Source organism: Urinicoccus timonensis (assembly GCF_900232945.1).
Classification (GTDB): Bacteria; Bacillota; Clostridia; order Tissierellales; family Peptoniphilaceae; genus Urinicoccus; species Urinicoccus timonensis.
In genome coordinates this window covers 288,358-749,730 of sequence record NZ_OCTU01000001.1, presented here as the reverse complement: position 1 = coordinate 749,730, position 461,373 = coordinate 288,358, and the positions used below count along the sequence as shown (strand labels likewise).

Annotated in this window: 412 protein-coding genes, 6 tRNA genes, 2 rRNA genes, 10 pseudogenes, 7 riboswitches and 3 other annotated features (2 of these 440 cut by a window edge); of the genes and pseudogenes, 323 read left to right on the top strand and 107 right to left on the bottom strand. The window is 42.4% G+C overall.

Translation table 11 applies throughout. The features are described from left to right. The 4 genes from CS898_RS03460 to CS898_RS10165 all read left to right on the top strand — a co-directional run. Window positions 1-293 carry the 3' portion of an S-layer homology domain-containing protein gene (locus tag CS898_RS03460; protein ID WP_099208108.1) on the top strand. It extends 4,693 nt beyond the left edge of the window, so only the last 293 of its 4,986 coding nucleotides appear in the window; its start codon lies off the left edge, out of view; the stop codon is at window positions 291-293. Between the two features lie 269 nt (window positions 294-562). After that, complete coding sequence (locus CS898_RS03455; RefSeq protein WP_099208107.1) at window positions 563-3,718, top strand: S-layer homology domain-containing protein; 3,156 nt, start codon at window positions 563-565, stop codon at window positions 3,716-3,718. Beyond that, entirely contained in the window at window positions 3,718-12,279 is an 8,562-nt protein-coding gene (locus CS898_RS03450; protein WP_099208106.1) for a leucine-rich repeat protein, read from the top strand. The genes CS898_RS03455 and CS898_RS03450 overlap by 1 nt, the downstream gene beginning before the upstream one ends. Continuing rightward, complete coding sequence (locus CS898_RS10165; protein ID WP_099208168.1) at window positions 12,263-12,352, top strand: hypothetical protein; 90 nt, start codon at window positions 12,263-12,265, stop codon at window positions 12,350-12,352. The genes CS898_RS03450 and CS898_RS10165 overlap by 17 nt, the downstream gene beginning before the upstream one ends. A 55-nt stretch (window positions 12,353-12,407) precedes the next feature. Here CS898_RS10165 and CS898_RS03445 read toward each other — a convergent pair whose 3' ends face one another. Further along, window positions 12,408-14,294 carry an ABC-F family ATP-binding cassette domain-containing protein gene (locus tag CS898_RS03445; protein WP_099208105.1) on the bottom strand — a complete coding sequence of 629 codons (1,887 nt, stop codon included), beginning with the start codon at window positions 14,292-14,294 and terminating at the stop codon, window positions 12,408-12,410. Window positions 14,295-14,433: 139 nt separating this feature from the next. Between CS898_RS03445 and CS898_RS03440 the strand changes: the two genes are divergently transcribed. The 12 genes from CS898_RS03440 to CS898_RS03385 all read left to right on the top strand — a co-directional run bounded on the left by CS898_RS03440 (window position 14,434) and on the right by CS898_RS03385 (window position 24,815). Continuing rightward, on the top strand, window positions 14,434-15,069 hold the full coding sequence (locus CS898_RS03440; RefSeq protein ID WP_009431084.1) for a redox-sensing transcriptional repressor Rex: 636 nt from the start codon (window positions 14,434-14,436) through the stop codon (window positions 15,067-15,069). Between the two features lie 58 nt (window positions 15,070-15,127). Then, the gene (locus tag CS898_RS03435) at window positions 15,128-15,952 is read left to right on the top strand and encodes a DNA-3-methyladenine glycosylase family protein (protein ID WP_009430979.1); all 825 of its coding nucleotides are present in this window, start codon (window positions 15,128-15,130) and stop codon (window positions 15,950-15,952) included. A gap of 1 nt (window position 15,953) precedes the next feature. Further along, window positions 15,954-16,637, top strand: a complete 684-nt coding sequence (locus CS898_RS03430; protein ID WP_099208104.1) for a DUF554 domain-containing protein — start codon at window positions 15,954-15,956, stop codon at window positions 16,635-16,637. Between the two features lie 109 nt (window positions 16,638-16,746). After that, complete coding sequence (locus tag CS898_RS03425; RefSeq protein ID WP_009430354.1) at window positions 16,747-17,028, top strand: co-chaperone GroES; 282 nt, start codon at window positions 16,747-16,749, stop codon at window positions 17,026-17,028. A gap of 14 nt (window positions 17,029-17,042) precedes the next feature. Beyond that, window positions 17,043-18,680 carry a chaperonin GroEL gene (gene groL / locus CS898_RS03420; RefSeq protein ID WP_009432031.1) on the top strand — a complete coding sequence of 546 codons (1,638 nt, stop codon included), beginning with the start codon at window positions 17,043-17,045 and terminating at the stop codon, window positions 18,678-18,680. Between the two features lie 345 nt (window positions 18,681-19,025). After that, the gene (sufC, locus tag CS898_RS03415; RefSeq protein ID WP_009430605.1) at window positions 19,026-19,796 is read left to right on the top strand and encodes a Fe-S cluster assembly ATPase SufC; all 771 of its coding nucleotides are present in this window, start codon (window positions 19,026-19,028) and stop codon (window positions 19,794-19,796) included. Continuing rightward, window positions 19,774-21,186, top strand: a complete 1,413-nt coding sequence (sufB, locus tag CS898_RS03410) for a Fe-S cluster assembly protein SufB (protein ID WP_099208103.1) — start codon at window positions 19,774-19,776, stop codon at window positions 21,184-21,186. Before sufC ends, sufB begins: the two co-directional genes overlap by 23 nt. A gap of 8 nt (window positions 21,187-21,194) precedes the next feature. Further along, a complete protein-coding gene (locus CS898_RS03405; protein WP_099208102.1) occupies window positions 21,195-22,238 on the top strand; it encodes a SufB/SufD family protein in 1,044 nt (347 codons plus the stop codon). Between the two features lie 10 nt (window positions 22,239-22,248). After that, a complete protein-coding gene (locus CS898_RS03400; RefSeq protein ID WP_099208101.1) occupies window positions 22,249-23,496 on the top strand; it encodes an aminotransferase class V-fold PLP-dependent enzyme in 1,248 nt (415 codons plus the stop codon). Then, on the top strand, window positions 23,483-23,917 hold the full coding sequence (gene sufU / locus CS898_RS03395) for a Fe-S cluster assembly sulfur transfer protein SufU (RefSeq protein WP_099208100.1): 435 nt from the start codon (window positions 23,483-23,485) through the stop codon (window positions 23,915-23,917). Before CS898_RS03400 ends, sufU begins: the two co-directional genes overlap by 14 nt. A gap of 35 nt (window positions 23,918-23,952) precedes the next feature. After that, window positions 23,953-24,315 carry a fluoride efflux transporter CrcB gene (gene crcB / locus CS898_RS03390; RefSeq protein ID WP_099208099.1) on the top strand — a complete coding sequence of 121 codons (363 nt, stop codon included), beginning with the start codon at window positions 23,953-23,955 and terminating at the stop codon, window positions 24,313-24,315. Window positions 24,316-24,344: 29 nt separating this feature from the next. After that, a complete protein-coding gene (locus CS898_RS03385) occupies window positions 24,345-24,815 on the top strand; it encodes a glutathione peroxidase (RefSeq protein WP_099208098.1) in 471 nt (156 codons plus the stop codon). A 52-nt stretch (window positions 24,816-24,867) separates the two neighbouring features. On the opposite strand, the gene CS898_RS03380 is transcribed toward CS898_RS03385, so the two are convergent. Both CS898_RS03380 and CS898_RS03375 read right to left on the bottom strand, forming a co-directional pair. Continuing rightward, window positions 24,868-25,920 (bottom strand): acyltransferase, encoded by a 1,053-nt coding sequence (locus CS898_RS03380; protein ID WP_099208097.1) that lies wholly within the window; start codon window positions 25,918-25,920, stop codon window positions 24,868-24,870. A gap of 101 nt (window positions 25,921-26,021) precedes the next feature. Beyond that, window positions 26,022-27,407, bottom strand: coding sequence for a short-chain fatty acid transporter (locus CS898_RS03375; protein WP_099208096.1), 1,386 nt, complete (start codon window positions 27,405-27,407; stop codon window positions 26,022-26,024). Window positions 27,408-27,956: 549 nt separating this feature from the next. Next, a riboswitch (Lysine riboswitch) is annotated at window positions 27,957-28,095 on the top strand. A 190-nt stretch (window positions 28,096-28,285) separates the two neighbouring features. On the opposite strand from CS898_RS03375, the gene kal reads away from it, so the two are divergent. From kal to CS898_RS10160, 12 genes and pseudogenes are all read left to right on the top strand, one after another. Continuing rightward, the gene (gene kal, locus CS898_RS03370; protein ID WP_009430352.1) at window positions 28,286-28,669 is read left to right on the top strand and encodes a 3-aminobutyryl-CoA ammonia lyase; all 384 of its coding nucleotides are present in this window, start codon (window positions 28,286-28,288) and stop codon (window positions 28,667-28,669) included. Between the two features lie 2 nt (window positions 28,670-28,671). Then, a complete protein-coding gene (gene kce, locus CS898_RS03365) occupies window positions 28,672-29,496 on the top strand; it encodes a 3-keto-5-aminohexanoate cleavage enzyme (protein ID WP_099208095.1) in 825 nt (274 codons plus the stop codon). A gap of 27 nt (window positions 29,497-29,523) precedes the next feature. After that, window positions 29,524-30,198: a CoA transferase subunit A gene (locus CS898_RS03360; protein ID WP_099208094.1), complete on the top strand. Its 675-nt coding sequence runs from the start codon at window positions 29,524-29,526 to the stop codon at window positions 30,196-30,198. Beyond that, window positions 30,188-30,757: pseudogene (locus CS898_RS03355) on the top strand (3-oxoacid CoA-transferase subunit B); the annotation flags it as partial. The gene CS898_RS03360 and the pseudogene CS898_RS03355, both read left to right, overlap by 11 nt. Before the next feature lie 119 nt (window positions 30,758-30,876). Beyond that, window positions 30,877-31,914 (top strand): L-erythro-3,5-diaminohexanoate dehydrogenase, encoded by a 1,038-nt coding sequence (gene kdd, locus CS898_RS03350; protein ID WP_099208092.1) that lies wholly within the window; start codon window positions 30,877-30,879, stop codon window positions 31,912-31,914. A gap of 20 nt (window positions 31,915-31,934) precedes the next feature. Continuing rightward, the gene (gene kamA, locus CS898_RS03345) at window positions 31,935-33,173 is read left to right on the top strand and encodes a lysine 2,3-aminomutase (protein WP_009431478.1); all 1,239 of its coding nucleotides are present in this window, start codon (window positions 31,935-31,937) and stop codon (window positions 33,171-33,173) included. Between the two features lie 19 nt (window positions 33,174-33,192). Then, window positions 33,193-34,224, top strand: coding sequence for a lysine 5,6-aminomutase reactivase subunit KamB (gene kamB, locus CS898_RS03340; RefSeq protein ID WP_009430525.1), 1,032 nt, complete (start codon window positions 33,193-33,195; stop codon window positions 34,222-34,224). Further along, entirely contained in the window at window positions 34,221-35,843 is a 1,623-nt protein-coding gene (gene kamC / locus CS898_RS03335; protein WP_099208091.1) for a lysine 5,6-aminomutase reactivase ATPase KamC, read from the top strand. The genes kamB and kamC overlap by 4 nt, the downstream gene beginning before the upstream one ends. Window positions 35,844-35,847: 4 nt before the next feature. Then, window positions 35,848-37,407 carry a lysine 5,6-aminomutase subunit alpha gene (gene kamD, locus CS898_RS03330; protein WP_099208090.1) on the top strand — a complete coding sequence of 520 codons (1,560 nt, stop codon included), beginning with the start codon at window positions 35,848-35,850 and terminating at the stop codon, window positions 37,405-37,407. Continuing rightward, window positions 37,404-38,207, top strand: a complete 804-nt coding sequence (gene kamE / locus CS898_RS03325; RefSeq protein WP_099208089.1) for a lysine 5,6-aminomutase subunit beta — start codon at window positions 37,404-37,406, stop codon at window positions 38,205-38,207. The genes kamD and kamE overlap by 4 nt, the downstream gene beginning before the upstream one ends. Before the next feature lie 484 nt (window positions 38,208-38,691). Then, a riboswitch (cobalamin riboswitch) is annotated at window positions 38,692-38,887 on the top strand. Between the two features lie 255 nt (window positions 38,888-39,142). After that, window positions 39,143-45,457: a leucine-rich repeat protein gene (locus tag CS898_RS03320; RefSeq protein ID WP_099208088.1), complete on the top strand. Its 6,315-nt coding sequence runs from the start codon at window positions 39,143-39,145 to the stop codon at window positions 45,455-45,457. Beyond that, window positions 45,441-45,530 carry a hypothetical protein gene (locus CS898_RS10160; protein ID WP_099208168.1) on the top strand — a complete coding sequence of 30 codons (90 nt, stop codon included), beginning with the start codon at window positions 45,441-45,443 and terminating at the stop codon, window positions 45,528-45,530. Before CS898_RS03320 ends, CS898_RS10160 begins: the two co-directional genes overlap by 17 nt. A 59-nt stretch (window positions 45,531-45,589) precedes the next feature. On the opposite strand, the gene CS898_RS03315 is transcribed toward CS898_RS10160, so the two are convergent. After that, window positions 45,590-46,540, bottom strand: coding sequence for an NAD(P)-dependent oxidoreductase (locus tag CS898_RS03315; RefSeq protein WP_099208087.1), 951 nt, complete (start codon window positions 46,538-46,540; stop codon window positions 45,590-45,592). A 96-nt stretch (window positions 46,541-46,636) separates the two neighbouring features. Between CS898_RS03315 and CS898_RS03310 the strand changes: the two genes are divergently transcribed. From CS898_RS03310 to CS898_RS03205, 23 genes are all read left to right on the top strand, one after another. Continuing rightward, complete coding sequence (locus tag CS898_RS03310) at window positions 46,637-47,470, top strand: YhfC family glutamic-type intramembrane protease (RefSeq protein WP_099208086.1); 834 nt, start codon at window positions 46,637-46,639, stop codon at window positions 47,468-47,470. Beyond that, the gene (locus CS898_RS03305) at window positions 47,445-48,368 is read left to right on the top strand and encodes an AAA family ATPase (RefSeq protein ID WP_200807604.1); all 924 of its coding nucleotides are present in this window, start codon (window positions 47,445-47,447) and stop codon (window positions 48,366-48,368) included. Before CS898_RS03310 ends, CS898_RS03305 begins: the two co-directional genes overlap by 26 nt. After that, window positions 48,361-50,115 (top strand): vWA domain-containing protein, encoded by a 1,755-nt coding sequence (locus tag CS898_RS03300; protein WP_099208085.1) that lies wholly within the window; start codon window positions 48,361-48,363, stop codon window positions 50,113-50,115. Before CS898_RS03305 ends, CS898_RS03300 begins: the two co-directional genes overlap by 8 nt. Window positions 50,116-50,199: 84 nt before the next feature. Then, window positions 50,200-50,667 carry a redoxin domain-containing protein gene (locus CS898_RS03295; protein WP_099208084.1) on the top strand — a complete coding sequence of 156 codons (468 nt, stop codon included), beginning with the start codon at window positions 50,200-50,202 and terminating at the stop codon, window positions 50,665-50,667. A 74-nt stretch (window positions 50,668-50,741) separates the two neighbouring features. Further along, window positions 50,742-51,308, top strand: coding sequence for a helix-turn-helix domain-containing protein (locus tag CS898_RS03290; protein WP_009430694.1), 567 nt, complete (start codon window positions 50,742-50,744; stop codon window positions 51,306-51,308). Continuing rightward, window positions 51,272-52,126, top strand: a complete 855-nt coding sequence (locus tag CS898_RS03285) for an IS3 family transposase (protein ID WP_141558234.1) — start codon at window positions 51,272-51,274, stop codon at window positions 52,124-52,126. The genes CS898_RS03290 and CS898_RS03285 overlap by 37 nt, the downstream gene beginning before the upstream one ends. Before the next feature lie 21 nt (window positions 52,127-52,147). Beyond that, window positions 52,148-52,264, top strand: coding sequence for an IS3 family transposase (locus tag CS898_RS10155; RefSeq protein ID WP_143614575.1), 117 nt, complete (start codon window positions 52,148-52,150; stop codon window positions 52,262-52,264). 103 nt (window positions 52,265-52,367) lie between these two features. Next, window positions 52,368-53,138 carry an alpha/beta fold hydrolase gene (locus CS898_RS03280; protein ID WP_200807603.1) on the top strand — a complete coding sequence of 257 codons (771 nt, stop codon included), beginning with the start codon at window positions 52,368-52,370 and terminating at the stop codon, window positions 53,136-53,138. A gap of 10 nt (window positions 53,139-53,148) precedes the next feature. After that, the gene (locus CS898_RS03275) at window positions 53,149-54,681 is read left to right on the top strand and encodes a UDP-N-acetylmuramoyl-tripeptide--D-alanyl-D-alanine ligase (protein WP_099208082.1); all 1,533 of its coding nucleotides are present in this window, start codon (window positions 53,149-53,151) and stop codon (window positions 54,679-54,681) included. A gap of 166 nt (window positions 54,682-54,847) precedes the next feature. Further along, window positions 54,848-56,011: a D-alanine--D-alanine ligase family protein gene (locus CS898_RS03270; protein WP_099208081.1), complete on the top strand. Its 1,164-nt coding sequence runs from the start codon at window positions 54,848-54,850 to the stop codon at window positions 56,009-56,011. Window positions 56,012-56,020: 9 nt separating this feature from the next. After that, a complete protein-coding gene (gene rnr, locus CS898_RS03265; RefSeq protein WP_234976011.1) occupies window positions 56,021-58,132 on the top strand; it encodes a ribonuclease R in 2,112 nt (703 codons plus the stop codon). Beyond that, the gene (gene smpB, locus CS898_RS03260) at window positions 58,101-58,565 is read left to right on the top strand and encodes an SsrA-binding protein SmpB (RefSeq protein ID WP_099208079.1); all 465 of its coding nucleotides are present in this window, start codon (window positions 58,101-58,103) and stop codon (window positions 58,563-58,565) included. Before rnr ends, smpB begins: the two co-directional genes overlap by 32 nt. Before the next feature lie 133 nt (window positions 58,566-58,698). Then, window positions 58,699-58,965, top strand: coding sequence for a Veg family protein (locus CS898_RS03255; RefSeq protein WP_009430727.1), 267 nt, complete (start codon window positions 58,699-58,701; stop codon window positions 58,963-58,965). A gap of 104 nt (window positions 58,966-59,069) precedes the next feature. Next, window positions 59,070-59,867, top strand: coding sequence for a 4-(cytidine 5'-diphospho)-2-C-methyl-D-erythritol kinase (ispE, locus tag CS898_RS03250; protein ID WP_099208078.1), 798 nt, complete (start codon window positions 59,070-59,072; stop codon window positions 59,865-59,867). An 8-nt stretch (window positions 59,868-59,875) separates the two neighbouring features. Next, the gene (gene murI / locus CS898_RS03245) at window positions 59,876-60,655 is read left to right on the top strand and encodes a glutamate racemase (RefSeq protein WP_009431664.1); all 780 of its coding nucleotides are present in this window, start codon (window positions 59,876-59,878) and stop codon (window positions 60,653-60,655) included. A gap of 388 nt (window positions 60,656-61,043) precedes the next feature. After that, complete coding sequence (locus CS898_RS03240; RefSeq protein WP_234976010.1) at window positions 61,044-62,588, top strand: Na+/H+ antiporter NhaC family protein; 1,545 nt, start codon at window positions 61,044-61,046, stop codon at window positions 62,586-62,588. Window positions 62,589-63,719: 1,131 nt separating this feature from the next. Beyond that, window positions 63,720-64,910 (top strand): quaternary amine ABC transporter ATP-binding protein, encoded by a 1,191-nt coding sequence (locus tag CS898_RS03235; RefSeq protein ID WP_099208076.1) that lies wholly within the window; start codon window positions 63,720-63,722, stop codon window positions 64,908-64,910. Further along, on the top strand, window positions 64,903-66,633 hold the full coding sequence (locus CS898_RS03230) for a glycine betaine ABC transporter substrate-binding protein (RefSeq protein WP_099208075.1): 1,731 nt from the start codon (window positions 64,903-64,905) through the stop codon (window positions 66,631-66,633). The genes CS898_RS03235 and CS898_RS03230 overlap by 8 nt, the downstream gene beginning before the upstream one ends. A 155-nt stretch (window positions 66,634-66,788) precedes the next feature. Beyond that, window positions 66,789-67,496, top strand: coding sequence for a YaaA family protein (locus tag CS898_RS03225; RefSeq protein ID WP_099208074.1), 708 nt, complete (start codon window positions 66,789-66,791; stop codon window positions 67,494-67,496). A 56-nt stretch (window positions 67,497-67,552) separates the two neighbouring features. After that, window positions 67,553-67,679: a sequence feature (ribosomal protein L10 leader region), on the top strand. Window positions 67,680-67,699: 20 nt separating this feature from the next. Next, complete coding sequence (rplJ, locus tag CS898_RS03220; RefSeq protein WP_099208073.1) at window positions 67,700-68,239, top strand: 50S ribosomal protein L10; 540 nt, start codon at window positions 67,700-67,702, stop codon at window positions 68,237-68,239. A gap of 20 nt (window positions 68,240-68,259) precedes the next feature. Continuing rightward, window positions 68,260-68,643, top strand: a complete 384-nt coding sequence (rplL, locus tag CS898_RS03215; RefSeq protein WP_099208072.1) for a 50S ribosomal protein L7/L12 — start codon at window positions 68,260-68,262, stop codon at window positions 68,641-68,643. Window positions 68,644-68,789: 146 nt separating this feature from the next. Then, window positions 68,790-69,503: an ABC transporter ATP-binding protein gene (locus CS898_RS03210; RefSeq protein WP_099208071.1), complete on the top strand. Its 714-nt coding sequence runs from the start codon at window positions 68,790-68,792 to the stop codon at window positions 69,501-69,503. Then, the gene (locus tag CS898_RS03205) at window positions 69,493-71,052 is read left to right on the top strand and encodes a permease-like membrane multi-spanning protein (RefSeq protein WP_099208070.1); all 1,560 of its coding nucleotides are present in this window, start codon (window positions 69,493-69,495) and stop codon (window positions 71,050-71,052) included. The genes CS898_RS03210 and CS898_RS03205 overlap by 11 nt, the downstream gene beginning before the upstream one ends. Before the next feature lie 44 nt (window positions 71,053-71,096). Here the strand turns inward: CS898_RS03205 and CS898_RS03200 are convergent. Together CS898_RS03200 and CS898_RS03195 are read right to left on the bottom strand one after the other, a co-directional pair. Next, window positions 71,097-71,173: transfer RNA gene (locus tag CS898_RS03200), tRNA-Pro, on the bottom strand. 45 nt (window positions 71,174-71,218) lie between these two features. Continuing rightward, window positions 71,219-72,625 (bottom strand): FAD-dependent oxidoreductase, encoded by a 1,407-nt coding sequence (locus CS898_RS03195; protein WP_099208069.1) that lies wholly within the window; start codon window positions 72,623-72,625, stop codon window positions 71,219-71,221. Window positions 72,626-72,753: 128 nt separating this feature from the next. On the opposite strand from CS898_RS03195, the gene CS898_RS03190 reads away from it, so the two are divergent. Both CS898_RS03190 and CS898_RS03185 read left to right on the top strand, forming a co-directional pair. Beyond that, window positions 72,754-74,082 carry a D-alanyl-D-alanine carboxypeptidase family protein gene (locus tag CS898_RS03190; RefSeq protein ID WP_099208068.1) on the top strand — a complete coding sequence of 443 codons (1,329 nt, stop codon included), beginning with the start codon at window positions 72,754-72,756 and terminating at the stop codon, window positions 74,080-74,082. A 40-nt stretch (window positions 74,083-74,122) separates the two neighbouring features. Beyond that, window positions 74,123-74,199: transfer RNA gene (locus tag CS898_RS03185), tRNA-Arg, on the top strand. Window positions 74,200-74,270: 71 nt separating this feature from the next. On the opposite strand, the gene fumC is transcribed toward CS898_RS03185, so the two are convergent. Together fumC and CS898_RS03175 are read right to left on the bottom strand one after the other, a co-directional pair. Beyond that, the gene (gene fumC / locus CS898_RS03180) at window positions 74,271-75,650 is read right to left on the bottom strand and encodes a class II fumarate hydratase (RefSeq protein WP_099208067.1); all 1,380 of its coding nucleotides are present in this window, start codon (window positions 75,648-75,650) and stop codon (window positions 74,271-74,273) included. Further along, window positions 75,650-76,813, bottom strand: coding sequence for an NAD(P)-dependent malic enzyme (locus tag CS898_RS03175; RefSeq protein WP_099208066.1), 1,164 nt, complete (start codon window positions 76,811-76,813; stop codon window positions 75,650-75,652). The genes fumC and CS898_RS03175 overlap by 1 nt, the downstream gene beginning before the upstream one ends. A 161-nt stretch (window positions 76,814-76,974) precedes the next feature. Between CS898_RS03175 and CS898_RS03170 the strand changes: the two genes are divergently transcribed. The 7 genes and pseudogenes from CS898_RS03170 (at window position 76,975) to CS898_RS03150 (ending at window position 80,701) form a co-directional block, all read left to right on the top strand. Beyond that, window positions 76,975-77,541, top strand: a complete 567-nt coding sequence (locus CS898_RS03170) for a helix-turn-helix domain-containing protein (protein WP_009430694.1) — start codon at window positions 76,975-76,977, stop codon at window positions 77,539-77,541. Then, window positions 77,505-78,359: an IS3 family transposase gene (locus tag CS898_RS03165; protein WP_141558234.1), complete on the top strand. Its 855-nt coding sequence runs from the start codon at window positions 77,505-77,507 to the stop codon at window positions 78,357-78,359. Before CS898_RS03170 ends, CS898_RS03165 begins: the two co-directional genes overlap by 37 nt. 130 nt (window positions 78,360-78,489) lie before the next feature. Beyond that, window positions 78,490-79,329 (top strand): exodeoxyribonuclease III, encoded by an 840-nt coding sequence (locus CS898_RS03160; RefSeq protein WP_009431946.1) that lies wholly within the window; start codon window positions 78,490-78,492, stop codon window positions 79,327-79,329. A gap of 154 nt (window positions 79,330-79,483) precedes the next feature. Beyond that, a complete protein-coding gene (locus CS898_RS03155; protein ID WP_099208052.1) occupies window positions 79,484-79,690 on the top strand; it encodes a helix-turn-helix domain-containing protein in 207 nt (68 codons plus the stop codon). A 90-nt stretch (window positions 79,691-79,780) separates the two neighbouring features. Continuing rightward, window positions 79,781-79,891: pseudogene (locus tag CS898_RS10220) on the top strand (DUF3847 domain-containing protein); the annotation flags it as partial. Window positions 79,892-79,896: 5 nt separating this feature from the next. Then, window positions 79,897-79,998: pseudogene (locus CS898_RS10115) on the top strand (MobQ family relaxase); the annotation flags it as partial. A gap of 160 nt (window positions 79,999-80,158) precedes the next feature. Further along, complete coding sequence (locus CS898_RS03150; protein WP_099208051.1) at window positions 80,159-80,701, top strand: uracil-DNA glycosylase family protein; 543 nt, start codon at window positions 80,159-80,161, stop codon at window positions 80,699-80,701. Between the two features lie 69 nt (window positions 80,702-80,770). On the opposite strand, the pseudogene CS898_RS03145 reads toward CS898_RS03150, so the two are convergent. Further along, window positions 80,771-82,197: pseudogene (locus tag CS898_RS03145) on the bottom strand (IS3 family transposase). Between the two features lie 753 nt (window positions 82,198-82,950). Between CS898_RS03145 and CS898_RS03140 the strand changes: the two are divergent. Both CS898_RS03140 and CS898_RS03135 read left to right on the top strand, forming a co-directional pair. Continuing rightward, window positions 82,951-85,005: an efflux RND transporter permease subunit gene (locus tag CS898_RS03140; RefSeq protein ID WP_009430024.1), complete on the top strand. Its 2,055-nt coding sequence runs from the start codon at window positions 82,951-82,953 to the stop codon at window positions 85,003-85,005. An 11-nt stretch (window positions 85,006-85,016) separates the two neighbouring features. Further along, window positions 85,017-87,413 carry a methyl-accepting chemotaxis protein gene (locus CS898_RS03135; protein ID WP_099208065.1) on the top strand — a complete coding sequence of 799 codons (2,397 nt, stop codon included), beginning with the start codon at window positions 85,017-85,019 and terminating at the stop codon, window positions 87,411-87,413. A 143-nt stretch (window positions 87,414-87,556) separates the two neighbouring features. Here the strand turns inward: CS898_RS03135 and CS898_RS03130 are convergent, their stop codons facing one another. The 4 genes from CS898_RS03130 to CS898_RS03115 all read right to left on the bottom strand — a co-directional run bounded on the left by CS898_RS03130 (window position 87,557) and on the right by CS898_RS03115 (window position 90,690). Next, window positions 87,557-88,480: an IS3 family transposase gene (locus CS898_RS03130; protein ID WP_141558280.1), complete on the bottom strand. Its 924-nt coding sequence runs from the start codon at window positions 88,478-88,480 to the stop codon at window positions 87,557-87,559. Then, window positions 88,414-88,953 (bottom strand): helix-turn-helix domain-containing protein, encoded by a 540-nt coding sequence (locus CS898_RS03125; protein WP_099207798.1) that lies wholly within the window; start codon window positions 88,951-88,953, stop codon window positions 88,414-88,416. Before CS898_RS03125 ends, CS898_RS03130 begins: the two co-directional genes overlap by 67 nt. Window positions 88,954-89,017: 64 nt before the next feature. Beyond that, a complete protein-coding gene (locus CS898_RS03120) occupies window positions 89,018-89,989 on the bottom strand; it encodes a copper amine oxidase N-terminal domain-containing protein (RefSeq protein WP_099207799.1) in 972 nt (323 codons plus the stop codon). Window positions 89,990-90,012: 23 nt separating this feature from the next. After that, window positions 90,013-90,690, bottom strand: coding sequence for a hypothetical protein (locus CS898_RS03115; RefSeq protein ID WP_099207800.1), 678 nt, complete (start codon window positions 90,688-90,690; stop codon window positions 90,013-90,015). A gap of 205 nt (window positions 90,691-90,895) precedes the next feature. Between CS898_RS03115 and glmM (CS898_RS03110) the strand changes: the two genes are divergently transcribed. The 11 genes and pseudogenes from glmM (CS898_RS03110) (at window position 90,896) to CS898_RS03060 (ending at window position 100,010) form a co-directional block, all read left to right on the top strand. Further along, window positions 90,896-92,233: a phosphoglucosamine mutase gene (gene glmM / locus CS898_RS03110; RefSeq protein WP_099207801.1), complete on the top strand. Its 1,338-nt coding sequence runs from the start codon at window positions 90,896-90,898 to the stop codon at window positions 92,231-92,233. Further along, window positions 92,233-93,069, top strand: coding sequence for a DegV family protein (locus tag CS898_RS03105; RefSeq protein WP_159459097.1), 837 nt, complete (start codon window positions 92,233-92,235; stop codon window positions 93,067-93,069). The genes glmM (CS898_RS03110) and CS898_RS03105 overlap by 1 nt, the downstream gene beginning before the upstream one ends. A 102-nt stretch (window positions 93,070-93,171) precedes the next feature. Further along, a complete protein-coding gene (gene tuf / locus CS898_RS03100) occupies window positions 93,172-94,365 on the top strand; it encodes an elongation factor Tu (protein ID WP_009431250.1) in 1,194 nt (397 codons plus the stop codon). A gap of 76 nt (window positions 94,366-94,441) precedes the next feature. Continuing rightward, complete coding sequence (locus CS898_RS03095) at window positions 94,442-95,515, top strand: enoyl-CoA hydratase/isomerase family protein (RefSeq protein ID WP_268811197.1); 1,074 nt, start codon at window positions 94,442-94,444, stop codon at window positions 95,513-95,515. Then, window positions 95,516-95,710 carry a hypothetical protein gene (locus CS898_RS03090; RefSeq protein ID WP_099208063.1) on the top strand — a complete coding sequence of 65 codons (195 nt, stop codon included), beginning with the start codon at window positions 95,516-95,518 and terminating at the stop codon, window positions 95,708-95,710. It begins immediately after the preceding gene. Window positions 95,711-95,765: 55 nt separating this feature from the next. After that, window positions 95,766-96,278, top strand: coding sequence for an RNA polymerase sigma factor (locus CS898_RS03085; RefSeq protein ID WP_099208062.1), 513 nt, complete (start codon window positions 95,766-95,768; stop codon window positions 96,276-96,278). Then, on the top strand, window positions 96,268-96,588 hold the full coding sequence (locus CS898_RS03080) for a hypothetical protein (RefSeq protein WP_099208061.1): 321 nt from the start codon (window positions 96,268-96,270) through the stop codon (window positions 96,586-96,588). The genes CS898_RS03085 and CS898_RS03080 overlap by 11 nt, the downstream gene beginning before the upstream one ends. Continuing rightward, window positions 96,589-96,996: a PLDc N-terminal domain-containing protein gene (locus tag CS898_RS03075; RefSeq protein ID WP_099208060.1), complete on the top strand. Its 408-nt coding sequence runs from the start codon at window positions 96,589-96,591 to the stop codon at window positions 96,994-96,996. Between the two features lie 92 nt (window positions 96,997-97,088). Further along, entirely contained in the window at window positions 97,089-97,787 is a 699-nt protein-coding gene (gene pyrF, locus CS898_RS03070; protein WP_099208059.1) for an orotidine-5'-phosphate decarboxylase, read from the top strand. Further along, the gene (gene pyrE / locus CS898_RS03065) at window positions 97,784-98,389 is read left to right on the top strand and encodes an orotate phosphoribosyltransferase (protein WP_099208058.1); all 606 of its coding nucleotides are present in this window, start codon (window positions 97,784-97,786) and stop codon (window positions 98,387-98,389) included. Before pyrF ends, pyrE begins: the two co-directional genes overlap by 4 nt. Before the next feature lie 36 nt (window positions 98,390-98,425). After that, window positions 98,426-100,010: pseudogene (locus tag CS898_RS03060) on the top strand (potassium/proton antiporter). Window positions 100,011-100,048: 38 nt separating this feature from the next. On the opposite strand, the gene CS898_RS03055 reads toward CS898_RS03060, so the two are convergent. Then, window positions 100,049-100,285 (bottom strand): glutaredoxin family protein, encoded by a 237-nt coding sequence (locus tag CS898_RS03055; RefSeq protein WP_099208057.1) that lies wholly within the window; start codon window positions 100,283-100,285, stop codon window positions 100,049-100,051. 144 nt (window positions 100,286-100,429) lie between these two features. Here CS898_RS03055 and CS898_RS03050 point away from each other — a divergent pair, with 144 nt between their 5' ends. From CS898_RS03050 to CS898_RS03035, 4 genes are all read left to right on the top strand, one after another. Continuing rightward, window positions 100,430-100,969 carry a zinc ribbon domain-containing protein gene (locus CS898_RS03050; RefSeq protein WP_099208056.1) on the top strand — a complete coding sequence of 180 codons (540 nt, stop codon included), beginning with the start codon at window positions 100,430-100,432 and terminating at the stop codon, window positions 100,967-100,969. A gap of 103 nt (window positions 100,970-101,072) precedes the next feature. Beyond that, window positions 101,073-101,924, top strand: a complete 852-nt coding sequence (locus CS898_RS03045) for an SIR2 family NAD-dependent protein deacylase (RefSeq protein WP_099208055.1) — start codon at window positions 101,073-101,075, stop codon at window positions 101,922-101,924. Between the two features lie 68 nt (window positions 101,925-101,992). Further along, the gene (locus CS898_RS03040; RefSeq protein ID WP_009430694.1) at window positions 101,993-102,559 is read left to right on the top strand and encodes a helix-turn-helix domain-containing protein; all 567 of its coding nucleotides are present in this window, start codon (window positions 101,993-101,995) and stop codon (window positions 102,557-102,559) included. Next, window positions 102,523-103,377, top strand: coding sequence for an IS3 family transposase (locus CS898_RS03035; protein WP_141558234.1), 855 nt, complete (start codon window positions 102,523-102,525; stop codon window positions 103,375-103,377). The genes CS898_RS03040 and CS898_RS03035 overlap by 37 nt, the downstream gene beginning before the upstream one ends. Before the next feature lie 198 nt (window positions 103,378-103,575). Here CS898_RS03035 and CS898_RS03030 read toward each other — a convergent pair whose 3' ends face one another. From CS898_RS03030 to CS898_RS02980, 11 genes are all read right to left on the bottom strand, one after another. Beyond that, a complete protein-coding gene (locus CS898_RS03030; protein WP_099207908.1) occupies window positions 103,576-104,043 on the bottom strand; it encodes a hypothetical protein in 468 nt (155 codons plus the stop codon). Continuing rightward, a complete protein-coding gene (locus tag CS898_RS03025; RefSeq protein ID WP_054254182.1) occupies window positions 104,024-104,254 on the bottom strand; it encodes a helix-turn-helix domain-containing protein in 231 nt (76 codons plus the stop codon). Before CS898_RS03025 ends, CS898_RS03030 begins: the two co-directional genes overlap by 20 nt. A gap of 7 nt (window positions 104,255-104,261) precedes the next feature. Then, window positions 104,262-104,732, bottom strand: coding sequence for a DUF2975 domain-containing protein (locus CS898_RS03020; protein ID WP_099208054.1), 471 nt, complete (start codon window positions 104,730-104,732; stop codon window positions 104,262-104,264). A gap of 175 nt (window positions 104,733-104,907) precedes the next feature. Further along, window positions 104,908-106,503 (bottom strand): murein biosynthesis integral membrane protein MurJ, encoded by a 1,596-nt coding sequence (murJ, locus tag CS898_RS03015; RefSeq protein WP_009431643.1) that lies wholly within the window; start codon window positions 106,501-106,503, stop codon window positions 104,908-104,910. A 69-nt stretch (window positions 106,504-106,572) separates the two neighbouring features. Beyond that, on the bottom strand, window positions 106,573-107,922 hold the full coding sequence (locus CS898_RS03010) for a citrate synthase (RefSeq protein WP_099207906.1): 1,350 nt from the start codon (window positions 107,920-107,922) through the stop codon (window positions 106,573-106,575). Next, window positions 107,915-108,922: an isocitrate/isopropylmalate dehydrogenase family protein gene (locus tag CS898_RS03005; RefSeq protein WP_099207905.1), complete on the bottom strand. Its 1,008-nt coding sequence runs from the start codon at window positions 108,920-108,922 to the stop codon at window positions 107,915-107,917. Before CS898_RS03005 ends, CS898_RS03010 begins: the two co-directional genes overlap by 8 nt. A 1-nt stretch (window position 108,923) precedes the next feature. Next, a complete protein-coding gene (locus tag CS898_RS03000; protein WP_099207904.1) occupies window positions 108,924-110,840 on the bottom strand; it encodes an aconitate hydratase in 1,917 nt (638 codons plus the stop codon). Between the two features lie 197 nt (window positions 110,841-111,037). Beyond that, window positions 111,038-111,961, bottom strand: a complete 924-nt coding sequence (locus CS898_RS02995) for an IS3 family transposase (RefSeq protein WP_141558280.1) — start codon at window positions 111,959-111,961, stop codon at window positions 111,038-111,040. After that, window positions 111,895-112,434: a helix-turn-helix domain-containing protein gene (locus CS898_RS02990; protein WP_099207798.1), complete on the bottom strand. Its 540-nt coding sequence runs from the start codon at window positions 112,432-112,434 to the stop codon at window positions 111,895-111,897. The genes CS898_RS02995 and CS898_RS02990 overlap by 67 nt, the downstream gene beginning before the upstream one ends. A 64-nt stretch (window positions 112,435-112,498) precedes the next feature. Continuing rightward, window positions 112,499-113,470: a copper amine oxidase N-terminal domain-containing protein gene (locus CS898_RS02985; protein WP_099207799.1), complete on the bottom strand. Its 972-nt coding sequence runs from the start codon at window positions 113,468-113,470 to the stop codon at window positions 112,499-112,501. A 23-nt stretch (window positions 113,471-113,493) separates the two neighbouring features. After that, window positions 113,494-114,171 carry a hypothetical protein gene (locus CS898_RS02980; RefSeq protein ID WP_099207800.1) on the bottom strand — a complete coding sequence of 226 codons (678 nt, stop codon included), beginning with the start codon at window positions 114,169-114,171 and terminating at the stop codon, window positions 113,494-113,496. Window positions 114,172-114,376: 205 nt separating this feature from the next. On the opposite strand from CS898_RS02980, the gene glmM (CS898_RS02975) reads away from it, so the two are divergent. The 16 genes and pseudogenes from glmM (CS898_RS02975) (at window position 114,377) to CS898_RS02910 (ending at window position 129,339) form a co-directional block, all read left to right on the top strand. After that, window positions 114,377-115,714 (top strand): phosphoglucosamine mutase, encoded by a 1,338-nt coding sequence (gene glmM / locus CS898_RS02975; RefSeq protein ID WP_099207801.1) that lies wholly within the window; start codon window positions 114,377-114,379, stop codon window positions 115,712-115,714. Continuing rightward, window positions 115,714-116,550 (top strand): DegV family protein, encoded by an 837-nt coding sequence (locus tag CS898_RS02970; protein ID WP_159459097.1) that lies wholly within the window; start codon window positions 115,714-115,716, stop codon window positions 116,548-116,550. Before glmM (CS898_RS02975) ends, CS898_RS02970 begins: the two co-directional genes overlap by 1 nt. A 102-nt stretch (window positions 116,551-116,652) precedes the next feature. Further along, a complete protein-coding gene (gene tuf / locus CS898_RS02965; protein WP_099208053.1) occupies window positions 116,653-117,984 on the top strand; it encodes an elongation factor Tu in 1,332 nt (443 codons plus the stop codon). 125 nt (window positions 117,985-118,109) lie between these two features. Further along, window positions 118,110-119,165, top strand: a complete 1,056-nt coding sequence (locus tag CS898_RS02960) for an SPFH domain-containing protein (protein ID WP_099207803.1) — start codon at window positions 118,110-118,112, stop codon at window positions 119,163-119,165. Then, window positions 119,165-119,362, top strand: a complete 198-nt coding sequence (locus tag CS898_RS02955; RefSeq protein WP_009430039.1) for a type II toxin-antitoxin system antitoxin — start codon at window positions 119,165-119,167, stop codon at window positions 119,360-119,362. The genes CS898_RS02960 and CS898_RS02955 overlap by 1 nt, the downstream gene beginning before the upstream one ends. Before the next feature lie 109 nt (window positions 119,363-119,471). Further along, entirely contained in the window at window positions 119,472-120,458 is a 987-nt protein-coding gene (locus CS898_RS02950) for an LCP family protein (RefSeq protein ID WP_099207804.1), read from the top strand. A 409-nt stretch (window positions 120,459-120,867) separates the two neighbouring features. Further along, a 16S ribosomal RNA gene (locus tag CS898_RS02945) occupies window positions 120,868-122,390 on the top strand. Window positions 122,391-122,470: 80 nt separating this feature from the next. Further along, window positions 122,471-122,547: transfer RNA gene (locus tag CS898_RS02940), tRNA-Ile, on the top strand. A 154-nt stretch (window positions 122,548-122,701) separates the two neighbouring features. Beyond that, window positions 122,702-125,560 (top strand): 23S ribosomal RNA (locus CS898_RS02935). The 16S and 23S rRNA genes sit together here with 1 tRNA gene alongside, the layout of an rRNA operon. Before the next feature lie 52 nt (window positions 125,561-125,612). Beyond that, window positions 125,613-126,179, top strand: a complete 567-nt coding sequence (locus CS898_RS02930; protein ID WP_009430694.1) for a helix-turn-helix domain-containing protein — start codon at window positions 125,613-125,615, stop codon at window positions 126,177-126,179. Beyond that, window positions 126,143-126,997 (top strand): IS3 family transposase, encoded by an 855-nt coding sequence (locus tag CS898_RS02925; protein WP_141558234.1) that lies wholly within the window; start codon window positions 126,143-126,145, stop codon window positions 126,995-126,997. Before CS898_RS02930 ends, CS898_RS02925 begins: the two co-directional genes overlap by 37 nt. Window positions 126,998-127,127: 130 nt before the next feature. Continuing rightward, a complete protein-coding gene (locus tag CS898_RS02920; RefSeq protein ID WP_009431946.1) occupies window positions 127,128-127,967 on the top strand; it encodes an exodeoxyribonuclease III in 840 nt (279 codons plus the stop codon). 154 nt (window positions 127,968-128,121) lie between these two features. Then, window positions 128,122-128,328 carry a helix-turn-helix domain-containing protein gene (locus CS898_RS02915; protein ID WP_099208052.1) on the top strand — a complete coding sequence of 69 codons (207 nt, stop codon included), beginning with the start codon at window positions 128,122-128,124 and terminating at the stop codon, window positions 128,326-128,328. 90 nt (window positions 128,329-128,418) lie between these two features. Further along, a pseudogene (locus tag CS898_RS10215) lies at window positions 128,419-128,529 on the top strand (DUF3847 domain-containing protein); the annotation flags it as partial. A 5-nt stretch (window positions 128,530-128,534) separates the two neighbouring features. Next, window positions 128,535-128,636, top strand: a pseudogene (locus CS898_RS10150) (MobQ family relaxase); the annotation flags it as partial. Between the two features lie 160 nt (window positions 128,637-128,796). After that, window positions 128,797-129,339, top strand: coding sequence for a uracil-DNA glycosylase family protein (locus tag CS898_RS02910; RefSeq protein ID WP_099208051.1), 543 nt, complete (start codon window positions 128,797-128,799; stop codon window positions 129,337-129,339). A 69-nt stretch (window positions 129,340-129,408) separates the two neighbouring features. Here CS898_RS02910 and CS898_RS02905 read toward each other — a convergent pair whose 3' ends face one another. The 4 genes from CS898_RS02905 to CS898_RS02895 all read right to left on the bottom strand — a co-directional run bounded on the left by CS898_RS02905 (window position 129,409) and on the right by CS898_RS02895 (window position 133,239). Beyond that, window positions 129,409-130,338, bottom strand: coding sequence for an IS3 family transposase (locus tag CS898_RS02905; protein WP_234976017.1), 930 nt, complete (start codon window positions 130,336-130,338; stop codon window positions 129,409-129,411). Beyond that, window positions 130,251-130,835 (bottom strand): helix-turn-helix domain-containing protein, encoded by a 585-nt coding sequence (locus CS898_RS10000; protein WP_009430289.1) that lies wholly within the window; start codon window positions 130,833-130,835, stop codon window positions 130,251-130,253. The genes CS898_RS02905 and CS898_RS10000 overlap by 88 nt, the downstream gene beginning before the upstream one ends. A gap of 79 nt (window positions 130,836-130,914) precedes the next feature. Further along, entirely contained in the window at window positions 130,915-132,537 is a 1,623-nt protein-coding gene (hcp, locus tag CS898_RS02900; protein WP_099208050.1) for a hydroxylamine reductase, read from the bottom strand. 78 nt (window positions 132,538-132,615) lie between these two features. Next, complete coding sequence (locus CS898_RS02895; RefSeq protein WP_099208049.1) at window positions 132,616-133,239, bottom strand: Crp/Fnr family transcriptional regulator; 624 nt, start codon at window positions 133,237-133,239, stop codon at window positions 132,616-132,618. Window positions 133,240-133,375: 136 nt separating this feature from the next. On the opposite strand from CS898_RS02895, the gene CS898_RS02890 reads away from it, so the two are divergent. The 16 genes from CS898_RS02890 (at window position 133,376) to CS898_RS02815 (ending at window position 153,376) form a co-directional block, all read left to right on the top strand. Further along, a complete protein-coding gene (locus CS898_RS02890) occupies window positions 133,376-134,755 on the top strand; it encodes an MATE family efflux transporter (protein WP_200807602.1) in 1,380 nt (459 codons plus the stop codon). Window positions 134,756-134,868: 113 nt separating this feature from the next. Then, complete coding sequence (locus CS898_RS02885; protein ID WP_099208047.1) at window positions 134,869-136,983, top strand: stalk domain-containing protein; 2,115 nt, start codon at window positions 134,869-134,871, stop codon at window positions 136,981-136,983. A 53-nt stretch (window positions 136,984-137,036) separates the two neighbouring features. Continuing rightward, entirely contained in the window at window positions 137,037-137,729 is a 693-nt protein-coding gene (locus CS898_RS02880; RefSeq protein ID WP_159459109.1) for an HAD family hydrolase, read from the top strand. 12 nt (window positions 137,730-137,741) lie between these two features. Next, window positions 137,742-137,904: a binding site (T-box leader), on the top strand. Between the two features lie 40 nt (window positions 137,905-137,944). Beyond that, a complete protein-coding gene (gene serS, locus CS898_RS02875; RefSeq protein WP_099208045.1) occupies window positions 137,945-139,234 on the top strand; it encodes a serine--tRNA ligase in 1,290 nt (429 codons plus the stop codon). Window positions 139,235-139,790: 556 nt separating this feature from the next. Beyond that, window positions 139,791-140,471 (top strand): hypothetical protein, encoded by a 681-nt coding sequence (locus CS898_RS02870; protein WP_143614573.1) that lies wholly within the window; start codon window positions 139,791-139,793, stop codon window positions 140,469-140,471. A 235-nt stretch (window positions 140,472-140,706) separates the two neighbouring features. Continuing rightward, entirely contained in the window at window positions 140,707-143,421 is a 2,715-nt protein-coding gene (locus CS898_RS02865) for a calcium-translocating P-type ATPase, SERCA-type (RefSeq protein ID WP_099208043.1), read from the top strand. Between the two features lie 91 nt (window positions 143,422-143,512). Then, window positions 143,513-144,328 (top strand): undecaprenyl-diphosphate phosphatase, encoded by an 816-nt coding sequence (locus CS898_RS02860; RefSeq protein WP_099208042.1) that lies wholly within the window; start codon window positions 143,513-143,515, stop codon window positions 144,326-144,328. 116 nt (window positions 144,329-144,444) lie between these two features. Further along, window positions 144,445-145,347 (top strand): DUF2232 domain-containing protein, encoded by a 903-nt coding sequence (locus CS898_RS02855; RefSeq protein WP_143614570.1) that lies wholly within the window; start codon window positions 144,445-144,447, stop codon window positions 145,345-145,347. Window positions 145,348-145,360: 13 nt separating this feature from the next. Beyond that, on the top strand, window positions 145,361-147,355 hold the full coding sequence (locus tag CS898_RS02850; protein ID WP_099208040.1) for a DHH family phosphoesterase: 1,995 nt from the start codon (window positions 145,361-145,363) through the stop codon (window positions 147,353-147,355). Next, window positions 147,352-147,801, top strand: a complete 450-nt coding sequence (gene rplI / locus CS898_RS02845; protein WP_099208039.1) for a 50S ribosomal protein L9 — start codon at window positions 147,352-147,354, stop codon at window positions 147,799-147,801. Before CS898_RS02850 ends, rplI begins: the two co-directional genes overlap by 4 nt. Further along, window positions 147,801-149,135 carry a replicative DNA helicase gene (gene dnaB, locus CS898_RS02840; RefSeq protein ID WP_009431263.1) on the top strand — a complete coding sequence of 445 codons (1,335 nt, stop codon included), beginning with the start codon at window positions 147,801-147,803 and terminating at the stop codon, window positions 149,133-149,135. The genes rplI and dnaB overlap by 1 nt, the downstream gene beginning before the upstream one ends. Before the next feature lie 26 nt (window positions 149,136-149,161). Continuing rightward, window positions 149,162-150,427 (top strand): hemolysin family protein, encoded by a 1,266-nt coding sequence (locus CS898_RS02835; RefSeq protein WP_099208038.1) that lies wholly within the window; start codon window positions 149,162-149,164, stop codon window positions 150,425-150,427. Between the two features lie 143 nt (window positions 150,428-150,570). After that, window positions 150,571-150,798, top strand: a complete 228-nt coding sequence (locus CS898_RS02830) for a FeoA family protein (RefSeq protein ID WP_009431972.1) — start codon at window positions 150,571-150,573, stop codon at window positions 150,796-150,798. Window positions 150,799-150,804: 6 nt separating this feature from the next. Beyond that, window positions 150,805-151,062 carry a FeoA family protein gene (locus CS898_RS02825; protein WP_009430563.1) on the top strand — a complete coding sequence of 86 codons (258 nt, stop codon included), beginning with the start codon at window positions 150,805-150,807 and terminating at the stop codon, window positions 151,060-151,062. A 13-nt stretch (window positions 151,063-151,075) separates the two neighbouring features. After that, complete coding sequence (gene feoB, locus CS898_RS02820) at window positions 151,076-153,232, top strand: ferrous iron transport protein B (RefSeq protein WP_099208037.1); 2,157 nt, start codon at window positions 151,076-151,078, stop codon at window positions 153,230-153,232. Window positions 153,233-153,250: 18 nt separating this feature from the next. Then, on the top strand, window positions 153,251-153,376 hold the full coding sequence (locus CS898_RS02815; RefSeq protein WP_099208036.1) for a FeoB-associated Cys-rich membrane protein: 126 nt from the start codon (window positions 153,251-153,253) through the stop codon (window positions 153,374-153,376). 700 nt (window positions 153,377-154,076) lie between these two features. Here CS898_RS02815 and fdxA read toward each other — a convergent pair. After that, window positions 154,077-154,244, bottom strand: coding sequence for a 4Fe-4S ferredoxin (fdxA, locus tag CS898_RS02810; protein WP_009431836.1), 168 nt, complete (start codon window positions 154,242-154,244; stop codon window positions 154,077-154,079). A 327-nt stretch (window positions 154,245-154,571) separates the two neighbouring features. Between fdxA and gltX the strand changes: the two genes are divergently transcribed. From gltX to CS898_RS02760, 8 genes and pseudogenes are all read left to right on the top strand, one after another. Continuing rightward, complete coding sequence (gltX, locus tag CS898_RS02805) at window positions 154,572-156,044, top strand: glutamate--tRNA ligase (RefSeq protein ID WP_009431730.1); 1,473 nt, start codon at window positions 154,572-154,574, stop codon at window positions 156,042-156,044. Window positions 156,045-156,170: 126 nt separating this feature from the next. Further along, window positions 156,171-157,388, top strand: coding sequence for a putative DNA modification/repair radical SAM protein (locus tag CS898_RS02800; RefSeq protein ID WP_099208035.1), 1,218 nt, complete (start codon window positions 156,171-156,173; stop codon window positions 157,386-157,388). Further along, entirely contained in the window at window positions 157,385-158,113 is a 729-nt protein-coding gene (locus CS898_RS02795) for a TIGR03915 family putative DNA repair protein (RefSeq protein WP_099208034.1), read from the top strand. Before CS898_RS02800 ends, CS898_RS02795 begins: the two co-directional genes overlap by 4 nt. Before the next feature lie 146 nt (window positions 158,114-158,259). After that, window positions 158,260-160,809 (top strand): S-layer homology domain-containing protein, encoded by a 2,550-nt coding sequence (locus tag CS898_RS02790; RefSeq protein ID WP_099208033.1) that lies wholly within the window; start codon window positions 158,260-158,262, stop codon window positions 160,807-160,809. A 169-nt stretch (window positions 160,810-160,978) separates the two neighbouring features. Continuing rightward, window positions 160,979-161,452: an IS200/IS605 family transposase gene (gene tnpA, locus CS898_RS02785; RefSeq protein WP_099207909.1), complete on the top strand. Its 474-nt coding sequence runs from the start codon at window positions 160,979-160,981 to the stop codon at window positions 161,450-161,452. Window positions 161,453-162,206: 754 nt separating this feature from the next. Further along, window positions 162,207-163,337: an ABC transporter substrate-binding protein gene (locus CS898_RS02775; RefSeq protein WP_099207998.1), complete on the top strand. Its 1,131-nt coding sequence runs from the start codon at window positions 162,207-162,209 to the stop codon at window positions 163,335-163,337. Between the two features lie 2 nt (window positions 163,338-163,339). Continuing rightward, window positions 163,340-164,377, top strand: a pseudogene (locus CS898_RS09995) (FecCD family ABC transporter permease). Further along, window positions 164,377-165,120: an ABC transporter ATP-binding protein gene (locus CS898_RS02760; RefSeq protein ID WP_099207995.1), complete on the top strand. Its 744-nt coding sequence runs from the start codon at window positions 164,377-164,379 to the stop codon at window positions 165,118-165,120. Before CS898_RS09995 ends, CS898_RS02760 begins: the two are co-directional and overlap by 1 nt. A 179-nt stretch (window positions 165,121-165,299) precedes the next feature. On the opposite strand, the gene CS898_RS02755 is transcribed toward CS898_RS02760, so the two are convergent. Then, window positions 165,300-166,595: an S-layer homology domain-containing protein gene (locus CS898_RS02755; RefSeq protein WP_099207994.1), complete on the bottom strand. Its 1,296-nt coding sequence runs from the start codon at window positions 166,593-166,595 to the stop codon at window positions 165,300-165,302. A 138-nt stretch (window positions 166,596-166,733) separates the two neighbouring features. After that, window positions 166,734-166,859: riboswitch (cobalamin riboswitch) on the top strand. Window positions 166,860-166,975: 116 nt separating this feature from the next. Here CS898_RS02755 and nikA (CS898_RS02750) point away from each other — a divergent pair. The 10 genes from nikA (CS898_RS02750) to CS898_RS02705 all read left to right on the top strand — a co-directional run bounded on the left by nikA (CS898_RS02750) (window position 166,976) and on the right by CS898_RS02705 (window position 179,247). Continuing rightward, entirely contained in the window at window positions 166,976-168,610 is a 1,635-nt protein-coding gene (gene nikA, locus CS898_RS02750) for a nickel ABC transporter substrate-binding protein (protein WP_099207993.1), read from the top strand. A 63-nt stretch (window positions 168,611-168,673) separates the two neighbouring features. Then, window positions 168,674-169,624 carry an ABC transporter permease gene (locus tag CS898_RS02745; protein WP_034437853.1) on the top strand — a complete coding sequence of 317 codons (951 nt, stop codon included), beginning with the start codon at window positions 168,674-168,676 and terminating at the stop codon, window positions 169,622-169,624. Continuing rightward, window positions 169,621-170,433 carry an ABC transporter permease gene (locus CS898_RS02740; protein ID WP_099207992.1) on the top strand — a complete coding sequence of 271 codons (813 nt, stop codon included), beginning with the start codon at window positions 169,621-169,623 and terminating at the stop codon, window positions 170,431-170,433. The genes CS898_RS02745 and CS898_RS02740 overlap by 4 nt, the downstream gene beginning before the upstream one ends. Continuing rightward, on the top strand, window positions 170,421-171,230 hold the full coding sequence (locus CS898_RS02735) for an ATP-binding cassette domain-containing protein (protein WP_072470320.1): 810 nt from the start codon (window positions 170,421-170,423) through the stop codon (window positions 171,228-171,230). The genes CS898_RS02740 and CS898_RS02735 overlap by 13 nt, the downstream gene beginning before the upstream one ends. Further along, window positions 171,214-171,990, top strand: a complete 777-nt coding sequence (locus CS898_RS02730) for an ABC transporter ATP-binding protein (RefSeq protein ID WP_159459108.1) — start codon at window positions 171,214-171,216, stop codon at window positions 171,988-171,990. Before CS898_RS02735 ends, CS898_RS02730 begins: the two co-directional genes overlap by 17 nt. 39 nt (window positions 171,991-172,029) lie before the next feature. Next, entirely contained in the window at window positions 172,030-173,340 is a 1,311-nt protein-coding gene (locus tag CS898_RS02725) for a hemolysin family protein (RefSeq protein ID WP_099207989.1), read from the top strand. 97 nt (window positions 173,341-173,437) lie between these two features. Continuing rightward, a riboswitch (cobalamin riboswitch) is annotated at window positions 173,438-173,619 on the top strand. 602 nt (window positions 173,620-174,221) lie between these two features. Beyond that, window positions 174,222-174,965: an S-layer homology domain-containing protein gene (locus CS898_RS02720; protein ID WP_143614566.1), complete on the top strand. Its 744-nt coding sequence runs from the start codon at window positions 174,222-174,224 to the stop codon at window positions 174,963-174,965. A gap of 155 nt (window positions 174,966-175,120) precedes the next feature. Beyond that, on the top strand, window positions 175,121-177,292 hold the full coding sequence (locus tag CS898_RS02715) for a nitrogenase component 1 (protein WP_099208032.1): 2,172 nt from the start codon (window positions 175,121-175,123) through the stop codon (window positions 177,290-177,292). After that, window positions 177,261-178,535 carry a nitrogenase component 1 gene (locus CS898_RS02710; RefSeq protein WP_159459107.1) on the top strand — a complete coding sequence of 425 codons (1,275 nt, stop codon included), beginning with the start codon at window positions 177,261-177,263 and terminating at the stop codon, window positions 178,533-178,535. The genes CS898_RS02715 and CS898_RS02710 overlap by 32 nt, the downstream gene beginning before the upstream one ends. Further along, complete coding sequence (locus tag CS898_RS02705; protein WP_099208031.1) at window positions 178,525-179,247, top strand: ECF transporter S component; 723 nt, start codon at window positions 178,525-178,527, stop codon at window positions 179,245-179,247. Before CS898_RS02710 ends, CS898_RS02705 begins: the two co-directional genes overlap by 11 nt. Window positions 179,248-179,348: 101 nt before the next feature. Here CS898_RS02705 and CS898_RS02700 read toward each other — a convergent pair whose 3' ends face one another. Both CS898_RS02700 and CS898_RS09990 read right to left on the bottom strand, forming a co-directional pair. Continuing rightward, window positions 179,349-180,278 (bottom strand): IS3 family transposase, encoded by a 930-nt coding sequence (locus tag CS898_RS02700; RefSeq protein ID WP_234976017.1) that lies wholly within the window; start codon window positions 180,276-180,278, stop codon window positions 179,349-179,351. Beyond that, entirely contained in the window at window positions 180,191-180,694 is a 504-nt protein-coding gene (locus CS898_RS09990) for a helix-turn-helix domain-containing protein (RefSeq protein WP_234976009.1), read from the bottom strand. Before CS898_RS09990 ends, CS898_RS02700 begins: the two co-directional genes overlap by 88 nt. Window positions 180,695-181,045: 351 nt before the next feature. Between CS898_RS09990 and murA the strand changes: the two genes are divergently transcribed. From murA to CS898_RS02640, 12 genes are all read left to right on the top strand, one after another. After that, window positions 181,046-182,308 carry a UDP-N-acetylglucosamine 1-carboxyvinyltransferase gene (gene murA / locus CS898_RS02695; protein WP_009430394.1) on the top strand — a complete coding sequence of 421 codons (1,263 nt, stop codon included), beginning with the start codon at window positions 181,046-181,048 and terminating at the stop codon, window positions 182,306-182,308. A gap of 200 nt (window positions 182,309-182,508) precedes the next feature. Further along, window positions 182,509-182,709 (top strand): hypothetical protein, encoded by a 201-nt coding sequence (locus tag CS898_RS02690; protein ID WP_099208030.1) that lies wholly within the window; start codon window positions 182,509-182,511, stop codon window positions 182,707-182,709. A gap of 157 nt (window positions 182,710-182,866) precedes the next feature. Beyond that, the gene (locus CS898_RS02685) at window positions 182,867-183,589 is read left to right on the top strand and encodes a DUF6612 family protein (protein WP_099208029.1); all 723 of its coding nucleotides are present in this window, start codon (window positions 182,867-182,869) and stop codon (window positions 183,587-183,589) included. 358 nt (window positions 183,590-183,947) lie between these two features. Next, on the top strand, window positions 183,948-184,601 hold the full coding sequence (locus CS898_RS02680) for a gamma-glutamyl-gamma-aminobutyrate hydrolase family protein (RefSeq protein ID WP_099208028.1): 654 nt from the start codon (window positions 183,948-183,950) through the stop codon (window positions 184,599-184,601). A gap of 92 nt (window positions 184,602-184,693) precedes the next feature. Continuing rightward, the gene (locus tag CS898_RS02675) at window positions 184,694-185,923 is read left to right on the top strand and encodes a M20 metallopeptidase family protein (protein ID WP_099208027.1); all 1,230 of its coding nucleotides are present in this window, start codon (window positions 184,694-184,696) and stop codon (window positions 185,921-185,923) included. After that, on the top strand, window positions 185,910-187,454 hold the full coding sequence (locus tag CS898_RS02670) for an ABC transporter substrate-binding protein (RefSeq protein WP_009431507.1): 1,545 nt from the start codon (window positions 185,910-185,912) through the stop codon (window positions 187,452-187,454). The genes CS898_RS02675 and CS898_RS02670 overlap by 14 nt, the downstream gene beginning before the upstream one ends. Window positions 187,455-187,531: 77 nt before the next feature. Further along, complete coding sequence (locus tag CS898_RS02665; RefSeq protein WP_009430175.1) at window positions 187,532-188,461, top strand: ABC transporter permease; 930 nt, start codon at window positions 187,532-187,534, stop codon at window positions 188,459-188,461. Between the two features lie 6 nt (window positions 188,462-188,467). Then, the gene (locus CS898_RS02660) at window positions 188,468-189,313 is read left to right on the top strand and encodes an ABC transporter permease (protein WP_099208026.1); all 846 of its coding nucleotides are present in this window, start codon (window positions 188,468-188,470) and stop codon (window positions 189,311-189,313) included. Next, a complete protein-coding gene (locus CS898_RS02655) occupies window positions 189,313-190,251 on the top strand; it encodes an ABC transporter ATP-binding protein (protein WP_234976008.1) in 939 nt (312 codons plus the stop codon). The genes CS898_RS02660 and CS898_RS02655 overlap by 1 nt, the downstream gene beginning before the upstream one ends. After that, window positions 190,244-191,077 (top strand): ATP-binding cassette domain-containing protein, encoded by an 834-nt coding sequence (locus tag CS898_RS02650; protein WP_099208025.1) that lies wholly within the window; start codon window positions 190,244-190,246, stop codon window positions 191,075-191,077. The genes CS898_RS02655 and CS898_RS02650 overlap by 8 nt, the downstream gene beginning before the upstream one ends. 115 nt (window positions 191,078-191,192) lie before the next feature. Continuing rightward, a complete protein-coding gene (locus CS898_RS02645) occupies window positions 191,193-191,831 on the top strand; it encodes a metal-dependent transcriptional regulator (RefSeq protein ID WP_099208024.1) in 639 nt (212 codons plus the stop codon). Between the two features lie 32 nt (window positions 191,832-191,863). Beyond that, entirely contained in the window at window positions 191,864-192,850 is a 987-nt protein-coding gene (locus CS898_RS02640; protein WP_099208023.1) for a hypothetical protein, read from the top strand. Window positions 192,851-193,135: 285 nt separating this feature from the next. Here CS898_RS02640 and CS898_RS02635 read toward each other — a convergent pair. Together CS898_RS02635 and CS898_RS02630 are read right to left on the bottom strand one after the other, a co-directional pair. Next, window positions 193,136-193,211, bottom strand: a tRNA-Thr gene (locus CS898_RS02635). Window positions 193,212-193,271: 60 nt separating this feature from the next. Then, window positions 193,272-193,886, bottom strand: coding sequence for an HAD family hydrolase (locus CS898_RS02630; protein ID WP_099208022.1), 615 nt, complete (start codon window positions 193,884-193,886; stop codon window positions 193,272-193,274). 156 nt (window positions 193,887-194,042) lie between these two features. Between CS898_RS02630 and CS898_RS02625 the strand changes: the two genes are divergently transcribed. The 16 genes from CS898_RS02625 to CS898_RS02550 all read left to right on the top strand — a co-directional run bounded on the left by CS898_RS02625 (window position 194,043) and on the right by CS898_RS02550 (window position 214,753). Continuing rightward, window positions 194,043-195,086, top strand: coding sequence for a DNA polymerase IV (locus CS898_RS02625; RefSeq protein ID WP_099208021.1), 1,044 nt, complete (start codon window positions 194,043-194,045; stop codon window positions 195,084-195,086). A gap of 9 nt (window positions 195,087-195,095) precedes the next feature. Further along, entirely contained in the window at window positions 195,096-195,509 is a 414-nt protein-coding gene (locus CS898_RS02620) for a PaaI family thioesterase (protein WP_099208020.1), read from the top strand. A 104-nt stretch (window positions 195,510-195,613) separates the two neighbouring features. Then, on the top strand, window positions 195,614-196,528 hold the full coding sequence (locus CS898_RS02615; protein ID WP_099208019.1) for a DMT family transporter: 915 nt from the start codon (window positions 195,614-195,616) through the stop codon (window positions 196,526-196,528). A 314-nt stretch (window positions 196,529-196,842) separates the two neighbouring features. Next, window positions 196,843-197,217: a YbaN family protein gene (locus CS898_RS02610; RefSeq protein WP_099208018.1), complete on the top strand. Its 375-nt coding sequence runs from the start codon at window positions 196,843-196,845 to the stop codon at window positions 197,215-197,217. Next, complete coding sequence (locus CS898_RS02605) at window positions 197,210-198,928, top strand: ABC transporter ATP-binding protein/permease (RefSeq protein WP_099208017.1); 1,719 nt, start codon at window positions 197,210-197,212, stop codon at window positions 198,926-198,928. The genes CS898_RS02610 and CS898_RS02605 overlap by 8 nt, the downstream gene beginning before the upstream one ends. Beyond that, the gene (locus tag CS898_RS02600) at window positions 198,915-200,561 is read left to right on the top strand and encodes an amino acid ABC transporter ATP-binding/permease protein (RefSeq protein ID WP_099208016.1); all 1,647 of its coding nucleotides are present in this window, start codon (window positions 198,915-198,917) and stop codon (window positions 200,559-200,561) included. The genes CS898_RS02605 and CS898_RS02600 overlap by 14 nt, the downstream gene beginning before the upstream one ends. Window positions 200,562-200,571: 10 nt before the next feature. Beyond that, the gene (locus CS898_RS02595) at window positions 200,572-201,411 is read left to right on the top strand and encodes a hypothetical protein (protein ID WP_099208015.1); all 840 of its coding nucleotides are present in this window, start codon (window positions 200,572-200,574) and stop codon (window positions 201,409-201,411) included. Between the two features lie 432 nt (window positions 201,412-201,843). Further along, window positions 201,844-203,148 (top strand): iron transporter, encoded by a 1,305-nt coding sequence (locus CS898_RS02590; protein WP_234976007.1) that lies wholly within the window; start codon window positions 201,844-201,846, stop codon window positions 203,146-203,148. Further along, entirely contained in the window at window positions 203,135-204,100 is a 966-nt protein-coding gene (locus tag CS898_RS02585) for a heme-binding Shp domain-containing protein (RefSeq protein WP_099208013.1), read from the top strand. Before CS898_RS02590 ends, CS898_RS02585 begins: the two co-directional genes overlap by 14 nt. Next, window positions 204,087-204,965 carry a heme ABC transporter substrate-binding protein IsdE gene (isdE, locus tag CS898_RS02580; RefSeq protein ID WP_099208012.1) on the top strand — a complete coding sequence of 293 codons (879 nt, stop codon included), beginning with the start codon at window positions 204,087-204,089 and terminating at the stop codon, window positions 204,963-204,965. Before CS898_RS02585 ends, isdE begins: the two co-directional genes overlap by 14 nt. Next, window positions 204,952-205,941, top strand: coding sequence for a FecCD family ABC transporter permease (locus CS898_RS02575; protein WP_009431942.1), 990 nt, complete (start codon window positions 204,952-204,954; stop codon window positions 205,939-205,941). The genes isdE and CS898_RS02575 overlap by 14 nt, the downstream gene beginning before the upstream one ends. Further along, window positions 205,931-206,695 (top strand): ABC transporter ATP-binding protein, encoded by a 765-nt coding sequence (locus CS898_RS02570; protein ID WP_099208011.1) that lies wholly within the window; start codon window positions 205,931-205,933, stop codon window positions 206,693-206,695. Before CS898_RS02575 ends, CS898_RS02570 begins: the two co-directional genes overlap by 11 nt. Beyond that, window positions 206,696-207,214 carry a flavodoxin family protein gene (locus tag CS898_RS02565; protein WP_099208010.1) on the top strand — a complete coding sequence of 173 codons (519 nt, stop codon included), beginning with the start codon at window positions 206,696-206,698 and terminating at the stop codon, window positions 207,212-207,214. A gap of 14 nt (window positions 207,215-207,228) precedes the next feature. Further along, a complete protein-coding gene (locus CS898_RS02560; protein ID WP_099208009.1) occupies window positions 207,229-209,241 on the top strand; it encodes an S-layer homology domain-containing protein in 2,013 nt (670 codons plus the stop codon). A 58-nt stretch (window positions 209,242-209,299) separates the two neighbouring features. Then, on the top strand, window positions 209,300-213,811 hold the full coding sequence (locus CS898_RS02555) for an S-layer homology domain-containing protein (protein ID WP_099208008.1): 4,512 nt from the start codon (window positions 209,300-209,302) through the stop codon (window positions 213,809-213,811). Window positions 213,812-213,886: 75 nt separating this feature from the next. Next, a complete protein-coding gene (locus CS898_RS02550) occupies window positions 213,887-214,753 on the top strand; it encodes a stalk domain-containing protein (protein WP_099208007.1) in 867 nt (288 codons plus the stop codon). A 103-nt stretch (window positions 214,754-214,856) separates the two neighbouring features. Here the strand turns inward: CS898_RS02550 and CS898_RS02545 are convergent, their stop codons facing one another. Both CS898_RS02545 and sppA read right to left on the bottom strand, forming a co-directional pair. Next, window positions 214,857-215,405 (bottom strand): RDD family protein, encoded by a 549-nt coding sequence (locus CS898_RS02545; protein WP_099208006.1) that lies wholly within the window; start codon window positions 215,403-215,405, stop codon window positions 214,857-214,859. Beyond that, entirely contained in the window at window positions 215,405-216,457 is a 1,053-nt protein-coding gene (gene sppA, locus CS898_RS02540) for a signal peptide peptidase SppA (RefSeq protein WP_099208005.1), read from the bottom strand. The genes CS898_RS02545 and sppA overlap by 1 nt, the downstream gene beginning before the upstream one ends. 115 nt (window positions 216,458-216,572) lie before the next feature. On the opposite strand from sppA, the gene pdxR reads away from it, so the two are divergent. The 4 genes from pdxR to CS898_RS02520 all read left to right on the top strand — a co-directional run bounded on the left by pdxR (window position 216,573) and on the right by CS898_RS02520 (window position 220,369). After that, window positions 216,573-217,973, top strand: a complete 1,401-nt coding sequence (pdxR, locus tag CS898_RS02535; RefSeq protein ID WP_099208004.1) for a MocR-like pyridoxine biosynthesis transcription factor PdxR — start codon at window positions 216,573-216,575, stop codon at window positions 217,971-217,973. Next, the gene (locus CS898_RS02530; protein ID WP_099208003.1) at window positions 217,970-218,980 is read left to right on the top strand and encodes a hypothetical protein; all 1,011 of its coding nucleotides are present in this window, start codon (window positions 217,970-217,972) and stop codon (window positions 218,978-218,980) included. Before pdxR ends, CS898_RS02530 begins: the two co-directional genes overlap by 4 nt. Window positions 218,981-218,999: 19 nt before the next feature. Continuing rightward, a complete protein-coding gene (locus CS898_RS02525) occupies window positions 219,000-219,221 on the top strand; it encodes a DUF951 domain-containing protein (RefSeq protein ID WP_009430404.1) in 222 nt (73 codons plus the stop codon). A gap of 116 nt (window positions 219,222-219,337) precedes the next feature. Beyond that, window positions 219,338-220,369 carry a S66 family peptidase gene (locus CS898_RS02520; RefSeq protein ID WP_099208002.1) on the top strand — a complete coding sequence of 344 codons (1,032 nt, stop codon included), beginning with the start codon at window positions 219,338-219,340 and terminating at the stop codon, window positions 220,367-220,369. A 50-nt stretch (window positions 220,370-220,419) separates the two neighbouring features. Here the strand turns inward: CS898_RS02520 and CS898_RS02515 are convergent, their stop codons facing one another. The 3 genes from CS898_RS02515 to CS898_RS02505 all read right to left on the bottom strand — a co-directional run bounded on the left by CS898_RS02515 (window position 220,420) and on the right by CS898_RS02505 (window position 222,046). Beyond that, window positions 220,420-220,881, bottom strand: coding sequence for a DUF3021 domain-containing protein (locus tag CS898_RS02515; RefSeq protein ID WP_099208001.1), 462 nt, complete (start codon window positions 220,879-220,881; stop codon window positions 220,420-220,422). A 9-nt stretch (window positions 220,882-220,890) separates the two neighbouring features. After that, window positions 220,891-221,331 carry a LytTR family DNA-binding domain-containing protein gene (locus tag CS898_RS02510; protein WP_099208000.1) on the bottom strand — a complete coding sequence of 147 codons (441 nt, stop codon included), beginning with the start codon at window positions 221,329-221,331 and terminating at the stop codon, window positions 220,891-220,893. A gap of 196 nt (window positions 221,332-221,527) precedes the next feature. Further along, window positions 221,528-222,046, bottom strand: a complete 519-nt coding sequence (locus CS898_RS02505) for a nitroreductase family protein (protein ID WP_009430190.1) — start codon at window positions 222,044-222,046, stop codon at window positions 221,528-221,530. A 148-nt stretch (window positions 222,047-222,194) separates the two neighbouring features. On the opposite strand from CS898_RS02505, the gene CS898_RS02500 reads away from it, so the two are divergent. The 5 genes and pseudogenes from CS898_RS02500 to CS898_RS02470 all read left to right on the top strand — a co-directional run bounded on the left by CS898_RS02500 (window position 222,195) and on the right by CS898_RS02470 (window position 227,657). Then, on the top strand, window positions 222,195-223,439 hold the full coding sequence (locus CS898_RS02500; protein WP_099207999.1) for a S1C family serine protease: 1,245 nt from the start codon (window positions 222,195-222,197) through the stop codon (window positions 223,437-223,439). Window positions 223,440-223,646: 207 nt separating this feature from the next. After that, the gene (tnpA, locus tag CS898_RS02495; RefSeq protein WP_009430075.1) at window positions 223,647-224,105 is read left to right on the top strand and encodes an IS200/IS605 family transposase; all 459 of its coding nucleotides are present in this window, start codon (window positions 223,647-223,649) and stop codon (window positions 224,103-224,105) included. 638 nt (window positions 224,106-224,743) lie between these two features. After that, window positions 224,744-225,874, top strand: a complete 1,131-nt coding sequence (locus CS898_RS02485) for an ABC transporter substrate-binding protein (RefSeq protein WP_099207998.1) — start codon at window positions 224,744-224,746, stop codon at window positions 225,872-225,874. Window positions 225,875-225,876: 2 nt separating this feature from the next. Then, window positions 225,877-226,914 (top strand): annotated as a pseudogene (locus CS898_RS09985) (FecCD family ABC transporter permease). Next, window positions 226,914-227,657 (top strand): ABC transporter ATP-binding protein, encoded by a 744-nt coding sequence (locus tag CS898_RS02470; protein ID WP_099207995.1) that lies wholly within the window; start codon window positions 226,914-226,916, stop codon window positions 227,655-227,657. The pseudogene CS898_RS09985 and the gene CS898_RS02470 overlap by 1 nt, the downstream one beginning before the upstream one ends. A 179-nt stretch (window positions 227,658-227,836) precedes the next feature. Here CS898_RS02470 and CS898_RS02465 read toward each other — a convergent pair whose 3' ends face one another. Beyond that, window positions 227,837-229,132 (bottom strand): S-layer homology domain-containing protein, encoded by a 1,296-nt coding sequence (locus CS898_RS02465; protein ID WP_099207994.1) that lies wholly within the window; start codon window positions 229,130-229,132, stop codon window positions 227,837-227,839. Window positions 229,133-229,270: 138 nt separating this feature from the next. Next, a riboswitch (cobalamin riboswitch) is annotated at window positions 229,271-229,396 on the top strand. A 116-nt stretch (window positions 229,397-229,512) separates the two neighbouring features. Here CS898_RS02465 and nikA (CS898_RS02460) point away from each other — a divergent pair. The 10 genes from nikA (CS898_RS02460) (at window position 229,513) to CS898_RS02415 (ending at window position 241,784) form a co-directional block, all read left to right on the top strand. Further along, the gene (nikA, locus tag CS898_RS02460) at window positions 229,513-231,147 is read left to right on the top strand and encodes a nickel ABC transporter substrate-binding protein (protein ID WP_099207993.1); all 1,635 of its coding nucleotides are present in this window, start codon (window positions 229,513-229,515) and stop codon (window positions 231,145-231,147) included. 63 nt (window positions 231,148-231,210) lie between these two features. After that, entirely contained in the window at window positions 231,211-232,161 is a 951-nt protein-coding gene (locus CS898_RS02455; protein ID WP_034437853.1) for an ABC transporter permease, read from the top strand. Beyond that, window positions 232,158-232,970 (top strand): ABC transporter permease, encoded by an 813-nt coding sequence (locus CS898_RS02450; protein WP_099207992.1) that lies wholly within the window; start codon window positions 232,158-232,160, stop codon window positions 232,968-232,970. Before CS898_RS02455 ends, CS898_RS02450 begins: the two co-directional genes overlap by 4 nt. Further along, window positions 232,958-233,767: an ATP-binding cassette domain-containing protein gene (locus CS898_RS02445; RefSeq protein ID WP_099207991.1), complete on the top strand. Its 810-nt coding sequence runs from the start codon at window positions 232,958-232,960 to the stop codon at window positions 233,765-233,767. Before CS898_RS02450 ends, CS898_RS02445 begins: the two co-directional genes overlap by 13 nt. Next, window positions 233,751-234,527 (top strand): ABC transporter ATP-binding protein, encoded by a 777-nt coding sequence (locus CS898_RS02440; RefSeq protein ID WP_159459108.1) that lies wholly within the window; start codon window positions 233,751-233,753, stop codon window positions 234,525-234,527. Before CS898_RS02445 ends, CS898_RS02440 begins: the two co-directional genes overlap by 17 nt. Before the next feature lie 39 nt (window positions 234,528-234,566). Then, on the top strand, window positions 234,567-235,877 hold the full coding sequence (locus CS898_RS02435) for a hemolysin family protein (protein WP_099207989.1): 1,311 nt from the start codon (window positions 234,567-234,569) through the stop codon (window positions 235,875-235,877). 97 nt (window positions 235,878-235,974) lie between these two features. Continuing rightward, window positions 235,975-236,156: riboswitch (cobalamin riboswitch) on the top strand. Window positions 236,157-236,758: 602 nt separating this feature from the next. Next, window positions 236,759-237,502, top strand: coding sequence for an S-layer homology domain-containing protein (locus CS898_RS02430; protein WP_143614566.1), 744 nt, complete (start codon window positions 236,759-236,761; stop codon window positions 237,500-237,502). Between the two features lie 155 nt (window positions 237,503-237,657). Then, a complete protein-coding gene (locus CS898_RS02425; protein ID WP_099207987.1) occupies window positions 237,658-239,829 on the top strand; it encodes a nitrogenase component 1 in 2,172 nt (723 codons plus the stop codon). Beyond that, on the top strand, window positions 239,798-241,072 hold the full coding sequence (locus CS898_RS02420) for a nitrogenase component 1 (protein WP_159459107.1): 1,275 nt from the start codon (window positions 239,798-239,800) through the stop codon (window positions 241,070-241,072). Before CS898_RS02425 ends, CS898_RS02420 begins: the two co-directional genes overlap by 32 nt. After that, complete coding sequence (locus CS898_RS02415) at window positions 241,062-241,784, top strand: ECF transporter S component (protein WP_099207985.1); 723 nt, start codon at window positions 241,062-241,064, stop codon at window positions 241,782-241,784. Before CS898_RS02420 ends, CS898_RS02415 begins: the two co-directional genes overlap by 11 nt. 101 nt (window positions 241,785-241,885) lie before the next feature. Here CS898_RS02415 and CS898_RS02410 read toward each other — a convergent pair whose 3' ends face one another. The 4 genes from CS898_RS02410 to CS898_RS02400 form a co-directional block, all read right to left on the bottom strand. After that, a complete protein-coding gene (locus tag CS898_RS02410; protein WP_234976017.1) occupies window positions 241,886-242,815 on the bottom strand; it encodes an IS3 family transposase in 930 nt (309 codons plus the stop codon). Beyond that, window positions 242,728-243,312 carry a helix-turn-helix domain-containing protein gene (locus tag CS898_RS09980; protein WP_009431028.1) on the bottom strand — a complete coding sequence of 195 codons (585 nt, stop codon included), beginning with the start codon at window positions 243,310-243,312 and terminating at the stop codon, window positions 242,728-242,730. Before CS898_RS09980 ends, CS898_RS02410 begins: the two co-directional genes overlap by 88 nt. A gap of 72 nt (window positions 243,313-243,384) precedes the next feature. Beyond that, the gene (locus CS898_RS02405; protein ID WP_159459106.1) at window positions 243,385-244,683 is read right to left on the bottom strand and encodes a sensor histidine kinase; all 1,299 of its coding nucleotides are present in this window, start codon (window positions 244,681-244,683) and stop codon (window positions 243,385-243,387) included. After that, on the bottom strand, window positions 244,673-245,338 hold the full coding sequence (locus tag CS898_RS02400) for a response regulator transcription factor (protein ID WP_099207983.1): 666 nt from the start codon (window positions 245,336-245,338) through the stop codon (window positions 244,673-244,675). Before CS898_RS02400 ends, CS898_RS02405 begins: the two co-directional genes overlap by 11 nt. Window positions 245,339-245,586: 248 nt before the next feature. Here CS898_RS02400 and CS898_RS02395 point away from each other — a divergent pair, with 248 nt between their 5' ends. Further along, the gene (locus tag CS898_RS02395) at window positions 245,587-246,909 is read left to right on the top strand and encodes a sodium-dependent transporter (protein ID WP_200807601.1); all 1,323 of its coding nucleotides are present in this window, start codon (window positions 245,587-245,589) and stop codon (window positions 246,907-246,909) included. A 43-nt stretch (window positions 246,910-246,952) separates the two neighbouring features. On the opposite strand, the gene CS898_RS02390 is transcribed toward CS898_RS02395, so the two are convergent. Then, window positions 246,953-249,475: a DNA-directed RNA polymerase subunit alpha C-terminal domain-containing protein gene (locus CS898_RS02390; RefSeq protein WP_099207981.1), complete on the bottom strand. Its 2,523-nt coding sequence runs from the start codon at window positions 249,473-249,475 to the stop codon at window positions 246,953-246,955. 220 nt (window positions 249,476-249,695) lie between these two features. Here CS898_RS02390 and CS898_RS02385 point away from each other — a divergent pair, with 220 nt between their 5' ends. After that, the gene (locus tag CS898_RS02385; protein ID WP_099207980.1) at window positions 249,696-250,334 is read left to right on the top strand and encodes a hypothetical protein; all 639 of its coding nucleotides are present in this window, start codon (window positions 249,696-249,698) and stop codon (window positions 250,332-250,334) included. A 46-nt stretch (window positions 250,335-250,380) separates the two neighbouring features. Here the strand turns inward: CS898_RS02385 and CS898_RS02380 are convergent, their stop codons facing one another. The 3 genes from CS898_RS02380 to CS898_RS02370 are packed head-to-tail and all read right to left on the bottom strand — an operon-like array spanning window position 250,381 to window position 253,290. Continuing rightward, window positions 250,381-251,403: a polysaccharide deacetylase family protein gene (locus CS898_RS02380; protein ID WP_234976006.1), complete on the bottom strand. Its 1,023-nt coding sequence runs from the start codon at window positions 251,401-251,403 to the stop codon at window positions 250,381-250,383. 54 nt (window positions 251,404-251,457) lie between these two features. After that, a complete protein-coding gene (locus CS898_RS02375) occupies window positions 251,458-252,558 on the bottom strand; it encodes an AI-2E family transporter (RefSeq protein WP_099207978.1) in 1,101 nt (366 codons plus the stop codon). A 12-nt stretch (window positions 252,559-252,570) separates the two neighbouring features. Next, window positions 252,571-253,290 (bottom strand): hydrolase, encoded by a 720-nt coding sequence (locus CS898_RS02370; RefSeq protein ID WP_099207977.1) that lies wholly within the window; start codon window positions 253,288-253,290, stop codon window positions 252,571-252,573. A gap of 251 nt (window positions 253,291-253,541) precedes the next feature. Here CS898_RS02370 and gap point away from each other — a divergent pair, with 251 nt between their 5' ends. Genes gap through apt form a run of 7 tightly spaced genes read left to right on the top strand, consistent with a single transcriptional unit; the run spans window position 253,542 to window position 260,276 of the window. Then, complete coding sequence (gene gap, locus CS898_RS02365) at window positions 253,542-254,600, top strand: type I glyceraldehyde-3-phosphate dehydrogenase (protein WP_099207976.1); 1,059 nt, start codon at window positions 253,542-253,544, stop codon at window positions 254,598-254,600. 10 nt (window positions 254,601-254,610) lie between these two features. Next, window positions 254,611-255,801 (top strand): phosphoglycerate kinase, encoded by a 1,191-nt coding sequence (locus CS898_RS02360; protein ID WP_099207975.1) that lies wholly within the window; start codon window positions 254,611-254,613, stop codon window positions 255,799-255,801. After that, entirely contained in the window at window positions 255,794-256,555 is a 762-nt protein-coding gene (gene tpiA / locus CS898_RS02355) for a triose-phosphate isomerase (RefSeq protein ID WP_099207974.1), read from the top strand. The genes CS898_RS02360 and tpiA overlap by 8 nt, the downstream gene beginning before the upstream one ends. Continuing rightward, window positions 256,548-258,065, top strand: coding sequence for a 2,3-bisphosphoglycerate-independent phosphoglycerate mutase (gene gpmI / locus CS898_RS02350; RefSeq protein WP_099207973.1), 1,518 nt, complete (start codon window positions 256,548-256,550; stop codon window positions 258,063-258,065). The genes tpiA and gpmI overlap by 8 nt, the downstream gene beginning before the upstream one ends. Continuing rightward, the gene (gene eno, locus CS898_RS02345; RefSeq protein ID WP_099207972.1) at window positions 258,062-259,342 is read left to right on the top strand and encodes a phosphopyruvate hydratase; all 1,281 of its coding nucleotides are present in this window, start codon (window positions 258,062-258,064) and stop codon (window positions 259,340-259,342) included. Before gpmI ends, eno begins: the two co-directional genes overlap by 4 nt. Then, window positions 259,339-259,755 (top strand): SixA phosphatase family protein, encoded by a 417-nt coding sequence (locus tag CS898_RS02340; RefSeq protein ID WP_099207971.1) that lies wholly within the window; start codon window positions 259,339-259,341, stop codon window positions 259,753-259,755. Before eno ends, CS898_RS02340 begins: the two co-directional genes overlap by 4 nt. Before the next feature lie 8 nt (window positions 259,756-259,763). Continuing rightward, window positions 259,764-260,276: an adenine phosphoribosyltransferase gene (gene apt, locus CS898_RS02335; protein WP_099207970.1), complete on the top strand. Its 513-nt coding sequence runs from the start codon at window positions 259,764-259,766 to the stop codon at window positions 260,274-260,276. Between the two features lie 67 nt (window positions 260,277-260,343). Here apt and CS898_RS02330 read toward each other — a convergent pair whose 3' ends face one another. Next, window positions 260,344-261,270 carry a nitronate monooxygenase gene (locus CS898_RS02330; RefSeq protein WP_099207969.1) on the bottom strand — a complete coding sequence of 309 codons (927 nt, stop codon included), beginning with the start codon at window positions 261,268-261,270 and terminating at the stop codon, window positions 260,344-260,346. 202 nt (window positions 261,271-261,472) lie between these two features. Here CS898_RS02330 and CS898_RS02325 point away from each other — a divergent pair, with 202 nt between their 5' ends. The 15 genes from CS898_RS02325 (at window position 261,473) to tnpA (CS898_RS02250) (ending at window position 277,899) form a co-directional block, all read left to right on the top strand. Continuing rightward, entirely contained in the window at window positions 261,473-262,408 is a 936-nt protein-coding gene (locus CS898_RS02325; RefSeq protein WP_099207968.1) for a J domain-containing protein, read from the top strand. 15 nt (window positions 262,409-262,423) lie between these two features. Then, a complete protein-coding gene (gene clpB / locus CS898_RS02320; RefSeq protein ID WP_099207967.1) occupies window positions 262,424-264,994 on the top strand; it encodes an ATP-dependent chaperone ClpB in 2,571 nt (856 codons plus the stop codon). 376 nt (window positions 264,995-265,370) lie between these two features. After that, a complete protein-coding gene (locus tag CS898_RS02315; RefSeq protein WP_099207966.1) occupies window positions 265,371-266,555 on the top strand; it encodes an acetyl-CoA C-acetyltransferase in 1,185 nt (394 codons plus the stop codon). Window positions 266,556-266,590: 35 nt separating this feature from the next. Further along, window positions 266,591-267,370: an enoyl-CoA hydratase-related protein gene (locus tag CS898_RS02310; RefSeq protein WP_099207965.1), complete on the top strand. Its 780-nt coding sequence runs from the start codon at window positions 266,591-266,593 to the stop codon at window positions 267,368-267,370. 45 nt (window positions 267,371-267,415) lie between these two features. Then, window positions 267,416-268,258: a 3-hydroxybutyryl-CoA dehydrogenase gene (locus CS898_RS02305; protein WP_099207964.1), complete on the top strand. Its 843-nt coding sequence runs from the start codon at window positions 267,416-267,418 to the stop codon at window positions 268,256-268,258. 498 nt (window positions 268,259-268,756) lie between these two features. Beyond that, a complete protein-coding gene (locus CS898_RS02295) occupies window positions 268,757-269,068 on the top strand; it encodes a hypothetical protein (protein ID WP_099207962.1) in 312 nt (103 codons plus the stop codon). A gap of 14 nt (window positions 269,069-269,082) precedes the next feature. Beyond that, a complete protein-coding gene (locus CS898_RS02290) occupies window positions 269,083-270,996 on the top strand; it encodes a V-type ATP synthase subunit I (RefSeq protein WP_234976005.1) in 1,914 nt (637 codons plus the stop codon). Window positions 270,997-271,014: 18 nt separating this feature from the next. Further along, window positions 271,015-271,491: a V-type ATP synthase subunit K gene (locus CS898_RS02285; RefSeq protein WP_009431108.1), complete on the top strand. Its 477-nt coding sequence runs from the start codon at window positions 271,015-271,017 to the stop codon at window positions 271,489-271,491. An 8-nt stretch (window positions 271,492-271,499) separates the two neighbouring features. Beyond that, complete coding sequence (locus CS898_RS02280) at window positions 271,500-272,054, top strand: V-type ATP synthase subunit E (protein WP_099207960.1); 555 nt, start codon at window positions 271,500-271,502, stop codon at window positions 272,052-272,054. A gap of 8 nt (window positions 272,055-272,062) precedes the next feature. Continuing rightward, window positions 272,063-273,073 (top strand): V-type ATP synthase subunit C, encoded by a 1,011-nt coding sequence (locus CS898_RS02275; protein ID WP_099207959.1) that lies wholly within the window; start codon window positions 272,063-272,065, stop codon window positions 273,071-273,073. Then, complete coding sequence (locus CS898_RS02270) at window positions 273,066-273,374, top strand: V-type ATP synthase subunit F (RefSeq protein ID WP_009431950.1); 309 nt, start codon at window positions 273,066-273,068, stop codon at window positions 273,372-273,374. Before CS898_RS02275 ends, CS898_RS02270 begins: the two co-directional genes overlap by 8 nt. Before the next feature lie 11 nt (window positions 273,375-273,385). Then, complete coding sequence (locus CS898_RS02265) at window positions 273,386-275,158, top strand: V-type ATP synthase subunit A (protein ID WP_099207958.1); 1,773 nt, start codon at window positions 273,386-273,388, stop codon at window positions 275,156-275,158. Next, a complete protein-coding gene (locus CS898_RS02260) occupies window positions 275,151-276,566 on the top strand; it encodes a V-type ATP synthase subunit B (protein WP_099207957.1) in 1,416 nt (471 codons plus the stop codon). The genes CS898_RS02265 and CS898_RS02260 overlap by 8 nt, the downstream gene beginning before the upstream one ends. 1 nt (window position 276,567) lies before the next feature. Next, window positions 276,568-277,254: a V-type ATP synthase subunit D gene (locus CS898_RS02255; protein WP_009431136.1), complete on the top strand. Its 687-nt coding sequence runs from the start codon at window positions 276,568-276,570 to the stop codon at window positions 277,252-277,254. Between the two features lie 171 nt (window positions 277,255-277,425). Next, window positions 277,426-277,899, top strand: coding sequence for an IS200/IS605 family transposase (gene tnpA / locus CS898_RS02250; protein ID WP_099207909.1), 474 nt, complete (start codon window positions 277,426-277,428; stop codon window positions 277,897-277,899). A gap of 140 nt (window positions 277,900-278,039) precedes the next feature. Here tnpA (CS898_RS02250) and CS898_RS02245 read toward each other — a convergent pair whose 3' ends face one another. Continuing rightward, the gene (locus CS898_RS02245) at window positions 278,040-278,969 is read right to left on the bottom strand and encodes an IS3 family transposase (protein WP_234976017.1); all 930 of its coding nucleotides are present in this window, start codon (window positions 278,967-278,969) and stop codon (window positions 278,040-278,042) included. Next, the gene (locus CS898_RS09975; protein WP_009430289.1) at window positions 278,882-279,466 is read right to left on the bottom strand and encodes a helix-turn-helix domain-containing protein; all 585 of its coding nucleotides are present in this window, start codon (window positions 279,464-279,466) and stop codon (window positions 278,882-278,884) included. The genes CS898_RS02245 and CS898_RS09975 overlap by 88 nt, the downstream gene beginning before the upstream one ends. Window positions 279,467-279,612: 146 nt before the next feature. On the opposite strand from CS898_RS09975, the gene CS898_RS02240 reads away from it, so the two are divergent. From CS898_RS02240 to CS898_RS02230, 3 genes are all read left to right on the top strand, one after another. Further along, complete coding sequence (locus tag CS898_RS02240; protein ID WP_099207956.1) at window positions 279,613-280,164, top strand: hypothetical protein; 552 nt, start codon at window positions 279,613-279,615, stop codon at window positions 280,162-280,164. Continuing rightward, window positions 280,143-280,703, top strand: coding sequence for a hemerythrin domain-containing protein (locus CS898_RS02235; RefSeq protein ID WP_099207955.1), 561 nt, complete (start codon window positions 280,143-280,145; stop codon window positions 280,701-280,703). Before CS898_RS02240 ends, CS898_RS02235 begins: the two co-directional genes overlap by 22 nt. Before the next feature lie 82 nt (window positions 280,704-280,785). After that, window positions 280,786-281,778: a hypothetical protein gene (locus CS898_RS02230; protein ID WP_099207954.1), complete on the top strand. Its 993-nt coding sequence runs from the start codon at window positions 280,786-280,788 to the stop codon at window positions 281,776-281,778. A gap of 69 nt (window positions 281,779-281,847) precedes the next feature. On the opposite strand, the gene CS898_RS02225 is transcribed toward CS898_RS02230, so the two are convergent. The 7 genes from CS898_RS02225 to CS898_RS02195 all read right to left on the bottom strand — a co-directional run bounded on the left by CS898_RS02225 (window position 281,848) and on the right by CS898_RS02195 (window position 287,828). Next, on the bottom strand, window positions 281,848-282,717 hold the full coding sequence (locus CS898_RS02225) for a DegV family protein (RefSeq protein WP_099207953.1): 870 nt from the start codon (window positions 282,715-282,717) through the stop codon (window positions 281,848-281,850). Window positions 282,718-282,771: 54 nt separating this feature from the next. Then, a complete protein-coding gene (locus CS898_RS02220) occupies window positions 282,772-283,521 on the bottom strand; it encodes a TVP38/TMEM64 family protein (RefSeq protein ID WP_099207952.1) in 750 nt (249 codons plus the stop codon). Between the two features lie 17 nt (window positions 283,522-283,538). Next, window positions 283,539-284,255 (bottom strand): GTP pyrophosphokinase, encoded by a 717-nt coding sequence (locus tag CS898_RS02215; protein WP_099207951.1) that lies wholly within the window; start codon window positions 284,253-284,255, stop codon window positions 283,539-283,541. Between the two features lie 38 nt (window positions 284,256-284,293). After that, window positions 284,294-285,682 carry a radical SAM/SPASM domain-containing protein gene (locus CS898_RS02210; RefSeq protein ID WP_099207950.1) on the bottom strand — a complete coding sequence of 463 codons (1,389 nt, stop codon included), beginning with the start codon at window positions 285,680-285,682 and terminating at the stop codon, window positions 284,294-284,296. Next, window positions 285,670-286,227 carry an HdeD family acid-resistance protein gene (locus tag CS898_RS02205; protein ID WP_099207949.1) on the bottom strand — a complete coding sequence of 186 codons (558 nt, stop codon included), beginning with the start codon at window positions 286,225-286,227 and terminating at the stop codon, window positions 285,670-285,672. The genes CS898_RS02210 and CS898_RS02205 overlap by 13 nt, the downstream gene beginning before the upstream one ends. Then, window positions 286,224-287,093, bottom strand: coding sequence for a patatin-like phospholipase family protein (locus CS898_RS02200; RefSeq protein ID WP_099207948.1), 870 nt, complete (start codon window positions 287,091-287,093; stop codon window positions 286,224-286,226). The genes CS898_RS02205 and CS898_RS02200 overlap by 4 nt, the downstream gene beginning before the upstream one ends. A gap of 159 nt (window positions 287,094-287,252) precedes the next feature. Beyond that, the gene (locus CS898_RS02195) at window positions 287,253-287,828 is read right to left on the bottom strand and encodes a TetR/AcrR family transcriptional regulator C-terminal domain-containing protein (RefSeq protein WP_052098737.1); all 576 of its coding nucleotides are present in this window, start codon (window positions 287,826-287,828) and stop codon (window positions 287,253-287,255) included. A gap of 187 nt (window positions 287,829-288,015) precedes the next feature. Here CS898_RS02195 and CS898_RS02190 point away from each other — a divergent pair, with 187 nt between their 5' ends. The 24 genes from CS898_RS02190 to CS898_RS02080 all read left to right on the top strand — a co-directional run bounded on the left by CS898_RS02190 (window position 288,016) and on the right by CS898_RS02080 (window position 315,767). Next, entirely contained in the window at window positions 288,016-288,678 is a 663-nt protein-coding gene (locus CS898_RS02190; protein ID WP_099207947.1) for a nitroreductase family protein, read from the top strand. Next, window positions 288,675-289,574: a diacylglycerol/lipid kinase family protein gene (locus tag CS898_RS02185; RefSeq protein ID WP_099207946.1), complete on the top strand. Its 900-nt coding sequence runs from the start codon at window positions 288,675-288,677 to the stop codon at window positions 289,572-289,574. Before CS898_RS02190 ends, CS898_RS02185 begins: the two co-directional genes overlap by 4 nt. 78 nt (window positions 289,575-289,652) lie before the next feature. Further along, window positions 289,653-290,126, top strand: coding sequence for a flavodoxin (locus CS898_RS02180; RefSeq protein WP_099207945.1), 474 nt, complete (start codon window positions 289,653-289,655; stop codon window positions 290,124-290,126). Next, window positions 290,119-291,105: a LysO family transporter gene (locus CS898_RS02175; protein WP_099207944.1), complete on the top strand. Its 987-nt coding sequence runs from the start codon at window positions 290,119-290,121 to the stop codon at window positions 291,103-291,105. Before CS898_RS02180 ends, CS898_RS02175 begins: the two co-directional genes overlap by 8 nt. Before the next feature lie 97 nt (window positions 291,106-291,202). Further along, a riboswitch (SAM riboswitch) is annotated at window positions 291,203-291,298 on the top strand. 49 nt (window positions 291,299-291,347) lie between these two features. Beyond that, window positions 291,348-292,358, top strand: coding sequence for a methionine ABC transporter ATP-binding protein (locus CS898_RS02170; protein ID WP_099207943.1), 1,011 nt, complete (start codon window positions 291,348-291,350; stop codon window positions 292,356-292,358). Next, window positions 292,355-293,008, top strand: a complete 654-nt coding sequence (locus tag CS898_RS02165; protein ID WP_009430995.1) for a methionine ABC transporter permease — start codon at window positions 292,355-292,357, stop codon at window positions 293,006-293,008. Before CS898_RS02170 ends, CS898_RS02165 begins: the two co-directional genes overlap by 4 nt. A gap of 11 nt (window positions 293,009-293,019) precedes the next feature. Further along, a complete protein-coding gene (locus CS898_RS02160) occupies window positions 293,020-293,838 on the top strand; it encodes a MetQ/NlpA family ABC transporter substrate-binding protein (RefSeq protein ID WP_099207942.1) in 819 nt (272 codons plus the stop codon). Window positions 293,839-294,004: 166 nt separating this feature from the next. Next, window positions 294,005-296,608, top strand: a complete 2,604-nt coding sequence (locus tag CS898_RS09970) for an InlB B-repeat-containing protein (RefSeq protein ID WP_234976003.1) — start codon at window positions 294,005-294,007, stop codon at window positions 296,606-296,608. Then, a complete protein-coding gene (locus CS898_RS09965) occupies window positions 296,536-299,115 on the top strand; it encodes an S-layer homology domain-containing protein (protein WP_234976002.1) in 2,580 nt (859 codons plus the stop codon). The genes CS898_RS09970 and CS898_RS09965 overlap by 73 nt, the downstream gene beginning before the upstream one ends. A 352-nt stretch (window positions 299,116-299,467) precedes the next feature. Further along, on the top strand, window positions 299,468-300,142 hold the full coding sequence (locus tag CS898_RS02150) for a tRNA1(Val) (adenine(37)-N6)-methyltransferase (protein WP_099207941.1): 675 nt from the start codon (window positions 299,468-299,470) through the stop codon (window positions 300,140-300,142). Between the two features lie 25 nt (window positions 300,143-300,167). Then, window positions 300,168-300,965, top strand: coding sequence for a 16S rRNA (cytidine(1402)-2'-O)-methyltransferase (gene rsmI, locus CS898_RS02145; RefSeq protein WP_099207940.1), 798 nt, complete (start codon window positions 300,168-300,170; stop codon window positions 300,963-300,965). Next, on the top strand, window positions 300,962-301,909 hold the full coding sequence (locus CS898_RS02140) for a DNA double-strand break repair nuclease NurA (protein ID WP_099207939.1): 948 nt from the start codon (window positions 300,962-300,964) through the stop codon (window positions 301,907-301,909). Before rsmI ends, CS898_RS02140 begins: the two co-directional genes overlap by 4 nt. A gap of 7 nt (window positions 301,910-301,916) precedes the next feature. Next, window positions 301,917-303,752 carry an ATP-binding protein gene (locus tag CS898_RS02135; RefSeq protein WP_099207938.1) on the top strand — a complete coding sequence of 612 codons (1,836 nt, stop codon included), beginning with the start codon at window positions 301,917-301,919 and terminating at the stop codon, window positions 303,750-303,752. A 98-nt stretch (window positions 303,753-303,850) separates the two neighbouring features. Next, window positions 303,851-304,762, top strand: a complete 912-nt coding sequence (locus tag CS898_RS02130; protein ID WP_159459105.1) for a DMT family transporter — start codon at window positions 303,851-303,853, stop codon at window positions 304,760-304,762. A 51-nt stretch (window positions 304,763-304,813) separates the two neighbouring features. Next, window positions 304,814-306,340, top strand: coding sequence for a glutamine-hydrolyzing GMP synthase (gene guaA / locus CS898_RS02125; protein ID WP_099207936.1), 1,527 nt, complete (start codon window positions 304,814-304,816; stop codon window positions 306,338-306,340). Window positions 306,341-306,628: 288 nt separating this feature from the next. Beyond that, a complete protein-coding gene (locus CS898_RS02120; protein ID WP_009431669.1) occupies window positions 306,629-308,245 on the top strand; it encodes a DUF4435 domain-containing protein in 1,617 nt (538 codons plus the stop codon). Between the two features lie 739 nt (window positions 308,246-308,984). Further along, the gene (locus tag CS898_RS02115) at window positions 308,985-309,824 is read left to right on the top strand and encodes a KilA-N domain-containing protein (protein ID WP_099207935.1); all 840 of its coding nucleotides are present in this window, start codon (window positions 308,985-308,987) and stop codon (window positions 309,822-309,824) included. A gap of 406 nt (window positions 309,825-310,230) precedes the next feature. Beyond that, window positions 310,231-310,566, top strand: coding sequence for a PadR family transcriptional regulator (locus CS898_RS02110; RefSeq protein WP_234976001.1), 336 nt, complete (start codon window positions 310,231-310,233; stop codon window positions 310,564-310,566). Further along, entirely contained in the window at window positions 310,559-311,131 is a 573-nt protein-coding gene (locus tag CS898_RS02105) for a DUF2812 domain-containing protein (RefSeq protein ID WP_099207933.1), read from the top strand. The genes CS898_RS02110 and CS898_RS02105 overlap by 8 nt, the downstream gene beginning before the upstream one ends. 225 nt (window positions 311,132-311,356) lie before the next feature. Then, on the top strand, window positions 311,357-311,611 hold the full coding sequence (locus CS898_RS02100; RefSeq protein WP_099207932.1) for a glycine zipper domain-containing protein: 255 nt from the start codon (window positions 311,357-311,359) through the stop codon (window positions 311,609-311,611). Between the two features lie 93 nt (window positions 311,612-311,704). Beyond that, window positions 311,705-312,142, top strand: coding sequence for a hypothetical protein (locus CS898_RS02095; protein ID WP_099207931.1), 438 nt, complete (start codon window positions 311,705-311,707; stop codon window positions 312,140-312,142). A gap of 199 nt (window positions 312,143-312,341) precedes the next feature. Then, on the top strand, window positions 312,342-313,373 hold the full coding sequence (locus tag CS898_RS02090; protein ID WP_081944152.1) for a zinc-ribbon domain-containing protein: 1,032 nt from the start codon (window positions 312,342-312,344) through the stop codon (window positions 313,371-313,373). A gap of 127 nt (window positions 313,374-313,500) precedes the next feature. Then, window positions 313,501-314,427 (top strand): glutathione S-transferase family protein, encoded by a 927-nt coding sequence (locus tag CS898_RS02085; protein ID WP_099207930.1) that lies wholly within the window; start codon window positions 313,501-313,503, stop codon window positions 314,425-314,427. Window positions 314,428-314,540: 113 nt separating this feature from the next. Beyond that, the gene (locus CS898_RS02080) at window positions 314,541-315,767 is read left to right on the top strand and encodes an MFS transporter (RefSeq protein ID WP_099207929.1); all 1,227 of its coding nucleotides are present in this window, start codon (window positions 314,541-314,543) and stop codon (window positions 315,765-315,767) included. A gap of 73 nt (window positions 315,768-315,840) precedes the next feature. Here the strand turns inward: CS898_RS02080 and CS898_RS02075 are convergent, their stop codons facing one another. Together CS898_RS02075 and CS898_RS02070 are read right to left on the bottom strand one after the other, a co-directional pair. Further along, window positions 315,841-316,272 carry an S-layer homology domain-containing protein gene (locus tag CS898_RS02075; protein WP_099207928.1) on the bottom strand — a complete coding sequence of 144 codons (432 nt, stop codon included), beginning with the start codon at window positions 316,270-316,272 and terminating at the stop codon, window positions 315,841-315,843. 87 nt (window positions 316,273-316,359) lie between these two features. After that, window positions 316,360-317,880: a C69 family dipeptidase gene (locus tag CS898_RS02070; RefSeq protein WP_159459104.1), complete on the bottom strand. Its 1,521-nt coding sequence runs from the start codon at window positions 317,878-317,880 to the stop codon at window positions 316,360-316,362. A 378-nt stretch (window positions 317,881-318,258) separates the two neighbouring features. Between CS898_RS02070 and CS898_RS02065 the strand changes: the two genes are divergently transcribed. The 9 genes from CS898_RS02065 to tnpA (CS898_RS02025) all read left to right on the top strand — a co-directional run bounded on the left by CS898_RS02065 (window position 318,259) and on the right by tnpA (CS898_RS02025) (window position 329,825). Further along, a complete protein-coding gene (locus CS898_RS02065; RefSeq protein ID WP_099207926.1) occupies window positions 318,259-319,617 on the top strand; it encodes an amidohydrolase family protein in 1,359 nt (452 codons plus the stop codon). Beyond that, window positions 319,614-320,801 (top strand): M20 family metallopeptidase, encoded by a 1,188-nt coding sequence (locus tag CS898_RS02060; protein ID WP_099207925.1) that lies wholly within the window; start codon window positions 319,614-319,616, stop codon window positions 320,799-320,801. Before CS898_RS02065 ends, CS898_RS02060 begins: the two co-directional genes overlap by 4 nt. A 48-nt stretch (window positions 320,802-320,849) precedes the next feature. Then, window positions 320,850-322,247 (top strand): YfcC family protein, encoded by a 1,398-nt coding sequence (locus CS898_RS02055; RefSeq protein ID WP_143614563.1) that lies wholly within the window; start codon window positions 320,850-320,852, stop codon window positions 322,245-322,247. Between the two features lie 119 nt (window positions 322,248-322,366). Next, window positions 322,367-323,692 carry an NCS2 family permease gene (locus CS898_RS02050; protein WP_009431742.1) on the top strand — a complete coding sequence of 442 codons (1,326 nt, stop codon included), beginning with the start codon at window positions 322,367-322,369 and terminating at the stop codon, window positions 323,690-323,692. A gap of 244 nt (window positions 323,693-323,936) precedes the next feature. Continuing rightward, window positions 323,937-325,235 carry a branched-chain amino acid transport system II carrier protein gene (gene brnQ / locus CS898_RS02045; RefSeq protein WP_099207924.1) on the top strand — a complete coding sequence of 433 codons (1,299 nt, stop codon included), beginning with the start codon at window positions 323,937-323,939 and terminating at the stop codon, window positions 325,233-325,235. Window positions 325,236-325,274: 39 nt separating this feature from the next. Continuing rightward, the gene (locus tag CS898_RS02040) at window positions 325,275-326,873 is read left to right on the top strand and encodes an amidohydrolase (RefSeq protein WP_099207923.1); all 1,599 of its coding nucleotides are present in this window, start codon (window positions 325,275-325,277) and stop codon (window positions 326,871-326,873) included. A gap of 10 nt (window positions 326,874-326,883) precedes the next feature. Then, window positions 326,884-327,408, top strand: a complete 525-nt coding sequence (locus tag CS898_RS02035; protein ID WP_009430122.1) for a GNAT family N-acetyltransferase — start codon at window positions 326,884-326,886, stop codon at window positions 327,406-327,408. A 47-nt stretch (window positions 327,409-327,455) separates the two neighbouring features. Further along, entirely contained in the window at window positions 327,456-329,111 is a 1,656-nt protein-coding gene (locus CS898_RS02030; protein WP_099207922.1) for a M20/M25/M40 family metallo-hydrolase, read from the top strand. Between the two features lie 255 nt (window positions 329,112-329,366). Beyond that, window positions 329,367-329,825: an IS200/IS605 family transposase gene (tnpA, locus tag CS898_RS02025; RefSeq protein ID WP_009430556.1), complete on the top strand. Its 459-nt coding sequence runs from the start codon at window positions 329,367-329,369 to the stop codon at window positions 329,823-329,825. 134 nt (window positions 329,826-329,959) lie between these two features. Here the strand turns inward: tnpA (CS898_RS02025) and CS898_RS02015 are convergent, their stop codons facing one another. The 11 genes from CS898_RS02015 to CS898_RS01965 all read right to left on the bottom strand — a co-directional run bounded on the left by CS898_RS02015 (window position 329,960) and on the right by CS898_RS01965 (window position 338,712). Further along, window positions 329,960-331,453 carry a Na+/H+ antiporter NhaC family protein gene (locus tag CS898_RS02015; RefSeq protein WP_099207921.1) on the bottom strand — a complete coding sequence of 498 codons (1,494 nt, stop codon included), beginning with the start codon at window positions 331,451-331,453 and terminating at the stop codon, window positions 329,960-329,962. A gap of 297 nt (window positions 331,454-331,750) precedes the next feature. Further along, window positions 331,751-332,047, bottom strand: a complete 297-nt coding sequence (locus tag CS898_RS02010) for a BMC domain-containing protein (protein WP_009430634.1) — start codon at window positions 332,045-332,047, stop codon at window positions 331,751-331,753. Next, complete coding sequence (gene eutJ / locus CS898_RS02005; protein ID WP_099207920.1) at window positions 332,047-332,877, bottom strand: ethanolamine utilization protein EutJ; 831 nt, start codon at window positions 332,875-332,877, stop codon at window positions 332,047-332,049. Before eutJ (CS898_RS02005) ends, CS898_RS02010 begins: the two co-directional genes overlap by 1 nt. Before the next feature lie 25 nt (window positions 332,878-332,902). Further along, window positions 332,903-333,241, bottom strand: coding sequence for a BMC domain-containing protein (locus tag CS898_RS02000; protein ID WP_099207919.1), 339 nt, complete (start codon window positions 333,239-333,241; stop codon window positions 332,903-332,905). 152 nt (window positions 333,242-333,393) lie between these two features. Further along, window positions 333,394-334,266 carry a radical SAM protein gene (locus CS898_RS01995; RefSeq protein ID WP_099207918.1) on the bottom strand — a complete coding sequence of 291 codons (873 nt, stop codon included), beginning with the start codon at window positions 334,264-334,266 and terminating at the stop codon, window positions 333,394-333,396. Window positions 334,267-334,277: 11 nt separating this feature from the next. Continuing rightward, a complete protein-coding gene (locus CS898_RS01990; RefSeq protein WP_099207917.1) occupies window positions 334,278-334,700 on the bottom strand; it encodes a hypothetical protein in 423 nt (140 codons plus the stop codon). Continuing rightward, the gene (gene nadC, locus CS898_RS01985) at window positions 334,700-335,557 is read right to left on the bottom strand and encodes a carboxylating nicotinate-nucleotide diphosphorylase (RefSeq protein ID WP_099207916.1); all 858 of its coding nucleotides are present in this window, start codon (window positions 335,555-335,557) and stop codon (window positions 334,700-334,702) included. Before nadC ends, CS898_RS01990 begins: the two co-directional genes overlap by 1 nt. 7 nt (window positions 335,558-335,564) lie before the next feature. Beyond that, window positions 335,565-336,962, bottom strand: a complete 1,398-nt coding sequence (locus CS898_RS01980) for an L-aspartate oxidase (protein WP_234976000.1) — start codon at window positions 336,960-336,962, stop codon at window positions 335,565-335,567. Further along, the gene (nadA, locus tag CS898_RS01975) at window positions 336,886-337,812 is read right to left on the bottom strand and encodes a quinolinate synthase NadA (protein WP_099207914.1); all 927 of its coding nucleotides are present in this window, start codon (window positions 337,810-337,812) and stop codon (window positions 336,886-336,888) included. Before nadA ends, CS898_RS01980 begins: the two co-directional genes overlap by 77 nt. 125 nt (window positions 337,813-337,937) lie before the next feature. Continuing rightward, a complete protein-coding gene (locus CS898_RS01970; RefSeq protein ID WP_234975999.1) occupies window positions 337,938-338,126 on the bottom strand; it encodes a DUF4368 domain-containing protein in 189 nt (62 codons plus the stop codon). A 298-nt stretch (window positions 338,127-338,424) separates the two neighbouring features. Next, the gene (locus CS898_RS01965) at window positions 338,425-338,712 is read right to left on the bottom strand and encodes a cupin domain-containing protein (RefSeq protein ID WP_099207913.1); all 288 of its coding nucleotides are present in this window, start codon (window positions 338,710-338,712) and stop codon (window positions 338,425-338,427) included. A gap of 161 nt (window positions 338,713-338,873) precedes the next feature. Here CS898_RS01965 and CS898_RS09960 point away from each other — a divergent pair, with 161 nt between their 5' ends. From CS898_RS09960 to tnpA (CS898_RS01955), 3 genes are all read left to right on the top strand, one after another. Continuing rightward, window positions 338,874-339,458, top strand: coding sequence for a helix-turn-helix domain-containing protein (locus CS898_RS09960; protein WP_234975998.1), 585 nt, complete (start codon window positions 338,874-338,876; stop codon window positions 339,456-339,458). Continuing rightward, entirely contained in the window at window positions 339,371-340,300 is a 930-nt protein-coding gene (locus CS898_RS01960) for an IS3 family transposase (RefSeq protein WP_234976017.1), read from the top strand. The genes CS898_RS09960 and CS898_RS01960 overlap by 88 nt, the downstream gene beginning before the upstream one ends. 277 nt (window positions 340,301-340,577) lie before the next feature. After that, window positions 340,578-341,036 carry an IS200/IS605 family transposase gene (tnpA, locus tag CS898_RS01955; protein WP_009430075.1) on the top strand — a complete coding sequence of 153 codons (459 nt, stop codon included), beginning with the start codon at window positions 340,578-340,580 and terminating at the stop codon, window positions 341,034-341,036. Between the two features lie 144 nt (window positions 341,037-341,180). On the opposite strand, the gene CS898_RS01945 is transcribed toward tnpA (CS898_RS01955), so the two are convergent. Beyond that, window positions 341,181-341,256 (bottom strand) — tRNA-Ala (locus tag CS898_RS01945). 461 nt (window positions 341,257-341,717) lie between these two features. Here CS898_RS01945 and secA point away from each other — a divergent pair. The 6 genes from secA to tnpA (CS898_RS01915) all read left to right on the top strand — a co-directional run bounded on the left by secA (window position 341,718) and on the right by tnpA (CS898_RS01915) (window position 349,289). Continuing rightward, window positions 341,718-344,459: a preprotein translocase subunit SecA gene (gene secA, locus CS898_RS01940; RefSeq protein ID WP_034437657.1), complete on the top strand. Its 2,742-nt coding sequence runs from the start codon at window positions 341,718-341,720 to the stop codon at window positions 344,457-344,459. 9 nt (window positions 344,460-344,468) lie between these two features. Further along, window positions 344,469-345,590 (top strand): peptide chain release factor 2, encoded by a 1,122-nt coding sequence (prfB, locus tag CS898_RS01935; RefSeq protein WP_034437655.1) that lies wholly within the window; start codon window positions 344,469-344,471, stop codon window positions 345,588-345,590. A gap of 70 nt (window positions 345,591-345,660) precedes the next feature. Next, window positions 345,661-347,754, top strand: coding sequence for a helix-hairpin-helix domain-containing protein (locus CS898_RS01930; RefSeq protein WP_099207912.1), 2,094 nt, complete (start codon window positions 345,661-345,663; stop codon window positions 347,752-347,754). Between the two features lie 37 nt (window positions 347,755-347,791). Continuing rightward, on the top strand, window positions 347,792-348,388 hold the full coding sequence (locus CS898_RS01925) for a DUF445 domain-containing protein (RefSeq protein WP_099207911.1): 597 nt from the start codon (window positions 347,792-347,794) through the stop codon (window positions 348,386-348,388). Between the two features lie 11 nt (window positions 348,389-348,399). Next, window positions 348,400-348,603 (top strand): CsbD family protein, encoded by a 204-nt coding sequence (locus tag CS898_RS01920; RefSeq protein ID WP_099207910.1) that lies wholly within the window; start codon window positions 348,400-348,402, stop codon window positions 348,601-348,603. 212 nt (window positions 348,604-348,815) lie between these two features. Continuing rightward, on the top strand, window positions 348,816-349,289 hold the full coding sequence (gene tnpA / locus CS898_RS01915) for an IS200/IS605 family transposase (protein WP_099207909.1): 474 nt from the start codon (window positions 348,816-348,818) through the stop codon (window positions 349,287-349,289). A gap of 149 nt (window positions 349,290-349,438) precedes the next feature. Here tnpA (CS898_RS01915) and CS898_RS01910 read toward each other — a convergent pair whose 3' ends face one another. The 10 genes from CS898_RS01910 to CS898_RS01865 all read right to left on the bottom strand — a co-directional run bounded on the left by CS898_RS01910 (window position 349,439) and on the right by CS898_RS01865 (window position 359,265). Continuing rightward, window positions 349,439-349,906 (bottom strand): hypothetical protein, encoded by a 468-nt coding sequence (locus CS898_RS01910; protein WP_099207908.1) that lies wholly within the window; start codon window positions 349,904-349,906, stop codon window positions 349,439-349,441. After that, on the bottom strand, window positions 349,887-350,117 hold the full coding sequence (locus tag CS898_RS01905; RefSeq protein ID WP_054254182.1) for a helix-turn-helix domain-containing protein: 231 nt from the start codon (window positions 350,115-350,117) through the stop codon (window positions 349,887-349,889). The genes CS898_RS01910 and CS898_RS01905 overlap by 20 nt, the downstream gene beginning before the upstream one ends. A 7-nt stretch (window positions 350,118-350,124) precedes the next feature. Then, entirely contained in the window at window positions 350,125-350,595 is a 471-nt protein-coding gene (locus CS898_RS01900) for a DUF2975 domain-containing protein (RefSeq protein ID WP_099207907.1), read from the bottom strand. A 175-nt stretch (window positions 350,596-350,770) separates the two neighbouring features. Continuing rightward, window positions 350,771-352,366, bottom strand: coding sequence for a murein biosynthesis integral membrane protein MurJ (murJ, locus tag CS898_RS01895; RefSeq protein WP_009431643.1), 1,596 nt, complete (start codon window positions 352,364-352,366; stop codon window positions 350,771-350,773). Window positions 352,367-352,435: 69 nt separating this feature from the next. Beyond that, window positions 352,436-353,785 carry a citrate synthase gene (locus tag CS898_RS01890; RefSeq protein ID WP_099207906.1) on the bottom strand — a complete coding sequence of 450 codons (1,350 nt, stop codon included), beginning with the start codon at window positions 353,783-353,785 and terminating at the stop codon, window positions 352,436-352,438. Then, window positions 353,778-354,785, bottom strand: a complete 1,008-nt coding sequence (locus CS898_RS01885) for an isocitrate/isopropylmalate dehydrogenase family protein (RefSeq protein ID WP_099207905.1) — start codon at window positions 354,783-354,785, stop codon at window positions 353,778-353,780. The genes CS898_RS01890 and CS898_RS01885 overlap by 8 nt, the downstream gene beginning before the upstream one ends. A gap of 1 nt (window position 354,786) precedes the next feature. Next, window positions 354,787-356,703: an aconitate hydratase gene (locus CS898_RS01880; RefSeq protein WP_099207904.1), complete on the bottom strand. Its 1,917-nt coding sequence runs from the start codon at window positions 356,701-356,703 to the stop codon at window positions 354,787-354,789. A gap of 197 nt (window positions 356,704-356,900) precedes the next feature. Next, window positions 356,901-357,824, bottom strand: a complete 924-nt coding sequence (locus CS898_RS01875) for an IS3 family transposase (RefSeq protein WP_143614556.1) — start codon at window positions 357,822-357,824, stop codon at window positions 356,901-356,903. Continuing rightward, on the bottom strand, window positions 357,758-358,297 hold the full coding sequence (locus CS898_RS01870; RefSeq protein WP_099207903.1) for a helix-turn-helix domain-containing protein: 540 nt from the start codon (window positions 358,295-358,297) through the stop codon (window positions 357,758-357,760). The genes CS898_RS01875 and CS898_RS01870 overlap by 67 nt, the downstream gene beginning before the upstream one ends. Window positions 358,298-358,374: 77 nt before the next feature. Beyond that, complete coding sequence (locus CS898_RS01865; RefSeq protein ID WP_099207902.1) at window positions 358,375-359,265, bottom strand: DMT family transporter; 891 nt, start codon at window positions 359,263-359,265, stop codon at window positions 358,375-358,377. Window positions 359,266-359,447: 182 nt separating this feature from the next. Here CS898_RS01865 and CS898_RS01860 point away from each other — a divergent pair, with 182 nt between their 5' ends. The 26 genes and pseudogenes from CS898_RS01860 (at window position 359,448) to CS898_RS01730 (ending at window position 385,314) form a co-directional block, all read left to right on the top strand. Next, window positions 359,448-361,205, top strand: a complete 1,758-nt coding sequence (locus CS898_RS01860; RefSeq protein ID WP_099207901.1) for an ABC transporter ATP-binding protein — start codon at window positions 359,448-359,450, stop codon at window positions 361,203-361,205. A gap of 277 nt (window positions 361,206-361,482) precedes the next feature. Further along, window positions 361,483-362,217 (top strand): energy-coupling factor ABC transporter permease, encoded by a 735-nt coding sequence (locus CS898_RS01855; RefSeq protein WP_234975997.1) that lies wholly within the window; start codon window positions 361,483-361,485, stop codon window positions 362,215-362,217. Then, window positions 362,192-362,482 carry an energy-coupling factor ABC transporter substrate-binding protein gene (locus CS898_RS01850; RefSeq protein ID WP_009431691.1) on the top strand — a complete coding sequence of 97 codons (291 nt, stop codon included), beginning with the start codon at window positions 362,192-362,194 and terminating at the stop codon, window positions 362,480-362,482. Before CS898_RS01855 ends, CS898_RS01850 begins: the two co-directional genes overlap by 26 nt. 4 nt (window positions 362,483-362,486) lie before the next feature. After that, window positions 362,487-363,143 carry a CbiQ family ECF transporter T component gene (locus CS898_RS01845; protein ID WP_159459103.1) on the top strand — a complete coding sequence of 219 codons (657 nt, stop codon included), beginning with the start codon at window positions 362,487-362,489 and terminating at the stop codon, window positions 363,141-363,143. A gap of 8 nt (window positions 363,144-363,151) precedes the next feature. After that, a complete protein-coding gene (locus CS898_RS01840) occupies window positions 363,152-363,970 on the top strand; it encodes an energy-coupling factor ABC transporter ATP-binding protein (RefSeq protein WP_009431992.1) in 819 nt (272 codons plus the stop codon). 95 nt (window positions 363,971-364,065) lie between these two features. After that, a tRNA-Gly gene (locus tag CS898_RS01835) sits at window positions 364,066-364,139 on the top strand. Window positions 364,140-364,463: 324 nt separating this feature from the next. Continuing rightward, window positions 364,464-365,372: a phosphate ABC transporter substrate-binding protein gene (locus tag CS898_RS01830; protein ID WP_009432001.1), complete on the top strand. Its 909-nt coding sequence runs from the start codon at window positions 364,464-364,466 to the stop codon at window positions 365,370-365,372. A 7-nt stretch (window positions 365,373-365,379) separates the two neighbouring features. Then, complete coding sequence (pstC, locus tag CS898_RS01825; protein WP_009431534.1) at window positions 365,380-366,321, top strand: phosphate ABC transporter permease subunit PstC; 942 nt, start codon at window positions 365,380-365,382, stop codon at window positions 366,319-366,321. Further along, window positions 366,314-367,219, top strand: coding sequence for a PstA family ABC transporter permease (locus CS898_RS01820; protein WP_009430914.1), 906 nt, complete (start codon window positions 366,314-366,316; stop codon window positions 367,217-367,219). Before pstC ends, CS898_RS01820 begins: the two co-directional genes overlap by 8 nt. Continuing rightward, complete coding sequence (gene pstB / locus CS898_RS01815) at window positions 367,216-367,962, top strand: phosphate ABC transporter ATP-binding protein PstB (protein WP_009431787.1); 747 nt, start codon at window positions 367,216-367,218, stop codon at window positions 367,960-367,962. The genes CS898_RS01820 and pstB overlap by 4 nt, the downstream gene beginning before the upstream one ends. Further along, window positions 367,962-368,567: a phosphate signaling complex PhoU family protein gene (locus CS898_RS01810; protein ID WP_099207898.1), complete on the top strand. Its 606-nt coding sequence runs from the start codon at window positions 367,962-367,964 to the stop codon at window positions 368,565-368,567. The genes pstB and CS898_RS01810 overlap by 1 nt, the downstream gene beginning before the upstream one ends. 49 nt (window positions 368,568-368,616) lie before the next feature. Continuing rightward, complete coding sequence (locus CS898_RS01805; RefSeq protein WP_009430038.1) at window positions 368,617-369,279, top strand: response regulator transcription factor; 663 nt, start codon at window positions 368,617-368,619, stop codon at window positions 369,277-369,279. After that, the gene (locus CS898_RS01800; RefSeq protein ID WP_099207897.1) at window positions 369,276-370,946 is read left to right on the top strand and encodes a sensor histidine kinase; all 1,671 of its coding nucleotides are present in this window, start codon (window positions 369,276-369,278) and stop codon (window positions 370,944-370,946) included. Before CS898_RS01805 ends, CS898_RS01800 begins: the two co-directional genes overlap by 4 nt. A 30-nt stretch (window positions 370,947-370,976) precedes the next feature. After that, window positions 370,977-371,360: a hotdog family protein gene (locus tag CS898_RS01795; RefSeq protein WP_034437668.1), complete on the top strand. Its 384-nt coding sequence runs from the start codon at window positions 370,977-370,979 to the stop codon at window positions 371,358-371,360. 101 nt (window positions 371,361-371,461) lie between these two features. After that, on the top strand, window positions 371,462-372,148 hold the full coding sequence (locus tag CS898_RS01790; protein ID WP_099207896.1) for a response regulator: 687 nt from the start codon (window positions 371,462-371,464) through the stop codon (window positions 372,146-372,148). 1 nt (window position 372,149) lies between these two features. Next, window positions 372,150-373,943, top strand: a complete 1,794-nt coding sequence (locus CS898_RS01785) for a sensor histidine kinase (protein WP_099207895.1) — start codon at window positions 372,150-372,152, stop codon at window positions 373,941-373,943. Further along, the gene (locus tag CS898_RS01780) at window positions 373,940-375,310 is read left to right on the top strand and encodes a hypothetical protein (protein ID WP_099207894.1); all 1,371 of its coding nucleotides are present in this window, start codon (window positions 373,940-373,942) and stop codon (window positions 375,308-375,310) included. Before CS898_RS01785 ends, CS898_RS01780 begins: the two co-directional genes overlap by 4 nt. A gap of 1 nt (window position 375,311) precedes the next feature. Beyond that, the gene (locus CS898_RS01775; RefSeq protein ID WP_099207893.1) at window positions 375,312-376,160 is read left to right on the top strand and encodes a two-component system regulatory protein YycI; all 849 of its coding nucleotides are present in this window, start codon (window positions 375,312-375,314) and stop codon (window positions 376,158-376,160) included. Window positions 376,161-376,178: 18 nt separating this feature from the next. Next, window positions 376,179-376,979: an MBL fold metallo-hydrolase gene (locus tag CS898_RS01770; protein ID WP_099207892.1), complete on the top strand. Its 801-nt coding sequence runs from the start codon at window positions 376,179-376,181 to the stop codon at window positions 376,977-376,979. Further along, complete coding sequence (gene surE, locus CS898_RS01765) at window positions 376,976-377,731, top strand: 5'/3'-nucleotidase SurE (RefSeq protein ID WP_099207891.1); 756 nt, start codon at window positions 376,976-376,978, stop codon at window positions 377,729-377,731. Before CS898_RS01770 ends, surE begins: the two co-directional genes overlap by 4 nt. Window positions 377,732-377,742: 11 nt before the next feature. Continuing rightward, window positions 377,743-378,666, top strand: a complete 924-nt coding sequence (locus CS898_RS01760) for a DMT family transporter (RefSeq protein WP_099207890.1) — start codon at window positions 377,743-377,745, stop codon at window positions 378,664-378,666. Next, window positions 378,641-379,603 (top strand): hypothetical protein, encoded by a 963-nt coding sequence (locus tag CS898_RS01755; protein ID WP_099207889.1) that lies wholly within the window; start codon window positions 378,641-378,643, stop codon window positions 379,601-379,603. The genes CS898_RS01760 and CS898_RS01755 overlap by 26 nt, the downstream gene beginning before the upstream one ends. Before the next feature lie 235 nt (window positions 379,604-379,838). Further along, window positions 379,839-380,117: pseudogene (tnpA, locus tag CS898_RS01750) on the top strand (IS200/IS605 family transposase); the annotation flags it as partial. Window positions 380,118-380,414: 297 nt separating this feature from the next. Further along, window positions 380,415-380,897, top strand: coding sequence for a flavodoxin family protein (locus tag CS898_RS01740; RefSeq protein WP_099207888.1), 483 nt, complete (start codon window positions 380,415-380,417; stop codon window positions 380,895-380,897). 170 nt (window positions 380,898-381,067) lie between these two features. Continuing rightward, complete coding sequence (locus CS898_RS01735; RefSeq protein WP_099207887.1) at window positions 381,068-382,690, top strand: hypothetical protein; 1,623 nt, start codon at window positions 381,068-381,070, stop codon at window positions 382,688-382,690. A 47-nt stretch (window positions 382,691-382,737) separates the two neighbouring features. Next, window positions 382,738-385,314 (top strand): Cna B-type domain-containing protein, encoded by a 2,577-nt coding sequence (locus tag CS898_RS01730; protein WP_143614560.1) that lies wholly within the window; start codon window positions 382,738-382,740, stop codon window positions 385,312-385,314. A 75-nt stretch (window positions 385,315-385,389) separates the two neighbouring features. Here the strand turns inward: CS898_RS01730 and CS898_RS01725 are convergent, their stop codons facing one another. Beyond that, entirely contained in the window at window positions 385,390-385,893 is a 504-nt protein-coding gene (locus tag CS898_RS01725; protein ID WP_099207885.1) for an ECF transporter S component, read from the bottom strand. 153 nt (window positions 385,894-386,046) lie between these two features. Here CS898_RS01725 and rocF point away from each other — a divergent pair, with 153 nt between their 5' ends. The 3 genes from rocF (at window position 386,047) to CS898_RS01710 (ending at window position 393,727) form a co-directional block, all read left to right on the top strand. Then, entirely contained in the window at window positions 386,047-386,958 is a 912-nt protein-coding gene (gene rocF / locus CS898_RS01720; protein ID WP_009431347.1) for an arginase, read from the top strand. Between the two features lie 238 nt (window positions 386,959-387,196). After that, on the top strand, window positions 387,197-391,378 hold the full coding sequence (locus CS898_RS01715; protein ID WP_099208173.1) for an acyl-CoA dehydratase activase-related protein: 4,182 nt from the start codon (window positions 387,197-387,199) through the stop codon (window positions 391,376-391,378). 198 nt (window positions 391,379-391,576) lie between these two features. Next, window positions 391,577-393,727, top strand: coding sequence for a leucine-rich repeat protein (locus CS898_RS01710; RefSeq protein WP_039880517.1), 2,151 nt, complete (start codon window positions 391,577-391,579; stop codon window positions 393,725-393,727). A 78-nt stretch (window positions 393,728-393,805) separates the two neighbouring features. Here the strand turns inward: CS898_RS01710 and CS898_RS01705 are convergent, their stop codons facing one another. From CS898_RS01705 to CS898_RS01695, 3 genes are all read right to left on the bottom strand, one after another. Continuing rightward, window positions 393,806-394,795 (bottom strand): S-layer homology domain-containing protein, encoded by a 990-nt coding sequence (locus CS898_RS01705; protein ID WP_009430258.1) that lies wholly within the window; start codon window positions 394,793-394,795, stop codon window positions 393,806-393,808. Window positions 394,796-394,807: 12 nt separating this feature from the next. Further along, window positions 394,808-395,122, bottom strand: a complete 315-nt coding sequence (locus tag CS898_RS01700) for a rhodanese-like domain-containing protein (protein ID WP_009430868.1) — start codon at window positions 395,120-395,122, stop codon at window positions 394,808-394,810. Window positions 395,123-395,226: 104 nt separating this feature from the next. Further along, complete coding sequence (locus tag CS898_RS01695; protein ID WP_099207884.1) at window positions 395,227-396,510, bottom strand: uracil-xanthine permease family protein; 1,284 nt, start codon at window positions 396,508-396,510, stop codon at window positions 395,227-395,229. Window positions 396,511-396,721: 211 nt separating this feature from the next. On the opposite strand from CS898_RS01695, the gene CS898_RS01690 reads away from it, so the two are divergent. The 13 genes from CS898_RS01690 to CS898_RS01630 all read left to right on the top strand — a co-directional run bounded on the left by CS898_RS01690 (window position 396,722) and on the right by CS898_RS01630 (window position 407,980). After that, window positions 396,722-397,777 (top strand): L-threonylcarbamoyladenylate synthase, encoded by a 1,056-nt coding sequence (locus CS898_RS01690; RefSeq protein WP_009431799.1) that lies wholly within the window; start codon window positions 396,722-396,724, stop codon window positions 397,775-397,777. Beyond that, the gene (locus CS898_RS01685; protein ID WP_009431145.1) at window positions 397,774-398,187 is read left to right on the top strand and encodes an arsenate reductase/protein-tyrosine-phosphatase family protein; all 414 of its coding nucleotides are present in this window, start codon (window positions 397,774-397,776) and stop codon (window positions 398,185-398,187) included. Before CS898_RS01690 ends, CS898_RS01685 begins: the two co-directional genes overlap by 4 nt. Window position 398,188: 1 nt before the next feature. Continuing rightward, window positions 398,189-398,647 carry a ribose 5-phosphate isomerase B gene (gene rpiB / locus CS898_RS01680; RefSeq protein ID WP_009431620.1) on the top strand — a complete coding sequence of 153 codons (459 nt, stop codon included), beginning with the start codon at window positions 398,189-398,191 and terminating at the stop codon, window positions 398,645-398,647. Then, window positions 398,640-399,269, top strand: coding sequence for a uracil phosphoribosyltransferase (gene upp, locus CS898_RS01675; RefSeq protein ID WP_009432087.1), 630 nt, complete (start codon window positions 398,640-398,642; stop codon window positions 399,267-399,269). Before rpiB ends, upp begins: the two co-directional genes overlap by 8 nt. 12 nt (window positions 399,270-399,281) lie before the next feature. Next, on the top strand, window positions 399,282-400,310 hold the full coding sequence (locus CS898_RS01670; RefSeq protein WP_009430268.1) for a glycosyltransferase family 4 protein: 1,029 nt from the start codon (window positions 399,282-399,284) through the stop codon (window positions 400,308-400,310). Between the two features lie 11 nt (window positions 400,311-400,321). Next, the gene (gene wecB / locus CS898_RS01665; protein ID WP_009430867.1) at window positions 400,322-401,428 is read left to right on the top strand and encodes a non-hydrolyzing UDP-N-acetylglucosamine 2-epimerase; all 1,107 of its coding nucleotides are present in this window, start codon (window positions 400,322-400,324) and stop codon (window positions 401,426-401,428) included. 32 nt (window positions 401,429-401,460) lie between these two features. Then, the gene (locus CS898_RS01660) at window positions 401,461-401,925 is read left to right on the top strand and encodes a GtrA family protein (protein ID WP_099207882.1); all 465 of its coding nucleotides are present in this window, start codon (window positions 401,461-401,463) and stop codon (window positions 401,923-401,925) included. 63 nt (window positions 401,926-401,988) lie between these two features. After that, window positions 401,989-402,220: a binding site (T-box leader), on the top strand. 65 nt (window positions 402,221-402,285) lie between these two features. Then, complete coding sequence (locus CS898_RS01655; protein WP_099207881.1) at window positions 402,286-402,786, top strand: tryptophan transporter; 501 nt, start codon at window positions 402,286-402,288, stop codon at window positions 402,784-402,786. A 124-nt stretch (window positions 402,787-402,910) separates the two neighbouring features. Then, window positions 402,911-403,738, top strand: coding sequence for an energy-coupling factor transporter ATPase (locus CS898_RS01650; RefSeq protein WP_009430078.1), 828 nt, complete (start codon window positions 402,911-402,913; stop codon window positions 403,736-403,738). After that, on the top strand, window positions 403,726-404,586 hold the full coding sequence (locus CS898_RS01645; RefSeq protein WP_099207880.1) for an energy-coupling factor transporter ATPase: 861 nt from the start codon (window positions 403,726-403,728) through the stop codon (window positions 404,584-404,586). The genes CS898_RS01650 and CS898_RS01645 overlap by 13 nt, the downstream gene beginning before the upstream one ends. Continuing rightward, window positions 404,579-405,379: an energy-coupling factor transporter transmembrane component T family protein gene (locus tag CS898_RS01640; protein ID WP_009430967.1), complete on the top strand. Its 801-nt coding sequence runs from the start codon at window positions 404,579-404,581 to the stop codon at window positions 405,377-405,379. Before CS898_RS01645 ends, CS898_RS01640 begins: the two co-directional genes overlap by 8 nt. Beyond that, window positions 405,379-406,116, top strand: a complete 738-nt coding sequence (gene truA, locus CS898_RS01635; protein ID WP_099207879.1) for a tRNA pseudouridine(38-40) synthase TruA — start codon at window positions 405,379-405,381, stop codon at window positions 406,114-406,116. Before CS898_RS01640 ends, truA begins: the two co-directional genes overlap by 1 nt. A 91-nt stretch (window positions 406,117-406,207) precedes the next feature. Continuing rightward, window positions 406,208-407,980: a DUF4153 domain-containing protein gene (locus CS898_RS01630; protein WP_159459102.1), complete on the top strand. Its 1,773-nt coding sequence runs from the start codon at window positions 406,208-406,210 to the stop codon at window positions 407,978-407,980. A 62-nt stretch (window positions 407,981-408,042) separates the two neighbouring features. Here CS898_RS01630 and CS898_RS01625 read toward each other — a convergent pair whose 3' ends face one another. The 5 genes from CS898_RS01625 to CS898_RS01605 form a co-directional block, all read right to left on the bottom strand. Continuing rightward, complete coding sequence (locus CS898_RS01625) at window positions 408,043-408,966, bottom strand: IS3 family transposase (protein WP_143614556.1); 924 nt, start codon at window positions 408,964-408,966, stop codon at window positions 408,043-408,045. Continuing rightward, window positions 408,900-409,271, bottom strand: a complete 372-nt coding sequence (locus tag CS898_RS01620; RefSeq protein WP_234975996.1) for a helix-turn-helix domain containing protein — start codon at window positions 409,269-409,271, stop codon at window positions 408,900-408,902. Before CS898_RS01620 ends, CS898_RS01625 begins: the two co-directional genes overlap by 67 nt. Before the next feature lie 471 nt (window positions 409,272-409,742). After that, window positions 409,743-410,495 carry an Mrp/NBP35 family ATP-binding protein gene (locus CS898_RS01615; protein ID WP_009430895.1) on the bottom strand — a complete coding sequence of 251 codons (753 nt, stop codon included), beginning with the start codon at window positions 410,493-410,495 and terminating at the stop codon, window positions 409,743-409,745. 15 nt (window positions 410,496-410,510) lie between these two features. Beyond that, window positions 410,511-411,185, bottom strand: a complete 675-nt coding sequence (locus tag CS898_RS01610; RefSeq protein ID WP_099207876.1) for a hypothetical protein — start codon at window positions 411,183-411,185, stop codon at window positions 410,511-410,513. Next, entirely contained in the window at window positions 411,178-411,987 is an 810-nt protein-coding gene (locus CS898_RS01605) for a histidinol-phosphatase HisJ family protein (protein WP_099207875.1), read from the bottom strand. The genes CS898_RS01610 and CS898_RS01605 overlap by 8 nt, the downstream gene beginning before the upstream one ends. 174 nt (window positions 411,988-412,161) lie before the next feature. Here CS898_RS01605 and CS898_RS01600 point away from each other — a divergent pair, with 174 nt between their 5' ends. From CS898_RS01600 to CS898_RS01575, 6 genes are all read left to right on the top strand, one after another. After that, a complete protein-coding gene (locus tag CS898_RS01600; RefSeq protein ID WP_099207874.1) occupies window positions 412,162-412,719 on the top strand; it encodes a YtxH domain-containing protein in 558 nt (185 codons plus the stop codon). Between the two features lie 25 nt (window positions 412,720-412,744). After that, window positions 412,745-413,230, top strand: a complete 486-nt coding sequence (locus tag CS898_RS01595) for a hypothetical protein (protein WP_009431276.1) — start codon at window positions 412,745-412,747, stop codon at window positions 413,228-413,230. A gap of 129 nt (window positions 413,231-413,359) precedes the next feature. Further along, window positions 413,360-413,905 (top strand): GNAT family N-acetyltransferase, encoded by a 546-nt coding sequence (locus CS898_RS01590; RefSeq protein WP_099207872.1) that lies wholly within the window; start codon window positions 413,360-413,362, stop codon window positions 413,903-413,905. A gap of 47 nt (window positions 413,906-413,952) precedes the next feature. Beyond that, complete coding sequence (locus CS898_RS01585; protein ID WP_159459101.1) at window positions 413,953-414,465, top strand: GNAT family N-acetyltransferase; 513 nt, start codon at window positions 413,953-413,955, stop codon at window positions 414,463-414,465. Window positions 414,466-414,831: 366 nt separating this feature from the next. Next, on the top strand, window positions 414,832-419,061 hold the full coding sequence (locus tag CS898_RS01580) for a MucBP domain-containing protein (RefSeq protein ID WP_143614553.1): 4,230 nt from the start codon (window positions 414,832-414,834) through the stop codon (window positions 419,059-419,061). A 56-nt stretch (window positions 419,062-419,117) separates the two neighbouring features. Then, window positions 419,118-421,253 carry an S-layer homology domain-containing protein gene (locus tag CS898_RS01575; RefSeq protein ID WP_099207869.1) on the top strand — a complete coding sequence of 712 codons (2,136 nt, stop codon included), beginning with the start codon at window positions 419,118-419,120 and terminating at the stop codon, window positions 421,251-421,253. A 56-nt stretch (window positions 421,254-421,309) separates the two neighbouring features. On the opposite strand, the gene CS898_RS01570 is transcribed toward CS898_RS01575, so the two are convergent. The 15 genes from CS898_RS01570 to CS898_RS01500 all read right to left on the bottom strand — a co-directional run bounded on the left by CS898_RS01570 (window position 421,310) and on the right by CS898_RS01500 (window position 435,170). After that, window positions 421,310-422,164 carry an IS3 family transposase gene (locus tag CS898_RS01570; RefSeq protein WP_141558234.1) on the bottom strand — a complete coding sequence of 285 codons (855 nt, stop codon included), beginning with the start codon at window positions 422,162-422,164 and terminating at the stop codon, window positions 421,310-421,312. Next, window positions 422,128-422,655, bottom strand: a complete 528-nt coding sequence (locus tag CS898_RS01565) for a helix-turn-helix domain-containing protein (RefSeq protein WP_234975995.1) — start codon at window positions 422,653-422,655, stop codon at window positions 422,128-422,130. The genes CS898_RS01570 and CS898_RS01565 overlap by 37 nt, the downstream gene beginning before the upstream one ends. Before the next feature lie 201 nt (window positions 422,656-422,856). Continuing rightward, window positions 422,857-423,105, bottom strand: coding sequence for a putative signal transducing protein (locus CS898_RS01560; protein WP_009431542.1), 249 nt, complete (start codon window positions 423,103-423,105; stop codon window positions 422,857-422,859). Window positions 423,106-423,166: 61 nt separating this feature from the next. Continuing rightward, window positions 423,167-423,937, bottom strand: coding sequence for a pyrroline-5-carboxylate reductase (gene proC / locus CS898_RS01555; protein WP_099207867.1), 771 nt, complete (start codon window positions 423,935-423,937; stop codon window positions 423,167-423,169). Window positions 423,938-423,979: 42 nt separating this feature from the next. Then, complete coding sequence (locus CS898_RS01550; protein WP_099207866.1) at window positions 423,980-424,603, bottom strand: hypothetical protein; 624 nt, start codon at window positions 424,601-424,603, stop codon at window positions 423,980-423,982. 9 nt (window positions 424,604-424,612) lie between these two features. Then, window positions 424,613-425,401, bottom strand: coding sequence for a SigB/SigF/SigG family RNA polymerase sigma factor (locus CS898_RS01545; RefSeq protein WP_099207865.1), 789 nt, complete (start codon window positions 425,399-425,401; stop codon window positions 424,613-424,615). After that, window positions 425,401-425,766 (bottom strand): ATP-binding protein, encoded by a 366-nt coding sequence (locus tag CS898_RS01540; protein ID WP_009430077.1) that lies wholly within the window; start codon window positions 425,764-425,766, stop codon window positions 425,401-425,403. The genes CS898_RS01545 and CS898_RS01540 overlap by 1 nt, the downstream gene beginning before the upstream one ends. Continuing rightward, on the bottom strand, window positions 425,759-426,088 hold the full coding sequence (locus CS898_RS01535) for an STAS domain-containing protein (protein ID WP_099207864.1): 330 nt from the start codon (window positions 426,086-426,088) through the stop codon (window positions 425,759-425,761). The genes CS898_RS01540 and CS898_RS01535 overlap by 8 nt, the downstream gene beginning before the upstream one ends. Window positions 426,089-426,141: 53 nt before the next feature. Further along, complete coding sequence (gene gyrA, locus CS898_RS01530) at window positions 426,142-428,568, bottom strand: DNA gyrase subunit A (protein ID WP_370737033.1); 2,427 nt, start codon at window positions 428,566-428,568, stop codon at window positions 426,142-426,144. Between the two features lie 14 nt (window positions 428,569-428,582). Then, complete coding sequence (gene gyrB / locus CS898_RS01525) at window positions 428,583-430,505, bottom strand: DNA topoisomerase (ATP-hydrolyzing) subunit B (RefSeq protein WP_099207863.1); 1,923 nt, start codon at window positions 430,503-430,505, stop codon at window positions 428,583-428,585. Between the two features lie 21 nt (window positions 430,506-430,526). After that, complete coding sequence (gene recF / locus CS898_RS01520; protein WP_099207862.1) at window positions 430,527-431,618, bottom strand: DNA replication/repair protein RecF; 1,092 nt, start codon at window positions 431,616-431,618, stop codon at window positions 430,527-430,529. A 7-nt stretch (window positions 431,619-431,625) separates the two neighbouring features. Beyond that, window positions 431,626-431,835 carry an RNA-binding S4 domain-containing protein gene (locus CS898_RS01515; RefSeq protein ID WP_009431043.1) on the bottom strand — a complete coding sequence of 70 codons (210 nt, stop codon included), beginning with the start codon at window positions 431,833-431,835 and terminating at the stop codon, window positions 431,626-431,628. Then, window positions 431,835-432,935: a DNA polymerase III subunit beta gene (gene dnaN / locus CS898_RS01510; RefSeq protein WP_009430439.1), complete on the bottom strand. Its 1,101-nt coding sequence runs from the start codon at window positions 432,933-432,935 to the stop codon at window positions 431,835-431,837. Before dnaN ends, CS898_RS01515 begins: the two co-directional genes overlap by 1 nt. Window positions 432,936-433,080: 145 nt before the next feature. Continuing rightward, on the bottom strand, window positions 433,081-434,418 hold the full coding sequence (dnaA, locus tag CS898_RS01505; protein WP_099207861.1) for a chromosomal replication initiator protein DnaA: 1,338 nt from the start codon (window positions 434,416-434,418) through the stop codon (window positions 433,081-433,083). Window positions 434,419-434,777: 359 nt separating this feature from the next. Next, on the bottom strand, window positions 434,778-435,170 hold the full coding sequence (locus CS898_RS01500) for a hypothetical protein (protein WP_099207860.1): 393 nt from the start codon (window positions 435,168-435,170) through the stop codon (window positions 434,778-434,780). A gap of 224 nt (window positions 435,171-435,394) precedes the next feature. On the opposite strand from CS898_RS01500, the gene rpmH reads away from it, so the two are divergent. From rpmH to CS898_RS01340, 32 genes are all read left to right on the top strand, one after another. After that, window positions 435,395-435,529, top strand: coding sequence for a 50S ribosomal protein L34 (rpmH, locus tag CS898_RS01495; RefSeq protein WP_009430491.1), 135 nt, complete (start codon window positions 435,395-435,397; stop codon window positions 435,527-435,529). Beyond that, window positions 435,529-435,867 (top strand): ribonuclease P protein component, encoded by a 339-nt coding sequence (rnpA, locus tag CS898_RS01490; RefSeq protein WP_009431910.1) that lies wholly within the window; start codon window positions 435,529-435,531, stop codon window positions 435,865-435,867. Before rpmH ends, rnpA begins: the two co-directional genes overlap by 1 nt. Before the next feature lie 4 nt (window positions 435,868-435,871). Then, window positions 435,872-436,087 carry a membrane protein insertion efficiency factor YidD gene (gene yidD, locus CS898_RS01485; RefSeq protein ID WP_009431427.1) on the top strand — a complete coding sequence of 72 codons (216 nt, stop codon included), beginning with the start codon at window positions 435,872-435,874 and terminating at the stop codon, window positions 436,085-436,087. A 15-nt stretch (window positions 436,088-436,102) separates the two neighbouring features. Continuing rightward, window positions 436,103-436,876 carry a YidC/Oxa1 family membrane protein insertase gene (locus tag CS898_RS01480; RefSeq protein WP_009430162.1) on the top strand — a complete coding sequence of 258 codons (774 nt, stop codon included), beginning with the start codon at window positions 436,103-436,105 and terminating at the stop codon, window positions 436,874-436,876. A 37-nt stretch (window positions 436,877-436,913) separates the two neighbouring features. Continuing rightward, the gene (jag, locus tag CS898_RS01475; protein WP_099207859.1) at window positions 436,914-437,738 is read left to right on the top strand and encodes an RNA-binding cell elongation regulator Jag/EloR; all 825 of its coding nucleotides are present in this window, start codon (window positions 436,914-436,916) and stop codon (window positions 437,736-437,738) included. Window positions 437,739-437,791: 53 nt separating this feature from the next. Continuing rightward, window positions 437,792-439,159, top strand: coding sequence for a tRNA uridine-5-carboxymethylaminomethyl(34) synthesis GTPase MnmE (mnmE, locus tag CS898_RS01470; RefSeq protein ID WP_099207858.1), 1,368 nt, complete (start codon window positions 437,792-437,794; stop codon window positions 439,157-439,159). A gap of 7 nt (window positions 439,160-439,166) precedes the next feature. Next, complete coding sequence (gene mnmG / locus CS898_RS01465) at window positions 439,167-441,068, top strand: tRNA uridine-5-carboxymethylaminomethyl(34) synthesis enzyme MnmG (RefSeq protein ID WP_009430657.1); 1,902 nt, start codon at window positions 439,167-439,169, stop codon at window positions 441,066-441,068. Beyond that, on the top strand, window positions 441,061-441,756 hold the full coding sequence (gene rsmG / locus CS898_RS01460; protein WP_099207857.1) for a 16S rRNA (guanine(527)-N(7))-methyltransferase RsmG: 696 nt from the start codon (window positions 441,061-441,063) through the stop codon (window positions 441,754-441,756). The genes mnmG and rsmG overlap by 8 nt, the downstream gene beginning before the upstream one ends. After that, complete coding sequence (locus CS898_RS01455) at window positions 441,753-442,028, top strand: hypothetical protein (RefSeq protein ID WP_099207856.1); 276 nt, start codon at window positions 441,753-441,755, stop codon at window positions 442,026-442,028. The genes rsmG and CS898_RS01455 overlap by 4 nt, the downstream gene beginning before the upstream one ends. Window positions 442,029-442,258: 230 nt before the next feature. Beyond that, a complete protein-coding gene (eutS, locus tag CS898_RS01450) occupies window positions 442,259-442,606 on the top strand; it encodes an ethanolamine utilization microcompartment protein EutS (protein ID WP_009430121.1) in 348 nt (115 codons plus the stop codon). Beyond that, a complete protein-coding gene (locus CS898_RS01445; protein WP_009430586.1) occupies window positions 442,606-443,043 on the top strand; it encodes a EutP/PduV family microcompartment system protein in 438 nt (145 codons plus the stop codon). The genes eutS and CS898_RS01445 overlap by 1 nt, the downstream gene beginning before the upstream one ends. Window positions 443,044-443,088: 45 nt before the next feature. After that, on the top strand, window positions 443,089-443,664 hold the full coding sequence (locus tag CS898_RS01440) for an ANTAR domain-containing response regulator (protein ID WP_099207855.1): 576 nt from the start codon (window positions 443,089-443,091) through the stop codon (window positions 443,662-443,664). Window position 443,665: 1 nt separating this feature from the next. After that, a complete protein-coding gene (locus tag CS898_RS01435; RefSeq protein ID WP_099207854.1) occupies window positions 443,666-445,051 on the top strand; it encodes a sensor histidine kinase in 1,386 nt (461 codons plus the stop codon). Window positions 445,052-445,292: 241 nt separating this feature from the next. Continuing rightward, window positions 445,293-446,729: an ethanolamine ammonia-lyase reactivating factor EutA gene (gene eutA, locus CS898_RS01430; protein WP_099207853.1), complete on the top strand. Its 1,437-nt coding sequence runs from the start codon at window positions 445,293-445,295 to the stop codon at window positions 446,727-446,729. 14 nt (window positions 446,730-446,743) lie between these two features. Further along, window positions 446,744-448,111 (top strand): ethanolamine ammonia-lyase subunit EutB, encoded by a 1,368-nt coding sequence (locus tag CS898_RS01425; protein ID WP_099207852.1) that lies wholly within the window; start codon window positions 446,744-446,746, stop codon window positions 448,109-448,111. A 12-nt stretch (window positions 448,112-448,123) separates the two neighbouring features. Continuing rightward, window positions 448,124-449,023 carry an ethanolamine ammonia-lyase subunit EutC gene (gene eutC, locus CS898_RS01420; RefSeq protein WP_099207851.1) on the top strand — a complete coding sequence of 300 codons (900 nt, stop codon included), beginning with the start codon at window positions 448,124-448,126 and terminating at the stop codon, window positions 449,021-449,023. Window positions 449,024-449,040: 17 nt separating this feature from the next. Further along, a complete protein-coding gene (gene eutL, locus CS898_RS01415; protein WP_009431916.1) occupies window positions 449,041-449,694 on the top strand; it encodes an ethanolamine utilization microcompartment protein EutL in 654 nt (217 codons plus the stop codon). Window positions 449,695-449,708: 14 nt separating this feature from the next. Further along, the gene (locus tag CS898_RS10110; protein WP_099207850.1) at window positions 449,709-450,254 is read left to right on the top strand and encodes a BMC domain-containing protein; all 546 of its coding nucleotides are present in this window, start codon (window positions 449,709-449,711) and stop codon (window positions 450,252-450,254) included. Beyond that, the gene (locus tag CS898_RS01405; protein ID WP_099207849.1) at window positions 450,254-451,702 is read left to right on the top strand and encodes an acetaldehyde dehydrogenase (acetylating); all 1,449 of its coding nucleotides are present in this window, start codon (window positions 450,254-450,256) and stop codon (window positions 451,700-451,702) included. The genes CS898_RS10110 and CS898_RS01405 overlap by 1 nt, the downstream gene beginning before the upstream one ends. Window positions 451,703-451,725: 23 nt before the next feature. Further along, on the top strand, window positions 451,726-452,016 hold the full coding sequence (locus tag CS898_RS01400) for a BMC domain-containing protein (RefSeq protein WP_009431059.1): 291 nt from the start codon (window positions 451,726-451,728) through the stop codon (window positions 452,014-452,016). Between the two features lie 72 nt (window positions 452,017-452,088). Then, the gene (locus CS898_RS01395) at window positions 452,089-452,856 is read left to right on the top strand and encodes a cobalamin adenosyltransferase family protein (protein ID WP_099207848.1); all 768 of its coding nucleotides are present in this window, start codon (window positions 452,089-452,091) and stop codon (window positions 452,854-452,856) included. 8 nt (window positions 452,857-452,864) lie between these two features. Further along, the gene (eutJ, locus tag CS898_RS01390; protein WP_099207847.1) at window positions 452,865-453,698 is read left to right on the top strand and encodes an ethanolamine utilization protein EutJ; all 834 of its coding nucleotides are present in this window, start codon (window positions 452,865-452,867) and stop codon (window positions 453,696-453,698) included. Next, complete coding sequence (locus CS898_RS01385) at window positions 453,691-454,332, top strand: hypothetical protein (RefSeq protein WP_099207846.1); 642 nt, start codon at window positions 453,691-453,693, stop codon at window positions 454,330-454,332. Before eutJ (CS898_RS01390) ends, CS898_RS01385 begins: the two co-directional genes overlap by 8 nt. After that, window positions 454,319-454,591, top strand: coding sequence for a EutN/CcmL family microcompartment protein (locus CS898_RS01380; protein ID WP_099207845.1), 273 nt, complete (start codon window positions 454,319-454,321; stop codon window positions 454,589-454,591). Before CS898_RS01385 ends, CS898_RS01380 begins: the two co-directional genes overlap by 14 nt. 18 nt (window positions 454,592-454,609) lie before the next feature. Beyond that, entirely contained in the window at window positions 454,610-454,954 is a 345-nt protein-coding gene (locus CS898_RS01375) for a hypothetical protein (protein ID WP_143614550.1), read from the top strand. Window positions 454,955-454,963: 9 nt separating this feature from the next. Next, window positions 454,964-456,052 carry an ethanolamine utilization protein EutH gene (gene eutH / locus CS898_RS01370; RefSeq protein ID WP_009431288.1) on the top strand — a complete coding sequence of 363 codons (1,089 nt, stop codon included), beginning with the start codon at window positions 454,964-454,966 and terminating at the stop codon, window positions 456,050-456,052. Between the two features lie 5 nt (window positions 456,053-456,057). Continuing rightward, window positions 456,058-456,510, top strand: coding sequence for a EutQ-related cupin domain-containing protein (locus CS898_RS01365; protein WP_009430533.1), 453 nt, complete (start codon window positions 456,058-456,060; stop codon window positions 456,508-456,510). A gap of 9 nt (window positions 456,511-456,519) precedes the next feature. Then, window positions 456,520-457,680: a 1-propanol dehydrogenase PduQ gene (locus CS898_RS01360; RefSeq protein WP_009431095.1), complete on the top strand. Its 1,161-nt coding sequence runs from the start codon at window positions 456,520-456,522 to the stop codon at window positions 457,678-457,680. Between the two features lie 336 nt (window positions 457,681-458,016). Beyond that, entirely contained in the window at window positions 458,017-458,694 is a 678-nt protein-coding gene (locus CS898_RS01355; protein ID WP_009430753.1) for a class I SAM-dependent methyltransferase, read from the top strand. A gap of 10 nt (window positions 458,695-458,704) precedes the next feature. Further along, window positions 458,705-460,291 carry an ABC transporter substrate-binding protein gene (locus tag CS898_RS01350; RefSeq protein WP_009430164.1) on the top strand — a complete coding sequence of 529 codons (1,587 nt, stop codon included), beginning with the start codon at window positions 458,705-458,707 and terminating at the stop codon, window positions 460,289-460,291. Window position 460,292: 1 nt separating this feature from the next. Then, the gene (locus CS898_RS01345; protein ID WP_099207843.1) at window positions 460,293-461,240 is read left to right on the top strand and encodes an ABC transporter permease; all 948 of its coding nucleotides are present in this window, start codon (window positions 460,293-460,295) and stop codon (window positions 461,238-461,240) included. Window positions 461,241-461,346: 106 nt separating this feature from the next. Then, on the top strand, window positions 461,347-461,373 hold the 5' portion of the coding sequence (locus tag CS898_RS01340; protein WP_083815389.1) for an ABC transporter permease. Its footprint extends 642 nt past the window's final position; only the first 27 of its 669 coding nucleotides appear in the window; the start codon lies at window positions 461,347-461,349; its stop codon lies beyond the right edge, outside the window.

Genomic DNA, 461,373 nt, shown 5'->3' with positions numbered 1-461,373 from the left:
GCATTGTAAAAGGCACGGATGCAAACCACTTTAGTCCAGACCAAAAAATCACACGAGAAGAAGTAGCTACTATCCTTGCCAGATACCTGGAAAAACAAGGAAAACTAAAAAGCAAGCAACCAGGACAAACCTATAAAGACCAAGAACAAATAAGCCCATGGGCCAAAGAAGCCGTAAGAAAAATGACAGAAGCCGGCATCTTTAAGGGACAAGACAAGGGGAACTTTGCACCAAACAAGACCTTTACCCGGGCAGAATTTGCTCAAGTCATTACAAAAATAGAAGCATTCTAAGAATTGGCTAGAAAAGATATGGAAACTTTAGAATTTTCCCATAAGGGATTTGATGGCGGCCATCTATTCTTATAAGGAAGAATTTAGTCAAAACCAGTTCAAGGGAAACATGAGAAGAGAGAATAGGACCATGGAAGAGGTGGGATAAAGGCTGATATAGAAAGTATGTAGCAGATTCATTCCAACTAGGAGGAAATGAGTCGTGAAATAAGAAAGTAAAAAGGGCCTTGGATTTTCTAAGGCCCCCTTTACACTGTAAGGAGGTAGAAATGAAAAAACAAGTATCGTTAATACTGGCCCTTCTCGTCTTGTTTACATCGGTTCCTTTTCATTCTTTTGCTGAAAACCAAGACAAGGCAGTTTTGACTGGGGCAAAAAATGAAAACACCCTTGTAGAAAGTAGCAAGAAGACAGAAAACCAGGCAAAAGAAAAAACAGAAAAAACCCCAGACCAGCAAGACGAAAAGCTAGAAGTCTCTCAAGAGAAGATAGCCAGTGGGGTACAGTCACCTCAAGAAGAGACAAAAGATGTAAAGGCTGCTAGAGAAGCCGTTGAAACCTTGGAAAACTTAGAAAGTAAAGACAAGAAAAAGATATTAAAGGCTGTAAACACGGCAAAAGAACTTGTGGCAAAGCTAGAAGACGGACCAGTAAAGGCAGATCTTGAAGCAAGAATACTTGCAAATGATGTTGTCACCCCCAAGAAAATCAGCATTTCTTGGACTTTAGATGGAAATAAGCAGACCCGGACCTTGTTTGTAGACAATCCTACAGAAAAAGCAAAACTTGCTTACCAAGTATTCGAGGATGACGCACCTGTTGTAGAAAACTTAAAAGACCTTCAAGCAGATGTTCAAATGGCAAACCCAAATATCAAGGTAGAGGTGACAAGGGACAACGACGAGGGTTCAAATATTGTCTTTTTCTTTTATAAAGTAACATCGAAAGACCAAAAGAAGGTTTTCGAGTTTAAAATTTTAGTTCCTGTAAAAAACCCTAATCGCAGTTTGGATACTGTGATAAAACAAAGTATTGAGAAAATTACGGACTACTATAGTGGGTCTTCAGATGACTGGGCGGCCATGTCCCTATCTTTCCTGGGCCACCATGATAAGGTGGACCAAGTAGCCCTAATCACAGCAGCACAAAAAATTGTGAAAGAAAAAATTTCGTCTACAGACTTAGAGCGGGTGACCATTTCCTTGACAGCCCTGGGCTATGATGTCCAAAAATTCCCCTTGGCGGATGGAAGAGTAGTGAATATTATTGAAGAAATTGCCAAGTATGAAAAGGGCCAGTATGGGGATGGACTGGGCACCTTAAATGGGTATATCTTTGCCTTGATTGCCTATGATTGTGGTCAATATCCCATTCCCCAAGGGTCTACCTGGACTCGAGAAAAAGTGATTGACTACATTCTTAAAAACCAACTAAATGATGGGGGATGGAATTTAAACAACCAGGGTGTTTCAGATGTTGATATTACCGCCATGGCAATCCAAGCTCTGGCCCCTTATTATGGTCAAGACAAGGTAAAAACGGCGGTGGATAGAGCCCTAGGTAAACTGTCTTCCATGCAAACGGAGACGGGGGACCATGCTGGAGCCTATGAAGCCTGGGGGGCAGGACCCAATGCAAACTCAACAGCCATGGTAATTTTGGCCCTACAAAACTTAGGCCTTGATTCCCATACAGATTCTCGGTTTATAAAAAATGGCAAGTCTGTTTTAGATGGCCTTCTTTCTTTTAAAACAGCTGATGATTACTTTGGTTACACCGATAATTTTCAATTAAATGGGAAGGCAATGGAACAGGCATACCAAGCCTTAATTGCCTATCGGGACAAGAAAAATATCTATCGTTTTCCGAAACCAACAAAAAGTTTTGCTTCAGTGGTTACACCAATACGCCTAGAGCTTCTTCGATATCCAAAGACAGTCTACTTTGTAGGAGAAGCCTTGGATAAAAGTGACTTAGAAGGAATTGTCTATTTTAGTGATAGAACCAGTAAAAGAGTAGGGCCTGAATCTATTGACCTACAAGGTTTCGATACAGAAACAAGTGGTCGAAAGCTAGTTAAGGCTGTTTATTTAGGGCTAGAAAGAAGTTTTTATATTTTTGTTAGGGACAGAGAACTACCCCCTGTACCGGGAGACCCCCTAAATCCTGACCAACAACCCAAAAACACAGCCTATGTTTCAGTTATTGTACCACCGGGTCCAAGAATCCACCCCAATGGATGGACCATGAAGGCCAAGACAGCCTATCAAATTATTCCAGGAAAGGACACCGCCTTTTCCATTTTACAAAAAACAGGCCTATCCTATAACTATAACTACCACAAGATTTATAAGGGGGTCTATGTCAACACCATTGAAGGACTTTCTGAATTTGATGGCGGACCCTATAGTGGCTGGATGTACCGAGTCAATGGAGTCTTTCCAAACCACTCCTCTTCCCTGCACCCTATAAAGGCAGGAGACTATGTGGAATGGATATATACTCGTGACTTAGGTAAGGATATTGGCGGCTATGTTGAAGGGATTGAAGATGATGACGGAACGGGGATTAAACCGGTTTTTGTAACCGTTCGCAACTCCCAAGGTGGCATGATTAACCCATCAGGAAGGGTGAAGGTAACCAAGACAGTTCCTGTTACCCTAACCTTTAAACCAGATCCAGGCTATGTCTTAACAGGTGTTTTTATCGATAGAAGAAACATTGGCATTGTAGATAGCTATACCCTGACTGTGGACAATGTGAAAGACAAAGACATTATTACAGCTACTTTTAAAAAGCTGGACGAATTAACAGAAGCAGAAAAGAAAGAAATCCTAGAAAAGAAAAAGCTGGGTGCCCAAGAAAGTGTTGGGAACAAACATTATACAGATGTGGATGGCCACTGGGCAGAAAAAGCCATTGATTATGTAACAGAAAAGGGATATTTCTATGGGATTGGAAATAAAAAATTCGGTCCAAACACCCATATGACCCGGGGTATGATGATTACTATCTTGGGACGGATGGATGGAGTGAAAGATCATCCAACAAATACCAGCTTTAAAGACATCAAGGCGTCTGATTTCTACGCTGCCCATGTAGAGTGGGCCTTGAAGAATAAGATTTCACAAGGGACAGGAAGTGGCTACTTTGAACCCAACCGGAAGATAAGTCGAGAAGAAATGGCAAAGATGATGGATGACTACCTGACCTATAAAAAGGTTAATTTGAAGAAAAGTCAAAAGGCAGATTTGAAAGACCAAGGCCAAATTGCAGGATGGGCAAGGGAATCTATTGAAAAGATGTATCTGGCAGGAATTTTAAATGGAACTCCGGAAGGAAACTTTAAGCCAAAAGACCTGTCAACTAGAGCGGAAGTAGCAACAGTCCTATACCGTATGGATACAGGTAAAGAGAATAAGTAATGGATGAAAGGAGAGTAGCTGGCATGAAAAACTGGAAAAGAGTGGTATCCTTATTTTTGGCTTTTCTTTTAATGGTAACGGCAGGTCCTCTCCCCATTTATGGGGAAGCACAGCCGGCAAAGCCAAAATATAGGGTCACTTTTACAGACGCAGATGGATTAAGCTCTAAGCCACAAGAGGTGGAGGAAGGGGCTTCGGCACAAATCCCTCAAGAAATAAAACCGGGACCAGGACAAATCATCACAGCAATAACAGACGAAGATGGAAATAAAAAGAACCCATCAGCCCCCATATTTAGGGATGAAAATTTTACCGTAGAATATGGAGACCAGGTTGAAGTAACCCTATCTGTGGTAGGGGATGAACGCTATAACGGAAAAAAAGGCTATAAAGACCAAATCATTGAACCCACCAAGGTAACCATTACAAGCCAAGACCTAGAAATTCAGGATGCAAAGGGATATCCTATAAATAAGCGGTATGCAACACCAGCCAATGCCTTAATCAAGGTCATGGAAGACAAGACACCTAAGGAACTTACAGAAGACTTCAGAGAACAAGTAAATAAGGGTTATATTGAAAAAATGTTTGCTCTAAAGGCAAAAAGGGAAGCAGGGGATGGTTCTGGATGGATGTATTACATCAACTACTTCTACTCCGGTTATGGAGTAAAGGAAGCTCCGGCCCTAGACCAGGATTATATCCGTTATTTCTTTGTTGAAGACTATACCAATAACTACTACACCTGGTTTGATAAAAAAGAAGCCACAGTAGAAGCAGGAAAGCCTTTAGACCTTGACCTATCCTATTCCCATTATGAAACAATGGGTGGCAAGACAACAACAGGTAAGTACCAAGGCGCCACCATCTATGTAGATGGAAAGGAATATAAAAAAGATGGCCAAGTGGTCAAAACCAATGCAGAGGGAAAGGCCCAAATTGTCCTTGTAGACCCCGGTAGACATACGGTATCTGCAAAACATATTGGCGAAAATGGTCTATTCCGTACGACTATGCCCTTTATGGAAGTCCATGTAACAGGGAAGCTATCAGATAATGCCAACCTTAAAAGCTTAAGCTATGATGGGAAGACCATTGATCTAGTAGATGGGCAAACTTCTTATGATATAAAATTGCCGGCAGGAACAAGTCAAGTTCCCCAAGTAGCGGCAGAAGCCATGGAAGATACGGCAAGTGTGGCCCTTACACAAGCAAGTAGCTTGCCCGGGTCTGCCCTTGTTAAGGTGACTGCTCCCAATGGGACGACAATTAAAGAGTATAATGTGCACTTTAGCCTAGAAGATCCTGAGAATATTGTAGACTTAAAGACCCTAAGCTATAACGACCAAGCAATTCCCCTTGAAGAGGGAAAGACGGAATATACCGTAGAACTACCAGCCGGAACAGTAGACCTCCCTACTTTAAAGGCAAGCCCTGTGCATGAAAGTTCCCAAGTGGAAATCACCCAACCGACAAAATTACCGGGACAGGGAAAAGTTCTTATTAAAGCAAAAAATAGTGATAAGACAAAAGAATACACAGTAAACTTTACTGTGAAAGAAGCGACTTGGGAAGGGGAAGGGACTGAAGAAAACCCCTATTTAATCAAGAGCTTAGAGGATTTAAATCGACTACAAAAAGATGTCAACGTAGATCAAAAATCCTATAAAGATAAGTTTCTTAAACTAACAACGGACCTGGAACTTCCAAAAGCTTGGCTACCCCTAGGAAGGCATCCAAAAAACAATTACTTTGCCGGAAATATTAATGGGGACAACCACACTCTGACAGTGGCCAAGGGTGGAAAGCCATTATTAGGCAATGTGTCCTATGCAAAAGTAGAAAACCTGAATATTTATGGTCCAGAAATCAATGGCTATGGGCTAGTGGACAATTATTCTGTAGGAGATTATGGAGCTCCAGCTATTGATATTGACAATGTAACAATCAAGGCAGGAAGTAAAATCTTAAAATCAGGATTTTTAGGAGGCTATGCTTCCGGCTCTAACGTTGTAAACATTAGCAACTGTAAGATAGAAAAGGAAGTTATTATAGGCTATAAGAAAGACCAAGAAAAGATTGGGTCTTTTGCAGGGGATTTTAATGGGACCATTAAAAACTCCATTAGCTACGCTACAGTCTATGGAACAAAATATGTAGGCGGCCTAGTAGGTGCTAAGGGACAGTCTATGGGGCCCTTTAGTGTTGAGGACTCTATTTTCCATGGAAGTGTCATTGGAACAGGAGATTTTGTAGGTGGGCTTGTTGGAGCTGGATATGATGGCGGAAGCTTTGGCCCATCAGCCAATACACCAAGCGTGTCCATTACCAACTCCTTGGTTATAGGAGAAGTAGAAGGCAAAAATAAGGTTGGAGGACTTTTTGGTGGCGAAACTAATCAAAAGCAAGCTTGGGAAAATGGTATTGGCAAGATTCAAGGAAACCTATTTTTAGGCAAGGTAGGGGGGGCAGAAAATGTAGCCGGAGCTATTGGCTATATGAACTCCCTAAATAAATACAATCAAATCACAGAAAACTTCTATCTAATTAAAGATTCTGCGGCTCCAGGAAAACCAAAAATTTTGGGTATTGGCGGAGGAAGCATCGTTGATACAAGTGCTGAAGAGGTAACGGATTTCCCTGGCATAACCTATTATGACTCCTCCGGCAAAACGGGTCGACCATCAAACATTGGATTGTCAAATCACAATAGGACAGACGATCCATTTGGTAAAGATGCTGCAAGTCTTGCCAAGACCATTATTAAGGCAGATGTCCTTAGTGAAGATGGAAAGGACGTTGATCCAAGTCAAACATGGGTTACTCCAGAAGTAGACCAAAACTATAAAAAAGCAGTAAAAGACTTAGAAAACTTGTTTAGTGGGGACAACCCAGCATCCTTAAACAAGGAAGATGTGGATAGGGCTAAAGCAGCCTTAAAGGAAAGCATTAATAACTACCAGGCCCAAAAAGGAACAAAGAAGGCCGGCTACGATGTAAGTGTGAAGGTTCTTCCAAGTGATATTGAAAAGCTTCAAATAGTGGTAACGAAAAAAGACAGCCAAGAAGTTTTTGGAAAAACACCGGAAGGAGTATATAAACTCCTTCCAGGAGACTACACACTTAAGGTGACAGCCGAAGGCTACCTGGAAAAAGTTCAAGACTTCACAGTAACTGATGAAAATAAGACACTAGAAGTAGAGTTAGAAAAAGAGCCTGTTGTAGACCAAAACAAGGAAAAGGTTGATAAGGTTGCCCAAGCCTTTAGGGATAATTTCCAAGCAAGTAATACGCTTTGGCCAAAATTTCAAGAGAATAAAAATGTTCTTCCACTGATTAAAGAACGATTAAGCATGTTATCCGGTGTAGATGTGGAAAATATTGAACCGGTTATTGCCAGTGTAGATGAAAAGAACTATGTTAAAACAGATGGTAGTCTTGAATATGTCAAGAGGGAAGAGCTGAACCCCTATGGAATGAACTTTGAAAATATTAGTTTCAAGATTCAATTCAAATTAGGAGAAGCCTTATCTGAACCCATAGACATGCGTGCCATGATTGCATGGGATCAAGACTACTTCAATGGGAAAATCAAAGAAGAAGCAAATAACTTTGACTTTAAAAAGGCTTTAGGGGCAGGGGTCAATCCAGATGGGATTGAAAAGTCCTTTAAATTACCTGTGTATACTACAGGGCATGCCCGTACTTCCTGGTCCAAGATGAACTGGTCTACAGACCATGAAGAAATTTTCAAGGTTTCAGGCCCTGACTTTGACAATAAGGTAAACTTCGCTTTTACCCAACCAAAGGAAGATACAAAGGTAAAGCTTACTGCCACATTCATTGCAAATGATAGTGTACTACACAATACAGGTAGGCTTGAAAAGCCGGAAGATTTCCAAAAGCAGACAAAAGAATATACCATTACTGTAAAGGGGACAGGAGAAGAAGCTACCACAGAAGAGGGTTTAAAAGCCTTACTAGACAAGTATTATCTTCCTGAGAATATTAAATATTCTAAAGATGGGTCTAAAGTAGACTTCAATCAAGTGTTGGGAGATTTACAACTTCTTCGCTATACAAGAATTACAGATGACCAAGGGGAAAATGTATTTAAGAGTGGGGAAATTACAGTTGCTACGGACACACCAGCTGTAACAATCAATGGATACAAGGCAAATGTAGATCGATTTGCAAAGGCTAAAGACTTAACAGGAAATCTCATTGTAAAGATAAGCCGAGATGGTCTTTCTGTCGAGAAAAAAATTCCCTTTACAATCAAACCTGTAACAGAAGAAGAACTGGCTACTGAACTTAAGATGATGGATTTAGCCAAGAAGCATTTCTTTGATGGTATTAACGATGGCCAAAATAAAGATAAGGACCATGTGACCAAAGATCTCCATGCCTTTGAAGAAATGAACTTGGATGAAAATGGAAAGCCGATTTGGATTTACAAGGCAAATGACAAGACCGGTAAAGGGATCATAGCTGATTTCTTTCTTTCCAGCAGCCAAATGGAATCTCTGGGCTACAGGCGCTTTAAATCTTCCAATCCAGCCATTATAAGCCATGAGAATTTACTAGTAAATCCTCAAGAATCTGCCCAAGAAGTAACAATTAGCACCCTTCTTTCCAGTGCACAGTATAAAGATTCCGCAGAAAAGCATCCAGAAAACCAACTCCTGCAAAGACTATACAAGCAACCTGTTGAAGTCAAGGTAATTGTTAAGGGAACAGCAGTTTCCACAGAAGCCTTGGACAAGAAAATCCAAGAAGGAGAAGCCCTTCTAGGAGAAATGGTTGAGGGACCGGCTCCAGGCCAATATCCCCAAGGAAGCAAGGACAGCCTTCAAAGGGAGATTACTAAAGCTAAAGAAACCCTTAGGGATCAAGGAAAAACAGAAGAAAAAATTGAAGCTGCCACGAGAGATTTAGACGCAGCCATTAAGGAAGCAAGGACAAAAGTAAATCCTCTCTTAGCAAAGGTTCGGATTATTGCACAAGATAAAGAAAATGCCTATTCAGAAAAGTCTGGTTTTTATGATGTTCAATCATCAGCAGCAGAAAAATATGGCTATGTAAAACCGGAAGGCTATAAGAATAAGGTGACCGTTGCAGACGCCCTAGCTAGCTACCATAGGGCCGTTTATGGAGAAGATTTTGAAAAGAATCCTAAAAAGTATTTAGTTATCAATAACTCTGGCTTTATTAGCAAGATTTTTGGTGTAGAAACCACCAATGTAGGCTACAAGGTAAATAATAAAATGCCAACCTATCCAGATAAGCCGGACATGGGATCTCTAGCCAATGACAGCCTCTTAAAAGAGGGAGATCAACTGAATATTTTCCGTTATTTTGGTGGATACAACGAAAATAAATATCTTTACTTTGACAAGGTAGACTACACAGGAAAGGCTGGAGAAAGTCTAAATATTAAAGTATTGACAGAACAATATAATACGGTTAGTCAAAAATTAGAGGAAGTAAGCGTAGAAAAAGCCACCGTCGTCGTAAAAAAAGAAGACACAGTCGTGGCCCAAGGAATGACAGATGGAAATGGACTTGCAAGCATCCAATTGGCTCCTGACATGAAGGGGGATTATGATGTAACTATTGGCAAAGTCTTGACAGATGCTGGACAAGAAGGAAAATTCATTGCGCCCTATGCTGCCCTTACTGTAAAAGAAAAAGAAATTGAAAAATATACAGGACCTTTTACGTTTACAAAAGATGAACAAAAGGGTGAAGTCACTATTACCGGGTACAAGACACTAGATGTTCCAGTTGATTTAGTGATTCCAGATACTATTGAAGGCCTACCTGTAACTAAAATTGGCAAAGATGCATTTAAGCATGGTTCCTATGGAAATAAAGTAAAGGATCCCCTTACAAGCTTGAAGCTTCCAGCCACAATAAAAGAAATAGGAAATATGGCTTTCCAAGGAAATGCTTTTGAAAAGATAGACTTGCCAGCGTCCCTGGAAGTCCTATCTGGCCGAGCGTTTGCAATGAACAAGAACCTAAAGCAAGTAACCTTTGAAGATGGCATTAAGATTAAGCAGATTCCAGATGCTTTTTATGGTAATGGATTAGAAACCATTACAATTCCAGAAGGGGTGGAAGTTTTAGGGAAAGGTGCCTTCCAAGATGGAAAATTAAAGACTGTTACTTTTCCAGAATCACTAAAGCAGATAGATGACAGTGCCTTTGGGTTAAATGAAATCAAAGAGATTACAATACCTGCAGGGATTGAAAAGTTTGGTGCAACAAATAGAGTAACTGGAGTCTTCTTTAGGAACTTTAAAGATAAGGACGAATCCCAACCTGTAACAAGGTTAACCAAGGTATATGACTTATCGGGAAAAGCAACTGTTGAAAACGCACGTGCTATTGTAAATCCAGTTTCAGTAACAATTAAATATATCGATCAAGAAACAGGGAAGGAAATCCAAACCAGCAAGACTGCTGTTGGAAGAGAATTGAAAAAAGTAGTCAAAGGCAAACATCCAAAATATGGGTTTGATACTGGAGAACTTAAGGAAGGGGATAAACACTATCTTACAGACTATATTGTCTCCACAGATAGGGTTGAATACTATACAAAGTTCTTTACAGATGTATCCGCAAACTACTATATGGCAAATAAAGACTACACCTTTGAGGCGGAAGATATTCCTGGATATCAAACACCAACCAGTATAACGAAGACCTTGTCTGGAAAAACTGAAGAAGTTATTTTTGAATATACAAAACAAAATGAAAAAAAGACACTTACTTTAGTGGGTGAAGGTTTAACCAGTGAGCCTCAAGCTGGAGAATTGGCCTTTGGAGAAGAAGTTACCATAAAGATTCAAGCACCAGAGCATAAAAAAGTAAAAGCATTTAAAGTGAATGATGAAGACAAGACAAGTGAGCTCAAGGGTTCACCTATAGAATACAACTACACCTTCAAGTTAAAAGAAGACACAAAAGTAGAAGTCACCTATGATGAGGTATCTTATGACCAAGACCTTGTCTTAATGGATAAAGATGGAAAGGACAGCTATCAAATTGGTGATAGTTGTAATCTACAAGTCCTATATAGGGGACAAGACTTACCCTTAACAAATGAAGACCTTCAAATCACAAGTGAACCAGAGGATGCCATTAAAGTAGATAAAACTAAGGGAATGGTGACCTTTATAAAATCAGGTGATATTAAGCTACTTGGAAACATCCAAGGAAAGCCTGATATTACAGGTCAAATGACTATAAAAGTTCAACCTGTAAAAGTAAAGGTTCGGATTGAAGGGCCAAGAGAAACAATTCTTGAGCCAACAGATTTGGAAATAACAAATTTAAATCTAAAACAAGGGTATGACTACTATACAGACGTAAAATTCGATAAGCCGGTAGCAACATTAGCCGCAGTAGCTGGGGCAAAAGTAGCTGGGATAGACACGAAAGACAAGGCTGTTTTCGATGCCGGAGGAAATGGTGGATATATTTCAAGAATTGGCAACCATGTTGGTGGAGATAGTGTAACGAAGGCAGACAACATGTACGGTGGATGGATGTATTATGTGAACAATGCCTATCCCCTACAAGCACCAGGTATAGGGGCAACAGTTGATAACTATGTCCTCAAAAATGGCGATGATGTGAACTTCTGGTATTGTGAAAACTATCTTTTCAACTCATATGTATACTTCTCTCAAGAAAGTTATGAGGCCAAGACTGGACAAGAGATTGAAATACGGTTAGTACAAGGAGAGAGAAGTCCCCTAGGCTCGCAGCCAACTTCCCTAGAAGGCATTACCATCCTTAATAACAAAGAAAAGCTTCTTGATTCCAATGGGCAACCCTATAAAACGGACAGTGAAGGTAAGGTAAAAATTAAGTTTACTGAGGCAAAAGACTATCATTTATCAGCAGAAAAATTGCAAGAAAATGAAATACCTTTTGCTGACCCGAACCCAGAACATGTAATGCAAATGGCTATTTCAAGACCCTATGCGAAAGTTCATGTCCTTAAGGGTGAAGAACCGGCAAATAAAGAAGCCTTAAAGACCGCCTTAGCTCAAGCGGAAGCAATGAAGAAGGCAGATGCAACGAGTGAAGATGGAAAAGACGTGGACACAGGCAAGACCTGGGTAACCCCAGCAGTCCAAACCGCCTTCAACCAAGCCTTGGAAAAAGCAAAAGCAGTTAACGAAAGAACTGATGCAAACCAAGACGACGTCAACCAAGCAGCAAAAGCACTAAAAGACGCTATGGCAAGCTATATTCCAGAAAATGGGACAAAAGAAGTTGTAGCTCCTGTAGATAAAGCGAAGTTAAAAGAAGCCTTAAGTCAAGCGGAAGCAATGAAGAAGGCAGATGCAACGAGTGAAGATGGAAAAGACGTGGACACAGGCAAGACTTGGGTTACTCCAGAAGTGAAAGCTACCTTCGACCAAGCCTTGGAAAAAGCAAAAGAAGTTAACGAAAGAACTGATGCAAACCAAGACGAAGTCAACCAAGCAGCAAAAGCACTCGAAGATGCCATAAANAGAGGAGTATATAGATTATTACAATAACGAAAGAATTCAATCAAAAACAAAATGGATGCCACCTACAAAGTATAGGTTAGCATCCACTACAACGAATTAATTAAATATTGTGTCCAGTTTTATGGGTACACATCAAATTTCTCCTACACGTTTTTTTATTGGCTTAAAAAGTCTTCCCATTGGTCCATGGCCTGGGCCAAGAGGTCTTCTAAGTCTTGGTGTTTTTTGGACAGGGCCATGGTCTTGTCCAGGTCCTGGTAGAGGTCTGGGTCGGCCAGGTCTTGGTCCACCTGGGCTAGGTCCTTTTCCAACTGGTCAATTTTTTCTTCCAACTTGGCCAGGTCTTCCTTTTCTTTTTTACGATTTTTTTGCTCTTGACGTTCCCGAATTTGCTCTTTTTTCCGGCTGGTCTTGGAAGGACCACCATCAAAGGCCAGGTCTTCTTCCTCCTTGGTTTTTTCCAGGTAGTAGTCATAGTTCCCCAAAAATTCATGGATTTGTCCATCTTCCAGGGCCCAGATCTTGTTGCTGACAGCATTTAAAAAGTAACGGTCGTGGCTGATGGTTAAGATGCTTCCTTCATAAAGTTTCAGGGCATCTTCTAAAATTTCCTTGGAGTCCATATCCAGATGGTTGGTGGGCTCATCCAGGATTAAAAAGTTGGCTTCAGATAGCATGAGCTTTAAGAGGGAAAGACGGCCCCTTTCTCCGCCGGAAAGTTCATCTACAGTCTTGAACAAGTCGTCCCCCACAAATAAAAACTTGGCCAGGTAGGACCGGACCTCATAGTGGGTTAGCTTGGGATATTGGTCCCAAAGTTCATCAATAACGGTCTTGTTCAAGTCCAGGTCGGCCAATTCTTGGTCAAAATAGCCCAGCTGGACATTGGCACCCAACTGGATGGAGCCGGCAGTCAAGGGGACCTTGCCCAGGATGGCCTTGGCCAGGGTGGACTTGCCAGTGCCGTTATCTCCAATGAGGCCTACGGAGTCTCCCTTGTAGAGGTTGAGGTTGACCCCCTGAAAGAGGGGGCGGTCATAGGACTTTTGAGCATCTTGGACCCGTAAGACATCTTGACCACTTTGGACCTTGGTTTCAAAGCGGAGGATGGTCTTTTTAGCCTCCAGGGGAGCGTCCATTTGCTTCATCTTATTCAGGAGCTTTTGCCGGGACTGGCCCTGGCGGATGAGTCGGGCCTTGCCCATATTGGTAAAGCGCTTGATGATTTCTTCTTGGCGCTTGATTTCCTTTTGTTGGTCTTGGTATTGCTTGCGATAGAGGTCTAGTTCTAGCTTGTGGCGAGCCTGGAACTTGGTGTAGTTGCCCTGGTAGACCTTTAACTGGTGGTTTTCCAGGAAGAAGATTTTTTGGCAGACCTTGTCTAGGAAGTAGCGGTCATGGCTAATTACCAGGACAGTGGCCTGGAGGTCGTTAATGGCTTTTTCTAAAAATTCAATGGTCTTGACATCCAAGTGGTTGGTGGGCTCGTCAAAGAGGTAGACGTCATAGGGGGTTAAGAGGATTTGGGCCAGGCCCAACCTTGCCCTTTGGCCACCAGAGAGGTCCTGGCTGTCCATGAACCATTGGTCCTGGTTAAAGCCCAGGCCTGTTAGGACACCCCGAATCTTGGACTCGTAGCTGTAGCCATCCATCTGGATAAATTTCTCCTGGAGGTTGGCGTAGCGATCCATGAGGTCCTGGAGGTCATCCCCCTGGGCATGGGCCATGTCAGCTTCCATTTGGTGCATGGTCTCTTGGAGACGGAAAAGCGGGGCAAAAATTTCCAGACAGGAGTCGTAAACGGTCCCTGAAAAGGTCATATGTTGGGATAAAAGTCCAATCTTCAGGTCCTTCATCCGGTTGATTTCTCCTGAATTGGGACTTAGATTTCCCTTGATTAAATGAAATAAGGTGGTTTTTCCTGACCCATTGTTGCCCACAAGACCAACCTTTTCTCCTGGCTCTAGGACAAAGTCCACCTGGTCCAAGATGGGGTCAACAACATAGGCGTAGGAAACCTTGTGAAATGAAATTTGTGCCATGCTTCGCTCCTTTCATCTATTTATTGTATCAAAAATTGAGAAAAATCGGTATATCCTTGACAAAAAGACTTTAAAAAAAGGCCAAAATCGGATATACTAAATAAGATAGAATCTTATTTATAAAACAGGAGGGAAAAATATGGCAAAAGAGATAAAAAAAGTATCAGACATCGTCATTCGACGCCTACCAAAGTATCACCGTTACCTATCTGATCTTTTAGACCGAAACGTTGATCGCATTTCCTCCCAAGAACTAAGTGGACTTACAGGCTTTACGGCCTCGCAAATACGCCAAGATTTGAATAATTTCGGGGGTTTTGGCCAACAAGGTTATGGCTACAATGTCCAAGCCCTACATACGGAGATTTCTAAGATTCTTGGTATCGACAAGACATATAAGGCTGTAGTTGTTGGGGCAGGTCGATTAGGATCAGTTATTTCAACCTATTCGGGCTTTAAGGCTTCAGGTTTTGAGATCATGGCCATGTTCGATAAAAATCCAAAGAAGATAGGCAAGGTCATTGATGGTCTCAAGGTCTATTCCTTGGAGGAAATGGCCGACTTCATCAAAAAGAACAAGGTAGAAGTGGGGATTATCACAGTACCCAAGGATGGGTCCCAAAAAATTGCCGATGACTTTGTTGCGGCAGGAATCAAGGGCATTTGGAATTTTGCCCCTGTAGACTTGGTGGTACCAGAAACTGTAGTCTTGGAAAGTGTTCGTTTAAACGATAGCTTATTGACTCTGTCATACTATCTAACGGAAAAGAAATAGTAGAAGCAAGCATAAGCTCTCCCCAGGAGAGCTTTTTCTTATTATAGGAAGAGTAAAGATGAAGATAAAAACAGGAATGGACCTAGAAAAAACCCTTTTTTGTGGCCAGTTCTTCCGGACCCAAGTCCTGGATAGGGGCTACCTGGTCTACTTTAAAGACCAAAGAATTTGGGCCTGCCAGGGGGATGGCTGGATAGAGGTCCAGGGCCAAGTGGCAAGACAAGACCTAGAGGATTTTTTTGACTTGAACCGGAACTACCAGGCTGTGGAGGAGGCCCTGGCAAGCCATGAATTTTTACAGCCGGCCCTGGAGGCTGCTTCAGGGATCCACATCTTGAGGCAGGACCTTTGGGAGGTGGTGGTGTCCTTTATCATTTCGGCCAATTCCAATATTCCCAGGATCCGTAAGTCGCTTTTTGCCCTTTGTCAAAACTATGGAGATCAAAAGCAAGACCAATGGGGGACCTATTACAGCTTTCCCAGGCCCCAGGACCTGGCAGGAGTTTGCCGGGAGGATTTTCGGGAAAAGATCAAGCTGGGTTACCGGGACCAATACCTGGTCAAGACCACTCAACAGGTTTTGGAAGGCCGGGTGGACTTGGAGGCCTTGAAGGAAGTGGCAGACAAGGACCTGGCCATGAAGGAATTAACTAGGCTCAGTGGGGTAGGACCCAAGGTGGCCCATTGTATCCTCTTATTTGGCCTCCACAACTGGCAGGGTTTCCCTGTGGATGTTTGGATGAAGCGGGCCTTGAAAGAACACTTTCCCAAAATTCCAGAAAAAGACTATGAAGCCCTGGCTCAGGACCTCTTTGGCCCCTATGCAGGCTATGCCCAACAGGCACTTTTTTACCATGCCAAGTTAAATCAGATGGGAGGATGACATGCAGGCAAATCTTGTAAATATGTTGGCTATTTTTATCGGTTGCAGCCTTGGCCGCTTGGCGGGTAGGTTTATGGATAAAAAGCTGGAAGATTTTTTAATGACAGCCATGGGACTGGCTGTCCTCTACCTGGGGATTGACATGGCCCTAAAAACTCAAACAGACCTGGTGGTAATCTTGTCCCTGGTTCTTGGAGGAATTCTGGGGACTAAGTTGAACCTAGAAGACCGGCTCTATGCCCGGGGCAACAAGCTCCAGGCTAAGCTGGCCAAGGAGGGGGGACCAAATTTTGCCACGGGCTTTATTGGGGCCAGCCTGCTTTTTTGTATAGGGTCTATGTCCATTGTGGGGTCCCTCCAAGCGGGTTTAGAAAAAAATTACGCCACCCTCTATGCCAAGGCCATCTTGGATGGAACCATCTCTGTGGTCCTGGTAAACACCCTGGGGCCGGGAGTCTATGGGTCCCTACTGACTGTGGGCCTCTACCAGGGGGCCATTGTAGTTTTTTCAAAATTCATTGATCCTTTATTGACTCCAGCTGCCCTGGCAGACCTAACAGGCCTAGGGGGACTTTTGATCATGGCCATTGGAATCAACCTCTTGGGTTTGAAAAAAATCAAGGCAGGAGACATGCTGCCAGGCCTCTTGGTCCTCCTGGTCTACCATATTTTTATCCTGGCTTAAAATTTTTTAAGAAGAGACTTGAAAAGAAGAAAATAATAGGTTATACTAGATACAGATGGTTAGCAACAAAGGACTTAGAGTGCTAACAAAACCATAAGGAGGTTATAGAATGTTAAAACCATTGGGAGACCGCGTGGTCCTAAAAAAAGTTGAAAAAGAAGAAAATGTCACAAAAGGTGGACTTGTTTTGCCATCCAGTGCAAAGGAAGAATCCAACATTGCAGAAGTTCTTGCAGTGGCAAATGAAATAGATAAAGATGAAAAAACAGCTGGCCAACTAAAGGTTGGAGACAAGGTTGTTTACTCAAAATATGCCGGATCTGAATTTGAAATTGACGGCGAAAAAGTCATCGTAATTAAATACGAAGACATTTTAGCAGTTGTTGAATAAGAGGAGGTTTTTTCATGGCTAAAGAAATTAAATTTAGAGAAGATGCAAGAAATGGTCTTGTTAAAGGGATCAACCAACTTGCAGATACAGTTAAGGTAACCTTGGGACCCAAGGGACGTAACGTTGTATTAGATAAAGAATTTGGATCACCCCTTATTACCAATGATGGGGTAACCATTGCTCGTGAAATTGAATTTGAAGATAAGTTTGAAAACATGGGGGCCCAATTATTAAAAGAAGTGGCCATTAAGACCAATGATGTGGCTGGAGACGGAACCACAACAGCAACTCTTCTTGCCCAATCCATCATTCGTGAAGGTTTAAAGAACCTGGCAGCAGGTGCCAACCCCATGATCCTACAAAAGGGAATCCAAAAGGCAGTTGACAAGACTGTTGAAGAATTAAAGAGATTTTCTAAAGAAGTCGATACCAAGGAATCCATTGCCAATGTTGCAGCTATTTCCTCTGCCAATGAAGAAACAGGTCAATTGATTGCAGAAGCAATGGAAACAGTAGGTAAAGACGGAGTTATCACTGTAGAAGAATCCAAGTCCACAGGCACAACCCTTGAAGTTGTAGAAGGGATGCAATTTGACCGGGGATATGTTTCTCCTTACATGGTAACAGACTCTGAAAAAATGGTAGCTGAACTGGAAGATCCCTACATTTTAATTACGGATAAAAAAGTTACCAACATCCAAGACCTACTTCCAATTTTGGAAAAACTAGTCCAATCTGGCAAACCTCTTGTTATCATTGCTGAAGACATTGAAGGCGAAGCCATGGCAACTCTTGTTTTAAATAAATTACGTGGAACCTTAAATGTTGTTGCTGTGAAGGCACCAGGATTTGGGGACCGTCGTAAGGAAATGTTAAAAGACATTGCCATCTTAACTGGTGGACAAGTTGTAACTGAAGACCTAGGTCATGACTTAAAAGAAACTACTGTAGACATGTTGGGTCGAGCAGCCAAGGTTCGGGTAGAAAAAGACCTTACTGTTATTGTTGATGGTGCTGGAGACAAGGCAGCTCTTGAAGACCGCATCAGTCAAATCCGTACCAGCATGGAAAACTCTGACTCTGAATTTGACAAGGAAAAACTCCAAGAACGTCTAGCAAAATTAGCTGGTGGAGTTGCCGTTATCCGAGTAGGAGCAGCTACTGAAATCGAATTAAAAGAACGTAAGCTTCGGATTGAAGATGCTCTTGCAGCTACTCGTGCAGCAGTAGAAGAAGGAATTGTTCCAGGTGGTGGAGTTGTTCTTCTAGACAGTATTTCTGAAGTAGAAAAACTCTTAGACCAAACAGAAGGAGACGAAAGAACTGGTGTTAGCATCATTCTTCGGGCCCTTGAAGAACCAATGCGGATGATTGCTGAAAACGCTGGAGTTGAAGGATCTGTTATTGTTGAAAAAGTTCGCTCCTTGGATCCAGGAATGGGCTACAATGCCTACAATGGCGAATTTATCGATATGGCAAAGAGTGGAATCGTGGACCCAACCAAGGTTACTCGGTCAGCCCTTCAAAATGCAGCAAGTGTTGCTTCCATGATCTTAACTACAGAAGCAGCTGTAGCTAATATTAAAGAAGACCTTCCAATGCCAGGCATGGGCGGAGCACCAGGCGGCATGGGCGGCATGGGTATGATGTAATAAAAAATAAAGCCTAAAGAGACCTCGTTGTGGGGTCTCTTTTTTATATTTAAAAATAAATTGGAGGAGGGAAGAAAAATTTTTTATAAGGGGTTTTCTTGGGTATATATAAAAAATAGGGAAAATTTATAAAAAATTAAGTGGATAAAATTGAAAAAATTCCCACAAAAAATTTCAAGCTAAATATGGCTCAAAGATTGCTAAAATAGCAATAAAAGGCCGGTTTTTCATTGACAAAAATGGGCCCAAGTGATAACCTTATATAGGTTAAGTGTACTCGATAGGTACAATTTGATAGTTATAGAAATTTTAAATAGAGAATGGAAGCTTGCAAGGAGGAAAGTGATGACAAAAAATTTACTCACAGTGAAGGATCTCTATGCCGGGATTCCCGGGCAAGAGATTATCAAGGGGATTAATTTAAAAATAAATTATGGAGAAATCCATGTAATTATGGGACCCAATGGGTCAGGAAAGTCCACCCTGGCCAATGTCTTAATGAACAACCCCCAATACAAGGTTACTGGTGGGGATATTCTTTTGGATGGAGAAAGTATCTTGGAAGATAGTACGGATGTTCGGGCTAAGAAGGGGCTTTTTATGTCCTTCCAAAGCCCTGTGGAAGTACCTGGTTTAACGGTGGAAAATTTCTTAAGAGCATCCAACCAAGAAATCAACCAAGAAAACATTGGGATTATTGATTTTCATGAAAAATTATTAGACTATGCCGATGTCTTAGAAATGGATGAAAAATACCTGGACCGTTATCTAAATGTGGGCTTTTCTGGAGGAGAAAAGAAGAAAAATGAAATCTTACAACTCCTAACCCTGAATCCTAAATTGGCCATTTTAGACGAAACAGACTCTGGTCTGGACGTGGATGCTGTTCGGGTTGTATCCAAGGGGATTGAAAAATTCTTATCTGAAAACAATTCTGTTTTAATCATCACCCACCACAATGAAATTCTAAACAATATCCCCATTGACCAAGTCCATGTCATTATGGATGGAGAAATTGTCAAAGATGGGGATGAGTCCTTGATTCATGAAATTGAAGCAAAAGGATTCGGTTGGATAAAGGATGAGGTAGATAATGAGCAAAAGAAAGAAGACTGAAATCCAAGATTTTGATCGTGGAATCTACGATTTAAAGAATGAGGTCAAATATAGGGATAAACTGGAAAATGGTATTAACGAAGACATTATCCGGAAGATTTCTGCCAAGAAAAATGAGCCCCAATGGATGTTGGACTTCCGGCTCAAGGCCTTAAAGCTTTTTAATGAACTGGAAAATCCCACTTGGGGACCGGATATTTCTGAAGTGGACATCAACAAGATTACCACCTACATCAGCCCCGATGCAGACTTGTCTGTGGACTGGGATGATGTGCCAGAAGATATTCGAAACACCTTTGATTCTTTGGGGATTCCTGAAGCGGAAAAGGACCAATTCCTATCTGGTGTTGGGGCCCAATATGACTCGGAAGTGGTCTATCACTCCATGCAGAAATATTTAAAGGACCAAGGGGTTATCTATACGGATTTTGATACGGCCATTAGAGAGCATGAGGACTTGGTAAAGGAATACTTTGGTCGGGCGATTTCTCCCAACCTCCACAAGTATGCTGCCCTCCACTATGCTGTTTGGTCTGGGGGATCCTTCGTCTATGTACCCAAGGGGGTCAATGTAGATGTGCCCTTGCAATCCTACTACCGCTTAAATGCACCGGGAGCAGGCCAGTTTGAGCATACCATGATTATTGTAGAAGATGATGCCTACTGCCACTTTATTGAAGGCTGTTCGGCACCAAAATACAATGTTTTAAATATCCATGCTGGATCCGTAGAAATCTTTGTAGGGAAAAGGGCCACTTGTCGTTTTTCCACCATTGAAAACTGGTCCAGGAACATGTACAACTTAAATACAAAACGGTCCATTATCCAAGAAGATGGAAAGATTGAATGGGTTTCTGGGTCCTTTGGGTCCAGGGTATCCTACCTCTATCCAGCTAGTTTACTAGTAGGACCTAGAGCAGCTGCAGAAATGACCCAAATCTCCTTTGCAGGAGCAGGACAAAACTTGGATACCGGGGCCATTATGATTCATGCTGCACCGGACACTAAATCCTATGTCAACTCCAAGTCTATTTCCAAGGGCGGCGGTATTTGTTGCTACCGGTCCTTGACAGAGATTAAGGAAAATGCCCATGGGTCCAAGGCCTCCTCTTCTTGTGAGTCCTTGATGCTGGACAACCAATCCAGGGCCGATACCATTCCTGTCATTAAGATTGAAAACAAGGATGTGGACTTTGGCCATGAGGCCACCATTGGCCGGATTGATGACTCGGTAATCTACTATCTTATGACCCGGGGAATCAGCGAAGAAGAAGCGAAATCTATGGTAGTTCGTGGCTTTGCAGAGCCCGTTGCCAAGGAGCTTCCCATGGAATATGCCGTAGAAATGAACAACCTGATTAATCTTGAGCTTGAAGGAAGCATAGGCTAGGAGGAAGTATGGAAATATTAGGAAATAAATTAGCCTATAAGACCTATAGGCATACAAAAGTAAATGATGTGACCATTAACTTGCCGGAAATTAAGCCCCAAGCCTTTCCTTTAGAGAGTACAGGGAGCTTTGAAAACCGGCCAGAATTAGAGGGCTACTCCTATGGTGTGGCCCAAGAGCTTCTGGACCTAAACCGGACCCAAGGAAATGTCTACCGGAAATACCAGGCAGATAAGGGTCAGGTAAAGGCCAGTCAAACCATCCGCTTGACCACCAGTGATGATTGTCCCCAACTCTTGGACACCCATGATATTATCGTAGAAGAAGAGGGGAAATTAAGCCTGGTTTTATCCTACCAGGACCAAGGTCAAGTAGAGAAGTTTAGAAACTCCCTAATCCGGATCATTGCCAAAAAGGCAGCGGAAGTCAATGTCTATATTATCCAAAAGGAAAACAAGTCCATGAGTCTGGAGAGTGTGGTTATTTTGGCGGAAGAAAAAGCCAAGGTTCGCTTGAGACAATACGAGATGGGTGCCCTTAAAAATTATATGAACACCCAGGTGGAATTGCTGGGCCAAGAGGCAGATGTGGACGTTAAAAGCATCTATTTTGGCCATGAAGAGGACCAACTCAACATCCTCTACCATGTCAACCACCACAAGCCCAAGACCAAGGCCGATATCCTGATTAACGGGGCCTTGATGGACCAATCCCAAAAGAACTTAAAGACCACCCTGGACTTTAAAGAAGGCAGTGGAGGATCCCAAGGCAGTGAAGAGGAATACGCCGTTCTTTTAGATGACAGTGTCTTAAATATTTCAGTTCCTGTTCTTCTGTCTCATGAAGATGATATTGCCGGTAACCATGCCGCATCCAGTGGGGAAATTGACGCTGACTTGCTCTTCTATCTCAAGAGCCGGGGCATTGACCACAAATTGGCCGAAAGCCTGATTGTAGAGTCCAAGTATGCCTCCACCATTGACCTCTTAAAAGACCAAGAGGAAAAGGATGCGATTTGGGAGTATTTTAGAAACAAGATGAACAAACGATAAGAGGGGGATTATGCTAACTCAAGAAGAAATTTTAGAAATTCGAAAAGACTTTCCCTACTTGAGTCAAGACTGGGATAAAAAGATTGTCTACCTGGACAGTGCAGCCACAACTCAAAAACCACAGGGAGTTTTAGATGCCCTGACAGACTACTATAAATTTCAAAATGCCAACCCCCATCGAGGAGCCCACTATCTGGGCCAGGTGGCAACGGAAGTTTTTGAAGAGGGAAGACAAGTGGTGGCAGACTTTATTGGCGCTCAGAGCCCCAATGAAATTATCTTTACCAACAATACCACCCAGTCCTTAAACACCCTGGCCTACACCCTGGGCCTCAACAAGGTCAAGGAGGGGGATGAAATTGTCATTACTATCTTGGAACACCATTCCAACCTCATCCCCTGGCAATATGTAGCAGAAAAAACCGGGGCCAAGTTGCGCTATATCTATATCGACAAGGATAGCAAGGAGTTAAGGGAAGAAGACCTAGACCAAGTTTTATCGGAAAAGACAAAAATCTTGGCTTTGACAGCTTCTTCCAACACCCTGGGAACCCTGCCCAAGGTAAAAGAGATTATCCAAAAGGCCAAGGCCAAGTCCAAAGACATCTACACCATCGTAGATGGAGCCCAAGCGGCTCCCCACCACAAGGTGGACGTTCAAGATTTGGATTGTGACTTTTACGCCTTCTCAGGCCACAAGCTTTTAGCTCCCATGGGAATTGGCGTTCTCTATGGTAAGGAAGAAAAACTCAATGACCTACCTCCCTTCTTTTATGGTGGGGAAATGATTGAGTATGTCTACGAAGACCACTCCACTTTTTTAAAGGCTCCCATGCGCTTTGAAGCTGGAACTCAAAATGTGGGAGGAGTCAAGGGGCTTGTGGAAGCCATTCGCTACTTGGAAGCCATTGGCTTGGATGAAATTGATGCCTATGAAGGTCAATTGACCCAGTACTGCTATGACCAAGTCAAGGATATGGACTTTCTAGACCTCTATACAGTGAAAAATGACCACAGGGGGTCTGTAATAACCTTTAACCTGGACCAAATTCACCCCCATGATGTGGCTTCAATTTTAGATAGCTATGGCATTGCCATCCGGTCGGGCCACCATTGTACGCAACCCCTCCACCGCTATCTTGGAATCAATGCTTCTTGTCGGGCAAGTTTTGCCTTTTACAATACAAGAGAAGAAGTGGATCAATTTGTGAACCATTTAAACGATGTAAGGAGGATGATGGGACTTGGATCTAAGTAAAATTTATACAGAGCTGGTATTGGAAGAAAGTCGCAACCCAAAAAATCGTCATGAGCTGGAAGGGTCAACCCATACAGAACCAGGTCACAACCCATCTTGTGGGGACGAGATCACCCTACAATTAAAGGTCAAAGACGGCATCATTGAAGATGCAGCCTTTACTGGAAAGGGCTGTGCCATTTCCCAAGCGTCTACCTCCATTATGTGTGATGCCATTCGGGGGAAAAAGGTAGAAGAGGGAAGAGAATTGGCCCACAGCTTTATCGGTATGATTAACGGGTCTGTAACAGAGAGAGAAAAATTGAAAAAACTAGGAGATGCCAGGGCCTTTGAATCCATTAAAAACCTACCTGCCCGGGTAAAGTGTGCTGTTTTACCCTGGTACACCCTGGATCAAACCTTTAAGGAAGAAGAAAAATGACCCCAGGGTCATTTTTTCTTTTCTAGGAGCTTAGAATGTATTTTTTTGTCGCCCTGGGAGGGGCTTTGGGGTCTAGCTTGAGGTATTTCTTAAGTAGGCAAGTTAAGAGCCAGGGAGATTTTCCCTGGTCCACCTTTGCCATTAACCTGCTGGGGGCCTTTCTTTTGGCCTTGCTTTCCTTTTATGGAGAGAAAAGAGGCCTGGACCAAAGGCTAGTGGCCTTTTTAAAGGTGGGATTTTGTGGAGGTTTTACCACTTTTTCTACCCTGGCCTTTGAGCTTTTCAACCTGGAAAGCAAGGGCCAGTTAGGCCTCTGTATCCTCTATGCCCTAGCTAGTGTCCTACTATCTATTCTTTTGATTTATTTAGCCAGGTATTTAGTTTTTCAGTCCTCTTAAAGAGACAAAGAAATTGAAGGGAGATTTTTATGATTTACGACCATATCGTTCAAGATAGTCAAGGAAGGGACCTTTGTTTAAAAGACTACCAAGGTAAGGTTCTTCTCATTGTCAACACTGCTTCAAAATGTGGCTTTACCAAACAATATGCAGGTCTTCAGGACCTCTATGAAAAATATAGGGACCGGGGCCTTGAAATTTTAGCCTTTCCCTGCAACCAATTCGGACACCAAGAACCCGGGTCTAACCAGGAAATACAAAATTTTTGCACAGACATGTTTTCTGTGACCTTCCCGGTTATGGCAAAGGTTGATGTCAACGGAGAAGGGGAAAGTCCCCTCTATACAGACCTGAAAAAATCCCAAGGAGGGCTTTTTGGGTCGGCCATTAAGTGGAACTTTACTAAGTTTTTAGTCGACAGGGAGGGGAAGGTTGTGGGACGCTTTGCCCCGGCCACCAGCCCCCAAGACCTGGAAAAGGATATTGAAAAAATTCTTTAAGATATGAAGTGAGAAAAATAAAAAAGGCCAGCCCAAAATTTCGGGCTGGTTTTTATATGAGCCATTTTTTTACCAAGGGTACTTTTGATAGAATTAGGTAGCTGAGAATGGAAGGGACCAGGGTCATCAGGACCAAGACTGGGACTTGGAGTCCCAAGGGGAAGAGGGGGTAAATCCAGGCCTTTTCCATAAAAATAGTTAGAAAGAAGACATGGGTTAGGTAGATGCAAAAGGAGGCCTTAGATAGGAATTGGGTCCACTTATTTCCTGGATAGTGGAGGAGGAAGGAAAAGTTTCCCAGGGCAAAGAGACAGACCCCCAGGCTAGTGCCGGATAAAAAAGAAGTATTAAAAGCCTGGGACCGGATGGACAAGAAGTAGGAGCCAAAAAAGGTGATTAGAAGCCCTAAAAGGGAGAGGACCAGGCTGGTTTTCTTGGCCAGGGGGTAGGTCAAGAGGTAAAAACCTAAAAAGCAATAGCCCACTAAGGCCCAAGTAGAAGGAATAGCGGCTTCTTGGATGGACCCAGTCAAGAGGTTAAAGGGCCAAAAAGACAGGACCTGCCAGTAGAGGATTCCAAAGATAAACCAAATGCCCAGAGAATATTGGAAAAGTTTTTTATCCGCCTTGGCCACAAAGAGCCGGGCCACCGGTAGGCAAATGTAAAAAAGTAAGATGACCACCAGGAAGTAAAGGTGGTACTTGTGACGAAAGAGAACCAAGTCTTTAAGGGCTGTTTTTATTTCATCCAAGGGCAGGGATCCTTGACTGGAGGCTAGAAAAATCAAGTCAAAGACCTTATAGAGACTGGCCCAAAAGAAAAGAGCGATGAGGATCCTTAGGATGTTTTTCCCATAGAGCCTTTTTAAGGGTAGATTTTTTTTAGGGTTTAGCATCAAGGCTCCACTGGCCATAAAAAACAAGGGTACGGCTGACCGGCTCAGGCTCCCCCAAAAGATGCCCCAAGTCCAGGGGGCGGATCCCACAGGCTGGTCATAAAAAATTCCACAGGCGTGGATAAATAAAACACATAGAATGGCCAGGCTTTTAATTAAATCGATAGAAGGGTTTCGCCCTCCGACTTGTAAAGTTTTTTCTTGCTCCATGGTCTCCTCCTTAAATATGTTTATTTTACCACAAGGGAAAAAGAAGAGCAAAAAAAGTAGCTTGTTTTCACAAGCTACTCTAAATGGATGGTTGATAGGATTTAGGCAAATAAGCCAGCCCAAGCCAGGAAGGCTAGGGAAATAAAGGCCCCGACAACTAAGAGGACTACAACACAATAGCCCATAATATCCTTGGCGGATAACTTAGCTAAACCGAGAGCAGGCAGGGCCCAGAAGGGTTGAATCATATTAGTCCAAGCATCACCCCAGGCAATAGCCATGGCTGTGATTCCAGGGTCAACCCCCAGTCTTAAACTAGCAGGCATCATAATTGGACCTTGAACAGCCCATTGTCCACCACCGGATGGAACAAAAACGTTGATGAGCCCGGCAGCCCAGAATGTAAACATGGGGAAGGTGGTTTGGTTGGAGATGCTTAAGAACCAGTTGGTAATTTGAGTACCAAGGCTGATTCCATCGGCATTGGCCCCAGTCATAAGGCCCATAATTCCAGCATAGAAGGGGAATTGTAAGATAATTCCTCCAGCTCCGCGAACGGCGTCATTAATAGCCATGACGTAGCGGATGGGAGTACCATGGAATAAGACTCCAAGAGTTAAGAAAATTAAGTTAACAATATCCAAGCTTAGGTTTAGGCCGTTTAAAGCAAAGTGGCGTACTAGGAAGATAGCACTTATGGCAACAACAAAGAGGGAAAGAATACGGCTGTTTTCTACTCTTGTAGCAGGAGTACTTTCTTTTGTTGCATGTTCCAATTCTGCTTCCATTTCTTCTTCGGCAGCTTCTTCTTCCAAGAAGATTCTAGGATCTACTTGGACAACCTTGTCTGGATCTGGATGCATGGCCCGGTTAATAAAGGGAAGGGCAAAGATGACAACCCAAACCATAACTAGGTTTTGCCAAGAGAAGAGGGTTTCTGTAACAGGAATGGTAGTAGATAAAGCATTTTGGGTAACCTTTATAACTTCATCTACATTACTTGCAACAGCCAGAGGAACGGATCCTGATACACCAGCATGCCAAACGACAAAGCCGGAGTAGGCCGAAGCAATAAGTAGGCGGTAGTCAACGTTTTTAATTCTTTTTGCAAGTTCCTTTGCCAAGAGAGCGCCGACAATTAAACCGAATCCCCAGTTTAACCAACAGGCAACAGCGGATACAAAACTAACCAACATAATTGCACCATTGGGTGTAGAAACACGACTGGCAATTTTAACCAAGAGATTTTTGATAGGTTTTGAACTGGCTAGGGCATTACCTAAAACCAAGACCAAAGCCATTTGCATGGTGAAGGCCAAGAGAGACCAAACTCCGTCACCCCAGTGGACAACAAGTTCCATAACACTCTGACCTGTAGTGATTAAGCTTAAAACAAAGGTTAAAATTGTTAAGATAATAGCAAAGATAAAGGCATCAGGTAGATACCTTTGCATTAAGTTTACACAGGCATTACTAAATTTCTTCATGAAAGATTCCTCCTCCCATCATGACGGTATGAAATTGACAATAAAATGACAACCATCCTTTGTCACTATTATAACAAGAATTTCAAAAAGAAACCATATAAATATATAAAAAATAAAACATATAGAAGAATATTTGTTTAAAATTTGACAGACTTAAAAATAAGATATAATAATATTAAATTTTTTGGATTCAAATTCTAAGAAGAAAGTTAAGAGACTGATTTTTCATTTGGAGAGTAGAAGAAAGGAGTTTTTGATCCCATCTTTTGAAGTCATATTTATAGAAGGAATTTTCAGGACGACATTTTTATACGAGCAAATGAGAAGGGACTGAAAAAAATTAGGAAAAGCTAAAAAACCACAGATTGCCATAAAAAATAGGGAGAGGGTTTACAATGACTCAAAGCCTAGTTTTGGCTTGAGGAGCTTATTGGAGAAAAGCTTGGGTCTATCCTGGGAAAAAGGGACTGGGATGGTAAAATTTTTCACAATTTACATTGCAATAAATAAAAAAATGGTGTATTATTAAGTTACGATAAGTTCAAACGGTTTTAAGATAGAGGTTGCGTCAGAAGGGTAACGTACATAGTGAAGGTTTCTGTCGCCGATGGCATCTTTGATGCCAGGTTGAGTGAGAGTAGATTTTACCAACTGTCATATCTTGATGATATGGAGAGCTATTTTATGTAATGCATCTTAAGGGGTTGTTTTATTTAAATTAAGCTCTTTTTGTCATGTTTGAACTTAGAGTTCAATGCTCATAGGCGTTTGTTGAGTAGACAGGGTGGATCTTGCTAGACAAGGCCAGAAATCTTCGCTCAAAGGTTTCTAGGAAATCCTGTTGTGAAAACGTATTTTATGAATTTCAGGAGGTTATTATGGAAAAAGTTATGATTCGTTTAAGAATGAGTGCAGGAGACGCTCATTACGGTGGAAACTTAGTTGACGGTGCACACATGTTAGCCTTATTTGGCGATGTTGCTACAGAACTATTGATTCGTGAAGATGGGGATGAAGGTTTATTCTTCAAATACACTGATGTAGACTTCTTAGCACCTGTTCACGCTGGAGACTATATTGAAGCTGTAGGTTACATTTCTGAAAAAGGTAACACTTCTAGAAAAATGGAATTTGAAGCTCGCAAGGTAATTACATCTAGACCTGACATCTCTGCATCAGCTTGTGATGTTTTGGAAGAACCAGAAATCGTATGTAAAGCAAAAGGTATCTGTGTTACTCCAAAAGATTGTCAAAGGAACTAAATATGGAAAAATTAATTATTACAGCAGCCATTTGTGGAGCTGAAGTTACAAAAGAGCAAAATCCAAACGTTCCATATACTGTAGAAGAAATTCAAAGAGAAGCTAAGTCAGCTTATGATGCTGGGGCTAGTATCATCCACTTACACGTACGTGAAGATGATGGGACTCCAACTCAAAGCAAGGCTCGCTTTAAAGAATGTATGGATGCAATCCGCGAAGTTTGCCCAGATGTTATTATTCAACCATCCACTGGTGGAGCAGTAGGAATGACAGACCTTGAACGTCTTGAACCAACTGAACTCGGACCAGAAATGGCAACACTAGACTGTGGTACTTTAAACTTTGGTGGAGACGAAATCTTCATTAATACAGAAAATACCATTAAAAACTTCGGTAAGATTATGATTGAACGTGGGGTAAAACCTGAAATTGAAGTTTTTGACAAAGGAATGGTAGACCTTGCTGTCCGTTACCACAAACAAGGTTTTATTAAGGCTCCTATGCACTTTGACTTTGTACTTGGTGTACAAATGACAGCAAGTGCAAGAGACCTAGTGATTATGTCAACCTCAATCCCAGAAGGATCTACTTGGACTGTTGGTGGCGTTGGTCGTTATCAAATCCCAATGGCTTGCTTAGCAATCATTATGGGTGGACATGCCCGGGTTGGATTCGAAGATAATGTTTACCTTGAAAAAGGTGTTTTAGCAAAATCAAACGGAGAATTAGTTAAGAAGGTTGTAGACATGGCTAAATTATTAGGCCGTGAAGTTGCAACTCCAGCTGAAGCTCGTGAAATTTTAAGTTTAAAACCATTATCTAAATAGTTTTAACCATGATTTAGGGAGGTTTTTATGGATAAAGTTATAAGCGTTAAAGAAGCTGTTTCAAAAATTAAAGATGGGGATACTCTTATGATCGGGGGCTTCCTTGGTTGCGGAACTCCACATAACATCATCAACTACATTGCAAATGAAACAGACCTTAAGGATTTAACAATCATCGGCAACGATACAGCCTACATTGACTATGGTGTTGGACTGTTAATTGCCAAGAAAAAAGTTAAACACGTCATTGCATCTCATATTGGAACCAACAAAGAAACTGGTCGCCAAATGAATGAAAATGAAACAAAAGTAACCTTGGTACCCCAAGGAACTTTGGCTGAAAGAATTCGTGCAGGCGGATATGGCCTGGGTGGTGTCTTAACAGGCACTGGCGTTGGAATTCCTGAAATCGAAGAAGGCAAACAAATTGTTGAAGTTCAAGGAAAGAAATACATCCTTGAAGAACCACTGCATGCTGATTTTGCCTTATTATGTGGACATGAAGTTGACAAATATGGAAACACTAAATACAGAGGATCTGCATTAAACTTTAATGGAGTTATGGCCTTTGCTGCAGACACAGTTATTATGGAAGCAGACCATTTAGTAGACATTGGGGGAATCGACAGCAATGAGATGGTAACACCAGGTGTCGTCGTCGATTATATTGTTGAAGGGAGTCCATTAACGAATGAAAGATAAACAACAAATTAAAGAATTCATAGCAAAACGTGTAGCCAAAGAATTTGACGATGGCGATATTGTAAACTTAGGGATTGGTCTTCCAACACTTGTATCTCACTATATTCCAGACGATGTACATGTAGTATTCGACTCAGAAAATGGATACACAGGTGCAGGACAAAAACCTAAAGAAGGCGAAGAAGATCCCTACCTAATTGATGCAGGTGGTGGAGCTGCTACCATTAGACCTTTTGGTTGCTTCTTCGGAAGTGATGTAAGTTTCGGTCTAATCCGTGGAGGCCACGTTGACTACACTGTTTTAGGAGCCTTACAAGTTGACGAAAAAGGAAACCTTGCTAACTACATGATTCCAGGAAAAATGGTTCCAGGAATGGGTGGAGCAATGGACCTTGTATCTGGAGCAAAGCATGTAATTATTGCCATGGAACACACTCAAAAAGGAAACCACAAAATCCTTAAAGAATGTAGCCTTCCAATGACTGGTCGTAACTGCGTTTCTTTGATTATCACTGAAATGGGCGTTATGAAACCAACTGAACACGGCTTAGAATTACTTGAACTAGCTGAAGATGTAACTTTAGATGAAATCAAAGCAGCAACAGGTTGTGAACTAATTGTTCCAGACGACCTTCCTGCTATGAAATAAAAAATATTTAATAAGGAGTGATTGATCTTATGAAAAAAGGAAACAAATACGGTACTCACCGGGTTATTGAACCTAAAAATGTACTACCACAACCAGCAATCAAAGTAGATAACGACATGGAAATCTACGACAACGAAATTAGAATTGATGTACAAACTTTAAACATTGACTCTGCATCCTTTACTCAAATCTACAACGCTGCAGGTAAAGATGTTGAAGAAACTAAAAAAAGCATCTTAAAAATCGTTGAAGACCGTGGTAAACACCAAAACCCAGTAACTGGATCCGGTGGAATGCTTATTGGTACTGTTGAAGAAGTTGGACCTGCTCTAGAAGGAAAAACAGACCTTAAAGTTGGCGACAAAATTGCTACTTTAGTTTCTCTTTCCTTAACTCCACTTCGCATTGACGAAATCATTGAAATTCGTCCAGAAATCGACCAAGTAGATATCAAAGGTAAGGCTATTCTTTTTGAATCTGGTATCTATGCCAAGATTCCAAGTGACCTACCAGAAAATCTTGTACTTTCTGTACTTGACGTTGCAGGTGCTCCAGCACAAACTGCTAAAATTGCTAAATCTGGCGAAACTGTTGCAGTTATTGGTGGACCTGGTAAAGCTGGTATGCTTTGCTTATACGAAGCAAAACGTCGTGTTGGACCTACAGGTAAAGTTATCTGCTTAAACTATGATGACACTCGTTTCAAAGAAATCAAAGAAATGGGTCTTGCTGATGTATGCTTAGAAGCAGACGCTACTGATGCTGTTGGAACTTTAAAGAAAATCGAAGAAGTTACCAATGGAGAACTTTGCGATGTAGTAATCAACTGTGTAAACGTTGAAAACACTGAAATGGCTTCTATCCTTTCTACAAAAGATGACGGACTTGTTTACTTCTTCAGTATGGCTACAAGCTTCACTAAAGCAGCTTTAGGAGCTGAAGGTGTTGGTAAAGACGTCAACATGATGATTGGTAATGGTTACACTAAGGGCCATGGAGAAATCACTCTTCAAATCATGAGAGAATGTAAACCACTTAGAGATCTATACGAAAAACTTTTTGCCTAAGCAAATAAAGGGGAGAAAAAATGAGAAATTTTAGAGAAATCGAACTTTACAAAGATGTAACAGATGAACAATGGAATGACTGGCACTGGCAAGTTCAAAATCGTATTAACGATGTTGAAACTCTAGGAAAACTTTTTGACTTAACTGAAGAAGAAAAAGAAGATATCCAACAAGTACTAAACAAATTCCGTATGGGTATTACACCTTACTATGCAAGTTTAATCGATCCATCTAACCCAGATGACCCAATCAGAAAACAAGCTATTCCAACAATTCTTGAAACACACATTGCTGGATCTGACTTGACTGACCCACTAAGTGAAGATGAAGACTCACCAGTACCAGGATTAACTCACCGTTATCCAGACCGTGTTCTTTTCTTAATCACTGACATGTGCTCTATGTACTGTAGACACTGTACACGTCGTCGTTTCGCAGGAAGCCATGACTCCGGTGTAACAAAAGAACGTCTAGATGCATGTATCGACTACATCCGCAAGACTCCTGTTGTTCGTGACGTACTTCTTTCCGGTGGGGATGCTTTAATGGTATCTGACGAACGTCTAGAATATGTTATCAGCGAACTTCGCAAAATCGACCACGTTGAAATCATTCGTATTGGATCCAGAACTCCAGTTGTTTGCCCACAACGTATCACTGACGATTTAGTTAACATGTTGAAAAAATACCATCCAATCTGGTTAAACACTCACTTCAACCACCCACAAGAAATCACAAAAGAAAGTGCTGAAGCTTGTGCTAAATTAGCTGATGCAGGTATTCCACTAGGAAACCAATCCGTATTACTTCGCGGTGTAAATGACTCTGTAAGAACAATGAGAACCCTAGTACAAAAACTAGCTGCTATTCGCGTTCGTCCTTACTACATCTACCAATGTGACCTTTCCATGGGTATTGAACACTTTAGAACTAAAGTTGCTAAAGGTATTGAAATTATTGAAGGCTTACGTGGCCATACTTCCGGATACTGCGTACCAACTTTCGTAGTTGACGCTCCTGGTGGAGGAGGAAAAACTCCAGTTATGCCACAATATATTATTTCTCAATCTCCAACCAAGATCTGCTTGAGAAACTACGAAGGTGTTATCACAACATACACAGAACCAAACTATGTTGTTGATGAAGATCCATTCTATGCTGAAGCTGAAGCAGACGATGGTATTAGCGAATTACTAAAAGGTGATGAAGTAAGAGCTCAAGAACCAGCCCACTTACGCCGTCACGAAAGAAACAAATAAGAACATTTAGAGGTGAACCATGTCTTTTCTTGAGGAAGTTACAAAAAAATATCAGACAATGTCAATTATCGGTATGAGTAAGAACTCAGGAAAGACAGTGACCTTGAATCATATCCTCAGCATGGCCGATGAAGATGGAATTCCTGTAGGGATTACATCCATCGGTCGTGATGGGGAAAGGATGGATATTGTTACGGAAACAGAAAAGCCAACAATATATTTAACTAGAGGGAGTCTCGTTGCAACAACGACGGAATTACTAAAACTTTCAGATGCAGTAGTTGAAATCCTAGAGATGACGTCCTACGAGACTCCTCTAGGATCCGTCCTATTAGGGCGAGTTAAGTATGATGGTTATATTCAAATTTCCGGACCTCAAACCCTAGCAGAGACAAAAGTCGTTTTGGACAAGATGATTGCCTACGGAGCAAAACTTGCCATCCTAGATGGCGCGATTGACCGTAAGACATCTGCCGCACCTGAGATTACTCAATGTGCAGTCCTAGCAGCTGGGGCCAGCGTTCATCGATCTATGACAGAAGTTGTCAAAAAGACAGCCTATGTTGCCAGCTTGTTTTCACTGCCGGTCATTGATATTTACCGGGATAAAATAGGAGATTTACTCGATCGTGATAGTTATGGCATCATCTCCCAAGAGGGAGAAGTAAGAGAAATTCCCCTGCAAACCAGCTTAAATGCTGGAGGAAAAATTGCAGCAGAATTTAAAGAAGACAGTAAGATAGTTGTTCTTTCCGGGGCCTTAACAACTAAGACCCTAGTTGATTTGGTGCAAGCAACCGATCGACTCCAAGACATGATTTTTGTTGTTAAAGATGCAACCAAAATTTTTGTCAGCCAGAGAGAACTCAAAAGATGCCAACGCAAGGGTTTAAACCTGGCTATTTTCCACAAGTCGGAATTGGTCTTGGTAACTGTCAACCCCTATGCAACCCAAGGCTATCGCTTCGAGCCCTTCCAATTTAAAGAATCCATGGAAAATGCCTTAAAGGGAATACCGGTCGAGGATGTCATGATGGGAGAATCTTCATGAAAAGAGTAAAAAAAGTTGAAGATGTACTAGACTTCACCTGGTGTTTACAAAGGATTACAACCCAAACACCCTTTGGTTTAGACTATAAAAAAGCCATTAAGCCCTATCCAAGAGGGGCTGAGGAATATTTGGAAAAAACCCTGGACCAAGTAGAAGCCTACATGAACTATCTTGCTTCACTAGACTCAACTATGCGACTCGATGAAATATTGGGTCTATGCAAGGACATTCGTTTTTCCATACAACGGTCTGTTGAAAAAAACGTCCTGTCAGAAGTTGAGCTTTTCGAAGTAAAAGCTTTTGTCTTTTTACTAGATGATTTAAAAGCCTATCTTGAATCCAGCAAGGCACCTTCTTTTGAAGAGACAGAGATTCGGCCCATTCAAGAATTGACTGAGGTTTTGAATCCTGAAGGATCTACCAGAGATACTTTTTATCTCTATGATTCCTATTCAGAAGAACTGGCCAGAATCAGGGATGAAATTTCAAAAATCAATCGAGATGTGCGGATTGCCATTCGGAACCACCGAAAGAAGATCCAGGAAAACTATCAAATTTCATTAAATCCTGACCAATCAATTGTTGTTTCCAAGAGTAACGAAGAGTTAAAAAAACGGGTGGAAGACTGCCCCTATCTAACCTTCGCTTCAGAATCCTATTCTAACCTAGTCTACACACTAAAGAAGGAAGACTCACTCTACCAACAGGAAGCAAAAATTGACCAATTAAAAGAAGCTGAAGAACGTGAAGAGTTTAATATTCGTAGAGAATTAACGGCTAAAATAGCCAAATACAACAAGGAACTGACAACAAATATCCACCACCTTGCAAACCTAGATTTGATCTTGGCTAAAGCAAAATTTTCTTTAGAAATAAAAGGGGTAAAGCCAAAGATCCTAAAAGAACATCGAATCAGTCTTTGCGAGGGAAGACATCCGAAGATTGAACACAATCTTCAAAAGAACAACTTAACATTCACACCAATTTCCATCTCTGTGGAAGAAGGAGTAACCTGTATTACAGGAGCCAACATGGGAGGTAAAACAATCAGTTTGAAGCTCTTAGGGCTTTTAGCTTACTTAGGTCAATGTGGCATCCTTGTTCCTGCAAAATCTATGGAAATGGGTTTAAATGACTATATATTCACATCAATAGGCGACGAACAATCAACAGACTCAGGCTTGTCCACCTTTGGTGCAGAAATCGCCCAAGTAGTCAAGGCCCTAGATAAGAGTACCGATCCCGGATTGATCTTAATTGATGAATTAGCCCGTGGCACCAACCCTATTGAGGGGTATGCCATTAGCTTATCTATTGTCCACAAGCTACAAAGCGCTTCTGCCATTACTGTCTTAACAACCCACTTTGACAAGGTCACTGACCTGGAAGGGGTTCGACACTTACAAGTTATTGGACTGTCTGACTTTGACTTTGATGACGAAAGCAAACAAGATGTTGAAGATAAACTGAAAATATTAAATAAGTATATGGACTATCGCTTAAAAGAAGTACCTCGTTCTAACGATGTACCGAAAGATGCAATCCAAATTGGAAAAATTATGGGATTGCCGAAAGATGTCATAGAGTATGCTGAAAAAACTTTAAAAAATGGATGGTGAAACAATGGGGAAACTAAATTTAGACCAAAAACTAATTGATTCTTCAAGAAGTGCTGCGGCCCGTATTGCTGACCAAGTGCAAGAATTTATTGATGCACATACAACAGTATCTACAGAAAGAGCCGTTCTTAGACTTTTTGGAATTGATGGCGAAGACCAAGACAAAGTTCCAATGCCAAATGTTGTCGTTGACCAAATTCACGACGAAGGCAAATTGGGCCGTGGGATAAGTTATTACTTAGGAAATGCCATGATTGAAACTGGCATGAGCCCACAAGAAATTGCAGAAGATGTTGCAGCAGGTAACTTAAACCTATTAGAATTAAAAGAACATCCTCTAGAAGAAGTAAAAGAAAAAATCTTTGAATTAGCTAAAGAACGCATGAAGGTTGTAGATGCAGCTAGAGATAAACGTAAAGAATACATCGATCGAGTTGGCGAAGGAGAACAACCTTGGTTATATGTTATCGTAGCAACTGGTAACATCTACGAAGATATTGTTCAAGCTAAATCAGCCGCTCTTGAAGGTGCAGATATCGTAGCTGTAATCCGTACAACAGGACAATCCTTATTGGACTTTGTTCCCTACCATGCTCCAACAGGAGGATTTGGGGGAACCTATGCAACTCAAGAAAACTTCCGCTTAATGCGTGAAGCCCTAGATGAAGTTGCAGAAAGAGAAGGCGGAAAATACGTCCGAATCTGTAACTACTGTTCAGGACTTTGTATGCCAGAAATCGCTGCAATGGGAGCCATGGAACGTCTAGACGTTATGTTAAATGACGCTCTTTATGGAATCCTCTTCCGTGATATCAACATGCAACGTACCCTAGTTGACCAATACTTCTCTCGTGTAATCAATGGTTATGCAGGAATTATTATCAACACTGGTGAAGATAACTATTTAACAACAGCTGATGCCTTTGAAGAAGCCCATACTGTACTTGCTTCTCAATACATGAACGAACAATTTGCCTTAAAAGCAGGACTTCCAGAAGAACAAATGGGTCTGGGTCACTGTTTCGAAATGGATCCAGACATTACCAACGGATTCGTCTACGAATTAGCCCAAGCACAAATGGCAAGACAAATCTTCCCTGATGCACCTTTAAAATACATGCCTCCAACAAAATTCATGACAGGAAACATTATCCGAGGCCATATTCAAGATGCTTTGTTTAACATCGTTTCAATCATTACAAAACAAGGTCTACAATTATTAGGTATGTGGACAGAAGCTGTTCATACACCTCACTTACACGACCGTTACCTAGGAATTGAAAATGCTGAATACATCTTCAACAACATGAGAGACCTAGGGGATGAAATTGAATTTAAAGCCGGCGGTATGATGGAACAACGTGCCCATGAAGTTATGGACAAGGCCGACGATCTTTTAGTTCAAATTGAAAAAGATGGAATCTTCAAAACTATTGAAGAAGGTAAATTTGGTGATGTTAAGAGAGCTCGCGATGGCGGTAAAGGTCTTGAAGGTGTTGCCAAGAAAACCGAAGGATACTTCAATCCATTCATTACTCTTATGTTAGGGAGGGAAGACGCATGACAGCTGGAATGAAATTAAATACAAATATGAACGAGGAAGCACAAGAGGTAGATTTAACAGCCGTTAAACCTTATGGTGATGCTTTAAATGATGGAATGGTTCAAATGTCATTCACACTTCCAGTGCCCCCAGGATTAGAAGCCACAGAAGCAGCAAAACAAATCGTTTTAAAACAAGGCTTTAAAGATCCAAACGTTGTTTACAGTAAGGGTCTAGGAATTCCCTACACCTACTTTATTGTCTATGCAAAAATGCCTGCAACTATAGATTACACAAAGATCTATGTACCAAAGGTAGATACAGAAGTTCTCTCTCGTGGAGAAGTTGAAGAATTTATCAAAGAAAACATTGGCCGCGACATCGTCATTGTTGGTGCATGTACAGGTACAGATGCCCATACAGTAGGAATCGACGCCATCATGAACATGAAGGGCTTTGCAGGACACTATGGTTTGGAACGTTACGAAGGAATTGAAGCCATCAACATGGGATCTCAAGTTCCTAACGAAGAACTTGTTGCAAAAGCTATTGAAGTAAACGCAGATGCTATCCTAGTATCTCAAGTTGTTACTCAAAAAGATGCCCATATTCCAAACCTTGCTGAACTCGTTGAATTAGTTGAAGCAGAAGGTATCCGGGACAAGGTCATCCTAGCTTGTGGTGGACCTCGTGTAGGCTACGAATTGGCTAAAGAATTAGGCTATGATGCTGGATTCGGTCAAGGAACCTTCGCAGAAGACGTAGGAACTTTCGTAGCAGAAAAAGTTGCCGAAAAAATTAAAGCACAAAAAGGTGAATAAGCATTCTCTTTAGATGGGAATCGGTCCTTAGACCGGTTCCTTTTTTTGTGGGTTTTGGGGTCCCCTAGACTTCAGCATTTATTTTTTGCCATAAAAAATGCACTTATCTCTTTTTTCCTTTACAATAAAGTTACCACAACAAATGAAAGGGTGAGATAAGTGCAAAACTATAATAACACAGATTTATTGAATTTAAAAGGTATCGTAGTATCTTGTATCGTATTAATCTAAGAATTCAAGAAAGGTTTTGTCTTGTTTGTGGTCGCAAAAGCAGTTATATCTATGATTGCCGGATCTAAAAGATTCAGAATAGGATTCTTTAAGTGAGATTTTTGAGAGAAGTGCAATATCTAATTACACCTGAATAGATTGAACAAATAAAGTATAAAGGGTACTTTATCTTAGTAAAGTATATATAATTACATATTGGAAAAAGCTTGTATTTCAATGAGATAATGATTATAATTAAGTTAATATTACATGTAAATAAGAATACTTTTTATGTTCTTGCGAAAACTTCGTAAGCTAAGATGGAAGCTGGTGTAAATCCAGCACGGTCCCGCCGCTGTAAATGAGGAGTCTATCTTAATCACGCCACTGTTTAATTGCTAGATTGAATGGGAAGGTCAGGTAGATGAGGATTCATAAGTCAGAAGACATGCATAAAAAAGACACTAGAAATTGCGAGGAAACGATTTTCTATACACTGACGTAAAAACGGGCGTTGATTTTTTCAATGGCCGTTTTTTGTTATCTAAAAATGATGACCCACATTAGATTGACCTGGTGGACAAGACCGGGCTTCTTAATAGAAGGAGGAAGTATTCATGAAAAATTTCAGGAGTTTAAAGGGAAGAGGGGGGTGAGGAGGAAATAGATGCGCTGAGATAGGTAAAAAGATGGAAGGTAAAAAAGAAAAATATGCTTTTTAGACCATGCTCAAAAGGCAAAGAAAGCAAAAAATTATCGAAGGTCGAAAAACACATCATACAAGGAAGAGGAAGGAGACAAAGATGAAAAAAAGACTTGTCAGCTTATTTTTGGCTTTGGCTATCATCGTTACCATGATGCCCTATAACTTGTGGGCTCGAGAAGGTGGTGGCTTGGAAGATCAAAAAAATAGGATGGCTGAAATTCTAGGAGAAACTGAAAAAATTCTTCTAGGGAATAAATCAAGTTATAATTACGAAGAAGTTTTGGCTCTTCTACAAGGGGGAGAAAAGAAAGAATTCTTAAAATCTAAGGCCACTGATGAAACAAGGTGGAGCGAGAATCCAAACTATAAATCTGCTAAGAATGTAATTATGGCCTTGGCCCTGGGAGAAGACCCTAACCAGCTTTTTGGAAAAGAAAATTTAAATAAATTAACGAAAAAGGGACTTAAAGGAGCTAACACAGATGAACAATACTTCATTAATGCTATTGCCCTAATCTTAGCTGAAAGAAAAGACCAGGTAGAACTTTCTGAACTCAAGGGAAGAATTAATGGCTTACAAGGCATTAATGGGAATAAGTACTTGGGAGTATTGAGTTTAGCCCTTTATGACAAAAAAGACCAAGACCTAAAAAATTATAAACTTGAAATGATTTCGAACATGGATGACCAGGGTGTTCTTATCAACCTTGAAACAACATCCAGGGCCATTCAAGCCCTCTATGCCATGGGAGAGGATCCCTACCATGTAAAAAATCCACAAGGGAAGACTCTTGTAGATGGTCTGGAATCTCTATATCGTGGAGAGGGGAAATTTGCTGCGACAGGAGGTCTTCAATATGGACAAGAATCCAATCCTCCTTACTATGCCTTGGCAGACTTGGCGGCAGGTTCTTCTGCTTATGGAAAACTATTAAAATCTGAAGATGGTCCAAATATTCCGGAAGAGCCTGGACAACCGGCTCGTATTGCCCTATATTTTGCTGGGGGACAACAAGTTAGCCCATTAAAAGAAGGAGGGCAACAAGTTATTCTCGCCACAGTATACGATGCCGAGGGGAAAGTCTTAGAAAACGAAGAAGTAACCTATCAATCCTCGAATTCCCAAGTATTAAAACACTTAGAAGGGAATACTTTTCAGGCTCAAGCTGTTGAAAAAGATACCTGGGTCATGGTTACAGCAAGATCTAAGACAAAGCCTGAAATAACAGGCGAAATTCAAGTTTTGGTGACAAAGAAGACGAGTTCAAATCCTGCAGGAGCCTTTACCTATGAAATAAATTCTGACAATAAAGGAGTGACGATAACAGGCTATAGGGGGAAGAACCCGGAAAGACTGGTAATACCTGGGGAAATTGAAGGAAAACCAGTAACTAAAATAGGGAAAGAAGCATTTAAATATGGTGCTTTTGGCAGTGGAAAAATAGAAACAGCGATTACCTCCTTGGAACTACCTGATACATTGGAAGAAATTGACAACAATGCCTTTAGGGGAAATAAATTTGCCAGTTTAGTTTTTCCTAAATCTTTAAAAATAATAGGGGAAGCGGCTTTTGAGTCTAATAATTTAGAAAGCATAGACCTTCCTGAAGGCTTAGAGACAATAAAGGAAGCGGCTTTTTCCTGTAATAGTAAACTGAAGAGTGTAAAACTTCCAAGTACCATTAAGGAAATACAAGGAGGCACCTTTAGGAAGTGCCAAATCGAAGAATGTACCCTTCCGGCAGGTGTGGAAAAATTAGGAAAAGGAAGTCCGACAAACTCCTATGGGATATTCAATGAAAATTACCAGGCTGAGGATGCAAAAAAACTTCGTTTAACCAAGGTTTATGACCAGTCAGGTCAAGCAGTACCAGAAAATACTCATGGAGTCATCAACCCAGTTAAGGTGACGATAAAGTATGTAGACAAGACCACGAACAAGGATATATTAGACCCTGAAACCATTGTAGGAAGAGAATTGTATAAGATTACGAACTTAGATATGACTTTTCCTGTTCCTAAAATAGCTGGTGGCAGTGGAAAAAATTTAATAGACTATACCCTTGATTTAGATAGGAATTTTGACCAGGTTTTTGCAAAAAAAGACGTTTTTGAAAAATTTACTGAAAATTACTTTACAACAGGTAAAGAATACACCTTCAAAGCAAAAGACAAAGTTGGCTATACTAAGCCGGCAGACATTACCAAGTCTTTTGATGGGAAAACCGGAGAAGTTGTTTTTGAATATAGCTCCAAAGTGGCAAAGAAAAAACTCAGCCTAAGGGGTGAAGGGCTAAGTAGTCAACCGGGAGCAGGAGACTTGGAACCAGGGCAAGAAATTCAAGTGTCCATTAAGCCCCCTACTGGTAAAAAACTCAAGGCCTTTAAGGTCAACGGCCAAGACAAGACACAGGACCTCAAGGGATCTCCAATTGAATACAGTTATAGCTTTACCTTAAAAGAAAATACGACTCTGGCAGTAGAATATGAAGCTATAAGCTATACAAAGGACTTAGACTTAAAAATTACTGAAGGAAAGAAAGATCGCTACCGGATTGGAGACAAATTAACTCTGCAAGTTCTCTACCATGGACAAGAACTTTCTTTAAAGAATGACAAGCTAAGCCTGGAAGTGGTCCCGGAAGATGGGATACGCTTGGATAAGGCAACGGGTCAAGTTATTTTAGTTAAGTCCGGAGATTTTAAGATTAATGCTAAAATAAAGGAAGAAAGTTTAACAGACGGACTTTCCTTGCCAGTAGATCCTGTTAAGCTAAAAGTTCGGATTGAAGGGTCTGGGGAAACTATTTTAAAACCAACAAACCTTGAAATTACCAATCTGAATTTAAAACAAGGTTATGACTACTATACAAACCTTTCCTTTGACCAGCCGGTAGCCAGTCTAGCCCTTGTAGCTGGTGCAAAGGCAGCAAATATTGACACCACAGATCGGCAAAAATTTGATATGCAAGGTCAGGGAACCTTCCTCAAAACTCTGGGAAATTATACAGGAGGAGACAGCACAACACCGGCAGATAATATTTATGGTGGCTGGACCTATTATGTAAATAACAAATTTCCATTACTAGCATCAGGCTTAGGGGCAGGTATAAGTCAGTATGTTGTTCAAGATGGGGATTATATTAACTTCTCCTATATGGACAACTATAAATTCAGCTCCTATGTCTATTTTGAACCGGAAGAATATGAAGTAGAGGCCGGTCAGGAATTAAACCTCCAATTAAACCGGCTAGACGTTGAGGGAATGGGATCTACACCGACAAGCCTTGAAGGAATAGCTCTTTTAAATAACGGGAAAAAACTCTTGGATTCTCAAGGAAAGGCCTATAAAACGGATGAACAAGGGAAAGTGACAATCAAGCTTGACGAGCCGGGGACCTACGATCTATCAGCAGAGAAGTTCCAAAAGAATTCGATTCCTGCTGCTGGAGGAGAAAAAGAAATCCAACAAATGGCAATTTCCAGGCCCTATGCCAAGGTGGTTGTCAAGGAAAAACCAGAACAAGCAATTGATATTCCGGACCCTGTCCTAAGAAAAGAAATTTTGACAAAATTAAAACTGAAGGACAAAAAAGACCTTACAAAAGAAAAGATGAAAAAATTAACCTATCTTTATATATACACATCAAGTGGTGAGGTCAAAACACTAGAGGGTTTAGAGTATGCTGAAAATTTACAAAAACTAACCATTAACGGGAGTCCCCATTTAGACAGTTTAAAACCCATTAGCAAGCTTTCTAAACTAGAAAAGTTAAACCTCAATAGCAACGAATTGACCAATGAAAAAATCAAGGACCTAGCAGGCCTTGAAGGGTCAAGTTTAAAAGATTTAAGTCTGGACTCCAATCTTTTGACGGATATTTCTCCCTTGGGAGATTTAATCCAAGGGCTGGAAAGTTTTAGTTCTACAAGCAATACAGTTAAACTTGGTGGAGAAGAGAACATCTTTGAATTTTTCACAAGGGACTGGAAAAATCAACCAGTGGGTTATATCATCCCACAACCAGTCAAAGACACTGTGACAATAGATGAAGGCTCTGATCCAAACATAATTCGGGTTCTAAAGAAAAGTGACCAAGAGATTAAAATTTTTTATGAATCAAAAAATAACCAACGTTATGTAAAAGAATTTGGAGGAAATATTTATATTTCAACAGATCAAATGGTCTTTACAGATAAGGTAAAGGTCACATTTGATCCGGACAATGGAGGTCCTATTCAAGAGAGGTCAATAACTAGGGGTAAGGTATACAGCCTAGGTATTCCTGCACCGGAAAAGCCGGGATGGAAGTTTTTAGGTTGGTATGAAGTCAAGAGCGATGGAAGCCTAGACAATGAAGCTTTTGACTTTACAAGGCCCTTGGCAAAAGACTATAAGCTTAAGGCAAAGTGGGAACAAAACATTGAAAATATAACGGTAACCTTTGACCGGGGTTTAGACTTTGGATCTCCCATAGTTAAAGAAATAAAACAAGGAAGCCCAGTGGAAGCCTTAGAAGTTAAAAAGTTTGGCTATATCTTTAAAGGCTGGTACCAAGTTATGGGAGATGGACAAGTCAGCCCTCAAGCCTTTGATTTTAGTCAAAAAATAGAAAAAAACATCACTTTAAAGGCCCTTTGGGAAAAAGATCCGGAAACTTCCTTCACAGTGGGCAAGTACCGTGAAAAACTCCTTGAATATTATGAAACTGTCCGTAAGTATGATGATAAGTATCCCAATCAACTAACAGCAAAAGAAACAGCCGCCCTAACTAAAGCAGGATTTGTTCCTGGAGCTGATTGGAAAACTAACGATGATTATATGGAAGACTACCCTGATAAGAAGGGATACTTTGGCGCCAAGGCTCAGCAGGCCCTCATTCTAATAGACTTAGATAAAGATCCTAGAAACTATAAGGGACAAGATATTTTGGCAGACCTGGTGAAGGGCTTGAATAATCCCAACATGCTAGCAGAAGATAACAATACAAACTACCTTCGTGCTCTTATAGCAGTAAATAAATACAATCAAAAGGGAACAAAACCAATTGATTACAACAGGGACCAGGTATTTAAAAACCTTAAATCTATGGTGGCAGAAGATGGAGGAATCAAGGGAAATAGTGACTCTGGCACAAGCATCAATACCGCTTTAATGCTTCAAGCCATGGAATATATGCCGGATAGTCAAGATAAGACGGATTTAATCAATACTTGTCTTGAGTATTTACAAAATATTCGTAAGAGCAACCATGCGATTTATACCACCATTCAAACAACAGCCTACCAAGGAGAAATATTGAAGGGATTACTGGCTGTTGGAGAAGATCCAACAAGTTCTAAATGGCAATCAGGAGATAGGAATCCTATCGAAGTCCTTTTTGATTTTGTGAGACCAGATGGATCCTTTAAAAATGCAGAATCAGACAGTGAAACAAGTCGGTCATGGCTAGCTGCAAACTTATCAAATGTAGAGACCCTCAATACTTTAATTGAAAAGGGTTATGGAGACTATCAAATTAAGAGTGTAAACCTAGATGAAAATGGAGAAGTTGTTCTTAAAGATCCACCTGTTTACCATACACTGACAATTGAAGTTGAGCCAAAGCAAGCACAGGTTCTTGTAACAAAAATGGATGGAACTAAAGTATTTTCTTACAAGAAAAACCCTGAAGATCCAGACAATGTTTATAAGTTAGCAGCTGGGCAGTATAAGATTAAAGTTACTGAAGAAGGCTACAAGCCAGAAGAACAGACTCTGGACCTTGCAGGGGATAAGACTGTAAAGATTCAACTTAAGGTGGATAAGACCAAGCTAGAAGAAGCCATTGCCAAAGCTGAAAAAGTGAAGAAGGCAGACGAAACTAGCCAAGATGGGACAGATGTAGCTATAGACGAGACCTGGGTAACCCCAGCAGTCCAAACCGCCTTCGATCAAGCCTTGAAGAAGGCAAAAGCAGTTAACGAAAAAACTGATGCAAGCCAAGACGACGTCAACCAAGCTGCAAAATCACTAAAAGATGCTATGGATAACTACACTCCAGAAAATGGGACAAAAGAAGTTGTAGCTCCTGTAGATAAAGCGAAGCTAAAAGAAGCCTTAAGTCAGGCGGAAGCAATGAAGAAGGCAGATGCAACAAGTGCAGATGGAAAAGACGTGGACACAGGCAAGACCTGGGTTACTCCAGAAGTGAAAGCTACCTTCGACCAAGCCTTGGAAAAAGCAAAAGAAGTTAACGAAAGAACTGATGCAAACCAAGACGAAGTCAACCAAGCAGCAAAAGCACTCGAAGATGCCATAAAAGCNAGAGGAGTATATAGATTATTACAATAACGAAAGAATTCAATCAAAAACAAAATGGATGCCACCTACAAAGTATAGGTTAGCATCCACTACAACGAATTAATTAAATATTGTGTCCAGTTTTATGGGTACACATCAGGCCTGGTTTAGACTTTAAGATTTTTAATTCACCCTGTTGGGAAGGTCCTTGCCTTGGGCCAGGGCCAGGAGGTTGTCTCGGGCGTTTTCTCCCATTTCCATCCGGGCAGCATAGGTGGCATTGCCCAGGTGGGGAGACAGGACCACTTGGTCCATGGTCAAAAGGTCTGGATGGACCTTGGGCTCAAATTCATAAACGTCCAAGGCGGCACCGGCAATTTTTTTGTCCTTCAAGGCTTGGACCAGGGCTTTTTCATCTACAATGGGTCCCCGGGAGGCATTGATAAGAATGGCAGATTCCTTCATCAATCCCAGGGCATCCTTGGAAATCAAGTGGTGGAGTTGGGGTTGGTAGGAGGTATGGATGGTAATAAAGTCGGATTTTTGTAGGACTTGGGCCAGGTCCATGTAACGAAGGCCCAGGTCTTCCAGGTCACCTTTTCGGGTCCTGGAAAAATAAACCACTTCCATACCAAAGGCCAGGGCTCTTTTGGCCACTTCAGACCCAATACGACCCAGGCCGATAATGCCCAGAACCTTACCCTTGACTTGTTGGCCTAAAAAGAAGGTAGGCCGCCAGCCTTGGAAGTCTCCCTGGCGAACCAGTTTGTCTCCAGGGACGAGTCCCCGGGCTGCTGCCAAGAGGAGGCCGAAGGTCATTTCAGCTGTGGATACAGCAGAAGAAGGAGCCGGGGCATTGGTAACGGCAATCTTTTTATAGGCGGCATACCTGGTGTCAATGTTGTCAAAACCAGCACCGTAGTTGGCCACCAATTTTAAATTTTCCCCTGCATCTAGGATTTTCTGGTCAATCCTGTCGGATAGGGGACACAAGAGGGCATGGGCATCTTGAATCCTCATCTTGAGTTCCTCCCGAGATAGGGGCTCCAGGGAATCGTGGTAGTCTATAGTATAAACTTTGGCTAAATCATCAAAAATTTCTTGGGGTATTCGGCTAGTAATCAATAATTTCATAAGGACCTCACTTTCTCTTTCTAGTCTACCACATTTTTCTGTAGAGGGGGAGACATTCATGCTATAATGAAAAGACCAAATACAAAGGAGGTTGACATGTTTAGCAATGCGCAAATTTACGGCCAATTGGCCCTGGGGATGGCCTGTATCCTCATCCCCCTTACGGGCATGGTCTATCTCAATATAAGAAAAAATGCAGAAATAAAGTATGCAGTAGCTGGGGCTGTGGTCTTTTTTTCCTTTGCCCTGGTTTTAGAAAAGATGCTTCATCTAGTGGTTCTGCCCCTTATTGACCAGGAAAAGCAGACCTGGCTCTATGTCCTCTATGGGGCCTTGGCGGCGGGAATTTTTGAAGAAATTCCCCGTTATTATGTCTTAAAAATCATGGACAAGAAGAAAAGTTTGGGGACCTATGATGCTCTCCAATATGGCCTGGGCCACGGAGGATTTGAAATGACTATCTTGGTGGGCCTGACGGGAATCAGTCATTTTTTCTTAGAAAGAAAGGTCAATGCTCTAGGGCTAGCGACTATCTTAAAGGATATTCCTCCAGCCTACCATGGTCAGGTCAAGGAGAGCATCCAAGCCCTAGCTTCCATCCAGGGGGTTCAAGTGATCCTACCCCTAGTGGAAAGAATCTTAGCCTTGAGCTTTCATTTGGCCATGGCCCTTTTAGCCTATTTTATTGTCCGGGGATTTTTGAAAAAATCAGCCCTGGTTTTGGCTGTAGGTCTACACTTTCTCATGGACCTGCCGGCCATGCTCTTTCAAGTGGGCCTGGTAAAAAGTCTCCCGGCCATTTATGGGGGTTACTTGGTTATGGTCCTGGCCATCTTCTACTGGCTCAGCCGGGTCTATAGACAAGGGACAAGGGAAATTTTGCAAGAAGATAAAGGAGGAGACGATGACCATGACCATGGAAGCATTTGAAGAATTTTTAAGGAGCCAGGGAGTGGACGATGCCCTCTTGGCAGAGGTCAAGGCCTTTCGGGAGGAATACCCCCGGGAAATGGAAGACCGGATTGGGACTTTAAACTATAAATTTTACGGAGGGGAAGTCTGGACCCAAGCCATCCTGGCCCTATTAGAAGGGGCCCACCTCCTCCTGTCTGGGCCCAAGGCTACGGGGAAAAATGTCCTGTGTGCAAACCTGTCCTTCCTCTTTGGGCGGCCCCAATGGACGGTTTCCTTGAACATGACCAGCGATGCCCATGGCCTGGTGGCCAGCGACACCTTCAAGGACGGGGAAGTAGTCCTCAAACCAGGACCCGTCTACCAAGCCGCCAGGTATGGGGGCTTTGGGGTCTTGGATGAAATCAACATGGCAAAAAACGAGGCCTTATCTGTCATCCATTCTGCCCTGGATGACCGGAGAATTTTAGACATTCCGGGTTATGACCTCTTAAGGCTCCATCCTGCCAGCCGATTTTTGGCCACCATGAATGATGGCTACCTGGGAACCCGGGACCTAAACGAGGCCCTGGTGAGCCGGTTTTTAGTCTTGGATATGCCGGCCATTTCTCAAGAAAATCTTATCAAGATCCTCATGGACCACACCGGAATCCGTCGAGACCCGGCCCAACTTTTTAGCCAGCTCTTTATGGACCTCCAAGAAAAAAGTCTCCATGCAGAAATTTCCTCCAAGTCCATTGACCTAAGAGGTCTCCTTTATGCCCTCCAACTCATGAAAAGAGGTTTGGGAATCTTTCCGGCCCTGGACCTGGGTCTGGCCAACAAGTGTTTTGATTCCTATGAAAAAGACCTGGTCCAAGACACCATCAAGACCCTCTTTAGTTGGGATATGAAGGGGCAGGACTTCTTTGACTAGGCAAGAAAGGGACCAAATCAGACAAGATAACATCCTCTGGACGGTGGCCGGGACCTATGAAAACCTACCCCAAGACCGGATGCTTTCTAGAGGGGGATTGGTCTATCGCAGTGCCTTGGAGGGTCTTATTTATAAACACTATGAGGGTAAAAAACTTTTGAATTTCTTTCGTAGCCAGGTCTATTCTAGGTCCCATGACCAGGACTTAAGGGTCCTGGCCCAGCTTTATTTTGACTACCAGCTCAAGGACCTGATGGAGGGAGAAAGGCCTGGGGCCTATGCCCACCGTCTGGCCTATCTGGAAGACTTAAAAGAGAAGTTGAAAGAAAAAAAGGACAGGACCTTTCAAGAGGAACTTTTGTATGCTTACATCCAGGCCTTGGGTGGAGGTCTACAGCTGGAGCCCTATAAAGAAATCCTAAGAAGACTTATGAGAAAAAGTCCCTTGGAAACAGGCCGGGCCATCCAGGACTTGGAAAGAATTTATCGGAGCCTGGCCTGGGACCAGGAGGAAGGACCCAGGCGGCTTCCTAGTTTTGAGAAAGGCCAGGAAGAAAAGTCCCAGGCTAGGGAAGACAAGACCAAAGAGGCAAAAATCCTTCCGGCCAAGGACAAGGTCAAGGAAACGGAATCTCTAGAAAAATATACGGTTGAAGCGGCCGAATTTACGGGTGTCCTCTTAATGGATGAAGAGATGCAGGCCTTGGAGGAGGCAGCTGGGGACCTGGGTCAGGCCCAAAGTCCCTTTGACCCCAAAATCCATGAAAAGGTCATCCAGCACTATGGCCAAGCCTCCCAGGAAAGGAGCCAGCTTTTGGCATTGGAAGAGAAAATTTGCCAGGGCATCCACCAGGGCATCCGTCTCCATAGGACCAAGGGCCACTATCTCCAAGATATGAAGTCCAGCTACTACCAATCCCTGGCCCAAGACCAAGAAAAGAAAAACCTCCAAGCCTTTCAAGACAGGGCCACAATTTACCGGAGAAACATCAACCAATTAAAAAGTCTTTTAAAAAAGACCCTTCTGGACCAAAGTCAAGAGGAAAGCCAAAGGTCCAGGTCGGGTGACCTGGAAGCGGCTTGGGTTTGGCAGGAGGTCATCTTGGGCAACAAGCAGGTCTTTCGAAACCGCCTGGCCCAGGAGCCGGGGCAATTTACGGTGGATCTTTTGATGGATGCATCTGGGTCCCAGGAAGACCACCAGGAAGACGTGGCTATCCAGGCCTATATCCTGGCCCAGGCCCTGGTGGCCCTCCATATCCCCACCCGGGTTTTGGGCTTCCACAACCTCTACAACTATTTAGTTATAGAAGAATACCGGGACTATAGGGATGGGATCCAGGAAAACAGGCAGATTTTTCGCTACCAGGCCACCGGGTCCAACCGGGACGGCCTGGCCCTGGCCTACCTCTATGAGAGTATGAAAAAAGACCCCAACCGGAGGTCCCTCCTGGTGGTCTTAAGCGATGGTCGGCCTAATGACCGTATCCACTTAGGCTTGGCAGCCGACCAGAGAAGTCCTGGCCTTAATTATGAAGACCAGGAAGCCCTGGAAGATACAGCCCAGATGGTTTTAAACCTCCGGCTTAAAGGAATCCAGGTCTTGGGTGTTTTTACCGGCCAGGAGGAAGACCTGGACAAGGAAGTAAAGATTTATGGACGAGACTTTGCCTATATCAAGGACATGGACCGATTTTCCATCATCGTTGGAAAGTTTTTTAAAAGCTTTGTGGAAAGATGGAGATAATTTTTTCAAATTGGGTATAAGAAGATTAGATTAGAAGGTCTTAAAATAAGTTAGGATCCTACATCTTGAGTAAGGAGGAAAATTATGGCAATTATTGAAAAAGGTCAAAAAGCACCAGAGTTTGATTTAACCAACCAAAAAGGAGACCACATTAAATTATCAGACTACAAGGGAAAATATGTCCTGCTATCCTGGCATCCACTGGCATTTACCCCTGTTTGTACAGATCAAATGAGAGATCTTGAAGCCAACTATAACTTCTTTGCAGACCACAATACAGAAGTTTTGGGAATGAGCGTAGACCCCCAACCCTCTAAAAAGGTTTGGGCAGAAACCCTATGCTTGAGTAACTTAAACATCCTATCAGACTTTAAACCCTTAGGAGAAGTTTCCAAGGCCTATGGAGTTTGGCAAGAACATTCCGGAGCTTCTGGAAGGGCTGTTGTCCTAGTTGGACCCGATGGAACTGTTCTTTGGTCCCACAAGTATGAAGATTCCATCAAGCCAGATATTGAAAAAATTAAAGAAATTGTTTCTCAATGCAAGGCATAAAAAAATAAAAAAACGTGTAGGAGAAATTGATATGTACCCTCTTTACTGGACAAACCAGTAAGGAGGGTATTTTTGTGAAATATAGCTATGAATTCAAAAAAGAGTGCATACAGTTGTATAGGCAAGGGAAATGGCCTGATACACCTGATGGGACCAAAGAAGAAAACCTTCATGCTTCCATTAGAAAATGGTTTAGATTAGAAGAACTTCATGGCCCAGAAATTTTAAACCATGGAAATAATATCCACTGGACACCAGATGAAAAATTAGAAATGGTGTCGAAAGTGCTGGCTGGAAATTCAATAAAGGCAACTGCAATCGAAAATGGAATAAATGAAGGACAACTTTATTCATGGCTTAACAAGTATAAAAAGGATGGATATAATGGTCTTGTGAATAAAAAGAAAGGCCGTAAATCTAAAAATACAACCATGAAAAAGAAAAATATCCATAAACCAAAAGAACTGAATGAATCCGAAAGAGAAGAACTCATAAGACTTAGAGCAGAAAATGAATATATGAAGGCTGAGAATGAAATAATAAAAAAAGAGATCGCCTTGAGAGAAGAACGTTACGCTGCGCAACTCAAGGCGAAAAAGCAGCGATTGTCAAAGAACTCAAAGAAAAAGGATACAGACTAAAGGATCTTTTAAGAGCCATTGATTTGCCGAGGTCAACATACTACTTTGAACTAAATAAAGTGGATAAAATAAAAGTTAAGAATCGTCCGATTGCAGATAAAATAGCCCAAATCTTTCACCTACACAAAGGAAGATATGGAGTGCGAAGAGTCTATATGGAGTTAATAAATCAAGGCTATGTCATAAACCATAAAAAAGTACAAAGGATTATGCACGAACGAAAACTTTTTGGAAAGGGCTCTAAAGAAAAATACCACTCCTATCAGGGGAAAATAGGTAAAGTAGCAGATAATCTAATCAATAGAGACTTCAAAGCAGATAGACCTTTACAAAAATGGACCACGGATGTCTCTGAATTTAAATTTTCTTGGGGTAAATGCTACATCTCTCCAATACTTGATATGTATACCAATGAGATTATCTCCTACGACTTATCCTTAAGTCCTAATTTAAAACAAATATCTACTATGTTAAGAAGAGCATTTAGAAAATTTCCAAAACTAAAGAACTTAATACTACATTCAGATCAAGGTTGGCAATACCAACATAAATATTATGTCAATGAGCTTAAAAAACATGGGATAAAGCAATCCATGTCAAGAAAAGGGAATTGCTATGATAACTCCATTATGGAGACATTCTTTGGAAGGCTAAAAAATGAAATGTATTATGGTTATGAAAAGAGCTATCGCTCTTTTGACGAATTTTCGAGAGCAATAGAGGAGTATATAGATTATTACAATAACGAAAGAATTCAATCAAAAACAAAATGGATGCCACCTACAAAGTATAGGTTAGCATCCACTACAACGAATTAATTAAATATTGTGTCCAGTTTTATGGGTACACATCACANAGAGGAGTATATAGATTATTACAATAACGAAAGAATTCAATCAAAAACAAAATGGATGCCACCTACAAAGTATAGGTTAGCATCCACTACAACGAATTAATTAAATATTGTGTCCAGTTTTATGGGTACACATCACAAGGGTGGTTTTTTATTTTGGCCCCAAGTCAATCTATGGTATAATAGCTAGAGATTGGAGGGTTTTTGTGGAAAAGAAGACATGCCAAATTAAGGGGCTTAAGATTGCCTATGTACTCCAAGGCCAGGGGGACAAGTATTGTGTCATTGCCCATGGCTGGGGTACCAACATAGAAACCATGATGGGGGTCTATGAACAAGTTAAGAAAAACTACCGGGTCCTCCTATACGATGCCCCGGGTTTTGGGCAAAGTGATGACCCCAAGGAGGTTTGGGGAACAGAAGACTATGCCGATTTTTTAAAAGACCTCTGTGACTACTTTGAAATTGACAAGGCTGACTTTATTGGCCATTCCTTTGGAGGCAAGACCCTGACAATTTTTGCTGTGAAATATCCAGACCTGGTCAGGCGCCTGGTCTTAATCGATGCTTCCGGCGTTCTACCCAAACGGGGTCTGGACTATTATTTTAAGGTTTATTCTTTTAAGTTTTTGAAAAAAGTCTACCTCTTTTTCCACAGGGGCCAGGGCAGAGACAAGGCCCTGGAAGGCTTTTATAAAAAGTTTGGGTCTGATGACTACCAGGCTTCCCAGGGAATCATGCGTAAGACCTTTGTCAAGGTAGTCAATGAATCCACGGAAGCCTATTTTCCAAAAATTAGCCAACCCACCCTCTTGATTTGGGGCCGACAAGACGAGGCCACCCCTCTTTGGATGGGGAAGGTCTTTGAAGAAAAAATCCCTGATGTCGGCTTGGTTGAGCTCAATGGAGGCCACTACAGCTATGTAGACGACTATGGAACCTTTTCTGCTGTCATTGGCTCATTTTTAAAGGATTAAGGAGAAGAATATGGAGAAAGCATTTTTATATGGCCTTCTGTACCTGGTCTACTACCTGGGTCTGGCAGGTCTTACTTACTACACCATTCGAAAAAATAGCCCCGACCCCCTGCATATGATGCAGCTGGAAGGCTACCAACCCCGGGACTATAAACTTTGGCTCAAGGAAAACAAGTCCTTTAAATTTGCCCTAAAAACCACCAGCAGTCAAAACAAGACTCCCCTGGTTTGGACAGACCGGGCAAAGCGCCTCCACAAAAAACACCTAACAACGGTTCTTTTGGTCCTACTTGTCTTCTTGGTCCTATCCATCTTCCTCTACAAGTATTTCTTTTGGCTACTTTTCTACCCCCTCTGCCTGGGGATTTTTGCCTATAGCCAATTCCAATGGATTATCCTGGCGGCCAAGTTGAACCTACCCCTGGAAAACAAGATCAACCAGGGCTTTTATGATGCGGCCAAGGAAAAGATAAGGGCCCGAAAGGACCTGTCTGTCGTTGGAATTACCGGATCTTTTGGTAAGACCTCTACCAAGTTTATGATAGCTACCATTCTGGAAGAGGCCTTTAAGGTCCAAACCACCCCTTCTTCCTTTAACACCCCCATGGGGTTATCCAAGGTCATCAACAATGACTTGACAGAAAACAAGGAAGTTTTTGTGGCGGAATTGGGAGCCAAGGAACCGGGAGAAATTAAAGAGGTGGCCGACCTGGTCCAACCCACCATTGGGGTTATTACCGCTATTGGTCCTACCCACATGCACCTCTTTAAGACCATAGAAAATATTCAAAAAACCAAGTATGAACTTATTGAAGCCTTGCCCCAAGATGGGGTGGCCATCTTTAACGTAGACAATGCCTATGTCCGAGAATTGGCCGATGGCTGTGACCGAAAAACCATCCGCTATGGTATGGACTTGGACCAAGACCTGGATGTCTTTGCCGACCAAATCCAAGTCGGGGCCCTGGGATCCAGCTTCCAGCTCCACTTGCCGGACCAAGACCCTGTCCTATGCGAGACCATTCTTTTGGGTAAACACAATATTTCCAACCTCCTAGCAGCGGCTTGTATTGCCTATAGCCTGGGAATGACAGCAGACCAAATTGCAGCTGGGATCCAAAGGGTCCAACCCGTGGAACACCGTCTCCAATTAATTCAAGGCCCCAGTGGGGTCAATGTCATTGATGATGCTTTTAACTCCAACCCCGTTGGAGCCCGAGCAGCCCTGGAAGTCCTAGGAGCCTTCCAAGATGCCAAAAAGATTATCATCACTCCTGGCATGGTGGAATTAGGAGATATAGAAGAAGAGGAAAATGAAAAACTGGGCCAAGAAATTGCCCAAGTTGTGGACTACTGTATCCTGGTAGGAGAAAAACGGACCCAACCCATCCAAAGGGGTCTAAAGAAAGCAGGCTTTTCCCAAGACCGGCTCTTTATCGCCCAAAGCCTAGATGAGGCCACCCAGATTTCCGCCCACTTAACAGGGCCTGGAGATGTAGTTTTAATTGAAAATGACTTACCCGACAGCTATAATGAGGTGTAAGTAGTCTTCCCCAGGTCCAGGCCTGGGGATTTTTATGGAATTTTAGAAAAATATCTAAGGCCCTGTAAAGACTTGGCCAAAGTTTGCAAAACTTTTGATAAAAGCAAACGCTCCAGCCTGGAGTGTGATAAAATAAAGGTAGAAAGTCTATATTTTAGGAGGAAGTATGAAAACAATCGGAGTCTTGTTTGGCGGTAAGAGCGTCGAACATGAAGTGAGTGTCATTACTGGAGTTCAAGTGATGGAGAACTTGAACAAGGACTATTGTGTGGTTCCCATCTATGTAAAAAAAGATGGCCAATGGCTGGGAGGAGAAAGTCTAAAGGATTTCAAGTCCTTTAAAAACCAAGATTTTTCCCAGGCCTATCCAGTTTATTTTAAGGCCGGAATCCCCTCCTTGTTCCACTTGCAAAAGCAAAAGGGAGGTCTTTTAAAGGGAGACCAACTGGTGGAAGAGGAAAGAAAAATTGACTGTATCATCAATGCCCTCCATGGGACCAATGGAGAAGACGGGTCCATGCAGGGGCTTTTGGAACAATGGTCTGTAGCCTATACAGGCTGCCAGGTGCCAGGCTCAGTCCTGGGGATGGACAAGGTCCTTATGAAGGAACGCTTTAGCCATTGTGGCATCCAACAAGTGGCCTATACCTGGTTTAAGGCAAGGGATTGGAAGGAAAACCGGGGCCAAGTTCTGGAAAAAATCAAGGAAATTGGCTACCCCCTTATGGTAAAACCCTCCACCCTGGGTTCCAGTATTGGGATTTCCAAGGTCAAGGAAGAAAAAGACCTGGAAGCTGCTGTGGACTTGGCCCTATCCTATGACAAAAAAGTAGTGATAGAGCATGCTGTGGACCAGTTGAGAGAACTGAATATTTCTGTTTTAGGGGCCAATGGTTCCTATGACTTAAGCCCCATTGAAGAGCCCAAGAGCCTTAACGACCTCTTGACCTTTGATGAAAAATACATCCATGCCAACAACAAGGCCGGGGAAAAAACCTCTGGCAAGGGAGGACGAAATATCGTGGTTCCCGAGGCGGATGTCCTGGAAGCCATCCATACCATGGCCCGGTCTGCCATGGATGCCATTGACGGGGCCGGAGTGGTTCGGATTGACTTTATGATGGAAGGGGACCAAGTCTACCTTAATGAAATCAACACCCAACCTGGGAGCATGGCCTTCTACCTCTGGGAAGAAGCGGGACTGTCCTTTAAAGACCTCCTGGATCGAATTATAGAGACTGCAGAAGAAAAGAAAAGGGAAAAGGACCAAATTATCTATTCCTACGAAAGCAACTTATTTCAAAGGTCAGGATTTGGTTCTAAATTATAGGTGATAAGATTGATACAAGACAAGCTGTTGGATTATTTAAAAAAACCCAGAACGGAAAAAGAAATTTTCAACCACTTCCAAGTGGATGGCCCCATGCGCAAGGAAGTGCGAAAGCTATTGAATAAATTGGAAGATCAAGGAAGGATTGGCCGGACCAAAAAGGACCGCTACCAAAGCCTTGAAGATGAAGATTGGATCAAGGGAGAATTTCAAGGAAATAAAAGAGGGTTCGGCTTTGTCTTGCCTGTCGACCAAGACCTAGAAGACATCTATATTGATAAAGCAGATACCGCCGGAGCCTTAGACAAGGACCAAGTCCTGGTTAAGATGGTGGATGAAAAAGACCGCCGGGGCCAGGTGGTCCGAATCCTAAGCCGGGGCCGGAAGAAGTTGGTGGGGACCTTTGAACGGTCCCAAAAGGACTTCGGTTTTGTCCGACCGGACGACCACCACTATGCCAAGGATATCTATATTGGAAAAAAACAAGTAAATGGTGCCAAGGATGGGGACAAGCTGGTGGTGGAAATCATTAGTTGGCCCGACAATGACCGGAACCCAGAGGGAAAAGTTCTGGAAATCCTGGGCCATAAAAATGACCCCCAAGTGGAAATTTTGGCCATTGCAAAAGAAATGGACATCCCCATGGACTTTTCCAAAAAGACCTTGAAGTATGCCCGAGACCTCCAAAAAGAAGTGGACCCCAAGGACTACCAGGGCCGCTTGGACCTAAGAGAGGAAAATATCTTCACCATTGATGGGGCCGATTCCAAGGACTTTGACGATGCCATTTCCATTGAAAAAATAGACAAGGGCTATAGGTTGGGAGTCCATATTGCCGATGTGGCCCACTATGTCAAGGAGGACAAGGCCATTGACAAGGACGCCTACCTCCGGGGAAATTCCGTCTACCTTTTAAGCAAGGTCATCCCCATGCTGCCCAAGGAATTGTCCAATGGAATCTGCTCCCTAAACCCCCAAGTGGACCGGCTCTGCCTAAGCGTCATCATGGAGGTAGACCTAAAGGGTAGGGTGAAAAAACACAAGATTTGTGAAAGTGTCATCCGGTCCAAGGCCCGACTGGTTTATGACGATGTCAGCAACTACCTGGACCATGGTAAGACCCATCCCTCCTTTGCGGGTTTGGAAGAAGACCTGGACCATGCCTTGGAGTTGGCAAAAATCCTCCAGGAAAAGCGCCACAAGCGAGGGGCCATTAACTTTGACATGGAAGAAAGAGAAATCAAGTTGGATGAAAATGAACGAGTCCTGTCCATTTCCATTGCCCAAAGACGCTGGGCCAACAAGGTCATTGAAGAGTTCATGATTCTCTGTAATGAAACAGTGGCAGAGCACTATTATTGGATGAAGGTTCCCTTCCTCTACCGGATTCACGAAGAGCCTGACAAGGAAAAACTCTTGAGTCTCAACCAAATCATGCGGCCCTTTGGCTACCGTTTGAACCAGGTAGAGGACATCCAACCAGGGAAAATCCAAGACCTCCTGGAATCTGTCCAGGGTAAGGTGGAATACCCCCTTATTGAAATGCTGGTTCTTAGAAGCTTGAAAAAGGCCAAGTACAGCCCCATTATGGAGGGCCACTTTGGCCTGGCCAGTCGCTTTTACAGCCACTTTACCTCCCCCATCCGTCGCTATAGTGACCTACAAATCCATAGGATCATTAAAGACGACCTCCATGGTCTCTTGAATATGGGTCGGATTAACCATTATGAAAATATCTTGGATGAGGTAGCTTTCCATGTTTCGGCCACAGAAAAATTAGCTGTGGAGGCCGAAAGAAGAGTAGAAGATGTCAAGATTGCCGGATACATGGAAGACCATCTAGGAGAAGAATTCGATGGCATGGTTTCAGGAATCACAGCCAGTGGAATCTTTGTCCAATTGGAAAACACTGTGGAAGGCTACATAGGCTATGAATCTATGGACGACTTCTTTACCTTTGATGAAAACCGATATATTGCCCTGGCCAAAAATGGCCGTAAGTTCTACCTGGGTATGAAGTTGAGAATCCGGGTGGAATCCGTAGAAAAAGAAAAAGGACATATAAATTTTAGTTTGGTAGGTGACCCCTTTGGCGAAAAAAAAGACCAAGAAGACAAATGAATTGGCCAGCAACCGCAAGGCCAGACATGATTATTTTATAGAAGACAGCCTGGAGGCCGGCCTGGTCCTAGTGGGGACAGAAGTCAAGTCCATCCGCAAGGGGAGTGTCAGCTTGGCGGATGCCTATGCCTCCATTCAAAAAGATGAGGTCTATGTGGAAAATATGCATATAGCCCCCTATGAAGAGGGCAACCGCTTCAATGTAGACCCTTTGAGAAAGAGAAAGCTCCTCCTCCATAAAAAAGAAATCCAGAAGCTGAAAAAGAGCCTGGATCAAAAGGGCAAGACCCTGGTCCCCCTAAAACTCTACCTGGTTCGGGGAAGGGTCAAGATGGAGTTGGGCCTGGTCCAGGGGAAGAAGCTCTATGACAAGCGCCAAGCCCTTAGGGAAAAAGAAATCAACAAGAAACTTAGGGACTTTACCAAGTATTAAAGGTCTAAGAAAAATCTAGGAAAATCTATTGACAAGCTTCCACCACAATGTTAAAATAGAAAATTTATTGACGCCAACCCTTAAATATGTTATACTGTTAAAGTAAATCATTGTATAGAAGGGTGGTAGTACAGTGAATCAGATGGAGCAAATTCGTAAGGAATTAACGAGACATATTGGTAAGCGTGTGATTTTAAAGGCAGACAAGGGACGGAAGAAAATCGTAACCCGACGGGGACGTTTGGTGGAAGTTTATCCCAGCCTGTTTGTTGTAGATATTGAACATGAAGTCAGTGAAGGAAATCGGACAATTTCCTACACCTTTTCCGATGTGTTAACATCAACCGTCAAATTAACTATTATTGACGATGACCAAGTGGAAAATAAAAAAATTTCCTAGATAAAAAAGTTCTTCTCTAAGGGGGGGACTTTTTTTGTATCCTGGGACCTATACCCGGCCCAGGCCATATGGTATAATAAAAAAGACTTTTATTTGGAGGAATTATGGACCAACTTGTCATGAAAAGCAGAGGAAAAATAAATAGGGGTTTAAAAATTTTGGGGAAAAGACCCGATGGCTACCACAATCTGGATTCCATCATGATCCCCATTAGTCTGCAGGATACCATCACCCTGACCAAGAGAGACCGGGGCCTGGTCTATGAAAGTAACCTGATTGAGCTGGATTGGACTTCGGATAATTTTTGTAAAAAAGCCCTAGACCTTCTAGAAGAAAAACTGGGAAGGACTTTTTCTCTGGAAATCCAATTAGAAAAGAGAATTCCCCTGGGAGCTGGCCTAGCCGGAGGGACAGCCAATGGGGCTAGCATCTTAAAGGGTCTAAACCAGCTCTATGACCTAAAGCTAGACTTAAAAGACCTCCAAGCCTGGGCCTTGGACCTAGGGGCAGACTTTCCCTTTTGTCTCTACGACCGGCCAGCTCGAGTCCAGGGGATTGGGGAAAAAATTCAGCCTCTAGAGGGAAAGGAAGAAGCCATCCTCTTGGTCAATCCCGGCTACCAACTTTCCACTCCAGAAGTCTATGCCTGGTACGACCAAGATATGGATCGGGGCATCCAAGACCAAGCCATCAATGACTTGGAGGGACCTGTCCTAAGACGACACCCTCAACTGGTTCAAGTTCGAGAGAGCCTGGAAGCCACAGGAGCCTATGAGGTCTCCATGTCCGGATCAGGACCCACATTTTACGCAGTTTATGAAAATCAAGGCCAAAGAGACCAGGCCAAGGAAAAATTAGAGGGGACTTTTGAAAAAGTCCTGGCCTGCTCAACAGTCTTATAGGAGGAAATATGCAAGGGATTGGTGTATACGACAGTGGCCTGGGAGGCCTGACTGTCCTAAGAGAGCTCAAGAGATGCTTTCCTAAAGAAAAATTCATTTATTTTGCCGATACGGCCCACCTGCCCTATGGGACCAAGAGCCTGGACCAAATCAGGTCCTACGGGCAAGGAGCAGGAAGGCACTTTCAAGAAGCTGGAGTCAAGGCCCTAGTGGTGGCTTGTAATACAGCTACCGGGGCAGCCCTAGACCTCTTGCGAGACCAAATGCCCTGCCCTGTTTTGGGAGTTATTGAGCCGGGAGCCAAGGCCGCCCACCAGGCTTCTAAGAATAAAAAATATGCTCTTTTGGCCACCCAGTCCACCATAGACCGGGGCCTCTACCAAGCCTACTTAAAAGACCTAGACCCTCGGGCCCAGGTCTACGGTCTGGCCTGTCCCCAGATGGTACTGGCAGTAGAAGATGGCCTGGCAGACCACTATATTGGCAGAAAAATTGTCTGGGAATATCTGGACCAGCTTCCGGCAGACTACGATACTTTGATCTTGGGCTGTACCCACTTTCCCTTGGCCCAAAAGGCCGTGGAAGACTATTTCAAGCAAAAAAAGAGACAGGTCAAGGTCATTGATCCGGCCATCCAAACCTGTCTGGATCTGGCAGAGACCGTCAAGATGGAAGAGGGAAAGACAGGAAAAACCAACTACTATACCAGTGGAGAAAAGACTCTTTTTAAAGAAAAACTGGAAAAGATTTTCGGAGAAAGAGTCCGGGTAGGTAATTGGGATTTTTAAAGAAAAAAAGAAGATAGAAAAGATATGGGAGCAGAAAACCTGCTCCCATTTTTTTGTGGAGAAAAGGAATTTCAAGAAAGGACTTCAAAAAAACCACCTATAATATGAAAGAAAATGAAAAAAATTAGGTTGGGTCTAAGATAAAAATGAGAGTTAATTCTCTTTTTTTGAAAATCCCTAAGCCCCTAAATATGGGCCTTGTAAAGATCTATGAAAATATTTTCTTATCTTTTCCCTAAAAAGGAAAAAGCAGGAAAAGTCAATTCCTAACATTTGTCAAAGAAAAATCAATAAACATGTTGCAATTTGTGAGATTTAGTTTATAATAGTACATGAGCATTGAAAAAAGGAAAAGTGAAGTCAATTTGATTTCACACGTTAAACGGTTTTGAGCAAAACCGGAAAACCTTTACTAATTAATTATTTATATTTTATGATGGAGGGAAAGATGAAAGCTCTAAAAATTATTTTTAAGCTCAGTCCTGTGGCCTTATTAGCTTGGTTACTACTAGCTGGTAAGGGTGGCGGAGAAGGCTTCGACATGTTAATCGCAGGCCCACTTGCTCTTATGTATGCAGGCTTTGTAGCCTATTGCACTGAAGGCATTAAGCCAGCAGATTCAATCGAAACAGCCGTAGAAAATGTTCGCGGAATCCAATTGGTATTTTTTATTTTAATGATGGCTTACGCTATGGCTGGTTCATTTATGCAAACAGGTGTAGGGGCTGCTACAGTTAACCTTGCACTATCTGCAGGACTTTCTGCAAAAACAGTTGCTCCAGTTGGTCTACTTGTAACAGCAGTTCTTTCTGTTGCAACAGGTACTTCCTGGGGAACATTCGCAGCTTGTGCTCCAATTTTCTTATGGTTAAACCACATTGTTGAAGGAAACTTACTTATTACAGTTTGTGCCATCACTGGTGGAGCAGGATTTGGAGATAACATCGGTTTAATCTCTGATACAACAGTTGTATCCTCTGGGATCCAAGGTGTTGAAGTTATCGACCGTATCCGTTACCAAGGTGTTTGGTCAATCCTATGTTTAGCTGCAACTTGCATTATCTTCTTCGTACTGTCTGCAGGTCTTCCTGCTAAATCAGCTACAGGTGCTGAAGCTTATGCAAACATCTCTCAAGAAACTTTAGACTTCTTAGCTGAAGAACGTCCAGACGCTTTAGCCTTACTACAACAAGTACGTGATGGTGTTCCAGTTTACATGGTTCTTCCACTAATCTTCGTAGTAGTTATCGCTATCGCAGGAGTTCCAACAATCTTCTGTCTAGCTCTTGGTATCTTCGCAGCTATGATTCTAGGTTTAGTTGCTGGTACTGTTGACAGTGTTCCAGTATTCTTAGAAGACATCGTTCAATCTGGTTTCGCAGATGCAGGTTCTTGGGTTATCGTAATGATGATGTGGATCTCCGGTTTCGGTGGGGTCATGAACAAGATGAAGGCCTTCCAACCACTTGCTGACCTAGTATTAAAGATGTCCAACAGAGTTCGGGGATTGATGACTTGGAACGCTGTATTATCTATTGCAGGTAACGCATTATTAGCCGACGAAATGGCTCAAATCGTAACAGTTGGTCCAATTATCCGTGAATTAGTTGAAGAAAACATTGAATGTAGTGAAGAAGACATGTACTCACTTCGTTTAAGAAACGCAACTTTCGGAGATGCAATGGGTGTATTTGGTGCTCAATTAATTCCATGGCACGTATACATTGCTTACTACATTGGTATTGCTTCTGCCGTATACCCAGTATACGACTTCAAACCAGTAGACTTTATCCGTTACAACATCATGGGCTTTATCGCCGTTGGTTCTTTGTTAATCTTAACATTCACAGGATTAGACAGAATGGTACCACTATTCGGTATGCCACATGAACCAGAAGCAGTTTTACGTAAAAAACCAAAAACAGCTGCTTAATCTCAAGTCAATGCTTGTAAAAGAGCCCCAGTCGGGGCTCTTTTTTTTCATGACCTAACCCGAAATCTTTGATTTCGAGGTAGGTTCACAGACAATTGCAACCAAATTAAAATTTGGGCAATTGGTTGCATAAGACCTACTATGGCTCCTTCGTCGCCAAGTTAGGTCTGGAAGAGGTCGCGGCGTTTCAAATCTTTGATTTGACAGCAAGCGACCATAGCCCATATCATAGGTCAGATACTAAGATTTCCCAAGAGGTCGAGTGAAACTGTAGGGGCTGGCTGGTCCAGCCCGTTCTCCTCAATTCCGAATATGTTTATGGAGGGACGAATCTCTATTTATATTATCCCCTATATTCATTCTTTTCTTTATATTCCAGGAGGGGCCTAGGGGCTATCGATGCCCCTTGCCCCTCCTAGGACCTCCCCCTCCACCCTACCTTACTGGATGTAAGAAAAAATCGACAAGCCTAAAAATTCAAAACTCACTTCGCTCAAACATTGAATTTTTTTCATGACCTAGCCCGAAATCTTCGATTTCGTGGCAGGTCTCATGTCAAGATTTCCTGCGAAAGCTTTGCTTGAGCAGCTAGAAATCGACGGCTGTGTCGCCCGTTCTCTCCAATTCCGAATATATTTATGCAGGGCCATTATCCCTATTCACATTCTCTCTATATCAATATATTTCCCTATACGGGCCTGACTAGCAGGCCCCTACAAAACCATTTGCCACCCTGTAGGGGCTGGCTCGTCCAGCCCGATCTCTAAGTCCGAATAGATAAATATAGGGAAGAATATTTATAATCCGAAATTCCTAACTTTGTGCCACCTATTTATAAATAAAAAAATACCCTAACCAAGGGCAATTCTTGTCTAAAATGGGCCAAATTCTAGGCTAATTTTAAAATTTTTTATCCCTGATGGTTACTTGCCTGGAAGGGGTTTTGGCTCTTAGACTCATTTGTAGAGATTTTTTCTTTATGATAAGCTAGTATAGAAAGCTCTTTAGCATATTCTAAATTTGAGATGAAAATTCTTAATAAGTATATTTTTGGGGGCTGCCTTGGGCAGTCCCTTGTCAATGGGTATAAAGCTAGGCCCTTGACTTACAATTAGAAGAAGAGGAGGTAGAATGACTAAAATAAAAGTCGAAAAATTAACTAAAATTTTTGGGAAAAATCCTAAAAAGGCTTATCAGCTCCTAGAAAAGGGGCAGGATAAGAAAGAAATTTTTAAGGAAACAGGAATGACCGTAGGGGTTAACCAGGTTTCCTTTGAAGTCCAAGAAGGGGAGATGTTTGTCATCATGGGCCTTTCTGGGTCGGGAAAGTCCACCTTGATTCGCCTAATAAACCGTTTAATTGAACCTACTGCTGGAGATATTTTCATTGATGGTGAAAATATTTCTCATATGGAGCCGGAGGCCTTGAGGGAGACTAGACGGAAAAAATTGTCCATGGTCTTCCAAAGTTTTGCTCTTTTTCCCCACAGGACGATTTTAGAAAACACGGCCTATGGCTTGGAAATTCAAAATGTGGATGAGGAAACTGGCTTTCAAAAGGCCAAGGAGGCCTTGGAACTGGTCAACCTGGGAGGTTATGAAGACCAATACCCTGACCAACTTTCCGGTGGAATGCAGCAAAGGGTGGGCTTGGCCCGGGCCCTGGCAGCAGATACGGATATTATTCTAATGGACGAGGCTTTTTCTGCCTTAGACCCCTTGATTCGTAAGGGCATGCAGGATGAGTTGGAAAAAATCCAAAGAAAGATGAAAAAAACCATCCTCTTTATCACCCATGACTTAAATGAAGCCTTGAAGCTGGGGGACCGGATTGCCCTGATGCGGGATGGAAAGATTGTCCAAATCGGGAGTCCGGAAGAAATTCTTATGGACCCAGCCAACACCTTTGTGGAACGCTTTGTAGAAGATGTGGATATTTCAAAGGTCTTAACGGCTAAAAATGTCATGATTGAAGCAGAAACGGTGGATAGCAGTCGGCACGGTCCCCGGGTGGCTATGGAAATTATGCGTAAGGCTGAAATTTCAAGCCTCTATGTGGTAGATAGCCAAGACCGCCTCCAAGGGATTGTCACGGCTGATGATGTTATGGCAGCCATCCGACAAGGAAAGAATAGCCTGGATGAAATTTTAATCAAGGACGTTCCCCAAGTGGATGGAGAGATGCCCTTGACGGATATTATTGATATGGTCTATGACACAAAAATCCCCATTGCCGTAGTTAGAGATGGAGAGTTAGAGGGAATTATTATCCGAGGAACGGTTTTAGCAGCCCTAGCAGGAAATGAGGTGGACCATGAATAAATTTGCAGCAATACCTATTGTAGAATGGATTGACCACTTGGTGGACTATTTAAGGGTCCATGGCCAATGGCTCTTTAAACCCATTGATTCGGGTCTAAATTTTATCGTCATGTCCTTGGCTGGTTTTTTCCAATGGATACCGGCCTGGCTCTTTATTCTGGCCCTAACAGGACTTAGCTATTATTTAACCAAGAAAAAAGGTTTGACGGCTTTGGTTTTCTTAGGTTTCTTATACATTTTAAACCAAGGTTTTTGGGCCGACACCATGTTGACCCTGGCCCTGATTTTAACATCAGCCTTAATTTCAATCCTAATTGGGGTTCCCCTGGGGATTTGGATGGCCAAGAAGGAAGGGGTTAATAAGGTAGTGACACCCATCCTGGACTTTATGCAGACCATGCCGGCCTTTGTCTACCTGATTCCAGCTGTTTCTTTTTTCGGAATTGGAATGGTTCCGGGAATTATTGCCTCCATTATCTTTGCCATGCCTCCTGTGACTCGACTGACCAGTCACGGAATCCGGCAAGTGGATGGAGAACTTATTGAAGCGGCGGATGCCTTTGGATCCACAGCTAGCGAGAAGCTTTTTAAGGTGGAATTGCCCTTGGCAAAAAAAACCATTATGCAGGGAATCAACCAAACTATTATGCTGGCCCTGTCCATGGTGGTTATTGCCTCTATGATTGGGGCAGAAGGCCTGGGAACCCAAGTTTACCAAGCCATTACGAGAAATGAAGCTGGTCAAGGTTTTGCTGCTGGTCTAGGGATTGTTATCCTGGCCATTATCTTGGACCGTCTAGTTCAAGCTTTAAATGCAGAACCTTCCCGGGAGAGAAGGGCCAAGAAGTCCTGGCTCAATAGTCCAGGGAAAAAAGCCCTGGTTGGCCTGGGAGTCCTGGTCTTGATTTTCGGTCTAGGAGCCTATCAAAATTCCAGCCCAGGAGCTGGAGGCCAAGACCGGAAGATTATCGGAATTGAACCTGGAGCAGGAATTATGGATGCTACAGAAAGAACCATAAAAGACTATGACCTTCCCTACAGGCTCCAATCCACGTCTTCTGCAGCCATGACCCAAACTCTGGGAGATGCCATTAAGGACAAAAAGGAGATCATCGTAACAGGTTGGTCCCCCCACTGGATGTTCCAAAAGTATGACCTAAAATACCTGGAAGACCCTAAGAATACCTTTGGAGATGCAGAAACCATCAACACCATTGTTAAAGTGGGTCTAAAGGAAGAAAAACCCAATGCCTACCAATTCTTGGACAAGTTTTACTGGACTGTAGATGACATGGAATCTGTCATGGTAGATATGGCCGATGGGAAAAGCCCCCAAGAGGCGGCCAAGATTTGGTTGGATAAGAATCAAGACAAGGTCCAAGAATGGACCCAAGGGATCAACACCAGCTCTGGTGAGTCTCTTGAATTGGCCTATGTAGCCTGGGATACAGAAATAGCCTCCACCAATGTAGTTAAGGCAGCCATGGAGGCCAATGGATTTAAGGTAAAAATCACCCAAGTAGAAGCTGGTCCCATGTGGAATGCCGTGGCAGCCAGCAAGGTAGATGGCATGGTTTGTGCCTGGCTACCAGTAACTCAAAAGCAATACTATGAGGACTTAAAGGACCGTCTTGTAGACCTAGGTCCCAACCTGGAAGGGGCCAAGAGTGGCCTGGTAGTTCCAGCCTATAGTGATTTAAATTCCATTGAAGATTTGAAATAAAAAACCGGAGAAATGACCTGAACCCCAAAAGTTGGACTTAAAAACCAACTAAAGGAGGTCAGGTCAGAAATCCGGTTTTTTATTTTCTATTAAGACCTGTATTTCTTTTCCTAAATCTTTTACAATAGACTTAAGATACAAGAAGGGAGAAAGACATGCAAGATTGGATTATCCTATCGCCCAGTAAGGAAATGGACTGGTCCTTGGGAGACCAGGCCCCCTACCTGGACCCAAGTGCAAAAAAAATAATTGGGAAACTAAGAAGCCTAGACCAAGAAGCCTTAACCGACTGGCTGGGGCTAGACCAAGACTTGGGCCAAAAAATTTACCAGGCCTACCAAGATATTGATAAAGCCCAGGCCAAGCCAGCCATAGACCTCTATCAAGGTCTGGTCTTTCGGCAAATTGAAAGGAACTTGGCCTTGTCAGACTTTGGCCGAAACCATCTCTTAATCCTGTCGGCCCTCTATGGTCCTGTGGAACCCCAAACCTCCATCAACCCCTACCGCTTGGATTTTACCAAGGCCCTGCAAGTAGAGGGGGAGAGCCTGAAGAGCCTGCAAAAGAAAAACTATACAAAAAAGCTAGCTGCTAGCCGGGTCTATAACTTGGCCTCCCAAGAGTTTGCCCAAAGGATTGATAAAAAAGCCCTGGCATCCTGGGTGGACATCAGCTTTTACAAGACCTGGAAGGACAAGAAAAAGGCCCCTTCAGCTACGGCCAAAAAATTAAGAGGACAATTGGCCCAGCATATCCTGACCCGGGGATCCTTGGATATGGAAGTCTTTGAAGACTTTCAATTTGAAGGATATAGGCTAAACTCAGCTTCTAGCCATGAGAATTTAATCTATAGCCTGGACTGAGAAAAAAGAGAAAATTTAAAAATAAAGCCTTGACTTTTCCCCAGACCTTGGGTATACTCTTATATGTTATGAAACCGCAGACAGTAGGTGACCATAAATCCTACCGAGGTGAGAATAAAGACTATCTTTATGATTCGATTTTTTATCTCATTGTGTCTGCGATGAGATTTTTTATTTTACAGAAAACCTAGGGAGGTGAAGCCTTGAAAGAGGAAGTACTTCAATCAAAAGTTGCTTTAGTTGATGAAATTAAAGGCAAAATTGAAAATTCCCATTCGATTGTTCTTGTTAACTATCGTGGTTTAAATGTGGAAGAAGTTACTGAATTACGTGCCAAGTATCGTGAAGCAGGGGTTGATTATAAGGTTTACAAAAACACTATGATGCGCCGTGCTTTTGAAGAACTAGGCCACGAAGAAATCGGTGAATTCTTAAAAGGACCTTCAGCTATAGCCTTTGGTACCGAAGACCCAGTAAGCCCAGCAAAGATCACTGCTGACTTTGCAAAAGACCATGAAGCTTTAGAAATCAAAGCTGGTTTCATGGATGGCGCTGTTATGGACCAAAAAGCTATTGAAGATCTTGCAAAACTACCATCAAAAGAAGAACTTATTGGAAAATTCCTTGGTGGCTTAAACAGCCCACTCCAAGGAATGGTCAATGTGATGAATGGAAACTTAAAAGGATTTGTTGTTGCATTAAATGCAATCGCAGAAAAGAAAAAAGAAGAAGAAACGGCTTAATAGTCATAGGAGGGTAAAGAATGAGCGAAAAAGTACAAGCACTTATTGAAGAAATTAAAGGTTTAACAGTATTAGAATTAGCAGAAGCTGTTAAAGCAATGGAAGAAGAATTTGGCGTAAGCGCTGCTGCACCAGTTGCAGTTGCAGGTGCTGCTCCAACTGCTGGTGGAGCTGCTGGCGGAGCTGAAGAAAAAACTGACTTCGATGTTGTAATTACTGAACCAGGACAAGAAAAAGTTAAGGTTATTAAAGTAGTTAAAGACATCACTGGTCTTGGACTAAAAGAAGCAAAAGCTTTAGTTGACGGAGCTCCAAAAGCAATTAAAGAAGGCGTTCCACAAGCAGAAGCTGACGAAATCAAGGCTAAACTTGAAGAAGTTGGAGCAACTGTAGAAGTAAAATAAATAAAATCTCTAAGAGGGCCTAGGGCCCTCTTTTTTTATGGTCAAAAATTTAAAATCCAGGAGAATTTTCCCTGGAAAAGACTAGGCAAAAAGCTTTGGCTAGTGTAGACTAAACTTAAGAAGATAGAAAAAATAGGGAGGTTAGGATGTTAAAAATTGAAAAGCTAGTCAAGGCCTATGGGGACAAATTGGTCCTTCACGGTATTGATTTGGAAATTAAGCCGGGAGAAATTTATGGCTTTATCGGTAAAAATGGCGCAGGAAAAACCACTACCATTAAGTGTGTCATGGGGCTTTTGGACTATGACCAGGGCAATATTTTTATCAATGGAATGGATACGAAAAAAGACCCCTTGGCCTGTAAGCAAATTTCTGCCTACATACCAGATAACCCTAGGCTCTACGAGTTTTTGACAGGGGCTGAATACATTAACTTTGTGGCGGACATCTATGGGGTCAGTGAGGAAGACCGGATGGACCGGACCCTTCGTCTGGCCAAGGTCTTTGACTTAAAGGAGGACTTAGGAAGTAAAATTTCTAGCTATTCTCATGGGATGAAGCAAAAGTTGGCCATTATTGCCGCCTTGGTCCATGATCCCAAGCTCTTGATCCTGGACGAACCCTTTGTAGGCTTGGACCCTACAGCCACCCACTTTTTAAAGGAGCTCTTTCAAGAAATGGTGGCCAATGGAGCGGCGATTTTCTTTTCCACCCACGTCTTGGAGGTGGCCCAAAACCTCTGCCATAAGATTGCCATTATCAAGGATGGAAAGATTGTCAAGGAAGGGGCCACCAAGGATGTCATCCAGGATTCTTCCTTGGAAAATATCTTCATGGAGTTGATGGGTTATGATCACTAAAAAGTTAAAAATCCTTTTAGGCCTGGAGCTGAAAAGAATTTTGAAAAATAGCCGGTCTTCCACCAAGAGGATCAGCTCCCTGGTTATGATGGTCCTGGTGGGCCTGGCCATGGTCTTTTACTCGGGACTTTTTACCATGATCTTGGTGACATCCAACAACAGTAAGGATCTGGCTCTGGCCTTTGGCTTGGTCCTAACCCTCCTTACCTTTTTCACGGGGATTTCCAATGGCAACAAAAACCTATTTTCCAGGGATGAATTTGAGATTCTCTACCCCATGCCCCTGGGAGAGGGAGATATTTTAATGGCCAAGTTTATTGGCATTTACCTGGACAGTCTTTTTTATGCCTTTGCCATCTTCCTTATCCCCATCGTTTGGTTTGGGATTATCCATGGGCCCCTGGCCTTTATCTTGAACCTCTTGTCGGTCTTGGTCCTACCTATCTTCCCCACCTTTTTGGGGGTCCTTTTGGCCACCCAAATTTCCAAGACCTTCCGTTTTCACAATACAAAAACCCTCCTCCAAGTCTTGGGGACCATTCTCTTCTTGGCTATTTATATTTTCTTTATGACCCAGGCAGACAAATATAGCGACCAACTTGCAGGACTTTGGTCTCGTTTGGCCCAGGGTCTAAGGACCTATTACCTGCCTTTGAGCTTTTTTGACCGGGCCTTTAGCAACCAATCCTTCCTGGGCTTTTTGGCTCTTTTTGCCCTGACCCTTCTTTTACTTTTACTTTTGGGCTATTTCATTATCCGCAACTACATCCAAAACTTTTACAAGGATGCGGGGGCCAAGACCCGGGAAAAGAAAAAATCTGTCAGCTTTTCCAGTGGGTCTAAGTTAAAAAGTCTCTATAAAAAGGAAGTTAAACACTATTTTTGGAGGACCAACTATGTCAGCAATACTATTTTGTCCCCAATCCTTATCCTGGGCCTGGGAGTGGCTTCCCTTCTCATCAAACCGGACCGGATTTTTGGCCAAGCCCTAGGCAGCCTTCCAGGTCTTGACCTGGCTGGCATTGCCTGCTATATCTTGACCTTTATTTCAGTGAATGCCCAAACCACCTATTGCAGCCTGTCCCTAGAGGGGGAAAATTTTGAAGCCCTGAAGGCCATGCCCCTGTCCTTTAAGGACTTGGTCCTACCCAGGGTGCTTTTGGGGATGACTCTGGCCTTGGGACCCATTCTCTTCACCAGCCTGGCCTTTTCCTATGCAGGTCAAGTAGGGGTAGTTAATGGCGTTTTTATGGTTTTGACTGGAATTTTGGCCAATCTCTTTGGCAATCTTGCAGGAATTTATTTTGACCTCATGACCCTAGACCTGGCTTGGAAAAATGACTTGGAGGTCATCAAACAAAGATTTTCAGCCGTCCTCATGTCCTTGGCCATGGTCTTGCCCATGTTTATTACCTGGATCTTAACCACTCTTTTAAATATAAAGTTTGTCATTCCCACATCCTTTATTATGTGCCTATCCTTTATTGCCAGCATCGCCATTGTCTACCTCATGCTAGAGGGGGCAAGGGACCGTCTGGAAGACCAATAAAGCAAAAAAAGAACCCTGCCTAAAGGCAAGGTTCTTTTTCTTTATGGTCGAGATGACAGGATTTGAACCTGCGACCCCATGTCCCCCAGACATGTACGCTACCGGACTGCGCTACATCTCGCTAGAGATATTATAGCATAGGTCCTTGACATTATGCAAGGGACTCTTAAGGGCGAGGTAAATTTTTAATATAGTTCATAAAATCTTGGTTGACCTGGTGGCTTTCAGAAGGGGCATCCTTTTCTAAGAGGTTGGTCCCAATCATGCCAGTATAGAGGACGACGTCCCGGACGGTGGAAAAGGGTGGGGCGTAGGCCAGGTCTAAAAATTCCAGGTCTTGGATCTTGCCATGGAAGGTTATAAAGCTGGCATAAACATCAATGCGGTTTTTGACGCCAGTAAAGCCAATGGCTTCAACGCCTAAAAGCTCCCGACTCTTCCGGTCCAAGACGGCCTTAATTAAAATGGGTTGACCACCATGGGAGGCATAGTGACTCCGGTGGATGTGGTAGAAGACCAGGGTGTCAAAACCGTGGTCTTGGGCAGTTTTTTCCGATAGGCCGGTGGAACCCACCTCCAGGTCAAAGAGCTTAAAGATGGAAGACCCCATAATTCCTGGGAATTTAGTGGGCTTGCCGGCCATGTTATCAGCCACAACCCGGCCCATCTTGTTGGCCGTAGAGCCCAGGGGAACATAGGTCCAAGAACCATCTACCAAAGACCTGGTTTGGACCACGTCCCCAGCGGCATAGATATGAGGGATATTGGTTTCCATTTGGTCATTGGTGATAATGGCCTTAAATTCGCCAATCTCCACTCCGATGTCTTGGGCTAGGTCAATGTTGGGCCGGACTCCAGTGGCCATTAAGAAAAAGTCTCCTTGGATTTTCCGCCCGTCTTCCAGGGTCAGGTCCCGTCCTTGGATGGCCTTTGCTCGAGAACCCTTTATGATTTCCACCCCATGGAGGAGCAATTCTTCTTCCAAGTAAGGGGACATTTCTGGACTGAGGTTGGACAGCTTGCTGGAGGCTAAAAGTTTGACCTTGTAGCCCAGCTTTACAAAATTTTCCACCATTTCTAAGCCGATAAAGCCAGCGCCAACAATGCAAATTGTAGACCCCTTGGGCATGCAGCAGGCTAGGCGGTCTTGGATGGAAAGCATGTCCTCCACCTGTCTTAGGCTAAAGACATTGGCTTGGTCCCGTCCAGGAATGGGAGGTAGAAAGGACTGGGCCCCGGTAGCCAAGAGGAGCTTGTCATAGGAATCTTCAAAGGTTCTTCCTGTTTTAAGGTCTTGGACCCGGATGGTTTTTGCCTTGGGGTCGATTTTTTCTACCCGGTGGCCGATTTGGACCTTAACCCCGTAATTTTCCTTAAAGTAGAGGGGACCTCTAGGGGCAATGGAGTCTTCATCTTCCAGCCAATCGCCAATGGCATAGGGCATGTTACATGCTGAATAAGAAATATAATCCGATTCTTCATAGATGGTAATATCCCAGTCTTTTTTTAGCCGAGATAATTTTGCAGCGGCAGATGATCCGGCGGCCACACCACCGATAATGATAATTTTCATTTTCCATCCCTTCTTTCTATCTATAAATTACTTACTACTACTATTTTACCCAATAAAAAGTCCCTTAAAAGACCTTTTGTCCAAGTCCAAAAACTGATACAATAGGAAGAAGTGAAAAGAGGTGCCCTATGCGTAAAAAAATCGCCTTGGCCCTGGCAATAATCCTTTTGGCTCAGGGGCAAGTTCTTTATGCAAAAACAGAACAAACAAATCCACCGACCCAAGAGCCGGCGAAAATAGAAGAAGCCATTCCGCCAGAAGAAGTTCGTAACCAAGACTTTTTGGTCCCTACCAGCCAGGGAGTCTTGCCGGGAAACCTAAAAGAAGCCCAAATGATCCAAGAGCTTTCAGCCAAGCCAACTCCAGAACTGGCCCCCCACTACCTGGTAGGGGACTACCATTCTGGAATGATCTTTGAAGCCCAGGATATCGACCAAGTTGTGGCCATGGCCTCAACTTCAAAACTGGTGAGTCTCTATGTGGTTTACGATGCCATCCAGGCAGGGAAGCTGAAGCTAGACGACCTTGTGGTCATGGATGAAGAAGTAACCCAATTGACAGGGTCTACCTTTAAGTCTAAACCTGGAGACCAATTTACAGTGGACCAACTCATTGATGCGGCCTTGATTATATCCGGAAATGATGCTATTACCGCCCTGGGAAAAAAAGTATCCGGGTCCACCCCGGCCTTTGTCCAGGCCATGAATGAAAAGTGCCAAAGTCTGGGCTTGACCCAGGCCCACATGGTCAACCCCCATGGTCTGACAGACTATGGCCTTGGGGACTATAATAAGATGACTGTCCGGGAAATGTTTCAACTGGTAAGACATCTCTTGAAGGACCATCCGGAAATTTTAAATCGCAGTCAAAAACCCCTAATCGACAACCTAAATCGAGGGTTTTTAGCCTACAATACCAACCCTCTTTTGGGAATTGTCAAGGGAGTAGATGGCTTGAAAACCGGCTACACCAATGCCGCTGGTCGCTGTCTAGTGGCTACAAGCCTGACTCCATCCGTGGAGGGCCTCACAGAACCCATGCGGTTTATTTCCATTACCATGGGGTCCCCATCCAATATGGCCCGTTTCGTGGTGGCCAAAAGGCTTATGGACCATAGTCTTGCCACCTATTCCAAAAGAGTCGTGGCTCGTGCTGACCAGGCCCTGGGGCAAGTCCGGGTCATTGATGGCATGGAAAAAGAAGTAGAAGTTTATCCAACCAAGGACCTGGCCCTTATTTGGGATTCTCGCCATAACTTGACCAGGAAGCTAGACCTGACGCCCTTAACACCCCCTCTAGCAGCCAAGACCCAGGTGGGGCAAGCCCTCTATTATAGGGATGGAGAGCTAGTAGCCAGCCTGCCCTTGGAGATTCGAAAGGACCTTAAACAGGAAAATATCCTGGTCCGTCTCCAAAAGCACCTCTACCAGGCCTTTTTACAAATTGAAAAAATCTAGTAAAGTCACAGGTTTATATGCTATAATAGTATAGGTAAATGGACCTGTAGCTCAGGTGGATAGAGCAGTGCCCTCCTAAGGCACGTGCCGGGGGTTCGAATCCTCTCAGGTCCACCAAATTAAAAAAGTCGCCCCAAGTGTGAGAAATCATCCTTGGGGCGACTTTTTATTTTTTTATTCCCAGTGGCCTAGTTCCGGTCCAGGTGGACCATCTTCTTGGGGTCTAGAATTTGGTCAAATTCTTCTTCTGTCAAAAGGCCCAGATCCAGGCAGGCTTCTTTGAGGGTCTTGTTTTCAGCATAGGCTTTGTTGGCAATTTTAGCGGCATTTTCATAACCTAGGTAGGGGTTTAAAGCTGTTACCAACATCAAAGACTTGTCCAGGTTTTCTTGGATTTTTTCCCTGTTGGGCTTGATCCCTTGGGCGCAATGGAGGTTAAAACTCTTTAGGGCATCGGCCAAGAGCCGGACGCTTTGTAAAAAGTTATAGGCAATAAGGGGCATGTAGACATTGAGCTGGTAGTTGCCCTGGGATGCAGCCATGGAAATGGCGGTATCATTGCCCATGACTTGGAGGCAAACCATAGTCAGGGCTTCTGCCTGGGTGGGGTTGACCTTGCCAGGCATAATGGAGGACCCGGGTTCATTGGCGGGGATGGTAATTTCTCCAATACCACACTTGGGGCCTGAGGCCAGCATCCGGATATCATTGGCTATTTTCAAGAGGTCACAGGCCAGGGCCTTGATGGCTCCGTGGACAAAGACGATTTGGTCCTTGCTGGTTAGGGCGTGGAATTTATTTTTTGCTGATAGGAAGGGGTAGCCAGACTTTTGGCTAATTTTTTCTGCCACCAGGTCTGCAAAACCCTCCGGGGCATTGAGGCCTGTTCCTACGGCAGTACCTCCCAGGGCGATTTCCCTAAGTCCTGCCAGGGAGTCTTGGATCATGTCCTTGGAGACTTCCAACATCCGGGACCAGGCGCTGATTTCTTGGCCCAGGGAAAGGGGAACGGCATCTTGGAGGTGGGTCCGGCCAGTTTTGATAATGTCCATATAGGCTTGGGAAAGCTCATCAAAAGTGGACTTCAGCTCTTCTATGGCGGGGAAGAGCCTTTCTTCTACAGCCAGGAGGCTACTGATATGGAGGGCTGTAGGGAAGGTGTCGTTACTGGATTGGGACCGGTTGACGTCATCATTGGGGTGGAGGAGGTCTTGGCCCAAAATTTCATTGGCCCGATGGGCAATGACTTCATTGACATTCATATTGCTTTGGGTGCCAGACCCTGTTTGCCAAACCACCAGGGGGAAGTGGTCATCCAGGCTTCCAGCTAGGATTTGGTCACAGACCTCTTCAATGGCCTGGGCTTTTTTTTGGTCCAAAAGGCCTAATTCACAATTGGCTTGGGCAGCAGCATACTTTAAAAGGGCAAAGGCCTGGATAATTTCCCGGGGCATTTTTTCTTGGCCAATTTTAAAATTTTCGTAACTTCTTTGGGTTTGGGCAGCCCAGTACTTGTCCTTGGGGACCTTGACTTCTCCTAGGCTGTCGTGTTCAATGCGGTAGTCCATTATTTTCTCGCCACCCCATCCTTGATGGCCTGGTCTGCCACGGCCTTGGCCACCTGGTCTGCTACTGCTAAGTCAAAGGCATTGGGAAGGATGTAATCCTCACTTGGGTCTTGGACGGCATCGGAAATGGCGTGAGCAGCAGCCAGTTTCATATTGTCTGTAATCTTCCGGGCGCGAACATCTAGGGCTCCCCGGAAGAGGCCTGGAAAGACTGAGACATTGTTGACCTGGTTGGGGAAGTCGCTGCGGCCGGTACCGCAAACCCGGGCCCCTCCAGCCTTGGCTTGGTCGGGATAAATTTCTGGTACGGGGTTGGCCATGGCAAAGACAATGGCATCCTTGTTCATCTTTTCCACCATTTCCTTGGTTACCAGGCCAGGACCAGACACCCCGATAAAGATATCTGCCCCGGTTAGGGCTTCTTCCATGCCTCCTTGGACATGGTGGGGGTTACATTGGGCCAGGAGTTTTTTCCGGTAGGGGTCGTCATAATAATCGGCATCCAAAATCCCCTTTCTTCCGACGAAGATGACATCTCGTGCCCCTTCAAGGCTTAAAAGATGGAGGATGGCCATGCCGGCTGCTCCAGCTCCACTCATGACAATCCGGACATCTTCTAATTTTTTTCCAACCAGCTTTAGGGAGTTAATTACAGCGGCCAAGACCACAATGGCTGTACCGTGCTGGTCGTCATGGAATACGGGAATATCCAGTTCTTGGCTTAGTCTTTGTTCGATTTCAAAACACTTGGGGGCCTTGATATCCTCCAAGTTAATGCCACCAAAGCTGGGCTCAATATTTTTTACAGTTTGGATAATTTCTTCTGTATCCTTGGTGGCCAGACAGATGGGAAAGGCATCTACATTGGCAAAGTTTTTAAATAGGATGGACTTGCCTTCCATGACAGGCATTCCTGCTAGACCACCAATATCTCCCAGGCCTAAAACAGCTGTCCCGTCAGAAACGACAGCCACCAGGTTCCACTTCCGGGTCAGGGTATAGGCTTGGTCCGGATCTTCTTGGATGGCCAAGCAGGCTTGGGCTACGCCGGGAGTATAGGCCAGGGCCAGGGCTTGGGCACTGTCTGTCTTGGTTCTGGCTTTGATTTCTAACTTACCTCTTAATTCTCTGTGAAGCTGCATGGCTTCTTTTTTATTGTCCATGGTTCCCCCTTATACATTGTTGGTAAATAATTTGCTTAAGTAGATTATAGCATAGAAAATCTTGGGCTTTTTAAGATTTTTTATAAATTTATCCAAGAAAAAACCAGGCTGGGCTGATATGTACCCTCTTTACTGGACAAACCAGTAAGGAGGGTATTTTTGTGAAATATAGCTATGAATTCAAAAAAGAGTGCATACAGTTGTATAGGCAAGGGAAATGGCCTGATACACCTGATGGGACCAAAGAAGAAAACCTTCATGCTTCCATTAGAAAATGGTTTAGATTAGAAGAACTTCATGGCCCAGAAATTTTAAACCATGGAAATAATATCCACTGGACACCAGATGAAAAATTAGAAATGGTGTCGAAAGTGCTGGCTGGAAATTCAATAAAGGCAACTGCAATCGAAAATGGAATAAATGAAGGACAACTTTATTCATGGCTTAACAAGTATAAAAAGGATGGATATAATGGTCTTGTGAATAAAAAGAAAGGCCGTAAATCTAAAAATACAACCATGAAAAAGAAAAATATCCATAAACCAAAAGAACTGAATGAATCCGAAAGAGAAGAACTCATAAGACTTAGAGCAGAAAATGAATATATGAAGGCTGAGAATGAAATAATAAAAAAAGAGATCGCCTTGAGAGAAGAACGTTACGCTGCGCAACTCAAGGCGAAAAAGCAGCGATTGTCAAAGAACTCAAAGAAAAAGGATACAGACTAAAGGATCTTTTAAGAGCCATTGATTTGCCGAGGTCAACATACTACTTTGAACTAAATAAAGTGGATAAAATAAAAGTTAAGAATCGTCCGATTGCAGATAAAATAGCCCAAATCTTTCACCTACACAAAGGAAGATATGGAGTGCGAAGAGTCTATATGGAGTTAATAAATCAAGGCTATGTCATAAACCATAAAAAAGTACAAAGGATTATGCACGAACGAAAACTTTTTGGAAAGGGCTCTAAAGAAAAATACCACTCCTATCAGGGGAAAATAGGTAAAGTAGCAGATAATCTAATCAATAGAGACTTCAAAGCAGATAGACCTTTACAAAAATGGACCACGGATGTCTCTGAATTTAAATTTTCTTGGGGTAAATGCTACATCTCTCCAATACTTGATATGTATACCAATGAGATTATCTCCTACGACTTATCCTTAAGTCCTAATTTAAAACAAATATCTACTATGTTAAGAAGAGCATTTAGAAAATTTCCAAAACTAAAGAACTTAATACTACATTCAGATCAAGGTTGGCAATACCAACATAAATATTATGTCAATGAGCTTAAAAAACATGGGATAAAGCAATCCATGTCAAGAAAAGGGAATTGCTATGATAACTCCATTATGGAGACATTCTTTGGAAGGCTAAAAAATGAAATGTATTATGGTTATGAAAAGAGCTATCGCTCTTTTGACGAATTTTCGAGAGCAATAGAGGAGTATATAGATTATTACAATAACGAAAGAATTCAATCAAAAACAAAATGGATGCCACCTACAAAGTATAGGTTAGCATCCACTACAACGAATTAATTAAATATTGTGTCCAGTTTTATGGGTACACATCATTTTAGGCTGGGCCTAGGTGGGTTTTTTATTTATGAGGAAAACTTTCTTCATCATTGCTATAATAGAAGGTAAGAGATGAAAATGAGGAGGAAATATGAAGTTTATATCTTGGAATATTGATTCTTTAAATGCGGCCCTAACCAGCGATTCTGCTAGGGCACAACTATCTAGAGGGGTTTTAAGGCGACTTCAGGAGGAAAATCCTGATGTTATTGCTATTCAAGAAACAAAGTTACCAGAAAAAGGTCCTAGCAAAAAACATATCCAGGCCTTGGAAGAGTGGTTCCCTGACTATAATTATGTATGGACGTCTTCTTGTCCACCAGCTCGTAAGGGCTATGCCGGCACCATGACCCTCTATAAAAAAACTCTGAAGGCAGAAGTGACCTTTCCAGAGATAGGGGCTCCCACTACTATGGACCATGAGGGTCGAATTATTACCCTGGAATTTGATCGCTTTTATTTTACCCAGGTCTATACCCCCAATGCGGGAAATGGCTTGGTTCGTCTAGGAGACCGGCAAATCTGGGATGAAAAATTTGCCGACTACCTGGAAGGGCTTGACCAGGAAAAACCAGTTATTGCAACGGGAGACTTTAATGTCGCCCACAAGGAAATTGATTTGAAAAATCCAGATGCCAACCGTCGGTCTCCGGGTTTTACGGACGAAGAAAGACTGGGTTTTAGCAAGCTCTTGGACCGAGGTTTTGTAGACAGCTTCCGCCATATCCATGGAGATGTAGAAGGGGTTTATTCTTGGTGGGCCCAAAGGGTAAAAACTAGCAAGATCAACAATTCTGGCTGGAGAATTGACTACTTTTTGGTAAGTGACCGAATCAAAGATCTGGTCATAGAATCTAACATGATTGATTCTGGAGAAAGACAAGACCATACTCCCTTAATCTTAAGATTTGACCTTGATAAATTGCCCTAGAGATTTGGAGCAGTTCCAAGTGGGACAAGGAAAAAAACAAAGACTATCTCAATAAACACTAACGCAAGAACAAGTATAAAATAGGCTAAAGTGACTTATTAGCCTATTTATGATATAACATATCTTAACAATTAAAGGGATAAGGGCTAATAATATGGCCATTTCTTATAAACCATTATGGCATTTATTGGTAGAAAGAGAAATGAACAAAGAAGACTTAAAAAGAGCTGCAAACATAACAAGCAACATAGTTTCAAGAATGAACAAAAACTCTTATGTGAACTTAGGGTCATTAGAAAAGATTTGCTTGGCATTGGATTGCAGAATTGAAGATGTTATCGAGGTTGTAAGAGGTGATTAGAATTTAATAATGTGTAGTAACGGCTAAGTGTAAAAATTTAGTCGTTTTTTATTGAAGTAAAGGAGATTGGAATGAAAAGAATTAGAACAAATAAAACAAGAGCCAAAAGAAATAAAAGATAAAATTGACTATATAGAAGAAAGATTAAGAAAACTAAAAAATCTATTAAGCCTCCACCTAAAACAACAAAAAAGAAAGGAAGTGATAAAAATGAATGGGACGGAGTAACCCACGACTATACAAGAAAAGAAAAAGTATTCGTAAAAAATATAATATTGCCTGATCACATACCAAAAGAATTTAATGATAGTAGATTATGCAATTCATGATGAGAGTCAAGACAAAAATGGGTAATAATCTTATGTAGGTTGAAAGTTTTACTAGGCTAAGAATAGATTTTTTACGAAAATTGTTACTTGTCCTAAAGCTTGGTAGGGTTCTAATTCTAATGAAAGTGATGGCAAAATTATGAAAGAAAAACTCATTATTAAAAAATTAAGAGAAGATCGCAGAAATGAAAGCTACACAAATAGAGGGATTAACCCAATATTCCAGCTAAATCCAAAATCAAAAATTCTGATAATTGGGCAAGCTCCTGGGGAAAGGGTTGAAGAAACTGGTATTTTATTTAATGATAAGAGTGGGGAAAATCTTGTCAAATGGTTGGGTATATCGGAAGACGCCCTCCATAGTGAAGATTTTTCTATAATTCCAATGGATTTTTATTATCCTGGAAAGGGAAAATCAGGCGACAAGGCTCCTAGGTCTTTTATTGCAAAAGAATACCATCCACTATTATTAAATGAATTGAAGGATATAAAGTTAACCATTTTGATAGGAGCCTATGCTCAAAAGTTTTATTTGAAGGATAAATTTAAGAAAAATTTAACTGAAACAGTAAAATCTTACAAAGAATTTTTGCCAGAATATTTCCCAATAGCCCACCCAAGTCCTCTAAACAACAGGTGGATAGCAAAAAATCCTTTTTTTAGAGAGGAGGTATTAGAGTGACCCCATAAAGTTGGACCTAATCGAGTAAGCATTTCGCTTACTCGATTTTGTTTTTACATAACATTCGTTCTATGCGGATTGCATGCGTTCACGGTATTGCTTTGGACTTATACCTCCTAACTTTTCTTTGATTCGATCTTCGTTGTAGTAACGGATATATTGCTCAATTGCCTGCACCAGTTCTTCACGACTACGGTAATTGTGGCCATAGTAGATTTCTCTTTTCAATAGGCTAAAGAAGTTTTCCATAGGTGCATTGTCATAGCAGTTGCCTTTTCTTGACATACTTTGGAAAATATGATGTTTTTCTAACATGGCTTGGTATGCGGTCATTTGATAACCCCAACCACGATCGGAGTGAAAGGTCCGTCGATAAGGACAGGCCTTTGTTCGCTCAATGGCTACTTCTAAACCTTGCAGCATGGTGACTCCATTGGGCTGATCGGATAGGACGTAACTGATGATTTCCAGGTTGTACATGTCCATGTAGGGGTCGAGATAGAGTTTCTTTGTTTGAAGTTTCCCGGTCTTATCTTCTTCATAGTATTTAAATTCTGTGGTGTCTGTGGTAATTTTTTGCAAGGGGATGCTGGTATTGAACCGGCGGTTGATTCGGTTTTTCTTGATTTTCCCCACGACGCCTTTGTAGGAATTGTACTTCTTGTATTTCTTACCATAGGAGTGGACTTGAAGACCCATGTCTTGGACCAATCGTTGCACTTTCTTTTTGTTCACCACCTGGCCCCGGTTCTTTAATTCCAGATGAATGCGGCGATAACCATAGTCTTTGTGTTGGCTCCGAATGACAAGGATTTCGTCTTTTAAGGATTGATCCTTGTCTTCTTCGGACCATTTTTTCTGCCAATACATAAAGGTGGACTTTGGGAAATGGATGGCGGCAAGAATCTCTATTAGTTGAAATTGTTCTCGGAGATTGGATACAATCTTCGCCTTTTGTTAATTGCTTCTTCTTTCTCCAAACTCATCAGCTGCTCCCAGAACATCTTTTGAATGGTAAGTTACCGATTTTCTGCCTCTAATTCTTTGATACGATTTTCCAATGCTTCGCGTGTGGAGGCGTCGATGGATTCGCTTTTCTTTACAGTTTTTGGTGGTTGGTTGTGGTCATTTTTCTTTGTCACAGGTCTCCCTCGCTTATGCGGGAGCAGCCCCTCGATGCCCTTCTCTCGGTACTGTCTTCGCCAATTGACAATCATGGACGGATTCGTCAAACCGAGTTCGAGGGCAAGTTGTCGGTAGCTGCATTCGCTCGTTTCATAGCGTGTAATAGCTTCTAACTTAAACTCTACACTATACGCACGATTATTTCTAGAGCGCATTAAGCCTTCATCGCCATAATTTTTGTAATTGCTAATCCATAGCCTGAGAACGGACTTCTCGATTTGGTATTTCATTACTAAGGCTTGATAACTTGTTTTACCACACAAGTACTCCTCGACGATTTTCTTCTTCAATTCGTAACTGTATTTTGCCATTAAAAGACCCCCAAAGGTTGGATTTCTTGGTCCAACTTTTGGGGGTCAGTGCATAGACCGGGGGTTCTTTATTTGAAGGAAAGGATCTAATTTTTAGGATAGGCTAAAAAATGCAAAATAAGAGTAAAAGATTTTAAAATTTACTTAGGAAGAGGACTATTTTTTATAGAATCCAGTTAAGAAAGGTTGAAGGCCTTAAAAGCAAACCTCAGTAAAAAAAGTTGAAAAATCTTGTTTTTTAAAAAATCAAATAGGCCCAAATGAGTTAATTTAATAAATACCATGTTCAAAAAAATAAAAAATATTTTAGATAAATTAATAAAAAACAGATAAAAACCAGTATTCATCTTAGTTTAACCCATATATTTAAAACTTGAAAAATGAATCACATTTACTAGATTAAAAATAAAATTGTGTTAAAATATAGGGTATGTTAATTTTTCTTTAGAAGTAGAAGAAAACTTTCCTAAGGAGAAGGTAGTCAAATAAGTAGGTTTAGGCAGCTTGCAGATGGAGGAGGCGACTTTCAAAAAATCTGCTGGACCTAAACCAAGAAGATCTTTTAAGCTTAATTTTAGGCTAATCCTTGCAAAGGAAAAGCTTGATTTAAAAGAAAGAATATGGTTTGAAGTGGATCTTTAGATCCTAGAAGTTTTGAAAAATCTAGACTTGATGACTTTAGCCTTATTTGAAAATTCTCCCAAGAAAAGACTCTTTTATTTTTAAAATAAAATAATAAGGTAAGGTGAATACATGAAGAAGTTTACAAAATTTATCTCTTACCATCCCAGATTGGTTCTTTTTATAACGACTTTACTTTTGATTCCATCAGCCATTGGATATAAAATGACCGCTGTTAATTATGATATTTTAACCTACTTACCACAAAATTTAAAATCAACAGAAGGCCAGAATATATTAGATAAAAACTTCAACAATGCTGCGACAGGAATGCTCATTTTAAAGGGGACAGATCAGGATGCAGAAAAGCTCAGAGAGGAAATTTTAAAAATCGACGGAGTTGAAGACGTTGTATCAAAATCCTCTATTGTGGGAAATAGTGTGCCGGATGAATTTTTACCAGATAATATAAAAGACGTGTTTTATGCAGAGGACTCCACCTTGATGCTGGTTAAGTTTAAGAATTCTGCCTCGTCTTTTGAGACCATGTCGGCTATTGACCAGATTAAAAATCTTGAGTCTAAGGAAAAGTATTTAAGTGGGATCTCATCCCTGGTGAAAGACACCAAGGATGTTATTGACAAAGAAACTCCCATCTATGTAGCCCTAGCAGTAGTTTTGGGCTTGATTGTTTTGGCCTTGACCAATGAATCGACCTTTATCCCCTTTGTCTTTATCTTGACCATAGGGTACGCGGTTGCCTATAACTTTGGGACTAATATCTTCCTGGGAGAAATTTCCTATATAACCAAGGCCATCGCTGCTATTTTGCAGCTGGCTGTTACCATGGATTACTCCATCTTTTTATACCACCGCTATGTAGAAGAGAAAAAATATAAAGAAAATAAAAATGCGGCCATGGATGTGGCTCTCCAAGAGACGATTTCATCTCTTTTTGCTTCATCCCTAACCACCTTTGCCGGCTTTATTGTCCTTATTTTAATGGAACTAAGCCTGGGAAAGGACATTGGTCTTGTTATGAGTAAGGGGGTAGTGATTGGCCTGTTAACAACAGTGACTGTACTACCGGCCATGCTCTTACTTGTGGAAAAACTTGTTTTAAAATATAACCATAGGGTTCTGCTGCCTTCTTTTGACCGGCTTTCAGAATTTAACATCCGTCATAAGAGGATTATCTTCATGGTTTTTCTTGGACTTTTTATTCCAGCCCTTATAGGGTCTTTAAATACCAAGGTTTATTACAACCTGGACCGGTCCCTGCCCCAAGACCTGGATTCTATTGTGGCCTTGAAGAAGATGAAAAAAGATTATAACATGGCTACCACCCATTTTATTGTTGTCAAAGACAACCTATCCAATACAGCCTTGGATTCCTTGATTGATGAACTAGAGGAAGTCGATGGGGTCAATTCTGTGTTGGGGACCAACACCATGACAGGAGTGGCCTTGCCAGAAGAAATCCTTCCCCAAAAGGTGACGGATAACTTTGCCAAAGATGGCTACAAGATGATTATGGTCAACTCTGAATACCAAACAGCTTCCGAGAAAGTTAAGGCTCAAATTCAAGAAATTCGGAGAATTATTAATAAGTATGATCCAGAGGGATATTTAACCGGAGAAGCAGTTTTAACTGATGACCTAACAGTTATTTCCAATAAGGACTTTAAACGGGTAAACATTGTTTCCATTGCCGTAGTTTTCTTAATTATTGCCCTGGTTTTCAAGTCTTTTGGGATACCGATTATTTTAATTGCGGCCATTGAACTGGCCATTCAAATCAACATGGGGCTCCCCTTTTATATGGGGCAGACAATCCCCTTTATCACGTCCATTATTATCGGCGTTATCCAGTTGGGATCTACCATCGACTATTCCATCCTGATGACCAACCGCTTCCTGGCAGAATACCAAACTTTAGGAGATGTGGACGAAGCGTTAAAACTGGCCACCAAAGAAACCTCCAAGTCCATTGTAACATCGGGACTTTCATTTATGGCGGCAACCATTGGTGTGGGCTTCTATTCTAAGATGGAAATTGTCTCGACCATTTGTACCTTTTTGGCTAGGGGGGCAATCATTAGTATGATTGTCATTATCCTATTCTTACCGGCCGTTATTTCCGTCAGCTTCCCATTGATTAAGAAAACCACAAAAGGATTAAATTAAAGGAGTGTAAAATGAATAAAAAACTAGAAAAAGCCATGGCTTTGGGGATTCTATCATCCATGCTTTTTAGTAACACAGCCCTTGCGGCAGCAAGCATCGTAAATAAGAGTGAAACAGTTTATGTCATTAAAGAAAATGGTCAAAATAAGGATAAGATTGTCTCTGTTTGGTTGAACTCTGACCAAGGGGTCAAGGGTCAAGACAAGACAGACTTAAAAGACATTAAAAACCTAAAAAGTGACCAAAAGATTAAAGAAGAAAATGGCTATATCCATTGGGATGAAAATTCCAAGGATGTTTACTACCAAGGAAAAACCACAAGAGACCTTCCAGTAGACCTACAATTAGACTTTTATTTAGATGGGGAAAAAACAACAAATCAGGACCTAAAGGGTAAGTCTGGGCACTTAAAAATTGTCCTGTCTGCTGAAAATAAGAACTACGTCATTAAAAATATTGCTGGTAAAAAAACCAAGGTTTATGCCCCCTATGTTGTTATGAATACCATGAGCTTTGATGAAAGTGTAGCTAGTAATATCAAGGCAGAAAATTCGAAAGTTGTAAAAGATGGGAAAAATGAAGTGATTAGTAGTGTATTGACACCAGGCTTGACAGAAAACTTCCAAGACCTATTGGAAGATATCCAAATGGAGGATTTTAAAAATCAAGTTACCATAGAAATGGATGTCAAGGACTACCAACCCATTGAAAGTTATGCAGTCATTTCCAACGAGCTATTCCAAAATAAAGCCAATATAAAATCCATCAATGAACTTAGGGATGGGATTCAAAAATTACAAGATAATGCCCAAAAGCTTGTGGATGGATCCATGAAATTAACGGATGCCCAAGAAAAAATCAACCATGGCATTCAGGACATGGATGGGGGAGTCCAAAAGTTAAATAAGGGATCCCAAGAACTTTACGACAAGTCCGGCGAATTGGAAAACAAGGTGGAAGAAGTTATTGACAAGGTCAAACCCATTCCAGGCTATGCCAAGAAGATGGCCAAGGGAGGCGACCAACTGTCCTCAGGAATTAGCGCCTATACTTCCGGCGTGGGCAAGATGAATGCCAATACAGGCAAGATGAAAGATGGAGCAAGGCAACTAGCCCAAGGGTCTCGGGACCTGGACAATGGTTTGGGCCAATTAAAGGGCGCCACCAGCCAATTGCGCTTGGGATCTAAGAAATTAGAAAAAATGGAAGGATTAAAGGTAGATGTGGCTGCCAAGATGGGGGCCCTAAGAGAGGGGATAGGCCAATTATCCAAGGGGGCTTCAAGCTTGGAAGCTGGCATTGGACAAGCCCAAGCAGGGGCAAATATCTTGGCCAATGCCAATGGAGACCTTAATAATGGTATCCAAAAAATCAACAGCCAAGTCCAAGCAATTTCCCTTCCAGCGGGACCAGGTGCCGATATGGCTGGTCAAGTCCAAAATATTGTGGAAAAATCTAGCTCCATTCAAGGATCAGCAAATCAAATCGACCAAGTCATTGGCCTTTTAAGAGAAATCGATGACCCAAAAGCTCAAGCTGCCATTGTCTCCCTAAGTGGGTCTTCTAAAAATATTAAGATGGCTGCAGAGAGTATCCAATCCTCTGGTAGAAATCTGGCCAAGGGGATGGGAAATTCCTCTAGCAGTAATCTGGGTCAACAAGTTCAAGCCCTACAAGTAGGTATGGATCAATTAGCCACTTCCTCTCAAAAACTCAATGAGGGAATGAAGAACTATCCAAATAAGTTTGATGCTTTAAAGGATGGAGCGGCCGGTTTAAAACAAGGAGCCGATAGAATAAATCAACAACTGGGACAAAGCATGCAAGATCTTGATGGGAAACTGGACACCTCTGAACTGATGCAATTGGCCGATGCACTTGTTAAATTGGATGTAGCCACAGGCCAATTAAAGGATGGGTCCAGTAAGTTGAGACAGGGAACCGAACAAAGTGAACAAGGAGTGGACACCTTGGCAGATGCCATTGCAGAGCTGGATTCTAACTCTGCCAAGTTAAATGAAGGTGCCAACGACTTGTCCAAGGGACTTAATGAATTTAGTGAAAAATCCATTATGTTTAATGAATTTCCAAAATTAAAGAGCCAAGGAATTACCCCTATGAGAAATGGGATTCATGAATTAAACTCAGGAATTTCCAGCCTTGGAGATGGAACCATCAAGCTGAAAAATGGGGAAGAAATCTTAACCCTATCTATGAAGACATTTTCTGAAAAATTAGCAGAATTCAAACAAAAGGGGATTGATGAGCTGGATCGAAAGACCAAGGACCTACCAGAAACCAAGGAAATTATTGACACTATGTCAGACTTGGCCAAAAAGGACACCTCCTTTACTGGAAGCAGCCAAGGTTTCAAGACCAAGTACCGTATTATTGAAAAAATAAAATAAGAGCAAGCCCTATAAATAGTTGAAAAAAGCCTAGAAAGAAATTTCTTTCTAGGCTTTTTTATTGACTTAAAATTTCTTTCCAAGTCAATAAAAAAACCAGCGGCTGACCTGAACCCGTAAACACGGAACAATTTAATAATATTTTAAGCGGAATGTAATCTGTACATAACAGGGGACATTCCGTTTAATTTTGTTTTAATCCTATCCTCATTGTACCATTTAATATATTTTTCAATATCATTTATCAAATGTTCATAACTTTTAAAATCTTCCCCATAAAACATTTCCTGTTTCAAGATTCCAAAGAAGTTCTCCATTGGAGAATTGTCTAGACAATTGCCTTTTCTTGACATACTTTGTGTAATATTCATTTTTTCTAGTTTATTAGTCCAAGAGCTATGTTGATAATGGAATCCTTGGTCCGAGTGTATAGTTAAATCTTTAATGTCTCTATTTTTTTCTAATGCTTTTTCTAGCATTGTATTTGTTAATTCTATTGTTGGGTGATAACCTAGCGTATAGCTTATTATTTCACTGTTGTATAGGTCTAATATTGGTGATAGGTATAGTTTTTTGTCTTCACCTTTTATTCTAAATTCTGTTACGTCTGTTAACCATAATTGGTTTGGTTTACTTGCTTTAAATTGTCTATTTACAACATTATTTGCAACCTTTCCTATTTGCCCTTTGTATGATGAATATTTTCTTGATCTAGTTTTAAATTTGGTGCATAGCAAAAATTCTTCTCTCATTATTTTTAAAACTCTTTTATGGTTGACATTAAGCCCTTTATTTTGTAATACTTGAGTCACCCTTCTGTAGCCATATCTACCTTTTGATTCTTCAACTATGCTTGTAATTTCCCTTCTAATTTCTTTGTCTTTATCTACTGGATTTTCTAATTTTATTTTCCATTCGTAGTAGGATGATTTTGGTAACTCAGCTATTTCTAGCCATTCACTTATCTTGCTTTTTGGATATTCTTTTATTAACTTGAGGATTATCTTTGTCTTTTCCTTGCTTCTGCTTCCTCTTCCAGTAGCAAGGCTTGTAGCTTTTTTTCGTATATTATCTTCATTTTGAGAAGTCTATTTTCTTCTCTTAATCTTATTAATTCTTCTCTTTCACTTTCGTTTATTGGAGTATTAAGTTTAGACTTTTTATTTGATTTAGTCATATCTTTACTAGGCCTTCCTCTGTTATCTTCTAACCCAGAAAGACCACGCTCTTGATAAGTTTTCTCCCACCTGTATATTATGGATTCATTTACAAGGTTGAAATGCTCTGCAGTCTCTCTAAGCGAAGTATTCTTGATTTGCCTATATTGTATTACAGATAACTTAAATTCACTAGTGAATTTATTGTTTTTTAACTTTTTAGATAAGTTATCAAATCCTCCTGACTTGTATTTTTCTATCCAGTTTTTCAAAGTTCCATCTGGAATATCATATTTTTTAGCTACCTTTTCACGCCCGCCTGTTTCTCCTGATAAATATTCTAGCACTAGTTTTATTTTAAATTCTTTTGTGTATTTTGGCATACAAAAAACCCCTCCATCCGTATTCCGGATTTTGGGGTTCAGATCATTAAGCAGGCTTTAAAAATTATTTTTTAAGGATCTTATCCATTAGGTTTTTGATGGTCTTGTCTTGGAAGAGTTGGTCGTCTTTGGTTTTTAGAAATTGGTCCACATCTTGGTTGGACTTGACATCTTGGTTTTGAATAGTGGCAGTCATTTGGTCCACAATTTGTCGCATGGCAACAGAATAGTCAGTTAACTTGCTGGTGAGACCGGCAGCGCTTAAGGAGTCGTCAGTTAAGAAGGCAGACTTGTAGTCTTCCACGATTCCGGGAAGAGCTTGGGATACCTTGCTAAAGAGCTCGTGGCTATCCTTGAATTTTGTGGGAGCTTGGAGGGCTTCCATTTCCTTGGCAGTAGAAACTACTTGGGCTCCTACTTGGGCCATTTTTTGTCCCATTTCCATCTTATTGCTTTGGTCAAAGTCCCGGAAGGCCAGGTTGCGGAAGTTGGCAAGTTCTTGGACTAGGACTTGTTGTTTTTGGTCAAAGTTTTTCACATAGGCTAATTCTTCAGGACTTAAGTGGCTTAGGTTGACTCCTTGAAGGAAGGACTTGGCAACATTTTTTTCCAGCCAGGCTGTATCTGTCAAGATAACTGTTTGCTTTTCTTGGTCCCAGTCTACCTTGACTCCTAGGTTTTCAGCCACAAAGCGCAGGGGTACAAAGGTCCTTTCATGGCTGGCATAGGGGGCAATATCCATAGTGGATTTTTTGCCTTGGCTGTCTAGGGTCTTTTTCCCCAGCCAAAGCTTGATTTGCTTTTGTCCCTTGGCAATGGAAACGGATTGGTCCTCTTGGAACCAGTCAACCTTGTAGCCCAGGGCTTCAGAAACAAAGCGCAGGGGAACAAAAGTCCTTTCAGACTTGACTTGGGGGGCAACATCCCCCTTGATTTCTTTTCCGTTTAATTGGATTTTGATGGTTGAGGCCCCATAGACCCCTTGGCTTAAAACCAGGCAAGCAGCCAGGCCTAGGCCAGCTAATTTTTTATGCATATTCTCTCCTTTTAATATTCATCTTACTCTTCATCTGTAGTGGATTTTGAAGAAGTTTTTGTTGATTCTTTGCTTTTGGATTCACTGGAAGTAGATTTTTTGGACTTGGAACCTTCTTCTGAAGAAGTGGATTCCTTACTATCTTTTGAGGATTTACTTGAAGATTCCTTCTTGCTTTCTTCAGAAGAATCTCTTTTCTTTTCCTCTGTCTTCCGGCTGGATTGGTCTTCGGTTTGGTCTGTCTTGGCATAGGTTCTTTCAATATAGTCCAGGACAGTATCATTTTTGCTTGCGACTTCAATGACGGCATCCTTGCTAGTGGCCACAACATTTCCATCAGCGTCATCCTTGTAAAAAATTAAGTATTCCTTGTTGGTGGATAAGTTTTTGGGTTCTGTAAATTCAATATTGGATAGACTACCCTTGTAGTTGTCCAAGATGGTTAATTCTGTCTGTCCATCTCCAAGTTGGGTTAATTTAACTCGGCTGATGTAGTCAGACTGGGTCATGAGCTTTCTTACTTCTTCCCGGCTCACACCTTCCTTGTCGGCAGATTCTTCATTTAAGCTGGGGGAAGATTCTTCAATTTTAGGACTGGTATTAATTGGTTTTTGTACCTTTTGGTTCTGATTATCCTTTTGTCCACAGGCTGTTAAGATAAGAGCCAGGGATAAACCACTTATGGCTAGAGTTTTTTTCATATGATTCCTCCATCAAATTGAGTCATTGCTTTTCTTTCATTATAACATACTGGCCCTGCAAAAGAAAAAAAACTTGTCTGGAATTTAAAAAGCTTGGGTCAAGGCCCTTGTCTTGATTTAGAGATTTTACAGGGCCTTGAAATATGGTATAATAAAGGCTAGATGGGTTCAGGAAAGAATCTAAAAGAAAAAAGGAGATTTTATATTGACTGAATTATTCGGGACAGATGGTATTCGTGGCATTGCCGGCCAAGGCCTAACGGCTGAATTGGCCTTAAATGTAGGCAAGGCTGCTGGCCTGGTTTTAGGAAAAAACCAAGGTCATTGTCTTATTGGGACAGATACCAGAGAATCTGCAAATATGCTAGAGGCCGCCCTGGCCACAGGCCTAATGAGTATGGGAATGGATGTTACCCTGGTAGGGGTCATTCCTACACCAGGGGTTGCCTATTTAACCAGAACTTTGAACTATACTTGTGGTGTGGTCATTTCGGCCAGTCACAATCCATATAATTATAACGGAATTAAATTTTTCTCCCAAGATGGCTATAAGCTACCGGACCAAGTGGAAGAAGAATTGGAAGACTACCTCTTAAAGCGCAAGAAATTTCCTGAAAATACGGAAAGCTTTGGTCGCTTGACCCTGGATCCCTCCTTGGCCAAGCAATACACCAGGTACCTCCAATCTCTATGCCCCCACAAGTTAAGTGGTTTAAAAATTGCCCTAGACTGTGGGAATGGGGCCCTATCCAAGATTGCACCCTATGTTTTAACCTCTCTAGGAGCCAATGTCTTTGCCCTAAATACCAACCCCAACGGGCGAAACATCAACCTGGACTGTGGGTCCACCAATCCCAAGGTTATCCAAAACCTAGTCCTGTCCAAGGAGGCAGACCTGGGCTTTTCCTTTGATGGAGACGCGGACCGGATTATTGCTGTAGACAACAAGGGACGAATTGTGGACGGAGACCATATCTTGGCCATTTGTGCCCACCACCTCCACCAAAAAGACCAACTAAATGGAGGCGTTGTAGGAACCGTCATGTCCAACCTGGGCTTGAAGAAATATTTGAAATCCATTGATGTGAACTTTATTGAAGCCAAGGTAGGAGACCGCTATGTCCTGGAGGAAATGCGAGAAAATGGTTATGTCCTAGGGGGAGAACAATCGGGTCACATTATTTTTACAGACTACAATACAACGGGGGACGGCCTAGCCACAGGTCTTCACTTAATCGAAGTCATGCTGGAAAGTCAAAAATCCTTGTCCGACCTCAATGACCTCATGACTAGTTACCCCCAAGTCTTAGTCAATGCAAGAGTCTTGGACCACAAGAAAAAATCCTATCTAGAAGATGATGTTTTAGAAAAATCCATTGAAGCCCTAGAGAAAAAATATGAAGATAATGGACGGATTCTTATCCGACCATCAGGAACAGAACCTTTGATTCGGGTCATGATCGAAGGAACAAACCTCGATGAAATGAGGGAAGATGCACAAGTTCTTGCAGACCTGATCCAAGAACAACTGGGAGGTGAATGATGAACTACCAACTTGTTGGCGACTCCAGTGTGGACCTAACTGACCAACTTGAAGAATCCTTGGGAATTAAGCTCATTCCCTTTACCATTCAAGTAGAAGGAAAAGATTTTGTAGACAAGGACCGGAGACAAATTCAAAAGATGCGGGAGGAGATGAATGCATCCAAGAAAGCTGTAAAAACCAGTTGTCCCTCTCCCTATGACTACCAAGAAGCCTTTGATCCAGAAGCAGATGGAATTTTTGTTATCACCATTAGTTCCAAATTGTCCGGGTCCTACAACTCAGCCAACCTGGGAGTTAAGGAATTTCAAGAAAAACACCCGCAAACAAGGGTCCATGTATTTGACAGTCGGTCCGCTTCTGCCGGAGAAACGAACCTGGCCTATTATATAAAGAGCCTTATGGACCAAGGCCTGGCCTTTGAAGAAATTGTAGAAAAGGGAGAAGGTTTTATCCAGGAAATGGAAACCTTCTTTATCCTGGAAAGCCTAGACAACCTAATTAAAAATGGCCGGATTAAAAAGTCTGCAGGCCTGATTGCCAAGACCTTAAATATCAAGCCTATTATGCGGGGAGTCAAGGGAGAAATTGAACTCTTTGAACTCAACCGGGGCTTTAAAAAGTCTCTGGATAAACTGGCCAAGGCCCTGGGACGAGTGGCTGGACAAAGTCAAGGACGCACCCTCTATATTAGTCATTCCAATGCAGAGGACAAGGCCCAGCTCTTTAAGGAAAAAGTCTTGGATCTTTACCAGTTTGACGATGTAGTGGTGGTCCCTACAGGAGGTCTGTCCTCGGCCTATGCTGATGACGGAGGCATTGTCATTAGCTTTTAATGGTAGGGTCTGTAAAAACCACCATAAACAGTTGCTTTTAAGACAAATTTATTGTATGATAAGAACAAAATAAAGTCATTTCTTAAATATAGGAGGAGAACCATGGCAAAAGAAAAATTTGAAAGAACGAAACCCCACGTAAATATCGGAACCATTGGTCACGTTGACCACGGTAAAACAACCCTAACAGCAGCAATCACATTTGTATTAAACAAAAGATACGGATCCGGTGAATTCGTAGACTATGCCAACATTGACAAGGCACCCGAAGAAAGAGAACGTGGAATCACCATTTCCACATCCCACGTAGAATACGAAACACCAAACCGTCACTACGCTCACGTAGACTGCCCAGGCCATGCCGACTACGTTAAAAACATGATCACAGGAGCAGCCCAAATGGACGGAGCCATCCTAGTTGTATCCGCAGCCGATGGACCCATGCCCCAAACCCGTGAACACATTCTACTATCCCGTCAAGTAGGGGTACCAAAGATTGTCGTCTTCCTAAACAAAGAAGACCAAGTAGACGACCCAGAATTGATCGAATTAGTAGAAATGGAAGTACGTGACCTACTAAGCGAATACGAATTCGACGGAGACAACACACCCATCGTAGTAGGATCCGCCCTAAAAGCCCTAGAAGATCCAGACGGAGAATGGGGAGACAAAATCGTAAAACTAATGGAAGAAGTAGACGAATACATTCCAGCACCAAAACGTGATACAGAACACCCCTTCCTAATGCCCGTAGAAGACATCTTCTCCATTACAGGACGTGGAACCGTAGCTACAGGCCGTGTAGAACGCGGAGTAGTAAAAGTAAACGACAACGTAGAAATCGTCGGCCTAACCGAAGAAAAGAGAACCGTCGTCGTAACCGGAGTAGAAATGTTCAAGAAAATGTTAGACGAAGCCCAAGCAGGAGATAACATTGGAGTACTACTACGTGGAGTTCAAAGAGACGAAATCGAACGTGGACAAGTACTGGCAGCCCCAGGAACCATCCAACCCCATACAAAATTTGAAGCAGAAGTCTACGTATTAACCAAAGAAGAAGGTGGACGACACACCCCATTCTTCAATGGCTACAGACCCCAATTCTACTTCAGAACCACAGACGTAACCGGTGACATCCAATTAGCCGAAGGCGTAGAAATGGTTATGCCAGGAGACAACGCCACCTTTACCGTAACCCTAATCACCCCAATTGCCATGGACGAAGGACTTCGTTTCGCAATTCGTGAAGGAGGACGTACAGTAGGAGCAGGAGTTGTATCCAAATTATTAAGCTAAGAGCTTAGAAAAACTTACAAGGCAGGTATCGAAAGATGCCTGTCTTTTTTTCTTCTTTAGGGCTTTTAACTTATCCATCTTTCGATATAATAAAGGTAGGAAGAAAAGGAAAGAAAGGAAAGATAAGATGCTTCAAATTAAAATAGAAAAAAATATTGCCCATATTAGCCTGGACCGGCCCAATAAACTCAATGCCCTAAACAAGGACTTAATCGAGGCCCTAAGCCAATGTATGGACCAGGCCCAAGCAAATGACCAGGTCAAGGCCATCTATTTGGACTCCACCAGCTCCAAGGCTTTTTGTGCCGGAGGGGATGTGGTAGACATCTACAAGAAGGTCCAAGCCACAGGAGAAGACCCCATTCCCTATTTTGAGAGAGAATTTATCTTGGACAAAAAGATGGCCAAGTTTCCCAAGCCTATTATTGTAGCCTATAGGGGTATTGCAATGGGAGGGGGCCTGGGTCTTAGCATGGACTGCCCCATAAGAATTGTCGATGAAACAACTCGGATGGCCATGCCGGAAGCCCGGCTGGGCATGGTGCCAGATGTAGGGATGGGTTACTTCTTTTCCAGGATGGACCAGGCCATGGCCCTCTATATGTCCCTAACTGGGAGCCAAATCAACGGCCGAGATGCCAAAGACCTGGGCTGGGCCAGCCATACGATTTCTTCAAACTCCTGGAAAAATTTTGAAGGGGACCTCTTTGCCCTGGACTTGGAAGGCCTAAAGAGGGAAGAAATCTTGGAAAAAGTCCAAGATCTTTTAGGAAACTACCAAAAAAACCTAGCCCACCTTCATAGTCCCCAAGACTTGGAAAAAATCCAAGACCTCTTTGGAGCCAAGACCCTGAAAGAAATCATGGAAAGGGTAAAAGACCGAGGGGGCGACCTCTACCAAGACCTGGAAGAAGCCTCCCTCCTGTCCCTGGCCCTGATCTATTTAAAATATAGCTATGGAAAGAATTGGACCCGGGAAGAGACCTTTGACATGGACCTGAAGGCCATTGACTATTGCTTTAAAGAAGGAGATATGATGGAGGGAATCCGGACAGTGATGGTGGATAAGGAAGACCAACCTTCCTTTAAATATCAAGACCTGGAAGACCTACCTTGGGAAGACCTCCATCACTTATTGGGAGGAGAATAAATGGAAAAAGAAAACAAGACCAACTTTTTTGCCTATCTTTTTCTGGTCTTACTGGCCCTGGATGTTTTTTACTACTATATCCACAAGGCCAATACGGTAGCCGTAGCCTATATTTATGGGGCTCTACTTGTATCCAGCTACTTTTGTCTTTTGGCCGCCTGGAAGGGCCGGAGAAAAAAGTCTGAGGAAAATTAAAAAAATTTTGAACCTTTCTGGGTCTCATGACCAATTCTAAGTGAAGGGGGCAAATATGAACTTCAACCAGCAGATGATTCAAGAATATGGTCCTGACCTCTATCGCTTTTGTCTGACTTTGACTAAGGATAGGGACCAGGCGGATGACCTCTACCAAGACAGCTTTGTTCTGGCTCTGACCTATGACCAGGACGTGGACCCAGAGACTTTTCGGTCTCTTTTGTTCCGGATTGCCCATAGAAAGTGGCAGGATGGCCGGAGAAAATGGGCCAGGAGGAATCGACTTGCACCAGAGACCTCAGAAGACCTCTTAATTAGCCTAGTGGACCAGGGGCCTAGCCTGGAAGACCAGGTCTTGGAAAGAGAAAAATCCAGAGAGATTAACCAGGCAATCTTAGACCTGCCAGACCCAATGCGGGAGGTGGTCTTGCTCTTTTACATGGCTGATTACAGCCTAAAAGAGATTGCCCAAAGCCTTGACTTGCCAGAGGGAACGGTCAAAAGCCGTCTCCACTATGCCAAGGAGACCTTAAAAGAAAACTTAAAGGAGTACCGCCATGACCAATGATTGGATGGATGACCTATTAAAAGAAGAACTTCATAAAGAAATTCGGGTTCCCAGCCACTTGGACCGGGAAATCCGGGCTAGGATTATGGATGGGAAAGAAAAAAATCCCATCAACAGCTATATACTAGGCCTCCTAGTTTTGAGCTTCATCTACCAGTGGGGACTTTTTGTCCCAGCTTTGAAGATTCTACAGAACTACTTGAGTCCAGGAAAACTCCTGGTCCTGGCCTGTATCTGCCTGGAGGTTCTAAGCCTGAGCCTGCTATTTGCCCTAGTTTTAATTCACCAATGGAAAAAAGGAGAGATTTAAATGTATATTGCAAGTATAGCACCCCTATTTATGATTATTCCTATGTTGATGATACTAGCCTCTTCCATCCTATTTGCCATCTGGGTCTATAAGGATGCTGAAGCAAATGGAGAAAATGGCCTCGTATGGCTCTTGGTGGTCTTGGTTGTTCCAAACCTCTTGGGGATTATCCTCTACCTGCTTTTGGTCAAGAGGGAAAAACAAGTCCGCTGTGAAAATTGCCGGCACATGAACAGCTACAGGGCAGACTACTGTGAAATTTGTGGAAGCCCCTTGGACAAGGATATCATGAAAGAGAGTCAAACCAACCCTCTTTGGAAGTGGGCTTTAGGCTTATTGGTCCTAGGGATTATAACCATTTTAGTATTTTTCTTTGCAGCCATGGTCTATGGTCCTTCTGTTCAATAAATGAGAAGACAGACAATCCTAGGATTGTCTGTTTTTTATTTTATCTTTTCCAGGGACTAATGGTATAATAGTAAAAAAAGAAGGAGGTTCTTATGGCAAAAGATGTAATTGTAGCCTTGGATTTTTCGGGAAAAGAAGAGGCTTATGAATTTTTAGACAAGTTTGACCAAGCCATTTACACCAAGGTGGGAATGGAGTTGTTTTACAAGGAAGGACCCGACATTGTCCGGGAAATTAAAAAAAGAGGCCACAAGGTCTTTTTAGACTTAAAATTTCACGATATTCCCAATACCGTTTGGGGGGCTGTCCGGTCAGTCTTGGACCTGGACGTGGACATGGTTAACCTCCACATTCCGGCAGGGAAAAAGGCCATCCAAGGGGCCCGGGAAATTTTGGACCAAGCCAAGTCCTCCACCATCCTCTTGGGGGTTACGGTCCTAACTAGTATGGAGGAAGAGGACCTAAGAGACCTATCCATCCAAGGCAGCCTAAAGGATGTGGTAAAGTCCTATGGGAAATTAGGCCTGGATGCCGGTCTCCATGGTCTGGTTTGCTCGGCCCAAGAAGTAGCAGACTTGAAAAAAGACCTGGGGGACTTTGTTGCCGTAACTCCAGGAATCCGTCCCGGTGGCCAAGCTGGTCAAGATGACCAAAAAAGAACCATGACTCCGGCCCAAGCAGCCAAGGCTGGCTCAGACTATATTGTCGTTGGCCGCCCCATCCGTAATGCCCAAGATCCCCTGGAAGCCTATAGGGCTATCAAGGAAGAATTTCTCAAGGAGGAAGTATGAAACACGTAGCAGAAACCCTATTAGACATTAAAGCCGTCAGCCTGTCTCCCAAAGACCCCTTTACCTGGGCCTCAGGAATCAAGTCACCCATCTATTGTGACAACCGCCTCTTAATGAGCTATCCCCAAGAGTGGAGCATTGTCATTGAGGCCTTGATTTCCCTTATCCATGAAAAATTCCCCCGGGTGGACTACATTATGGGGACAGCCACTGCAGGAATTCCCCATGCTGCTCTCATTGCCAACCGCTTAAAACTACCCATGGGCTTTGTTCGATCCAAGGCCAAGGACCATGGCAAGGCCAAGCAAATTGAAGGGGAGATCTTCCCCGGATCCAAGGCCTTGGTTATTGAAGACCTCTTTTCAACAGGAGGGTCCTCTATTGAAGCGGCCAAGGTTTGTCAAGAAGCAGGTTTTGATGTCATTGGAGTCTTGAGCATCTTTACCTATGACCTGGACCGCTGTCAAGAAAATTTTAGAAAAGCAGGCCTTGACCACTATTCTGCAAGTAACCTAACAGAACTCTTAGACCTTTCCGTAGAAAGGGGAGACATTAGCACCGGGGAAAGACAAGAAATTTTAACCTGGAAGGAAAGCCTGTAAAGAAGTTTTCCTAACTAGACATTAGAAGGAGCTCCTATGAACACCCTGATCGTTACCGGTATACTACTTTTGGCCCTGGTAGCCATTCGAATCTCTAACAAGTCTGGCCTTCCGGCCCTCTTACTCTTTTTGGGCCTGGGAATTGCCTTTGCTGCTGGAGGTTGGAACTTTAATGACTACAACCTGGTTGACCAAATCGCCTCCATGTCCTTAATGGTTATTATGTTTTACGGGGGCTTTGGGACCAACTGGTCTATGGGCCAGTCTGGGAGTTGTCTTTACAGCAGGTCTCACAGGACTCTTTTGCCACTATGTCCTGGGCTTTGGCTTGGTGGAATCCATGCTCTTAGGAGCAGTGGTGGGGTCCACAGACTATGCCTCAGTTTCCAACATCCTGGTATCCAAAAACCTAAACCTCAAGTACAATACCGCCTCTCTTTTGGAAATTGAATCCGGCTCCAATGACCCGACAGCCTATACCATGACCATGGTCTTTTTGGCCATCCTAACAGGGTCAGACCTTTCAGTACCGGTCTTGATTTTCCGTCAGGTATTTTTTGGGGGCCTGGTGGGTTTTTCTGTAGGCTACCTTTGCCTGGCCGTAGTGAGAAAGTATAAATTCAACGAAGATGGCCTCTTTGTGGTCTTTATTGCTGCCCTGATGTTGGGGGTTTATGGAATGAGCAAGCTCATTGGAGGCAATGGCTTTTTAGCCCTCTACATTGCTGGGATTATCCTGGGTAACAATGAGTATGTAGGAAAAAAGGAAGTGGTCTTTTTCTACGATGGCCTTTCCCACTTGGTCCAAATCATGCTCTTCTTCCTCTTGGGACTTCTGTCCAATCCTCGGAATATCTTTCATGCTCTACCCCTGGGTCTTGCCATTATGGCCTTTATGACCCTGGTGGCCAGACCCTTGTCCGTCCTAGGCCTTATGGCTCCCTTCCGTTTGAAGAAGAACCAGCTGGCCTTGATTTCCCTGGCAGGGATTCGTGGAGCTGCAGCTATTGCCTTTGCCATTATGGCCGTCAATACAGGAGCGGGCCTGGATATTGACCTCTTCCATATTGTCTTTGCCATCTGCCTATTTTCTCTTTTAATCCAAGGATCTCTTATGGCCTGGGCCACCAAGGTCTTGAAGATGTTTGATCCCAATGATACGGTCCTTAAGACCTTTAATTACTACCAGGACAAGTCCAAGCTGGGCTTTATCCAAACTAGGGTTACAGACCAGTCCATGTTTGTAGGGATGAAGATTAAGGACCTCAAGATGGTTTTTAACTTTATCATTGCCAAAATTGAACGGGATGGCAAGACCATCATCCCCCGAGGGGAGACAGTCTTGAAAGAGGGTGACATCATTGTCATGGGGGGAGAAAGCCACTTTGACCAGTCCGGCCAGTCCTTGCTAGAAATTAAATTGGCCCCCTGCCATGCCTGGGTGGGAGAAAGAATCAAGGACTTGGATATTGGAGAAAATGAATTAATCGTCATGCTTCAAACAGCCCAAGGAGGGGTGGAAATCCCTCGGGGAGACACCGTCCTCCAGGTGGATGACCGTGTGGTTTTACTCCAGGGAGAAAAATTACAAGAAGCCATTGACCACGAAAGTGGACAATGAAAAAAGGAAGCCCTAGGGCTTCCTTTTTTCATATAGGATTAGCAGTGACTTTCCAGGTAATTGATAATCTCTTGAGATTCATACATGGCTTGGTCACCAATAAACAAACAGGGAACTTGTTTTTTTCCACCCTTTTCAATAAGGTAGTCCCGCATGTCTGGGTCGGTGTCGATGTTGATGATTTCGACCCCTGTAATTCCCTTGTTTTCCATAACTAGCTTAACCCGTTCACAATAGGGGCAGTAGGTGGACGTAAAAAGTCTTAAATTTTCCATAAAGGCTCCTTTCTTGTCTTTGCCCTACTTTTACCCAAGCTGGGCCAAGTTAATCAAGGAATTAGTAAGAGAAATTCTAAGAAGTGGAAAACTAGCTTGTTTGAGAAGAAAAATGTGCTAGAGTAGAGGAAAGGGGGTAAGAAAATGGATGTTTTTCACTCAATTGGCAAGGGTATTGAAAAGACCTTTGACGCCTTAAAGGATTCCAAGGAAAAAATCCACTACCAGGCTAAAAAATACAGCCGCCAGTCAAAGCTTCGCTTGGAAAAGTCCCAGGTGGAAGGGGAGATTAAGCGGCTCTATGAAGAACTGGGAGAGGCTTATTATCAAAGTATAGAAGAAGGGTCCGACCAGTCCAAAAAGGTCCTCCATGAACTCATGATCAAGCTGGACCAGCAAAAAGAAATTTTAAAGGCCCTGGAAAACCAGCTCAAGCAAGACCTTATGGAAGAGGGACAAGACCAGCCTCAAAAGCGCTGTCCCCATTGCAATGAGGTCATGGAAGAAGGAGACCAATTCTGTAGCAATTGTGGGTCCAGCATGGAGGAAACCAAGGTCTTTAAACGAGGGATTTTTGTGGATAATGTGGAAATCCTAACCAAGATGTGTCCCAACTGTGGCAACCAAGTCAGTGTCCATGCCAAGTATTGCAACCGCTGTGGCCTGGATTTGGAGAACTTGTAGAGGGACGGATTTTTATTGAAAGTTTAGCAGGATATGTTAAAATAAACTTAGGGGTAATTGAGCAGTAGAAGATTCCATCTATTTTTAAAAAGGAGGAAATAGTATGGACGCTACAAGCAAAGAATTACTAAAGGTAAAAGAATGGCTAGGGGAAGCAGATGCTCTTATTTTAGGTATCGGACCTGGCCTAAGCAAGGCTGGAGGGGTCAATCTTTCAGACCCTGACTTGATGGAAAAATGGATGCCGGACTTAAAGGAAAGAGGCGTCGAAACAGTTTTAAAGGGGATGCGAGTCTACCATTGGTTTGACCCGGAAGACCCCTTAGAGTATTGGGCCTTTTGGAGTAACTTGATTAAAAATTTACGCTATGAAACCGAGCCCATGGAGGTCTATAAAGAAGTCTTTGACCTGGTAAAGGACAAGCCTTATTTTGTCATTGCCACCACAGTAGATGGACAGGTTGAAAAGGCCGGATTTGACATGGACAGGGTCTATATGCCCCAAGGGGACATGGCCTATTCCCAATGCTACGAGCCCTGCAACAATGAACGTTACTATAATGAAAAGGAAGTTTTTCGGATTTCCAGCCATATCCATGAGGATGGAAATGTCCGGGAAGATATTTTGGGACGTTGTCCTTCTTGTGGCAAGTATTTGGTTCCCAATATCCGGATGGAAGAAAATTTTGTGGCTGAGCCCTATTTAAAGCAAAGAAAAGATTTTGTAGACTTTGTGGAAAACCGCAGAGACAAAAACTTGCTTTTCCTAGAATTTGGCGAAGGCTTTAACCAAGCTGGCTTTATCCGCTATCCTTTTGAAACCATGGTGGAAACCCTGGACAAGGCAAGGTTGGTTCGATTTAATACCAGTGATCCCGAAGTGCCAGAAAGCATTAAGGACAAGGCCTTGGGAATCAAGGACCCCATAGAAAAATGTTTAAGAGACCTCATTTAGGTCTTAAAAAACCATCCGCAATGATATGTACCCTCTTTACTGGACAAACCAGTAAGGAGGGTATTTTTGTGAAATATAGCTATGAATTCAAAAAAGAGTGCATACAGTTGTATAGGCAAGGGAAATGGCCTGATACACCTGATGGGACCAAAGAAGAAAACCTTCATGCTTCCATTAGAAAATGGTTTAGATTAGAAGAACTTCATGGCCCAGAAATTTTAAACCATGGAAATAATATCCACTGGACACCAGATGAAAAATTAGAAATGGTGTCGAAAGTGCTGGCTGGAAATTCAATAAAGGCAACTGCAATCGAAAATGGAATAAATGAAGGACAACTTTATTCATGGCTTAACAAGTATAAAAAGGATGGATATAATGGTCTTGTGAATAAAAAGAAAGGCCGTAAATCTAAAAATACAACCATGAAAAAGAAAAATATCCATAAACCAAAAGAACTGAATGAATCCGAAAGAGAAGAACTCATAAGACTTAGAGCAGAAAATGAATATATGAAGGCTGAGAATGAAATAATAAAAAAAGAGATCGCCTTGAGAGAAGAACGTTACGCTGCGCAACTCAAGGCGAAAAAGCAGCGATTGTCAAAGAACTCAAAGAAAAAGGATACAGACTAAAGGATCTTTTAAGAGCCATTGATTTGCCGAGGTCAACATACTACTTTGAACTAAATAAAGTGGATAAAATAAAAGTTAAGAATCGTCCGATTGCAGATAAAATAGCCCAAATCTTTCACCTACACAAAGGAAGATATGGAGTGCGAAGAGTCTATATGGAGTTAATAAATCAAGGCTATGTCATAAACCATAAAAAAGTACAAAGGATTATGCACGAACGAAAACTTTTTGGAAAGGGCTCTAAAGAAAAATACCACTCCTATCAGGGGAAAATAGGTAAAGTAGCAGATAATCTAATCAATAGAGACTTCAAAGCAGATAGACCTTTACAAAAATGGACCACGGATGTCTCTGAATTTAAATTTTCTTGGGGTAAATGCTACATCTCTCCAATACTTGATATGTATACCAATGAGATTATCTCCTACGACTTATCCTTAAGTCCTAATTTAAAACAAATATCTACTATGTTAAGAAGAGCATTTAGAAAATTTCCAAAACTAAAGAACTTAATACTACATTCAGATCAAGGTTGGCAATACCAACATAAATATTATGTCAATGAGCTTAAAAAACATGGGATAAAGCAATCCATGTCAAGAAAAGGGAATTGCTATGATAACTCCATTATGGAGACATTCTTTGGAAGGCTAAAAAATGAAATGTATTATGGTTATGAAAAGAGCTATCGCTCTTTTGACGAATTTTCGAGAGCAATAGAGGAGTATATAGATTATTACAATAACGAAAGAATTCAATCAAAAACAAAATGGATGCCACCTACAAAGTATAGGTTAGCATCCACTACAACGAATTAATTAAATATTGTGTCCAGTTTTATGGGTACACATCACNAGCAAGAAATAAAGTGCTTTAGCACTAGCTGTGAAAATTGGTGCACGAGTAAGAAAATTCAAAGCATGGAATGCTGCCGGTAACAGCCCCTTATAGGGGCAGAACAAACCACCGGCTAAGCCGGTGGTTATGATTATGCTTTTAGGTGGCTGGTTTTACCATCAAGTGTCACAGCGGACATATAAAATTTTATTGGTCTTTTCATCAATCAGCAGGCCAATGAAGTTTCCATAGCGGTAGTCGGTGGTTTGCTTAAAGTAGGCCCGGCTGATTTCACTTAAGCCTGGTAGAAAGCCCCGACGGTTCAAAGCTGTTAAGCAGCCTTCAATAGCTTCAAACTCCTTGGAATTTTTATCCACCTCATAGGGGCTTAGCTGGCCTTCTATGAACTTAATTTCTTCTGCCTTGGCAGACAGGAGGATTCCCGCTTCGCCATCTCCGTGAAAGTCTGGTTCCTTGTACATTTCCTTTAAACGCTTCACATCCTTAGACAGGTGGATCTTAAACTCATAGGCCACTTCCTTGACGGCCTGGGGCCGGTGGTCCGACTGGGCGTAAAGGACAGGGACCAGGCAAAGGCCTATAAGAATCATGATTAGAAGGCATCGTTTATAGGTTTTTTTCGTCATCTTCATCCTCCTCATAGCGTAACAGGTCTCCAACATCGCAAGACAGGACCCGGCAAATCTCCGATAGGGTGGAAAAGCGGATGGCCTTGGCCTTGTTGGTTTTTAAAATGGATAGGTTGGATAGGCTGATGCCCACTTGGTCAGAAAGCTCTGTCAGGGTCATTTTCTTTTTAGCCAAGGCAACATCTAGATCAACAATTATTTTTCCCATAGTCACCTCATATTGTTAAGTCGTTTTCTTCTTTTAGGGTCATACCTTGCCGGATTAGGTCAGCCAGGAGTAAAAAGACCTGGTTCAAAAGCAGGGCCAGGAGAAAGAGGCCCATAAAGGCTAGGTTAGTAATGGACCCGTCCAGGTTGAAGTTTGTAAAGACAATGGCCAAGACTGCCAGGATGCAAATTCCCACAAAGGACAAAGAAGTTCCTTGGAGATAGAAGAGCATCTTCCGGTCAAAGATTTGGTCCCGGCCATAACTTTCAAGGGCCAAAAAACCAAAAACCAGGCAAATGACCAGGCAAAGGACCATGGCTTCACACAGGACCAACATGGGGATGTGCATGTTGTAAAATTGGGGGGTCATGGATAGGACAAGGTAGGAAAACTTGTAGCCTCCATAGGCCAGGCCCAAGCAAAGGACTATGGCCAGGATTAAAAGGGCCCCAATAAAGTAAACTCTAAATTTTTTCATAAGTCACCTCGAAAAGTTCAATGGGATAAAGCTTAAGTATATTATACAGCGTATTTATTGAAAGTCAATATTTATTTATTGAATATCAATAAATAAATAGCGTTTAAAGTAAAATTGAAAGGAAGGATTTTGGAAAATAGCCATAAAAAAAGAACCCCGAAGGGTTCTAATTTTTTTAATTTAAAGATTTTCTTTTCTTCCGGGCTTCCAATTTGCTGTTGACCAGGTGGACGATGTCCTTGACTTCTCTAAAGCCTAGGAAGTAGAGGATAAGGCCGTAGAGGAAGGCTGAACATAGGGCAACAAGAAGTAAGAGGACCAACTTGGCCAGACGGAGTTTGGCTCCGGCTAAAAAGCCAGCCAGGACCATTTCCAAGGGGAAGAAGGCAACAGAGGCAAAGATTCCCATAATAAGTCCTGCCAGGCAGGTTTTGATAATAGCCCGGAGGTAGGAAGACATGCCCAAGTGGCCAATGCGTTTTCTCAGGATGATAAAGCGCAAAGCACAGGCTACAGCTGTAGCTACGGTAACACTACCGGCTAGACCCCGTACTCCCAAGATGTTAACCACTAAAAGGTTGAGGCTGACGTTAATGACCACGTTGCAAATGCCGATATAGAAGGGGGTCTTAGTATCCTGGATGGAAAAGAAGACCCGGTTCAGGACATTATTAATAGACAAAAAGACCAGGACTGGGGAGTAGAAGACCAGGACCTTGGCTGTTTCCAAGGTATCTTCTGGAGTAAAGGCCCCGTATTGGAGGGCAATTTCGATAATGGGTCGGGCCAAAACGGCCATGCCAATGGCAGAAGGGACAGTAATTAAAAGAACGCTTTTGACTGACCCGTTCATGATTTGCTTGCCCAGGAGATAATTTTTTTCGGCAAAGGCCCGACTCATGGCCGGGAAAACCACAGAGGTAATAGCTGTGATGAAAATTCCCAAGATGACCAGGTTAATCTTGTTGGCATAGTCCAGCCGGCTGACGGCAGCATTTCCCAAGCCTGTTGCCAGGTACTTGTTAAAGATGGTGTTGATGTTGTTAATAGAAACAGAAACCAAAACCGGCATGGCCAGGATCAAGGCCTGTTGGGTGTACTTGTCCTTGAAGTTCAGGATGGGTTTAAAGTGGAAGTCTGCTTTTAAAATGGAAGGGACTAAAAATAAAACCTGGGATAGGACGGCCAAGACGGAAATGGCGGCTAGGCCCTTGATGCCAAAAATAGGAGCTAAAAAGATTAAGTAGATGATATAGACAATATTATAGGGCAGGTTGACCGCTCCCGCTGCAGCAAAGAGGTTGTTAAATTGCAGGTAGCCGGTAAAAATTCCCACGGTGGCTGCAAAAATAATCAAGGGCATGGAGTAGCGGATTAAAACAACGGTCAGGGCCTTGGTTTCAGGATCGAAGCCTCCACCGGTGATGTTGGCAATGGTCGGGGCAAAGATGATACCGAGACTTGCTACTGCAATGGCTACAACCAGGCAAACGGAAATCATGTTGGATGTAAACTTGTCCTTGGCCCCGGGACCCTCGTTGAGGTGGACTTTTTGTAATTGTGGGATAAAGGTTGTGGCGATGGCCTCTGTAATCAAAGCACTCATCAAGCCTGTCGACGATTGGGCAACAGTCCAGGCAGCCTTTTCCATACCGGACCCATATTGGTAGGCAATTAAGGTTTCCCGGCCTAGGCCGAAAAATTTACCTAAAAGGGAAAAGATGATAATGGCGGCTGTAGACTTGGCCAAATTTTTTGCTTGTTCTTCCATGATACCTCCTTCATATCTAAATTAAAAGTATATTGAATTTAAGGGGATAAGTCAAGATGGACAGGAGGATTAACGGTCTTCCATAGGAAGGTAGTTTTGGGGTTGGTTGAGGGTTAGGTAGGCTGGTCGCATAATTTTTTTGTCCAGGACTTGTTCCAAGCGGTGGGCACACCAACCGGTGGTTCGAGACAGGGCAAAAATAGGGGTAAAGAGGTCTCGGGGAATTCCTAAAAGGTGGAAGATTAAACCGGAGTAAAGGTCCACATTGGCTGGAGCTGGATGGGATAGGGAAAATTTATCGGCAATTAAGACCCCACCAATCTCTTCAATATTTTCAATGAGCTGGTATTCTTCCAGGCAATTCTTGGATTGGGCCAGGCTTTTTGCTCTTTCTTTCAAAAGGAGGGCCCGGGGGTCGCTTAGGGTGTAGACGGCATGGCCCAGACCGTAGATGAGGCCGGACCGGTCAAAGGCCCTTTGGTCCAAGACGGCCTCCAGGTATCTTTTAACCTGGCTAGGCTTGGTCCAATTGGAAGTCTTGGCCTTTAAGTCTGCCACCATGGAGTCCACCATAAGGTTGGCTCCACCATGTCTAGGTCCCTTCAAGGATCCCAGGGCAGTGGTAATGGCACTGTAGGAGTCTGTTCCCGAGGAGGATACCACATGGGTGGCAAAGGCGGAGTTGTTCCCTCCACCATGCTCTGCATGGAGGACCATAAGAGCATCTAGGATTTGGGCTTCCTCAGCTGTAAAAGAAGAATCCGGACGAATCATATGGAGGAGGTTTTCTGCCGGGTCATAGTCCTCCAGGGGACGGTGGATAATCAGGGAGGCCTCGTCTACATAGTGGCGTTTGGCCGCATAGCAGTAGGCTAAAATCATGGGCATCTTGGCAATCAGGCCCAGGGATTGTTTTAAGACATTGAAAATCTCTGTATTATCTGGGTCTGGGTCATAGGAATAGAGGGAGAGGACTGACTGCATAATCTTATTCATGAGGTTTTTATTGGCTGTCTTTAAAATGACATCTTCCAGATAGCCTCCCGGCAGGCTGGTTAAGGACCAAAGGGTTTCGTGGTAGATGTCCAGGTCTTCTTGTGTGGGAAGTTGACCAAAAAGCAGGAGGTAGGAAACTTCTTCAAAGGCATGTCTTTGACTTTCTTGGGCTCCTTGTAAAATTTCGGCTACAGAATAGCCCCGGTAGTCCAGGCGGCCGGGAGCCGGAATCTTTTGCCCATTTTCATAACCATAACCCACAACGTCGGCCACCCCGGTAACCCCTACCAGGACCCCGGTGCCATTTTTATTTCTTAGACCCCGTTTGATATTGTGGTCTTCATAGTATTTGGGGTCAATATAGGCCCTTTTTTCAATGACCCGGGCATAGCGTTTTAGACGGTTGGTATTTTTCTTATCCATGCTTAATCTCCTTGACCTTTTGGATTAAGAGGTCGGTAAACTCTGAAGCCTTTAGGGGTCCTCCCAGGTCTTGGGTGGACGTTTCCTTCTTGGATAGGAGGAGGTCCAGGCCTTGACGGATAGACCCAGCATAGTCGCCCATGTCCAAATAATCCAGCATCATACAGGCAGATAGGAAAAAGGCTGTGGGATTGACCAGGTCCTTGCCTGCCAGGTCGGGAGCAGTTCCATGGACGGATTCAAAGATGGCCATGTCATCCCCGATGTTAGCTCCAGGAACCAGGCCCAGGCCTCCGATTAATCCAGCGGAAAGGTCTGACAGGATATCTCCATAGAGGTTTTCTGTGGCAATGACATTGAATTGGTAGGGGTTTAAAACCAATTGCATGGCCATGTTGTCCACCAGGACTTCTTCCAATTCAATAGAGGGATAGTCCTTGGCCAGGTCCCGGCCGGCTTTAAGAAAGAGGCCGTCGGTAAATTTCATAATATTGGCCTTGGTAACCAGGGTCACCTTGGGATAGCCGTGGTCCAAGGCATAGTCAAAGGCCCGTTTAATCAACCGTCTGGATCCTTGGTAGGTGATGATTTTAATGGAGTGGGCTTCAGTGTCTGAAACCATTTCTTCTACACCCCGGTAGAGGTCCTCGGTATTTTCCCGAAAGATAACCAGGTCAATGGGGCAATCTGGATTCTTCCAGGGGCCCAGTTCCTTAATGGGCCGGATATTGGTGTAGAGGTCGTATTTTTTACGGAGTTGGACATTTAAAGACCGAAAGCCCTCCCCAATGGGGGTGGTCATGGGGCCCTTAATGGCGACCTTGTTTTTTTCCAGACTCCGGAAGAGGCTGTCGGGTAAATAGACTCCGTGCTTTTCATATTCTTCCTTGCCGGCTTCTTGGATATCAAAGGAAAGGGGAATTTGCAAGTCCTTAAAGAGTCGGATTAAGAGCTTGGCTAATTCTTTTCCTACCCCGTCGCCGGGAATTAAGCTAATCATATTAAACCTCCAAATTTTTTGAATAATTCAAGTTACCTCCGGCCAAAAGGATGGCCAACTCTCTGGGAGACCCCTTAAATTCTAGAGAAAAGGCCAGGCCCTTGGTCTTGTTGAAGGCCAAAATTTGACCCTTGGTCAGGCCCTCATGCAAGTTGTCTAAAAGAAGCTCATCTTCTGGATCCACCAGGCCATAGATGGCTGGATCGGCAAAGGTCAAGGGGAGGATACCGGAGTTGATGAGGTTGGACCGGTGAATCCGGGCAAAGCTCTTGGCCAAAACAGCCTTGACCCCAAGATAGAGGGGGACCAAGGCGGCGTGCTCCCGGGAAGACCCTTGGCCGTAGTTGTCTCCAGCTAGGATAAAGCCCCCGTCATTTTCCTTGGCCCGGTCGTAAAAGTCATCCACCAGGGTGGAAAAGGCATAGTGGGCCAGGTGGGGGATGTTGGATCGGTAGGGTAAAAGTCCAGCGTGGCTGGGAACAATATCATCTGTAGTGACATTGTCTTGGACCTTTAAGAGGACTCTTTTTTGGATTTGGTCTTCCAGGGAATCGTTTAAGGGGAAGGGTTTGATGTTGGGGCCCATAACCAGGTCCTTCCGTCTTTGGTCTTTTTCCTTGGGATAGATAAAATAATCATCTACATGGTCATAGGAAGAAAGTCTGGGGATGTCCACTTCTTGGCCGGGAGTCAAATAGCCCTTAATGGCCGAACTGGCGGCAGTTTGGGGACTTACCAGGTAGATTTGGGCGTCCTTGGTGCCGGACCGGCCCTTGAAGTTGCGGTTAAAGGTCCGGAGGCTGATGCCCTTGGACTTGGGGGCTTGGCCCATGCCAATACAGGGACCGCAGGCGGATTCTAAAATCCGGGCTCCCGAGGCAATCATGGTGGCCAGGGCTCCATTTTCTGCCAGCATCTTCAAGATGTTGGCTGATCCTGGGCTAATGACCAGGGAAACATCGGGATGGACCCGGTGGCCCTTTAAAATTTGGGCCACAGCCATAAGGTCGGCATAGGAAGAATTGGTGCAAGAACCTATAGCTACTTGGTCCACCTTTAGGGAGTCAATTTCTGAAACAGGAACAACAGCGTCAGGACTATGGGGCTTGGCCACCATGGGCTCAATAGCCGACAGGTCAATTTCCAAACGGGCATCATAGGAGGCTCCTGGGTCTGGTCCCAGTTCAAGGACGTCTTCTTCCCGGTGGTGGGCCCGTAAAAAGTCCTGGGTCACTTGGTCAGAGGGGAAGACGGAGCTGGTGGCGCCTAATTCCGCCCCCATATTGCAAATGGTGGCCCGGTCCGGGACAGATAGGCTTTTGACCCCAGGACCGGTGTATTCCATAATATAGCCCACGCCACCCTTGACGGAAAGTTTTTTCAAAATGGTCAGGATGACATCCTTGGCATTGCAATTGGCCTTCAAGGATCCCTCTAGGTAGACCTCATAGACCTTGGGAAGGGTTAAGAAGTAAAAGCCCTTGGCCATGGCAACGGCCACGTCCAGGCCTCCAGCCCCAATGGCTAGAGAGCCTAACCCCCCGGCAGTAGGGGTGTGGGAGTCAGACCCAATCAGGGTAGCTCCAGGTCTTCCGAAGCGTTCCAGGTGGACTTGGTGGCAAATGCCTCCCCCGGGTTTGGAGAAGATGAGGCCATATTTTTCTGCTGCCGATTGGATAAAGGCATGGTCGTCGGCATTTTCAAAGCCTGCTTGGAGCATGTTGTGGTCGATGTAGGCCACAGAAAGGTCTGTAGCCAGCTTGTCTACATCCAAGGCTTCCAGTTGGAGGTAGACCATGGTTCCTGTAGAATCCTGGGTCAGGGTTTGGTTGATTTTTAAGCAAACCTCCTTGCCAGCTTCCAGGTCTCCATCTAAAAGATGGGAGGCGATGAGTTTATAGGCTAATGTTTTTGGCATAGGCATCTCCTTAAGTAAATAAAAAAAGTCAACGAATAAAATAATTAAGGTCTATTTTACCGAAAAATTCCCCAAGATTCAACAAGTCATTGAATGTAAAAGAAGGCCTAAATTTTAACAAATAGAAGGTCAGGAGAAAATAAAAAAAGCCTGCTTAATGACCTGAACCCGTAAACACGGAACAATTTAATAATATTTTAAGCGGAATGTAATCTGTACATAACAGGGGACATTCCGTTTAATTTTGTTTTAATCCTATCCTCATTGTACCATTTAATATATTTTTCAATATCATTTATCAAATGTTCATAACTTTTAAAATCTTCCCCATAAAACATTTCCTGTTTCAAGATTCCAAAGAAGTTCTCCATTGGAGAATTGTCTAGACAATTGCCTTTTCTTGACATACTTTGTGTAATATTCATTTTTTCTAGTTTATTAGTCCAAGAGCTATGTTGATAATGGAATCCTTGGTCCGAGTGTATAGTTAAATCTTTAATGTCTCTATTTTTTTCTAATGCTTTTTCTAGCATTGTATTTGTTAATTCTATTGTTGGGTGATAACCTAGCGTATAGCTTATTATTTCACTGTTGTATAGGTCTAATATTGGTGATAGGTATAGTTTTTTGTCTTCACCTTTTATTCTAAATTCTGTTACGTCTGTTAACCATAATTGGTTTGGTTTACTTGCTTTAAATTGTCTATTTACAACATTATTTGCAACCTTTCCTATTTGCCCTTTGTATGATGAATATTTTCTTGATCTAGTTTTAAATTTGGTGCATAGCAAAAATTCTTCTCTCATTATTTTTAAAACTCTTTTATGGTTGACATTAAGCCCTTTATTTTGTAATACTTGAGTCACCCTTCTGTAGCCATATCTACCTTTTGATTCTTCAACTATGCTTGTAATTTCCCTTCTAATTTCTTTGTCTTTATCTACTGGATTTTCTAATTTTATTTTCCATTCGTAGTAGGATGATTTTGGTAACTCAGCTATTTCTAGCCATTCACTTATCTTGCTTTTTGGATATTCTTTTATTAACTTGAGGATTATCTTTGTCTTTTCCTTGCTTCTGCTTCCTCTTCCAGTAGCAAGGCTTGTAGCTTTTTTTCGTATATTATCTTCATTTTGAGAAGTCTATTTTCTTCTCTTAATCTTATTAATTCTTCTCTTTCACTTTCGTTTATTGGAGTATTAAGTTTAGACTTTTTATTTGATTTAGTCATATCTTTACTAGGCCTTCCTCTGTTATCTTCTAACCCAGAAAGACCACGCTCTTGATAAGTTTTCTCCCACCTGTATATTATGGATTCATTTACAAGGTTGAAATGCTCTGCAGTCTCTCTAAGCGAAGTATTCTTGATTTGCCTATATTGTATTACAGATAACTTAAATTCACTAGTGAATTTATTGTTTTTTAACTTTTTAGATAAGTTATCAAATCCTCCTGACTTGTATTTTTCTATCCAGTTTTTCAAAGTTCCATCTGGAATATCATATTTTTTAGCTACCTTTTCACGCCCGCCTGTTTCTCCTGATAAATATTCTAGCACTAGTTTTATTTTAAATTCTTTTGTGTATTTTGGCATACAAAAAACCCCTCCATCCGTATTCCGGATTTTGGGGTTCAGATCATTAAGCAGGCTTTAAAAATTATTTTTTAAGGATCTTATCCATTAGGTTTTTGATGGTCTTGTCTTGGAAGAGTTGGTCGTCTTTGGTTTTTAGAAATTGGTCCACATCTTGGTTGGACTTGACATCTTGGTTTTGAATAGTGGCAGTCATTTGGTCCACAATTTGTCGCATGGCAACAGAATAGTCAGTTAACTTGCTGGTGAGACCGGCAGCGCTTAAGGAGTCGTCAGTTAAGAAGGCAGACTTGTAGTCTTCCACGATTCCGGGAAGAGCTTGGGATACCTTGCTAAAGAGCTCGTGGCTATCCTTGAATTTTGTGGGAGCTTGGAGGGCTTCCATTTCCTTGGCAGTAGAAACTACTTGGGCTCCTACTTGGGCCATTTTTTGTCCCATTTCCATCTTATTGCTTTGGTCAAAGTCCCGGAAGGCCAGGTTGCGGAAGTTGGCAAGTTCTTGGACTAGGACTTGTTGTTTTTGGTCAAAGTTTTTCACATAGGCTAATTCTTCAGGACTTAAGTGGCTTAGGTTGACTCCTTGAAGGAAGGACTTGGCAACATTTTTTTCCAGCCAGGCTGTATCTGTCAAGATAACTGTTTGCTTTTCTTGGTCCCAGTCTACCTTGACTCCTAGGTTTTCAGCCACAAAGCGCAGGGGTACAAAGGTCCTTTCATGGCTGGCATAGGGGGCAATATCCATAGTGGATTTTTTGCCTTGGCTGTCTAGGGTCTTTTTCCCCAGCCAAAGCTTGATTTGCTTTTGTCCCTTGGCAATGGAAACGGATTGGTCCTCTTGGAACCAGTCAACCTTGTAGCCCAGGGCTTCAGAAACAAAGCGCAGGGGAACAAAAGTCCTTTCAGACTTGACTTGGGGGGCAACATCCCCCTTGATTTCTTTTCCGTTTAATTGGATTTTGATGGTTGAGGCCCCATAGACCCCTTGGCTTAAAACCAGGCAAGCAGCCAGGCCTAGGCCAGCTAATTTTTTATGCATATTCTCTCCTTTTAATATTCATCTTACTCTTCATCTGTAGTGGATTTTGAAGAAGTTTTTGTTGATTCTTTGCTTTTGGATTCACTGGAAGTAGATTTTTTGGACTTGGAACCTTCTTCTGAAGAAGTGGATTCCTTACTATCTTTTGAGGATTTACTTGAAGATTCCTTCTTGCTTTCTTCAGAAGAATCTCTTTTCTTTTCCTCTGTCTTCCGGCTGGATTGGTCTTCGGTTTGGTCTGTCTTGGCATAGGTTCTTTCAATATAGTCCAGGACAGTATCATTTTTGCTTGCGACTTCAATGACGGCATCCTTGCTAGTGGCCACAACATTTCCATCAGCGTCATCCTTGTAAAAAATTAAGTATTCCTTGTTGGTGGATAAGTTTTTGGGTTCTGTAAATTCAATATTGGATAGACTACCCTTGTAGTTGTCCAAGATGGTTAATTCTGTCTGTCCATCTCCAAGTTGGGTTAATTTAACTCGGCTGATGTAGTCAGACTGGGTCATGAGCTTTCTTACTTCTTCCCGGCTCACACCTTCCTTGTCGGCAGATTCTTCATTTAAGCTGGGGGAAGATTCTTCAATTTTAGGACTGGTATTAATTGGTTTTTGTACCTTTTGGTTCTGATTATCCTTTTGTCCACAGGCTGTTAAGATAAGAGCCAGGGATAAACCACTTATGGCTAGAGTTTTTTTCATATGATTCCTCCATCAAATTGAGTCATTGCTTTTCTTTCATTATAACATACTGGCCCTGCAAAAGAAAAAAAACTTGTCTGGAATTTAAAAAGCTTGGGTCAAGGCCCTTGTCTTGATTTAGAGATTTTACAGGGCCTTGAAATATGGTATAATAAAGGCTAGATGGGTTCAGGAAAGAATCTAAAAGAAAAAAGGAGATTTTATATTGACTGAATTATTCGGGACAGATGGTATTCGTGGCATTGCCGGCCAAGGCCTAACGGCTGAATTGGCCTTAAATGTAGGCAAGGCTGCTGGCCTGGTTTTAGGAAAAAACCAAGGTCATTGTCTTATTGGGACAGATACCAGAGAATCTGCAAATATGCTAGAGGCCGCCCTGGCCACAGGCCTAATGAGTATGGGAATGGATGTTACCCTGGTAGGGGTCATTCCTACACCAGGGGTTGCCTATTTAACCAGAACTTTGAACTATACTTGTGGTGTGGTCATTTCGGCCAGTCACAATCCATATAATTATAACGGAATTAAATTTTTCTCCCAAGATGGCTATAAGCTACCGGACCAAGTGGAAGAAGAATTGGAAGACTACCTCTTAAAGCGCAAGAAATTTCCTGAAAATACGGAAAGCTTTGGTCGCTTGACCCTGGATCCCTCCTTGGCCAAGCAATACACCAGGTACCTCCAATCTCTATGCCCCCACAAGTTAAGTGGTTTAAAAATTGCCCTAGACTGTGGGAATGGGGCCCTATCCAAGATTGCACCCTATGTTTTAACCTCTCTAGGAGCCAATGTCTTTGCCCTAAATACCAACCCCAACGGGCGAAACATCAACCTGGACTGTGGGTCCACCAATCCCAAGGTTATCCAAAACCTAGTCCTGTCCAAGGAGGCAGACCTGGGCTTTTCCTTTGATGGAGACGCGGACCGGATTATTGCTGTAGACAACAAGGGACGAATTGTGGACGGAGACCATATCTTGGCCATTTGTGCCCACCACCTCCACCAAAAAGACCAACTAAATGGAGGCGTTGTAGGAACCGTCATGTCCAACCTGGGCTTGAAGAAATATTTGAAATCCATTGATGTGAACTTTATTGAAGCCAAGGTAGGAGACCGCTATGTCCTGGAGGAAATGCGAGAAAATGGTTATGTCCTAGGGGGAGAACAATCGGGTCACATTATTTTTACAGACTACAATACAACGGGGGACGGCCTAGCCACAGGTCTTCACTTAATCGAAGTCATGCTGGAAAGTCAAAAATCCTTGTCCGACCTCAATGACCTCATGACTAGTTACCCCCAAGTCTTAGTCAATGCAAGAGTCTTGGACCACAAGAAAAAATCCTATCTAGAAGATGATGTTTTAGAAAAATCCATTGAAGCCCTAGAGAAAAAATATGAAGATAATGGACGGATTCTTATCCGACCATCAGGAACAGAACCTTTGATTCGGGTCATGATCGAAGGAACAAACCTCGATGAAATGAGGGAAGATGCACAAGTTCTTGCAGACCTGATCCAAGAACAACTGGGAGGTGAATGATGAACTACCAACTTGTTGGCGACTCCAGTGTGGACCTAACTGACCAACTTGAAGAATCCTTGGGAATTAAGCTCATTCCCTTTACCATTCAAGTAGAAGGAAAAGATTTTGTAGACAAGGACCGGAGACAAATTCAAAAGATGCGGGAGGAGATGAATGCATCCAAGAAAGCTGTAAAAACCAGTTGTCCCTCTCCCTATGACTACCAAGAAGCCTTTGATCCAGAAGCAGATGGAATTTTTGTTATCACCATTAGTTCCAAATTGTCCGGGTCCTACAACTCAGCCAACCTGGGAGTTAAGGAATTTCAAGAAAAACACCCGCAAACAAGGGTCCATGTATTTGACAGTCGGTCCGCTTCTGCCGGAGAAACGAACCTGGCCTATTATATAAAGAGCCTTATGGACCAAGGCCTGGCCTTTGAAGAAATTGTAGAAAAGGGAGAAGGTTTTATCCAGGAAATGGAAACCTTCTTTATCCTGGAAAGCCTAGACAACCTAATTAAAAATGGCCGGATTAAAAAGTCTGCAGGCCTGATTGCCAAGACCTTAAATATCAAGCCTATTATGCGGGGAGTCAAGGGAGAAATTGAACTCTTTGAACTCAACCGGGGCTTTAAAAAGTCTCTGGATAAACTGGCCAAGGCCCTGGGACGAGTGGCTGGACAAAGTCAAGGACGCACCCTCTATATTAGTCATTCCAATGCAGAGGACAAGGCCCAGCTCTTTAAGGAAAAAGTCTTGGATCTTTACCAGTTTGACGATGTAGTGGTGGTCCCTACAGGAGGTCTGTCCTCGGCCTATGCTGATGACGGAGGCATTGTCATTAGCTTTTAATGGTAGGGTCTGTAAAAACCACCATAAACAGTTGCTTTTAAGACAAATTTATTGTATGATAAGAACAAAATAAAGTCATTTCTTAAATATAGGAGGAGAACCATGGCAAAAGAAAAATTTGAAAGAACGAAACCCCACGTAAATATCGGAACCATTGGTCACGTTGACCACGGTAAAACAACCCTAACAGCAGCAATCACATTTGTATTAAACAAAAGNCTTAAATATAGGAGGAGAACCATGGCAAAAGAAAAATTTGAAAGAACGAAACCCCACGTAAATATCGGAACCATTGGTCACGTTGACCACGGTAAAACAACCCTAACAGCAGCAATCACATTTGTATTAAACAAAAGATACGGATCCGGTGAATTCGTAGACTATGCCAACATTGACAAGGCACCCGAAGAAAGAGAACGTGGAATCACCATTTCCACATCCCACGTAGAATACGAAACACCAAACCGTCACTACGCTCACGTAGACTGCCCAGGCCATGCCGACTACGTTAAAAACATGATCACAGGAGCAGCCCAAATGGACGGAGCCATCCTAGTTGTATCCGCAGCCGATGGACCCATGCCCCAAACCCGTGAACACATTCTACTATCCCGTCAAGTAGGGGTACCAAAGATTGTCGTCTTCCTAAACAAAGAAGACCAAGTAGACGACCCAGAATTGATCGAATTAGTAGAAATGGAAGTACGTGACCTACTAAGCGAATACGAATTCGACGGAGACAACACACCCATCGTAGTAGGATCCGCCCTAAAAGCCCTAGAAGATCCAGACGGAGAATGGGGAGACAAAATCGTAAAACTAATGGAAGAAGTAGACGAATACATTCCAGCACCAAAACGTGATACAGAACACCCCTTCCTAATGCCCGTAGAAGACATCTTCTCCATTACAGGACGTGGAACCGTAGCTACAGGCCGTGTAGAACGCGGAGTAGTAAAAGTAAACGACAACGTAGAAATCGTCGGCCTAACCGAAGAAAAGAGAACCGTCGTCGTAACCGGAGTAGAAATGTTCAAGAAAATGTTAGACGAAGCCCAAGCAGGAGATAACATTGGAGTACTACTACGTGGAGTTCAAAGAGACGAAATCGAACGTGGACAAGTACTGGCAGCCCCAGGAACCATCCAACCCCATACAAAATTTGAAGCAGAAGTCTACGTATTAACCAAAGAAGAAGGTGGACGACACACCCCATTCTTCAATGGCTACAGACCCCAATTCTACTTCAGAACCACAGACGTAACCGGTGACATCCAATTAGCCGAAGGCGTAGAAATGGTTATGCCAGGAGACAACGCCACCTTTACCGTAACCCTAATCACCCCAATTGCCATGGACGAAGGACTTCGTTTCGCAATTCGTGAAGGAGGACGTACAGTAGGAGCAGGAGTTGTATCCAAATTATTAAGCTAAGAGCTTAGAAAAACTGACAAGGCAGGTATCGAAAGATGCCTGTCTTTTTATTTTATAAAAAGCCTTGCTAGCCAATTGAAAATATGATATTATTTTGATATCAAAATAAATCTTGGAGGTGGATTATGAAAAATAAAGAAGAAGAAATTAAAGAAAAGATTCTCAAGGGACGTAAAATAGGAATCTATGTTCTATTGGGATACTTATTGGGCCTAGTGCTGGCGGTTATTTATATAATAAATTATGTAGGCTACATTACTTATTATGGTGCTGGATTTACTGAAAAACTGGTTTTTATTCTAGCTATCCTCTATATAGGCCTGGCGTGGATTATATTATGTGGTTTAAAGGTGCTTAGACCGCAAGAGGCTTATGTCTTTACCGTATTTGGGAAATATATTGGCACTGTAAAAGGAGAAGGCTTTTACTTTATCCACCCCTTTGCCAGGGCCTTTAATCCCGCTGCGAGTACTCGACTGGGACAAAGTGGTGATGTTAAAGAGATAAAAAAGCTAGGTCAAGCAGACAAGGGACAAGAGAGAAGTCCAGGAGCCTTAGAAGATAAGCGAATTTCTTTAAAGGTCATGACCTTAAATAATAGCAAGCAAAAAATCAACGATTATTTGGGGAATCCTGTTGAAATAGGCATTGCAGTCATGTGGAAGGTTAAGGATACAGCAAAGGCTGTCTTTAATGTGGATAATTTTAAAGAATATCTATCTCTTCAAACAGATACGGCCTTAAGAAACATTGTCCGTCAATATCCCTATGATGTAAATCCAAACTATAAAATTGACACGACAGGAGACGGAGAACCTGATGATGGGTCCTTGAGAGGGTCTAGCGAAGTTGTTGCAAGAAGAATCAAAGAAGATATCCAGTCTAGGGTTGAATTTGCGGGTTTAGAAATTGTAGACGCCCGTATTACCCATCTTTCCTATGCTCCAGAAATTGCACAATCCATGTTGGTTAGACAACAAGCGTCTGCCTTGATCGATGCTAGATCTATGATTGTTGATGGGGCTGTAGGAATGGTTGAAATGGCCTTAGACCAATTAGAAGACAAGGGGGTTATTGACCTGGATGAAGAGAGAAAGGCTGCCATGGTCTCCAATCTAATGGTGGTTCTTTGTGGTAATAGCGAGGTATCCCCCATTATTAATTCGGGAAGTCTCTATTAATGACGGCTAAAAAACAAATTCCCTTACGAGTTTCAAAGAAGTTATATGAACAAATTGCTTCCTGGGCAGAAGATGATTTTCGTTCAATCAATGGACAAATTGAATATCTTTTAACGGAATGCGTAAAACAAAGAAAAAAAGATGGGAAGTATGTAGGGGAAACAATTGATCAACCTCTGGATATCGATATAGAGTAAGGCTGGAATTTTCCAGCCTTCTTTCTTTAAATAAGGAAGAATCAATCTTGCAGTATTGCTTAAAATTAGGTAAAATAAATTAAAACATATTATTGAAAGAAGGTTTGAATTGAAAATACTCTATCGGATCTTTATCGTCCTTACCATTCTCCTGCTTTTGGCAGGACTCATTTTGGGGAACCTATTAAAACCTCAATCCTCAAAACAGGTAAAAGTACGAAGCGATCAATCCCAACAGACAGATGTTAAAGACCTACCTAGAATCAATGCGTTTAAGGGAGACCAACCTCTTCACGTCTTAATCCTAGGAGTCGATGAAACAGCAACAAATGAATATACAGCAGAAGAATACGGATCTAGATCAGATACAATTATGGTATTTTCAATTGATCCAGTTAAAAAAACAGTTCAGCTTCTATCTATTCCTCGAGATACCTATGTTAGTATTCCAGGCTATGCCAAGACGAAAATCAATCATGCTTGGTCTCATGGGGGCTACCCTCTTGTGGAAAAAACAGTAGAAGACTTCCTGGGAATTAAAATCGACTACCATGCCATTGTTCGATACAATGCAGTAAAAGAATTAACCCAGGCAGTCGGTGGAGTAGAAGTCTACTTACCAGTGGATTATAAATATACAGACACCCTGGTAAAACCGGCATTACGCATTAATTTCACCAAGGGATATCACCTTGTGGCTGGAGAAAAAGCTGTGGACTTTTTAAGGATTCGAAAAGCCTATGCAGACCAAGACATTGGACGAATCAATCAACAGCAAAAATTTCTCATGTCTCTTTTTGACAAAATGAAAAACAAAAGCATGCTATTTAAGTTGCCCCAACTAGTTGATATTGCAAATGAAAATATCGAAAGTGACTTATCTTATGGGCAAATCGTGGACTTGGCCTATTTTGGCTTGTCCCTAGAAAAGGAAAACATCCATATGTCTACCCTAGAGGGAGAAGAAAAGATGATTGATGATATTTCCTATTGGTTTGTGGAAAGAGAATCTGCTCGGAGACAGATGACTTTTGAAAATCAAAGTCAAGAAACTTCAGAAAGTATCGGAAATAATAGCGGTGAAAACCAAGAATAGAAAAACGAGAAAAGAACTTAGAAATTTCTAAGTTCTTTTCTCGTTTTTCTATTGACAAAAAGTTGAAATTTAAGTAAACTATAAAAGCTGCTAAAAACAAGGCCAAGGCCCTTTGAAAAAGCAGCAAAAGAAAAACCAAAAATCCTCTTGACAAAGACAGGGAGACTTGGTAAACTAATACATGTTGTTTTCCACAAGTAAAAAGCTTTTTAAGAAATTGTAAAAAAGTTCTTGACAAAGACCTTTTACCGGTGGTAAAATAATTAAGCTATCTCGTAAAGAGATCAGTTTAAACAGAACCAAAAAAACTAAACAGTGTAAGAGAATGAACACACAAGCAAAAGCAAAAAGCGGAACTTCAGTGAAGAATCCGGAGTCAGTCTAAAGACGATAAAATGGAAAAAACTTTTTAATTGAGAGTTTGATCCTGGCTCAGGACGAACGCTGGCGGCGCGCCTAACACATGCAAGTCGAGCGATGAAATTTTAACAGATCTCTTCGGAGAGAAGATAAAATGGATTAGCGGCGGACGGGTGAGTAACACGTGAGAAACCTGCCTTTCACAAGGGGATAGCCTCGGGAAACCGGGATTAATACCCTATGACACATTTCCTTCGCATGAAAGAAATGTTAAAACTCCGGTGGTGAAAGATGGTCTCGCGTCTGATTAGCTAGTTGGTGGGGTAATAGCCTACCAAGGCCATGATCAGTAACCGGCCTGAGAGGGTGAACGGTCACATTGGAACTGAGACACGGTCCAAACTCCTACGGGAGGCAGCAGTGGGGAATATTGCACAATGGAGGAAACTCTGATGCAGCGACGCCGCGTGAGCGATGAAGGCTTTCGAGTCGTAAAGCTCTGTCCTATGGGAAGATAATGACGGTACCATAGGAGGAAGCCCCGGCTAACTACGTGCCAGCAGCCGCGGTAATACGTAGGGGGCGAGCGTTGTCCGGAATCACTGGGCGTAAAGGGTTCGCAGGCGGTCTATCAAGTCTGATGTGAAAGGCATGGGCTTAACCCATGTAAGCATTGGAAACTGATAGACTTGAGTTAAGGAGAGGTAAGTGGAATTCCTAGTGTAGCGGTGAAATGCGTAGATATTAGGAAGAATACCGGTGGCGAAGGCGACTTACTGGACTTAAACTGACGCTGAGGAACGAAAGCGTGGGGAGCAAACAGGATTAGATACCCTGGTAGTCCACGCTGTAAACGATGAGTGCTAGGTGTCGGGGTAACTCGGTGCCGCAGTTAACACATTAAGCACTCCGCCTGGGGAGTACGTGCGCAAGCATGAAACTCAAAGGAATTGACGGGGACCCGCACAAGCAGCGGAGCATGTGGTTTAATTCGAAGCAACGCGAAGAACCTTACCAAGGCTAGACATTTTATTGACCGGTCTAGAGATAGACCATTTCTTCGGAACAGTAAAACAGGTGGTGCATGGTTGTCGTCAGCTCGTGTCGTGAGATGTTGGGTTAAGTCCCGCAACGAGCGCAACCCTTACCTTTAGTTGCCAGCATTTCGGATGGGAACTCTAAAGGGACTGCCGATGATAAATCGGAGGAAGGTGGGGATGACGTCAAATCATCATGCCCTTTATGCCTTGGGCTACACACGTGCTACAATGGTCGGTACAGAGAGCAGCGAGCGAGCGATCTCAAGCGAATCTCAAAAAGCCGATCTCAGTTCGGATTGCAGGCTGCAACTCGCCTGCATGAAGTCGGAGTTGCTAGTAATCGCGAATCAGAATGTCGCGGTGAATGCGTTCCCGGGTCTTGTACACACCGCCCGTCACACCATGGGAGTTGGTAATACCCGAAGCCGCCGAGCTAACCATTTGGAGGCAGGCGTCGAAGGTAGGATCAATGACTGGGGTGAAGTCGTAACAAGGTAGCCGTATCGGAAGGTGCGGCTGGATCACCTCCTTTCTAAGGAGTTCAAAAAGAAGTGGCCTTTGAGCAATCAAGACATTTCTTAACTCTTACACTGGATTTTTTGGCTCTGGCATGGACCTGTAGCTCAGCTGGTTAGAGCGCACGCCTGATAAGCGTGAGGTCGGTGGTTCGAGTCCACCCAGGTCCACCACAACTAAACTTCGGTTTAGTTTAGATGCACAATGAAAACTACATACTCCAATTTTTAAAAGTAAGAATGAGATTTTCAAATTATTCAATAACGAGAGTAAAGAAAAGACATTTTTACCGGATAGAAAAACAGTTTTAAGGAAAACTGAAACAAAGGTCAAGTTAGAAAGAGCATCAGGTGGATGCCTTGGCACCAAGAGCCGATGAAGGACGTGATAAGCTGCGAAAAGCAACGGGGAGTCGCAAATAGACGTTAATCCGTTGATGTCCGAATGGGGAAACCCGTATGAGCAAACCTCATACATCCTGTCATGAATCCATAGTGGCCGGAAGGAAGACCGGGGGAACTGAAACATCTAAGTACCCCGAGGAAAAGAAAGAAACCTCGATTTCCCAAGTAGCGGCGAGCGAACGGGAAAGAGCCCAGGAGCGTAACGACTGATTTTGTATAGTAGAAGAATCTGGGAAGATTCGCCAAAGAGGGTAACAGCCCCGTACATGAAATGCAAAATGAGCGAACTCCGAAGAGTACCACGAGACACGTGAAACCTTGTGGGAAGATAGGGGGACCACCCCCTAAGGCTAAATACTCCTTGGTGACCGATAGCGCATAGTACCGTGAGGGAACGGTGAAAAGAACCCCGGGAGGGGAGTGAAATAGAATCTGAAACCTGATGTTTACAAGCAGATAAAGTGGTTTTAGGCCACGATATCGTACTTTTTGTAGAACGGGCCAGCGAGTTATGATTTCAAGCAAGGTTAAGAAGAAAAACTTTGGAGCCGCAGGGAAACCGAGTCTGAATAGGGCGAAGAGTTTGAAGTTGTAGACCCGAAACCGTGTGATCTATCCATGGGCAGAGTGAAGTGTTGGTAAAACGACATGGAGGCTCGAACCGGGTAACGTTTAAAAGTTATCGGATGACCTGTGGATAGGGGTGAAAAGCCAATCGAACACGGAGATAGCTGGTTCTCCTCGAAATAGCTTTAGGGCTAGCCTGTAGGAAGACTGTTTGGGGGGTAGAGCACTGAATCGCCAAGGGACATGTGATGTTACCGCGGCCTATCAAACTCCGAATACCCAAACAAAGCCTATGGAGTCAGACAGTGAGGGATGAGCTTCATTGTCGAAAGGGAAAGAGCCCAGACCACCGACTAAGGTCCCAAAATACTATTTAAGTGGGAAAGGATGTGGAGTTACTCAGACAACTAGGATGTTGGCTTAGAAGCAGCCATCCATTGAAAGAGTGCGTAATAGCTCACTAGTCAAGTGACTCTGCGCCGAAGATAACCGGGGCTAAAATAGATACCGAAGTCGTGGAACGTATAACGTTGGTAGAGGAGCATTGTATAGACGACGAAGCAAAAGGCGTAAGCCATTGTGGAGACTATACAAGAGAGAATGCTGGCATGAGTAGCGAGAGGTGAGTGAGAATCTCACCCGTCGAAAACCCAAGGATTCCTGAGGAAGGCTCGTCCACTCAGGGTAAGTCGGGACCTAAGGCGAGGCTGAAAAGCGTAGTCGATGGACAACAGGTGGAAATTCCTGTACCGATGGTATTGTTGATGATGGAGTGACGCAGGAGGGGAAATAGAGCGCCCAGTTGGTGAGGCGTGCAAGCACAAAGGCAAGAAGATAGGCAAATCCGTCTTCTGCAGATGCTAAAGTGTGATGCGGATTGAAAACAAGTAGAGAAGTCTAAACGAACCAAACTGCCAAGAAAAGCTTCTAAGAGATACCATTGCCCGTACCGTAAACCGACACAGGTAGGTGAGGAGAGAATCCTAAGACGAGCGGAAGAACCTTTGTTAAGGAACTCGGCAAAATGACCCCGTAACTTCGGGAGAAGGGGAGCCCCTGTAAAAGGGGGCCGCAGTGAAAAGGCCCAAGCGACTGTTTACCAAAAACACAAGTATCTGCGAAGTCGAAAGACGAAGTATAGGTGCTGACACCTGCCCGGTGCTGGAAGGTTAAGGGGACGAGTTAGCGTAAGCGAAGCTCTGAGCTGAAGCCCCAGTAAACGGCGGCCGTAACTATAACGGTCCTAAGGTAGCGAAATTCCTTGTCGGGTAAGTTCCGACCCGCACGAAAGGTGTAACGATTTGGGCACTGTCTCAACAAAGGATCCGGTGAAATTGTAGTAGCGGTAAAGATGCCGCTTACCCACGACAGGACGGAAAGACCCCGTGGAGCTTTACTGTAGGTTGACATTGGATTTTGGGATAAACTGTACAGGATAGGTGGGAGGCAAAGAACCATGTACGCCAGTATATGGGGAGCCATTGGTGGGATACCACTCTTTTTATCTTAGAATTCTAACCGACTTCCGTGAAACCGGAAGCGGGACACTGTCAGTCGGGCAGTTTGACTGGGGCGGTCGCCTCCGAAAGAGTAACGGAGGCGTTCAAAGGTTCCCTCAGCACGGACGGAAATCGTGCGCAGAGTGCAAAGGCAGAAGGGAGCTTGACTGCGAGAGCGACAACTCGAGCAGATGCGAAAGCAGGACTTAGTGATCCGGTGGTACCGCGTGGAAGGGCCATCGCTCAACGGATAAAAGCTACCCCGGGGATAACAGGCTTATCTCCCCCAAGAGTCCACATCGACGGGGAGGTTTGGCACCTCGATGTCGGCTCGTCTCATCCTGGGGCTGAAGTAGGTCCCAAGGGTTGGGCTGTTCGCCCATTAAAGAGGCACGCGAGCTGGGTTCAGAACGTCGCGAGACAGTTCGGTCCCTATCCGTCGTGGGCGCAGGAAATTTGAGAGGAGCTATCCTTAGTACGAGAGGACCGGGATGGACAAACCGCTGGTGCATCAGTTGTACTGCCAAGTGCACAGCTGAGTAGCTACGTTTGGACTGGATAAGAGCTGAAGGCATCTAAGCACGAAGCCAACCTCGAGATGAGATTTCCCATCGAAAGAATAAGGCCCCTTGAAGAAAATGAGGTAGATAGGCTTCAGGTGGAAGCACAGCAATGTGTGGAGCTAAGAAGTACTAATCGGCCGAAGACTTGACCAAGGAANTGATATGTACCCTCTTTACTGGACAAACCAGTAAGGAGGGTATTTTTGTGAAATATAGCTATGAATTCAAAAAAGAGTGCATACAGTTGTATAGGCAAGGGAAATGGCCTGATACACCTGATGGGACCAAAGAAGAAAACCTTCATGCTTCCATTAGAAAATGGTTTAGATTAGAAGAACTTCATGGCCCAGAAATTTTAAACCATGGAAATAATATCCACTGGACACCAGATGAAAAATTAGAAATGGTGTCGAAAGTGCTGGCTGGAAATTCAATAAAGGCAACTGCAATCGAAAATGGAATAAATGAAGGACAACTTTATTCATGGCTTAACAAGTATAAAAAGGATGGATATAATGGTCTTGTGAATAAAAAGAAAGGCCGTAAATCTAAAAATACAACCATGAAAAAGAAAAATATCCATAAACCAAAAGAACTGAATGAATCCGAAAGAGAAGAACTCATAAGACTTAGAGCAGAAAATGAATATATGAAGGCTGAGAATGAAATAATAAAAAAAGAGATCGCCTTGAGAGAAGAACGTTACGCTGCGCAACTCAAGGCGAAAAAGCAGCGATTGTCAAAGAACTCAAAGAAAAAGGATACAGACTAAAGGATCTTTTAAGAGCCATTGATTTGCCGAGGTCAACATACTACTTTGAACTAAATAAAGTGGATAAAATAAAAGTTAAGAATCGTCCGATTGCAGATAAAATAGCCCAAATCTTTCACCTACACAAAGGAAGATATGGAGTGCGAAGAGTCTATATGGAGTTAATAAATCAAGGCTATGTCATAAACCATAAAAAAGTACAAAGGATTATGCACGAACGAAAACTTTTTGGAAAGGGCTCTAAAGAAAAATACCACTCCTATCAGGGGAAAATAGGTAAAGTAGCAGATAATCTAATCAATAGAGACTTCAAAGCAGATAGACCTTTACAAAAATGGACCACGGATGTCTCTGAATTTAAATTTTCTTGGGGTAAATGCTACATCTCTCCAATACTTGATATGTATACCAATGAGATTATCTCCTACGACTTATCCTTAAGTCCTAATTTAAAACAAATATCTACTATGTTAAGAAGAGCATTTAGAAAATTTCCAAAACTAAAGAACTTAATACTACATTCAGATCAAGGTTGGCAATACCAACATAAATATTATGTCAATGAGCTTAAAAAACATGGGATAAAGCAATCCATGTCAAGAAAAGGGAATTGCTATGATAACTCCATTATGGAGACATTCTTTGGAAGGCTAAAAAATGAAATGTATTATGGTTATGAAAAGAGCTATCGCTCTTTTGACGAATTTTCGAGAGCAATAGAGGAGTATATAGATTATTACAATAACGAAAGAATTCAATCAAAAACAAAATGGATGCCACCTACAAAGTATAGGTTAGCATCCACTACAACGAATTAATTAAATATTGTGTCCAGTTTTATGGGTACACATCATTTTAGGCTGGGCCTAGGTGGGTTTTTTATTTATGAGGAAAACTTTCTTCATCATTGCTATAATAGAAGGTAAGAGATGAAAATGAGGAGGAAATATGAAGTTTATATCTTGGAATATTGATTCTTTAAATGCGGCCCTAACCAGCGATTCTGCTAGGGCACAACTATCTAGAGGGGTTTTAAGGCGACTTCAGGAGGAAAATCCTGATGTTATTGCTATTCAAGAAACAAAGTTACCAGAAAAAGGTCCTAGCAAAAAACATATCCAGGCCTTGGAAGAGTGGTTCCCTGACTATAATTATGTATGGACGTCTTCTTGTCCACCAGCTCGTAAGGGCTATGCCGGCACCATGACCCTCTATAAAAAAACTCTGAAGGCAGAAGTGACCTTTCCAGAGATAGGGGCTCCCACTACTATGGACCATGAGGGTCGAATTATTACCCTGGAATTTGATCGCTTTTATTTTACCCAGGTCTATACCCCCAATGCGGGAAATGGCTTGGTTCGTCTAGGAGACCGGCAAATCTGGGATGAAAAATTTGCCGACTACCTGGAAGGGCTTGACCAGGAAAAACCAGTTATTGCAACGGGAGACTTTAATGTCGCCCACAAGGAAATTGATTTGAAAAATCCAGATGCCAACCGTCGGTCTCCGGGTTTTACGGACGAAGAAAGACTGGGTTTTAGCAAGCTCTTGGACCGAGGTTTTGTAGACAGCTTCCGCCATATCCATGGAGATGTAGAAGGGGTTTATTCTTGGTGGGCCCAAAGGGTAAAAACTAGCAAGATCAACAATTCTGGCTGGAGAATTGACTACTTTTTGGTAAGTGACCGAATCAAAGATCTGGTCATAGAATCTAACATGATTGATTCTGGAGAAAGACAAGACCATACTCCCTTAATCTTAAGATTTGACCTTGATAAATTGCCCTAGAGATTTGGAGCAGTTCCAAGTGGGACAAGGAAAAAAACAAAGACTATCTCAATAAACACTAACGCAAGAACAAGTATAAAATAGGCTAAAGTGACTTATTAGCCTATTTATGATATAACATATCTTAACAATTAAAGGGATAAGGGCTAATAATATGGCCATTTCTTATAAACCATTATGGCATTTATTGGTAGAAAGAGAAATGAACAAAGAAGACTTAAAAAGAGCTGCAAACATAACAAGCAACATAGTTTCAAGAATGAACAAAAACTCTTATGTGAACTTAGGGTCATTAGAAAAGATTTGCTTGGCATTGGATTGCAGAATTGAAGATGTTATCGAGGTTGTAAGAGGTGATTAGAATTTAATAATGTGTAGTAACGGCTAAGTGTAAAAATTTAGTCGTTTTTTATTGAAGTAAAGGAGATTGGAATGAAAAGAATTAGAACAAATAAAACAAGAGCCAAAAGAAATAAAAGATAAAATTGACTATATAGAAGAAAGATTAAGAAAACTAAAAAATCTATTAAGCCTCCACCTAAAACAACAAAAAAGAAAGGAAGTGATAAAAATGAATGGGACGGAGTAACCCACGACTATACAAGAAAAGAAAAAGTATTCGTAAAAAATATAATATTGCCTGATCACATACCAAAAGAATTTAATGATAGTAGATTATGCAATTCATGATGAGAGTCAAGACAAAAATGGGTAATAATCTTATGTAGGTTGAAAGTTTTACTAGGCTAAGAATAGATTTTTTACGAAAATTGTTACTTGTCCTAAAGCTTGGTAGGGTTCTAATTCTAATGAAAGTGATGGCAAAATTATGAAAGAAAAACTCATTATTAAAAAATTAAGAGAAGATCGCAGAAATGAAAGCTACACAAATAGAGGGATTAACCCAATATTCCAGCTAAATCCAAAATCAAAAATTCTGATAATTGGGCAAGCTCCTGGGGAAAGGGTTGAAGAAACTGGTATTTTATTTAATGATAAGAGTGGGGAAAATCTTGTCAAATGGTTGGGTATATCGGAAGACGCCCTCCATAGTGAAGATTTTTCTATAATTCCAATGGATTTTTATTATCCTGGAAAGGGAAAATCAGGCGACAAGGCTCCTAGGTCTTTTATTGCAAAAGAATACCATCCACTATTATTAAATGAATTGAAGGATATAAAGTTAACCATTTTGATAGGAGCCTATGCTCAAAAGTTTTATTTGAAGGATAAATTTAAGAAAAATTTAACTGAAACAGTAAAATCTTACAAAGAATTTTTGCCAGAATATTTCCCAATAGCCCACCCAAGTCCTCTAAACAACAGGTGGATAGCAAAAAATCCTTTTTTTAGAGAGGAGGTCTTAGAGTGACCCCATAAAGTTGGACCTAATCGAGTAAGCATTTCGCTTACTCGATTTTGTTTTTACATAACATTCATTCTATGCGGATTGCATGCGTTCACGGTATTGCTTTGGACTTAGACCTCCTAACTTTTCTTTGATTCGATCTTCGTTGTAGTAACGGATATATTGCTCAATTGCCTGCACCAGTTCTTCACGACTACGGTAATTGTGGCCATAGTAGATTTCTCTTTTCAATAGGCTAAAGAAGTTTTCCATAGGTGCATTGTCATAGCAGTTGCCTTTTCTTGACATACTTTGGAAAATATGATGTTTTTCTAACATGGCTTGGTATGCGGTCATTTGATAACCCCAACCACGATCGGAGTGAAAGGTCCGTCGATAAGGACAGGCCTTTGTTCGCTCAATGGCTACTTCTAAACCTTGCAGCATGGTGACTCCATTGGGCTGATCGGATAGGACGTAACTGATGATTTCCAGATTGTACATGTCCATGTAGGGATCGAGATAGAGTTTCTTTGTTTGAAGTTTCCCGGTCTTATCTTCTTCATAGTATTTAAATTCTGTGGTGTCTGTGGTAATTTTTTGCAAGGGGATGCTGGTATTGAACCGGCGGTTGATTCGGTTTTTCTTGATTTTCCCCACGACGCCTTTGTAGGAATTGTACTTCTTGTATTTCTTACCATAGGAGTGGACTTGAAGACCCATGTCTTGGACCAATCGTTGCACTTTCTTTTTGTTCACCACCTGGCCCCGGTTCTTTAATTCCAGATGAATGCGGCGATAACCATAGTCTTTGTGTTGGCTCCGAATGACAAGGATTTCGTCTTTTAAGGATTGATCCTTGTCTTCTTCGGACCATTTTTTCTGCCAATACATAAAGGTGGACTTTGGGAAATGGATGGCGGCAAGAATCTCTATTAGTTGGAATTGTTCTCGGAGTTTGGAGACAATCTTCGCCTTTTGTTCATTGCTTCTTCTTTCTCCAAACTCCTGAGCTGTTCCCAGAACATCTTTTGAATGGTAAGTTTCCGATTTTCTGCCTCTAATTCTTTGATACGATTTTCCAATGCTTCGCGTGTGGAGGCGTCGATGGATTCGCTTTTCTTTACAGTTTTTGGTGGTTGGTTGTGGTCATTTTTCTTTGTCACAGGTCTCCCTCGCTTATGCGGGAGCAGCCCCTCGATGCCCTTCTCTCGGTACTGTCTTCGCCAATTGACAATCATGGACGGATTCGTCAAACCGAGTTCGAGGGCAAGTTGTCGGTAGCTGCATTCGCTCGTTTCATAGCGTGTAATAGCTTCTAACTTAAACTCTACACTATACGCACGATTATTTCTAGAGCGCATTAAGCCTTCATCGCCATAATTTTTGTAATTGCTAATCCATAGCCTGAGAACGGACTTCTCGATTTGGTATTTCATTACTAAGGCTTGATAACTTGTTTTACCACACAAGTACTCCTCGACGATTTTCTTCTTCAATTCGTAACTGTATTTTGCCATTAAAAGACCCCCAAAGGTTGGATTTCTTGGTCCAACTTTTGGGGGTCAGTGCAAACTGGAGGGGGTTAAGTTTTTTGAATTAATGAATAAGCTTGTCTAAGTCTTCTTGGACGCTGGTAATAGGGGAAATGTGGAATTTTTCCACTAGAACCTTTAAGACATTGGGGCTGATAAAGGCGGGTAGGGTGGGCCCTAGGTGGATATTTTGAACTCCCAGAGATAAGAGGGCCAAAAGCACAATGACGGCCTTTTGTTCATACCAGGCAATATTATAAACCAGGGGTAGGTCGTTTACGGAATCCAGGCCAAAGATTTCTGCCAGTTTTAGGGCAATTAAAACCAGGGAATAGGAATCGTTGCATTGGCCGGCATCCAGAACTCTAGGAATGCCTTGAATGTCGCCTAAGTTTAACTTGTTGTAGCGGTATTTTGCACAGCCTGCTGTTAAAATGACCGTATCTTTGGGCAGGGCTTGGGCAAAGTCTGTATAGTAGGACCGACCCTTTTGCCGGCCGTCACAACCAGCCATAACAACGAATTTTTTAATGGCACCGGATTTTACGGCGTCTACCACTTGGTCAGCCAAGGCAAAAACTTGATTGTGGGCAAAGCCACCAACTAGGCTTCCTTCTTCAATTTTTTCTGGAGCTGGGCAAGTCTTGGCCAGGGCAATGATTTCAGAAAAGTCTTTTTCTTCACCAATTTCTCCAGGGATGTGCTTGCAACCGGGGAATCCTGCAGCTCCTGTGGTGAAGAGCCGGTCCTTGTAGGACTCCTTGGGAGGAACGATGCAGTTGGTGGTCATAAGGATGGGGCCGTTGAAGGACTCGAATTCTTCTTTTTGCTTCCACCAGGCATTTCCATAGTTGCCGACAAAATGGGGGTACTTCTTAAAGGCGGGATAGTAGTTGGCCGGAAGCATTTCTGAATGGGTATAGATGTCTACACCACTATCCTTACTTTGTTCCAAGAGCATTTCCATGTCTCTTAAATCATGGCCTGAAATAAGGATTCCTGGATTTTTTCTGGGTTCCAGGGAAACTTCTGTCATTTCAGGATGACCATAGGCCCGGGTGTTGGCTTGGTCCAAAAGGGCCATGCCTTGAACCCCATAGTGGCCAGTTTTTAATACCAGGTCCACCATATCATCAATGGATCTTTCTTCCAAAGTAGCCACTAGGGCATCTTGAATAAAGAGGTCAATTTCTTCGTTTTCCTCCAAGAGGACATTGGCGTGTTTGGTGTAGGCACTGAGACCCTTTAGACCATAAATAGTCAATTCTCTCAGAGAACGTAAGTCCTCATCCTTGGTGGATAAGACACCAACTTGGGCTCCCTTTTCTAGAAGGGCTTGCTTGTCTTTTTCTTGGTAGAGGGCTGGACCAAATAAGTCTTCTTGTTTGGAAACTTGCCTTCTTAGGTCTTCTTTGACCTGGATGGTTTTTTCAATGCTGGCCAAAAGGTCCTGGTCGGAAAAATTGGCATTGGTGATGGTTTTAAAGAGGTTTCCTGTAACCAGGTGGTTGATTTCCTTGGGGACTTGTTTTCCTTCTTTTCTAAGGGCTTGGGTCACCTGACTTAGGCCCTTGGTGACCCAAATTAAAAGGTCTTGGAGGCAGGCTGTGGAAGCTTCTTTTCCACAGACGCCCTTAATTTGACAGCCTTGACCCTTGGCTGTTTCTTGACATTGGTAACAAAACATAAAATTCCTCCTTTGATTCATACTTTCCTAACTAAGACAAGTATAAACCTTTTGGAAGGAGAAATTCTGTAACATATGCTACAATATTTCATTTAAAAGAGAAATTGTTCGTTTGTCGATGGAAATTAAACCATCTTCTTGCATCTTAGACAGTTCCCGAGACAGGCTGGGCCGGGGAACGGCTAGGATTTCAGCCCATTTTTCCCGGCTAAAATCCAAGACTACCTGGCCGTTTTTTTGCCTTTGGGTCAGGTACATGAGGATTTTTTCCCTCAAGGAGGGGGCTGTTTGGACCATGAGTCTTTGGTTGAGGGAGTAGGCCTTGGAGGCCAGGAGCCGGACCAGGTTTTTGGCAATTTTTTCCTGGCTAGGGTTGCCCAAGGTCCTTAAGATGGCTTGGCCTGGAATTTTTAAAATGACAGATTCTTCCTTGGCCCAGGCAGAATAGTCAAAGGGGATGCCCAAAAGGGCATAGACTTCTCCAAAGATGGAATGTTCTTGAGAAAAATGGGCAACAACTGTCCGACGGCCACTGGGGGAAAGCTGGTCTACTTCCACATGGCCCCTTAAAAGGACGTAGATATCTAGAGCCTCTTGGCCCTCTTGAAAGATGGCTTGGCCAGGGCCATACACTTGGCTTATGGCCTTGGACCAGAGGATAAAATCTTGAAATTTTTCCGGGCTTAATCCACTAAATAACATGGGACCTCCTTGACTTGACTCATAAATGGGTATATACTATATAAGTTATTATAAGAGAAAAACCAGCAAATGAAAAGTTTGGATATTTGAATGCAAGTCCTTTAGGGGCTTTCTTTTTTTTGAAAGGAGTGGTGGAGTGACAAGCCATGAATATCGTAACCCTATGGGCTATGGGGAAATTGGCCCTTTGATTCGTCAATATGCGATTCCTTCTATTATTAGTGGCCTGGTAGGGGCCCTTTACAATATTGTGGACCAAATCTTTATTGGTCAAGGAGTGGGAATCTTGGGGAATGCTGCGACCAATGTGGCCTTTCCCTTTACCAACATGGCCCTGGCCCTGGGACTTCTAGTAGGGGTAGGGGCTTCGGCTTCTTATTCTCTAAACCTGGGACGGAATAAAAAGGACTTGGCGGGGAATTATATCTTCCAGGGTCTTTCCTTACTTTTTTTAGTGAGCCTGCTTTTAATGGTTTCTACCCGGATTTTTTTAAAGCCCCTCTTAATTGCCTTTGGGGCCACAGAAAAGGTCTTGCCCTTGGCCTATGAATACATGCTTGTCATCAACCTGGGTATGCCGGCCCTTATGGGGGTTGCAGGCTTGACCAACGTCATCCGGGCCGATGGAGGACCTAAATTTGCCATGATGGCCAACCTGGTAGGGGCCATCATCAACACCATCCTGGACCCCATCTTTATCTTTGTTTTTAAATGGGGGATGACTGGGGCTGGATTGGCTACCATTATTGGTCAATATGCTGGCTTTATCCTCTGTCTTATCTACCTGATGAACCTAAAGAGTGTGGACCAAAAATTCCATCTACCCTGGCCCAAATGGACTTATGTTAAAAACATCTTTAGCCTGGGAGCCAGTCCCTTGATTAACCAATTGGCCTTTATGGTGACACAAATTGTCTTAAACAATGTCTTGACTTATTTTGGAGCCCAGTCCATCTATGGACCAGAAATTCCCCTGGCAGCGGTAGGGGTTATCAGCAAGGTCACGGTTATTTACATTTCCTTTGTCATTGGGGTTTCAGGTGGGGCCCAACCCATTATTGGTTATAACTACGGGGCCAAGAAGTATGACCGGGTCAAGGAGGCCTACTTCAAGGCCCTGAAGCCCATTATGATTTGCTCGGTGATTACCTTTCTAATTATAGAAATTTTCCCCAAACAAATCCTCATGCTTTTTGGCGAGGGCTCGGACCTTTACTATCAATTCGGGGTCAAGTATTTTCGAATTTTTTGTGGCACCATCTTCCTAGATGGGATCCAACCTCTGACGGCCTTTTTCTTTACGGGCATTGGCAAGGCCCTGAGGGGGACTTTGATTTCCCTAACCCGGCAAATCCTCTTTTTAGTTCCCCTAATCTATATCTTTGCTCGACTCTTTGGCATTGAAGGAGTCCTTTATGCAGGTCCTATCTCGGATATTGCAGCCTTTGTGGTATCAGTGGTCTTGATATACAAGGAAATCATGGACATGGAAAAGTTAAAAAGTCAGCTGGCCTAGGCCGGTTTAAAGGGAACTCCAAGAGAAATGTTATTAAAATGTAATCTTTCTCTTGGGGTTTTTTCTTTAAAGTTCGATATAATAAAGAGTAGAGAATATGAAAGGAGATTAACATGAAGGTAAAGTTAGGAAAATTCATGACCCTGGCCCTGGTGGCAAGTGTCTTGATTCCCATAAAGACCTATGCCAAGGCCCAGGTCTTAGAAAAAGAACCCATTGGTCCCGGGGCTGTTCGAACCCTCTACCAAAGTCAAACCAATAGGGGAAAAGTCCGGATCAATGTGGTGGAGTGTGATATAAACAACTCCAACCTGGAAGTGGGTCTGGTAACAGGGGCCGGAAAATACACCCAAAAAGCCACGGTTTCACAAATGAGTAAGAGAACAGACTCCATAGCCCTAGTTAATGGAGACTTTTTCAATATGCGAGCCCAGGGAGCTCCCTTGGGAGCCAGCGTCCTCCAAGGTCGCCTGGTTTCAGCTCCTATGAATTCCATCGGTTATTATTCCCTGGGGATTGACGGCAACAACAAGGCCTTTATCGATGCCATAACTTTCAAGGGAAACCTTACTGCAGCCAATGGAAAGTCCTTTCCCATCCGGGGCCTCAACAAGGCCCAATACTGGGACAATATTTCCGGAGCAGACTCTCATATTGATACCCTCCATATCTACAACGACCACTGGTCCAGTGTCAGCCGGGGGAAATTTAAGTCTGGAGGAGCCGAAGTTCTAATCAATGCCAACAATGTGGTAGAACAAGTGAGCCTGGGAAGTCCCCTGAGGATGGCAGTCCCCCAAGGAAAGATTATTGTCCAAGCCAACAATTCTGCAGCCAACTTTATCCGGGACAATGTCAAAAAAGGGGACAAGGTCCAATTAAACTACGCCATCTACCCCAAGAGAAATTGGAAATTCCTAGTGGGAGGCCATGGGCTCTTGGTGGACAATGCCGTAGCCATTCCCTACCAATTGGCCCCAGAATCCATTGCCGGCTTTCGGCCTAGAACGGCTGCTGGAATTTCTGCTGATGGGAAGAAAATCTACCTGGTTTCCGTGGAAAAATCCAGCCGCAGTGTGGGGATGCAATTAAGTGAAGTGTCCAACTTTATCGCCCAAAATCTCAAGTGTCAACGGGCTGTCAACTTGGATGGTGGCGGGTCCACTGCCATGACCATCAAGCATGCTGGGGACTTTGACCAAACTGTCGTTACAAGACCCGGACCCTCAGCCCAAAGACCTGTAGTCAACGGGGTAGGCGTCTTTAACCGGGCCAAGGAAGGCCCCTTGGCAGCTGTCCGTTTAGAAGGACCCTCCTCCATTGTCTTGGGAGAAGAAGCTCGCTTTAACATGAAGGGCTGGGACGCCAACTATGTGGCTAAGAAAACCCAAGCCATGAAACAGCTCTACCGGGTGGGAGACCAAATGCTTCCAGGCAACAGCTATGTGGGCCGACAAATTGGCCAAGTCCAAGTTGTAGGAAACATTAATGGAATCCGTAACACCATGAACTTAACTGTTCAAGGGTCTGAGGGCTTGAAGTCCTTAAATGTCAAACTGGCCAATCCAAAACTGGGCCCTGGCATGATGACGAATTTCCAAGTCCAAGGGCAAAAAAAGGATAAGAAGAGTGTGGCTATTGATCCTTCTGTGGCCCAATACTCCCTGGAAGGTTTCCAAGGCCAAGTCCAAGGCAATAGCATCCAGGTTCAAGACACCCTGGACCAAGCCCTGGGATATTTAAAGGTCCAATATGACAAGATGACCATCAAGGTTCCTATTTACAACAAGGACTACCGGATGATTGAAATGGCCATTGGCAAAAAGAACTACACCATTGACGGGGCCAAAAAGTCCATGGACGTAGCCCCTATGGCCACCAACAACCGGACCCTGGTTCCCCTGCGTTTCCTAGTGGAAAGCCTGGGAGGTCAAGTGGATTGGGACCAAGAAAACCAAACCATCCACATCAACCACAAGGGGCAAGACCTGGTTCTACCCCTGGATTCAAAAACCATCCTGGTCAATGGGCAAGAAGTGGCCATTGATACACCGGCCATGGTTAAAAACCAAAGGACCCTGGTGCCCATTCGTTTTGTAGTGGAAAATTTGGCCATGACGGTGGACTACCAACAAGAGGGACAAATTGTTCGAATACTAGAAAAGCAAGAGCCAGCTAAAGTAGAAGCACAAACACCACAAGAGACAAGGTTAGATCCAGCTATTTAAAGCACACAAGAGTCTTCTCTATGGAGGAGGCTCTTTTTTACAAAGGAGAAAAAATGATCCGAGCAATACTTTTTGACCTGGACGGGGTCATCCTGGACTCTATGGATATGTGGCAGAACCTGGGGCCTAACTTTATCAAAAGCCTGGGTTTGGAAGCAGAAGAAGACCTGGGCAAGACCCTCTACACCATGACTGATCGGGAGGGCTACATCTACCTAAAAGAAAACTACCAGCTTCCCCTTTCCCTCCAAGAGATTGAAGAAAGGATCCGGGGAGAAATTCAGCATTTTTACTTGGAAGCCCCCCTATTAAGGCCGGGAGCCCAAGAGCTTTTACAGGACTTAGCAGGAGAAGGAATCTCCTCTTATCTATGTAGTCAAACACCGAGAGATTTAATCCAAGGAGCCCTGGAAGTCCTGGGCCTGGATTCTTATTTTCAAAAAATTTGGTCTACAGGGGGCCGGGCCAAGGGCAAGGAGGACCCGGAAATCTTTCAAGAAATTTTAGAAGACCTAGGTCTCCAGGGGCCAGACCTCTTCTATTTAGAAGACAGCCTCTATGCCCTAAGGACTGCCGAGACCCTGGGGATCCAGGGAATCTATATTCAAAACTCCTGGGATCCAGACTCTAAGGAGGAAGAGGGTCGGCCTAGCTATAGCTTGGAGGATCCAGGGCTTAGAAGGCTCATCCAGGATGGGATCCGAGGAAGAATCCCAGCTTGTCAAGACCTGGAATCTTTGCTATAATGAAAGCAATTTAATAGAGCGATGAAGAGAACTAGTACATGGAAGGGGCCTATAGAGAGCATTTGTTTGGTGGAAAAATGTGGCAGGGACTATGGAATCCATCTCGGAGCTTGATTTTTCTAAGTGAGTATAGATGCTAAAAAGGGTGGCACCGCGGAGCTTTTTCGTCCCTTGACGAAGGAGCTTTTTTTATTTTATTTAAAGAAAGGACTGTCATGTTAGATTTAAAATTTGTTCGGGCCAATCCGGACCAAGTCAAAGAAAACATCAAAAAGAAGTTTCAAGACCACAAGTTACCCCTGGTAGACCAAGTCATTGCCTATGACCAAGAATACCGGGACCTTAAGACCAAGGGGGATGACCTTAGGGCTGTGAGAAACAAAAAGTCCAAGGAAATCGGCAAGTTCATGGCCCAAGGGGACAAGGACCAGGCAGAAAAGGTCAAGGCAGAAGTAGTCCAAGTCAACCAAGAATTGGAAGAAGACCAAGCCAGAACCTTGGAATTAGAAGAAAAAATCAAGGAAATCATGATGCAAATTCCTCAAATCATTGATCCTTCTGTGCCCATTGGCAAGGATGACTCTGAAAATGTGGAAATTGAAAAATTTGGCGACCCCAGAGTTCCCGACTATGAAATTCCCTACCATGTGGATATTATGGAGTCCTTTAACGGTTTGGATCTGGATTCTGCCCGGAAGACCTCCGGAGCGGGTTTTTACTACCTCCAAGGAGACATTGCCAGACTCCATTCAGCCGTGATAAGCTATGCCCGGGACTTTATGATTGACCGGGGCTTTACCTATTGTGTTCCACCCTTTATGATCCGGTCCGATGTGGTAACTGGGGTTATGTCTTTTGATGAAATGGAAGACATGATGTATAAGATTGAAGGGGAAGACCTCTATTTAATTGGAACCAGCGAACACTCCATGATTGGACGCTATATCAATACCATCCAAGAAGAAGACAAGCTTCCCTTGAGCTTGACTTCCTACTCTCCCTGCTTCCGAAAAGAAGTGGGAGCCCATGGCATTGAAGAAAGGGGAGTCTACCGGATCCACCAATTCGAAAAACAAGAGATGGTGGTCATCTGTAAGCCGGAAGATTCCAAGGCCTGGTTTGAAAAGCTTTGGCAAAATACTGTGGACCTCTTTAGGAGCATGGACATTCCCGTTCGGACCCTAGAATGTTGTTCTGGAGACCTGGCAGATCTTAAGGTCAAGAGCCTGGATGTAGAGGCCTGGAGCCCCAGACAAAAGAAATACTTTGAAGTAGGCTCTTGCTCCAACCTGGGAGATGCCCAAGCTAGACGGTTGGGAATCCGAATCCGGGGCCAAGAAGGCAACTATTTCGCCCATACCCTGAATAATACCGTGGTAGCACCACCCAGAATGCTTATTGCCTACTTGGAAAACCACCTTCAAGAAGATGGGTCTGTCACCATACCAGAAGTTTTAAGACCCTATATGGGAGGCCATGAAAAATTAGAAAAAGTTGGAAAATAAATAGAGAAAAGTCTAGGTTTTGTAAGGTAGTTTCTAAAATAAAACCATTTTCATTATATTTTTTAGAAACTAAAACAATATCCTAGACTTTTTTATCAAACAAATAATAAAATCATTTTCCTTAGTAGTTAAATATAAAAAATAGTTACACGGAATTATAGAATTTCATTCAAAGACACATAATAATAACAAGTGAGAAAGAGTAAAAAAGAAAATATTTTCACTTGACTTTTTGAGAAATGGGTTTATTATTAAAAATAAATAAAGTTCAAATTAATAAAAATGTGGTACAGAAAGATAAAAAATAAGTTTAAAATTTTCTTGTTGCATCCTATCTTTAATTTTCATAAGAAAAGAAGGGAGGCTTTTATTAAATCTATGAAAATTAAAGAATAGATAGTTAATCATAAATAAGTAGTCGATTTCTTAAGAGGATATAGTTTTTATGAAAGCTGGTAATAGAGAACTCTGAAAGGATTATATTATGAAGAGATTAAAAATACTGTTGTATCTATCTATGGTTGCTCTTCTCTTTGCATGCCAAGGACCTAAGGACTTGGGTCAAAAAGAAACCGCTATTTCACCAGGGGTCAATACAGAAATGATTCAAAAGGAGATTCCAGATTTTACCAATGCAGATGGCTTTTTAATTTCTGGGCGCCTTAGTGATGAGGTTGCTAAAGTTCAAGACCTAGCAGGGAAAGAGGGAGCTGAGCTAAAAACCCTAAAGGAAAAAATATTTAAAGAACAGGGCGATGAAATTTTTAAGGGCTACGAGTTTAGTAAAGAGGAAGAGGACCTTATCGCAAGGGAGTCTTACTTAACCTATGTGGTTGGTGATACCTACTATGATGAAAATGGTCACAAAAAATTAGACCCTTCCCAAGAAGATTTTAAAGAAGCCCAAAAGCAAGAGGCAGAAAACAAGGCCAAGGACCAGGCCGGTTTTCATGGAAATGCAGAAGTAGATGTGGCGGCTATTCATAAAGACCTTCCAGAATTTTCTGAAGATGAAGCCTTCGCCTTGACCATGCGACTAAACGACTATTTAGAAGCTAGAAAAGATGTCCAAGGATTGCAAGGAAAAGACCTCAGTGCTTTTAGAGAAGACCTTGTAAGGGAAAAGAAAGACGACTTGGCCAAGGGCTTCAACTACTTTAGTGGGGACCAGATTAACTTAATTTTAAGCCATATTCGCTTGGGCTACCAGGTGGATGGAAAAGAATATACAGAATAAAAAATTTAATCCCTAGGAGTTTTGTACTGTTCCTGAAGATTTCTTTGCCAAAATTTTCATTTCATTTCTATCTTGGATGATGTATAATTAAGGAGAATGAATCTTATCAAAGGGGAGTAGCTTATCTTTCTTTCTCGTCAGTTCGGAGACATCCCGGGAAAGAACCCTTAGTGGTAGCAAGACCTTTGTTTCCTTAGGGAAGCAGGGGTCTTTTTTAAAAGAAAGGAGAAGACGGATGCAGTGGTATAATTTGGATGAAAAAGAAGTCCTAGAAAAATTAGAATCCAACTTGGACCAAGGTCTGTCTCAGACAGAAAGCCAAAGTCGTTTAGAAAAATATGGAAGAAATGAATTAAAGGAGGGCAAGAAAAAGTCTTTTGGGCAAAAATTAGCTGAGCAATTTTTAGACCCCATGATTATTATCTTGATAATTGCCTCCATCCTGTCAGCTATTATGGGAGAATGGGTAGATTCCATCATCATCATTGCCATTGTCATTGTCAATGCAGTCCTATCCCTGAGCCAGGAAGGCAAGGCAGAGCAAGCCATTGAGGCCCTGCAAAAATTGTCCAGCCCCAAGGCCAAGGTCCTAAGAGATGGGAAAAAGATCGACTTAGAATCTCCCCTCCTGGTGCCTGGGGACCTGGTTCTTTTAGAAACAGGGGACATTATCCCAGCAGACCTTCGCCTGGTGGAGAGTGTCAACTTAAAAATTGACGAATCCTCCTTAACAGGAGAATCTGTAGCTGTGGAAAAACACGCCCAAGACAAGTTAGACGGAGAAGTTTCCTTAGGCGACCGGACCAATATGGCCTATTCTTCCTCTATTGTGACCTATGGACGGGGCAAGGGCCTGGTAGTAGCCACAGGAGAAGATACAGAAATTGGGAAAATTGCCACTTCTCTCTCCCAATACCAGGAAGAACAAACCCCCCTTCAAAGAAAGTTGGCCGGCCTATCCAAGACCCTGGGTATTCTCGTTGTAGGAGTTTGCGTCCTGGTCTTTATCGTCGGGATCCTATACAAGTTAGAGTTGATTGAAAACCTACTGACCTCTGTTTCTTTGGCTGTAGCCGCTATTCCTGAAGGCCTTCCAGCCATTGTCACCATTGTCTTGTCCCTAGGCATGGGTCGGATGGCCAAGAAAAATGCCATTGTAAAAAAACTATTGGCCGTAGAAACCTTGGGAACCACAACGGTTATCTGTTCAGATAAGACAGGAACCTTGACCCAAAACGAAATGACCGTAAAAAAAGCCTATACTGCCGGAGAAATTTTTGATGTCACCGGAACAGGTTATGACCCCAAGGGACAAATCCTCCTGGACCAAGAAGAAGTCCAAGACTTGGAAGAATCTCCCTTGGAAAGACTCCTACATGTGGCCGTTTTAGCCAATGATGCCTCCCTGGAAGAACATCCTGAAGGCTTTAAGATGCTAGGAGACCCCACAGAAGGATCCCTTTTATCCTTTGCCGGCAAGGCGGACATCCGCCAAGAAGACTTGGAAGCAAGCTATCCTAGAAAGGCAGAAATTCCCTTTGACTCATCTAGAAAGATGATGACTACCTTCCACCAAGTGGGAGACCAGGCTTACTCCTATACCAAGGGAGCTCCAGACATGGTCCTGGAAAGGTGTAGCCAAGTTTTAACCCGGGATGGGATTATCGACCTGACAGACCAATTAAGAGAAGAAATCCTGGCAGTCAATAGTTCTTTTGCCCAAGAAGCCCTTAGGGTTTTATCCTTTGCCTTTAAAAAGACAGAGTCCATTCCTGACCAACCCAAGATTGAAGAAACGGAAAAAGACATGGTCTTTGTGGGCTTGGTAGGGATGATTGACCCAGCTAGGGAAGAAGTAAAAGATGCCATCCACCAATGTAAGACAGCGGGAATTATCCCCATTATGATTACTGGAGACTACCTGGAAACGGCCGTGGCCATTGCCAAGGAATTAAAGATTGCAGACTCTGCAGACCAGGCCATGACAGGACGAGAAATGGACCAGCTGTCCACAGAAGAATTGAAAAAAGCCCTGGAAAGCAAGAGGGTTTTTGCCCGAGTCAGTCCAGAAAACAAGGTCCAAATTGTCAAGGCCTTAAAGGAATTGGGCCATATTACTGCCATGACTGGGGACGGAGTTAACGATGCCCCAGCCATTAAGTCGGCGGATATTGGAATCGCCATGGGAATTACAGGGACAGACGTGGCCAAATCCACAGCAGAAGTCATCCTGACAGACGACAACTTTGCAACCATCGTCCACGCCGTGGAAGAAGGTCGGATTATCTATGCCAACATTAAAAAGTTTGTTTCCTTCCTTTTATCCTGTAACATCGGGGAAGTCTTGGTTATCCTTATTGCCATCCTCTTGAATATGCCGGTGCCCTTGTTGCCCATCCAACTCTTGTGGCTCAACCTCTTAACCGACTCCTTCCCGGCCCTGGCCCTGGGAATGGAAAAAGGGGAAGACGACACCATGTACGAAAAGCCCAGAGACCCCAAAGAGCCCATTTTGGACAAGGAAATTTCCATCACCGTGGCCATCCAATCCATTGCCATTACCATTGCAACCCTGGGAGCCTATGTCATTGGCCTCAACCGTTACGGAGATAGCGGAATAGGCCTAGATACTGCAAGGACCATGGCCTTTTCAACCTTGATTTTGGCTGAACTTTTGAGAAGTTATTCTTCCCGGTCCATCAACTTTACCCTTTTCCATATCGGCGTTTTCAGCAACCCCTCCCTGGTTAAGGCAACTGCTTTTTCCTTCTTCTTGATGGTCATCGTCATGTATGTTCCCTTCCTAGAAGAACTTTTCCACCTGGTGGACATTGGCCTGCATGATTGGATTATCGTCCTCATTGCTGCCTTTATCCCCTTGGTCTTGGGAGAAGTACAAAAAGTTATTCGCTTTAGAAAGATCCAAGAAAAGTTTGAAAATGTGGATTAAAAAAATTAGAAGCTCTATAAAAAGAGCTTCTTTTTCTTTTGCCATGATGTGGTATAATAGGAAAAGTTGAAAAAATATTGGAGGAGGAAGTATGGCCTGGTTTAATGTATTTATACTTGGTATTGTAGAAGGAATTACAGAATTTTTACCTGTATCCAGTACGGGACACTTGATCTTGTTCCACCGCTGGTTTCAATTGAGTCCGGAAAATTTTCAAAACGCCTTTGACGTTTGTATCCAATTAGGAGCCATCCTGGCAGTGGTGGTCTTGTATTTTCGGAAGTTAAATCCCTTGGCTTCTGTGGACCAAGACGGCCAAGCCATGACGCCCAAAAAAAGACGGAAGATTATTGAGCTTTGGGCCAAGGTCCTGGTAGGGGTCCTGCCGGCCATGGTCTTGGGCCTCTTGTTTGATGACCTTATTGACCAATATCTTTTTTCCACCAAGGTTGTGGCTACAACCCTGGTTGTCTGGGGGATTGTCATCATCCTTATGGAAAAGCAATCTAGGCCTGTTAAGTTCCAAAGCTTGGAAGAAGTACCCTATAGCTATGCCCTGGGGATTGGATTTTTCCAATGCCTGGCCATGATTCCTGGCACCAGCCGGTCTGCAGCTACCATTATTGGGGCCATGGCCCTGGGTTTAAAAAGGGTGGATGCGGCAGAATTTTCTTTCTTCTTGGCCATTCCCACCATGCTGGGGGCCACCCTCTTAAAGGTGGTAAAAAACTTCCACGGCTTTGGCCTAGACCAATGGTTGATGATCCTATTTGGAGGCCTGGTTTCTTTTGTAACAGCCTACCTGGTGATCAAGGTCTTTATGAACTTTATCAAGAAAAACGACTTTGTTCCCTTTGGTATCTATCGAATCATTGTGGGAATCCTAGTCTTTATCCTATTTTTATAGGGAGGATCCTCCGGTTTTGTCCGGGGGATTTCTTTTTTATCCCAGACTTGGAATTGAGTCTTGGTCTAGTAGAAAAGCCTGGAATATGGTATATTATATAGATAAGAGGTGATTGATTGAAACCGATAAAAAGTAAGTCATTATTGCCTATGATTCTCCAATCCATCGGAATTGGCATCATTGGCATTTTATTTCCTATAGCCTATGTCTTTTTGCCCATGTTATTTTTAACAGAGGCCATTGACAAGGGCCTAGTAAAAATAATGGGGACCTTTGTTGGCCTGTGTCTTCTATTGGAAGTCCTGGTTCCCAGGATGGGGATGGTTTTATTTACCCTGTTTGGCCCCTTGATTTTAATTTTACACTACTGCCTGGTGACCAAAAAAGACCTGGTTACAAGCCTGACCTTGTCCAGTGGACTTTTTGTGGTGTCCATCCTGGTGGTTCTGGAAACCACAGGGGTCTTGGCCTTTATTCAAAAAGATGACTTTCCTCAAAAGTTTATCGAAATGCAAAAAAAGGCAGGAATCTGGCAGGACTCTATGACCCAGTACATTCCGACTTTTGAATCCATGATGAGGCAAATGGTCCAATACCTGCCAGCCATCTTGATTATTCTTTCTCTCATCGTGACCTATGTCACCTTGACTTTTACTGGGAGGAAGTTGCTCTTAAGGGGAAAACTGGTGGTTCAACCACCATCCTTCTTTTACTTTAGGCTTCCCCAAGGAGTCTTTGCCGTCCTGGGAACCGTGATTCTTGTAGGCCTGGTCTTCCAGACCCAAATGGATGAGTTTGCCCCCTTATTGGCCAATAACGGCCTGGTTTTGGCGGCCTTCTTGTTTTTCATCCAGGGCCTAGCTGTTGTGGACTTTTTCTTTCTCAAGTTGAGGATGTTCCGCCTTCTTAAGGCCATTCTTTTGACCATGATTATCTTTACACCCTTGATGCAAGTTCCGGTGGCCTGTTTAGGCCTCCTTGACAGTCTTTTGAATCTTAGAAGAATTCACTTAAAATGAAAGGGAAGACTTTATGGAGAATGATACAAAAATTTTAGAGATAAGGGATTTTATATTGCTTTTAGGGTCTATGGCCTTGATATCCATTGCCCTTTTGACCCAAAACCCTATATTAGGGGTCCTGGCCCTTCTTCTCACAGCCTATTCCGCCTATGCCAGCTACAGAAAAGTAGCCAGTAAGAATGAAGAATTTGTGGACTACCTGGAACACATGAATCAAGACTTTGACCAGCTGACCAAGCATGCGATTTTTTCCATGCCCTTTCCCCTGGTTATTGCCGATGACCAGGACAAGATTGTCTGGTACAACACTCCCTTTATTAACTTATTCCAAGAAGAAAATTCCCTGATTGGGTCTTCTTTGACTAAGATTGTAGACCTATCAGACAAGAAAAAGGACCAAAAGGAAGAAAGTGCCTTTTCCATGACCCTGGAGGACAGGACCTATACCGTCTACCCCAATAAAGTGGAAACCAAGTCTTCCGACCGGAAAAACTTAAAGATGTACTATTGGGTGGATACCAGTAAGTATGAGGACCTGAAAAAGTTCGCTGAAGACAACAAGCCTGTTGTGGCTATTGTGGAAGTGGACAACCATGACGAGGCCATGGATTCCATTGATTCCAACCTCCGTCCCATGGTCCAAGCCAAACTGGATTCCACGATTTCTCAATACTTTCATGAAGTCAATGCCATCTTGAGAAAATTTGACCAAGATACCTACCTGGCTGTCATGAACCAAGAAGCCTTTATGGACTTAAAAAATCGTCGCTTTGACCTATTGGATATTATCCGGAGTCTGGACTTTGAAAATGCCCTGCCCCTGACCCTGTCCATTGGGGTCAGTCGACCAGGCCTGGCCTATGTTGAATCCTATAAGGAAGCTGATACCTCTTTGGATGTGGCCCTGGGCCGTGGTGGGGACCAAGCAGTGGTCCGGATCCACGATTCCTATGAATTTTTCGGTGGCAAGTCCAAGGCTGTTGAAAAGAGAAACAAGGTCAAGGCCCGGGTTATTGGAGTGGCCCTGCGGCAATTGATTGACCGGTCCAGACGGGTCTTTGTCATGGGACATGGCAATGCCGATATGGACGCCATTGGGTCTGGTATTGGAGTTTTACGTGCTGTGGCCAACCGAGGCAAGGAGGGCTATCTGGTTTTAAACAAGTCCAACCCCAGCATTGACAACCTCCTAAAAAGGATGGACCAAGAGCAACCCTCTTTAAGAGAACGCTTTGTCACTGGAGCCCAAGCCCAAGATATGGCTACCAAGGACTCCCTTCTGATTATGGTGGATAACCACAAGCCCTCTTTTACAGAACATCCTGCCTTGGTGGATATAATTCCAAATATTGTCGTCATTGACCACCATAGGCGAGGAAAGGAATTTGTGGACAATCCCGTCTTAAGCTATGTAGAGCCCTATGCTTCATCTACCAGTGAATTAGTAACCGAGATGCTGACCTACATGTCTGACGACTTTCACCTGACCAATTTTGAAGCTGATGCCCTTATGAGTGGGATTGTGGTAGATACCAAAAACTTTACCTACCATACAGGGGTTAGAACCTTTGAAGCCGCCAGCAACCTCCGGCGAGCCGGAGCCGATATGAGTAAGGTGCGGGTTCTTTTTGAAGACGATTATGACACAATCTTGGCCCGGGCAGAAGTCGTCCACCATGCCAAGATCTACTTTGACTATATTGCCGTGTCCTACCTGGACCGCCAGGCAGACAACTCCGTCTTGGTGGCAGCCCAAGCAGCCAATGAACTTTTAGACATCCACGGGGTCAAGGCCTCTTTTGTTTTGACCAAGAAGGAAAAATCCATCCATATTTCCGGTCGAAGCCTGGGAGAACTTTCGGTTCAATTGATTTTAGAAAAAATCGGAGGGGGAGGCCATATGAATATGGCCGGAGCCCAAATAGAAACCGACTCCTTGGAAGATGCAAAAGACCAACTTCTTCAAGCTATTGAAGAATATTTAGAGGAAGGAGCAGAAGTATGAAGATTATCTTAACAGAAAATGTAAAAAACCTGGGGAAAAAAGGAGAATTAGTCCAAGCCAGTGACGGCTATGCAAGAAACTTTTTATTTCCCAGAGACCTAGCCATAGAAGCGACTGAAGAAAACCTAAAAATTTGGGAAGCCGACCAAGCTGAAAAGGCAGCCCAAGAAAAAGAAAGAAAAGAAGAAGCCTTCAAAATTAAAGACCAGCTAGAAAAGACAAAAATCACCATCCTAGCCAAGGGGGGCGATGGAGGCCGTCTCTTTGGAGCCATTACCAACAAGGATATTGAAAAAGCCATCAAAGACCAGGTTAAGGTGGCCATTGACCGGAAGAAAATTGAACTAAAGGAAAACATCAAACAAGCAGGCGTCCATACTGTGGAAGTTCGGGTTTATCCTGAAATGATTGCCAAGCTGCGTGTTGATGTCCAAACCCAAGACTAATGGAAGAAAACGGACGAATTCCTCCCTATGACGAGGATGCGGAAATCAATGTATTAGGGTCCATGCTCCTGGAAAAGGAAAGCATCACCACAGCCATTGAATTTTTACATGCCGAAGACTTTTACCGGACGGTCCATGGACAAATTTACCTGGCCATCTTGGACCTCTATAATATGAATGAACCGGCGGACCTCTTGACGGTGGCCAACCAATTAAGGTCCAAGGGCCAACTCAAGGAAGTTGGCGGGACAGCCTACCTGGCAGCCTTGTCTGCAGCCGTTGTCACCACCAGCAATGTAAAATACTATTGTAAAATTGTCAAAGACAAGTCCACCCTAAGGAAGCTCATCCAAGCCTCCGACGGCATCATGTCCGATGCCTACAGCCAAACTGGCGAAGTGGACGCTCTTTTAGAAAAGGCAGAAAAGAATATATTTGATATTTCAGAAGGCTCTCAAAGGGGAGGTTTTCTCCAAATGACCGAGGTCATTCAAGAAACCTTTGAAACCATGCAAAAAAGAGCCGAAAATCCCAAGGCCCTAACAGGCCTCAACACAGGATTTGCCGACCTCAACCGGAAGTTGTCCGGTCTGCAAAAAAGCGACCTGATCCTTCTAGCAGCCAGACCCTCCATGGGAAAGACGGCCTTGATGGTGAATATAGCCACCAATGCCGCCATGCAGGACCAGGCCCGGGTGGCCATGTTTTCTCTGGAAATGAGTGCCCCCCAATTGGTCCAAAGAATCTTGTCCTCTGTGGCTCATGTGGACCTAAGCAAGATTATCTCTGCCAACCTAGATGCAGATGAATGGAAAAAAATCATTGATGCCATCCAGGTCATGCAGGCTATTAGCATAGACATTGACGATACCCCAGGAATTTCCCCCTTGGAACTCAAGGCCAAGTGCCGAAAGCTCAAGATGGAAAAAGGCCTGGACCTTATCGTTATAGACTATTTGCAACTCATGGAAAACTCTGGTCGAGCCGAGTCCAGACAACAAGAAATATCGGCCATCTCCCGGGCCCTTAAGGGAATTGCCAAGGAACTGGACGTTCCGGTCCTGGCCCTGTCCCAGCTTTCCCGGGCACCGGAATTGAGACAAGACCACCGGCCCATCCTATCAGACCTGAGAGAAAGTGGGGCCATAGAGCAAGACGCCGATGTGGTTATGTTCCTCTACCGGGATGACTACTACCACGAAGACTCAGAAAAGAAAAACACCGGGGAACTGATTATTGCCAAACATAGAAATGGACCAACAGGCACAGTAGACCTGGTCTTCAAGAAGGAATACACCAAGTTCCTAAGTATGGAATTTCGTAATGAACCTTAATTTGATTAAGTAGAAAGAGTGACGTATTGGACCCCAATAGCATCATACAGATCCTGTCCTTAATAATATTAATCGCCCTGTCGGCCTTTTTTTCCTCTTCGGAAACGGCCCTAACTACCCTGAGCCCCTACAAGGTCCGGCAGCTTAAGGATAAAAACGTAAAAAATGCAGGTCGTGTGGAAAAAGTTTTAGAAGAACCCTCTAAGATGATTACTACCATCTTGGTGGGCAACAACATTGTCAATATTGGAGCCTCTGCCATAGCTACGGTGTTTTTTACCAGCCTCTATGGCGGGTCAAAGGGCCCCATCCTGTCCACCGTTGTCATGACCATCCTGGTCTTGATCTTTGGTGAGATCACCCCCAAGTCCCTGGCCCAAATCAACCCCGAACCCATGGCCCTTAGGTCATCAGGACCAATCCTAGTTTTGAAAAAAATATTGACCCCCTTGATTTACCTCTTGGGGATTATTACCGACTTCTTAATCGGGATTTTGGGTGGGAAAAATGCCGGAGAAGACAAGATTACCAAGGATGAAATCCGAACCATTGTAGATGTTTCGGAAGAGCAGGGCATTCTCATGGATGAAGAAACATCCTTTATCAACAATGTTTTGGACATCAAGGAAGACCAAGCCCTGTCCATTATGACTCCCAGGACCTCCGTGTCTGCCCTGGATATCGAATGCAGCCATGAGGACCTCTTTGCCTTTATCCAAGAAAATAACTTCTCTCGGATTCCCGTCTACCGAGAAAATATCGACCATATTGTAGGAATCCTTCACTTGAAAGACCTGGTTCTTCCCCTGGAAAAACACAAGTCCATCAAGATTGAAGACTACCTCCACGAGCCCTATTTCGGTTACGAATACATGCCAGTAATTGACCTTTTTCGGCAAATGCGGCAAAGAAACGTCTCCCTGTCCATTATCGTAGATGAATATGGTGGGACCTCAGGTATCGTCAGCATCGAAGACATAGTAGAAGAATTTTTGGGAGAAATTGACGACGAATACGACCAAGAAAATCCCTACATTAAATTAGAGAAAAACCACTACCGGATTGACCCCGAGCTTAGGATTGATGAAGTTAACGATGCCTTTGACTTGAACCTGGAAAGTGAAAACTACGATTCCATTGGGGGTTGGGTCATGGAACAGCTGGAAAGACTCCCAGTAGAAGGAGACGAAGTAAAAAGAGGCAAGACCCTCTTTATCGTCAAGAAGATGGATAAGAGAAAAATTGAAAACCTAGACCTCATCTTATTAGAGGACCAGGAAGAAAAAGAGTGAGAAATCACTCTTTTTTTGTATAAAAAATTTCTTTGATTTAGAGAATTATTATTGATAAATAAGAAGAGGTCTGTTAATATAATATATGTATTGATAGTCACTATTGGTTACTACATATGAAAGAAGCAATGAGGGGGTGCAAAATGAATTTATTAATGGCAGAGCTTGGCGTTGATTACACCATTGCACGCTTGAGAATCAAGGATAATGACCAGCAAAAATTTCTAGCAAATATTGGTTTTATCGAAGGGGCGGTCCTATCTGTGGTATCTGAAACCATGGGAAACCTCATTGTAAAAATCAAGGGAAGCCGTGTGGCCATTGGAAAAGACATTGCAAGAAGGATTGATGTCACAGTTATAGGAGGGTAGATAAGGATGGAAGTTTTGACCTTAAGAGATGCTAAAATTGGCGAGTCTTATCGTGTAAAGAGAATCTCCGGTCAGGGAGCTGTTAAACGGCGTATCATGGATATGGGTTTGACAAAAAATGCAGGCTTCACTGTAGTGAAGGTGGCTCCTTTGGGGGATCCGGTACAAATACACCTTAGGGGATACCAATTGAGTTTGAGAAAACAAGATGCTGAAATGGTCCAAATTGAGCCTATTGATGTTTCAGAAATCGAAGATAATTAACTAGGAGGATAAGATGATTCGCATAGCACTTGCCGGGAATCCGAATAGTGGGAAATCCACATTATTTAATTTACTTACAGGCTCCAACCAATATGTAGGGAACTGGCCAGGAGTCACAGTTGAAAAGAAGGAAGGGGTCTATAAAAAGGACAAGGAAGTTAGTATTACGGACTTGCCGGGAATTTATTCCCTTTCACCCTACACTTTAGAAGAAGTTGTCAGTCGGGACTATTTAATTAACGAAGTTCCGGATGTCATTATCGACATTGTCGATGCAGCAAATATTGAAAGAAATCTTTATTTAAGCACCCAATTGTCTGAATTGGGCATTCCCTTTGTCTTGGCCCTAAACATGATGGACGTCGTCCGGAAGAATGGGGACAAGATTGATATAGGGGGGCTTTCTAAGGACTTGGGTTGCCAAGTGGTGGAAATTTCTGCCCTGAAAAACCAAGGTGTGGATGAATTGATCCATGTGGCCAAAAAGGTGGCCTTGACTAAAAAGATCCAAGCGGAAGAAAAATATCCCAAGGATATTGAAGATGCCTTGGCCGGAATTGAAGAAATTGTCCCAGGCTTAAAAGAAGAAAAGGCCAGACGCTTTTTGGCCATCAAGCTTCTTGAAAGGGACGAAAAAGTTTTAGAAAAATATAACTTAAACCAAGACCAAAAAAGTCGTCTGGAAGCTCTTATATCCAAGTTTGAAGAAGACCATGATGATGATGGGGAAGGCATCATGACCGATGCCCGCTACCAATTGGTTACAGACGTGACCAAGAGAACTGTTCGCAAGGGAAGAACGGGAGAAACCACAACGGATAAGATTGACCGGATTGTCACTAACCGTTGGCTGGCCTTGCCGATTTTCGCCTTGATTATGGTGGGTGTCTACTATATTTCCATTATCTGGGTAGGCCAACCCATTACGGACTGGGTCAACGACACCGTAGTGGCTGAATGGACCCAAGGCGGGATTGACCAACTGCTTACCAATGCCGGCGTGGCTGACTGGATGCACTCCTTAGTCGTAGACGGAATCATCGGTGGTGTTGGGGCTGTTTTAGGCTTCCTACCTGTTATTGCTTGTATGTTCTTACTTTTGGCCATCTTGGAAGACATTGGTTATATGAGCCGGATTGCCTTTATCTTGGACCGGATTTTCCGTAAATTCGGTCTGTCTGGTAAGAGTTTTATCCCGATTCTAATTGGGACCGGTTGTGCCGTTCCTGGAATCATGGCCACCAGAACCATTGAAAATGACAATGACCGTCGGATGACCATTATTACAGCTTCCTTCTTACCCTGTGGGGCTAAGTTGGCCATTATTTCTCTCTTCTCTGCAGCAATTTTCATTGACAAGTGGTGGTTCGCCCCCTTGACCTACTTTATTGGGATTGCCGCTGTGGTTATTTCAGGGATTATCCTTAAGAAAACCAAACTTTTCCAAGGGGATCCAGCTCCCTTTGTTATGGAGTTGCCGGAATACCACTTCCCTAATCCAAGAAACGTCTTACGGTCCACCTATGACCGTTGCAAGGCCTTTGTTGTCAAGGCCGGAACCATTATTCTTTTAGCAACCATCGCTATTTGGCTCTTAAGTAACATCAGCGTCAAGGGTGAATTCCACACCTTTGAAGATGACTCAACAGACTCCATCCTATCAGCCATTGGTGGCTTCTTTGCCCCCTTGGTGGCTCCCCTGGGCTTTGGAGACTGGAAGGCCGTTGTAGCTACCTTTACAGGCCTTGTAGCCAAGGAAGCCGTAGTAGGAACCTACGGAGTTGTTGCAGGACTTGGAGCCGGCTTGGACGAAGCAGATCCGGGAGTTATTGCCTTTGCAGCAGCCTCCTTTACATCTGTTAGCGCCTTGAGCTTTACCGTATTTAACCAATTGACTGTTCCATGCTTTGCAGCAGTGGGGGCCATCCGGAATGAAATGAATTCCGCCAAGTGGACCTGGATAGCCATTGGTTATCAAATTCTTTTCTCCTATGCCATTGCCATGATGATCTACCAATTTGGCCGAGTTCTAGTCCTGGGAGAAGCCGTAGGCCTATGGACCTATATTGCCTTTGCAACCCTTTTGGCTATGATCTACCTGGTCTTTAGACCAGACCCCAAAGACAGACTGGCCAAGACTGCCATGAAGGCAGCAGGAGAAAGTCGTTAAGTCTAGAAAGGATATCTTATGGGAACAATTATTTTAGGAATTGTGATCCTAGTGGCCTGCTATTTCGCCATTAAACATGTGAAAAAAACCAAGGGTGGCTGTTCTAGCTGCCCTGGTGCTTGCCACTGTGACCATAAACATTAAAAAAGTCCACCCGAAAGGGTGGCCTTTTTTGTGGGGATTTTAAAATGTTTTTAGAAATATTGGGATATAAATTTATCCCCTATATTGATTTATCCTGCCTATCAATCCGGGCGGCACGGGGCCGCCCCTACAATTGAATTTTCTGGATATTGATATTGTTCTCTATATTTATATATCCTGTATACCAATACGGGCGACACCAGGTCGCCCCTACAGGGTAACGGATGGTCTGTAGGGGCTGGCCTGTCCAGCCCTTTCCACAATCTCGAATTTGTTTATTTAGGGGATATGGCTATTGATATGATTCTCTATATTTATATCTTCTAATTATCAATACGGGCGACTACAACTTTTCATCAGCTCAAGTTCGCTTTCGCTCCTTTCGCTGTGAAAGACTGCATCTGACCTTCCTCAATTCAGCCTTCGCTTCACTTGGCTTCATTGGGATAGGTCATGAACAAGGTCGCCCCTACAAGGTGACGGTTGGTCTGTAGGGGCTGGCTTGTCCAGCCCGTTCTGCAATCCCGAATCTGTGTATTTGGGGAATAGGGGTGTTGGTATTATTTCCTATATTTATATCTTCTGATTATCAATACGGGTGGCGAATGGTTTGTAGGGCCTTGTAAGTATTGGGCTGGTGGGTCTAATTTTACAAAAAAAGACCACCCCAAAGGGTGGCCTTAATTTTTATAAGTATTGTTTATTCTGGTTGAGCTGCTCCAGTTGGGCAAACTCCTGCACAAGAACCACAATCGATGCAAGCATTTTCGTCGATTTCGTAAATAGCACCTTCAGCGATGCAGTCTACTGGACATTCTGGTTTGCAAGCACCACATGCGATACAAGCGTCAGTAATTACATATGCCATTGAAAATTCCTCCTTAAAAATATTGATTTAACGTATATGTCTATTATAGCAAGGATTTATAAGAAATCAATGAATTATTGTAAAAAAGATTGGTAAATTGGAAAAGAAGCAAGAGGAAAAAAGGGGAATTTTATTTTGGTATAAGGAGGAAAATGGGATGGTTAGTGGCTTTGGGCCCAAAAGGATTGTCAATAAAAAGACAAAACTTGATTAGGCTAGGCTAAATAAAAAACTTTTTTATTCTCGGACGGATTCTTTTGGGCAGAAAAGGGAATTGTGTTATAATATTTGAAGGATACTTTATAAAATGAATCAGGAGGGTTATTTATGACGGAAGTACGACTTAGATTTGCTCCAAGTCCAACAGGTTATTTGCACATTGGGGGACTTCGTACCGCTTTATATAATTATTTATTTGCCAAGGCCAACCAAGGCAAGATGGTTTTAAGAATTGAAGATACGGACCGGACTCGTTTTGTGGAAGGAGCCATTGAGGGCTTGATCCAATCCTTGAAATGGGCTGGGATTGACTATGATGAAGGGGTCTTTATGGAAGACGGCAAGGTTGTGGAAAAAGGAGACTACGGTCCCTATATCCAATCTGAACGTCTGGATATTTACCAAAAGTATGTAGACCAACTTTTGGAAGATGGTCATGCCTATTATTGTTTCTGCTCCAAGGACCGCTTGGACCACTTGAGAGAGGAACAAAAGATCAAGGGACAAATTCCCCGTTATGACGGTCTTTGTCGGTCAATTCCTCTGGAAGAAGCGAGGGAACGGATCGCCAAGGGAGAAAAGGCCGTTGTCCGCCTAAAGTTACCAGAAAATATGGATATTAAATTCCACGATGCTGTCCGGGGAGACATTACCATCAACACCAATGAAATGGACGACCAAGTTTTAATGAAGTCGGATGGTTTCCCAACCTACCATATGGCTGTTGTGGTGGATGACCATTTAATGAAGATTACCCACATTGTCCGAGGGGAAGAATGGTTACCCTCCACCCCCAAACACATCTATCTCTATGATTGCTTGGGCTGGGAAAAGCCCCAATATGTCCACCTACCCGGCGTCTTAAATTCAGACCACAAGAAGTTGTCTAAACGCCAAGGGGATGTCAGTGTAGAGGACTTTAAAAATCGGGGTTACCTGCCAGAGGGCTTAATTAACTACCTGGCTCTTGTGGGCTGGAGTCCCAAGGACAATGAAGAAATTCTTTCCATGAAGGATCTAATTGACCAATTTTCCTTCGACCGGGTTTCCAAGGCCGGGGGAGTTTTTGACAAGAACAAGCTGGACTGGGTCAATGCCCACTATATTAAGGAATTACCTATTGATGACTTAGTGGATCTATCCATTCCGGAATTGGTCAAGGCAGGCCTTATAAGCCAAGACTTTGCCCAAGGTCACCGAGACTGGTTAAAACTGCTCTTGGAAACAGTTAGAGAGTCCCTATCTCGGATCGAAGAAGTGCCGGAAAAGACAGCTTTCTTGTTTGGTGACTTAGAAGTGACGGAAGAAGAAGCCAAAGACCAATTGGCCAGCGACCAAATCAAGGACCTTTTAGGGGCCTTGAAGGAAGAATTGGAAGCTGTGGACCAAGTGGACGAAGAATTTGCCAAGACCGTTATGAAGCGGATCCAAAAGAAGACTGGCATCAAGGGCAAGGGCCTCTACATGCCAACTCGGGCTGCCATTACAGGCAATGTCCATGGACCGGAACTTTCTAACATCATGGAACTTTTAGGTAAGGACAAGATGCTGGAAAGAATCAATCAAATTTTGAATAAGTAACTTAAAGGGGGAGCCTAGGCTCCTCTTTTTTTGCAGGAAAAAGAACAAGAGATTAATACTGAGAAAAAATAAAACGTATGTTCAAAAATCTTTCTTCCTATGGTATAATAAGCAAAAGGTGAGAAAATGGATTTATTTGAAAAATTGACAATTTTATCGGATGCCGCCAAATATGATGTCTCCTGTTCTTCTTCTGGGTCCAGTCGGGCCAACAAGGGAGGTATGGGCAATGGTCATGTCAGTGGAATTTGCCATTCTTGGAGTGAGGATGGCCGCTGCATTTCTCTTTTAAAGGTCTTGATGACCAACCAGTGTGTTTTTGACTGTGCCTATTGCCTCAACCGTCGGTCCAACCATGTCCCCCGGGCAGCCTTTAGTCCAGATGAGTTGGTGGACTTGACCCTGGAATTTTATCGTCGCAACTATATTGAGGGGCTTTTTTTATCCTCGGGAATCTATCCCAATATTGATGAGACTTCAGAAAGGATGGTCCAGGTGGCTAAAAAGCTCCGGGAAAGGGGTTTTTATGGCTATATCCACATGAAGATTATCCCCGGCACCGATGCAAAATTAGTGGCCCAACTGGGGTCTTATATCGACCGGGGCAGTGTTAATATTGAGCTGCCCTCCACCAGGAGCCTGGCCCTCTTGGCCCCACAAAAAACACAAAAATCCATTATGGGGCCCATGAGACAGATTAGTGAGACCCTCCTGGACCAAGAGGAGGGACGGAAAGGCAAGAAAAAGACCTTTATCCCGGCGGGCCAAACCACCCAGATGATTATTGGGGCTTCGGGAGAAAGTGACCGGGACATTTTAAGCCTTAGCGAACTTCTCTACCAGAGACAGGGCCTGAAGCGGGTGTATTTTTCAGCCTATGTTCCAGTAAACCAAACCAGCCTGGTTCCGGCGGGGCCTCCTCCCTTGAAGCGGGAGCACAGACTCTACCAAGGGGACTTCCTCCTGCGTTTTTACCAATTTAAGGCCCGGGAGATTTTAACAGACCAGGAGCCCGATTTTGACCTGGACCTAGACCCCAAGGCTTCCTGGGCCCTCCACCATATGGACCTCTTTCCCATGGAAATCAACCGGGCTTCCTATGAGGAACTTTTACGGATTCCTGGCATTGGCCCCAGGTATGCCCGGAGGATCTTACAGGCCCGGCGCTATAGTGCCTTGACTACCGACAGCTTTCGCTCTTTAAATATTTCTGTCAAAAGAGCCAAGCACTTTATCCTGGCCCAGGGCAAGGCCCTGCCAGGAGCTGGGAAAAATTTGGAAGATATCCGTCGGGACCTGGTGGGCCGGGACCAAGGGATCCAGCAAATGAGTTTTTTGCCATGATTTTTCAATATGACGGGACCCCTCAGGGACTTTTAACGGCCGTCTTTGATGGCTACCCCTATCGAAAGAATATCCGCTTTGAAAGAGGCTTTACCCCCTCCTTCCTCCCAGACCTGGTCCAGGTCAAAAGCAACCAGGCTAAAAGCCAAAGAGTCCTAAAGTATTTAAAGGATAGGTTTCCGAACTTTTTAAGAAATGAATTTAAGTGGGCCATCCTGGCCGACCGGCCTGAAATTGAAAATGACCTGGCCCTAACCATCTACCTCCTTGTAGACCATGGTAAGGACATTCTCTACAGCGACCAGCCCCAGGCCCGGGCCCTTGTGAAAAATGCCAAGACCATCTCTTCAGAAGCTCATTCCTACAAGGGACTTTTGCGCTTTCGAGAATTGGAAAATGGGGCCCTTTATGGTCCCATCCGGCCCAAGGGAAATATCCTCTACCCCCTGGGCCTCCACTTTAAAAATCGCCTGCCCCAGGAGACCTTTTTAATCCATGACCTAGGCCGGGGGACAGGCTTGGTCTACCAGGATGGCCAGCTGTCTTTTGTAGAGGTGGATTCTCTAGAAGAGACCTATTCCAAGGAAGAGGTGACCTGCCAGGACCTTTGGAGGGGCTTTACCCAGGCCGTTTCCATCCAAGACCGGGAAAATAAAAAGCTTCAAAGGTCCAACATGCCCAAGAGGTATTGGGAATTTTTAACAGAAATGCAGGATTTGATTTAGAGTTTAATAGGCTGGCAGTAAAGCTAGATTTTTATTTGGAAAAGTAGGTTGTAATTTAGCTTGGAACAGGGAAGATTGACAAAGTATATATCTAGATATATACTTTGACCTAAGAAGATAGAAATAAGGATTAGGAGGGAGAAGGAATGAAAATTAGAAGAGGCCTGGCAATGGTCTTGGTATTTTTATTGGTCATGACCCACCCTGCATTAGCAGCGGATAAACTTGGTCAAAAATCAGATGAAACTGTTGAATTTTTTTCTGAGATTAAACATAGGCATCCAAGGGGAGGAGCCTATCGATATATTTCTTTTGGTAGCCTATATTCAGGAGGAATACAGTTTCAAGAGGAGAGTTTTCGTGCGAAAGTCTTTACAGAAATTAATAATAAGGAATATGATCTTTCCAGCTTAATCCCAGAATTTGGAGATCTTACTAGACTGGGTCAGTTGACAGCCTATGAAAGTGGCTTTGATTATAAATTGGACCAGGATGGTTGTGATTTTTTAACCAAGATAGATAATGAAACAAGCCTTAAGCTAACCTGTAAGTTTAAAAGAGATAAGGACAATTATAATTATGGGGGCAATGCGAGGCATGATTCTATCCCAAGAGATATAAGGCTGAAAGGGAGTAAAAAGATTAGTGTTATCTGGGATGATGACAATGACCGGGATGGCATAAGGACCAAGCAAGAAGTTTATTACTTAAAACTTCAATCTGAGAATGACAAAAACCCTGCCTACAAAATCCTGGAGATACCGAAAAGAGGGACAAATGAAGAAAGCCAGTTCTTTGGAAATATTCCCATGACTTGGGAGACCTATTCTTTAGATGGAAGAAACCTTGAGGGTTATGAAAAGATAATCGATCCACAAGAAGATGGAAGTTTGAAGATAACCTACAAGCACATCCCGGCAAAAGTAGATTTTCATGTGAAGGTAGTTTGGAAGGATGAAAATAACAAATTCGGAACTAGACCAGATCATATCACTGCTAGTCTTTCCTCAAAAGGAGGAATCAAAAACTATTCTATAGGAAGCACCCAAGATTGGGAAAGAAGCTTTCAAGAATTTAAATATGAAAAGGGGGAAGAGATCGCATATAATCTAAGTTTTCCGGATATTGATAAGTATGAAAAAACGGTAAAAAGAGATGGAGAGGACTATAGCTCTCCACAAGAAGGAAGCGAGAACTATTCCATAGGGATTAGCCAAGATTGGCAAGAATCATTTCAAGAGTTTAAATATAAAGAAGGAAAAGAAATCGCCTATAGCCTAAGCTTTCCGGATCTTGATAAGTATGAAAAAAAGATAGAAAAAGTTGACAATGACTATACAGTGACCTACACATCTAAATTAAAGAGTCCAGAAGAAATTAAGCCCATAGCCAAAAAGACGATTAAAGCGACAAAAACTTGGATTGGTGGGCCCGAGTCAGACCACAAACAAGTAGACTTGAAACTGTATCGGAAAATTACACCTGGCCAGGAAGAATTAGTAGGTATAGCCCCTCAAGTGAAAGAAGATAATGGAAAATTTATCTATAGCTGGGAAAAGATGCCGGTAACGGATTCTAAGGGAGAGGAATATAAATATTTTGTCAAAGAAGCAAAAGTAGTTGAAAACTATACAGTCAGCTATGACGGCTTCAATGTAACAAACAGATATGAAAGTCCAAAGAAGGATGTAAAGGTGAATGTTCAATGGATTCATGGAGACCCCCAAGAGACAAATATTATCTTGTATAGGAAAAATTTGAATACAGAATTAGAAAAGGTTGGGGAATTTAAGTCTGACAAAGACCATTTATCCCAAATTTTTGAAAAACTTCCTGTAACCGATAAAAATGGTCTTGAGTATAGCTATTATGCCTATGAACCAGTTGTACCCGAAGGATTTACTGTTTCTTATAGTGATGATGACCTAACAGTAACCAATACAAGGATTCCAGAAGAAAAACCAAGTCCGAGTCCAAGCCCAAGGGGAAACCGGACTCTTGTAGCCTCTAAACCACTCAGCCCTATTTTAAATAGAGAAAACCACTACCAATATCTAGTGGGTTATAAGGACCAAACCTTTAGAGGGGAAAATAAGATGACCAGGGAAGAAGTCGTTGTTATGTTTTCCAGGTTATTAAAAAATCCACCCCAAAAGGGTCAAATATATCCTCACACCTTCTCCGATGTGGAGGAAAACCGCTGGTCCATTACTGCCATCTCCTACCTGGAGCAAGTAGGGATCATCAAGGGCTATCCTGATGGAAGTTTTAGACCGGATGCAGAGATTACCAGGGCAGAATTTGCTGCCATGGCATCAAAATTTGCAGATTTAAAGGAAGGAGAAAAAAACTTTAAAGACCTAGATAGGGACCATTGGGCCTATGACCTAGTTAAAAAAGCAGCCAGTGCAGGCTGGATTCATGGATATCCTGACGGAACCTTTAAGGCAGACAAGAAGATTAGCCGGGCAGAGGTTGTTAGTATTACCAACAAGATGTTGAACAGACAGGCAGACAAGAAATTTGTCGATGAGAATTTAGGAAGACTATTAACATTTTCAGACCTGGATAGGGATTATTGGGCCTATTATCCCATTATAGAAGCGACAAATGGCCACGATTACATTCGATGTGGGAATAAAGTAGATGAGGAATGGAAAGAAGTAACCAACAAGTCCTTTGTCTATGATAAATAAAAAAATGACCTTGATTGATCAAGGTCATTTTTTTGTACGCTTTAGCATGAAAAAACCACCAGCTATGCTGGTGGTAGGAAAATAAGCTTTAGCTTCAAGTAAAAAAGCCTCCCATGATATACTAAATAAGTTACTGGCAGTAGCATATTTAGAAAAGGGAGGCATCCACATGGATAAAAATAGTTTATCACATACATCTTGGAATTGTAAGTATCATATAGTATTTGCTCCGAAATATAGGAGACAAATTATCTATGGAAACCTAAAGCAAGATATAGGAAAGATATTACGAGATTTATGCGAAAGAAAAGAGATCAACATTATTGAAGCAGAGTGTTGCCCCAATCATATCCATATGTTGTTGGAGATTCCACCAAAATATAGCATATCCCAAATCATGGGGTATTTAAAAGGAAAAAGTAGCTTGATTATTTTTGATCGTCATGCAAACCTAAAGTATAAGTACGGAAATAGACATTTTTGGTGTCGAGGATACTATGTAGATACAGCTGGAAAAAATGCAAAAAAAATACAAGATTATATCAAAAACCAGCTGAAAGAAGATTACATGGCAGATCAAATCAGTATGAAAGAATTTATAGACCCGTTTACGGGTGAGCCGGTGAACAAAAGCAAGAAATAAAGTGCTTTAGCACTAGCTGTGAAAATTGGTGCACGAGTAAGAAAATTCAAAGCATGGAATGCTGCCGGTAACAGCCCCTTATAGGGGCAGAACAAACCACCGGCTAAGCCGGTGGTTATGATTATGNTTAAGGGCAGGCTAAAGAGGCAAAAACAATAAGGTTTGAACAAAGTGAAAACCAGCGCCTTGAGACGCTGGTTGGTAATACTTGGGCTTATAGCCCGTGATCAAACCACCCGTTTTACGGGTGGTTATGATTTTATAAGATAGTTGCTGTAGAAATAAATTTATAATAGATATTTTATATCTTGAACTGATAGTTTAAGTACAACAAAAAACACTTCAGATTTTCTAATAAAAATATGACGCTAAAACAATCTTATCGAAGTCTCGAATTAATATTCAATAAAACTTAGGTGAACATCAATCTGTATCATAGGACAAAATCACCCAGGCATTACAATATTTATTTTACTTAGATTGATTTTAATTTTATCATCTCCCATAGATAACGTTTTTATTTTTTATCTGCGGTGAACCAGTTATAGTAAAGGACTATATTTTCAAATAAATATAAATAGATAGAAATAACTTGCAAAGGTTTAAAGCAGATGTTGTACTATAAAATGTATTTAGAAACGATATCTAATTTTATTTAGGGGTTATAAATTAGATGTTACATCATTTTGGTGAAAGTGTTTACTTAATGTAATGGAGGATAGACTCACTAAAAAATATTTTTAAGGAGCGCCTTATGAAAAAAACGACTAAATGCTTGCTATTATTTGTTCTTATTTGTATGACTTCCTTTATTGCCATTGGTTGCAATAAAAATGTGAGTCAAAACAAAGAAAACATCAATGCGGAGGAATCAAAATCCGCAGCTAATGATGAAAAGAAAGAAATAACATTGACGGATAATGTTGGAAGAAAAGTTACCCTACCTTATCCTGTGAAAACATGTGTTGTAGCAAATCGATATAATTCAGAACTAATTAGGGCTTCAGGGGCTATTGATAGAGTAATAGCCGTAGATATGAATACAGCACAAGATAGAGAGTATTGGTCTGAATTTGATCCGAATAATACAATAAGTAAAGGGGGAAATGATTTAAACTATGAAAAAATAGTAGAATTAAATCCCCAAGTTGTTATTTTACCTGCAAACGGTTCATGGGAAGAAGCAGAAAACAAACTTAAGGAATTTGGAATTAAGGTGTTTGTTATATCTGGGTATGATACAAGTGATTTTAAAAACCAAGTAGAAAATATAGGCAAAATGTTTGGTACTGAAGAAACAGCTAAAAAATTTTATGACTATTTCAATGATAAATTAGAATACATTAAAGCAAGAGTACCGGAAGACAAGCAAAAAACCTTGTATTTAGAACAAGTAACAGACTTTCAATCAACCATTCCTGGAGATTATTTCTTCAATATGCAAAAATTAGCTGGAGCTAAAAACATATTTAGTGAAAACTATGAAAATATTAACATTAATGAAATAAACCCAGAAGAAGTCATCAATAGAAATCCCGATGTTATAATAAAATTTCTAACAGCTGATGATGCAATGAGTGGAACTGGTTTGTACACACCACCTCGAAAAGAACAGTTTAAGGAAAAACTGGAAGAAATTAAATCAAGACCAGGCTGGTCGGATATTAAGGCTGTAAAAAATAATGATATTTATTTTATGACTCAGTTTAGTCATGGTGGTGCATCAAAACTAGTAGGAACAATGTTTATTGCAAAATGGATGTATCCCGATCTAGTTCCCGATTTAGATCCTTATGAAGTTTTTAGAGCTTGGATGGAAGATTTTCAAGGATTTAAAAATATTGATGGACATTTTTATACGGCTGATGAGTTAGAAAAGGAGTAGGAATGTCTATATCTAATCTTGTTAGAAAAAGAGAGGCTAAGAGATGGATTCTTCTTATCCTCTCTTTTTTAATATTAATCCTTATATCATTCTATACTAGCTCTCTTGGTGTAACAAATTCAACAATGTCGATGGTACTTGATACAATAATAAAAGCATTAAATGGCAAAGAATTGGCACAGGCCGAAAAAATAATTTTTAGTCTTAGATTGCCGAGGACCTTATTAGCGATTCTTGCAGGAAGTGGATTAGCAGTAGCCGGATCTATCATGCAAGGGATTACTGGGAATCCAATGGTGAGCCCCTTTACAACGGGTATTTCTTCAGCAGCAGGATTTGGTGCTTCATTAGCTATTGTCTTCGGGTTTAGTTTTTTTTCCAATTCAAACATGGGAATTGTTTCAAATGCTTTTTTATTTGCACTATTTGCGTCTTTTCTTATTTTTCTATTGGCCAGTAGATTTGGATATAAATCTCATGTTATAGTTTTATCTGGAATTGCAGTAAATTATTTGTTTCAGGCTTTAGCCACAACTGTATAGTTTGTAGCTGATGATGCCAAATTGGCAAGTGTAGTTAATTGGAGTTTTGGCTCTATTAATAGTGCCACTTGGTTGCATTGTAAAATTGTTTTGATTGTCTGCATCCCATCAATCATTATTTTGATGATTTGTAACAATAAATTGAGTATATTATCTATGAACAATGATGAAACGGCAACATCCATGGGAGTCAATACAAAAATTCTAAGGCTATTGGTAAACATATTGGCTACATTAATTACAGCGTCAATCATCAGTTTTACAGGAATTATAGGGTTTGTAGGATTGGCAGCGCCACATATCAGTAGAAGTTTGGTTGGTAATATCTATAAGTTTTTAATACCGTTGTCTATGATAGTGGGGAGCATTTTATTATTAATATCGGATACAATAGGGAGATTAATTTTGGCACCTGTTGTTATACCGGTAGGGATTATAATTTCTTTTATTGGAGTTCCCATTTTTCTAATACAAGTTTTAAGAAAAAGAGGTGTCTAATGCCTTTAGTAGTAAAAAATATCAATTTTTCTTATGGAAATCAAAAAGTATTAAGAAACATAAATTTTGAAATTAATGATGGAGAAATAATGGCGATTATCGGTCCGAATGGAACTGGAAAAACAACGCTATTAAAGAATATACTAATGATTTTAAAGGGAGCAGAAAGTATAAAGTATGGGGATATAGATTTAAAAAAATTATCAATAAAAGAAAGAGCAAAATATATTTCATATGTACCACAATCTATAGAAACAAATTTTGGAATTTTAGTGTATGAGTATATACGTTTGGGCCAACAAAATACTCCAAAGAAACAAAGAGATGAAGATTTAGATCAATTATTTAAGAATTTTCAAATTGAAAAATTTGCCGGGAAAATGGTTCATCAACTTTCAGGAGGAGAACGTCAAAGAGTTATTATAGCTAGAGCTTTAGCGCAAAATCCAAAAGTTTTGTTATTAGATGAACCTACCAGTGCATTAGACTTAAAATATGAAAAACAAACAATGGAATTATTAAAACACATTGCTGAAGAAAAGAAAGTTACAATACTTATGACTGTTCATGACATAAATATTGCATCTATGTATGCTGACAAAATATTAATCCTTAAAAATACAGATATACTAAGTTTTGGTGTACCCAAAAATGTCTTAACTATAGATAATTTAGAGAAGGCTTTCGAAACAGAACTAGATATTATTGATTATCATAGTAGAAAAATAGTTATATTAAAATAACTTGAAAACTAATTAAGTATAAAGAATTAGGGTTATTTAATTGCTGTAAGCATGCAATATCTATAATAATAAAAAGGTTACTCCATTAAAAAATATATATAAGACAAATTAAAAACAAAAGCACGATATAAAATTGGGGAGGTTCAAACCTCCCCAATTTTATATCGTGCTTTTTTCTTTTATTTAAATTGCCAACGAATATGGCCATCCAAATCTACAGAGGGATTTAGGCGATAGTTTCCACTATTCCACATGTCCTTAATGGTTGATTCGCTATACCTTCCCTTGAAGTAGTTATAAAACTCATCATAACTTCTAAAGTAATCTCTATAGTCATAATACCGACCATAGCCTTGATTCCATAGATCATCAATCTCTTTATTGCTGTAACCCCGGTCCTTGTAGTAGCGGTAGAAGTCCCGGTAGTCTGTATAGGAGCGGTTGCTAGGGAAGAAGTTTAAGGGGTCTTTTCCATTGTTCCAAAAATGGAGGATTTGGTCATTTGAATAGCCTCGACCCTTGTAGTAGTTGTAAAAATCGTCGTAGTTGGCAAAGTTACGATACCAATAGGAATAGCGGCCAGCTTCCTTGTTCCAAAGGTCTTCAACTTGCTTTTCACTATAGCCTAGACCTCGATAGTAACGGTAGAAGTCATTGTAGCTAGCCCAATTGGTCCAGCTGGTTCCGGTTCTTTGGTCAATTTTATCTGGGTTACGGTAACCCCGGTCCCAAAGGTCCTTAACTTGGTCCAGACTGTAGCCCTTGGTTAGCATCTTATCTTTGAAGATATTGTATTCGCTAGCATCTAGGGCATAGCCCAACTTGTCCTTACTTGTGGTGGTTTGACTGCTGGTGGCTGGAGAGGGGACATATTGACTTCCCAACTTGTCGTTGGCAGCCTTTAAGACGACGGAAAATTCAGCCCGGGTTAAAAATCCAGCGGGGTCAAATTCCTTGTTGGGTTTTCCCACCATGATGCCCTTTTGAACAAGAGCTCCAACTTCTCCAGGGTTCCGGATGAGGTCCCTGTCGGAAAAGTCTCTAGCTGCATCGGGTTGGGCAGAAAGGTTGTAGACCTTGCCTAGGATTCTTGCAGCCTCATCCCGGCTAATGGCAGACATGGCTTGGAGGGTTCCGGTATAGTCGGAAATGTAGCCAAAGGCCACAGCCTTACGGACATCCTCATAAAACCACATGTTGGGTGTTACGTCGGTAAAGTGGATGTCGGCCTTACGGGTCAAGCCAAAGTATTGGTTGACCATCCGGTAAAATTCACCCTTGGAGATGGTAGCATCTGGAGAGAAATGGTTGGCATTGACTCCGGAAACAATTCCCTTATCATAGGCCCAGACAATTTGATCCTTGGCCCAATGGTGGTCCACATCATGGAAGGGGTGGGCCAAAACCGGGCTCACTAGACCCAAGACAAGACAGGATGTCAATGGAATTAAGTATTTTTTACGAAGAGTTTTCATTATTTTTCCTCCTGTGTTTATTTGTGATTTGCTTTCTGTTTAATATATACCACAGGAGAAGTCTTTTAAGCAAAAAAATATTTTTTACAATGATAGTTATTATCTTGACATTAGTTTACAAATTCTATACAATATCCACATACAAGTAAATAGTGCTGTATTTTGGAGTTTAGAACCAAATTGAATGAGGGGAAATAGGTGCAAGTCCTATGCGGTCCCGCCACTGTAAAGCCAGGCTACCTCTGCAGTATTGAATTTAAGCGAGTGACTTAGTAAGAAAGGAAGTATATATAGATCTAGGTCTATATATTTTTTTTTACCAACAAGGGAATGGTTCAGTCTGATAAACTCCGAAATCAAAACCAGAAAAGGAGAATGTGATGAAAAAGAAAACCCAAAGACTCTTGGCAATTTTTTGCCTGTTTGCCCTAGCTCTTGGCTTAAGCGCTTGTGGCAAGGGAGGAGCTGCTGGAGATGGAGCAGCATCTGACGACACCCTAACCATCCCCTTTAACGAGGACCCAGTAGGAGAGTTAAACCCCCATATGTACCTTCCCAGCCAATTCGTAACCCAAGATATGGTTTATGAAGGCTTGGTATACTATGGAGAAGGCGGCGAAATCAAACCATCCCTGGCAGAATCCTGGGATATTTCAGAAGATGGAAAGACCTATACCTTCCACTTAAGACAAGGAGTTAAGTTCTCAGACGGATCTGACTTTAATGCCCAAAATGTTGAAAAGAACTTCAAGACCATCTTCTCTGAAGAAAACAAGCCCAACCACAACTGGTTTACCTTTACCAACTACCTGGATAGCTTCAAGGCAATGGACGACTATACCTTTGAATTAACCCTAAGCAAGCCTTATTCAGCTGCTCTTTATGACCTGGCCATGATCCGCCCCATCCGTATGTTGGGGGATGCAGGTTTCCCAGATGATGGAGATACTGCCAAGGGAATCAAGGCTCCCATCGGAACCGGTCCTTGGGTTTTAAAAGACCACAAAGACAACGAATATGCAACCTTCGTACAAAACGAATACTACTGGGGTGAAAAACCTGGCGTAAAAGAAGTAACCATTAAGGCCATTCCTGATGCAGAAACCACAGCCTTGGAATTTGAAGCAGGAAACCTAGACATGGTTTACGGAAACGGCTTAATCAGTCTAGACCGTTTCACCACTTACAAAAATGATGACAAGTATGTAGCTGAAAGCTCTGACCCAATGTCCACTCGGATGATCCTATTCAACACATCTAGAGGTCCCCTAAAAGACCTTGCTGTTCGTAAGGCTTTAAGCCATGCCGTCGACAAGGAAAGTGTTTCTAAAAACATCTTTGGCGGAGTTGAACAACCAGCCGATACCCTTTTTGCTAAGAACGTACCAAATACCGATGTTCCAGTAGAAATTTACGACTACAAGCTAGAAGAAGCAGAAAAACTCCTAGACCAAGCCGGTTGGGTCAAAGGATCCGATGGAATTCGGGAAAAAGATGGTCAAAAATTAAAACTTGTCTTCCCCTTTGTTGCAAGTAAAAACAGCGACAAGAGCCTGGCAGAATATGTCCAAGGTGAATGGAAAAAACTTGGTGTAGACGTTGAACTCAATGCTCTGGAAGAAAAAACTCACTGGTCCAATGCAGCCAAGGGTGACTTTGACCTTATGGTAAACTACACCTGGGGTGCTCCATGGGATCCCCATGCCGTCCTACAAGCCATGGCTGTGGAATCTGAAAATGGAAGCCCTGACAATGCAGCTCAAAAGGGTCTACCCATGAGAGACCAACTCTATGATACCATCAACAAACTTTTGGTAGAACCGGACCAAAACAAGATGAAGGAAGAATATGCTTACGTTTTAAAAACTTTAAACGAACAAGCAGTCTATATTCCCGTCACCTACCAAGCCTTTACTTGCGTCTACCGGGCTGGCGAATTGGAAAATGTTAAATTCATGCCTGAAGAAAACCGCCTCCCCGTTTTTTCAACAAGTAAAGTTCATGATAACAAGTAAGTCAAAAGGGATAGTGGAAACTATCCCTTTTCTTTTATCTAAAGGGAGTCTGCTATGCCTCTAATGAAGAAAAATCCCCTGGCCAAGGGCCTGGGAAAAATCATTTTATTCTTTTTAACCCTGGTAGTGATTTCTATCTTTACCTTTGTCTTGGTCAAGATACAACCGGGAGACCCAGCAGCCAACTATCTTAGAACCATCCACGTAGGGATTAATGATGAAAGTTTGGCTCGGGCCAGGACCTATTTAAACCTGGACAAGCCGGTAACCAAGCAATACACCATGTGGCTGGGCAAGGCCGTCAAGGGAGACCTGGGCAATTCCTATGTCAAAAAAATGCCCGTCCTCCACGTCATGGCCAATGCCACCATTCCCACCCTGCAATTGGGGGCGGTGTCCTTTGTCCTTCTTTTAATTTTTTCCAGTCTGGGGGGCTTTTTAGCCGCCATCTACAATAAAAGCTGGGTGGACAAGCTGGTCCAAGGCCTGTCCTTCCTCTTTGTATCCATTCCTGTCTTTTGGCTGGGCTACATGCTGATTTTATTTTTTTCAGTTAAACTACAAATTTTACCCAGCTCAGGTCGGGGAGGCTTTGCCAACTACATCCTGCCGGCCATTTGCTTGAACCTGCCCCTGGTGGGCCAAACCAGTCTATTTATCCGCAATGTCCTCTTGGAAGAAATGGCCAAGCCCCATGTGGAAAATGCCCTGGTTCGGGGAGTGGATAGAAAGTATATCCTAAAAAACCACCTCTTGAACAACATAAAAATTCCCCTTATGACGGTCTTATCGTCCAATATCATGTATGTTATTTCAGGAAGTGTCTTAATTGAAGAGGTCTTTGCCTGGCCCGGACTGGGTCGGATGTTTGTAGGGGCTGTTCGGACTTCGGACCTACCCTTGATCCAAGGGTCCCTTCTTCTTTTTGGCCTCATGGCCATCATCCTAAATGGAGGCACCCAAAGCCTGATTTACTTTATTAACCCGAGAACGAGACTGGGAGGTAAGGAATGAAAAAACCAATTCTTTTTTATATAGCTCTATCCATGGCCCTGACCCTGGTCTTTATTGCCATCTTCGCCAAATATCTGGCCCCCTACAATCCTGAATTTGTAGAACTATCAGCCAAGCTTCAACTGCCTGGACCGGACCATTGGTTGGGAACAGACCACATGGGTCGGGACGTTTTTTCCAGACTGGTAACTGGGACCCAGCTGTCCCTAAGTATTGCCGGAATCGTGACCTTGATTAACTTGTGCATTGGCGTTCCCTTGGGGCTCATGGTGGGCTGGGCCGGTGGAGGCCTAGAAAAAACTTTCACCTGGTTAACCAATATCGTTTTGTCCTTTCCTCCCTTCCTCTTGTCCATGGCCTTTGCAGGAATTTTGGGCCAAGGCCTGGGTAACATCATCATTGCTGTTTCGTCTGTCGGCTGGGTTCCCTATGCCCGGGTCATTCGGAACATGGTGGTTTTAATGAAGGACCAAGAATACGTCTTGGGAGCTAAAACCATGGGGGCACCTGTACCCTATATCCTTAGAGTTCACATCCTGCCCTTTGTCTTTAAACCCATTTTAATTATGGCCTTGATGAGTATTGGAGAAGTGGTCATGATGATTTCCGGATTTTCCTTCCTGGGCATTGGGGTCCAACCCAATGTGTCCGAATGGGGCATGATGCTCAACGACGCCAAGTCCTATATCCGGTCCATTCCAGGCCTGGCCATCTATCCAGGTATGGCTATTTTAATTACAGTCGTGACCTTTAACCTCTTAGGTGAATACCTAAAGAAACAAGAAAGGGTTGACCTATGGAGAGACTAATTGTCAAGGACCTGACCCTAGAAATCAAGGATAGGGTCCTCTTAAACCATTTAAATTTTGAATTAGAAGCCCACGAATCCTTGGGCATTGTAGGGGAAAGCGGCAGCGGTAAGACCCTCTTTTCTAGGCTCTTAATCGGCCGAAAACCCCAAGGAGCAGACATTCAAGGAGAATTGACCTATCGGGATTGGGATATTTTAAAATTAAAGGAAAAAGACTGGCAAGAAATCCGGGGACGGAAAATTGCCTACATTGCCCAAAACCCCCATGGCCTCTTTAATGAAATGCAAACCATAGAGTCCCATGGACTGGAAGTTCTAACCAGCCTTTTAAAAATATCAAAAGACCAGGCCCGGGAGAAGTTCGTCCAAGCCATGGAAGACTTCAACTTGGAAAACAGCCGGGACCTTTTGAAAAAATACCCCTTCCAACTCAGTGGAGGGATGCTCCAAAGGGTTATGCTGGCCATGATGATGGAATTAAACCCCTACATGGTTATTGCCGATGAACCCACCTCAGCCCTGGACAGTTGGAATGCAGAAAATGTAGCCGACCTCTTGAGAATTTGCAAGAGCAAGGGGACCCAACTCTTGGTCATCACCCATGACTACCGGCTCCTTAAGGGCCTGGTAGACCGGATCGTCATCCTGAAAAAAGGCGATCTCATTGAAAGTGGTCCCTTGGAAGAAGTGTTAAAAAACCCCAAGAGCGAGTATGGCAAGGCCCTTCTGGCTCCTAGAACCTATAAGCGCTACCGGGATATACCAGAAAAGAGGGATTATGGATTTAAAGATTGAAAACTTAACAAAATCCTATAATGGAAAAACCGTTTTAAAATCGGTGAACCTGGAAGTAAAGAGTTCTACTTGTTTGGGAATCATGGGGGAAAGCGGCAGTGGCAAGTCCACCCTGGGACGCTTGGTTGTAGGACTGGAGAAGCCCGATGGGGGACAGATCTACTTTGATGGCAAAACCGTCAAAGACCGGACCCGTCTTGAAAGAAGACAACTCCGTAAAAAGGTACAAGTGGTTTTTCAAAATGCCTATGGAGCTGTAAACCCCAACTTTACCATGAGAATGGTCATGGAAGAACCCTTTAAATTCATGGACCAAAAGCTGGATAAAAAAGACCGGGATGACAAAATCAAAAAGACCCTGGACCAAGTAGGTCTGGGCCACCTTAACCTAGATGAAAACGCCCGGAGACTCAGTGGTGGACAAGTCCAAAGACTCTGCATCGCCCGGGCCCTAATCCAAGAGCCAGAGATCCTTCTTTTAGACGAAGCCCTAAGTGGTTTGGACTACCTGGTCCAAAAACAACTCCTCCAACTCCTGGTCCATATCAAGGAAAGACATAATTTAAGCTACCTTTTTATCGTCCATGACTTCCTACTGGCCTATGGCCTTTGCGACCAAGTCATTATCATGGACCAGGGAGAAATCGTTGACCGCTTGGACATCCAAGATGGCCAAGAGATTAAAAAACCCACCCACCCCATGTCCGTCAAACTTTTGGGAGACTTCTTCAAACAAGGAAGAGATAGTAATTCCAACTAATATTTGATATAATAAATAAAAAAACGAGGAGGTTTTTTTATGGATGATGGTGGGGGGTTTAGTCTACCACTCTTAATCATAATTATTCTAACAATTGTAAATGGTCTTTTTTCCGCAGCAGAGATGGCCTTAGTATCATCCAACAAGGGGAAAATACAAGAAAAAGAAGAAGATGGGTCCAGAAAGGCCCGCCTGCTTTTAAAGGTTACAGGCAAGCAGACACAATTTTTATCCACCATCCAGGTGGGGATTGTCCTGACGGGTTTTTATTCAGCTGGTCTAGCTGCCAAGGACCTGGCTCCTTATATAGTCAGTCATTGGGGTTTAAATCCTAGCCTGGCCTTTATCCTGGTGATTTTTGTCCTGTCCTTTTTCTCCATCCTCTTTGGGGAATTAATTCCCAAGCGGATTGCCCTGAGAGCACCGGAAAAAGTAGGCTTAAGCCTGGTATCCTTTGTTGAATTCTTCCGGATTATCAGCCTGCCCTTTGTGGGGCTTCTATCTCTTTTAACAGGATTTTTTCTCAAGATTACAGGAAACTATTCTGACGATGTTGAAGAGCAAATTTCCGAAGAAGAATTAAAATCCTACATCCGGGTTGGGAAAGAACAAGGCGTTATCAACCTGTCTGGAGAAGAAATGATGGTTTCCATCATGGACTTTGACGACATCAAGGCCTATGAAATCATGACCCCCAGAACAGACCTCTACATGATCGACTATGACGAATTTACCACAGATACCATTTCAGAGATGCTGAAAACTGGCTATTCCAGAGCCCCGGTCTACCAGGAGGACACAGATAACATCATTGGTACCGTCTACATCAAGGATATTTTTGTGGAATACGCCAAGAGCCAGTACAAGACCATCAATATTGACAAAATCCTGAAAGAACCCTACTTCGTTCCCGAAAGTAAAAACGTGGACCGGCTCCTCAAAGAGCTCCAGTCCACTAAAAACTACATTGCCATTTTAATTGATGAATACGGAGGATTTTCCGGCATGGTCACCATGGAAGACATTGTGGAAGAAATCGTCGGAGACATTGAAGACGAGTACGATACCGTAGACCAGGGCATTGAGCAGATCAATTCCCATACCTACATCATCGATGGGTCCATGGACCTGGACGACATCAATGACGCCATCCATACAGACTTTGTTTCGGAAAACCACGAAACCCTGTCCGGGCTAACCATTGAACTATTGGGTTTTATCCCAGAAGAAAATGACAAGCAGCCCCACCAGGTCATCTATGAAAACCAAAACATCCTAACCGCCCTAAGCGTGAAGGATAAGAGGATTGAAAAAGTTCAAGTGGAATGCTTGGACCAAGCTAAGCACTAGGAAACTAGTGCTTATTTTTATGGTGGGATTTTTTTATGGTGGGATTTTAGAAGAAAACAATTGCAAAGAGGAAGCATTTAGCTTATAATAGAAATATAAGAAAATATAACTTTTATGTTCTTTCACTTGATGAAGGCTAAGATGGAATTTGGTGCAAGTCCAAAACGGTCCCGCCGCTGTAAACCAGGAGTGGGCTATCGAAACCACTGAAATTTTTCGGGAAGGGATAGTCTGTTAGGATAGGTAAGTCAGAATACATGCATAAAAGCTTGTGTAAGACGCGAGGAAACGTCTATTTACACCCTAATATATCTGTGCAAATACGGGCATTGGTGAATCCAATGTTTTTTTATTGGAAAAATTTGTTTATTTCTGGGCTGGAAACGGCCTATTTCAGGAGCATAAATCTTTGGGTGAAAGCATCTCCCCCAAGCTCAATTTTTGCTGCTTTCACCCCTCTCTCCATTTCAGCCTTAAAAAGCTTTTTCCACCTCTAAAATTTATAAATGAAAGAAGGGCGCTTGGCTTGACCAAGTGTCTTTCAATAAGTGGACAAAACTCTAAAGCACTACGAAGAAAAAAGTTATCATTAGCAAAAATCTAAGAAAACTTTACGGGAACGTAATGGTTTTGTAAAGAATTTTACTGGATTGTAACTGGATTTATTTCCAAAAACCTGCTATATTTATAACTTAGAAAAGGCAATGAACAGCGACTTTTCATGTTAAGTTTGTTTAAAGAAATAAGGATTGAAAAGAAATTTTGATCAAGGAAACCATTCGGGGCTTATTTCTATAAGATTTTATAAATAGGACCTATTCCTAAATAAAAAACCCTACATGGCAAACTTTCTTCTAAAATTTCCAAAAAAGGAGAAAAAAATGAAAAACACAAAAAAACAAGCACTTGGATTGGCTCTTGTCCTTTTATTTTCTGTAACAGGACAAATTTTTGCAGAAACGGAAGTAAAAGAAGATAAAAAAGATCCGGCAAAAGTAGAAACCCAAGCTCCTAAAAAAGAAGAAGCGAAAAAAGACGCTAAGGAAGAAGTTAAGAAAGACACCAAAGAAGACGCCAAAAAAGAAGAAGCTAAAGAAGAAGTCTTTAAGGATATCAAGGGCAACTGGGCTGAAAAGCTAATTGCAGAAAGCAAGGGCTATGGAATTGCCAATGAAAGCAAGGACTTCCAACCTGAAAAAGCCATTACTCGGGGAGAATTTGCCGTAGGTCTTGTCCAAGGTTTGAACCTGGGCCTGGGTCAAAGACAAAGCAAGGACTTCAAGGATGTTAAAGACACAGACTGGTATGCAGCAGACATCAATATTGCCACTGCCCATGAAATCATCTTTGGTCGTGGAGATGGAAACTTTGATCCCAATGCCACCATTACCCGTCAAGAAGCTTTCTCCATGTTGGCCAGAACTCTTGACAAGCAAAAAGCCAACCTGGCTGTTTTAGACCAATTTAAAGATAAGAAGGAAATTGACTCCTGGGCTCAAGAAGCTTGTGCTATAATGGTAGAAAAGAACCTTGTTAAGGGACGCCCTGAAGGTCTTGCTCCAAAGGCAGAAATTTCAAGAGCAGAAGCTGTTCAATTAATCAACCAACTAGCAGGCTTAAAATAAATTAAACTTATGGACAACTTAACATAAAATAAAAATCCCAGGCTTCTTGTTTTGGGATTTTTGTTTTTCGGGATGGTTGTGAGGGCTTAAGTCATGGGGAAAGTATCTTTTCTAGGAGATAAGTCCATGGGCAAATAAGAAAGGAAGGGTTTAAAATGGAAATTGCAATTTATGGAAAGGGTGGAATAGGCAAGTCGACAGTATCTGCAAATATTTCAGCCTCCCTGGCTAAAAGGGGGAAGAGGGTCTTGCAGCTTGGTTGTGACCCCAAGCATGATTCCACCCGGCTCTTACTCCATGGTCGCGATTGCAAGACTGTTTTAGACTATATGCGGGAGGTGGGGCCCCTGGACTACCAACTGGCTGATGTGGTCCACCAAGGGATTTATTCCATTGACTGTGTAGAGGCTGGGGGACCGGAACCTGGTGTGGGCTGTGCCGGCCGGGGGATTTTATCTACCTTTGAGCTCTTAGAAAATTTGGGCCTGGACAGGAAGGACTATGACTTTGTCCTCTATGATGTTTTAGGTGATGTGGTTTGTGGGGGCTTTGCCGTTCCCCTAAGGGACCAGTATGCAGAAAAAGTCTATATTGTCACTTCCGGGGAATTTATGTCGGTTTATGCGGCCAACAATATTTTACGGGGTCTGGCAAATTATAGTCAAAAGGGTCCCCGGGCTGGGGGCTTGATTTTCAATGAAAGGGGCTTTGAGGGAGAACTCCAAAGGGTGGAAAGATTTGCCCAAGCAGTGGGTCTACCCATCCTGGGAGAAATTCCAAGAGATCTGATTTTTGCCGCCTGTGAACGCCATGGCCAATGTGTGGTAGAGGGGGCTGAAGATTCTCCCGTGGCTTTGGAAATGGACCGGATTGCTGGTAAGATTTGGGACCAAAGTCGCTTATATCCGGCCAAGCCCCTGGGGGACCATGAATTGGAAGAGGTGGTTTTGGGCCACAAAATCCGCAAGGAAGTCCCCGAAGAAGCGGGAGGGCCCAAGGAGAAAAACCCCAGCCAGGGTCGGGGGACCTATTCCAAGGCCCTGGTCAAGCAAGAACCCCTTCACGGTTGCGCCTATAACGGGGCCATGAATATTGCCGTCCAAGTAAAGGACGCCATTATCATCAGCCATGGGCCCAGGTCTTGTGCCAACCTGTCCTACCAGGCCATTTCTTCCCTGGGTCGGAGGTCTCTTTTTGAAAAGAAAAAGATCCTTCCTGTCCAGGTCCATCCCAAAATCCTATCCTCGGAATTGGGGGAAGACGCCATGGTTTTTGGTGGCATCCAGGACTTGAGAAGGGTCCTCCAAGAAGCCCTGGAGAAAAAACCGGCCCTGGTGGTCTTGGTTACCACCTGTCCTTCGGGAATTATTGGAGATGATGTAGATGGGGTAAGGGACCTGGCAGGACCTGAAACGCCTATCTTGGCCTTAAAAACCGATGGAAATTTATCCGGGGACTATATGCAGGGGATGATTTTGGCCTACCAGGAAATTGCAAAATTTTTGGTGGACCCCCAGGAAAAACCCGACCCCTACCTGGTAAACCTCTATGGGGAAAAACCCATTGCCAATGCCACCAGTGGGAATTTTAAAATTCTGGAGGACTGGTTGGGGGCCTTTGGGGCCAAGGTCCACTGCCGTTACTTAAATGAGACTTCTACAGACTCTGTCCGGACCCTCCTAAGGGCGGGTCTCCACCTGCCGGCCTACCATGATTATATGAATACCATCCTGGAAGATTTTTTCAAAAAGACCTATGACCTGAACTTCTTTCCCCATGCCCTGCCCATTGGCTATGAAGAATCCATGGACTTTATCAAGGCCCTGGGCCGCTTTTACGGCAAGGAAGAAGTTTCAAAAAAAATCATGGCCCGGGAAAGGGAAAACTACCAAAGGCAGATGGACAAGTACCGGCCCTACCTCCAAGGGAAGAAACTCATGGTGGTGGCCTACAACAACAAGCTGACTTGGATTTTAAAAACAGCCCTGGACCTGGGCATGGACATTGTCAAGGTGGGGATGATTAACTTTTCCCAAGACGTCTACCCGGAAAACCCCTTTAAGGACAAGATCTTGGATTGGGAAGTGGACTATACGGCGGAAAAAAGACGGCAGGATGTGAGCCGGCTTAAGCCTGACCTGGTTTTGGCCAACTACAACGGCCCCAACATGGACGATGCCCCCTACCATGATACCATTCAACTGACCCCAGAAGGGGGCTTCCAATCGGGAATTGCCTTGGCCAAGAGGTGGGTGACGATTTTCCAACAAAATGTACAAGAAGGGTGGAGGAAGGATGAAAAATACTTTAGAAAATATCAAGGCTGACAGTTTTTCCGGCTTGATCTTTGGCCTGGAAAGCCTCCGGGGAGGGATGACCCTCCTAAACGGCCCTACCGGTTGTAAGTTTTATCATTCGGCTGTGGTGGATGGGGCCCTCTTAAGGTCCGTTTCTTTTGACCCCCAATCCTATCCCCAGGAATTTTACTTTGGTCAAAGCCGGGTTCCCTGTACCTACTTAGATGCCAAGGACTATGTCTATGGCGTGGAAAAAAAGCTCCAAGATCTTTTGGAAGACATTCGAGACCGGAAGCCTGATTTTTTGGCCGTGGTGAATTCTCCGGGAGCAGCCCTTATTGGAGATGACCTGGAAAAAATCGCCAGCCGGGTTCCAGGCCTACCCTTGACGGTTTTTATTCCCACCCCTCTGTATTCTCAAGCCTTTGGAAAGGGTTTGAGTCAGGGCCTGGTGGCCCTCTTGGAAAAACTCCAACCGGCCCAGTTACCTGTGGAAAAAAACCGGGTCAACCTCCTGGGCTTTTCCCTCCTCCAAAACCATGTTATGGGAAATATTGCCTGTCTGAAAGACCTCTTGTCCAAGGCTGGTTTGGAAGTAGGGACCTACTTTTTTGACCAGGGACTGGACCAAATCAAGGATCTGAGAAGGGCCAAGCTCAACCTTGTCCTGAGTCCAGAAGACGGTCTGGACCTGGCAAAATATTTAAAGGAAAAATACGCCATGCCCTATTGGATTCCCCCCAAGGGCCAGCCTGTGGGTTTTGATGCAACGGAAGCTTTTTTCAAGGACCTGGCCCGGATCCTTCCCATGGATTTGGATCCAGTTATGGAAGAAATCCAAAGAGCCCGGGGCCGAGCCTACATCTTTTTGGCTCGCTATTCGTCCCTTTTGGGATTACCCAAGGGGGCTGGTTACTCTCTAAGTGGACCAGCGTCCCTCCTCTTGCCCTTCCAGGATTTTTTGAAAAACTATCTGGGTATGGTGCCGGGGCAAATTACCTGTAGCCAGGGGTCCTACCCGGCCTTTGAAAAAATCTTAATGGAAGAAAAATTGGCCTCCTTGGACCGGGTCCAAATGGTCTTTGGGGATGGCAATGACCTGGCCCAGGCCATGGCCCAAGACAAAAGAGTCCGGGGCCTGGAAATTCAAGGTCCCACCATGGGCTACTTGGATGTCTTGGAAAAAACCCTCTATGGTCCCCAAGGAGCCCTCTATATTTTAGAAAAAGTCCTCAATGGTTTAAAAATGGGAGATGAAGGCTATGGAGACTAGGGAAAAAAATCGTCTGGTAAGTCTTTTGTCTGGCCTGGTTATCTTTATTGGTATTCCCGGCCTCTTGATTTTTGGCATGACGGTTTTAAATGATCGAAAATACCTCTTTATCAGCCTATGTATCTTGCTCCTAACCAGCCTGCCCCTGCTTTTTCTCTTTGAACGCCGGGGGGTTAAAACCAGAGAGTTGATTTTAATTGCCGGTCTTTCAGCCATAGGAGTGGCCGGCAGGATGGCCTTTTTTTGGATTCCCCATGTAAAACCTGTGGCGGCCGTAACCATTGTTTCAGCTATTGCCCTGGGGCCTCAAGCAGGCTTTGTTGTAGGGGCCATGATTATGTTTGTGTCAAACTTTTCTTTTGGCCAGGGCCCCATGAGCCCTTGGCAGATGTTTTGCTTTGGCATTATTGGCTTTGTCGCCGGAAGCCTGTTTGACAAATTCAAGCTTCCCAAAAACAAGTGGACCATGGGAAGTTACGGATTTTTATCGATTTTTCTCTTTTTTGGGTCCATTATGAACCCCATTTCCGTCATTAGCTTTTATGAAGAAATCAATAAGGACATGATTGTCTTATCCTATCTTCGAGGACTCCCCATTGATTTGATCCATGCAACAGGGACCTTTGCCTTTTTATTTTTCTTTGGGGAAAGTTTTTTGGAAAAAATTCAAAGAATCCAGGTGAAGTATGGCCTCTTAGATGATCGGAGCTAGGCCTATAGAAAAACCCCCTCCAACTAGAGTGACCCCATAAAGTTGGACCTAATCGAGTAAGCATTTCGCTTACTCGATTTTGTTTTTACATAACATTCATTCTATGCGGATTGCATGCGTTCACGGTATTGCTTTGGACTTAGACCTCCTAACTTTTCTTTGATTCGATCTTCGTTGTAGTAACGGATATATTGCTCAATTGCCTGCACCAGTTCTTCACGACTACGGTAATTGTGGCCATAGTAGATTTCTCTTTTCAATAGGCTAAAGAAGTTTTCCATAGGTGCATTGTCATAGCAGTTGCCTTTTCTTGACATACTTTGGAAAATATGATGTTTTTCTAACATGGCTTGGTATGCGGTCATTTGATAACCCCAACCACGATCGGAGTGAAAGGTCCGTCGATAAGGACAGGCCTTTGTTCGCTCAATGGCTACTTCTAAACCTTGCAGCATGGTGACTCCATTGGGCTGATCGGATAGGACGTAACTGATGATTTCCAGGTTGTACATGTCCATGTAGGGGTCGAGATAGAGTTTCTTTGTTTGAAGTTTCCCGGTCTTATCTTCTTCATAGTATTTAAATTCTGTGGTGTCTGTGGTAATTTTTTGCAAGGGGATGCTGGTATTGAACCGGCGGTTGATTCGGTTTTTCTTGATTTTCCCCACGACGCCTTTGTAGGAATTGTACTTCTTGTATTTCTTACCATAGGAGTGGACTTGAAGACCCATGTCTTGGACCAATCGTTGCACTTTCTTTTTGTTCACCACCTGGCCCCGGTTCTTTAATTCCAGATGAATGCGGCGATAACCATAGTCTTTGTGTTGGCTCCGAATGACAAGGATTTCGTCTTTTAAGGATTGATCCTTGTCTTCTTCGGACCATTTTTTCTGCCAATACATAAAGGTGGACTTTGGGAAATGGATGGCGGCAAGAATCTCTATTAGTTGGAATTGTTCTCGGAGTTTGGAGACAATCTTCGCCTTTTGTTCATTGCTTCTTCTTTCTCCAAACTCCTGAGCTGTTCCCAGAACATCTTTTGAATGGTAAGTTTCCGATTTTCTGCCTCTAATTCTTTGATACGATTTTCCAATGCTTCGCGTGTGGAGGCGTCGATGGATTCGCTTTTCTTTACAGTTTTTGGTGGTTGGTTGTGGTCATTTTTCTTTGTCACAGGTCTCCCTCGCTTATGCGGGAGCAGCCCCTCGATGCCCTTCTCTCGGTACTGTCTTCGCCAATTGACAATCATGGACGGATTCGTCAAACCGAGTTCGAGGGCAAGTTGTCGGTAGCTGCATTCGCTCGTTTCATAGCGTGTAATAGCTTCTAACTTAAACTCTACACTATACGCACGATTATTTCTAGAGCGCATTAAGCCTTCATCGCCATAATTTTTGTAATTGCTAATCCATAGCCTGAGAACGGACTTCTCGATTTGGTATTTCATTACTAAGGCTTGATAACTTGTTTTACCACACAAGTACTCCTCGACGATTTTCTTCTTCANAAGCAAGAAATAAAGTGCTTTAGCACTAGCTGTGAAAATTGGTGCACGAGTAAGAAAATTCAAAGCATGGAATGCTGCCGGTAACAGCCCCTTATAGGGGCAGAACAAACCACCGGCTAAGCCGGTGGTTATGATTAAAGTATAGCTTAAAGAGAAGATTGGTCTGAAAGAGGAGGATTGACCTCAAAAGGCAGGTTAAGAATGGAAGGTGTAGTTTATTTACAGGCCCTCCTATGATATAATAATAAAATAAAATTAAAAATAAAGAGATTAAAATAAAGGAGAGGTAGAGTGGAAAGAATTCAAGTCACTTCCAGCGGACCCCTAAGAGGCAAGGTCCGGGTTAGTGGAGCAAAAAATGCGGCTCTTCCCATTATTGCAGCATCCCTATTAGGGACAGAGGATATTTACCTAGAAGAAGTCCCAGACTTAAAAGATGTAAAAATTATGTGCCAGGTTTTGGAAAGCCTGGGAGCTGATGTCCAACGTTTAGGACCGGGAGAATTGAAGATCAACGCCAGCAAAATTGACAACTATAAGACCAAGTATGAACTCATGAGTAAGATGAGGGCATCTTTTTTAGTCATGGGTCCCCTTTTGGGCCGCCTGGGCCGGACGGAAAACTCCCTTCCCGGAGGTTGTAACATCGGGTCTAGACCCATTGACCTTCACTTAAAGGGCTTTCGGGCCCTGGGGGTTGAGGTCGAAGAGGATATTGGGAATATTTTAGCCTATACAGACCACTTAAAGGGGGGCAGGATTTACCTGGACTTCCCATCTGTAGGAGCCACAGAAAATATTATGATGGCTGCTGTTTTAGCCGATGGAGAAACTATTATTGACAATGCTGCCATGGAACCGGAAATTGTGGACCTAGCCAGCTTCTTAGGCAAGTTGGGAGCCCGGGTTACAGGAGCCGGGACTTCTACCATCCGGATTCGAGGAGTCAAAGAACTGGGAGGAACCAAGCATAGCATCATTCCAGACCGGATTGAAGCTGGAACCCTTATGGTGGCCGGAGCTATTACCGGTGGGGATGTCTTGGTTGAAAACGTCATTCCTTCCCATCTAAAGCCGGTTATGGCCAAGCTTCAAGAAGCTGGTTGCCTGGTGGAAGAATTTGACGATGCAGTCCGGATTAAGGGAAGTGACGACCTCAAGGCCATTAGCATCAAGACCCTGCCCTATCCAGGATTTCCTACAGACATGCAGGCTCAATTTATCGCCCTTATGACCCAGTGTAAGGGAACCAGTACGGCCATTGAAACCGTCTTTGAAAATCGCTTTATGCACGTAGATGAACTGAAAAAAATGAAGGCAGACATCAGTGTAGATGAACGAGTAGCCATGATTAGCGGGGGAAAAAAACTCAAAGGGGCCAAGGTTAATGCCACAGACTTAAGAGCTGGAGCCGCTTTAATCCTAGCTGGCCTAGTAGCTGATGGAGTCACAGAGGTAGGAGAAATCTACCATATTGACCGGGGCTATGAAAATATCGAAGAGAAGTTTAAAAGCTTGGGGGCCAATATTCAAAGGGTCCAAGTAGACCAATAAGTTTTAAAATAGAGGTGGTGGACACCTCTATTTTTTATAGAATCAGAGTTTCTTTTTGCTCCTATTTTCTAGAGACCTGCTTTTTCAAGAGGAAAAAGGGGTATAGTATAAAAATACAAGGAAAGTCTTTACAGCAATAAGTTAACTTTTACTAGGCTATAAGATTTTCATATCAACGGCTAAAGAAAAGAGGAAGTTTTATGAAAAACAAGTGGAGAAATCTTTTTATCGCAGTGCTTATATGTGTTGTAGTTGGGGTAGCCTTAAGCTATTTGAATGGTGAAGGGGCCCGGATAGTTGGCAATGAAAAAATTGCTGTAGCCATTGCCCTTATAGGAGGTGCGATTCCCTTTTACAATTTATTTATAGGGCCAAAAAATAGGGGAGGAAAAAAGAAATAAGATAAGAAGAGGATAAAACAAACTTGTTTAATATAGAAAAAGCTTAGGAAGAAGCGAGCATGAGATACTTAAATCCACAAAGGCATAAAAACGGAGATTTGATGAGGGATTAATACAAGTTGAAAGAAATCGTTCATATAGATTAAAGGAAAATCCAATGAAGAGAAAAATCTTACTAGGGCTAGGTCTTCTTGTCTGTTTAATGGCCTGTGGTCAAGTAGAGAATAGTCCTTTTAGTAAAGACCATGAAAGCCAAAATCAGGAGAAGATTTTTAGCCGAATCAAAGAAGAGAGGGACCTAAGATCCTACTGCTTAGAAACAAAGACGCAAGGGGACTCTTATGAAATGATCTCTCAAATTGAAGCTATGAAGGAGCCGAATATTTCCCACATTCAATGGGAAAGTCAAGAGGGGGATAAGATAAAAAAAGGAGAAGAATTTCGCCTCGATGATTCCATCTTTCATAAAAAAACAGATGGGTCCTGGGAAAAACGTCCTCCAATGAAAGGGAGTCAATTTAAGGCTAAAACAGAGCTTAATACCAAAACTCTTTTAAGACCCTTAGAAAGATTTTACCAGGTCAAAGAAGAGGGAGATGCCTATATTTTGACTTTGGCATCAGGGGATGAAAATATCCAGGAAATCAAAACTATCCTCCAAGGAAAAGAAAGTTTTGATGAATTAATGTCTTTAAAGGTGACCTTTAGCTTTGATAAAAAGACGGGGTTTCCCTTGTCTTATGACTGGGAAGCTCAGGTTCACAATAAGGAATCTAAGGAAGAAAGGACCATCCAGCAAAAGGGGCAGTATAGTAGAGTGAATGAATTGGAAGGCCTTGAACTTCCTGATGAGATTAAGGAAGAAATCATAAAGGAATGATTGGAAAGAGTGAAAAGTCTTCTTGGGCTAGGGAGGCTTTTCATTTTTTGTTGACAGGAGTTAGAGAAGCTGCTATTATGGTAAAAACTAAGCAGGAAAGATTTACCTTGCGTGGAAGGAGGCGGTAAGCCATGGAACAAGAAGTCTGTAGGTCTCAAAAATCACCAGCTTCTAGGACATGTCCTATGACTGGGCTAGAGTCTTGGGCTCCTTTTGCCATGACTTGTCAGCCGTATCCTGTTGAATGAAAATCTAAAACAGGGCTTATGTCATTTGTCTGGGAGCTATTTGTATAGCTTCCCTTTTTTTTATAGGGAAATAGACAGGAAGAAGTAAAAGACTAGGAAAAGGAGGACCTATGAAGGAAAAAGATCGACCGGTTATTGGCATTGTAGCCACCAGGTGTCGCCAAGACGACCCACCCTTTGGGGAGAAGTGGATAACCTATATAAATTCGTGTTATGTAGAGTCTGTGTCCAACAATGGGGGAGCCCCCCTGATGATTCCCTTTTCAAAACGATCTACAGACGGAATGCGGATGTTGGAATTTTGTGATGGGGTCATCTTCCCTGGAGGGACGGACCTAAATCCCATGCTTTACAATGAAGAACCCACCAGGCAATTGGGGCCCATTGATCCCGAAACGGATGAATACTTGGCAGAGCTTATGACCGAGGCCCTTGTCTTGAAAAAGCCCATCTTGGCCATTTGCAAGGGGATGCAGCTGATGAATGTTTTGATGGGGGGCAGTCTCTACCAGGACCTGGGTAAGAGGAAGAAAAAGACCCTGAGCCACCACCAATTAATTGACCGGTCCTATCCCCACCACCGGGTGGACTTTCTAGAGAATTCCATTATGCGGGAAATTTTCCGCCAAAAGAGCATCTACACCAATAGTATCCACCACCAAAGCCTACGTTTTGTTCCTAAGGCCTTGAGGATAACTGGCCGGACCCAGGATGGGGTGGTGGAAGCCGTTGAAGGAGTGGACCAGCCCCTCCTAGGTGTGTAATGGCACCCAGAAGATATGGCAGCAGACCAAGGGTCCAGTTACATGAATGAACTTTTTCGCTATTTTATAGAAGTCATGGTAGGAGGTAAGGAATGGATTTTGAAAAACTCATACCAATAATTGACCAGACCCGAGAAGAGGTCATTGGCTACCGCCGGCAGATTCATGAAAATCCTGAACTTTCCTTTGAAGAAGTAGAAACTTCGGCTCTGGTTAAAGAAAGGCTAGAGGCCTGGGGAATTCCCTGGAAGAGCTTGGCCAAAACAGGCCTGGTGGGGGAAATCCAAGGAGGCCTTCCTGGACCAACCCTGGCCCTAAGAGCAGATATGGACGCCCTCCCAATCCAGGAGGAAACAGACTTGCCCTTTGCCTCCAAAAATCCTGGAGTCATGCATGCCTGTGGCCATGATGCTCATACAGCCAATCTTTTAGGCGTGGCCAAGGTTTTAAATCAAATAAAAGACCAACTTCCCGGCCGGGTCAAATTGATCTTCCAACCGGCTGAAGAAGCTGGAGGAGGAGGTCGAGACGTTGTTAAAAGTGGGGTTTTAGATGATGTTGACTTGGCCCTGGCCTTCCATGTTTGGGTGGCTCCAGAGGGACAAATCCGTATCCAGGAAGGCAATATCACGGCCTATTCTGATGCCATTAGCCTGGATATCTATGGCAAGGCCTCCCACAGTTCCCGACCCAAGGAGGGGGTGGATGCTCTCTTTATCAGCTCCAAGGTTCTGGACAACCTCTACAGCCTAAAAGACCGGCTATTTAACCCCCAAGACCAGTACACCCTGAGTCTGGGAAAAATCCATGGAGGACAAGCCATCAACATCCTGCCTGACCACATCCACATTGATGGCATGATTCGGTCAATGGATCCTAAAGTCCGCCAGGACCTAAAAGAGATGATGGAAAAAATAGTCCAAGAAATTCCCCGGCTTTATGGAGGACGGGGAGATTTTGTCTTTAAGGAGGGTTACCCCAGCGTCTATAATGATCCGAGTTTGCAAAAAATTGCCTTGGATTATTTAAAAAACAATTATAAAAGTATTGTAAAAGACTTGAATTTGGGTATAAATCCTATGTATACACAAGACTATTTAATCGATAACCATCGGGTGGAACTTGGGTCGGAAGATTTTGGCTTTTATAGCCAAAAAGTCCCCAGTCTTTTCCTGTGGATTGGAACGGGCCTTGGGCCCCAAGCCCACAACAATCAATTTATGATTAACGAAGATTGTCTGGCCTATATGACCCGGCTTATGGTGAGTTTATCGATAGAGCTATTGAAAACACATAAGGAGGAGAGAGATGAAGAAAAATAAATTAGGCCTCTTGGCCCTGGCCTTGGTCCTAGTTCTTACAGCTTGTGGAGGATCAGGAGGATCTAAAGAAGCCCCGGCTGGAGGAAGTCAAGATCCAGATACCTTAAAGGTAGCTGTGGCCTCGGATGCCATTACCCTGGACCCTGAAAAATACAACGACGTCTATTCAGAAAATGTCATGAAGCAAATTTACAACAAGCTCATGGACGTAGACAAGGATGGAAATCTTGTAGAAAGCTTGGCAGAATCTATAGACCAACCTGACAGTAAGACCTTTATCGTCCACTTGAAACCTGGAGTTAAATTCCACAATGGAGATACTCTTAAGGCCAGTGATGTGGTCTTTAGTTTGAAGCGCCTAATTGATAGCGATGGCTATAGCTATATTTTTGGTAAGATTATTCCTGAAAGCCTTAAGGCTACAGATGACCTGACCCTTGAATTTAAGTTAAACCAAGCAGATGGGTCCTTCCTAGCTGCTCTGGCCCATCCCTCTGCAGCTATTTTAAGTGAAAAAGCTGTAACAGAAGCTGGAGATGGTTACGACAAGGCTCCGGTTGGAACTGGTCCCTATAAGTTGGATTCCTGGACCAAGCTTCAAGAAATCAAACTTAGCCGCTTTGACGACTACTTTGGCGACAAGGCCAAGACAAAAAATCTTGTCCTGAGGATTATCCCTGAAGCCAACAACCGGGTTATTGAATTGGAAAGTGGTGGAGTTGACCTGGCCTACGAAGTTGCCCCCAACGACATTCAAAAGATTGAGGATAATGAAAACCTACAAATCTTCCGTCGTCTGGACCGGTCCATCCACTTCTTGGGTCTTAGATCTGATCAAGATGGAGCCTTTGCCAATCCCAAGGCTAGAGAAGCCATGTCCCATGCCATTAACATGGAAGAAATTGTAAAGACCGTCTTCCAAGGAGTGGGCAAGGTGGCAACAGGACCTGTCAATCCAGAATTCCCCTACAGTATTTCAGACAAGTTGGAAGCTAGAAAATATGACCCTGAACTAGCCAAGAAATTATTTGCAGAGGCAGGCATTGAACCAGGCCACACCTTTAAGCTCTATGTCAATGATAACCAACAAAGACAAGATATGGCTCAAATCATCCAAGCCCAACTGCAAGACCTAGGCTACAATGTAGAAATTACGACCCTGGAATGGGGCGTTTATATGAATGCTGTTAAAAACAAGGAACACGACATGTTTATCATGAGCTGGAACCCATCCATCCAAGATATTCACTATGCTATGTTCTCACCCTTCCACTCCCAAAACTTAGGAGAAGGACCAAACTTCATGTTCTATCAAAATCCTGAAGTAGATAAATTATTGTCCGATGCCATTCAGTTGGATAACGGTCCAGAAAGGGAACAACTCTACCAACAAGCCCAAGAGCTTGTGGACAAGGACCACCCATGGATCTATATCGCCAATGGGGAACAAGTCCTGGGTGCCAGCAAGGCCATCAAAAACTTTGATATCCTAGCCGGAACCTCCCAAGCCCTATGGACCATTGAAAAATAAGATCAGATGAAATGAAAAGTTGACGAGTTCCCACAACTTGTGGGAACTTGTCTTTTAATAAAGGACAAGGATAGCCTATGTTGAAGTATATTTTCAAAAGAATACTCTCCCTGATACCCACCCTGATTGGTGTGAGTTTCATTGTATTTACCCTCCTGTATTTTACCCCTGGAGATGCTGTTACAGCCACCATGGGAGCGACAGCACCCAAGGAGGCCATGGAGGCCGCCAGGGAGTCTTTAGGCCTAAATGACCCCTTCTTTATCCAATATGGTCGTTTTTTGAAAAATGCCCTCTTGCATTTTGACCTGGGTAAATCCTATATTACGGGGAATTCTGTCACGGAAACCCTGGCCCAAGTTTTTCCAAATACCTTGAAACTGGCCTTCTTTTCCCTGTCTATTGCCCTCTTTTTTGGCATTGGCCTAGGAATTTTTAGTGCAGTGAAAAAATATTCGGTCTGGGACCAAATTTCCATGATTTTTGGCCTGATTGGCTTGGCCATGCCCATCTTTTGGTCGGGACTTCTTTTAATTCTCCTCTTTTCTGTCCGTTGGGGCCTTTTGCCTTCTTCGGGTTTTGCAAGTTTTAAGTACATGATTTTGCCGGGGATGGCCCTGGGGCTCCAGTCTACAGCCGTTATCCTAAGGCAAACCCGGTCCTCCATGTTAGATGTTTTGGACCAGGACTATATTCGGACAGCCCGGGCCAAGGGGGTCAAGGAAAATAAGGTCATCATTGTCCATGCCCTGAGAAATGCCCTAATTCCAGTTATAACCAGTATAGGCCTCCAAATGGGTAGCCTACTGGGAGGGTCCGTTTTGACAGAGACAATTTTCTCCATTCCCGGTATTGGCCGGATTATGGTGGAATCCATAAAGACCAGGGACTACCCCCTGATCCTAGGCGGAGTCCTCTTTATTGCCCTGGCCTATTGTTTGATTTCCCTTTTGGTTGATATTCTCTATTCAGTTGTTGACCCCAAGATAAGAAGTAAGAGTAGGTGATGGACCATGCATTCAAGATCACAAGATTTTTGGCGACAATTCAAAAAAAATAAACTGGCGGTTTTTGGCCTGGTTCTTTTGGGAGTCATGATCCTACTTTGTATCCTGGCCCCGGTCCTAACGCCTTATGGTTATGCAGACCAGGCTCTGGTAGACCGCTTTCAACTGCCTTCTAGCAACCACCTTTTGGGAACCGATGAATTTGGTCGAGACATCCTGAGTCGGATTCTCTATGGGGGCCGACTATCCTTCCTTATTGGCCTGGGGTCCATGGCAGTTTCCCTATTACTTGGAACCTTTTTGGGAGCCCTAGCAGGCTTTTTTGAAGGGCCCCTAGATGCATTTATCATGCGGATTATGGACATGCTTTTAGCCATCCCTCAACTGGTTTTGGCTATAGCCATTGCAGCAGCCCTGGGTGGGGGGATTGGCAATGTAATTTTGGCCGTATCCATATCCAGTCTTCCTGGTTATGCCCGGATTATGCGGGCCAGTGTCCTGTCGGTGAAGAAACAAGAATACATTGAAGCAGCCCAAACGACAGGGGCCAACCTGGGACGACTTTTGTTGGTCCACATACTACCCAACTGCCTGGGACCCTTAATTGTCCAAGCAACTCTAGGAGTAGGGGTGTCCATTTTATCGGCAGCTTCTTTAAGCTTTATTGGGGTGGGAATTACCCCTCCTACTCCAGAATGGGGAGCCATGCTGTCTACAGGTCGGGCCTATATTCGAGACTATCCCCACCTAACCCTTTTTCCAGGTCTAGCAATTGCCTTGAGCATCTTCGCCTTAAATGTCCTGGGAGATGGGATTCGGGATGCCTTTGATCCCAAGCAAAGGAGGGCCTAATGTTTATTGAAATAAAAAATTTACACACCTATTTTCATACAGACCAGGGCCTGGTTAAGAGCATCCAAGGAGTGAACTTCTCCATACCAGCCCACTCCACCACCTGTCTTGTTGGGGAGTCTGGGTCTGGAAAGAGTGTCACAGCCCTGTCTATGATGGGACTTCTCCCCAAGGGGCAAGGGGAAGTGGCCCAAGGGGAAATCCTCTTTGATGGCCAGGACCTCTTAAAGATGTCTCCTAGTCAATTAAGGCAAATGAGGGGGAGAGAAATGGCCATGATCTTCCAAGAACCCATGACCTCCCTAAACCCTGGTCTCACCATTGGCTATCAAATCCAAGAGGCCTTGAAAATTGGCCAGGACTTGGGGAAAAAAGAAAGCAGGCAAAGGGCCCTAGACCTAGTAAAGATGGTGGACCTGCCGCGACCTGAAAAGATTTTAAAGTCCTATCCCCACCAACTTTCCGGAGGCCAAAGGCAAAGGGTTATGATTGCCATGGGCCTGGCCAATAAGCCCAAACTCTTAATTGCCGATGAGCCCACAACGGCCTTGGACGTAACCATTCAAGCCCAGGTCCTCTGCCTTTTGGACCAGCTCAAGGAAAAAATCGGCACTGCCATCCTCTTAATTACCCATGACTTGGGAGTTGTAGCGGAAATGGCAGACTATGTTGTGGTCATGTTCCATGGTCGAGTCGTGGAAAGGGGGACGGTTTTTGAGATTTTTGACCAGCCTGCCCATCCCTATACTCGGGCCCTTTTGGCGGCAAGACCCAGTATAAATATCCAAGCAGACAGCATTGAAAGCCATGTAGAGAGCATCCGGGTCCAAGCCTCCCAAGAGGAAATTGACCAGGAAGAGCCCTTTGAGGAAATTTGGCTATCAGAAAGCCATATGGTTTCCAGCTTTGCCAACCACCAGGAGGTGGACCATGACTAAAAGCCTATTAGAAGTGGAAAATTTAACAAAAAAATTTACCCTGTCCAAGAAACTTTTCGGTCAGAAGGAAGAACTCTTGGCTGTAGACCATGTGTCCTTTAGCCTAGACCAGGGCAAAACCCTGGGGATTGTAGGAGAGTCGGGCTCAGGCAAGTCCACCCTGGCCCGGTGCATCATTGGCCTCTACCAGGAAGTCCAGGGGAAAATCCTCTTTGATGGTCAGGACCTGGTAACCATGTCTAAAAAAGATTTTCGCAGGGTTAGGCCCAGGATTCAAATGGTCTTTCAAGACCCCTATTCATCCTTAAATCCCCGCTTTTCAGCAGGTAATATGATCCTAGAAAGTCTAAGAAATATGCCAGGAAAAATCCAGGGAGACCCCCGAGAACGGGTCAAGGAAACCATGGAACTTTGTGGCCTATCTTCTAGTTACTACAACCGCTATCCCCATGAATTCTCAGGAGGTCAAAGGCAGAGAATCAGCATTGCCCGGGCCCTGGTGACCCAACCGGACCTGGTAATTTTAGATGAGCCTACCTCGGCCTTGGATGTCAGTATCCAGGCCCAAATCATTGACCTCTTAAAGGACCTCCAAAAAGAATTTTCCCTAACCTACCTCTTTATTTCCCATGACCTGGCTGTTGTTGCCAACCTCTGCCACGATGTGGCTGTGATGGAAAAGGGAAAAATTGTAGAAAGGGGAAGTCGAGATGAGATCTTCATTCGTCCACAAGAAGACTATACAAAAAAACTCCTAAGGGCTATTCCCATAGACCATCCCTCCAAGAGGAAGTCCAGCTCTATTTGCTCCAGGGGAAAAGTTTAAAAGAGACCAAGCAGAGATTCTGAGAATCTCTGTTTTTTTCGTGGAAAAATTTTGGAGACTGGTGTATAATGAGAATATAAATCAATTTAGGGCAACCGAATTAGGAGGCGAGAAAATGAGTCGACAACAAGAAAGCTATTTAAAGGTTATTTATGACCTAATGCTTCGCTATGGCCATGCCAGCAATAAAAAAATAGCAGAGGATTTAAATGTGGCTCCAGCCTCTGTAACGGAAATGGTCCGGAAGTTAAAAGAAAACAACTGGGTCCAGGTGAGTTTTCACAAGATTACCCTTACGCCGGAAGGAGAGGCCCGGGTAAAAAACCTCCTGGACCGTCACCGGCTTTGGGAAACTTTTTTGTTGACTAAGCTGGACTATCCCCCGGACCTGGTCCATGATTTGGCAGAAAGTTTGGAACACGCCTCCGACAGCCAGCTTATTGACCGGCTAAATAAGTACCTGGCCTATCCCGAAACCTGCCCCCATGGTGGGCCCATTTACGTCAACGGAGGCTGTGAGGCAAGAGAGTCTTTGTGGGGCAAGGAAGACCAGGGACCCTTTGAAATCGTTCAAATTATTGATGAAATCAACTATAAGCATTATGAGCGTAGAGGCCTGCTTCCTGGTGCCCAATTGGAGTTGAAGAAGAAATTTTCTGAAAATATGACTGTGAGCCTGGAAGGGAAGAAGGCCACCTTGAGCAAGGAAGAGGCAGAAAATATTCTGGTGGTAAAAAATAGTCAAGAGGCTTAATTTGTGGTAAAATAACACAGATAGGAGGAGCCATGAAAAAACTAATCTTGCTATTTTCCTTATGCCTGTGCCTGACTGCTTGTTCAAGCCTAGAGACGGGCCTAGAAAAAGCCAAGGATCTTTTACCGAAAGAATCCAGCCAGGAAAGTAAAACAAATAAAGAAGAATCTATTTTTACAAAAATAAAGGAAGTCCAAAACGACACCCCCTTGTCCAAGGGTGTGGTGGGGTCTGTCAACGGGGTGGACCTCTTCCATGAAGCGGGTAACCACTTGGAAGACCCCAGTCTTATGATCGAAGGAGTCAACGACTTTAGTGGAGGTAAAGACCTGAGCCAATTGACAGAAGTTGGAGACTACCTGGTGGACTATGAAATGGGAGCCAGTATGATTCGGGAGTTGCTTTTAAAGGACAACCCCCACCGTTATGAAACAAAGGCGGTGGAAGTCACTCCCAGCCAGGAGGACCTGACCTATGCCTTGGACTACTTCAACTATCTGACAGAAATCAACACCTGCCTGTCCCAGGACAAGAGCTTTGAAGGGGCAGCCCTTTATCCAACCCTGATTTGGGCAAAGCAATACAAGGATAGCGACTTGACAGCCTATTATTTTAGGGAATACATTGACGGAGACATCCGGTCTTCCGGCAACCAGGCCACAGTAGTCATGGATAAAAACCACCGTCTGGTCCACTACTTGTCCTATGGCAAGAGAAATCCCCTGACCTTGGCCTACAAGCCTAATTGGTCCAAGGAAACAGCCATTAAAAAGCTGGTCCGACAATTGGGGAAAAACATCGGTGGCATTAACGACAACTACGACCTAATCGACTTTTACTACCAAGTTCCGGCCTTTGAAATCACCAAGGCCACAGACAAGCAATACAAGCCCCAGTTTATGGGAGAGTACAAGTCTGACAAGAATATCTACATGGTTTATGTCCGCCATGATGGAGACTATGTGGGAGGGCAAGAAAGCCAAGACCAGGCTCAAAAAACAAGTGAAGATGTGGAATAAAAAAGCGTGAACTAGGTGTTCACGTTTTTTCTATTTCAAGGGCAAACTTTTTTAACTTAACATAAAAGCCCAGTAATCTCAAAAGACGACTGGGCTATATACCATACAATAATCTGGGCCATGGAAACTGTGTAAGTGAAGATCCTTAAGGTTTGTATTCTCCTAACTTAACATGAAGATAAGTCAAGAGTTAATTTCAAGGAACACGAATCCTAGGTGAAAAAAAGAACAAAAAAACCATGCTAAGTCTTGAAAACAAGCCATTATAGCATGGGAATTTTTCTATGGAGCTACCGGGGAGAATCGAACTCCCGACCTGCAGGTTACGAATCTGCTGCTCTACCGACTGAGCCACGGTAGCAAGTCTAGTCCTATTTTACAGCGGAGGATTTTCCCTGTCAAGAAGGCCTAGGCTGGGAGATTAGTCCCAAGTCAGGTTTTGGTAGCCCTGGGACCGAACGGGGGAGTTGATTAAAAATCTTTCATGGGCCATGTCTAACATGGGCTTGTCGTCCTTGTAGGAGTCGCTATAGGCTACAGTGGTGTCTTGGCTATAGGGAATCCCTTCTTTTTCAAAGAGGGCCTTGAGCCGGCGGACCTTTTCTTCCTTGGCATGGTTTAATCCGAGAATCTTGCCGTCAATAAATTGGGTTCCCAGGATGTAGTCAAAGCCTAGGTCTCTACCCAGGGGCACCAGGTAGGGCTCCATAGAAGCACTGACTAAAAAGAGGACATAGCCTTCTTCTTTTCTCCGGGCAATTTCCTTCAAGGCATCCTTATAGTATCTTTTGGGCATGACGTTATGTAAAAAGACGTCTTTTTCTTCCGGGGTCAAGAGGTCGTAATACTTTAAAACAGAATTTTTTAAGTGGCGATAGTCTCCTGAAAGAAAGGAGTGGGCCAGGGCAAAGATAAAACGTAAGGCAAAGGCCAGGGCATGCAGGGGGTAGCGTCTAAAAATAAATTTTAAAAGGGTCCCGATGGAATGCTCCCGGGTTATGGTCTTATCAAAATCAAATAGGGCAATTTTTTTCATCCTATACCTCCATGGTCTTTATTTTACCATACTTTAGGGGGAATAAAAGGGAAAGTTTTCCCGGGACTTGTGTATTTTAAAAGCCTGGGACTTGTAGTATACTAAAGGGGTAAGTATCTTTTAACTTGTGCTGGATTCCAGTTAGAATTTAGGTGAATGATGAAGATTCTCCATGTGGACCTAGATGCCTTTTATGCATCGGTTGAAGAGTTGGACCATCCTGAATACAGAAACAAGCCCATGGCGGTAGGGGGCCAAAGGGACGATGGAATTTTGACAACGGCTAATTATGCCGCCAGGGCCTATGGGGTCCACTCAGCCATGCCAGTTTTTATGGCCAAGAGTCTTTGCCCTCAACTTAAGGTCCTCCCCCTCCACCGGAAAAAATACCTGGAAAAATCCCGAGAGGTCTTTGGAGTTCTAAGGACCTTTAGTCCCTTGGTGGAACAGGTTTCCATTGATGAAGCCTATCTTGCCATTGACCACTGGCCCGGAGACTATGAAAAAAGAGCCCTGGCCCTGAAGAAGGCTGTCAAGGACAAGACGGGCCTAACCCTATCTGTAGGCCTTTCCTACAATAAATTTTTGGCCAAGCTGGCCAGTGATTGGAATAAACCGGATGGCTTTTTCATGATTAGGCCCCAGGATATTCCAGACCTCCTTCTTCCCTTGAAGGTAGAAAAGGTCCATGGAGTGGGGCAAAAGTCGGCAGAAAAGTTAAAAGCTTTGGGAATCTACACTGTCCAAGACCTCTACCAACTGGACCGGGCCTTTCTCTACCAGCACTTTAATAAGGCCGGGATCCAATGGTATGACCGAATCCGGGGCATTGATCAAAGAGAGGTTACACCTGCCAGCAAGAGGAAGAGCCTGGGAACGGAAACAACCCTGGAAAGGGCCAGCCAGGACCCTGAGCTTTTATGGACCTATATCCAGAACCTTTGCCGGGAATTGGAAGAGGACTGCCTGGACAAAAATATCCAGGGCTATACTTTGACCCTTAAGGTCAAGACGGGGAAGTTTAAAACCCACACCAGGTCCAGGACCTTAGGAAGTCCCATCTACCAGGCAAAAGACATGTTGATGGTATTGGAGGACTTGTTTCAAGAGGTCTACCAAAAAAAAGAAAGTTATCGGTTGGTCGGAGTGACCCTGTCCAACTTAATGGACCGGTCCATCCGGCAATTAACATTTTTATAAGGAGTAAGTATGGGACAATTAGTCTTAACAGAAGCAGAAGTTCGAGAGCGGTTTAAAAAAAGACAAGTCGGTTTTTATGAATTTTTTAATTTTGAATTTGAAGAGTTAACAGATGACCACTTAACCATTAGCCTGGATTGTGGCCATGAAATGTTAAACCCCCTGGGCAATATCCACGGTGGAGTCCTCTTTACCATTGGAGACCAGGCTGCTGGGGTTTTTGCCATGGCAGTGGGCCGGGGGTCTGTCACCCTTAAGGGGAGCATGGATTATTTGCGACCAGGCCAGGTGGGCAAGATCTATGCCACAGCCAGCCTAATCCACAGGACGAAAAGAACGGTCTTGTTGGAAGTCAGCATTGAGCAAAATCAAAGACGGATTGCCTATGGGGTCTACAATTTCTATGTAAGAACTGAAAGGTAAAAAAGAGGCACAAGCGAAGCTTGTGTCTTTCCTTAAAAAGATTAGAAAAACGATTGCATGGGGAAAATCACCTATGCTATACTAGGGGGAGAGAGGAGGATTTTATGAGCAAAAAATTTTATGGAAACCTGCTATTATTCTTAACTGCATTTATTTGGGGAACATCCTTTGTGGCCCAGGTTCTAGGAGGGCAAAGCTCTATTGGACCCTTTACCTTTAACTTTTCTAGAAACCTAGTGGCTGGGTTTTTCCTTTTAATTATTGTGATTCCTTTTTTATCCAGTCGTGATAAAAAGGCCAATAATGGCGTAGCTCCAGTCAAGGGAGACCAAAAGACCTTGATTTTGGGAGGAATCTCCTGTGGACTAGCCTTGTTTTTCGCCATGACCTTCCAACAAATTGGAATTATGGAATCCACTGCTGGTAAGGCTGGCTTTATTACAGCCCTCTACATAGTCATTGTCCCCTTGCTGGGAGTCTTTATCGGCAAGAGGGTAACCTTGAAGATGTGGGCTTGCGTAGTCATTGCAGCCATTGGTATGTATTTACTGAGCTTTAAAAGTGGCTTTAACATTGGCAAGGGCGACATCCTATTGTTGATTTGCGCTGTCTTATTTTCCATCCATATCCTAGTTATTGACCATTTTTCTCCCAAGGTAGATGGGGTTAAGATGAGCTGTATCCAATTTTTCGTATCAGCGCTTCTTTCCTTGATCTTGGCCTTGGTAAAGGAAAATGTGGTTTTTGCCAACATTTTAGAATCGGCCATCCCCATTCTCTATGTGGGAATCTTATCTTCAGGTATTGGCTATACCCTACAAATTGTAGCCCAAAAGGACACCGACCCCACTGTAGCATCCTTGATTCTAAGTCTGGAAAGTGTCTTTGCAGCTATTTCTGGAGCCATCTACCTCCACGAGAGAATGACTCCAAGAGAACTGCTTGGCTGTGCCATTATGATGGCAGCCATTGTCTATGCCCAAGTTCCTGAAAAAAAGAAGCTTGGCAAGCTAAATTAAGCTAACCATAACTACCCGTTTTTAGAGTGACCCCATAAAGTTGGACCTAATCGAGTAAGCATTTCGCTTGCTCGATTTTGTTATTACAAACATTCGTTCTATGCGGATTGTATGCATAAAACATACCACATCCTGTCATGTTAAGATGATCAGGTGATAGTATAGAGGATAAATATATTCTATGCTTGGGTAGAAGTCAAAAAATAAAATGGTCTTAAAATGATAGGAAGAATCAAAATCCTTTACATAAAAAATCTTCTTTGCTATAATAAAAGCAAAATAGGTTCTGTCTACCCGGCAGAAAGGAGATTTTTGTGAAACCTATTTTTGTTTGTTTAGGATTTATTTTTATGGGTCTAGGGATTCTTGGTGTTTACTTACCCCTATTACCCGCAACACCATTCTTCCTATTAGCGGCAGCTTGCTTTTCCAAAGGATCTAAAAAATTTGATCAGTGGTTTAAATCTACAAATTTATACAAAAAAAACATAAAGCCCCTTAAAAATAAAGAGGGGTTAACTCGCAAAAAAAAGATAAAAATTTTAGCGACGGTAACTTTCTTTTTGGGCATTTCATTTTATTTTGTCAACCATTTTCATGCTAGGTTGGCTCTTATTTTGGTGCTCATTTTTCATTATGTTTACTTCCTTTTTTGCGTGAAAACAAGAACGGAGGAAGAGTATGTTTAATCGCAGACTTTTAAAAGAAATTGAAGGAGAAAAAATACTTATTTTTCTTCTTTGTTTACTTAAGTTGGGGATTTTGGGTTTAAATGTTACTTTAATTTTTTTTCTAGCTGATTTTGTGATGCAAATAACCCAAGGACAGGGAGATTTTTTAGCTTTTTCAGCCAAAGTCATTATGATTATGCTGGCTGGATACCTGTTTACGCGCTTGTATTCTTATATCTCTTACTTTATCTCCATTCGAATTAAAGGGAAGCTGCGTAAGGCGCTTTTTGAAAAAGTTTATGGATTTAAACAAAATTTTGGTCAAAAGGTGTCTATAGCTAAGGTCATACAGACCAGCGTGGAAGGAATTGAACAACTGAATCTTTTTTATGCAGAGATGTTACCTCAAGTTGCATATTCTATTTTAGCGCCTCTTTTATTATTTATGCTCCTTTACCCAATGAATAGAAGCATTTCATTAGCTCTTTTAGCCGTTATACCGGCAATTCCCTTAGCAATTCTTTTAGTGCAAACCTTAGCTTCTAGGGTTGTTAAATCGTATTGGAAATCCTATACAAACTTAGCAGAAGTTTTTATTGACTTTCTTTATGGAATGACAACTTTAAAAATTTTTGAAGCAGATGAGGATCAAAATCAACGCTTAAATAATTTAGCGGAAGATTTTCGTAAAAAGACGATGAAACTTTTAATGGTCCAACTTAATAATATTACAGCAATGGATTTGGTGGCATATTTAGGAACGGGTCTTGGAATTGTTCTATCTATTTCAGCTTTCTTAAAAGGGGAAATGAATTTACGAAATTCTTTGATTTTCATTCTTCTATCACAAGAATTTTTTACGCCCTTACGCCAACTAGGATCCCTTTTTCATGTTGCTATGACAGGAATATCAGCGGCGGAAGACCTATACACTGTCTTAGAAATGGAAGAAAAAAGAGATGGAGAAAATTATTTAGAGGCAGGTGATCTAGAAGTAAGATTTGAAGACTTAGATTTTTCTTATACGGAAAAAACTTTTATGACTAAACTTAACTTAAACTTTAAGAAAAATACCATTACAGCCCTGGTTGGAAGGTCAGGGTCTGGGAAATCAACGATAGCTAAGCTGATCATGGGTCAAATCGAGGCGAAAGGAGGAGAAATTTACTATGGAGAAAAGACGAATCCAAAAAAACAAGATCTCTTAGAATCTCTCGCCTACGTAGATAATACCCCTTATTTTTTCACAGGAAGCCTAGCTTATAATTTGAGAATGGCTAAACCAGATGCCAGTGAAGAGGAATTATGGAAAGTTTTAGATCAACTTTGCTTAGCAGCTTATTTCAAAGAACAAGACGGCTTAAATACAAAAATTAGTGAAAGTGGCAGCAACTTATCTGGAGGACAAAAACAACGACTCGCAATTGCTCGAGTTCTTTTAAAAGGCGCCAGGATTTTAGTTTTAGATGAAGCTATTTCCAACATTGATGCAGAAAGTGAAGAAATCATTCTGGAGCTTTTAGAAGAGTTAAAGAAAAATACGAATATTATCCTCATTACCCACCGCTTAAAAAATACTCGGATTGCAGATTATATTTACTTTTTAGATCATGGGAAAGTTGTGCAAGAGGGTCTTTTTAACCATGTTAAGCGAGAAGGGGTTTTTGCTATGCTCTACCAACAGCAAGAAGAATTAGAAAAGTGGGGGATAAAAAATGCAAACTTATAAAAAATTATTGCTTTTATTAAAAGACCTTTTATTTCTCGTTAGGCCCTTGGCTTTTCCAATGATGGGAGCTGTCTTTTTTGGAGCCTTGGGACATATTTTGGCTACGGCGATTCCAAGTCTTGGGAGTTATTGGCTTTTGACGGGGGAATTCAACGTTAAAACGGGCCTAATAACCTTTGGTGTTTTGGCTCTATGCAGATCCTTATTTCGCTATTTTGAACAACTGTTAAATCATTTTGTGGCTTTTAGAACCTTGGCCATTATACGGGATAAAGTTTTTCGCAAGCTGAGAGATTTAGCTCCTGCAAAAATGGAAGAAAAAAATAAAGGAGAACTCATTTCTGTAATCAGTGCAGATATTGAATTAATGGAAGTTTTTTACGCCCATACTATTTCTCCAGTCGTAATTGCCATTATTCACACCTTGGTTCTTACAATCTTTATGGCAAAGATTCATTGGGCCATAGGTCTTTGTTTATTTGTTTCGCATTTAATTCTTGGAGTAGCTGTGCCTATTTATACAGAGAAAAAATCTAGAGACTTAGGCCCAATCCAAAGAAAAATTTTATCTGATCTCAATCTAAATATTTTAGAAAGTTTTAAGGGGATTAAAGAACTTGTCAATTTCAACTATGGAGATAAAAGATCGCAAGAAGTTACCGAGCAAACCAAGAAATTAAATCAAGCTACAAAAAATTTAATGAGAGACAGTGGTAAAAGTTTTGGCCTTTCAAGGCTTTTGGTTTTTGCTTTATCTGGATTTTTTGGAGTTTTTGCTGCGAAACTTTATCAAGATGGACAAATTCCTTTTAACCTATTTATTGTTTCCTGGGTTATCTTTTTATCATCCTTTGGACCGACATCGGCCCTAGCTTCCTTAGCCAACAATCTTGTGGTAACTCTAGCTTGTGCCAGGAGAGTCCTAGGCCTCTTAAAAGAAGATCCTAAAGTAGACGAAGTACTGGGAGGAAAAACTCTTGATTATGAGAATTTTAAAGTTGAAAAAGTCACTTTCTCTCATGATAAGACACCCTTATTAGATCAATTTTCTATGGAAGGAGGAAAAAACCAAATCATTGGATTGGCGGGGAAATCTGGTTGTGGGAAATCGTCCCTTATTCACTTGATGATGCGGTTTTATGATCCGGAAAAAGGAAAAGTAAACTATAATGGAATTAATTTAAAAGAGATAAATAGTTCAAGCTTAAGAAAGAATATAGGGTATTTGTCACAGTCTACCCACTTATTTAAAGGGAGTATTCGAGATAATTTATTAATTGCCAAAAAAGGTGCTACAGAAGAAGAGTTAATTTATGCTTGTAAAAAGGCGGCTATTTATGATTTTATAAAGGATTTGCCGCAGGGCTTGGACACAGAAATTGTACGAGATCAAAACCTTTTATCTTCTGGAGAGATGCAACGGCTTTCTATGGCCAGATTATTTTTAAAAAATCCGAAACTCTACCTTCTAGATGAACCAACAGCGAATGTCGATGCCATGACAGAAGGGATGATCTTAAAGTCTATCTATCAAGATAGGCAAGATAAAACTATCTTAATCACATCTCATCGAGAATCTACCTTAAGAATATGCCAGGCAGTCATCTATATGCAAAGACAGATTCGATCTTAGAGGGAAATGCATGACGAATTTAAACTTAACCAAACCTCAGATAAATTATTTACTCTATATTTTAGAAAATAAAGGACCAAAGACGATTACAGGCTGTGCAAATTATTTTATCTGTTCAAAAACCAACGCTAAAAAAATCCTAGACAAAATGATGACTGTGGGTCTCTTATATAAGAATGGACAAGACTATCAATTGACAAAAATTGCCTATAAAATTGCTTTGGACTACCATCAAAGAAAAGAAAATTTAGAGCTTTTTTTACAGGAAACTTTTTGTCTAAATGAGGAGGAAATAAAAGAACTTGTAAGTATTCTTTTAACAAGCAAGGGAGAAATTTTTTTTAATCAAATAAATAAGAAAGTAAAAATTCTTAGGGAAATTCATACAAAAAAGCTAGATAAAAAAGATTGGACAAATTACGACTTTAAAAAGTATTTTTTGCCAGGCCTATATCCTATAACCTGTTGCTTGTATAAAAAATCAAAAGAGGATTTTTCTCGTTTAAAACCTTGTATTCTTCGGGAAAATTTTGAAGCACAAGCTTATCTTGAGGTCAATGAGGACATTTCGATTCAATTAAAGGCAACAAGAATGACAAAAAATCAAGAAGGCTATCAAAAAAAGAGCGTTGTATCGAAGATTTCTTATTTTGGAGAAAATGGAAAAGAGGAAATAAATTCTAAAAACGGATTATTTACCTTGCATCTACCCCAAGACCTGTCGTGGTATAACCTAGGACAAGGTTTGTTGCAAACTGGAATTTATTTAACGATAGAATCCTATCTTGGCCTAGGCTTACAAGTGGAAAGAGTTGTATGTATATTAACTTTAAACCTGTTCAATATTTAAGAAAAACAAAACCAGGGTTAACAAAAAGAAGAGAGAGAATTTTGGCAAAATGTACAAACAATAAAGTGTAAATTATACGAAATTTATTAAATAAGATAAAAAAAACTATAAAGTTTAATAAAAGAGAGAAATAAGTTAACCTAGGTTAACTTATTTTTTTATAGGAAAAGACTTTTTAAAAAGAGGAAATACGTTATATTAATAGCATAATGATAATAACTATCAACGGGTAGATAGAATTACTATTTGAGAAAGGAATGAATGCTCACTAAAATGGAGATTAATTTACAAGTAAAAAGACTAGTTTTAGCCTTATTGTTTGTATGGATTAGTTTAAGTTCAGTGTATGGACAGGACCAAGGTCCTCCTATAGACGGACCAGTTGAATTGGAAGATGGCTGCTATACAGTCCCCATTAAACTTTGGCATGCCATGGAAGAAAAACCATCAATGGGGAACCAGGCTTTTATACAAATGGGAAATTTAGTTGTAAAAAATAAAAAAGCCTCTCTTTATGTTGGCACGGATTTGATGGAGTACATGAACATTAAGGCTTCATTAATTAATTTATATGTAGAACAAAAAGATGGTACATATCAAGCAACAAAAAAAGGTTGTTATGAAATTGAAGTGCCCAATGAAGCGGAAAAAAGACCTAGAGTTTTTGTGGTGGAACTGCTAAACCAGGATCAAATGGTTAACGTTTATGTTGATCCAAAAGTAGAACCCATGGGAGATGAACCTATTCGAGCTCGAATAAAAATTGACTGGGATCAGGCAAAAAAGATTACTCCAGACCAAGCAACATTGGTTGCCAAGTATAAAGAGGGACCTAGAAAATCAGATTTTAAAAAAGAAAATTCAGGAAGTAAAGAAAATAAGGGGCTTTATGTGGATTATCCTGGGAATTGTTTTTTAGAAGAATTTTCTTTTTATGGAAACAGATTAACAGGATCAGAAGCCCAAGGTATTTCTAAGGATTTTTCTCCCTTAGACCAGGTCAATGTTTTTAATATTGACTTTTTAGGAAATCTGGATCATTTTACTGGGAAAGAGAAATCAATCCAAGCGACTCGAAAAAAAGTCTCACCTCAAAAAAGTTTTACGGTGAAATTGCCTCTTTTAAAATTTAAAAAAACGGATAGTTTAAATTTGTACGACTATACACAAGGAGCTAAGAAAAAAATAGATTTTCAAACAGATGAAAAATTTGTTTCTTTTCAAACAAAAAAACCAGGAAATTATGTTCTGGTAAACAGTGGAGGAAAAGAAGGTGTGGCGAATATGCCAGCTGAAAATTCTTTAAGTCAAGCATCCGTTGCGCTACAAGGATCAACAGCTGCTGAAAGAGGAAAGGCCTTCTTGCAAAGCGTTAAGAAACCCCAGGCTACATCTGTAAAAAGCACTCAGGGTCTTTCTGTTCAAAGTGGAGCTGCAGGATCTGGCCAAGTTTTAGCTCCCGCAGACCTCCCGCCTCTTGGACAAGTGGATATGGCTAGTAATTCTTCTCAAATAGAAGAAAATAATCCAACAAAAGAAGATGAGCAGTCCAAGAGCGTAGAAAAAGGAAAAAAGATGAAAGAATCAGGGCCTATTATAGGTTTAATCTTACTTTTATTCGCAGCTATATTGACAGCGGCCATAGTTATCTCTCGAAAACTTTTAAAAGAAATTGCTTTTATTCAGGAAGAAGAGACCTTTATAAAAGAAATGGAGCGGAAAAATGAGGAAAAGTAAAATCTTCCTTTGCCTGACACTGATTTTACTGTTTGGATTTAGTCAAGAAGCCTTGGCTTATACGCAAGAAATATTCAAGGCAACGCCTTATTACATTCATCCAGTTACAGGTGTAATTGAAGATCCTGGTAACAACCCAGGCATTGGCCAAGGAATGACAGAAAATGTTGTTCACCCTCAGGCTTTGGTCGAAACCACAGATGACGGGAGAATCTTTCTTTCGGTTCGATACAATCTAGCCAATTACATTAAGAATGAAACCTTTGCGGTTCAAAAACGAGGCGATGCTTCTTTTTATTCTGTTCCAGCTCAGGTGACAGCATCTACAGAAACGACGAAAGACTACCGCATTGAAATTCCATCAAAAGACGTAATCGTTCGAGGAAGTTTTTTCGTGGGCCCCATGGGAAGGGATGTTATTTTTTACTATGACATTACAAATCCAACGCCTGGAAACACGGATTTTAAAACTCTGTCTGGTGGAGCGACAAGCTCTAGCTCTAAGGCACCTATTCAAAACCAAAGCCAGACCTCACAAGTACAAACATCGAATCAGGCATCTACTGCAATTTCAGAGAACACTGCAGGAGCTACAAATCTTCCAAGTGCTGGACAAACTATTCCAGCGGCTCAACTAGGAGAGAAAGTCGAGCAAAAAGTGGTTAACTCAAAATTTTCGGCTGGAGATCTAGGCTATAAGCATGGACTCTTGACAAAAGATGATCCACAAATTAAAAAGCTTTATTATTCTGATCAAAAAGACAAGAAAAAAGGAGTAAAAAAGAAAGCCCCTCTAGGGCCTATAACAAAAGCCTTTATCTATGCTGGAATTGGACTTTTGACCCTTCTGGTATTTGTCGGAATCCTTGCTACCGTTGGGCTCTATATTTACTATAAGAGCCTAGAAAGAAAGACCTATTCTAGAATGGAGGACCTGTATGAAAAAGACTAAAATGATCATTCTAGTTCTAACTTGTATTATTTTGTTAACATCTTGTGTCGATCAAAAGCAGGGATCGAAATCAGCTGGTAAAGGAAACCTTAAAATTGCAGCTACTTCCATGGCTACTGTCTATATTATGGAAAAGCTTAATTTAGACCTAGTGGCTGTGCCAGATTCCAAGATAGACCCCATGCCGGAACGATACAAAGATGTACCAAAAGTTGGAATGGCTATGACACCGGATATTGAAAAGTTAAAGGCTATTCAACCAGATTATGTTTTTTCACCTGTATCTTTGATTTCAGATCTCTTGCCAAAATATAAGGCTGCCGACCTGGACTATGGATTCTTAAACCTCAACAATATTGAGGGTATGTATAAATCCATTGATGACTTGGGTAAACTACTAGATCGAGAAAAAGAAGCAAAGGCCCTAAGAGATGACTATGAAAAATTCATAAAAGATTATCGGAAAAAACACGAAGGGAAAAAAGCTCCAAAAGTTTTAATTCTTATGGGATTGCCAGGGTCTTATGTCGTGGCAACAGAAAACTCTTATGTAGGATCCTTGGTGGAACTTGCAGGAGCAGAAAATGTCTACGCAGGAACAGACCAACAATTCATCACCATTAATACGGAAGATATGCTTCAAAAAGATCCAGACATAATTTTACGGTGTGCTCATGCTCTTCCTGATGAGGTGATGAAAATGTTTGAAAAAGATTTTGCAGAAAATGATATTTGGAAGCACTTTCGAGCAGTTAAGAATGAAGAAGTTCATGACTTGTCTTATAAACGGTTTGGTATGTCGGCTAAATTTAATTATAAAGAAGCCCTAGACGATCTGGAGGCGATTCTCTATGAAAAAGACTAAGGCCATTTCCCTTTATGGAGGCGTTATTTTACTGCTCATTCTCCTAATTCTCTATTCTGCAAAGACAGGATCTATTGAAATGTCCCTATCAAAATTAGTAAGGGGACTCTTTCTAGATTATGATTCCGAAGTGGCTACTGTTTTTGACCTCCGGTTTCCCAGGATTATTATTGCCGTCATAGCAGGAGCTGCCTTAGCTACTTCAGGAGTTCTACTTCAAGCGGTGATGCAAAACCCCCTAACGGATCCTGGCATTATTGGAATCTCTTCAGCAGCCTACTTAACAGCAACTCTGATCACTTTTTTATTTCCGACGTTATTTTACGCTATTCCAGGCTTGTCTGTGATTGGAGGTGTTTTGGCCTATCTTTTGATCTATTCCCTAGCTTGGCAAGGAGGGTCCAACCCCATTAAACTCATTCTGGTGGGGGTAGCTCTAAACATGACCCTTATAGGTATTACCGATGCCCTAAAAGCTATGAATGGGGGGACATTAACAAACGTCCAATCCATCATTGAGGGGAATATTGCCCAAAAAACCTGGGTAGATGTGAAAGTAATGGCGATTTATGGAATTATCGGTTTGCTAGTGTCACTTTTAACAATGCGAACTTGCAATCTTCTTTCTCTAGAAGATGATACGGCAAAGTCTTTGGGCGTAAATGTAAATAGGGATCGATTCTTAGTGGCTCTAATTGCCATCGTTTTAGCTTCAGTATCCACAGCCATTGTTGGAGTTATAGGCTTTTTAGGTCTTATTGTTCCACATATTGGACGAATTCTTGTGGGATCGAACCATAAACACCTCTTACCCTTTTCCATGTTATTAGGAGCGATTATCCTACTTTTTTCCGACACCTTAGGAAGAGTGATAGCTTATCCCTATGAGGTAAAAGCCTCAGTCGTTATGACGGTTTTTGGTGGAATCTTCTTTATTATCCTCTTAAAGATTGGAGGGAAGACCTATGGAAATTAACCATCTCTATTTCGCCTATGGCAAAAAAACAGTTTTAAAAGACCTGAATCTCCAATTTAAGGAAGGAAAAATTACGACTCTGCTAGGAGCCAATGGTTGTGGAAAATCCACCCTATTAAAACTTTGCACTAAGAACTTAGATCCAAAGCACGGAGTCATTCGCCTAGGCAAGATGTCTATTCAACGAATACCACGAAAAGAATTTGCTAAAAAAGTGGCGATTGTTCAACAAAAAAACCAAATTCAGGCAGACCTGACAGTAAAAGACTTAGTGTCTTATGGGCGTACACCTTATATTGCTTTTATGGCAAGGCCCAGCCAAGAAGATTTTGAAGCAGTAGAAGAAGCCATTCATCTTTGCGGTTTAGATGAGTTAAAAGACCGAAAAATTGGAACGCTATCTGGCGGTCAAATTCAAAGAGCATGGATTGCCATGGCTTTGGCTCAAGATAGTCACTATTTATTTTTAGATGAGCCCACCACCTATCTAGATATCAAATATCAAATTGAAGTCTTAAAACTCATTAAAGACCTCAATCAAAGCTTAGGAAAAACGATTGTTATGGTTCTTCATGATATTAATCAGTCGATTCACTTTTCCCATGAAATTATTGGATTAGAACAAGGGGAAGTGGTCTTTCAAGGGACACCCCAAGAAGTTTTAACAGAAGAGAAAATCAGTCAATTGTACGATACCCCCCTTAAGTTGGTTCAACTAGAAGGGAAAAGCTACATTACAGCTAAGGAGGTGTAAATGAAAGGGCTCATTCTCTATTCATCCCTGACGGGAAATACCAAAACAATGGCTCAGGCCATCTATACTAATTTCAAGAAAAGAGGATTGGATTTAGATCTTCAAGAAATTGGACACCATCGTCCCCCAGAAGACTATGACTATGCCTTAATTGGTGCCTGGATAGATAAGGCCAAGCCCAACAAAGCAGCCTTAAAGGTCATTGAAGCAACGAGACAAAAAAACCTAGGTCTCTTTGCTACTTTGGGAGCCATGCCTTATTCAGATCATGGGGTTAAGGTCCAGAAGAATTTGGAAGAATTGTTGAAAGGGAAAAATTCCTTAGGGACTTACCTTTGCCCTGGAAAAGTAGACCCCAAACTTTTAAAAAAGATGGAGGGATTTAGCTCTAAGATCATCCCCAAATCCATTCGAGATCAGATGGTTCAAACGGGAAAAGAATCTAGATATGCAACAAAAGAGGAGCTTAAAGAAGCAGGAGACTACTTTTTTAAGCAAGTTGAAAATTTAAAGAAATAAGTAAGGAGGAAAACTTGAAAAAAAAGATAATGGCCTGGGTATTGGCCTTCCTTATCATTTTTTTACAAATGCCCACGCTTGCCTTTGCAGAAGCAAAAGAAGAAGACCAAGCCCAAAAAACCTATACGGTTCCCGTGCAATTGATGCATGCCTATGATCCAGGTAAAGCATCCATGGGAAATGGTGCTTTAATTCACCAAGCTAAGGTAGTGGTTAAGGATGGGAAAGTCCAAGTAGACTTAACCTTTAAAGGTCTAGAATTTATGAAGATGTATGGACACTTAACCAAGTTATTTACCTATAGAGACAATAATTTTCCGGGAACAGAGACAAGCCCCATGGAAGTTGTCGAGACAATGCAAGATAAGGGCTTAGATGGAAAGTTCCATACCTTTCCAAAAGTACTTCGATTTGAGATGGATCAAAAGGCTTTTTTACAGGCCGAGTGCATTTGGGTCCAAGTCAATGTAGATGCCATGGATGCTTTAAATTCGGATATGCAAGGGGAGGCATCTTATGACAAGATCACCCAAGGTGCTGGAGCGCAAAATGCAAAGTTAGTTTTTGACCTTACAGGAATGAAAGAAGACTTGGAAGGAGGAGAAGAACCTCCTAGTCCTCAACCAGGAATAGCCGACAAAAAAGCCTTGATTAAGGCAATCCAAGATTATGGCAATGCAGGAGGAGAAGCCTATACCTATGAATCCAATACGCGATATGTCAAGGCCTATCAAAATGCCTTAACCCTGCTGGGGCTAGATGCCAGTCAAAAAGTAATTGATGAGGCAGTTAAGAACTTAAAATCAGCTTATGAAGGTCTTGTAAAGGCACAGGCACCCTCTAATGGTGGAAATAGTGGAGGAAATAATTTTAATACTGATACGGGAAATCAAAACGGCAACAACCTTAATCCAGGAAACAACAACCAACAACAAGCAAATGTCATTACCTATCAAGTACCAGTGGAAGTTTTAAAGGCCTTTGACTCCGGTTATTCCATGGCCAATAATGCCATCAACCATACAGCCTATGTTGAAGTGTCCAAAAACCAATGCCGCTATAACGTTCAATTTGGACCTATGCAAAGAAACTTTGGAGGAAAGACTTTAACTGGGAACCTCTACAATCTTTTTATCTTAGATGGGGGAGAAAGGCAAGCAAACCAGGGAGCCAATAACACCTGGTCTTGGATTATGAATAAGAAGGCGGATAAAGTGCGGATTAAGGTTTGGGTAGATGCCATGGACCATATTGCTTCAGATACAGAACATGGGAACCCCTTGATAAAAGGAAAGGGAGCCCAAGAAGCAATTTTATCCCTCAACTGGAATCAAGCCAAAGAAGTATCTCGGTCCGGAACCGCCAATAATAACAATCTCTTTCAAGCTGGTTTCCAAAATAGTCAAACGACTACTAATACCGACCCATTTAAGCAAACAGAAACCCAAAAAACAGTGACTAGCCAAGAAACAGCCATAAAATCAAAAACGGGATTCAGTGACACAAACGGGCATTGGGCAAAAACAGCCATTGACTACGTTACCAGTAAAGGCTACTTTATGGGAATCGGGGGAGGCAAATTTGCCCCAGATGAAACCACAACGAGAGGTCAGTTTGTAACCGTCTTAGGACGAATGGCCCAAGTGAAGACAAAAGATTATTCCTCTTCTAGCTTTTCTGACGTAGCCATTTCTAGCTATTACGGTCCCTATGTGGAATGGGCAGCAAAGAAACAGATTGTCCAAGGTGTAGGGGATGGAAAGTACGATCCAAATCGAACCATCAGCCGAGAAGAAATGGCCCTAATGATACGAAACTTTTTAAAGGCTACCGGGAGAACCATAAAAGAAAAACAAGCAGCAAGTTTTGCTGACCAAGAAGAAATCTCCCCTTGGGCGAAAGATGCTGTCCTAGAGATGGCAAAACTCGGCCTAGTCAAAGGAACAGACAAGGGGAATTTTGAACCCAGAGGACCTTTCACAAGAGCCCAAGTTGCTCAAGTCCTCTATAATATTGACCACCATTAAGTAAAAAGAAAGAACACATCAAAGGATAAAAGTTTGATTGTATTTGAAAGGAGAAAAAATGAAAAATCAAAAAGAATGGGAGCGGTTTTGCTCTGCAACCTTAGCAGGAATACTTCTCATAGGCTCCATGCCCATTTATGCACAAGATAGTCAAGAGGGATTACCTAACCCCAAGCCGGCGATTCAGGCAGCTCTTGGGGAAGAAAAGAAGGTAGAAACTACGCAAAGATATTTAGTTCCTGTGAAACTGATGCATGCCTATGATCCAGGTAGAGCATCCATGGGGAATGGCGCCCTAGTAAAAACAGCATTAGTAACAGTTCAAGGAGACATGGCAACAGTGGACTTCTTTTTAGATGGTCTCTCCTTTATGAATATGTTTGGCCATGTTACCAAGATCTTTTATTATAAAGACAACCACTATGAATATAACGATCCCAAAACACAAGCTATAGAAATGCAAGTCGTTCGAACCCATATGGATACAGATTTAACAGGAAAACCCAGGGAATTTCCCAAGCAACTTCGCTTTACTCTACAAAAAGATTTCTTAGAAAAAGAGGGCTTTGCCTGGGTAAAGGTTTGGGTAGACGCTATGGATTCTATAGCTAATGGTGGAAAGAGCCCTTATGAACCTGGAAAAGCAGGTAAGGGAGAACAAAACGCTAAATTGACCTTTGATTTTTCCCATAAAATTGAAGTGGAGAAAGAGGCTGCTGATGATCTCTATACTGTAGCTTTTTCCAGTAAGTATAAAAATGATCAAAACCAGCTTGCTCCAACCCAAATGGTGATAAAAGGTAAACAAGCCGTGGAACCTAGAGAATTTTCTAAGGGAATGCGGATCCAAAGGGAAGAAAAGGCAGAAAAAAAGACCTATGTCTTTAAAGGATGGTATCAAGGAGACCAAGAATTTGACTTTTCTACTCCCGTTACAGGAGACTTAAAGTTAAGTGCTAAGTGGGAAGAAGCAGCTTCTGTAGACAAAACTGCCTTAGAACAAGATCTTGCCAAGGCCAAGGAAAAATTGAAAACAAGTGAAGGCTTAATTGTTGCAGAAAGTGCAGATCAAGTAGAAAAAGGAACAAAATTTATTGTAAAAACAGCCAAAGAAGCTTTAGAAAAAGCCATTGGAGAAACAGAAACTGTCCTGAAGGATCTAGAAGCAAGCCAAGAAGACATCAATGCAGCAAAAGACAGCCTAGATCAAGCAATAGAAACTTTTGAAGCAGGTATTCAAATAGGGACAAAAGAAAGACCAAGTGACCCTACATCGGAAATCCCCAAATTTACAGACAAGTCTGTTACCGTTGAAGATGCAGCTTTTTATAAAAAAGACTATGATCCAGAAGAGACAGATGAAAAAGAAAAATTAGATACATCCAACGAATTTTGGAGTCAAGAAATAGAATATGAAGAATTTGAAGATAAAGGGATTACGGTTTATAAAATTGGATTTGGGAATCAATTTAAAAAAAGCGATGATGACTATATGTGCTATACGGATGCAGTCAGTGCCCTTTTGGATGGGAAGGAATATAAAGCCGAAATGACCCAAGCAGGCCCAGATCGTTTTTTCCGTTTTGTCTTGCCGGGGAAAGTAAGAAAAGAAGTGCCTTTAAAAATCCATGCGCTCCCTTATGTAGGAACGGACTATGAGTATAAAGAAGTCGTTTTACAAGTTCGAGATACGACAAAACCAGATACTCCCCCGAGTCCCGAAGATCCTCAAAAGATCCAAGATGGAGTCTACCCAGTAAAGGTAGATCTAAAAAATTATTATGAAAATAAAGCATCTATGGGAAATAAGGCCTTGACCCAAGATGCAACGGTTACAGTTAAAGATGGCAAGGCCACCATTAACTTATCGGTAAAACCCATTGACTTTAGTGGCATATTTGGAGGGCTAACCAACATATTTGTTATTAAAGAAGGGACGAAATATAATCATGCGAAAAAGGATAATTTAATCCCAGCACTTGGATCGGAGAAAAAAGCTTTTAAAGACAAGGAAGGCAAGGAAAAAGAATATTTCACTAAATTTACTTTTGATGTGCCCCTGGAAGCAGTGAAAGAAAAAAGAGAAGTAGGGCTTGTTGTTTGGGTAGATGCCATGGACTCCATTGCTGGCGGAACACCTGGTGCGGGGCAACAACCGGCGATGTTAAGAATCTATGGTGGAAACACCCCCATGGATGGGTTCCCTGAAGAAGAGCCTGGTATTCCAAATATGCCAAAAACAGATCCAGCAAGCCCGGTAGATCCTTTGACAAACCCAAAAACGATTTACGGAATGGCAGAACATTATCATGAAGCAGGGGCACCATCCATGGCCAACACAACCCTTGACCACAATGTGCTTGTGGAAGAGTTGGAAGGAAAGACTCGCTATCAAGTGACCTTTAATGAATTTGTAGATAAAGAATTTGGCATTAATGAGCCAATGGTTTCTGTTGGTCAACTTTGGTATAAAGATACAAATGGGAAAGTAAAAGAAGCATACCTAGCAGGCAAAGATGGCAATAAAAGAGTTTATCGCTTTGAAATAACAGGAGGAGTTCAAAATAGGATAGACTTAACTGCCTTAGTAGTACCCATGCAAAAGATTTTAGGGGATGGAGCAGCCATTCAAAAAACTTGGTTAAACTTATCTGATAAACAAATTGAAGGAAAGACAACAGATGACCGTTATGAACGGATCTATTATGAAACTATTCTCGAAGAGGACCCTCAATTGACAGAAGGTTTGGTTCAAGTGAAGACGCCTGGCATTACAGGTCTTAAGAAAGTTTCTAGAACGTATAAAACCATCAATGGTGTGATTACAGGAAAAGCCATTGAGACAAAGGAAGAAGTCATTAAGGATGTACAAAATCAAGTTTTAAGTGTTTGGAATAAGCAGGCTTATGAAGCAAAAAAACTAGCTTATGAAAAAGAAGTGAATCAAAATACGCAAAACTTCCACCCTGGGAAGTTGGTTATTCCAGATCGAGAAGAAATAGAATTTATTGCAAATCCCTTCTTGGGCGGTTATGTCCAAGTTCAAGAGGAAGAAGCAAAGACAACCTATAAACTGCATTTTGCAGCAGATAGTGTTTTAAATTCAATGGTACAAAAAATATCGGTAACTTATAATGGTAAAGACGTCTTGGTTCAAGACTTAGGAACGCAAGCGGATAAATCCACAGAATTTCAATTTACATTAGAAGGTAAGAAGCATACAGAAATCCCCATGGAAGTAAGCTATCGAAATGACCTAAAGACACCTTGTAAGTTGTTAGTTGACCACGATAAGAATGTGGTCTTTAGTCGTGACCTTCTGGACGTGAAAAAATTAGAAGATATTGATTTTAAGGTCATTGAGAGAGAAGATCCAAACTTAGAAAAAGGGAAAACTCGCGTTGAGCAAGAAGGAATTAAGGGTGAAAAATACCAAATCATTTACGGAAAGACTGTAGATGGAAAGATTCTCTTTAAACATGGAAATGGATCCAATTTTGACCAATGGCCTAAGTTGGAAGCAGGAAGAGAAGAAGTGTTGAAGGCACCTGTGGATAAAATTGTCTTAAAGGGGACAAAAGAAAGTCCAAAACCAGTGGATAAAGCAGCCTTAAAGACTATTTTAGAAAAAGCAAAAACAACAAAACAAGCAGATATAACTAGCAAGGATGGAACAGACGTAGAGAAAGACAAGACCTGGGTTACCTCCGAAGTTCAAACTGCCTTCGACCAAGCCTTAAAAACTGCAACAGAAATTGCTGGAAAAGAACAAGCAAGCCAAGATGAAGTCAATCAAGCGGTAGAAAGCTTAAAAGATGCTTTAAGTCAATACAATCTACAAAAGGGGACAAAAGAAACAACTCCTTCAAAACCAGATGTTCCTTCCACACCGAATCACCCAAGTTATCCAAATAAACCATATAAGCCGGGTAGAAAATCATATTCAGAGACAAGTGTAAAAAAAGAAGAACCGAAAAGGGTAGAAGACACAAAAATTTCTGAACAAGTTGTACCCAAGGAGCAAGCTAAGTCACAAGGCTTTACCGATATCGAAGGGCATTGGGCAAAAGATGCCATCAACTATGTTGTTGAAAAAGGATATTTCGAGGGGATTGGCAATAATCAATTTGCACCAGAAGCACCGATTTCTCGAGGGGACTTTGTAACAGTTTTAGGTCGCATGGCAGGGATTGACCCAAATCAATATAGTAAAAATACTTTTAAAGATGTGGGGAGAACTTATTATACACCCTATATTATCTGGGCAGCTGAAAATGGTATTGTCCAAGGGGCTGGAGACGGAATATTCCAACCAAAACGAGATATCAGTCGGGAAGAAATGGCAACGATTATGGCCAAGTATTTAAAAGTTGTCAATAAAAATTTAAAAGAAAAGAGCCAACTAACTTTCCCAGACCAAGGAACTATTTCTTCCTGGGCCAAAGATGCTGTCAATGAAATGGCAAAACTAGGTTTAGTTAAGGGAAATGAAAAGGGAAATTTTGCTCCAAAGGGAATCTTTACAAGAGCCCAAGTAGCTCAAGTTCTCTATAATGTGGACCATAATTAAAAAGATCTTTGGCCGGGAGACCGGCCAAAGGAATGAAATAGGTAGATGAAGAGAAGAAAAAAGAGGAGAATAAAGATGAAAAAATTAGTATTGCTTTTTACCCTAATTTTAGGGCTGCTTTTACCGGGGGTTTCTTTTGCAGCAGGTGAAGAAGTTTATGATGTACCGGTACAATTAAAAAAATATGGCGAAATCGATAAAGATTCTATGGGAAATCCAGCCTTAAAACATATTGCCAGGGTGGTTGAAAAGGATGGCAAGGCCATATACGATATTCAAATGAAAAAGATGGAGTTTATGAGTATGGAAGGGGAGTTAACTAACTTATTTATCTATGACGGAGATAAGGATTCAAATCGCAGTGAAACAAAAAAAACACCCATTCAGGGAGAATATTGTAAAAATCATGAATTTGCAAGACCTAACTTAAAAGAAGATAAAATTTTAGTAGCTGTTTGGGTGGATGCTATGGATGCTCTGCAAGGAGGGGCAAAGGGTGCTGGAGAGCAAAAAGCTTATTTAGTCTTTGATTGGGCGAAGGCTAAGAAGGTTTCAGAAACTCTTAGTCAACAGCCTGCAAAAGCATTGCCTAAGGCAACAGGAGGAATAAAGATTGTGGTCAATGGCAAGACTTTAACTCCTGATGTCGCACCTTATGCTGAAAATGGCCGAACCTTAGTCCCGATTCGATTTATTTCTGAAGCCCTTGGAACAAAAGTAGATTGGAATGGGACCAAACAAGAGGTTACTATAGGAGACAAACTCCTTGTCTTAAAGCTGAACTCCAAGTCTTATTTAGCGCAAGGAAAGGAAAAGACCTTAGATGTTCCTGCAAGTGCTAAGCAAGGACGGACTTTTGTACCTTTACGTTTAATTTCTGAAAATCTTGGAGCAAAAGTGGATTGGGATGGAGCAAGTCAAACTGTAACAATTACAAAATAGTTTCTTAGGAACAAACAAATATTTCATGGATATGATGTAATTAGGTTAAAAGAGTAAAAAACAGGTCTTGAGCTTATAAGCTCAAGACCTGTTTTTGTAGTCCTTATATAAAGTAAGATTTTTGGTAGCTGGGAATTTGATAGACTTGCTCGTAAAAGAGCTCTTGTTCATAGGCGGACTTGATGACCATGGTGTCACAAATTAAGTCTCCCAGGTGTTGTTTTTTGTCCGTAACTCCAGCCAAGAGGTAGAGGGGAAGGACCATTTTTAAGATCAACCGGCAGCAAGCTTCTCGAAAGAAGACATCGGCCCAGTTTAATTCTTTGCCATCTACCCGGACTACTTTGAGGCCCAGGATCATCTTACCTAGGGTTTGTCCCTTGGTTAAACCGGTAGTTAGGACAAAGTAGGCCAGGTAAATCAAGATGGACACCAGGTTTTTTAAAATAGCCTGGTCTGTAAATAGGGGGGTCAGGATTGCCGTGAGGCTTCCCACCAGGACCAGGTCAATGACAAAGGCCACCAGGCGGAGGAAAAATCCCGCCAGGACTCTTTGGTCCAATAGAACCTTTTTGTAGATGGGGTTTGGAACTTCTTTGGGATCTTCTTGCAAGTTCTCTTCTTGAAAGTTATTTTTTTGCTCTTGGTCCATTAGAATCCACCTCCATAGAGGTAGCTGGCCTTGGGACTAGCCAAGCCCTTTTCCAATTCCTTGGCTAAAACTTCTTCCTTGGACTGGCCCTTCATAAAGGGATAGGCTAAAGAGTCCAGAGAAAGCCCGGTAGAATGGGTGAAAATTTCCATATCTTCGTGGCCCAGTTGCTTTTCAAAAGCGGCATAGGCTTGGTCTGGATAGGCAATTTCGTCCACTAGACCGGCTGCCTTGGCTTGGACTCCATCATAGATTCGACCGTCGGCTAGGGGAAGGACTTGGTCCTTGGTCATCTTGCGGCCCTTGGCTACAATATCTACAAAGCGGCCATAGGCTGAGTTGATGTAGTTTTGTAGGATGGCCTTTTCTTCTTCTGTCATGGGGCGGCTGGTAGACCCGATGTCCTTGTGGGCGGCAGACTTGATGGTTTGGTTTTGGATACCAAGTTTATCAAAAAGGCCACTCATGTTGAGGCTAGACATAATAACCCCAATGGACCCGGTAATGGTTTCTTGGCTGGCATAGATTTTATCTGAAGCACAAGAAATATAGTAACCACCACTGGCAGCCATAGACTTCATAACGGCAATAACAGGGATTTTTCTAGCTTTTTTCACTTCCATTACCTTGTCGTAGACTTGGGCACTTTCATAAACGCCCCCACCAGGACTGTCCACTTCCAAGATAATTCCCTTGATGCTTTCATCGTCCTTGGCACTATCCAAGGAGGTCAAGATCAGGTCTTGGTTGTAGCCTGTTCCAGAAGACAGGAGGCTAGACCCCCTGTTGGAGGAAATAACTCCTTCGATGGGAACCAAAAGGATCCGGTTGTCCTTGTCACTTCCTTGGAGGCTGGTTTCTGTCATTTGATTATTTTTTTGAAATAGGCTGGTGAAGAAGTTTTCTGTGTCTTCTTCCTTGGTCTTAAACAGGCTAGATGTAATACCTGAGGAAATACTACTGATGATTAAGAGTAAAATGGCCAGGCCTAGGGCAATCCAACGCTTGGTGTTGGTTGATTTATACTGGTCTTGTCGGTTGTTTTCGGTCATAAATACCTCCTTTGAGTTTTCGATATATAAATGAACATTCTAAGTATAACACAAAATGAATCTTAATGATTTTTTTTTCAAAATTTAGTATAATAGCCATAAAGGATGTGTAGAAATGCTATTTCCCAACTTAAATCCCAAACTCAAAACCCCCCTTTATGAGCAGCTCTACCTCCATATCAAGGAGGAAATCCATAAGGGGAACTTAAAAAAGGACCAACAGCTCCCGTCAAAAAGAGCCCTGGCCAGTTTTTTAAATATCTCCATCAACACCGTTACCGATGCCTATGAGCAACTGGTGGATGAGGGCTATTTACGGAGCCTGGAAAGAAGGGGCTACTTTGTGGAAGACCTCAACCTCCAATATGTCCAAGAAAGTGTTGAAAAGCTGGAAAGCTTTAGTGAGGCCAAGCCTGGTCACCAGGTGGACTTTTCCTTTAATACCGTAGATGAGGACCTCTTTCCCTATACGGTTTGGAGGAAGTGCTACCGGGATGCCGTAGTGAAAGACGGTGAGTTTTTAAACGATCCCAACCCCAAGGGGAGCCTGGGCCTGAGGGTAGAAATAGCCAAGTATATCTACAGCTCCAGGGGGGTGGATGTAAGCCCCCACCAAATTATCATCAGTGCCGGGACGGAGTTTTTACTCTTTCTCATTAACCAACTGGTCCCCCGAGATACGGTTTTTGCCGTAGAGGACCCAGGTTATGAACGCTTGAGCCATATTTTTGAAGTGGGAGGACGGAAGTTTTTACCCATTTCCCTAGATGAATCGGGAATGAAGACCCAGGACCTGGAAAAAAGTCCAGCCACCATTGCCTGTGTCACCCCCTCCCACCAGTTTCCCACAGGTTGTATCATGCCCCTGGCCCGGCGGATGGACCTTTTAGACTGGGCCCAAAAAAAAGAGGGCCAATACATTTTAGAAGACGACTATGATTCAGAATTCCGCTATAGCGGCCGGCCCATTCCCTCTCTTAAGAGCATGGACCTGGGGGACAGGGTCATCTATATGGGGTCATTTTCTAAGTCCATTTCACCGGCCTTGAGAATCTCCTATATGGTCCTACCCAAAAAGCTTTTAGAAATTTACCAAAACAAGCTGACGGTTTTTCAATGTCCCGTTTCGGCCTCCAGCCAAAGGGCCTTGGAAGTCTTTATCAAGACAGGATCTTTTGAAAAGCACCTAAACCGGATGCGGAACCACTATCGCAAAAAAAGAGAAGTTTTTGTCAAGAGCTTGGAAGAATACTTTCCCCAGGGGCAAGTCCAAGGTGAAGAAGCGGGGCTCCACCTCCTCCTCCACCTGGACAGCCCCCTGGATGAAGAAAGCCTGGTCCAGGGTCTGGTAGAAAAAGGCTATGCCCTAAGGGGGCTCAATGAATTTCGGTCCAAGGGGTCTAAGTCCACCAGTCCCACCCTGGTTTTAGGCTTTGGAAACCTGGGCATGGAAGAAATTCAAGGAAGTATCCGAGCCCTGAAAGAAGACATTACTAGGATGGAGGTAGAATATTGAAAAAATGGACAAAAGTGATTATCCTCCTCCTGGCTTTGGGAGGAATCTTGGCCTATCTTGTTTGGCCAAAAGACCATGCAAAAACCACCAAACTCCTTTGGAAAAAAGAAATCAACGGAGAAATCCAAGAAGCTAGGGCTATGGACCAGACTATTGCCGTTTGGGATGGAGACTACCTCTATCTCTACGACCTCAAGGGTCAGTTGCTTAAGAAGCTGGACAGGAGTCGGGAAAATTTAAAGGCCCAAATTGGCCAAAGTCATATCTACCTCTACCGGCCCGGAGACAAGATGCTGGAAATCCTAGATAAAAATGGGAAAACAGAAACCATAGTGACCTTAAAAGAAGACCTCTTCCAGGTCAAGGAAGAAGATGGCCAAACCATCATCCACTGCAAGGCAGACAACCATGAAGTCCTCTACCTGGTTAAGGGAAAGGCCACCGATCAAATCTTCAAAACCGACAACTTTATCCTGCAATTTGATGTCCACGACAAGGACAATTTTGCCGTCAGTGAACTTTCTACCTCGGCCTCGGGCTACAAGACCCGGGTCTACCGTAAGGATTCCGAAATGGACAAGTTCGACTTCCCATCAGAAGTGGGCATGGGCCTCTACAAGGGGAAAAAAGTCACCTATCTTATGACAGAAAAGCAATTGGTTAAGATCCAGAAAGACCAAATAAGTCATATAGACATCCCCCTACCTTCTGGGGTCGTCTTTAGGGAAAAAGAAGTCCATATCCTCCATAGCGGCATTATTAGCAGCTACAATAAAAAATTGGAGGAAAAGGGGAAGAATATCCTATCCATGAACGCCAGGGACTTTTTTGACAACCAAGGTAGTCTCTACGCCACAGCAGAAGGAGAAGTGGCCGGCAACCTAACGGATAAAGAAGTCTTTTACCAACCCCTGGGCAAGGAAATGGATGCCACTCATGTTTACAAGGATCTTGTTGTATCCTACCAGGACCAAAACCTTTGGGTCCACCAACTCGTCAACCAATAAAATTAAAAGGAGGCTTTCAATGTTAGTTTATCAAGTGGGGGATAAGATCACCTTAAAAAAAGGCCACCCATGTGGCGAAAACCTCTGGGAGATTCTAAGAACCGGTGTGGACATCAAACTCAAGTGCACCGGCTGCCAGCATACCATCTGGCTATCCCGTCTGGACTTTGAAAAACGGGTCCGAAAAATCCAAGAAGGAGACAAGCTGGTGAGTATTGTCCACCATAAAAAAGAAGACTAGGCCACAAGGCTTTTAAAAAAGGATGAGAAACCGGCAGGTAGAGACTTTTTGCTTGCCAGTTTTTATTCCATATTTTTGAGTAAGGAGATATAAGGAAAGACAGGAAGGAACAGAATATGAAAGTGAAAAAAATCGGCATTGTCAGTCTATCCAGTGGAATCTTAGGAGAAGACTTTATCCAACATGAAGTCAAGCTGGGAAAGGAAAGATTGGAGAAAATGGGCCTGGACATAGTTTTTTTGCCCCATGCCCTAAAGGGAATGGACTATCTTAAAAACCACCCCGAAGCCAGGGCCCAGGACCTTATAGAGGCCTTTCAAGACGACTCCATCGACATGGTCTTGTGTGCCATTGGAGGGGAAGATACCTACAGGCTCCTGCCCTATTTATTTGAAAAAGACCAGTTAAAAGAGGCAGTTCAAGAAAAAATCTTCTTAGGCTTTTCCGACACCACCATCAACCACCTTATGCTCTACAAGCTGGGACTTAAGACCTTTTACGGCCAGGCCTTCCTACCAGATGTTTGTGAATTGGCCCAGGACATGCTCCCCTATACAGAAAGTTACTTTAAGGAATTAATTGAGACAGGGACCATTAAGGAAATCCGGCCCAGCAAGGTATGGTACCGGGAAAGACAAGACTTTAGTGAAAAGAGTCTGGGCCAAGCGATGGAGAGCTACCCCGATACAGGTTTTGAACTCTTGAAGGGTCCGGGAGAATTCAAGGGAAAGATCCTAGGAGGCTGTATCGAGTCCATCTATACCCTATTCGACAATTCCCGTTTTGAAGATACGGTGGATTTATGTGAAAAATACCAGCTTTTTCCCAAACTAGAAGATTGGAGGGGAAAAATCCTCCTCTTGGAGACCAGTGAAGAAAAGTCCCATCCTGCCCTTTACCGAAAGATGGTCCGGGCCTTAAAGGACTATGGGCTTTTTGACCAGGTTCAGGGGGTCTTAGTGGGTAAAGCTCAAGACAAGGTCTACTATGAAGACTACAAGAAAATTTTACTGGAAGAGCTTCAAGACAAGGACCTGTCCCTGGTCTACAACATCAATGTAGGCCATGCCACACCTCGTTGTATTGTCCCCTTTGGCCTAGAGGCGGAAGTGGATGTAAAAGACCAGGTCATCCGCTTTGAATCTTAAGAGCAAAGAAAAACCACCCCTGGGGGTGGTTTTTTATCAATAGGGAAGTCTTATTCATCAACCAGGTGGTTGTGATTTCTTTCTAAGACCCGGTTCATTTCTTCGATTTTTCTTTTTTCAGCCAGGTAAATCAAGATCCAGATGACAAAATAAATCAGGATGAAGATAGCCAGGGAGATAAAGACGCTGGGAGTATTGGGGAACCAACGAAGGTAAAAACCAGTAAAGACGAAGTAGGCAAAAATCAAAAGAAAGTGGATGGCCGTTGCCTTGAAGAGGGATTTATTATTTTTCTTTGGGAAGAATTGTTCTCCCAAAAGAGAGACAAGTCCAAAGCCTCCATAGAGAAGAGTTTGGATGATTTTTACAAAAACTGGAGAGGGGTGGGATGCCATAAAGGCTGGAGTCCCGATAAAAACTTGGCCATAGATTAAGCTAAAAAGACATTCCATTAAGCTTCCAATCCCCACACCCAGGACAAAGGCTGGAATTATTTTTCGTAGAGTTTTCATACATACCTCCTAAAGCCCAAGGGCTTCTTTAAAATTTTTTAGACTTCTTCTGGAAACATAGGTTACTTGACCATTTTTTAATTCCAAGGCAATGGTTCCGGAAAAGGATAAGTCCAAGCTCTTGACATAGTCCAGGTTGACAATTTCTGACCGGGATATTTTAATGAATTGCTTTTTTGGCAGCCGGTCTTCTAATTGGTAAAGGCGTAGGCGGGTGGTGTAGGTATTGTTCATTGTATCTAGATAGACCTTGTTATCCAGGCCATAAAAGCGGAGGATGTCCCTGTAGGCCAGAATTTCAACATCGTCGCCAGAAAAGGCTGTAATCTTGTCTTGGGGGTGACCCAGGACCTGGTCCTTGATCCAATCTATTTCCTTGGAATAGGTCTTGGCATAAATTTTTACAGTGGTTTCTTCGTACTGGTCATCAATAAAGATTTCGACATTCATAAGAGCCTCCCTTCAAGTATTATTCTAGCAGGAAGGGACTGGATTTCCAGTCCTTTCTGGTAAGTGGTTGTTTTTATAAGGGGAACGGTCTTGGCAAATGGAAAGGGGCTTGGATTATAGGAAGGGGGAGGTGGTCATAAAAAAAGAAGCCCTGGAGATGTCTTCCATGGCTTCTTTTCTCTTAATAAAAAGGATTTTAAAAGCGGTTTTCGTGAATTTTTTCGTCAATGGGGAATTCCTTACGGGTCCGGACTCTTTCGTCCTTTTTCCCAATGGTAAGGATACCCAGGGCACCGTAATTATCAGGAATATTAAAGTAGTCCCGAACATAAGCTTCGGCATCTGCATTCTTGTCTGTGGTATTATCGTGGAATGGGAGATAGCCGGATTGGTAGTCTTCTTCTTGGACCAAAAGATCCAGGTAGGCAGTCGTCATGGCAGCTTCTTGGACCCAATACTTGCAAACGTCCTTATTGGCAACAATTAAAACAGCCAGGGGGGCGTCAGCCAGATGTTTGGCACCAAAGCGGTCCATGGCAGCCAGGTAGTCCATGTCTTCCTTTTCGCTTACGACAATAAACTCAACTGGGTGGGCATTGGCGTTGGATGGAGCCATGGAGGCATACATCAAAAGTTCTTTTAGTGTTTCCAGGGGCATTTTTTCATCGGTGAAACGGCGAACCGTTCTACGCTTTATAATGGTATCTTTAAGCATTTAATCCCTTCCTTTCATATTACTTATACCCAAATTTGATAATAAATATCTAGACCTTAGACATCTTAAGTTAAAGAACAGGTTCTTTTCACAAAAATTTCATATTTAAAAGCTATCATGAAGACAATAAAGAAAGGAAGGAGAAAAAATGGACCGAGAACCATTAAAAAACCAAGACTATTATGACCTGGAGGCAGCAGCCTACAGGCAAAGAAAAAAAGATAAAAAGAAACAAAGACGAGGGACCATTGCCTTGGCCTTGGTTTGCTCCCTAGTAGGAGGTCTGGTAGGGGCGGGTCTTATGAATGCCCTAAGACCCCCAGCCATGACCGGAACTAGTCCAGCTCCTGGGCAAAAAATTCAAATCCAGGCTTCCGATGATGCCAGTATTGGCCAGGCAGTAGCGGCCAAGGCCATGGATTCAGTGGTGGGAATTACCACAGAAAGTGTTCAAAACACCTTTTTCGGCCCTATGGCTGTCAAGGGGTCGGGATCTGGTTTTATCGTAGATAAAAAGGGCTATATCGTAACCAATGCCCACGTTGTGGCCAACCGGACTAAGAATACAGTCACCGCCCTCTTCAATGATGGGTCCCAAGAGGAAGCCCAAGTCCTATGGGAGGATCCCAGCTTGGACCTGGCCATTTTAAAGGTCAATGCCAAGAAAGACCTTTCTCCTGTAGACCTGGGGGATTCTGACAAGATCGCCATTGGAGAACCAGCCATTGCCATTGGAAACCCCCTGGGCCTGGACCTACAAAGATCTGTCACCAAGGGAATCATTTCAGGCTTGAACCGGTCTGTAGGGTCTGGCCAAGGCAACTATATTGATGGCTTAATTCAAACCGACGCCTCTATTAATGAAGGAAACTCCGGTGGACCCCTCTTTAATAGCCAAGGCCAAGTCATTGGGATTAACACAGCCAAGATTTCTTCAGCAGAAGGTCTGGGCTTCTCTATCCCCATCAACACCCTAAAGCCCATTCTTGACCAAGTCATCCAAACAGGCAGCTTTAAAAGTGTCAGCTTGGGTGTTGTGGTAGCCAATCCTGAAACGGTGGAAGACCACTACCGGGTCAAGCTGGGAGTCAAGGAAGGGGCCTTTGTCATGGATGTCTATCCTGGTGGGGCAGCAGCTGAGGCCGGCCTAAGACAAGGAGATATCATTACCCAATTGGGAGATCAGGCCATTAAAGATACCAATAGTCTGAAAAAACTGATGTATTCCTACAAGTTAGGGGACAAGGTTAAAATTAAGTATATCCGTAATAAAAAAGAAAGGGAGGCAGAAGTGACCTTCCAAGAAAGTCAAGACCTTCAAAAAAGGACTAAAAGCCAAGACCAGCTACAAGACCAAGTACCGAACTTTGGCGGCTCCTTTTTTGGCCAATAAAAAACCGACTCCAAAAGGAGCCGGTATGGAAAGAGACCTGAAACCAGGTCTCTTTTTTTATTGATGACTTTAGTCAGTTGAGCACGCAACGCGTGCGAAACAAAAAACTACCCGCTATGCGGGTAGGAAACAAAAGGTTATACCAAAAAATCACCTCAGTATTATAATAGAGTTGTTCAGACCTAAAATAATGAAGAGGTGATTTAAATGGTTCAAAAGGCAAATTCATTATCACACACAAAATGGATGTGTAAATATCATATTGTCTTTACACCAAAGTATAGACGAAAAATTGTTTTTAATCAATACCGAGACAGTTTGGGAGAAATATTTAGAACATTATGCAAATATAAAGGAGTCGAAATAATAGAAGGACATTTAATGCCAGACCATGTGCATATGCTAGTTAGTATTCCCCCAAAAATATCAGTGTCAAGTTTCATGGGATACTTGAAAGGAAAAAGTGCACTAATGATGTTTGACAAGCATGCAAACCTAAAATACAAATTTGGAAACAGACATTTTTGGGCAGAGGGATATTATGTAAGTACGGTAGGATTGAATGAACAAACAATAGCAAAGTATATAAGAGAGCAAGAGCAACACGACATAGCAATGGATAAATTAAGTGTAAAAGAATACGAAGATCCATTCAAGAGAAGATGAAGTAAAGCCCTTTAAGGGCAGGCTAAAGAGGCAAAAACAATAAGGTTTGAACAAAGTGAAAACCAGCGCCTTGAGACGCTGGTTGGTAATACTTGGGCTTATAGCCCGTGATCAAACCACCCGTTTTACGGGTGGTTATGATTTTATAAGATAGTTGCTGTAGAAATAAATTTATAATAGATATTTTATATCTTGAACTGATAGTTTAAGTACAACAAAAAACACTTCAGATTTTCTAATAAAAATATGACGCTAAAACAATCTTATCGAAGTCTCGAATTAATATTCAATAAAACTTAGGTGAACATCAATCTGTATCATAGGACAAAATCACCCAGGCATTACAATATTTATTTTACTTAGATTGATTTTAATTTTATCATCTCCCATAGATAACGTTTTTATTTTTTATCTGCGGTGAACCAGTTATAGTAAAGGACTATATTTTCAAATAAATATAAATAGATAGAAATAACTTGCAAAGGTTTAAAGCAGATGTTGTACTATAAAATGTATTTAGAAACGATATCTAATTTTATTTAGGGGTTATAAATTAGATGTTACATCATTTTGGTGAAAGTGTTTACTTAATGTAATGGAGGATAGACTCACTAAAAAATATTTTTAAGGAGCGCCTTATGAAAAAAACGACTAAATGCTTGCTATTATTTGTTCTTATTTGTATGACTTCCTTTATTGCCATTGGTTGCAATAAAAATGTGAGTCAAAACAAAGAAAACATCAATGCGGAGGAATCAAAATCCGCAGCTAATGATGAAAAGAAAGAAATAACATTGACGGATAATGTTGGAAGAAAAGTTACCCTACCTTATCCTGTGAAAACATGTGTTGTAGCAAATCGATATAATTCAGAACTAATTAGGGCTTCAGGGGCTATTGATAGAGTAATAGCCGTAGATATGAATACAGCACAAGATAGAGAGTATTGGTCTGAATTTGATCCGAATAATACAATAAGTAAAGGGGGAAATGATTTAAACTATGAAAAAATAGTAGAATTAAATCCCCAAGTTGTTATTTTACCTGCAAACGGTTCATGGGAAGAAGCAGAAAACAAACTTAAGGAATTTGGAATTAAGGTGTTTGTTATATCTGGGTATGATACAAGTGATTTTAAAAACCAAGTAGAAAATATAGGCAAAATGTTTGGTACTGAAGAAACAGCTAAAAAATTTTATGACTATTTCAATGATAAATTAGAATACATTAAAGCAAGAGTACCGGAAGACAAGCAAAAAACCTTGTATTTAGAACAAGTAACAGACTTTCAATCAACCATTCCTGGAGATTATTTCTTCAATATGCAAAAATTAGCTGGAGCTAAAAACATATTTAGTGAAAACTATGAAAATATTAACATTAATGAAATAAACCCAGAAGAAGTCATCAATAGAAATCCCGATGTTATAATAAAATTTCTAACAGCTGATGATGCAATGAGTGGAACTGGTTTGTACACACCACCTCGAAAAGAACAGTTTAAGGAAAAACTGGAAGAAATTAAATCAAGACCAGGCTGGTCGGATATTAAGGCTGTAAAAAATAATGATATTTATTTTATGACTCAGTTTAGTCATGGTGGTGCATCAAAACTAGTAGGAACAATGTTTATTGCAAAATGGATGTATCCCGATCTAGTTCCCGATTTAGATCCTTATGAAGTTTTTAGAGCTTGGATGGAAGATTTTCAAGGATTTAAAAATATTGATGGACATTTTTATACGGCTGATGAGTTAGAAAAGGAGTAGGAATGTCTATATCTAATCTTGTTAGAAAAAGAGAGGCTAAGAGATGGATTCTTCTTATCCTCTCTTTTTTAATATTAATCCTTATATCATTCTATACTAGCTCTCTTGGTGTAACAAATTCAACAATGTCGATGGTACTTGATACAATAATAAAAGCATTAAATGGCAAAGAATTGGCACAGGCCGAAAAAATAATTTTTAGTCTTAGATTGCCGAGGACCTTATTAGCGATTCTTGCAGGAAGTGGATTAGCAGTAGCCGGATCTATCATGCAAGGGATTACTGGGAATCCAATGGTGAGCCCCTTTACAACGGGTATTTCTTCAGCAGCAGGATTTGGTGCTTCATTAGCTATTGTCTTCGGGTTTAGTTTTTTTTCCAATTCAAACATGGGAATTGTTTCAAATGCTTTTTTATTTGCACTATTTGCGTCTTTTCTTATTTTTCTATTGGCCAGTAGATTTGGATATAAATCTCATGTTATAGTTTTATCTGGAATTGCAGTAAATTATTTGTTTCAGGCTTTAGCCACAACTGTATAGTTTGTAGCTGATGATGCCAAATTGGCAAGTGTAGTTAATTGGAGTTTTGGCTCTATTAATAGTGCCACTTGGTTGCATTGTAAAATTGTTTTGATTGTCTGCATCCCATCAATCATTATTTTGATGATTTGTAACAATAAATTGAGTATATTATCTATGAACAATGATGAAACGGCAACATCCATGGGAGTCAATACAAAAATTCTAAGGCTATTGGTAAACATATTGGCTACATTAATTACAGCGTCAATCATCAGTTTTACAGGAATTATAGGGTTTGTAGGATTGGCAGCGCCACATATCAGTAGAAGTTTGGTTGGTAATATCTATAAGTTTTTAATACCGTTGTCTATGATAGTGGGGAGCATTTTATTATTAATATCGGATACAATAGGGAGATTAATTTTGGCACCTGTTGTTATACCGGTAGGGATTATAATTTCTTTTATTGGAGTTCCCATTTTTCTAATACAAGTTTTAAGAAAAAGAGGTGTCTAATGCCTTTAGTAGTAAAAAATATCAATTTTTCTTATGGAAATCAAAAAGTATTAAGAAACATAAATTTTGAAATTAATGATGGAGAAATAATGGCGATTATCGGTCCGAATGGAACTGGAAAAACAACGCTATTAAAGAATATACTAATGATTTTAAAGGGAGCAGAAAGTATAAAGTATGGGGATATAGATTTAAAAAAATTATCAATAAAAGAAAGAGCAAAATATATTTCATATGTACCACAATCTATAGAAACAAATTTTGGAATTTTAGTGTATGAGTATATACGTTTGGGCCAACAAAATACTCCAAAGAAACAAAGAGATGAAGATTTAGATCAATTATTTAAGAATTTTCAAATTGAAAAATTTGCCGGGAAAATGGTTCATCAACTTTCAGGAGGAGAACGTCAAAGAGTTATTATAGCTAGAGCTTTAGCGCAAAATCCAAAAGTTTTGTTATTAGATGAACCTACCAGTGCATTAGACTTAAAATATGAAAAACAAACAATGGAATTATTAAAACACATTGCTGAAGAAAAGAAAGTTACAATACTTATGACTGTTCATGACATAAATATTGCATCTATGTATGCTGACAAAATATTAATCCTTAAAAATACAGATATACTAAGTTTTGGTGTACCCAAAAATGTCTTAACTATAGATAATTTAGAGAAGGCTTTCGAAACAGAACTAGATATTATTGATTATCATAGTAGAAAAATAGTTATATTAAAATAACTTGAAAACTAATTAAGTATAAAGAATTAGGGTTATTTAATTGCTGTAAGCATGCAATATCTATAATAATAAAAAGGTTACTCCATTAAAAAATATATATAAGACAAATTAAAAACAAAAGCACGATATAAAATTGGGGAGGTTCAAACCTCCCCAATTTTATATCGTGCTTTTTTCTTTTATTTAAATTGCCAACGAATATGGCCATCCAAATCTACAGAGGGATTTAGGCGATAGTTTCCACTATTCCACATGTCCTTAATGGTTGATTCGCTATACCTTCCCTTGAAGTAGTTATAAAACTCATCATAACTTCTAAAGTAATCTCTATAGTCATAATACCGACCATAGCCTTGATTCCATAGATCATCAATCTCTTTATTGCTGTAACCCCGGTCCTTGTAGTAGCGGTAGAAGTCCCGGTAGTCTGTATAGGAGCGGTTGCTAGGGAAGAAGTTTAAGGGGTCTTTTCCATTGTTCCAAAAATGGAGGATTTGGTCATTTGAATAGCCTCGACCCTTGTAGTAGTTGTAAAAATCGTCGTAGTTGGCAAAGTTACGATACCAATAGGAATAGCGGCCAGCTTCCTTGTTCCAAAGGTCTTCAACTTGCTTTTCACTATAGCCTAGACCTCGATAGTAACGGTAGAAGTCATTGTAGCTAGCCCAATTGGTCCAGCTGGTTCCGGTTCTTTGGTCAATTTTATCTGGGTTACGGTAACCCCGGTCCCAAAGGTCCTTAACTTGGTCCAGACTGTAGCCCTTGGTTAGCATCTTATCTTTGAAGATATTGTATTCGCTAGCATCTAGGGCATAGCCCAACTTGTCCTTACTTGTGGTGGTTTGACTGCTGGTGGCTGGAGAGGGGACATATTGACTTCCCAACTTGTCGTTGGCAGCCTTTAAGACGACGGAAAATTCAGCCCGGGTTAAAAATCCAGCGGGGTCAAATTCCTTGTTGGGTTTTCCCACCATGATGCCCTTTTGAACAAGAGCTCCAACTTCTCCAGGGTTCCGGATGAGGTCCCTGTCGGAAAAGTCTCTAGCTGCATCGGGTTGGGCAGAAAGGTTGTAGACCTTGCCTAGGATTCTTGCAGCCTCATCCCGGCTAATGGCAGACATGGCTTGGAGGGTTCCGGTATAGTCGGAAATGTAGCCAAAGGCCACAGCCTTACGGACATCCTCATAAAACCACATGTTGGGTGTTACGTCGGTAAAGTGGATGTCGGCCTTACGGGTCAAGCCAAAGTATTGGTTGACCATCCGGTAAAATTCACCCTTGGAGATGGTAGCATCTGGAGAGAAATGGTTGGCATTGACTCCGGAAACAATTCCCTTATCATAGGCCCAGACAATTTGATCCTTGGCCCAATGGTGGTCCACATCATGGAAGGGGTGGGCCAAAACCGGGCTCACTAGACCCAAGACAAGACAGGATGTCAATGGAATTAAGTATTTTTTACGAAGAGTTTTCATTATTTTTCCTCCTGTGTTTATTTGTGATTTGCTTTCTGTTTAATATATACCACAGGAGAAGTCTTTTAAGCAAAAAAATATTTTTTACAATGATAGTTATTATCTTGACATTAGTTTACAAATTCTATACAATATCCACATACAAGTAAATAGTGCTGTATTTTGGAGTTTAGAACCAAATTGAATGAGGGGAAATAGGTGCAAGTCCTATGCGGTCCCGCCACTGTAAAGCCAGGCTACCTCTGCAGTATTGAATTTAAGCGAGTGACTTAGTAAGAAAGGAAGTATATATAGATCTAGGTCTATATATTTTTTTTTACCAACAAGGGAATGGTTCAGTCTGATAAACTCCGAAATCAAAACCAGAAAAGGAGAATGTGATGAAAAAGAAAACCCAAAGACTCTTGGCAATTTTTTGCCTGTTTGCCCTAGCTCTTGGCTTAAGCGCTTGTGGCAAGGGAGGAGCTGCTGGAGATGGAGCAGCATCTGACGACACCCTAACCATCCCCTTTAACGAGGACCCAGTAGGAGAGTTAAACCCCCATATGTACCTTCCCAGCCAATTCGTAACCCAAGATATGGTTTATGAAGGCTTGGTATACTATGGAGAAGGCGGCGAAATCAAACCATCCCTGGCAGAATCCTGGGATATTTCAGAAGATGGAAAGACCTATACCTTCCACTTAAGACAAGGAGTTAAGTTCTCAGACGGATCTGACTTTAATGCCCAAAATGTTGAAAAGAACTTCAAGACCATCTTCTCTGAAGAAAACAAGCCCAACCACAACTGGTTTACCTTTACCAACTACCTGGATAGCTTCAAGGCAATGGACGACTATACCTTTGAATTAACCCTAAGCAAGCCTTATTCAGCTGCTCTTTATGACCTGGCCATGATCCGCCCCATCCGTATGTTGGGGGATGCAGGTTTCCCAGATGATGGAGATACTGCCAAGGGAATCAAGGCTCCCATCGGAACCGGTCCTTGGGTTTTAAAAGACCACAAAGACAACGAATATGCAACCTTCGTACAAAACGAATACTACTGGGGTGAAAAACCTGGCGTAAAAGAAGTAACCATTAAGGCCATTCCTGATGCAGAAACCACAGCCTTGGAATTTGAAGCAGGAAACCTAGACATGGTTTACGGAAACGGCTTAATCAGTCTAGACCGTTTCACCACTTACAAAAATGATGACAAGTATGTAGCTGAAAGCTCTGACCCAATGTCCACTCGGATGATCCTATTCAACACATCTAGAGGTCCCCTAAAAGACCTTGCTGTTCGTAAGGCTTTAAGCCATGCCGTCGACAAGGAAAGTGTTTCTAAAAACATCTTTGGCGGAGTTGAACAACCAGCCGATACCCTTTTTGCTAAGAACGTACCAAATACCGATGTTCCAGTAGAAATTTACGACTACAAGCTAGAAGAAGCAGAAAAACTCCTAGACCAAGCCGGTTGGGTCAAAGGATCCGATGGAATTCGGGAAAAAGATGGTCAAAAATTAAAACTTGTCTTCCCCTTTGTTGCAAGTAAAAACAGCGACAAGAGCCTGGCAGAATATGTCCAAGGTGAATGGAAAAAACTTGGTGTAGACGTTGAACTCAATGCTCTGGAAGAAAAAACTCACTGGTCCAATGCAGCCAAGGGTGACTTTGACCTTATGGTAAACTACACCTGGGGTGCTCCATGGGATCCCCATGCCGTCCTACAAGCCATGGCTGTGGAATCTGAAAATGGAAGCCCTGACAATGCAGCTCAAAAGGGTCTACCCATGAGAGACCAACTCTATGATACCATCAACAAACTTTTGGTAGAACCGGACCAAAACAAGATGAAGGAAGAATATGCTTACGTTTTAAAAACTTTAAACGAACAAGCAGTCTATATTCCCGTCACCTACCAAGCCTTTACTTGCGTCTACCGGGCTGGCGAATTGGAAAATGTTAAATTCATGCCTGAAGAAAACCGCCTCCCCGTTTTTTCAACAAGTAAAGTTCATGATAACAAGTAAGTCAAAAGGGATAGTGGAAACTATCCCTTTTCTTTTATCTAAAGGGAGTCTGCTATGCCTCTAATGAAGAAAAATCCCCTGGCCAAGGGCCTGGGAAAAATCATTTTATTCTTTTTAACCCTGGTAGTGATTTCTATCTTTACCTTTGTCTTGGTCAAGATACAACCGGGAGACCCAGCAGCCAACTATCTTAGAACCATCCACGTAGGGATTAATGATGAAAGTTTGGCTCGGGCCAGGACCTATTTAAACCTGGACAAGCCGGTAACCAAGCAATACACCATGTGGCTGGGCAAGGCCGTCAAGGGAGACCTGGGCAATTCCTATGTCAAAAAAATGCCCGTCCTCCACGTCATGGCCAATGCCACCATTCCCACCCTGCAATTGGGGGCGGTGTCCTTTGTCCTTCTTTTAATTTTTTCCAGTCTGGGGGGCTTTTTAGCCGCCATCTACAATAAAAGCTGGGTGGACAAGCTGGTCCAAGGCCTGTCCTTCCTCTTTGTATCCATTCCTGTCTTTTGGCTGGGCTACATGCTGATTTTATTTTTTTCAGTTAAACTACAAATTTTACCCAGCTCAGGTCGGGGAGGCTTTGCCAACTACATCCTGCCGGCCATTTGCTTGAACCTGCCCCTGGTGGGCCAAACCAGTCTATTTATCCGCAATGTCCTCTTGGAAGAAATGGCCAAGCCCCATGTGGAAAATGCCCTGGTTCGGGGAGTGGATAGAAAGTATATCCTAAAAAACCACCTCTTGAACAACATAAAAATTCCCCTTATGACGGTCTTATCGTCCAATATCATGTATGTTATTTCAGGAAGTGTCTTAATTGAAGAGGTCTTTGCCTGGCCCGGACTGGGTCGGATGTTTGTAGGGGCTGTTCGGACTTCGGACCTACCCTTGATCCAAGGGTCCCTTCTTCTTTTTGGCCTCATGGCCATCATCCTAAATGGAGGCACCCAAAGCCTGATTTACTTTATTAACCCGAGAACGAGACTGGGAGGTAAGGAATGAAAAAACCAATTCTTTTTTATATAGCTCTATCCATGGCCCTGACCCTGGTCTTTATTGCCATCTTCGCCAAATATCTGGCCCCCTACAATCCTGAATTTGTAGAACTATCAGCCAAGCTTCAACTGCCTGGACCGGACCATTGGTTGGGAACAGACCACATGGGTCGGGACGTTTTTTCCAGACTGGTAACTGGGACCCAGCTGTCCCTAAGTATTGCCGGAATCGTGACCTTGATTAACTTGTGCATTGGCGTTCCCTTGGGGCTCATGGTGGGCTGGGCCGGTGGAGGCCTAGAAAAAACTTTCACCTGGTTAACCAATATCGTTTTGTCCTTTCCTCCCTTCCTCTTGTCCATGGCCTTTGCAGGAATTTTGGGCCAAGGCCTGGGTAACATCATCATTGCTGTTTCGTCTGTCGGCTGGGTTCCCTATGCCCGGGTCATTCGGAACATGGTGGTTTTAATGAAGGACCAAGAATACGTCTTGGGAGCTAAAACCATGGGGGCACCTGTACCCTATATCCTTAGAGTTCACATCCTGCCCTTTGTCTTTAAACCCATTTTAATTATGGCCTTGATGAGTATTGGAGAAGTGGTCATGATGATTTCCGGATTTTCCTTCCTGGGCATTGGGGTCCAACCCAATGTGTCCGAATGGGGCATGATGCTCAACGACGCCAAGTCCTATATCCGGTCCATTCCAGGCCTGGCCATCTATCCAGGTATGGCTATTTTAATTACAGTCGTGACCTTTAACCTCTTAGGTGAATACCTAAAGAAACAAGAAAGGGTTGACCTATGGAGAGACTAATTGTCAAGGACCTGACCCTAGAAATCAAGGATAGGGTCCTCTTAAACCATTTAAATTTTGAATTAGAAGCCCACGAATCCTTGGGCATTGTAGGGGAAAGCGGCAGCGGTAAGACCCTCTTTTCTAGGCTCTTAATCGGCCGAAAACCCCAAGGAGCAGACATTCAAGGAGAATTGACCTATCGGGATTGGGATATTTTAAAATTAAAGGAAAAAGACTGGCAAGAAATCCGGGGACGGAAAATTGCCTACATTGCCCAAAACCCCCATGGCCTCTTTAATGAAATGCAAACCATAGAGTCCCATGGACTGGAAGTTCTAACCAGCCTTTTAAAAATATCAAAAGACCAGGCCCGGGAGAAGTTCGTCCAAGCCATGGAAGACTTCAACTTGGAAAACAGCCGGGACCTTTTGAAAAAATACCCCTTCCAACTCAGTGGAGGGATGCTCCAAAGGGTTATGCTGGCCATGATGATGGAATTAAACCCCTACATGGTTATTGCCGATGAACCCACCTCAGCCCTGGACAGTTGGAATGCAGAAAATGTAGCTGACCTCTTGATAATTTGCAAGAGCAAGGGGACCCAACTCTTGGTCATCACCCATGACTACCGGCTCCTTAAGCGCCTGGTAGACCGGATCGTCATCCTGAAAAAAGGCGATCTCATTGAAAGTGGTCCCTTGGAAGAAGTGTTAAAAAACCCCAAGAGCGAGTATGGCAAGGCCCTTCTGGCTCCTAGAACCTATAAGCGCTACCGGGATATACCAGAAAAGAGGGATTATGGATTTAAAGATTGAAAACTTAACAAAATCCTATAATGGAAAAACCGTTTTAAAATCGGTGAACCTGGAAGTAAAGAGTTCTACTTGTTTGGGAATCATGGGGGAAAGCGGCAGTGGCAAGTCCACCCTGGGACGCTTGGTTGTAGGACTGGAGAAGCCCGATGGGGGACAGATCTACTTTGATGGCAAAACCGTCAAAGACCGGACCCGTCTTGAAAGAAGACAACTCCGTAAAAAGGTACAAGTGGTTTTTCAAAATGCCTATGGAGCTGTAAACCCCAACTTTACCATGAGAATGGTCATGGAAGAACCCTTTAAATTCATGGACCAAAAGCTGGATAAAAAAGACCGGGATGACAAAATCAAAAAGACCCTGGACCAAGTAGGTCTGGGCCACCTTAACCTAGATGAAAACGCCCGGAGACTCAGTGGTGGACAAGTCCAAAGACTCTGCATCGCCCGGGCCCTAATCCAAGAGCCAGAGATCCTTCTTTTAGACGAAGCCCTAAGTGGTTTGGACTACCTGGTCCAAAAACAACTCCTCCAACTCCTGGTCCATATCAAGGAAAGACATAATTTAAGCTACCTTTTTATCGTCCATGACTTCCTACTGGCCTATGGCCTTTGCGACCAAGTCATTATCATGGACCAGGGAGAAATCGTTGACCGCTTGGACATCCAAGATGGCCAAGAGATTAAAAAACCCACCCACCCCATGTCCGTCAAACTTTTGGGAGACTTCTTCAAACAAGGAAGAGATAGTAATTCCAACTAATATTTGATATAATAAATAAAAAAACGAGGAGGTTTTTTTATGGATGATGGTGGGGGGTTTAGTCTACCACTCTTAATCATAATTATTCTAACAATTGTAAATGGTCTTTTTTCCGCAGCAGAGATGGCCTTAGTATCATCCAACAAGGGGAAAATACAAGAAAAAGAAGAAGATGGGTCCAGAAAGGCCCGCCTGCTTTTAAAGGTTACAGGCAAGCAGACACAATTTTTATCCACCATCCAGGTGGGGATTGTCCTGACGGGTTTTTATTCAGCTGGTCTAGCTGCCAAGGACCTGGCTCCTTATATAGTCAGTCATTGGGGTTTAAATCCTAGCCTGGCCTTTATCCTGGTGATTTTTGTCCTGTCCTTTTTCTCCATCCTCTTTGGGGAATTAATTCCCAAGCGGATTGCCCTGAGAGCACCGGAAAAAGTAGGCTTAAGCCTGGTATCCTTTGTTGAATTCTTCCGGATTATCAGCCTGCCCTTTGTGGGGCTTCTATCTCTTTTAACAGGATTTTTTCTCAAGATTACAGGAAACTATTCTGACGATGTTGAAGAGCAAATTTCCGAAGAAGAATTAAAATCCTACATCCGGGTTGGGAAAGAACAAGGCGTTATCAACCTGTCTGGAGAAGAAATGATGGTTTCCATCATGGACTTTGACGACATCAAGGCCTATGAAATCATGACCCCCAGAACAGACCTCTACATGATCGACTATGACGAATTTACCACAGATACCATTTCAGAGATGCTGAAAACTGGCTATTCCAGAGCCCCGGTCTACCAGGAGGACACAGATAACATCATTGGTACCGTCTACATCAAGGATATTTTTGTGGAATACGCCAAGAGCCAGTACAAGACCATCAATATTGACAAAATCCTGAAAGAACCCTACTTCGTTCCCGAAAGTAAAAACGTGGACCGGCTCCTCAAAGAGCTCCAGTCCACTAAAAACTACATTGCCATTTTAATTGATGAATACGGAGGATTTTCCGGCATGGTCACCATGGAAGACATTGTGGAAGAAATCGTCGGAGACATTGAAGACGAGTACGATACCGTAGACCAGGGCATTGAGCAGATCAATTCCCATACCTACATCATCGATGGGTCCATGGACCTGGACGACATCAATGACGCCATCCATACAGACTTTGTTTCGGAAAACCACGAAACCCTGTCCGGGCTAACCATTGAACTATTGGGTTTTATCCCAGAAGAAAATGACAAGCAGCCCCACCAGGTCATCTATGAAAACCAAAACATCCTAACCGCCCTAAGCGTGAAGGATAAGAGGATTGAAAAAGTTCAAGTGGAATGCTTGGACCAAGCTAAGCACTAGGAAACTAGTGCTTATTTTTATGGTGGGATTTTTTTATGGTGGGATTTTAGAAGAAAACAATTGCAAAGAGGAAGCATTTAGCTTATAATAGAAATATAAGAAAATATAACTTTTATGTTCTTTCACTTGATGAAGGCTAAGATGGAATTTGGTGCAAGTCCAAACCGGTCCCGCCGCTGTAAACCAGGAGTGGGCTATCGAAACCACTGAAATTTTTCGGGAAGGGATAGTCTGTTAGGATAGGTAAGTCAGAATACATGCATAAAAGCTTGTGTAAGACGCGAGGAAACGTCTATTTACACCCTAATATATCTGTGCAAATACGGGCATTGGTGAATCCAATGTTTTTTTATTGGAAAAATTTGTTTATTTCTGGGCTGGAAACGGCCTATTTCAGGAGCATAAATCTTTGGGTGAAAGCATCTCCCCCAAGCTCAATTTTTGCTGCTTTCACCCCTCTCTCCATTTCAGCCTTAAAAAGCTTTTTCCACCTCTAAAATTTATAAATGAAAGAAGGGCGCTTGGCTTGACCAAGTGTCTTTCAATAAGTGGACAAAACTCTAAAGCACTACGAAGAAAAAAGTTATCATTAGCAAAAATCTAAGAAAACTTTACGGGAACGTAATGGTTTTGTAAAGAATTTTACTGGATTGTAACTGGATTTATTTCCAAAAACCTGCTATATTTATAACTTAGAAAAGGCAATGAACAGCGACTTTTCATGTTAAGTTTGTTTAAAGAAATAAGGATTGAAAAGAAATTTTGATCAAGGAAACCATTCGGGGCTTATTTCTATAAGATTTTATAAATAGGACCTATTCCTAAATAAAAAACCCTACATGGCAAACTTTCTTCTAAAATTTCCAAAAAAGGAGAAAAAAATGAAAAACACAAAAAAACAAGCACTTGGATTGGCTCTTGTCCTTTTATTTTCTGTAACAGGACAAATTTTTGCAGAAACGGAAGTAAAAGAAGATAAAAAAGATCCGGCAAAAGTAGAAACCCAAGCTCCTAAAAAAGAAGAAGCGAAAAAAGACGCTAAGGAAGAAGTTAAGAAAGACACCAAAGAAGACGCCAAAAAAGAAGAAGCTAAAGAAGAAGTCTTTAAGGATATCAAGGGCAACTGGGCTGAAAAGCTAATTGCAGAAAGCAAGGGCTATGGAATTGCCAATGAAAGCAAGGACTTCCAACCTGAAAAAGCCATTACTCGGGGAGAATTTGCCGTAGGTCTTGTCCAAGGTTTGAACCTGGGCCTGGGTCAAAGACAAAGCAAGGACTTCAAGGATGTTAAAGACACAGACTGGTATGCAGCAGACATCAATATTGCCACTGCCCATGAAATCATCTTTGGTCGTGGAGATGGAAACTTTGATCCCAATGCCACCATTACCCGTCAAGAAGCTTTCTCCATGTTGGCCAGAACTCTTGACAAGCAAAAAGCCAACCTGGCTGTTTTAGACCAATTTAAAGATAAGAAGGAAATTGACTCCTGGGCTCAAGAAGCTTGTGCTATAATGGTAGAAAAGAACCTTGTTAAGGGACGCCCTGAAGGTCTTGCTCCAAAGGCAGAAATTTCAAGAGCAGAAGCTGTTCAATTAATCAACCAACTAGCAGGCTTAAAATAAATTAAACTTATGGACAACTTAACATAAAATAAAAATCCCAGGCTTCTTGTTTTGGGATTTTTGTTTTTCGGGATGGTTGTGAGGGCTTAAGTCATGGGGAAAGTATCTTTTCTAGGAGATAAGTCCATGGGCAAATAAGAAAGGAAGGGTTTAAAATGGAAATTGCAATTTATGGAAAGGGTGGAATAGGCAAGTCGACAGTATCTGCAAATATTTCAGCCTCCCTGGCTAAAAGGGGGAAGAGGGTCTTGCAGCTTGGTTGTGACCCCAAGCATGATTCCACCCGGCTCTTACTCCATGGTCGCGATTGCAAGACTGTTTTAGACTATATGCGGGAGGTGGGGCCCCTGGACTACCAACTGGCTGATGTGGTCCACCAAGGGATTTATTCCATTGACTGTGTAGAGGCTGGGGGACCGGAACCTGGTGTGGGCTGTGCCGGCCGGGGGATTTTATCTACCTTTGAGCTCTTAGAAAATTTGGGCCTGGACAGGAAGGACTATGACTTTGTCCTCTATGATGTTTTAGGTGATGTGGTTTGTGGGGGCTTTGCCGTTCCCCTAAGGGACCAGTATGCAGAAAAAGTCTATATTGTCACTTCCGGGGAATTTATGTCGGTTTATGCGGCCATCAATATTTTACGGGGTCTGGCAAATTATAGTCAAAAGGGTCCCCGGGCTGGGGGCTTGATTTTCAATGAAAGGGGCTTTGAGGGAGAACTCCAAAGGGTGGAAAGATTTGCCCAAGCAGTGGGTCTACCCATCCTGGGAGAAATTCCAAGAGATCTGATTTTTGCCGCCTGTGAACGCCATGGCCAATGTGTGGTAGAGGGGGCTGAAGATTCTCCCGTGGCTTTGGAAATGGACCGGATTGCTGGTAAGATTTGGGACCAAAGTCGCTTATATCCGGCCAAGCCCCTGGGGGACCATGAATTGGAAGAGGTGGTTTTGGGCCACAAAATCCGCAAGGAAGTCCCCGAAGAAGCGGGAGGGCCCAAGGAGAAAAACCCCAGCCAGGGTCGGGGGACCTATTCCAAGGCCCTGGTCAAGCAAGAACCCCTTCACGGTTGCGCCTATAACGGGGCCATGAATATTGCCGTCCAAGTAAAGGACGCCATTATCATCAGCCATGGGCCCAGGTCTTGTGCCAACCTGTCCTACCAGGCCATTTCTTCCCTGGGTCGGAGGTCTCTTTTTGAAAAGAAAAAGATCCTTCCTGTCCAGGTCCATCCCAAAATCCTATCCTCGGAATTGGGGGAAGACGCCATGGTTTTTGGTGGCATCCAGGACTTGAGAAGGGTCCTCCAAGAAGCCCTGGAGAAAAAACCGGCCCTGGTGGTCTTGGTTACCACCTGTCCTTCGGGAATTATTGGAGATGATGTAGATGGGGTAAGGGACCTGGCAGGACCTGAAACGCCTATCTTGGCCTTAAAAACCGATGGAAATTTATCCGGGGACTATATGCAGGGGATGATTTTGGCCTACCAGGAAATTGCAAAATTTTTGGTGGACCCCCAGGAAAAACCCGACCCCTACCTGGTAAACCTCTATGGGGAAAAACCCATTGCCAATGCCACCAGTGGGAATTTTAAAATTCTGGAGGACTGGTTGGGGGCCTTTGGGGCCAAGGTCCACTGCCGTTACTTAAATGAGACTTCTACAGACTCTGTCCGGACCCTCCTAAGGGCGGGTCTCCACCTGCCGGCCTACCATGATTATATGAATACCATCCTGGAAGATTTTTTCAAAAAGACCTATGACCTGAACTTCTTTCCCCATGCCCTGCCCATTGGCTATGAAGAATCCATGGACTTTATCAAGGCCCTGGGCCGCTTTTACGGCAAGGAAGAAGTTTCAAAAAAAATCATGGCCCGGGAAAGGGAAAACTACCAAAGGCAGATGGACAAGTACCGGCCCTACCTCCAAGGGAAGAAACTCATGGTGGTGGCCTACAACAACAAGCTGACTTGGATTTTAAAAACAGCCCTGGACCTGGGCATGGACATTGTCAAGGTGGGGATGATTAACTTTTCCCAAGACGTCTACCCGGAAAACCCCTTTAAGGACAAGATCTTGGATTGGGAAGTGGACTATACGGCGGAAAAAAGACGGCAGGATGTGAGCCGGCTTAAGCCTGACCTGGTTTTGGCCAACTACAACGGCCCCAACATGGACGATGCCCCCTACCATGATACCATTCAACTGACCCCAGAAGGGGGCTTCCAATCGGGAATTGCCTTGGCCAAGAGGTGGGTGACGATTTTCCAACAAAATGTACAAGAAGGGTGGAGGAAGGATGAAAAATACTTTAGAAAATATCAAGGCTGACAGTTTTTCCGGCTTGATCTTTGGCCTGGAAAGCCTCCGGGGAGGGATGACCCTCCTAAACGGCCCTACCGGTTGTAAGTTTTATCATTCGGCTGTGGTGGATGGGGCCCTCTTAAGGTCCGTTTCTTTTGACCCCCAATCCTATCCCCAGGAATTTTACTTTGGTCAAAGCCGGGTTCCCTGTACCTACTTAGATGCCAAGGACTATGTCTATGGCGTGGAAAAAAAGCTCCAAGATCTTTTGGAAGACATTCGAGACCGGAAGCCTGATTTTTTGGCCGTGGTGAATTCTCCGGGAGCAGCCCTTATTGGAGATGACCTGGAAAAAATCGCCAGCCGGGTTCCAGGCCTACCCTTGACGGTTTTTATTCCCACCCCTCTGTATTCTCAAGCCTTTGGAAAGGGTTTGAGTCAGGGCCTGGTGGCCCTCTTGGAAAAACTCCAACCGGCCCAGTTACCTGTGGAAAAAAACCGGGTCAACCTCCTGGGCTTTTCCCTCCTCCAAAACCATGTTATGGGAAATATTGCCTGTCTGAAAGACCTCTTGTCCAAGGCTGGTTTGGAAGTAGGGACCTACTTTTTTGACCAGGGACTGGACCAAATCAAGGATCTGAGAAGGGCCAAGCTCAACCTTGTCCTGAGTCCAGAAGACGGTCTGGACCTGGCAAAATATTTAAAGGAAAAATACGCCATGCCCTATTGGATTCCCCCCAAGGGCCAGCCTGTGGGTTTTGATGCAACGGAAGCTTTTTTCAAGGACCTGGCCCGGATCCTTCCCATGGATTTGGATCCAGTTATGGAAGAAATCCAAAGAGCCCGGGGCCGAGCCTACATCTTTTTGGCTCGCTATTCGTCCCTTTTGGGATTACCCAAGGGGGCTGGTTACTCTCTAAGTGGACCAGCGTCCCTCCTCTTGCCCTTCCAGGATTTTTTGAAAAACTATCTGGGTATGGTGCCGGGGCAAATTACCTGTAGCCAGGGGTCCTACCCGGCCTTTGAAAAAATCTTAATGGAAGAAAAATTGGCCTCCTTGGACCGGGTCCAAATGGTCTTTGGGGATGGCAATGACCTGGCCCAGGCCATGGCCCAAGACAAAAGAGTCCGGGGCCTGGAAATTCAAGGTCCCACCATGGGCTACTTGGATGTCTTGGAAAAAACCCTCTATGGTCCCCAAGGAGCCCTCTATATTTTAGAAAAAGTCCTCAATGGTTTAAAAATGGGAGATGAAGGCTATGGAGACTAGGGAAAAAAATCGTCTGGTAAGTCTTTTGTCTGGCCTGGTTATCTTTATTGGTATTCCCGGCCTCTTGATTTTTGGCATGACGGTTTTAAATGATCGAAAATACCTCTTTATCAGCCTATGTATCTTGCTCCTAACCAGCCTGCCCCTGCTTTTTCTCTTTGAACGCCGGGGGGTTAAAACCAGAGAGTTGATTTTAATTGCCGGTCTTTCAGCCATAGGAGTGGCCGGCAGGATGGCCTTTTTTTGGATTCCCCATGTAAAACCTGTGGCGGCCGTAACCATTGTTTCAGCTATTGCCCTGGGGCCTCAAGCAGGCTTTGTTGTAGGGGCCATGATTATGTTTGTGTCAAACTTTTCTTTTGGCCAGGGCCCCATGGGCCCTTGGCAGATGTTTTGCTTTGGCATTATTGGCTTTGTCGCCGGAAGCCTGTTTGACAAATTCAAGCTTCCCAAAAACAAGTGGACCATGGGAAGTTACGGATTTTTATCGATTTTTCTCTTTTTTGGGTCCATTATGAACCCCATTTCCGTCATTAGCTTTTATGAAGAAATCAATAAGGACATGATTGTCTTATCCTATCTTCGAGGACTCCCCATTGATTTGATCCATGCAACAGGGACCTTTGCCTTTTTATTTTTCTTTGGGGAAAGTTTTTTGGAAAAAATTCAAAGAATCCAGGTGAAGTATGGCCTCTTAGATGATCGGAGCTAGGCCTATAGAAAAACCCCCTCCAACTAGAGTGACCCCATAAAGTTGGACCTAATCGAGTAAGCATTTCGCTTACTCGATTTTGTTTTTACATAACATTCGTTCTATGCGGATTGCATGCGTTCACGGTATTGCTTTGGACTTAGACCTCCTAACTTTTCTTTGATTCGATCTTCGTTGTAGTAACGGATATATTGCTCAATTGCCTGCACCAGTTCTTCACGACTACGGTAATTGTGGCCATAGTAGATTTCTCTTTTCAATAGGCTAAAGAAGTTTTCCATAGGTGCATTGTCATAGCAGTTGCCTTTTCTTGACATACTTTGGAAAATATGATGTTTTTCTAACATGGCTTGGTATGCGGTCATTTGATAACCCCAACCACGATCGGAGTGAAAGGTCCGTCGATAAGGACAGGCCTTTGTTCGCTCAATGGCTACTTCTAAACCTTGCAGCATGGTGACTCCATTGGGCTGATCGGATAGGACGTAACTGATGATTTCCAGGTTGTACATGTCCATGTAGGGGTCGAGATAGAGTTTCTTTGTTTGAAGTTTCCCGGTCTTATCTTCTTCATAGTATTTAAATTCTGTGGTGTCTGTGGTAATTTTTTGCAAGGGGATGCTGGTATTGAACCGGCGGTTGATTCGGTTTTTCTTGATTTTCCCCACGACGCCTTTGTAGGAATTGTACTTCTTGTATTTCTTACCATAGGAGTGGACTTGAAGACCCATGTCTTGGACCAATCGTTGCACTTTCTTTTTGTTCACCACCTGGCCCCGGTTCTTTAATTCCAGATGAATGCGGCGATAACCATAGTCTTTGTGTTGGCTCCGAATGACAAGGATTTCGTCTTTTAAGGATTGATCCTTGTCTTCTTCGGACCATTTTTTCTGCCAATACATAAAGGTGGACTTTGGGAAATGGATGGCGGCAAGAATCTCTATTAGTTGGAATTGTTCTCGGAGTTTGGAGACAATCTTCGCCTTTTGTTCATTGCTTCTTCTTTCTCCAAACTCCTGAGCTGTTCCCAGAACATCTTTTGAATGGTAAGTTTCCGATTTTCTGCCTCTAATTCTTTGATACGATTTTCCAATGCTTCGCGTGTGGAGGCGTCGATGGATTCGCTTTTCTTTACAGTTTTTGGTGGTTGGTTGTGGTCATTTTTCTTTGTCACAGGTCTCCCTCGCTTGTGCGGGAGCAGCCCCTCGATGCCCTTCTCTCGGTACTGTCTTCGCCAATTGACAATCATGGACGGATTCGTCAAACCGAGTTCGAGGGCAAGTTGTCGGTAGCTGCATTCGCTCGTTTCATAGCGTGTAATAGCTTCTAACTTAAACTCTACACTATACGCACGATTATTTCTAGAGCGCATTAAGCCTTCATCGCCATAATTTTTGTAATTGCTAATCCATAGCCTGAGAACGGACTTCTCGATTTGGTATTTCATTGCTAAGGCTTGATAACTTGTTTTACCACACAAGTACTCCTCGACGATTTTCTTCTTCAATTCGTAACTGTATTTTGCCATTAAAAGACCCCCAAAGGTTGGATTTCTTGGTCCAACTTTTGGGGGTCAGTGCAACCCAGAAAGTGGGGTTTTTTAGGCTTGTTTTAAGGGGAGGTCCAAGCTAAAGGTGGAGCCGGATTTTCCGGTGGAGGATACGTAGACCCTACCATGGTGGAGGAGGACGATTTTTTTCACAATAGACAGGCCCAGGCCTGTAGAGGGAATGTTGGAAGAAAAGTTCTTGTCCAGCTTGTAGTAGCGGTCCCAAATGTAGGGGAGGTCTTCTTCCCTGATGCCGGGTCCTTGGTCTTTGATGGAAACCAGGACTCGGTTTTTTTCCCGCTTTTGGGTGATTTGGATTAGGCCGCCTTGGGGGCTATGGGCCATGGCATTGACCAGGAGGTTGTAAAGGACCTGGTTGATCTTATTTTCGTCGGCCTCCAGACAGGCATCTTGGTCGCAATGGAAGGAAAAACGCAAGTTCCGACTGGGGTCCAGGGCCTGGAGTTGGTGGATGGTGTCCCGGATGGCCTGGCTAAGATTGTAGTTGCTTAAATCCAAAGGGAGGCGACCAGCTTCTAGGGCGGACTTGTTTAAAAGATCTGAGACTAATTTAGACAGGCGGGTGACTTCTCTTAGGATGATTTGGCTTTGGTCCGGGGTGACTTCCTGGGGAAAGTCATGGATGAGTTCGGCCTGGGAGTAGATTAAGGCCAAGGGAGTCCTCAGGTCGTGGCTGACATTGGCCAAGAGTTCTCTCCGGTCTTGGTCCAGGAGGGCCAGGTCTTTAGAGGCTGTGGTCAGGGTGTCAGAAAGTTCTTGAATTTCTTGGTAGCCGGATTCTTGAAAGCTTGCCTGGTAGAACCCCTTGGAAAGTTTTTTGGCTTTTTGGTTGAGTTGGACAATAGGTCGGGCAATCATCTTGGAAAGGTAGAAGGCTGCCAGGCTGGAGAGAATCAACATAATGATGGAAACTAGGGTCAGCTGGTAGCGGAGGGTGGAGATGGTGGCATCCACAGGACTTAAAAGGGCGTAAAAGGTCAGGGAGATTTGGGACCCATCTTTCAGGGTGTAGATGTGGTCTTCTTTTAAGATTTTGGGGCCCGGATCTAGCTGAAAGTAGTCTTCCAGGAGGTAGGGAATTTCGAAGTCTTTGCTGACTTGGACCACGATATTTTTCGATTTCTCCAATTCTTTTAAAATGACAGGAAGGTCCGGGGAGTTAATGTGACGACCAACAAGACGGATGGCTTCCCGGACTTCTTTTTCCCGAATCATCTCATAGGTATCGGACAAAAAAATGGTTTGTAAGCTCCATAAGAGGGCTAGGAGGAAGAGGTTAAAGGCAAAAAAGAAGAGGAAGATTTGCTGACGGAGGGGTTTATTTTTCATCGAAACGGTAACCATATCCCCTGAGAGTCACAATGTTTTGGGCATAGGGCCCCAGGGCCTTTCTTAAAAGTTTAATGTGGGTATCCAGGGTCCGGTCGTCTTCTTCCTTGTAGCCCCAAAGGTCTTCTAGGATCTGGGACCTGGACTTGGCGATGCCCTTGTGGGCAATAAAGTAAAACAAGAGGGAGTATTCCATGGGGGCCATGGACACTTCTTGATCTTGGATTAGGACTTTTTTGCTGGTAAGGTCTACCTTTAGGTCCTTATATTGGTAGATTTCATGGGGACTCGTTTTTTGACTCCGTCGAAGGATGGCCTGGACTCTCAGCATGATTTCTCTGGATGAAAAGGGCTTGACCACATAGTCGTCCACTCCCAATTCAAAGCCAATAATCCGGTCAAATTCATCTCCCTTGGCTGTCAGCATCAAGACTGGGACCTGGGAAAAGGTCCGGATTTCTTTTAAGGCTGTAAAGCCGTCCATGACGGGCATCATGACATCCAGGATTAAAAGGTCGAAGTCCTCTTTTTGGCAGAGGTCCAGGGCCTCTTGACCATTGCTGGCTTCCAGGACCTGGTGGCCGTCCAAGGCAGCATAGCGCTTTAGGCTGTCTCGTAAAATTTTTTCATCATCACAAATAAGTAGTTTTGCCATATTTCCTCCTAATTCTTATTTTATTATAACAGGAGCCTAGAAAAATCCCTAGAAAAAGTCTTTTTATGGAAGAAAATTGGAGAAAATGGGAATCTTGGCTCTTTCTCTTTACCCTGGTAAAAAACTGTGCTACAATATGAAGCATGTATCTAAAATGGCGGGATTTGACTAGCAAGGCCTTTAATTTTAAACTTTTAAGACCTGGTCCGTCCAAAGCCATGAAAAAATTCTAAAGGAGGGAGATGCACATGAAAACACAAAAGAAGTTCAAGTCCAAGTGGGGATTTTTATTAACCTCTGTTGGATCAGCTGTGGGTATGGCCAATGTATGGGGCTTTCCATACAAGGTATCTAGTAATGGCGGAGGAAGTTTTTTAATTTATTATCTCTTGTTTATTGCCCTATTTTCTTACGTTGGTTTATCGGCAGAATACGCCATTGGCCGGCGAGCTGAGACAGGAACCCTAGGCGCCTATGAATATGCCTTTCGTTCAAATAAAATGCATGGACTGGGAAAATTCATCGGTTATTTGCCTCTTTTAGGATCAATTTGTATATCCATTGGCTACGCAGTTATTATTTCCTATATCTTAAAGTCCTTGGTGGATTCTTTTACGGGGACCTTGATGACTGTAGACACCCTGGCTTGGTTCCAATCTTTTGCCCTGGAGGGTTTTAAGGTTTTACCCTACCACTTTATCGTCGTCTTAATTACCCTATTAACTTGTATTACGGGAGCCCATTCTATTGAAAAGGCCAACAAGGTCATGATGCCCTTGTTCTTTGTCCTTTTCGTATTTTTAGCCATCCGGGTGGCCTTGCTTCCCAATGCCTTGGAAGGTTACAAGTTTATCTTTACGCCAAATCCGGCTGAGTTGACAGATCCTACCACCATTGTCAATGCCATGGGACAAGCCTTCTTCTCCCTATCCATTACAGGAAGTGGGATGATTGTCTGTGGAGCCTACCTATCCAAGGAAGAAGACATCGTCTCTGGGGCCAAGCAAACAGCAATTTTTGACACCATAGCTGCGTTTGTAGCTGCCCTAGTTATGATTCCAGCCCTTTTTGCCTTCCATCAAGACCAAGTAGGGGGACCAGACCTACTTTTTGTTATTTTACCCAAGATCTTGCAAGAAATCCAAGGGGGACAAATTTTTGCTATTGTCCTTTTTGTAGCGGTCTTATTTGGAGGGATTTCCTCTCTACAAAATATGTATGAGGTGGTTTGCGAATCCATCCTCCACCGTCATCCCAAGCTATCCAGAAAACTAGTCTTGTTGATGATTGGCCTGGTATCCTTTATTCCTGGAATCTTTATGGAAGACATTGTCCACTGGGGTCCCTGGATGGACTTGATTTCCATTTACATTATTCCTCTGGGAGCGACTTTAGGGGCCATTAGCTGGTTCTGGATCCTTAAGAAGGATGAATTGTTAGATGAAATTAATACAGGCATAGGTGGAAAGAAACCCTATGGAAATACCTGGTATGCTTTAGGAAAATACCTCTATGTTCCCCTATCCATCCTCTTATGCTTAATTGCCTTGATTTTTAAGATTGCCTTTTAAAAAAAAGTCCCCATTGCTTGAAAGCAATGGGGACTTTTTTAGTTTAAGGCCAAAGAGGATGGCAGTTTTTAAATTCTTCTAGACTCAAGCGGCGCTTACTCCGATAGATTAGCCCCTGGCTATAAAAATGGTCCAGGTAGATTCCCTCCAGGTGGTCTTCCAGGAGGTAGGCAAAAAAGGAGTCCGGTAGTTGCTTTTGTAAGAGGGGGTCGTCCTTGAGGCGGCTTTTCAAGCAGGCAATACTAAAGGGACGATTTTCAAGAACTAGGGAGTCTAGGGTCTTTAGGAAATGGACGATGTCTTCTTTGGAAACCCCTAAATTCTTGAGATAGGTTAGGTTGACAATGGTGGTTTGGTCGTAGTGGAAGAGGGAAAGGTTCTTCTTTAACCAATAAAAATTACTGACAACATTGGCCAAAGACCAAAATTTTTTACTGAAGAAGTCTTCTTTATACTTTGTTTCCTTAGAAAGGATAGCTCGGAAAAAGTCACGGGCATAGCGGTAATTTTTGGAAATACAGTAGTTTTGATAGACCTTATAGCCCAATTGACGAAGGCTTCTAGAGTTGATATAGTTGGGCCCCAGCTGGGGATAGGCTTTTTGAAATTTGTCTTGGAGGTCCTGGATAAAATAGAAGTCTTCAGTAACCTGCTTTTTAAAATCGGTAAGAATGTCTGGGGGTAAAAGCTCTTTTTCCTTGTTATAGATTCCATTATAGTAGTAGGGTTCCAGGCACTTCATATAGGTGGCCACAACTGATTTTTGCTTGACCCCATATTTTTTTTCATAAAGCCGGGCCAAGTCATGGCTGGAAATGGGAGAGTGGTCACTTAGAAGCTGGAGCATTTGGTCTGTCCGGTGGCCTTGGCCAAAGCGAATATTTGGCATCCGTAAAAATTTCATTTGAGGGTAGTCTTCCGGAAGACAAATTTTCCTTAAGAGGTTGTGGAGCTCGTATTCATCTCGGATGTCATACTCTTTCATCAATTGGGGATGGTGGGTGAAAAAATACTTGGTGGAATACTCTACATCCTTGTATTGGTTCAAGGCAAGCTCTCTTAAAAGCTTGGAAAAATCGTAGCTGTAAAAGGGATAATAGCGAAAATTTTTTCTAAAACTCCAAAGAATTTCCTTGGAAGCAGATAGTTTAGACATTAAGTTATGGGGCAGGACAAACAAAGATGGATGGCCATCCAACTTGTGTTGGACCATGAATTTTTTGTAGATGGCAAAATAGTCTAAAAAATTAATTTGGTCCAGGGCATACCTGGTTAAAAGATAGCGGTGGATGATAAATTTAGATTTTTTTACCATGTCACCCTCTAGCTGGATATAGGAAGAATTCAATAGGGTCTTTAAATTGACCAGGGCATAGTCTGGAAGTTTGGGGTCTGTCAAAAGGTCACTTAAGGGGAGCTTTTGGCTTTTGGAATAGTTGAAACGGGTTTGAAGATAGCCATAGGCCAAGGGGTTGGAAAAAATTTTCTCAAATTCTTGGGCAGATAAGCTGTAGTTTTGGATAAAGTGACGGAAGGAGTCTTCCTGGCAGATGATGTTTTCCCTATTCAAAAAATCATTCATCTCTTTGATAATTTGTCGGACTCTTTCCCGGGAGAGGTCCAATTCCTTGCCAATTTCTTCCAAAGTAGCTCCCTGGATTCGAAGCTTGTAGAGTTGACATTCTCTTTCTGGGAAAAAGAGGTCCAGGCAGGCTAAGATAGAGGGAAAGGTGGGGTAGTAAAGGCCCTGAGACAAGAGGATTTTTTCCTCCTTGACAAGGGTGTCCACCAGGTCTTGGAAAAAGGGCTTGAGGGATGGTAGGGGAGGGCAGAGGCCTTCCAGGTCCCTTAAGCTTAAACCAGAACGATTGTGTCTTAAGTGGGACAGGATATGGTTTTGAATACTTGCTTGGAAGGAATCTAGGCTATAGATTCTTTGTAAAAGACTAGGCTCCTTTAAAAGTTGGTCATATGTCCAGGGGCCGGGATTGTCATCCAAAAAGTTACCAGTAAGGGTTAAGAGGTCTTGGTAAAGGACTTGTGGGGATTTTTTCAAGTTCTGGTTGATATCTAGAATCAAGTGGCTGGAAAAACTTTCTGCTGTCAAAGGACCTTTTTGGCTGAAGGGAAAGGTTTTAAAGGCCTTAAGAAGGCGGTCAATTTCCTTTAAGGAAGTTTTACCAAAGTGGGGGATGGCTCTTAGGTCCATTAAGCTGGCCTCCACCAGGTCCTTTAGAGAATAGACATGGATGGAATGAAGCCCCCTTAGACAGCGATTGGATAGGTCCAAGTCTGTAAGGATAAAGTCGTTATGTAAGTAGCCTTGAGGGTCCAAAAAGAAATAATCTTCTTCATTTTCCTCAATCAAGGTTTTTTTCAGGCCTTGGATTAGGTCAGAAACCTCAGCAATAGAGGCCGACCCTAAGTTTGGAACCTTTAAAAGGTCAAGCTTGGGCAGGGCCAGGAGGTCTTTAATCTGGTGAACCCCATAATTTTTCAGGGCATTGACAGACCTTGTGGATAAATTTAAAGAAGTGATAGAAAGATCTTGGTTAATAGAAGCCATAATAATCCTTTCCTAGAAAAGACCTTGAAAAATTGGTCAAGAGGGTTGGGAACCCTAGGGGTTTGCTTATCGTTTAACAATCTAGTTTAAAAATATTATAAAATATCCCCTATAAAAAAGCAAGAATTTGGCCTAATAACTAGAAAGAAAAGAGATAAATTTGATAGTTTTTATTTTGCAAGGGTATATATCCTACAAATAAGGTTAAAGGGAGGATACTATGGGTTTTTTTGATTTCTTATTTTCACATAAGAACAAGGAAGAAAGATTGGAAGAAAGACGTCTTGAAAGGCAAGAAGAGGCGAAAAAGCAAGAGGAAGCAAGACGGAAAGTCCTGGAAGAAGAAGGAGTTCTTTTATCCAGCCTAACAGAGGATGAGGACTTGGAAGGTCCCCAGGAAGAAGTGGATGATTTGGAAGAAGACTTGCTTTTGGCAGAAGAAAAACAAGGCCAGGAAGCGGACCTAATAAAGGAAGAAAAGGTTCAAGAAGTTGAGGAGGCAAAGGAAGAGGGGGCCCAAGAAACTGAGCCTATCAAAGAAGAAACTAAGGTCCTAGAAGAAACTCCCCAAGAGGAGGTAAAGGCTCCAGTCCAAGAAGACTTGATGGACAAGCCCCAAGCCCCCGTTGATTTTCGGGACTTGACCCTGCTAAAGGTTGGAGAAAGTTTGGACCTGCCCTCTACGTCCAAGATCCAAAAACTCAAGGTGACCAAGGTAGCTGACGAATTCTATGACCTATCCTTTGAAAGCAATGGCTTTACTTACGAACGCAAGAGAATTCACCAAGATATCTTAAAAAACCACCTGGAAAACTATCAAAAAACTGGCAGCATGGTCTTGAAGAGTTTTCGCCAATAAAAAAATAACCTAACCCTAGGAAGTGTCCCTTGGGTTAGGTTATTTTTTATTTTAAAATTCCAAATTCATAGCCATTGTCTTTAAAATAGTCAATGAGCTTGTTTACAGAATCGGCTGTCAATTGCTTATTTTCGGCATCGTGGGCCAAAACTACAGCAATACGGGTTTGCTTGTTGAGTTTTAAAGACTTATGGACATATTGGACCTGTCCCTCTGAAGTCGTAGGACGGTCAGACTTGGGTTGGGCATCTCCCACCAGGCAATTCCAGTCAATCCATTGAACGCCAAGTTTTGCCAAGGCATCGTCACTGGACCCCAATTCCTTCCAGGATTGGTGGCCACCAGGATAGCGCCAAACGCTAGAGTGGAAATCGGGTCCAAAAAATTCTTTTAGGAGTTTTTGAGTTTCTTGGGCTTCATAGCGAATCCGATCGGCATTGCCAAAGCGACCTGGGTAGAGCTTGCTGTAGTCATGACTTAGGCTGTGCATAGCAATTCCATGGCCTTCCCGGAGAATCCTACGAAGGGTATCTTCATGCTTACTTCCCAGGTTTCGTCCCACTAGGAAAAAAGTAGCAGGAACCTGGCGGTCCTTTAAGGTGTCTAGAACTTGAGGAGTAATGGTGTTGTTGGGACCATCGTCAAAGGTTAAAAAGGCAATCTTCTTTCCAGTATAGTCCAATTTGCCTTCGGTAATTTCCCGAATTTTTTTCGTGGAATAGGCATATTTTTCAGCAGCTTGGATGTGGTTGGAATTTTTCGCCAGGGTAAAGTTAAAGGCGGTAAGCTTGTCCCGGGCAATATTGGAAAGCTCTTCAATAGAAGAATAGAATACATTGGACCGGTCTGGATCTCCTGATTTTTCGCGATCTAGTTGTTGGATATACCACAGGGCCACATTTGCTTGAGCATGGTTACTGGTCCGGCTAAAATGGGCCACAATTCCTCTTAAAATCGTAAAAATAATGACTAAAAAAAGTATACAGAGGATATAAAATATCCGACGACGTCTTTTTCTCTGTTGCTGTCTGCGAAGACGACGTCGGCGTCGTAATTGTTCTTCGTTCATCAAATCCCTACTTTCTGATAATCATTATACAACATAGTGACCATAAAAGAAAAGTCAATTCTTTTGATAAAAATCGTCATCAGAGAGCCGACAAATCTTCTTTTTATCATCTCGGATGGCTAGGATAGTCTCTACAATAATTTTAATAGTGATGTAGAGGGGGGTGGCAATTAAGGCCCCCAGGACCCCAAAGAGGTTCATGGAAATTAAAACCACAATAATAACAACAAAGGGATGGATGTCCATCTTGTTTCCCATGATATTGGGGGTAATCAGGTTGGATTCCAATTGTTGGACCACAACGGTAACCAGGATAGCCTTGATAACCATAGAAAAGTCTACAGACATGGCCACCAAAACGGCAGGGACACAGCCGATAATGGGCCCGATAAAGGGAATGAAGTTGGTAAAGAGGGCAATGATAGCCATTAAAACACTATAGGGAAGACCAATAATTAAAAAACCGATAAAGGTCATGGCTCCCAGGACGACAGCTACAAGGAGCTGGCTGGAGATATAGGTTTTTAGGGTTTCGTGGATTTGGATTCCCATGTGGTTCAAGCGTTTTTGGTAGGGACCCCGGAAAATTTTTTCTACCAATTGGGCGAAAAGATCTTCGTCTTTTAATAGATAGAAGATACATAAGAGCCCCATGATACATTGGGTGGCAAAGCTGGATACGCTAGAAAAGGCTCCTCCCAAGTAGCCGGGAATATTGCTGGCGACTTTCTGCAACTTGGTCTCTAGGTCTTGGAGGTGGTGTTGAAGGTTTAAATTATTTTGCATCCAGGTCACCACTTCATTGTTGTCCTTTAAAAAGCTGTCCAGGTTGAGGTTGTAGTTCATGAGTTGGCGGACCTGGGTGATGATGACATTGGATAAAAGGCTAAATAAAAGAACAATTAGAAGCAAGAAAATAATAAAGGTAATAACCGCACAAAGGGTCTTATTGGAGATGTAGCGGTTTAAAAATAATTTTAAGGGTCTAAGGGCATAATAGATATAAACCGATAGGATAATGGGTCCCAGGATATAGATAATGACACTATAAACGGGCTTTAAGAAGTCCTTGGTTAGGCCTAAAAGTAGGATAATAACCAGGACTAGGCTGATATTTAATAAAACTTTTGTAACTTGGTTAGTGGATTCTTTCATATACTTCCCTTCTTAATCTTCTTCAAAGAACTCTTCCTTCTTTTCTTGGCGGTATTTTGTCATGATTTCACCAAAGAGGACAGCTGTTGTAGGGGGAGTGTAGGTAATGGCGTTGGCACCAGCTTGGATGGTGGCTAAAATTTGCTCTTCATCATTTCCGCCAGTGGCGATAATGGGGAATTCAGGCCCTACAATGCCTCGAATTTTTTTCACTAGCTTGGCAGTATTCTTTCCTCCAGAAACATTTAAAATCCGGGCGCCGCTTTCCACCTTGCCAGCGATATCATCATAGCTACTAACTACTGTAGCTACAATAGGGATGTCCAGGATGTCATAGAGGTCTCGGATGGTTTCATTGTTAATAGGGGCATTGACCACAACTCCATGGGCTCCATGGAGTTCGGCATGGAGGGCGATGCTAACGGTTCTTTGGCCAGAGGTTACCCCTCCTCCTACTCCGACAAAGACAGGAACCTGGCTGACATTTAAAATGGCATCAATAATGGAGAGTTGGGGAGTAAAGGGATAGACTGCCATAACAGCCTGGGCATTGTGGTTTTCCAAGATGGCCACATCTGTAGAAAAAATTAAGGACTTAAAGCGGGTTCCTAGAACCTTAATGCCACTGGCCCGGTAAATAGTCTCAGGAACAGTGACAATTCTTTGTTTTAAGCGGCCCTTGACTTCAGGGACGAATTTACTTGGTTTTGTATGTAAGGAATTTTCAGACATAAGATAACCTCTCTTTCATACATTTATTTTAACACAGGTCCAGAAAAATTCCATAGCTAGAGTCCGAATTTAATAAGGGTGAAATAAAGGTAGAAAACTAGAAAAAAAGCAAGATATTTCTGCTTTTCTCAAAAGGATCTAGGGGGTCAAAAGGCCCATAAAACCTTGACAAAAGTCCATCATATGGTAGTATGAAAAGAGGAAAATATTCGCTTTTTAGCATGCGTTTTAAGCAAAAAAAGGAGGAAGCAATGACAATTCGTGTAGCAATAAATGGATTTGGACGAATCGGACGGGATGTTGTCCGGGGAATCTTTGAAAGAGACCATGTAGACTTTGACCTAGTTTGTATTAACTGGAGGGGGAAAAACACCAAACAACCAGCAACAGATGGAGGTCACCACGATGCAGACGACCTGAAAAAGATGGCTCACCTGCTAAAATATGATACAGTCTACCGTAGATTTGAAAAGGAAGTAGACATTTGGGAAGACGGCCTGGTAATTGACGGAAAGAAGATTCGTGTTACAGACCGAGACGACCCAAAAGACCTTCCCTGGAAGGACTTAAAAGTAGACCTTGTTATTGATTCTACCGGGGCCTTTAACACCCGAGAAGGTGGGGAAAAACACCTGGCAGCTGGAGCTAAAAAAGTAGTCTTTACTGCACCAGTTAAGGGCGAAGACATCACCATTGTCATGGGAGTCAACGACCAAGACTATGATCCAGAAAAACACGACATCATCTCCAATGCTTCTTGTACCACCAACTGCTTGGCTCCAATTACCAAGGTCATATTAGATGAATTTGGCATTGAAAGAGGCCTTATGACTACAGTCCATGCCTATACCAATGACCAAAACATCCAAGACAACCGTCATAAAAAAGACATGCGTCGGGCCCGGGCTGGAGCAGAAAATATCATCCCAACAACAACAGGAGCTGCCAAGGCCGTCGGAAAGGTTATTCCTGAAGTAGAAGGAAAGCTTACAGGCTTTGCCCTAAGAGTTCCTGTTCCAACAGGATCTATTGTGGATGTGACCTTTGAAATTTCTAGAGAAGCCAGCGTGGAAGAAATCAACAAGGCCATTAAGGATGCTTCTGAAAATGCCTACAAGGGTATTATTGCTTATACAGATGAACCCATTGTCTCTTCAGATATTATCAAGGATCCCTGCTCCTCCATTTTTGATTCGGAACTAACCTTGGTAAAAGACCGCTTGGTAAAATTGGTCAGCTGGTATGACAATGAATGGGGTTACTCACAAAGAGTTATTGATTTGACAGAAAAGGTAGCCAATAGCTTGTAAAGGGGGGTCTATGAAGACACTAGATCAAGGAAATTTTAAAGGAAAAACCGTATTGGTTCGGGTGGATTTCAACGTTCCCATGAAGGATGGTGTCATTACAGACACCACCCGGATTGAACGGTCTCTAGAAACCATCCAATACTTAAGAGACCAGGGGGCAAAGATTGTTCTTTTAAGCCATCTTGGCCGCCCCAAGGGTCAAGCTCAAGAGGCCATGTCCCTGGCTCCAGTAGCTAAAAAATTAGCCGAATTTTTAGACAGTCCCGTACAATTTTTAAAGGATGACCAAGTGGTTTCAGAAGATGTGAAAAAGTGGGTTAAGGAATTAAAAGAAGAGGAAGTGGCCCTTTTAGAAAACACCCGCTTTGTCAAGGGAGAAGAAGCCAATGACGATGCCTTTGCAGACCAATTGGCCAGCTTGGGGGACATCTATGTCAACGATGCCTTTGGAACCAGCCATAGGACCCATGCTTCCAATGTGGGCCTAGCCAACCGCCTACCCTCCTACCTGGGACGTTTGGTTGAACAAGAACTCAGGGCCTTCCAACCTGTGCTGACAGAACCGGAAAGACCCTATGTGGCCATTCTAGGCGGAGCCAAGGTCAGTGACAAGATTGGTATCTTGCAAGAATTGGTGGAAAAGGTAGATGGCCTAATCATCGTTGGGGCCATGGCCTTTACCTTCTTAAAAGCCATGGGCCTTGAAGTGGGTAAGTCCTTGGTTGAAGACGACAAATTGGACTTGGCCAGAGAAATTATGGAAAAGATTGCTGATAGGGACATTGACTTCATCCTACCTATAGATGTGGTTGTAGCCAAGGAATTAAAGGCCAATATTGCCTCCAAGCCTGTGGCTATTGAAGACATTGATCCTGAATTGGCAGGATTTGATATTGGACCCCAAACGGTTGAACGCATTAAGAAACTCTTAATGACGGCCAAGACAGTGGTATGGAACGGACCGGCAGGGGCCTTTGAAGTGGAACCCTTTGAAAAGGGAACCCAAGCCATTGCTGAAGCCTTGGCTGAAAGCCCCGCCTTTACTATTGTTGGTGGAGGGGATTCTGCTGCAGCTATAGAACAACTGGGCCTGGCTGGAGAAATCGACCATATATCCACTGGAGGAGGAGCTAGTCTGGAACTCTTAGAAGGCAAGGTCCTACCAGGGATTGATGCCGTTGAAAGGAGCAGCCATGCGTAAACCCATTGTTGCCGGAAATTGGAAGATGAACTTAACGGCCCACCAAGCTGAGGCTATGGTGGAAGAACTCTTGAGCCTGGGCCAGGCTCCGGAATCCGTTGAATCCATCTTGATTCCAAACTTCCTTTGCATCCCCCTTCTTGCAGAAAAATTAAAGGGCACTGGCTACCAAGTTGGAGCCCAAAACATGTCTAGTGAAGACCAGGGGGCCTTTACTGGGGAGATTTCTTGGGACATGCTCAAGGAATTTGGCGTTTCCTATTGTATTATCGGTCACTCGGAAAGACGGACCCTTTACCTGGAAAACAACAGCCAAATTGAAAAGAAGCTGAGAAAGGCTGTAAAAACTGGAATTAAGCCCATCCTCTGTGTGGGAGAAAGCCTGGAAAAAAGACAGGCTGGAGAGGCCAAAAAACGGATTGAAGGCCAAGTCCACCGGGCCCTGGTAGGCCTAGACCGGGAGGACCTTCAAGACTTGGTTATTGCCTATGAACCCATTTGGGCCATAGGGTCCGGCCAAGCAGCGACTCCTGAAGATGCAGAAGACATGTGCCTGACTATCCGCCAATGGATTGAAAAGGGCTATGGGTCAGACCTGGCAGAGAAAATCCGCATCCTCTATGGAGGATCTGTCAAGCCAGATAATATTGCCAGTTTCATGGAAAAAGAAAACATTGATGGGGCCCTAGTGGGAGGTGCCTCCCTAAAGGCCAAGGATTTTTATGGATTAATTGAGGCGACAAAAAATGCCTAGTCCAGTCATGTTAATTATTTTGGACGGCTTTGGCCTAGCCGGTCCAGGTCCTGGCAATGCTGTAAGCTTAGCCAAGACCCCCAACCTAGATGCTCTTATGGCTAATTATCCTGGGGCCAAACTCCAGGCATCTGGCCAATATGTGGGCCTACCCCAGGGGCAAATGGGTAACTCAGAAGTTGGCCATATGAATATTGGTGCTGGTCGGGTGATCTACCAAAGTCTCACTAAGATTGACCGGGATATTGCCCAGGGAGATTTTTACAAGAAGCCTGTTTTAAGACGGGCCATCCAAGAGGCCTTGGACAAGGGGAAAAGCCTTCACCTTATGGGGCTGTTGTCCAAGGGTGGGGTCCATTCCCACCAAAGGCATCTTTATACCATCTTGAAACTTTGTAAGGACATGGGCCTGGACCGGGTCTATGTCCATGCCTTTTTGGACGGAAGGGACGTATCCCCCCATGACGGATTGGCAGACTTAGAAAGTTTACAAGAAGAGATTAGGTCTCTGGGAGTGGGAGAAATTGCCACAGTAACAGGTCGTTACTATGCCATGGACCGGGACCAACGCTATGACCGGATAGAAAAAGCCTACCGGGCTGTGGTTCAGGGGCTAGGAGATAGGACTGATGATTTTTGCCAAAAACTCCAGGCTAAGTACCAGGCAGGAGAAACGGATGAGTTTGTCCAAGCCATGGTTGCAGCCGACTACCAAGGTATGGATCCAGAAGATAGTATTATCTTCTATAACTTTAGACCAGACAGGGCTCGGCAACTAACCAGGGCCATAGTGGATGAAAATTTTGACCTCTTTTCCAGACCCTTTGTCTACCGGGGATATTTTGCCTGTATGACAAACTATGACCGGGCCATTGAAGGGGTTCATATTGTCTACCAAGAAGAAAAAATTACCAATACCCTGGGAGCCTACCTATCCCATTGTGGAAAAAAACAGCTGCGGATTGCTGAAACGGAAAAATATGCCCATGTTACCTTTTTCTTTAATGGTGGAGTGGAATTACCCAATGAGGGAGAGGACCGAATTTTAGTTCCTTCTCCCAAGGTGGCAACCTACGATTTAAAACCCGAAATGAGTGCAGTAGAGGTGACAGACAAGCTGGTAGAGGCAATTTTAACAGCTAAGTACGATTTTATTTTATTGAACTTTGCCAATCCGGATATGGTAGGGCATACAGGGGTGGTTTCAGCAGCCGTCAAGGCAGTAGAAACCGTAGATAGCTGTTTGGGAAGAATCCTAAAGGCCCTAGACCAAGTCGGTGGCAAGGCCTTGATTACTGCAGACCATGGAAATTGCGAAGTCATGGTGGATGAAAAGGGACAGGCCATGACCTCCCACACCAACAACCAAGTTCCCCTGGTGGGATATAAAATAGATGGATCTTTAAGAGATGGGGCCCTATGTGACTTGGCACCGACGATTTTAGATATCATGGGGCTGGAAAAGCCCGAGGAAATGACAGGAACCAGCCTAAGAATGGAGGAAATATGAGTCGAATTGTATCAATTGATGCCTTGGAAGTTTTAGATTCCAGGGGAAATCCAACAGTGGAAGTAGAAGTTGTAACTGAATTAGGAGGCCTGGGTAGGGCTATTGTTCCCTCTGGAGCATCTACAGGGAGCCATGAAGCCGTTGAATTGAGAGACGGTGGATCTAGATACAATGGCAAGGGAGTGGAAAAAACCGTTGAAGGGATTAACACCATCCTGGCCGATGAATTGTACGGCATTGATGCAACAGACCAATTGGGGATTGACCAAGCCTTAATTGAGCTTGACGGGACAGAAAACAAGTCCAAGTTTGGCGCCAATGCCATTCTAGGAGTTTCCTTGGCAGCAGCCAAGGCAGCAGCGGATGAGTTGGGACTTCCCCTCTACCAATACCTGGGTGGACCCTGTGCTCGAGTCTTACCAGCTCCCATGATGAATATCTTAAATGGGGGCCAACATGCAGACAACAATGTAGACATCCAAGAGTTTATGATCATGCCCCTAAAGGCAGAGACCTTTTCTCAGGCCCTGCAAATGGGAACAGAAGTCTACCATGCTCTTAAGAGTGTCTTAAAAGATGCCGGACTATCCACAGCTGTAGGAGATGAAGGTGGTTTTGCTCCAAATATTGAAAGCAATGAGCAAGCCTTGGAATATATTGTCAAGGGAATTGAAAAGGCAGGCTACAAGCCGGGAGAAGATATCTACCTGGCCCTAGATGTTGCTGCTTCTGAACTTTATGACTCCGCCAGCAAGACCTACAAGTTGGAAGGGGAAGGGAAAGAAAAAACAGCCCAAGAAATGGTAGACTGGTATGGGGAATTGATTGAAAAATACCCCATTGTTTCCATTGAAGACGGCTTAAATGAAGATGACTGGGAAGGTTGGGCTGTTCTTACCAAGGCCTTGGGAGAAAAAGTTCAATTGGTGGGAGATGACCTGTTTGTTACCAATACCAAGCGTCTCCAAAGGGGAATTGATGACCACGTAGCCAACTCCATCCTAGTTAAGTTAAACCAAATTGGAACCTTGACAGAAACTATGGCAGCCATTGACCTGGCCCACCGCCATGGTATGACTGCTGTAATCAGCCATAGAAGTGGAGAAACGGAAGATGCCACTATTGCAGACTTGGCCGTAGCCGTAGGCTGTGGGCAAATCAAAACAGGAGCGCCCTGCCGTAGTGACCGCTTGGCTAAATACAATGAGCTTTTAAGAATTGAGCACGAACTGTCTGGCCTAGGCCACTATGTTGGTAAAGAACGGTTGGTTCGGTGATTTTATACCTTATCCGTCATGGTAAGACGGTAGATTTTGATGAAAAGGGTCGGCCCTTGGGGGACAAGGGTCGTTATGTTTCCCAAGAGGGCTTGGAAGAGCTAAGGGAAAAATTTGAATCCTTAAAGGAAGAAATCCAAGGGGAGGATTGTCGAATTTTCACCTCCCCCTACTACCGGACCCGGCAAACAGCCAAGGTTCTCCATGAAGTCCTTGGGCTTCCGGTGGAAGTTAAATCCTTTAAGGAAGTGACTCAAGCTTTTTATTTAAAAGAGTGCCTGGACGAAGTCCGGGAGCAGATTGTTTGTGTCATTAGCCACGAACCCTATATATCACAAATGATATGGGACCTTGCCAAGAGAAATGGACGAGTTCCCATGGGGAGCATTCATAAAATAGAGATAGACCAGTAGGAGAGAAAATGGACTTATATCAATCAATACGATCACTTAAAGATTATCCAGAAAAGGGAATTACCTTCCGGGATATGAACCCCCTCTTAAAAGACCCCCAAGCCTTTCAAGAGGCCTTGGACCAAATGGTGGACAAGGTCAAGGACTTAGACTTTGACCACATTGTAGGGGTGGAAGCCAGAGGTTTTATTTTGGGAGCAGCTATGGCTCATGAATTAAAGTGTGGCTTTGTTCCGGTGCGCAAACCCGGAAAGCTGGTAGCAGAAGTCATACAAAAAAGCTACAGCCTGGAATATGGGCAAGACAGCCTGGAAATTCAAAAAGACGCCCTGGATCCAGGAGACAAGGTCTTAATTGTAGATGACCTCATTGCCACCGGGGGAACCTCCAAGGCTTCTAAGGACTTGGTAGAGGCTCTGGGAGGACAAGTAGCTGCCTTTTGTTATTTAATTGAATTGAAAGACCTGAATGGGCGCAAACAGGTGGAACCTACATCGGTGTATTCCATCCTTCAATATTAAAAAGAAAATAAAAAAGGCTTGTGGAAAATAAAAAATATTTTCCACAAGCCTTTTTCTTATTTCAATCTCATTTTAGCAGGGAAGCCTTGGCCTCCTTGTATTGGTCCATAAGGTCTAGGATAATTTCTCTAGCGGGTTGAATCTTATCAAAATAGGCCAAACCTTGACCAGACATAACAGATCCCCATTCGGTATCTCCCAAGCTAGCAGCTCGGTTACCAGCCCCTCGGGCCATGGCATCAAACTCTTCTTGAGAAGCTCCCTCTGCCTCTAATTTTTGCAGTTGGTCTGTGAGGCGGTTTTTTACTACCCGGACGGGGTGGCCAAAGGAAGCTCCGGTAACCAGGGTGTCGGAGTCAAGAGCATTAATAAGATAGTTTTTATAGTTGATATGGATGGGACATTCTTCAGCCAAGAGGAAGCGAGATCCAACTTGGACCCCTTGGGCCCCCAAAACTTCAGCAGCTAGGATTTGCCGACCTGTATAGATTCCACCAGCGGAAATAACCGGAATATCTACAGCGTCACAAATAGCAGGCAACTCTGCCATGGTGTTTAGAGCACCAATGTGGCCTCCAGCTTCGGCCCCTTCAAAAATACAGGCCAGGGCTCCAGCTTCTTGGACCTTTTTGGCCATCTTTACATTACCAACCAGGGGTAAGACCTTGATGCCGGCCTTGACCCAGCGGTCAAAATAGGGCAGGGGATTTCCACCACCACAGGTGATATAGTCTACACCTTCGTCAATGACCAATTGGGCCAGGTCTTGAATTTGAGGGTGGAGCAAGACGACATTTACAGCAAAGGGCTTGTCGGTTGCTTGTTTGATCCGGTGGATATTTTCGCGAATTTCTTCCAAGGAAAAGCCTCCAGTAGCTAAAACTCCCAGGCCTCCAGCTTGAGAAACAGCTACAACCAGGTCTGGAGTAGAGATATTGGCCATGCCTCCCTGGATAATGGGATAGTCTATATTTAATAAGTTTGTTAATTCCATGAGAACTCCTTTAACTAGTAACATTTCTTTATTTTCTTTATAGTAAATTATACAAGAAAAGGAGAAAAGATGATAGGTTTATTCTGGAGAAAACCATAAATTTTCCCCAGAAAGACTTGCATTTTACCAAGTAAATGTGTATACTATATTTAAGGTCAAAGATGGTCAATAAATCTTATTGACGCAGAAAGGAAGAGTGCTTATGGAATATAAAGATTATTATAAAATACTTGGTGTCGATAAGAAGGCGGACCAAAAAACCATAAAATCCCACTATCGGAAGTTGGCAAAAAAATACCATCCGGACTTAAATCCTGATGACAAGGTAGCCCAAGAAAAATTTAAGGAAGTTTCTGAGGCCTACGAAGTCTTATCAGACCCGGAAAAGAGACAAAAGTATGATACCTTTGGCTCCAACTACAACTTCCAAGGGGGCGCAAATTTCGACCCAAGTCAATATGGCTATAGCTATAGTTCTACAGGAAATGGGTCTGATTTTTCTGACTTTTTTGACCTCATCTTTGGAGGATCCAAGAAAAGGGACAGCGGCAGATCTGGCGGCTTTGATTTTTCGGATATTTTTTCCGACCTTGGAGGCCGTCGAGGAGGCCGGGGGAGCAAGAAAGCCCAAGACATTTATGAAAGTGACCTAACTGTATCCATCCAAGATGCCTACCAGGGAACCACCAGGTCCCTGGGCCTAAACTACCAGGGAAAAACCATTGATATTGATGTAAAAATCCCGGCGGGGATTACCGATGGGAAGAAGATTCGAGTCAATGGGGCCAAGTATGGCCTGCCGGGGTCAGTCCTCTTTAAAATCCACGTAATGGATGGGATGAACCTATCCCTAAAGGGGCTTAATTTAACTAAGTTGGTGGAAATTACACCAGCCCAAGCAGCCCTAGGAGACCACATTACAGTGACAACCCTGGATGGAAAAATCAAGCTCAAGGTCCCCAGCCATGTAAAATCTGGTCATAAACTCAGAGTCCCCAACAAGGGCTTTAAGGATATGAAGGGAAAAAGGGGCGACCTCTATATTGAATTTAAAATTAGCCTACCGGCCAAGTTATCGCCGGAAGAAATAAAATGTTATGAAGAATTAAGAAAGTTGGAAAAAGACGCAAATAAATAAAGGAGGCGGGTTACAATGAATTTTGAACGATTTACACAAAAAAGTCTTCAAGGGGTCCAAGGGGCCCAAACACTTGCCCAAAACTATGGCAATTCTGAATTGAAGCCCCTTCACCTTCACAAGGTCCTATTGGAAGACCCGGAAGGCTTAATTCCAAAAATTTTAACCTATATGAATATCTCTGCGGATGCAGTCTTAACAGACTTGATTTCCGCCCTTGACCGCCTGCCCAAGCAAAGGGGTGGGTCTGTGTATCCTTCGGCAGATTTTCAAAAGGTCCTACAAGATGCCGAAAAAATTGCCAAGGACTTTAAGGATGACTATGTCAGTGTAGAACACCTCTACCTGGCCCTGATGGATGCAGATGACAAGTCCATCTTTAAAAAATATGGCATTGATAAGGATGGCTTTTTAAAGGCCCTCAAGAAGATTCGAGGCAACCAACATGTGACAACAGACAACCCTGAAGCCACCTATGAAGCCCTACAAAAGTATGGTCGGGATGTGACAGAAGATGCTAGACAGGGTCGGATGGATCCTGTCATTGGACGGGATGATGAAATTCGTAATGTCATCCGGATTTTGTCTCGTAGAACCAAGAACAACCCTGTTTTAATTGGGGAACCTGGTGTGGGAAAAACGGCCATCGTAGAAGGCTTGGCCCAAAGAATTATCAACAAGGATGTGCCAGATGGTTTAAAAGATAAGACCATCTACTCCCTGGACATGGGGGCTCTTATTGCTGGGGCCAAGTACCGGGGAGAATTTGAAGAAAGACTCAAGGCAGTCTTGAATGAAGTCAAGGACTCCCAAGGGCAAATCCTACTTTTTATTGATGAAATCCACACCATTGTTGGCGCTGGGAAAAGTGAAGGAGCCATGGATGCTGGCAACCTCTTAAAGCCTCTTTTGGCCCGGGGAGAACTCCATATGATTGGGGCCACGACCCTGGATGAATACCGCAAGTATATTGAAAGTGACCAGGCTTTGGAAAGGCGCTTTCAAAAGGTTCAAGTGGCAGAACCCAGCGTAGAGGACACCATTTCCATCCTCAGGGGTCTCAAGGAAAAATATGAAATCTACCATGGGATTCGAATTTCAGATGGGGCTGTCATTGCAGCTTCTACCTTGTCTGACCGTTACATCACAGACCGATTTTTACCTGACAAGGCCATTGACCTAATGGACGAAGCCTGTGCCATGTTAAGGACGGAAATTGAATCCATGCCTACAGAAGTAGATGAGGTTCGTCGGAAGATCCTCCAATTGGAAATTGAAGCCCAGGCCCTGAAAAAGGAAAGTGACGATGGGTCCAAACGCCGTTTGGAAGGTTTAGAAAACGAATTGGCAGAAGAAAAGGCCAAGTACGACTCCTTGAAGGCCCAATGGGAAAATGAAAAGAAGGCCCTAGAAGGACAAAAGACCATCAAGGAAAGAATCGACCGGGTTAAGCACCAAATTGAAGATGCAGAAAGACGCTATGACCTGGAAGAATTGTCCCAATTAAAATATGGGGAACTTCCCAAACTCCAAGAGGAATTAAAGGCCAGCATGGGGAATGAAAGGCCAAAAAACTCCATGGTTAAAGAAGAAGTTACGGAAGAAGAAATTGCTCAAGTTGTCAGCAAGTGGACAGGGATTCCTGTAGCCAAGTTGGCCCAAACAGAAAGAGACAAGCTCTTACAAATGGACAGCCTCTTGAAAAAACGGGTCTTTGGTCAAGACCAAGCCATTGACGCTGTTAGCGATGCTGTTTTACGGGCAAGAGCCGGTCTAAAGGCTCAAAACCGCCCTATTGGATCTTTTATCTTTCTGGGCCCAACAGGGGTTGGAAAGACAGAAACAGCCAAGGCTCTGACAGAACTTCTCTTTGACGATGAGCGAAATATGATTCGGATTGATATGAGTGAATACATGGAAAAACACTCAGTTTCTCGTCTGGTAGGATCTCCTCCAGGATATGTGGGTTATGATGAAGGAGGGCAATTAACCGAAGCAGTTCGTCGGGCCCCCTACAGTGTCATCTTGTTTGATGAAATTGAAAAGGCCCATCCTGATGTCTTTAACATCCTGCTTCAAGTCTTGGATGATGGCCGGTTGACAGACAACCAAGGCCGGACAGTGGACTTTAAAAACACCGTCATCATCATGACTTCCAATATTGGGTCTTTGGACTTGATTGAAAGCATTGAAGACCACGGGGAAATCACTCCGGAAGCTCAGGAAAGAGTCCAAGGCCAATTAAAGGCTGCCTTTAAACCGGAATTTTTGAACCGGATAGATGATATTGTTCTCTTTAAGCCCCTGGGCAAGGACGAAATGGACAAGATTGTCCGTCTCCAAGTCCAAGTAATTGCAGACCAATTAAAAGACCGCAACATCCATTTAAGCATTGACGAAGATGCAGTGGACTATATTGTAGACCAATCCTTTGATATCCAATACGGGGCAAGACCTGTCAAAAGATATATCCAAAGGACCCTGGAAACTAAACTCAGCCGCCTGATCATCCAAGGGGATGTCCAAGATAACGACAATCTCAAGGTAGTCAAGGGGCAAGATGACCTGGACATTGTCCACAGCTAAGAATAAAATAGATTAAAAAGTACCCAAGGAAAGTTTTTAAGCAAGTCGTTTAAAAGCATCTTCCTTGGGTATGCTTATTATGGAGTGAAAATTTCCATTAAAATAAGATGGAAGAAAACTTCCTTAAATTTTTCTTAAAAAGCCCAAAAGAAAAAATAAAAATAAGTTTTATTTTTCTAAGTAAGGCCATAAAAAAGTGTAAAAGCTTGTATTTTACAGAGAAAGAGCCTTTCGTCAAATTTTGGACATATTGACATTTTAAGGAGAATTACAGTATAATGGTAATGAACATTGCAAGCGGTTTAGCGGGATCAAGCAATGCATCATTTGTACGATTGTAGCTTAAAATAGTTAGTGTAAAAAGGAGTATGTTACTATGAAAAAAGTAGTCATCGCAAGTGCAGCTAGAACACCAGTAGGTTCTTTCGGAGGAGCATTCAAAACTGTTCCAGCTGTTGAATTAGGAGTTATTGCAGCTAAAGAAGCCATCAAACGCGCAGGAATTGAACCAGATCAAGTAGAAGAAGCCGTTATCGGTAATGTTTTACAAGCAGGTCTTGGTCAAAACGTTGCTCGTCAAGTTGTTCTAGGCGCAGGATGTCCTATTACAACACCAGCTATGACTTTAAATAAAGTTTGTGGTTCTGGTTTACGTGCAGTATCCCTAGCAGCTCAAATGATTAAAGCTGGAGATGTTGACGTTGTATTAGCTGGTGGTACTGAATCTATGTCATGTTCACCCTATGTTATTCCAGATGCTCGTTGGGGAGCTCGTATGAACGACAAAAAAATCGTTGATGAAATGATTAAAGACGGTCTTTGGGATGCTTTCAACGACTATCACATGGGTATCACTGCAGAAAATGTTGCAAAGAAATACAACATTACTCGTGAAATGCAAGATCAATTGGCTGTAGTAAGTCAAAATCGTGCAGAAAAAGCTCGTGCTGAAGGTTTATTTGATGAAGAAATCGTACCTGTAGAAGTTAAGGGACGTAAAGAAACAAAAGTAATCGACAAAGATGAACACATCCGTGATGGAGTTACTCTAGAAGGTATTTCCGGTTTAAAACCAGCTTTCTTAAGAGATGGTAGTGGTACAGTAACTGCTGCTAACGCTTCTGGAATCAACGATGGTGCTGCTATGTTAGTTATCATGAGCGAAGAAAAAGCAAAAGAACTTGGAGTAAAACCATTAGCTACAATTGTAAACTACGCTTCTGCTGGTGTAGATCCAACAATCATGGGTACTGGACCAATCCCATCTTCCAGAAAAGCTCTTGAAAAATCCGGTTGGGAAATTAAAGATGTAGACCTAATTGAAGCAAACGAAGCATTCGCTGCACAAGCTAACGCTGTTGCTCAAGAATTACAATTAGACATGGATAAAGTAAATGTAAATGGTGGAGCTATTGCAATTGGTCACCCAATTGGAGCAAGTGGAGCTCGTATCTTAACTACTTTATTATATGCAATGAAACAAAGAGATGCTAAAAAAGGTCTTGCAACATTATGTATCGGTGGCGGTATGGGTACAGCTCTTACTGTAGAACGTGACTAATAGGGTTTCAAACAAACCTGGAAAGGAGTGAGGATATGGCCTATAAGCATTTAATCACGGAAGTAAATGATGCAATTGCTCTAGTAAAAATTAGCAAACCCGAAAGTTTAAATGCCCTAGACAGCGAGGTTATTACAGAACTCAACGATTGTTTTAGGAAGTTAGATAGCGACCAAGAAGTAAAGGTAGTGATTATTACTGGAGAAGGAAAGAGCTTTGTTGCTGGAGCAGATATTGCAGAAATGTCTAGCCTCAATGCAACAGAAGGTAATTCCTTTGCTAAAAAAGGTATGGATACCTTCTTGTTAATTGAAAAGCTATCCAAACCAGTTATTGCTGCTATTAACGGCTTCGCTCTCGGTGGAGGTTGCGAGTTATCCTTGGCTTGTGATATCCGAATTGCCTCCAAAAAAGCCCTTATGGGACAACCGGAAGTTGGTCTAGGCATCACTCCTGGATTTGGCGGAACCCAAAGACTTGCTCGGACCATTGGACCGGGCAAGGCCAAAGAGTTGATTTTTAGAGCCAACAATATTAAGGCCGATGAAGCCTTAGAAATTGGCCTAGTCAACAAGGTAGTTGAACCTGAAGAATTAATGGATGAAGCCATGAACATGGCCAAAGAAATTGCATCCAAGTCTCAACTTGCTGTTCGTTATGCAAAACAAGCCATTAACAATGGTCTGCAAACAGATATTGATACAGGAATGGATATTGAAAGAGCCAACTTTGCCCTTTGCTTTGCAACAGAAGATCAAAAAGAGGGCATGAAGGCCTTTTTGGAAAAGAGAAAACCCGATTTTAAGGGATGTTAACCACTTTCGACAAATTCTCTAAGATGTGTTAGGAGGAAATAGCATATGAAAATTGGTGTTATTGGTTCAGGAACTATGGGATCTGGCATTGCTCAAACATTAGCCAGCAAGCACGAAGTAATTATTCGGGATATTGCTCCAGAACAATTGGAAAAAGCAATACAAACCATTGATAAAAACTTAAGCCGTAGTGTGAAAAAAGAACGCATGACAGAAGAAGAAAAACAAGCTGTTCTAGCAAACATTAAAACAACAGACAAGCTTGAAGATGTTAAAGATTGCGATTTAGTCATTGAAGCTGCAACAGAAAATGCAAAAATTAAAAAACAAATTTTTACAGAACTCTGCCAAGTTTGCGATGAAAAAACAATCCTAGCATCCAATACCTCTTCCTTATCCATTACAGATATCGGAGCAGCAACCCAAAGACCTGACAAGGTCATTGGAATGCACTTCTTTAACCCAGTACCAATGATGAAATTGGTTGAAGTTATTCGCGGAATGCTTACTTCTGACGAAACCAACCAAAAAATCATTGATATTGCCAAAGAAATCGGCAAGACTCCTGTTCAAGTAGAAGAAGCTCCTGGCTTTGTTGTAAACCGGATCTTAATTCCAATGATTAACGAAGGAATTGGAATCTATGCAGATGGTATTGCCAGTGCAGAAGATATCGATACAGCCATGAAGCTTGGTGCCAACCATCCCATGGGACCCTTGGAACTTGGGGACCTCATTGGCTTAGACGTTTGTCTAGCCATTATGGATGTTCTATATACAGAATTTGGTGACAACAAGTACCGGGCTCACCCACTTCTAAAGAAGATGGTTCGGGCTGGACGCTTGGGTCGCAAGACTGGACAAGGCTTCTACGACTACCGCAAATAAATAAAAGAATTTTCCTGCAGGTTGACCAAGGTCAGCCTGCAGTTTTTTTATTTTAAAAGCTCCGGAATAAAAATTGAAAAGCAGAAAAGATGTTGAAAATTACCATGAACTTATGTAAAATAAAACTATAGACAAGGATTGGAGTGAAAATCATGGTTGGAAGAATCTTCGAAGGATTTGGACTTAAAAAACAAGGCTCTCAGGGGCTAGTTTTGCCCAAGTTCAACCATGACAAGTATCTAACAGACCCTTGTCCTCAAGTCCATAAGAGTAGTTTTTTTAAAAAACATGAGATAAATCAAGGAGTTTACGCAGACCCTTCCTGTGGATACATAAGCGGGAGGGGAGAAGATGACCATTGGGCCCTTTTTGGGGGTTCTTTGCGGCCATTTACCTGCTAAACTCCTTTATTTGTGTAAAGATTAACTAGACTACTTGAAATTGGGTATAAATGAAAACGAAGATTAAAAGGCCAAGAGTCAAAATGGGGGTGAGAATATGAGTGATACTGCTGTTGAAAAAATCCAATTGGCTGAAAAAGAGGCTGAAGAATTAATACTTGCAAGCAAGACCAAGAGTAAAGAAATCTTGGAGCAGGCAAAAGAGGAAGCAGAATCTTTATATAAAGAGCTTATAGACCAGGCTAGGGATTTGGAGAAAAAGAAAATCCAGGACATGGAAAAACAAGCCCAAGAAGATTCTCAAGACCTTCTGGTCAAGACAGATAGCCAGGTCGAAAGACTTGAAGAGATGAAAAAGCAAGACTATCCAGAGCTTGTGAAATCGATTGTAGAAAAGGTTGTGGTTTAGTGGCTATTGTCGACATGAAAAAGTTTCGACTTTTCTCTTTTAAGGAGAAGAGGCGACCACTTTTAAATGAATTACAAAATTTTGAAGATGTATACCTAGTTGAAAGTAAGTCCGAGGAAGAAGACCTTAGCTACAATAGGGAAGATATTGTTAGCCTTGATTCCGCTATCCACCAAGTCAAGTTTGTTGTTGATTTTTTGGAAGATTACCAGGATGAAAAGACCAAACTGAAAGAGCTTATTGATGGAAATAAGACTCTTAGTCTGGAAGAAATCCGGCAAAGGGCCCAATCTTTTTCCCATCGAGGCCCCTATGAAGAGGTCTTGGACATCTACCATCGGATCGAAGATGGACATACGGATATTGAAAAAATTTCCTCTCGGATTGAAGAATTAAAACCTTGGGAAAAACTTTCTATCGCACCCGGCGACCTAGATAAGTTTACCAGGGTCACCGCCATGACAGGCCAGGTTTCCAGTCGCTACTCTCAAGAATTTGAAAGGGAGATTTTGGATCTGGACTATGCCTACCTGGAAAGGATCAGCCAAGATAAGGACTATAGTTATTACTTGGTGATGGTGGAAAAAAGCCAAGAAAAAGACCTGGCGGACCTCTTTAAGAGGCTGGGCTTTTCTTCTGTGGACCTAAAGACCAAGTCTCTGGTCCGGGATGTTATTCAAAGAAACCAAGCTTTAATTGAAGAAAAAGAGCAAGAAATCCATCGGGCTGAAGACGATGCCCACAAGGCAACTTGTTATTTGGAAGACTTTCAAGTCTACCATGACTATTTAAAAAATGAGCGCCTTAAACTTGCTTCTTCAGAAAAATTTTTAACAACCAAAAACATGGATTTAATTGAAGGCTATATTCCCAAGCCTTCCTTGAAGGAATTTGAAGACCGGATCCAAAAGGTTTTGGGACAAGATTATTATCTCTTGACAGAGGATGCAGACCGGAATTCCCAAGAAGTTCCCATCCTCTTAAAGAACAACCGGCTGGTAAAGCCCTTTGAGCTTTTAACCAGTATGTATGCCTATCCTAAGTACAATGAAATTGACCCAACACCCTTTTTTGCACCTTTTTATTTTCTCTTTGCAGGGATTATGGTTGGAGACTTGGGCTATGGACTCTTGGTCTTTATTGGGACCCTCATTGCCCTAAAGTGTTTCAACCTGGACAAGGGGAAACGGCAATTTATTCAATTTTTTAACTACCTATCCATTTCAACCATGATTTGGGGATTGATTTTTGGTTCCTTCTTTGGAGGAATTGTTCCCATGCCGTCCTTAATTGACCCGGCCAACCAGGTTATGGAAATGGTTCTTTTGTCCATGGTTCTAGGTGGAATCCACCTCTTCTTTGGTTTGGGTCTCCAAGCCTATATGGATATCCGGGACCACAAACCCCTGGATGCCTTGTATGACGTAGGTTTTTGGTATATGACCCTGGTAGGGGCTATTGGAACAGGGATTTCCAAGGTCCTAACCATCCAACCAATGGTGGCAAAAATTTTATTTGTGACCATGATTATAGGTATGGTGGGAATCCTCTTGACGGGAGGTCGGGCGGAAAAAAGTATTGGTGGAAAGATTGGCTGGGGGGTTTATTCTCTCTACGGTCTAGCCAACTATATTGGGGACTTTGCTTCCTATTTCCGGCTCATGGCCTTGGTTTTATCCGGCTCTTTTATTGCCGTTGCCGTCAACATGATTTCAGGTATTTTATTTGGCAAGGGAATTTTAGGAATTCTCTTTGGCCTTGTTATTTTCTTAGTTTTCCAACTTTTTAATGCATTTTTATCCTATCTATCAGCCTATGTCCATACGGCCCGGCTGACTTACGTAGAAATGTTTAATAAGTTTTATGAAGGGGGAGGTCGTCCCTTCCGGAAGTTTGTTGAAGATTCTGAATATTTCAATGTTAAATAATTTAAGGAGGAAAGAATAATGACAGAATTAGCAGAATTATTTGCAGAAAATGGTGGTTTAGTATTGGGGGCAATTGGTGTCTTTTTCGCAGTAGCCCTAGCTGGAATTGGATCAGCCAAGGGTGTAGGAATGGCTGGGGAAGCAGCTTCTGGTATAGTCATTGAAGAACCAGAAAAATTCGGTAAGTCCCTTGTCCTACAATTGTTACCAGGAACCCAAGGTCTTTATGGCTTTGTAATTGGTTTCTTTATCTTTTTAAACCTTAAGCCAGAACTTAAGGTAGATACAGGCTTTATGTATATGATTTCCGGAGCCATCATTGGATTAGGTGGTTTATTCTCAGCCATTGCCCAAGGTAAGGTTGCTGTTGGTGGGATTAATATCCTGGCCAAAAATGAAGAACAACAAGTAAAAGGGATTATCTACGCAGTTATGGTTGAATTATACGCCATTCTTGCCTTTGCTATCTCCTTCTTCATCATGATGCAAGCCTAGGAGGAACTATGTCGAATTTAGATAACATTTTAGAAAAAATTCATGCCGATGCAGAAAATGAAGCTAAAGTTATCTTAGATCAAGCCAATAGAGAAAAAGAAGCCCTTTTAGCAGAAAAGAAAAAACAAGGAGAAGAAGACTATCATAGGATCCTTAAGAAGGCTGAAGAAGAGGCCAAGGTAGCCTATGAAAAGGTCAAATCTAAAAACAAGCTCAAGTCTAGAGACCGGATTCTTTCTAAGGAAGAAGAAGTGGTGGATGTTGTTCTAGACCAGGTCAAGGACCAATTAAAGCATATGGACAGCCAAGCCTTTATTGGCTATCTAAAAAAATCTCTGGACCAATTGACAGACAAGGGAGCCTATTTTTTAAAGGTTCCAGAAAAATACTACCAAGCGGTCCAAAAAGAAAACCTCCCTGTAAGGCTTCTAGAAGAATTTGTAGACCAAGGATTTGTCTTATCTTCTGGAAATATTATCTATAATGGCGACTTCGATAACTTGATAGAGTCTAAAAAGGACGAACTAGAAAAGATGATTTCAGATCAACTGTTTGAAAGATAGGAGGAAAAATGGATAGAAGTAAATTCATCCAAGCTTCTGCAAGGATTCGGGTCCTAGAAAAAGATCTTTTAAACCAGCCCATCTACGATCGTCTCATTGAAAGTAAGGATTTAAACGAGGCCTTGCATATCTTGTCTGACTCAGTCTACCAAACAGGCATCCATTCCCTGGAAAATGACCGGGACTATGAATATGTCTTAAAGCAAGAACTCATAAAGACCTTTAAAGACCTCTATGAAATTTCACCGGACCCAAGACCGGTAGACCTTTTGTCAGCCCAGTACTATTACCACAACCTCAAGGTCTTGGCCAAGGAAAGCATGATCCACCAAGACTTGGAGACCTCTTATGTTCCTCTGGGACTTTTGGATATTAAAAAGGCCCAAGAGCTTTTAGACAGCCATGAAGGTAAGGTTGCTTCTAAGAGTCTGGATAGGGCCATGAAGATAGTGGGAGAAGCCATGGATATCTATGAAGAGTGGTCAGATCCTCAAGATATAGATCTTTACATTGACCAGGCTCAAATCCATGGGATGCAAGAGCTGGTAGATGAAATGGACGTAGACATGTTTCGGGACTATTTAAAGGCCTATATTGATTTTTCCAACATAGGGACCTTCTTTCGAAACAAGACCAAGGTTATGGACTTGAAGTTTTTACAAAAGGTCCTTTACGAAGGTGGGGAAATTCCCAAAAAAGACTATTACGCCTATCTAAATACAGACTTGGACAGTGACAATAAGATGTTTACAAACAAAAAAATTGCTAAATATGTCCGACGGGGCTTGGATGTTTTCGATGAGAAAAACTCCTTGAGCCAATTGGAAGATGAATTGGACCGGTATTGCATGGACTTGATCAAGGAAAGTAAGACCATGACCTATGGGCCAGAAGTGATTTTTGCTTATGGTCTAGCCAAGGAAATGGAAATCAAAAATTTACGCTTGATTTTAGTTGCCAAGGCCAATGATATTCCAAGTGAAGATATTAAAGAAAGGCTACGTGATAGTTATGTATAAGATTGCAGTTCTTGGAGATAAGGATTCGGTAACGGCCTTTAAAGCCCTGGGAATTGATGTTTATATAGCCTACGAAGCTGAAGAGGCGAGAGATCAAATAGATGGTTTGGCCAAGGACCAATATGGGGTGATTTTCATCACGGAAGATTTGGCCCAAAAGATACCAAAAACCATTGCAAGATACGACGAAGTAATGACACCGGCGATTATTTTAATTCCATCCAACAAGGGAAGCCTTGGCATTGGCATGGACAAACTGAACAAGAATGTTGAAAAAGCCGTTGGTGCAAATATATTGTAAGGGGGACTTTTTTGAAACAAGGAAAGATAATAAAAGTATCCGGCCCTCTTGTTGTGGCATCGGGCATGGAAGATGCCAATGTCTATGACGTTGTGGAGGTTTCAGATAACAAACTCATTGGTGAAATTATAGAGATGCGGGGAGACAAGGCTTCAATCCAAGTTTATGAAGAAACAACTGGGATTGGCCCTGGAGACCTTGTAGTTTCTACAGGTCTACCCCTGTCTGTTGAACTAGGGCCTGGACTTTTAGAGCAAATGTTTGATGGAATTCAAAGACCACTTCAAAGCTTACAAGACCTGGCAGGAGACTTTTTAGAAAGAGGCGTAACAGCCTATCATTTAAACCGGGAAAAGAAATGGACCTTTAAGGCTACAGCCAAGGTGGGAGACCAAGTTGAAGCCGGGGATATCCTAGGCCAGGTCCAAGAAACACCAGTTATTATTCATAAGATTATGGTACCCAATGGGGTGGCAGGAAAGATCCTTGAAATTAAGGAAGGGGACTTTACTGTTGACCAAACCATTGCAGTTTTAGAAACAAACGAAGGCAAAAAAGAATTAAATATGATTCAAAAATGGCCTGTCCGTCGTGGACGTCCCTACCAAAAGAAGGTTGACCCCAACACTCCTTTGGTAACAGGACAAAGGGTTATTGATACCTTCTTCCCCATTACAAAAGGGGGAACTGCAGCTATTCCAGGACCCTTTGGATCCGGGAAAACAGTGGTTCAACATCAATTGGCAAAATGGGCCGATGCTGAAATTGTAGTCTATGTAGGTTGTGGAGAACGTGGAAATGAAATGACCGACGTATTGATGGAATTCCCAGAATTGATTGACCAAGAAACTGGCGAATCCATTATGAAACGGACGGTTTTAATTGCCAACACCTCCAACATGCCAGTAGCTGCCCGGGAGGCTTCCATCTATACAGGAATTACCATTTCTGAATACTATCGGGACATGGGCTATTCTGTAGCCATGATGGCGGATTCAACTTCTCGTTGGGCTGAAGCCCTGCGGGAAATGAGTGGTCGTTTGGAAGAAATGCCTGGTGATGAAGGTTATCCAGCCTACTTGGCATCTCGGATTGCTGAATTTTATGAACGAGCTGGCCGGGTGGAATGTATGGGTCAAGACCAAAGAGAAGGAGCCCTTTCCGTTATTGGAGCCGTGTCTCCACCAGGAGGGGATATTTCTGAACCCGTTACCCAAAACACCCTGCGGATTGTAAAAATATTCTGGCGTCTGGACTATGACTTGTCCTACCAACGACACTTCCCAGCCATTAACTGGATTGACTCCTACTCCCTCTACCAAGGGAAAATTGACAAGTATCTGGACCAACATGTGAATAAGGATTTTTCCAGCTACCGGAAAAAGGCCATGGCCCTCTTACAGGAAGAAACCTCTCTTTTAGAAATCGTCCGCCTGGTTGGACGGGATACCCTGTCTGAAAAAGACCAGTTCAAATTGGACATTACCAAGTCTTTAAGAGAAGACTACCTCCAACAAAATGCCTTCCATGATGTAGATACCTATTGTTCTTTAGACAAGCAATACCAAATGCTCTACACCATCTTGAACTTCTATGACAAGGGTCTTAAGGCCTTGGAAAATGGAGCATATCTGGAAGAAATTGAAGAATTAGACGTTGTGGAAAAAATTTCCAGAATGAAATATGTTTGTGAAAGTGACCTGGAAGAGATTGATGCCATCAATGAAAGCATCGACCAAGAAACCAAGGCTCTATATAGGGAGAGGGGTGACATGAATGCTTAAAGAATATAAGTCTGTAAACGAAGTCGTGGGCCCTCTAATGATGGTTGAAGGCGTTGAAGGTGTCAACTATGAAGAACTTGTAGACATCCAATTACAAACTGGAGAACACCGTCGGGGCCGGGTTATTGAAATCGACCAAGACAAGGCCATGGTGCAAATCTTTGAAGGATCCAGTGGGATCAACCTAAAGGACACCTCTGTCCGCTTCTTGGGTCGTCCCTTGGAACTTGGTGTCAGCAAGGACATGATTGGTCGGGTCTTTGACGGCCTGGGTCGTCCTATTGATGATGGTCCAAAGATTGTTCCTGATAAAAAAATCGATATCAACGGGACGCCTATTAACCCTGTCAGTCGGGACTATCCTTCGGAATTTATCCAAACAGGAGTTTCTGTTATTGACGGATTAAACACCCTGGTACGGGGGCAAAAGCTCCCCATCTTCTCAGCAGCAGGCCTACCCCATAATGACCTGGCAGCCCAAATTGCTCGGCAAGCCAAGGTATTGGGGGGAGGAGACTTCGCTGTTGTCTTTACAGCCATGGGGATTACCTTTGAAGAAGCCCAATATTTTATCGATGACTTAACAGAAACAGGTGCCATTGACCGGTCTGTTCTCTTTATGAACCTGGCCGATGACCCAGCTATTGAACGGTTGGCCACACCAAAAATGGCCCTGACCTGTGCCGAATACCTGGCCTTTGAGCTGGGCATGCACGTTTTAGTTGTCATGACAGATATGACCAACTATGCAGAAGCCCTAAGGGAAGTTTCTGCAGCCCGGAAGGAAGTTCCTGGTCGCCGGGGCTATCCAGGTTACCTCTATACTGACTTAGCCGGTATCTATGAACGGGCTGGACGGATTAAGGGACGGGAAGGATCTATTACCCAAATCCCCATCCTAACCATGCCTGAAGGGGACATCACCCATCCAATTCCTGACTTGACAGGTTATATTACGGAAGGACAAATCATCCTGTCCACAGAATTGTTCAAGCAAGGTCTGGAACCCCCAATTGATGCCATTCCATCCCTATCTCGTTTGAAGGACAAGGGGATTGGTCAAGATAAGACCCGGGAAGACCATGCCGATACCATGAACCAAATCTATGCAGCCTATACAGCAGGTAAGGATGCCAAGGAATTATCCGCCATCTTGGGGGAAACAGCCCTATCCAAGGCAGACAAGGCCTTTGCCAAATTTGCGGATGAGTTTGAAAAACGCTATGTATCCCAAGGTTTTTACACCAACCGGTCCATTGAAGAAACCCTGAACCTGGGTTGGGAGCTCTTAAGTTACATTCCTAGAAGTGAACTCAAGAGAATTGATGATAAGCTCATTGAAAAATACCTGGGAAAGAATGAAGAAGGGCAAGATCAAGGAAGTCAAAAGATAGAAGAAGAGGAATAATATGACTGTTTTAAATGTTAATCCTACCCGGATGAACCTCTCCTTGTTGAAAAAAAGGCTGTCTACCTCCACCCGGGGGCACAAGCTTTTAAAAGATAAACAGGATGAGCTTATGCGGCAATTTATCGACTTGATCAAAGAAAATAAACGCCTTAGGGGGGAAGTGGAAAAAGAACTGGCCCTTTCCTTCCAGGACTTTTTATTGGCCTCGGCCCTAATGAGCCCAGAAATGTTGGAAGCCGCCATCTCCATTCCCATCAAGAGGACCTATCTTGACATTCAAGAGGAAAATGTCATGAGTGTCCAGGTTCCCAAGATGACCTTTAAAACAGAGGATATTGCAGTCAATGATTCTGGCCTTCCCTATGGCTACTTGGAAACAACAGCCGACTTAGATGAGGCCGTGATGAAATTAAACCAAGTCCTCCAAAGACTCTTGGACCTGGCCCAAAAGGAAAAAGCCGCCCAGCTTATGGCAGATGAGATTGAAAAGACCAGACGCCGGGTTAACGCCTTGGAATTTAGAACCATCCCAGACTTAGAAGACACAGTAAAGTATATTCGGGCCAAGTTGGATGAAAATGAACGGGCCAACATCACCAGGTTGATGAAGGTTAAGGACATTATTTCCAAGGAAGAGGAAAAAGAAGAAAAAAGAAAAAGAAGAATTGAAGAATTAGAAGCTTGAGAAAAATGCCAAAGGTTACCTTTGGCATTTTTTATTGTACGCTTTAGCATGAAAAAACCACCAGCTATGCTGGTGGTAGGAAAATAAGCTTTAGCTTCAAGTAAAAAAGCCTCCCATGATATACTAAATAAGTTACTGGCAGTAGCATATTTAGAAAAGGGAGGCATCCACATGGATAAAAATAGTTTATCACATACATCTTGGAATTGTAAGTATCATATAGTATTTGCTCCGAAATATAGGAGACAAATTATCTATGGAAACCTAAAGCAAGATATAGGAAAGATATTACGAGATTTATGCGAAAGAAAAGAGATCAACATTATTGAAGCAGAGTGTTGCCCCAATCATATCCATATGTTGTTGGAGATTCCACCAAAATATAGCATATCCCAAATCATGGGGTATTTAAAAGGAAAAAGTAGCTTGATTATTTTTGATCGTCATGCAAACCTAAAGTATAAGTACGGAAATAGACATTTTTGGTGTCGAGGATACTATGTAGATACAGCTGGAAAAAATGCAAAAAAAATACAAGATTATATCAAAAACCAGCTGAAAGAAGATTACATGGCAGATCAAATCAGTATGAAAGAATTTATAGACCCGTTTACGGGTGAGCCGGTGAACAAAAGCAAGAAATAAAGTGCTTTAGCACTAGCTGTGAAAATTGGTGCACGAGTAAGAAAATTCAAAGCATGGAATGCTGCCGGTAACAGCCCCTTATAGGGGCAGAACAAACCACCGGCTAAGCCGGTGGTTATGATTTTTACATAACATTCGTTCTATGCGGATTGCATGCGTTCACGGTATTGCTTTGGACTTAGACCTCCTAACTTTTCTTTGATTCGATCTTCGTTGTAGTAACGGATATATTGCTCAATTGCCTGCACCAGTTCTTCACGACTACGGTAATTGTGGCCATAGTAGATTTCTCTTTTCAATAGGCTAAAGAAGTTTTCCATAGGTGCATTGTCATAGCAGTTGCCTTTTCTTGACATACTTTGGAAAATATGATGTTTTTCTAACATGGCTTGGTATGCGGTCATTTGATAACCCCAACCACGATCGGAGTGAAAGGTCCGTCGATAAGGACAGGCCTTTGTTCGCTCAATGGCTACTTCTAAACCTTGCAGCATGGTGACTCCATTGGGCTGATCGGATAGGACGTAACTGATGATTTCCAGATTGTACATGTCCATGTAGGGGTCGAGATAGAGTTTCTTTGTTTGAAGTTTCCCGGTCTTATCTTCTTCATAGTATTTAAATTCTGTGGTGTCTGTGGTAATTTTTTGCAAGGGGATGCTGGTATTGAACCGGCGGTTGATTCGGTTTTTCTTGATTTTCCCCACGACGCCTTTGTAGGAATTGTACTTCTTGTATTTCTTACCATAGGAGTGGACTTGAAGACCCATGTCTTGGACCAATCGTTGCACTTTCTTTTTGTTCACCACCTGGCCCCGGTTCTTTAATTCCAGATGAATGCGGCGATAACCATAGTCTTTGTGTTGGCTCCGAATGACAAGGATTTCGTCTTTTAAGGATTGATCCTTGTCTTCTTCGGACCATTTTTTCTGCCAATACATAAAGGTGGACTTTGGGAAATGGATGGCGGCAAGAATCTCTATTAGTTGGAATTGTTCTCGGAGTTTGGAGACAATCTTCGCCTTTTGTTCATTGCTTCTTCTTTCTCCAAACTCCTGAGCTGTTCCCAGAACATCTTTTGAATGGTAAGTTTCCGATTTTCTGCCTCTAATTCTTTGATACGATTTTCCAATGCTTCGCGTGTGGAGGCGTCGATGGATTCGCTTTTCTTTACAGTTTTTGGTGGTTGGTTGTGGTCATTTTTCTTTGTCACAGGTCTCCCTCGCTTATGCGGGAGCAGCCCCTCGATGCCCTTCTCTCGGTACTGTCTTCGCCAATTGACAATCATGGACGGATTCGTCAAACCGAGTTCGAGGGCAAGTTGTCGGTAGCTGCATTCGCTCGTTTCATAGCGTGTAATGGCTTCTAACTTAAACTCTACACTATACGCACGATTATTTCTAGAGCGCATTAAGCCTTCATCGCCATAATTTTTGTAATTGCTAATCCATAGCCTGAGAACGGACTTCTCGATTTGGTATTTCATTACTAAGGCTTGATAACTTGTTTTACCACACAAGTACTCCTCGACGATTTTCTTCTTCAATTCGTAACTGTATTTTGCCATTAAAAGACCCCCAAAGGTTGGATTTCTTGGTCCAACTTTTGGGGGTCAGTGCAGACCAAGGTCTTCCAGGGGATTTTTTTGAAATGAAACATTTGTTACAGAAAAATCTCAGGTCTTTTTGCTACACTAGCCTAGGAGGCGATAAAATGTTAGCAGCAATTCATTATCAAATGGACGGAAAAATCCGTTGGCAAGACCAAATCAACCAAGAAATTAGTGAGAAATTTTTAAATAGACCTATCCGGGGTATAGATAAGAGGCCCCTGGAAGAGATAGTAGATGGGACCAATATCCATGGCTTTTTGGCCCAGAGGATCCAGGAAGTGGAAGAAACCCTGGCCCAGCTGGTAGAAGAAATAGCAGATAAGGGGCAATTTGAAGATCTATTGGTCTTTATGGAAGATAAGGGAAGAAATGAGAATTTAGAAGCCAAACCCCAGGCAGTCTTTGCCCACATGACTAACCACTACCTGGATGGGATGCCCTGCGACCGGGTGGTGGAGCTTGTAAGCCAAGAAGAAGATGCCTGGACTTGGATCCTGAGAGAAGATGTTCATGGCCAGTACTGGCAAGATCCAGCCAAGTATTGGGCCTTAAGAGAAGCCTACCTTCAAGGCTTGGCCCAAGCTGCCTCTTGTGGGGTCCAAGTTCGGGGAAGAAAATATGAGGTGAAAAAATGTATGCAATCCAACGATTAGAATTAGAGCACGAAAATATCCTGGCCTTTACTGACTACGCCCAAGACATGGCCCTATCCATGATGGAAGGGGAAGACTTGGACCTGGACCAGCTGAAAAAGATGGTGGCCTTTATCCGGACCTATTGTGACCAGCACCACCACCAAAAGGAGGAGGACTACCTCTTTAAAAGAATGGAGGAAGACCTGGGAGACTTGGCTGTAAAATTAGTCCAACATGGGATGATTGTAGAGCATAATTTGGCCAGGAAGTATGTCATGGAATTGGATGGGGCCATTGGTGACTATGGCCAAGACCCCAGCCCCAAGAACCGTCTAGAGATCCTTTCCTACCTTATGGCCTATGTCCACCTTTTGCGGGACCATGCTGAAAAGGAAAACAAGGTGGTCTATCCCTTTGCAGCCAAGCACCTGTCCAAGGAGGCCATGGATTGGGTAGACCAAAAAACCAAGGCTGTGGAGGACCTGGAAGAATCCAAAAAAATCTACCGAGACTTTGAAGAATTTATCCGCTTTAAGCCAGAAGAATCCCAAGATTAGGCCAAGGTTTTTTCTTTTCATTGCCCCCTAAGTGTGTTAAAGTATACTTAGGTCTTAAGAGAAAAATGAAAGGAGAAGATCGATGCAAGTAGAAAAAATGGATGCTTATTTAAAGCTTAAACCAGTTCTCGATCGTTCCTTTGACCATATAAAAGATTATGAAGAACTTGTTTTAAAAGAAATCGACCCCCAAGATGTGGACCTCTACCTATCCTGTGCCAAGATCTTGGGAGACTGGGTAAACTACACCATGATTAGCTATGTCTTTCGGGGATTTGAAGGCTTTTTATTGGCCTATGGAGAAATAGACTCCCGGGATGCTATTGATGTCTTTTTGGTATCTATAAAAAGGGTGGAAAAGGAGCCAGACTTTAAGGATATCCTCCCCCTCTACCTTACGACATTCTTTAACCGGATGATGGAACGATTTGAAGAGGCCAAGAGTAGCAAGGAGTACCGGGCTATTATTGAAGAATTAAAGATGATAGACCAATTCCACGCCATGGGTCGCTTTGTCTTAAAAAGCGTCTTGGAAAATGCCCTGAGCAACTTTCCCAACCGGCCGGCCCTGCAAAAAATTGTGGCCCAGGCCCTAAAGGAAGTAGTAGAAGAGTCCAGTCCCATGGAAGAGTTAATGGAAGAAGCCAGTAAGGGGGACAAAAAGCACTTTTTCAATACCATTGCCAATTGGATTTTAAAGGGGCCCCTCTTTATTACCAAGCAACTGCCTAAGATTAAGGGACGGAAGTTCAGTCCCCTGTCCCAGGTAGGCCTTTTATATACCAAGGACGACGAAACCTTTATTCCCGTCTTTACCAAGGAAGAAAATGTTCTGACAACTTTTTCGGATGAAATGGGCTATTATGTGGAAGAGGTGGATCCCAAGGAGTTGATTTTGGAGTATGAACAAAAGGATTTTTTAGACCATCCCATTGTCATTAACCCCTTTAACCAGGCCATCCTCTTAAATGACGAGCTCTATTCCTACCTTTTGGATAAGGTCCATATGGAAAAGAAAGAAAAGGGAGAAAATATCATTGATATTCGTCCCTATATTCATAAAAAGCATGATTAAGGCCCTGAAAATAAAACAAAAAGATCCAAGATGATTAGACATCTTGGATCTTTTTTATTGGGCAAAAATTTAAATAGAGTCCAGAGAAAGACCGATTCCAAAGGCTCCCGGGCCTGTATGGCTGGCAATGCTAGCTGGCAGGGGATCATAATGGATCCTGACTTGCGGGAAGGCTTCTCGGGCCAGGTCCAACCAGGCTTCTTCCTGGTCCTTAGAAATTCCAAAGCCCGTTAGGCCCAGGCTGAGGTCGTCCAAAGATTCTTGGGAAAACTTCTCTTCTAAATCTTTTTGGATGGCCAAGAGCATCTTCTTTTGAGCACGCTGGATCCGCCCCCGGACCCGTCCATAGGAGTCGATTTTTTCTCCTTGGATGGTTAAAATAGGTTTAATACTTAAAACACTGGCAATAGCTGCAGCTGCTGGAGTCACCCGGCCCCCTTTTTTTAAATAGTCCAGGTTATTGACACTGAGGTAGATGGTGGCCCTAAGGGCTTCTTTTTCTAAGTCTTCCTTGATTTCTTGGCCGCTTTTATTTTTATGGGCCAGGGCCAAGGCTTTTAAAACCGAGGCCTTTTGGGTAACGGAAATTCTATGGTTATCCACCACATGGACCCGGCCGGGATAGGATTCTGCCAGGAGTTTGGCAGAGCTACAGGAGCTGCTTAAAGCACTGGACATGGGAATATAGATGACTTGGTCAAAACCCTGCTTAAAGAGGTCCTCCCAGCTTTTTGCCAGGTCTCCCAGGGAGGGGTGGCAGGTTGTAACGCACTGGTCGCCTTCCAGGGCTTGGCAGAAATCAGAGTCCGTTAAATTCTTCCCCTGATAGTAGACCTTATCATCAATAATAAGGGGCATGTCCAAAAGAAAGACTCCTCTTTCTTGGGCTTCCTGGGAGGAGATTCCACTATTTGTGTCAGTTAGGATTGCAAGCTTCATTGGTTCACACCTTTCGCTTTCCCCTCCAACTGGCAGGCTAAAGGGGAAGATTGATTAGTCGTTGGACTTGTTTAAATGATAGGCAAGAGCGAAAGCTCCGGCAGAAATAAGAATTTTAATAACCAGTAAGAGGATAAATTGCCAAGAAAGTGGGTCTAAAAGGACATCCCCTAAGAGGGTGTTGGTGATAACTCCGATGGAGCAGCCCAGGAGGGCCGAAGGTAGGTAGACCTTGTAGGCTGTTCGACAGGCACCAAAGTAAAAACTCAAGATGTCACAAGGGAACCAGCCAATAATCCGGATCATGAAGCTGGCTAAAAATTCATTTTTCTTCTGCATGGCAATGAGCTTTTCTATTTTGGGATAACGACTCTTTAAGTAATCCATTTCCTCTGTCCCAGACCACCGGCCTAAAAGATAGGGGATGGTCAAGCTAATGGATAGACCCAAGTAGCTTACCAGGACAGCCTTTAGGGGAGAAAAAAGAAGTCCGCTGGCCAGGTAAAGGGAGGGCAGGGGGATGATGATGGAGAAGCTCTTGATGGCAAAAAGTAGGAGTAAAATTAGGATAGACACCAGGGGGTTGTCAGCAGTGGACTTGGTTATGGAGTCAATGGAGACATTCCCCTTCAAGTGGACCACTAAAACTCCTAGGGCGCAGAGAAAGGAAAAGATGGCTATAAATTGAATTTTTTTAAGTCGTTTGGCCACCTGGTTTTGGGAGGGGGCCAAGGACTCGTCTGGACCTTGCTCTCCCGGGGCCGGGCCTATTTTTTCTTTAATCCTTGATAAAAGTTTTCCCATAGCTTCCTCCTTTGGGCCTAATTTTTTTCTTCTTTGGAGTCTTTTTGGACCAGGTCTGTAGCCATGGCATAGAGGTTTTCCATTCTTGCATCAATGATGGAACTCATTTTTGCACATTCCACCAACTCTTCTTCAATGAAATCAGACTGAGGCAGGCCTTTTTTATAGCGAATTTTATGTTCCAGACTGGCCCAGCAATCCATGGATATGGTTCGAAACTGGATCTCTACCTTCATCATCTTTTTGGTATCGTGGAGGTAGATGGGGATTTCAATAATAAGGTGGAGACTACGGTAGCCATTGGCCTTGGGATGTTTAATGTAGTCTTTTTTTTCAATTAAGTGGATGTCATCTTGTTTTAATAGAGAGTCGGCCAAGGCATAGATGTCCGAGGGAAAAGAGCAGATAATCCGGACTCCGGCAATGTCATTTAAGTTTTCCTCAATGCTTTCCACCGTCAAAGGAAAGCCCTTACGAATCATTTTTTCCCGGATACTCTCGGGAGACTTCAACCGGGTCCGGATGGACTCAATGGGATTCCGGTCATACTGCATGGACAATTCTTCGCTCAAGACATTGAACTTGGTCTCAACTTCCATAATGGCACAAGTGTAGTAGCTCATGAGTTTTTTATAGGGTTGGACAAATTTTTTAACAATGTCTGAGACCTTGTCATATTTCAATTGTTCCACCAGGTGTTTGGAAAATTGGTTATAGATATTTTCTAACTCCATAGACTTACCTGCTTATCTATTCTCGAAAAGACGGCTATTCATTCGGACTTTTCTAGGGAATCCTCTTGACCGTACCAGATTTTATCTGCACAGGGTTTCCAATTTTCTGCATAAGTTTGGCACTTTCCACAGAGGTGGTCAGCACTTTCGGGAGATTGGAGGTCTGTTGACTTGACCCCAGTTTCCTTGACGATTCTTTGCAGAATTTCTGGATTTTCCAACATGGGGCAGGGTCTTAGGTGGTTTTCATTAAAGGGTTGGTTGTTGTGGTAGGCCATAAAGAGGGGTCTCTTTAAGATTTCTAAAAGAGAATGGTCCCGGATGTTGGAGTCGGAATAGTGGATAAAGACACAGGGTTCGGCGTCTCCATTGGCATTGATATGGAAGTAGTTCCGGCCACCGGCAATACAGCCATTCATGTATTCTCCATCATTTTGGAAGTCGATGGTAAAGAGGCCTTCTCCGTGTTTCAGGTTACGGATTTCCCGGATACGGTTTTTGGTAGCCACCCTTTGTTCTGGACTGGGTAGAAGGTCCATGGAGGCGTCATTACCTACAGGCATGTAGTGGAAGTAAAGGGCGTAGCGGCATCCCTTGTCTACCATCAATTGAACAAATTCCTTGCTAGTAACGGATTCGCAGTTTTTAGAGCTATAGCAGACGGAAGATCCAAAGATCAAACCATGTTTCTTTAAGAGGTCCATAGCATCCATAACCTTGCCATAAACACCTTGGCCCCGGCGCAAGTCATTGACTTCAGGAGATCCTTCCAAACTAATGGCTAACATGAGGTTACCGACTTTTTTCATTTCTAGACAAAAAGCTTCATCTACTAGGGTTCCGTTGGTAAAGGACAAGAATTGGCAGTCCTTGTGTTCCTTGCAAAGGCGGATTAAATCGTCCTTGCGAACCAGAGGTTCTCCTCCGGTAAACATGTAGAAAAAGATTCCCAGTTCCTTACCTTGTTTTACCACATTGGACATTTCATCATAGGTCAAGTTCAACTTGTTGCCATATTCAGCAGCCCAGCAACCGGTACAATGAAGGTTACAGGCACTGGTGGGGTCCATTAAAATCAACCAAGGAATGTTGCATTGGTGGATTTCTCGCATCTTGTGCATCTTCTTGGTTCCTGAAAGCATGGCTTCAAAACCCAGGTTCAAAACGCTGGTTTTCAAAACATGGGGATCAATTTCGTCCAGGGCCCGGTTTAAAAATTGGTTTAAGGCACCATCTGGATTACGGACCATGGACCGAATGTCGTCATAGTCCATGCTAAATTGTTGGTCATCTTCCATATATTTTTCCATTAAATTAACGAGCTTGACCATTTCTTCTTCCCGGTCTTTTTTGTTGACTTTTTTTAAGACCAGGTCAATTCCAAGACTGGCTGCAGTTCTAGTTGAAAAGTGTGTTAAATTTCCCATTTTCTATCCCTCCGAATGGTTGTTACTGTACTTTGTACGACAAAAAGGTTTAAAATTCCATCAATAATTAAGTTTAATCCAATGAGCATGACCAGGGCAGTGCGACCTGTATAGGGTCTTAAGAAGAGAATGACCCCAATGACCCCTGTAATCAAGGCCATTAATAGGATAACCCACCAGGATTGGACGCCGATTTTTCTGGCATCCAGGGCTGTCTGGATCCTAAGTAGGGCATCAAAGACGATAAATAAGCCAATGCCAATAATTAAAAGGTCGATAAAGCGAGTGGTCCAAAAAAACATGACAAAGCCAATCAAGCTGGAGATGATGCCCATGGCAAAATCAAATTGAAAGGCCAGTTGGAGTAAGTCCCTGGAAAAGTAGCCGAATAACTTGACAATCCCAAATAAAAGTAAGAGGATGCCACAAATTCGACAAAAGACATCAGCAGCCATGGTGGGCTTGGCTAAAAATACAATTCCCAAGACAATCAAACTCAGTGAAAAAAGACTGTAAATCTCCTTTAAGACTTTTAGATTCTTCATAAATTCACCTCTTTCTCAAATATCCAGGAAGTCTTGGAAGCTAGCTGTTTTTCTCCATCTTTCTTGCCCATATGGTAGAGCTTTAAGAGCTGGTCATGGTCCTGGGTCAGGGTCTTTAGGCTACCTGTATCCTCAGGAGCGATGAGGATGGCCCTACCTTCTTTTTCCAGGGTCAAAAGCTCTTTTAGACTCTGGTTATAAAGCTGGGCCCTATGGGCCAAGGCCTTGGCAGACTGGGGATAAGTTCTCCTTAAGAGCCGGACAAACTTTCGGTCCTTTTGGGGATCTCTAAAGAAGTCCTTGGGCTTGGTTAAAATGACAATGAGTTTGTCACAACCCCAGTCCAGGGCCCTTTTATAGGGAAGGGGGTCGCTGAGACCTCCATCAAAGTAAGGGATGCCATGGATGGGGTAGGGCCGGCAGAGGAGGGGAACGCAAGATGAGGCCTTGAGGGGCTCATAGTGGTCTTGGGCCAGGTCTTTTTTGGAAAAATAGACAGGCTTTCCAGTTAGGGCGTTGGTGGCTACAATTTCAAAGGCCATGGGGTTGGCCATCAAGGCTGGATAGTCCAGAGGATATTCTCCACCTAGCTCACTTAGGGTGGAATAGATATAGTCCAGGTTGATATAGGAAGCTGACCTTATAAAATTTTTAAGTCCCATGTAACTTTTTCGAAAGGCATAGTCATTATAAAAGACCAGGTTTCGTCCGGCTTGACCTGCCAAGAAGGATGCTCCATTGGCAGACCCGGCGGATACACCGATGAAATAGTCTCCACTGATACCAGTCTCCAGGCAATAGTCCAAGACTCCGGCCCCGTAAATTCCCCGGGTGCCACCTCCCATATCCACAAATCCTAAAGTCATCTCTCACTCCTTCAGTCTACTGTCAAAACTTGGGGGCTTTTAAAATTTAAAGTCCCTCTAAGTTTAGTATAGGAAAAGAGAGAAGGCTTTCCTACAGACAAAAAAGAAGAAGTGTTCGAAATTCGAACACTTCTTTCTTTTTGTCTGTATTTTATTTAGCTAATCTTCTTCCAAGGGGTGGCCTTGGACATAGGCTTGGATCATTTCATGGATAGTTGCCTCAAAAGACTGGGAGAAAGTCCGCATGAGACCATCTTTTTGGCCGGGCATCCGGCCCTCAATCCAGCGGAGAGTGGACCCAATAATGGCATCGGTATAAAACCCGGTAATATAGGCCTTGCCCTTTTGAGAAAGACCCTGGCCTTGGGCCGCCTGGTCTACAAAGTTTCCGATAAAGTAGCTTGTGGCCGATTCAAGATAGCGGTTAATGACATCCTGACTCTTGGAGTGGTAGATGTGCATAATGGCCCGGTCGTGCTCTAGGAAAAAATTCACCGTCCGGAGGCATTCCTGGTAAAAAGTATTTTCTGGCTTGGCCTCGCTACGAAAAGTTTTGGATTCCTCTTGGAAGACATGCTCCAGTAAGTCATAGATATCTTGGAAGTAATAGTAGAAGGTATTACGGTTTACTTGGGCAGATTCAATAATATCCTTGACAGTAATCTTATCCAAGGATTTTTCTTGCAAGAGTTCTAGAAAGGAATCAACAATTGCTTGTTCAGTTAGTCTAGCCATCTTCACCACCCAAAATCAATCACATGTTTTTAAAGTTACTCCTTTATTCTTATTATAACTAGAGATTTTAAATTTTTCAAGAAAGGGCTTTTGAGGACAGGGTCTAGAAAAGAAGCCTGCCAAGAAAAAGAAGAATATCCTTGGAGGGCTTTTTGTAGTATGATAGAGAAGAAAGGTGGGGTTATTTATGGACCTAGTAAGTGCCATGCAAGCAAGGCATTCCGTTCGAAAATATACAGACCAAGCCCTTGAACCTGGCCAGGCCCAGCTGCTAGAGGTCAGGATGGAAGAGATCAACCAGCAAGAGGGTTTGAATTTTCGTTTAATTTTAGGAGAAGACCAATTTTTTCAAAGGAGAATCCCCAGTTTTGGAAATTTTGAAAATGTCAAAAACTATTTTGTCCTGGCTGGAAAAAAAGACCTGGACCCCCAAAAAGTAGGCTATTGGGGAGAAGATTTAGTTCTTTATGCCCAGAGCCTGGGCTTAAACACCTGTTGGGTGGGCTTTGCCAAGTTTTTTTATAAGGACCTGGTCCTAGAGCCGGGAGAAAAAGTTTTTTGCCTTATCAGTCTGGGCTATGGCCAAGACCAAGGCAAGAGCCGGCCCTCCAAGAGCCTGGAAGATGTGGCCCGAGGACCGGAGCCCTATCCAGAGTGGTTTATCCAAGGAGTCCAGGGGGCTCTTTTGGCTCCAACAGCTATGAACCAGCAAAAATTTACCATCCACTACCATCCTCATGGAAAGGTGGACTTCAAGGCCAGTAGTGGATTTTTTGCCAAGCTGGACCTGGGAATTGTAGAATATCATTTTGACTTAGTAACAAAAGATAGGGGAGGTCAAAAGAAATGAAAAAATGCCTCGTTTTAGTAAATCCAGCTTCTGGGGATGGAAAGAGCATGGAATCCATACCCAAGCTAGAAAAGAGATTGGAAGAAGACTTTGATCAAGTGGAAATTATTGAAACCAGAGAAGAGGGCCAGGGGGCAAGGTTGGCCCAAAAGGCCTGTCGGGAAAAAGTCCATAGCCTCTTTGTTATAGGTGGAGATGGGACCATTCATGAAATTGTCAATGGTCTGGCAGAAGAAGACCACCGGCCTATTTTGGGTCTTTTACCTGGAGGCACCAACAATACCTACTACCGGCTTATAGGAGAAAATCGGGACCTAGACGCAGCTATTGATGCTATTGATCTTAAGACTACAAAAGAAGTGGACCTGGGCCAATGTAATGACAGGTTTTTTATCTACTACACCTGCTTTGGTCGGCTAATTGACGCCACGACCTCTACTGATGGAGAAGAAAAAGAAAGGCTGGGGCCCATGGCCTATGTAAAAAATATCTTTAAGGCCCTGCCAGAGGACGAAAGCTACCAAATCAAGCTAGTCAGTGATGGAGGAAACTACCAGGGACCTGCCAGCCATGTCTATGCCTTTTTAGTAGACCAAGTGGGAAATTTAAATTTTTCAGAAATTTCCAGCTCTCTTAGCAGTGGACAGCTCTATGTCTTTATTTTGACCAATGCCAAGACCGCATCCAAGCTAACAGCCCTGAAAGATATGGTCATGGGGCAATTGGACAAAAATGAAGACATCCAGGCCATTACCTGTAGTCAGCTAAGCATTGAAGAGCTAAAGGGCGAGTCAGTGGACTTGGACATGGATGGAGAAATGGAAGCCAAATTACCAGCTCAGATAAGGGTTCTTTCCAAGCACATTCGGATTTACCTGCCCAAAGAAAAGGAATAAGCTAAGCTTAGGATTGGAAAAAGAGAAAATCAAGAAAAGGAGGATGGATTTGCCAAAAGCAAGTCCTATGAATGAGATATGAAAGAGATTCTTCTTGCATACTTTTCCCGAAGTGGAGTGACAAGAAAGCTTTCGGAGGACTTGGCAAAAGTTCTAGATGCTGAAATTTATGAAGTTAGGCCTCTTAAGGCCTATCCCCTAGAAGAGGATGAATGTATCCAAGTGGCTGAGAGAGAAAAAGAAGAGGAAGCCCGGCCTGCCCTGGCTGGCCAACTGCCAGAAATTCAGGGGTTGAAGAAGCTGGTTATAGGACTTCCCAATTGGAACGACACCTGTCCCAGGTGCCTGCTAAGTTTTTTGGAGGCCTTGGACCTATCTGGGATAGAAGTCTACCCCTTTGTGACATCCGAAGGCAGTGGACCGGATGGGGTCAATGATGACTTGCAAGAGCAAGTTAAGAAGACAGCTAAACTACATAAGGCAGCCAATGGGGACCAAATGTCAGTAGAAGACCTGGCAGCCTGGGTAAGAGGAGGAGGAAAACTTGACTAGTGCTATCTTGTATTTAGGAACCTGTATTGTTTTCTATATTATAGGTATTCCCTTAAGAAAATTTATGGATAAGATGAAATGGCTGGGACCGGCTCAAACAGTAACGGTTTTGTGCCTGGTCTTTACCATGGGCCTTCGGCTGGGAGCCAACAAGGATGTAGTGGATAACCTGGATTCCTACGGACTCTATGCCCTTGTAATTACCATCTTCACCATTGTCTTTTCTATTGTCGCTGTTTCCATAGCCAGACGGGCCATGGGGATTGACCGCCATGGTCTCATGAAAAATGAAAGGTTAGACCTGGAGTTGGAAGGTCAAGTAGGGGTTATTGAAGAGGAAGTAGAGGAAGAGGAAAAGGGAGGCTTTGACCGAATGACCCTCTTTATCCTAATAGGTGTGGCCCTGGGCCTGGGCTTGGGCTACTTCTATATCCGTCCCCGGTTTAACTATGAAGCCTTTGAAGGTGGGGCTAGTCTAGCCATTACCATTGAGCTGATTATCCTTTTGATCTTTGTGGGTTTGGACCTAGGTCTTGCCGGTGATGTTATTAGCAATATTAAGAGTGTTGGTTTTCGGGTTTTGGTGATTCCCCTAGTGGTGGAAGTTGGAACCTTAATCGGAGCAGCTCTTTGTGGAGTCTTCCTGCCCATTTCCCTCCGAGAAAGCCTGGCTGTTGGAGCCGGTTTTGGTTGGTATTCTCTAGGAGCGGGACTCTTGATGGATGCTGGAATGATGACAGCTGGAGCCATTTCCTTTATGCACAATGTCATGCGGGAGTTGTTTTCCATTATCATCACCCCTACTGTGGCTAAAAAAATAGGCTTTGTAGAGGCAGTTGCGGCTCCTGGAGCAACGGGAATGGATGTCTGCCTACCCATTGTTACCCGGTCAACCAGTGCCAATATAGCAGTTTATTCCTTTGTATCTGGCTTTATCATGTCCATGTCCGTTCCCTTGGTGGTCCCCCTCTTTACCTAAAAAGAGGGGGATTTTGTCTTAAAAGATGGAGAGACAAATCTTGACAAAATCAGTGGACTACACTATACTATTAAGCAACTTATCAAAAAAACATGGAAAATTATCGAGAGTGGTGGAGGGACTGGCCCTAAGAAGCCCGGCAACCTGCAATATGCGTGGTGCCAATTCCAGCGGAAAGACCGATAGATGATTGAATAATCTCTCCAAATCGGGGAGTTTTTTTATTATAGAAAGGAAAATGGATGATTGAAGTTAGCCATTTAGTGAAAGAATTTTCCAATGATGGGAAGGTCTTTCGAGCAGTTGATGATGTCAGTTTCCAAGTGCAAAAGGGAGAAATCTATGGCATTATTGGCCTGTCCGGAGCTGGGAAGTCTACCCTGGTTCGGTGTTTGAACCGCTTGGAAGAACCCACATCAGGAAAGATTTTCATTGACGGAGTCGATATGGTGGCTCTGAACAAAAAAGAGCTTCTAAACCAAAGAAAGGATATAGGGATGATTTTTCAACACTTCAACCTATTCCTACAAAAAACGGTTTATGACAATATTGCCTACCCCCTAGAAATTCAAAAGTGGCCCAAGGAAAAAATCCAGGCTAGGGTGGAAGAACTCCTGGACTTTATTGACCTCAAGGACAAGAGGGGGGTCTACCCCTCTTCCCTGTCCGGTGGACAAAAACAAAGAGTGGCCATAGCTAGAGCCCTGGCCACCAGTCCAAAAATCCTCCTAAGTGATGAAGGAACCTCAGCCCTGGACCCCATCAACACCCGGATGGTTGTAGAAACCTTGAAAAAAACGGTCAAGGACCTAAATACCACCATCATCATGATTACCCACCAAATGGAGGTGGCCAAGGATATTTGCGACCGGATTGCCGTAATGGAAAATGGGAAGATTATTGAAGAAAATACCGTTGAGGAACTCTTCCGGGCCCCTAAAACCAAGCAAACCCAAAACTTTATCTCTTCCTTGAGAGAAAGTGATGACCCAGACCAAAGCCTTGACCTGACCAAGTACAAGGGACGGGTCCTCCGCCTGTCCTATGACGACCATACAGTGGACCAACCCATCCTGTCTCGCTGCATCAAGGACTACCAGGTGGATGTCAACTTGCTTTCAGGAAATATGAACCGGCTGGATGTCAAGGATTTCGGCTATATGATTGTAGAAGTTCTAGGTCCAGATCAACAAGTAGACCAGGCCCTGGCCTTTATGAAGGAAGTAGGAGTCTATGTGGAGGTGCTTAAATGATAGAAAAATTTACATCCATCGTTTTACCCTCTATTCCCGACACCCTCTATATGGTCTTTTTTTCCTCTCTCTTTTCCATGCTGATAGGAATCCCCCTGGCCCTGGTCTTGATTGTCACAAGACCCGGGGGTCTAAACCCCAAACCCAAGGGCTACCAGGTCCTAGACACCATCATCAACACCTTACGGTCCTTTCCCTTTGTGATCTTGATCATGGTAGTCTACCCCCTGTCCCGGCTCTTAATTGGCAAAAGCATTGGTCCCACAGCGGCCATTGTCCCCCTAACGGTGGCAGCCATTCCCTTCGTAGCCCGGATTATGGAAGGGGTCTTCCTGGAAGTGGACGAAGGTCTGGTAGAAGCAGCCCGGGCTATGGGGTCTACCAATGGGCAAATCCTCACCAAGGTCATCCTGCCTGAAAGTTTGCCTTCCATCATCAATTCCATGACCATGACCATTATCAACATCATTGGTTATTCGGCCATGGCTGGGATGCTGGGAGCCGGAGGCCTGGGAGAAATTGCCACCCGTTATGGCCATTATCGAAACGAACTGGACATCCTTTGGATGAGCGTAATCTGCATCATCCTTATTGTCCAAGTGGTCCAGTGGATTGGAAACCGCCTCACCACCATAACCAATAAAAAGTAAAGGAGAACGACATGAAAAAAATGAAAAAATTTATTTTAGCTAGCCTACTTTCCTGCCTGGTCCTTTTAACTGCTTGTGGACAAAAAGCAAGCCCGGACCAAGGAGCAGGAGACAATAAAATCCGCCTAGGGGTCAGCCCTGTACCCCACGAAGAAATCATCAAGGCTCTGGAACCAGAATTTAAAAAGGCCGGTCTGGATGTAGAAGTGACTACCTTTGATGACTATGTAATGCCCAACCTGGCTTTAGACCAAGGAGACTTGGACGCCAACTTCTTCCAACACGCTCCCTACCTGGATGACTTCATCAAGGAAAGAGGCGTAAAGTTGGCCAACCTGGGAGCCGTTCACTTGGAACCCATTGGTTTTTACTCCGACAAGTACAAGTCTGTAGATGAACTAAAAGATGGCGATGAAATCTTAATTCCCAACGATGCAACCAATGGTGGTCGTGCTTTAATCCTCTTAGAAAAAGCAGGAGTGATCAAGTTAAATGACTCCAGCAACCTGGCTGTAACAGAAAAAGATATTACAGAAAATCCAAAGAACTTGAAATTCACAGCCCTGGATGCACCAAGCATTCCAAGATCTTATAAGGAAGTAGCTGGAGCTGTCATCAACTCCAACTATGCCTTGGGAGCTGGTTTAGACCCAACCAAGGACAGCCTTTTGACAGAAGACAAGGATTCTCCCTACGCCAACATTATTGCCGTTCGCCAAGGAGAAGAAGGCCAAGAAAAATTCAAGAAATTTATGGAAGTTCTACATTCTGAAGCCTGCCGTAAGTTTATTGAAGACACCTACAAGGGCGCTGTAGTTCCAGCATTTTAAATAAAGATAAGGAAAGACTATGGAAAAATCCATAGTCTTTTTTGTGAGGTAAAAAATAAGTATTTTAGATATAAAATTGAGATAAATTTTGATAGTTTATTTTAATGGTTAGGTATATAATTAAAGTAAATTAAGTTAATAAAAATTATTGAAAGGATCTGAAAACATGAAAAAGTGGATAGCTCTTTTTTTAGCTCTGGTGATGCTATTTGGTGCAGTTTCACCAGGGGGACTAGTTTATGCGAAGACAGATAATGGCAATAATACAATTTTAGAGACTGAAAAACAAGTTGATGAAAAAGAGAAAAATAAGGATCAAGTGAAAGGGGCTTTAGACCCTAGAGAAAATCAGGAGCAAGATAGCTTCTCTTTGCCAGAAAGTAGCCTAGTACCAGTTGCTGCAAAAGGAAAAGCTCTGTTACCGGCACCCGCTAGTGCTATATGGCTCGATGGCACAAACGGCGATGACGGCAAAGACGGTTCAGAAGGAAATCCGGTTAAAACATTTGCTAAGGCAATGGAAATAATCAATGATGGGGGAACTCTTAATGTTCTTAGCTTAGCTGAAACAAATATAACAGTTAATAAAAAAGTAACATTAAAATTTCTTAACGATGTAACTATGCGAGGAACTGGAACTGCTATTACCTTAAAAGGTGGTGCACATCTTTGTGTAGCTGAAGGAAAAACACTTAATATTAATGGCTATAATAAAGGAATTTTAGTAGAAAAAGAAGCAGAGATAAACGACGGAAATTATGTCTTCAAATTTCCCAAGAATGGGTATGCTTTTGACACTTCCGGCAATATTGTCGGAACGTCAAAAGATAAACTTAAAATGGACATAACAAATGGCTATTTTATGTTCCACAGTAAAGATAATGAATTAAGAAATGCTACTATTAATCAGAGATATGATGATGACAAGTGGCAACTTTATGAGTGGAACGGCTTTAAGGCTTTTGATTCAGAGATTAATTTATATAAACTACCAGTATATTTTAAAGGTCCTTTATACCTTGACAACACAAGATTTGTAATTGACGGAACAGGTGTTAACTATCAAACAGGAGCATATTTTGAAAACTCTTGGGAAGTAGGAGCATTTCATTTTACTAACAAGTCCGTTTTCGAAGTGAAGAATTTTGACACCCATTGGAGAGGCAAGGGGATTACTTTCGGTTACGACAATAAGCTCTTGGTAGATAAGGGAGCAAAGGTCATCGTTAAGAATAATAAGAATGGCGGCTTAAACGCAAACCAAGGGATTGCCACCTTTAACGGCGGTTACTTGGAAGGGGACGGCCATTCTGGGTCCTTGTTCGGAGCACAGGACAAAGAGAATACAAAAATCGTCTTTGGTGCCGACTCCGTCGTCAATACGCCCATGGCTAAGCAATCGGACAACGGCCTTGGCCAAAGTGGAACAAATTACATTGTTCTCGGCGGCTCCCACAAGGTATTCTACGATCCTTCCTACCATAACGGACTAGCCATTCCCGTCAACGGGGATGAAAACGGAAACGAAAAATTAACCCTGTTTAAGCTGACGGACTCGTCTGTAGAAAAATTAAACCCCATTAACAAATTGGGCCAAGCTTACAAATACTCGGTGAAAAATGCCTCCGACGACGGGAACAAGTATGTATGGACGCCTGCCGCCAAGGTTACCTTTAAGCTGAATAACGGCAATGCAAGCTTCGCCAACGGCAGCAAAGAGAACAAAGTTCAACAAACCATTCGCGGCTATAAGCTGGACGATGTCGCAGGGAATGAATCTTTAAAGGATCCTAAAGACGCCAAAGGTGTAAAATTCTTAGGCTGGTTCTATAAGACGAACACCGGAGAAGAAAAGCCTTTTAATCGAGATAATGCTTTAACCGGTGATTTAGATGTCTATGCAAAATGGGAAGCAAAATCTATCGTTTACCATAACGGCGACGGCATCGACTACATCGTGCCCATCGATAAAGATGCCCAAGAGGCCAAGGCCCTCTCTTTTGACGACGTCGTAAAGGATCTGGCAAGCTTTAACGTAGAGGGAAAGAGCTTTGACAAATGGACCGCCAATCCCGACGGCACGGGAGCTGCCTATGCGGCCGGCCAGTCCATTGCCTTTACCCCCGGTACGACCCAAGTGGACTTGTACGCTCACTATGTGGATGCAGCCTATAAAATCGCATTTTCCGCTAATGGCGGAACCTTTAGCGATGATTCCATCTTTAAAACTCGAACAGACCTCTTTAAATTAGAAAAAGACGTCAATGGCGGCGATGTCGCCGTACTAAAAAAGACGGCGAAGTATGATCAAAAGCTCAGCGACGTACTGACGGCGTTGAATTTTGACAAGAAAAACCTAAAGCCCGATGCCAGTGCGAAAAAACCGGGGTTTGTGCCTGAAAGCACAGACAATTGGAACACAAGCCCAAGGGGCGGAAGCGACACAGCCTTAAGGTTTGACGATTTCTATTTTTTCGGCATTCCTGTTCCCGGTAAAGACCCTGCTATAACCCAAGATACAACCTACTACATGACTTGGAAAGATGACCCCACCGTTGAAACCATTAGCTCTAATGAAAATTTAGGTGCTGATATTTGGGGACAAGACCGAGCAAGCAGTCCGAAGGTACAGGTTGTCACTCCTGGCCAAGCCTTCAGCTTAACCGGCGAAATCGATGCGGCATCGATTAAAGGCAAATGCAAGGGATTGAGACGGTATTTAACAAGCATACCGACGCTGAATTCTCAAGTATTGCCTTATCGAATGTAAGCTCCACTTTCAAGGCCACATTGACCATGCCTGACGATGTGATCATTCCCGAAAATCCCACGGTTACGGCAAAGGGCCTGGGCAAGTGCTTTGACTTAGGAAAAGCAGAAGTGAAAGGCCAAAAGGTCACCATTCCCTTTACCCTGAAACCGGGAATGACCGATTACAAAATCTTAAAAGATGCCGTCGTCTCCACGGGACAAGTCTCGGAAGACAGAACAAATAATTCCCTTATTTCGGTACAAATCGACGGATTAAAGCTGAAAGATACCGTTGCCGACGGACAAAAAGTCACCATCACAGGCGATGTGGGTGGTAGCTTCTCCGCCCTGGCAAGGGATAATGCCACCTTAAAGAGATTCTCCTTTACTTGGAAGGGAAAACAAACACCGGAGGGTAAAGACGAAGCGGCGACGAGTGAAGGCATTCAATACACGTTGATGATGTCGAAGCCGACGGTATTCAATTTGCCCGGCGATCTTTTAGTGAAGAAAGGCCAAGAAGGCTACGACACAACACACCTGGCCGTCTATCCCATCGATGAAAACGACACCTTGACCTTTAAGGGACAGTTGGATATTTCTCCCATTAAAAAGCAAATCAATTTTTTGGCTGATGGACAAGGCTCTACTACAAATATCGCCTTAGAGCAAGTAAAAAGTAGCTTCATTGCCAAGATAGAAATTCCCCAAGGCCTTGAAATCCCCAATTCAGTCCAAGCGACATTGACGGAAAATGACTTATTTAAAGTGACCGATGTAAGCAAGGCGGGAAATGTTATTACCGTAAAGATGGATTTAAAGAAGTCCTACACGCAATTCGACGATTTGTTGAAAGATGTCAATGCTGCCGGTGGGGATGGAAGCATATTAAACGTTGAAATTCCAGGAATCATCGTAAAAGATGACACTTCTGGAAAAGAATTCGTCGCCAAGGGACAGGTTGAAGGAAGTTTCTATGGAGTGGCAAAGAAAGAAGAGACTTCAAGGGTATTTAATTTCACCTGGAAAGCCCAACAAAGGCCTGATGGCAAGGACGTAAGACAAGGACAAGAGGATAACAATACTATTCAATTGACCCTTGCTTTACCAGAAAAATTTGACTTGCCTGGCGACATCCTAATTGGAGACGACACCGAACACGACGCATTGCACAAGGTAAAACCGGGCGAGCTCTTGGAATTTACGGGAAGACTTGACGTGACGAGTATTAAGGACAAAATTAACTTACTCAAATCAAGCTACGGACAAGATACTTCAAAAATCAAGACCGACAATGTGAAAAGTACTTTCGTCGCCAAATTGGAAATCCCTGAAGGTCTCGAAATCCCCGATGTTCCCACGGCAACCTTAACAAACAATGATTTGTTTGAAATCAAAAACGGCGACGTCTCTAAAGACGGGAATCAAATCGTGGTCAAAATGACCTTGAAGAAGGATTACAGCAAATTTGACGACTTATGGAGAGATGTTAACGCAGTGCCGGCTACCTTGGACTTGAAGGTTCCGGGCATTAAGGTAAAAGACAACTTGGTCGACGGAACGAAGAAGACGGTCCTCGGACATGTCGAAGGTAAGTTTGAAGGCACAGCTACATCGGATAGCGGCAAAATGCAAAACTATCATTTTAAATGGATTGGCAAACAAACACCCGACGGACGAGACTTCATCTTAAAGGGAACGGACAGCGAATCGATTCAATACACGGTTGTGGTTAATCGCGAATCGAAACCGACCCCCGAACCAGATCATTCGAAACCAACAAGCCCTACTGTTTGGTTTTTAGGATTCCCCGAAGAAACAAATCAAGGCAAGTTAAACCTTGATGACCATTATGCCTATATGAAGGGTTATCCAGATAAAACTTTTGGACCAGATCGAAATATGACAAGATCTGAAGTGGCAATGATGTTTGCACGGTTATTAAAAGATCGTCCAGAAGCAAACAAAGTTTACACCATGTCTTACAAGGATGTTAGCAAAAATTCTTGGTACGCTTATGCGGTATCATATTTATCTGAAAAAAATCTTATTATGGGCTATCCTGATGGAACCTTCAGACCAGATAATGCCATTAGTCGGGCGGAATTTGCAGCTATTGCGGCTCGTTTTGATAAGTTAGGAGTAGGGAGCGATCTAAAGTTCAATGATGTAGGAAAGAATTATTGGGCTTACAACGTTATTGCATCGGCTGCAGAAAAGGGATGGGTTTCTGGTTATCCTGATGGAAGTTTCAAGCCAGAAAACAAAATTACAAGAGCAGAAGTTGTTTCTACCACCAATAGAATGTTGAACCGTTATGCGGATCTTTACTATGCAAAAGTTCATAAGGATGACTTAGCTCCTATGTTGGATATGGATGAAAAACACTGGGCTTATGGGCCTGTTGTAGAAGCCATGAATGGACATGACTATCAAAGAAAGGCAGATGGAAAGAATGAATTGTGGATGCAATTAAATTATAAGAGGTTTACTTTTCCTCTAGCTCCATCTGGTATTGCGCAATAAAAATTCAAAAGAGCTTCTTGAAGAAGTCTCATAATAGAAAAATTATTCTATAATAAATGTTGGGGTCCTCCTAGACCCCAGCATTTATTTTTTGCAATTAAAATACACTTATATCTTTCCGTGTTTACAATAAAATTACTACGATAAAGCAGATAGGTGAAAAACTATAATATTGCAGACTTATTCATTTTAAAAGGTGTTATTGTGAACTTGAATTCTTTTATAGTCTTTTGCACCTTAGGGATGGGAAAGAAACTTTTCTATCCCAATATTTGATAAAGAGTTTATACAGGGAAATATGCAGGTTGAAGAAAGTTTGCTATAATAATTTTAAGGATAGGAGGGATTATAGATGGATACAGTGCCTGGAACGGCCTACAAGATTAGCCAAGGCCCTGGGGCCTTTTCATACAGTATTGACAGTTTGTTTTTATCTTATTTTGCCCGGGCCAAGGGTCGAGTTTTGGACCTGGGTTGTGGGCCGGGAATTTTGTATTTTCGAAGTCTCAATCCAGATTTAAGGTCCTACACAGGCCTGGACATCAACCCTCAAGCCCTGGATTACTTTAGGGAAAGCCTGGCCTATAATGGCTTGGGAGAGAAAGTCCGCTTGGAAGAAGGGTCTCTGGAAGACTTCCATGAACCCGGGGCCTATGAGACGGTTTTGTGTAACCCTCCCTACTATCAAAATTACTTAAGAACGGAAAATTCAGAGAAAAACCGGGCCAAGCACGAAGAAAACCTGGGTCTGAGGGACTTTATTTTAAAGGGGACCCAAAGCTTGAGACCCCTGGGGTCTCTCTACCTGGTCCTGCCGGTGGACCGGCTGGTGGATGCCATGGTCTTTTGCCGCCAGGGAGGGGCAGAACCCAAGAGGCTACAATTTTTATCCAAGAAAAGCCAGGGCCAGGCCCACTGGTTTTGCCTGGAGGCTAGGAAAAATGCCAAGCCCCACTTGAGGGTAGAAGCCTCTTTAAACTTACAAGACCACCGGGACCTAATCTATAGTAACCCCCGAGATTTGTGATAAAATAAGAGGGAAAGGAGAAGCCATGCTCTACATTGTACCCACACCCATTGGGAACTTAGAAGATATGACCTATCGAGGGGTCCGGGTTTTAAAGGAATGCGACTTGATTTGCTGTGAAGATACCCGGACCAGCCAGGTGCTCTTAAGGCACTATGGCATTGAAAGTCCCACGAGAAGTTACCATAAATTTAATGAAAAAGAGGCCCTGGATGGACTCTTGGACTTCTTAAGACAGGGCCAAGACCTGGCCTTGATCAGTGATGCTGGCATGCCAGGAATCCAAGACCCAGGAAGGATTTTAATCCGGGCCTGTATCCAAGAGGGTCTGGACTATACGGTTTTACCTGGACCCTCTGCCGGAATTACGGCCTTTATTGCTTCGGGTTTTCTGTCTGAATCCTTTGAATACATTGGCTTTTTATCGGAAAAGCCCGGCAAGCGGAAGAAAGCTCTAGAGGAGATAAAGGACCACAAGGAACCCATGATTTTTTACGAAGCCCCCCATAGGATCCAGGCCTGCCTGGAAGATATGCGAGAAGTCTTGGGGCCCCGGCAGGTTTTTTTGGGCCGGGAATTGACCAAAAAATTTGAAGACTACCAAAGCTTCAACCTGGAAGAGGACTTTCAAGACCAGGTCAAGGCCAAGGGAGAATTTGTCGTGATTGTAGAGGGGAACCAGTTCCAAGAAGAGGTAGACATTCAAGCTGCCTTGCGGGACCGCCTCCAAGAGGGGATGAAGGTTTCTCAAGCAGTGAAGGAAGTGGCCAAGACCTATGGCCTCGCCAAAAACCATGTCTATAAGGAAAGTTTAAAACTATGAAAAACACCCAATATTTTGCAGGAATCATCCAAGAACTCAATGGAGTCTTGGAGGAGAAATATCGCAAGATCCATGCCTGGTCCCAGGAGGAATTTCGAGACTATATCCAGACCTATGCTGGTCCCCTGGGCCGGATGAAGAAGCTAAACCCTCAAGAGCTTAAGGAATATGGGGTTGTAGTGGGCCTGGACGGGTCCGTCAACCGGTTGGGAGGGGCCTATCCCCACTATGTGGAACTCTACCGGGCTCTGGCCATGTCTACCCAGGGCCACTCCTCCAGTGTGGAAGAAATTTACACCCCCCTTCTGGAAGAAGGAGTGGACCAGGAAGAAGAGGGCGACCAAAAAGACCAGGACGACCGAAAAAGACGCCTGGCAGAAATTGAAATGAAGACGGCCATCCAATATATGAAGACCCAGCCTGTGGACTACCTGATGATGGATGGAGGCCTGATCCGCTACCGGATGTACTCCAACCTCTGGGAGGAATTTACCCAAACCGCCCTGGAAAGAGATGTGGTGACCTTTGGGGTCATCAAGGATATTAAGACGGCCATCTTGGGCCAGGGGGACCAAACCCGAGGCCTCTATGACCGGGAAATTTTATTTGGCCAGCTCAAGGCTGGAGATGTAATCTATATTGATGATAAGAAAAATAAGAAGGTCCCCAGTGGGTTGACCTCGGCCTTTTTAAAGAGCTCCAAGGAGATCCAAGTCGTAGGCCTTGACCTCTTAAAGGAACAAGAAAGCCAAATGGAGAAAGTTTGTAACCTAGTCTATACCTTGACCCCAGAAGGGGGCAGGGGGGTTCCCCTTTGGATTGATATTGTAGACCATGAGGTGAAAATCACCGACCAGGAAATGGAGGCCCTTTTTGAGTCCTACATGGACCGGGACCTCTTCCATCGTTTGTTTGTATCGGAAAGAGATTTACGAAGATTGTGAGGGAAAAATGCAAGTAGTGGGAATCACAAGCCAACAGGAAGTGACCATTGGCAGCAAGGATCGAAATTTTCGAATTAATGAACTCCTTATCATTGAAGACGGTCAAATGGGAGACCTCTTGGCTGAAGTTGTTGAAACAAAAACTTTTAACCGTTTTATCCCCTTGGATATGGGAGGGGATTTTGTAGACGCCTCTGTCCTGGATAGCCTCAAGGCCATGGGCTACAATGTAGATGACGAAACCATCTATATAGCCAAGGCCCGGCTCTTTGAAGAGGCCACCTATCCTGTCTTGACAGGGTCCATGGCTCGGTCTCCGGAATTTGAAGAAGTCAAGGACGTCCTTTTGGCTACAGTTCCAGACCGAGGCCTGACCCTGGGGAGCATCCGAAATACAGATGATATCTACTGCCAGGCCACAGAGGAATTTAAGGGGCTCTATGAAACCCTGGAAGGGGACCTGGTGGACCAAAAAGACCTACCCTATATCCTGGACATCCGGTCCATGCACCAATACCCCCATATTGGAATTTTTGGTGGGTCCGGGTCGGGAAAGAGTTTCGGCCTTAGGGTCCTCTTGGAAGAATTGATGAAAAAAAGCCTACCGACTGTGGTCTTGGACCCCCATTATGAAATGGACTTTAAGAACCCGGCTGGGGGCAAGTTTGCTAAAAGCTACCAGGACCAGTTTGTAAAACTTCAAATTGGCGAAGATGTGGGAATTAAGTTTGAGCAATTAAGTGTAGGGGACATCAACCACCTCCTGGGGGCAGTTTCTGGCCTGACAGATTCCATGAAAAATGTCGTGGCCAGCCTCTTTAAAAAGGGCAACAACCTGCCCACCTTTTTGGAAAGGATCCATGCCATCCTGGAAGTAGGAGACATGGGGGGAGAAAAACGCTATAGTGCCGAAATCCAATACGCCTCCCCCGACAAGCAAAAACTCATGGAGAGAAATTTAAAGATTTTTGCAGAATTGGGGCAAAATCTTCCCCTTGAATCCGTTCGAGGGATTTCCTGGCGGATGGCCAACCTGGAAAGAGAGGGTCTCTTTAATCGAGACATCCTGCCAGTGGTGGAAAACCTCATCCAAGGCAAGCTTGTGGTGGTCCAAGGGAGCATGCGGACCCTTCAAATGTTTTCGACCTACCTGGTCCGGACCCTCTACAACAAGCGGAGGACCTACCGGGACGACAAACTCCGGGGTCTGGGAGGAGACTACTTCCCACCCTTTTTCATCGTCAATGATGAGGCCCACAACTTTGCTCCCAAGGGACTGGAATCTCCCACCAAGTCGGCCTTGAAAGAAATTGCCCAAGAAGGACGGAAGTACGGAGTCTTTTTGGTCATGGCCACCCAAAGGCCTACCCTCCTGGACGAAACCATCACAGCCCAGTTAAACACCAAGTTCATCTTCCGGACAGTCCGGGCCTCGGATATTGATACCATCCGGGAAGAAACTGACCTAACGGCCGAAGAAGCCCACCGGCTTCCCTATCTAAGAACAGGGGATGTCTTTATCTCGGCTTCTCAAATGGGCCGGACCAGCTTTGCCCGGATTCGGGCGGCGGAAACCACCTCTCCCCATAGCGAGAACCCCTTTGACGAATTGATCCAACAAAAAAAGGAAAAGTTTTCTGACCTCTTACGGGAACTTCGACCCTACTTCCCTGTCAAGGATTCCAACTTTATCACCGTCATTACTGGCCTGTCCAAGGCAGGCATCAACATCACCTATGATGACCTAAAGGAATCCCTAAAACAAATGGCCCAAGAGGGCCTGCTGGAGAAAAAAGAAGACTTCTTGGGCAATGCTGCCTATAGTTTGCCAGACGAAAAATAAAAGACAACCCGGGAGCCCAGTCCCGGGTTTTGTCTTAGGGGATTTTGTAAAAAATCAAGAATTTGGCTATGCTATAATGAAAAAAAGAGGTGATTGGCTTGAAAGACAAGAATACTAGAGTTAAGGCCTACCTGGCCTGTCTGACCCAGGTGGTCCTGGTGGGTTTTTCCCTAATTTTTGTAAAAATTGCATTAAAAGATCTCAGCCCCATGGAAGTCTTGAGCCAACGTTTTATCCTAGCTGGGGCCTTGGTTGTAGGTCTTTCCCTTTTTAGAAAAGGATGGACCTCTTGGGACTTGGAAAAGATAAGGGACCTCTACTACTTGGCCCTCCTTTATCCCCTGGGCTTTTTCGGCTTCCAAACCTATGCCATGACCCAGTCTACGGCCACAGAAGCTGGGATCCTAATGGCCCTGGCTCCCTTGGCCACCCTGGTCTTGGCCTGGATTTTTCTAGGGGAAAGAATCAATAAAAAGCAAATCTTTATGATGATCTTGGCCAGCTTGGGCTTGGTTTTTTTGGCCTTGGTCAACCAAAAAGAGGCCCAATTCCACCTAAGGGGGACTTTTTTTCTGGTCTTGTCCCTTTTGGCCCTGGCCGGCTACACCATCCTCGTTCGAAAAAAGACTCAAGACTACTCCTACCGGGACATTACAGACCTGGTCCTCTTAGAGGGTGCCGTCTTTTTCCTGGTCCTGATAATCTTCAAGGAAGGGGCCGGGGCCTTGGCCCAAAGCTTTTATAGTTGGAAGGACCCAAAAATCGCCTTGAGCATGGCCTATCTGGGATTTTTTTCTTCCTACCTCACGGCCCTTTTAAACAACTATGCCCTAAGCTATTTAAAGGCCAGCAATGTAGCAGCCCTAAGCAATTTATCCCCCCTGATTACCAGCCTGGCAGCCAGCCTTTTCTTGGGGGAAGTCCTAAGTCTAGGTCATATCCTGGCCATGGGCCTAACCTTGCTGGGGGTCTTTGGCCTGAACATTTTCAAAAATAAAGCTGAAAACTGACCTAGTAAGAAGGGGAAAAATTAAGTATAATAGAAGCAAGGAGGGTATCCAATGGAACAAGAAGTTATGATTATCGATTTTGGCGGACAATACAACCAATTAATCGCTCGACGTGTGCGGGATTTACACGTTTATTGCGAAGTTGTCCCCTATAAAAAAGTAGACCAATACTTAGAAAAACACACCCCCAAGGGAATTATCTTTACCGGGGGACCCAATAGCGTCTATGTAGACGATGCACCCAAAATTGACTCCAAAATTTACGACCTGGGCATTCCTATTTTGGGCCTTTGCTATGGGATGCAAAGAATGGCCGTAGACCTGGGAGGTCAAGTCAGCCGGTCCCAAAGCCGGGAATTTGGCAAGACTCCCACAAATTTTGACAGCCAGGCCAAGCTCTTTAAAGGCATTGGAGATTCCATAACCTGGATGAGCCACCAAGACTTTGTGACCCAAGTGCCTCAAGGTTTTAAGACAGTGGCTTCAACCCAGTCAACTCCCAATACAGCCATGGCTAATGAAGATAAAAAACTCTATGGAGTCCAATTCCATCCCGAAGTCAACCACACAGAAAAAGGCCAAGATATGCTAAGAAACTTCCTCTATGACATTTGTGGTCTGGAAGGAACATGGACCATGGACCGCTATGCCCAGACAGCCATTGAAGGCATCCGCAAGCAAGTAGGCCAAGGAAAGGTTCTTTTGGCCCTGTCTGGCGGGGTGGATTCCTCTGTTTGTGCCAAACTTTTGGAAAAAGCCATTGGAGACCAATTAACCTGTATTTTTGTAGACCATGGTTTGATGCGGAAAAATGAAGGCGACGAAGTAGAAGCCGCCTTTAAGGACACCGACCTCCACTTTATCCGGATCAATGCAGAAGACCGCTTTCTGGCAAGACTTAAGGGCGTGACAGACCCCGAAGAAAAACGGAAGATCATCGGAGAAGAATTCATCCGGGTCTTTGAAGAAGAAGGACGAAAAATCGGGTCTGTGGACTACCTGGCCCAAGGAACCATCTATCCTGACATTATCGAATCCGGAGCCGGAGATGCAGCCGTGATCAAGTCCCACCACAATGTGGGCGGCCTACCAGATGTTGTAGACTTTAAGGGCCTTGTAGAACCCCTACGCCAACTCTTTAAAGACGAAGTTCGGGAATTGGGCGAAGAATTGGGTCTGGCCGACTACCTGGTTTGGAGACAACCCTTCCCGGGACCAGGATTGGGTATCCGGGTCATGGGAGAAATTAGCAAGGAAAGATTGGACATCCTAAGAGATGCCGACGCCATCTACCGGGAAGAAATTGCCAAGGCCGGCCTAGACCGGTCCATCAACCAATACTTTGCTGTCCTAACCAATAACCGTACCGTGGGCGTTATGGGCGACTACCGGACCTATGACTATACCCTGGCCTTAAGAGCCGTAGAAACCACAGACTTTATGACCGCTGATTGGTCCAAGATCCCCTATGAAGTTTTGGAAAAAATTTCCAGCCGGATTGTAGGAGAGGTAGACCATATCAACCGGATTGTCTATGATATTACAAGCAAACCACCGGCTACAATTGAATGGGAATAATCGCAAAATTTTCTAAAATGGCTTAATTACAAGCTATAAAGAGAATGAAAAATGGCTACTGGTACTCAAATGGTACTGGAAGTAAAAAAGAATAAATTGAATAATAGTTCCAAGTGGTTTACATGAGGACAAAAATTAGACCGTAGTTTCAATGGTTCTATAATAAATGTTGGAATCCACCTAGACTCTAACATTTATTATAGAACCATTTTATTAAGTTAAATCTTCAAGTTAGATTTAAATAAAACGATTGTATTAATTTGAAGCTAAGTTTAAGAGGTAAGCAATATGTTGAAGAATTTGAAAAGTTATAAGTATAAACTACCTACAATTAATGGTGAATCTAAAGAGCATACAACAAATAATAATTCAATAATTATTATAGGTGCGAACGGAAGCGGTAAAAGTAAATTAGGAGCATGGATTGAAGATCAAAATCCTGAAAATGTACATCGTATTGGTGCTCAAAGAAATCTTAATTTTCAACAAAATATACCTTTAACTAATTACGATGATGCAAAAAATAGAATCTTTTATGGGACTAATGATGAAAGCAATGTAAAAAATCATAACAAAGGAAGCAGGTGGAATTGGGAGAAATCAAATACTACTATGCTTTTAGAAGATTTTGATGTAGTTTTAGCGGCATTAATTGCTATGTATAATATTGAAACAAATAATTATTTTAATGAGTGCAAGGATGCTGAAAAAGCGGACAGAAACAAGCCAAATACACCAAACTCAATAATGGAAAAACTAATGGACATATGGGATATTATATTTCCACAGAGATGTCTTTTATTTGAGGATTCAAAGTTTTTTGCCTACGAATATAACAAGCCATTTGAAAAGTATTCTGCGAATCAAATGAGTGACGGAGAAAGAGCAGTATTATACTTGGCTTCACAAGTTTTAGCTATTCCTGGAAATAAAACACTGATAATTGACGAGCCTGAAATACACCTTCATGGAACAATAATGAATAAGCTATGGGAAAGACTAGAAGAATATCGCTCTGATTGTTTATTTATTTATATAACGCATGATACAAATTTTGCTGCTTCTCATAATAATTCAGAAAAGATATGGATAAAGAGTTATGATGGGAAAAATTGGAATCTAGAAAAAATAATTTCTAATGAATTACCAGAGAAGTTGCTATTTGATATTCTAGGGTCACGTAAAAATATTTTGTTTGTAGAAGGAGAAGAGAATAGTTTTGATAGTCAATTATATTCTATTTTATACCCAGACTATTTTATTATTCCTTGTGGAAGCTGTATGCAAGTTATTATGAGAACAAAATCTTTTAATTCAACCCAAAAGATTCACAATTATAACGTGTATGGAATAATTGATCGTGACTTTAGAACGGAAGACGAAATAAATAAATTAGTAAAAGATAATATTTACACACTAAAGGTTTCAGAAGTGGAGAATTTATTTATCATAGAAGAACTAATCAGTTTTTTAGCAGATTATTTAGCCAAGAATTTTAATGATGTTTTTAGTAATATTAAAAATTATATTATTAAAGAAAGATTTGGTAATCAAATTCGTAGTCAGGTTAAGAAAAATGTAGTCTCTCAAATAAAATATGAATTATCTATGGCTGAAATCTCAGAGATTAATACAAAAGAAAGTTTTACTAATGCTATTGAAAGTATTAATACTGACAGTATTTATGAAGAAACATTAAATTCATATGAAGAAGCATTGATAAGTAATAATTACAAAAAAGTGTTGGAAATGTTTAATGAAAAAGGATTAGCTAAATCAATAGGCCATCATCTTAGTTTAAAAGACAATGATTACTTAAATACAGTTATTTCTATTTTGCGAAATAAGGAACCAGAGGAAGTATTTGGAATATTTAAAAACTATGTCCCAAGGCTTTCGGATTAAACATTGATATAAACTTAGTTCGAAACAATTATAATTTCTCCGGTACTGGGACTGGGACGGGACTAAAAATTTTAAAATGTCTTATAATTATATGTATTTAGTGATATTAGAAAAAATAGAATCTAGTATTTTGAATGGTTTGAGATATATCGGACGTTTGGAAAAGAAGAATGGGAGTAAAATTACACTGTGTTGGATATAGCATGAAAAATTTATCAAAACTCTACCCGCTTACTATTGCGCTAGGGCTAATATTTTTAAACTTCGATTTTTTTAATCAATATCAATTTTTAAGAATAATTGGAAAGGTGTTAATTGTAATCTCAATTATATTGTTCTTTGCAAAATATTTTTCATCTAATAAATAGAGAAGATTAAAAACTGTAACTGGGATTAAAATGGGAACATTTGTTAAAAAGAATAAATTGAATAATTCTTCCAAGTGGTTTGCATTTGGACAAAAAATTAGACCGTAGTTTCAAGCTACGGTCTTTTTTTGAAATTAAATATGTTAAAAAGATGTGTTTATAAGATATGTACAATAAAGGAAAAAATAAGATATAATAAAAGGAAAGAAATTATATAAAGATGGGTAAATATTGGCTTATATCATTTGACAATGAGTGATTTGGGATATAATTTAATCATAAGTTTAGGTCAGGGAGCATACGGTGCCCTGGCCATTTTTTATGTTATAATACAAGTAATAAAGATTAAGCCAGAATAAGGAGGGAGTGTATTGTCAAAAATTAAAAAAGAAAAAATTTCTGCTAAAGGCTTTTATATTGAGGTTTACACAGAAGATTTTAAAAATGACTATATAAGTCTTACTGATATAGCAAAATATAAAAATACAGATGATCCAAGATTCGTTATTCAAAACTGGATGAGAAATAGGAACACTCTTGAATTTATAGGATTATGGGAAGCACTTAATAATCCAAATTTTAACCGTGTGCAATTCGACACGTTTAGAAATGAAGCTGGTTTAAATAGATTTACGATGACACCGAGTAAATGGATAGAATCTACTGGAGCTATTGGAATAGTCTCAAAATCTGGTAGATATGGTGGAACTTATGCTCATTATGATATAGCGATGGAGTTTGCGTCTTGGCTTTCTCCAGAGTTTAAGCTATATATTATTCAAGATTATAAAAGACTAAAAGAAGATGAAAACTCAAAATTATCATTAACTTGGAACTTGCATAGAGAAATATCTAAAATCAATTATAAAATTCATACAGATGCCATCAAAGAGTATTTATTAAAAGACCTTACAGATGAGCAGTTATCATTTAAATATGCAAGTGAGGCAGATATGCTTAATGTGGCACTCTTTGATAAAAGAGCAAAACAGTGGCGTGAAGAAAATCCTGACCTAAAAGGAAATATGAGAGACTATGCAAGTCTTAATGAACTATTAGTACTTGCTAATATGGAATCCTACAATGCAATTTTAATTGAAAAGGGATTAGAGCAAAAAGAAAGAATGATTGAACTTAGAAATCTTGCAAAGACCCAACTCATATCTTTAGAAAAATTAAACCAATTAGACATTAAAAAACTTTCTAATTAAAATTAATATAGAGTTTTGCCCGGTACTGGGACAGGACTAAAAATTTTCAAATATCCTATTGTTAGCTGGATTTAGTGATAATTTAAAAATAGAATCTAGTATTTTGAATGGTTTGGGATACATCGTACATTTGGAAAAGAGGAATGGGAATAGTAGCAAAAAAAATTAAAAGCTTTGTAAAATCAACGCTTACAGAAGATGAAAAGCTGTAGCTGGGATTAAAATGGGAACATTTGTAAAAAAGAATAAATTGAATAATTCTTCCAAGTACTTTACATTTGGACAAAAAATTAGGCCGTAGTTTCAAGCTACGATCTTTTTGAATAATCATTACGTTACATATACTATTTTACACGTAGTATGTTTGGTGGTATACTTTAGATAATCGGATAGGGAGGTGGTAGTGGTGGGAGAAAATTTAGAGAAATACATTCCTCTAACTGAAACTATGTTTTTAGTTTTATTGACAATGCTAGAAGAAAATTATGGCTATAGAGTTTCACAAGAAGTTGAAGAAATAACGAATGGGAGGATTGTTTTGGGCCCGGGAACTCTATATGGAGCAATCAACAATCTTTACAAAAAAGGATGGATTCAATTAGTCGATAAAGATGAGAGTGGGAAGAAAGTTTATATTGCTACAGATATTGGCAGAGAATTAGTCTCATTAGAAATAAATAGGATGAGAAACTTGGTCCTAAAGGGAGAAAAGAAATTTAAAGAGGAGGGAGACCATGAATAAAATAAGAATTTTTCTAAACCCAATCGAAGGCAGAGAAAAATACTTAAATCGCATTGCAAGTGAGGGATATCGACTTGTAAGAAGTGGATCCCTTCTACATGAATTTGAAAAAACGAATGCAGACTATAGGTACGCTGTAGAGTATATAGGATATATGAATAATATGGAAAGAAAAGAATATACAAAATTTTTAAATGACATGAATTTAAAAGTTTTTACAGCTCCTCTTAATATTGGGAAGATTAGCTTTGGAAATGTAAAATTAAGACCTTACAATCCTCCTGGGAGTATGCTAGCCACTTCTCCGGGGGTTATTAACAAAGAAATTTTGATCATTGAAAGTGATGGAAATAAAGAAATTCCAGTTTTTTCTGATAAAGAAAGTAGGGATTTAGATTTTAAGAGGAGAAAGGCTCCTTATTACTATCTTTTAGTTGCTTCTGTGCTTTCAATAGTATTGGGTTTATTTAAGCTAACAGATCATAATTCAATAATTTTAGGAATAATATTTTCTATTTTTGCTGGTTTTGGCCTATATAAATTGCATTCAATTAAAGAAAAATAAATGGGAAGTCTATAAATTAAGCAGACCGATATTATCTATAGTTATAGTAGGTTGGCAATTTTGCCAATTTTAAAGTCTATAAGCATCTTAATATAAAACCTATGAATTATAAGATATATAGAGTTAGTATAGAACAGACCCGGACAGGGAAAAGATTTTGCGTGACAATTTAGTTTTCTCTATAGATGGTCATGAGGCTTGATAAAAACGAAAGGAGGAGATTGTATGGATATTTTACGGGCAATATTGCCTGTAATTCTGGTTAGTATAGTGGTGGTTTATCTTATTCATACCACTAAGAAAAATGCAAACAAGAAAGAGACCGATAAGACAGAAGAAACTTATCTAACCGAAGGCATGACCATAGGAATGTGCCTGGGGACTGCAGTGGGAATTGCTTTGAATATGGAGAACATAGCCATAGGCATGTCTGTGGGTATGCTCATTGGAATGCTGGTGGGCATGGCTAGTAAAAAATAAGGATAAAAACTTAAAAAGCGATGGAAGCTACCTTTCCATCGTTTTTTATTTTATTGTGTGGTATATCTAAGCTAGAAGCAGAGGAGGTGGACTTTGTTTAAGATTTTTATGCTCATCGTGTTTTTAGTTCCAACGATTTTAAATTATAAACTGACAAGAAAAAACATTATTTGGGTCAAGAAAAGTGCTATAGAAGTGACTTGTATCATACTGTTATTCGTCCTAGGAAGTTCCTTTTGTTATAGGTTTGATAAGACCATCATTGGATATTTAATAGTCCTAGCAGCGACGATGATGCTCTATACATCTGTATTCTTTCAAGGGATAACAGAAAAAGGTATAAATATATTTTTAGGTGGATCGCCATTTTTAAAGTGGGTAGAGTTTAATAAGATTAGAAAAGTTGAAATGGGAAAAAATAGAAAGGGGAATGTTGAACTAAAGGTTCATGTCTTCGGGAATGTATTCAAACAAGTCTATAGCCTAGAAGATGAGGAAAAGATAGTGGGTTTGATTAAAAATAGAATCTAGTATTTTAAACAATTTGCTATATCATACATTTAAAAAAGAAGGGCGGATATAAAGAAAACAAGCCATGGCTTTTCTAGCTACGACTTTTCATAATCAAAAAGCGGGACAAGGATTTCAAAATAGAGATTGAAAAGAAGAAGGAAGTAGGATAAACTAATATCAAACAAAGAGATTCAAAAAGTTAAAGCGAGGTGTTTTGATGAAGTGTCCAGCTTGTGGGAAGGAAAATGCTTCCGATGCAAAGTTTTGTAATTCTTGTGGGAGCCCTTTGAAGTTTCCAGGGGATGACACACTATCTTTTTCAAACCATGAGGATGAAAGGATTATGGAAGAGGTCCAGGAGACAGAAGTTTATCCTCAAGGCCACTATGAAGAAATAAGTCCTAGCGGGCCAAGTCCTCAGAAAAAGAAGTCTTATAAGATTATTAGTATCCTAGTGGTTTTGGCAATCTTGTGTGTCTTGGGACTTTTTGGCGCCAAGGCTTGGAAAAAGGTTAGCCTGGAAAAGGAAGCGACCAAGGCCATGGAAGAGGGTAACTACCTGGATGCCACAGGGAAATTCCAAGATCTCTACAAGGCAACCAATGAAGAAAAATATCAAAAGAAGATGACGGAGGCCCATGCCTTGGCCCAAGATAGTGAAAATCTGGAAAATGCCAAAAACCTATTGGCCCAAGGTTCCTACAAACAGGCCCTACAAAAGTTGTTGGAAATCCGCAACCACGACAATGCCCTTAAGCAGGAGGCGGAAAATGTCCTAACCAACCTACAAACCACTGTTGAAGGCAAGGTAGATGCTTATAACATGATGCAGGACTATTCTACATCCATCCAATTGTTAAATGGTCTATTGGCTGTGGCACCGGAAAATGAATCCTTCCTGGCTATGAAGACCCATGCCCTAAGTGCGCAAACAGGGATGAATGAAGAAAAGGCCCGGGCGGAAACGGAAGCCAAAGCCGCGGAAGAAAAGGCTCGAAAGGAAGAAGAAGCTGCTGCAAGCCGGGCTAAGCAAGCCAAGGCATCTAGCAATATCATCAATACCTTCCAATTTGTTACCAGTGGGTCGGCCAATGTCCGGTCTGGCCCTGGGAAAAACTACCGGGTCAACTACTCTTTGGACCGAGGGTCTGAAGTCTACGTCTATGACACTTATTATGATGGAACTAGAACTTGGTGTAATATTGGGGATGGTTGGATTTCTTACCGGACCCTAAATGGAGAATTATAAAATTAAAGAAAAGACTCCCTTCAAAATGGTCTAGGCCATGGTGGAGGGAGTTTTTATATATAAAAATAGACTTTAGGGGTATAGATAAAAAGAAAGAATAAACAGCTTAAAAAATAAAGGAGGATTTATGGGACAATTAATTAATGGACAATGGGTAACCAGTCAAGGCCAAGCCAGCAAGGATGGTTCCTTTAAAAGAAAAGAATCCAGTTTTAGAAATTGGATTGAAAAAGGTGGGTCTTTTCCGCCGGAAAAAGACCGCTATTTGCTTTATGTTTCCCTGGCCTGCCCCTGGGCCTCCAGGACTCTTATGATGCGTAAACTCAAGGATTTAGAAGGGATTATCGACCTGGCTATTGTGTCTCCCTTGATGGGAGAGGATGGCTGGACCTTTGAAGACTATCCCGGAGCCAGCAAGGACCCTATTTTTGATGTCCGCTATCTCAGGGAAATCTACACCCAGGCAGACCCCAAGTATACAGGAAAGGTTACCGTGCCGGTCCTCTTTGATAAAAAAGAAAAAACCATCGTCAATAACGAGTCTGAAGAAATTTTAAGGATGCTAAATACGGCCTTTAATGACCTGACGGGGAATAAGTTAGATTTTTATCCCCAGGAACTGAGAGAGGACATTGACCGGATCAACCAAGAGGTCTACCACAATGTCAACAATGGGGTCTACAAGGCAGGCTTTGCCACCAAGCAAGAAATTTACGAAGAAGAGGTCCAAAAGCTCTTTAAGACCCTGGATTGGTTGGAAGACCTCCTGGAAGGTAAGGACTATCTTTTGGGAGACCGGTTTACAGAAGCCGACATCCGGCTCTTTGTCAGCCTGGTCCGTTTTGACCCAGTCTACTATGGCCACTTTAAGTGCAACCTAAAACAAATCAGGGACTATCCCAACCTTTGGGCCTATACCAAGAGGATCTATGCCCTGCCGGGGATCAAGGAAACCGTCAATATGGACCATATTAAAAGTCACTACTATTGGTCCCACCCCAGCATCAATCCCACCCGGATTGTCCCCCTGGGCCCCCTGGAAGACTTGGATTGAAAAGGAAGTTCCAGGAAAAAGTGAAAGATGTTAAGACAATGAGCCCTTGTTTTCCAGGAAGGCCAGGACTATACTGGTCTTAACTAAATTGGAAAACAGGAAGGAGTTTATGGATGAAGGAGAAAAAAAGAGCCTTGAGTCCGGCCATCCAGGTGATTCTCATCTTTGGGATCATCTCCATGCTGGGAGATGTGATTTATGAATCTGCCCGGGGGGTCAATAGCCAATACTTTAACCTTATTGGGGTTTCTGCTACAAAGGTTGGGATTGTCTTTGGGATTGGGGAATTATTTGGTTATTTTCTACGCCTCTTTGCAGGCTATTGGTCAGATGTGAGCCAAAAACATTGGCTTTTTATCTTTATCGGTTATGGGATGTTAATTGTGGTTCCCCTGATGGGGATGACCCTAAACTGGAACCTCTTGGTGGTCTTTATCCTCCTGGAAAGGTTGGGTAAGGCCCTGAGAAATCCAGCCAAGGACACCATCTTGTCCAGTGTGGCAGAAAAAGAAGTCAACCTGGGGATGGCCTTTGGTCTCCAAGAGGCCCTGGACCAATTGGGAGCCTTTATTGGTCCCTTGATTTTCACGGGAGTTTTTTATTTTACTGGAAGAAATGGCCTGGCCCAATACCAAATGGGCTACAAGGCCCTAATTATTCCCTTCATCCTTTTAATGGCCTTTGTCTACTATGCCTACCGGACAGTGGAGAAAAAGCGGGTCATTCCAGAGATGAAGATTCGGGACTTCGACAAGAGGTCACTCAAGGGAATCTTTTGGGTCTATACAGCCTTTATCTTCGCCACAACACTGGGTTTTGCCAACTTTGCCATTATTGGCTACCATTTAAAGGATACAGGCCTATTAGGGGATGGACAAATCACCATGGTCTATTCCTTTGCCATGGTTGTAGATGCCCTGGCAGCCTTGGCCGTGGGTAAGGCCTACGACTCCTTAAAGGAAAAGACCAAGTTAAGGACTGGGGGGATTTTAATCCTAGGTCTGGTTCCTCTTTTTACCATGGGCCTTCCCTTCTTAACGCTGAGTCATTCAGTGCCCTTGATTGTCTTGGGCATGTTCTTATGGGGCCTGGTAATGGGAGCCCATGAGACAGTTATGAAGTCAGCCATTGGGGACCTAGTGCCCTTTTCCAAAAGGGGCCGAGGGTATGGGGTCTTTAACGCAGCTTACGGTCTAGCCTTGTTCTTTGGGGCCTCTTACATGGGCTTTTTCTATGACCAGCAAAAGACTTGGTTGATCTTCCTTCTATGTATTGTCTGTGAAATTTTTGCCCTCTTCCTGTATCGTAAGATGCAAAAAATGATCCATGAAAACAAGTAAAAAAGAGAAATAAAAAATAGGAAGGCCTCCCACCAGGGAGGCCTTCCTATTTTTTATAAGGGGAAAAGAGTTCCTAAATGCGATCAGCAATAACTGCTAATTCGCCACGAGTAATTTGATTAGCAGGGTTGAAAGCACCAGCTTGGGGGCTTAACCAACCTAGGGCTAAAACGGCCTTAACAGGATCTTTTACCCATTGTGCTAGGGCTGCTTCATCGCTAATTTGAACAAGGTTGGCAGGAATTGCCTTGCCTGTTTCTTTAGCATAAGCGTTTAAGATAAGGGCTGCAGATTGACGGTTTAAAACGAAGCTTTTTTGGATAGCATATTGGTCTAGGAGTTTATCTAAACTGTCTGCCTTGAATCCTGGATCCTTGGTGTCTAAAAGAGCGAGAAGTTCTTCAACATAGACAACCTTGTCTGGAGCAAACTTGTCTTCAACCTTGGACATCCAACCCTTGCTAATGGCTTTTTCCAATGGAGCCTTGGCCCAATGTTTTGTCAATTCATCTTCTGTAGTGGCTGTTCCCTTGTCAAGAGGTTGAGCGGAGACAGCTTCGTCAGAGAATCCTAATTCCTTTAAGATTTGTGCTTATCTTTCTTCGCCTAAAAGACTAGGAATGTAGGGTTTGGTCTTACGGTCAGGATATCCGTTTACACCGGGGTTACCAGAAACATCTAGGAAGTAGGTGTTGAGTTCTTTAGCCATTAAAGTAGCGTCATCGTAAGCTTTTTGTTGGTATTCCATAGAAAGTTGGGTAGCCAATTGACGACCAGTATCTGTGGAAGTTTGGTAGGCTTTGATTAACTGAGCATCCAATTCTTTATCGATGCGTTTTAAGATTGTTTTTTCTTGAAGGTCATTGTATTCACGGACATATTTTCCATAGAGGTTCCGGTTGATTTCACTTAGGGCAGATACTTGACGCATGGTCCAGTAAGCTGATTCTGGAGTGTATTGGTCACCAGGAACTTGGTAGGGAGCAATGGTGTCAGTGATAGGTCCAAAGATAGGAACATATTGTGAATGTTCAGCATTTCCCATGGCAACCCATAGGATCCCGCCTAGTTCTTTTGGATAGTTTTCTTTAATTTGGATTACATGAGCATGTTCTTGTTCAACAGTACCAATGGGACGAACCTTAGCATTTTTAGGAAGGTTAGCATCCTTGTCAGTACCTTCGTAACGAGTTCTTTGGAATTCCATTAACTTTTTAATGGAGATTTTTTTATTGGTTTTTTGTAAAAGGTCAAAACTTTCTGCATTGTAGGGGATTTTTTTGTCTGGATCCAAGAAGTTGATTCCACCCCATAGACGGTCTCTATTACCGGAAGCTAGAGGTTCAGCATAAGTTTTTTGTACGTGAATTAAGCCATCTTCTTCAACCAAGAAGCCATTTTGTTTGGCCAGGTTGATTAAGTTCTTAGAAGCCACAACATTTTCAGTATCCTTTACATCTACCTTGCCCAGCATAAAGCAGTTGGGGAAGACGGAGTAAGTATCTTCAGGATATTTAATGGCGACATATTGGTGACCAGTTAAAAGTTCCATGTACCAGATTTCTTTTTGGTCAGCAATTACGACAATAGCCCCTTCTTGAAGACCCTTGGTATTCATGATATCGGCTAAAACATCAACCCCTTCACGGGCGGTTTTAATTCTTGGAAGAACCACACTGACAACAGAGGATTCGTAAAGTCCGTGGTCAGTTAGGGGGTCAGCAGCAAGAGCCTTATCATTAGCAGTCGCTGTAACAGTCGCTGTCATAGTTACGCCATTTTCGTTCCAACCAGTTGCTTCGAAGATGTCTCCATCATCTTGGTAACCGTCAGGAACAGTAACAGTAGCGTAAGTTTTTTCGGGCATAGGATATGTAAATCCATAAACATCCTTGTACATATCGCCTTTTTTATAAGTTTTTGCAGGAGTTGCAATGACTGTTTTATTGTAGGCAGAAGACCAGTCTTCTGTCCGGCCAATCATTGGATTGCCATCCGCAGATACTTTTTTACCGACGATAACACCGGTACAAGCGAGAACTTCGGAGATAGGCGTTAAGAGGAAAACACCAATTAATGCCACTGATAATGCTTTTTTGATAAAGGTTTTCATATACATCATCCTTTCTTCTTGTCTGTTATTATTATAACATCTATTGATATTAAAACAAGCAATATGAACAAAAAAGAGGAGACAAAATAATTAAAAATTTAAAAATGGGAGAGTTTAGGGGAAGAGTGGGAAAATGATTTTATAAAATCAAGCTTTAAAGATTCTCGAAGAAAAGAGAAGAATAAAGTAAAATACAGGAAAAAATAGAAGCCAGAGATAGGTCAAAAAAGAAAGATAAACAATAAAACGATTTCATTATATAAATAAAGTTAAAAATTTATCGTTTTAATTGAAGGTAAAGTGGTATATAATATAAACAAGATAGTTTTTAGAAATAAATAAAAGCAAGATATTTACAGTAATACGGGGTGAAAATACATGAAACAGCAAATAAGAAATGTCAAGATACTTGATATGAAGGACAAGACAAAATGGGTAAAGACTGATGTAACTGTGGAAAATGATATCATAGTAAGTATTGATAAAGGATATGAATGCGACAAATATTATGATGGAAATGGTTTAATCTTATCTCCGGGTTTTGTAGATATTCATATGCATGAAGAAGGATTTACAAGTGATGACGACTCCTTCGATATCGGGGAGTGCATGCTAAAAATGGGAGTTACAACGGCAATGGGAGGAAATTGTGGTTCAGAAAAAACTGAATTTCATAAGTTTTTAGACCATATTGACCATAAGGGTAGTCCCATTAACTACTGCTTGGCTGCGGGATACAATTCAATTCGTAAGAGACATGGGGTTTTGGATCAAGACAAACCATCCAAAGACCAGATGAGAAAAATTCAAGAGAATTTGCTAGAACTTGTTAGGGATGGAGCTTTTGCTATTACTTTTGGCATTGAATACAATCCAAATATGGATATTGATGAAATATTAGAAGCTTTAGAGCCCTTTAAGGGAAGACAAGATATCTTTGTAGCGGCCCACAGCCGATTTGATGGGGATAGAGCCATAGAGGGCTTGGTTGAAATGATAGAAATAGCAAGACGAAGTGACATTCCCTTCCAAATTTCTCACCTGTCTTCTTGCTGTGCCTACGGCAGGATGGAAGACTGCTTAAATACAATTGAAGAAGGGTTAAATCAAGGAATTGACTTATTGGTAGATACCTATCCCTATGGAGCCTTCTCTACTCAAATAGGAACATCGGTTTTTCGAGGAGATTTTTTGAAAAAATGGAATGCTAGCTATGAAGATATTATCCTTACAGAAGAACCCTACCGGTCTTGTAAATTAAATGGGGAAATCTTTAAAAAGGCCAGGGAAGAAAGACCAGATATGCTGGTCGTCGCAAGGGTTATGAAGGAAGATGAAACGAAAAAGAGTTTAAAAAAGCCCTATGTTATGGTGGCCAGTGATGGCTTGTACAATAATGGAAAGGGGCATCCTAGAGGGGCAGGAACCTTCCCAAGAGTCTTGGGGACCTATGTTCGAGAAGGGGTCTTAAGCTTGGAAGAAGCTTTGTATAAATCAACCCTTCAACCAGCAAAGAGACTAGGCTTGGACCATAAGCTTGGACGGATTAAACCAGGATACCAAGCAGATTTGGTTTTGTTTGATCCTGAAGAGATTAAAGATTGTGCAGATTTTGAAGATGGTCAAAGACCACCTCTGGGAATTAAGCAGGTGTGGGTGAATGGACAATTGGCTGTTGAAGACAACAAGGTGATAAACAATCGCCTAGGAAAAAGTATTAGGAGGGGGATGAGATGAAGGAAAAAATTATAGAGATTGAAAAAACAATTCATGCTTCTTTAAGAGAGCTCAGTGATTCAATCTTTGAACATCCAGAGACAGCTTTTAATGAAAAGTTTGCCTGCGATGCCCATTGCAAGTTACTAAAAGAACACGGCTTTAAAATAGAAGAAGGTCTTGTGGGTTTAGATACTGCTTTTAAAGCTGTATATGAGTCCAAGAAAGAGGGGCCCGTTGTCTGCTATATGGCAGAATATGATGCCCTACCTGAAATTGGCCATGGCTGTGGCCATAATATGCTAGGAACGGTCAGTACAGGGGCAGCTATTGTTTTGAGATACCTTTCAGATGAGATTGGAGGAAAAGTTGTTTTACTAGGGACTCCTGCTGAGGAAACTTGTGGAGCCAAGGTGGAAATGGCCAAAGAGGGTGTTTTTAAGGACATGGATGTAGCGATTATGGCCCATCCGGATACAAACTATATTTTGAGTTCAAGGAGCTTAGCTATTCAACCTATTGCCTTTGAGTTTTTTGGAAAAACAGCCCATGCAGCTTCTAATCCGGAAAAGGGAGTGAATGCTCTAGATGCCTTAATCTTAACTTTTAATAATATCAATGCCTTAAGGGAACATATCTTATCCAGTGCACGGATTCATGGAATTATCAGAAATGGTGGGGAAGCCGCAAATATTGTTCCTGATTTTTCAAGGGGTGAATTCTATGTCAGAGCAAGGACAAAGAAATATCTTAATGAATTGGTGGAAAAAGTAATCCAATGCGCTCAAGCAGGAGCCGTGGCTACAGGGTGCACCCTTAAGCAAGATGAATTTGAACCTCCCTATGATGATCTAGTAACAAATGAAAGGTTAAATCAAGTATTTAAAGAAGGGATTTCCCTTTTTACAGAAGATGAAATTAAACCAGGCAATGAAGAAATGGGAAGCTTGGATGCTGGAAATGTATCTCATGAAATCCCCTGCATTCATGGATATTTTCCTATTGCAGACCATAAAATCCCAGGCCACACAAGAGAATTTGCCCAAGCAACAAAGACAGACTATGCCTATAATAAAATGGCAGAAATTGTTTCAATCTTAGCCTATTGCGGATACCGAGTAATTACAGATAGTCAACTACTTGGGGAGATTAAAGAAGAGTATCAAGAAAATGTGAAAAAAGGACTTATTGTGCCCCATGCATAATAAATAAGTGGCCTAATAAAATCTATATACTTAAATAAGGAGAGAAAGATGAACACAACAAAAAAGAAAAAACTATTTAAAGTTCCACACACCTATGTCATTTTAGTCGGTCTTACAATCTTGATTGCAATTTTGTCTTATATTATTCCAGCCAGTACTTATGATACGGTACAAATTGGCGACCGGACAGTTGTTGATCCCAGCACCTACCACTATGTTGAACAAACACCTGTTACTATAATGCAATTATTAACTTCCATCCCAAGAGGATTGCAAGAAGCAGCAGAAATATCCTTCTTCATCTTTATTTTGGGCGGCTCTTTTGCCATCATAACAAAAACAGGAGCCCTAGAAGTTGGAGTTGGAAATTTAGCAAAGAAATTGGAGAATTATCCAACTTTAATTGTCCCAGTTATCATCGTTCTTTTTTCAATCTTAGGAGGGACTGTAGGCTTAAGTGAAGAGTGTATTATATTTATACCCATAGGCATCTTGCTGTCCAGGAGTTTGGGCTATGATGCCATGGTAGGGACGGCAATTATCTTTTTAGGGGCTGCAGTAGGTTTCAACTCAGGATTTATGAACCCCTTTACTGTTGGGGTTGCCCAAAGTATTGCTGAACTTCCCTTGTTTTCAGCCATGTGGTATCGGTTAATTATATGGGCTGTTTTTAACGCTGCTACCATATATATGGTTCTAAAGTACGCGAAAAAAGTTCGGAAGGATCCTACAAAGAGTTACTGTTATGAATTAGAACAAAGTGAAGCAGAAGAAATTCAAAGTGTTGAAAATGTAGGAAACTTTACTAGAACTCACGTTATTGTAATTTGCTTATTCCTAATAGCCATTGGAATTGTGGTTTACGGTGTTATTAAATTAGGCTTTTACATCAATGAAATTGTTGGTGTCTTTTTAGGGCTAGGAATTATTAGTGGTTTTATTGCCAAGATGACACCTTCTCAAATAGCCGTCACCTTTATTGATGGAGCTAAAGATATGGCTATGGGCGCCTTGGTAGTTGGTGTAGCACGGAGTATACTAGTTGTGTTAAATGATGGTCAAATTCTTTACACAATTGTTCATGCTGTATCTCAATTAATTCAATTAGTACCAAGATCTATTTCAGCGGTATTTATGTTCCTCTTCCAATTGGTCTTAAACTTCTTTATTCCATCTGGAAGTGGTCAAGCTGCAACAACAATGCCTATTATGACACCCCTATCAGACTTAGTGGGAATCTCAAGACAAACTGCTGTTTTGGCCTTCCACCTAGGAGATGGGATTTCAAACTCAATCATACCAACAGGGGGATCACTCCTTGCAAGTTTATCTGTTGCAAAAATTGACTTTGAAAAATGGGTTAAATTTGTCTGGCCTATTATCCTGGTATGGGTTCTCCTTGCCTGCGTTTTTGTAGCAATTGCTGCTAGTATCCATTTAGCATAAAATAGATAATTTATAAGAAGAGGGGGAAGTTCAAACTTCCCTCCTCTTTTTTTATCCTTCCTATTAAAAAAGACAAGCTTGTGCTAAAATAAAGGTATCAAATAAAAGGAGGGATCAGATTGGAAAACAATCAATCGTTTTTTGAACGGAAGTTTTTACTAAGTCACCATAAGACTGACGTAAAAACAGAGTTTATGGCCGGGTTAACGACATTTATGACCATGTCTTACATCCTAATTGTCAATCCGGATTTATTATCGCAAACAGGTATGGACAAGGGAGGCGTCTTTACGGCAACTATCCTTGCATCCATTATCGCCATGCTACTTATGGGACTGTATGCCAATATGCCCTTTGCCCTGTCAGCAGGGATGGGATTAAACGCATTTTTCACCTATACTGTTTGCCTAGGAATGGGCTATGAGTGGTCTTTTGCCCTAACAGCTGTATTTTTAGAAGGTATTATTTTTATTTTATTATCCTTTTTCAATGTGCGGGAAGCCATCTTTACAGCCATTCCACATTCATTGAAAAAAGCAGTATCCGTAGGAATTGGCCTCTTTATTGCCTTGATTGGCTTTACCAGTTCAGGCCTAATTGTAGCCAATGAAGCAACCTACCTGGCTATGGGTGATCTTTTGACCAAGGAAAGTTTTATTGCCATTGTAGCCTTATTTACCATGGCCATCTTAACAGCCAAGCAAGTTCGGGGAGCCTTATTATATGGGATTATTATCTCAACCGTTCTTGCCTTGATTACAGGAGTGACCCACTTCCCAGGCGTTGCAAGTCTTTTCTCCCTGCCACCATCCATTAAAGACGTGGCCTTCCACTTGGAATGGGATAACATCTTTACCTTTGACATGTTCTCGGTTATGTTTACCTTCCTTTTTGTGGATATTTTTGACACTGTAGGAACCCTGACAGGGGTTGCAACCAAGGCAGACCTAATCGATGAAGATGGGAACCTTCCTGGCGTAAGCAAGGCCCTCTTATCAGATGCTATTGGGACTATTTGTGGAGCTCTTTTAGGAACATCCACGATTACAACCTTTGTTGAATCTGCCAGTGGAGTAGCAGATGGAGGACGGACTGGTTTAACATCCTTGTCTACAGCCTTTTTCTTCTTTATCTCCCTCTTCCTATTCCCACTCTTTTCTATTGTGCCACCCCAAGCAACTGCTGCAGCCTTAATTATGGTAGGTCTCTTTATGATGAGCCCTATTACTGAAATAGACTTTAGTGACTACACTGAATCAGTACCAGCCTTCTTGACCATTGCCATGATGCCTTTTGCTTATTCCATTGCAGAAGGGATTTCTGTAGGAATGATCTCCTATGTTATTATGAAGGTTGTTACAGGTCGGGCCAAGGAAGTGTCTGTTGTAATGTATATCTTAGCCCTTGTTTTCTTGCTGAGATATTTAAGTCCACTTGTATTTTAAGTAAAGAGAAGTTTTGGATAAGAGGTGACTGAGGTCGCCTCTTATTTTTTATTACATACAATCCGGAATGAACATCGTTTAAAAGGAAAAAGTTAGACAAACTAGGTCTAGATAAAAGATGGAAAACATGTTATTATGAAAGCATAGAAGAAAACGCTTTACTAAAACGAAAATGGCGTTGATGAAAGGAGGGTAGGTTTGGAGCTTCTAAAAAATAAACTATATAAAACAAGGAAGGAAAGACATGAAGAATAAAAATTTATTATTATCAGGAATTATTGTAGGATTCGCTTTATTTTCTACTTATTTTGGAGCAGGGAACCTAATTTTCCCACCCTATATTGGAGTCATGACAGGAAGTAATTTTTCTGCAGGAATTCTAGGAATGACTATTTCTGCAATATTTTTACCTATTATTGCTGTTGTTGGTGTTCTAAATTCCGGCGGGAGCATGGATACGATTATGAAACCCCTGGGCAAACGTTATATGCAATTTTTCTTTTTTATAAACTACACTTTTTTAGCCCTGGGATCTACCCTACCTCGTTGTGCAGCCACAACCTATGAAATGGGAGTTGAACCCTTACTAGGAAATGTACCAATTATTGTATCTTCAGTTATTTTCTTTGCTATTTTTTATCTTCTTGCAAGAAAAAAAGAAAGTGTTGTTGATAAACTTGGTAAGTATTTAACTCCAGCCTTATTGATTCTTTTAGTTATTATCATCATTAAGGTTGTCACAGATCCAATTGGTCTACAAGCAGCACCAAAGGTTGAAAAACCACTGGTTGAAGCAACTTTAAATGGATATTTAACAGGGGACTTAACTCTTGGTATCTTGTGTGGTGGGATGTTTATTTCAGCCCTTAAAGACCAAGGATATGATGACAAGAGCGTCCGCAAAGGAACTTATATTGCTTGTATCGTAGCCTTCATCGGTCTATTCATCGTTTATGGTGGCCTGGTATTTGGTGGAGCATCCTTGTCAACGGAATATACTTTAGATGCAGAAAGAACAACCCTATTAATTGAAATTGTTCGTAGAGCTTTAGGTAATGTAGGTTTAATGTTATTAAGTGGAGCTGTTACTCTAGCTTGTCTAACGACTTCTGTTGGCTTGGGAGCCAATGCTGCAAGCTTCTTAGAAGAATTAACCAACCATAAAATTAAATATAAGACCTGGATTGCAGGAATTGCTGTTTTATGTTGTATTTTGTCCGTCCAAGGAGTAACTGGATTAATTGACTATGTAACTCCATTATTTGCCTTCTTATATCCAATCTTTATTGTAATTACCTTCTTAGGAATCTTTGATAAGAGAGTCCCCAATGATGGTGTATATAAGGGTGGAGTTGCCTTATCCTCACTATTTGGTCTTTTAGATGCTATTGTGATTGTAAGTAAGTCTGCTGCTTTAGATGGATTTTTGAAATCTATGCCTTTAGGAGAATATGGTTTTGCTTGGCTAGTTCCTACAATTATAGGAATGGTTGTAGGCTATTTCCTTTACAAGGGAAAACCCAGAGTTCAAGAATTAGCTTAATAAGAATTTTGAAAATAAACCAATAAGGAAGGTAGATTTATGAAAAAGTATATAAATGGAAAAGTCTATATTGAAAAGGGGAATTTTGCCCAAGCTTTTGCTGTTGAAGATGGAAAAATAAAAAATATTGGAAGTAATGAAGAAATCAAAAAACTTCCAGGCCAAGAAGTAGACCTGGGAGGAAAAACAGTTCTTCCGGGACTTATTGACTCCCATTTACACTTGAGAACTATGGGAGAAACACTGATCCAACTTAGACTCTATAATTCTAAGAGTATTGATGAGGTGGTCCAAAGAGGAAAGGACTATCTAAAAGACCATGAAGGGATTCAATTTATCTATGGTCGTGGATGGAACCAAGACTACTTTGTCGAAGGTGAAAAAAGATTTGTAAACCGCCATGACCTGGATAAAATTTCCACTGAAATCCCTATCATCGCTGAAAGGGTTTGTGTTCACATTCTATCTTGTAACACCAAGGCCCTAGAAATGCTGGGAATTGATGAAAACACAGTCATTGAAGGCGGAGAAATCTACAAGGATGAAAATGGAGAACTCTTGGGAATTTTTGCAGAAAAAGCCACAGAAATTCTCCGGAATATAGTTCCTGAAGATACAAAAGAAGATATCCAAGAAAAATTCCTTGCAGGGGTTAACCATGCCCTGGTCAATGGATTAACTTCTGTCCAATCTTGTGACGTCTTTATGGCAGACCATTGGGATCCAATCCATGGGGCCATTGAAGAGCTCTACATGGAAAAGAAGGTTCCCCTACGCTACTATCCCCAATTCAACCTGACAGATTTGGATAAGATTAAGGACTATGTTGAAAAGATTTACAAACGGGATGGAATCTATGATGAAACCTATGAAAGAGGAGCCATTAAACTTTTCAAGGATGGAACTTTAGGAGCTAGAACAGCCCTCATGTCCAAACCCTACAATGATGACCCCTCGACCAAGGGAATCGAAGCCATGACCAATGAGTATGTAGATTCAATCTGTGCCTATGCAGACCAAGAAAACATCCGGGTGGTAACCCACTGTATAGGGGATGAAGCGGCTAAAAGAGTCGTAGATAGCTATGAAAAAATCAACCATGAAAACAACCCCAATCGGAATGGACTCATCCACTTACAAATTACAGATCGACCACTCCTAGAAAGAATTGCTAGGTTAAATATCAATGTCACCTACCAACCAATCTTTTTAGAGTATGACATTATGACTGTAAGAGACCGGGTTGGCGATGAATTAGCATCTACATCCTATGCTCACAATACCCTGAAGAATGTTTTAGGCGCCCACACTGCCTATTCTACAGACGCACCTGTAGAGGACTTAAACCCCTTCCCCTGTATGTATTCAGCCGTTACTCGCCAAAGAGTTAATGGAGAGCCTGAAGGTGGATTGTATCCAAACGAACGAGTTTCTGTAGAAGATGCCATTGACTGCTACACCATTGAAGGGGCCTATACAGAAGGCAATGAAAAAATAAAGGGACGGATTCAACCTGGCTATTTAGCTGACTTTATCATCTTAGACCGAGACATTTTTACAATAGATAAAATGGACATCAAGGATGTTAAGGTTGAAGAAACCTTTATCAACGGAGAATCTGTTTACAAGAAGAATTAAGGAGGACCAAATGTCAGTTCATGAAACAGGATTAAAGGGATATACCATTCGGGATGCAAACCGAGAAGACACCAAACAAATTGTGCAATTTATTCGCGATTTGGCAGACTATGAAGGATTTTTGCATGAAGTTAAGGCCACAGAAGAAATCATTGAGCAATCCGTCTTTGATGAAGGGGCAGCCAATGTTGTTATGGCAGAATTAGATGGAGAGCCCATCGGATTTGCCCTATTCTTCTATAACTTCTCTACCTTTGAAGGACGGCCAGGACTCTACCTAGAAGACCTGTATATCCAACCAGAATATCGAAACAGGGGTTATGGAAAGAAATTGTTAGAATTTCTAGCCCATAAGGCCCATTCTAGGAATTGTAAGCGCTTTGAATGGTGGTGCCTGGATACAAACACACCATCCTATGAATTTTATAAGGGCTTAGATGCAGAAGATATGGTAGACTGGACTGTATTTCGAATTGATGGGGACACCTTAATCAATATGAGCCGTGATTTTGAAGAAGGCCAAAAGAGCAAGTAACTTATTTTAATGACAGATTATAACTTTCTAGCTAAAAAGGAGGCTATATGAACTTTTTTGACCAAGTAAAACAATTAACCAAGGATATGGTAGCCATTGAAAGTATCGTCCGTAAGGATTCGGGTGAAAGCAATGTTGCCAAGTATATCTATGATTTCTATCAATCTCTAGACTACTTCAAAGAGCATCCAGACCAAGTTGTCCTACAAAAAACAATTAATGACCCCATAGATCGCCACAACTGTATTAGTCTTGTTCGTGGAACCAAGGGAAATAGCAACAAAACCATTATCCTCTTGGGCCACATCGACACAGTAGGTGTGGATGACTACCATGACTTTAAAGACATTGCCTTTGATGCAGATGCCCTCTTGGAAAAGTTTAAGCAAATCAAGGTATCTGACAAGGTAAGAGAAGATATTGAAAGCGGAAACTACCTATTTGGCCGGGGATCTCTAGATATGAAGAGTGGTGTGGCAGGTCACATGGCCATTATGGACTACTTTTCCAAACACCCTGAAGAGCTAGATGGAAACTTAGTCCATGTGGGAGAGTGCGATGAAGAAGATAACTCTCATGGAATCATCAGTGCCCTATCCGTTTTTGATGAATGGAAAGAAAAATTCAACCTAGAATATATTGCAGCTATCAATGCCGACTATTCCATTCCAAACGATCAAGACAACGAAAGTAGAAACGTCTATTTGGGAACTATTGGAAAACTACTTCCAGGCTTCTATGTATACGGGAAAGAAACCCACGTTGGAGAAGCCTTTGGAGGATTGGACCCCAACCAAATTATGGCGGAAATTACCAAGCAAATGAACTTGAACACAGACCTATGTGATGAAGCGCAAAATGAAGTCACAATTCCACCCATGGGCTTGAAACAATCGGACACCAAGGTAGGCTATACAGTTCAAACTGCCCTATCCGCTTATGGATATTTCAACTATTTCACCCATGCCATGAGTCCTAAACAAGTTATGGACAATGTCAAACAAGTAGCCATTCGGTCCTTCGACCAGGTTATTGATGACATCAATGCCAACTACAAAAAATTCTGCCAACTTAAAGGTCTAGACTATGAACCAAGACCCTGGAAGACAAGAGTATATACCTTCCAAGAACTCTATGATGAGGTAGAAAAGGCAAAGGGACCAGAATTTACAGAAGCCTATGAAAAGTTCACCCAAGACCTCCACCAAGAAGAACACGATTTAGACCTGAGATTATTCAGTAACCGTGTGATTGAATGGATTTGGGACCACTGGGTAGATGATAAGTCTCCAGCAATCATTATTTACTTTGGATCTATTTATTCAGCTCCAATAGAAATAACTGGCAAGGATGAAGGCGAAAAGAAACTAGTCCAAGCAGTCAAAGAAAGTATTGAACTGGTTCAAAAAGACTATGATAAGAAAATCTATACAAAATACTTCTATCCATTTATTTCAGATTCATCCTTTATGAAAATTGATGATGACGAAGAAGGCTTGAAGGCTCTAGAAAAGAATATGCCTTCTTGGGGAAGTAAGTATATCCATCCAACAGAAGCTGTGAAAAAGATTAATGTTCCTGTAATTAACATGGGTACCATCGGTTATGATGGACACAAGGTTACAGAAAGGGTAGATATGGAATACACCTTTAGGGTAATTCCTGAAATGCTCTACCATACCCTGAAGAAATTGTTAGGTTAATCCAATTTAAGTAAATCAAATAAAAAACCCCACTTTCCAGGGAAAGACCTAGAGTGACCCCATAAAGTTGGACCTAATCGAGTAAGCATTTCGCTTACTCGATTTTGTTATTGATGACTTTAGTCAGTTGAGCACGCAAGGCGTGCGAAACAGAAAACTACCCGCTATGCGGGTAGGCAATAAAGGTTATACCAAAAAATCACCTCAGTATTATAATAGATTTGTTCAGACCTAAAATAATAAGAGGTGATTCATATGGCTCAAAAGGCAAATTCATTATCACACACAAAATGGATGTGTAAATATCATATTGTCTTTACACCAAAGTATAGACGAAAAATAGTATTTAATCAATACCGAGATAGTTTGGGAGAAATCTTTAGGACACTATGCAAATATAAAGGAGTTGAGATAATAGAAGGGCATTTAATGCCAGACCATGTGCATATGTTAGTTAGTATTCCCCCAAAACTATCCGTATCAAGTTTCATGGGATATTTGAAAGGAAAAAGTGCCTTAATGATGTTTGACAAACATGCAAATTTAAAATACAAATTTGGGAATCGGCATTTTTGGGCAGAGGGATATTATGTCAGTACGGTAGGATTGAATGAACAAACAATAGCAAAATATATAAGAGAACAAGAGCAACATGATATTGCAATGGATAAACTGAGTGTAAAAGAATACGAAGATCCGTTCAAAAGCAGATGAACAAAGCCCTTTCAGGGCTAGCTAAAGAGGCAAAAACAATAAGGTTTGAACAAAGTGAAAACCAGCGCCTTGAGACGCTGGTTGGTAATCCTTGGGCTTATAGCCCGTGATCAAACCACCCGTTTTACGGGTGGTTATGATTCAGCTTGTTTTTTTAGACGTACATCTGGTTCACTAGGTAGTTTAAAGAAGGGAATGAATCGGTCTAGGCCTGTAAAGGTTAAACCGACTAAGGAAATAATGGCCACAAAGCCCATAAAATTGTACTTAATAAAATCAGTAGCCTTAAAATCTGCTAGAGGGTAAACAGCATTGGCTATCCCTACATAGTAGGCAATATAAACGTGCCAGGGAATCATTTGAGCCCCAAAAACTCCTAGGGCACTGGAGAAGGTTGCATTTCTTAGGCGTAGAGTATACATATCTTTTTCAGATCCTTCGATGTTTTTATCTACAAGTTCCCGAATAATAGGGCCAACCGTAACAATTTGGGCCATTTCATCGGCTAAAAGGGCATTTCCTGCCATGGATAAAACGGCATTCCAAGTCATCAGGTGACGCACCTTCGTACTCATTCTTAAAACAAGTTTTGCCAAGGGATCAAAGGCCTTCATATGGTTCATGACACCACCAAAAGCGGAAATCCACATCATCATAACGACAACCCAAGCCCCTGCTTCAGCAAATCCTACTTGAACAATTTCTTCTAAGAAAACTGGAATAGAAACTACTGTTCCGGCCTTTAAACCTAAAAATAAGGCTGCTATAATTCCTACAGATAGGCAGAAAATAGTTTGTACCCCTAAAATAGCCACTACAATAACCAAAATTAACGGAATCATCATATAGGCCGGCACACCATCTCTTACTTGTTGTAATAAAGAAAGGGCATCGGGTCTTTCAAGAGCTAAAAAGTCTAAAGTTTTTTGTGGAATATTGGAATAGGCTTCTGCACCTGAAGCTGAATGGGTTGGTAGCCCTGCAGAGGCTAAGTAAAATAAAACTACGGCTAGGACTAAACTTCCTACGGCCCAAATCCCTTGGTGGCGGATTCGGTCAATAATTTCTACATTTTGAATTCCAGAACTTACTACAGTAGTATCTGAAATCAAGCCCAAGTTATCTCCAAAGCAAGCCCCCCCAGTAACAGCACATAGGGTTAAAAGCATATTGCCAGCTACAATATGGTTTAGCCATAAAAAAATAGGAGCACAAGCAGCAAAAGTTCCCCAGCTTGTTCCTGTGGCTACAGATAAAATTCCAGTAACTACAAGGCTCAAGGGTGCAATTATCCTTGCACTAATTCCTACTTTTAAAGCAGCATTTACAATGGCTGCCCCAACACCTGTAGACATAAAGACTCCTGCCATGGCATAGGCCAACATTAAAATAAAAAAGACCACTTCAATCTCTTGAACGCTCTCCACGGCAATGTCCACAATTTCTTTTGGTTTAATACCTTCTGTAATAAAGGCCACCAAACCCGCATATAGAAAGGCCATAGGACCTGCAATTAACATGTCAAATCCTTCTAAACTTCCAGCTTCATTGTAGCCCTTCCCTGCCAGTAATAACCAGGCTAGAACTGCTACAGGACTAAACTTTAAAATGTTTTTGAAAATTTTCAAAAAATACCTCCAAATAGATTCAAATTCAATTAACTCGTCTATGAGTCCAGGAAAAAAGAGTCTTTTCTCATATGTAAAAAGACTCTTTTTTCACAAAATTTTCCTTGCAAAAAAACAAAGACAGTAACTATTATATTAGGAAATAGATTTCATTGCAAGGGAATTGCTCTTATCATAGTTCATTTTTCCTTTTTCAGTTGACTTTTCCAGTCTCTTTTTTTGGTATTTTTCTAGTAATTTAACCATCTTAGGCATAAAAAAGACGGTCATAAAATCCTTGACCATCTTTTTCTTAGCTTAAAAATTTTTCATTTCGTCTATTCCAGCTTGGATTTGTCTTAAAGCTTCACTAACATCAGCCATCTCTCCCACAATAGCTAAGATTATGAAGTTTTGTGGGCAAGACCCCCGGACATCCCCCACTTCTACGCCTGAAGCTTTTTCTGCAATATCTGCTGCACAAACCATTTCAACTACCTTGCCTTGAACCAGGCCCAGGGCTCCAGGTTTTTTATTCTTAAAAGATAGTCTACTTCGATTTTCTATAATTTCCAGGGTTCCCTGGGATGGCCTCTTAATTAAACGAATATCCATTATTTTTCTCCTTCAATTAAAGCTTCTGCAATCCCCAAGGGAGTCACAAACATAGGATTGCTAGGTTTTGACGTTTTTAAGCCTGTTTCCTTTTCAACAAAGCCTTCAATGCCTGTTAAAAGGGCTGTTCCTCCTACTAGAACTAACTCATCTACATCATATCCTTCCACTGCCTTTTCAATAATGCTGATGATCTTTTTAACCACTGGTTGAACTAGGGGAAAAATTTCCTTATGGAGGTTAAAGTCTTGTTTCATTTTTTCCGCTTCTTCAATAGGGATTTTATGGGCTCCAGCAATGACCAGGGAAAAATGTCGACCACCACTGGCTTCATCCATAACTTTTACGACTTCCCCATTTTTAATCACAGAAATCCCTGTAGTTCCACCACCAATATCCACCACAGCCCCATCCTGAACCTTTAAAACCTTATTGGCTGCAGTAGGTTCATCTAGAACCTGGACCACTTCAAAGCCAGCAGCTTCTGCCACGTTTTTAACCACACCACCATCGATATTTTCCGTTCCTGGAGGAATGGCCACTCCAGCCAGGTATAGCTCTTGGCCAATTTTTTCTTCCAAATCAGCCTTAAGCTTTCTAACAATTTTCACAGCCCCCATGTAGTCTACAACCATACCATCCTTAACTACATCTGCTGGTTGGTAGGCCCCACAAACAGGTTCTCCTTTTTCATCTAAAACAGCCAAAACAATATAAGCTGTACCTAAGTCAATCCCCGTATAAAGGGTTTTTCCCTTAGCTTGTAAAGGGGTTTTTAAGACTTCTTCAAATTTTTCAATCAGTCGATTTGATTCTTCTAGCCGGATCATCTTTCATCTCCCTTATCTAATTTTTTTAACTTTCTGTTACCGAAGGGACCGTATAGCCATAGGAGTTAACAAAGGTCTGTCTTACTTGGTCCAAGGCAGTATAAACACTATCCCGATCTCCTTGGATAAAGACCACTCCCTTAAAGCGATCTACAAGTTTTATTTCTACCGGTGCCGCCTTGTCTGCCAGATCTGCAGCAATAATAGCTCCTTCCCAAGGACTCATTGTAATAATCCCCAAAGCCTGTCTTGGATCAATCAAGACCTTTTGGTAGATGATTGGATCTGGAGAAGCAATCAGGTGCAGCATAGTAATTTGCTTAGCAGGAACTCCTTCCTGGATTGTTCTTTTTAAGTCGGTCATTCTTCCATCCTTCAAGTTTATATTTTTAGTGACTCATGAATTCAGTCAATTTTATCTTCCATCATTTTTATTTCTATAAAATTATCTTATCCTAGAAGGTCTGAATAGTAAATACTTTTAGGAGAAAAAGCTCCCAGGTCTCCGGAAGCTTTTTATAGGCGACGAAAGACTTCGTCCTTGTAGTTTTCTCCTTGAATGGTTTGCAGAATTTGTCCCTTTAGCCTGTCTAGGTCCCCTGGAAGGGTCCCGGCTAGGGACAGGTAGTTAGAAGCATGGTTGGACCGAAAAATACAGGGCCCTTTCCCGGTAAAGTGGTTTAAAAAGACATAAATTTCCTCCAAAGCCTCACCAGGCCCTGCCGGTTGAAAGCGCCCTTGGTGATAGTCTTCTAAAAGTTCAGATCCTTCGTCTAACATCAAGGTTAGGTAGGAGACATAGTCTGGGTTCATTTGGCTAACAACCTGGGCAGTTTCCTGGGCGTATTGGACGCTTTGTCCAGCCCCGGCCAAGCCGGTGATTAAAGTTACACTTTGGGCAATGCCTACTTGGTGAAGTTTTTCACTGGCCGCTAGATAGTCTTCCACCCTCATGTTCTTTTTGATTTTTTCCAAAAGTTCATTAGAGCCTGTCTCCAAGCCAATGTAAAGAATCCCTAAGCCGGCTTCTTTAAGACTCTTCAAGTCTTCACGGCTCTTTCGGTTGACATCTAAAGCTGTTGCATAGGCCCCAATTCTTTGGCAAAAAGGGAAAAGCTCCCGTAACTTGGCCATCAGCCGAAGAAGGCGGTCTGTTGAAAGACAGAGGGCATCTCCATCGGCGATAAAGATCTTTTCATAGCCATCAAAGGCCCTGGCCTCCTCTTCTAATTCTTCAAAGAGACTTTCCTCGTCTTTAATATGAAATTGGTCCTCCTTGTACATGCCACAAAATGTACAGGTGTTGTTACTGCACCCTACCGTAGCCTGAACAATTAAAGACCGCCACTCAGAGGGTGGTCGGTAAACTTTTCCTTCATAATTTAACATGTCGTCCCCCTTTATTGGTCAATATAGGTCTCCAAGGCTGAAAAAACCTCCAGCATCTTTCTCTTTAGGTTTTCATCAAAGAGCAAAAAGTCTGTATAGTCATTCTCTTCAGCAATCTTTCGATTTCCCTTTAAAAAGATAATATGAAAGACAGGGCCACTTCTTAGGGATTTCAAGAGCAGGTCTTCTACTTCTTGGTCTAAAAAACCCTTATAGTAAATCCAGCTCCCTGTTGGAAAAAAATCAATCTTACTTATCTCAACTCCCGGCCTTTCAATAAGCTCTTTTGCCAGAGGAAAGACTTTTTGGTCTATCTCTTCCCCCTCTGGAAACATAACCTGGTAAAAATCTGCTTCTTTTAAAAGGACCTGGTAGGCCCTTTCCCATAGGGGCAGGTCCTGGTCCTGGATCCAGGAACTACAGAAATAGTCCATTAAAGAAGCCTTAAATTTTTCATAGATAGGTCTATAATACCCGATGAGTGAGTCAAGGCCCCGCTGGAGATATAGTCAATTTTCAAGCCCTTTAGGTCCCGAATGCTCTCCCGGGTTACATTGCCGGAGACTTCTACAAAACACCGGCCGTCAATGAGGTCAATGGCTTCTTCCATTTGGTCTCGGTCCATATTGTCCAACATGATAATGGAGGCCTTGTTTTCTACTGCCTCTCGAACCATGTCCAAGTTCTCTGTTTCCACCACAATAGTCCGCACAAAGGGGGCATAGGCCTTGGCCTTTTGAATGGCCTCCCCAACACCTCCAGCTGCTTGGATGTGGTTATCTTTTAACATAATCACATCTGACAGGTTGGTCCGGTGGTTTTTTCCACCTCCAACTGTTACAGCGTATTTTTGCAAGAGTCTTAGGCCCGGTGTTGTCTTTCTGGTGTCCATAAGACGAATGCCACTTCCTTCTAATTGGTCTACAATATCCCGGGTATAGCTGGCCACACCACAAAGCCTTTGGAGGAAGTTTAGGGCTGTCCGTTCCCCTGTTAAGATAGGCCGGACATCTCCTGAAATCTTAGCCAAAAGGTCTCCCTTTTTAAAGCAAGCTCCTTCTTCCAAGGCCCAGTCTACTTGAACCTGGGAGTCAAGAAGGCTAAAAACTCTTTCAAAGACATAGCGACCGCAAAGGACACCATCCTCCTTGGCCAAGAGGTCTACCTGGGCTTTTTGACCCTGATCATAGATGGCATTGGTAGACAGGTCTTCTGTAATAATATCTTCGTCCAAGGCAGTTTGAATGCACTGGTCAATTTTATGTCGGTTGTAATTTTCTAATCGATACATAGGATCCTCATTTCTCCAATTGGTTTTTCTCAATGGCCTCTTTTAAGCCCCTTTGGTTTTTTTCTCGAAAGTCTGCCCAGTCCCTTTCCAGGGGCCAGGATAGGTCCTGGGAAATCCAACTTTCCCTGTCTCCTGGGCCAATATCTTCGGCAATGATCTGGGCAAAGACCATGGACTCCAAGAGGGAATTACTGGCCAGACGGTTTTTACCATGGACCCCATTACAGGCACATTCTCCCACGGCATAGAGGTGGTCTATGGAGGTCCGACTCTTTTGGTCCACATCAATCCCTCCCATATGGTAGTGTTGGGCCGGAACAATGGGAATGGGGTCCTTGGTCAGGTCATAGCCCCGCTCTTGGCACATAGCATAGATATAAGGGAAGCGGTCCTTAACCCGATTTGCATCCAGGTGGGCCATGGATAGGTAAACATGGTTGCTGTTTTCCTTTTCCATAAGCTGACGAATGGCTCCTGTTACGATATCTCTAGGTTTAAGCTCATCTGTAAAGCGATCTCCATGGCTGTCTAATAGGTAGGCTCCTTCTCCTCTTAGGGCCTCTGTCATCAATCGCCTCCGACCATCTTTCTCCTCTACAAAAAGTGTAGTTGGATGGAACTGGATGTAGTTCAGGTGGTCTGTTTTTACCTGGTAGTTTCTTAAAATGCCCAGGGCATCTCCCTTGATATGGGGAAAGTTGGTGGAGTTTTCATAGAGCCCCCCAATCCCCCCTGTTGCTAAAATTGTAGAATCGGCAAAAACAGGCTGGATGCCCTTGTTTGAACCCCCTCCTTGGTGGAGGTCAAGACAGACCCCGTAGCAGGCTTCATCCTTAATCATCAAGTCCACCATTTCTGTATTTTCAAGAACCTGGATATTTTTTCTTTCCAAAACTTGGTCCACAAGCTTTTCCACAATGGCCTTGCCAGTTTCGTCCTTACAATGGACAATTCGCCGCTTGCCATGGCCCCCTTCTCGAGTATAGGAAAGGTCTTGGCCATCTCGATCAAAGTCTACATGATAATCCAAGAGTTTCTGCAAAATATCCCTGGACCGTAGAATCATGGTTCGGACAGATTCTTCTCGATTTTCATAGTGGCCAGCCTTAAGTGTATCGGCCATAAAATCGTTAAAGTCATCCAGATTTCTTAAGACGCACATGCCTCCTTGGGCCAGGTAGGAGTTGCAATCCTTGATACCCTTTTTTGTAACCAGCAGAATGGAAAGCTTTGGGTCTAAAGCTAAGGCACAGAACAACCCTGCTGCGCCTGTGCCTACTATAATTACATGGTATTTATTTTTTAACTTTTGTCTTTCGTCGTCCATCTTATTCCGCCATTTCAAGCATCTTTTTAAGAGGCTGGCTGGCTTTTTCCATAATGTCTTCATCCAAAAAGACTTCATTCAAGTCATCTCTTAAACAATCCCTAAGCTTTTCAAGATTCAACTTCTTCATATCATGGCAAAGCTGTTCGAGGTCTGTGAAATAAAACTTTTTATTGGGACTATCTTTTTGTAGTTGGTGAAGGATACCCTTTTCGGTACAGATGATAAATTCTTCTTCTTCTCTTTCTCGGGCTTCTTTTAAAATACCACTGGTAGACCCAATATAGTCTGCTAGGTCATAGCAGGCTGGATTAATTTCAGGATGGGCCAAAACAGGGGCATTGGGGTGTTTCTCCTTGGCTTCTTGAATGGCTTCATAGGTAAAATCTTCATGAACATGGCAATATCCATCATGGATAATGACATTCTTATCTTTTAAGTCCTCTTCAAGTTGGGACTTGATATAGGTTCCCAAGTTTTTATCTGGACATAAGAGGATGTTGTCTGCCTGAATCTTTTTGACGATTTTCAAGGCATTGGATGATGTAATGCAAACATCGGAATGGGCCTTAGTTTCTGCTGTAGAATTGATATAGGTTACCACACAAAGGTCTGGATATTTCTTCCGGTATGCTTCTATGTCCTTACCAGTAATCATCTCTGCCATGGGGCAAAGGGCATCTTTGTCTACCAAAAATACCTCTTTATCGGGATTTAAAAGCTTGGCACTTTCTCCCATAAACTTAACTCCACAAAATACAATTCTCTTCTTTTGACTAGATACAGCCTTTTTTGCAAGGGCATAAGAATCTCCGACAAAATCTGCAATTTCTTGCAAGTCTCCATCAACATAATAGTGGGCTAAAATTAAAGCATCTTTCTCTAATTTTAGCCTTTCAATCTCTCTAATTAACTCTTTTTTCTCCATGTCTCTCCCTCATTTGTTACATAATTTAAACGATAAATATTAAAATTAATTTTACTGTAAGAACACCTGTCTGTCAAACTCTGGTGAGTAGTTCGAAGTGGTCAATTTAATTTACCTATAAACTTCTAATGAATTTCAATCTTTTGGCTGATTTGTCCGTCTATTTCTTCCTTGTCATAGACATATATCTTATCTATAACTTGATTTAGGATATATCTGTTTAGCGATTTTATCTTAGCGTACTTGCTAATATCATTCATGAATTTTTTGTAGTTATCTTCAGTTTCAAAAGATTCTCCTAAATCATAGTTCATTTTTTTATTTCTACCTTGTTGTTAGCTCTACTTTTCTCGTTTTAGGTTTTCCATTTTTGTTTAAAATCCAACAATAATACCGTCTTACATCTCCATAAAATAATCTTCAAGCACGATATCTTTCTAAAATAAGATAATTAGCCTTATAAAACATAAAAACTCTGTAGTTTCAATAAAACTAAGTCTTTTTCCATATATAATGCCCCAAATTATAATGCCCCAAATTTTTGCTTAAATATATAAAAATTAAAGGCAGGTTGATAAAATAACCACCTGCCTATCTTAGCTAAATATATTCTTAAATTCTTACTTTTATAACCATCAAATCACTATCCTCAAGAGCCTTAAGAGCATGGATTTCATTAGAATCCATTGTGATTATATCACCTGGGATTATTATCTGGTTTCCGTTCTCTTCCTTAAAATCTACCTTGCCCTTATAAATTACAACTACTGCACTTTTATCTGACTTGTGACTTGGTATTTCTTCGCCTTTTTTGATTTGTAGGTGGGTTATTTGTAAATTATCCTCATCCACCAAATGCTCAAATTTGCCGTCTAAAATATTCGCACTTATTTTTTTCATATTTTCTCTCCTTGTTGATAACCATTACCATAAAAAATGGTATACAATAAATTTTTACAAACACAATTTATCTCAGATTTTTTACAATTTTCTTTAACTCAGGCAAGATGCACTGACCCCCAAAAGTTGGACCAAGAAATCCAACCTTTGGGGGTCTTTTAATGGCAAAATACAGTTACGAATTGAAGAAGAAAATCGTCGAGGAGTACTTGTGTGGTAAAACAAGTTATCAAGCCTTAGTAATGAAATACCAAATCGAGAAGTCCGTTCTCAGGCTATGGATTAGCAATTACAAAAATTATGGCGATGAAGGCTTAATGCGCTCTAGAAATAATCGTGCGTATAGTGTAGAGTTTAAGTTAGAAGCTATTACACGCTATGAAACGAGCGAATGCAGCTACCGACAACTTGCCCTCGAACTCGGTTTGACGAATCCGTCCATGATTGTCAATTGGCGAAGACAGTACCGAGAGAAGGGCATCGAGGGGCTGCTCCCGCATAAGCGAGGGAGACCTGTGACAAAGAAAAATAACCACAACCAACCACCAAAAACTGTAAAGAAAAGCGAATCCATCGACGCCTCCACACGCGAAGCATTGGAAAATCGTATCAAAGAATTAGAGGCAGAAAATCGGAAACTTACCATTCAAAAGATGTTCTGGGAACAGCTCAGGAGTTTGGAGAAAGAAGAAGCAATGAACAAAAGGCGAAGATTGTCTCCAAACTCCGAGAACAATTCCAACTAATAGAGATTCTTGCCGCCATCCATTTCCCAAAGTCCACCTTTATGTATTGGCAGAAAAAATGGTCCGAAGAAGACAAGGATCAATCCTTAAAAGACGAAATCCTTGTCATTCGGAGCCAACACAAAGACTATGGTTATCGCCGCATTCATCTGGAATTAAAGAACCGGGGCCAGGTGGTGAACAAAAAGAAAGTGCAACGATTGGTCCAAGACATGGGTCTTCAAGTCCACTCCTATGGTAAGAAATACAAGAAGTACAATTCCTACAAAGGCGTCGTGGGGAAAATCAAGAAAAACCGAATCAACCGCCGGTTCAATACCAGCATCCCCTTGCAAAAAATTACCACAGACACCACAGAATTTAAATACTATGAAGAAGATAAGACCGGGAAACTTCAAACAAAGAAACTCTATCTCGACCCCTACATGGACATGTACAACCTGGAAATCATCAGTTACGTCCTATCCGATCAGCCCAATGGAGTCACCATGCTGCAAGGTTTAGAAGTAGCCATTGAGCGAACAAAGGCCTGTCCTTATCGACGGACCTTTCACTCCGATCGTGGTTGGGGTTATCAAATGACCGCATACCAAGCCATGTTAGAAAAACATCATATTTTCCAAAGTATGTCAAGAAAAGGCAACTGCTATGACAATGCACCTATGGAAAACTTCTTTAGCCTATTGAAAAGAGAAATCTACTATGGCCACAATTACCGTAGTCGTGAAGAACTGGTGCAGGCAATTGAGCAATATATCCGTTACTACAACGAAGATCGAATCAAAGAAAAGTTAGGAGGTCTAAGTCCAAAGCAATACCGTGAACGCATGCAATCCGCATAGAACGAATGTTATGTAAAAACAAAATCGAGTAAGCGAAATGCTTACTCGATTAGGTCCAACTTTATGGGGTCACTCTAAGATGCTGAGGGTTTAAACACAAAAAAGTCGGACTCTCGTCCGACTTTTCTTTATTGATGACTTTAGTCAGTTGAGCACGCAACGCGTGCGAAACAAAAAACTACCCGCTATGCGGGTAGGAAACAAAGGTTATACCAAAAAATCACCTCAGTATTATAATAGAGTTGTTCAGACCTAAAATAATGAAGAGGTGATTTAAATGGTTCAAAAGGCAAATTCATTATCACACACAAAATGGATGTGTAAATATCATATTGTCTTTACACCAAAGTATAGACGAAAAATTGTTTTTAATCAATACCGAGACAGTTTGGGAGAAATATTTAGAACATTATGCAAATATAAAGGAGTCGAAATAATAGAAGGACATTTAATGCCAGACCATGTGCATATGCTAGTTAGTATTCCCCCAAAAATATCAGTGTCAAGTTTCATGGGATACTTGAAAGGAAAAAGTGCACTAATGATGTTTGACAAGCATGCAAACCTAAAATACAAATTTGGAAACAGACATTTTTGGGCAGAGGGATATTATGTAAGTACGGTAGGATTGAATGAACAAACAATAGCAAAGTATATAAGAGAGCAAGAGCAACACGACATAGCAATGGATAAATTAAGTGTAAAAGAATACGAAGATCCATTCAAGAGAAGATGAAGTAAAGCCCTTTAAGGGCAGGCTAAAGAGGCAAAAACAATAAGGTTTGAACAAAGTGAAAACCAGCGCCTTGAGACGCTGGTTGGTAATACTTGGGCTTATAGCCCGTGATCAAACCACCCGTTTTACGGGTGGTTATGATTATGGTGGAGAATAGGGGACTTGAACCCCTGACCTTCTGGCTGCCAGCCAGACGCTCTCCCAACTGAGCTAATTCCCCAATCCACATTATTATATCTTAGAAAATAGAACTTGTCCAGTAAAAAAACTATTTTTTTAGAAAAAATCTTGAAAGAAGCCAGCTGAAATTTTCTGGCAAAAAGGAAAACCCCAGAAAGCTGGCTAAGGACAAGAAAAGTCTTGACCCCAGGCCCAGGGTGTGGTTAAATAAATACAATGTAAAGACCTTGATAGGACTAGCTCAGTAGGATTGCAAGAAGAGGGTTAGGCTTTGCAAGTTGTCTATCTCCAAAAATGACTATCTGAGCCATGGAGGGCTCATTTTTTTATGAAAAAGTGAGATGGCAAAGATTCATCTAATTTCTTGGAAAAACTTCTAAAAAGCTTGATAATTCAATGAATAAAGCCATTGAATATGATATAATAAGATAGTTGAAGATTTTTAAGAAATATGAAATGGCTTGAATAAAAATAAAGATAAATGAGGAAAGGTGAAAAGGCGTGGGACTATTTGATACGTTGTTCGGTTCTTATTCAGACCGAGAAATTAAAAAAATTCAGCCTTTAGTAAAAAAAGTCATCAGCTTAGACCGAGAAATGCAAGGTTTAACCGATGACCAATTAAAGGCAAAAACAGAAGAATTCAAAAAACGGGTCCAAAAGGATGGGGAAGATCTAGACCATATCCTACCGGAAGCCTTTGCTGTGGTTCGAGAAGCAGCATGGCGGGTTTTGGGCATGAAGCACTTTGAAGTTCAAATTATTGGGGGGATTATCCTCCACCAAGGACGGATTGCGGAAATGAAGACCGGGGAAGGTAAGACCCTGGTAGCTACCCTACCGGCTTATTTAAATGCCCTGGAAGGTAGGGGTGTCCATGTAGTTACAGTCAATGACTACCTGGCCAACCGGGACCGGGAATGGATGGGTAAAATCTATGAATTCCTAGGCCTGTCTGTAGGTTGTATCCTCCATGATATGACACCAGAGGAAAGAAAGGCTGCCTACAATGCAGACATTACTTACGGGACCAACAATGAATTCGGTTTTGACTACCTAAGAGATAACATGGTCATCTACAAGGAAGAAATGGTTCAAAGAGACCTCCACTATTGTATCGTGGACGAAGTGGACTCCATCTTAATTGATGAAGCTAGAACTCCTTTGATTATTTCAGGCCAAGGGGATGAATCCACAGACCTCTACATCCGGGCAAGAGACTTTGTCAACACCCTAACCAGCCGGGTTAAGTCTCAAGATGAAGAAAGAGCAGACATCTTCAACCGGGAATTTACCGAAGAAACTGTAGACTATGTCATTGACGAAAAACAAAAGACCTCAACCCTGACTGACAAGGGGACTGCCAAGGCAGAAAGCTATTTTGGCATCGACAACTTGTCCGACATGGAAAACATGGAATTGGCCCACCATATCAACCAAGCCCTTAAGGCCCAAGGAAATATGAAGAGGGACATCGACTATGTAGTCCAAGAAAATGAAATCATCATCGTGGATGAATTTACTGGTCGTTTAATGTATGGACGGCGCTATTCAGATGGACTCCACCAAGCTATTGAAGCCAAGGAAGCCATTGAAGTCAAGGCAGAATCCAAGACCCTAGCAACAGTTACCTTCCAAAACTTCTTTAGGATGTATGACAAGCTAGCTGGGATGACTGGGACAGCCAAGACAGAAGAAGAAGAATTCCGGGAAATTTACAAGATTGACGTTATTGAAATTCCAACCAACAAACCCGTTATCCGGAAGGACATGAATGACGCCATCTACAAGGATGAAGAATCTAAATTCCAAGCTGTTACAGAAGAAATTGTCAAACGACATGAAACAGGCCAACCCATCCTGGTAGGGACCATTTCCATTGAAAAATCAGAACTATTAAGTAAGTATTTAAAGAGACGAGGCATCAAGCACCAAGTCCTAAATGCGAAAAAACACAAGCAAGAGTCTGAAATCGTAGCCCAAGCAGGTCGCTATGGGGCCGTTACCATTGCCACCAACATGGCCGGTCGTGGTACAGATATTGTCTTGGGTGGAAACCCAGAATTCATGGCAAAAAAAGAACTGCTTAAACAAGGTATTTCTGAAGCCACTCTTGAACTAGTAGACTCCTTCTTTGATACAGAAGACCAAGAAGTAATTGAAGCTCGTAAACTCTACCAAGAAGAACTGGCTCGCTTTAAAGAAGGCACCGATGAGGAAGAAAAGAAGGTCATCCAAGCAGGTGGTCTCCACATTATCGGGACTGAACGCCATGAGTCCAGACGGATTGACAACCAATTAAGGGGTCGGGCCGGTCGGCAAGGAGACCCAGGTTCCACCCGTTTCTATATTTCTGGAGACGATGATCTGATTCGTCTTTTTGCCGGAGACCGCTTTAAAAAGGTCATGGCCTCTATTGATACTCCACCGGATGAACCCATTGAGCACAAGATTTTAACCCGTTTAATTGAATCTGCTCAAAGAAAGGTAGAAGGAAATAACTTCTCCATCCGGAAAAACGTCCTCCAATATGACGACGTTATGAACAAGCAAAGACAAGTCATCTATGGAGAACGTCGCAAGGTCTTGGAAGGACAAAACTTAAAAGACGACATCTTAAACATGGTAACAGGCCTTGTAGACAGCCTGGTAGACTTCTACAACAAGCCTGACGAGCACGGCCATAAAAACCTAGACCGTCAAGGCCTCTTAAACAGCTTAATTGAAACTTTCGGCTTCGAAGAAAATGAGCTATCAGGCCACGAAAAAGATTCCATCCAAGACTTAAAAGAAGCCATTCGCCAAAAGGCCTTTGACCGCTACCAAGCCAAGGAAGAAGAATTTGGTTCCGATAAGTTTAGAGAAGTAGAACGAGTTGTCCTCCTCCAAGTAGTGGACCAAAAATGGATGGACCACATCGATGCCATGGACCAACTCCGTCAAGGAATTGGCCTAAGAGCAGTAGGCCAAGTAGACCCAGCCCGGGCCTACCAAAACGAAGGTTTCGATATGTTTGAAGCCATGAATGAAACTATCCGGGAAGATACTGTTAAGATGCTCTTCCATGTCTACAATCCTGAAAATGTCCACCGGGTTCGGGTGGCCAAGGAAGTAGAAACAGTCAATCCTGATGATGGCAAGCAAAAACCCTATGTCCGCAAGAACGAAAAAGTTGGTCGAAATGACCCCTGTCCTTGTGGAAGTGGAAAGAAATATAAGAATTGTCACGGAAAAAATGCTTAAGGAGGTCCTATGGAGCAAAACATCTATCTAGATAAAGACGGCTTAGACAAGGCAAAAAATCTGGTTTTAGAACTTGGGGCATCCATAGACATTGACTCTTTAAAGGCTGAAGAAAAGGAAATCGAAAAAGAAACCTTTCAACCAGGTTTTTGGGACGATTCTCAAGCGGCGCAAAAGTTAATTAAAAAGCAAAACCAATACAAGGAAAAAATCGACACCTATGACCAGCTGATGGAAGACATTGAAGAAGCAGAAGTCATGATTGACCTTATGGAAGAAGAAGAGGATTTTGCCTTTTACGACCAATTCAAGGAGTCTGTCCAAGACATCCAAGACCGGGCCGCCAACTTCAAGTTAACCACTCTTCTAACAGGGGAATACGACGACAATGCAGCTATTGTCTCCATCCATGCCGGAGCCGGAGGAACAGAAGCCCAAGACTGGGCAGACATGCTCTACCGGATGTACCGCCGCTATGGAGATAAAAAGGGCTTCAAGGTAGAAACCCTGGACCTCTTAACAGAAGATGAAGCAGGGATCAAGTCCGTAACCATGCGGATGGCCGGTCCCCATGCCTATGGCTACCTAAAAGCTGAAAAGGGAGTCCACCGCCTAGTCCGTATCAGCCCCTTTGATGCGGCCAAAAAGCGGCACACCTCTTTTTCCAGTGTAGACGTCTATCCTGAATTGGATGAGGACATTGAAGTAGACATCAAGGATGAAGACTTGAAAATTGACACCTACCGGTCCTCCGGGGCTGGTGGTCAGCACGTCAATACAACGGATTCCGCTGTTCGGATTACCCATATTCCCACAGGGATTGTAGTCCAATGTCAAAATGAACGGTCACAAATCCAAAACAGAGAACAAGCCATGAATATGTTAAAGGCAAAATTAATTGCCCTGGCAGAAGAAGAGAAAAAAGAAAAGATTGACGACCTCCAAGGCAACTATGCACAAATTGCCTGGGGATCTCAAATCCGCTCTTACGTTTTTCAACCCTATACCATGGTCAAAGACCACCGGACGGGAGAAGAGGTAGGAGATGTAAACCGGGTTATGGACGGAGACCTAGACCCCTTTATCAACGCCTACCTACAAAAAACTGCCACAGAATCCAAAGAAAATTGAAAGAAGTTGAGAGGATCTTTAGGGGGAAACCACCGTGAAGGTCCTTTCTTTATGAACAATAGGAGGCCCTATGAAGATTAGTGCAGAATTAGCCAAGGAACTTAATTTAGGAGAAAAATCAGTCCAAGCCGCCCTGGATTTGATTAATGACAACAACACCATCCCCTTTATTGCCCGTTATAGAAAAGAGCAAACCGGCAATATGAGTGATGATGACCTCCGGACCCTTTATGCCCGTTACCTGGCCCTAAAGTCCCTGGAGGAAAAAAAGGAAGAAATTGAAAGAAAACTCAAGGACCTAGAAGTCTATAATGAAGACTTGGCCAAGGCCATCGAAGGAGCCAAGACCTTGACAGACCTGGAGGACATCTACCGGCCCTACCGGCCCAAGCGTAGGACCCGGGCCACCATTGCCAAAGAAAAGGGCTATGGTCCTGTCTATGAAATCCTGGTTAAGGAAGGGGCGACAGAAAGAGACTTAAAGACCTGCCTGGAAGGCTTTGAAGATTCAGAAGAAGCCCTACAAGGAGGCATGGACATCCTGGCAGAAGCCTATTCTGACGATGCAAAAATTCGGACCCTGGTGAAAAAATTTGTCCGGCTCACAGGACAAATTGCCAGCCAAGAGGGCAAAAAGAGTGACGACACCTATGCCATGTACTACGACCGGGAAGAACCCCTTAAGAGGATCCAAAACCACCGAGTCTTGGCCCTGAACCGGGGAGAAAAAGAAGAAGCCCTGAAGGTCAAAATCAACTTTCCCAAGGACCTTTTGGAAGGTCAAGTGGCCATGATGGCCTTGGTGGACAACCAGGTCAAGGACAAGCAGGAAGAAGCCCTGAAAGATGGCTTGGACCGTCTGGTCTATCCTTCTATTGAAAGGGAAATCCGAAACGACCTAACAGAAAGAGCCCAAAAGGACGCTATAGATGTCTTTGCAAAAAACTTAAAGCCCCTTTTACTCATGCAACCTCTGAAAAACAACCGGGTCCTGGCCATGGACCCAGGCTATCGGACTGGATGCAAGGTTGCTGCCTTGGATGAATATGGAAAGGTCCTGGACCATACCGTTATCTATGTTACCAAGTCTGACCGAGAAAAAGAGGCCGGGGAAAAAGAAATCCTCGGGCTGATTAAAAAGTACGGCCTCCAAGTGGCCTCCATTGGTAATGGAACGGCCTCTCGGGAGACGGAGCAATTTATGAGTGACTTGATCCAAGACAACCATCTGGACATGACCTATGCCATTACTAATGAGGCAGGAGCATCTATTTACAGTGCCTCCAAGTTGGGAGCGGAAGAATTTCCTGACCTGGATGTAACGGTTAGGGGAGCCATTTCCATTGGCCGCCGCCTCCAAGACCCTCTGGCAGAATTGGTTAAGATTGAACCCAGGCATATTGGTGTGGGCCAATACCAACATGACCTGCCCAAGCAAGAATTGGAAGGCACCCTGCAAGGGGTGGTCCAAGATAGTGTAAACCGGGTGGGGGTAGACCCCAATACAGCTTCTGTTCCCCTCTTGTCCTATGTGGCGGGGATTGGACCCAAGCTGGCCAAGGAAATTGTCAAGTACCGGGAGGAAAAGGGCCCCTTCCATTCCAGAAAAGAACTCAAGGAAGTCAAGGGAATGGGACCAGCCAGCTTCCAACAATCGGCAGGATTTTTGCGGATTGTGGATGCAGAAAACATCCTGGACCAAACGGCTGTCCATCCCGAATCCTATCCCCTGGCCCAACTTCTTTTAGAGGGCAAGGAAGACCAGGCCAAGGAAATGGCAAGGGAAGCCGATATGACCTATACCCTGGAGGATATCAAGGAAGAATTAAAGGCTCCAGGACGAGACCCTCGGGACCAATTGGACCAAGTTTCTCTTCGTAAGGGGGCCATGGGTCTGGACGATTTGGAACTGGGAATGCAATTCCAAGGCCCCATCCGCAATGTTGTCAATTTTGGTGTCTTTGTAGATATTGGAATCAAGGAAGATGGCCTGGTGCACAGGTCGAAATTATTAAATGCCCCCAAGGACCGGAGAGCCTACCAGGCTTTTGATCCCAGCAAGGCCTATAAGGTAGGGATGACCCTTTCTGTAGAAGTCATTGAAATCGACAAGGAAAGAGGCCGGGTGGGCCTGAAGGAAATTTCTTCTGGTCCAGAGTGTTAAGAAAGATTTATGGGGTATCTATTAGATAGGTGATGCAATGAAATTTTTACAAGTTCTGCTGGTGGTAGCCATTAGTGGCCTTATAGGATATCTAACCAATGTCCTGGCCATTAAGAGCCTCTTTCGGCCCATTCGGCCGGTAAAGGTGGGTCCCTTCTCTATCCAGGGTCTCATTCCCAAAAGGCGGTTTGACGTGGCCCAAAGTATTGGGTCCATGGTGGCCAGTGAACTTTTAAGTCAGGATGATTTGGTTTCCCAAATCATCAGCGATGAAGATGAAGAAAGATTTAGAGAGATATTAATTCAAAAAATCCAAAAAATTGTCTTGGAAAAAATTGCCTTCTTGCCCCTAGGTATTCAAAACAAGATTTTAGTCACCGTTGAAGACAAGATGGACAAGGAAAGTTCTAAACTTTTCAATGAGGTCAGGGCCCTGGCTGAAGACCACATTCGAAACAAGGTCGATGTTGGAGCATTAATTGAAGAAAAGATTAATGCCTTGGATTTAGAGCAGTTGGAAGAATTGACCCTGCAAATTGCCGCCAAGGAATTGAGGGCGATTGAATGGGTTGGCCTGGTTATGGGGGCTGGAATTGGTTTGATTCAAGGTCTCTTAACCGTCTACTTGTTTTAAGGAGGATTATGATGAATAAGGATTTACTTTTAGGAAAATGGGAACAATTAAAGGGAAGCGCAGAAAAAGAATGGGGCAAGCTGACCAAGGATGACTGGAATGAAATCAAGGGTGATACTCAAATTCTAAAGGGAAAAATCCAAGAACGCTATGGATTGACCAAGGAAGAAGCAGAAAAAGCCTATGAAGACTTCAAGGCAAAATTAGACAAATAAAAATGATCCCCTGGGACTAGAGTGACCCCATAAAGTTGGACCTAATCGAGTAAGCATTTCGCTTACTCGATTTTGTTGTACGCTTTAGCATGAAAAAACCACCAGCTATGCTGGTGGTAGGAAAATAAGCTTTAGCTTCAAGTAAAAAAGCCTCCCATGATATACTAAATAAGTTACTGGCAGTAGCATATTTAGAAAAGGGAGGCATCCACATGGATAAAAATAGTTTATCACATACATCTTGGAATTGTAAGTATCATATAGTATTTGCTCCGAAATATAGGAGACAAATTATCTATGGAAACCTAAAGCAAGATATAGGAAAGATATTACGAGATTTATGCGAAAGAAAAGAGATCAACATTATTGAAGCAGAGTGTTGCCCCAATCATATCCATATGTTGTTGGAGATTCCACCAAAATATAGCATATCCCAAATCATGGGGTATTTAAAAGGAAAAAGTAGCTTGATTATTTTTGATCGTCATGCAAACCTAAAGTATAAGTACGGAAATAGACATTTTTGGTGTCGAGGATACTATGTAGATACAGCTGGAAAAAATGCAAAAAAAATACAAGATTATATCAAAAACCAGCTGAAAGAAGATTACATGGCAGATCAAATCAGTATGAAAGAATTTATAGACCCGTTTACGGGTGAGCCGGTGAACAAAAGCAAGAAATAAAGTGCTTTAGCACTAGCTGTGAAAATTGGTGCACGAGTAAGAAAATTCAAAGCATGGAATGCTGCCGGTAACAGCCCCTTATAGGGGCAGAACAAACCACCGGCTAAGCCGGTGGTTATGATTATGCTTTTAGGTGGCTGGTTTTACCATCAAGTGTCACAGCGGACATATAAAATTTTATTGGTCTTTTCATCAATCAGCAGGCCAATGAAGTTTCCATAGCGGTAGTCGGTGGTTTGCTTAAAGTAGGCCCGGCTGATTTCACTTAAGCCTGGTAGAAAGCCCCGACGGTTCAAAGCTGTTAAGCAGCCTTCAATAGCTTCAAACTCCTTGGAATTTTTATCCACCTCATAGGGGCTTAGCTGGCCTTCTATGAACTTAATTTCTTCTGCCTTGGCAGACAGGAGGATTCCCGCTTCGCCATCTCCGTGAAAGTCTGGTTCCTTGTACATTTCCTTTAAACGCTTCACATCCTTAGACAGGTGGATCTTAAACTCATAGGCCACTTCCTTGACGGCCTGGGGCCGGTGGTCCGACTGGGCGTAAAGGACAGGGACCAGGCAAAGGCCTATAAGAATCATGATTAGAAGGCATCGTTTATAGGTTTTTTTCGTCATCTTCATCCTCCTCATAGCGTAACAGGTCTCCAACATCGCAAGACAGGACCCGGCAAATCTCCGATAGGGTGGAAAAGCGGATGGCCTTGGCCTTGTTGGTTTTTAAAATGGATAGGTTGGATAGGCTGATGCCCACTTGGTCAGAAAGCTCTGTCAGGGTCATTTTCTTTTTAGCCAAGGCAACATCTAGATCAACAATTATTTTTCCCATAGTCACCTCATATTGTTAAGTCGTTTTCTTCTTTTAGGGTCATACCTTGCCGGATTAGGTCAGCCAGGAGTAAAAAGACCTGGTTCAAAAGCAGGGCCAGGAGAAAGAGGCCCATAAAGGCTAGGTTAGTAATGGACCCGTCCAGGTTGAAGTTTGTAAAGACAATGGCCAAGACTGCCAGGATGCAAATTCCCACAAAGGACAAAGAAGTTCCTTGGAGATAGAAGAGCATCTTCCGGTCAAAGATTTGGTCCCGGCCATAACTTTCAAGGGCCAAAAAACCAAAAACCAGGCCAATGACCAGGCAAAGGACCATGGCTTCACACAGGACCAACATGGGGATGTGCATGTTGTAAAATTGGGGGGTCATGGATAGGACAAGGTAGGAAAACTTGTAGCCTCCATAGGCCAGGCCCAAGCAAAGGACTATGGCCAGGATTAAAAGGGCCCCAATAAAGTAAACTCTAAATTTTTTCATAAGTCACCTCGAAAAGTTCAATGGGATAAAGCTTAAGTATATTATACAGCGTATTTATTGAAAGTCAATATTTATTTATTGAATATCAATAAATAAATAGCGTTTAAAGTAAAATTGAAAGGAAGGATTTTGGAAAATAGCCATAAAAAAAGAACCCCGAAGGGTTCTAATTTTTTTAATTTAAAGATTTTCTTTTCTTCCGGGCTTCCAATTTGCTGTTGACCAGGTGGACGATGTCCTTGACTTCTCTAAAGCCTAGGAAGTAGAGGATAAGGCCGTAGAGGAAGGCTGAACATAGGGCAACAAGAAGTAAGAGGACCAACTTGGCCAGACGGAGTTTGGCTCCGGCTAAAAAGCCAGCCAGGACCATTTCCAAGGGGAAGAAGGCAACAGAGGCAAAGATTCCCATAATAAGTCCTGCCAGGCAGGTTTTGATAATAGCCCGGAGGTAGGAAGACATGCCCAAGTGGCCAATGCGTTTTCTCAGGATGATAAAGCGCAAAGCACAGGCTACAGCTGTAGCTACGGTAACACTACCGGCTAGACCCCGTACTCCCAAGATGTTAACCACTAAAAGGTTGAGGCTGACGTTAATGACCACGTTGCAAATGCCGATATAGAAGGGGGTCTTAGTATCCTGGATGGAAAAGAAGACCCGGTTCAGGACATTATTAATAGACAAAAAGACCAGGACTGGGGAGTAGAAGACCAGGACCTTGGCTGTTTCCAAGGTATCTTCTGGAGTAAAGGCCCCGTATTGGAGGGCAATTTCGATAATGGGTCGGGCCAAAACGGCCATGCCAATGGCAGAAGGGACAGTAATTAAAAGAACGCTTTTGACTGACCCGTTCATGATTTGCTTGCCCAGGAGATAATTTTTTTCGGCAAAGGCCCGACTCATGGCCGGGAAAACCACAGAGGTAATAGCTGTGATGAAAATTCCCAAGATGACCAGGTTAATCTTGTTGGCATAGTCCAGCCGGCTGACGGCAGCATTTCCCAAGCCTGTTGCCAGGTACTTGTTAAAGATGGTGTTGATGTTGTTAATAGAAACAGAAACCAAAACCGGCATGGCCAGGATCAAGGCCTGTTGGGTGTACTTGTCCTTGAAGTTCAGGATGGGTTTAAAGTGGAAGTCTGCTTTTAAAATGGAAGGGACTAAAAATAAAACCTGGGATAGGACGGCCAAGACGGAAATGGCGGCTAGGCCCTTGATGCCAAAAATAGGAGCTAAAAAGATTAAGTAGATGATATAGACAATATTATAGGGCAGGTTGACCGCTCCCGCTGCAGCAAAGAGGTTGTTAAATTGCAGGTAGCCGGTAAAAATTCCCACGGTGGCTGCAAAAATAATCAAGGGCATGGAGTAGCGGATTAAAACAACGGTCAGGGCCTTGGTTTCAGGATCGAAGCCTCCACCGGTGATGTTGGCAATGGTCGGGGCAAAGATGATACCGAGACTTGCTACTGCAATGGCTACAACCAGGCAAACGGAAATCATGTTGGATGTAAACTTGTCCTTGGCCCCGGGACCCTCGTTGAGGTGGACTTTTTGTAATTGTGGGATAAAGGTTGTGGCGATGGCCTCTGTAATCAAAGCACTCATCAAGCCTGTCGACGATTGGGCAACAGTCCAGGCAGCCTTTTCCATACCGGACCCATATTGGTAGGCAATTAAGGTTTCCCGGCCTAGGCCGAAAAATTTACCTAAAAGGGAAAAGATGATAATGGCGGCTGTAGACTTGGCCAAATTTTTTGCTTGTTCTTCCATGATACCTCCTTCATATCTAAATTAAAAGTATATTGAATTTAAGGGGATAAGTCAAGATGGACAGGAGGATTAACGGTCTTCCATAGGAAGGTAGTTTTGGGGTTGGTTGAGGGTTAGGTAGGCTGGTCGCATAATTTTTTTGTCCAGGACTTGTTCCAAGCGGTGGGCACACCAACCGGTGGTTCGAGACAGGGCAAAAATAGGGGTAAAGAGGTCTCGGGGAATTCCTAAAAGGTGGAAGATTAAACCGGAGTAAAGGTCCACATTGGCTGGAGCTGGATGGGATAGGGAAAATTTATCGGCAATTAAGACCCCACCAATCTCTTCAATATTTTCAATGAGCTGGTATTCTTCCAGGCAATTCTTGGATTGGGCCAGGCTTTTTGCTCTTTCTTTCAAAAGGAGGGCCCGGGGGTCGCTTAGGGTGTAGACGGCATGGCCCAGACCGTAGATGAGGCCGGACCGGTCAAAGGCCCTTTGGTCCAAGACGGCCTCCAGGTATCTTTTAACCTGGCTAGGCTTGGTCCAATTGGAAGTCTTGGCCTTTAAGTCTGCCACCATGGAGTCCACCATAAGGTTGGCTCCACCATGTCTAGGTCCCTTCAAGGATCCCAGGGCAGTGGTAATGGCACTGTAGGAGTCTGTTCCCGAGGAGGATACCACATGGGTGGCAAAGGCGGAGTTGTTCCCTCCACCATGCTCTGCATGGAGGACCATAAGAGCATCTAGGATTTGGGCTTCCTCAGCTGTAAAAGAAGAATCCGGACGAATCATATGGAGGAGGTTTTCTGCCGGGTCATAGTCCTCCAGGGGACGGTGGATAATCAGGGAGGCCTCGTCTACATAGTGGCGTTTGGCCGCATAGCAGTAGGCTAAAATCATGGGCATCTTGGCAATCAGGCCCAGGGATTGTTTTAAGACATTGAAAATCTCTGTATTATCTGGGTCTGGGTCATAGGAATAGAGGGAGAGGACTGACTGCATAATCTTATTCATGAGGTTTTTATTGGCTGTCTTTAAAATGACATCTTCCAGATAGCCTCCCGGCAGGCTGGTTAAGGACCAAAGGGTTTCGTGGTAGATGTCCAGGTCTTCTTGTGTGGGAAGTTGACCAAAAAGCAGGAGGTAGGAAACTTCTTCAAAGGCATGTCTTTGACTTTCTTGGGCTCCTTGTAAAATTTCGGCTACAGAATAGCCCCGGTAGTCCAGGCGGCCGGGAGCCGGAATCTTTTGCCCATTTTCATAACCATAACCCACAACGTCGGCCACCCCGGTAACCCCTACCAGGACCCCGGTGCCATTTTTATTTCTTAGACCCCGTTTGATATTGTGGTCTTCATAGTATTTGGGGTCAATATAGGCCCTTTTTTCAATGACCCGGGCATAGCGTTTTAGACGGTTGGTATTTTTCTTATCCATGCTTAATCTCCTTGACCTTTTGGATTAAGAGGTCGGTAAACTCTGAAGCCTTTAGGGGTCCTCCCAGGTCTTGGGTGGACGTTTCCTTCTTGGATAGGAGGAGGTCCAGGCCTTGACGGATAGACCCAGCATAGTCGCCCATGTCCAAATAATCCAGCATCATACAGGCAGATAGGAAAAAGGCTGTGGGATTGACCAGGTCCTTGCCTGCCAGGTCGGGAGCAGTTCCATGGACGGATTCAAAGATGGCCATGTCATCCCCGATGTTAGCTCCAGGAACCAGGCCCAGGCCTCCGATTAATCCAGCGGAAAGGTCTGACAGGATATCTCCATAGAGGTTTTCTGTGGCAATGACATTGAATTGGTAGGGGTTTAAAACCAATTGCATGGCCATGTTGTCCACCAGGACTTCTTCCAATTCAATAGAGGGATAGTCCTTGGCCAGGTCCCGGCCGGCTTTAAGAAAGAGGCCGTCGGTAAATTTCATAATATTGGCCTTGGTAACCAGGGTCACCTTGGGATAGCCGTGGTCCAAGGCATAGTCAAAGGCCCGTTTAATCAACCGTCTGGATCCTTGGTAGGTGATGATTTTAATGGAGTGGGCTTCAGTGTCTGAAACCATTTCTTCTACACCCCGGTAGAGGTCCTCGGTATTTTCCCGAAAGATAACCAGGTCAATGGGGCAATCTGGATTCTTCCAGGGGCCCAGTTCCTTAATGGGCCGGATATTGGTGTAGAGGTCGTATTTTTTACGGAGTTGGACATTTAAAGACCGAAAGCCCTCCCCAATGGGGGTGGTCATGGGGCCCTTAATGGCGACCTTGTTTTTTTCCAGACTCCGGAAGAGGCTGTCGGGTAAATAGACTCCGTGCTTTTCATATTCTTCCTTGCCGGCTTCTTGGATATCAAAGGAAAGGGGAATTTGCAAGTCCTTAAAGAGTCGGATTAAGAGCTTGGCTAATTCTTTTCCTACCCCGTCGCCGGGAATTAAGCTAATCATATTAAACCTCCAAATTTTTTGAATAATTCAAGTTACCTCCGGCCAAAAGGATGGCCAACTCTCTGGGAGACCCCTTAAATTCTAGAGAAAAGGCCAGGCCCTTGGTCTTGTTGAAGGCCAAAATTTGACCCTTGGTCAGGCCCTCATGCAAGTTGTCTAAAAGAAGCTCATCTTCTGGATCCACCAGGCCATAGATGGCTGGATCGGCAAAGGTCAAGGGGAGGATACCGGAGTTGATGAGGTTGGACCGGTGAATCCGGGCAAAGCTCTTGGCCAAAACAGCCTTGACCCCAAGATAGAGGGGGACCAAGGCGGCGTGCTCCCGGGAAGACCCTTGGCCGTAGTTGTCTCCAGCTAGGATAAAGCCCCCGTCATTTTCCTTGGCCCGGTCGTAAAAGTCATCCACCAGGGTGGAAAAGGCATAGTGGGCCAGGTGGGGGATGTTGGATCGGTAGGGTAAAAGTCCAGCGTGGCTGGGAACAATATCATCTGTAGTGACATTGTCTTGGACCTTTAAGAGGACTCTTTTTTGGATTTGGTCTTCCAGGGAATCGTTTAAGGGGAAGGGTTTGATGTTGGGGCCCATAACCAGGTCCTTCCGTCTTTGGTCTTTTTCCTTGGGATAGATAAAATAATCATCTACATGGTCATAGGAAGAAAGTCTGGGGATGTCCACTTCTTGGCCGGGAGTCAAATAGCCCTTAATGGCCGAACTGGCGGCAGTTTGGGGACTTACCAGGTAGATTTGGGCGTCCTTGGTGCCGGACCGGCCCTTGAAGTTGCGGTTAAAGGTCCGGAGGCTGATGCCCTTGGACTTGGGGGCTTGGCCCATGCCAATACAGGGACCGCAGGCGGATTCTAAAATCCGGGCTCCCGAGGCAATCATGGTGGCCAGGGCTCCATTTTCTGCCAGCATCTTCAAGATGTTGGCTGATCCTGGGCTAATGACCAGGGAAACATCGGGATGGACCCGGTGGCCCTTTAAAATTTGGGCCACAGCCATAAGGTCGGCATAGGAAGAATTGGTGCAAGAACCTATAGCTACTTGGTCCACCTTTAGGGAGTCAATTTCTGAAACAGGAACAACAGCGTCAGGACTATGGGGCTTGGCCACCATGGGCTCAATAGCCGACAGGTCAATTTCCAAACGGGCATCATAGGAGGCTCCTGGGTCTGGTCCCAGTTCAAGGACGTCTTCTTCCCGGTGGTGGGCCCGTAAAAAGTCCTGGGTCACTTGGTCAGAGGGGAAGACGGAGCTGGTGGCGCCTAATTCCGCCCCCATATTGCAAATGGTGGCCCGGTCCGGGACAGATAGGCTTTTGACCCCAGGACCGGTGTATTCCATAATATAGCCCACGCCACCCTTGACGGAAAGTTTTTTCAAAATGGTCAGGATGACATCCTTGGCATTGCAATTGGCCTTCAAGGATCCCTCTAGGTAGACCTCATAGACCTTGGGAAGGGTTAAGAAGTAAAAGCCCTTGGCCATGGCAACGGCCACGTCCAGGCCTCCAGCCCCAATGGCTAGAGAGCCTAACCCCCCGGCAGTAGGGGTGTGGGAGTCAGACCCAATCAGGGTAGCTCCAGGTCTTCCGAAGCGTTCCAGGTGGACTTGGTGGCAAATGCCTCCCCCGGGTTTGGAGAAGATGAGGCCATATTTTTCTGCTGCCGATTGGATAAAGGCATGGTCGTCGGCATTTTCAAAGCCTGCTTGGAGCATGTTGTGGTCGATGTAGGCCACAGAAAGGTCTGTAGCCAGCTTGTCTACATCCAAGGCTTCCAGTTGGAGGTAGACCATGGTTCCTGTAGAATCCTGGGTCAGGGTTTGGTTGATTTTTAAGCAAACCTCCTTGCCAGCTTCCAGGTCTCCATCTAAAAGATGGGAGGCGATGAGTTTATAGGCTAATGTTTTTGGCATAGGCATCTCCTTAAGTAAATAAAAAAAGTCAACGAATAAAATAATTAAGGTCTATTTTACCGAAAAATTCCCCAAGATTCAACAAGTCATTGAATGTAAAAGAAGGCCTAAATTTTAACAAATAGAAGGTCAGGAGAAAATAAAAAAAGCCTGCTTAATGACCTGAACCCGTAAACACGGAACAATTTAATAATATTTTAAGCGGAATGTAATCTGTACATAACAGGGGACATTCCGTTTAATTTTGTTTTAATCCTATCCTCATTGTACCATTTAATATATTTTTCAATATCATTTATCAAATGTTCATAACTTTTAAAATCTTCCCCATAAAACATTTCCTGTTTCAAGATTCCAAAGAAGTTCTCCATTGGAGAATTGTCTAGACAATTGCCTTTTCTTGACATACTTTGTGTAATATTCATTTTTTCTAGTTTATTAGTCCAAGAGCTATGTTGATAATGGAATCCTTGGTCCGAGTGTATAGTTAAATCTTTAATGTCTCTATTTTTTTCTAATGCTTTTTCTAGCATTGTATTTGTTAATTCTATTGTTGGGTGATAACCTAGCGTATAGCTTATTATTTCACTGTTGTATAGGTCTAATATTGGTGATAGGTATAGTTTTTTTTCTTCACCTTTTATTCTAAATTCTGTTACGTCTGTTAACCATAATTGGTTTGGTTTACTTGCTTTAAATTGTCTATTTACAACATTATTTGCAACCTTTCCTATTTGCCCTTTGTATGATGAATATTTTCTTGATCTAGTTTTAAATTTGGTGCATAGCAAAAATTCTTCTCTCATTATTTTTAAAACTCTTTTATGGTTGACATTAAGCCCTTTATTTTGTAATACTTGAGTCACCCTTCTGTAGCCATATCTACCTTTTGATTCTTCAACTATGCTTGTAATTTCCCTTCTAATTTCTTTGTCTTTATCTACTGGATTTTCTAATTTTATTTTCCATTCGTAGTAGGATGATTTTGGTAACTCAGCTATTTCTAGCCATTCACTTATCTTGCTTTTTGGATATTCTTTTATTAACTTGAGGATTATCTTTGTCTTTTCCTTGCTTCTGCTTCCTCTTCCAGTAGCAAGGCTTGTAGCTTTTTTTCGTATATTATCTTCATTTTGAGAAGTCTATTTTCTTCTCTTAATCTTATTAATTCTTCTCTTTCACTTTCGTTTATTGGAGTATTAAGTTTAGACTTTTTATTTGATTTAGTCATATCTTTACTAGGCCTTCCTCTGTTATCTTCTAACCCAGAAAGACCACGCTCTTGATAAGTTTTCTCCCACCTGTATATTATGGATTCATTTACAAGGTTGAAATGCTCTGCAGTCTCTCTAAGCGAAGTATTCTTGATTTGCCTATATTGTATTACAGATAACTTAAATTCACTAGTGTAATTATTGTTTCTTAGTTTTTTAGATAAGTTATCAAATCCTCCTGACTTGTATTTTTCTATCCAGTTTTTCAAAGTTCCATCTGGAATATCATATTTTTTAGCTACCTTTTCACGCCCGCCTATTTCTCCTGATAAATATTCTAGCACTAGTTGTATTTTAAATTCTTTTGTGTATTTTGGCATACAAAAAACCCCTCCATCCGTATTCCGGATTTTGGGGTTCAGGTCAGATCCCGGTTTTTTCTGCTTAAAATTTTACTTTAAGAGCTTTTTTGGCTAGTTTCTTTTCCGTCCAAGCTGCCAATTAAGAAGATGACAGAAATCATTAAAAGGGCTCCAATCCATTGAATCCAGGTCAGGTATTCTCCTAAAAAGACCATGGCTAAAATAGTGGAAACCAGGGCTTCAAAATTGGCAATTAGGCTGGCCTTGGTAGAGCCCAAAATCCGGACTCCAGTATTGTAGGTCAAGATGGCCATGGCTGTAGAGACAATTCCCAAAAGAAGAAGGGACAGCCCTTGGGAGGAGCTAATGGGTAGAAGCCTTTCTCCCCGGACCAGGCATAGGAGGCTTAGGACCAGGCCGGTGGATAAGATGATATAGAAGGTAGTCACTACAGGGGACAGGGATTGGAGGTCCTTGTGGTCCAGAAGCATGGTGTAGATGGCATAGAGGCTTCCTCCAACTAGGGAGATGACCACGCCGATGAAATTGACATTGGCCCCAGGACTCCGGGTTAGGAAGTAGAGGGCCAGGACACTTAGAACCAGGCAGAGGACCTTTTTTTTGGACATGGATTCATGGAAGAAGAAAAAATTCAAGAGGGTGACGATGACGGGGTAGAGGGCAAAGACAAAGGCTACAATGGAGGCGTCGGTAAAGCGGAGGCCGGCAAAGTAGCAAATAGAAAAGGCCGAATAAAAAAATCCCCCAATGGCAGCCAAAAGGAAGCCTTGTTTTTTGGTTAGCCGGAAGGATTCCTTGGACAAGACCAGGTAGGCCAAGAGGACCAGGCTGGCAAAGTAGAAACGAAGAGTCAGGGTAGCTAGGACGCCATAGCCTGATTCATAGATCCCCTTAGCCAAAACACCCATGGATCCAAAGCCTAAAGTTGATAGAATAACACAAATTTCTCCGCGAAAAGATTTCATCCTGGTCCCTCCTTATCCAGTCCTTATAATACTTCTATTATAGAGCAAAAAAAATAATTTTAACAGAAATTGAAAAGAAAAATCTAAAACTTTGGTCTACTTCCTGGTCTTAAGAAAGTGGACCTAACTTGTCTATATAGGTCCCATTGGCTATAATAAATAGAGTATGAAAAGGAGGTTATATGAAAAGTTTTAAATTAATAAAAAAAGTTCTTCCTTATTTTAAGCGCTACCAGGCCATTCTCTACCTGGATTTATTTTGTGCAGGCCTCACCACTCTTTCAGAGATGGTCCTGCCTTTGATTTTACGTTTTATTACCAATACGGGGATGACGGACCTGGAGAGCCTAAGTGTAGGAATTATTGTTAAACTAGCCCTGCTTTACCTGGTGGTCAAGACCGTGGAAGTTATCGCTGGATTTTATATGACCAGCATAGGCCATATTATGGGGGCCAAGATTGAAACCGACATGCGCCACGATGTCTATGCCCACCTCCAAGGCTTAAGCTATCGCTACTACAATGAAACCAAGGTAGGACAGATTATGAGTCGGCTGACCAATGATCTTTTCGACATTACTGAATTTGCCCACCACTGTCCGGAAGAGTACTTCATTGGTGGCTTAAAAATCTTGATTTCCTTTATTATTTTGGCCAAGATCAACCTACCCCTGACCCTGATCCTCTATAGTTTGATTCCCTTGATGATTATAGGGGCCTCTAGCTACAACCACAAGATGCGCCAGGCCCAAAAGGACCAAAGGGTCCATGTAGGGGACCTAAACTCCACCATTGAAGATTCTCTTTTAGGAATCCGGGTGGTGAAGTCCTTTGGCAACGAAGAAGAGGAATTGGAAAAATTCCAAGGAGAAAATGTCAAATTCCTAGGAATCAAGCGACAATTTTACAAGTCCATGGCAGGCTTTAACACGGTGACAAAGATTTTTGACGGCCTGATGTACCTGGTGGTCATCCTGGGTGGGGGAATCTTTATGATCAAGGGTCGGATCCAACCGGGAGACCTCATTGCCTATGTTATGTATGTTACCACCCTCTTAACCACCGTAAGACGGATTGTGGAATTTACAGAGCAGTTCCAAAAGGGGATGACGGGGATTGAACGCTTTAGTGAAATCATGTCTGAAGTTTCTGAAATTAAAGATCCGGAAAACCCCAAAGACTTTGACCAAGTCCGAGGAGATATTGTCTTTGACCATGTGGATTTCTCCTACAATGACCATGAAAGAGTTCTGAAGGACTTTAACCTGTCCATCCAGGCGGGAGAAAATATTGCCATTGTGGGACCGTCGGGGTCAGGAAAGACCACCCTGTGCTCCTTGATTCCACGCTTTTATGATGTGGACCGGGGGTCTATATCCATTGATGGGATAGACATCCGCCAGGTGAAATTGGCCGACCTTAGGAGCCATATTGGTATTGTTCAACAAGACGTCTACCTCTTTTCTGGTACCGTCTATGAAAATATCCTCTATGGTAAGATGGACGCCAGCCGGGAAGAAGTTATCCAGGCATCCAAACTGGCCGGAGCCCATGACTTTATCCAAGACCTTCCCCAAGGCTACGACACCTATGTAGGGGAAAGGGGCCTTATGTTGTCTGGGGGGCAAAAACAGAGAATCTCCATTGCCCGGGTCTTTTTGAAAAATCCCTCGATTCTAATCCTGGACGAAGCCACTTCGGCCTTGGACAATAAGAGCGAAATCATCATCCAAGACTCCCTGGAAAAACTTTCTCAAAACCGAACCACCCTAACCATAGCCCACCGGCTGACAACCATCCAAAATGCCGACCGGATCCTGGTTATGACCCAGGAGGGAATTATTGAAGAAGGCAACCATGAAGACCTTATGGCCCTGGGGGGAGAATACTATAAACTCTATACAAAAAATGGACGTAATATGGAAAGTATTGGCCAGTAAGAATAGGAAGCTAGAAATAGCTTCTTATTTTTTTAAATAAAAATGTATTTTATTTAAAAAACAAAAGAGAAGTTAGGGGAAATGGGATAAAGCAGATATGCTAGTACCCCTATGGGTATAAAGACGAAAAAAGCAAGAGCATATTTACAAATACTTGTTGCAAAAAAGAAGCATCTAGTATATAATTCTATCTGTAAAGGAGGGTGGATTCCCGGGAAATCCCCCGTCTGAATCATTCGTTATATTTTGTATCGTTAGAGAAGTAGGAGGCGTAAACTTGAAAAAATATTCAAAATATTTAAAATATTTTCCTCTCCTAGCCCTATACATTGCAGTGGCAAACTCACAAAGTGTCTATGCAATGCATATCATGGAGGGATTTTTACCAAAAAAATGGGCTTTGATTTGGTTTATCATTGCAGCTCCATTTGTTATTTATGGTCTTAAGAGAATTACTGAAATTGGGAAAAATGATCCGGACAAAAAATTATTACTTGCCCTAGCAGGTGCCTTTGTCTTTTTACTTTCATCCTTAAAACTTCCATCTGTTACTGGATCATGTTCTCACCCAACAGGCGTTGGTTTGGGAATCGCCATTTTTGGACCAGCTCCCATGTTTGTTTTGGGAACTATTGTTTTGATCTTCCAAGCCCTACTTTTGGCCCACGGTGGTTTAACTACCTTGGGAGCCAATGCCTTTTCCATGGCCATTGCAGGTCCTATTGTTGGTTACCTGGTTTACAAGGGTCTACGCAAGGCAGGGGTTAAAGACCTAGTAGCTGTTTTCATTACAGCAACCATTGCAGACTTATTTACCTACATCGTAACAAGTTTCCAATTGGGTCTTGCTTTCCCAGCTGGTAACATGATGGGTGAAGTGGTTAAGTATCTTGCAATCTTTGCCACAACTCAAGTACCCATTGCGATTATGGAAGGTATCTTAACTACTTTAATCTATGATAAGGTTAAAGAATACGGAGGGGCAGGTGAACTCGTTGAAAAAATCAACTAAAACTATCCTAGTCATTATTATGTTGGCCCTTATCATCGGACCTCTATATGCTGTTTCAAATGGTGAATTCGGCGGGTCAGATGATGCGGCAGAAGGCCAAATTACAGAAAGCAATCCAGACTACGAACCATGGTTTGAACCACTGATTGAACCCAAGTCTGGTGAAATCGAATCTTTATTGTTTGCTTCTCAAGCAGCCCTGGGAGCCATTATTATTGGCTACTACCTAGGCTACAATAAGGGAAAGAAAAATGCCTCAAATTGACTCTTTGGCATATAATAACGGGTTAAGCCAAAAAAACCCATGGATAAAAGCGAGTATCGGTATCTTTTTACTGGTACTCGCTCTTGTCAATGAATCTATCCTATGCCATCTAGTCATTATAGTCCTCTTGTTTGGGAGCATGGTTTTTCTTGCTAAATTACCAGCCCGGAGGGTAGCAAAACTCTACACCCTCCCCTTGGTCTTTCTCTGTATGAGCCTTTTGGCCATGGTTCTATCCTTCCAAGTTGACAAGATTGACTATTTATTTTTTGCAAAACCCTTCCACATGGGGCTCAACTATGCTTCAGTGGAGGTTGCAAAGAAGACCTTTTTCCGATCTATGGCTGGAATTTCAGCCACCTACTTTATGGCCCTGACCATTCCCATGAATCAAATGATCTATCTTTTAAAGTCCCTCCACACACCGGAGGCCTTTATAGAACAAATGGTTTTAATGTATCGCTTTATAGCCATTTTCTTTGAGGAATTCCACACTCTGGAAAGGGCCTTGATTTTAAAGGGGGGCTACCGGAACAAGTCTTTGATGATTCGGTCTTCTTCCATTATTGCAGGAGCCCTATTTGATTCTATGATGAAGAGTTTTACCAGCTACAAAGTAGCCTTAGACTGCAAGTTGTTTGACGGACACTTTTATCTTTAGGAGGACCTATGTTAAGACTAGAAAACCTATCCTATGCCTATCAAAAGGGTGGCGAAAATGCCCTTAAAAATTTAAATATGGACTTTAGCAAGGGATCTTGTGTGGGCCTTTTGGGAGAAAATGGTGCCGGGAAGTCCACTATCTTTTTAAACATGCTGGGGATTTACCGACCTAGTCAAGGAAAAGTCTACTATCAAGATAAAGAGTTGTCTTATAAGAAAAAGGACTTAAATGACTTTCGGTCCAAGGTGTCCATGGTCTTCCAAGACCCGGACCAACAAATTTTCTACTCCAATGTTAAAGACGATATCGCCTTTGCCTTGAAAAATCAAAAATTAGACCCGGATGTTATTGAAGACAAGGTGCAAAAGGCCATGGAAGCTGTAAATATCACCCACTTAGCCAACCGACCCGTCCACTACCTATCCTATGGGCAAAAAAAGAGGGTAGCCATTGCAGGGATCTTGGCCATGGACTGTGAAACCATTCTTTTTGATGAGCCAACAGCGGGTTTGGACCCCTCTATGACTGAGTCCATCAAGGAACTTTTAGCCAGCCTGGTGGCCCGGGGCAAGAAGCTCATTGTCAGCTCTCATGATATGGACTTTATCTACGATGTTTGCGACTATGTCTATGTTATTAGCCATGGAGAGATGGTTACCGAGGGAAGTATTGACCAGGTTTTCTTAAATGAAAAGGCCATCCAAGAGGCAGGACTTGTTCCACCGACCTTGGTTCGGATGCATCTCTATGGAAAAACGCCCCTATTTAAAAAAGAAAAAGACCTCTACTCCTATCTAAGAGAAAGAGCTGGAGATCGTCTTTAAATGAGATAGAGATCGCCTAAGACGGTCTCTTTTTTACTGGGAAAAACTATTTTCTCCAGAGGGCTTTCGTGGTATAATAGAGGGCAAGAAAGATTGCGGCTGTAGTTCAATGGTAGAATATGAGCTTCCCAAGCTTAGGATGTGAGTTCGATTCTCATCAGCCGCTCCAGAATTTATAAGACTCATAAGTGTTGAATCTTCAATGCTTATGGTTTTTTTTATTGCCTTAAAAGGCGGGTTTGAAAAGTTAATAGAGTCAAAAACTTTCTCCAAAAAAGAGTAAAAATTTTAAGAGGCCTTGTCTTTCTATTTACAATGCCCCTTTACTTTTTAAAGATTAGAGGGGGAGATTAGAGGATTAAACCTCCACAAAGGGCTATTTTCAGGGGAAAAAATATTTTACAAAATCTTTACATAGACCAGGTTTTTATCTTTACATTGGGGCCAGTACAATAAGCATATACTTTGAATGTTTGAAAGGAGAAAGTAAAAAATGAAAAAAAGAATTTCTGCAATTGTACTTGCAGCTACGATGCTTTTAGTCGCTTGTGGTGGTGGAGGAAATAATACTGCCAACACTGCCAACAATGGAGGAAACAATGCCAAAGCCCCAGCTGAAGAATCCACTTTAGAAGGCTCTATTACATCAGCAGGCTCTTCTGCTCTTTTACCCCTAGTTGAAGATGCCGCCAAATCCTTCCAAGATGAAAATCAAAAAGTTTCTATCAGCGTGAGTGGTGGAGGATCTGGAGCTGGTTTAAAACAAGTTTCTGAAGGAGCCATTGACATTGGGAACTCTGATGTTTATGCAGAAGAAAAATTGGACGAAGCTCAAGCAAAAGACTTGGTAGACCACAAGGTTTGTGTTATTACCATGGCACCTGTTGTTAACAAGGTAGTTGCTGAAAAGGTAACAGACCTAACTCAAGATCAAATGATTGGAATCTTTACTGGTAAAATCACCAACTGGAAAGAAGTTGGCGGACCAGATGAAAAAATCATTCCTATTTCTAGACCATCTACTAGTGGAACCCGGGCCTTATTTGAAGAATATGCCTTAAAGGGTGAAAAACAAATCGACGGATCTTTAGAAACTGACGATTCCGGTACCTTATTACAAACTGTTGCAGACACTCCAGGAGCCATTGGCTACCTAGCTCTGTCCTATCTACAAGAAGAAAACCCCGATGTAAAGACAGTCAAAATGGACGGAGTAGAACCAACTTTAGAAAACACCTACAATGGAAAATACCCAGTATGGGGTTATGAACACATGTACACTAAAGGTGAACCCAACGAAGTTGCAAAAGCCTTCTTAGACTATATTATGGGCGACAAATATGGTCAAGCTGTTGAAAAAATGGGTTATGGCGTAACTTCTAAAATGCAAGTTGAACGCTAAAAATCCTATGACTTCTTATCAAAACGTGGAAAGCAAAGTTTCCATTATTGAAAAGAAACAAAATAAACGTCTAGTAGACAAGGCTGTCCGAGGTGGTATTAGCTGCCTCGGTATTGCCGTTGTAGGGCTTATGATTTTAATCACCCTATTTTTAGCCTACAGGGGAATCCAATTATTTACCCGATACCACCATTCTCTAGGAGAGTTTCTCTTCTCCTCGGATTGGGCGCCCAACGATTCCATGGAAGGTGGTGGAAAGGTAGGATCAGCTGTTTATTTTGTCGGTTCGATTTTAACTTGTGGGATTGCTCTTTTAATTGCAGCCCCATTTTCCATTACTGTTTCTGTTTTTATCTCGGAACTGGTTCCCGACAAGACCAAGGCTTTTTTCCAAATGCTAGTGGAAATTTTAGCGGGAGTTCCATCTATTATCTATGGTTGGATGGGGTTGACGATTTTAGTTCCCTGGTTAAAAGAAATCAGTGGACGGCCCCATGGATTTTCTGTCATGGCAGGGGCCTTGGTTTTGGCCCTAATGGTCCTACCAACCATGATTACCCTATGTAAGGATAGTTATCGAAGTGTACCAGAAGCCCAAAGATTGGCCGCCTATGGCCTAGGGGCCACCAAATTTCAAATGATTAAAGATGTCATCCTGCCTACAGCTAAGACAGGGGTCTTTACAGCCTTTGTTTTGGGTCTGTCCAGGGCCTTTGGAGAGGCCTTGGCTGTGGCCATGGTTATTGGGAAAACCAGGGCTTTTCCGGCAGACCTTCTTTCTCCAACAACCAACCTGACTTCTGCCATTGCGTCTGATATGGGGGGAGCCATGGAAGGGGGAGAATATAATGCAGCCCTTTGGGCTATGGCCTTGAGTCTTTTTGTCATCTCCTTGGTTTTTGTCTTTATCATTGGGAAAATTGGAAGTCGAGGTAGAGTAAATGATTAAAAATGCTGTAGACTTAAAAGTCATTGAAAATGCAAAAAAGAAGGATGCTCTAGCCAGAACCCTGGTTAGCATATTTGCCCTCTTGTTTTTTATCGTGGTAGGATTTTTTGTCTTCTCTGTTATTTTTAGGGGACTTAGAGATTTTGACCTATCCTTTTTCGGAGGACGGCGAGGCCTTCTGGGAGTTCTGTGGAACACGGTTTATCTAACCATTCTATCTCTTTTAATCTCAGTGCCTTTGGGGGTAGCAACAGGAATCTACCTGTCCTATTATTCTGATAGCAAGTCAGCTTTAAATACCATTCTAAGAGCGGGTCTAAGAACCCTATCGGGTCTTCCCTCTATTGTGGTAGGCTTGTTTGGATACCTGGCTTTTGTTCTATTCACTGGGACCCAATGGTCCTTGTGGGCTGGGGCCTTGACGGTATCCATCTTAAATATTCCTCTCATGGCCACCTCTACAGAAGAAGCCTTGGATGAAATTGATTCTTCCATTTACTTTGGATCCATGGCCTTGGGAGCCACCAGGGAACAAACCCTTATCCACGTCTTACTTCCCCAATGCCTTCACAGGCTGGTAACTGGGGTTGTCCTTTCTGCCGGCCGGGTTGTTGCAGAAGCAGCTGCTTTAATGTATACGGCAGGATCCACATCAGATATTCTTTTTTCAGGCGTTGATTTTAATTCTCCCTTAAATGCCTTTAACCCCAACCGACCGGGGAAAACTCTAGCCCTACACATCTGGGGAGCTAGAACCCAAGCCCACCATGCAACTGCTTCTCAAGAAGCCAATGTCGCTTCAGCCCTTTTGTTGATTTTAGTTGTTGCCATTACCCTGGTAGCCTATTTTGTAAAAGTCCACTGGAGCAAAAAATTAGAAGGAGGGAAGAACCAGTGAAATTTGAAGCTCATGATGTTGATCTTTACTATGGCAGCAACCAAGCCTTAAAAAAGATCAACATGGATATAGAAGAAAAAGAAGTAACGGCCTTAATTGGGCCTTCTGGCTGTGGGAAGTCCACTTTTCTAAAAATTCTCAACCGTCTCCATGACCTTAACCCTAATGTTCGGATTGAGGGAGATGTTAAGCTAGATGGTAAGGATATCTTCGCAGAAATGGATCCCATTGAAGTTCGTAGACGGGTGGGGATGGTCTTTCAAAGTCCCAATCCCTTTGCCAAGAGTATCTACAATAATGTAGCCTATGGCCTGAAATTGGCTGGAATTAAAAACAAGACAGAGCTGGATGACCGGGTGAAAAAAGCCTTGGAAGACGCAGCCCTTTGGGATGAAGTTAAAGATCGATTAAATTCTTCAGCCCTGGGTATGTCTGGGGGGCAACAACAAAGGCTTTGTATAGCCAGAGCCCTGGCCCCGGGACCGGAAGTTCTTCTCATGGATGAACCAACCTCAGCCCTGGACCCCATTTCCACCAGTAAAATTGAAGACCTCTGCCATAGCTTAAAGCAACACTACACCATTGTCATTGTCACCCATAATATGCAACAAGCCCTTAGGGTCAGTGACAAGACGGCCTTTTTCCTCTTGGGAGAAGTCATAGAAATGAACGAAACCCAAGAGCTTTTCTCCAATCCAAAAGAAGCCCAAACATCCAAATACATCACAGGGAGGTTCGGTTGATGAGAGAGAGATTTATTGACGACTTAAACCGTCTAGAAACTTTGAATTTTGACATGTTCCGGATGGGGGAACAATCCCTACAACTCCTCCAAAAACTTATAACAGAAAAAGACCGGACCCTTTGCAATCGAATTTCAGAAGTTGAAGGAGCCATGGATGAAAAGAAAAAGCAAGTGGAAAGCTTGGCCATGGCCCTAATTTTAAGAGAACAACCCGTAGCCCAAGACTTGGCCTTGATTACAGCCTCCCTAGGGGTTGTAGTAGACCTGGAAAGAATCAGTGACCAGTCCCGAGATATTGCCTTTATTTTAGACCATCCTGGTCAATTGGAAAATAAAGAAATGGACAGCCTGGCCAAACTTACCAAGCAGGCCTATGAAATGTTTCGCCTGGTCCGCAGGGGCTTTGTGGAAAAGACCAAGTGCCGGGACCTTTTAGAGAGCATGGATGACGAAATGGACCAAGGTTTTGAGGATATTAAAAAAACCTTGAAGGAAAATCCCCATGCCCAGGACCTGGATCTTTTGTTGGTGGCAAAATACCTGGAGAGAATTGGCGACCACTGTGTAAATATCGGAGAATGGGTTGACGCATCCTTGGCCTAGAAAGGCTCAATTTGTGCTATAATAAAGATAAGAAAGCCGAGGTGGTGGAATGATTTATGTTGTGGAAGATGACAACAGTATCCGAGAGTTAATTTTATATGCCCTGGAGGGGCAAAATTACGAGGTTAAAGGTTTTGGCAAGCCCTCTGATTTTTGGAAGGGGATGGAGGAAGAAAAACCTCAATTGATTCTTTTAGATATCATGCTCCCAGAGCAGGATGGGATGGATATTTTAAAAAAACTCAAGAGCCAAAGCCAAACCAGGGACCTGCCGGTGATTATGTTGACGGCAAAAGACTCTGAATATGACATGGTAACAGGATTGGATACAGGGGCAGACGACTATATGACCAAGCCTTTTAGGATGATGGAATTGTTAAGCCGCATTGGGGCTGTTTTGAGACGGTCTGGGGTGAAAAACGAATCTGTTTTAAGCTTGGGCAAGTTGGAAGTGGACCGGTCCAGACACCTGGCCAAGGTAGACGGCCAAGAAGTGGACTTGACCCCCAAGGAATTTGATATTCTATGGATTCTCATGTCCCGACCCGGCTATGTCTTTTCCAGAGATACCCTCTTTCAAAGGATTTGGGGGACAGATTTTGCTGGAGAAAGCCGGACTTTAGATGTTCATATGGGGTCTCTAAGACAAAAACTAGGTCAAGAAAAAGACCACATTCAAACAGTGCGTGGTCTGGGGTATAAAATTGTATGAAGGGAAAATTAAGTAAACAAATTTTTGCCTCTATCCTAAAAATCAGCGGCCTGGTCCTGCTAGCCTGTCTGGTCCTTGGTGGAGGCATTTTTTACTATGGTTACAACCACCGTATCCAACAAGAACTCTATAAACAAGCCCTTTACCTTTCTTATACCATCAATGGGAAAAAGCCTGGGGAGATTCAAAAGCTGCCTGAAAACAAAGACCGGGTGACCCTTCTAGATCGTAACGGTCGAGTCCTTTATGACAACCAGGTAGATCCCAGTCATTTAAAAAGTCACTATGACCGGCCGGAATTTCAAAAGGCCCTTAAGGAGGGATTTGGTTTTGTCCGCCGCTTCTCTACTACCATGGATAAGCAGACCATCAACTATGCCTACAAGATGCCTGATGGCCGAGTCTTAAGGGTTTCTAAACAGGTAGACAGCCTCTTTAACCCCTTTCTCCAAGGGATCATTCCCTTGGCCATTGTTTTAGGTTTTCTCCTTCTCTTAACCAGCCTTGCAGCAAAACAATTAGTCCAAGAAATTGTCCGGCCCATTAACCATATTGACTTGGACCATCCCACTGACCAGGCCCTCTATGAAGAAATTTGGCCCTTGGTTCAAAGGATTTCCATGCAAAATAAGGCCCTGGACAGGACCCTGGCCCGGGAAAGGGAAAGGCAGGAGGAATTCCAATGGATGGTAGACCACATGTCTGAAGGACTCCTCTTGGTGGATGACAAGGAGAGGATCGTCTCCTTTAACAACAGCGCCCTCTACCTCCTAGAAGGCCACAAGGTTAGACGGGGAGAACACTTTCGAAACCTGCGGGTGGACCCGGGTTTGGAAATGGATATCCGGTCCGGCCTCAAGGGTCACAGGAGTCGGAAGATTTTTAAAAAAGAAAACGGCAGCTATGAAATCAACATCCATCCCATTGCTCAAAATGACCGGATTAGCGGTGCTGTCGTCCTAGTTTTAGACGTAACCCAAAGGGAAGAGCTGGAACAATACCGCCGGGAATTTACGGCCAATGTCAGCCACGAACTCAAGACCCCCCTAACCTCCATTATGGGTTTTGGAGAACTCTTGGGCCAGGGCTTAGTTAAAGACCAAGACATCCACCGGGTAGGCAACCGAATTGAATCAGAAGCCAAACGACTTATGGACCTGGTATCCGACCTCTTGAAACTCTCTCAAATTGAAGAAGGGGGAGACATCTTTAAAAAGGGCTGCTTTAGCCCTCAAGAAGTGATCCAATCCGTCCTGGACCACCTCAAGGAAATTGCTGAAAAGAAGGACATCCAGTTGATTTTTTCCGGAGAAAGTAGTACATTGGTGGGGCAGAAGAAGTTATTTTACGAAATGGTTTATAACCTAGTGGACAACGGAATTAAGTATGCCAAGGGCCCAGGCTATGTCCAAGTGGACTTAGAAGAAGACTTAAACAGCATCCAATTATGGGTCAAAGACAATGGCCCGGGAATTGAACCCGAGGACCAACCACGGATCTTCGAACGATTTTACCGGGGGGACAAGTCCCACTCTTCAGAAATCAAGGGGACGGGGCTGGGTCTATCCATTGTCAAGCATGCAGTAAAGGTATTTGAGGGAACCATTGACTTAAAAAGTTCCAGTAGTGGAACCACCTTTCACATGGAATTTCCCAAAACCCGTTGATCCCCTGGCTAGAATCAAGGAGGATTGGGAATGAAGTTTAAACAAGGGCAAGAATTTACCTATGAAAGAAGCTTTACAAAAGAAGATGTAAAAGGTTTTATTGACCTGGCCCATTACACCGGCCGTCACCATGAAGAGGAAAACCAAGATGGAGAGATTATGATCCAAGGCCTTCTAACGGCAACTCTTCCTACAACCCTGGGAGGAGAGTACGACCTCTTGGTCTATCAAATGCTCTATGACCTTACCAAGCCCGTCTATACTGGAGACCATATTATCTGTCAGATCCGGATAGACCAGGCAGAAGAAAAAAGAGACAAGATTCACTACAAGCTGGACTTCCAGTGCAAGAACCAAAAAGACCAGGTGGTTTTGTCTGGTTACCTCAAGGCCATTGAATTAAAATTTGACTAAAAGGGATAGCGGAGGCTATCTCTTTTTACTTGTAAAAAACTAGCTTATAGAGAAGAGCTCTCAAGTATAAATATGGTATAATAAGAGAAAAGGGGGTTCTTATGACATCTAAAATATTAATTGTGGATGATGAACAATCCATTGGAGATATTATTTCATATAATTTACAAAAAGAGGGCTTTGAGGTAGAAAATGCCTATGACGGACTTCAATGCCTGGAAAAATTAGAGCAAAAAGAATTTGATTTGGTCTTATTAGATGTGATGATGCCCAAATTAGATGGCTTTCAAACCCTGAAGAGGATCCGAAAAGACAGTCGGATTCCCGTCATCATGTTGACGGCCAAGGAAGAAGAAGTAGACAAGATTTTGGGCCTGGAATTGGGTGCAGATGACTATGTGGTCAAACCCTTTTCCATGCGGGAGCTCATTGCCCGGGTCAAGGCCAACCTCCGTCGCTTGGACTATGAAAGCGAACGGGCCGATGACAAGCTCTTGACCCATGGAGACCTGACCATTGACCTGGCCAAGTATGAGGTCCAAAAGCAGGGGCAGATTATCGACTTAACCCTGAGAGAGTTCGAACTCTTAAAATTTTTAGCCCAAACCCCTGACCAGGTTTATTCCCGGGAAGAGCTCCTGGAAAAGGTCTGGGGCTATGAATACTATGGCGATATCCGGACTGTAGATGTCACAGTCCGTCGCTTGCGGGAAAAAATTGAAGACCAAGACGGAGATTTTCGCTATATCTTAACCAAACGTGGTGTAGGTTATTACTTCGGAGGATAAGATGCTATCCAGTTTTAAGGCTCGTTTTATCTTTATTTATCTTATTTTAATCCTAATCTGTATGGCCATTGTGGGGACCTTTTTGATCAACCGTCTGGAAATTTCCCAAATGAAGACCATTGAAAGGGAAATGAATGAAACCATTGACTCCATGGTGGCCTCAGCAGGCTATCTCCAGGACAGTGAATGGGGAAAAGAAGCTGGTCTCTTGCAAAATACCATTGATGGCTGGCGGCTGTCTTCGACAGAATCCATCTATATCATTTCCAGGGACCAGGTTCCTGTGGTTTTAGCTTCTTCGGTGAATTCCAAGGATGAGATCCAGGGGCAAAATGCCCTGGCTCAAAGGGACCTATCGCCGGAAATTGTTTTAAAGGCCCTAAAGGGACATGTGTCTGAAACCACCATCCTAGAAAGTAACCAAGCCCCTATCCGTCACTTGGCCAAGCCGGTTTTTTCAGCGGATGGTCAAGTCCAGGGGGTCTTTTACATGACCATGAGCTTGGAGCCTGTCTACAGTGTGGTTTCTGATACCAAGGAGCTCTTGACCTATGCAACTATTCTGGGTCTAGCCATTACAACCATCCTGGGATTTTTTATTGCCAATTCAGTAACAGGACCAGTCCGGGAAATTACCTCCAAGGCTAAGGACCTGGCTGAAGGAAACTTTGACCAGCACGTCCAAGTCAAGAGCAATGACGAAATTGGTCAAATGGCTTCCATGTTCAACTACCTTACAGGAGAACTCAAGGAAACCATGGACAAGATGGATATCGAACGGTCCAAGCTGGACACCATCTTCCACTACATGGCTGAGGGGGTAGTGGCTATTAATCGGGACAACTACCTAATCCACATCAACCCCATTGCCAAAGAAATTTTAAATTTACCAGAGGAAGTTCTGGCTGGGGAGAAAAAAATCCCCATGGACCAGTTGGACCTGACGGAAATTAACTACTATAACCCCCCCAGCCTATCTGGGGAAAGACAGGTAGAAATCAACAAGTCTTTTTACAATATCAAGTATGCTCCCTATAAGAATGAGTTGGATGAAAACTCCGGCTTGATTGTGGTTTTCCAAGATATAACCAAGGAGCATCAATTAGATGAGATGCGTAGGGAATTTGTGGCCAATGTTAGTCATGAACTCAAGACTCCCTTAACCTCCATCAAGTCCTATACAGAAACCTTGATGGAGGCCGACTTGGAACCAGATGCCCGAAAGCGGTTTTTAAAGGTCATTGAAAGAGAATCCAACCGGATGGTTTCCCTAGTCCGGGATCTTTTACAACTATCCAACATGGACAACCACTCCTTAAAATTAAAGCTTAGTCGTCTGGACACTTATGAAGTCATTGAGACAACCATGGAGAGCCTCCTGCCCCTAGCCCAAGAAAAGCAAATTCGCATCCACTTGGAAGTGGCAGAGGACATTCAAAAAATTTACGGAGACCTTCATGGAGTTCAAAGGGTCTTAAACAACATCATCTCCAATGCCATTAAATACACCCCCCAAGGGGGAGAGGTGGCTATTTTAGCAAAGAATCGAGGCCCCAGGATCCTGGTCCAAGTCAAGGATACAGGTCTTGGAATTCCCCCCAAGGATATGAATCGAATATTCGAACGCTTCTACCGGGTGGAAAAGGGTCGGAGTCGACAAATGGGTGGAACAGGCCTGGGCCTATCCATTGCCAAGGAACTCATAGAAGCCATGGGAGGCTCCATCCAATTGAGCTCTGTCTTTGGCCAAGGCACTACTGCCTCACTCTTTTTTAAAGGAGGGGAGTCTTTTTGAAAGAAAGCATCAAGACCTTCCTCTTGTGGGCCTTATCCATCCTCTTGATTTTTATGGTGGCGGAAATTTGGATTCAAATTCCCAGCATGACCAAGGAGAGTCAGAAACAGGAAAACTTTGAAAAAAATCGCTTAAAATTAGAACTTTTAGGACCCAAGGAATTGGTCTTAAGTTTTTCTGATACAGAACAAACCCTGGTCTACAAGATCCAGCCCTATTGGACCATTATGCAAATGGGCCTAAAGGACCTCTATGAAAATGTGGAGGCCAAGGATATTGCCCCCATAAGGCACAAGGACTATCAAAAATTTTTACAAGAAAACCAACTTCTAAGTTTGAATTTTCCGGGGATTTTAGACCATGAAACCTGGGCCCAATTGCTCCAGTTTGACTTGACGACCCTGCCGAAAAAAATTCCTGGCAAACTCTTGTCCATGGACTTGAGTCTAGATAAGGACCTCTTAGTGGTCCGGACAGACCAGGGAACTTTCTTGGTTCGGGGCCACTTAAAAACCCAAGACCTTTTAAAAGACCGGGTCTCCATGGTTTATGACTCCAGACGTTATCGGAACTATACCAGCCTTTGGAAAAAATACGGGGTGGACAACATGGTCTATATTCCCCGAATCAACACCCAACCACCGGAGAACATCCCCTTGGAAAACAAGCTCCAAACCATGTCTGCCCAGGTGCAAAACAACCTGGCCCGGCGGTATTTAAGGCAAAATATAGACTATATTCGAGAAATTAGTGAGGACCAAGCTGTGACCTATGTCTATGACCAAAAGGTCCTAAGGCTCAATAAGAATGGTTGGTTGACCTACAAGGATGGGCAAAAAAGCCCCGACCAGGAAGATAGCCTGGTCCAGTCGCTAGATGCTGCCTTGGACTTTGTTACCAGCCATACTGGCATAACGGAGTCCTTGTATATCAGCGATATTGAACGAATCCAAGACAAGAAAAACCCTGGCTATATTTTTTATTTCAATATGCTGGCCAACCACAAGAGGGTCTACCGGATGGACCAGGCTCCCTACCTGGCCCGGTTGGAAGTCCAAGGACAGGATATTCGCCAAATGGACTTCCTCTACCAAAAGCCCATGGAGACAGAAATGGTCCAAAATGTGGAAATTGCCAAGGAAGTCTTGGGGCCGGAAGAAATCATCGATCAAAACCGGTCTCGCCTTGACCCGGGATCTAAGTCTTTAGAAGAAACCCTGGGGAAAGTAAAGTGGATTGACTCGTCCTATCTAGAGCTGGAAAACCCTGAAGGACAAAGGATTTTAAAGGCAGTTTGGGCTGTGAAAATCAAAGACCAGGTCTTTTTAATGGACATGGAAACGGGAAGTTTAATGATGGAGGGATAAGTTGGATTGGTCTAGAATAAAAACAATCTTAATCATTGCCTTGGCCCTGGCTAACCTGGCCCTGGGCTATGAGGTTTACCGGCAAAAAACGATCCTGGAAAGTCCCTCTGCTTCCAAGCAGTTTAACCAGGAACTCCTGGATCTTTTGGCCAGTGAAGATATTAAAATCAGCCCCTCCATCCGTCTCCAGTCGGAAAAGTTAAACTCCCTAAGAGTTCAATATGAAAACTTGACTGAAGAACAACTCAACCGGGACTTCTTTCACAATGAGGCCCTCTTAAGGCAAAAGACCCTTTCCCAGGCTGACCTGAGTTTAAACGAGGAAAGCCTCCAGGTCTATGATGGCCGGAAGCTCTCCTATCAAAAAGACCTAGTCCTGGCCAAGGAAAAGATCAGCAAGGAAGAGGCTGAAACCCAAGCCCTCTACTTTTTAAAGGAGAGAGGGTTCAAGACAGATGACCTGGTCTTGGTAAATAGCCAGACCTGGCATCAAGGTTACCAGCTGACCTTTAAAAAGGTCTATGAGGGGAAATTGCTAGAGACCAGTTATAGTATTTTTCAAGTGGACGGATCAGGAGTTCACAGCCTTTCAAGGCTCTGGTTAGATATTATTGAGCCTTCAGACAAGGAAGTTGTCATGCCTAGCCCTGAAAAGGCCCTTTTAAGTCTTCTAGACAAGAAGGAAGCCCGGGGTAGGACGGTAGTGGGCTTGGAAGCTTGCTATTATTTTAATCCATCAAAACAAGGATATATCGAGGATATTTCCAGGGCCCAACAGGGCCGGGCCATTCCAGCCTGGCGGGTCCAGTTGGACAATGGCCAGGAAATTATCGTAGATGTTTTATCATAAAAGGAAAATCGAGGAAGTATGAAATTTCAACCATTAATTAGTGGCAGTAGTGGAAATTGTCAATATATAGAAACAAAAGAAACAAAAATTCTTGTAGATGCAGGAATGACAGGAAAAAAGATCCAAGAGCTCCTGGAAGAAATCCAGGTAGACCCCAAGGACCTGGATGGGATTTTGGTGACCCATGAGCACTATGACCATACCTCGGCTGTGGGAGTCTTGGCCAGACGCCATGGCATCAAGGTCTTTGCCAATGAAAATACCTGGATGGCCATGGAAAAAACGGTCAAAACCATTCCAGTGGGGCAAAGAGAAGTCTTTATCACAGGGGAGGACTTCCATATCAAGAACCTCCATGTCCAGACCTTCCCCACCTTCCATGACTGTGTCCATGGGACCAGTTTTGTCTTGGAAGATGGCCGGACCAAGGTGTCTATGCTCACGGATACAGGTTGGGTTTCCACCTCCATGATGGAAAAGATGAAGGGGGCGGACCTCTACTACATTGAAGCCAACCACGATGAAGAAATGCTCCGGACTGGACCCTATTCCTTTGCCTTGAAGCAGAGAATTGCCTCCAACCGGGGCCACCTATCCAACCACCATGCGGCAGATGTCTTAAGTAAGATGTTAGAAAAAAAGAATGAGCATGTTATTTTGGCCCATATGTCTACAGACAACAACGATCCTCTCTTAGCAACACGAACCTTTCGAGAGGACCTGGCCCTGTGCAACATTCACGAGGGCCTGCACTTTACCATGGAGGTGGCTAAAAAGGCCAGCCCCAGTGACCCATTTTTAGGAAAGGAAGACCAATGAATATACTATTAACCAATGACGATGGATACAAGGCTCCAGGCATTTATGCCCTGGCCAAGCGACTGGAAAAAAACCACAAGCTAATGATAGTAGCACCTAAGGTGGAGCATTCTGGCATGAGCCACTCCATTACCTTGAGAAGACCCCTGGAAATACGCAGAGAAAAATTGGAAGGAATCCAAAGTCCTGTTTATTCTGTCCAGGGGACACCAGCGGACTGTGTCCGGGTGGCTTTGACCCATATTATAGAAGACAAGATTGACCTGGTGATTTCAGGTTGCAACCTGGGCTATAATGCCGGTATGGACATCCTCTATTCGGGAACTGTTAGTGCCTGTGCCGAAGCCAACCTCTACCAGTTGCCAGCCATGGCGGTTTCAGCCCAAATGTATAAAAAATTTGACGCAGACTTTGACCAGGCTGCAGACATTGCCCTGGATATTTTTGAAAGGGTAAAGAAAGACCTGGTGGAAGAAGTCATTACCCTAAATATCAACGTCCCCTATGCCATGGGTCAACCCAAGGAAGCCGTGGTTTGTCGGATTGGTGAACCCATGTACGACAAGTACGACAAGATTGACCTGGATGAATCTAGTTTTGAGTTGAAGTTGGTGGGACGCAACCGGGGCCAATACCAAGAGGGAACTGACCGCTACTACCTGGCCCAAGGTCATACCACTATGACTCCCATTAAATATGAATTTGACAACCACAAGCGTCTGGACAAGTGGCATGACCTTTGGCAGGGCTAAAAGGAGGATCAATGGAAGTAAGTAGAAAAGTATGGCTATCAGAAATGACCATGCTCCTAGTAGCAATGATTTGGGGAGGGACCTTTGTGGCGGCGCAATTCGCCCAAGAAACCATCCCCACTTTTTGGATTTTAGCCATTCGTTTTATCCTGGCCGGCCTGATGATGAGCCTGGTCTTTTGGAAGGAATGGAAAAAACTTGATAGGAAAACCATCCGCTATGGAGCCACAATTGGGCTCTTATTATTTTTGGGAATAGGGGTTCAAATGGTGGGCTTGAAATTCACCACCCCGGCCAAGCAATCCTTTGTTTTGGTCTCCTACGTCATTATTGTTCCCATCTTGGAGTGGATTTTTTATGGGAAAAGACCTGCCAAGAAAATTTTTTTCTCCGGCATCCTATGTATTATAGGGGTGGGGCTCTTAAGCCTAAATGACCAGTTGAAATTGAGTTTTGGCGATGCCTGTACCCTGGTTTATGCCCTTATTTTTTCCATCCAGGTCTTAAAGGTTGCCGACTATTCTCCCCAAGTAGGGTCTCGGATTTTATTTTCTATCTTTCAATTTTTAACAGCAGGAGCCCTAAGTCTTCTTTTGGCCCTATTAAGCAAGGAAGTTCTTGTAGTTGAAACTGTTTCAAAAACTTCTTTTTGGGGTATTGTATACCTAACAGTCTTTAATACAGCCCTGGCCTTTACGATACAAAATATGGCGCAAAAGTATGCCAGACCAGCCAATACGGCCTTGATCATGGCAACAGAATCTATTTTTGGGGCCTTTGCGGCCTACTTTTTTGCCGGGGAAATCTTTGATTTGAGAAAGATCATAGGCTGTAGCTTTATTTTCATTGCCATATTTTTTGCCCAATTTAACCCCAAGGCCCTAGGGGCCAGAAAGGAAGGAAAAAAACATGACCCAAAAGCAAATCAATCCTGACCAAGGACTGGAAACTACCTTTTCCATCTGGAAAAGTAGCTTTTTAGTCATCCTTTTAGCTTGTCTTATTTCAGGCCTACTTACAGTAGGAAGCCAGCAACTAAGCTACCGTCTTTTCCCTTCGACAGATCCTGCTGTCCAAGTGGAAAGGCAAATGGAAAAGAATAAAGAGGCCATAGACCAAGGAGATATCGATGTCCAATGGGGCCTAGACCTAGGCACCAAGCTCAAGACCAATGTGGTCAACCTAACTACCCTGGTTGGACCCCTGGCAGGGATGGTTTCAGCGGGGCTTTTTGTCGCCGTTTACAAGAGAGTCTTGGACCAAAGACAAGTTCAAACGGGAGACATCTTTATCTTTTTTAAGAAAAATTTTCTTCGCAACTACTTAATCTGCTTTTTGATCAACCTCCTGTCGACCATTTTAATGAACCTTTTTCTCATACCTGGGATTATCTTTAACCTATATATGTTCTTCTGGCCTTTGATCCTCTATAAGGCCCTGGATGGAGGATTCTCCCTTTCAGACTTTTTCAAGGACAGCATAGCAGAATCCAAGGGTGAAAGAGGGACGATTTTTGCCAAGATATTTAAGTATGGTTTTATTATTTTTATTGTGGTCTTTATCCTATCCTTCGCCGTTCTTATGGCAACTGCTTCTTCTGGACCTATGGAAGGCGGTATAGGAGTAGGAGGCCTAGGAGTTCTAGGAGTGGGTCTTCTTACTGTCCTGGTGATGGCTATAATAGAACCCTTTATCTACCTGGCCTATATTGAAATCTTCTTAGAAAGAAAAAAACTAGTCTTGGAAAGACAAAGAATCCAAGACCAGCTGATGGAAGATCAAGCCCCTCAAGCCCAGGAGGAGAACTTGGCCCCTGAAGTAGAAGAAGAGGAAAAACCATATGACCAAGACATCCATAGTGATTTTGATTAAGAAAAAAGACGCCCTGAGGCGTCTTTTTATCTTCATAAAAATAGAAAAAGAGCAGGCCTTCTTAAAAGAAGACCTGCTCTTTTTTTGATTGATGACTTTAGTCAGTTGAGCACGCAACGCGTGCGAAACAAAAAACTACCCGCTATGCGGGTAGGAAACAAAAGGTTATACCAAAAAATCACCTCAGTATTATAATAGAGTTGTTCAGACCTAAAATAATGAAGAGGTGATTTAAATGGTTCAAAAGGCAAATTCATTATCACACACAAAATGGATGTGTAAATATCATATTGTCTTTACACCAAAGTATAGACGAAAAATTGTTTTTAATCAATACCGAGACAGTTTGGGAGAAATATTTAGAACATTATGCAAATATAAAGGAGTCGAAATAATAGAAGGACATTTAATGCCAGACCATGTGCATATGCTAGTTAGTATTCCCCCAAAAATATCAGTGTCAAGTTTCATGGGATACTTGAAAGGAAAAAGTGCACTAATGATGTTTGACAAGCNTCTTCTTTGGTCCCATCAGGTGTATCAGGCCATTTCCCTTGCCTATACAACTGTATGCACTCTTTTTTGAATTCATAGCTATATTTCACAAAAATACCCTCCTTACTGGTTTGTCCAGTAAAGAGGGTACATATCAGAAGATCCGACAGGTTTTCTTTGCATCAAAAAAGTCTATGCTTTTTATCGGGCCAGGGAAAATAAAAAGAGCATTGGCTAAAAAAGATGTGTTAAAAAGAAAAAATAGGGTAATAAAAGAATAAAGTATGTAAAAAAGATTTTAACCAGGAGGAAAAGAATGGCAAACAAAACACTTGTCTTATATTTTTCAGTAAACCAACACACAGAATTACTTGCAAAGACCATCCAAGAAAAAATTGGAGCAGATATTGAAGAGGTCCATCCAGTAGAAGCATATCCGGACAACTACAATGTTCTAGTGACTATGGTTAAGGAACAAATCGAAAAGCACGAAATTCCTGAAGCCAAGGCCTTGGAACACAAATTGGAAGACTATGACACCATCCTAGTAGGGACACCAAACTGGTGGAGCCACATTGCTCCTCCACTTCTAGGTCTTATGAAGGCCAACAAGGTGGAAGGCAAAAAAGTGGGTATTTTTGCAACCCATATTGGTGGTGGAATCGGTGGCATTGAAGAGGCTGTAAAGAAAGAATGGCCTGACAATGACTATCTTGAATCCCTGGAAATTTACGGGGATGGCGGATCCAACCGCGAAAAATTAATTGACAAATGGTTGGAAAAAGTCAATCTTAAATAAGTGTTGAATAAAAACCTCCCCAGCAGGTAACCTGCCAGGGAGGTTTTTTATGGGATTTTATAGGGAGGGGCGTTGACTCTAGGAAAGTATAGGAATATAATAGATATTAAGAAGTGTGGGAATTTATCTAACTTTATATCTATATAAAAGTAAAAAGAAAGGAGATGGATATGAAAAAATTAAGAGTCTTGCTGATTTTTGTCCTATTTTTCCTAGTGGCAGGAGGACCGGCCTATGCTCAATCTTTGGAGGATAAGCCAGCAGAAGGTTCTAAGACCAAGGAGGAAGCCCAAGTCCAGGCCCCAGAAGAAAAAAAGGAGGTCATCCAGGAGAAGTCTGTCCCGGAAGGCACAGAAGCAGGGGAAGACCACGCTAAGCTGACAAAAGAGGTAGAGGTCCAAGAAAACTCATCTTCAGACAAGTTAGAAGATGTGGAGAAGAAAGAACTTGAAGTCCAAGAGTCCGACCAAGCTACATATCCAGACTCCGGTGAAAAAGAAGGACCAGAAGAGAAGGTCCAAGAGGAAAAGACAGAAGGCAAGGACCAAAAAGCAGGTCTTCCAAAAGACAAGAAAGAAGCTTCTCCAGACCAAGTCCAAGACCAAGAAGAAGCTGGTCAAGTTTTAGAAAAGGGCCGGGTCTTAGACCCCCGAGCCCTAAAGGCTGGTAGCCCCCAAGACCAAGGGGAAAGCAAGGTCTATGAAGTAAAAGATTTTGAAGAGCTAAAGGCAGCCATCAATGATCCTGACTTTAAAAACAAAACCATTCGGATTACCCAGGGTTTTGAAATTACAGAAACCCTCACCATTGGCCAAGGACAAAAGGTCATTTTGACATCCAACAATGGCCAGGAAATGGACAAGTCTTGGGAAAAGATTGACCAACCCAAAGATTATGCCAATGAAGGCGAAAAGAAGCAAAGAGAAGTTATTGAAAAAGCTAGAAAACGTGGCGATAAGGCCGTTGAAGAAGCTAAAGAAAATATCAAGGAAGAAAATAGCGACTACTATTATGACTTCCAAACTGGCCTGGTCCTAAAAAGAGGGGACAAGTTTACAGGAACCATGTTTGATGTCCAAGGGGACCTAACCCTTGGGGATGAGAATAATTCCATTCATTTTGATGGGAACAAGAAAAAGGTAGGCTCATATGGATATGAGAAGGGTTCTTTCTTTGATGTTAATAAGGGAGGAAGCCTTATTCTGAGGAATGGAATTATTGCCAATGGGAAGAACTCAAGTGGCGGTGGCTCCATTGGGATTCAAAAAGGCTCATCTTTTATTATGGAAGGTGGACGGATTAGCTCTAATGAGACAAGAGGGGATACACTAACAGCCGGAGGGGTCTATGTTTCTCCTGGTGGAAAGTTCACCATGAACAATGGGATGATTGACCATAACAAGGGGGTTTCTGGCGCTATTTTTGCAGGAAACCTCGGTGGTGCAAATGAAGATGTGAAAAATCATCCGGAAAAAGCGGCCAATGTTGAAATAAATGGAGGAAATGTTGTATCGAATGAAGGAATAGGAGACTTCCAGCTTGCCGGAGGAATTGGACTTTTCCGAGCGGCAAATTTAAACTTAAAAGACGGAATTGTTGCCCATAACCATGCCAAAACCAGGGGTGGGGGCATAGCGATCACAGATTATTATGTGAGAGACTATGTAAATGGTTATCCAAACCGTTACTCTCAAATAGTAGACCTTCCTTACGATGAATACCTGATTAAAAATAAGACAGAAGCCAAGATAAATGGGGGTCTGATATATAAAAAAATGAATCTGATGGTGTAGGCGGCGGATTTTATGTAGATGCAAATACTGCCTATTTTAACCGTGTAATGATTTTGGATAATAAGGCTTTAACTCTAGGTGGCGGAATCTATACTTCTTATCCACCGAGATTGCTGGAATTAAAAGACTTGCTTATTACAGAGAATAGGGCGGAAAAGTATGCAGCACTTAATCCGGGAGAAAATGGTGCGCCGGGAAGCGGTGGCGGCTTTTGGAGCTGCCCCTATGGCTATATTCATATTGCTGATGGTCATAGTGTCTATGTATTTGACAATTTTAGTGCCAATAAGGGAGCCGATTATACTTTTAGAAATAAAACGAGACCTTTTGACTTAAAGATAGGAGAGAACAATCCAAAGACCTATCGTATTGAAGACAGGTTTCATGTATACCTATCCCCCATTACAAAGGACCACAATTTTATACAATTCATCAATGATGATGGAACAGGCAAGCTAATTCCGGAAAACATGTCCTATTTTAAAGAAAAAACTTTCTTAAAGACTGTTTATAATAAGGCCTTAAGGGCTGAAGCCTGGAGAAATGCAGGGGCATTTATCTTAGGAAATTCAGCAAGTTATGGTGGGGGCTTTGGGACCAATGCCAACCATGAAACTCCTGGAGATGAGGGGGAAATTGAATTTCACTTTAAGAAAAAGTGGGATGAAAAAATCGATAAGAGCGACTATGCCAATAAAGACATTCATGTGGATATTTTTATCGTTCCCTTGGATAAAGACGAAGTCTACGTTCGCAGCCAATATGGCCAAGATCCTGACCTGTATAAATATGGAGAAGTGGTCTTAAACCAAGGGAACAACTGGCAAGCAAGTTTTTCTAAAAATGATTATAGCAACTATACTCTTACAAAAGACAAGGGTCTCCCCTTTACCAAGGAAGAATTGAAAAAAATGGGCTATAAATACTTGGTTATGGAAAGGGAAACGGGCTATGCAACTTCTGTGGAAGAAAAGAATGCAGAAGCTCCCATTCGACCTGGGACAGTTGTCATTACTAGAGATAAATCTCGAGCATATGGAAGTTCTGATAAAGGAAATGGAAATGCAGATTTTTACTTTTATGAAGTAAACAAAGATGGGACCCTTTCCTATATTGGAAAATCTACAAAAAATGGTACTAGAGGAATCAATGCAGAATTTTCTCATGAAATCTTCTCTGACGATATCAAAGCGGTTGTGCCTTACGGAAAAGATAGAAATTTAATTGAAAAAGATGCACGTTGGAATGGTTGGAAGGGTTATAGTGAGAATGCTGGTAGGTATTCAATTTTTGTAGAAAAAATAGAGGATGGCATCGTCCTCCATGTGCCCTATATTTGGACGCAAAAAGGAGACGGGCGGTATGGCGAATCCAGCGGTATCAAGGTTGTGAAGAAAGAGGCAGGACCCGTAGAAAGAAAAGATTTTTACGGTTACGAGTTTACCATCAGCAACCGGCCTTTTGCTGAAGCTAAAATTAAGAAGACTTGGAAGCTCCTTAATGGGGACCAAGACAATGGTGGGCTAGACAATGGAAAGATTCCTGACCAAGTCAGCTTTTATATCCTAAAGGATGGCCAACGGATAATCGTGGATTACAAACGGGATGAAAATGGAAAAGTCTATCCAATTTATAAGATGGTAACCCTGACCAAAAAAGAGGGTTGGCAGGGGCTTATTAAAGAACTTGACCCAAAACTTCTTGAAAGAGCTGCCTATGGCCTTGAAGAAGAGGCCCTGGAAGGTTTTAAAATGTCCTATACCCTTAAGAAAGTTTTGGTGGATCCTAGAGAAAAGAAGGATGACAAGGAAGATGATGTAAAAATTCAATTCCGTTTATCTAGAGAATATGTTTTCTTTTCAGCTTTCAGCCCTACTTACATCGTGAAGCAAGCTGGTTATATACCTCAAGATGAAAACAAAATAAAAGATGGAAATGGCTTTAAAAATTGGTTGGGAGATATTACCGTACGGCTTATTGTCGACGACCAAATCAAAGAAGAAAAGACCATGCGTTGGAATGGCGAGTCTCTTGAAGATGACAACTTATTATTCGGCTATGATGAAAAGAAACCCATTGTTGTTAATTCTGGCGGGCACAATATTAAGGTCCGATACTACAACAGTATGGATTCAAGATGGGGCTACCATGATGCAGGCAATCCAAGTGTCAATCTCTACTTGAAGAAGGATGAAAAGGGCATCTATAGTCTATATGTCCCAAATATCCTGATAGAAGGAAATTTTGCCAAGGTCTTTAAGGTTACGGAAAAAGATATAGAAGGGATTGGAAAGATGGCTAAGTATCCTGAAATTACGGACTTTAACCCTAATGCAAAAAACTTAGAGCCCTACTATGAATATACTTTCCTAGTAACCAATACCGAACTTCCACCGGAAAGACCACCCCATGAACCACCGGAAGAACCAGAGGAACCTCCTGTAAGTCCACCAGAGGAACCGGAAGAATCTCCTGTGATCCCACCGGAAGAGCCTGAAAAGCCAGGGGAACCGCCCAGAAAACCTGGAGCTCCCAGGACTGGAATCGAACCCCTAGCTCCCTACTTCCTTTTAGCCATGACATCAAGCCTGGGTCTAGGATATTTCGCTGGAAAAAAAGATTAAAGGAAAAGACTGCTGAGAAATCGGCAGTCTTTTTTGCAATAAAAAATCCCCTTTCGGGGATTTTCTATTGAGAGATTATTTAGAGAAAGTTTCAAATATGCTACTTTTTTTCAAGGCTGGATAGAGAAGGCTGGCTAAGATAGAGCCGGCTAGGCCTTGAAGGATATTGGGGAAAAAGCTCAAAATGGCTGTTCCGAAATTATAGAGGATTAGGCCTTCGGCTAAGAGGTAGCCCACAGCCATAACCAGTCCACCGACAATGGCGCAGGCAAAGTGGGGTAGACTTGTTTTTTCTCGCAAGAGCCCTGTAACAAAGCCTTCTAGGCCCTTGACAACCAGGGTAATGGGGGCATAGTAGGTGTAGCCGGTAATGAGGTCTGCCAGGGCAGATCCTAGGCCGCCGACGATACCTCCAGCAATTTTACCCATGAGAAGGCCGGCGCAAATTAGGATGGTGTCGCCGATATTTAAGTAACCCTTGGTAGCAGGGATTGGAATTTGAATCAAAATAGTTGCCACAGTGGTTAAGGCAATGAACATAGCCAGGGTGGTTAATTGTCGAGTCGTTAATTTTTTCATGTTACCGCATCCTTTCTTAAGATGGATTATAGGGTAAAACTGGACCCAAGAAAAGGATCAATTTAAAAGAGATAAAGGGGACCAGAAAAGATTTTCTTGTCTATGACTTGGGGACAAGATATAATAAAGAGGTGAAAAAAGGAGAGGATTTGGATGAACCCAAAAATCAATGACCAAGTGGCTCTAATTGGCTGTCCCATGGATATGGGGGCCAGTTTAAGGGGCGGTCGTCTGGGGCCAGAAGCCATTCGTTTGGCCGGCTTACAGGAAAGGCTGGAAAAAATTGGCTACCATGTAACAGACCATGGGGATGTGGAGGTCCACAATGACTATGGCCATAAAAGAGACCAAGGCAATTTAAATCATTTGGCCATGGTCAAGGAAGCCAATGAAAATTTATATAAGAAGGTGGACCAGGTTTTGGAGGAAGGGGCCTTTCCCTTGATCTTAGGTGGGGACCATTCCATTGCCATGGGGTCTATTAAGGCTGTTTTAAACCACTATCCCGACCTGGGGGTCTTGTGGTTCGATGCCCACGGGGATATTAATACTACAGAAACTACCCCTTCTGGGAATATTCATGGGATGCCGGTGGCAACTCTCATGGGCCAAGGGAGTTCTCACTTGCTAGAGATTGGTCAAAAGGACCACTTGTTGAAAAGGGAAAACCTGGTCTATATCGGGTCCAGGGACTTGGACCTGGGAGAGCGGCAAATGATGCGAGACTTTGGGGTCAAGGTCTTTACCATGCATGAGGTGGACGCTCTGGGGGTCCAAAGGGTTATCAAGGAGGCCTTGGACTATCTAGGGGATAAGACCAAGCATATCCATGTGAGCTTTGACATGGATGTTTTGGATCCTGAAGTGGCACCAGGAACGGGAACCAAGGTTCCAGGGGGTATGGCCTATCGTGAAGGCCACCTCTGCCTGGAAAGTGTGGCCCAAACTGGCCAGCTGGTTTCTTGTGAATTTGTGGAAGTAAACCCAATTTTAGACCATGAAAATAAGACAGCCCAAGCAGCTGTGGCCTTGGCCGGGTCCTTGCTGGGAGAATGGTTGATTTAAAAGTGGATAAAGATTAAAGAAAAAGAAGGGAAGGGTCCCTTCTTTTTTTCTTATCAAGGGGCATGAATTGGGGTTTTTATAGATAAAAGATCAAAAAAATTTCATTTTCCTTCATATTAAATAGCTTTATTTTGTATAAAGATATAGACCTTTTCACTCCACTTGTGCTATGATGGGTTTACAAGAAAAAACCAGTATATTTTAAAGAGTAATAGAAAAGAGGGTCGACGTGTTTCATATGGGACTCGATGTTGGGTCAACAACAGTGAAGGTTGTCGTTCTCAACGAAAAAAACCAACGAATTTATGAGCGCTATCAAAGGCACTTTTCAGATATCCACCAAACCATTGGAGAAATTTTTAAGGACTGCCAAGACCAGGTCAAGGACCAGCCCTTTACCATTGCAGTAACAGGCAGTGGGGGTTTGTCTGTCCACAAGGACCTAGGGGTGGATTTTGTCCAAGAGGTTATGGCTGGAAAAATGGCTATTGATGCCTTTATTCCCCAAACAGATGTAGCTATTGAGCTAGGGGGCGAGGACTCAAAAATCACCTATCTTAAGGGTAGTATTGAGCAAAGAATGAACAGTATTTGCGCCGGGGGAACCGGGGCTTTTATAGACCAGATGGCATCTCTTTTGGAAACCGATGCCCAAGGCCTCAACCAAAGGGCCAAGAACCACACCAAGCTTTATCCTATAGCTTCTAGGTGTGGTGTTTTTGCCAAAACGGACATCCAGGCTCTGATCAACCAAGGGGCTTCCAAGGATGATATTGCGGCCAGTGTCTTCCAATCGGTCGTCAACCAAACTATTTCCAACCTGGCCTGTGGCCGGCCCATTCGGGGAAAGATTGCTTTTTTAGGGGGGCCCTTGACCTTTTTGGACCAATTAAGGGAGCGCTTTATTGAAACCCTGGGTTTGAAGGAAGATGAGATTATTGTACCTGAGAGGGGAGAACTTTTTGTAGCTACAGGGGCAGCCCTGGCTTCCAAGGAATCTCCAACCACCACCATGGACCAAGTCCTCTACAAGTTGGCCCACCCCCAAGCCAGCCAGGAAAGGGAAAAGCAAATCCTCCAGGCTCTTTTTGAAAGCCAGGAAGAATTAGACCAATTCCGGAAACGTCACAAGAGCAAGGACCTAGCCCAAGGATCTCTAAAGGGCTACCATGGCAAGATCTACCTGGGAATTGACTCAGGCTCTACCACTTCCAAGGTCTTGGCCCTGTCCCAAGACCGGGAAATTCTCTTTCAATTTTACGGGTCCAACAAGGGACGGCCCATTGATGTTGTAAGAGAGCAACTTTTGAAAATCTACCAGGACAAGGAAGAGGACGCGGTCATTGCCTGTGCAGGAGTTACAGGTTATGGGGAGGACTTTTTAAAGGCGGCCTTCCACCTGGATTTCGGGGAAGTTGAAACCATTGCCCACTATCAAGCGGCCAAGTACTATGACCCGGATGTAGACTTTATCCTGGACATTGGTGGCCAGGATATGAAGTCCATGAAGATTGAAGATGATACAATTTCTTCCATCCTCTTAAACGAAGCCTGTTCCTCTGGTTGTGGGTCTTTCCTGGAGGCCTTTGCCTCTACGGTGAATATGAGTCCGGAGGAATTTGCCCAAGCAGCCCTTTTGGCCAAGGAACCTGTGGACCTAGGAAGCCGGTGTACGGTTTTCATGAACTCCAATGTCAAGCAGGCCCAAAAGGAAGGGGCGGAAATTGGAGACATTGCAGCAGGCCTGTCTTATTCGGTTATCCGCAATGCTATCCAAAAGGTCATTAAAATTCGAGACCCCAAGGACCTGGGAAGGCATATTGTAGTCCAAGGGGGGACCTTTTATTCCGATGCTGTTTTAAGGGCCTTCGAACGAATTGCCGGGGTCCAAGTAACAAGACCCGGCCTCAGTGGCTTGATGGGGGCCCTGGGGATGGCCCTCATGGCCCAAGACCGAGGTCTGGAAAAATCCTCCATCCTATCCCAAGAAGAATTGGAAAATTTTTCCTACAAGTCTCGGACAACCCACTGCAAGCAATGTAGCAACCAATGCGCCCTGTCGGTGAATATCTTCAACAACGGGGACCGCTATATTTCTGGTAACCGATGTGAACGGGGAGCGGGGATTCAAACGGAAGGTTTGGACCTGCCCAACCTCTATGAATATAAGTACCAACGCCTATTTTCCTACAAGCCTTTGGAGGAAGGTCAGGCGAAACGGGGGTCCATTGGACTGCCCCGGGTTCTCAACATGTATGAGAACTATCCCTTCTGGTTCACCTTTTTAACTGAGCTGGGCTACCGGGTGGTCCTGTCTCCGGAATCTAACCGGAGTCTCTATGAAAAGGGTCTGGAAACCATTCCTTCAGAAACGGCCTGTTACCCGGCCAAGCTGGTCCATGGCCACATTGAAAATTTGATTGAAATGGGCCTAAAGACCATCTTCTATCCCAGTGTCTTTTATGAAAAAAGAGAATACCAAGATGCCAGCAACCACTTGAATTGTCCTGTCGTTGCCGGCTATTCTGAAGTCATTAAAAACAATATGGATGCCTTGAAAGAGGAAAGGGTGACCTTTATCAACCCTTTCCTTTCTCTGGATGCGGAAAAGCCCTTGAAAAAACGCCTAGCTGAAGTCTTTGCAGACATTTCAAAAAATGAAATCAGCCGGGCTGTGGACAAGGCCTATGCAGAAAGAATCCGCTACCATGAAGATGTCAAGAAAGAAGGACAAAGGGCTCTAGACTTTATGGAAGCCAACCAAGTCAAGGGGATTATCCTGGCTGGTCGGCCCTACCATGTGGATCCGGAAATCAACCATGGGATTGCAGAATTGATTAATTCTCTAGGCATGGTGGTCTTAAGTGAAGACTCCATTGCCCAAGACATGGTTTTAGAAGGGTCTCTTAGGGTTTTGGACCAATGGACCTACCATGGTCGCCTCTATCGGGCAGCCAAGTTTGCAGGGAGTCATGACCAGGTGGAAATGGTCCAATTAAACTCCTTTGGTTGTGGCTTAGATGCTGTAACCACTGACCAGGTCCAAGAGATTTTAAAGGCCCACCACAAGATTTTTACCGTGATAAAAATTGACGAGGTCAACAATCTGGGAGCCATTAAAATCCGTCTTCGGTCCTTGATGGAGGCCACAAAAGATGGCAAGCACTTTGACCCGGACACTCCCTATGTCAATGAAGTGGTGGAATTTACCAAGGAAGACGCCAAGACCCATACCATTCTGGTGCCTCAAATGGCCCCCTTGCATTTTAAGCTCTTACAGCCCATCCTAAAAGAAACAGGCTACAACTTCCAAGTTCTGGATACAGTTACCAGCCAGGCCGTCCAAGAAGGGCTTAAGTATGTCAATAACGATGCCTGCTATCCCTCTATGTATGTGGTGGGGCAATTTATGGAGGCAGTAAAAAGTGGCAAGTACGACACCGACCACCTGACTCTTTTAATGAGCCAAACCGGTGGAGCCTGCCGGGCTTCCAACTATGTGGGCTTTATCCGTAAGGCCTTGAAGGAAGCTGGCTATGGCCACGTTCCTGTTTTGGCTGTGAGCTTCCAAGGTATTGAAAAGCACGAGGGCTTCCATTTAAATTCCAGCAACCTCTTGAAATTGGCCCCCAAGGCCATGAATGCCCTTCTTTACGGGGACCTTTTAATGCGGCTGTCCAATGCCACCAGGCCCTATGAAGTGGAAAAGGGGGCGACGGACCGCTTGGTAGACCAATGGCTAGACCGCTTGGTCAAGAAACAAAATTACTGGGCCTTTAAAAGGGATGTCCACGACATGGTCCAAGACTTCCAAGCCCTAGAAGTTCAAGAAGTCAAAAAGCCCAGAGTGGGTATTGTGGGAGAGATTTTAGTCAAATACCTCCCGGCGGCCAACAACTTCCTCCAAGAAAAGTTGGAAAAAGAAGGGGCAGAAGTTGTAGTGCCAGACCTGATGGACTTTATGCTCTACAGCTTTAAAAATACCAAGCTCAAGGCCGATAAGTTGGGGAAAAACCACTGGGCACCCTATTTTACAGAATTGGCCATTTCCCATATTGAGTTTATGCGCAATATCATTTGCCGAGAATTGGAAGGAACCCGTTTCCAAAAACCCGTAAAGCTCGACCAGCTTATGGACTATGCCAGGGGTTTTGTCAGCCTAGGCCACCAATATGGAGAAGGTTGGCTTTTGACGGCGGAAATGGTGGAATTAATCCAGTCTGGCGTGGAAAACATCGTCTGTGTTCAACCCTTTGGCTGCCTGCCCAACCATATTACAGGCAAGGGGGTTATCAAGGCCTTAAGAGAAGAATATCCCAAGGCCAATATCATCCCCTTGGACTACGATGCTTCGGCTTCATCTGTCAACCAATTCAATCGGATCCAATTGATGTTGGCCCAAGCAGAGAAAAATTTATAGGATAAAAAGTTAGATTATGGAATACAGTGAACCCCAAAATCCGAACAAACGGATGGAGGGGTTTTTCTGTACAATAGCTGGATATGGCAATATTTTGCATAAATTTATCAAAGTTTTATTATAGATTACAAAAAATAAAAAACGTATAATAAAAAGAGATAAATGATACCTAGTATCAAAAATGAAAGGAGTACAAGCGTGAAGAAAAAATATTTAGCTATTGGATTACTGACAACTTCTCTTTTACTGACAAATAATGTTATGGCAAAAACGGACATACAAGGAGGGGTATATACAGCCCAAACAGCTTCAAGTAAGGAAGAAACCACAAAGCAGGCAAACTTTACTTTTGATAAGGAGCTACATACAATTACAAAATACTTGGGTAGGGATAAAAATGTAGTTATACCAAAAGAAATTGATGGAGTGGCAGTTGAGCACATAGGATCACAGGCTTTCGATGGGAATTCTTTTTTGGAAAGTGTGACCATTCCAGAGGGTATAAAAACTATAGGAGACAGAGCTTTTGCAGACACTAGTTTGAAGGAGCTAAGCTTGCCTAGCAGCTTAAGTAAAATAGAAAAATCTGCATTTACAGAAAATTCAAAGTTGACAAAAGTAATCATTTCTGACAATGTGAGAGAAATACCAGTAAATGCCTTTGAACATTGTAGTGGACTCAAAGAGCTGAAACTACCTGAGAAGTTAGAGAAAATAGACAAAGGGGCATTTAAGAATTGTAAGGCCTTAGAAAAAATTTCTATTCCTGGGCAAGTTCGGGAAATAAATGAGTCTGCATTTACAGATTGTAAAAATTTAACATCAATTGTGGTTGAGAAAGAAGAAAATTCTATTCCAGGCTTCCCATGGGGAGCTCAGGATACAGTAAAAATACAATGGAAACAAAAAGAAAATACAGGTGAAGTAACAAGCCAAGATTTTCAAGTAGATGAGGCAACAGGAACATTAACAAAATATACAGGGAAAGCTGAATCTGTTACAGTCCCAAGTGAAATCAACGGGGTAAAAATTGTAAAAATTGGGGAAGGTGCTTTTGAAGAATTGTTTTATTTAAAGCATGTTGTTCTTCCAGATGGAATTACAGAGCTGGCAGACAGTGCCTTTGATAATGATCAGTTTTTAGAAAGTGTTAGACTTCCAGATACGATTACAAAAATAGGAAACCATGTATTCGATGATTGCAGTCGGTTAAAGGACATTAATATCCCAAAAAATTTAAAAGAAATTGGAGACTATGCCTTTGCTGAGTGTGCCTTTGAGTCCATTGTCATTCCAGATACAGTAACAAAAATTGGGGCATCTGCTTTTGCTGATGCTGTAAACCTGAAAAAGGTAGTACTTCCCAAGAATATAGAAGTTTTGGAAGAACGAGTATTGAATGCCAGCCATATAGAAGAAATTGTAATCCCTGATAAGGTGACCCATATTAAGGCCCGGGCCTTTGCCAATGCAACAAAATTAAAAAAGATTACCTTGCCTAAAAACTTAAAGTATGTGGGAGACACAGCCTTTGGATTTACCAAAATAGAAGAAATTATCTTACCAAATGGAGTAAAGGAACTAGATGGACATGCCTTCGGCTACATGGCGAAATTAAAAAAAGTTTGTATTCCAGCAAGCATTGAAAAAATTTCTCCAGGAGCCTTTGAATTGTCAACAGACTTGAAAGAAATCCACATTGCCAGGGAAAAGGATGCAATTAAAGGGGCTCCATGGGGAGAAAATGAAGCGAAGGTATTTTGGGAAGGTGTTGAGAAACCGGCAACTCCAGAGACTCCTAAAAAACCAGAAACACCTAAAGAGCCTGAGGGAAGTAGACCCAGCTCTTCAACAAATAGAAAGAAGAACTACAACACTTTTTATCGTTCTAGCTCCAAAAAAGAAAATGATAAGACAAGCAAATATAGTCGAGATGTTCGATTTATTATAGGTAAAAATACTTTTACAGTCATTAAAAATGGCAAGGAAGAGACTATTTTTATGGATGTAAGCCCATTTGTTGAAAATAATCGGACCATGTTGCCATTAAGATTTATTGCTGAATCTTTAGGGATGGAAGTTAAATGGGATCAAGAAAAACAAACAGCACATTTTTCTAAAGACGGAAGAACAGCGTCTATTTATATCTATGATAACAAGATTGCTTTATCCAACGGAGAAACAGTTCCTATGGATGCAAATCCAACAATTAAGAAGAACAGAATTTTTGTATCTCTAACGAATATATCTAAAGTCTTTAATATAAGTAATGGGAATACAAAAGATGGCACAGACCAAGATATTGAATGGAATCCTGAGGACAATAGTATAAGCATAAAATTAAAGTAAACTTTTATTCATAAGTTATTGAGTAAAGCATAAAAAAAGCTTGCTGAAGGGAAGAACCCTTTCGGCAAGCTTTTTGTCTTATAAGTCAGCTAAAATTTTTGCCCATTCTCCCCGGCTAATAGGGGCTTGGGGGTGGAAGAAGTTGTTTAGGTCTCCCACCATGTAGCCTTCCAAACGCATGACATGGACGGCTTTACGGGCCCAAGGACTAATGTCATTTTCATCCTGGTAGGCTTTGGCTTTTTTATCTTGGTGGAGGTTGCCTAAGAGGTCTGTATACTGGTAGAGGATTTGGGCCAATTCTTCCCGGCTGATGGGGTCTTGACCATGGAAGGCTCCATCGGGGTAGCCGGCAACAAGATTATGGCAAACAGCCCAGTCTAAAGCTTCTTTATAGGAATCTTCCGAGGAGACATCGGTAAATTTTTTAGGGCTATTTATTTCCAAGTCCAGACCAGAAATTTTGGCGTGGTTATAAAGACTTTGGACCAGGTCTACCCGACTTAGGGGACGGTTTGGGAAAAACTGACTGGAATCTTTCTCTGGCATCAAGGCTTTCTTTTCTACTTGGGCAATGTACTTGTTGGCCCAATGACCTTGGCAGTCGGAATAGGAAGAGCGGATTTCCTTTCCGATGACTCTTCGGATGAAGGCGATGAGGTCTTTGTCAGAGGTGAAAACCCGGGTCTCTTTATCCTTGTAGAAGGTGTAGTGATAAAGATTGTCTTCCAAGAGGGGCTTGTCATCGTAGAGGAAGAGTTGAGCTGGGCCATCTTTTCCTGTAAATTCCAGCAATAAAGTTTCTTCATCTGGCGTAGAGGCTAAGGCTTCTTCAGGACCGACTTCTTTTAGGAAGGACAAGAGGTAGGTGATTTGCTTTTTTTCCTGGGGACTTGCCTTGTGAAGTAGGGTTTTTTCTACCTGGTCATCATAGGTGTAAATACTTAGATTTTCAAAAGAGTAGGGGGCCTTTTGAAAATCAAGTGTGTAAGCCTCGGCTTGGCTGGTGGAGGGCCGGCAGGCTACAAGGAAGAGAATTAGACAAAAAACGAAAGAAAATTTTTTCATAACTAGCTCCTTTTATTTTTCCAGGGGACCGAACTCGTCTTTATAGTCCAGGACGCCCCCTATATTATAGGCTTGCTGGTAGCCTTGGGACCGTAAGTAGTCACAGGCTTGGCCGGACCGGGCTCCGGACCGGCAGTAGACCAAGAGGACCTGGTCCTTTTCAAAGGCTCCATCCTGGACACTTTGGACAAAGGATGTCAGGGGGTAAAGCTCCGCTTGGGGCAGGTGGCCTTCTTGAAATTCATCTTTTTCTCGGACGTCAATAATCCGGGTTTGACCCGGAGGTCCTTTAAATTTTTTTAAGCCTTGGGCAAAAGTGATCCGCATAAATCCTCCTTTATGGTATTAAAGTGTTTTTCTTATCTCTAGTATAGCATAGGCAGGGGAAAAGAAAAACTCTCCTGGCTTATCTCCAGGAGAGTTAAAGGATTTTATTTTGCCTTGGCATCCTTGGGCAGGATCAAGTTTAACAAGATACCTACGACGGCAGACAGGGCTGTACCGGAAAGGTTGGCCAGCTTACTGATGGGGTAGACGGCACCCCCAAGACCCAAGACCATCATGGCTGAGGCGATGATGAGGTTTCTTTGGGAAGAAAAGTCTACCTGGTTGTCAATGAGGACTCTGAGTCCGTTGGAGGCAATGGCTCCGTAGAGGAGGAGGCTCATTCCCCCTAAGACGGGTTCAGGGATGGACATGATGACGGCTTGGACTGGGGCAAAGAAACTCAGGATGATGGCAATAATGGCAGCCCCTGAAATAACGCTGGTGGAAGCCACTCCAGTTAGGGAAACAACTCCGGTGTTTTCTCCATAGGTGGTGTTGGCTGGACCTCCCAAAAAGGCCGAGACAGCTGTTGCCAACCCATCACCGGCAATGGTCTTGGACAGGCCGGGGTCTTTTAAAAAGTTGCGGCCACAAATCTTACTTAGGACCGTGTGGTCGCCAATGTGTTCAGACAGGGTCACAAAGGCCACAGGAAGAATGGCCAGGGCCTCAGGGCCAAAGTAAAAGTTGTAGCGGTTAAAGTGACGGGTTTCAAAGGGGAGGTAGAAGTCCGGTAGGTGGAAGATGCCCTTTTGGAAGGTTTCTATGATGCCGGAATAGTCCACCAGGTCTAAGACCATGGAGAAAAGATAGCCAAAGCATATTCCTATAAGGAAGGGGATGATTTTAAAGACCCCCTTGGCCTTGGTGGAAACAAAGCCTGTAACCAAAAAGGTAACGACAGCCACTAGCATGTGGATAGGGTCTCCGCCGGCGATAAAGCCAGCTTGCTTGACAGCTGTAGGAGAGAGGCCTAGGCCAATGACGATGATCATGGGACCAATGACAATAGGGGGCAGAAGCTTGTCCAGCCAACCTGTACCAGTGAAGTGGAGGATAAAAGCCACCAAGAGGTAGATACAACCGATGAGGATGATACCTGTTTGAGAGGCATCAACAGACCCTCCCATGGCCTTCATGGCATATTGCATGGCGGCAATGTAGGCGAAGGAAGAACCCAGGTAGACAGGAACCTTGAACCGGGTTAGGACTTGGTAGATGAGGGTTCCCAGGCCGCTGCAAAAAAGAGCTGCGGAAACTGGTAGGCCCACCACTAGGGGAACGAGGATTGTGGCTCCAAACATGGCAAAGACGTGTTGGAAGCTCAATAGGATGGACTTACCCAAGGGGGGCCTTTGGTCGACATTGTACAAGAGATTTGATTGCATAATTCACCTTCCTGGATAGAAATTTAAGAACGGGGAAGGGCCTTTTAGGGCCTTCCCATAACAAAAAAATACTAACATATTTACTGGGGCTTTTCAATAAGTCTGAGACAAAGAGCCTATTTGGCCTTTTACAAGAAGGTCATATTTCTTGTTGTTCCGACGGTTTCTTGGTATAATAAAAAGAGTGTAAACATGGAGGGAGTTGAATACCATGGAGACAGAAGTACTGCAATTAAAAAGCCCCACAGACCCAGAGGTCATTGGGAAAGGGGCTATGATTATAAAAAATGGAGGCCTGGTGGCCTTTCCAACAGAAACAGTTTATGGCCTAGGGGCCAACGGTTTGGATCCCAAGGCTGTGGCTAAAATTTATGAAGCCAAGGGGCGACCCAGCGATAACCCTATGATTTTACATATATCCAACCAGAAAATGCTGGAGGACTTGGTCCGGGAGATTCCCAAAGAAGCCAAAGATTGTATGGATATGTTTTGGCCGGGCCCCTTGACCATGATCTTTTACAAGAAAGACCTGATTCCAGACAAGGTCTGTGCAGGTTTGGATACTGTGGCCATCCGGATGCCCTCAGATCCCTTTGCCCGAGCCTTGATTGAAGCTTCAGGAGTGCCCATTGCGGCTCCTTCGGCCAATACATCTGGCAGGCCCTCTCCTACCAAGGCGGCCCATGTCCTGGAAGATATGGCCGGGAAGATTGAGCTTATTGTCGATGGAGGGTCAACCCAGGTGGGGATTGAGTCCACGGTTTTGGATATGACGGTGGACCCACCCATGCTCTTGCGGCCCGGTGGTGTGACCCTGGAGGATTTAAAGGAGCTCTTGGGGGATGTAGATGTGGATCCAGCCCTTCTAGGGGGCAAGCCCAAGGAAGTCCTCCATCCCAAGAGTCCGGGGCAAAAGTACAAACACTATGCTCCCAAGGCAGACTGCCTGCTCTTTGCCGGGAATTTGACCAATGTAGCCAAGGAAGTCAACAAGCGGATTAAGGAAAATCCCAACAAGAAGATTGCTGTTTTGGCCACGGAGGAAACCATGGACCTCTATACCGAGAAACCCTACCTCTTAATTAATATGGGGTCTAGAGAACATATGGAAGAAATTGCCCACAATATTTTTAACTCCTTGAGAGAATGTGACGAGGAGGACGTGGACCTAATCTTTGTGGAAGGTTTTTCCTTCCAGGGAATGGGCCAGGGAATCATGAACCGTCTCTTAAAGGCCTGTGGGGGAAAGGTGGTTTTAGGTCTTTGAATATCCTATATATTTGTGCAGGAAATACTTGTCGGAGCCCCATGGCCCAATACTATAGCCAGGCGGCCTTTGCCAAGGCCAATTTTCGCTCTCGGGGCCTCTATGGGTCCGGGGGAACGATGAGTCAAAAATCCTTGGAGGTCTTGGGCCGAGAAGGAATTGACGGCCAGACCCATTTAAGTCAGACCTTGCAGGAAGAAGACCTGGCCTGGGCAGACTGGATTGTGCCCATGACCCGGGACATCCAAGGTCAGTTAAGGGACCTTTGCAGGGACAAGGTCTTTACTTTTTGGGACCATGGAGGTAGCGAAATCCCTGACCCCTATGGTGGGGATGAAATTATCTACCAAATTACTTATGATCTATTAAAGAAAAACATCCATTTAATGATGGAGACTTTGGAGGGATAAAATGCAAATAGCTTGTGGAGCAGACCACGGTGGCGTGGACTTAAAAGACCAACTGGTGGCCTATTTAAAAGAAGAGGGATACCAGGTTTTGGACCTGGGGACCCATGGACATGAAAGTGTGGATTATCCTCAATACGGACAAGCAGTAGCTGAAAAGGTAGCCAAGAAGGAAGCAGACTTTGGCCTTTGTGTCTGTGGCAGCGGTATTGGGATTTCCATTGCAGCCAACAAGGTCAAGGGAGCCCGTTGTGTCCGGGCCCATGATCCCTATTCAGCGGAAATGAGCCGCCGACACAACAACTGCAATGTCATTGCCATGGGGGGCCGGTTTATTGGCTTAGATATGGCAAAAAAATGTCTGAAGGTTTTTTTGGAAACAGAATTTGAAGGAGGCCGCCACCAAAGACGGGTTGGCCAATTAGAAATAGAAGAAAAAGATAGGGGAGAAAGCCATGAGTAAACTCATTATTACAGACCATCCATTAATTCAACACAAGATCACCTTGATGCGAAAGACCGATACAACCAGTATGCAGTTCCGTCAATTGGCTACAGAAGTTGCTACCTTGATGGGGTATGAGGTCACCCGGACCCTGCAAACTAGGGAAATTGAAGTAGAAACCCCCATGGAAAAAACCACTGGAGTAGAAATTTCTGGGAAAAAGGTAGTTTTAGTCCCCATTTTAAGGGCAGGTTTGGGCATGGTAGACGGATTTTCCCAATTGATGCCTGGAGCCCGGGTGGGTCACATTGGTCTTTACCGGGATCCTGAAAGCTTAAAACCTGTGGAATACTATTGTAAGATGCCGGGAGAATTGAAAAATCGACAAGTCATCCTCCTAGACCCCATGTTGGCTACAGGAGGCAGCTTGACGGATGCAGCCACCCTCCTAAAGGAAAGGGGAGCCGACCACATCCAAGCCGTATGTTTGATTGGTGCCCCAGAAGGGGTAGAGGCCTTCCAAAAAGCCCATCCAGATATTGACCTCTACCTGGGCCACTTGGACCGGCAATTAAATGACCATGGCTATATCTTACCAGGCCTAGGAGATGCTGGGGACCGCTTGTTTGGTACCAAGTAAGAGATGGTAGATATGCTAACAATTAAGAGCTTTTTTCTAGCAGGGTTGGTGAGCTTTATCTTGACACCCTTTGTTCGGAGGCTCTGCTTGAAAATGGATTGGATGGATGTGCCCAAGGATGCCAGACGGGTCCACAAAAAGCCCATCCCCCGGATTGGGGGAATTGCCATCTACCTGGCTTTTTTACTGGGAATTCTGGTCTACTGTCCCCTGAACCGGGAATCCATTGGCCTTTTAGTAGGGGCCAGCGTCATCGTCCTATCGGGCTTTATTGACGACACCAAGGGATTGACCCCTCGGGGCAAGTTGATTTTTCAAGCTCTGGCAGCCCTTTGCCTGGTTTGGGGCGGGTCCTCCATTGAGTTTTTTACCAACCCCACCCCGGGTCATGAGTTGGTTTACCTGGGCTATTTAGGTATTCCCCTGACCATCTTTTGGGTGGCGGGAATTACCAACAGTATCAACCTCATAGACGGCTTAGACGGCCTGGCTTCGGGAGTCACCATGATTAGTGCCATCTCCCTTTTATTTATCGCCCAACGCTACCAACAAACCCAGGTGGTCATTGTGGCAGCGGTTTTGGCTGGAGCTTGCTTGGGATTTTTATTTTTCAACTTCAACCCAGCCTCGATTTTTATGGGGGATACGGGGGCCCTCTTACTGGGCTTTGTCCTAAGTTATATTTCCATTGAGGGGGTTATGAAGTCTGTGGCAGCCATTGCCATCTTCCTTCCTGTGATTATCCTAGGGGTGCCGATTTTTGACACCACCTTTGCCATGTTGCGTAGGGCCATTTCAGGCAGGGGAATTATGAGTGCTGACAAGGGCCACCTCCACCATAGGCTCTTAAACAAAGGCCTGTCTCAAAGAGAAACAGTGGCTGTCTTATACTTAATCAGCATCTTATTTGGGGTTTTGGCCAATATCGTCAGCCAGCTACCGGCCAAGGATGCCCTGACGGTTTGTGTAATTATTGTTGTTTTGGTTTTCTTGCTGGCCAGCCTTTTTGGCATGTTCAGTAACAAGGGAACCCAGGAATAGAGGAGGCTAGAATGAAAGTCTTAGTTGTCTTTGGAACCAGACCGGAAGCCATTAAAATGGCTCCTATTGTCAAGGAAATGCAAAAACGATCAGACTTTGACCCGGTCATTGCCGTAACGGGCCAGCACCGGGAAATGCTGGACCAGGTTTTGGAAATTTTTCAAATTCAACCGGATTATGATTTAAACATCTTCAAGGCCGGACAAAGTCTGACCTATATCACTACTGGGGCCCTGGAGGGCCTGGAGGGGATTATTAAAAAGGAAAGACCCGATTGTCTTTTAATCCAAGGGGATACCACTACGGTCTTTTCCGGAGCCTTGGCGGCCTTTTACCAAGAGGTCAAGGTGGGACATGTGGAAGCAGGTCTAAGGTCCAATAACCTCTATTCTCCCTATCCGGAAGAAGCCAACCGCCGCCTGGTTAGTGTCTTGAGCCACTGGCACTTTACCCCTACGGAAAAGAACCGAGACAACCTCTTAAGGGAAGGGGTAGACCCAAAAGGGATCTACCTGACGGGCAATACCGTTATTGATGCCTTAAAGTACACAGTCCAAAAGGACTACCAGTTTGAAGAAAGTCTTTTAAATGGTCTGGACTATGAAAATAAGAAGGTCATCCTCTTAACCACCCACCGGAGGGAAAACATCGGCCAGCCCATGAAGAATATCTTTTCAGCCATTCGCCGGATTGTGGATGAAAATCCCCAGGTGGAAGTGGTCTTTCCAAGACATAAAAACCCCAAGGTCCGGGAACTTTCAGACCCCTATTTCAAGGGCCATGACCGGATCCACTGTACAGAGCCCTTGGACTACCTACCCTTTACCAACCTTATGAGCCGGATCCACTTTGTGGTAACAGACTCGGGAGGAATCCAAGAAGAGGCTCCAGCTCTGGGAAAACCTGTCTTGGTGGTCCGTAGAGAAACTGAAAGACCAGAAGGTGTAGAAGCTGGAACAGCCCGCCTGGTGGGAACGGAAGAAGAAAGCCTCTACCAAGCCTGTCAAGAACTCTTGACCCAGCCGGAGGCCTATGAAGCCATGGCCAAGGCCGTCAACCCCTATGGGGACGGACAAGCAGCAAAAAAAATCTGCGACGCCCTGGTGGGAAAGCAATAGAAGATGGTCAATAAAGCCTGGGAGGAGGGACTATGCTTAAGTATTTGGATAAACTTGAAAAATACTTGGAAAGCTATCCCGGCCTCCACAGGCTTTTTTTAAGCCACAAGGTTTTTATCAAGTACTTTATCACGTCTTTTTTATCCCTGGCTTTTGAAATTGGCCTGGTCTACCTTCTCTATATCTATGGGGGAGTGGCCATATTTTGGAGCAATGTCTTGGGGATGACGGCAGACTTTATCTTTACTTACTTCTTTTCCAAGTATGTCTTTGATTCCACTTATGATAAAAGGGGCTTTTTTCTCTACCTGGGGACGTCCATTTTGGGCATGGCCCTAAATACCTGGATCCTCACTTGGAGTCTGGCCTATTTCAGGCCAAGCCTAGGGAAGAAAGTCGCCTTTTGGTTGGGAAAAATCTTGGCCACAGGGATTCCCTTTTTCCTGAAGTATTTTATCCGCAAGTATTACTTTTTCTTAAAGGGAAGAAAAACTTGATAAAAAGCTATTGACAAAAGAAGGGAAAGAAGATATATTAAGAGCAATTAAATAAAACTGCTGAAAAAAGTGTTGATTAGAAAATAGTAGCTATTGGTTTAGTTTTGTAGAGAGTCAAGGGTTGGTGAAACTTGATAAACGGTCGATAGTGAATGGGTCTATGAGTGCGAGGCGAATAAAAAGTAGCTGAGACGGTTCTCCCGTTATCGAGATAGGATATGAATGTATCCGATTGAGTTTCTATAGGAATATAGATAAGTAGGATGGCACCGCGAATATACCATTTGCTCCTAGGTTTGGGAGGCAGATGGTTTTTTTAATTTAAACACCTTTTTCACATGAAATGAAAAGGAGAAAAAAATGAAAACAAAAAATTTAAGTTTGGCAGCAGTATTATTAGCCCTTGGAACCATGTTGCACTTCTTGCCGGGATTTGTCTTTGGCATGAAGCCGGACTTTTTATTGGTGACCATGTTTATAGCCATTTGTCTCAATAAAAAACCCGGGTCCGTGGTGGCCATCTCCCTGTGTGCCGGAGCCCTGGCAGCCATTACAACAACCTTCCCCGGAGGACAAATTCCCTCCATCCTGGACAAGTTGGTATCGGGAATGACCTTTTATCTAATGGTTCAAGGGATGAAAAAACCCAGCTCTTTAATGATTGGAATCCTAACAGGAGTCAATACTGTGATTTCTGGTCTGGTCTTCTTATTGTCAGCCTTCTTTTTAGTCGGCCTTCCTGCTGGGGCAAGTCTGGGAGCCTTGGCCTTGGCTGTGGTCCTTCCAACAGCCCTGATCAGCACCTTTTTTGGGGGGCTTCTCTATAAACTTTTAGAAAGATTAAATGTGGCAAGAGCCTAAGAAAAGCGGTAGTCTACCGCTTTTTTCTATTATTTTCTTAAGTTTATCCTTAATTTTTCCTATTTATTTATTATAAAAGGAGAATGTGGTACACTTAGGAGTAGATAAATTTAGGAGAGATGAAATGATTGAATTAAAAGATGTGGTATTTTCCTATCCTCGAATCGGCGATGAGCCAAGTAAAAAGACCATCGACCATTTAACTTTCGAGGTTAAAAAGGGAGAGTTCGTTGCTATACTTGGCCATAACGGGAGCGGAAAGTCCACTTTAGCAAAATTATTGAATGGGTTACTTTTACCGGAATCCGGACAAGTAATCATCGAAGGTATGACCACATCCACGGAAGACGATTTATGGAAGATCCGGTCCAAGGCGGGCCTGGTTTTCCAAAATCCCGACAATCAAATTGTTGCCACCATTGTAGAAGAGGATGTGGCCTTTGGGGCGGAAAACCTAGGTGTCCCCAAGGAAGAGCTTAGACAGAGGGTGGACCGGGCCCTGGAAACAGTGGACATGCTGGACTACAAGCGCCATGCCCCCCACCTCTTGTCTGGAGGACAAAAGCAAAGGGTGGCCATTGCAGGCATCCTGGCCATGGAACCGGATATCGTGATTTTTGATGAGCCTACGGCCATGCTGGACCCCAAGGGGCGGAAGGAAGTTATTGACACTATTCAAAAACTCCATGCCCAAAAAAAGACCATCCTTTTGATTACCCACTTTATGGAAGAGGCGGCCCTGGCTGACCGTCTCATTGTCATGGAAAAGGGAAGGCTTGTTTTAGACGGCCACCCTAAAGAGGTTTTTTCTGAGGTTGAAGAAATGCAGCGCATAGGCCTGGACGTTCCTCAAGTGACGGAACTAGCCCACAGGTTAAAGCAGGATGGCTTTGCCATTGACGACAAGGTATTAACGGTAAAGGAGCTGGTTGACCAATTATGTCTATCTTAGAAGTAAAAAACCTATCCCACACCTACAGCCCCAATACCCCCTTTGCCAAGGAGGCCCTAAAGGACATTAACCTGTCTATTGACAAGGGAGATTTTGTGGGAATTGTAGGCCATACAGGGTCGGGAAAATCCACCCTGGTCCAATGTTTAAATGGATTGATCATCCCAACAGAAGGGGATGTCCTGGTGGATGGGGTTTCCCTGAAAAAAACTAAAAACCTCAAGGATATCCGGAAAAGGGTTGGGATGGTTTTTCAATATCCAGAATATCAACTTTTTGAAGAAACCGTGGCCAAGGACATTGCCTTTGGTCCCAAGAATCTAGGCCTGTCTTCAGAAGAGGTCAAGGAAAGGGTAGAAGAGGCCCTGGACCGGGTCCAATTAAGCCAAGACTTAAAAGACCGGTCTCCCTTCGAACTATCAGGAGGGCAAAAACGCCGGGTGGCCATTGCAGGCATCCTGGCCATGAAGCCCCATGTTTTGATTTTAGATGAGCCAACTGCTGGTCTGGACCCCCATGGTCGGGATGAAATTTTATCAGAAATTAACCATCTCTACCAACAAGGAGACATGACCATTTTTATGGTTAGCCATAGCATGGAAGAAGTGGCCAAGCTGGCTCAGAGGATGATCGTCATGAACCACGGCCAAGTGGCCATGGACGGGACTCCTCGAGAGCTCTTTGTCCAAGGGAAAAAGCTGGAAGAACTCAGCCTAACCACACCCCAAGTAACCAAGGTCATGGAAGAACTCAAGTCCAGGGGGGCCGATGTGGCGACAGATGCCATTACCTTGGATGAAGCCTATAGGGAAATTAAAAACTACCTAAAGGAGGTGGGCCATGCTTAAAGATATTACCATTGGCCAATACTATCCAGCGGATACACCAGTCCACAGGCTGGACCCCAGGATGAAGATTATCCTGGTCTTCCTCTATATTGTGGCCGTATTTTTCGTCAATGCCTACCTGCCCTTTGGTCTTTTGGCCCTCTATTTGCTTTTTGTCATTCGGACTTCTGAGATCCCTCTGGGTATGGTTTTAAGAGGATTAAAGCCCCTGCGCTTTATCTTGATTATTACCTTTGTCATCAACCTCTTTTTTACACCGGGGGAAAGTCTTTGGTCCTATGGATTTTTAAAGATTTCTCAGGAAGGGGTCCAACAGGCTGTATTTATGGCTATTCGCCTGGTCCTTCTAGTTGTGGGAACCAGCCTTTTAACCCTGACAACATCACCCATTGAACTCACAGACGGGCTTGAAAAACTCTTGAGTCCTCTAAAAGCAGTAGGACTACCAGCCCATGAACTGGCCATGATGATGACCATTGCCCTGCGCTTTATTCCTACCCTAATCGATGAAACCGATAAGATTATGAAGGCCCAAATGGCCCGGGGAGCTGATTTTGAATCCGGCAATGTCCTGAGTCGGGCCAAAAACCTGGTTCCTCTTTTGGTACCCTTGTTTGTCAACGCCCTACGTCGGGCGGAAGAACTGGCCAATGCCATGGAATCCAGGTGCTATCGAGGTGGCGACCACCGGACCAAGCTCAATGAATTGGAATTTCAATCCAGCGACTTTGTCATTACCGGGGTCAATGTTGCCTTTTTCGTCCTGGTTTCTGCCTACCGTTACCTAGTCTAATGGAAAGAAATCTTAAACTAACCCTGGCCTATGATGGGACCAACTACCACGGCTACCAGGACCAACCGGGATTAAAGACCGTAGAGGGCAAGGTCAAAGAGGCCCTGGAGGCCACCTTTTTACAGGAAATCGACCTGAAGTCTGCTGGCCGGACCGACAAGGGGGTCCATAGCCAGGGCCAGGTCGTCAACTTCAAGGTAGACACCAACATCGATTTGGGCAACCTGCCCCGGGTAGTGAATTTTAACCTTCCTCCAGATATTTCTGTCCTGGGAGTCCAAGTGGTGGACGATGACTTCCATGCCCGGTTTTCTGCCAAGGCCAAGCTCTACCGCTATGTCATCTACAACGGTCGCTACCGCAACCCCCTCTATGAAAACAGGGCTTGTTTTGTCCATTTTCCTTTGGATGAAAAGAAGATGGAGAAGGCCCTAAAAGACCTACCAGGTCTTAGGGATTATGGGGTTTTTATGGGCCGGCATGCAGTGGTCAAGGATACCTACCGTAAGCTCTATTGGGTGGATGTCAAAAGAAAGAAGGACTTAATTGTCATCCACTTTTACGGGAAGAGTTTTTTAAAAAATATGATTCGTCGAATTATGGGCACCAGCATAGAAATTGGCCGGGGGCTCAAGGACACCGACACCTTAAAAAAGGCTCTGGAAAGCCAGGACAAGGCCTATTTAGGCCCCACGGCTCCGGCAGAGGGTTTGTATTTGATGCGGGTGGACTATTAGTCTTAAAAGTGACAAAGTATTTACAGTTGGGTCCAAAAACTAGGCAAGGGCTAGAAAACAAGGTATAATGGAAAAAGAAAAGGAGGTAACCATGAAATTATTACAATCAGTTACCAACCAACTAAAAAACACCCGGGTGAGCTTTCAGCGCTTTCCCCTTTCCATGGTCTGTGCCATTTTATTTGCCATAAGCACCATTTATATAAACCATATGGACAAGGGCCCGGTAACCATTACATCAAGTTTTTCCTCAGCCTTTGCCATGGTTATGGTCTTGGGGGTCTTCCTTTTTTTAGCAACTGACCTTATTAGGGACAGTTATGAGGCCAGCTGGATCAAAAGTCACGACAGCTTTAGGATTGTTCTTTATATTTTAGACCTAGCGATTTTAATCAGTATGTATGTGACCATTAAACCGGCTATAGTCAATTCTTCAGATAATTCCATCTGGTATATCTATTTTGGGGTCTTAGTTGCCACTATTGTGGCCTGTACCTTCCTGGGTCGCCTACATAGTTCGGAAAAGTTTGAACAATATGTGGGGCGGATCTTTAAAAGTGAAGTCATTGCCCTGGTCTATTCCATGGTCCTTTATGGGGGCTTGTCGGCAGTTTTATTTGCCATTGTTCATCTTTTGGGCATTGGCCTCTATGATGCCATTTATGTAGACCTTTTGATTCTTATTTTTGGGCCTTTCCAAGCTGGGGTCTTTTTGGCTGGTTTTCCCAAAAACCTATCCAATGAACCCAGTACTCAAGGGACTCCTTTCAAGGTTTTGATTCAAAAGCTTTTGACCCCTCTCTTAATTGTCTATACGGTCATTCTCTACTTATATTTTATTAAGATGTTTATCAACCAGGAGATTCCCTCTAACTTGATTCGCAATCTCTTTATCTGGTATGGAATTGTCTCTGTGGGATGTTTGTTTTTCCACTCCGATTACCAGGAAGACACTATTAGCCGAGCCATGCTGCGCTTTTATCCAGCCATGGTCATCCCCAGTATTTTGGTTTATTTTTATGCCCTGGTCTTGAGAATCCAAGATGTGGGCTTTACAGAATCCAGGTACCTGGGTCTGGTCTTTGGAGGCTATGTCCTTATCTGCCTGGTTTACTTTATCTGGCGGAAGGGACGGGACAATCGGGTTCTTCCAATGATCTTGGTTATTCTTTTGCTTTTGGGAACCATTGGGCCCCAGGGCATGGTGGCTGTCAGTCGTCGGAGCCAGGAAAAAAGGCTAGAAGGCTATCTTTTGAAAAATGACATGCTGAAAAATGGGAAGATTGTTGCCAAGTCCAACATCAAGGAAGAGGACAAGGCCCAAATTAGTTCCATTAGTAGCTATCTTGTAAATAATTACGGCATAAAGGACCTTAGGTACTTTCCCAAGGACTTTAACATGAGTCGTTTTGAAGAGGTCTTTGGCTTTGGCCAAGTCTCTGAAAAAGAAACATGGAATGAAGCCACCAAGCCAGGATTATCCTACTTTGCCTTTGACCAACAAGAAGCCCTGGATATCCAAGGCTTTAATAAGTACTATGTCCTCCACTACAGCAATTCTGATACATCCAATGATGGAGACTACCGGTACTTTACTGTAAAGGGCGACAATGGCGACTTGCTTATCTATAAAAAAGATAGGACCATGAGCCAGGAATTTATCCGGATACCTGTCAATGAAATCTTTAAAAAGGCTGAGGCCCTACAAAGTACTGGGTCTGTAACCAGCCCCAATGAATTTTCCTTTGAAGGAAAGTCTCTGGGTCAAAGATATCGCCTGGTGATTTCAGAGCTATCTACTGATGCCAGCCAGCAAGACTACTACATCGGCATGATTCTCTTAACCCAAGACAATGATGAATAAGGACTAAAAAAACCGGGAGAGATTGACCTGAACCCGTAAACACGGAACAATTTAATAATATTTTAAGCGGAATGTAATCTGTACATAACAGGGGACATTCCGTTTAATTTTGTTTTAATCCTATCCTCATTGTACCATTTAATATATTTTTCAATATCATTTATCAAATGTTCATAACTTTTAAAATCTTCCCCATAAAACATTTCCTGTTTCAAGATTCCAAAGAAGTTCTCCATTGGAGAATTGTCTAGACAATTGCCTTTTCTTGACATACTTTGTGTAATATTCATTTTTTCTAGTTTATTAGTCCAAGAGCTATGTTGATAATGGAATCCTTGGTCCGAGTGTATAGTTAAATCTTTAATGTCTCTATTTTTTTCTAATGCTTTTTCTAGCATTGTATTTGTTAATTCTATTGTTGGGTGATAACCTAGCGTATAGCTTATTATTTCACTGTTGTATAGGTCTAATATTGGTGATAGGTATAGTTTTTTTTCTTCACCTTTTATTCTAAATTCTGTTACGTCTGTTAACCATAATTGGTTTGGTTTACTTGCTTTAAATTGTCTATTTACAACATTATTTGCAACCTTTCCTATTTGCCCTTTGTATGATGAATATTTTCTTGATCTAGTTTTAAATTTGGTGCATAGCAAAAATTCTTCTCTCATTATTTTTAAAACTCTTTTATGGTTGACATTAAGCCCTTTATTTTGTAATACTTGAGTCACCCTTCTGTAGCCATATCTACCTTTTGATTCTTCAACTATGCTTGTAATTTCCCTTCTAATTTCTTTGTCTTTATCTACTGGATTTTCTAATTTTATTTTCCATTCGTAGTAGGATGATTTTGGTAACTCAGCTATTTCTAGCCATTCACTTATCTTGCTTTTTGGATATTCTTTTATTAACTTGAGGATTATCTTTGTCTTTTCCTTGCTTCTGCTTCCTCTTCCAGTAGCAAGGCTTGTAGCTTTTTTTCGTATATTATCTTCATTTTGAGAAGTCTATTTTCTTCTCTTAATCTTATTAATTCTTCTCTTTCACTTTCGTTTATTGGAGTATTAAGTTTAGACTTTTTATTTGATTTAGTCATATCTTTACTAGGCCTTCCTCTGTTATCTTCTAACCCAGAAAGACCACGCTCTTGATAAGTTTTCTCCCACCTGTATATTATGGATTCATTTACAAGGTTGAAATGCTCTGCAGTCTCTCTAAGCGAAGTATTCTTGATTTGCCTATATTGTATTACAGATAACTTAAATTCACTAGTGTNCTTCTTTGGTCCCATCAGGTGTATCAGGCCATTTCCCTTGCCTATACAACTGTATGCACTCTTTTTTGAACTCATAGCTATATTTCACAAAAATACCCTCCTTACTGGTTTGTCCAGTAAAGAGGGTACATATCAGGATAGGCGGATTTTTTTATTTAAAGATGGATATTTTTCGGATGGTCTGTAGGGGCGGCCCTGTGCCGCCCGTTCTGCAAACCCGATTTTGTTTATATAGGAGAGAATATTTATTTCATTGGATCCCTAAATCAATAAATTCTGATTAACAATGAGGGCCATGAACAGGCCAGCCCCTACATGGATTTTCTGGATATTGGTGTTGTTTCCTATATTTATATTGTTTGATTATTAATACGGGCGACACGAGGTCGCCCCTACAAGGTAACGGATGGTCTGTAGGGGCGGCCCTGTGCCGCCTAATCTGCAAATCTGAGCCATCTCCTACAATTAGCTTGGCGACAATAAATTTTAATCCAAAGACAGGGCAAACAAGTCCAGATCGGCTAGGTCGATGGATTCCACCAGACCCTGGTCGACTTTTTGGGCGAAGTCGGGATTGATGGGGAGCTGGAGGTGTTTTTCAATGCCATAGCGCTGGGCCAGGTCTTGGACCTTGCTGGGACCGTAAATTTCTGTTTTTTCTCCACAATGGGGGCAGGTGAAATAGGACATGTTTTCCACCAAGCCCAAAATGGGGATATTCATTAGGTCGGCCATATGGGCTGATTTTTCTACGATTAATTCTACCAGGTCTTGAGGGGTGGTAACTAGGACCAGGCCATCCACCGGCAGGGATTGAAAAACGGTCAGGGCCACATCTCCAGTACCTGGAGGCATATCCACCAAAAGAAAGTCCAAGTCTCCCCAGGAGACATTTTCGTAAAAGTCCCGAATGGCCTTGCTGATAATGGGAGCCCGCCAAAGGACGGGGCTGGCCGGGTCTTCTAAAATTAAATTGACACTCATGACCTGGATCCCTCCCTTGGACTCACGGGGGATGAGGTTGACTCCATCACTAGTGGCATGGTCTGTAATGCCAAAAGCCTTAGGGATGGAGGGACCGGTAATGTCGGCATCTAAAATACCCACCCGGTAGCCTTGCTTTTTTAGGGAAGAGGCTAAAAGGCAAGAAACCAGGCTCTTGCCCACCCCGCCCTTGCCACTTAGAACAGCAATGACTTTTCGGATGGAGGATTGGTCGTTGGTTTTTAATTTTTCCATGGAAATTCCTTCTTTCTACAACAAAATATAGTCTCCCTTGGGACTTAGGTAGGGGGTGCCGAGTTTTTCAAAGATGACCTGTCCAGTCTTGTCCCGGACCTGGAAGTGGTTATAGTAGCGGTAGTCTAGGCCTTCCAGCTCTTCTTCATGCCAGGCAGATCCGTAGAAAAACTCGCCGTCAAAATACTCCAGGCTCTCATTGTCTTTTAGGGAAAAAGAACTTTCAAAGGGATAGAGAAGATGAAAGATTTGGCCTTCTTCCCGGTCTTCTAGGGCATAAAAAGTCAGGTCTGGGCCCAGGAGACCGTAAAAGAGTTTTAAATCCTTTCCCAAGTCCAGCTGGCAGATCTCTTTTTCTTGACCAGTTTCTGGGTCAAGGCTATAGATAGAGGCCTGGAAGGATCCCAGGTCTAGGCGAAAAAAGGCCAAAAGGCCCTTAAAAAAATAGGCTGGGGAGTAAAAGATATTGGCCTGGGCTTCTTTTCTTAAAATCCAGGTCAAGGTGTCAAAGTCGAAAATATCCAGGCTGTTTCCCGGGACCTGTCCTCGACTTTGGAAATCTTCAAAAAAGTCGTATTGGGTGGAAAAGGCAGGTTTATTTTCATATCCATACCGGCTGGTGCCCTGAATTTTTTCCAAATAGCCCCCTTGGGCCTGGGATATTTCTTGAAAAAAGATTTTGTCAGTCAAGGGAAAACTCCTTTTTAAAATCGCCATTTTTAAAGGCAAAGACTTCTTTAAAACCAGCATCTCTTAATTGTTGGATGGCTTGACGGCTATAGGAGGCCAGGTCTTGGGCCATATGGGCATCGGACCCAATGGTGATGATTCGTCCCCCCAGGGCATGGTATCTTTCCAAGATCCAGGGTTTTGGGTGACCATAGCCCAGGCCCTTACGAAAGCCCCCAGTATTTAATTCAATCCCCCGACCGGACCGGATGATTTCCTTAAGGACCTCTTCAATAACCGGGGCAAAGGCCCGGTCATCCAGGGGTTGGGGATGGCCTTGGGCAAAGGAAACATAACGGTCAATATAGTCGATGTGGCCCAGGACATGGAAGAAGTCGTAGACTTTGACGCAGTCCAGCATGGCTTCATAATAGAGCCGGTAGGCTTCCTCCAAGGTCCGGCCTGGGAAGAACTCTCCACTGCCAATGTCTTGGAGGTCCACCGAGTGGACACTGCCAATGATAAAGTCAAAGGGGTACTTGGACATTTCTTCCCGGTTCTTGTCCACCATTTGGGGGATCATGCCCAGTTCTACCCCGATTTGGATGTCCAGTTGAGGATATTTTTCCCGGTAGGAGGGAAGGCTGTCAAAGTAGGCATCCTTGTCAAAAGTAAACAAGTTCCTGTCTGGGTCTGGAAAGGGGTCCAGGTGGTCAGTAATAGCTATAGAGCTCAGACCCAGGTTACAAGCCCTGGTAAAAATATTGTCTAAATCTTCCTTGGAATCTGCTGAAAATTTTGAATGAATATGGTAGTCAATCATAGAAGCCTCCAATCTATCTTCATTATACTCTACTTGTCTTTATTTTACACAAAGTCTGGGAAGAAGAGGGAAAAGTTTTTGTTAAGATTGAGAAAAAGTGATTGAAGTTTTTACTTGAGGGGTATGATTAAGTTAACAGGAAATTCCTATAGAAAGAATATGGAGGAGAAAAAAATGAGTTTATTTGATTTATTTGAAGACAGAAGAAGAGAATATGAAAGAAAAAAAAGATTAGATACAGCTAGTAAGGTAGCCTTAGGGTCCATCCTTGGTGCTGCTGCAGGAATCCTATTTGCTCCAAAGAGTGGAGAAGAAACCAGAGCAGAAATTTCTGAAAAATCCAAAGAATTGGCTCAAAAGGGTTCAGAAGTAGCAAGAGATACAGCAGAGACTGTTCAATTTAGAGCCTATGAAGCTGGCGAAGCTGTAAAAAATACCTATGAAGACTTAAAACTTAAGGCAGCCTTGAAAAAAGAAGACCTAAAAGATGACGTTGAAATTGCCAAGGCAAAAGCCAATGCTATTGGAGAAATCGTTAGAGACAGTGGAACTGAAATTAAAGGCGAATTAAAAGATGTTGGCGAAGAAGTTAAAGACGCTGCCAAAGAAGTAGGCAAAGAAGCCAAAGAATCTGCCAAAGAAGTGAAAGATGAAGCAGAAAAATCAGCAAAAAAAATTGGCGATGAAGTAGAAAAATCCAGCAAAAAAATCGAAAAGGAAGCAAAGAACTAAGAAATAGAAGAGGTGGATTTTGGAAATGACCATAACGCTTAGTGATTTACTTCAAATTATTTTATACTTGGCAGGAGCTGCAGCCTTAATTTACCTGGCCCTTGTCTTGAAAAATGTATTTAAAATCACTGGCAAGATTAAAAATGTACTAGAAGAAAACGAAGTAGCCATTAACGATACAGTAAAGAGACTCCCCTCCATTAGCAATAATGTGGACAAGATCTCAACAGATGCTGCATCCATTACTGGAGAAGTCAATGGCCTAGTCACAAACATCAAACCGGAAGTTGAAAGACTTTCTGGTACCATTGGTAAGGTGACGGACACAGTAGACGACTTGACAGGACGGGTAGATGCAACCTCCCTACAAGTACAAAACACCTTGACAGATATTTCAGGCAGTATTTCAGATACAGCCAAGACCATTTCTGTCAATGCCAATAATGTCATCGATTACTTCTATATTTTAAGAGAAGTCATCGAGGCCTTAAAGGATGTTTTTCTAAAATAAAAAGTTTGAGACTCGGTAAAAAGGCCGGGTCTCTTTTTTATCCCAAGAACCACGGTGGAGGGAAAAATTTCTGGGTAAAGGACTTCTGCTTTGGGTAAAAAAATAAGAGAAATAAAAAGGAAGTGGATTATGGAAAAAGCTTATGAATACGTCGACCAATTTGACGATTTTGTTTTAAGAAAACTAGACGATTATGATGACTTGAAAATCTACCGTTTTAAGGACTTTGACCTTCAAAGAGTCCGGGAACTTTTAAAGTTTAACCAAGAGGCCTTTGGTCCAGATGCCATTGACAAGTTTGCTGCCATCTTTCAAATCTACTATGGCAATATTTTTGTCTTGAAAGAGCACAGGAATGATGCAAAAATATTGGGCATCGCAAACTTCAGCCGGGCCTGGGACGAAAACAAGCTGGCCTATCTTTCAGACTATGCCATTGCAGAAGAAGCCCGGGGCCAATCCATTGGTAAGGAATTTTTAGGGATTGTCCTGGAAGACATCAAAAACCAAGGCTTTCAAAGGGTCCAATTGACAGTAGACCCCGACAACGAGCCAGCCTTGGCCCTCTATGAGTCCTTGGGCTTTAAAAAAGATAAGTTTGTGGAAAAACTATATGGTCCCGGAGAAGACCGCTATATCATGGACCTAGACCTGGACCAATTGCAAAGAGACTAAATTTAAGGGCAGGAACTTTCCTGCCCTGGTTTATTAAGGAGGACAACTTGCAAGACTTGACCATAAGACAGGCCCGGCCCCAAGATGGGGAGAACCTTCTGGCCTTTTTAAAAAAGATAGGAGGAGAAACAGACAACCTCTCCTTTGGACAAGAAGGCCTCCCCCTGTCCATCCAAGAAGAAGAGGCCTATATCCAGTCCATGGCAGACCAGGCCGGGGCCCTTATTTGCCTGGCCTTCAACCAGCAAGACCTAGTGGGTAGCGTCAGCCTCAACCCCCTGCCAGGGAGGATGGGCCATCGAGCAGAAATCAGCCTGAGTGTTTTAAAAGGCTATTGGGGCCAGGGCCTGGGTAGCCGACTCTTAGAAAAAACCCTTGCCTATGCCCGGGACCAGGGCCTGGAATTTATCGACCTGGACGTGGCTGCAGACAATACAAGAGCCATCCGGTTCTATGAAAAATTCGCCTTTAAAAAAATTGCCCGACTGGAAGACTACTTTAAAATCCACGGAAACTACAAAGACTTCTACCGGATGACCCTGGATTTGAGATTAAAATAGGAAGGGCAAGGAGAAAAGGCAAAAAGTTACCTTAAATAGCCCAAAATCAAGAAAAAGCATGGAAAAATGTTCATTTATTTGATAAAATATAGGCATAAAATAAGTGTAAAGGGTTGACAAGCCATGAATGCCTTCAATACAATCCTCAGACAGACAGACAGACAGACAGACAGACAGACAGACAGACAGACAGACTAAGTCTGTCTTATTGTGGTGGACCTTTTCAAATAGGCAAGATAAACTATCTTTCCGATAGTTTGTCCTGCCTATTTTTATTTTAAGCGAGAAACCAGCAGAGAGGAAATCAACATACGGTTTATGCAAGCAGGAAGCTAGCATTTTTTGGCGGAAAAGAAAGGAGAAAAAATGGAAAAGCGGATGAAATTCAGGTCAAGCTGGATCTTTTTTGTGGTCCTAGGCCTGGTCCTGGTCTTGGGTAAGACCAATGTTTTTGCCCAGGCAACCAGTGTCAGTGACTTTAATGGGCTAAAAAAAGCCATATCCGATGGTGTGGAGAATATAACCATAAGCCAGGATATCACAGTGACAAAAAGTCTAGAGATTCAAAAGAATGTAACTATTTCTGGATCCAAGCTAATCTTGGGGGATAGTTTTACCTCGGACCAAATGTTTAAGGTGGGCAAGGATGTAAGCCTGACCCTAAAAAACATTACTTTAGATGGAAACCAAAAGGGGAGACTGATCTATTCCAATGGAGGAATAATAAGTTTAACTAATGGGAAGATACAAAATGGATTCCCAGGTAACCAGGCAGAGGAAAACCCCGGAGGAGGAATCTTTTTACGGGGTGGCTCGTTAACAGCTACAGATACCGAATTCACAGGCAACAAACCTGGAACTAGAGAAGATCTTCCGGCTGGCAAGGGCGATAAAAATGGTGGCGCCATTTATTCTGGAAGCGAAGAGACAGATATTACCATCACTGGCGGAAGCTTTGAAAACAATGAAGTAAAAGCATATGGCCACGGTGCGGCGATTTATCAAGAAAATGGTAGCTTAACTGTTAATGGAACAAGCTTTAAGAATAATAAAGGCCATGTTGAAGGCGGTAATGCCGGGACGCAAGGGGCATGTATCCATACGAGAGACAAAGTAAAAGCTACAATTTCCGGTGTAAATGCTGAAATTGCAAAAGGATTTAACACCGGCGGCTTTTTAAGATCACTGGGAAGCACAGTAAAAGTAAATAAGTCTACTTTTACAATAGCTAATCAAGGCGATGGCTATGGATACAGTGGCGGTGTATTCTGTTTCCAAAACGGCACTAGTGAAGTTAAAGGATCTACTTTTACATGCACTGACTCAAAATTATATCACGCGGGCGGCTTTATAGATATAGTTGGCACTGGCGCTCATGTTATTGATGGTAATAAAATGACAGGTGCTGGAATGGATGAACATAAATTTAAGGCGATAGCTTCTTTTGGTGGAGCTATAAGCGTTGAAGAAGGCGCAAATGCAACAGTTACTATTACGAACAATACAATAACAGATACATCTGCTTCTGATACTGGTGGAGCGATTGCAATCGGAACACATAAAGGTAAAAGCACACCATCAACAGTGACTATGAGCGGAAACACAATTACAAATCCCGGCACATATTATTATGGAGGCCAATATGGTGGAGGAGTATTTGTAGCTCCTGATGCCACAGTTACTATGTCAAAAGACACTATTAAAGATGCAAAATCTTCATATGGTGGAGGCGTTTACAACGAAGGTAAATTAACTATAAGTGGTGGATCATCACTAACAGGTGGTGTCGGTTCAAAACTCGGTGGAGAAATCTATAATAACGGCGACTTAACTATAGACGATGCAACAATCACAGGTAACTTTGTAGGTGGAGCAGCTTGGCAACAATATGCAAGCCACGGCAAAAACTTTGAACTTGGCGGAACAAATATCTACGCTGAAAAAGATGTAACTATAACACCAAAGGCAAATATAACAACTGGCAAAGATGTAAGAGTTTTAGACGGACAATCCAAAATACTTTTAACAGGACCATTAACAAAAGAAATAGATGTCTCCATAAGTGAAGTTGCCGGAGGCAATGAAAAGGCAAAGAGAAAAGTCGGCTATGTTATAGCAGAAGGAAAAGATGACTATAAAGCGACGAAAGCCGATGCAAATTTCTTGCATTATATAGGCAGAACGAATAAAGAAGACGCTAGTCACTATTCAAACCAACCACGAGCTGCATATGCAGATGACAAAAGCACCGGTGAATGGGACTTTGTCCTTGATAAAGACAATAAAAAGGTAGTTCTTGGTCAAAGAGTTAAGCTAATTTATCATGGCAATCTGGGCAAAATCGGCACAGAAGATAAAAAAGAAAAAACGGTCGACGTTTATAAGAATCCGAAATTTTGGGAAGGCCAATTAGAAGAATACAAAGTAACCGATCCGGAATTAGAAGGAAGTAGCTTTATGGGTTGGTATTTCTGGAAAGATGGCGCGAGTGCCGGAGATACTGATGACTCAATTCAAAATATAAAAATACCGGATGATTTAAGAGAAAAATTATTTGATTTCTCAAGAGTAAATTTCCAAAACAATGTAAAAGAGGCTGATCAAATAATTACTCCAAATATTATCCACACTTACGCTGGCTGGTCTCAAAATGTAAGTATACCGGTTTTAAAAGTATGGGTAGACGCTAAAGATAATGAAAAAACTGATGTAACTGTAACATTAAAGGGGGGAGATGAGGAAAAGACTCTTACTTTAACAAAAGCGGAAAATTACTATGGCCAATTTGAAGATCTTCCGGTATTTACAAAATCATACGAGAATAATAAAGAAAAGAATATGAACTTAAAGTTCACTCCTAAGACATATAGCGTTGAAGAAACACCAATAGATGGATTTACTACAAGTTATTCACCTCAAAGTATGATAGCAAATCAAGTGGCGGAAGTAAGTCAATTTGTAGTTACTAATACAAAAGTAAAAACAGGAAGCGTCTATGTAAAATATGAAAAAGAAGACGGGACAGAGTTAGAAGCAAAAAGTGTTGTAAAAAAAGATGCACCGATAGGCGAATCCTACACGACAACACAAAAAGCATTTGAAGGTTACGAATTCTCTAAAATGAAAGATGGATCGGCACCGGCAAACGGAACCGTAGCAGAAGGCGAACTCCACGTCACTTACGTTTACAAAGTAAAAGAGCAACCGAAGCCCAAAACAGGAAGCGTCTATGTAAAATATGAAAAAGAAGACGGGACAGAGTTAGAAGCAAAAAGTGTTGTAAAAAAAGATGCACCGATAGGCGAATCCTATACAACAACACAAAAAGCATTTGAAGGTTACGAATTCTCTAAAATGAAAGACGGATCGGCACCGGCAAACGGAACCGTAGCAGAAGGCGAACTCCACGTCACTTACGTTTACAAAGTAAAAGAGCAACCGAAACCCAAAACTGGGAATGTCTTCGTAAAATATGAAAAAGAAGATGGAACAGAGATAGAAGCAGAAAGCGTTGTAAAAAAAGATGCGCCGGTAGGCGAATCCTACACGACAACACAAAAATCATTTGAAGGTTATGAATTCTCTAAAATGAAAGAGGGATCGGCACCAGCAAACGGAACCGTAATAGAAGGCGACCTTCATGTCATCTATGTATACAAGGTAAAAGAACAACCAGAACCCCCTGTCCAAGAAAGCACAACCAACTACTTGGACCAAGAGGGCAAGAAGATTAGTCCCTCAGACAAGGGAACTCAAAAACCCAAGGACATTCCTGGCTATGAATTTATCAGAACAGAAAAACCATCGGATAAAGTAACCAACCACATCTACAAAAAGATTGTCAAGGACGGGCCACCAAAGATTACTTTTTGGGCCTATCCAACAGAGCCTGAACCAGTGTCTGACAAGGGACTTTTAAACAAGGAAGACCACAAGGCCTACATGTTTGGCTATGATGATGGCAACTTCGGCCCCGAAGACAATATGACCCGGGAAGAAGTGACAGCCATGTTTGCAAGACTCTTAAAAGACTATCCCAGAGACCGTCGCAGCTACCAAATGCCTTATTCCGATGTGTCCAAGAAAAATTGGTCCTACGAAGCCATTGGCTTTATGACAGAAAAAGGCATGGTCAAGGGTTACCAAGACGGAAGCTTCCGTCCCAAGGCGCCCGTGACCCGGGCAGAATTTGCCGCCATGGCCTCCCGCTTTGACCGCCTGATGGGTGGCCAAGACCGGGGCTTTAAAGATGTCAAGTCTAGCCACTGGGCCTTTGAAGCCATCAATTCAGCAGCAGCCAAGGGTTGGGTCAAGGGCTATCCCGACGGGACCTTTAAGCCCGACCAAAAAATCACCCGGTCGGAAGTCGTGTCCATTACCAATATCATGCTGGACCGCTATGCCGACAAGGACTTTGTTCGTAAAAATATCCAGGACATGATCTACTTTAAAGACCTGACCGAAGCCAACTGGGCCTACTTCCCCATTATGGAAGCAACCCATGGCCACGACTACACTAGGAAGGCCTTACAAGAAGAAAATTGGATCCGTCTCAACGGGGAAGAATTTCGCTTTCCCCTTCTATATAGGAAATAAAAAGAGGACCTAGGCCGGAGAAACCCGGCCCGGGACCTGAAAAGAAAGGAAAAAATATGAAAAGACTATTAAGCATCTTTTTGGCAGCAGTCATGCTGCTGGGTGTCATGCCCTGGCAGGTATTTGCTGAGGGGGAACCTAATGTGACACTTTTTGGTCAATGGGTAAATGAATCAACTACAAAAGAAGACACGCCAAAACACTATGAACTTACAGATAAGATAGGTTATGAATTGTATAACAGTGGTTTATTAAGAGGAAAAGCAAAGCAATTCTTAGGCTGGTCTGATAAGGCTCCTGTAGCTAATGGAGTATTAGCAGACGGTGCAAAATTGTTCTCACCTGAAGATACAATTGCAGATGTATTTGGAAGCTCTATACCAAAAGATGCTAAAATTTATGCTGTTTATTATGAAATAAATAAACCTTATGGAGATCCATTGCCTAAAAGTCCATTTGCTTTAGCAGTTCCAGGTCAATTAGCTACTGAAATTACAGATAGAATAAATGCTAACAAGGTAATGATTGATGAGAGTTTAAAAGCTGATGATATTTTGAAGGGTACTGATAACTACAGTGCTGATGGTGTCATCATTGACAAGTACAAAAAAACAGATGACGATAAGACAATTAACGAAGTAGTGTTAAACTCTGAGCTTGAGATGGACTGGGTAGCTGCCATGCTTGCATATAAAAATATAGCGGGAAGTAATCAGATATTACCAATTTTAAGTCGTGATTATGGAGAAAGATTTAAAAATAATGACTTTTCAACTGATGATGGCAAAGCTGCTGGCTATACTCATGTTGACTTAAACATGGACTTTGGAGAAGATGAAGGACTTGTAGTTCCAGACCAATTATTCTTAGAATTTAAAAGTTACTCATGGAGACCACTTTATGCCTTTGGTATTAAAGAGGACGGAACAAAAGATGTATTGAATGGATTGGATGACTATAAAGCTTCAGTAAGTAACAGTGATCCAAGAACGAAATTCAGTGTTAATACTAAGTATAAAGCTGCAGATGGTAAGGATAAAAATTATAGAAAGATTACCATCAGAGTAATATTGAGGCAATGGGATCCAAATGATAAGAATACGGATCGTGGTTTTACAGGAGAAAGAATTCCAGAGTATTCTATCCCAAAGGGACCTCAAGGAACTGTAGCAAGTGAAATTTTATCCAATATGACCTTAAGAGTTTTAGGCTCTGCTGATGGGATTGATAATCAAAATATCGTCAGAATAACAGATGCAAGAGCAAAAGAACTTGCTGATAGTGAAGGAAAAGAAAGTATCACTATAACAGGATCTATTAAGGGATATATGCTTTCATCATTAGGTACACAGCAAGCTGGGAAATTCAAATTTACACTAAAATCTGATGCGGAAATTGATGAAAGTAAGGCGAATGACCTTAAATTATCCTACGTTTACAAGAAAGAAGAACCCAAACCAAACCCCACACCAGACTCCAATATGGCTCCAAAAATTAGCTTCTTTGTCCTTCCAGAAGAGGAAGAAAAAGACACCAGACCCAGGGAAGACCACCTGGCCTATATCTTTGGTTATGTGGACAAGACGGTTCGACCAGAAGGAACCCTAACCCGGGCCGAAGCAGCAGCCATGGTAACCCGGCTTGGAAAGTTAGACCTTTCCGATACCTCCAAGGCAGACTATCCTGACCTTAGGGACAAGGCCTGGTACCTAGGTAACATCAATGCAGCCCTAAGGGCCGGCATGTTGGATACGGATGAAAAGGGAAATTTACGGCCCGACCAACCAGTAACCCGGGCTGAATTTATCAAGATGGTGGCAGCCATTGACAAGGCCGGGGAAGGCAAGGCACCCTTTACGGACATTGCTGGTCACAAGTATGAAAAAGAAATCAACCAAGTTTATAGCAACAAGCGGATTGCCGGCTATAAGGACGGAACCTTTAAACCAGATGCCTTCTTGAGCCGGGCCGAAGCAGCAGCCTTCTTAAACCGGGTCTTTAACCGGGTGGCAGACGATGTGGCCATCCAAGGCTTTGAAGGGTCTATTAAGAAGTTTACTGACCTGGACATCAAGTCCTGGTGCTATTACGAATTGGTGGAAGCCACCAACAGCCATGAATTGGTTCGAAGAAGTGGTAAGGATGCCATGGATCGGACTTTTGAAGACTGGACCCGTCTTTTAAACCAATAAGACTAAAAAACCTGTCGGGAATGATGTGTACCCATAAAACTGGACACAATATTTAATTAATTCGTTGTAGTGGATGCTAACCTATACTTTGTAGGTGGCATCCATTTTGTTTTTGATTGAATTCTTTCGTTATTGTAATAATCTATATACTCCTCTATTGCTCTCGAAAATTCGTCAAAAGAGCGATAGCTCTTTTCATAACCATAATACATTTCATTTTTTAGCCTTCCAAAGAATGTCTCCATAATGGAGTTATCATAGCAATTCCCTTTTCTTGACATGGATTGCTTTATCCCATGTTTTTTAAGCTCATTGACATAATATTTATGTTGGTATTGCCAACCTTGATCTGAATGTAGTATTAAGTTCTTTAGTTTTGGAAATTTTCTAAATGCTCTTCTTAACATAGTAGATATTTGTTTTAAATTAGGACTTAAGGATAAGTCGTAGGAGATAATCTCATTGGTATACATATCAAGTATTGGAGAGATGTAGCATTTACCCCAAGAAAATTTAAATTCAGAGACATCCGTGGTCCATTTTTGTAAAGGTCTATCTGCTTTGAAGTCTCTATTGATTAGATTATCTGCTACTTTACCTATTTTCCCCTGATAGGAGTGGTATTTTTCTTTAGAGCCCTTTCCAAAAAGTTTTCGTTCGTGCATAATCCTTTGTACTTTTTTATGGTTTATGACATAGCCTTGATTTATTAACTCCATATAGACTCTTCGCACTCCATATCTTCCTTTGTGTAGGTGAAAGATTTGGGCTATTTTATCTGCAATCGGACGATTCTTAACTTTTATTTTATCCACTTTATTTAGTTCAAAGTAGTATGTTGACCTCGGCAAATCAATGGCTCTTAAAAGATCCTTTAGTCTGTATCCTTTTTCTTTGAGTTCTTTGACAATCGCTGCTTTTTCGCCTTGAGTTGCGCAGCGTAACGTTCTTCTCTCAAGGCGATCTCTTTTTTTATTATTTCATTCTCAGCCTTCATATATTCATTTTCTGCTCTAAGTCTTATGAGTTCTTCTCTTTCGGATTCATTCAGTTCTTTTGGTTTATGGATATTTTTCTTTTTCATGGTTGTATTTTTAGATTTACGGCCTTTCTTTTTATTCACAAGACCATTATATCCATCCTTTTTATACTTGTTAAGCCATGAATAAAGTTGTCCTTCATTTATTCCATTTTCGATTGCAGTTGCCTTTATTGAATTTCCAGCCAGCACTTTCGACACCATTTCTAATTTTTCATCTGGTGTCCAGTGGATATTATTTCCATGGTTTAAAATTTCTGGGCCATGAAGTTCTTCTAATCTAAACCATTTTCTAATGGAAGCATGAAGGTTTTCTTCTTTGGTCCCATCAGGTGTATCAGGCCATTTCCCTTGCCTATACAACTGTATGCACTCTTTTTTGAANGTGGATGCCTCCCTTTTCTAAATATGCTACTGCCAGTAACTTATTTAGTATATCATGGGAGGCTTTTTTACTTGAAGCTAAAGCTTATTTTCCTACCACCAGCATAGCTGGTGGTTTTTTCATGCTAAAGCGTACAAGAAAAGAGAAAATAAAAAGATTTTTATTTTCCCTCTCTTAGCTTATTTTTCTTGTTTTTCAAAAATTCCAGGCCCTAAGACAGTGGTAATGACTTCAACAGCCCGGTCATAATCTTCAGGACTTACATCTATTTCACAACCATAAATAGAAGACCCCATGAAAAGCCTCATGTAGTTTCCTGACTCATAGTCTTTTAAGGAGTAGGGAATCCCTGCATCTTCCAAGGCCACTGTGGCGATTCCTCTTTCTAAATCACTATAGACATTGATTAAAAATATAAGTTCTTCCATTTTTTCCCCTTTAAAGATTTAAGTTTTTATCCTGGCCCCTGGCCTTGGATAAAATAACAAGTTAACTGTTTTTTGCTGCTGTAATCACTGCTTGGCTAATGAGATAGCGGAAAGACCCCTTTTCCAACTCATGGACCCCCTTTATAGTGGATCCAGCTGGCGAAGTAACTTCATCTTTTAAAACTCCTGGATGTTTTTTACTTTCTTCTAATAATTTTGCTACCCCTTTTAGGGTTTGGGCTAAAAACTCATAACTGTCTTCTCTTTTTAAACCACAATAGACAGCCCCATCGGAGGCTCCTTCAATAAAGAGGTCAATAAAGGCTGGCATACAACCACATAGGGCACAAAAAGCTGGAAATTGATCTTCCTGAATTTCCTTATAGGACCCAAAGGCCATCAGAAGCTCTTGGATATCCTGTCTTTCTTTTGAGTCTAAATCTTGACCAAAGGCCGCTGCTGTCATAGACTCTCCCACTTGGGCTGGTGTATTGGGCATGATCCTCACTAGTTTTTGATGTCCTAAAAGATCTTCCATCTCTCTTAGGCTTTTTCCCATAACCATGGAAATTAAGGGTTTTTGCAGGGAATCTTTTAAGTCTTCCATTAAAGCCTCGAACTGATAAGGTTTGACTCCAATAAAGATATAGTCTGCCTTTTTACAAGCCTCCTGGTTGTCTTGGGTAATTTCTACTTGGTCAAAGACTTTAAACTTCTCTAATTTTTCCAAGCTTCTATTTGATAAAACTAGAGAGTATCCCTTTTGGGCCAAGGCCATGGCGATGGCCCCGCCCATATTTCCAACTCCTAGCATGGCTATTTTTTTATCCATAATCAACCTCCTTAAGAAAAAGTACTTTCTCCAGGGAGAAAGTTACTTTGGTTGGATGGTAATGAGCTCAATGGTTCCATTACTTTCTTTTTCAATTTGGTAGATATAGTATTGGTCTGAAATAAGCTCTCCATTTGCAATTTCGGAACCTGCTTGCTGTAAAAGATAATAGACCAAGCCTCCAATAGACTGGAAGCCATGGCTATCTATATGGTAGTTAAACTGTTGATTAATGGACTCCACCGATGTTGCCGCAGAAAAAATCCCCGCATTGACATCTACATTCATATTTTTCTTCATAATAAAATTTTTGACAAAAAATAGGATGGCAATGGCCACAGACCCAATCAATAGGTCCAACATGGTATCCGATTTAATCAAAAGTTTTCTGGCAATAACAAAGGTAATAAGGTAGATAATATTTTTATCAGAATATGCAATCAGCATCATGATAAATTCCATACCTATCACAAGCATTAGACTATGCTTTAAAAAATCCTGAAAAAGATTTAAAGATAGGTCTGGATCACTGTTTACAATTTTAATAATGTACTTAAATAGGTCTGGAAATGAAAAGATAATGGCCAGTATGACTGTAGCACTAATAATAATTTCCAGAAAATAGATGAGCTTACTTATAAATAATAAATTTTTCTTCTTATTCATAAAAACCCCCTACATATTTGCTGCCCTATAGGCTTCTTTCCTAATCTTTTCCAGGACTTTTTTCTCAATCCGAGATACGGTCATTTGAGAGATGTCTAGCTTTTCTGCAATGGAAACTTGGGTTTTTTTATTGTAGTAGCGGTCAATTAAAATCGTCTTTTCAACGTCATTTAATTTTTCCATGGCTTTTTCAAGAAAATCATTGACCTCAATCTGATTAAAATAAGGCTCTTCTTCCCCAATCAAGTCGGATAAGTTGACTTCCTTGTCATCTCCAGCCCCCTCAAATTTTAAGTCCAAAGAGGTTGGTGAATAAACCTTGGAAGCCTCCATAGATTCCAAAACATCTTCTTGGCTGACATTTAAATAATCGGCAATATCCTTGATTGTAGGAGTTCTTTGATATTCTTGAGCCAGGGTAATCTTGGCGTTGTTGATTTTTTTTGAAAGCTCTTGAATCCTTCTGGGGACCCGGATAGTCCAACCCTTGTCTCGAAAGTATTTTTTTATTTCCCCAATAATTGTAGGAGTGGCAAAGCTTGAAAATTCATAGCCCTTGGAAGGGTCATACCTTTCCACCCCATAGATTAACCCAATGGAAGCCACTTGGAAGATATCGTCATAATCAATCCCCCGATTTGCATATTTTTTAGATAAAATCTCTGCAATATAGAGGTGTTCTTCAATTAATATATCTCTTAATTCTTGGTCCTTTGTCTTTGCATACTCTTGAAACATCTCTTTTCTTTCTTCTTTTGTGAGTTGACGATCCAATTGATCGTATGCTTGTCTATCCATCATTGGTCTGTTTGGATGGACTTTGAAATAACCATGCTTGAATCCTTGTAATCCAGATCATCTGCCAGGGACCGAATAATGGATTCACTCATAAGAGATAGGTCGTCTTCTTTTATTTTTTCTGGATAGGGGCAGGAGATGGCAAAGGAAATTTTATCCTCTCCTAGGGATATTTTTAAAGAAATATCCCCTTGGTCCTCTTGAAGATAATAAGAAAGATTACAGGCCTCTGTTACAATCATCCGTAAGTCTTCAATGGTATCTAAGTCTAAATTTTTTAGACTAGCCAAGTAGGAAGTTGTCAGGCGGGCTACAGGTATATAGTCTTTCTTTCTTGGAAAAGAAAAACTTAAAAGATCAGTCATTTTCTTCTCCTTCAAAAACAAATAGGTTGTCCAATTGGGTAATGGTAAATAATTTTCGAATGGACTTTTTCATCTTACTAATTTTTATTTTCTTATTGTCGTCTTTGCAGAGTTTTAATAAGTAAATAAAAGCGCCCAGGCCTGTAGAATCCATATAAATTAAGTTTTCTGCATTAATTAAAATGTCTGTTTTGTACTTTTCATATTCCCTTTCACCGACTTTTTTAAATTCTGGTGTACTGGTGATATCTAATTCTCCCTTGGGTTTTAAGATTAATAAATTTTGATCTTCGTCATATTGACGGGCAATTTGAAAAGACATAGCTACCTCCTTGTTCAGTTCAATGTATCTTACTTAAGAGTCTTGTTAATTCATCATTCTCCTAAATATTTAGCCACAGAAACAACATTGGAATCCTTGATATTCATTAGTTTTACACCACTAGTGCTTCTTCCTAAAACACTGATATCTTTGGTTTCCAGGCGGATAATGGTTCCAGATTGTGATATCATCATAATTTCATCCTTCTTATCTACAACTTTTGCAGAAACCAAGGGGCCCGTTTTTTTATTAATCTTATAGGTGATTAATCCCTTGCCACCTCTGTTTTGAACCTTATACTTATCCAATTCAGTCATTTTTCCAAAACCATTTTCTGTAATGGCCAAAAGATAGTTGTCTTCTTTTACAATATCCATAGACACAATTTGGTCCTGACTGTCCAAGTTAATAGCCTTGACTCCTTGACCATTCCGTCCAATATTTCTAACCTGGTCTTCTGTAAAGCGAATAGCCATTCCTTCCTTGGTGACTACAATGTATTCATCCCCAGGACAAGATTGACGAACAGTTACCAGCTCATCACCTTCATTTAACTGGATGGCATTGATTCCATTACTACGAATATTTGAATATTCACTAATTAAGGTCTTTTTAATGAGGCCATCCTTGGTAACAAAGACCAAAGAATCTTCTTCTTCAAAAGATTTTACAGGCATCATTTCTTGAATCGTTTCATCTTTTTGGAGGTTAATTAAGTTTACAACAGCTGTTCCTTTAGCTGTACGACCGGCTTGGGGAACTTGGTAGGCCTTTAAGCTGTAAACCCTCCCCTTATTTGTAAAGAATAAGATGGTATCGTGGGTGGAAGTAATGTAGAGGTTGGAAACAAAGTCTTCATCCCGACGAGTTAGGGCAGAAATTCCCTGTCCTCCCCGTCTTTGTGGCTTATAAGTTCCTTCCGGCATCCGTTTAATGTAGCCAAAGTTTGTCATGGTAATGACGACATCTTCTTCTTCAATCAAATCTTCATCTTCCAATTCTCCTTGGAAGGGTTCAATGACTGTCCGTCTTTCATCCCCATACTTGTTTTTAATTTCTTCCAATTCTTCCTTAATAATGCCAATAAGGATTTTTTCACTGCCTAGGATTTCCTTATACCAGGTAATGCTCTTTAAGAGGTCTGCATATTCTATTTCTAAATTTTCCCTAGACAGACCGGTTAAACGACGAATTCTCATGTCCAAGATAGCTTGAGACTGGACGTCTGTTAACTGGAATTCTTCTTCCATCTTATCCTTGGCCTCTTGGTCATTTTTTGATCCTCGAACAATTTCAATAATCCGGTCAATATTGTCAATGGCTATTTTTAAACCCTCTAAGATGTGGGCTCTCTTTTCTGCCCGGTCTAGGTCAAATTGTGTCCTGCGAGTTACTACATCTTTTTGGTGGTCCACATAATGGCCAATAAGTTCTTTTAAATTTAAAACCTTAGGAACCCCATTTACCAGGGCTAAGTTGATAATACCAAAGGTACTTTGAAGTTGGGTTTGCTTGTAGAGGTTGTTTAAAAGAACATGGGGATTGGCATCTCTTTTACATTCGATGACAATCTTAATCCCATCCCGACCTGATTGGTCGGCAATATAAGAAATTCCGTCTATTTGTTTGTCCTTAACAAGGTCGGCAATTTTCTTAACTAAAGAAGCCTTGTTTACCTGGTAGGGAAGTTCTGTAATCACGATAGCATGGCGGTTTTTTAACTTTTCTATTTCAGCCACTGCCCGCATAATGACCCGGCCTCGACCAGTTTCATAGGCTTCCTTGATTCCAGATTTGCCCATGATTTGTCCACCCGTTGGAAAATCTGGTCCCTTGATGGATTTCATCAAGTCTACAATTGAAATGGATGGATCATCTAAATAGGCTGTAACCCCATCAATCACTTCATTTAAGTTGTGTGGGGCCATATTGGTTGCCATCCCAACGGCAATCCCTGTAGACCCATTTACCAGTAGGTTTGGAAAACGAGAAGGTAAGACGGTGGGTTCCTTCATTTTTTCATCATAGTTTAAACCAAATTCTACTGTATCCTTGTTGATATCCTTCAACATTTCTTGGGCCAAGTCTGTCATACGAACTTCTGTATACCGCATGGCTGCAGCACTATCTCCGTCAATAGACCCAAAGTTCCCCTGTCCTTCAACCAACATATAGCGGGTATTAAAGGGTTGGGCTAGACGGACTACGGCATCGTAGATAGCTGTATCCCCATGGGGGTGAAATTTACCCATAACAAAACCAACCAGGTTGGCTGATTTCACCGTAGGTTTATCTGGTGTCATCCCTTCCAAATGCATCCCATAGAGAATTCTCCGGTGGACAGGCTTTAAACCATCCCTTACATCTGGGAGTGCCCGACTGACAATAACACTCATGGAATAGTCCAGATAGGCCCTTTGCATTTGTTTTTCAAGGATTACATCATTAATCGTCTCTTTCATGTGTTCAAATTCTTCCACAAAGTCCCTCCCTTCTAAGCATCAATATTTTCTGCATAAACTGCATTTTCTTGAATAAATTCACGTCTTGGCTTGACATCACTTCCCATAAGCATGGTAAAGACTTCATCTGCCTCTTGGGCATCTTCAATTCCCACCCTTAAAAGAATTCGATGTTCTGGATTCATGGTGGTTTCCCAAAGTTGGTCTGCATTCATTTCACCAAGACCCTTGTAACGGCCGATTTTATATTTATTGTCTCGACCTAAATCAGCCATAACTCTCTTTAATTCATCATCGCTATAGCAGTAGCGAATGACCTTGGACCCTCTCTTGATCCCATAGAGGGGTGGTTGGGCTACATAGACATGACCTCCTTCAATGAGTGGTCTAAGGTATCTAAAGAAGAAAGTAAGGAGCAGGGTTTGGATATGGGCCCCATCTACGTCGGCATCAGTCATGATGATAATTTTTCCATATCTTAATTTTTCAATATTAAATTCAGATCCTACTCCGGTACCAAAGGCTGTAATCATGGCCTTGATTTCATCTGAATTTAATATCCTATCCAATCTGGCCTTTTCAACATTCATAATCTTCCCTCTTAGTGGGAGGATGGCCTGGGTCATGTGGTCCCTGCCTCCCTTGGCGGAACCTCCTGCTGAGTCCCCTTCCACTAGAAAGATTTCTGTAACCTTGTTATCATCCAATTGGCAGTCTTGTAATTTTCCTGGAAGGACTGTCGAATCTAAGATAGACCGTTTCCGGGTTAAGTCTCTGGCCTTTCTGGCTGCTTCCCTGGCCCTTCTAGCTGATAGGGCTTTTTGTAAAATTGCCTTACTGATCTTGGGATTTTCTTCCAAAAAGGTCTCTAGATTTTCAGTAACTACAGCATCGACAATTGTTCTAGCCTCGCTGTTTCCAAGCTTTGCCTTGGTTTGTCCTTCAAATTGTGGTTGGGGAAGTTTTACACTGATAATCCCTGTAATCCCTTCCCGAACGTCTTCTCCAGACAGGTTTTCTTCTTTTTCTTTAATTAAATTATATTGACGGCCATATTCATTAATGGACCTGGTTAAGGCAGATCGAAAACCGGATAGGTGGGTTCCACCTTCTTCTGTATGGATGTTGTTGGCAAAGGTTAAAATATTTTCTGAATAGGAATCTGTATACTGCATGGCTACTTCTACAGAAATTCCTTCCTTGACCTGTTCCATGTAGATAACTTCTTGGTGGACAGGCGTTTTTTTCTTGTTTAAAAACTCAACAAAGCTTTTAATACCACCTTCATAGTGGTAGGTTTCTTTTCTCTCTGTTTCCCTTTGGTCTTCAAAAACGATTTTGACTCCCTTGTTTAAAAAGGCCATTTCTCTAAAGCGCTTGGCTAAAACTTCATAGGAAAATTCTGTGGTTTCTGTAAAAATTTCCTCATCAGGACAAAAAGAGATTTTAGTTCCATGCTCTTCTTTTCCACAAGTGCCAATTTCCTTAAGCTTAGTTAAGGTATCTCCCTTGGAAAATTCTTGTTGGTAGATTTTTCCATCTCTTTTAACTGTTGCAATCAAGTGTTTGGACAAGGCGTTAACAACACTAACCCCTACCCCGTGAAGACCACCACTAACCTTGTAGGCTCCATTATTGAACTTTCCTCCAGCATGAAGGATGGTCAAGACGGTTTCTACGGTTGATTTACCTGTTTGGGGATGGATTTCCACTGGAATCCCAGAACCGTTATCTATAATAGAAACCCAATTGTCTTTTTCTAGTTGAATTTGAATGGTATCACAAATTCCAGCTAGGGCCTCGTCAATGGAGTTATCCACTACTTCATAGACGAGGTGGTGGAGTCCCTTGGGTCCTGTACTACCTATGTACATACCTGGTCTTTTTCTTACAGGTTCTAGCCCCGTCAGTACTTGAATATCACTTGCTGAATAATTTCTTTTATTCTCGGTCATAACCGCCTCTATTCCTCCTTACTAAGAAAACAATTTATTTTGATTAATCGAATATACACTTGAATCTGGAACAATCTTTTGAATTTGTACCACCTGGTCTGTTGTGGTGATAAAGGTTTGACATGTGCCAATGGCATCTAGAAAGAGCTTTTTTCTTTTTTGGTCAAGTTCTGAAAAGACATCGTCCAGCAATAAAACAGGCTTTTGCCCAGCCTCCCTTTCGATATAAACTACTTCAGCTAATTTAAAAGATAGGAGAACACTTCTTTGTTGACCTTGGCTGGCAAAATCTTTGGCTTCCTTGTTGTTGATATAGATTTTTAAATCATCTCGATGGGGTCCAAAGCTGGTCCGCCTTAAATTTAAGTCATTTTCTAAAGACTGATTAAAAGCTTCTTGGTAGTCTCTTTTCATGTTTTCCAAAGAAGTTTGGTAGGAAATTTTTGTTTCATAACTTAAATCAAGTTTTTCTCTTTCATAGCTTATGAAAAAATGGTATTTTTTTGCATATTTTTTAAAAGATTCTAGACTTTCATAGCGTTTTTTTATAATCCGACTCCCTAGGTCCACTAATTGGTCCTGGTAAACTCTTAAAAGACTCGGATCTTGATTCTTTTTTAATATGATGTTTCTTTGAAACATTACTCTATTGTATCGACGCAGGAGAATTTCATAAGAAGGGTCCACCTGGTCTATCAAGTTGTCAATGAAGTCCCGTCTTAGGTTGGGTCCTTCTTTGACCATATTTAAATCTTCCGGGCGAAACAAGACACAGGGACTTTTTTCACTATATTGACTGATATTGGATATGGCTTCCTCATTAATCCTTATTTTTTTTGGATTATGCTGAGAAATTTTAACTTCATAAATATAGTCAAAGCCAAACACTTCAATCCTTCCCCGGACAAAGGATTGGTCCTTATTAAAACTAATAGCTTGTTTTTCCGAATTGGTCCTAAAACTCTTGGCTCTTAGTAAAAAATAAATGGCTTCCAGGAGGTTAGTCTTTCCCTGGGCATTTTGTCCATAAAAGATATTCATTTGTTGATTGGGTTGAAAGTAAATATTTTCATAGTTGCGGAAATTAACCAGTTGAATATCTTTTACAAACATAATCCACCTACTTAATTAAAAGTTCTTGGCCCTCTAAAAAAACCCTGTCTCCTGCCAGTAGTTTTTTTCCTCTGCGGTATTCAACTTCCCCATTGACCATAACTTGGCCCTCTTGGATCAGTAGTTTTGCATGGCCTCCACTTTGGACCAGGTCTCCCAATTTTAAGGCTTGGTCCAAGCGGATAAAATCATCTTTCAGTTCAATTATCTTTTCCATTATTGACCGGCCAAACGAACAGGAAGAACTAGGTATATATAGCCACTTTTTTCACTACTTTCAATAATACATGGATTTACTGAATCAATAAAATGGCAGATAATTTCCTCTTCTTGAATGGCCTTGACTCCTTCCAATAGATATTTGCTATTAAAAGCTATTTTCAAGCCTTCTCCTTCTGTAGTACATGGGATCAATTCGTGGACATCCCCAATGTCTGAATGGGATTCTATTAAGATTTCATTAGCAGATATGTCTAATTTAACCAAGTTTGATCTTTCTTCCTTGGCTAGAAGGTTGGCCCTTTCCAAGCCTTGAACGAAGTCTTGACGCTTTAATTTAACATTAATCTTGTGGTCATTGCGAACCAACCCTTGGTATTGGAAAAACTCTCCATTAATGAGTTTTGAAACAAAGATCGTGGATCCCAGGTCTATTTTTATATAGTTATCTGCTAATTCGATTAAAATCGTATCTAAAGAATCATCTAAAAGCCGAACAATTTCTGTACAGGCCCTTGCTGGAACAATAGCTTGAATCTCTGCATCCGATTGGATTTCCAATTCATTCAGAGCCATCCTATAGCCATCTAGGGCAACAAAGCTCATCTTTCCTGGTTTGCAATCCAACAAGACACCTGTTAGGGCCATTCTTAAATCATCTAAGCTTACAGCAAAGCTTGTAGACCTTAAAGAATCCACCAGACTTTCTCTAGCTAGTTGAATTTTTACAGGATCATTGATTTCTGGCATTTGTGGAAATTCTTGGGTAGATTGCCCCATGATATTAAATTCAGATTGTTGGCAACGGATGTTTAAATTATGTTCTGTCAAGGTTAAGTAGATTGTTGCTGAGGGAAGTTTTCGGATAATGTCTCCAAATAGTCTGGATCCTAAGACGATTTCTCCTTCTTCTATAACCTTGGCTGCTACTGTGGATTGGATGGAAATTTCTCCATCTGTCCCCATAAGTGTGATTTGATTATTTTCAGCTTTAAAGTATATACCTTCTAATATAGGAAGGGGAGTTCGTCCAGAAATAGCTTTTTGGACGGTATTAATAGGACCTATGAGGTCTTGTTTATGGATTTCTACTTTCATGGCTTGCTCCTTATAGATAATAGATAAGATATAGTATTAGTAGTAGGGGATGTGAATTTGTGGATAAGTGACTTTTCCAAGCTTGTTTGAAGAAGGATTTCTTGTTCACAAATTGTGGATATTCTTTGGATAAGACCTAACTTATTCACAAGTCTCCTTTTACCTCTCGGATCATTTGATGGATTTTTGCATTTAAAGAAGGATTATTTTCCACATCTTCAGATATTTTTTCATAGGCATGGATAACAGTGGAATGGTCCCTTCCTCCAAAAGTTTCCCCAATTTTTAAAAGGGAAAGATCTGTGTATTGACGGCTCATATACATGGCGATTTGTCTAGGATAAGCAATAGATCGAGTTCTCTTTTTTGAATCTAGGTCTTCTAAGGACACGTTGTAATGCCTGGAAATGACCTTTTTAATGGCTTCAGGAGTAATGGGTTTAGTCGTTTGTTCCCGGTAAAGGTCCTTTAGGGCTAAAGAGGCAGTTTTTATACTGATAGTTCCTGTAGTTAGCCGGCTATAAGCCGTAACCCGAGATAGGGCTCCTTCCAATTCTCGAATATTGCTTTGGACTTGCTCAGCAATAAAGTTAATGACATCATCAGGAACTTGAAATCCTTCAGCATCTGACTTTTTCCTGAGAATGGCAATTCGAGTTTCTAAATCCGGTGGAGCAATGTCAACTACAAGACCTCCAGCAAACCTGGATATAAGGCGACTTTCCAGCTTAGGAATGGTATTTGGTGGTTTATCAGATGTTAAGACAATTTGTTTATCAGCGGCATAGAGTTCATTGAAGGTATGGAAAAATTCTTCCATAGTGGTTTCTTTATCAGCAATAAATTGGATGTCATCAATTAATAAAAGATCCATGCTCCGATATTTATGGCGAAAATGTTCGTTTTTATTGGTCCGGATGGAATTGATAAATTCGTTGGTAAATTGTTCGCTGGTTACATAGAGGACCTTTTTTTCAGGGTCTCGATCCAGGACAAAGTGGCCAATGGCATGCATAAGATGGGTTTTTCCAAGCCCCACTCCACCATAGATAAAAAGTGGGTTTGCATTGGCTTTTTCCAGACTATCTGCTACAGATACACTGGCTGCGTGGGCAAATTCATTGGACTTGCCTACAACAAAGGTATCAAAGGTATATTTGGGATTCAAACGGCTTCTTTCATATAATTGATCCTGGGAGCTGGTTTGAAAAGAATTGTATGGGGCATCTCCAACCAGGAACTTAAAGTTCAATTTTTTTTCGGTAAGGCGGTTGAAAATATCCACCATATAGCGGTGGTAGGACTCATTATTACAGATATGGTCTCCAATAAAAGAGGTTGGGGTATTGATGTAAAGAGTATCATTTTCAAGCTTTATAGGAGACAATTGTTTAAAAAAAGTATCATAGGTTATGGGTGAAATTTCAGTTTTTTGAAGTTCACTGAGAAAATTTCCCCACAAGTGAAGTAAATCTTGGTTCAAGGTATTCCTCCTAAAAATTATCCACAACAACCAAAATACTAGAAAAAATGAAGATAAACTTACCCACACTTGTGGAAAAGCTGTGTCAAAAAGAAATATCCACAGTGTACACAATGAAAGGTTGTGGATATTTCTCAGACGTAATTGTAGATATTGTTTAGAAATGTAATAAAAAAAGTTAAAACTTATACACATTTTATTCACATTTTGTGGATAAATAAAGATATACACAGTCTTTTATTTTATCCACAGATATGTGTATATTATACTTGATATCCACATAGATATCAACAAAGTTTCCACATATAGAGGCTTTATATCTTTTCTTAAAAAGATTAAATAAAATATAGTGAGAGATTTTATCTTTCAAATGCCCAAATAGATCCATTTAAGAATCTTGTTGCAGTTATAACTCCTAATTTATTAACAGAACATCTTTCGTTTTGATCTTTATAATCTAAAACAAATTTAAAAACAAAACCCATTAAGGCACCCATACATTGACTTTCACTAGCTGTAAAATCTCTTTCTGGCGTACATCTTCTTTCATAAATCGTAAGTAAAGATTTTACTGGAGGAACACCCATATCATTTGCAAAAACAATATTTCCTAAGCTGATGGGATCTTTAATAGTTTCTAAACAGAAATCCCAAAATTCTCCTGAATCAACAAAATTAGTTGCACCCTTGTAGGTTTTTGCAAAATTACTGTTAATTTCATCGATAATTTGACTTGTTTTGATAGTTTTCATTTTAAACCTCCTAAAAATATATAAACAGAAAACATAACAACACAAAATTATGACATACAATAATTTGTGTGTTATAATCTTACCCACCCTATTTTATTTTAAACAGATAATTTAAAAAATTTTAGAAAAAGTATAAAAAAAGAAAATTTCTTGACATTTAGCCCTTCTGACCATATAATTCTAATAGTGTATTTAAATCTAGGTATGTGTTAGGAGGTGCAACAGTGAAGAGAACTTACCAACCTAAAAATAAACAATATAAAAGAGAACATGGTTTTAGAAGAAGAATGAGAACTCGTTCTGGTCGTGCTATTCTTAAGGCTCGCCGCAGAAAAGGTCGTAAAAGACTATCCGCCTAATGAAAAGTCCTAATTTTTTAAAAAAGGATGGCGACTTTAGCAGGGTTTATAGAAGAAAAAGGACATCAGGAAACCGCAGTTTCGTTTTTTATCAAAAGAAGAATAACTTGGGCTACACACGGATTGGATTTTCAATTAGCAAAAAGGTGGGAGGCGCTGTTGTTCGAAATCGGATAAAAAGGCAGCTGAGGGAGATTTATCGTCAAAGGCTTAACAAAATCAAACCAGGCTATGACTTAGTTTGTGTGGTAAAAAAAGGAGTAGACCAATTGACCTACCAGCAATTGGAATCCTCTTTTGACCACCTATTAAAGATTTCAAAACTAAAAATAGGATGATAGGATGAACCGTATTTGTTTAAAATTAATCCGTTTTTACCAGAAATACCTATCCCCTACGATTTTTGCAGGAGCCCACTGCAGGTTTCAACCTACTTGTAGTGAATATGCAAGGCAGGCTTTTGAGAAATATTCCTTTAGCAAGGCCTTGATATTAACGATAAAAAGAATTCTAAAGTGTCACCCCTTCCATCCGGGAGGGTATGACCCTCTACCCTAGAAGGAGGATTTTAATTTGATAAGTTTCATAGCAACAATACTGGGGCAGGTGCTTTTTCACATCTACCGGTTACTTGAAACGATAATACCTCAGGAACCTAATTCCATCAGCTTTTATGCTTTGGCTGTTATCATTACAACAATTATCTTTAAGTTTGCCTTGTTGCCCTTAAACATAGCGCAAACAAAAAACCAAAGAAAAATGGCTGAATTACAACCTGAAGTACAAAAATTACAACAAAAATATAAGAATGACCAGCAAACACTTGCTTTAAAAACCCAACAACTCTATAAGGAAGCAAACCACAATCCCTTAATGGGTTGTTTGCCACTACTTATTCAGTTTCCTATTATCATTTCATTCTTTTACATATTCAGAGATCCTCAAAAGTACGCCTTTACCGATCCTAGTATGTATCAAAGCATGGCCAAGAACTTTTTCTATTTAACCAACCTAGAAAATGTTGACCGGACCATGATTTTACCCTTTATCGCTGCAGGATTAACTCTTGGAACATCTTTGTTGATGCAAAAAATTCAAGCCAAGACCAATCCTCAAGCCAAGCAAATGGCTGACCAACAAGGTATGATGAAAATGATGCTCTATATGGGGCCAGTAATGATTTTATTTGCAGGACAACGTCTTGCAGGAGGAATTGCTCTTTATTGGTCAGTAAGTAATGCTTTTACACTAATCCAACAACTTATCAGCTATAAGAGCATTGATGATGCTGAAGAAGAAGCTCTTCAAGAGGCCAAGGAAAAGAAAGAAAATCGAAAGAATAAGTAAGGCAATTTAAGGACGATTCTATAATGAGGTGACTAGAATGAGTTATGTCATAACCAGTGCAGATTCAGTTGAAAAGGCCATAGAAGATGGACTTAAAAAGTTAAATACCACTCGAGACAAGGTCGAAGTTGAGATTTTACAGGAAGCCTCCAAGGGCTTTTTGGGTTTAATTGGTTCAAAGGAAGCAACGGTAAAACTAACAACTATTGTGGATCCAAAAAACCTGGTCCGGTCCATTTTACAAGATGAGGAACTGGATGAAATTGAACCCCTTGAGGAATCTCAAGATTCTTCCCAAGAGTTTTATGAGGACAAAAAGGTAGATGAAGAAGTTTGCCAAGAAGCTCCTAAAGAGCCTGAAACTTCAGTAAAAGAAAACTCAAAACAAATGACTTATCAAGAAAAGGAAGAAAAAATTCTTCTTTTTGTGGAAAAATTAAGTCAAGTTTTTGATTTAGAAATGGATACCCGTATTGAGGAAAAGGAAGAATCCTTAGAAGTGGAAATCTTGGGAGATGAAAATAAGTTAGGTATTGTGATTGGAAAACGAGGAGTAACCTTGGATGCCATCCAATACTTGATGACAAGAATGGTAAATAAGGACCAAGATGAATACACAAGGGTGCTTTTAGATACCAGTAATTATCGAGCAAAACGTGAAAAAACTTTGGTATCTTTAGCAGAAAAAACGGCCAACAAGGTCCTTAAAACAGGTCGAAATATCCGTCTCGAACCAATGAATGCAGCTGAGCGTAGGATTATCCACTCAGCCTTACAAGACAAAGAAGGAATTATGACTTATTCCGAGGGACGAGATCCTTATCGACGGGTAACCATTCAAAAACAAAGAGACTATGATTAAAGACCTTCCTTTTGGAGGTCTTTATTTTAATTAGAAATAGAAAGGAAATCGGATTGAGCGAAACAATTGCAGCAATATCTACAGCAACGGGACCAGGCGGTATAGGGATTGTTCGGTTAAGTGGAGACCAAGCCTTAGAAATTGGACAAAAAATGTTTCAAACAATAGATCGAAAGCCCTTGGATTTAGATAAAAACAGGCTTCTCCAATACGGACATATTATGGATAGTAACCAGGTCATCGATGAAGTCTTAACTGTATCAATGAAGGGACCTGGGACTTATACCCGGGAGGACATGGTGGAGATTTATTGCCATGGGGGACGGATTGCCCTAAGCAAGGTCTTAGACTATGCTCTACGCTTGGGAGCTCGAATGGCAGAGCCTGGGGAGTTTACTAAAAGAGCCTTTTTAAATGGTCGTTTGGACTTATCCCAAGCAGAATCTGTTATAGATTTAATTGAAGCCAAGTCCAACCAGGCATATGAACAAGGTTTACTTCAATTAAGTGGTGCCTTGGGTCAAGAGTTTAGGGAAATTGAAGATAAGTTAATGGAAGTAACGGGTTTGATTGTGGCAAATATTGATTTTCCGGAAGATGATATTGAACTTTTAAACCGGGAGAAATTTCAGGAGCTTGCTCAAGATCTCTTAGACAGGGTGAACCACCTAATCCAATCAGCCTCTCGTGGAAAAATGCTCAAGGATGGAATCAAGACCGTTATCGTGGGTAAACCCAATGTAGGCAAGTCTTCTCTCTTAAATGTCCTATTAAAGGAAGACCGGGCTATTGTAACAGACATTCCTGGAACAACTCGAGACTCCATTGAAGAGTATATCAGCCTAGATGATGTGGTTCTCCATATTATTGACACAGCAGGTATCCGACAAACTGAGGACAAGGTTGAAAAGATAGGGGTGGAAAGATCCGTGGCGGCCATGGACCAAGCAGATATTATCCTGGCCTTGTTTGACCAATCCAGACCCCTGGACCGAGAGGATCAAGACTTAATGGACCTTTTAAAGGATAGAAAGGTCCTTTACATCCTTAATAAAAGTGATGAAAAGGGAAAATGGGACCAAGACTTCAAAGACTTTTTCCAAGGCAAGGAGACTTTTTCCATCAGTGTTTTAAATAAAGAGGGAATCCAGGACCTGGAAGAGGCTTTGAAAAACATCTATTATGATGGGCAAGTGGACGTCCAGGGCTTGGCCGTAACCAACTTAAGACAGTTAGATGCTCTGAGACGGACCAAAAAGAGTATTGAGGCCATTAAGGATGGGGTTGAAATGGATGTTCCTATGGATTGTATTGAAGTGGACGTTAGAGAAGCCTTAAATTCTATTGGAGAAATAACAGGTCAAACCGTAACGGAAGATATTTTAGACCGGATCTTCCATGATTTTTGCATAGGAAAGTAGGAAATAGATGGGCAAAGTACGACAATTTGAAGCAGGAAACTATGATATAGTGGTAGTTGGTGCTGGCCATGCAGGAACTGAGGCAGGTTTAGCCGGAGCTAGAATGGGTTTAAAAACCCTAATCCTGACCCTCAACTTGGATTCCTTGGTGGCCATGAGCTGCAATCCAAATATTGGAGGGACTGGCAAGGGACACTTGGTAAGAGAAATTGATGCCCTAGGGGGTGAAATGGCTGTCAATATAGACAAGACCTTCATCCAAAGCAGGATGCTCAACCTATCCAAGGGACCTGCTGTCCATAGCTTAAGGGTTCAAGCGGACAAGAGAAGATACCATGAGGAAATGAAAAAAACGGTAGAGGAGCAAGAAAATTTGGACCTGGAAGAGGGAGATGTGGCAGAAATCCTAGTGGAAGACCAACAAATTCAAGGGGTTGTTACCACTACTGGAGCCACCTATCGGACTTCTTGTGTAATCCTATGTACAGGAACCTATCTAGGAGGCCGTATTTATATGGGAGAATTAAACTATCCCTCAGGTCCTATAGGAATGAAGGGGTCCTATGAATTAACCCCCTGCCTAGAAAAACTGGGTCTTCCCCTAATGAGACTAAAAACAGGGACCCCAGCCCGGGTTCACAGGGATTCCATTGATTTTTCCAAAATGGAAATCCAAGAGGGAGACAAGGATTTTGAGTCCTTCTCTTTTATGAACATTGACAAGGACTTAGATGTGGACCAAGTCCCCTGTTATCTGACCTATACGACAGAAAAGTGCCACCAAATTATTCGTGAAAACATCAACCGAGCAGCTATGTACTTGGGAGATATTGAAGGAACAGGACCACGTTACTGCCCTTCCATCGAGGACAAGGTTGTGCGCTTTGCTGACAAGACGGCCCACCAGGTCTTTATTGAACCCGAAGGATTGACAACGAAAGAAATGTATGTCCAAGGGGTTAGCTCCTCCCTGCCAGAAGAAGTGCAAAAACAGCTCTATAGGGAAATTATCGGTCTTGAAAATGTGAAGTTTATGCGGGATGCCTATGCCATTGAATATGATGCCATTGATGCAACAGTTTTAAAACGATCTTTAGAGCACAAGGATATTCAAGGACTCTTTTTTGCAGGACAAATCAACGGAAGCTCTGGCTATGAAGAAGCAGCCTGCCAGGGTCTTATGGCGGGAATTAATGCAGCTAGAAAGATTCAAGGTAAAGAAGCCCTAGTCCTAGACCGGTCTCAAGCCTATATAGGAGTATTAATTGATGACCTGGTTACCAAAGGGACCAAGGAGCCCTACCGGATGATGACATCCAGGGCAGAATACCGGCTGACCCTAAGACAGGATAACGCAGACTTACGATTAACAGAAATAGGACATGAGATTGGCCTGGCTAGCCAAGACCGCTACGAAAGAATGCTAGACAGGCAAGACCAAATAAAAAAAGAGTTGGAAAGATTAAGCAAAATTAGGGTCAACCCAACCCAAGAAAACAACAAGCTCTTGACTGAATTAGGGTCTACCCCCTTGAAAAATGGACTTACCCTAGAAGAAGTTATTCGCAGGCCTGAGCTAGACTATGATAAAACCAAGGTTTTTGATCCGGCCAGGACAGACTTAAGAGCAGATATTAAAAAGCAAGTAGAGATTCAAATTAAGTACAAGGGATATATTGAAAAACAAGCCCAACAAATAAGACAAGTAAAAAAATTGGAAAACAAACCCCTTGCTCTGGACTTTAACTACCAGGAAGTGCAGGGATTAAGAAACGAAGCCAAGGAAAAACTTGCAAAAGTCAGACCGGAAACCTTGGGACAAGCCAGTCGAATTACAGGGGTTTCCCCTGCAGACATCAATGTCTTGTTGATTCATTTAGAAAGTAAAAAGAGGTCAAAACATGTTTAAGCAAGAAATTGAAAAAATGGGTCTGGAATCCTGTTATGAAGGCTTTGAAGACTTTAAAGGCCGAGTTTTAGAAAAAAACAAGGTTATGAACCTAACGGCCATTACAGAAGATGAAGAATTTAACATCAAGCACTTCTTAGACTCCCTTTCCCTTTTAAAATTAGAAGAAATCCAAGGAGCCAAAAGAATCCTTGATTTGGGAACCGGAGCAGGTTTTCCAGGAGTTCCATTAAAAATAGCCAAAAAAGACCTAGATATAACCCTCCTGGACTCCCTGAAAAAAAGAATTGATTTCTTAAATGAAAGCATAGAAGACATGGGTCTAGAAGGCATCCGGGGAATCCACGCCAGAGCAGAAGAGCTTTCCCGCAAGGATGACTATAGAGAGGCCTTTGACTTGGTGACTTCCAGGGCAGTAGCCAACCTAGCCACCCTATATGAGTATTGCCTTCCCTTTGTGAAGGTTGGGGGCTATATGGTAGCCATGAAAGGTCCTGACATTGAAGGAGAGCTAAAAGAAGGGCAGGCTGCCCTTAAGGCTTTGGGAGGAGAGCTTGTTGAGGTGAAAAAGGTAGACCTACCTCAAGACATAGAGCACACTCTTGTCTTAGTAAAAAAAGTAAAAGCAACTCCAAAAAAATACCCTAGGGCTGGAGGAAAACCTCGTAAAAACCCTATTGGCCTATGATTTGGATTTTTTACCTAGCCTTGGCCCTGGGCAACCTCTACATTTTCTATCAAAGCAAGAAGTTTTGGCAACTAAGTTTCTTATTAATCTTGGCAACTAGCTACTTAGCCACCACTAAGGCTTTCAAAAGTCTTCCCTTTGCAGGCCGTTTATTAATTTTCCTTTTGGGCCTGGCAGGACTTGGATACTTCCTCTACCAACTAAACAAGGATTATAAAGTAAAAAAACTGGAAGCTCGACGTCAATCCAGGCAAAAAAAACAAGAAGAATAAAATGTTCCACGTGGAACAAAAGGCAACTTGGACACAGTTGCCTTTTTTAATGCGAATAAAATATAAAATAAAAGACAAGTGCTTATAAAAAACAAAAATGTTCCACATGGAACATTTTTGTTAAATTTACAACTAAGAAGAAAACAAACTTTTGCTTAAGATTGCTTGTTGAAAGTACCCTGGTCTATGTTATAATAAAAAATACTAAGATATAGAAAGTGAGTAAAATCATGGATGAATTAAAACAAAGAATTATACAAGAATTTGTTCCGGGCAAGCAAGTAACTATCGCCCATGTTATCGCAAACCCAAAAAGAGATATTTATACAAAGCTAGGACTGACTGAAGAAACAAATGGAGCCATTGGAATTCTCACCATTACCCCAGGAGAAGCAACCATCATAGCAGCAGACGTTGCATCAAAAAGTGCAGGAGTCAATATAGAATTCATTGACCGTTTTTCAGGAGCCCTATTAATTACTGGGGACGTTTCTTCTGTTGAAGAATCTCTCCAAAATGTAATTTCAACCTTGGAATCTGTCCTTCACTTTACCCCCACAACAGTAACGAGGTCATAATGGATAAAAAAATCATGTTAGTAGGGAAAACTCGTACTGGGAAAACAACCTTGATCCAACATCTTTTATATGGAGAGGCACAATATAAGAAGACCCAGGCCATTGAGTTTCTTGAAAACTTCATTGATACCCCAGGGGAATATATAGAGCTTCCAACTATGTACCATGCTCTATTAATTACAAGCTATGAGGCGTCGATTATCTTATTTTTAATTGATAGCCAAGAAAAGAGCTCTGTTTTTCCACCAAATTTCGCCCAAGCCTTTAATCGAGAAGTTATAGGAGTCGTCACTAAGCTAGACTTAGGTGGAGACTATGAAAAGGCAAAAGACCAACTTATTAAGGCGGGAGTGAAGGAAGTTTTTCCAATCAACTATGACGATCCATCGACTGTTCAAGCATTGAAAGACTATTTATGGGATAAAAGTAAAAAATAAAGAGATATGAATCAATTTATAAACAAAAATTAAAGGGGTTTATATATGGAAACAACCGTAGTAGTGGCTGAAGATGAACTAATTACACGGATGGACCTGGCAGAAATTTTAAAAGGAGCAGGCTATAAGGTAGTTGGCATGGCTAAAGATGGTTTAGATGCTATTGAAATTTGCCGCAGAGAAAAGCCAGACCTGGCCATCATGGATGTTAAAATGCCGGTTATGGATGGCCTAGAAGCCATAAAAATAATCCAAAAAGAAAAAATAGCCAAGTGCATCATTCTTCTTACAGCCTTTAGTGATTCGGAGTATATTAAAAAAGCAAGAGACTTGGGGGTTATGACCTACCTAGTAAAGCCTTTTGATGAATCAACCTTAATACCTGCCATAGAAGTAGCTATAGCCAAGCAAAAAGAAATGGATAAAATTCAGGATGAATTGGACCTTATTTCTAAAAAACTGGATGATCGAAAATTCGTGGAAAGAGCTAAGGGAATATTGATGGAAAAACATCATTTTTCTGAAGACCAAGCCTACAAAACTTTAAGAAAATTGGCCATGGATAAGAGGATGTCCATCTCGGAAATCAGTCGATTACTTATCGATTCAATAAAGGACTAATATGAGCGAAAAGACTAAAAAACTTTGTCAAGATCACACTAATTTGACTGAGGAAGATATAGAAATTCTTGAAAACTTAAATACCTTTTTACCTCTCCTCTCTGAAACTCATGGAGGAGATGTTTTTATAGATTGCAAGACTTGGGATAGCAATGCAGCTATTGTAGTGGCAGAAGCCTTAAAACCGGGCACCTCCTACCAAGAAACAGTTATTGGGAAGCTTGCCTATCGAGAAAATGAACCGGCAGCCTTAAGGACCCTAAGTACAGGGGTTCGCACCTTGCGTCTTGCTGGAGTTAGCCAGGAAAATAATCCTATCCTCCAAACCACCACTGCCATCCGCAACCAGGGCAAGATTATCGGGGTTTTGATTATTGAAAACGACGTAAGTGAAGAATTTATTGAGAAAAATAAATTGATAGAAAACCAGATGTATGAAAACCCTAAAACTTCCTCTTTTATTCCTATAGTTAGTGACTATGTTGTGGATTCTCTTTTAATTTTTAATAAAGAGGGTATCTTGCAGTATGCCAACAATTCAGCCAAGACTTTTTATCGCTTTTTAGGTTACAAGGAAGATCTAGAAGGAATGAATTTTATTAATCTGGCCTTGGAAGACGTCAGTTTTGAAAGAATCTTACAGGAGAAATACCTGGAAACCAAGGAACTTTTTATCGGAGAAAACTGTTATAACATCAAGTATTCCCTCTTTCAAGGAGACCAGCGACTCATTATGATCATTCGAGACCAAACCCAATTAATGCGGCAAAAAAAGGCCTTGATTAGTAAGTCGGTGGCGATTCAAGAAATCCACCATAGGGTAAAAAACAACCTTCAAACCATCGCCTCTCTTTTAAGGATGCAAAGCAGAAGAAATCAAAACCCTCAACTCAACATTGCTTTTCAAGAGAGCATCAACCGAATCCTAAGTATTGCAACAACCCACGAGATTCTAGCCAAAGACTTAGATGGTCATATTTTAATTACTGATTTAATTAAAAAAGTTCTAAGCAACACTATATACACAGGTCAAAATGAAATGAGAGTGAAAGAAGTTCAAGTATATGGAGATCCTACTTATGTCGATGCAGATAAAGGAACTACCCTAGCCCTGGTGATTAATGAACTTGTCAGCAACGCCTATGAGCATGCTTTTAAGCCTGGAGACCAAGGAGTTATAAACATCCAGGTCAAAAGAGATGTTTTTAAAAACCATATTATTGTAGAAGACAATGGCTGTGGTTTTAATCCGGAAGAAGAAAACAGCAATTCTTTTGGATTAAATATCGTTAAAGGCTTAATCCAAGAGACTCTACAAGGGGATGTTTACTTTAGCTCTTCTGAAGAAGGAACTCAAATAAAACTAAGTTTTATTAACCGAGCATAAAACTTATTAAAATTCAAAAAACTTATAAAAAAGCACTTGAAAACATTTTTTTCTTTTGATATACTAAAGATGTTATTACAAGGGCGTAATACAATAAATCTCTTAACGTTAAGAAAAGTAAAATTTTATAGGGAGCACAAGGAATGTGTTCTAGTAGGCAATGTAGCCACGAAAGATTCTTCTGAAATTTATGAAGATTGTTCTTTTGTGGTTTTTTTTATTGAAATGGAGTACTTGATTAATGAAAGAAACTCTTTTAAGTGTAGGTATTGACGTAGGGACCTCGACCACGCAGCTTATTTTTTCAAACATCTATGTGGAAAACATTTCCTCTATGGCTAGAGTTCCTGAATTTCGTATCGTAGGAAAAGACATTATTTATAAAAGTAACATTCATCGGACACCACTAACCAGTGCAACAGTCATCAATGAAGATGCCCTGACAAGAATGATTCAAGCTGAATACGAAAATGCCAATATCAATCCATCAAAAGTAGATTCAGGTGCTGTCATTATTACAGGTGAAACAGCTCGAAAGGAAAACGCACAATCTGTAATGAGTGCCTTATCGGGCTTGGCAGGAGAGTTTGTTGTTGCTACAGCAGGACCAGACCTGGAAGGAATTATTGCTGGGCGAGGAAGTGGTGTGGCAAACCTTAGTGATGAGGAAAACATAACCATTGCCAATCTTGATATAGGTGGAGGTACAACTAATACAGGTGTTTTCCATGTTGGAGAACCAATTGATACTGCTTGCTTTGATATAGGAGGCCGGCTCATCATTATTGATGAAAGTAAAACAGTCACCTATATCAGCGAAAAAGTTCAAGAACTTTGTAACTATCACGGAATTGATTTAAAAGTAGGCCAAAAAGCGGACCTAGATAAGTTAAAGGCAATTTGTCAGGTTATGGCTAATGTTTTGTTGTCTTCTGTTCATTTAAAAGAAGAAGATAAGTCATTAGACTTAGCCGTCAGTCCCAAGGGTAAAAAACTTAGGAATGATTATAAGATTGACAAGATTTCCTTTACTGGTGGAGTAAGTCAATATATCTACAATCCAAGCAAGGACAAAGACTACTTTATCTACAATGATATCGGACCTCTTCTTGGTCAAACCATCCGAGAAACTTTTCAACCCTACTGGGATCAAGTCATTGTTCCAACAGAGACCATTATGGCGACTGTTGTGGGTGCGGGAACGCAAACAATGGACATCAGTGGGTCGACTGTGACCTATACAACCATGGATTTTCCTAAAAAGAATCTTCCGGTCTTGGCCTTTACGGAAAGCGAGCAAGACCAAAGCAACTTTAAAGACCTTATCCTGGATAAGCTCAAGTGGTTTGAAATGGAAGATGGGCTTCAACAAGTAGCCATGTATTTTCCGGGAAAAGAAAATATGGCTTATAAGGAAATTGACGATTTTGCTGGCAATATTGTGGAAGCTTGGGAATCCGTCTACAAGGAAAATGAAGATGTGATTATCATCTTAAAAGAAGATCTTGGAAAAGTTTTAGGTCAATGTATCCGGGCAAAATTAAACAATAAGAATCGAGCAGTAATTTGTTTGGATAGTATTAAAGTTCATAATGGTGACTACATTGACATTGGCCATCCAATTGGTAATGGATCTGTATTGCCTGTAGTGATTAAGACATTAGTACTGAATTATTAATTTAGGGGTGAAATATGAATTTAAAGACAAAGCTTTTCGGTGAAGTCTATCAATTTGGCTCTGTAAAAGAAGTTTTAGCGAAAGCGAACGAAGAAAAATCAGGGGACAGATTAGCAGGAATTGCAGCAGAAAATGCTCTAGAACGTATTGCTGCAAAAGAAGTGTTGTCACAACTCACTGTTGCTGACTTAAGAAACAACCCTGTTGTAGACTACGACGAAGACGAAGTAACAAGAGTAATTCAAGATGCGGTCAATGAAAAGATTTATAATGAAATCAAAAATTGGTCCATGGCAGAACTTCGTGAATATATTGTAGGCTTAAACACTGGAGATCGTGAATTAAAGAGACTTTCTCGTGGTTTAACCTCCGAAGTAATTGCCGGTGTAGCCAAATTAATGAGCAACATGGACTTGATCTATGCCGCAAAGAAATTAGAAATTACAGCAACATGTAATACAACTATTGGTCAAAAGGGAATCTTAGCTGCTCGTTTGCAACCAAACCATACTACAGATGATATTGAAGGAATCGAACTAAGTCTTTATGAAGGCTTGGCTTATGGAATGGGAGATGCCGTTTTAGGATTAAACCCTGTAGACGACTCCATTGACTCAGTATCACGTATTTACAATCTTTTCAACGATGTAAAAAACAAGTGGGAAATTCCAACACAAACTTGTGTATTGGCTCACGTAACAACTGTTATGGAATGTATCAAACGTGGTGTACCTGTTGACCTAGTATTCCAAAGTATTGCAGGAAGTCAAAAGGGAAATGAAGCCTTTGGTTTTACTGATGAAATCATGGAAGAAGCTCATGCTCTTGCTTTAAAAGAAGGAACAGCTTTTGGTCCAAACGTAATGTATTTCGAAACAGGACAAGGTGCGGAACTATCTTCTGATGCTCACCATGGCGCTGACCAATTAGTTATGGAAGCAAGATGCTATGGATATGCTAAAAAATACAACCCCTACCTGGTAAATACTGTTGTAGGATTTATTGGACCTGAATACCTCTACAACTCCAAACAAGTAATCCGTGCAGGTCTTGAAGACCACTTCATGGGTAAATTAACAGGTATTTCCATGGGTGTGGATATTTGCCATACCAACCACATGAAGACCGATGCCAATGACCTTGAAATTTTAGCAACTTTATTAGGCGTAGCGGATGTAAACTATGTTATCGGAGTACCTGGTGGAGATGACATTATGTTGAACTACCAAACACCATCCTACCAAGACGATGCAACCTTGAGAGAACTTTTCAACCGTCGTCCTATTAAAGAATTTGAAGAATGGATGGAAAAAATGGGTCTCATTGAAAATGGAAAATACACTGACCGTTTCGGTGATGCTTCTATTTTCTTTGGTAAATAAAGGAGGGAATTTATGATTTCTGAAAACGAATTAAAGGGACTTATCGAAAAAGTCATTGCTGAAATGGGCGCAAATCAAAATTCTTCATCCACTAGCAACCAGCAATCAAATGGAAACAACAACCAAAACACTGTAAGTAATCTTCCTGATGATCAATTAAAAGACATCACAGCAGTAAGTATGCAAGATTACTTTGACATGGACACCTGTGTCAACAAAGAACAATATCTAAAATACAAGGCAAAAACACCTGCTCGTTTAGGAATTGGCCGGGCCGGACTTCGGATGAAGACCGAACCACTTTTAAGATATAGAGCAGACCATGCTGTAGCTATGGATGCTGTGTTTAGTGATGTAAGCCAAGAATTCTTAGATGAAATGGGCTTAAAGACCTATCAAACCATGTGTGACGATAAGGATATTTTCATTACTCGTCCTGACCTAGGCCGGAAATTTAGCGAAGAAACCTTAGCTGAAATGAAAAAAGATTGTGAAAACAATCCAACTGTTCAAGTTTATGTCAGTGATGGACTTTCCTCTACAGCTATTGAAGCCAATATTCGTGATACCCTACCAGCCATTATCAACGGTCTTAAGGGCTATGGCGTAAAAGTTGGAACACCCTTCTTTGTAAAATATGGTCGTGTAGCAGCAGAAGACTCCGTTGCAGCCAACCTAAATGCAGAAGTAACTTGTGTATTGATTGGTGAAAGGCCAGGTCTTGCAACAGGAGAAAGTATGAGTGCTTATATGATTTACAAGGGATATCCTGGAGCACCAGAAGCAAAACGAACAGTTGTATCCAACATCCACAAAAACGGAACCCCTGCAGCAGAAGCAGGAGCCCATATTGCTGATGTGATTAAGAAAATCCTTGATGCTAAAGCATCTGGTGTAGATCTTAAACTATAAGTTGAAGGAGGAAAGTAATGAAATATGATTCCTTGGGCGTCAACATTCTTAGTCTTAAGATGATTCCAAACGTCGATGAAGACTTGGTAAAAGAATTAAATTTACCACAAGGCCATCGTAGTATTGGGATGATTACTACAGATTGTGATGACGTAACCTATACCGCTCTTGATGAAGCAACAAAAAAAGCGGAAGTAAAAGTTGTCTATGCAACAAGCTTTTACGGTGGGGCAGATAATGCCAACACAAAACTTGCCGGAGAAGTCATTGGTATTATCTCAGGACCAAGTCCTGCAGAAGTACGCAGTGGTTTAAATGCAATGGTTGAATTTATTGAATCCGGCGTAAGCTTTAAATCAGCAAATGAAGATGACACAATTGTTTACTATGCTCACTGTATTTCTAGAACAGGAAGCTATTTATCCGAACAATGTAACATTCAAGAAGGAGCAGCACTTGCTTATTGTATCGCACCTCCAATCGAATCTGTTTACGCCCTAGATGCGGCTTTAAAGGCTGCGGATGTAGAGTTGGTTCAATTTTATGGACCTCCATCTGAAACAAACTTTGGTGGTGGATTATTAACAGGCTCTCAATCAGCTTGTAAGGCTGCTTGTGATGCTTTTGAAGATGCTGTCATTGCAGTAGCTGATCAACCAACGAACTTTTAGTTTGAGGTGATAAAATGCAAAAAGGCGCTTTAGGCATAGTTGAAACCTATGGGGAACTTGCCGCAATTGAAGCCGCTGACCAAGCTCTAAAAGCTGCAAATGTTGAACTTTTAGGCTGTGAAAAAGTTCGTGGTGGTTTAGTAAACATCACCATTGTTGGAGAAGTTGGAGCTGTTCGAGCATCTGTGGATGCGGCTGTAGCGGCTGTAGAAAGGCTGAACATCCAAGTGAGTTCACATGTAATTCCAAGACCCATTGAGGATCTTTGGAAAATTCTACCAAATAAGGACACAGAAAAAGAACAAAAGAAAGAAAATAAGAAAGCTGAAAAACAAGAAGTCAAACAAGAAGAAAAAGAAGCAGAAGACACAAAAGATAAGACAAATTTAACTTTCTTAGAAGAAAAAGAAAAAGAATTACAAGAAATGAGAGTTGTTGACCTCCGAAAATTAGCAAGAGAAGTGGAAACAAGCATCTCACGCTCAGAAATTAAATTTGCCAATAAAAAAGAACTCGTAACTGCTTTATTGGACTATTATAAAGAGCAAGGAGGAGATTAATGGATAAAGATTTACAATCCATTCAAGAAGCTAGGGATTTAATCCATAAGGCCAAAATTGCCCAAGCAGACTATGCTCAAGCCAGTCAAGAACAAGTAGATGAATTGACTAAGGCAATTGCTAAAATGGGTGAAGCACATGCAAAAGAACTTGGACGCATGGCAGCAGAAGAAGTTGGCTATGGAAACCCACAAGATAAGTACACGAAAAATATCCTAGCCAGTCGTTATGTCTATGAATACATTAAAGACATGAAGACAAGAGGGATTCTTAAAGAAACAGATCGGATGATCGAAGTGGCTGCTCCTGTAGGAGTCATTGCAGGGCTGGTTCCATCAACCAACCCAACTTCAACGGTTCTTTACAATTCCATGATTGCCTTAAAAGCAGGAAATGCTATTGTATTTAGCCCCCATCCTACCTGTACAAAATGTATTACAAAGACTGTTAACCTGGTTCGTGAAGTCATTGCAGACCAAGGATTCAGCCCAGACCTAGTATCTGTCCTACCCATTGTCACTATGGAAGCTACAGATGAGTTGATGAGTAACGAAGAAACAAAACTCGTTTTAGCAACAGGTGGGAATGCAATGGTTAAGGCAGCCTATAGTTCCGGAACTCCAGCCCTTGGGGTTGGTCCAGGAAACGTGCCAGTCTTTATTGAACGGACAGCAGACATTAAGGAAGCCGTTCGTAAGATTATGATTGGGAAATTATTCGATAATGGACTAATTTGTGCTTCAGAAGAATCTGTCGTTGTAGAACGTTGCATAGCAGATGAAGTCAAGGCAGAATTTGAACGCAACAACTGCTATTTTGTAACTGGGGAAGATAAGGAAAAAATCGCCTCTATTCTTTCCAATAGTCGAGGAGCTGTCAATGCCAAGGCTGTAGGTCGTACACCACAACAATTGGCAGACCTTGCAGGAGTGAAAATTCCTGAAGGAACCAAGATTATTATAGGTTGCGAAACAGAAGTGGGTCCAAAACATCCATTCTCAAGAGAAAAACTCAACACAACCTTAGGTTTCTATGTAGTTGATGACTGGAAACAAGGTTGCGAAAAATGTATAGAAATTTTACACTATGATGGTATGGGTCACTCTATTGGAATTCACACAAAAGATAAAGACATCATCCGGGAGTTTGCCCTAAAGAAACCTGTTTCTAGAATGTTAGTCAACACACCAACCACCCTAGGAGGAGTTGGTTTAAGTACAGATTTAGCACCAGCCTTTACTCTAGGTTGTGGGGCTGTTGGTGGATCTGCTACAAGTGATAACGTAACTCCAATGAACTTGATCAACATCAAGAGAGTTGCCTTCGAAACAAATAGCAACTATAATATCACTGGACAAGATAATTCTAGCGATGAGGGAGTTACAGAAGAAGTTGTTGAAAAAGTATTGCGTCAAATTTTAAAAGAAGTCGCAGACAGTAAATTTTAAGTAATTTTTAGGAGGATTTTAAAATGACAAATCAAAACGCATTAGGTATGATCGAAACTAAAGGTTTAGTAGGTTCTATTGAAGCAGCAGATGCTATGGTAAAGGCTGCAAACGTAACATTAGTTGGTAAAGAACACGTTGGTGGCGGACTTGTAACTGTTATGGTTCGTGGAGACGTTGGAGCTGTTAAGGCAGCTACTGATGCTGGAGCTGCTGCTGCAGAAAAAGTTGGCGAACTTGTAAGTGTTCATGTAATTCCAAGACCACATGCAGAAGTAGAAGGAATTCTTCCAACAATCAACGCTGCTGAATAAGGGTAAATGAAAATGGAGAAAGAGACTTCTCTTTCTCCATTATTTATCTAATCTTGGAAGGGAAGTGACGATATGGCAGTTTTAACGGAACAAATGCTTAGAAAGCTTGTTCGGGAAAATAAATCCAAGACGATCTATATTGATCCAACAACCGTCCTAACCCCATCTGCAAGAGAATATATCAATGACCAAGCTCTAGTGGTTCAAGAAAGTTTGGACCAGCAAGATGAAGATAAAAAAGGACCCCAAGTCGAAGAGATCCAAGATCCAAAGACTGTTCAAACTGTTGTGGAATCCTACCCCTACCGGCTCTATGGGACCCAGGCTCGGCTAAAGGAAAAACCCGAAGCTATGACGGCTTTGGTGGGCCAAGACCTGGTAGACAAAGACCATCCTAGAATTCGCTTCCGGGGGCAAATGGACTCCTTGGAGGCAGCTCTCCTTTTAACCATAGGAGAACTAAAAACAACAGCCTCTGAACAAGTTACCCAGGGGTTAAAAGAAATTTACCAATATACTCGGCTAGTTCTCAAGGCGGAAGTAACAGGAGAACAAGTTCAAGACTTATTTTTATTAGGTAAGGATTCGGATGAAATCAGAGATATCACCCACCATCCCAAGAAGTATTTTAACCAAGGCCACCTAATTCTAGAGGGAGATGAAAAGCTGGAAACTTTAAAGATCAATTGTCTCAGGACAAGAGTTCGAGAAGTGGAAGTTATAGCCATTGAACCCTTTAGTCGGATTCCAGGTCAAGAAAGACCAGACCTGTTAAAAGCCTTAAATCGTCTAAGTAGTGCTTTTTACTATTTAATGTATTTAAGTGAGCAAGGAGAGTGACCCTGTAAGTGGATATCAAAAGAGTAAATAAAGAAATTGCAGAAGTAGAAAAAACCATTCGAAGGACCAGAAAAATGAGGGCAAATGAAAAACTCCATGTGGGCGTGGATCTAGGAACTGCCTATACTGTTTTGACAGTTTTAGGAGAGGACTTTAGACCCTTGGCCTGTAAGATGGAATTTGCTCAAGTCATTCGAGATGGTCTTGTGGTGGATTTTTTAGGAGCCAAGCAAATTGTTGCTCGCCTAAAGGAAAAAATTGAAAAATCCCTCCATGTTTCTTTAACTCACGTAGCCATTGCCGTTCCACCTGGGACCTCCGAAGGCGACTCCAAGACCCATGTCTATGTGGTGGAGGGAGCCAATATGGAAGTCACAGCCATCGCAGATGAGCCCACTGCAGCCAATGAAGTCTTACAAATTCAAGACGGAGCTGTTGTAGACATTGGTGGAGGTACGACTGGGGTATCTATCTTTAAAAATGGGAAAGTGGTCCATGTGGCGGATGAAGCTTCAGGAGGGACCCACCTTAGCTTGGTTTTAGCTGGGAACTATGGGATTCCTTTTGAAGACGCTGAAAAAATCAAAAAGGATCCAAAGAAAGCAGAAGAAATATTTCCAATTGTTCGGCCTGTTTTTGACAAGATGGCAACCATCGTGGAAAAAGAAATTCAGGGCCGGGATGTGGATATCGTCTATTTGGTAGGCGGGACCTGTATGATGCCTGGAATTGAAGATGTTTTTCAACAAAGACTAGGAATCAAGGTGGTCAAGCCCGACAATCCACTCCTTGTAACACCCATTGGAATTGCAAAAAGTGATATAGGTGAAAGTCGTGGATGAACAATTAATTGAAAAAATTACAAAAAAAATTTTACAAAAATTAAAAGACCAAGGCTTGCTCTATGAAAAATCCATCCTATGCCTAAACTTCTCACAAAAGCAGGAAAAGGAAGTAGAAAAAAAGTATCCAAATTATGACTTTCATTTCGCTTCTGTCCTGCAAATGAACCAGGATTATGATGAAATTTGGATCGGTCATTTATCCATCCAAGACTTGTCCCATACTGCTTTGGGCCTGCGCTCAACAGTGGGCAACTTGGTCCAAGAAGTGGCCAAAGGAAAAAAGGTCATGGTCCTTTCCAGTGAACACAAGACCTTTCAATCCAAATATCCTGTTCCGGAAGCCATGGCTTCCATGTGGGAAGACTACAGTCGCCGTCTCCAAGCTATGGGATTTGTTTTCAATTCGGAAGACCTTCCGGCAGGCAAGTCTTGTGAGTCCAAGGGCTCAAGCCAGCTTGTTTATCTAAACAAAAAGCTCATCAGTCAAGAGTCTATCGGCCACTTAAAGGGGAAAAGTGTCACCTTGGTGGTGCCTAAGAAGGCCACCATTACCCCTCTAGCTGTAGATTTTTGTAAGGAAAATAGAATTGAGATAAAAAGAGAAAGCGAGACAGAGGATGCGAGTAGGTAAGGTCATAGGGAATGTTTGGGCAACCAAGAAAGATGAAGGCCTAGAAGGTTTTAAACTACTTGTGATTGACCAAATCAACCCAAGAACAAAAGAGCATGACAAGACCATTGTTGCTGTGGATGCTGTAGGAGCAGGTCCCGGAGAAATGGTTCTAATCGTTGGTGGGTCTACGGCAAGGTTTGCCGCAAACCAACATGCACCAACAGATGCCACAGTTGTGGGCATTATAGATACACTTGAGATTTATGAAGATGAATAAAAAAGGGAGGTGAGCTTGTTGTCAAAAACACTCGTGACAGTAAGTAATATTAAAGACTTCCTTGATGCTAGTGGATGTGTCTTATGTCAATCCAACGACATGATTATTACCCCCCTAGCACAAGACTATTGTCGCAAACATAGAATTCAAATTACAACAGATGCAAGTTTTAATCGTCAACAAAAGGAAGAAAAGAGTCCAGTTCTTGCATCCGATTCTGGTCAAGACAGAAAGGTTGATTCCAGTCTTCCACTAGACCACCAAGTAAAACAACTCATCCGGAAGGAATTTGGCATTGTACGAGAAGATCAAGTTCAAGCCATAGCCCGGGTTGTTTTAAGAATATTAAAAGAAAAAGCTTAGGAGGAAAATATGGGTATAAATGAGATTATTATCTATATTATGACTTTTTTCATGGTACTGGGAGCCTTAGACCGTATCTTTGGAAATAAATTTAAAATTGGTGAACAATTTGAAGAAGGAATTATTGCTATGGGGTCTTTGGCCCTGTCCATGGTAGGGATTATTGCCTTGGCACCTGTTTTAGCCGATGTACTTTTACCCATCGTTGGACCAGTATTTAAAGCTTTAGGAGCAGACCCATCTGTTTTTGCAACATCCTTACTTGCTCTAGACATGGGGGGCTACCCACTAGCACAAGTATTGGCAGAAACCCCAGAAGCAGCTCAATTTTCCGGTGTTATTATCGGATCTATGATGGGACCAACCATCGTATTCTCCATTCCCGTTGCATTGGGAATTATCAGTAAAGAAGACCATCCCTACCTAGCTAAGGGTATCCTAGCTGGTATGGTTACCATTCCTATCGGATGTTTAGTTGGTGGACTTGTTGCTGGATTTGAACCCATGATGGTTATTAAAAACTTAATTCCAATCATTATCTTCTCAATTATCTTGGCAATTGGACTTTTATTTGCTCCAGAAACCATGATTAAGATTTTTGACTGGTTTGGAAAATTAGTAACAGCAGTAATTACCGTCGGCCTAGCTGCTGGTATCGTAGAAACCCTAACAGGCCTAGTAATTATTCCAGGCATGGGCTCTTTAGAAGAAGGTTTCTCAACTGTAGGAAACATCGCCATCGTTTTAGCTGGTGCCTATGTACTTGTTTTCTTCATTACCAAATTCTTCAGCAAACCTCTTATGAAGGTTGGGGAAAAATTAGGTATGAATGAAGTAGCAGCTGCAGGCTTAATTGCAACCCTAGCTAACAATATCCCCATGTTCGGTATGATGAAAGACATGGACGTTCGTGGAAAAGTTATTAACGTAGCCTTCTGCGTAAGTGCGGCCTTTGTTTTTGGAGACCACTTAGGATTTGTTGCTGGTGTTAACGAAACCAGCATGATCGCACCAATGATTGTTGGTAAATTAGTTGGTGGGATTACCGGGATCTTAATGGCTATGTTTATCTTAAAACGTGAAAAGATAGAAGGTTAAGTACTATGAGCCTAGAAAGAGACCAATTGGAAAAATTAATCCGTCAATTAATTGAAGAAGAATTAGCTGGTGGCAGCTCTTCTGAAATGGAACGGGTTAAATTAAACAATGGCTTGATCTCTGTAAAGGGCAAGACGGTCAACTGTGAAAGGTTTGATACTGGCAACCCAACAGACCAAGTCAATTTAAAAGATGTAGTAGACTTAAAAGAAAGCCCAAATATGGGTGCTGGATATATGGAAATCATCAATGGCAAGCCTTTTAAATGGAACCTTTCCTATGATGAATTCGACATTATTTTAGATGGAACCCTAGAAATTCAATCCGACCAAGGAACCATTCGGGGTAGTGCAGGAGACACCTTGTTTATTCCCAAGGGATCCAACATTGTCTTTAATTGCCCAGAAGGTGAAAAGGTACGTTTCGTTTATGTAACCTATCCAGCAGATTGGCAATAAGGTGAGTATATGAATCAACTTTTTGATATTGAAACAAAAATTTTATTTGGACAAGACGCCATCGAACAATTAGATACCATTGATATGAAAAAAGTTATTCTGGTTACCGACACGTCCATGGTAAAATTTGGCCTAACCAGGCCCATTGAAAAAGCCTTGGAAAGAAGAAAGATACCCTTTCAAATTTTTGACAAGGTTTTGCCGGACCCCAGTCTAGACATTGTAATGGAAGGGATGGCTCAAGTCATTGACTATAAGCCAGATACCCTCATTGCCCTAGGGGGAGGGTCCTCAATTGATTCCGCTAAAGCCATGGTTTATTTTGACTTAAAAATGCAAGAAAAAATTTTGGGAGATGGGAATTTAGAAAAGAAAACTCTGATTGCCATTCCCACAACATCAGGAACAGGATCTGAAGTTACTTGTTATTCCGTTATTACAGACCGGGAAAACAACCGTAAGATTCCCCTAATGGACGATAGCATGATACCAGACTATGCTATTTTAGACCCAGACTTTACAAAAACACTTCCCCAAAAAGTCATTGCAGACTCGGGGATGGATGTTTTAACCCATGCCATGGAGGCCTATGTGTCCCCTAAAGGAACACCCTTTAGCCGGGCCATGGCTCGAGAATCCATTATTTTAGTCCGGGACCACCTGAAGAAAATGTACCATGATGTTTCCCAGGACTTGAATCGAGAAAAGATGCACCTGGCATCTTGCCTTGGAGGCTTGGCTTTTGAAAAGTCCTCCTTGGGTCTCAACCATGGAATGGCCCATTCTCTTGGAGCCCACTTCCACCTGGCCCATGGACGTTGCAACGCCCTGCTTCTTCCCTATGTTATTAAATTTAATGCAGGGTTCTCCGGCTTTGCAACAGAAGATCCAGAAGTCATTCGCAAGTATGCAGAAATTGCAGAACTTTTTGGCTACATGGAAGGTAGTGACCAAGACAAGGTTAGGGGGCTTATTTCCACTATTGAACAATACAATGAAGAAATGGGAATCCCCAAAACCATCTCTCAAGCTGGAGTGGACAAGGAAAGCTTTAGAAAAGAACTTTCCAGCCTAGTTGTAGCAGCCCTAAATGATGGTTGTACACCAGGTAACCCAGTAAAAGTCACCATGGAAGACGTTATAAAAATTTATATCAATGCTTATGCATAAGAAAAAGACCAGTTATAGACTGGTCTTTTTCCTTTATATGTAGGTATTTGACAGCAATTAATCGAATGAAAATTTAACCTAGACATCCCTTTACGGAAAAATTTTCATATGCTATACAAACTGTAACTAAATAGATCCGATTATTCGGGAGGGGAAACAGGTTCGAATCCTGTACGGTGCCGCCACTGTGAAAAGCTTAAGCTTGTAGTCAGAATACCTTAAACCAGCTAGTTTACGTGTCATGAACTAGTCAATCCCACCATTGGTGGGATTTTTTTATGGGTCTGTTCAGTTGTTCTTTGTCTAAAGAAATAATTAAGAAAAAAGGAGGCTTTTATGGACACAAGTTATGAAACCTGGTGGTCAGAAGAAGATGGGGGAGACCTGTCTATGGAAAAAGACCATGAATACGCCTGGCCCGCCACCATTGATTTACTGGACCCCAAGGATATTTTAGGCAGAAAGATTTTAGATTTTGGTTGCAACCGGGGAGTTCTTCTTCGAAAACTCTATGACCGCTACCCCTATGAAAAAGCAGTAGGTGTAGACTTGGCCAGACAATCCATTGCAGCAGCGAAAGAAAACAGCCAAGACTATCCAATTACCTTTTATATCGAGGACAATATTGCCAACCTGACGGAAACTTTTCACACAGCTATTAGTACATCTGTTTTGTATTTAATTGAAGACTTAAACGACCATATTTCAAAAATTCACGATTTATTGTTGGATGGAGGTGTTTACTATACAAGCTTTACAGATCAATCTAAAAATCCAAGCTTGGCCTATATGAAACAGGAAATTGACAAGTATGGGGCGGTAAAAATGCAAAACCATACCCTGACCCAAGTGGTGGACTGCTTTTTAGACCACGGCTTTCAAGTGGAGCTTATTCGGGAACACACAGGTCCTCATATAGATGTCAGTGGATACCAGCGCTTCCATTTAAGTGTAGATGATTATTTACAATCTATTGCTAACAGCTTTATGATTAAGGCACGAAAAATAAAGTAAGGAGTTTAGTATGAAAAAGAAAAATGTATCCCTTTTACTCTTATGTATGTTTTTGTCTCTTTGCCTTGTGGCCTGTAACCCATCAGATAAGGACTCAAAACCGGCAGGAGAAGAGGCTGAAGGTCAAATGCCCTTTTTAACAATAGGGCTGGCCGAAGAAAGCAATGCAGATAAGTTAGATGCTACAGTTAATGATTCAAGTATGGCCCTATATGGAGCTGTTTATGAGCCCCTAGTAACCTATAAAGATGGAGACTTCCATCCGGGAGTAGCTGAAAGCTGGGATATTAGTGAAGATGGGAAAAACTATACTTTCCATTTAGATAAAGACAAGCTTTTTTCTGATGGAAGTCCTGTCAATGCTGAAGCTGTTAAATTCACCATAGAAAGAGCTAAGGCTTTAAGTCCAGATTCAAAATTACAAACGTTGGCAAATCTTTCAGACATCAGCATAGATGATGACTATACTGTAAGTTTACATTTTTCCAAAATATCCAACCAAGTTTTAAATGAACTTTGCCAAACAAGACCTCTTAGAGTTATGAGTCCAAATTCAGTGGAAAATAAGTCTGTCGATGGGAAGTTTAAAGAACCCATTGGGTCTGGTCCCTTCAAATTGTCTGAATTTTCTAATGAATCTGCAACTTTTGTTCCCAATGAAAACTACAATAAGAAGCAACCATTAAAATATGGGTTAATTTTTAAGACAATTTCCGATGGAAGCTCAAGAGCCTTGGCCCTACAAAGTGGAGAGGTAGATTTAATTGGGGGACTTTTTGGCAGATTGACTCCAGAAGATCTTGATACCTTTGAAAAGGCAGACAAGTTTAAAATTTATGATTTTAAAGGGACAGAATCTCAATTTTTAGCCTTTAATCCAAAAAATTCAAAACTAGATCAAAAGATACGTCAAGCCATATCCTTAGGCATTGATCAAGATAAATTATCCAACCAAAAACTTCTAGGCGTCTTCCAACCTACGGTACAATTTGCCAACGATAAAAATCAAGAAGCTTTTGCCTACCAACCGGATGAAGCAAAAAAACTTATTGAATCTGAGGGATACAAACTTAACCAAAACAATATTTATGAAAAAGATGGACAAGAACTATCTTTTGACCTGGTTATCCAAACAGCAGAATTCCCAGATTGGCGGAAAAAGGCAGAATTGATTCAAAGTCAACTGAAAGAAATTGGCGTTAATACCAACATTCAAGTTCAAGAGCAAGAAAGCTACTATGACACCCTATGGACTACTGGAAAGTATGACCTAATTTTCTTTAGAACCTATACAGATGGTTTAGTTCCATACAACTTTTTGGTCTCCCTGTATCAAAATACAGATGAAGGCAGTGGGGTTATTGCCAACGATCCAGAACTTAGTAAATTAATCCAAGACTTTAGTAACTTGGCATCTAAAGAAGACCAACAAAAGCAAATGGATAAAATATTTAAGATGCTCCACGATAAAGCCTTGGGCCTCCCCATCAATTATATTGGAACGACTTTAGCAACGGGAGAAAAGGTTAAGTCTTTAGACTATTCTGGACTTGCAGATGCACCTATTGACTTTAACTCAGTAGAGCTCAACAAATAGTATGAAAAAACACCCTTACGCCCGGGCCTGTCTTAAGTTTTTATTAAACTTGTTTCTCTGTTCTGTTCTTCTCTATCTTCTTTTATACCTTTCCCCGGGGAACCCGGCATTGGCATATTTACGAAGAAGCAATAGTTTAATTACAACAGAGACCCTTAAACAGGCCCAGGCACAATTAGGGCTTTCGGATAATTTTTTTATAGATTATGGTCGATGGCTTATGAAAGTGCTGTCTGGCAACCTAGGGCAGTCTTTTTCCACAGGAGATTCTGTTGCAAAAATTCTTGTAGAGCGATTGCGGGTTACGGGACTTGAGGTCGTTATCGGATTTATCATTTCTTTGCCTCTGTCCCTCTTCCTAGGTTTTTTTGTGGGTTACTTACCAAAAAAGCATATATACCGACCAATGCTTATCCTTTTGACCATACTTTTATCCCTGCCCATTTATTGGTTAGCCCTTCTTTTAATTTATTTTTTTGGCTTTAAGTTACAGCTGCTTCCTTTTGTCGGAAGTGGAAGCCTAAAGCATCTCGTTCTTCCCATTATGGCCAATGTCATTCCAGCCACTGCCTTGGCAAGTAAGCTAATAGCAGAGCTGGTCCAAGACCTTCGGAAAAAAGAGTGCCATCAAATTGCCAAGTATCGAAAAATTAAGAGAAGATACCGCCTATATTATGTTTTAGTAGACCTGTCTATCCCTCTCGTGACCATCATAGGTTATATATTTTTAGGACTTTTAGGGGGAACTTATTTAATTGAGCAAATTTTTAGTATCTCCGGTCTTGGCAAGCTTTTACTGGATGCCATCTATGCCAGAGACTATCCTTTAGTATTAGCAGCTGGACTTTTAACATCTTTTGTTACATTCCTAGTCTATTTCTTAACCGATTTAATCCTTATTCGGTTAAATGGCCAGCCCGAAAAGGAGGAAGATGCCCTTGTCCAATAAGACTAAAGTATTCATTTTTTTTGGAATTTTATTACTAGCTTTTCTCTATTTAAATGTAAAAGACCCATATACCGTGAATCCGGAATCTGTTTTAGTGAAGCCCAGCATGGATCATTTTTTTGGGACAGACTAC

Excerpts from the sequence above, each read along its gene's own strand:
- CS898_RS03455 (WP_099208107.1), top strand. The coding sequence starts at position 563 with ATGAAAAAACAAGTATCGTTAATACTGGCCCTTCTCGTCTTGTTTACA.
- CS898_RS03445 (WP_099208105.1), bottom strand. The coding sequence starts at position 14,294 with ATGGCACAAATTTCATTTCACAAGGTTTCCTACGCCTATGTTGTTGAC.
- CS898_RS03440 (WP_009431084.1), top strand. The coding sequence starts at position 14,434 with ATGGCAAAAGAGATAAAAAAAGTATCAGACATCGTCATTCGACGCCTA.
- CS898_RS03435 (WP_009430979.1), top strand. The coding sequence starts at position 15,128 with ATGAAGATAAAAACAGGAATGGACCTAGAAAAAACCCTTTTTTGTGGC.
- CS898_RS03430 (WP_099208104.1), top strand. The coding sequence starts at position 15,954 with ATGCAGGCAAATCTTGTAAATATGTTGGCTATTTTTATCGGTTGCAGC.
- CS898_RS03425 (WP_009430354.1), top strand. The coding sequence starts at position 16,747 with ATGTTAAAACCATTGGGAGACCGCGTGGTCCTAAAAAAAGTTGAAAAA.
- groL (WP_009432031.1), top strand. The coding sequence starts at position 17,043 with ATGGCTAAAGAAATTAAATTTAGAGAAGATGCAAGAAATGGTCTTGTT.
- sufC (WP_009430605.1), top strand. The coding sequence starts at position 19,026 with ATGACAAAAAATTTACTCACAGTGAAGGATCTCTATGCCGGGATTCCC.
- sufB (WP_099208103.1), top strand. The coding sequence starts at position 19,774 with ATGAGCAAAAGAAAGAAGACTGAAATCCAAGATTTTGATCGTGGAATC.
- CS898_RS03405 (WP_099208102.1), top strand. The coding sequence starts at position 21,195 with ATGGAAATATTAGGAAATAAATTAGCCTATAAGACCTATAGGCATACA.
- CS898_RS03400 (WP_099208101.1), top strand. The coding sequence starts at position 22,249 with ATGCTAACTCAAGAAGAAATTTTAGAAATTCGAAAAGACTTTCCCTAC.
- crcB (WP_099208099.1), top strand. The coding sequence starts at position 23,953 with ATGTATTTTTTTGTCGCCCTGGGAGGGGCTTTGGGGTCTAGCTTGAGG.
- CS898_RS03385 (WP_099208098.1), top strand. The coding sequence starts at position 24,345 with ATGATTTACGACCATATCGTTCAAGATAGTCAAGGAAGGGACCTTTGT.
- CS898_RS03380 (WP_099208097.1), bottom strand. The coding sequence starts at position 25,920 with ATGGAGCAAGAAAAAACTTTACAAGTCGGAGGGCGAAACCCTTCTATC.
- CS898_RS03375 (WP_099208096.1), bottom strand. The coding sequence starts at position 27,407 with ATGAAGAAATTTAGTAATGCCTGTGTAAACTTAATGCAAAGGTATCTA.
- kal (WP_009430352.1), top strand. The coding sequence starts at position 28,286 with ATGGAAAAAGTTATGATTCGTTTAAGAATGAGTGCAGGAGACGCTCAT.
- kce (WP_099208095.1), top strand. The coding sequence starts at position 28,672 with ATGGAAAAATTAATTATTACAGCAGCCATTTGTGGAGCTGAAGTTACA.
- CS898_RS03360 (WP_099208094.1), top strand. The coding sequence starts at position 29,524 with ATGGATAAAGTTATAAGCGTTAAAGAAGCTGTTTCAAAAATTAAAGAT.
- kdd (WP_099208092.1), top strand. The coding sequence starts at position 30,877 with ATGAAAAAAGGAAACAAATACGGTACTCACCGGGTTATTGAACCTAAA.
- kamA (WP_009431478.1), top strand. The coding sequence starts at position 31,935 with ATGAGAAATTTTAGAGAAATCGAACTTTACAAAGATGTAACAGATGAA.
- kamB (WP_009430525.1), top strand. The coding sequence starts at position 33,193 with ATGTCTTTTCTTGAGGAAGTTACAAAAAAATATCAGACAATGTCAATT.
- kamC (WP_099208091.1), top strand. The coding sequence starts at position 34,221 with ATGAAAAGAGTAAAAAAAGTTGAAGATGTACTAGACTTCACCTGGTGT.
- kamD (WP_099208090.1), top strand. The coding sequence starts at position 35,848 with ATGGGGAAACTAAATTTAGACCAAAAACTAATTGATTCTTCAAGAAGT.
- kamE (WP_099208089.1), top strand. The coding sequence starts at position 37,404 with ATGACAGCTGGAATGAAATTAAATACAAATATGAACGAGGAAGCACAA.
- CS898_RS03315 (WP_099208087.1), bottom strand. The coding sequence starts at position 46,540 with ATGAAATTATTGATTACTAGCCGAATACCCCAAGAAATTTTTGATGAT.
- CS898_RS03310 (WP_099208086.1), top strand. The coding sequence starts at position 46,637 with ATGTTTAGCAATGCGCAAATTTACGGCCAATTGGCCCTGGGGATGGCC.
- CS898_RS03305 (WP_200807604.1), top strand. The coding sequence starts at position 47,445 with ATGACCATGACCATGGAAGCATTTGAAGAATTTTTAAGGAGCCAGGGA.
- CS898_RS03295 (WP_099208084.1), top strand. The coding sequence starts at position 50,200 with ATGGCAATTATTGAAAAAGGTCAAAAAGCACCAGAGTTTGATTTAACC.
- CS898_RS03275 (WP_099208082.1), top strand. The coding sequence starts at position 53,149 with ATGGAGAAAGCATTTTTATATGGCCTTCTGTACCTGGTCTACTACCTG.
- CS898_RS03270 (WP_099208081.1), top strand. The coding sequence starts at position 54,848 with ATGAAAACAATCGGAGTCTTGTTTGGCGGTAAGAGCGTCGAACATGAA.
- ispE (WP_099208078.1), top strand. The coding sequence starts at position 59,070 with ATGGACCAACTTGTCATGAAAAGCAGAGGAAAAATAAATAGGGGTTTA.
- murI (WP_009431664.1), top strand. The coding sequence starts at position 59,876 with ATGCAAGGGATTGGTGTATACGACAGTGGCCTGGGAGGCCTGACTGTC.
- CS898_RS03235 (WP_099208076.1), top strand. The coding sequence starts at position 63,720 with ATGACTAAAATAAAAGTCGAAAAATTAACTAAAATTTTTGGGAAAAAT.
- CS898_RS03230 (WP_099208075.1), top strand. The coding sequence starts at position 64,903 with ATGAATAAATTTGCAGCAATACCTATTGTAGAATGGATTGACCACTTG.
- CS898_RS03225 (WP_099208074.1), top strand. The coding sequence starts at position 66,789 with ATGCAAGATTGGATTATCCTATCGCCCAGTAAGGAAATGGACTGGTCC.
- rplL (WP_099208072.1), top strand. The coding sequence starts at position 68,260 with ATGAGCGAAAAAGTACAAGCACTTATTGAAGAAATTAAAGGTTTAACA.
- CS898_RS03210 (WP_099208071.1), top strand. The coding sequence starts at position 68,790 with ATGTTAAAAATTGAAAAGCTAGTCAAGGCCTATGGGGACAAATTGGTC.
- CS898_RS03205 (WP_099208070.1), top strand. The coding sequence starts at position 69,493 with ATGATCACTAAAAAGTTAAAAATCCTTTTAGGCCTGGAGCTGAAAAGA.
- CS898_RS03195 (WP_099208069.1), bottom strand. The coding sequence starts at position 72,625 with ATGAAAATTATCATTATCGGTGGTGTGGCCGCCGGATCATCTGCCGCT.
- CS898_RS03190 (WP_099208068.1), top strand. The coding sequence starts at position 72,754 with ATGCGTAAAAAAATCGCCTTGGCCCTGGCAATAATCCTTTTGGCTCAG.
- fumC (WP_099208067.1), bottom strand. The coding sequence starts at position 75,650 with ATGGACTACCGCATTGAACACGACAGCCTAGGAGAAGTCAAGGTCCCC.
- CS898_RS03175 (WP_099208066.1), bottom strand. The coding sequence starts at position 76,813 with ATGGACAATAAAAAAGAAGCCATGCAGCTTCACAGAGAATTAAGAGGT.
- CS898_RS03160 (WP_009431946.1), top strand. The coding sequence starts at position 78,490 with ATGAAGTTTATATCTTGGAATATTGATTCTTTAAATGCGGCCCTAACC.
- CS898_RS03155 (WP_099208052.1), top strand. The coding sequence starts at position 79,484 with ATGGCCATTTCTTATAAACCATTATGGCATTTATTGGTAGAAAGAGAA.
- CS898_RS03150 (WP_099208051.1), top strand. The coding sequence starts at position 80,159 with ATGAAAGAAAAACTCATTATTAAAAAATTAAGAGAAGATCGCAGAAAT.
- CS898_RS03140 (WP_009430024.1), top strand. The coding sequence starts at position 82,951 with ATGAAGAAGTTTACAAAATTTATCTCTTACCATCCCAGATTGGTTCTT.
- CS898_RS03135 (WP_099208065.1), top strand. The coding sequence starts at position 85,017 with ATGAATAAAAAACTAGAAAAAGCCATGGCTTTGGGGATTCTATCATCC.
- CS898_RS03125 (WP_099207798.1), bottom strand. The coding sequence starts at position 88,953 with ATGCCAAAATACACAAAAGAATTTAAAATAAAACTAGTGCTAGAATAT.
- CS898_RS03120 (WP_099207799.1), bottom strand. The coding sequence starts at position 89,989 with ATGCATAAAAAATTAGCTGGCCTAGGCCTGGCTGCTTGCCTGGTTTTA.
- CS898_RS03115 (WP_099207800.1), bottom strand. The coding sequence starts at position 90,690 with ATGAAAAAAACTCTAGCCATAAGTGGTTTATCCCTGGCTCTTATCTTA.
- CS898_RS03105 (WP_159459097.1), top strand. The coding sequence starts at position 92,233 with ATGAACTACCAACTTGTTGGCGACTCCAGTGTGGACCTAACTGACCAA.
- tuf (WP_009431250.1), top strand. The coding sequence starts at position 93,172 with ATGGCAAAAGAAAAATTTGAAAGAACGAAACCCCACGTAAATATCGGA.
- CS898_RS03090 (WP_099208063.1), top strand. The coding sequence starts at position 95,516 with ATGGAAAAAGAAAACAAGACCAACTTTTTTGCCTATCTTTTTCTGGTC.
- CS898_RS03085 (WP_099208062.1), top strand. The coding sequence starts at position 95,766 with ATGAACTTCAACCAGCAGATGATTCAAGAATATGGTCCTGACCTCTAT.
- CS898_RS03080 (WP_099208061.1), top strand. The coding sequence starts at position 96,268 with ATGACCAATGATTGGATGGATGACCTATTAAAAGAAGAACTTCATAAA.
- CS898_RS03075 (WP_099208060.1), top strand. The coding sequence starts at position 96,589 with ATGTATATTGCAAGTATAGCACCCCTATTTATGATTATTCCTATGTTG.
- pyrF (WP_099208059.1), top strand. The coding sequence starts at position 97,089 with ATGGCAAAAGATGTAATTGTAGCCTTGGATTTTTCGGGAAAAGAAGAG.
- pyrE (WP_099208058.1), top strand. The coding sequence starts at position 97,784 with ATGAAACACGTAGCAGAAACCCTATTAGACATTAAAGCCGTCAGCCTG.
- CS898_RS03055 (WP_099208057.1), bottom strand. The coding sequence starts at position 100,285 with ATGGAAAATTTAAGACTTTTTACGTCCACCTACTGCCCCTATTGTGAA.
- CS898_RS03050 (WP_099208056.1), top strand. The coding sequence starts at position 100,430 with ATGGATGTTTTTCACTCAATTGGCAAGGGTATTGAAAAGACCTTTGAC.
- CS898_RS03045 (WP_099208055.1), top strand. The coding sequence starts at position 101,073 with ATGGACGCTACAAGCAAAGAATTACTAAAGGTAAAAGAATGGCTAGGG.
- CS898_RS03030 (WP_099207908.1), bottom strand. The coding sequence starts at position 104,043 with ATGACGAAAAAAACCTATAAACGATGCCTTCTAATCATGATTCTTATA.
- CS898_RS03025 (WP_054254182.1), bottom strand. The coding sequence starts at position 104,254 with ATGGGAAAAATAATTGTTGATCTAGATGTTGCCTTGGCTAAAAAGAAA.
- CS898_RS03020 (WP_099208054.1), bottom strand. The coding sequence starts at position 104,732 with ATGAAAAAATTTAGAGTTTACTTTATTGGGGCCCTTTTAATCCTGGCC.
- murJ (WP_009431643.1), bottom strand. The coding sequence starts at position 106,503 with ATGGAAGAACAAGCAAAAAATTTGGCCAAGTCTACAGCCGCCATTATC.
- CS898_RS03010 (WP_099207906.1), bottom strand. The coding sequence starts at position 107,922 with ATGGATAAGAAAAATACCAACCGTCTAAAACGCTATGCCCGGGTCATT.
- CS898_RS03005 (WP_099207905.1), bottom strand. The coding sequence starts at position 108,922 with ATGATTAGCTTAATTCCCGGCGACGGGGTAGGAAAAGAATTAGCCAAG.
- CS898_RS03000 (WP_099207904.1), bottom strand. The coding sequence starts at position 110,840 with ATGCCAAAAACATTAGCCTATAAACTCATCGCCTCCCATCTTTTAGAT.
- CS898_RS02990 (WP_099207798.1), bottom strand. The coding sequence starts at position 112,434 with ATGCCAAAATACACAAAAGAATTTAAAATAAAACTAGTGCTAGAATAT.
- CS898_RS02985 (WP_099207799.1), bottom strand. The coding sequence starts at position 113,470 with ATGCATAAAAAATTAGCTGGCCTAGGCCTGGCTGCTTGCCTGGTTTTA.
- CS898_RS02980 (WP_099207800.1), bottom strand. The coding sequence starts at position 114,171 with ATGAAAAAAACTCTAGCCATAAGTGGTTTATCCCTGGCTCTTATCTTA.
- CS898_RS02970 (WP_159459097.1), top strand. The coding sequence starts at position 115,714 with ATGAACTACCAACTTGTTGGCGACTCCAGTGTGGACCTAACTGACCAA.
- CS898_RS02960 (WP_099207803.1), top strand. The coding sequence starts at position 118,110 with ATGAAAAATAAAGAAGAAGAAATTAAAGAAAAGATTCTCAAGGGACGT.
- CS898_RS02955 (WP_009430039.1), top strand. The coding sequence starts at position 119,165 with ATGACGGCTAAAAAACAAATTCCCTTACGAGTTTCAAAGAAGTTATAT.
- CS898_RS02920 (WP_009431946.1), top strand. The coding sequence starts at position 127,128 with ATGAAGTTTATATCTTGGAATATTGATTCTTTAAATGCGGCCCTAACC.
- CS898_RS02915 (WP_099208052.1), top strand. The coding sequence starts at position 128,122 with ATGGCCATTTCTTATAAACCATTATGGCATTTATTGGTAGAAAGAGAA.
- CS898_RS02910 (WP_099208051.1), top strand. The coding sequence starts at position 128,797 with ATGAAAGAAAAACTCATTATTAAAAAATTAAGAGAAGATCGCAGAAAT.
- CS898_RS10000 (WP_009430289.1), bottom strand. The coding sequence starts at position 130,835 with ATGGCAAAATACAGTTACGAATTGAAGAAGAAAATCGTCGAGGAGTAC.
- hcp (WP_099208050.1), bottom strand. The coding sequence starts at position 132,537 with ATGTTTTGTTACCAATGTCAAGAAACAGCCAAGGGTCAAGGCTGTCAA.
- CS898_RS02895 (WP_099208049.1), bottom strand. The coding sequence starts at position 133,239 with ATGTTATTTAGTGGATTAAGCCCGGAAAAATTTCAAGATTTTATCCTC.
- CS898_RS02885 (WP_099208047.1), top strand. The coding sequence starts at position 134,869 with ATGAAGGTAAAGTTAGGAAAATTCATGACCCTGGCCCTGGTGGCAAGT.
- CS898_RS02880 (WP_159459109.1), top strand. The coding sequence starts at position 137,037 with ATGATCCGAGCAATACTTTTTGACCTGGACGGGGTCATCCTGGACTCT.
- serS (WP_099208045.1), top strand. The coding sequence starts at position 137,945 with ATGTTAGATTTAAAATTTGTTCGGGCCAATCCGGACCAAGTCAAAGAA.
- CS898_RS02865 (WP_099208043.1), top strand. The coding sequence starts at position 140,707 with ATGCAGTGGTATAATTTGGATGAAAAAGAAGTCCTAGAAAAATTAGAA.
- CS898_RS02860 (WP_099208042.1), top strand. The coding sequence starts at position 143,513 with ATGGCCTGGTTTAATGTATTTATACTTGGTATTGTAGAAGGAATTACA.
- CS898_RS02850 (WP_099208040.1), top strand. The coding sequence starts at position 145,361 with ATGGAGAATGATACAAAAATTTTAGAGATAAGGGATTTTATATTGCTT.
- rplI (WP_099208039.1), top strand. The coding sequence starts at position 147,352 with ATGAAGATTATCTTAACAGAAAATGTAAAAAACCTGGGGAAAAAAGGA.
- dnaB (WP_009431263.1), top strand. The coding sequence starts at position 147,801 with ATGGAAGAAAACGGACGAATTCCTCCCTATGACGAGGATGCGGAAATC.
- CS898_RS02830 (WP_009431972.1), top strand. The coding sequence starts at position 150,571 with ATGAATTTATTAATGGCAGAGCTTGGCGTTGATTACACCATTGCACGC.
- CS898_RS02825 (WP_009430563.1), top strand. The coding sequence starts at position 150,805 with ATGGAAGTTTTGACCTTAAGAGATGCTAAAATTGGCGAGTCTTATCGT.
- feoB (WP_099208037.1), top strand. The coding sequence starts at position 151,076 with ATGATTCGCATAGCACTTGCCGGGAATCCGAATAGTGGGAAATCCACA.
- CS898_RS02815 (WP_099208036.1), top strand. The coding sequence starts at position 153,251 with ATGGGAACAATTATTTTAGGAATTGTGATCCTAGTGGCCTGCTATTTC.
- fdxA (WP_009431836.1), bottom strand. The coding sequence starts at position 154,244 with ATGGCATATGTAATTACTGACGCTTGTATCGCATGTGGTGCTTGCAAA.
- gltX (WP_009431730.1), top strand. The coding sequence starts at position 154,572 with ATGACGGAAGTACGACTTAGATTTGCTCCAAGTCCAACAGGTTATTTG.
- CS898_RS02800 (WP_099208035.1), top strand. The coding sequence starts at position 156,171 with ATGGATTTATTTGAAAAATTGACAATTTTATCGGATGCCGCCAAATAT.
- CS898_RS02795 (WP_099208034.1), top strand. The coding sequence starts at position 157,385 with ATGATTTTTCAATATGACGGGACCCCTCAGGGACTTTTAACGGCCGTC.
- CS898_RS02790 (WP_099208033.1), top strand. The coding sequence starts at position 158,260 with ATGAAAATTAGAAGAGGCCTGGCAATGGTCTTGGTATTTTTATTGGTC.
- tnpA (WP_099207909.1), top strand. The coding sequence starts at position 160,979 with ATGGATAAAAATAGTTTATCACATACATCTTGGAATTGTAAGTATCAT.
- CS898_RS02775 (WP_099207998.1), top strand. The coding sequence starts at position 162,207 with ATGAAAAAAACGACTAAATGCTTGCTATTATTTGTTCTTATTTGTATG.
- CS898_RS02760 (WP_099207995.1), top strand. The coding sequence starts at position 164,377 with ATGCCTTTAGTAGTAAAAAATATCAATTTTTCTTATGGAAATCAAAAA.
- CS898_RS02755 (WP_099207994.1), bottom strand. The coding sequence starts at position 166,595 with ATGAAAACTCTTCGTAAAAAATACTTAATTCCATTGACATCCTGTCTT.
- nikA (WP_099207993.1), top strand. The coding sequence starts at position 166,976 with ATGAAAAAGAAAACCCAAAGACTCTTGGCAATTTTTTGCCTGTTTGCC.
- CS898_RS02745 (WP_034437853.1), top strand. The coding sequence starts at position 168,674 with ATGAAGAAAAATCCCCTGGCCAAGGGCCTGGGAAAAATCATTTTATTC.
- CS898_RS02740 (WP_099207992.1), top strand. The coding sequence starts at position 169,621 with ATGAAAAAACCAATTCTTTTTTATATAGCTCTATCCATGGCCCTGACC.
- CS898_RS02735 (WP_072470320.1), top strand. The coding sequence starts at position 170,421 with ATGGAGAGACTAATTGTCAAGGACCTGACCCTAGAAATCAAGGATAGG.
- CS898_RS02730 (WP_159459108.1), top strand. The coding sequence starts at position 171,214 with ATGGATTTAAAGATTGAAAACTTAACAAAATCCTATAATGGAAAAACC.
- CS898_RS02725 (WP_099207989.1), top strand. The coding sequence starts at position 172,030 with ATGGATGATGGTGGGGGGTTTAGTCTACCACTCTTAATCATAATTATT.
- CS898_RS02720 (WP_143614566.1), top strand. The coding sequence starts at position 174,222 with ATGAAAAACACAAAAAAACAAGCACTTGGATTGGCTCTTGTCCTTTTA.
- CS898_RS02715 (WP_099208032.1), top strand. The coding sequence starts at position 175,121 with ATGGAAATTGCAATTTATGGAAAGGGTGGAATAGGCAAGTCGACAGTA.
- CS898_RS02710 (WP_159459107.1), top strand. The coding sequence starts at position 177,261 with ATGAAAAATACTTTAGAAAATATCAAGGCTGACAGTTTTTCCGGCTTG.
- CS898_RS02705 (WP_099208031.1), top strand. The coding sequence starts at position 178,525 with ATGGAGACTAGGGAAAAAAATCGTCTGGTAAGTCTTTTGTCTGGCCTG.
- CS898_RS09990 (WP_234976009.1), bottom strand. The coding sequence starts at position 180,694 with ATGAAATACCAAATCGAGAAGTCCGTTCTCAGGCTATGGATTAGCAAT.
- CS898_RS02690 (WP_099208030.1), top strand. The coding sequence starts at position 182,509 with ATGAAAAACAAGTGGAGAAATCTTTTTATCGCAGTGCTTATATGTGTT.
- CS898_RS02685 (WP_099208029.1), top strand. The coding sequence starts at position 182,867 with ATGAAGAGAAAAATCTTACTAGGGCTAGGTCTTCTTGTCTGTTTAATG.
- CS898_RS02680 (WP_099208028.1), top strand. The coding sequence starts at position 183,948 with ATGAAGGAAAAAGATCGACCGGTTATTGGCATTGTAGCCACCAGGTGT.
- CS898_RS02675 (WP_099208027.1), top strand. The coding sequence starts at position 184,694 with ATGGATTTTGAAAAACTCATACCAATAATTGACCAGACCCGAGAAGAG.
- CS898_RS02670 (WP_009431507.1), top strand. The coding sequence starts at position 185,910 with ATGAAGAAAAATAAATTAGGCCTCTTGGCCCTGGCCTTGGTCCTAGTT.
- CS898_RS02665 (WP_009430175.1), top strand. The coding sequence starts at position 187,532 with ATGTTGAAGTATATTTTCAAAAGAATACTCTCCCTGATACCCACCCTG.
- CS898_RS02660 (WP_099208026.1), top strand. The coding sequence starts at position 188,468 with ATGCATTCAAGATCACAAGATTTTTGGCGACAATTCAAAAAAAATAAA.
- CS898_RS02655 (WP_234976008.1), top strand. The coding sequence starts at position 189,313 with ATGTTTATTGAAATAAAAAATTTACACACCTATTTTCATACAGACCAG.
- CS898_RS02650 (WP_099208025.1), top strand. The coding sequence starts at position 190,244 with ATGACTAAAAGCCTATTAGAAGTGGAAAATTTAACAAAAAAATTTACC.
- CS898_RS02645 (WP_099208024.1), top strand. The coding sequence starts at position 191,193 with ATGAGTCGACAACAAGAAAGCTATTTAAAGGTTATTTATGACCTAATG.
- CS898_RS02640 (WP_099208023.1), top strand. The coding sequence starts at position 191,864 with ATGAAAAAACTAATCTTGCTATTTTCCTTATGCCTGTGCCTGACTGCT.
- CS898_RS02630 (WP_099208022.1), bottom strand. The coding sequence starts at position 193,886 with ATGAAAAAAATTGCCCTATTTGATTTTGATAAGACCATAACCCGGGAG.
- CS898_RS02625 (WP_099208021.1), top strand. The coding sequence starts at position 194,043 with ATGATGAAGATTCTCCATGTGGACCTAGATGCCTTTTATGCATCGGTT.
- CS898_RS02620 (WP_099208020.1), top strand. The coding sequence starts at position 195,096 with ATGGGACAATTAGTCTTAACAGAAGCAGAAGTTCGAGAGCGGTTTAAA.
- CS898_RS02615 (WP_099208019.1), top strand. The coding sequence starts at position 195,614 with ATGAGCAAAAAATTTTATGGAAACCTGCTATTATTCTTAACTGCATTT.
- CS898_RS02605 (WP_099208017.1), top strand. The coding sequence starts at position 197,210 with ATGTTTAATCGCAGACTTTTAAAAGAAATTGAAGGAGAAAAAATACTT.
- CS898_RS02600 (WP_099208016.1), top strand. The coding sequence starts at position 198,915 with ATGCAAACTTATAAAAAATTATTGCTTTTATTAAAAGACCTTTTATTT.
- CS898_RS02595 (WP_099208015.1), top strand. The coding sequence starts at position 200,572 with ATGACGAATTTAAACTTAACCAAACCTCAGATAAATTATTTACTCTAT.
- CS898_RS02590 (WP_234976007.1), top strand. The coding sequence starts at position 201,844 with ATGGAAGAAAAACCATCAATGGGGAACCAGGCTTTTATACAAATGGGA.
- CS898_RS02585 (WP_099208013.1), top strand. The coding sequence starts at position 203,135 with ATGAGGAAAAGTAAAATCTTCCTTTGCCTGACACTGATTTTACTGTTT.
- isdE (WP_099208012.1), top strand. The coding sequence starts at position 204,087 with ATGAAAAAGACTAAAATGATCATTCTAGTTCTAACTTGTATTATTTTG.
- CS898_RS02575 (WP_009431942.1), top strand. The coding sequence starts at position 204,952 with ATGAAAAAGACTAAGGCCATTTCCCTTTATGGAGGCGTTATTTTACTG.
- CS898_RS02570 (WP_099208011.1), top strand. The coding sequence starts at position 205,931 with ATGGAAATTAACCATCTCTATTTCGCCTATGGCAAAAAAACAGTTTTA.
- CS898_RS02565 (WP_099208010.1), top strand. The coding sequence starts at position 206,696 with ATGAAAGGGCTCATTCTCTATTCATCCCTGACGGGAAATACCAAAACA.
- CS898_RS02555 (WP_099208008.1), top strand. The coding sequence starts at position 209,300 with ATGAAAAATCAAAAAGAATGGGAGCGGTTTTGCTCTGCAACCTTAGCA.
- CS898_RS02550 (WP_099208007.1), top strand. The coding sequence starts at position 213,887 with ATGAAAAAATTAGTATTGCTTTTTACCCTAATTTTAGGGCTGCTTTTA.
- CS898_RS02545 (WP_099208006.1), bottom strand. The coding sequence starts at position 215,405 with ATGGACCAAGAGCAAAAAAATAACTTTCAAGAAGAGAACTTGCAAGAA.
- sppA (WP_099208005.1), bottom strand. The coding sequence starts at position 216,457 with ATGACCGAAAACAACCGACAAGACCAGTATAAATCAACCAACACCAAG.
- pdxR (WP_099208004.1), top strand. The coding sequence starts at position 216,573 with ATGCTATTTCCCAACTTAAATCCCAAACTCAAAACCCCCCTTTATGAG.
- CS898_RS02525 (WP_009430404.1), top strand. The coding sequence starts at position 219,000 with ATGTTAGTTTATCAAGTGGGGGATAAGATCACCTTAAAAAAAGGCCAC.
- CS898_RS02520 (WP_099208002.1), top strand. The coding sequence starts at position 219,338 with ATGAAAGTGAAAAAAATCGGCATTGTCAGTCTATCCAGTGGAATCTTA.
- CS898_RS02515 (WP_099208001.1), bottom strand. The coding sequence starts at position 220,881 with ATGAAAACTCTACGAAAAATAATTCCAGCCTTTGTCCTGGGTGTGGGG.
- CS898_RS02510 (WP_099208000.1), bottom strand. The coding sequence starts at position 221,331 with ATGAATGTCGAAATCTTTATTGATGACCAGTACGAAGAAACCACTGTA.
- CS898_RS02505 (WP_009430190.1), bottom strand. The coding sequence starts at position 222,046 with ATGCTTAAAGATACCATTATAAAGCGTAGAACGGTTCGCCGTTTCACC.
- CS898_RS02500 (WP_099207999.1), top strand. The coding sequence starts at position 222,195 with ATGGACCGAGAACCATTAAAAAACCAAGACTATTATGACCTGGAGGCA.
- tnpA (WP_009430075.1), top strand. The coding sequence starts at position 223,647 with ATGGTTCAAAAGGCAAATTCATTATCACACACAAAATGGATGTGTAAA.
- CS898_RS02485 (WP_099207998.1), top strand. The coding sequence starts at position 224,744 with ATGAAAAAAACGACTAAATGCTTGCTATTATTTGTTCTTATTTGTATG.
- CS898_RS02470 (WP_099207995.1), top strand. The coding sequence starts at position 226,914 with ATGCCTTTAGTAGTAAAAAATATCAATTTTTCTTATGGAAATCAAAAA.
- CS898_RS02465 (WP_099207994.1), bottom strand. The coding sequence starts at position 229,132 with ATGAAAACTCTTCGTAAAAAATACTTAATTCCATTGACATCCTGTCTT.
- nikA (WP_099207993.1), top strand. The coding sequence starts at position 229,513 with ATGAAAAAGAAAACCCAAAGACTCTTGGCAATTTTTTGCCTGTTTGCC.
- CS898_RS02455 (WP_034437853.1), top strand. The coding sequence starts at position 231,211 with ATGAAGAAAAATCCCCTGGCCAAGGGCCTGGGAAAAATCATTTTATTC.
- CS898_RS02450 (WP_099207992.1), top strand. The coding sequence starts at position 232,158 with ATGAAAAAACCAATTCTTTTTTATATAGCTCTATCCATGGCCCTGACC.
- CS898_RS02445 (WP_099207991.1), top strand. The coding sequence starts at position 232,958 with ATGGAGAGACTAATTGTCAAGGACCTGACCCTAGAAATCAAGGATAGG.
- CS898_RS02440 (WP_159459108.1), top strand. The coding sequence starts at position 233,751 with ATGGATTTAAAGATTGAAAACTTAACAAAATCCTATAATGGAAAAACC.
- CS898_RS02435 (WP_099207989.1), top strand. The coding sequence starts at position 234,567 with ATGGATGATGGTGGGGGGTTTAGTCTACCACTCTTAATCATAATTATT.
- CS898_RS02430 (WP_143614566.1), top strand. The coding sequence starts at position 236,759 with ATGAAAAACACAAAAAAACAAGCACTTGGATTGGCTCTTGTCCTTTTA.
- CS898_RS02425 (WP_099207987.1), top strand. The coding sequence starts at position 237,658 with ATGGAAATTGCAATTTATGGAAAGGGTGGAATAGGCAAGTCGACAGTA.
- CS898_RS02420 (WP_159459107.1), top strand. The coding sequence starts at position 239,798 with ATGAAAAATACTTTAGAAAATATCAAGGCTGACAGTTTTTCCGGCTTG.
- CS898_RS02415 (WP_099207985.1), top strand. The coding sequence starts at position 241,062 with ATGGAGACTAGGGAAAAAAATCGTCTGGTAAGTCTTTTGTCTGGCCTG.
- CS898_RS09980 (WP_009431028.1), bottom strand. The coding sequence starts at position 243,312 with ATGGCAAAATACAGTTACGAATTGAAGAAGAAAATCGTCGAGGAGTAC.
- CS898_RS02405 (WP_159459106.1), bottom strand. The coding sequence starts at position 244,683 with ATGAAAAATAAACCCCTCCGTCAGCAAATCTTCCTCTTCTTTTTTGCC.
- CS898_RS02400 (WP_099207983.1), bottom strand. The coding sequence starts at position 245,338 with ATGGCAAAACTACTTATTTGTGATGATGAAAAAATTTTACGAGACAGC.
- CS898_RS02395 (WP_200807601.1), top strand. The coding sequence starts at position 245,587 with ATGAAAACACAAAAGAAGTTCAAGTCCAAGTGGGGATTTTTATTAACC.
- CS898_RS02390 (WP_099207981.1), bottom strand. The coding sequence starts at position 249,475 with ATGGCTTCTATTAACCAAGATCTTTCTATCACTTCTTTAAATTTATCC.
- CS898_RS02385 (WP_099207980.1), top strand. The coding sequence starts at position 249,696 with ATGGGTTTTTTTGATTTCTTATTTTCACATAAGAACAAGGAAGAAAGA.
- CS898_RS02380 (WP_234976006.1), bottom strand. The coding sequence starts at position 251,403 with ATGAACGAAGAACAATTACGACGCCGACGTCGTCTTCGCAGACAGCAA.
- CS898_RS02375 (WP_099207978.1), bottom strand. The coding sequence starts at position 252,558 with ATGAAAGAATCCACTAACCAAGTTACAAAAGTTTTATTAAATATCAGC.
- CS898_RS02370 (WP_099207977.1), bottom strand. The coding sequence starts at position 253,290 with ATGTCTGAAAATTCCTTACATACAAAACCAAGTAAATTCGTCCCTGAA.
- gap (WP_099207976.1), top strand. The coding sequence starts at position 253,542 with ATGACAATTCGTGTAGCAATAAATGGATTTGGACGAATCGGACGGGAT.
- CS898_RS02360 (WP_099207975.1), top strand. The coding sequence starts at position 254,611 with ATGAAGACACTAGATCAAGGAAATTTTAAAGGAAAAACCGTATTGGTT.
- tpiA (WP_099207974.1), top strand. The coding sequence starts at position 255,794 with ATGCGTAAACCCATTGTTGCCGGAAATTGGAAGATGAACTTAACGGCC.
- gpmI (WP_099207973.1), top strand. The coding sequence starts at position 256,548 with ATGCCTAGTCCAGTCATGTTAATTATTTTGGACGGCTTTGGCCTAGCC.
- eno (WP_099207972.1), top strand. The coding sequence starts at position 258,062 with ATGAGTCGAATTGTATCAATTGATGCCTTGGAAGTTTTAGATTCCAGG.
- apt (WP_099207970.1), top strand. The coding sequence starts at position 259,764 with ATGGACTTATATCAATCAATACGATCACTTAAAGATTATCCAGAAAAG.
- CS898_RS02330 (WP_099207969.1), bottom strand. The coding sequence starts at position 261,270 with ATGGAATTAACAAACTTATTAAATATAGACTATCCCATTATCCAGGGA.
- CS898_RS02325 (WP_099207968.1), top strand. The coding sequence starts at position 261,473 with ATGGAATATAAAGATTATTATAAAATACTTGGTGTCGATAAGAAGGCG.
- clpB (WP_099207967.1), top strand. The coding sequence starts at position 262,424 with ATGAATTTTGAACGATTTACACAAAAAAGTCTTCAAGGGGTCCAAGGG.
- CS898_RS02315 (WP_099207966.1), top strand. The coding sequence starts at position 265,371 with ATGAAAAAAGTAGTCATCGCAAGTGCAGCTAGAACACCAGTAGGTTCT.
- CS898_RS02310 (WP_099207965.1), top strand. The coding sequence starts at position 266,591 with ATGGCCTATAAGCATTTAATCACGGAAGTAAATGATGCAATTGCTCTA.
- CS898_RS02305 (WP_099207964.1), top strand. The coding sequence starts at position 267,416 with ATGAAAATTGGTGTTATTGGTTCAGGAACTATGGGATCTGGCATTGCT.
- CS898_RS02295 (WP_099207962.1), top strand. The coding sequence starts at position 268,757 with ATGAGTGATACTGCTGTTGAAAAAATCCAATTGGCTGAAAAAGAGGCT.
- CS898_RS02290 (WP_234976005.1), top strand. The coding sequence starts at position 269,083 with ATGAAAAAGTTTCGACTTTTCTCTTTTAAGGAGAAGAGGCGACCACTT.
- CS898_RS02285 (WP_009431108.1), top strand. The coding sequence starts at position 271,015 with ATGACAGAATTAGCAGAATTATTTGCAGAAAATGGTGGTTTAGTATTG.
- CS898_RS02280 (WP_099207960.1), top strand. The coding sequence starts at position 271,500 with ATGTCGAATTTAGATAACATTTTAGAAAAAATTCATGCCGATGCAGAA.
- CS898_RS02275 (WP_099207959.1), top strand. The coding sequence starts at position 272,063 with ATGGATAGAAGTAAATTCATCCAAGCTTCTGCAAGGATTCGGGTCCTA.
- CS898_RS02270 (WP_009431950.1), top strand. The coding sequence starts at position 273,066 with ATGTATAAGATTGCAGTTCTTGGAGATAAGGATTCGGTAACGGCCTTT.
- CS898_RS02260 (WP_099207957.1), top strand. The coding sequence starts at position 275,151 with ATGCTTAAAGAATATAAGTCTGTAAACGAAGTCGTGGGCCCTCTAATG.
- CS898_RS02255 (WP_009431136.1), top strand. The coding sequence starts at position 276,568 with ATGACTGTTTTAAATGTTAATCCTACCCGGATGAACCTCTCCTTGTTG.
- tnpA (WP_099207909.1), top strand. The coding sequence starts at position 277,426 with ATGGATAAAAATAGTTTATCACATACATCTTGGAATTGTAAGTATCAT.
- CS898_RS09975 (WP_009430289.1), bottom strand. The coding sequence starts at position 279,466 with ATGGCAAAATACAGTTACGAATTGAAGAAGAAAATCGTCGAGGAGTAC.
- CS898_RS02240 (WP_099207956.1), top strand. The coding sequence starts at position 279,613 with ATGTTAGCAGCAATTCATTATCAAATGGACGGAAAAATCCGTTGGCAA.
- CS898_RS02235 (WP_099207955.1), top strand. The coding sequence starts at position 280,143 with ATGTATGCAATCCAACGATTAGAATTAGAGCACGAAAATATCCTGGCC.
- CS898_RS02230 (WP_099207954.1), top strand. The coding sequence starts at position 280,786 with ATGCAAGTAGAAAAAATGGATGCTTATTTAAAGCTTAAACCAGTTCTC.
- CS898_RS02225 (WP_099207953.1), bottom strand. The coding sequence starts at position 282,717 with ATGAAGCTTGCAATCCTAACTGACACAAATAGTGGAATCTCCTCCCAG.
- CS898_RS02220 (WP_099207952.1), bottom strand. The coding sequence starts at position 283,521 with ATGGGAAAACTTTTATCAAGGATTAAAGAAAAAATAGGCCCGGCCCCG.
- CS898_RS02215 (WP_099207951.1), bottom strand. The coding sequence starts at position 284,255 with ATGGAGTTAGAAAATATCTATAACCAATTTTCCAAACACCTGGTGGAA.
- CS898_RS02210 (WP_099207950.1), bottom strand. The coding sequence starts at position 285,682 with ATGGGAAATTTAACACACTTTTCAACTAGAACTGCAGCCAGTCTTGGA.
- CS898_RS02205 (WP_099207949.1), bottom strand. The coding sequence starts at position 286,227 with ATGAAGAATCTAAAAGTCTTAAAGGAGATTTACAGTCTTTTTTCACTG.
- CS898_RS02200 (WP_099207948.1), bottom strand. The coding sequence starts at position 287,093 with ATGACTTTAGGATTTGTGGATATGGGAGGTGGCACCCGGGGAATTTAC.
- CS898_RS02195 (WP_052098737.1), bottom strand. The coding sequence starts at position 287,828 with ATGGCTAGACTAACTGAACAAGCAATTGTTGATTCCTTTCTAGAACTC.
- CS898_RS02190 (WP_099207947.1), top strand. The coding sequence starts at position 288,016 with ATGGACCTAGTAAGTGCCATGCAAGCAAGGCATTCCGTTCGAAAATAT.
- CS898_RS02185 (WP_099207946.1), top strand. The coding sequence starts at position 288,675 with ATGAAAAAATGCCTCGTTTTAGTAAATCCAGCTTCTGGGGATGGAAAG.
- CS898_RS02180 (WP_099207945.1), top strand. The coding sequence starts at position 289,653 with ATGAAAGAGATTCTTCTTGCATACTTTTCCCGAAGTGGAGTGACAAGA.
- CS898_RS02170 (WP_099207943.1), top strand. The coding sequence starts at position 291,348 with ATGATTGAAGTTAGCCATTTAGTGAAAGAATTTTCCAATGATGGGAAG.
- CS898_RS02165 (WP_009430995.1), top strand. The coding sequence starts at position 292,355 with ATGATAGAAAAATTTACATCCATCGTTTTACCCTCTATTCCCGACACC.
- CS898_RS02160 (WP_099207942.1), top strand. The coding sequence starts at position 293,020 with ATGAAAAAAATGAAAAAATTTATTTTAGCTAGCCTACTTTCCTGCCTG.
- CS898_RS09970 (WP_234976003.1), top strand. The coding sequence starts at position 294,005 with ATGAAAAAGTGGATAGCTCTTTTTTTAGCTCTGGTGATGCTATTTGGT.
- CS898_RS09965 (WP_234976002.1), top strand. The coding sequence starts at position 296,536 with ATGCAAGGGATTGAGACGGTATTTAACAAGCATACCGACGCTGAATTC.
- CS898_RS02150 (WP_099207941.1), top strand. The coding sequence starts at position 299,468 with ATGGATACAGTGCCTGGAACGGCCTACAAGATTAGCCAAGGCCCTGGG.
- rsmI (WP_099207940.1), top strand. The coding sequence starts at position 300,168 with ATGCTCTACATTGTACCCACACCCATTGGGAACTTAGAAGATATGACC.
- CS898_RS02140 (WP_099207939.1), top strand. The coding sequence starts at position 300,962 with ATGAAAAACACCCAATATTTTGCAGGAATCATCCAAGAACTCAATGGA.
- CS898_RS02135 (WP_099207938.1), top strand. The coding sequence starts at position 301,917 with ATGCAAGTAGTGGGAATCACAAGCCAACAGGAAGTGACCATTGGCAGC.
- guaA (WP_099207936.1), top strand. The coding sequence starts at position 304,814 with ATGGAACAAGAAGTTATGATTATCGATTTTGGCGGACAATACAACCAA.
- CS898_RS02120 (WP_009431669.1), top strand. The coding sequence starts at position 306,629 with ATGTTGAAGAATTTGAAAAGTTATAAGTATAAACTACCTACAATTAAT.
- CS898_RS02105 (WP_099207933.1), top strand. The coding sequence starts at position 310,559 with ATGAATAAAATAAGAATTTTTCTAAACCCAATCGAAGGCAGAGAAAAA.
- CS898_RS02100 (WP_099207932.1), top strand. The coding sequence starts at position 311,357 with ATGGATATTTTACGGGCAATATTGCCTGTAATTCTGGTTAGTATAGTG.
- CS898_RS02090 (WP_081944152.1), top strand. The coding sequence starts at position 312,342 with ATGAAGTGTCCAGCTTGTGGGAAGGAAAATGCTTCCGATGCAAAGTTT.
- CS898_RS02085 (WP_099207930.1), top strand. The coding sequence starts at position 313,501 with ATGGGACAATTAATTAATGGACAATGGGTAACCAGTCAAGGCCAAGCC.
- CS898_RS02080 (WP_099207929.1), top strand. The coding sequence starts at position 314,541 with ATGAAGGAGAAAAAAAGAGCCTTGAGTCCGGCCATCCAGGTGATTCTC.
- CS898_RS02070 (WP_159459104.1), bottom strand. The coding sequence starts at position 317,880 with ATGAAAACCTTTATCAAAAAAGCATTATCAGTGGCATTAATTGGTGTT.
- CS898_RS02065 (WP_099207926.1), top strand. The coding sequence starts at position 318,259 with ATGAAACAGCAAATAAGAAATGTCAAGATACTTGATATGAAGGACAAG.
- CS898_RS02060 (WP_099207925.1), top strand. The coding sequence starts at position 319,614 with ATGAAGGAAAAAATTATAGAGATTGAAAAAACAATTCATGCTTCTTTA.
- CS898_RS02055 (WP_143614563.1), top strand. The coding sequence starts at position 320,850 with ATGAACACAACAAAAAAGAAAAAACTATTTAAAGTTCCACACACCTAT.
- brnQ (WP_099207924.1), top strand. The coding sequence starts at position 323,937 with ATGAAGAATAAAAATTTATTATTATCAGGAATTATTGTAGGATTCGCT.
- CS898_RS02040 (WP_099207923.1), top strand. The coding sequence starts at position 325,275 with ATGAAAAAGTATATAAATGGAAAAGTCTATATTGAAAAGGGGAATTTT.
- CS898_RS02035 (WP_009430122.1), top strand. The coding sequence starts at position 326,884 with ATGTCAGTTCATGAAACAGGATTAAAGGGATATACCATTCGGGATGCA.
- CS898_RS02030 (WP_099207922.1), top strand. The coding sequence starts at position 327,456 with ATGAACTTTTTTGACCAAGTAAAACAATTAACCAAGGATATGGTAGCC.
- tnpA (WP_009430556.1), top strand. The coding sequence starts at position 329,367 with ATGGCTCAAAAGGCAAATTCATTATCACACACAAAATGGATGTGTAAA.
- CS898_RS02010 (WP_009430634.1), bottom strand. The coding sequence starts at position 332,047 with ATGGATATTCGTTTAATTAAGAGGCCATCCCAGGGAACCCTGGAAATT.
- eutJ (WP_099207920.1), bottom strand. The coding sequence starts at position 332,877 with ATGATCCGGCTAGAAGAATCAAATCGACTGATTGAAAAATTTGAAGAA.
- CS898_RS02000 (WP_099207919.1), bottom strand. The coding sequence starts at position 333,241 with ATGACCGACTTAAAAAGAACAATCCAGGAAGGAGTTCCTGCTAAGCAA.
- CS898_RS01995 (WP_099207918.1), bottom strand. The coding sequence starts at position 334,266 with ATGTTAAATTATGAAGGAAAAGTTTACCGACCACCCTCTGAGTGGCGG.
- CS898_RS01990 (WP_099207917.1), bottom strand. The coding sequence starts at position 334,700 with ATGGACTATTTCTGTAGTTCCTGGATCCAGGACCAGGACCTGCCCCTA.
- nadC (WP_099207916.1), bottom strand. The coding sequence starts at position 335,557 with ATGTATCGATTAGAAAATTACAACCGACATAAAATTGACCAGTGCATT.
- CS898_RS01980 (WP_234976000.1), bottom strand. The coding sequence starts at position 336,962 with ATGAAGTCTTTTTGGATGAAGACATTATGGAAAAAGCCAGCCAGCCTC.
- nadA (WP_099207914.1), bottom strand. The coding sequence starts at position 337,812 with ATGGAGAAAAAAGAGTTAATTAGAGAGATTGAAAGGCTAAAATTAGAG.
- CS898_RS01970 (WP_234975999.1), bottom strand. The coding sequence starts at position 338,126 with ATGAACTATGATTTAGGAGAATCTTTTGAAACTGAAGATAACTACAAA.
- CS898_RS01965 (WP_099207913.1), bottom strand. The coding sequence starts at position 338,712 with ATGAAAAAAATAAGTGCGAATATTTTAGACGGCAAATTTGAGCATTTG.
- CS898_RS09960 (WP_234975998.1), top strand. The coding sequence starts at position 338,874 with ATGGCAAAATACAGTTACGAATTGAAGAAGAAAATCGTCGAGGAGTAC.
- tnpA (WP_009430075.1), top strand. The coding sequence starts at position 340,578 with ATGGTTCAAAAGGCAAATTCATTATCACACACAAAATGGATGTGTAAA.
- prfB (WP_034437655.1), top strand. The coding sequence starts at position 344,469 with ATGGAGCAAAACATCTATCTAGATAAAGACGGCTTAGACAAGGCAAAA.
- CS898_RS01930 (WP_099207912.1), top strand. The coding sequence starts at position 345,661 with ATGAAGATTAGTGCAGAATTAGCCAAGGAACTTAATTTAGGAGAAAAA.
- CS898_RS01925 (WP_099207911.1), top strand. The coding sequence starts at position 347,792 with ATGAAATTTTTACAAGTTCTGCTGGTGGTAGCCATTAGTGGCCTTATA.
- CS898_RS01920 (WP_099207910.1), top strand. The coding sequence starts at position 348,400 with ATGAATAAGGATTTACTTTTAGGAAAATGGGAACAATTAAAGGGAAGC.
- tnpA (WP_099207909.1), top strand. The coding sequence starts at position 348,816 with ATGGATAAAAATAGTTTATCACATACATCTTGGAATTGTAAGTATCAT.
- CS898_RS01910 (WP_099207908.1), bottom strand. The coding sequence starts at position 349,906 with ATGACGAAAAAAACCTATAAACGATGCCTTCTAATCATGATTCTTATA.
- CS898_RS01905 (WP_054254182.1), bottom strand. The coding sequence starts at position 350,117 with ATGGGAAAAATAATTGTTGATCTAGATGTTGCCTTGGCTAAAAAGAAA.
- CS898_RS01900 (WP_099207907.1), bottom strand. The coding sequence starts at position 350,595 with ATGAAAAAATTTAGAGTTTACTTTATTGGGGCCCTTTTAATCCTGGCC.
- murJ (WP_009431643.1), bottom strand. The coding sequence starts at position 352,366 with ATGGAAGAACAAGCAAAAAATTTGGCCAAGTCTACAGCCGCCATTATC.
- CS898_RS01890 (WP_099207906.1), bottom strand. The coding sequence starts at position 353,785 with ATGGATAAGAAAAATACCAACCGTCTAAAACGCTATGCCCGGGTCATT.
- CS898_RS01885 (WP_099207905.1), bottom strand. The coding sequence starts at position 354,785 with ATGATTAGCTTAATTCCCGGCGACGGGGTAGGAAAAGAATTAGCCAAG.
- CS898_RS01880 (WP_099207904.1), bottom strand. The coding sequence starts at position 356,703 with ATGCCAAAAACATTAGCCTATAAACTCATCGCCTCCCATCTTTTAGAT.
- CS898_RS01870 (WP_099207903.1), bottom strand. The coding sequence starts at position 358,297 with ATGCCAAAATACACAAAAGAATTTAAAATACAACTAGTGCTAGAATAT.
- CS898_RS01865 (WP_099207902.1), bottom strand. The coding sequence starts at position 359,265 with ATGAAATCTTTTCGCGGAGAAATTTGTGTTATTCTATCAACTTTAGGC.
- CS898_RS01860 (WP_099207901.1), top strand. The coding sequence starts at position 359,448 with ATGAAAAGTTTTAAATTAATAAAAAAAGTTCTTCCTTATTTTAAGCGC.
- CS898_RS01840 (WP_009431992.1), top strand. The coding sequence starts at position 363,152 with ATGTTAAGACTAGAAAACCTATCCTATGCCTATCAAAAGGGTGGCGAA.
- CS898_RS01830 (WP_009432001.1), top strand. The coding sequence starts at position 364,464 with ATGAAAAAAAGAATTTCTGCAATTGTACTTGCAGCTACGATGCTTTTA.
- pstC (WP_009431534.1), top strand. The coding sequence starts at position 365,380 with ATGACTTCTTATCAAAACGTGGAAAGCAAAGTTTCCATTATTGAAAAG.
- CS898_RS01820 (WP_009430914.1), top strand. The coding sequence starts at position 366,314 with ATGATTAAAAATGCTGTAGACTTAAAAGTCATTGAAAATGCAAAAAAG.
- CS898_RS01810 (WP_099207898.1), top strand. The coding sequence starts at position 367,962 with ATGAGAGAGAGATTTATTGACGACTTAAACCGTCTAGAAACTTTGAAT.
- CS898_RS01805 (WP_009430038.1), top strand. The coding sequence starts at position 368,617 with ATGATTTATGTTGTGGAAGATGACAACAGTATCCGAGAGTTAATTTTA.
- CS898_RS01800 (WP_099207897.1), top strand. The coding sequence starts at position 369,276 with ATGAAGGGAAAATTAAGTAAACAAATTTTTGCCTCTATCCTAAAAATC.
- CS898_RS01795 (WP_034437668.1), top strand. The coding sequence starts at position 370,977 with ATGAAGTTTAAACAAGGGCAAGAATTTACCTATGAAAGAAGCTTTACA.
- CS898_RS01790 (WP_099207896.1), top strand. The coding sequence starts at position 371,462 with ATGACATCTAAAATATTAATTGTGGATGATGAACAATCCATTGGAGAT.
- CS898_RS01785 (WP_099207895.1), top strand. The coding sequence starts at position 372,150 with ATGCTATCCAGTTTTAAGGCTCGTTTTATCTTTATTTATCTTATTTTA.
- CS898_RS01770 (WP_099207892.1), top strand. The coding sequence starts at position 376,179 with ATGAAATTTCAACCATTAATTAGTGGCAGTAGTGGAAATTGTCAATAT.
- surE (WP_099207891.1), top strand. The coding sequence starts at position 376,976 with ATGAATATACTATTAACCAATGACGATGGATACAAGGCTCCAGGCATT.
- CS898_RS01760 (WP_099207890.1), top strand. The coding sequence starts at position 377,743 with ATGGAAGTAAGTAGAAAAGTATGGCTATCAGAAATGACCATGCTCCTA.
- CS898_RS01755 (WP_099207889.1), top strand. The coding sequence starts at position 378,641 with ATGACCCAAAAGCAAATCAATCCTGACCAAGGACTGGAAACTACCTTT.
- CS898_RS01740 (WP_099207888.1), top strand. The coding sequence starts at position 380,415 with ATGGCAAACAAAACACTTGTCTTATATTTTTCAGTAAACCAACACACA.
- CS898_RS01735 (WP_099207887.1), top strand. The coding sequence starts at position 381,068 with ATGAAAAAATTAAGAGTCTTGCTGATTTTTGTCCTATTTTTCCTAGTG.
- CS898_RS01730 (WP_143614560.1), top strand. The coding sequence starts at position 382,738 with ATGATTTTGGATAATAAGGCTTTAACTCTAGGTGGCGGAATCTATACT.
- CS898_RS01725 (WP_099207885.1), bottom strand. The coding sequence starts at position 385,893 with ATGAAAAAATTAACGACTCGACAATTAACCACCCTGGCTATGTTCATT.
- rocF (WP_009431347.1), top strand. The coding sequence starts at position 386,047 with ATGAACCCAAAAATCAATGACCAAGTGGCTCTAATTGGCTGTCCCATG.
- CS898_RS01715 (WP_099208173.1), top strand. The coding sequence starts at position 387,197 with ATGGGACTCGATGTTGGGTCAACAACAGTGAAGGTTGTCGTTCTCAAC.
- CS898_RS01705 (WP_009430258.1), bottom strand. The coding sequence starts at position 394,795 with ATGAAAAAATTTTCTTTCGTTTTTTGTCTAATTCTCTTCCTTGTAGCC.
- CS898_RS01700 (WP_009430868.1), bottom strand. The coding sequence starts at position 395,122 with ATGCGGATCACTTTTGCCCAAGGCTTAAAAAAATTTAAAGGACCTCCG.
- CS898_RS01695 (WP_099207884.1), bottom strand. The coding sequence starts at position 396,510 with ATGCAATCAAATCTCTTGTACAATGTCGACCAAAGGCCCCCCTTGGGT.
- CS898_RS01690 (WP_009431799.1), top strand. The coding sequence starts at position 396,722 with ATGGAGACAGAAGTACTGCAATTAAAAAGCCCCACAGACCCAGAGGTC.
- rpiB (WP_009431620.1), top strand. The coding sequence starts at position 398,189 with ATGCAAATAGCTTGTGGAGCAGACCACGGTGGCGTGGACTTAAAAGAC.
- upp (WP_009432087.1), top strand. The coding sequence starts at position 398,640 with ATGAGTAAACTCATTATTACAGACCATCCATTAATTCAACACAAGATC.
- CS898_RS01670 (WP_009430268.1), top strand. The coding sequence starts at position 399,282 with ATGCTAACAATTAAGAGCTTTTTTCTAGCAGGGTTGGTGAGCTTTATC.
- wecB (WP_009430867.1), top strand. The coding sequence starts at position 400,322 with ATGAAAGTCTTAGTTGTCTTTGGAACCAGACCGGAAGCCATTAAAATG.
- CS898_RS01660 (WP_099207882.1), top strand. The coding sequence starts at position 401,461 with ATGCTTAAGTATTTGGATAAACTTGAAAAATACTTGGAAAGCTATCCC.
- CS898_RS01655 (WP_099207881.1), top strand. The coding sequence starts at position 402,286 with ATGAAAACAAAAAATTTAAGTTTGGCAGCAGTATTATTAGCCCTTGGA.
- CS898_RS01650 (WP_009430078.1), top strand. The coding sequence starts at position 402,911 with ATGATTGAATTAAAAGATGTGGTATTTTCCTATCCTCGAATCGGCGAT.
- CS898_RS01645 (WP_099207880.1), top strand. The coding sequence starts at position 403,726 with ATGTCTATCTTAGAAGTAAAAAACCTATCCCACACCTACAGCCCCAAT.
- CS898_RS01640 (WP_009430967.1), top strand. The coding sequence starts at position 404,579 with ATGCTTAAAGATATTACCATTGGCCAATACTATCCAGCGGATACACCA.
- truA (WP_099207879.1), top strand. The coding sequence starts at position 405,379 with ATGGAAAGAAATCTTAAACTAACCCTGGCCTATGATGGGACCAACTAC.
- CS898_RS01630 (WP_159459102.1), top strand. The coding sequence starts at position 406,208 with ATGAAATTATTACAATCAGTTACCAACCAACTAAAAAACACCCGGGTG.
- CS898_RS01615 (WP_009430895.1), bottom strand. The coding sequence starts at position 410,495 with ATGGAAAAATTAAAAACCAACGACCAATCCTCCATCCGAAAAGTCATT.
- CS898_RS01605 (WP_099207875.1), bottom strand. The coding sequence starts at position 411,987 with ATGATTGACTACCATATTCATTCAAAATTTTCAGCAGATTCCAAGGAA.
- CS898_RS01600 (WP_099207874.1), top strand. The coding sequence starts at position 412,162 with ATGAGTTTATTTGATTTATTTGAAGACAGAAGAAGAGAATATGAAAGA.
- CS898_RS01595 (WP_009431276.1), top strand. The coding sequence starts at position 412,745 with ATGACCATAACGCTTAGTGATTTACTTCAAATTATTTTATACTTGGCA.
- CS898_RS01590 (WP_099207872.1), top strand. The coding sequence starts at position 413,360 with ATGGAAAAAGCTTATGAATACGTCGACCAATTTGACGATTTTGTTTTA.
- CS898_RS01580 (WP_143614553.1), top strand. The coding sequence starts at position 414,832 with ATGGAAAAGCGGATGAAATTCAGGTCAAGCTGGATCTTTTTTGTGGTC.
- CS898_RS01575 (WP_099207869.1), top strand. The coding sequence starts at position 419,118 with ATGAAAAGACTATTAAGCATCTTTTTGGCAGCAGTCATGCTGCTGGGT.
- CS898_RS01560 (WP_009431542.1), bottom strand. The coding sequence starts at position 423,105 with ATGGAAGAACTTATATTTTTAATCAATGTCTATAGTGATTTAGAAAGA.
- proC (WP_099207867.1), bottom strand. The coding sequence starts at position 423,937 with ATGGATAAAAAAATAGCCATGCTAGGAGTTGGAAATATGGGCGGGGCC.
- CS898_RS01550 (WP_099207866.1), bottom strand. The coding sequence starts at position 424,603 with ATGAATAAGAAGAAAAATTTATTATTTATAAGTAAGCTCATCTATTTT.
- CS898_RS01545 (WP_099207865.1), bottom strand. The coding sequence starts at position 425,401 with ATGGATAGACAAGCATACGATCAATTGGATCGTCAACTCACAAAAGAA.
- CS898_RS01540 (WP_009430077.1), bottom strand. The coding sequence starts at position 425,766 with ATGACTGATCTTTTAAGTTTTTCTTTTCCAAGAAAGAAAGACTATATA.
- CS898_RS01535 (WP_099207864.1), bottom strand. The coding sequence starts at position 426,088 with ATGTCTTTTCAAATTGCCCGTCAATATGACGAAGATCAAAATTTATTA.
- gyrB (WP_099207863.1), bottom strand. The coding sequence starts at position 430,505 with ATGACCGAGAATAAAAGAAATTATTCAGCAAGTGATATTCAAGTACTG.
- recF (WP_099207862.1), bottom strand. The coding sequence starts at position 431,618 with ATGTTTGTAAAAGATATTCAACTGGTTAATTTCCGCAACTATGAAAAT.
- CS898_RS01515 (WP_009431043.1), bottom strand. The coding sequence starts at position 431,835 with ATGGAAAAGATAATTGAACTGAAAGATGATTTTATCCGCTTGGACCAA.
- dnaN (WP_009430439.1), bottom strand. The coding sequence starts at position 432,935 with ATGAAAGTAGAAATCCATAAACAAGACCTCATAGGTCCTATTAATACC.
- CS898_RS01500 (WP_099207860.1), bottom strand. The coding sequence starts at position 435,170 with ATGAAAACTATCAAAACAAGTCAAATTATCGATGAAATTAACAGTAAT.
- rnpA (WP_009431910.1), top strand. The coding sequence starts at position 435,529 with ATGAAAAGTCCTAATTTTTTAAAAAAGGATGGCGACTTTAGCAGGGTT.
- yidD (WP_009431427.1), top strand. The coding sequence starts at position 435,872 with ATGAACCGTATTTGTTTAAAATTAATCCGTTTTTACCAGAAATACCTA.
- jag (WP_099207859.1), top strand. The coding sequence starts at position 436,914 with ATGAGTTATGTCATAACCAGTGCAGATTCAGTTGAAAAGGCCATAGAA.
- mnmG (WP_009430657.1), top strand. The coding sequence starts at position 439,167 with ATGGGCAAAGTACGACAATTTGAAGCAGGAAACTATGATATAGTGGTA.
- rsmG (WP_099207857.1), top strand. The coding sequence starts at position 441,061 with ATGTTTAAGCAAGAAATTGAAAAAATGGGTCTGGAATCCTGTTATGAA.
- CS898_RS01455 (WP_099207856.1), top strand. The coding sequence starts at position 441,753 with ATGATTTGGATTTTTTACCTAGCCTTGGCCCTGGGCAACCTCTACATT.
- eutS (WP_009430121.1), top strand. The coding sequence starts at position 442,259 with ATGGATGAATTAAAACAAAGAATTATACAAGAATTTGTTCCGGGCAAG.
- CS898_RS01445 (WP_009430586.1), top strand. The coding sequence starts at position 442,606 with ATGGATAAAAAAATCATGTTAGTAGGGAAAACTCGTACTGGGAAAACA.
- CS898_RS01440 (WP_099207855.1), top strand. The coding sequence starts at position 443,089 with ATGGAAACAACCGTAGTAGTGGCTGAAGATGAACTAATTACACGGATG.
- CS898_RS01435 (WP_099207854.1), top strand. The coding sequence starts at position 443,666 with ATGAGCGAAAAGACTAAAAAACTTTGTCAAGATCACACTAATTTGACT.
- eutA (WP_099207853.1), top strand. The coding sequence starts at position 445,293 with ATGAAAGAAACTCTTTTAAGTGTAGGTATTGACGTAGGGACCTCGACC.
- CS898_RS01425 (WP_099207852.1), top strand. The coding sequence starts at position 446,744 with ATGAATTTAAAGACAAAGCTTTTCGGTGAAGTCTATCAATTTGGCTCT.
- eutC (WP_099207851.1), top strand. The coding sequence starts at position 448,124 with ATGATTTCTGAAAACGAATTAAAGGGACTTATCGAAAAAGTCATTGCT.
- eutL (WP_009431916.1), top strand. The coding sequence starts at position 449,041 with ATGAAATATGATTCCTTGGGCGTCAACATTCTTAGTCTTAAGATGATT.
- CS898_RS10110 (WP_099207850.1), top strand. The coding sequence starts at position 449,709 with ATGCAAAAAGGCGCTTTAGGCATAGTTGAAACCTATGGGGAACTTGCC.
- CS898_RS01405 (WP_099207849.1), top strand. The coding sequence starts at position 450,254 with ATGGATAAAGATTTACAATCCATTCAAGAAGCTAGGGATTTAATCCAT.
- CS898_RS01400 (WP_009431059.1), top strand. The coding sequence starts at position 451,726 with ATGACAAATCAAAACGCATTAGGTATGATCGAAACTAAAGGTTTAGTA.
- CS898_RS01395 (WP_099207848.1), top strand. The coding sequence starts at position 452,089 with ATGGCAGTTTTAACGGAACAAATGCTTAGAAAGCTTGTTCGGGAAAAT.
- CS898_RS01380 (WP_099207845.1), top strand. The coding sequence starts at position 454,319 with ATGCGAGTAGGTAAGGTCATAGGGAATGTTTGGGCAACCAAGAAAGAT.
- eutH (WP_009431288.1), top strand. The coding sequence starts at position 454,964 with ATGGGTATAAATGAGATTATTATCTATATTATGACTTTTTTCATGGTA.
- CS898_RS01365 (WP_009430533.1), top strand. The coding sequence starts at position 456,058 with ATGAGCCTAGAAAGAGACCAATTGGAAAAATTAATCCGTCAATTAATT.
- CS898_RS01360 (WP_009431095.1), top strand. The coding sequence starts at position 456,520 with ATGAATCAACTTTTTGATATTGAAACAAAAATTTTATTTGGACAAGAC.
- CS898_RS01355 (WP_009430753.1), top strand. The coding sequence starts at position 458,017 with ATGGACACAAGTTATGAAACCTGGTGGTCAGAAGAAGATGGGGGAGAC.
- CS898_RS01350 (WP_009430164.1), top strand. The coding sequence starts at position 458,705 with ATGAAAAAGAAAAATGTATCCCTTTTACTCTTATGTATGTTTTTGTCT.
- CS898_RS01345 (WP_099207843.1), top strand. The coding sequence starts at position 460,293 with ATGAAAAAACACCCTTACGCCCGGGCCTGTCTTAAGTTTTTATTAAAC.